The sequence below is a fragment of the Aquamicrobium terrae genome, assembly GCF_052978165.1.
The window spans coordinates 789,839-1,230,248 of sequence record NZ_JBRKLZ010000002.1 but is presented as its reverse complement, the minus strand read 5'-3'; the positions used below and the strand labels follow the sequence as shown (position 1 = coordinate 1,230,248).

Sequence of the window (440,410 nt, the reverse complement as noted above, 5' to 3'; positions counted from 1 at the left end):
TTCAGCGAGAATGCGCTCCCTCCTATACGCGCTCCCGTATATTTACCGTTTAGACGCCTTTGCGTATATTTGATTCTTATACGCATTCGCGTATACTGACATTCTATACGCTATCGCGTATATCCATCATTGGAGGCCACCATGAGCGAACAGATTGCCCGCACAGAAAAACAGCTAGGCGCTATCTTGCGCCGCGCGCGCAAGCAGGCGCGGCTGAGCCAGGGCGCGCTCGGCGAACAAATTCACCTGCGGCAGGGCACGGTCTCGCGCCTTGAAGCCGGAGAGCCCGCCGTGCAGCTGCGCACCCTGATGGAAGCCCTTTCAGCCCTCAACCTGGAACTGGTCGTCCGGCCGCGCAGCCAGGGTAGCGCCGCCGACATCGAGGACTTGTTCTGATGGCACGCAAGCGGGCGCATGTCCCTCTCAATGTCTTCCTGAACAGCCGCCATGTCGGCGTGCTGCGCCGCGAGGCCACAGGCGCAATCCACTTCCAGTACGGACGCGACTGGCTGGACTGGCGCGGCACATTCCCGGTGTCGCTGTCGCTGCCCCTGCGCGAAGACCGCTATATCGGCACCCCGGTCATCAATGTGTTCGACAACCTGCTGCCCGACGGCGACCCGATCCGCAAGCGCGTCGCCGAGCGCGTTGGTGCGGAAGGCACAGACGCCTTCAGCCTGCTGACCGCTCTCGGCCAGGATTGCGTCGGCGCCCTGCAATTCCTGCCCGATGGCACTGATCCCGGCATCGCCGGCGCCACCGAAGGCAAACCCGTCAGCGACGACGACGTCGCCGACATCATCAGGAATCTGGCCGCCGCGCCGCTCGGCATGGGTGAGGACGAAGATTTTCGAATCTCGATTGCCGGAGCCCAGGAAAAAACAGCGCTGCTGCGCAAGAACGGCCAGTGGTTCAAACCCGTCGGCACCACCGCCACCACCCACATCCTCAAACCGCAGATCGGCCAGCTTCCCAACGGCATCGACCTCTCGAACAGTGTCGAGAACGAGTATCTCTGCCTGAAACTGCTGGAAGCTTTCGGCGTCCCCGCCGCAAATGTCGAGATCGCAGATTTCGGGGAACGCCGCACGCTGATCGTTGAACGTTTCGACCGCCTTTGGACAAAGGACGACAGGCTGCTGCGGCTGCCGCAGGAAGATATCTGCCAGGCCCTGTCGATCCCGCCCACCAGAAAATACCAGGCCGATGGTGGCCCCGGGATGCGCGAAATCATCAACCTGCTGAAAGGCAGCGACACGCCCGATGCCGACATCGCGACATTCATGCGCGCCAGCATCCTGTTCTGGCTGCTGGGCGCGACCGACGGTCACGCGAAAAACTTCAGTATTTTCCTTGGCCCCGGCGGGCGCTTCCGCATGACGCCGCTCTACGATGTTCTGACCGCGCAGCCGAGTCTCGACGAAGGCCAAATCCCCCGCAAGAAATTCAAGCTCGCGATGTCGGTCGGCAAAAACCGCCACTACGCCATCCAGGACATCGTGCCCCATCACTTCGTGCAGACAGCCGACCTCGCCGGTGTCGGCACCCCGGCGATGAAGGCGATCTTTGAAGACATCGCCGCGAACGCAGAACGGCAGGCGCAGGCCGCTATCGCGGCGCTGCCCAACGGCTTCCCCGACCAGCTCGTGACGTCGACCATGGCGGCCATCAGCTATCGCACTCGGCTCGTCGCAGGTTCACTCTCGGGGGCATCTCATGGTTGAGGCAAAGAAACATCCGCGCATTGCCGTCCTTGGCTAGGGCCCGCTGTTGTGGGACAAGCGCCCCGATTTCGACGAGCAGCACGACGACTGGCAGTTTGACGGGCCTGCGCCTGCCTTGCCGCTGGAGTTCAGCCGCGTCTCATCATCCCGCTGCGGCGTACTGACACTGGTCATCGATCCGGTCCACGGCACGTCCTGCCCTGCCGCAGACGCGATCGGCAAGCGCCGGAACCCGGACGATGCTATCGCCGACCTGCGGTGCCGTGAGGGCACGATCATGCGGCATAGCCGGGAAACCTGCCGTTCACTTAAATGAGGGAAGAGGGCTGCAGTGTGCCCCGAATCGGCCATTTGGCTATGTAATCGTTGTTCCTAGAAGCTGCCCATTCGGCAGTGACGCCTGCCACGCGCTTGGACAGCTGGCTGGAGGATGCATATGACCAAGACACCCTTTTTCATCATCGAGGCGCCTTCGGTGCTTGGACTATTCCCAAAAGGCGTTGAGCGGTTGCCGGAAGCGTTGCTTGAAGCCGGTTTAGCAGATCGTCTCGACGCCCGATTAGGCGGCCGAATCGAGCCACCGCCGTATAGTTCCGAGCGGGACCCGGACACCTTGCTGCTCAATCCTCACGCGATCGTCGCGTATTCGATTGCCTTGGCTGACGCGGTCGGCACCGTATTGGACGAAGGTGGATTTCCGATCGTTCTCGGCGGTGACTGCTCGATCGTTCTCGGCAACCTGCTGGCATTGCGACGCCGCGGGCGATACGGGCTGCTGTTCATCGATGGGCATGCCGATTTCTATCAGCCGGAGGCCGAGCCGGCCGGCGAGGCGGCATCCATGGATCTGGCGCTGGCAACCGGCCGCGGGCCCCGAATGGTGACGAACATCGAGGGCAAAGCTCCCCTCATGCGCGACGAGGACGTAGTCGCCTTCGGCCGCCGCGACGCCGCCGAGGCCGAGCAGCATGGCAGCCAGCGCATCGAGCATACGTCCATCGAGATGATCGATCTCGTATCCGTCAGGGCTATTGGGATCGACGCCGCTGCGGCATGTGCCGTGCGGCACTTGTCGAGACCCAGCCTCGACGGCTTCTGGATCCATCTCGACGCCGACGTGCTCGACGACGCGATCATGCCTGCGGTCGACTACCGCATACCCAATGGGCTGAGCTGGAACGAACTCGCAACGACGCTTCGGACGAGCATCGGCAGCGGCAGGGCGGTGGGCATCGATGTGACGATCTTCAATCCCAGGCTCGACAAGGACGGGACGATAGCCCGGACCTTCGTGGAAGTTCTAGCCGCAGGCCTTGCGGGGCACGCTCGATAGTCTCGAGCGGAGCGGGCGGCAGATCCTCGGATCGGATATCTTCTCGCCAGCGGCCTATCATCAGGCGGTTTCGCCGTGGAACAGCGGCCGCGGAGCACCGAACTCTCGCGCCAAAAAATCCGACAGCGCCCGCATTCGAACCGTGTGGCGCAGCTCCCTGTGGGTGAGGACCCACAGGTCGCTCGACAAGCGAGATAGCAGGGCAGGACGCCGAGACCTGCTGTCCTCATCAGCGGGAATGTCGAAGAGATCCTATCGATCCTGAGCTTTGAGAATCTTGCGCCCAGCCACTGCTCAACTCCGCACACGACAACCAACTCACGCAGCCTCGAGGCCAGCAACAAAGGTATGGAAATCACGGACTGACTTGTCTATTTCGCGAACATGATCCTCGAAGCCCAGCGCGTCACACTTTCACGCGTCGAATTTGCCGTCGCCAAGGCCAGATTCTACGGGCGCCATCGGGATCAATTCAACGAAAGGCAGGAGAAGGCGATTGCCCGGATGTTTCGCGAAGGCATCGATGGTTTCAAGGGCGGTCTGAGCGCCGAGAATTGCATCGCCATTACGCAGGCATCCCGCGCGAGGGCGACAAGGGACTTGCAAGACTTAGTAGCGAAAGGCGCGTTCACCAGGACCGGAGAACTCCGCCACACGCGCTATTGGCTCCGGCTTGAAGAAAAAGCCGCGCGAGCGGGCTGATAGCAGGCGCGGCTCCAGTTCGAGCGCATCGCTGTGCTCGGTGACAGCGTGTTCATCGGTGTGATGCACAAAGGTGGCGCATCCCTCGTTCATGACCTGCGTCTGGCGCTGCGGATAGAAATACTGGGCGACGATCCGCACGATCCTGAGAATTTCGCGCTGCCAGGGTTCGAGCGCGGGACTGTTCTTCTCAAGGAAGTAGAGCAGGTTTTCCTCAGGAAGATTGAGCGCGCTCTTCCGCTCGGCCGCGCTGTCGTCCACCCTGCCACCCTTGGCGTCCACCGACGGCGGCAGGGTACGCCACAGGTCGTTGTAGGAGCGTTCCTGATATTCGAAGCGCTCGCCTCAACTTTCTTGCATGCGTCAGTTTCGAGTGGCAGCATCCGGGTTGGCGGTGATGCGCCACACCGTGTTGGCCATGTCGTCGGCGACGATCAGCGCGCCCTTGGGATCGACCGTCACGCCCACCGGACGTCCGCGCGCCTTTCCGTCCTCGGTGAGAAAGCCGGTGGCAAAATCGACCGGATCGCCGGCGGGCTTGCCATCGCGGAACGGCACGAAGATCACCTTGTAGCCGACGGGCGGCGTGCGGTTCCAGCTTCCGTGCTCGCCGATGAATACGCCTTCCGCGAAATCGCCGCCCATTGCCGGGGTCGAGAAGGCAAGGCCGAGCGCTGCCACATGCGAGCCCAAGCTGTAGTCGGGCCGGATGGCGGCGGCCACCTTTTCGGGGTCCTGGGGCTGGGCGCGCGGATCGACGTTCTGGCCCCAATAGCTGTAGGGCCAGCCATAGAAGCCGCCTTCCCGCACCGAGGTGAGATAGTCGGGCACGAGGTTGGGGCCGATCTCGTCGCGCTCGTTCGCCACGGCCCAGAGCTGGTTGGTGCCGGGCTGGATGGCGAGTGCGGTGGGGTTGCGGATGCCGGTGGCATATGGCCGGTGCGCGCCGGTCTGCGCATCGACCTGCCATACCATGGCGCGGTCGGTTTCCGCATCCATGCCGCGCTCGGTGATGTTGCTGTTGGAGCCAATGCCCACGAACAGGAAACGGCCGTCCGGGCTGGCTGTCAGCGCCTTGGTCCAGTGATGGTTGATGGCCGAGGGCAGGTCGGTGACCTTCTCGGGCGGTCCCTCCGCCCGGGTCTGGCCCTGCCTGTAGGTGAAGCGCACCAGTTCGTCCTGATTAGCGACGTAGATGATGCCGTTCACGAATGCGAGACCGTAAGGCGCGTTGAGGTCTTTCGCGAAGATTTCCCGTGTCTCGTAGGCGCCGTCGCCATCGGCGTCCCGCAGCAGCGTCAGCCGGTTTCCGCCTTTCACGTCGGTCTTTCCAAGGCCTTTGATGTAGTTGGCGATGAGGTCCTTGGGCCGCAGCGTGGCCGCACCGCCGCCGGAGCCTTCGGCGACGAGAATGTCGCCATTGGGGAGAACCAGCGTCTGGCGCGGCACCGCGAGGCCGGTGGCGATCGGCGTGATCGTGTAGCCTTGCGGCACGGTCGGCAGATCGTCGCCCCACTCGGCGGGCAGCGCGATCTTCATGTCCGGCAACAGCCCCCGTTGCGCCTCCGGCAGGTTCGGTTCGGCCCCATACTGCAAGGGTTCGACCTCCTCGCCGCAGGCGGCGAGCACCGTGGTGCAGGCGGCGAGTATCAGAAGCTTGCGCATCACACGGCCTCCCTCGAGCGAAATCCCGAATAGCCGATCATGGAAGCGACCAGCGCGAGAAGGGTCGTGACCGTCGAGAGATACAGGCCTTCCGGCATGACCGCCCAAGCATCCCGCGCATGGACGAAGGCGTTGATGAGGCCGAGCACCCACATCACCAGCAGGACGATAAAATAGATCAATGGCCGCGAACTGCCGCTTCCCCGGTAGCGGAACAGGCCGACCAGCGCCCACAGCATGGCAAGGCCGCCGCCGACCAGCCCGCCCGCGATCAGCCATGACGAGAAATTGGCCCACTGAATATGGAAGGTCTGCCAATAGGCGAAGTCGCCGATCAGCGCTGCGAGGAACAGGGGAAACGGAAAGGCGAGAAGGATCGCATGGACCGGGTGGAGGGGCTTCATATATGGCGGGGCGGAAACGGCGGCCATGATCGCTCCAGTTCTTCTTCCGAGGGGCCTGTAGGGGAACTAGGGCGCTGCACCGGACAGTCCAGCACCGTGCCCGGCTGCGTCTTCGCGCTCCCGCTGCGCGAAATAGGCGGCGAGGGCGTCGATTTCGTCGTCGGAAAGGTTCTTCGCCGCGTTGTGCATGAGATGCGCGAAGCGCGTGCCACCGCGTTCGCCCGAGCGGAAAAGCCTGAGCTGTGTCGCGATATAGGGCGCGGGCTGGCCTGAGAGTTCGGGATAGACCGGATTGCGGTCGCGCCGGCCATGGCATCCGAGGCAGGCCGGCACGTCGCGCGCGGGAACGCCGCCCCGCGCGATCTCCTTGCCTTTCGCGACCGGTGCGGGCGGCTGGACGGGGGAAGGAGACGCGACGGGCAGGGTGGAGAAATGCCGGGCGAGATCGGGCAGAAGCTCGGGCGCGACGGTCGCCGCAGCCACGCCCATGATGCCGCTCCGGCGGCGCTTTTCGACATAGGCCCGAAGGCTCTCAGCCAGATAGCCGGCGCTCTGGCCGGCCAGCACGGGCGTCGCCGGGCTGCGGCCCATCCCGTCCTCGCCGTGGCAGCGGGTGCATTCGGCAAGCGCCTGCCGGAAATCCGTAACTTGCCCCCGCAGCGGGTTTTCCTCGCCATAGGCGAGGTCGCGCCATCGCGCCTCGTCCATCCGCGGCAGTTCGCGCAGGAAGGCCACCATCGCCCACACTTCGTCATCGCGCTTTTGCGTCGGCCATGCCGGCATGCCGGTGAAACGCACGCCGTGCTTGACGATGCGGAAAAGCTGCGCGTCGGTCCATTCCCCCACCCTGGTAGCGAGGTCGGGAGGCTGCGGCAACATGAAGTCGATGACGGGCGTTCGCGGCTCGCCGGGCGCGCCGTGGCATATGGCGCAGCCGCGCGCAAAATGGCCGGCCGCAGGCTGTATGGCGTAACGCGGCAGCGCGTCCGGCACGTCGACGGCGAGCGCGTATGAGCGCACGGCGGAGCGCATGGCGAAATGCAGGAACCAGTCGGTGACTTTCCAGTGGCCGCTGGAGGCGCCGACGTTGAAGAAGCCGATCCACGCTCCGAGCAACGCCACGAAGGGTAGGACACCGAGTCCGATGGCCAGATGCTTCCAGTTGACATGCATCACCCGGCCCCCCTTTGCTGCCCGTTGCCGGACAGAAGCCGGGACAGCAGGAAGACGCCGCCGGCGAGATAGACGGCCGCGCCCACCATCAGCATGACGACGCCGCCCAGCGCCTGGTCCTGCTCGGCATCGAGGACGAGGCCGAAGCAGGTCACCTCACTGAAGCCGTAAAGTGGACGGGAGGCGAGCGCCAGCAGGGCCCCGAGCAGGGTCATGTGGATAGAGGTGAGAAGCAGCGCGAACGCGCCCGACGCGCTCTGGGCCGTACTGCCGCCCGCCGTCGCGAGCGCTGTCAGCCACAGGAACAGCCCAGCTGCGAGGAACATGGCCTGCTCGACAATGGTGGCGAAGACGAAAGACGTGGCCCACAGTCTCGCCGCCGGCATGTGCCAGCCCCACACCACGACAAGCTCGACCAGCGAGGCGATGAGGGCCGACGAGGGCCTGACGGCGGCGATCCTGTCGGAAACCCCGATTGCGATGAGGGGGGCGGCGATGGCGACGACGCCCATATGGGCAAGCATGTGCGCGGCGAAAGACTCCCGCCAGACGGAGAGCAGCGGCCCCGCCCAGATCAGGACGAGCGCAGCGAGGCCCGCGATGAAGGAGAGCCTTTTCATGATGCGCACCCGTCGATGAACAGGAGCGGCAGGGAGACATAGAGCACGGCCACGAAGCCCAGGCCCGAAAGCAGCAGGGTGGCGAAGCCCTGGAACAGGGTGCGGTCATGCGGGGTCGGATGGTCATGCGGCGGATCGCGCCGGCCGAAGCCCCATTGCCGCCACGCGAGCCACGCCGAAAGCACGATCAGGCCGAGTGCGAGCAGCGTGGCGGCGACGATGCAAAGCTGCACCGTGGCGAAGCCGGCATCGCCCTGCCGCGCGCACAGCACCGCCGCCGTTATATAGCAGGCGAGGAAATGGACGGCCCAGATCACCGGAGCGGTGAACAGGGTCCAGAGCGTCTGCATTTCCTTCGGGATGATCCGCATCGCCGCCTCACATCGCTTCCGGGAACAGGCCGATGACGGCGAAGGCGATCACCGCTGAGATTGTCATGAAATGCCAATAGAGGACGACATTGTGCAGCTCCATGTCATGCGCCGGGCTAAGACGGCCGGCCAGGCTGCGCGCCAGGCAATAGAGCTGCATGAGGATGCCGACCGCCGCATGCACCAGCACCCACGCGACCAGAACCCATACGATCGCCGGGTAGACATGGGCGGTCGGTTGCATGCCGTGCAGCCACGGCCCGGCAAGGCCGGCGGCGGTCGCCGCCAGCGCCAGCAGCGCGCCGAGCGCCAGCGCAAGGCGCATGGCGGCGGTTCGGCCGGTGGCGTTGAGCTGCAGCGCGCCCATTGTGGCGGTCCAGGCGGCGAGGAAAAGCCCGGCCGCCGCCATCGGCCACCACCAGCCGGGGCCGGCCTGTCCGGCGGTGAAATCGGCATGGATGGTCCAGTAGAAGAAATAGCCGAAGATAAGGCTGGCGAAGGCCGTTCCGTCGCCCACCATGGTGATGAACATCGCCCACCAGCCGACGGACTCCGGGCCGGAGATGTAGAGCGGCAGGCGAAGCCCGAGACCCACATCCCGGCTTTTCCTCTCGGGGATTTCGCCGGTGCCGGTCCACAGCCACCACAGGATGGCGGCGAGCGTTGCGAGGGCCGACAGCAGGGCGAAGACCCAGAGCTCGAAAGTGAGCGCGATGAACACCCCGCCGAGAAAGGCGGCTGACAGCATGGGGAGGACGGAGGGGCCGGCCACGCGCTGGCACTGCACGGGCTCTGCATTGAGGACGGAACTGATCAGCGTCTCGCGCCGGCCATCGCGCGCGTCGGACAGGTACCAGGCCCCGGCATTGACCTTTTCGGCCAATCCTTTCTGATCCCATAGCGGGTAGCGGCTTTCGATGGGTGGTATCGAACGCACGCCCCAGTTTTCCTCTGGCTCGTTCAGCCATTCGAGCGTGCCAGCCTTCCACGGGTTCTGGACGGCGCGCGGCTGCCGCTTCTTCGGCCGCAGCACGTCGAAGACGACGACCAGAACGCCGGCCGCGAAGACGAAGGCGCCGATGGTGGAGACGAGGTTCAGCCAGTCCCAGCCGATGCCCCGCGGATAGGTGAAGACACGGCGCGGCATGCCACGCAGGCCGGTGAGATGCATGGGAAAGAAGCCGACGTTGAAGCCTGTGAACATCAGCCAGAAGGCGATGCGGCCAAGCCGCATCGACAGCATGCGCGCGCCGATGAGCGGATAGTAGTAATAGAGGCCGCCGACCAGCGGAAAGAGCATCCCGCCGATCAGCACATAGTGCAGGTGCGCGACGATGAAATAGGTGTCGTGGGCCTGCCAGTCGAAGGGGGCGAGCGCGACCATGACGCCGGTCAAGCCCCCGATGACGAAGATGGCGATGCCGCCCGAGCCGAACAGCATCGGCACGGAAAAGATGACGCGGCCGGCCAGCATGGTGGCGATGAAGACGAAGATCTGCACGCCGGTGGGAATGGCGACGGCTTCCGAGGCGGCCGAGAAGAAGGCCAGCGAGATCTGCGGCAGCCCTGTGGTGAACATGTGGTGGACCCACAGGCCGAAGGAGAGGAAGCCGGTTCCGACGGCGGCCAGCACGATCCACGAATAGCCGACGATGGGACGCTGCGCGAAGGTCGGCACGATCATTGCCATCAGGGCGATGGCTGGCAGGAAGATGATGTAGACTTCCGGGTGGCCAAATATCCAGAACAGGTGCTGCCACAGCAGCGGATCGCCGCCGCGCGCCGGATCGAAGAACGGCCAGTCGAACATGCGCTGCATCTCGAAAAGCAGGTCGCCCGCGATCAGCGGCGGGAAGGCGAACAGGATCATGCCGGCGACGATCAGCAGATACCAGGCGAAGAGCGGCATCAGGTTGACGCGCATGCCGGGCGCGCGGCATTTCATGATGCCGACGATCAGCTCCACGGCCGCCGCTATCGAAGCCACCTCGATGAAGGACAGGCCCAGCAGCCAGATGTCGGCGCCGATGCCGGAAAGCTCCTTGTCGGTGGCGAGCGGCGGATACATGAACCAGCCTGAGGAGGGCGCGGCATCGAAGAAGATGGAGCCGCAGACGAACACGCCGCCGATGAAGAAGCTCCAAAAGCCGAAGGCGCCGAGCCTTGGAAAGGGCAGTTCGCGCGCGCCAAGCATAGGCGGCAGCAGGAAGATCGCCACCGCCTCGAAGATCGGTACGGCGAACAGGAACATCATCACCGTGCCGTGCAGCGTGAAGGCCTGGTTGTAGAAATCGGCCGACATCATGTCGTTGCCCGGCACCGCGAGCTGCACGCGCATCAGCAGCGCCAGCACGCCGGCGAACAGCATGAAGGCAAAGGCCGTGCCGCCATACCAGAGCCCGACCTGCGTGTTGTTGACCGAGGTCCAGTAGCGCCAGCCGCGCGGCGTTTCCCACACGCGGCGCAGCTGCTCCGTCTCGGCCTGTTTTGACGCCGCATTCACCTTCCTTGCGCGGGTCCGGGCTTTCGTGGCCATGGCTATTCGAGTCCCTTCAGCCAGGCGGCGATTTCGCCGATGTCCCGCTCGGGCAACATGGAGAAGGCCGGCATTTTCGAGTTCGGCTTGATGACATGCGGATGGGCGATGAAGTCGCGCAGCGTGCCCTCGCTGTTCGGCAGGATGCCTGCGCCGAGGGTCTCGCGCGAGCCGACATGGGAGAGGTCGGGCCCGACGCTTCCGTCCGCCTCCGTGCCCGCGACGCGATGGCACGCGCCGCAACCGTGGGCGAGGAAGAGGTCGCGGCCTTCGGAAGCTGCGCCCGGCGAGGCGCCCGCGCGCGCTTGCAGCCACTGCCGGAATTCGGAAGGCTCCATGACGACGACGGTGAACGCCATGAGCGCATGCGAGGTGCCGCAATATTCCGCGCACGGACCGCGATAGGTGCCGGTCTTGGTGGCCAGCAGCGAAAGCCGGCTCACGCGGCCGGGGATCATGTCCATCTTGCCGCCCAGCGCCGGTATCCAGAAGGAATGGATGACATCGGTGCTCTTCAGCCTGAATTCCACGCGCTCGCCCACGGGCAGCCGGATCTCGTTGGCGGAGAGCACCGGCGTGTCGGTATCGGGATCATGATAGGCGACGCGCCACCAGAACTGCTCGCCCGTGACCTCCACGGTGAGCGCATCGGAAGCGTTGGCCGGTGCGAAGGGACGCAGCCCCGGCATCAGCCACAGCGCATAGCCGAGCAGTAGGAAAAGCAGGAAGGCGGGAATGGCAGCGCCGCACCAGAAGATCAGACGGCCGGCCGCTTGCTCGTCCAGCCTGCCGCGCTTCCCGCGCGAGGCATAAGACAGCAAACTGACTACCGCCAGCCAGATCAGGCCACCGGCGACGACCATGATCCAGAAAAGCTGCGCGACATGCGCCGCCTCTTCCCCCGCCGGATCGAGCGCCGATTGCACGCCGGAGCACCCGCAAATGTGCAGGCACAGGGACAGCGCGGCCAGCCGCCTGGCGATGTCCCTCATATTCGCGATGCCTGTTCGGGAAGCAGTTGGCGACCCACTCTCCTGACTGGTTAGGGATTTTCCTGACAACGCGCGCGGTTCATACTGGTTGCTTCATTGAGCACCGAGACCCAGCAAGATGCCCTAACGGCTGCAACAGGTTCGCCACGCCCGACCCGTCCCTGGCGGTCGGCCTTCATTACGAGGATTTCGGCGAGACCACGGACAAGGAGGTAATCGATCTGCTCCGGGAAGCGCATTCCTTTCAGGAGAAACGGACAGGGGTAGGGCAGCCGGCATTTGCAGAATTTCCCCGCAGGCGTGCGATAGCCGGGAACATGCTGCGGGCACGTGGGTTATGGCTACAGACATGAAAGGTGAAGCCATGCGTAATGTGACGCTGATCGCTGCCCTTTCCGTTGTCGCCAGCATCCAGCCGACGATGGCACAAGGGCCAACGGACGAGCTTCCCGGCCAGCCGCCCGCGCAGCAGACGCCGGAAACCTTGCCGGACCAGACCATCATAGCCATCACCATCGTGCGGTTCGAAGACCTGCCCCCACGCCTCAAAACCATGGTCGAGGCAAAGCTGAACGATACCAGCGTGGACGATCTGCGTGCGCTGCACGCGTCCATCGAGGATTCGCCCGAAGCGATGACCATGCTTGCTCAAAATGGGCTCAACGTCACGCAGGTGGTGGCGGCGGCGGTCGACCCGGCAGGTGCGTTGACGCTGGTCATCCAGGAAACCGCATAACAGGCGTGGAGGTGCCTGGGCCTGAAGCAGTGCGCAACTTTACAATCGATTTCGGACCGCAGCATCCTGCTGCGCATGGCGTGCTGCGCTTGGTGGTCCTGGAATTGGATGGCGAATGGTGGAGCGTGCCGACCCGCATATCGGCCTGCTGCATCGCGGCACGGAAAAGCCCATCGAGTCGAAGACCTACCTGCAGGCCCTGCCTTACTTCGACCGGTTGGATTATGTGGCGCCGATGAACCAGGAACATGCGTTCTGCCTGGCGGCGGAGAAGCTTCTTGGCCTGCCGGTGCCGAGACGCGGCCAGTTGATGAGGGTATAGGCGCTCATGCGCGATGAACCGCAGATGATCGACTGTACTAGGCGGGGTCGAGACGGACGCCCCGCGCACAGCGAGTGCTTCGATGTTCGGCGTCTTCATGTGCGGATGGCCGTAGCCCGACGGATGGTCATGCCTGAGCTGGTCGCACATGATCCAGACGATGTTTGCACCCAGCGTCCAAGCTCATTGCCCTTTCCAAAGTCCGCCAAAGGCCCTAGCTTCGCGGTGTGCCCAACCGAAACCCTTCATCGCCCGGCCGCCTCGCGTCATGCAAGCCGCGCCATGGCCGTGAGCCGCTTCATGCGTGAGGCGCGCGCCCTCTGGCTGACGGCGCCCGGCAGGGGCGAGATCAGGTCGGCGCCGCTTGCGGCGCGCGAGGGCGATGTGCTGGTCGAGACGCTGTACTCGGGCATCAGTCGAGGCACGGAGTCGCTGGTTGCCGCCGGCTGCGTGCCGCCGTCCGAGCATGAGCGCATGCGCTGCCCCATGCAGGAAGGCGATTTTCCCTTTCCCGTCAAATACGGTTACGCGGCAGTGGGCATCGTCCGTAAAGGGCCGTCCGCGCTCGCCGGCCGCACGATCTTCAGCCTCCATCCCCATCAGGACCGTTTCGCAGCGCCTGCAGCGATGGTCCTCCCCCTGCCGGACCATGTTCCCGCGCCCCGCGCGGTTCTGGCCGCAAACATGGAAACCGCACTCAACATCGCGTGGGACGCCCGCGTCGGACCCGGTGACCGCGTCGTCGTCGTCGGTGCCGGGGTGGTCGGGCTACTGGCCGGATGGCTCTGCGCGCGGATGCCAGGCACCACGGTAACCGTGGTGGATATCAATCCGGATCGCGCCTTGATCGCCGACCGCCTTGATTGCCGTTTCGTCCTGCCCGCTGACGCGCCGCGCGATTGCGATGCGGTGATCCATGCCAGCGCCACCGCGCAGGGGCTCGCCACGGCGCTCGCCGCCGCGGGCGACGAGGCGCGCGTGGTCGAGGCGAGCTGGTACGGTGACCGGGAACCCGCCGTGCCGCTCGGCCGGGCCTTCCACGCGCGCCGCCTGTCGATCGTCTCTTCCCAGGTCGGCAGGGTGCCGGTCGACCGGCGGCCGCGCTGGTCGCATCGGCGGCGGCTGGAGGCCGCGCTGGGACTGCTGGTAAACGACAGGCTGGATTGCCTGATCAACGGCGAAACGCCCTTCCTCGATCTTCCTAACTGCTACGCAGGAATCCTCGCGGACCCGGCGACCTTGTGCCATCGCATTGCCTATCAGACCTGACCAGGAGCCTCCATGTTCGCCGTCGAAGTCCGCGACCACGTCATGATCGCCCATTCGCTGCCCTCGCCGGTCTTCGGTCCGGCACAGGGGATGCACGGCGCGACCTTCGTAGTCGATGCCGCCTTCTTCACCGGGGACCTCGACGCCAATGGGCTGGTGGTCGACATCGGCCTCGCCACCGAGGCGTTGCAGGACGCGCTCCAGCCGCTCCGTTATGCCAATCTGGACGAAGTGCCGGCCTTCAGGGGTAAGTTCACCACGACGGAGTTCCTGTGCCGCCACATCTTCGACCAGCTTGCCGCCGCCGCACGCGGCGGCCGCCTCGGCGACGGGGGCCGCGTCGCGAAAATCCGGGTCCAGCTCCATGAGAGTCATGTCGCGCGCGCCTGGTACGAGGCGGCTCTGTGACGTGGCCGGCACGGCTTATTTCGCGATCCCGGGAAACCTGTCGCTGCCAACCGGCGGCTACGGTTACGACCGTCGTCTGATCGCCGGGCTTCCTAGCCTCGGCTGGCAGGTTAATACGGTTCCGCTGCCTGCCGGCTATCCATTCCCGTCGCACGCGGACCGGCAGGCGACGAAGGACGCATTCGATTCCCTTCCCGACGATGCGATCGTCCTGGTCGACGGGCTCGCCTTCGGCGCGATGGACGAGCTTGCGCCTGCCCTTTCGGCCCGCCTCAGGCTGGTCGCGCTCGTGCATCACCCGCTCGCCGACGAGACGGGCCTGACTGCCGCACAGGCGGAAGCCCTAAAGGCGAGCGAGCGCGCCGCGCTCGCCCATGCGCGCGCCGTCGTCTGCACAAGCGGCGCGACGGCGCGACGGCTGGCCGCCGGCTTTTCGGTGCCGCCCGAGCGTATCACCGTCGCGCTGCCCGGAACCGATCCGAAGCCCCGCGCCCCCGCCAACGGTTCGCCGCCCGTGCTCCTCAGCGTGGGCGCGTTGGTGCCGCGCAAGGGCCACGACGTGCTGATCGAGGCGCTCGGCCACCTGCGCCATCTCGACTGGACGGCGCGCCTCGTCGGTGCGGACGACCGCGATCCGGAGTGGACCCGGAGGCTGAAATCGCGCGCCGCCGGCCTCGGCCTCGCCGGCCGCATCGCCTTTGCCGGCGCCGTGGCCGATGCCGACGCCGAGCTGGCGAGTGCCGACGTCTTCGTCCTCCCCTCCCGCCATGAAGGCTACGGCATGGCCTATGCGGAAGCCCTGGCGCACGGCCTGCCGACCATCGGCTGCCGGGCGGGCGCCGTGCCCGATGTCGTGCCGGAGGCAGCGGGCGCGCTGGTGCCGCCCGACGATCCCTCCGCTCTGGCCGGGGCGATCGCGCGGCTGCTGACCGATCCCGAAGCACATCGTCGCGCAGCCGACGCCGCTTGGGCCGCCTGCCAGGCGCTTCCGACCTGGCAGGACACGGCCGGCATCGTGGTCGGCCTGCTGGAGCGCCTGCGATGAGCTTTTCGGCCGCCTGGCTGGCGCTGCGCGAGCCCGCCGACCGGGCCGCGCGCGATGCGGCCCTGCTGGAACACGTCCGCACATGGCTCGCCGCGAAATCCGCTCCCACGGCGGTCGATCTCGGCTCGGGCACGGGTTCGACAGTCCGCGCTATCGGTCCGCGGGCCGCGCACTGGACGCTGGTCGACCGGGATGCAGCGCTGCTTGCCGAGGCGTCCGCGATACCCGATGCCTGCACCATCGAGGCCGATCTCGCGCATATCGACGCGCTGCCGCTCGACGGCGCGGTTCTGGTGACGGCCTCCGCGTTGTTCGATCTTGCCGGGCGCGACTGGATCGAGGCGCTCGCCGACCGCATCGCCGGACAGCGGGCGGGCCTCTACGCGGCGCTCACCTATGACGGCCGGATGGAATGGTCCGTTCCCGACCCGGAGGACGCCGCTGTCACTACCGCCTTCAACCGCCACCAGACGGGCGACAAAGGCCTCGGGCCGGCGCTCGGACCAGCTGCGGGACCGGCGCTGGCCGAGGCGATGGGAAAGCGCGGATATTGCGTCAGGTCGGCCGGCAGCCCCTGGCGTCTCGATGCGGACGACCGCCCGCTCCAGGCCGAGCTGCTCGGCGGCATCGCGCGGGCCGCCGCCGAGGCTGGCACGAATGCGGTCGGCTGGCTGGACAGACGTCTCGGAATGATCAACTGTGCCGTCTGCACGATCGGCCATGTCGACCTGTTCGCCCTACCGTGCCGGTAGAAATTAGGCGCCGCCGAATGCGCAGTCCACGATGAGGTCAGTTCCGAGCCCGTAGACGTGCGCCTTCGGCCGCCTTGCCTCGATGAGCCGCGGCGGCGGCATGGCGTTGAGGCCGGATGGTCCTGCACCGATGATCAGCGGCGCGATGCCGATATGAAGGCGATCCACGAGCTCCGCATCCAGGAAGCGGCCGATGGTCGTGCCGCCACCCTCGATCAGCACGCGCCGGAACCCGAGCCCGTCCAGCGCTCCGGCGATTTCGCACGGGTCGAGCATGTTCCCGCGCAAGGGCAGTTCGACAACCTCCACGCCAGCCGACTGTCGTCGCCCGCAGGCCTGCACGACGATACGCCGGCAGCCGTCATCGCGGAAGACAACGGCATCGTTTCCCAGCCGCCCCGACGGGTCGATCACGATGCGTGCCGGGCTCCGGCCCGCCGCGAGCCTGACAGTGAGGCGTGGATCGTCGGCTACGGCCGTGCCGACGCCGATAACCACCGCGTCGGCGAGCGCACGGCAGCGATGCAGATGGGCGATCCCGTCGCGGCCGGAAACGTGCTGCGCGTCACCGTCCGGCGTCGCGATGCGGCCGTCGAGCGACTGGCCCACCTGCGCGACGATATAGGGGCGCCCTGCACCGCGACCGAGCAGCGGTCCGTAAAGCGCGGCAGCCGCCCGTTCCTCCGCGCTCCAGCCTGGCTCGGCTTGCACCCCGGCTTCACCATCGGCGCAAGCCAGCAACGCGGCCCAGACCCGCTCCGTGACATCGGCTCGCGCCAGAGGCAGGTCGGCAAGGCCAGGCTGGATCAGTTCGTGCTGGTTCATGAACGCACTACGCCCGACTGCGGCTGCGGTTCCATTCTGGAGACGGCTTCGATGAAACGCGCGCGGAACGCGTCCATCCGCCAGACCGGCGTGTCATGCGCCGGGACCAGCCCGTGCGTCCAGCCCCACGCGTCGAACCTCGCCACCGCCTCGGGGGGGCCGAACAGGTGGATCGGCACGTCGCGGTTCGTGTCGGAGCCCGAGACGAAGACCGCCGGCTGGTGATCGCCGAGGATCACGAAGAGCGGCTTGGTCTCGCCATGCCGCGCGGCGAAAGAGCCGACCGCGCGCAGCGCATAGTCGATCGACCGCCGGAACTGGTTGCGCACGCGGTCGGGATCGGCCCAGACCTGCTCGGGCGTGTCGCCGGAGGCCGCCTGCGCGTCGAAGACCGTGCCGTAGCCGACCGCCTCCCACGGTACGAGCGACGGGATTGGCGTCCAGGGCGCGTGCGAGGAGATCAGCGCGATCTCGGCGAATACCGGCCTGTTGCGGCCAGGGCCGAGTTCCAGCCGCTCAAAGGCCGAGAGCGTGTATTGGTCGGGCATGGTCACCCAGTTGAACGGCTTGCCGCGATAGCCGAGATCCTTCGCGGCCAGCACCGTGTCGTAGCCGAACCACGCCGCCTCCGGCCAGGGCATGACGATCGCCGGCATCACGCCGACGTTGCGCCAGCCGGCCTCAGCCGCCACCCGATTGAGTGACTTCCGCTGGCTGCGCATCAGCGCATCGTAGCGGCCCTGCCCGTCGATCCAGAGGCCGGAGAGCAGCGTCCCGTGCGCCAGCCAGCTCTGGCCACCCATGGTCGGCGAGGTCAGCCAGGCGGAGCGCATCGCATAGCCCAGCGCGCCGAGTTCGCGCTCCACGTCGCGCAAGGCGGCGTTGGTCGTTCCGGCATAGAGCGGGCTGTCGAGCGTCGAGCGGCCGTAGGATTCGACGAAGACGAGGACGATGTCTGTGCCGGCAAGGCCGGAGAGGGGGCTAGGCACGGAGGCCAGCACCGGGTCCTGTGCCGCCTCAGCCTCGAGCGCCGCGACGTCCTGCATCGCGCGCATCGCCGCCGATGCGTGGCCCGCGATCAGCCGGGTCGAGAAGGGCGAGGCCGCGCCCGCCCACCACGCGGCGGTGGTCGCGACCGCGATCGCGGCCGTCAGTATGGAGACTGTGTGCGGCCGCTCCGACGCGTGGCGGAGGAGCACGCCGGTGGCGTGCCAGATCACAAACGACAGCAGCGCCAGCACCAGGACGGCCGCCGTCAGATAGAGCGCCGCCGGAACCGTGCCGCTCGATCCGGCGAGCAGCATCCAGGCTGCATGCAGCAGCGGCAGGTCGTAGGCGAGGTTGAAGGGCCGTGCGAGCGCCTCGAACAGCGCGAGGTCCGCCGCCTTCAGTAGCAACGCGATCACGATCAGGAGCGTGACGATCGCTCGCGCCGGCCACCGTGCCGCCGGCCACGCCCCGACGGCGAGCAGAAGCGTCATGACCAACGGCAGCTCGAGCGGGATATGTCGCAGCGCTGCCCATGTCGCCGCATCCGGATGGTTGGGCGCAACGAGTGCGAGATACAGGAGCGCCAGCGCGGCAATCGCAGCAAGCGAGCTCCGCTGCGCCGTCCTCATGGTTCAAGCCGCGCGTAGATGTCGCCGGCACGGCCCGAACGGGCTGCGGCGTCGAGAATCGTCGCGCCCTCTACCCAGGCCGGTAACAGGAAAGCCGGTCTTTCGCCGGAGACAAGATTGAAGCGATATGGGCCGAGCCGCGACAGGCGGCTGACGCAGGCGCGCGTCACGTTAGCCGCTGCTGGCAGGTGTTCGAACGCCAGCGCCGGCACCGGATGGCTCAGCCCGGCTAGCACGTCGGCCTCGTAGCCTTCCACGTCGATCTTCACGAAGGCGGGATTGCCATGGACCTTGCGGAGCGCGTCGAGTGTCGTAACCCTTACCAACTGCTCGCCATCCCAGACCACGTTACGGAAGCTCGCGTCGCGTCTCGCCATCGCCGCGCCGAAGCCCGGCGCAAGCGACGACACGGTCGGATGCCGCCGCGACACCGCCATGCTGCCCTCGCCCTCCACGGGGCCGGCCGCCAGCGGCAGCACCGTCACCGCGCTCGGCATGGTCCGGACGAGGAAGGCATGGAACGGCGCCTGCGGCTCCAGCGCGACCACATGCGCGCCTGCCCGCGCCATCGCCAGCGCACGGTTGCCGACATGGGCGCCGATGTCGAAGGCGATGTCGCCGGGGCTTAGGAACTGCCGGTAGAAGGTGGCCAGCCGGCCGATCCGCCACGGCCGCGCCCGGTAGATCGCGAGCGATCGGGCAAGGCCCAGCGTGGTCGCCAAGCCGGTCATGCGGCCTTCGCCCGGCGTAGCAGCGCGATCACATCCACTGCGAAAGACCATGAGAGCGCCCCGAGCGCGCCGAGCGCCAGCCCCGTCGAGAGCGGCGGCGCGATAGCCGGCAGCAGGAGCAGCGCCAGCACGGCGACCTGCACCACGCAGATGGCCTTGCGCCGGGTCGAGGCAGGCAGGTCCGCGCCGAGCGCAGGCCAGGCAAGCGAGGCGGCGAGGAAGGCATATCGCATCAGGCCGAGCAGCAGCACCCACGCGCCGGCCTTGCCGCCTACCCAGGCGGCCGCGGACAGGACGAGGATCAGCAACGCGTCGATCTCCATATCGAAACGCGCGCCGAAGCGCGACGCCATCGCGGTGCGCCGCGCCGCCCAGCCATCGACGCCGTCGAGCGCAAGGGCCGCGAGCGCCAACGGGAAGGCGATCAGCCACAGTGCCAGCGATCCGGTCGTCACGATCGCCGCGAGCAGGCAGGCGAGTGCGGCACGCGCCAGCGTGATCAGGTTAGCCGGACCGAACTCCGGAAAGGGATGGTAGGCCTCGACTCGGTGAAGGATCACCGAGGCGATTCCCGCGAACAGCAGGATTGCGATCGTGGCGGGGGCGATGTCCGACCCCGCCAGCGTCAGTACCGACGCTAGCGCGGCGGCCGCTACGCAGACGGCGATACGCGCCGTGCGATGAATGCAGCCCGGCAGGCGTATGTCAGCGGATGGAGGGCCCGGCATGGACAGGTTCCTCATGCCGGCAAAGTATGGAGGAGCCTGCGCGGCTGGCAAGATAATCACGCGAAAGTGAACGCTTTCCAACCGCGCGAAGGAGGTCCATGCTGCAGTTTCGTTCGCTGTGGAGATCGTCATGACGTTCGGAACCACCGCCCGCCTCCTGCACTGGATCATGGCCGTGCTCGTGATCGCCATGTTCGTCGTCGGCAACGTGATGACCATGGGGATCGACCGGCCGCTTCAGGACCTGCTCTTCGTCTTTCACAAGTCGACCGGCGTAATTCTTCTCCTGCTGATCGCATTGCGCATCGTATGGCGGCTGACGCATCCGGCCCCGCCGTTGCCGGCCTCTGTGCCGAAGCTACAGCGCATCGCTGCCTACGCGACCCATCTCGGCCTCTATGTCTTGATCGTGGTCATGACCGTCAGCGGCTATGTCCGAGTCACGGCCGGCGCCTTCCCCATCGACATCCTCGACGTGCTCGGCATTCCCCCACTGCTGGAGAAGAACGAGGCTCTGGCCGAGACGGCCAAGTCCATCCACGCGACCGCCAAATACACGCTGGCCGCGCTCGTTGCCCTGCATGTCGGTGCGGCCGTCTATCATGGCGTCTTGCTGAAGGATGGCGTCTTCTCGCGCATGTGGCCGCCGGTGAAGCCCGCGCGGGACTCAGCCTGAGTTATTCATGCGGATCGGCGATAGCCATGCGACAAGGGGGTGAGTGAACTTCGGCGTGCGCACTTTCCGCCCTTGGCCTTGCGATGGGTGCGGTGAAGCAGGGCTGCCGGGCGAGTGATGCTGCCGCTCACATGCGAGCACGGTAAGGAGATTGGTTGGCGCCTCCGCGTCATGCGACCTCTTCCTGCCGCGCTGCTTGACGTCATAAAACAGGTGCCGTCGCGCTGATCGCCGCTTATCTGGCGGAGCCTTGAACGACCCAGCCGCCATCCTCAGCGAGCGCGATATCCGGAACTTTGACCCCTGGGCCGGGCGACCATTGCGATTTCATTCGTATGGCCGCCCCATAGCGGTAGCGTCGCTAACAGCAGATGAGAACACAAAGTCAGGAGGACCCGGATGGAATCGGGACGCGCACGGCCTTCGATGCGTACCGCTGCCTGCACATAACTGCCTGCAGCTTCAAAGACACTCGCGTAGCCAAGCACCAGGATGTTGCGCGCTTCCTTGTGGCGGTAAAGGTCAAAGCCGAAGCCCAGCGAAAAATGACCGGGCCGCCGACCACCTCTTCGACGGTCGCGAACTCTTTGGTCAGCATGTCTCTCGGCGGCCCACAGATGTATTGCCGCGCGGCCTTATCATGAGCTTCCTCGCCCAAGACCACGCATACCAGCTGGCCCACACCGTCATGACGCCGGTCACGCTGTTCCGTACAGACGGGGGTCTTGGCGTCTTGCCGAGCGCGGGACTCGACGACGACGAGATCGAAGCGCTCGCGGAATACGACCCCTTTGAAAGCGGGCCGGCTCTCTAAGCCGGCCGTTTTCCTTCCGGAGGTGCCGCTTGCGAGCTACGGCGGCAAGGGAAGCTGTGCCGCGGCTGGCAGGGGCCGGGCGCGCACTCACATTTCCCTCAGTTGTGCCAGCCGCGCCCTTGCCGCCTTTGCTCTTCGCGGCGTCCGAAGGGGCTGCGCGAGGTGCGGGGAAGGAAGAAGGAAAGGGCCACCAAGGGCGTGCTGGCAAGACAAAGGAAAAGCATGAACTGGAAGAGGTTGTGTTCGATTGCTGTCGCGACAGGCACCGTGCCGCTGCTGCAGGTAAAATCGATGTCGCTAGGCGGGCTTGCGAGGGTCGCAAATTCTGATGCTGAAGCAGTTTCGCGAAAGCATTGAGCCGTAGCTGCATGAAGGTCTCGACTAGACTCCAGGAGTCGCTGAGAGCCTCGGTGGCCAGATTGATCGGGCAGTTGGATCGCACTTTCATGACCTTAGCCCGTCCATTCTGATTGCATATTGCAATCAGAATAAACTCATGCATACTGATTGTATAATGCAATCGGAATGGACAGCAGGATCAACTGGGGGACGACATCGACGTTCGTACGGGCTTGTGACGATCACTTGAAGGAAGGATGATGAAGATGAAGACGCCACCGATCGTCTCGGCGCAGGAGTGGGAGAACGCGCGCGAGGAGCTGCTCGTGAAGGAGAAGGAACTCACGCGGGCCCGCGACGCGATGGCGGCCGAGCGGCGCCGGATGCCGTGGATGGCTGTTGAGAAGGATTACCGATTTGAGGGCCCGAACGGGATGGTCAACCTTCTCGACCTGTTCGAGAAGCGCAGGCAGCTAATCGTCTATCGCTTCTTCTACGGGCTCGAAGTCACGAATTCTTATGCAGAAGGCGGCAGGTACCCGAAACGTGGCTGTGCCGGCTGTTCTTTCCTCGCCGATCAGGTCGCGCATCCGGCCCATCTGAATGCTCGCGACACCACGCTTGCGTTCGTCTCGCGCGCCCCCCAGGCCGAGATCCGAGGCCTTAAGAAACGGATGGGATGGGCGGAGATCCCTTGGTACACGATCATCGATGACTTTGATGCGGACTTCGGTGTCCGCGAGATGCACGGGACCAACGCCTTCATCCGCGAGGGCGAAAGGATCTTCCGCACCTACTTCGTCAACAATCGCGGCGACGAGGCTATGGGGAGTACATGGAGCTACCTCGACATCACTGCGCTCGGACGCCAGGAGGAATGGGAGGACTCGCCGAGCGGATACCCGCAAACGCCCCCGTACCGGTGGTGGAACTATCACGACGCATACAGCGAGCATTAAGCATGCGCCGCCGTGATCACAAAGAGATACGACTTCATCCTTGAATGTAAGGGGCCCTGCATGCAGATAGCGACCCTTGGTTGACCCAACCAACGGAAGAGGCGTGGCCTTGCACTTTGGGCTGCCCGTATCCGCGGCGCCGCTCCCTAGGAGGCAGGAAGAGAAGGTAGGAGAGGGGCTGCGCTTGCGGCCGTCCCGGATGGCGATCCTGCCGGGACCGCCGGTCCGCGCAACGGCTTCGCCGTCCTCCACTTCGTTCCGGTTCTTCTCGCCCGTCGCTGTGCGACGGGCCTGGTCGGTGCGCGGTCCCTCCTGATTGCCTCGGCTGTGGACCTCCGCGACGGGCGCGGCTCTGAAACGGAGGACAGGAAAATGACCGACAGGAAATCCGGCTCGCGCGCCGACGCCTATACCCGCATCACCGAACGCATCGTCGCCGATCTCGAAAAGGGCGTCCGCCCATGGGTCCAGCCATGGAGCGGGGGCAATGCCGGTGGCCGCGTCACAACCCGCTGTCCCACAGCATCCAACTGTCAGCGTAGTCGGAGCTGAAAGCGGTGGTGCTGCTTCCAGGATGATGTTGTTGGTGCCGACGGCAAGGCTCTCTATGAGATAGTGATCTGGTTCAGCGCAAAATCCAAAACCCACCGTCCGTGAGGAAGTACATGAAAGCCGTGATGTTTGAAGCCTTCAACGAACGCCCGAAGCTGGTCCGTGTGCCCGATCCTTCGCCGGAGCCCCACGGGGTGGTCCTGAAGGTCGAGGCGACGGGCGTCTGCCGTAGCGACTGGCACGGCTGGGTCGGCCATGACGCCGATATCGAGCTGCCGCATGTGCCAGGCCATGAACTGGCCGGCGTGATCCAGGCGATTGGCAAGGACGTCACGAAATGGAAGGTGGGCGACCGGGTGACGGTACCCTTCGTAGGCGGGTGCGGGGACTGTCCGGAGTGCCATGCCGGCCATCAACAGGTCTGCCACCACCAGTTCCAGCCCGGCTTCACTCATTGGGGATCGTTCGCTGAATATGTCTCGATCCACAAGGCGGACCTGAACTTGGTCGCGCTGCCCGAAAGCGTCAGTTTCGCAACCGCTGCTTCGCTGGGCTGCCGTTTCGTGACCTCTTTCCGGGCCGTCGTCGATCAAGGCAAGGTTGCGGCGGGTCAATGGGTGGCGGTCCACGGCTGCGGCGGGGTGGGCCTCGCCGCGATCATGATTGCCGATGCGCTCGGCGCCAACGTCGTCGCGGTCGACATCGCCGACGACAAGCTGGCGCTGGCGCGAAGCCTCGGCGCGGCTATCACGATCAATGCCCGATCCGTCGCCAATGTGTCCGAGGCCGTGATAGAGGCGAGCAAGGGCGGCGTCCATGTCTCACTAGACGCGCTCGGGCATCCGGAGACCTGCTTCAATTCGATCCTCGGATTGCGCCGGCGCGGCAAGCATGTGCAGGTGGGGCTGATGCTGGCCGACCACAGCACGCCTATCGTGCCGATGAGCCGGATCGTGGCGCATGAGCTCGAAATCCTCGGCAGCCACGGGATGCAGGCGCATCGCTACGACGTGATGATGCCGATGATCCTCGCCGGCAAGCTGAGGCCGGAGCGTCTGGTCAGGCAGAAGATCGGCCTGGAGGAGTCGATCGATGTGCTGATGGCCATGGACAAATTCCAGGGCGCCGGGGTCACCGTCATTACAAGGTTCTGAGGCAATCATGACGATCGATTGCTCCGGCGTCGTCCTCGACATGGATGGGCTGCTGGACACCGAACAGCTCCAGATGAAGATCGCGCCCGGCGCGCTTCGCGGCCTCGGCCACGAGCTGGACCCGTCCTTCTTCAACCGGCTCGTCGACGTCCCGCAGGCGGAATATCCCAGCTGATCGGCCTGGAGCTGGGAACGGAGATCGAGGCGGGGGCTGTCGACGCGGCCTTCCACACGCGGATGGAGGAAGGCATCCTGCTGATGCCGGGCGTTCACGACTTCCTCGACGCTCTCGACAGGCGCAAGCTGCCGCGCGCAATCGTGACCAACGGCGTCACCACACACGGAGTGAAAGCTCCAGCAGACGGGACTTCTCGGCCGGATCGACGTGGTGGTCGACCTCGCGGTCACGGTCCATCCCGCGCTCAAAGTCTTCATAGGAGCGACCGCAATATGGCTATGATAGTCATACGATCTGGATCGGCGAACCGGTATGCCCCAGGTGCGGTGGCACGCAGGAAATGACCGACCGGCAAGTGCAAATGCTGGAAACGCCATTGCCGAAGGGCAGGCCGATCAGCGCGGAAGCTGAAAGCGGGGTAAGGAGAGCGCCATGTCCATGCACGAGATTGAAGACCTGGTGGAGGAAAGCGTTCGCATGCTGCTGGCGGCCGATGGCGAGCGTGACGACAAGGTTGCCGGTATCGGTCAGCTCTATTCCGTGCAGGCCTGGTTCGACACGGGCGACACGACCGGCCGGCTTGCCGACGAACTCCGCGCTGTCGGTTATGTCAATAAGCCGCCACCGCGCCCATTGGCTCTGTTGCGCCTCGCCGCCGACATGATGGAGGCCGCCGGCGCAGCCGGCCGTGTCGAAATCGCGCAAGGTTGGCTGGCGCTCGCGCTCAAGGCGATCATCGAACTTGACTTGACCGACCAGATACCCGCGACGTTTCACGGCATGCTGGCCGATGGCGACGGGCCGAGGATGCGCGCGATCGCGCTGGAAGGCGGGTTGCACAGCCGCTGGCGCAAAGACTTCTTCATGCGCGTGCCTTCGTGGAGCAGCAACAAGACCCTGCTCGCACCGCTTGATCCTGACAGGCTGGAACGACGGTTCATTTTGCGCTTCCTGTCCGACGCCAAGGCGGACGAAGCGACGATCCGCGCCGCCTACGAAGCGGAAAGGGCGACGATCGACGGCCTGGCCGACCTGCCCCTGTTCACACTGCCGGAACGGGTGCCCCGGATCGCCCCGCTCGCGTATCTGGGTCTCGATACCAAGGGCCAGTATCGTCGCTTCGTCTTCGCCGACAGCCGCGAGCCGGCCGCGCGCGATGAATCGCGCATCTTCGTCGTACTCGAGCACAGCAACGATTTGAGCATGCTGACCTTCGAGATACGGGTGCAGTCCGGCCTGCTGCTCGCCTGGCAGGGCGGCGGCGGCGACTGCATCACCGATACGCATTTCCGCCTGAACGTGGGGATGCTGGTTCCCGAAAAGGAGCTTGCGGCCGATGACGGATACAACGCTGTCGGCGGCTGGCCGTTCAGGCTCGACCAGTCGGCCAAGGTTCTCGACGCTCGGCTCGCCGCGATCTTCAGACATCTGAAGCATGTCGAGCGCGTGCGGAGGTTCCACGATGCGCTGCTTGACCGATTGCTGGCGGCCTCCACGCCGGAGGCGATGGAGAAGAGGCGTCGCGACCTGCGGGGCAGGTACGGCTTTTTCCTGAACGACATTGAACTCCTGTTCGCCTATGCCTGCCTCGAATGGGAGCGGGCCGGTCGCCCGGATGCGTTGATCGCCAGGATCGAGGACGAGTTGCGCTTCGTGGTCGATCTTTACCCGCTAAAGCGGGCCTGGGAGGACGGGGTTCGATTGCTGCGCCAGAAACCCTGGTTTCCGCCGACGACCGAGATCTTTCCATACAAACGGTTGGAGGTTCCTTCGCGGGCGACGTGAACGCGACCCAGCCCGCGCTATACTCGGAGCGACGAAAGGTACTCGCAGCGTTTTGGGACATGGGGTAATCGGCGCGGCATCAATCCGCCCGCGGCGTATGCCAAATGCTTTGGCTTTCGGTCAACCCCGGGAGACCTATCATGGACCAGCATTATGTTGCATTGGACGTGTCGCTGCAGAAGTCTGCTGTGCATTCTGAACACCACAGGTCGTGTCGTCATCGAAGCAGAAGTTCCGTCGAAGCCTACGGCCCTGGCCGCCTTCATCCATACCCATGCACCTTCCTGTGTCAGAGTTGGTCTGGAAAGTGGGCCGACGGCAAGCAAGGGCGAGGGGTGAACGGTGGTCTGTTCCGGACAGGAAATTCGGGCTTGGGGGCTGGTGCCGGTCGCAACAGTAACGGAATAGCTGCCCCGTCATCTCACGCATTTCGTCATTTCTCGTTCAGTGGGACCTCGAGGCGTGTCCAAGCGCCCACGAGTGGCGGCGGCATGATGCAGGCTGAATTCCCGGTGGCTTCAGCGCGCAATCGATCCGCAAGCGTATCGGGTTGCACCTCCTCAGCCGAAGCAATCCCAAGTCGCTCCATGAGAGGCAGCAGACTGCGCAAGGTTTCCGCGACATATTCGTAGACGAAGGATTGCGGACCGGCTTCGACGCGTCCGGCGGCGATCATCTGCGGTGCCGACAGTCCGGCCTCGAGAAACGCCGTATGCAGCTTCGGCCCCATGTCCACCTCGAAGCCGCCGCGCTCGAAGGTTTCCAGGATCCAGCGCCTGCAGCGGCGGAACTCCGATCCGTCCGGGACGCTTCGCACTGAAGGCATCGCCATCTCCTGAAACGCCAGGATTCCGCCGGGCCGAAGGTGATCGGCGAGCCGCCGCAGCGTCGTCGCGGGGTCCGGCAGGTACATCAGAATGAGGCGGCCGATGATTGCGTCGAACTTCTTGTCCGGGTCGAAGTCATCGAGTTCGGCGGCGGCGAACCTGACCCAATGGCATTGTCCGGCTTCAGTCACCCGCTTTTCCGCAGTCTCAATCGCCTCTATCGAACGGTCTACACCCAGCACGGCGCCGGAAGGACCGACAAGTTGACCTGCAATCAGCGATACGTCCCCGACCCCACTGCCCAGATCGAGCACCTGCATACCGCGCGCGAGCCCGGCCCGCCGCAGGAAATCTTCGGTGAGATTGCGAATAAACGCGCCCTGCAAGGCAAGCCGCCTGAGCTCGTGTTTCGAATAGCCCAGCGCATAGGAAGCCTCGTCATGCGATCCGGGCCCGATGCCGTTTGGCTGGCTATCGTCAAGAAGAGCCTTCTGCATGGTTCTCTCCCTTGCTCGTCTTCGATTGGTGAAAACTCGTTGAGGCAATGTCGCACGTGTCTGCTACTTACCGATTTCAGCGGCGAGCAATGAGGGTTACAGCTGCAACAGAGGCGCTCTGCGCCCAAGTCAGAGTGAGATGGAAAGCGTGCCGTGCCTCACGCCTGCGGGCCAACCCCGTTAGCCCGGCGCCTGGGGTACCATGACGATGTGTGGCGTGGAGGGACGCTGCCCGGGGGGCACGAAATCGGGAACACTGCGATCGTCTTTCGGCAGCGAGCGGATATAGCGGTGCATCGCGCGCAGGTCGTCCTCCGCGAAAGCCTGCAGATTGAACCACGGCATCGGTGGCCGCGTCCGCAGCAAGCGGGCATACCGCACCCATTCGTTCTCGCTCATCTTCGCGAGCAAGCCGCGCAGATTGGAAGGATAGGTGGTGCCCCAAGGACCGCTAAATCCAATCGCGTCTCCAACAAGCCAGTCTTTTTCCGGCACCTTGCCCGCAGTCGTGAGATATCCCGGGGTATGGCAGTCGTTGCATCCGCCGATCTTCACGAGATAGCGACCGCGCTCGATGTCGGTTGATTGAGCCATGCCCTGAACGGACCCGACGATCGCAAGGCTGAGAAACCCGCACAGCACGAGGCCTGCACCCAGCGTGGTGTACCGGACCATTGTCGGCTCCCTTCAATTCGGTTGAATAGGCTACGGCTGGCCGACGTCGCGTTGCAGGCCGACACATGGCGATCTTACGGAGACGCGGCTACCGGGTGATTTCAGCTAGGGGCAGTTGCGTTACGGATGTAACGGGGAAGGATTCATCGCCGGTACTGACAGAGTTGGTCAAGCGGGCAGTTGCCGCGCGAGGCAATCGCCGAGATCCCTCGAGAGCAGCGGCTTCTTCAACACTTCGCGTATCCCTGCGGCCTGCAATCGCTCCGGCTTAAGGGTCATGGTATATCCGGTCATCAGCACGATCGGCACTTCGGGGCGGATGGTGTGTATGATACTCGCGAGCTCTGTGCCTCTCAACTCTGGCATGATCTCATCGGTGAGAATAAGATCGAAGCGTCCGGGATCGGCGCGGAATGCCGATAGCGCTGCCTTGCCATGTCCGAAGCCCACCGGCTCGTAGCCGAGCGCCGCGAGCATGTCTTCGCCGAGCAGCATGAGCGGCTCGTCATTTTCGACGATCAGGATCGTTTCGCCGTGGCCGTGTGGGACGGATCGGTCGTGGTCAGGCTCCCGCTGCACCGCCGCCTCGATTTGCGGGAGGTAAACGGAGAATGTCGCGCCTTGTCCGGGTTTGCTTTGCACATCGATGGCGCCGTGGTGCGCGGAGACGATTCCGTGAACGGTGGAGAGCCCCAGCCCAGTGCCCTTGCCGGCAGGCTTGGTGGTGAAGAATGGTTCGAAGATCCTCTCTATCGCCGCGGGGTAGATGCCGGGACCGGTATCCGAGACCTGTAGCAGAACATGACGCCCGGCCTGCGCCGCGCCATGCGACAGGTCGCGTGCATGCGGTATGAAGATCGTTTGCAGAGCGACCCGGACCATACCACTGCCGCCCATGGCCTGAGCAGCATTGGTCGCGAGGTTCACGACCACCTGCTGCAGCTCCGTTCGATCGCCCATGACGGCAGCATCCTGCACTGCCAGTTCGGCATGAAGGGATATGGTGGCGGGAAGCGATGCCCGCACGAGATCGACCGCCTCTTCGACGACGGTTCGGGCATCAAGCAGCTTTTGTTCGCGCTCGCGAAGGCGACCGAAAGCCAGAACTTGCTCGACGATATCCTGCGCCCGCTCCCCCGCCTTCATGATCTGCAGCACGTATCTGCGCGCGCGCGAATCCTTGGTCAGGATTGCCAGAGCCATTTCCCCGTAGCCTCGGACGGCGCCCAGTATGTTGTTGAACTCATGAGCGATCCCGCCCGCCAAGGTTCCGATCGCTTCCAGCCGCTGCGAGCGGTTGAGCCGCAGTTGCAGGTCTTCGCGTTCGGCCTCGCTCCGCTCACGGATCGTCGCATTGGCGATCACTTCTGCCACAGTGCGAAGCAGCGCGATATCGTCCTTCTCCCAGGCATGCGGGCGCTCGTGGAAAAGGATCACCGCCCCCCGGCCTCGTGTTCCCATATCCATCGGGAGCGAGAGCAGGGACCGGATTCCAAGATGCGCCAGCGCCTCTTTTTCGTAGCTGTCAGGGAGACCGGCGATGTTCGGAACATGAACGCTGCCTTGCCTTTCATGACCTTCCACGCGCCAGCCGCGGATAAGTCGGGCCAAGCTGTCGGTCGGGGTAGTGCCGTTGCCGGGTTCGTGCTGGAGGCCGTCGGGATCGTTCGACGCGGGCAGGGCGAGTTCCGCTCCGGCGATCTTCAGGTGAGATGCAAGGTGCGCAAGCGCGTCCTGCGCGGCGGCCCCGATTTCATTGCGCGGCAGATTGATGAACCGGGTAGAGATCGCGGCGACCAGCCGCTCCAGTTCAAGCCTTTCCTTGAGCCGATCCCTATTGGCGCGCAGCCGGACGAACAGATAGGCGACATAACCCATCAGAACGATCGCAACGCCGTAGAGCAAGCTCATGAAGACGTTGGCGCGCCTGGTTGCGCGGGAATTCGCTTCGAGATAGGAGCCCTGAAGCGACCGCGCGAGACTGCCGAGCGGGGCCGACTGGATGCTGCCGACAAGACCGTCGACGCGCGGCAGCGTTCGAATGATGAGGCGGGCGTGGGAAATCAACGAGCGGACCTCGCCCTCCGCTGACAGATTCGCCGCACGACGCTCCAACATATAGATCGAATTTGTGACCTGGTCCGCAAGATCCTGCCGGGGCGCGTTGATGAAGCGAAGCATGGCTGCCGTCACCATGGCGATCTCACTCGCCACACCCGCTTGTCCGCTTCGGGACGTCAGTCGCTGGCTGAGGTGATTGAAATAGGACAAGGAGTTTTGCAGCAGTGCGTTGTCCGACTTAAAGGATTCGACAAGCGCCTCCTGCTCCGCGACCGAGTTGGTGATGTCGGCGGTCTTCTGCCGTATGTCGGAGCCGGCATTCCAGGTCCCCCCGTCATCGGAGGGTAGGCCGGCTGCGGCCACTCGCAAATTGTCCATGGATCTGACGAGTGGGTCGTAGTTCGGCAGCAGTCCCGCTCGTCCGAGCAGCACGTCCCTTTGAAGCTCGGCGTCATACAGGATGACCGACTGCAGCGCGTTCGCGCGCTCGTGTCGCGGAGCGTCGATGGAAGTGCCCTTCGCCAAGAAATAGGTCAGAACGACGAGGAGCACCGCCAGGATGGCCGCGAGGAACGGAAGCTGTTTCATGGCTTTGGCGCTTCGCCAGGACCCTGCCGGCGGTATTCGCCCGTCAGCGTGTTCAGGAAGCGGGCGATCGCCGCGACGTCATCCCTTGGCAATTGGCGACCGAGCTGCGTGCGCGCCATGATGCCGATCGCTTCCTCGAGCGAAGCGGTGCGGCCATCATGGAAATAGGGCGCCGTGAGCGCGACGTTGCGAAGGCTGGGAACCCGGAACACATGACGGTCCTGCTCCAAGCCCGTGACGGTAAAGCGACCGAGATCGCTGTCGTCTTCGCTCGCGCGATCCGCGAAGGGATCGGCGAAGATGCCGAACCGCTGGAACAGGTTGCCGCCAACATTCGCTCCCTGGTGGCAGGCGATACAGCCATATTCCTTGAAGAGCTCGTAGCCGCGCAGTTCCCCGGAGGTGAGTACACCCTTTTCGCCCGTAAGATGCCGGTCGAAACGCGCATCGACAGTGATGAGGGAACGTTGAAAGGAAGCTAGTGCGTCGAGAACGCTGTCCCTTGTGGGAGCGGAATCATAAGCCGCAGCAAATCTGCGGACATAGCCTGCATCGCCTTGCAGTTTGGGAAGCAGTTCATTCCAATTCGCGCCCATCAGGTTGGGATCGAGTAGGGCAGCTTCGTTCTGTTCCTCGATCCTGCGGAACTCGCCGCGCCAGTTCAAGCGAAAATTGCGCGAGACATTGAATATCGTGGGGGCATTGAAATCCAGCGGTTTGCCGTCTGCCCCGGCGGGACGCTCAAGACCGTCATCTCCACCGGCGTCAAGGTCGTGGCAGGAGGCGCAGGCGACCGTTCCGGCGCCAGACAGGCGCGCATCGTGAAAGAGGATTTCGCCCAGTGACACCTTGGCGGCATCAGTTGCCTCCGAGGGCTGTAGGGGCGCTATGGGCTCTCCGGCATCCTGTGCCGCTTGGCCGAATGCCGTCGGCAGCCATGGTATTAAAGCCACGAAGCAGAGCAGAAAGAATCCGGCTGCGGCCACTCCGATGGCCAACGTTCTCTTCGCCCGGTCGATTCGGGAGCCGGGCTGCTGCCGGGTGGGGCGTACGACCATTTCAACAAGAAATCGCCAAAAATCGGCGCTTTAATGGTAAGAAGCGGCACGAGCGCTCGGAGCAATCATCATGACCTCCCCAGCAGCGAACCACGTGCTGATCGTCGATGACGACCCGGACATGCGCAGCATGCTCGCCGAGTACCTGGAAGGCGAAAATTTCACCGTCAGCGCGGTGGCTGACGGACAGGCCATGGCCTCCGTGCTGCAGGAAAAACCGGTCGACCTGATCATCCTCGACATGAAGCTCGCAGGCGAGGACGGGCTCGATCTGATGCGCCGCCTCGGCAGTCCTCCCGAAGCCCCGATCATCGTCGTCACCGGCCATCGCCGCGAGGAAACCGACAGAATCGTCGGGCTCGAACTCGGAGCCGATGACTATCTGACAAAGCCCTTCAGCCCTCGCGAACTGCTGGCGCGCATAAGAGCCGTGCTGCGTCGTTCCGTTGCCGCCCAGCAGCGCCTGCGCAGCAAGGGAAACCGGATTCGCTTTCGGTTCGCCGGCTGGCATCTGGACATGCGGATGCGCCGACTCGTTTCTCCAGAGGGGAAGCCGGTGCCGCTGACCGCAGGCGAGCTCAATCTGTTGATGGCATTCCTGCGTTCTCCGCAGCAGATGCTCACCCGAGACCAATTGCTGAGCGCCAGCCGCGTGCACGATGAGGAGGTTTTTGACCGCAGCATCGACGTACAGATTCTGCGTTTACGCCGCAAGCTGGAGCAGGATCCCAGCGACCCGAAGCTGATCGTCACAGAGCGTGGAGCAGGCTACTTGTTCACAGCTCCCGTAACAATCTCCTAGCGAGGTGGACGGCCTGCCACTATTCCGTCGGTGGGGGTTCGGCGACGGCCCAGTCGGGGTCAGCGCCGGACGGATGATCGATGAAGAACACCCAGGTACCGTCCGCCAATCTGCGGTGCACTTCCATCCCGTGATGGTGTACTTCGATTGGATTTCCGTCCCGGTCCTTGCCTCTGATGAGCCACTGCGACCGGGTCATAGCGAAGTCACCGGAGACGGTCGTATGATGCGTGGCGACGTCCATGTGGGGCTTCAGGCCAATATAGGCCGCCATCGTTTCGCGGATCGCTTCAGCGCCGCGCGCGGTTGTGGTTCCGCCGTGCACCTGATCGACGCGAACAATCGAGGCGTCCGGGTGGTACATGGCGGCGGCTGCTTCGACGTCCTGTGCGTTGAACGCGCGGGCAAGCCATAGATTGCAAAGTTCGGGTGATGGAGCGCCCATTTGCTGCCTCCGTTTCGTCTGCCATTCATCTTCGGGTTCAGCCCAGGCGCGCGTCGAGCTCGTTCGAGCGGCGCTTAAAGCAAGGGTTCGCCCGTACGACATCATTTGCGCCCAAAAAGCGATCCTTCATCGTCGGTTATCAGCTTTCGAATTCAGTTCGCTACTTCATCGACATCAGGTTCGTGATCAGGCCTGGCTTGACTTCAAGTATTGGCTCGGGAACTTCGGAACGACCGATATCTCTCAGCTGTTCGGGGGACAAATACGCGGTTGCTCGACGTCTTGTGATGGTCCGTTGCCAGGTCTTGAGACCCTGGATTACAGTTGCTGTGATTTTCAGCATGAACCCAGGCGGGCGTACTCTCGACGACTGACGGTTGCTGCGGGTTTCGGTGTGAGGCATTTCGGCCTCCTAATGCTCCAGATCAGTGACATATTGTCGGAAGTGAACGGCAGAGTGCCTATTCCACTCCGGTTTACACCTTACGGCTTGCGACCGATCACGGCGCCGTTCACCGCCGGCGCGTCGAACCAGATCGTCTCAATCTGGCGGAAGCCGGCCTCCTCGAGCCACGCCGAATATTCGGCCGGCGTGTAGTTTCGTCCTCCTTCCGTCTCGATAAGCATGTTGAGGCTCATTAGCGCTGCCGGCACTGGCCCGCTCTTTTCGTTATCAACGAGAAGCTCGCTGATGACGACTGCGCCGCCACTCGGCAAAGTCTTGAAGGAGCGGCCGAGCAGGGCGCGGTTCTTTGCCTCGTCCCAGTCGTGCAGGATCATTGACAGGAGATGCACGTCATGCCCTTCCGGAAGACCATCGAAGAAGCTGCCGCCGACGGTATCCACGCGGTCGGTCAGGCCGACCTCGGCAATCTTGCCTGCGGCGATCTCGGCGACATACGGCAGGTCGAATACGGTCGCGCGCAGGTCCCGATACTGTTTGCAAAGCTCGATGTCATACGCGCCCGATCCGCCGCCGATATCTAGAAGACGCCGGAAATGACTGAGATCCACGGCTTCGCCGAGCTTGCGCGCACTCATTGTGGACATCGAATGCATCGCTTCCCAAAAGAGCGCCAGCATCATCGGATCCTCACCTTCGAACAGCGAGGATTGGGCTGCCGGATCCCACGTGGTTGGCCGATTGGCGCGCAACGCTTCGGTAAGTTTGCCCCAGCCCGCGTAGAGCCGCTTATCGGCCATCTGCACGAAGCCACCGAAGTAGTACGGCTTGCCGCGCACGAGATAGGTTTCGCTTAAGGACGTATTGCGATAACGGCCGTCCGTTTTCTCCAGAAGGCCGAGTGCGGCGCAGCCCGTCAGCAGCATCTCGGCCGGACGTGGGTGCAAGGCGAGAGCCTCCGCAAGTTCGGCGATCGTGGTGCCTGCCCCACCGGAGAGGTGGTCGAACAGATGGAGGTCGTGCGCAGCGGCCAAGGTCTTGAAGGCCCAGAAGCCGGTTGAAAGCGCCATCAGCGGGACGGCGGAGGGAAGCTCCGACGTGGCAATCGGCTGGACGTTCGCATGCTTGGCCGGACGCGCTGTCCGTGAAAGCTGACTGGTCATGATCACCTCTCTTTCACAGCATGCCACAACCGCAATCGGCTGGCTCGTGGCCACCTATTCGGTGTGGGCTGTGGCTTCTGTCTGCTCAGGTGCGAATCTGGCGGCGCGGGGTTGCGCCACGATTTCAGGAGTAGAAAATTTGGTTACAGTTGAAACTCATGTCATTTCGCCGGAGCCGGCTGGCTTTCTCGATTGTGCCGGCAAGCGGATGACGTCCCTGGGCGTGGTGTAGCTGGGTAGCGCGGTGGTCATCGGCGCTTTCCGGTAGGGTCTGGTTGTCGAAGCCAACCCCTTTCTGGAAGGCCCACCGATGACCGACGACATGATGAACCTGCGAGCGCTTGTCGAGAAGACACCTGACGCCGATCTTTTGCGCGAGATGATCGGCTTCGCCGCCGAGAAGCTGATGGAGATGGAGGTGGGAGCGGCCACTGGCGCCGCTTATGGCGAGAAGAGCCCGCTGCGCACGGCCCAACGCAACGGCTATCGCGACCGGGACTGGGAGACACGCGCCGGCACCGTCGAGTTGCGCATTCCCAAGCTGAGGAAGGGCTCCTACTTCCCAGGCTTCCTGGAGCCGCGCCGCATGGCCGAGAAGGCGCTGACGGCAGTTATCCAGGAAGCCTATGTGCAAGGCATCTCGACGCGGTCGGTCGACGACCTCGTCAAGGCCATGGGCATGTCGGGTATCTCGAAGAGCCAGGTCAGCCGCCTGTGCGAGGAGATCGACGGCAAGGTGAAGGCCTTCCTCGAACGGCCGATCGAAGGCGACTGGCCATACCTGTGGATCGACGCGACCTACCTCAAAGTCCGTCGCGGTGGCCGCATCGTCTCGGTCGCCGTCATCATCGCGGTCGGCGTCAACACCGACGGCCGCCGCGAGGTGCTGGGCATGGAGATCGGGACGTCGGAGGCAGAGCCGATCTGGACCGAGTTCCTGCGCAAGCTGACCCGCCGAGGCCTGCGTGGCGTGAAGCTGGTCGTCTCGGATGCCCATGAAGGCCTCAAGGCTGCGGTCACCAAGGTTGTCTCGGCCACCTGGCAGCGCTGCCGCGTGCACTTCATGCGCAACGTGCTGGCCCATGCCGGCAAGAGCGGACGGCGCGTCGTCTCGGCCTTCATCGCCACCGCCTTCGCGCAGGAGACGCCGGAAGCCGCCAGCGCCCAATGGCGGGCCGTCGCCGACCAGATCCGCCCGAAGGTGCCCAGGCTCGCCGCCATCCTCGATGTGATTTTTCGTGGAATGAGGACCCTGTTTGAGGGGTGATTTTCGTCCAAACGGGACCCCTTAACGTGGGGTCATCAAGATGCCTCCGGTTTGATCGGAGGCATTTGTGTTTTGGATGTTGGTTGTGGAGACGATTGCAAAGATACGTCGGCTGTCGCTGGTGCAGGGGAAGTCGATCAAGGCGATCTGCCGGGAGCTGGGCATCTCGCGGAAGGTGGTTCGCAAGGTGCTGCGATCGGACGAGACCGAGTTCCGCTACGAGCGCAAGCATCAGCCGTATCCTCGCATGGGAGCCTGGCGCGAGAAGCTGGACGGGCTGTTGTTGGCGAATGTGGCGAAGCCGCAGCGTGAGCGGCTCACGCTGATCCGGATCTTCGAGGAACTCCGAGGCCTCGGCTATGACGGCAGCTACAGCTCGGTGTGGCGGCATGCGCAAGATTGGGAAGAGCACCGCGGCAGCGCTGCCGCCGAGGCCTACATTCCGCTGAGCTTCGCGCCAGGCGAGGCCTACCAGTTCGACTGGAGCCATGAGATCGTCCTGCTGGACGGCGTGACGGTCACCGTGAAGGTGGCGCACATGCGGCTTTGCCACAGCCGCATGTTCTTCGTTCGGGCCTATCCCCGTGAGACGCAGGAGATGGTGTTCGATGCACACGACCGGGCGTTCGCGTTCTTTCGTGGAACGTGCACGCGCGGCATCTATGATAATATGAAGACGGCGGTTGACGCGATCTTCATCGGCAGGGATCGCCGCTATAACCGCCGCTTTGCGCAGATGTGCGGACATTACCTTGTCGAACCTGAAGCCTGCACGCCGGCGTCGGGTTGGGAGAAGGGCCAGGTCGAGAACCAGGTCGGGCTGGTGCGCGAGCGTTTCTTCACGCCGAGACTGCGCTTCAAGACGCTGGAGGATTTGAACGGCTGGCTTCTCGACAAATGCGTCTCCTACGCCAAGGCGCACCGGCATCCCGAACAGGGTGACCGCACGATCTGGGAGGTGTTCGAGGAGGAGCGGGCCAGCTTCATTCCCTATGCCGGCCGCTTCGACGGCTTCCACTGTGTTCCGGCCTCCGTGTCGAAGACCTGCACGGTGCGCTTCGACAACAACAAATACTCGGTGCTGTCGAGCGCCGTCGGCCGGCCGGTCGAGATCCATGCCTATGCCGATCGCATCGTCATCCGCCAGGACGGCGTGGTGGTCGGCGAACATGCCCGCTGCTTCGGCCGCAACGAGGTGATCTACGATCCCTGGCACTATGTGCCGGTGCTGGCCCGCAAGCCCGGCGGGCTGCGCAACGGTGCGCCGTTCCGTGGCTGGGTTCTGCCGTCAGCCATGGAGAAGATACGTCGCAAGCTCAAGGCGGCCGACGATGGCGACCGGCAGATGGTGTCGATCCTCACCTGTGTGCTGAGCGACGGATTGAACGCGGTCGAGGCGGCCTGTCAGGAGGCGCTCGATCACGGCGTCTCGTCGGCGGCGGTGATCCTCAACATCCTGGCCCGCCGCCGCGATCCGGCGCCGGGCACGATCCTTTCCATTCCCCAGGCGCTGAAGCTGGCTCACGAGCCGATCGCCGACTGCGCCCGCTATGACAGTCTCAGGAGGACGAACAGCCATGGAACGCACCGAGGTTCTGGAACTGATGGGCACGCTGAAGCTTTACGGGATGCGATCAGCCTATGACGAGATCATGGGCGTCGCCATCAAGCGCCAGCACGAACCACCGAAGATCGTCGGCGATCTGCTGCAGGCGGAGATATCCGAGAAGCAGGCACGCTCCATCAAATACCAGCTCACCGTCGCCAAGCTGCCGTTGGCCAAGGACATCGACGACTTCGACTTCACCGGCACGCCCGTCAACGAGAGCCTGATCCGCGATCTCGCCGGCGGAGCCTTTGTCGCCGATCAGCGTAACGTCGTCCTGGTCGGCGGCACCGGCACGGGCAAATCCCATCTGGCCATCGCCATTGCCCGGGCGCTCATCCGCAACGGCGCGCGCGGCCGCTTCTTCAATGTCGTCGACCTGGTCAACAGGCTGGAGACGGAGACCCGCGCCGGTCGGCAAGGCCGCATTGCCGATCATCTTACCCGGCTCGACTTCGTCGTGCTCGATGAACTCGGCTATCTCCCCTTCGCCCAGGCCGGCGGGCAGTTGCTCTTCCACCTCGTCTCGAAACTCTACGAGCGCACCAGCGTCATCATCACCACCAATCTGGCGTTCGGCGAATGGCCCACTGTCTTCGGCGACGCCAAGATGACCACCGCGCTGCTCGATCGCCTGACCCATCACTGCGAGATCGTCGAGACCGGAAACGAATCCTGGCGCTTCAAGAGCCGCTCTCAAAGCTAAAGCCGAAAGCCAACGAAACGCACCCGATCAGGCTGTGCAACCCCGACCAGCTTCGCCTGATCGGGCGCTAACCGCCGTGCCCTTCATCACCCTAAACCGGGGTCCCTTTTAGGCGAAAATACAGGGTCCCGATTCCACGGTCATTGACATCCTCGACGACGCCGAGCCGGACGTGCTCGCCTACATGACCTTCCCCAAAGAACATCGGGCAAAGCTGCACTCGACCAATCCCATCGAGCGCCTCAACGGCGAAATCAAGCGGCGAACCGACGTGGTCGGCATCTTCCCCAACGATGACGCCATCGTTCGCCTCGTCGGCGCGCTGCTGCTCGAACAGAACGACGAGTGGGCTGTCCAGCGTGCCCGCTACATGACGCTGGAAAGCGTCGGCCAGTTGAGCGATGATCCCCTCATCAGCCTGCCAGCAGTAGCACGCTGATCAGCCCGGCAATGCCGGAAAGCACGGCGACCAATGCCGCCAGCTACACCACGCGGCGGGACACCATCGGCAAGCGCTTACGCTACCCATTTGGGGAACGAGATCTCATCGTTTGCCCGACCGTACAATCTTTTGGCGCAAAATCGCGCAAACGAACCGTTTTCAACCCTCACGAGAGGTTCCCATCGCGGGCAGAAACGACCGCTCAGGGTTGTCTGGGACCTTCCTCGAATCCCTCTGACAATGCCTATAACTATAGGCGGAGGCGACTGCTTCCGGCTCTACCGAACAGCTGTGCGTCTGAGGCAGTGAGGCATATTACATCCGCAATGGCCGTGCCGAATGGCTAGTTCCTTCGATCGGTTCGCGAAAGCTGTCGGTTAGCAATTCGAGAACTTGACCTGATTGCGGCCAGTTCGGATTCGGCCCCGACTCTGTGTTTGGCGGAAGTGAACGAACGGCAGGTTTCGGGCGGTGGCAAAAGCACTCCGAACGGCGACAAAGAAGTAGATTCTAGACTGGCGACTCCCTCAAGGTGGCGACCAATAAGCGGCCGCTTGCTGGCAGCGTGTTTCCCCAACCAATCGCGGCGCCTGTACCCGTAGGCACAAGCGCCGCCGGCGACTTATGCAGCGAGGTGCTGGTTGAAGAAGCTGGTCAACTTGTCGAACGGGATCTTGTCCATCTGGTCATAAAGATCCACGTGGCTGGCACCTGGAATGATCATCAATTCCTTCGGCTCCCTTGCCGCCGCGTAGGCGGTTTCGCTGAAATAGCGCGAGTGGGCGTTCTCGCCGTGGATGAACAGGACGGGGCGCGGAGAGATCTCCGCGATGTAGGTCAGGATCGGCAGGTTCATGAAAGGCAGCGGCGTTGTCTGGGTCCATGCGTTACCCGAGTTGACCGCCCGCTTATGGTATCCGCGCGGCGTCATGTAGTAGTCGTGGTAGTCGACCAGGAACTGCGCCTCGCCACCCTTCAACTCGTTGTAGGGCGGCTGGTAGGCCGGACTTCCGTTCGCCGCGTCTTCCCAACGCTGCCGGCTCAGTTGCTCCAGCGTCTGCGTGCGCTGTTCGAGGGTCACACTGTCATTGTAGCCCTTCGACATGACGCGGGTCATGTCGTACATGGTGCTGGCCACGACAGCCTTGACGCGCTTGTCGACAGCCACGGCGCTCAACGCCATGCCGCCCCAGCCGCAGATGCCGATAACGCCAATGCGCTCGCGGTCTACGGAGTTGTGCAGGCCAAGATAGTCGACGCCGGCCATGAAATCCTCGGTGCTGGTGTCGGGCGAGGCAACATTGCGGGGTTCACCGCCGCTTTCGCCGGTATAAGACGGATCGAAGGCCAGCGTGACGAAGCCGCGCTCGGCCATGGTCTGCGCATAGAGACCCGATGACTGCTCCTTCACGGCGCCGAACGGACCGCTCACGACAATGGCCGGCAGGCGGTTGTGGGCACGGTCCTTCGGCAGATAGAGATCGCCCGACAGTGTGATGCCGTAGCGGTTCTTGAACGTGACCTTTTCGTGGTCGACGTTCTCGCTTTGGGGGAAAACCTTGTCCCATTCCTGTGTCATATTTTGAGCCTTTGCTTTGGAACTATTGAAAAATGACGCCGCGCCGATGGCAGCAACGCCCACCCCGGTCAGCTTGAGCAGGTTACGGCGGCCCGTATCGGGCAACTCCCGATTTTCGACGGCGTTTCCAGGTTTGATACTCTCAGTCATGGCAGGGTCTCCTAGCGGTTTTCGGTAAGCGATCGGGCGCAGCACGTCAGGACAGCGCTTCAACGCGGAGAGGAAATTCGCCGCGCAAGAGAAGTGGCGCCGGCCCCCCGTCGAGCCGTCCAAGTCGGATCAGGCCGCGTGACCAGCGATAAGGGTCGTGGAACATGGCCAGATTGCCCCAGGGCGCGTAGTAGCAGAGGTCACCGACCGCCTCGTTGCCGAAGCGGCCGCTGCCTTCCTCGGTGAGCTTGCGCGGCAGGTAGGCGATCTTCTCGTTGGTCGAATAGTCGCTGATCGTCAGGTCCAGCGGCAGTATCGAGAAGAGGTTGCGGGCGGACGGATTGTCCTCTAGCGTTGCCGTGAAGTCCTGATCCGCGAAGGTCAGTCTGAGGCGCATGGCGTTTCCTTCCTGAGCTTGAGCCGAGCTGTTCTGAGCACGGCTAGTCGCGGGAGCGAGAATACTGCCGGCCATGGCCACCAGGACTCTGCGGCGTGAAAACCGAATGGGATGATTTGTCATTTCGAACCTCCGTTCGTGGAGCTTCTATGCGGACTTCAGCATGTGCTGCCCGTTTCCAATCAACATGAACGCGACCACGGCCAGAACCACGCTGCCGATGAAGGTCGCCTGGATGGAAATGCCGTCGAGCAGCAGTCCACCCACCACCGCGCCGAGCAGGATCGAGGCCTGGATCACCGCGACCATCAGGCTTCCGGCGGCTTCGGGAGCATCATCCGCGTTCTGTGACATCCAGGTCATCCAGATGACGGAGAACATGGTGTTCATCGCGCCCCAGATTGCCATGAACAAGCCCGTTGCGGCGACCGAGAAGCCGAGCACCAGCAGGCCCACCGTGGCCCCGCCCATCACCAGAGCCGGCAGCTTCAGGAAGGGCGCGACGTTACCCTTGATGAAACGCCCCGCCGCCCACGTGCCGACGAAGCCCGCGCAGCCGAGGAGAAGCAGGAGGACCGACAGCATGGTCACATCCACGCCCGTCATCTGCTCCAGGAACGGACGCAGATAGGTGAACATGGTGAAGGCCGAGCCCCAGGAGAGCATGCACGCCGCCAGACCGCGCAGGAAGTAGGGGCGTTTCAGCAGGCCGAACATCGCCCGGAAATCCTGCTTCTGGTGAGCCGGCAGCGGCGGCAGCGCGACCACATGCCAGATGAGGTTGACGGCGACGATGGGCGTCAGCGCCCAGAACACCTCGCGCCAGCCGAACAGGCCGCCGAGATAGCTGCCGGCCGGCGCGGCAAAGGCCGCTGCGATGGCTTGCCCACCATACATCACGGCAAGCGCGCGCGGCACGTCGCTTTGAGGAACCAGTCGCATGATCACGGCGGTCGCCAGCGCCCAGAAGCCGCCAATGCAAATGCCGAGTAGAGCGCGGCCGGTCATCAACACGGCGAAGTTCGGCGCTGCCGCGACGAGAACCAGCGATAGCAGCAGGAACGCCGTCATTGTGACCAGAACCCATTTTCGGTTCCACGTCCCGGCGACAGTGGTGACGAGCAGGCTCGCGGCAACAGCGAACAGCCCGCTGATCGAAATCGCCTGTCCGGTCTGGCCTTCGGTCGCGCCGAGCCCTTTGGCCATTGGCGTCAGCAGGCTGACCGGCATGAATTCCGAGGCGATCAGCATCGCCACGCACAGCGCCATCGACAGCACGGCGCCCCAGGCGGCCGGCTTGCTGCCGGCATTTTTCGCGACGGAAACCATTATCCGCTTGCTCCGATGTGCTGAGTTCAGACGGGATATAGCCGATCTGCGCTGAGACGATTACCCGTCACAATTTGATTGGATCAATCGATGACATCGAATAATCTCCATGCGGTCTCAAAGGAAACCCGATGGAGAAGACGGATTTCAACCAGCTAACCTGGTTCAGGATCGTTGCCGAGGAGCGCAGCTTCACCAAGGCGGCGGCAAGGATAGGCGTCGCGCAATCGACCCTCAGTTACGCGATCAAGCAACTCGAAGCCCGGATGGGCATCCGCCTTCTGACCCGCACCACCAGGAATGTTGCAACGACGCCGGCGGGCGAAAGGCTATTGCAGACGATCACGCCGCGAATGGCCGAAATCGAAGAAGAGATCGCGGCGCTGACGGCATTGCGTGACAAGCCGTCAGGCTCGATCAGGCTGACACTGTCTGATCATGCGCTGGAAAGCGTGGTCTGGCCGAAGCTGAAGCCGGTGCTCAGGGAGTATCCAGACATCAATGTGGAGCTCATTCTCGACAGCACGTTCCGCAATATCGTCGATGAGGGATTCGATGCTGGCGTCCGATTGGGTGAGAGCGTCGAGAAGGATATGATAGCGGTCCGGATCGGCCCGGACTGGCGGCTGGTCGCGGTAGCGTCACCCGACTATCTTGCCAGACATGGCATGCCGGAGCATCCGCAGGATTTGGTCAAGCACGTCTGCATCAACATGCGCCATGAGACCGCCGGTGGCCTGTATGCATGGGAGTTCGAGAAAGGTGGCCAGGAGTTGCGCGTCCGCGTGAACGGTCAACTCACGTTCAACAACTCCTACGCCATGATTGACGCCGCGGTAAACGGCTACGGCATCGCCTATGTGCCGGAGAACATCGTGGAGCGGCACATCGCTTTGGGCGAACTCGTCCAGGTTCTTGGCGACTGGTCACCCTTCTTCGACGGCTATTTCCTCTATTATCCCAGCCGTCGCCAGAATCTTCCCGCGTTCAAGGTGATCATCGGCGCTCTGCGGCATCGCGGATAGAAAGGTACATCGTAACGCTTTGGGGTGGAAGAACGAACCCGCTCGCGCGGGATGGGCGGCGGCTTCGTGGTACGCGGTCTGATACAAGCGCGATGGGCTGATTGAGCGTCGCCCTGTGCGGACGGAAGATTCTGGCTCCTTTCACCGAACGGAGCCTTGTGATGAACACCCGATCTATTCCCGCCGCATCGGTCAGCCCTCTGCGCCAGCGCCTGATCGACGACATGAAGCTGCGCCGGTTCTCGGCCGAGACGCAGCGCAACTATCTTCGCGACATTGGCCGCCTGGCATCATTTTTGAGGAGGTCGCCCGACACGGCGACCGTTGATGAGCTGCATCGCTTCCAGATGGCCCAACAGGAAGCCGGCCTCGGCGTGCCGACGATGAACGCCATCGTTTCGGCGCTGTGCTTCTTCTTCGTTCATACGATTGACCGACCTGATCTCGCCCGTAAGCTGGTCCGGCTGCGTTGTCCCCGTAGCCTGCCTGACGTCCTGAGCCTGGACGAAGTGCGCCGCCTGCTCGGCGCCACGGTCTGCCTCAAACACCTGGCGGCGTTGTCGGTCGCGCCTATGGCGCGGGCCTTCGTGTCGCCGAGGTCGCAGCGCTGAAGGTCGCCCATGTCGATTCCACCCGCATGCTGCTGCGCATCGAGCGCGGCAAGGGCGGGCGCGATCGCAACGCCATGCCGTCCGCCGATCTTCTGGCCCTGCTGCGGCAGTGGGGGCTCGAGGGCCACCGGCAAGGCGTTCTTCATCGCGAGGGTTGGCTGTTCCCCGGCCAGAGCTGGACCCGACCGATCTCGACGCGACAGCTTCACCGCATCGTAGTGGAGGCGGCGCGGGCAGCCGACATCCCGAAGCGGGTCGGTCCCCACACGCTGCGCCATTCCTTCGCCACCCATCTTCTGGAGGACGGCGTCGACATTCGGGTCATCCAGGTTCTCCTGGGGCACGCCAAGCTGGACACCACGGCGCTCTACGCCAAGGTCGCCACGCGCACGGTGCGTGCCGTCGTCAGCCCGCTTGACCGGCTCGCCCTGTTCCACGGCGACGAGGCTTCGTCCGGCTGAGACGATGCGGGCCTCGATCGAGGTCGCCGACATCTTCCGCTTCGCCGGACCCGCCTATCGCCGCGAAGGCACTGCCCGCCATCGCACCCTGACGCTCGAGGCCGGAGAGTTCATTCGACGCTTCCTTCTCCACACCTTGCCGCGCGGCTTTCATCGCATCCGGCACTACGGTTTCCTCACCGGACCCAACCGCAAGGTGGGTCTCGAGCACATTCGTGAGCTCCTCGGAGCGCCGCCCATATCGCACCCCGGCGCGGCGGAGCCAGAAGCGCCGACTGCCGCGCTCCTGGCGCAACCCGAAGTGTTCGCCATGATCCGGCATGGCACGATCAAACCGCCCGCCCGGGACGATGTGCTCAGGGCAAGAAGCATCCGCGTGCCGAACACCGGCGTCGGCTTCGTATACCACACCAGAAGATGCCTTTGGGCGTCGTCCAGCCCAGCGTCAGAGCTTCAACCTCCGTATCGCGGCACAAGATCGGCGGAAATCGCGAGCGGCCGCCTCGTAATCCGGCACGGCCGTCAGCCGCAAACCCCATAGCACACCGCCTGCCATCCCGCGGGTTCGGTCTTCCGCGACTTTCGTACGCCTCGCGGCGCCCGAAACTCTTCAGGGAAGCGGACTGTCTGCTTTTTACACCGGCGTGCGCATGCAAGCGTGGCTGACATCCTCAAGATTGCGAACGGATGTATTGTCGGGTCATCGCTCAAAATCGATGGCGATACCTGGAAGGCGGTCGATCCCGAGCGAGCTAAGGAATTCATGGCAATTGTGAAGAAAGCGCGCGCCGCCTGGTCAAGGTCATTCCAAGCACCGCTCGCCTCCGCTCGGTCCTTGATCGGCCAATCAAAGATCGGCCCACTTCTCGGCGATCAGCAAATCAAGCATACAAGGGACGAGAACCGCTCGCGGACGTAGCAGCCTCGCCGCCCAGACCTTTTCGGAAACTGCGCGGCGAGGTCCCGAATAATGATTTGAAGTCGCGTGAGAGGTGGGCGCTATCGGCGAAGCCGGTATCAATGGCGATCTCGGTGATTGAGCGCCTGCTGTTCTTGATCAACCAACGGGCATATTCGAGACGGAGCTGGCGCTGGAAGGCTGCGGGGCTCTGTCCCAGGCACCCTGAAAAAAGGCGCTCAAGCTGGCGCGTGCTCACTCCTACATACCGAGCGACCGCCGCGACGGGTGGAGGGTTATCGAGTCTTTGCTCAATGAACTGGGCTGCTTGCTTGACGCGAACATCCAGGTTTCCAGTGAGCTCTGCATAAAAATGCGCCTGCGGCATTTCCGGCGGCCGGATGTCCTGAAGCATCATGTGGCGCATTGCCTGCTGAGCCTTGTCGCGCCCGCAGTGTCGCGCAACCAGATAGAGACCAAGGTCGATCGCTGCTGTCGATCCCGCACATGTGATTAGATCGCCTTCATCGATAAAAAGCCTTTCGACGCTGGCATTGACGTTCGGAAAGCGATCCTTGAAGGCATCCATCACATTCCAGTGGATGCAGACCCGGCGTTTCCCGACAAGTCCAGCCTTTGCGATCATGAAGGTGCCGGTACAGATCCCGAGAAGACGTACGCTGCTCGCCGCTGCCCGGCGCAAATAATGCAGCAACTGCGCGGGCGGCGCATCGTTGAGATAGTCGTTGCCGCCGCATACTGCGATGTAGTCGAAGCCGGTCGGATCCAGCAATGGTGAATTGGGCTGCATCGCGGCGCCACAACTGGAAAATCTGGGCCCGCCATCGAGTGACATCACCGTCCACGCAGCGTGGACCTGCCGACTGCGACCGCCGTGGTCGGCGGCCAGTCGCAGTACGTCGATGATCCCAGAGAACGCAGCGAGTGTGAACTGATCGAGCAGCACGAAGCCGATGCGCAGGCGCGGAGCCTGTGGATGTGCGCCGTTGGCATCGGTGTCTGCTTGGCTGTGGCTCGGTTTTGGCATGTCGCGATTATTCAAGTTTGAGGCTGCGATATTCTAGCAGTTTTTCCGCTCTCAGCGAATAATCCCCGCAGAAAACGCGAAAAGCGCATTTAGGGAGGAAACGAGCATGACCCGTCTGGTTCGTCTGGCATTGGGCGCGCTTTGCGCCACCATCGCATTCACCGCACCGTCCGTAGCCCAACAACCCGCATCGATCACGATTGCCTGGTATGGCGGCAATTGGGGCGATGCCTTCAAGGCGTGTGTGGCGGACCCATTCACCAAATCGACCGGCATCGCTGTTACCCCCGAGATCGGCACGTCGACTGTGACCTTGTCAAAACTGCAGCAGCAGAAGGATGCGCCAACGATCGATGTCGCATGGATGGATGGCGGCATCAGCGAACTCGCGCTGGCAGCGGGGGTGACCGACAATCTCGACGCCACCGCAATTCCGAACCTTGCCAACGTGCTTCCGGAAGCAATCTACAAGAGTGGGTCAACGACGTACGCGGTGGGAACGGGCTATTATTCGCTCGGCATCGCCTACAACACGCAGCAGGTGGAGACGCCTCCCACGTCCTGGAACGATCTGTGGAAGCCAGAATTTGAGGATGCGGTCACCATCCCGTCCCCCGCCAATTCCTCCGGCGTGCCATTTGTGATGTTCCTGTCGAAGATCTGGAACGTGCCGACGAGCGATCTGTCCGCGACATTCAAGAAAATCAAGGAATTGAAGACCGCGTTGTTCTTTGATTCGTCGGGTGCCGCCACCAATGCTTACCAGAGCGGGGAAGCGATCATCGGTGCGCATTTCAACGTCGGAGCCTGGGATCTGGCCGACAAGGGCCTGCCCATCGCCTTCGTCGTGCCGAAGGAAGGTGTATGGGCGACGGATGCGCGCCTGCACCTCGTGAAGGGCACGCAGAAGAAGGAGGCTGCCCAGAAGTTCATCAATCAGGCGCTCACTCCGGAAGCATCCGCCTGCTTAGCCGAAAAGCTCTATCTCGGCCCCTCGTTGAAGGATGTCAGCGTAAAGCCGGAGGCGGCACGCAAGCTGCCCTGGGCTGAGAATGGCTCAGTGAAGAACCTGCAGCTCTTCGACTGGAACGAGATCAACGGTCGGCGCGCCAGCATTGTGGACACCTGGAATCGCGAGATCGCGCGCAAATAGTCCCTGAGGATCGAAAGGACAGGTGTGTCATGACCACTTCGATTCTCTCTGCGAATGGCCTGTCCAAAAGCTTCGGCGGACATGCGGCACTCGCCGATATCGATCTCCAGGTGGAGCAGGGTGAGTTCATCGCCTTGCTCGGCCCCTCCGGCTGCGGCAAGACCACGCTGTTGCGTTGCATTGCCGGCTTTCTGAAGCCCGATGCCGGATCGATCAGCATTGCTGGCGAGGACGTCACCGCATTGGCGCCCTATCACAGGCCGCTCAACACCGTCTTCCAGAACTATGCGCTCTTTCCGCATATGAGCGTGGTTGAAAACGTCGCATATGGACCAAGGCGAAAGGGGGCTCCCCGCGCGGAGGCGATGCGACGGGCCGAGGAAGCACTCGACCTCGTCGGGCTTACCGGCTTTGCAGATCGCATGCCTGCTCGCCTATCGGGTGGGCAACAGCAGCGCGTCGCGCTGGCGCGTGCGATCGTCAATCGGCCCAAGCTTTTGCTGCTCGACGAGCCGCTCAGCGCACTTGATCTGAAATTGCGCAAGAAGGTTCAGCGCGAGCTCAAGCAGCTTCAGGAAAAACTGGGTATTGCCTTTCTGTTTGTCACGCACGATCAGGAGGAGGCCATGAGCATGGCAGACCGCATCGTGCTGATGAACCGGGGCAAGATCGAGCAGATCGGACGGGGCCCCGATATTTATCGTAAGCCTGCAACGCGTTTTGCTGCCGATTTTATCGGCGAGGCCAACTTGCTGCCGGTCAAGCGTGCCGGGGAGGGCGGATTCACTTTGTTCGATGGCGCCGTCTCCATCACGAACGGTTCCGCCCCTCACGCAGCCAAGCTGCTGGGCATTGTGCGTCCCGAGGATGTCGCCATTGTCACGGATCAGGCACTGACAGGGTTCGTTACAGTGCTGGCCTCGGTCGAGGACATCGTCCATATCGGGAGCCACGGGTTTGTGACGCTGCGCACGAACGGTTGCATCCTGATCTCACGCACCACTCCGGACACGATTTCGAAGCTCGTACTTGGCGCTACCGTGCATGCCGGCTTTCGCTCGACCGACGTCCATATCATCGCGGAGCAGGCGCCATGACCGCCAGCTGGCGCACTGTCGCGCAACTTGCCGGACTCCCGGCTCTGTTTTTCGCGGCATTCTTCATCGCTCCGATGATGGTCGTGTTGATCGCCAGTTTCACCACTCCGGAAGGCGCTCCGACGCTTGCAAACTACTTCCGCATCCTGTTCGACAGTTATCACTGGGACGTACTTTGGGTGACGTTCCGCATCGGTGCCTTGACGACGATCGTCGCCGTCCTGATCGGGTATCCACTTGCTTGGTATCTGGTGCGCATCGTGAATTGGGCGCCATGGCGGCGCGCCTGCGTCATCCTGCTGGTCGTGCCGCTGTTCACCAGCAACATCGTCCGATCGTTCGGCTGGATGGTGCTGCTCGGGCGCAACGGCCTGGTCAACGACACGCTTGTCAGCAGCGGTCTGATCGAGCGACCCATGCGATTCCTGGGTACCGAGCTGGGCATCCTGATCGGCCTCGTCTACATCCTGCTTCCCTTCATCGTACTGGCTGTGGGCAATGCGCTGGCCAAGGTCGATCCCGCGCTCGAGCAAGCCTCGGCCGACCTCGGTGCGAAACCGTTCGAGACCTTCTGGACTGTCACCTTTCCTCTGAGCCTTCCCGGTTTGATGGCCGGCGCGATCATGGTCTTCATGCTCGCCGTCAGTGCCTATGTCACGCCAGCGCTCCTCAGCGGCGGACACATTACCGTCTTCTCCATGCTTATTTTCCAGCAATACAGCTCGGTGTTCGACTTCCACTACGGCGGTGCGCTCGGCATCACCATGCTGGTGCTGACACTCGCGCTCGTCGCGATCGCCGGTCGGATCGGCGAGCGGAGGAGCGTCTGATATGGTCGCGCACGCCATCCGTCTTGTATCCTGGGCTGCCCTGGCCTTCTTGCTCCTGCCACTGGTGGTGTTGGTCGGGGCATCGCTCACGGCAACCAGCTATCTCGCGTTCCCCCCGCAAGGCCTGACGCTTGCGTGGTACGGTCAAATGCTGGGCGACCCTTCGTATGTCTCGGCCTTTGCGACGAGCACGGTGCTTGCTGCGGTCGCGACACTCGTCGCGGTTCTGTTTGCAGTCTCCGCGGCGCTGGCGATTGCCCGCTATTCGTTCCCCGGACGACGCCCGCTGTCCGAGATCCTGATGTCACCGCTGATCCTGCCGCATGTCGTGCTTGGAGCTGCACTCCTGCAGTATGGCAGCGCGATCGGGCTTGTGCGCAGCTTCTCCGCGCTCCTGGTCGGGCATGTGGTGATCATCCTGCCCTTTGTGTTGCGCACGGTGCTGCCCCAGCTCACCGAGGATCAACGCAGCCTCGAGGAGGCATCCGCAGATCTCGGCGGACGTCCGCTCACAACCTTCTTCCTCGTCACGCTGCCGCAAATCCGCAGCGGACTCGTCAGTGGCGCGATTTTTGCGTTCATATCGTCCTGGATCAATGTCGAGCTCAGCATCTTCAACACGACGGCCGAGCTGACGACCATCCCGGTCAAGCTGTTCAACTACGTCCAGTACACGATCGACCCAACGATCGCGGCAGTGTCAGGCCTGACCGTCGTCGTCGCCGCCGTCGTCATCGTGCTGCTCGACCTCACCATCGGTCTCGACGTTCTGTCCGAACGTCGCCGCTGATCCCCACTGCCCGCACAACCATCAAGGAGCCTCGCCATGCGCCAGCAGAATGTCTTCGACGTCGTCTACACCCACACCGAGGGCGAGCCCCTCTGCATCATCCATAGCGGGATTCCGTATCCGGCCGGCTCCAGCATCCTGGAGAAGCGTCGCTTCCTTGAGGAGCATTACGACTGGCTGCGCTGCGCGCTGATGCGCGAGCCGCGTGGACATAAGGACATGTTCGGCGTGTTCCTGACGCCGCCGTCCAGCCCCGAATACGATGCCGGGCTGATCTATATCGACGGGACACAATATTCGCACATGTGCGGGCACGGCACGATCGCCGTCGGCATGGCTATGGTCGCGCTCGGCCTCGTCCGGCGCGGCGAGAACGGTCGCACCACCATCCGCTTCGAGACCACTGCAGGGCTGGTGACGGCCGAGGTTGCCAACGAAGGGCCCGATGTCCTCTGGACTCGCTTCGAGAACGTGCCGGCTTACGTCGCGGCCCAGGATGTTCCGTTCGAATTGCCGGGCGTAGGTTCGCTCAAGGCGGATATCGTCTGGGGCGGGAACTATTTCGGGATTATCGATTTGCGCGGCACCTCGCTCAAGATCTCGCCTGAGAACGGATCGGAGCTTTCGCGCCTCGGTATCATCGCCCGCGAGCAGCTCCGCGAGAAGGTGGCGATCCAACACCCGGCCTCGGCACACATCAACAACTTCAACTTCGTCACCTTCTGGCACGAGCCGACGATCGAGGGCGCCTTGTACAAGAATGTGCATGTCTTCTCCGCGGGTCAGCTTGATCGTTCGCCCGGCGGAACCGGCACTAGCGCCATGATGGCGATGTACGAGGCACGCGGAGAGCTGAAGCTCCACCAGCCGATCCAGTCGGAGGGTCTCCTGGGATCGGGAACCTTCGAGGGTTGCCTGATTGGCGAGACGAGCCTCAACGGCACCCGTGCGGTGCGGCCGACCGTCAAGGGGACAGCCGGTCTCCTCGGCACAGCCCGCTGGGTCATCAACCGCGACGATCCTGTCGACGCGGGTTTTCTTGTTGCCTGAGCACGACGGATATCTGATCACCGGCTGGCCCCGCCCTCTTGGCGGGGTCAGTTGCTTTGGGGTTAATCGCCAGGGTGGGGCTGGTCGGCGGCGAAGGCCAGGTCCTGTCCCGAAAGATAGTTTTTTGCGAGCCAGCTGTAGAATGCCCTGGATGGCTCCTTTGAAAGAGCGCCTTTCGGGGTGAGCAATGAAAATCGCTGATGACCGGACGCGAATTCCGGTCGTGCGATAGTGAGCCGATTGGTTACGATCAGGTCGTCGATGATAGGACGCCAGCCGAGCGCTACGCCCCTGCCAGCCATCGCAGCTTCCAGCACCAGCGCATAGTCTGCAAACCGGACTTCTCGTTCGATGGCCACATGGCTAAGCCCGTTCGCCGCGAACCAGTCGTCCCAGTTGATCCGGGGGCGTACCCGCTCCTCGTAGTGGATAAGGGTCGCCTGAGACAGTTCCTCCAGGGTCTGGAACGGCCCATGCTTGCTGAGGAATTCAGGGCTGCAAACGGCTATGACCTTTTCTGACCAAAGTGCTTTCTGATCGTATTCCGGGTGGCTTTGCGATCCAAACACGATGTTGAGGTCAACGCCTTCGGCATAGAGGTCGATATCTCGATCCACGGTCTGGATCCACAGACGTAAATCGGGAATGGCCGTTCTGATCTCGGGAATTCGTGGCAGCAGCCAATAGCGCGCCATTGATGTAGAAACCGCAACCAGAAGAGCATCCTGTCGCGCCTTCGGGCTGCTCGCAATTGACCCTATGGCGGCCCGGGTCAGCGTGATGCACTGTTCGGCACAAAGCAAGAGCTGTTCGCCCTCGCGCGTCAGGCCAAGAGTCGGTCTCGTCCGGTAGAAGAGCTTTCGCCCGAGCATGTCTTCGATCTTTCGGATCGCATGGCTGATGGCGGATTGGGTCAGGTTCAGCTCTTCGGCGGCGCGCGAAAAATTGCCGAGCCGAGCGACCGTCTCAAAAATCACGAAGTTCGTAAGCACCGATCTCACGACCGAGCTGTTCAGTGGCTGGACCATGATGCGGTTCGCTCTTTCTGCCGATTTCAGGCACTGACAATTGATACTATGAATCAGATTCATGCAATCGCGAGTTCTTGGCGTTTGCATATTGCTGGTCCAAAGGCGCATTTTACGCCGGGGAATAGGAAGGAGAATGAAAATGAAGCATAGACTCGGCGTTCTTCTCGCGGCCGCATCGGCAATAGTTATGACGGCGCGCCTCGCGCACGCCCAGGAAGCCATGACGATCGCGGTGCCGGGCGCAAACTGGGGCGAAGCCTTCGACAGCTGCGTCATCAAGCCGTTTGCTGCCGAGAACCAAGTGACCTATCGGCTGGAATTCGGCAACTCGACCACGTCGTTTTCCAAGCTGCAGCAACAGCGCGCCAATCCAGTTATCGACGTCGCGTGGATGGACGGCGGCATCAGCGAGCTCGCCAATGCCGACGGTCTGGTTGAGACCCTCGATCCCAAGCGCATCCCGAATCTCGCGAACCTGCTGCCGCAGGCGGTTGCCGAGAAGGACGGGAAGCAGTTTGCCGCCAGCGTCGGCTTCTACTCCCTCGGTATCGTCTACAACACAAAGGACGTTACGACGCCACCGACATCCTGGAATGACCTATGGAATCCGAAATACCAGGACGAGGTCATCATACCGGCGCCCGCGAACGCCGCTGGTGTTCCCTTTATCCTTTTTCTCGACCGCATCTGGAATACGTCGCCAGATCTCACCAAGACCTTCGCCAAGCTGAAGGAGCTGAAGGCGGCGATGTATTTCGACACGTCTGGAAACGCGAGCAACGCGTTTCAGCGTGGAGAGGCGGTTGTCGGCGCGAACTTCAACGTGTCTGCCTGGGATCTTGCGGACAAGGGACTGCCGATTGCCTTTACGACGCCCAAGGAAGGGTTCTGGGCCAATGATGGGCGTATCCACCTCGTCAAGGACAGTAAACACCGCGAGTTGGCGGAAAAGCTGATCAATTCGGCTCTCACGCCCGCAGCGTCTACCTGCCTGGCCGACAAACTCTATCTCGGCCCCTCGGTCAAGGGCGTGACCATCTCGGAAAAGACCGCTCCGAAGATGCCCTGGGGAGCGAAAGGTTCGATCGACAGCCTCGTCCAGATCAAATGGGACGACATCAACGCCCAACGATCCGCCATCACCGATCTCTGGAACAGAGAGATCGCGCGCTGAACGCTGGCTCTCATGGCGGATGTCGGCCTAGCGCATCCGCCCGAGCCCCTCAAACCTATCATGGAGCTAGACCTTGATCCGCCAGCAAGATGTCTTTGATGTCGTCTACACCCACACCGACGGTGATCCGCTGTGCATCGTCCATTCCGGCATTCCCTATCCTGCGGGCTCCACAATCTTGGAGAAGCGACGGTTCCTTGAACAGAACTATGACTGGTTGCGCCGGGCGCTGATGCGCGAGCCACGCGGCCACAAGGATATGTTCGGTGTTTTCCTGACGCCGCCTTCCAGTGCGGACTTCGATGCGGGGCTGATCTACATCGATGGCACGAACTACTCCCACATGTGCGGTCACGGGACTATCGCGATCGCGATGGCCATGGTGGCGCTTGGCATGGTCAGGCGCGGCGACGGGCACCGGACCCTTATCCGCTTCGAGACTACGGCCGGCCTGGTGACGGCTGAGGTGGCCAACGAGGGACCGGATGTCCTCTGGACGCGCTTTGAGAACGTGCCAGCCTATGTCGCGGCACAGGATGTGCCCTTCGATCTGCCCGGCATCGGGTCGCTGAAGGCCGATATCGTCTGGGGTGGAAACTACTTCGGGATCATCGACCTGCGCGGCACGTCGCTGCGCATCTCGCCGGAGAACGGATCGGAACTCTCGCGCCTCGGCATTGTCGCACGCGAGCAGCTTCGCCAGAAGATCCAGCTCCAGCACCCGTCCGAACCGCATATCAACAATTTCAACTTCGTGACCTTCTGGCACGAGCCGGACAATTCGACGTCAAAGTACAAGAACGTCCATGTCTGGAGCGCCGGCCAGATATCCCGCTCCGCGGGCGGCACGGGTACGAGCGCCATGATGGCGATGTACGAGGCGCGCGGGGAGATGAAGCTCCATGAGCCGATCCTGTCGGAGGGCCTCCTCGGCATCGGTGCCTTCGAGGGGTGCCTGATTGGTGAGACCAGCCTCAACGGCACGCGGGCGGTCCGTCCGACCGTCAAGGGCACTGCAAGTCTCCTCGGAACCGCGCGCTGGACAATCGACCGAAACGATCCCGTCGGCGCCGGCTTCGTCATCTCCTAATCGCATCCAGAGGCGGTAGTACCCATGGCCATTCTCGCGATCAGGGACGTATCCAAGAGCTTCGGAAGGCATACCGCGCTCAATAGCGTTTCCCTGACCGTGAATCCTGGTGAATTCGTATCCCTGCTCGGGCCGAGCGGTTGCGGCAAGACGACATTGTTGCGCCTCGTTGCCGGTTTCCTGCAACCGAGCGTGGGATCGATCGAAATCGACGGCAGAGATGTGACCGCACTGCCGCCAAACAAACGACCGCTTAACACCGTCTTCCAGAACTATGCACTGTTTCCCCATATGACATTTCTTCAGAATGTCGCCTACGGGCCATTGCGGGCAGGCGTGGCCAAACAGGATGCACGCTCGCGGGCATTGCAAGCCCTGGAAATGGTTGGCCTCGTCGGCCTCCAGGAGCGCTATCCGCGCGAGGCCTCAGGTGGTCAGCAGCAACGTGCCGCTCTGGCTCGTGCGATCGTCAATCGACCCAAGCTTCTGCTGCTCGACGAGCCGCTGAGCGCGCTCGATCTCCAGCTGCGGCGACGCATGCAGATCGAACTGAAGCAATTGCAGGAGAGGATCGGCATCGCCTTCATCTTCGTCACCCATGACCAGGAAGAAGCGATGACCATGTCCGATCACATCGTCGTGATGAACGCGGGCTCGATCGAACAGATCGGAACCGGAAACGAAATCTACCGCGCGCCCGAAACGCGCTTCGTGGCCGAATTCATCGGCGAAGCCAACTTCTTCGTCGTCTCGCCCTCTGGTTGCGATCTGGCTGCGCAGCCCGACGGCTTCGTGCCGTCACCAGGGTCACGGATCGCGGTTGTCCGCCCCGAACATGTCGAAGTGACGACCGACGCCGACGTCTCAAATGGTTTCTCAATCGGCGGGGTCGTTGAAACGATATCCGGCGTAGGGGGCGTCACCAGCATCCGCGTGCGTGCGGGCAACGGGCTGATCATTGCAAAGCGCCTTGGCATGGAAGTGCCAATCGCAGCCGGTCAGGCTGTCAGGCTTTGCGTCGCCAGGCACAACGTCCATGTGATCGGCAGGTGATGTATGAGATCGACACCAGCCATCGTCGCGGGCCTTATCGCACTACCCGTCTCGTTCTTCACCGCGTTTTTTCTCGTCCCTCTTATCGTGGTCCTGATCGCCAGCCTGACCAATGGCGACGGCCAGCTGACCTTCGCCCACTACGCCCGAATACTGTTCGACGCCTACCATTGGGATATTTTGCTGGTAACGTTCAGGCTTGGCCTACTCACGACCTTGATTTGCGTGGTGCTCGCCTATCCCCTGGCCTGGTACCTCGTGAGGATCGCGAAGTGGCGCGCATGGCGTCGGCTGTGCGTGATCCTCGTTGTCCTTCCGCTCTTCACCAGCAACATTGTGCGGTCTTTCGGATGGATGATCCTGCTCGGGCGACGGGGCATGATCAATGACTGGCTGGTTGGCGCAGGCCTGGTGGAGCGGCCGGTCCGATTTATCGGAACCGAAACCGGCATTCTGATCGGTCTCGTCTACATCCTGCTGCCGTTCGTGGTTCTGACAATCGGCAATGCATTGGCCAAAGTGGATCCATCATACGAGCACGCCTCGGCCGATCTCGGCGCGGGTCGGGTCTCCACATTCTATCATGTTACATTTCCGCTGACGCTGCCCGGCGCGGTCTCGGGCGCCATTCTGGTGTTTGCCCTAACGGTCAGCGCCTATGTCACGCCGGCGCTTCTTTCCGGCGGACAGATCACAGTGCTGCCGATGCTCATCTTCCAGCAATACAGCAGTGTCTTCGACTTCCATTACGGCGGTGCGCTCGCCATCACTCTGCTCGTCTTCACCCTTGCGATGATCGGGCTTGCCTCAATGGTCAGCCGCAGAGGAGGGCAGTAGGGTCATGGTTACGTGGACCATCCGTCTGATCTCGCTCGCGATACTGGCCTATCTCACGTTTCCGCTCGTGGTCATCATCGGCGCGTCGCTCACCACAACCAGCTTTCTCGCTTTTCCCCCGCAGGGACTGACGTTTGATTGGTACGAGGTGGTGCTGACCAAAGGTGCCTATCTCTCGGCCTTTGCGAACAGCGCTCGCCTTGCGACCGCGGCGACACTCATTGCTATCGTGATGGCCATCCCTGCTGCTATCGCTGTTGCCCGACATCAGTTTCCCGGAAAGGCGGCATTCTCGGCGCTCCTGTTGTCGCCGCTGGTCCTTCCCCACCTTGTCCTCGGCGCGGCCCTTCTGCAGTTCGGCACCATCATCGGCCTGACCCGAAGCTTCATTGCTCTGCTCGTCGGACATGTTGTCATTGTCACACCCTACGTCATGCGAACGGTCCTGCCCCTTTTGTCTCCTGAACAGAAGACGCTCGAAGATGCCTCGCGGGACCTCGGTGCGAATGCCTGGGAGACGTTCCGTTATGTGACCCTGCCGCAGATCCGGCCTGGCGTCGTATCAGGCGCGATCTTCGCCTTCATCACATCGTTCATCAATGTCGAGCTTTCGATCTTCAACACGACGCCGGAGCTCAACACGATACCGGTGCTGCTGTTTTCCTATGTCGAATACTCAATCGATCCGACGATCGCCGCCGTTTCTGCAGCAACCATCATCGCCGCCGCCATCGCCATCATCCTGGTCGATCTGTTCATCGGACTCGACTTCTTCTCCGACAAATAGATTCCGGTGCAACGCCATGTCTCGCGATCCGCTCCTCCAACCGTTCCAACTCAAGCATCTGACGCTCAAGAACCGAATCATGATTTCGTCCCATGAGCCGGCCTATCCGGAAGACGGGCTCCCGAAGCAGCGTTACCGCGCCTATCACGAAGAGCGTGCGCGCGCCGGGGTTGCGCTGACCATGACGGCCGGTTCCGCCATCGTCTCCCGCGACAGTCCGCCCGTCTTCAACAATATCCTGGCCTACAAGGACGAGGTTGTGCCGTGGATGAAGGAGCTCACCGACGCGTGCCACGAGCATGGCGCCGCCGTAATGATCCAACTTACCCATCTCGGTCGCAGAACCGGGTGGGCCAAGGGTGACTGGCTGACCGCCGTTTCTCCCTCGCATAACCGGGAAGCTTCACATCGGGCGTTCCCGAAGAAAATCGAGGATTGGGATATCGAGCGGATCATCGCCGACTACACCGATGCGGCGGAACGCATGAAAATGGCCGGCCTTGATGGTATCGAGCTGCAGGCCTACGGCCATCTGATGGATCAGTTCTGGTCGCCGTTGACCAACACGCTCGATGCGCCATATGGCGGCTCGCTCGACAACAGACTGCGCTTCACGTTTGAGGTCCTGGCCTCGATCCGTCGGCGCCTGGGCAACGAATTCATCGTCGGCATCCGATACACGGCTGACGAAATGACCGAGGGCGGGATAACCAAGGAGGAAGGCATCCAGATCTCCCGCCGTCTCCGGGATTCGGGGATGGTCGATTTCCTCAATGTCATCCGGGGCCGCATCGACACCGACGCCGCCCTGACCGACGTCATTCCGATCCAGGGCATGCCGAACTCACCCCATCTCGACTTCGCCGGTGAAATCCGCGCAGCGACGGGCATGACGACGTTCCACGCGGCCAAGATCCCGGACGTCGCGACTGCGCGTCATGCCATTGCATCCGGCAAACTCGACATGGTCGGGATGACGAGGGCCCATATCGCCGATCCGCATATCGTGCGCAAGATCATCGAGGGACGCGAGGATGCGATCCGACCTTGCGTCGGCGCCAACTACTGTCTCGACAGGATCTATCAGGGCGGTGAGGCTTATTGCATCCACAATGCGGCCACCGGGCGTGAGCTTTCGATGCCACACGTCGTTGCCGCGAGCGAGCGGAAAAAGAGAGTGGTCGTGGTTGGGGCTGGGCCGGCCGGTCTCGAGGCGGCACGGATCGCCTCCGAACGCGGTCACGCCGTCACTGTCCTGGAGGCCGCTTCGGATCCTGGTGGCCAGGTCCGGCTCACCGCGCGAAGCGAACGCCGGCGCGAGATGATCAGCATTATTGACTGGCGGATGGAACGCTGTCTCGAGCAGGGAGTCGATTTCCGGTTCAACACATGGGCGGAAGCAGCCGATGTGACCGCGCTTAATCCCGACGTCGTGATCATTGCGACCGGTGGTCTGCCGCACACCGAAGTTCTCAGGAAGGGCAACGAGTTCGTGGTCTCGGCATGGGACATCATTGCCGGCGATGTGCCTCCCGGTTCCAACGTTCTTGTCTACGACGATGCCGGCGATCACGTCGCCTTGCAGGCTGCCGAGATTGTGGCGGCGACCGGCGCCAAAGTGGAAATCGTCACGCCGGACCGGACCTTCTCGCCGGAGGTCATGGCGATGAATCTCGTACCCTACATGCGTAGCCTACAGAAGCTCGACACAACCTTCACCGTCACGTTTCGATTGGAGGAGGTCGAGCGGCAGGGTAACATGTTGCTCGCCCGATTTGGCAGCGACTACGGCGGCGTCAACAAGGAGCGGCTCGTCGACCAGGTGGTCGTGAACCACGGCACGATCCCGCTTGATGATATCTATTTCGAGCTCAAACCCATGTCATCGAATCTCGGAGAACTCAGTCAGCGCCAGCTTCTCGCAGGCGAGTCGCAATCAATCGTCAGAAATCCGGATGGAAAATTCCAGCTCTTTCGGATTGGTGACGCCATATCCGCCCGTAATACGCACGCGGCGATCTATGACGCTTTGCGATTAATGAAAGACGTCTGAGAGAAGCCAGCGCGGCAGCCTCGTCGTGCCCTTGAGACCGAAATGAAGCTCGCTGATCTCGCCCTCGGCTAGGGTGACGATCGGCCCGCCGGCGAACTTCAGATGCTTGTAGAAGGTGGCGACGTCAGCCTGGTCGCAGCTGATGCGATCCAGCGCTTCCGCGAGCAGGATATCGAACTGGCCCGCCTGCGCGTCCTACAGCAGCGACTGGATGCCCGGCCGGAGGATCATGCTCGGGCCGGAGATGCCCGCGTCCTTGTAGGTGCCGACGATTTTCCACTTCTCGCGCTTCGCCTGCTCACAGTAGATGCGGAACTGGTCGTCGATCGACGCCTCGCGCTGGGAGTGCAGTTGCCGGATCATGTCGATCGACAGGCTGCGCTTGGGATTCAGCACATCCGCAACACGGTTGCGTGGGCCGATCATGGGCTCGAGATCCTTGCGGGTCAGCCCCTGCTGCTCCATGCGGAAATGGATTGCTTCCACCGGATCAGGCAGGTCCATTGGATAGTGCTTCGCCTCATGCACATCGATCAGCGTCGCCAGAACGTCGAGCTGGTCACCTTCCGGCGTGCCACTATCGGCGCCCCACAGCCGTTCGACCTCGGCCAGCGCTTCATCGTAATCCGCTTTCGTGCGGATCGGCTTCAGGTCAGTCGCCATACTCGATCTCCTTCACGTCGATCCTACCGTAAGCCTTGTGCGTGCCGAGCCACTTGATCCAGACGATGCTCGTCTCGAAGCCCGCCGACACGACGAGGCGGTAGCCATTGCCCTTGGGCCAGATGAATCGATTGACACGCGGAGCTTTCCAGCTATTATTTTCGGAAATCATGTTTCCAAATAGGAAACAAAAATGGGAGGACGGAATGTTTCGGATGACAATCGCGGCAACAATGATGTTGTTTGCAGCACATAGCGCAGTCGCGCAGGACAAGATCGTGATCGGCCTGAGCACACCCCTGACGGGCAGTGTTGCCGCATTGGGCCAGCATGAGAACTGGGGTGCGTCGCTGGCCGTCGAGGAAATCAATGACGCCGGCGGCATCAACGGAAGGCAGCTTCATATCGAGGCTCAAGATAACCAGTGCAACCCGACACAGGGCATCACAAGCGTCGAGAACCTGTTGCAGAACGACCCCATCGCAGTCATGGGCGCGCTTTGCAGCTCGGTGACGCTGGCCGTCATGCCGATCATGGAACGTGCTGAGCGCCCGCTTATGGTTGGTGTAGCGACTTCGCCGCTCATTACGGAGCACGCTGGCGTTGGCGGTAACGACTGGACCTTCCGCATCAATCCGTCTGACAGCGGACTTGCGGTTGCTCTCGGAAATTATCTGACCGAGATGAACACCATCAAAACCATCGCATTCGTTGGTGAAGACACTGACTACGGCCGTGGCGGCCATAACGCTTTGACTGAAGCTCTCAAGGGCAAGGGCATCGAGATCGTTTCCGCCGACTTCTACAAGCAGGGAACTCCTGATTTCACGACGGTTTTGACGCGGATCAAGGCTGCGAAGCCTGACGCTGTTGCGCTTTATGCGACTGGTGTCGATGAGCTGGGTTTCATCCGTCAGTATCGCGGCATGAACATCGAGTCCCTTCTCAGTGGCCGTGTTTCGCTGGACGAGCTGTTGCCGGTCATCCAGGCAGGTGCGCTTGAAGGTGCGACCAGCGTCTATCCTTATGCAGTGCAGCTGGATACGCCGGAGAACAAGGCATTCGTAGAGAGCTTCAAGACCGCCTATGGTGAATTGCCCAACTACCAGAGCTTTCAGGGCTATGAGAGCGTGCGTGTGCTTGCCGATGCACTCAAGCGCAGCAAGGAGCTGACGCCGGCGGGTTTGAAGCAGGCCCTCAAGGAAGCTGATTTCGCGTCTGTCACAGGCGGTAATATCAAGTTCGATGACCACAATCAGGCGCACAACCTTGCCCTTATCGTGAAGGTCAAGGACGGCGTGATCGTTATCGAGACGATGTCGGGCACATGACCCGAAATATCTTCAACCAATCTTAGGAAGAATCGATGGAATTCTTCACCCAATTGGTAATTAACGGGCTGATGCTTGGGATGGTCTATGCGCTCATTGCGATCGGACTTTCCCTCATCTTTGGCGTGCTCGAGATTGTGAACTTCGCGCACGGGCATTTCTACATGCTTGGCGCAACAATCCTCGCGGCATTGGTCACCTCTGCGGGTATCGGCTTCTTTCCGGGGCTGATCGTCGCGGCGTTAGCAGTCGGCATGGTCGGATATATCGTCTATGTGGTTCTGCTGCGTCATTTCCGTGAAGGCGAATTCGATCGGGGCATCATCCTGACAATCGGCATTGGCATGGTGCTCCAGAACGGCGTTGCGTATCTCTTCGGTTCCAGCTCGCGTATTGTGGACACCCCCTTTTCTTTCGTTAGCTGGGACGTTTCCGGGTTCTTCGTCGATGCTCAGCGAGCGATTGCGGTGATGGTCGGCGCAGTTGCGATCGCATTGCTCTATGGCGTGCTGACCTTCACCCGTATCGGCAAGGCCATGCGTGCCTTCGCACAAAACCGGGAAGCGGCTTTCATCGTCGGCATCAGGCCGGCAGTGATCGCGGGCCTTGCCGTGGCAATCGGCATCGCTCTCGCCGGACTTGCCGGTGCTGCTCTCGCTCCCGTTTTTGCCGTTCACCCGGCAATGGGTGCGCCGATCCTCTTCAAGGTTTTTGCCATCATCATCATCGGCGGGCTTGGAAGCTTGCCGGGGGCTTTGGTTGCAAGCCTGCTCATCGGCGTGACTGAAAGCGTCGTCGGTGGTTACTCGTCGGTCGCTCTCCAGGATGCGGTTGCCTTCATCCTCATGATCGTTGTGCTGCTCGCTTTCCCTGCGGGTCTGTTTGGCAAGGGGATAAGGGTCTGATGTCTGCTACCGCTCGCACTTCCGTTTCTCCTGTCGGCGGGTCATTCGCCCGTCTGACAGGTCCGCTGGTGATTCTGTCGCTTGTGGCGCTCATCCTGCTGCCTTCGATCTGGCCATCCTCCTATGTCATTAATATCCTGATCTTGGCCTTCATCTTTGGCATATTGGCAACAGGTCTGAATCTCATTTTCGGCTATACTGGCCTGCTGTCGTTTGGACAGATCGGTTTCTTCGGGCTGGGCGCCTATCTCTATGCGCTTTTGACAATGGATGCCGGGCTTTCACCATGGTTCGCCATGTTGCTTGCAGGTGTCGGTGCGGGCTTCGTCGCGCTGCTTCTTGGCTATCCGGCGCTTCGTGTCTCACGCGCCAGCTTTGTTATCGTTACGCTCAGCTTCACGCTGCTCGCAGCACTTCTGGCTCGCAACTGGGTTGAGGTTACGCGTGGACCGATGGGCATCCCGAAACTTCCCGCACCGTCAGTAGATTTGCCGGGTCTGGGTGAATTCAGCGGCCATGATCCGCGCGTGTTCTACTTCATCGCACTTGGTATGGCGGTGGTGTGCATCGGGGTCACTTATCTGCTGGTCAATTCACCAGTGGGTCGCGTTCTACGCGCCGTCAATCTCAACGAACCGCTTGCTGCCTCTCAAGGTATTTCGCCGAAAAAGTACCAGATCGCCGCGTTCTCGATTGCAGGTATTCTAAGTGGTGTCGCAGGCAGCCTCCATGTCGCGCATCTGGGCATCGTCGACCCGTCGATTTTCGATCCTTACTACAGTGAAATGTTGCTTATCATCGTCATCATTGGCGGACCTGGAAGTCTTTGGATGGTGGTGATTTCAAGCTTCGTCTTCATGGTCATTCCGGAACTTCTGCGTATGGCGCCGGAACTGCGAATGGTTCTGTTCGGCTTCATCCTCGTTCTTGCGGCAATGCTCTTCCCCACCGGCGTAGGAGGATATCTGGAAGACCGCAAGGTAGCCTTGTGGAGAAGGAGCCTGCGCTCATGACCGCAATTTTGACCACACATGCGCTTTGCAAAAACTATCGCGGTATCAAGGCGGTTCAAGATGCGGAAATTTCCGTTGCACACGGCAAGATCACCGGTCTGATCGGGCCGAATGGTTCGGGTAAGAGCACGACTATCGACTGCATCACCGGCTTCACTCAACCATCTTCGGGTCAGGTTCTTTATGATGGCCAGGATATTACCGGAAAGCCCTCGCACGGCCTTGCAGGTGTCGGTCTGGTGCGGACGTTCCAGAACGTCAGAGTCTATGAACGGCTGAGCGTGATGGACAATCTCGCGGTCGCTTCGCAAAAGTTGCGGACGCATGGCTGGCTGCCGCTGATGTTGAAATCGGCTGCCGTTAAGGCAGACGAGAAGGATATCGAGCAGGAAGCCATGTCGTTTCTCGAACTGGTCGGTATGGCTCACTATGCGGGTGCGCCCGCGGGCATATTGTCCTACGGACAGCGCAAGCTGATCGCGCTTGCTGCCTGTCTCATCACGCATCCGAAGCTGATCGTGCTGGACGAGCCTCTTGCAGGCGTGAACCCGACGATCATCCGCAGGATTTCGGGACTTATCGAGACGTTGAACGAGCAGGGGCTAACCTTCCTGATCGTCGAGCACAATGTCGATTTCATCATGCGCCATTGCGACCATGTGATCGTCATGGAGCAGGGAAAGAAACTCACCGAGGGCAAGCCTGAGGATGTGCGCCGCGACGAACGAGTTCTGGAAGCATATCTCGGCAAGCGCATTGCCCTTGAAGCGAAGGGAACGGCCTATGCCTGAGAAAAAGGTCCTTCTGGAGCTTGTAGATATGTGCGTCGGCTATACCGAGCCGATTGTACGCGACGTATCGCTGAAGGTCGAAGAGAACACGATCTGGAGCCTTATCGGCGGCAACGGGGCAGGCAAGTCTACATTGCTGAAATCCCTGTTCGGGCTAACCCGCTGCTTCAGCGGAGAACTTCTGTTCGATGGCACTCCGATTCAGGATCTGACGCCCGCTGAACGTGTTCGTAAGGGTATGGGAATCGTGCCCCAGGGTCGGTGCAATTTTCCGCTGATGACGGTGCGGGAAAACCTTGAAATGGGTGCGTACACACTCAACCGGACCGAAGCGCGACACGCAATGGAACGGGTTCTGGAGATGTTTCCCATGCTGCGCCGGAAGCTGAGTGAAAGCGCGGGCAATCTCAGCGGCGGCGAACAACAGATACTGGAAACAGCCATGGCTCTTGAAACCGGGCCGCGGTTGCTGCTGCTCGACGAGCCGTCACTGGGCCTCTCGCCTAAGATGCAGCAGGAAGTGTTTGAGACGGTCAAGAGCCTGCGAGGCGAGGGCCTGACAGTCGTCATGGCAGAACAGAACATCCTCGGTTCGTTGATGATATCCGACAGAGCCTTCGTGCTCGATCTGGGTACAAAACTCATGGAAGGCTTGGCCCGCGAAGTGCTGGAAGATCCCAAAATCAAGGTTGCCTTCCTTGGTGCAGACCCAGCGGAGGTGGGAGAGTAATGAACATAAACACCTGGGCTGTCAAATTTGCGAGTGGCGGTGGTGACTCGATTTTTCCGACTATTGCCGAAGTGGTGAGCGCAACAGCGCCCGGTCAGACACGGATTGGACAAGCCGTGATCGGCACATTCGCCAGCGGCATGCCGATCCTGATTCCGGTTATGGTGGCCCGCGCTTCAGAACCAGGGCCGACGCTATGGCTCAACGGCGCAGTTCATGGCGATGAACTCAACGGCGTGTTAGCTTCCGTCGATTTCTTCCAGTGTCTGGAAGGGCGGCTGGAAAAAGGCGCCGTGATCGTCACGCCCATCTGTAATCCTGTTGCGCTGGATGCGCGCCGCAAGCGCGTGCCTCAGGACGAACTCGATCTCGACCAGAACTTTCCGGGGCGTGTGGGCGGCTCGATGTCTCAAAGGCTCGCATATGCGCTTTTTGAAGGCATCCGCGCGCAGGCCGATGTGGTCGTGAACTTCCACACTATGAACCCATATTTCGAGTCCGAGCCGTATGCAGTTTATAAGGGCGATGCGTCTTCCGGCGTAAGCGAACAGGAACTGCTAGGCATGGTCGGTTGCTTCTCTCCCTTTGTTGCCTGCCGGATGATTACCTCCTCTGCTGGCGAGCTTCCCGGAGACAATTCGGGCGCGCTGGACTATCAGGTTCTAAATCTTGGAAAAGCAGCCTTCATGGTCGAGCTTGGAGGAGGCAGCCGACAAGTTCCTGTTCATATAGATGCCGGACGTGAGGGGCTGGAACGGCTGGCCGCCCGCATGGGACTTCTCGCCGGTGACGGAGTTGAGCCAGGTCGCCGGATGCGCCGCGTAACCAGACGTACCCATGTCTTCTCGGAGCGTGGCGGTTTCTTCCGGCAGCACGCCAGCGCGGGCAGCCTGCTTCGGACCGGTGAAAGCCTTGGAGAAATACAGGACTTTGCAGGCAGATTGTTGCAGCGCGTGACCTACGATCAGGACGTTCTGGTCATCGGCATCCGGCTGGACCCCGTGGTGCACACCGGGGATCGCATCGGCTTCATTGCTTTGGAATGGGAAGAGATCGATGTCTAGCCTGACAGTCGCCGCCGTGCAGTTTTCTCCCTTGCTGGGAGATTTGGGAGGGAACCGTGCGCGAACGCTCGGCCTTATTGATCGCGCGGCGGCGCAGGGTGCCAAGCTGGTTGTCTTGCCTGAATGCAGCACCTCTGGCTACGCCTTCTCGGATCGTTCCGAAATCGAGGGTTTGGCCGAGGGTGTGCCCGGTGAGACCATTGAGGCATGGCATGAAAGGGCGCAACATCATGGCATCGTGATCGTCGGCGGCCTGATCGAACGGACGGATGACGTATTCTACAATTCTTCCGTCGTGGTAACACAGGCGGGCCTGGCGGGTGTTTACCGCAAGGTTCATCTTTGGGGTAAAGAGCGTGAATTATATCGGCCGGGAGACGCTATCTCGGTCGTCGATACGCCGATTGGCCACATCGGCACGATCATTTGTTATGATCTCTGGTTCCCGGAATTGTCGCGCAGTCTGGCCTTGTCGGGAGCAGACATTCTCGTCTCGCCTGCGAACTGGGCAGGCAATGCGCGTCTTTCGAACCCCTATGACCGTTACGGCCTGCCTGTCGGCTATCACATGGCTGTCGCTACGGCTGCGGTCAACGAACGGCCGGTGATCGTCGCTGACCGCATCGGGGTGGAAAACGGGCTGCGCTTCCTGGGCAGCAGTTGCATCGTCCGACATTCGGGCGAGGTTGTGGCAGGCCCTGGCCAGCACGACGGCGAACAGATTCTTGTTGCTGATATCGACATTGGTCCGCGCGAAGAAGCTGTTCAAAGCAACCCGCAATCTCGTAGACCCGATGTTTATCGGAATCTGGGAGAGCAATAATGTCGTTGAAGTCGCTTGAGACCGCTGTCGGCGTTCTTTCCACCTTTAGCAAATCGAACACCACGCGCTCGGTGACGGAGATTGTCGAGGAAACAGGTCTCAAGAAAAGCCATGTCTCGAAAATATTGAAGACATTTCGTGAGGCTGGCTTGCTGGAACAGGACCCTGTCACGATGCGCTACGCGGTGGGCATGGGCATGTTCGTGCTGGGCTCACGTTTTGCAGCACGTCAGGTGATGGCGCGCGAGGCATTGCCGATCATGCGGCAGTTGGTTGAGGACACCAATCATTCGGTGACTCTCAGTGTCATATACGAGACCTCGATCATGCATCTCATGGCAGTCGAGGGGCCGCTTTATATTGATGGCCGTTGGCGGGTGGGGGCATTGCTACCAATCCACGCCACAGCGGCTGGCAAGGTGCTGCTTTCGGGTATGACCGCGCCCGTGCGTGAGGACTTGCTGGCCAGGGCGGGGTTAAGGGCGCTGACGCCTCTGACGATCACGGACCCTGCCATTCTCTCGGCGCAACTCCTTGAAATCAGCAAGACGGGCTTTGCGCTTACACGCGGTGAGAGCGCCCCGGGCCTTTCAGCCATATCGGTCCCGATTTTCGCCGAGAATAGCAAGATGGTCTCGGCCCTCAGCACGATCATGCCGGATCAGCTTTTCGACATGGAAAAGATCATGCTTGTCAAGGAACAGATGTTTACGGCGGCGCGCAGCCTGTCGCTGAAACTCGGAGCGCCCACCTATCCGTTTGGTGGGATGGTCTGAGCCATGATGCCGGGGCGGCAATACAGCGACACGCGGAAAGTATGAAAGATATGTCAGAAATCGTCATTGATTTGCCGGCGCGTCGAGGGACCGCGATAGCCCTGCGCGAAGGCCAAACGATCAGGATCGTCAATATCCATGGCTCGCAGGTTCTGGATTGCTGGGCCTTCAACCGGGACGATCCGTTCTGCTGCATGTCGATGGAGCATACACGCTCCTACAACAGCCGCATCGTCCCGCGCGTGGGAGACATTCTGGTCGATAACCGATACAAGCCGATGTTCGAAATTGTCGCTGATACGTCGCCGGGCGTGCACGACACGCTGATGTGCTCCTGCAGCGCAGGAATCTACGAGCGCATTGGGCATCCCGGACATGACAATTGCGAGGACAATCTGCATCGGGCGCTGGCCGAGGTAGAAATTTCGATCGGCTTCACACCGTCGCCTTTCAACATTTTCATGAACTATCCGTTTTCGGCGGACGGGGAAATCACGCGCGAGCCGCCGGTTTCGAAACCGGGCGACCATGTCGATTGGAAGTGCCTGATATCCGAGGCGCTGGTGATCATCTCATGCTGCCCGCAAGACCTCACACCCATAAACGGCATCTCGATGGCGCCACAGGGCGCCCGGTGCTTCATCATCAACCAGTGAAAATCCGGAAAGGATATTTTCATGACTGTACGAGAAGAAAGAACTCAGGCGGCTGAAGACCTCAAAACCTTTGCTCAGGACTTGATCGCATCAGAGGGCTTGTCGCGCGACGCGCTCTCCCGGATTCTGGAGAAGCTGAAGGCTATTGCTGCCCGCACCGATTTCTGGGTGAATGATGATTATGCTGAGCCGAACGAAACGGATCGTCAGGCACGCTACCGCATTGCAGGCAATGATGACGATACGTTCGTCCTATATCTGAACGTAATGTTGCCGGGAAAAAAAATCCCGCCGCATGACCACACGACATGGGCTTGCGTGGCCGCTGTTGACGGGGTTGAGGAAAACCGGGTGTACCGACGTCTGGATGATGGCGGCGAAGCTGGTAAGGCGCAGCTTGAAGTGGATCGGATCGTCCAGGTCGCTCCTGGAACCGGTGTTGCGCTGATGCCTGATGACATTCACTCGGTCTCTATCGACGGCGCCAAGACCATCCGCCACTTGCACTTCTACGGTCGCGCGCTTGAAACGCTCAAGGAGCGCACAGTGTTTGATCTCGAAAACGGAACGTGTCGCCCGATGGCCATCGGTGTGAAGACACGACAGGGTTGAGGCGTCGGACCCGGAGATGATCGAGATAATATCCGCGCAGGTCGCCAGAAAGCGAATCCATGGCAGCACCGAAATAGCGGTGCTGGATGTCCGCGAGTATGGGGAATATGGTGATGGCCATCTGCTGTTCGCGTCGAATTGCCCGTACAGCACGTTGGAAAAGCGCGTCCTGAAACTGGTGCCTTGCAAGGCGACGCCGTCCCTTCTTTGCGATGGGGGCGACGGGGTGAGCTGCAAGGCAGCAAATCGGATGCAGGAACTCGGTTACGAAACTATCCTGACCATCAATGGCGGGGTTCCCGCATGGCAGGCGGCCGGTTTCCGGTTGTTTGCTGGGGTGAATGTTCCTTCCAAAGTGTTCGGCGAAATGGTTGAGGCGGCCCGGCATACGCCGCATATCGATTCCGAAGAACTGTCCAGATGGTCAGCGGAAGGCAAACAATTTTTGCTGATCGATACGAGACCGCCGACAGAACATGCACGGATGACCCTCCCGGGGGCCGTCAGCATGCCCAATGGTGAACTCATTCACCGCCTGAACGCGTTGAACCTTCCGCAGGACACGCCAATCGTTCTGCATTGTGCGGGGCGCACGCGTGGTCTCATCGGAACACAGACACTGATCGATGCGGGCATTCCCAACCCAGTTTACGCGTTCGAAAACGGAACGCAAGGATGGGCATTGTCGGGCCGCAAACTTGTGCAGGGGCAGACGCCGCTTCCTTTGCCTGCTCTTACTGACACAGAGCTGGATGACAGTGCATGGCGCGCCGCGGATTTCATAGCGCGTCACGATATTCCGGTAACGGATGCCTCGGAAGTGAGCGCATGGCAGGCTGATACGACACGCTCGACTTATCTGCTCGATGTGCGGTCCCGACAGGAGTTTGAGGCCGGACATTATCGCGGTTCGGTTCATGCTCCGGTTGTCCAGATCGTTCAGGCGACGGATGAGTGGGTTGCCGTGCGCCGCGCCCGTCTTGCGCTAATCGACGACAGCGGCATCAGGGCCGCGACTGCCGCCTACTGGCTGCGGCAATTGGGTTTCGATGCGGTGGTGGTTCGGGGCGCGCTGGATGGCGAACTCGTTTCTGGCGCGTCCGAAAGTCTTCAGCCCGCGAGCCTTGCGACAATCAACGCACAGGAACTTCTCCGGTTGCAAGGAGACTACGCGCAGATCGTCGATCTTCGGTCGAGTTCCGCCTATCGGTCCGGCCATCCTGCCGGTGCGCTATGGGGCATACGACCGCGTCTCAAAAGTCTGCCACTGCCGAAAACAGGCGTGGTTGTATTGGTGGCGGATGATCCCGATCTTGCGGTCCTTGCAGCGAAGGACATTGCCGAACAGGCTCCGGATCTTCAGCTTCGACTGCTGGAGGGTGGCTTCGATGCATGGAAGGCGGCGGGAGGTTCGCTGGAACATTCCACAGATATACCGGCTGCCGTGGACGCGATAGATTTTCTGGCATTCCTGCATGACAGGCATGATGGAAATCTGGATTCAGCCCGTCGTTATCTGGCCTGGGAGACTGGCCTAATCGAACAACTGGAAGCCGACGAACTTTCAGAGTTTCATCTGGTCGGCGGAAAGCAAAGTCATGCGTGAAAAAACTCTTCTCGTGCAAGCGGGTCGTCCAGATCAGGATACGCCACACCAGGTCAATCCCGCGCTGGTTCGGGCTTCGACTGTCTTGTTCCCCACCGTGGAGGCGATGCAGGAGACCCGCCAGCGCCGCGAAGCGGGGGAACAGATTTTTTCATATGGTGTTCGTGGAACACCGACCACACATGCGCTGGAAGATGCCGTTACCGTGCTGGAACAGGGCGATCGGACATTGATCTATCCGTCGGGATTGACCGCGGTGGCCGTCGTGCTGCTTACGTTTGCCCGACCATGTGATCACGTGGCGATTATCGATACCGTTTATCCGCCAGTCCGCCATCTTTGTAACGATTATCTCGCGTCTCGGGGCGTTGAGGTTAGCTATTTCGCGCCATCGCCGGAAGGCATGAAGGCCGTACTGCAACCCAAAACACGTCTGGTTCTGGCGGAGACCCCCGGTTCTGGCACCTTCGAGGTTCCCGATATTCGTGCCCTTGCAGCGATGGCACACGAAAACGGCTCACTGCTTGCCGTCGATAACACATGGGCGTCCGGTCTTTTTTTCAAGCCGCTTACGCAAGGAGCGGACATCTCCATACAGGCGGCAACAAAATATATCTGCGGTCATTCCGACACCATGCTGGGAACCGTCACGGTCAGCGGCGCGGCTTTCATGCCTCTGTTTGAGACGACGACAGCGATGGGGCTTTGTGCAAGCCCAACGGATTGTTACGACGCGCTAAAAGGATTGCGCACGCTGGAAGTGCGCCTGCGTCGGCATGAAGAATCTGCGCTGCGCGTCGCGCGATGGCTTGCCGGACAGGATACGGTTGCCGATGTCTATCATCCCGCGCTTGAAGGTTCGGTCGGACACTCAATCTGGAAGCGCGACTTTACCGGATCGAGTGGCCTTTTCGCCTTCTCGCTTGCGCCGGAACTGGCTGCCCGCTCAACGGCGTTGGTCAATACCCTTTCTCATTTTGGAATAGGCGCTTCATGGGGCGGCTTCGAAAGCCTTGCCTTACCGGTCAAACCGGGGCCGATACGCACCGCATCGGCGTGGGCGGGACCAGAAACGATTATCCGGCTGCATGTCGGTCTGGAGGATACGGACGATCTAATTGAGGATCTCGACCGGGCGATTAGGCGCATCAGCACGTAGTATTTCGCATCCTGGCACGCGGATAGAGTAATGATGGCAGTTCCGTTACAATAGCGTAGCTTCCACCAAATATTTCGCGGCGTGTCGAACGATGCGCCTCGAAGAGAAGCCGAAGCTTCAAGACTGAGACGGTCAAGTTCACGATTTAAGGGATCTGACATCCGTCCTTTGGCTGCCGCAAAGATTGTTGCAGTTGCGCAACAACCTGTAAAAAAATGTCGCGCCGTATAATGCTTTGGCCGTTCCGCCAATGGTGCGCTAACGCTCAGCGATCAATGAAATCAAACACTAAACCTGACAATGATGCGCAAGATTTGTCGTTCCAAGCTGGAGCAATCTAAACCGTTGCCGTTGCGGGGAATTTCCCAACCCTTTAGGTCGTTTTTGTCCTCCACACGTCGGAGGCGCTTTGTCGTTTCCTGCTATTGTGGTTCGCGTGGACAGGCTGACACTCGGAAAACTGATCGGTGCTTTCGTCAAGGTGCGGCCGCGCCTCGAAGCGGTCGCGCAGGCGCGCACCGGTAGCCGGGCGACGGCCGAGGATCTGATCCAGGACGTGTGGCTAAAGCTTGAAAACACACGCTTTGACGGCGAGGTCGAGAACCCCGGCGGCTTCATCACCCAGGTCGCGAACACGACGGTCGCGGGACATCTGCGCAAGGAGCGCCGTCGCGCCGAGATCGACGCGGAAGTGTGCGGGCTGCTGTGGGACAGCATTGATGAAGCATCGCCCGAGCGGGTGCTGATCGGCCGGGAGAAACTGTGCTCCGTGTGCGCGGCGCTCGATGAGCTGCCGCCGAAGACGCGGCGAATCTTCCTGATGAACCGCATCGAGCAGATTCCTCATCGCCGGATCGCCGAAACGCTCGGCATCAGCGAGGAGGCGGTCTATTACCATATCCGTCGGGCACTCGAGCGGTTGGCCGAACTCCGCGACGAACTGGCCGACTGAATTTTTCAAAATCTCTTTAGGCAAAGGACGCTCTCACGCGTCTATAAGGTAGAAGCACTCGAATCTGAGTGCATCTGCCGATCGAACCCGTATTGCGCCGAGTGAATGGACGAGCCCGACAAACGCCCTGACATAGACCGCCGGATCGCCCTTGATGCGCGTGACTGGATCGTGCGGCTCACCTCCGGCAATGTCAGCGACATGGATCTCCAGCGCTTCAAGGCGTGGCGCGACCGCTCGCCTGATCACAGCCAAGCTTTCGAGCGCGAGCGGATGTTCTGGCAGCAATTGCAGGTTCTTGACGGCGAGTCTGACGGCATGCCGCCCTTTCGTCCGCCCCTCCGTCACCGGGGGCACGGCCTCATCAGCCGGCGCAGCTTTCTGATTGGAGGCGGCGTCGCCGCTGCGGCGGCCGCCGCAGCCGTGGTCGCCGTGCCGCGTCTGCAATTGATGTGGAACGCGGATTTTACGACCGCCGTGGGCGAGCAGGCCGAGATTCCGCTTCCTGACGGCTCGGTCGCCACGCTCAACACCGACACGGCGATCGCTGTGGACTTCACACCTCAGCTTCGCCTCGTCACCTTGCTGAAAGGGGAGGTGGAGTTCAAGGTCCGCCCCGATCCGTCCTCGCTGTTCCGGGTTGCTGCGCTCGGCGGCAACAGCGATGCGCTGGGCACGACGTTCTCGGCGAAGGCAATCGAGGGCGTGGCGACGATTACGGTGTGCGAAGGCCATGTGCGCGTGACGGGGCCGGCCACGCCGACCGATCTCAACGAGATGGCAGCCAGGAAGGTCGAGCTCGTGACAAGCGAGCAGACGAGCTATGTGGCTGGCGAGGGGCCGTTGCCGGCTTCAGCTGTCGACACCGATGTCGTCATGGCCTGGCGCTACGGTAGGGTTATATTCGAGGGCAAGCCGTTCTCGGCGGCGATCGCCGAGCTCGGCCGCTATGTGCCCGAGCGCATCGTGCTCAGGCCGGGCGTAGGCCCCAACGTGCCGGTCAGCGCGATCTTCTCGACCAGGGACGCGTTCGACGCGGTGCAGGCGCTTGCAAAGACGCAGGGCCTCGTGGCGCGCCGGATTCCCGGCGTCGTGATCCTCGTCACTTGACCGCCGCGAGACTTTTCTCAAAAAAGTTGCGATTCCGTCTTTAGGCAAAACACCCCCTCACGCGTCAATGTAGTGAAGGGACCAGGCACAGGACTACCCACGCCCTTCGGCTAGTGGCCCACACGGGCTGTTTTTCAGAGAGGGTACGGGGTTCGATGAACAAGGATAGTGCTGCACACGACATTTCCCGGCGGGCACACCGCCGGCTGTTGACGGCGCTCATGATGAGCACGGCGCTTTACCTTGGTGTATTCCCGGCTGTCCTGTCCGTCCCGCAAGCGGCCGCACAGACGGCGCGCGCACATAGTTTCAACATTCCGCGCCAACCGCTCAATCGTGCCCTGCGCTCCCTCGCCGACCAGACCGGCATTCAGATCGCCTATCAAACCTCGATCGCAGCCGGCACCACAGCTCCAGCAGTCACCGGCACCATGTCGACTGAACAGGCATTGGCGCTGATGCTTTCCGGCTCCGGCCTGCGCTACAGTTTCACCAATGCCAACACGGTGACGATCCTCGACGCGACAATGTCAGCCGAAGCAGGAAGCATAAATGCCAATGGTTCGCTGGTGCTTGATACGATCAACGTCCAAGGCCAGGGCGCAAATCCGAACTCGACGATGGCGCCTATGGAGCCTTACGCAGGCGGTCAGGTCGCACGCGGCGGCCAGGTCGGAATGCTCGGTAATCGCGATGTCATGAACACGCCGTTCTCCCAGACCAACTACACGAACAAGACGATCAAAGATCAGCAGGCCCAGACCGTTCAGGATGTTCTGTCGAATGATCCTTCCATACTGACCAAACAAAACAGCCCGAGCGATGAAGACGCCTCAATGACCATTCGGGGCTTCTCGACCGGTCACTCATCCGGTTTCGGTAGTCTGAACGGGTTGCCCGGCATGGCTCCACTGCGTTCGCCGGACATGAATTACATCGAGCGTGTCGAAGTGCTCAGGGGGCCGAGCGCCCTGCTAAACGGCATGGCGGCATCCGGAGCAGGCGGTGTCGGCGGCTCGTACAACCTCGTCACCAAGCAAGCCGATGACGAACCGCTGACCGAGCTGACCACCGGCTACATTTCGAACTCGCAACTGGGTGCCCATGTGGATTTCGGCCGACGCTTCGGCGAGAACAAGCAGTTCGGCATGCGCTTCAATGGTGCATTCCGCAAGGGTGATACGTCAGTGGACCCCATCTCCGCGGAAGTGGGATCGGCGGCGCTCAATCTGGATTATCGCAGCGAGCGAGTCCGATTATCGGCTGACATCTTTCATCAGATGGATGAAGCCAGCCCGCAAATCTTGCAGCAGTTGTCTGCTTCCGGTGCCCGCGGCGGCGTCGCCTTCATTCCGGAGGCTCCCGACGCCGGAACCAGCCTCCATCCCGAATGGAGCGAACAACGCAGCAGATTGACCGGGGGAATGGTGCGGGGAGAGGTCGACATTACCGACAATGTCACGGCTTATGGCGCCATCGGCAAGCAGAAACTGGATCTCACACTGATAGGCCCGAGCCAACCGACACTGCGCAATGTGGACGGAACTTTTGGGTGGAACAGCGCCGAGTACTCGAATTATTCCTATGACGTATTGTCCATGCAGGGCGGTTTGAGGGCGACGGCGTCGACCGGACCGGTGGACCATGCCCTCAGCCTCAATCTCTCACAGTCCTGGATGGAGAATGGATCGGCGGAATTCTCAACCCCGTATACCTACACCACGAACCTTTACAATCCGATCTTCGGGCCCGCTCCGTTCCTCACTAGTCCAGGCGATCCCAAGAAAACAAGCGAAAGCCGCGTCTCGAGCATCGGCGTCGCCGACACCTTATCGATCCTCGATGAGCGGATCCAGTTCACCGCAGGCATCCGCTACCAGGAAGTGGCATCCGACAATTTCAACACGACAACCGGCGACAAAACCTCCAGTTATGACGGCAAGGCGTGGACCCCGGCTTTCGGTTTGGTCGTCAAGCCATGGGAGAACGTCTCACTCTACGCCAACTATATAGAAAACCTGCAGCGGGGAACTATAGTCGGCACGTCGTACGCAAATGCTGGCGAAGTCTTTCCACCCTATGTCAGCAAGCAGTACGAAGCGGGCGTCAAGGTCGATTGGGGTACGGTGACGACGACGCTGGCGGCGTTCCAGATCGCCCAGCCGAACACCATTGCCATTGACGACCCTATCGACCCTGTCAACAACCCTCAGACATTGACCCTCGACGGCGAACAGCGCAATCGCGGTATCGAGCTGAACGCCTATGGCGAGTTCATGCCCGGCCTTCGCCTGATGGGCGGCGTTACGCTGCTCGACGCCCGGCTGACGAAGACACAGGGCGGTCTCAATGACGGCAACAGGGCAGATGGCTCGGCGCGCATACGGACCGTGGTCGGCGCCGAATGGGATACGCCGTTCCTGCAAGGTCTGACCCTGACCGGCCGTATCACCTACACCGGCGATCAAATAGCCAGCAGTTCCAGGGACGACTTGAAGATCCCGTCCTGGACGGTCGTCGATCTCGGCGCGCGCTACACCTTCGACTCGCCATGGAACGACAAGCCGATCACGGTCCGCTTCAATGTCGATAACGTGTTCGACAAGGACTATTGGTCGGGAACGAACACCAGATACATCCAGCTCGGCGCACCGCGCACATTCCGCCTTTCGACCGCATTTCAATTCTGATGGCGGTGACTTTCTCAAACGTCACCTCGCGGCGTAGTTGTCCAGAGTTTCAACCACCTCTCCGCCCAAGGAAGAGAAAGAAGAACACAGCCATGATCATACCCTCCCTGAGACGGCCCACTGCGGTTCTGACCGCCGCCTTGCTGGGCGTCTCGCTCGTTCTTTCTGCAGCCATCGGTGCCTCGGCGCAGGAAACCCGCACTATCAACGCTGACAACGGGACAATTGAGGCTCCCGCCAACCCGCAGCGGATCGCAACTCTCGGCAGGGCCAACGGGTCATTCCTCGCGCTCGGCGGCAAGCCGATCGCGGTCACGAAGCTCAGGCAGGGCGATTTCGATGCCTTGCTCGAGGATCAGCAGGCCGCGTACGAAGCAGCGACACTTCTCGGGACGAGCGCCAGTGAAGCCGACCTCGAGAAGCTGGCGAGCCTCAAGCCCGATCTTATCTTCATCTCGGTTCCCAACGCCGACTTCGAGCAGATGAAGGAGAAATTGGAAGCGATCGCCCCGACAATTCTCCTGGGTTTCCATAGCGATTGGAAACGACGTGTCGAGGTAGTCGCGGAGGCAAGCAACAAAGTCGACGTGCTCAACAAGCAGAAGGCGGACTACGACCAGCAGGTCGCCGCGATCAAAACAAAGTACGCGGAGACTATCAAGAACGACACGTTCGTCGAAGTCGGCAGTGGGGAGTTCTCCAAGGTGGCTGTGTTCCATCTCAACGGCTCGACCTGCACCGAGGTCGTGCGGGCGGATGTCGGTCTCGACATCGCCGATCTGGGCGAAGGAGGCCAAAGCCGGTCGTACGAGCAGATCGGCGCGTTGGCGGACTACGACGTGATCCTGTATCCCGTCGATCACAAGGGCAACGTGACGGAAGCATTCCGCCCCATGACGGAGTCCAGCGCGTGGCAGGCGCTTCCTGCCGTGAAGTCCGGTCGCACCGTCGGCATCTACTGCCCGCTGGACAGGTCCTACCCGGGCAACTCGCGGTACATGGAATCGCTCGACCGTGGCCTCGCAGCGCTCCCGAAGGATGAGTGAGGGCATCACCCGGCGAGTTCTCATGGGGGTGACGCCTGTCACGGACAAGGAACCACCGGCGCCGCTGATCGCGCTCCGGCGCCGTCGATTTGCCGGGTTGGTCGCTGCTCTGGCCGCCTTGACCATCGTGACGGTGCTGAGCGTGATGGTCGGGTCGCAGGCGATCGCGCCATCGGTGGTGTGGGATGCCCTGTTTAATCCGTCGGATGACTTCGATCACTTCGCGATCAGCGACTTCCGGCTGCCGCGCACGATCGTCGGGCTCGCGGTGGGCGCAGCGTTTGGGATCTCGGGAGCGTTGACCCAGGCGCTGACCCGCAACCCTCTGGCCGATCCGGGCATCCTCGGCGTCAACGCGGGCGCGTCCTTCGCGGTGACGGTCGCCGTGGGACTGCTCGGCGTCAGCGACATCCGCGGCTACATGTGGTTCGCGTTCGTCGGAGCGCTGGTCGTTACGATCGTGGTGCTCGCTCTCGGGTCGACCAGACGCGGCCAGTCCCCGGTCGTGATGGTGCTTGCGGGGGTATGCGTAGGCGCGGTTCTCGGGGGCGCCACGTCCGCGCTGACCATGACGAACCCCGACGCCTTCGATCAGATGCGTGCCTGGGGCGCGGGCTCGATCCTGGGACGTCCGCTGGAGATCGTGTGGCCGGTGCTACCGCTCTTGGGGGTGGCGCTTGTGCTGGCGCTCATCACATCCAGATCGCTCAACGCGATGGCTCTCGGCGATGAACTGGCGGCGTCGCAAGGAGTCAGGCTGGTGCGGACCCGGATACTTAGCGTGGCCGCGATCACCCTGCTGGCCGGCGGCGCGACTGCGATCGCCGGGCCGATCGGCTTCGTCGGACTGATGGTCCCACATGTCGCCCGCTGGATCGTGGGCCCGGATCAGCGCTGGATCTTCGCCTACAGCGTGCTGCTTGCTCCGAGCCTGCTGCTGGCCTCCGACGTCCTCGGCCGGGTTGTCATGGCACCCAGTGAGATCCCGGTCGGGATCGTGACGGCGTTCGTAGGCGCCCCTGTGCTGATCGTGCTGGTACGGCGCAGGAAAGCGAGCGGGCTGTGAGCATCGTTTCGTCTCGCTTCGGTCGCGCGATGTGCGAGAACCGAGTGGACTTCGGGAGGCCGACGCTCGTGGTGCGCAGGAGGCGGCTCGGGTTGCGGATCGATCTGCGGAGCATTGTCGTCTGCGTCGCGCTTGCGGTCGCGGTGATCGTGCTCGCGCTGGTCGCTCTGGCGACCGGCTCGTATCAGCTCAGCGTCGGCCAGGTGGTATCCGCCCTCACCGGTGGAGAGGCCGGCCTCATTCACGAAATCGTGGTCGAATGGCGGCTGCCCCGGATGACGGCGACGGTGGTGTTCGGCGCTGCGCTGGGGGTCAGCGGGGCGATGTTCCAGTCGCTGACCCGCAACCCTTTGGCATCGCCCGACGTGATCGGGTTCGACTCCGGCTCCTATACCGGTGCGCTGATCGTCATCATGCTGATCGACGGCGGCTACCTGGAGGTTGCGGGCGGCGCTCTGCTGGGCGGCATCGCGACCGCGATGCTGGTGTACGTCCTCGCTTGGCGGCGCGGCGTGCAGGGGTTCAGGCTCATCGTCGTAGGAATCGGAGTCTCCGCGATGCTCACCTCTGTGAACACCTGGATGATGCTCCGAGCCGACCTGGAAGTGGCGATGTCTGCCGCCGCCTGGGGCGCCGGGTCGCTCAACGCAGTGTCCTGGGATCAGGTCGCGCTCGGTGGCGCGCTCATCGCCGCGCTGCTGATGCTCGCGGGAGTGCTGAGCCGACCGATGCGGCAAATGGAACTGGGAGACGATACCGCCGCCTCCCAGGGGGTACGAATCGCAGACGCTCGGCTGGGCCTGATCGTCGTGGGCGTGGCGCTGACGGCGACGGTGACCGCGGCGTCCGGGCCCATCGCGTTCATCGCTTTGGCAGCTCCGCAGATCGCCCGCAGGCTAGGCCGCACCGCCGGGATCACCCTCGCGCCCGCCGCCCTTGCAGGCGCTCTGCTGCTGGGAGCGGCGGACTTCGTTGCCCAACACATCGCCCCGACCCCGCTGCCGGTCGGCCTGATCACCGTGATGATCGGCGGCGGCTATCTCGGCTGGCTGCTGTTCATCGAAGCGAGGCGACGCCTGTGAACACTTTTGCCCACTCCATCCGTTCCGCGACTCCGAAAGCCCGATCCGCCATGCCCGACGCTCGACACACCGCCAGTTCCCGGCTCCACGTCGAGGGAGCATCCATCGGGTACGATAAGCGCATCGTCAGCGAGGACCTGTCAGTGTCGATTCCGGACAGGTCGTTCACGGTGATCGTGGGCCCGAATGCGTGTGGCAAGTCGACGCTGCTGCGCGGACTGTCGCGGCTGCTCAGGCCTTCTGCTGGGCGGGTCGTCCTCGACGGTGCGAACATCCAGTCCTACAAGACCAAGGAAGTGGCGCGGCGGATCGGATTGCTGCCGCAGACCTCGATCGCTCCCGATGGGATCACCGTCGCCGGCCTGGTGGCGCGAGGCAGATATCCGCATCAGGGGTTCATGCGAACGTGGACCGAGGCCGACGAGCAGGCCGTACTGGATGCCATGGCTGCCGCTGCCGTCACCAATCTGTCGGGCCGGCTGGTCGACGAGCTTTCGGGCGGGCAACGGCAGCGGGTGTGGGTGGCGATGGCGCTCGCGCAGCACACCGACATCCTGCTGCTCGATGAGCCCACGACCTTCCTCGACATCACGCACCAGATCGAACTGATGGAACTGTTCACCGACCTCAACCATGCCGGACACACCCTGGTCGCCGTGCTGCACGACCTCAACCACGCCGCCCGTTTCGGCACCCATCTGATCGCCATGAAGGATGGCGCCGTCGTTGCCGAGGGAGCGCCGTCGCAGATCGTCACGGCCGAATTGGTGGAAGAGGTCTTCGGCCTGCGCTGCCTCGTCGTGCCCGATCCCGTGGTCGGTACCCCGCACGTCGTCCCGCTGGGCAGGAACCGGGAGCGGTCATGACGGGTCCGAACGGATCGTGCTTGAGCCGAGCGGAAGCTCCAATGCCGGCCAGCGCGATCTTCTCGACCAGAGACGTGCTCGACGCGGTGCAGGTTCTGGCGAAGACGCAAGGTCTTGTGGCGCGCCGCTAAGGAATAGGGTCGATATGGCATTCGGTTCGCAGCCCGCGGCCTTCACTGAGTGGCTCAAGCTGGTGGTTAGGCGAGGGACAGCTTTCGCTTATGTAACGCCGAGCTGGAACCCTTCTAGGCGGGAGCATGACAAGATCATTCCGTCCTGGAACTTCGTCGTTATCCACGCGTATGGCAGGTCCGAATTCTTCGATGACGAGGCAGGTCTCCTCTACGCCGTTATCCGCCTGACCGATCTTTGCAAGCATCTACGGGAGCCGTGAGCAGTCATGGAAGCCCCGGTCCGGTTCGTCAGGTCACAACGCAGCGGAATAGCTAGCGTACGCCTTCTGATCACTCGCGTCGAGGGCACGCGCAAGATGAGCCAGAACCGGGATGAAGCCGACCAATGTGGCGGCCGGACCGCGTGCCAGCGATCGTACCGAGGATGCCGTGGTGGCACGGCTCGTCTCAGCGACCAGTGACCGAGTTCTGTCAGAGCGCGACGCGGTCCAAGTACGTCCTGTTCTCCTTTATCGAACCGCATCCAACGGCATCCGATGCGAGATGGGTCTTCGCAACTGGCGAGCGCCTGCGCGCCTCCCTTCGATCAAGCCGAACTCGACGTGGCGATGGAAATTTCGTGGCCTAGCCCAGATGTAATGCTGTCGCCGGGCTCTACCCGGAAAGCAGAAAAGTCGCCGATCGAATGTCGGCATGGAATATTGCTGGGGTTCGTCCGTTGACCCGTCACTATCGACAAGGAGACGGACATGTTCCACTGGAGGTCGCCCGGAGCGCACAATCTGACTTTCCTGTGCCGGCCAGAAGACGAGGGCGTGATCGCGCCGCCTATTACCGCCAAATCCCATTTGCCGGACTGGTTCCGCAAGCTTCCGCCCGTCAGCCGTGACCACGTGTCAACCACCAACAACGGCCTGACGGTGAAGCGCTGCATGCCGTTTCTCGATGCGATGATGAGCGGATGGCTGCTGACGCTGGCCGCCACGGTGCGGCTGGACATCAGGGAAGGCGGCACCATCGTCGATGCCGGCTGGGAGTTCGACCGCATCATGGTTAGCAATCACGGCGCGCATCAGGTCGCCGGCAATCCGCGCGAGCCGAGCCCGCCCTGCAAATTCCACAACTACTGGGCGGTGCGCACGGCCCCGGGCTGGAGCTGCCTGTTCGTTCCGCCGCTCAACCGGCCGGGCCAGCCTTTCGAATGCGCGGCCGGCGTGGTGGACACGGACAATTACGTGGCGGAAATCCACTTCCCCTTCTTCGCGACGGCTGCGGACGGGCTTTACACGATCGAGAAAGGCACGCCGCTGGTCCAGGTCATACCGTTCCGTCGGGAGGATGTGTTCGCCGAGGCCGAAATCCGCGCCGAAACTCTAGGGGAAGCGGCCGAGAAGGAAAAGGTCCACCGGCAGACGATCGCCGGGGAAGGCTGGTACCGCAAGTTCGCGCGTGTCCGCACCTGACCGCGCCGCGCCTTTCTTCAGCCGGAAAAGAACGCCCGGAGACATGGTCTGCCGGGCGTTCCTTTGTCTGGCCACTTGCGCCCTGGGTCTAGAAGTTCTTCAGGAAGCTCCGGATGTGCCGGGTGATCGGATCCGTCCGGCGCGACGGCGACCGGTTGGCCGAGCTGTTCGAGCGGGAATTCCAGCCCGGACCGGACGAGGAGTTCGAGTTGGAGTTGCTCGAGGAGTTGGACGAGGAATTCGAGCTGGAATTGTTGGAGGAGTTGGAGCTCGAGTTGCTGGAAGAGTTGGAGCTTGAGTTGCTGGACGAATTCGACGACGAATTGGATGATGAGTTCGAACTCGAGTTACTCGACGAATTCGACGAGCTGTTGCCAGCCACGATATATGATCCGTCCGCGCTACTCGACATCTTCCTTTCGGATTGCGCCGGCCGCTCCAGCTGAACCGGGTTGACGGGCAAGGGGTTCTCGCGCGCCGCGGCAACGCCGACGGTCAGAGCCGCCGTGCCGGCTACCATGGCCGTGGTCATCTTCAGCTTGTTCATGGTCTTGTTCCTCTGTTGATCGGACCTTGCCGGTCCGTGGGAGGAACGGGCGGGCGGGACCTTTATTCCCCGCGCTGCTCCAGCTTTTCCAGCGCCTGTCTTTCCGCGTCGGCCGATAGGGGATCACCTGCCTGGATCGCGGTCAGATAGGCATCCAGTGCTTCACCCGACGACGCCGGCGCGTAGCTGGCCGTATCCTCCGGCGCATTGACCGCGAACCGGACACGCCACTGGCCGTTGTCGTCGCAGGCCACGGATGTCAGCTTTGTCTTGTCGGCCATGTCCAGCTCGAATTCGCGGCAGAGCGCTTGCTGGTGGTCGTGAAAGCTGGCGATGACCCGGAACCTTTCGGCGCTGCCGAGCAGCGTCAGTTCCTCGCCGGAGGGCGCCGTCCGCAACGCCGCAAACAAAGCTTGTGGGTCCGCGGCTGCGATTTGGAGCCCGGAAGGCTCCATGCTGCCGTCCGCCATGTAGTAACCGGCCGTCACGCCGAGCAAGCCTGCGATGCAGGCCGCCGCAGCGAGCCGTTGCCAGTCGTTTGCCGGGACGAGTACGCGCTTTGCGGTTGCGGAGTGCGGCACGGGGTCGGCAACCGACTGCCTCGACCTTGCCACCATCGCCTCTACCAAAGCCTTGAGGTTCTGGGGCACCGGCTCGTCGAGCATCGGCTCCAGCGCCTCCCGTGCCGCAAGACGAGTCTGCGCGAAGAGATCGACGCGGGCACGCAATTCGGCGTCCGACGCCAGCGCGGTCTCGATCTCGCCCGACGTTGCCTCGTCCAACTCGCCGTCGACATAGCTCATGATCGTTTCATCGGAGAAGATCGCCATCTTCCGTTCCTTGCCTAAGATTGGCCTAAACGGCCGTCGTTCGGGTTTATTCCGGTTGCCGCCGCTATATTCTTGCGGGCGCGAGCGAGCCGGCTCATCACGGTGCCGATCGGAACGCCGATCACGTCCGCGGTTTCGCGGTAGGACAGTCCCTCCACGCAGACGAGCAGAAGCACCTCGCGCTGCTCGTCGGCCAGCGCCGAAATGGCCTGTGATACCGATCCAAGCGTCAACCGGGCTTCCGTCTCGCGCTCGCCCGACGCACCGACGAGATCGAACCGCTGCGAGACATCCTCCTGCGGGCCCGCCGTCTTCTGCCGTCGGAGCTGATCAATCCAGAGATTGCGCAGGATGCGTAGCATCCAGGCATCGAAGCGCGTGCCGGGAATGAAGCTTTCCGCCTGCTGCAATGCGCGCTCGCATGCGGCCTGAACGAGATCGTCGGCCACGTCCCGGGATCGGCAGAGCGATATCGCGAAACGCCGCATGTTCGGCAGGAACGCGATGATCTGCTCTCCGATATCGGCCCTGGAGTCCACCATAAGCTCGCGGCAGGCAATGTTGTTCTTGACGCAGGCCGGACAGGATCGCGGCATGCCCGTTATCCTTGGGCATGGCGCAAAAGTCCAGTAGCTCTTGCCGTGCTCTTCCGACGGCTCGCCCTCAGCCCCTCCGGTTCTCGCAGAGGGGCGGAATTTTCAAAAGGCCGTGCCCAAATATATCGTCGCGGCCCGCTTCTCCGAGATCGTTCGCGCTGTCGAGCAGACGACGGCGCAGGTTGGCCGGCACGAGATCTCGATCCGCCTCCAGCATCAGCGCGGCCGTGGCCGTGACGAAAGGCGCCGCGAAGGACGTACCGGTTTTGGTGCGTGTTCCCCGGATCGACGCCGCCGTCCAGACGGCCACACCGGGAGCGGCGAGGTCGATGTGCGGGCCACGGCCGGCGCGGCGGTAGATCCGGCCGCGGCGGTCCACCGCGGTCACCGCCAGAACCGTCTCATATCCGGCCGGGTAGGCGGGGTCGGCATTCGGGCCGCCATTGCCGGCGGCTGCCACCACCAGGACCTCGCGTACGTCAAGTTCGGAAACCCTCCGCTCCAGTAGCATATTGGGTGGTCCGGACAGGCTCAGATTAATGATCCGGACTCTCTGCCGCTCCAGCAGATCGAGCGCTTCGATCAAGGCGAAGACATCGGCGCGTTCGTCCGCCCCGACCTTGTGGAAGGCATCGACGGCGACCAGCGACATGTGCGGCACCAATCCCGGCGCCCGGGAAGAAGGGCTGCCGACCAGAAGTGCCGCCACGGCGGTTCCATGCATCGCGTCAGAAGGCCGGTCGCCGCTTTCCAGCCGGTGAACAACGATTTCGGAATTCGCAAGAGCCTCGTGGCCGGCATTTAGGCCGGTATCCACCATGCCGATCCGGGGCGGCGTGCCGCCGCAACCCGAAGACACCGGCCATGCAATCATCTGGCGCGCGGGACAGTCGGGACTCAGGCAGGCCGTGCCACTCTCGCCACGATAGAAGTGATTGAAATCGGCGTTCCCGCCCGATTCATACTGTCGGACGGCATCTCTCGCTTCGCCCAGCGTCAATGCGGCAGGTTTGCGCAACCGCCGCAGCGACTGCCCGTCTTGCAGATTGATCTCGCGGATTATGGAGAAACCTGCACCGAGCAACTGATCGAGATCGCCATCGTTCAGCCCCTGCACCACGATCTCGTCGGGAGCACGAATTGGCGGGGGAGGAGGGGGTGCTGCAGGGCGCGACGCCTGCCGCCGCCGAACGGACCTGCGCAAAACACCATTGTCATCATCGTCGTCATTCCTTGCCGAGAAGCCGCCTCTCCCACCGCCATCGTCGTCATCATCATCCGCCAGAGCGGCTTTGACGAGGTTGAAATCGCCGGGTGGCGCGCGCTCGATTGCAAATGCCAGGCTGAAGATGAGCAGGGCCAGAAGCAGTTTCGGCATGGTTCCATCTCTTTCTACTCACGGACCGGGCCTGCCGCTGCCGACTGATGGAGCAAGGGCCGCCCTTGGTCACAGCGCAGCCCTTCGTGGCAATGCTAGCACGGATCGGCAGCGATGCGATCAATCATCGTCATCGTCATCGTCATCGTCATCATCGTCGCGTCCGCCGCCATGCCGTCTGCGCCCGCCATCATCGTCGTCATCGTCGTCGTCCCGATTTAAGCGGGAATTGCCCCATTTGCTCCCGTGGGCATCGTCGTCGTGGAATCCATGCCGGGCATAGTGCTCCGAAAGGTCACGATCCATGATGCCATGCCCGAGGTGCCGGAGCAGGCGGCGGTCGTCGTCGGCGAGAGCGGGCGTAGCACCGATCACGGCAAAGGCCGCCCCGGAGGCCAGAAAGATGATGAGGCGCTTCATAAGTTTTCTCCTTGCTTGCGACCCCTTTGTCCGGGCCCTGCAAGGACTACGGCCTCCCACCCATTCTATTCCCGGGAGGCACCAATTTTTTTCCGGCGCCAACAGGATTGCGTCCGAGCAGCCGGAGCAGAAGCCGGCGGCCGCGTGCCAGCCAGGGATAAAGATGCCGTGCCCGCGATGGCGAAGAGAAGATCCGTCGCTGAATATGGTTGAACCAGCCGTCCTCGGCGGAGAGGATTGCTAGAAGACGCATGGCTTCGGCGCCATGATGGACATGTCCGTTCCAGATAAGAACGATGCCTTCATCGAGATCGTAGCCGGTGGCCGCGAGTGCCGTGACCCGCGGGTCGCCGGACCGGGCATCGATGAGTTCGACGGTATGAACCCGTTCGCGAAGCCGCACCATGCGCATCCATGACGCACAGACCGGGCAGTCGCCGTCATAGATCACTTCCAGATGGCCGTTGGTCATTGTGGGTTTCATTTTTTCCTGCAATCGGTGGAATAACGCCTGAGCAACCGCCGTATTCCATGCAACACTGTAGGTGCGAAGGATGGTATCATGAACATGGGCATGCCTGATCCCCTCCTATCCCGAATTGCAACGCGGCTTTCCACGCCCGTATCGGGCCAGTCCCTTGCCTTGTTTCGCATCGCTCTCGGTGGCCTTCTGGTATGGGATTGCTGGCGTTTCATCAAATACGATCGGGTGTGGCGTTACTGGGTCGCACCTGAATTCCACTTCACTTATCCCGGTTTCGGCTGGGTGATGCCGCTCCCCGAGCCATGGATTCATATCGCCTGGCTGCTGGTGGGCATCTCCGCATTCTGCGTAATGATTGGATTTTGCTACCGGCTGTTCATTGTCGTGCTGACCGTCGGCTTCGGTTACTTCTTCCTGCTCGACAAGGCCGAGTATCTGAACCACTTCTATCTGGTCGTGCTGTATCTCGTGCTCATGTGCTTCCTGCCGGCGCATCGGACGCTGTCCTTCGACGCCTGGCTTTTCCCCCGTGGCGGAAGTGGGCATATCCCTTATGCGGCGGTATTCGCCATCCGGGCGCAGACCGAGATCATGCTGATCTTCGCCGGCCTCGTCAAACTGACGCCGGACTGGCTGGTCGGCGAGCCGCTCGGGCTATGGCTGCGCGAGCAGGCAGGCGAGCACCCGTTCGGCTTTCTCTTCCAGTATGACTGGATCATCATCGCAGGCGCGTGGGGCACTATCGTCCTGCATATCGTCGGCGCTCCGCTTCTTTTATGGCGGCGGACTCGGCTGCCGGTCTTCCTGATCTATTGCGTGTTCCATGCTGCCAATTCCGGCTTCTTCAACATCGGCATCTTTCCATGGCTCACCATCGCGGCAACCACGATCTTCTTCGATCCCGACTGGCCGCGCCGTTTCGCATGGTGGCTGGCCGACCGGTTCGGGCAGATGCCGCCACGCCCATCGATACCCCGTCCGGCAGCCGGGCAACCTTTGGCCCGGATCGTCCTGTTGGCGCTCGGGCTCTGGGTGGTCGTTCAGGTCGCCGTGCCGCTACGGTCTCTCGCCTTTGATTCCGACGTACGCTGGAGTGGTGAAGGGCACCGCTTCTCCTGGCGGATGCGCATTTACGACAGGAGCGCGGAAGGAACGTTTCACGTGGTTGCCGACGATCGGAGATGGAGCGTGAAGCCTACGGATTACCTGACCGGGCGTCAGGCCGAAAAGATGCTGGTGCGTCCCGACATGATCCACCAGTTCGCCGGATATCTGGAAAGCGTCTGGCGCAAGGCAGGCTATACGGATGTGGCGGTCTATGCGGAGATCGAAAAATCGTTGAACGGCCGTCCCGGTCAATCCTTCGTCGATACTGCCGTCGACCTTGCGAGCGCCGAACTGTCGCCGTTCGCCGCAGCACCATGGGTGGTGCCGCTTTCGGAGCCGGTCTGGGGCGTGGCCGACAACAGGGCCAGCGAGATGGCCTTTGGGAGGGCGGTCGGAAATCAATGATGGAAGAGTTCCGATATGCGGCTTGGCCTTCCCGCATCGACAGCCAGCCCATCGTCACATGCGCATTGTATCGATCCCGCGGTCGTTTTCAGTAGGAACCGGAGCGCAAGGATCAGCATAAGCGGCAAGGTCGGCTTCCGACGGGACCTCGAGCTCTGCTGGCAAGTTGGGTCGTATATGTGCCGCGCAATCCATATTCGGCAATGACAGTAGATTGACCTTTGAGTGCTCTTCCTGAACCTGCGAGTGACCGCTTCCGAGGTTTGGAACCGCCAGCCCGGAACGAGCGACACGAGCTCGGTTGCTGAATGGCGGCTATCCTCTGTCGCCGTCTGGAAGTAGACTGACCGCTGCCGGCCCCGCAGGAGAAATACAAAGATCCTGCAGTGCAGGCCTCGGCAGACGCACCCGCGCCGCATATGACCGAATGCGGGCGCCATCCTTTGCCGTCAGGTCGCTTCGAGCACCATGTTGAGCGGGGTCTGGGCAGCCCGCCGGACATGAGCAAACCCGCCGGACCGGATCACCTTGGCCAGTCGCTTCTCTCCCGCCTGTGCGCCAAGCGCGAGTCCGGTCTCCTGCGCCAGAGAAGTGGGAACGCAGATCATCGTCGAGGCCGAATAATAGAGCCGTCCGACAGGATTGATATTGTCCTCCAGCGTGTCGCCGGCCATCGGCTCTACCACCATCCATGTCCCGGTGTCCTTCAGCGCCTTTCTGATATGCGCAGCCGCGGCCTCGGGATCGCCCATGTCGTGCAGGCAGTCGAAGCAGGTGATCAGATCGAAATCGCGTCCTTCGAAATCCTGCGCCTTACCGACCTCGAAGCGCAGGTTCGTCAACCCGTGTGCCCGGGCGTGCGCGGTCGCGGCGGCAATCGATGCCGGGTGGAAATCGTAGCCGGTGAAGCGCGACTTGGGGAACGCCTGCGCCATCAGGATTGTGGACAGCCCGTGGCCGCACCCGACGTCGGCCACCGTGGCGCCCGCCTTCAACTTGTCTACGACACCATCGAGCGCCGGCAGCCACTCTTGCACGAGGGCGTTCACATAACCCGGCCGGAACAGCCTCGCCACGGCGCAGAACATGCACCCTGCCTGATCCCCCCAGGCAACGCCGCGCCCGGTCTTGAAGGCCAGCTGCACCTTCGGCTGGTTTTCGGCCATCGCGGCGGCGGTGTCGAACGCGCCGATCAGATTGACCGGGCTATCAGGTTCCGCGAACACGAATGACTGCTCGGGCGTCAGCCAGAATCGTCCACCCTCGTGGCGCACATAGCCCGAGGCCGCCTGTGCCGCCAGCCACTCGCGCACATAGCGCGGCGCGCAGCCTGCGGCATCAGCAAGCTCGTCGGCGTTCGCCGGCCCGATCTCCTTGAGGGTCTTGTACAGGCCGAGCGCATCTCCAATCCGCACCAGCGGCACGCTGACAGCTCCGCCAAGGTCGCCAAGGACGCGGCCGACGAGTTCGTTGAGGATGGTTTCGTCGAGTTGTGTCATGTTGGGCTCCTCCTTGTCTTCGAAGGGCATCTGCCGCTCCGTCAGCCCAAGAATGAGGTCTGCCCTGGCGGCGGGCATGAGGCGGCTGTCCCGCGCGGATAAGAAAATCCGCCGATTTAAGGGGACAGATGTCCCGTCTGCGAGACAGACTACGGTCAACCCCGCCTGCGGCGGTCGGCACCTGCAGACAGCGTCATGACGATCGCCTGAGACCGGCTGTGCACGCCGAGCTTGCTGAAGATCACCGACAGCTGGTTGCGGACAGTCTTCACGCTCTTGCCGATGCGGTCCGCGATCGCACGGTTGTCGAGCCCTTCCGCAACGAGGCCCAGAATCACCGCCTCGGCGGGTGTCAGCCCGGCAGCAGGGATCGGATGGGACTGTTCGAAGGAATCCTGCCCGAGGAAGGCCGCAAGTTCGGTCTGGAACACCGCCCAGGCAGGCTCGTCCGGCAGGAGTACGTGGTTCCTGCTCTCAAGTGGCACGAAGCGGGCGCCCGGGATCGCGGCCGCAAGCCGGCAGCCTTCGTCGAACGGCACGCGCATGTCGCCGCGGCTATGTGCGACCAATGTCGGGATGCGGAGCTTGACCGCAAGATCCGACACGTCGATCCGCTGCATGTGCCAGAGCAGTTGCGCGGCGACGTCGGCAGTTGCCGTTATCCTCTCGAGATCGCCCCACCAGCGATGCTGTTCGGGCGTCCCATCGGGTATGAAGAGGTTGGTGAAGAACTGGCAGAATGCCGGATTGTCGCGTCCCCAGCCGATGCGAACGAAGTTGACGAGCGTCTCCGCCTCCAGCCGCTCGGCTTCCGTCTGGGCCCGGACCTGCCTGCCTTGGCCATAGGCGTTCAGCAGCACCAGATGCGATACACGCTCGGCATGCCTGAGGGCATATGCGATGGCGAGAGCGCCGCCCTGCGAAAGTCCGAGGAGGACGAAGCGCGGCTCCTCGATCGACGCCGCCACCGCGTCCATGTCGGCATGCCACGCTTCGATGGACAGGTCGGCTACATGCCGGTCCGAAAGCCCGCAGCCGCGCGGATCGTAGCGCACAAACCGGTTGCGGGCCGAAAGCACCTGAAGCCACGGCCTCCAGACCGGGCTTTCGAGATCGTAGTCGACATGGCTCAGCCAGTGTGCAGCCCGCAGGATCACCGGCCCATCCCCGCACGACGCGACGGCGATGCGGGTGCCATCGGCTGAGGTGCAGAAGCGTATGCTCTGACAGAGTTTCATAGCCTGTGCAGTCGCAGCGGAATATCACGAAACTGGATGATCTCGCTGCCGGTTCGGTCCATCTTCTCCTGAAAACAGTCTACCTCGTATCCAGGGTTTTGCGAACTTTCATAATGGATCCGTGATTTCCCGATGAGCCCGATCAATTCGTCGTCACCACACCAAGGCGCCAACTTTGCCAAAGCCTTCGCAAGGGAGCGAGTTTCTTCAGCGCGCGTATCGCAAAGGCCGGCGGAATCTTCGTGTTGTCACCCACCGTGCCCTTCCTCGTGACCGTCGTGGCGGGATCGATTAGGAATGCGAGCACCAGCGAGGCCACATGTGCTGGCACGGGAAGTCGCCATGTCTCGCAGCGCCTTCGTCGAACGCTTCACGACGCTCGTAGGCACACCGCCGATCCGCTATCTGACAATCTGGCGGTTGCAGCCGGCAAGAATGCATCTGACCGAGACACGCCAGACGATCGCTCAACTGGCCCACAGCGTCGGCTATGAATCGGAGGAAGCGTTCAACCGCGCCTTCAAGCGCGAATTCGGCATGCCGCCAGCGCGATGGCGCGATACGTGCGCAAGGACGGGGGGTGAAGCGTTGCCCACCGTACCATGAGGCGGGGGGTACTGTCGTTTATGGAATGACTGCTTTCCGCCGAGGTCGCCCAAATGTTGCCAGCCTGCAAAGACCTCAATTCCTATTGTTGAGAATTCACAGACTTCATAGCCTGCTGACATAAGTTTTTGGCTTATGTATGCTAGTCACATGAAACGAAACCGATTTTCCGCATGCAGTCGCACTCCCAACGACTCGGAACCGGATTGGAGCCAACACGGTATGACCGTGCTTGGCATTCGCGCAGGGTCCTAGCGTATCGTCTGCGTCTTCGCGGAGTAAGGATATGCAGAAAGTTCCCCCGAAACCTGTTATCCGCTTGGCAAGGCGCGACGAATTAGATTCCGTCGCCGCGCTCGTAGCAAACGCCTTTGCCCCGTTCAAAAAAGAGCTGTCGCCACACCTCTTTGAACCATACTTAAAGGACGCCCAGGATTTAGCTGGACGGTGGGGTGAGGCGAACGTCATAGTAGTCGAGCGGAAGGGGCGGTTCCTTGGAACGGTCACCTACTACGCAGATGCGACACGCGAAGGTATGAGCTGGCCTTCGGGGCTGGCGGGTCTGCGGACTCTAGCAGTTGCCCCCTCAGTACAGGGACGCGGCTACGGCCGCATGCTTTGTGAATGGTGCATAATGCGCGCGCGCCAGCAGGGGGCTGCGGGTCTTGCGCTCCACACAGCAGCTTTCATGTCGTCGGCTTGCAAATTGTATGAACGCCTCGGCTTCCAAAGATGCGGTACTCACGACCTGTTCGCATCTGAAGTTCTCGGCATCGATCAGAATCTCGGCGACCAAAAAATCATCGCGTACTTGTTGAAGCTCCGGTAGGTCGAAAGCGATTGCCGCCGAAGATCTGCAGGTCCTTCGTGGTGCCTCAGGCTGCATAGCCTTGCCGGCCGGTTACGAAGCCCTATCAGCGCTAGGCCTGGCCGGCGAAAGCGGCAAAGTCTAACTCACAGGGAATGGGAAACGAAGGAGCAATGAATTGGTTGAGCGAAAATGGCGCGTGCAAAAGGTGAGAGTCCCGCATTGCTGATCCGGAGGGGCGAGACTAACAGGCAGTTTAGGACATGCAAAACATTCTCGGATCGTCCGCGCCCGCCATTGTCTCCCAGCTGTTTCCGTGCATGGTCATGATTGGGGATTGAAGCAGAGGCGTTTTTGAGTAGTCTTTGACCGAGTACCCGCATGGGACATGTGGGACTGTTTGACCTGTCCAAGGCCCATGAGGAGGTCATGACCCAGGACACGGCACAATCCGCTGGGGCCACTGATGCCCAGCCACCGGCGTCTGGCCGACGCAAGGAATTGCTTGCTTTCCTCGTCCTTGCTTTTGGCATTTGGCCGATCGTCGCCATAGGAGTTGTCGGCGGTTACGGCTTCCTCGTATGGATGTTTCAGATCGTTTACGGCCCACCGGGCCCACCGGGAGGCTAGGCATGATTGCAAAATCGACATTCACACGGCGCGCGCTGCTGACGGGCGCGCCCCTACCCAGCCATCATGTTTCGAGCGCAGTGGTGGTGGTCCTGCCGCCGAGGCGGGATGACGTCAGCCGACAGCTCGCCGTCATGCCCGGCGTGGACGTACATGCAAGCGATGGCAGCCGCATCGTAGTCACGATCGAGGGGCCGACCAGCGGCTTCCTTGGCGAAACACTGACGCGCATGTCGTTTATCGAGGGCGTAATCTCCGCCAACATGGTTTTCGAGCATATCGAAAGCGGAAAGGATGAGCCCTCATGACGGCAGCGATCAACCGGCGCGACCTTCTGAAGGCCCATGCAGCAGCCCTCGCCGCAGCGACTGCGGGCATTTCGCTTCCCGTAGCCGCCCAGCCCGTTGCCGGTGGTGTCGAGGCGCTCCAAATCAAATGGTCGAAGGCGCCCTGCCGTTTCTGCGGAACCGGCTGCGGTGTCATGGTCGGCGTAAAGGATGGTCACGTCGTTGCGACCCATGGCGACATGCAGGCCGAGGTCAATCGCGGCCTCAACTGCGTCAAGGGCTATTTCCTTTCCAAGATCATGTACGGAAAGGATCGCCTGACGACGCCGCTGATGCGCAAGCGCGCCGGCGTCTATGACAAGGATGGCGAGTTCGAACCGGTGTCGTGGGACGAAGCCTTCGCCGTGATGGCCGAACAGTGCAAGCGGGTGTTGCGCGAAAAGGGACCGGAAGCCGTCGGCATGTTCGGCTCCGGCCAATGGACCATTTTCGAAGGCTACGCCGCCACCAAGCTGATGCGCGCCGGCTTCCGGTCGAACAATCTAGATCCAAACGCCCGCCATTGCATGGCTTCCGCAGCCTACGCCTTCATGCGCACCTTCGGCATGGACGAGCCGATGGGCTGTTACGATGACTTCGAACACGCCGACGCTTTCGTGTTGTGGGGTTCGAACATGGCGGAGATGCACCCGATCCTTTGGACGCGGGTGGCGGATCGCAGGCTTGGCCATCCGAACGTCAAATGCGCCGTGCTCTCGACCTTCACCCACAGGTCGATGGATCTTGCCGACATACCGATCATCTTCAAGCCCGGCACGGATCTGGCCATCCTCAACTACATTGCCCATCATATCATAGCGACCGGTCGGGTGAACGAGGCTTTCGTGCGCGATCACGCCGTCTTCATGCGCGGCCAGACCGGGATCGGCTACGGGCTGCGGCCCGACAATCCGCTCGAGCAGAATGCGTCCGGCGCGGCCGACGCGGGCAAGATGGAGCCTATCGATTTCGAGGCGTTCAAGGCGCATGTGGCGCAATACACATTGGAGAAGGTTTCGGAGCTTTCAGGCGTCGAGCCCGGTTTCCTGCATGACCTGGCGGAGCTCTACGCCGATCCGGATATCAAGGTGATGTCGCTTTGGACAATGGGGTTCAACCAGCATGTCCGCGGCGTGTGGGCCAATCAGATGGTCTATAACATTCACCTTCTGACCGGGAAAATCTCCGAGCCCGGCAACAGCCCGTTTTCGCTGACCGGCCAGCCTTCAGCCTGCGGCACGGCGCGCGAGGTCGGCACCTTCGCGCATCGTCTTCCCGCCGACATGATGGTCACCAATCCCGAGCACAGAAAACATGCAGAGGAAATCTGGAAGCTGCCGCACGGCCTGCTTCCAGAGAAACCCGGCTTTCACGCGGTCGAGCAGGACCGGATGTTGCATGATGGCCGCCTCAATTTCTATTGGGTGCAGGTCAACAACAATGTTCAGGCTGCGCCGAACAGTTCGAACGAGACCTATCCCGGCTACCGCAACCCGGACAACTTCGTCGTCGTTTCCGATGCCTATCCGACCGTCACCGCGCTGTCCGCTGACATCATCCTGCCGGCCGCGATGTGGGTTGAAAAGGAAGGCGCCTACGGGAATGCGGAGCGTCGTACCCACATCTGGCATCAATTGGTGAATGCCCCCGGCGAGGCGCGGTCGGATGTGTGGCAGCTTGTGGAGTTCTCCAGGCGATTCACCACCGACGAGGTGTGGCCGGCCGAAATCCTTGATACCAACCCGGACTACAGGGGCAAAACCCTGTTCGACGTGCTGTTCAGGAACGGTAAGGTCGATCGCTTCCCGCTTTCCGAACTCGATCCCGAATACAGCAATGACGAGGCAAACGATTTTGGCTTCTATCTGCAAAAGGGCCTGTTCGAGGAATATGCCGAATTCGGCCGTGGCCATGGTCATGACCTTGCGCCCTACGACACTTACCATGAGGTGCGCGGTCTGCGCTGGCCGGTCGTCGACGGACAAGAGACGAAATGGCGCTACCGCGAGGGGCTCGACCCCTATGTGAAGCAGGGTGAGGGGGTGAAATTCTACGGCAGGCCGGATGGCCGGGCTGTGATCCTCGCCGTGCCCTATGAACCGCCTGCCGAATCCCCGGACGACGAATACGATGTCTGGCTGGTGACGGGCCGCGTGCTGGAGCACTGGCACTCAGGGTCCATGACTATGCGCGTGCCGGAACTCTACAAGGCTTTTCCGGGTGCCGTCTGCTTCATGAATGCAGACGACGCGCGGCGGCGCGGCATCAACCAGGGGGCTGAAGTTCGTGTCGCCTCGCGGCGCGGCGAAATTCGCGTCCGGGTGGAAACGCGCGGACGCAACCGCATGCCGCAGGGGGTAGTCTTCGTACCGTGGTTCGACGCCAGCCGGCTTATCAATAAGGTCACGCTGGACGCCACCGATCCCATCTCCAAGCAGACGGATTTCAAGAAATGCGCGGTCAAGATCGTCCCCGCCTGACGCGCCGTGCAAGCGTCCTTTTAGCCGCCGGCTTGCTTGCCGCCGCCGGCACTGCGGCGTTGGCGCAAATGGCGGCAGAAATCGTACCGCCCCTGACCGGTGCTGGACAGCCCATGGCGGATACCGCTGCGCCGCCCGTCCCGCACTGGGTCGTGGACGACATCCGCAAGATGCGCGCCTATCCCGAGCAGCCGCCGATCATACCGCATTCGATCGAAGGCTATCAGCTGTCGGTGAATTCCAACCGCTGCATGTCCTGCCACAAGCGCGAGTTCACGCAAGGATCCGGTGCGCCGATGATCAGCGTCACCCACTACATGACGCGCGAGGGGCAGATGCTGGCTGATGTATCGCCGCGCCGCTATTTCTGCACTGCCTGCCACGTGCCGCAGGCAGATACGCGCCCCCTCATCGACAACACCTTCGTGGACATGAGCGAGCTCGGCGTTGGCCACGCCGGAGACCAGTAGGATGTGGGAGCGGATCAAGGCGGCCGTGCTCTGGTGCTGGCGTATCCTCTCAACGCCGGCTGCCACGCTCAGCCTAGGCTTCCTGACGCTCGGCGGCTTCCTCGGTGGCGTCATTTTCTGGGGCGCCTTCAACACGGCGCTGGAGCTTACCAATACCGAGCAGTTCTGCATCTCCTGTCATGAGATGGAATCCAATGTCTATCAGGAGCTGACCCGCACCGTGCATTTCTCCAACCGCTCGGGCGTGCGAGCTTCTTGCCCGGACTGTCACGTGCCGCACGAGTGGACGGACAAGATCGCCCGCAAGATGCAGGCTTCGAAAGAAGTCTGGGGCAAGATCTTTGGCACCATCAACACTCGCCAGAAATTCATGGAGAAACGGCTTGAGCTCGCCCAGCACGAATGGGCGCGACTGAAAGCCAATGACAGTCTCGAATGCCGCAACTGTCATTCCTCGGTCGCGATGGACCTGTCCAGGCAAGCCCCACGCGCTGCCGAGATTCATACGCGCTATCTGCTTTCGGGGCAGGCCACCTGTATCGATTGCCACAAGGGTATCGCGCACGAGCTACCGAACATGGAAGGCATCGATCCGGGATGGAAGGTGCCGCCCGAATTGCAGGCTGCGCTGGAAGAGGAGTTCCCGGTGACGAGCCACACGGAAGCCGAAGTATTTGAGCGGCTGGAGCGTGTTTCTCACTCCCCCCATGGCTTCATGTGGGCAATGGGCGACATCGCCCCGACGCTGGATTAAGAATGTCATCATCGACGCACGCGCCGACGCGGCTGGGATCGGCCGCGATAGTCAGTATCGTCTCCGATGTCGTCTTGAACAGCAGGTCGTAGATGAGCGTCCAGTTCTGAAATGCGATATGACATGATCGAATGGTATGCCAGCCCGACTTCAACAAGTGCGAGACCGCCAATAAACTCAAACGCGCCGTGTTTTTCCACGAACGCGGTGGGATTCGGGGTGCTCCAGCCAGGAAAATCGCTTGGCAGCTGCCGCCATTGGCAAGCCAGTGCGCAGCAGATAGAAGATGGCCTCCAAGACGCCATGCAGACTGATCCGTCGTCACCGGCCGCGCCGGCTCGTTTTCGGCAACAGTGGCCCGATAATCGAGTATTGGTCATCCGTCACGGTCGATGGGTGACGCCCTCTGTTCATCCCATGTCCTGAAGAAAGAGGCGAAGATGGAGTTCATAGATGTCGGTCCGAGCAGCCGGTCGGCATTAACCGCTTCATCGATCGGCGGCCCGTCTTCGCGACAGGAAATTCAGATGGTGATCTGCAGATGCTGCAGTGGACGACATTCAATGACGGCCCCGCTTCGCAATGATCGTCCACCACACTGATGTCGAGCGTGAATTTGCCTATGATCGCGAGGCGCATGTCGGCAAGCTCGGTAAGGCATCGGACGAGGCACCTAGTCGCGGTTGGACCATGGTCGACATGAAGTCCGACTGGCAGACTGTCTATCCTATAACGAAGCCCTAAGAACCCAATCAACGTCAACGATGTCGCGGGTGTAGCAACGGAATTGCCTTGGCTGTCGGCAAACTGGCGGAGAATGCGGGAGCTATCGATATAGCTATCGATTTATGTCCAAAGAGTAATCCATCAGTTACTACGGTAGTCGGCGGTGTTTGGCGGCCGGATAGGAGCCGGGTTGTTTTCAGATGCGTCATAGCAATGTGGGCTTTTAGAAACTATCCCGCACGCCGCTAGCGTCCTAAAAAGGGCGCCTAGCTGCCTTTTGCGGCTGGATATCGACATGGTACCTAAACACATCAGCCTCGGCGCTAAGGAACTGGCGAGCTAACCGTTTGAAACCCGATCACGCCCAAAATGCTGGACGAGGAAATCGAGAAAGACACGGATTTTCGGTGCGACGTGCTGACGTGAGGGATAGACAGCATAATGTGTGATCTCCGCCGTCGTCCAGTCAGTTAGTGCCGTTTCTAAAGGCCCCTCTCGAATGTCCTTCTCGACATAGGGAAGCGGAATCAGGCTGATGCCGAAGCCAGCGCGTAGCGCATCCCGGACAGCAAGACTGGAGGAGACCGAATAGCGAGCCTTGACCGGAATGCGCTCGATCTGACCGTCCCTTGTGAACTCCCAGACATCGGAATTGCCGCCATAGGGAAAGCGGATGTGATGCAGAGCCTTCAGGTCGGAAGGCGTCTGCGGTTTTCCGTGAGTCTTGAAATAGGCCGGAGCCGCGCACAGCACATGCGGCATTACCCCAAGTTTCCTCGCAATCAGGCTTGAATCTTCAAGGCTGCTGTAGCCTCGAATGGCGAGGTCGAACCCCTCGCGCACGACATCCACACGGCGGTCATCGAGATGGAGTTCAAGGCTGAGATCGGGATAGCGCGAGAGGAAGTCGGGGATCGCTTCCGAGAGACATACGAGTGCGACGGTCATCGGGGCGCTGACCCGAAGTGTGCCGACGGGCAACGATTTCGCTGGCGAAAGTGCCGCTTCGGCTTCGATCAGGGCATCCAGCCCTCGCGTGACATGTTCGAGGTAGGTTTTTCCCTCCTCGGTCAGCGCCATGCGTCGCGTGGTCCGGTTGATCAGGCGCACGCCCAGATGCGCTTCGAGCCCCGCCACGTTCTTGCTCACCGCAGGAGGTGAAAGACCAAGCTTCCGGCCTGCCTCGGCAAAGCTGCCCAACTCGGCCACCTGCCGAAACACCTGCAAAGCAGTGTACCGATCCATCTCATTCTTTTCTGTTGGCTATGAATATCTTTCAAAATTATCGCATTCTGATCTGAGAGGGAACTCTTTATCTCCATGGCAACGAAATTTTGCCGGGAGATACCAATGCCCCATCCGACGATTGACCTGATCGAGCGACGCGTTTCCGCCAATCATTTCGATCCATCCCATACTTTGACGAACACCGAGATCGAAGACCTCGTACGGCTTGCAACGCGTGCGCCCACGGCCTTCAATCTTCAGAACTGGCGCTTCATTGCCGTGCGGAAAGCGGAGGCCAAAGCGAAACTGCGAGACCTTGCCTATGGTCAGGTCAAAGTTTCCGAAGCCGCTGTAACCTTCATTATCTGCGGGCAGTCGCCCGATCATGAAAGCCTGGGGGAGCGGCTGCGGCCGTTTGTTGAAACCGGCCTGATGCCGGAAGCGATGGCTTCTATTTGGCAGGGAAGTGTCCATGCAAAATATGCTGACGATCCCGCAGCGAGCCGCGATGAGGCCATCCGCTCGGCAACCCTTGGAACGGCAACGCTGATCTACGCAGCCGAGGCCATGGGGCTCGTGTCAGGCCCGATGGTCGGGTTCGACGCAGCCGCTGTTTCTCGTGAGTTCGGGCTCGCCGAGGGCGAGATCCCCGTCATGCTTCTTCCTGTCGGTCGCGCAGCACCAGGCAACTGGCCTCAGAAGCCGCGTCGTCCACTTTCCGAGGTCCTTCAGATATCATGAAACAGAACCTTTCGGACCTGTCGCTGACGGCCCTCGCGCCGATTGTGTGGGGCAGCACCTATATCGTGTCGACCGAATTCCTGGCCGGTTTCTCGCCGATGACCGTGGCCATGCTGCGGGCGTTACCGGCAGGCGTACTCCTGTTGGCGTTCGTACGCCAGTTACCGACCGGCATCTGGTGGCTGCGCTCCTTCATCCTGGGGGCGCTCAACATCTCGATCTTCCTGAGCATGTTGTTCGTCGCAGCTTATAGACTTCCTGGCGGTGTCGCTGGCACCATACTCTCGGCCCAACCGCTGATTGTCGTCTTTCTAGCTTCGCTCCTGCTGTCTGTACGGCTCCGCGCACCGGCGGTCCTGGGCGCATTGGCGGGCATGATCGGTGTTGCTTTGCTTGTCCTGACGCCGGACGCTGCGCTCGACCTCATCGGCATCGCAGCCGGACTGGCTGGTGCGGCCTCCATGGCCATGGGGGTAACTTTGGCGCGCAAGTGGCAGCCATCCGTGTCAGCACTCACCTTCACAGCATGGCAGTTGACCACGGGTGGTCTCCTGCTGGCTCCTGTCGTCGTGCTGGTCGATGGTTCCATTCCGGTTCCAACGCTCTCCAATCTGATGGGCCTTGTCTGGCTCGGGCTGATCGGCGCGGCTTTGACTTACGCGCTCTGGTTCCGTGGGATTGGACGGTTGGCGCCTTCGGTTGTGTCCTCGCTCCTGTTCCTCAGCCCCCTGACGGCGGTGCTGCTGGGATGGGTGTTCCTCGGGCAGTCCCTCATGGTGTTGCAGATCATCGGCATCGCTCTCATCATCGGCAGCATCTGGCTCATTCAACGCTCAAGCTGATCTGTCGCGTCGGGGCACACGGAGACCTGACTGGAATCTCCTGGTTCGCTGTACGGTCACCCTGAACCGTCCCAACAACCGCGAGGAGCAGAGCAGCATCGAGAGGGCCTATTAGCAGGAACGCCCACACTGACCTTTCCGGCACCGAAGGTGGATAATCAGCTAAGGACAAGGCAGTGGGCTGATTGGAGGCGCCCGGCCGCTGGTGGTATTCCGCTGCCATCACCGATATGGTGCTGTCGATGGCAGATCGCTTTCACATCGGAACATGTCCAAACTGTCGCCAGGGCCGGCTGTTCCTGTTTCGCAATCTGGTTAGTGGCGATGTCTATGGCCACTGCGAGGAGTGCGAACAGGGCTATAATACGCCTGACGATTTGGAAGCCAAAAACGGAGGCTTTCTCACTCTTCTCGACCAGGACGATGCCGAATGGGCGACAGAGGAGGAAGTTGGGCGTAGCGTCTGGGCCAACTACAAATTGTGGGTGGCTGACTTTTAGCCAAGCCCCGGGTGGGAAATGAACGGCCCGCCGACCTGAATTATTCAGACGGCACAGGGCAGGCCAGATCGCCTTCCTCGCAATTGAGGTAGGTTTTTAACTGGTCGGCTCTCTCCGACGTGAGTGCGGCCCTGCATGCTGCGATAACCAGGGGTGCGGCACTCCCGCCGTCTTCACCACTGGATTGGAAGGCGCATTCGGCATCCCGGAATGCGATCCAGGCCCGCTGCGCATGGACAAGTCGGGACTTGCCACCAGGATCATCGGATAGTCGGTGCTCGATCTGCTTGAAGGTGTTGTTCAGCTCCCGATCTGCTTTCTGATAATCTGCGGCCGGATCATCTGAAGCGTGAACGATACCAGCAGTTGAAAGTATGGACAGCAGCGCGAAAGCAAGGCGCATATCAATTTCCCCTCAGTGTTGCCACTCCAAGGAAATCACATATACCACCTACCGACAAGCGGCAGGGCTTGCTCGCCGGGTACGCTTAAAAGAAGTGAGGAAGCGGATTTGCCGCTCCCTCACCAGCTAATGATGGGTCTGCCCGGCGTTGCGTTTGGGTGTTTCCGCCGCTCTTCTGGCTGAGGCCGAACGTTCTTCCTTCGAGCAGGAAGCCGAAGCTTCAGATTCATCGCCCTTCTTTTCGTAGCTCTCGACTATGTGCCCGGCATTGCACCATCTCCTTAGTCGACGTGTTCCGGCATTTCCTTGAGCTGGTCCTTGGTCCAGGTCGTCACGGCGTGCACGTCGCCATCTTCATCGCGCATGAAGTCGAGTTCTCGCGCATCGACAGCGACGGGCTTGGCGCCGATGCCGAGGAAGCCGCCGACGTCGATCACCACCTGACTTCCGTGGAGATGGGATACGGAGCCGATCGTCTCATCATCCGGCCCGTAGATCGTTGCGCCTTCGAGCACTTCGGGGGTCAGCTCCGAGCTGGTCAGGCGTACGTGTTTGCTGTGGTCCATCGTATTTCCTCCTTGGGGCTTGAGGAGGGTCAACACATCAGCGAACGTTTCCGTTCCGAGCGAGCATGTTGAAATGGAAAATGTGATCGCTCTGGTTCGAGACAGCCTGACCAATCTCGGCTCGCGGATGGGCACGGGGCGGAGGCCCCTTACTCTTTTACGGCTTGACATGCTGACTGACGCGGAGATCGTCGATGTTTGCCGCGGAGCTTGAGACTGCCCCCGTCAATAGGTGGACAACCTGGCTGGCAGGAGCGAGGAACGGCCTAAAGCCTCATTCGGTATGGACTTGGCAATTCCGGAATTCCTTGGCCAGTCAACGTGCGAGCAACATGCGTACGACCCTTGGAGTGGTTGTGCGAGAGAAAGCCATGAGATGGCGAGCGGCGGCCCTTGCGACCGCCGCACCATGCGTCTCGAAGCGGGGTTCACCATGTCGAACGCGCGGTCCAGCACATACCAGCGGCAAGACGCAACCCGGGATGATCCTGCCTGCGTCCCGACGAGGACGCCTCTTCCCGCCCGTGAGGGCGGAACCCTTAAACCTTGTTCAAACCACTCTCCAGATTTATCTCCTTATGCCATTTCCGCAGGCCAGGCCTGGAACGGCGTCTTGCTACGCCACGTCGCGTGCAGAACGACTGCGAGCTTTCGAGCCACCGCCACAGCGGCATGCGGGGAGTTTCCGGAACGTTTGCAACAAAAGCCCGGATGCCATTTCCTCGAAAAGGTAAACATAGCTGGCTGCACCAAGCTTCACCAACTTATTTTCGAAGCGCCTTGACAAACATGCACAGCGCTATAATTTGGATTTGTAATTACAAATGAAGTGGGAGGTTACACCTATGAAAATGAACCGCTTTGCGGCCCTTTGTACGGCTGCCATAGCCATCGCGATTCCTTTCGCGTCGGGGGCGTCGGCGCGCGATCTTGTGCTTGCCAATGAAGGTGGGTTCCCCCCTTACAACATGACCAAGGCGGATGGGTCTCTCGAAGGCTTCGACATCGATATCGGCGACGCGATCTGCGCCATCATCGAAGCCAATTGCAGCTGGATCACCAACGAGTGGAGCGGCATCATACCGGCGCTTCAGGCTAGGAAGTTCGACGTCATCATCGGCGGGATGGGGATTACCGCCGAGCGCAAGAAGAGTGTGCTGTTCAGCGAGCCCTACGCACGGACCTATTCCTTCTTCGGCACGGTCAAAGGCAAGGAAGTCGACGTGACGCCCGATGCTCTGGCCGGAAAGGTGGTTGGCGTCCAGCAGGGGACGACAAACGCCGCCTATATTGAAACCCATTTCCCGAAAGCGGCTATCCAGATGTATCCCTCCATGGATGCACTGATCGCCGATCTCAGGATTGGTCGCATTGATGTGGCCTTTGGCGACGTCGAGCCTTTTACCGGCGAGGGTGGCGAGTCTGCTGCACTGGTGAAGGTTGGCGAGCCGCATGCGGTTTCCGAGGGCATCGGCATGGCTTTCCGGCAAGAGGACGCCGACCTGCGCGATCGGTTCAACGCGGCGTTGGCCCAGATGAAGAAGGACGGGAGCTGGCGTGAACTGGCCGACAAATGGGGCATCCCCGTCTACGAATAGCACAGCCGACAAGCAGATCGTTTCTGCGGCGGCGACCCAGTAAAAGCCTCAGTAAAAAATCAGATCAAGGCGGTTTCCGATGCTCGGCTATTTGGCTGCGGGATGGGGATGGCAGTTTGCCAATGCGTTTGGCATCAGCATCCTTGCCGCGATATCCAGTTTCTTTTTCAGCATGCTGATTGGCATCGGGCTCACGCTGTTCTCACGTGCCCCCATTCCGGGCAGCCGTGCCATTGTAAACAGTTACACCTATGTGTTCCGCAGCCTTCCCGACATTCTGTTGTTGCTGCTGATCTTCTATACATTGGACGGCGTTTTTCAGGCTGCACTCTCGGCGTTTTCGGGAGGGGCCAATGTTCGCCTGAGCCCGCTCGTACCGGCCATTATGTCCACCTCCATCGTGCTGGGCGCCTATGCCACCGAACTGTTCAGAGCGGGATGGGCGGACATTCCAGCTGGTCAGCACGAGGCAGGGCAAGCGCTGGGGTTGACCAGGCTGCAGTCACTGGTTCTGGTCATCCTGCCGCAGGTTTATAGCAAGATCATCCCACATCTCGGTGCGCTTTGGCTCATCTCGATGAAGGAGACTGCGCTGCTGAGCATTATCGGCATTTCCGACATCGTGCGGGTTGCTTCAATTGGCGCCCGCTCCACCGGGGCGCCCTTCACCTTCTACGGCATCGCCATCATCATCTTCATCGTGTTTGCCGCCGTCTCGGCGCGCGTGTTCAAACACCTTGAGCGCCGCTCGCAGACCACGGCAGGAGGCATCTGATGGAAAAGCTGATCGCCTATGCCCACGAGATCCTGCAAGGTCTTGGCACGACGCTGACCCTTTTCATCATCTCTCTGATGATCGGGTTTGTTTTGGCCGCTACCGTCGCCTCCTTCCAGATCGTCTTCAGGGGCCCGGTATCCCGCAGCGTATGGATGGCAATGTTTGCCATACGCGGCGTGCCGCTTCTGCTGATACTCTATGTCGTCTACTACGGTTTTCCCCTTTTGCCAGTGGTGCGCGAAACCTTTCTCTGGAGTGCGTTTTCGAGCCCGTTCTGGTGCTCGGTAATGTGTCTGGTGCTGGTAGAAGTTGCCTTCACCTCCGAAATCATGCGCGGCGCCTACTACCAGACACCCAAAGAGCAGGTTGAGGCTGCGCGCTCGCTGGGTTTGAGCAGGTTCCAGACCTTTCGGGTCGCCATTTTCCCGGCGATGATGCGCAACGGCTTTCCGGCCTACACAACCGAAGTCATCATGCTGTGCAAGTCCACCGCTCTGGCCTTCACGGTCACCGTGATGGACATCATGGGCTATGCCAACGAAATCCGTGCCCGTACGCTGGATGTCTACGAGCCCCTGCTCATCGCCGGAACCATATATATCTGCCTTGCCATCCTCTGCCGGACCGTCCTTGCGAAACTGTTTTCGCTGATCGGCCTGTCCGCTCCGGAGCAGCCCCGGTCGCGCCGGTGGTGGTCTCTTCAGACATTCACCAGAAACAGGGAGGTCCGGACATGATCGAGCATGCCGATCACGCGGCCATCACCATTTATTCCATGAGCAAGTGGTTTGGTACGTTCCGGGTGCTCGATGGCATCGACCTGACCGTGCGGGAGGGAGAGCGAATCGTGGTTTGCGGTCCCTCCGGCTCGGGCAAATCGACGATGATTCGTTGCATCAACGGCCTGGAACCCTTCAATGAGGGGAGGGTTGTCGTCAATGGCATCGACCTCACATCCAAGGCACGCATACTGAATTCAGTCCGGCGAAACGTCGGAATGGTGTTTCAGCAATTCAACCTCTTCCCGCATCTGACTGTTCTGGAGAACTGCACACTGGCGCCGCGCTGGGTGCACAAGGTATCGGAGCGCGAGGCTGAGCGGATGGCGCTGCATTATCTCGAAAAGGTGCGCATTCCGGAGCAGGCCGACAAATATCCAAGACAGCTGTCGGGCGGGCAGCAGCAGCGCGTTGCCATTGCGCGTTCGCTCTGCGTCAAGCCGCGCATCATGCTGTTTGACGAGCCCACCTCCTCTCTCGACCCTGAAATGGTCAAGGAAGTTCTCGATACCATGGCAGACCTTGCGCAGGACGGCATGACCATTGTCTGCGTCACGCACGAAATGGGTTTCGCGCGGCGCATTGCCGACCGCATGGTGTTCATGGATCGGGGCAGAATTGTAGAAGAAGCACCGCCGTCCGACTTTTTCTCCGCGCCCCGGCATCCCCGAACACAGCAATTTCTCGAGCAGATTCTCAACTAGCCCAGCAAGACTGACTTAGCCGCCGACCAGGAGCCGCCTTGCGGCGCCTGACGGATAGCTGCGCCTGTTCAAAACATAGTGGTAAGCATCGATGACACATATTTTCGGCAATACAGCATCACTGGCAAAGACGCAGAGGTCGCTAGGGCCGGAGGTTTTTGAATATCCGCTGCTGCCGGCCCAACTGCATGGCTGCATCCAGAGCGCGACGCCCGACATCCAGTATCCGCTCGAAGTCGACTATGACTATGCGGCGGTTCGGCAGGCGACATTCCGGCGCGGGAGCAACTGGTCGAACTGGGAAGAGTTGCTGCCGCCGCGCCATCCGAAGGTGAATATGCCGGTGGGCAATACGCCGCTGGTAGATGTCTCCGCACTGGCGCCGGCGCATGCCGCCCGCCGCGTTCTGGTCAAGGACGAAAGCCGCAATCCAACCTGGAGCCATAAGGATCGGCTCAATACCTTCACGGTCAGTGCTGCGCTCTATGAGAATGCACAAACCATTATCGTTGCCTCATCCGGCAATCACGGCGTGTCGGCCGCCGCCATGGCCAGTCGTGCCGGCCTCAGCTGTATCGTCCTGACCATGCCTGAAGTCAGTGAAGCGTTTCGCGACATGATCCTCGGTTATGGCGCCTATCCGATCTACCTGAGCGCCGACGACCGCTGGCCCGCCATGCGCCAGTTGCAGGAGCTGCCCGGCTTCTATCCGGTCAGCAATCTGACAACAACACATACCGGCCATCCCTGGGGACCGGAGGGCTACAAGACGATCGCCTACGAAATTCTGGCCGAACTTAATGGTGAAATCCCGGCCGCCGTTGTGGTGCCGACCGGATATGGCGAAATGCTCTACGGCATCTACAAGGGTTTCACGGAGGTCCAGCGGCTGGGGCATATAAACCGGATCCCGCAACTGGTGTCGGTGGAGCCTGCAGCACGCGGCCCGCTTTATCATGCACTGAAGGCCGGACGTGCGGCCGTCACGGTAGCGGCCGGGCCGACCGTGCAGTCAGGGACGGCAACCACGGTCAACGGTTATCGCTCGGTCGTGGCCATCCGGGAAAGTCGGGGCATCGCCATGGTCGTTACCGACGAGGCGGCGCGGGCGGCCCACAGGGCGATGGCACAGCAAGGACTCTGGCAGGAGATTTCATCGAGCGCAGCTCTGGCGGCACTTAACATGGTTGAGCGCTTTGAAAATGACGGCCCCATCGTGCTCATGGGATGTTCCACCGGTCTGAAGGAGCCGACGAAGCCCGCGCAGGCACATGCGATAGCGCCCGATATCGCTTCGCTGCGAGCCTATCTCAAAACCGAATTCGGTTTCGAATTCTGAGCGTATCGGCGGAGAAACGAGCATGACAGCGATCGAGGGCGTTCTGGCCAATGTCGATGCCAATCTGGACACGGCGATCCGTAAACTTCTGGCGCTGCTGGCCATCCCCTCGATATCGGGCGATCCTGCTTACGCGGGTTCCGTGGAGGCGGCGGCCGGCTGGCTCCAGGGCGAGTTGTCGGGCCTTGGCTTTGATGCCCGCATCGTGCCCACCGCCGGGCTGCCGGTCGTGCTCGCCCATTCGCGGCCGGACATGCACGAGGAGGGGCCGGGCCTGCTGTTCTACGGACACTATGATGTGCAGCCGGTGGGTAATCTGGAGGACTGGACCCATCCGCCCTTCGAACCTTCGCTGATCATGGAAGACGGACTGCGCCGCTTCTATGCCCGTGGTTCCTCGGACAGCAAAAGCCAGCTGTGGACTTTCATTGAGGCACTGAGAGCGTGGAAGGAAACGCGCGGCGCATTTCCCGGCAAAATTACCATCCTGCTGGAAGGCGAGGAAGAGGCTGGCTCGGCCAGCTTACCCGCCTTCATCCGCGACCACCGGGATGAGCTGCAATGCGATGTCGCCTTCATCTGCGATTCCGATATGTGGTCGCCAACGCAGGCAGCCCTCACCACCCAGCTCAAGGGACTGGTTCATGAGAAGGTTACGATCTCTGGACCAAATCCTGATCTCCATTCCGGCTTTTTTGGCGCGGTGGCAGCAAATCCGATCCGTATCCTGAGCAATATCCTTTCAAGCCTGCACGATGCGACCGGAAAGGTCGCCATTGACGGCTTCTACGACGGCGTGCCGGATATTCCCGAGACCCTGCGGTGCCAGTGGCAGTCCCTGTGCGAAGGGGCGCATATGCTTGAAAGCACAGATCTGCGCGGAGGATCCATCGAGGCGGGCTATTCGCCGCTCGAAGCCATTTGGGGGCGGCCCACGGTCGACATGAATGGCATTACCGCTGGCAATCAGGGGCCCGGCGAGCGCTCGGTTCTGCCCGGATCGGCCACGGCGCGGTTGTCGTTCAGGCTTGTGAACGGTCAGGACCCCGAAACTGTCCGGGAAAAATTTCGAACCTTCGTGCGCCGACAGGTGCCGGACGGTTGCCGGGTGGAATTCGAAGGCGCCAATGGCAGCCGGGCTCTGGTAACAAGGCCGGAGAACCCCTTCCTGCAAGCTGTTTCAGATGGTCTCGAGGCCGAATGGCAGACGCCGACGGTTCACAAGGGAAGCGGTGGATCGGTGCCGCTGGCTGAAATGTTCAGCGACGTGCTTTCGGTCGAGTGCATCATCATCGGCTTCATCCTGTCTGACGATGCCATTCACGGACCCGATGAGCACTATGACGTGGAGCGCTTTCACAAAGGCGCGCGGAGCTGGGTGCGTATACTCGACAGGATCGCAGGCCTGAAGACATAGAACTCCCGTTCCTTCTCATCGGTATGGTTTGCTATGCGAAACTCAGGTTTCACCCTGCCTGACGGAAAATTTGTACGGCTTTGGACGGGGAGTGCGTCATCAGGGATGGCAACATGGGCGCTGCCTTTCCTCATGGGATTTGCAGTGTCGAATGGGGTCCTTTCTTCCGTAGTCCTTGGATCATCGCTGGCTATCCGAACAGTTGGTTTCCTGATCGCCGTTCCGATCGGCGGCATTCTGGCGGACCGTCTCGGCAGTCGCCGCATATTGTTTGCATCAGGCCTGATCGCTGCCGGCGGCACGGTTCTGGTGATGCATTATCTGGGTGCAAACGATGTCTGCGCTCAGATGGTATTTGCTCTTGGAATGTTTCTTTCCGGCGCGGGACAGGGTGCCTGCCGTCCAGCCTATCAGGCGATCGTCCCGATGCTCGTGGCCCCCAAAAACCTGCAGAGCGCGAATGCAGCGCTGAGCCTTGCCGTGCGGGCGACGAATCTTACAGGGCCGGCTGCCGCAACGCTTCTTGCCGCGACTGCGGGCCTCAATGTTGCGTTTGTCGCAATTGCGCTTCTTTGGCTTCTAAGCGCTATGTTGCCACCATGGCCGCAAACGCCGCACACGGACAGAAGCCCCGGCAACGCGCGACGCACTCTGCTCAATCGCATCGCGGATGACCTTGCAGAAGGCTTCAGGGAGGCCCTGCGGCACTCCTGGTTCGTTGCCGGGCTCGGAGCGCTGGCTCTCGTTATAGGGGCTGGCTATTCGGTGACCTCCGTTCTCCTGCCCGTGCTCAGCAATCAGGTATATGACGGGCCCGTTCTGCTGACCGGATGTACTATGGCGCTGCTATGCGGGGCGATGGCGGGCGCCCTCACAGTTGCCCGGTGGCAACCAGACTACCGGGGGCGATGGGCGATTGGAGGGCTTTGCATTTACGGCTTCGTTCCGCTCAGCCTGCTGGTCCCGGAGCATTTCTGGATTCCATTGATTGCCTACTTCATTGCCGGCTGGGGTCTGGAATTGTTCAACGTCATATGGTTCACCGCCATCCAGCAGGAAGTATCGCCTGACAAGCTGGCGCGGGTATCGTCGCTGGACTTCATCGTCTCCTATGGCCTCGCCCCTGTCGGGCTTTCAGCGATTGGTCCACTTTCGGTCCATTTCGGAGCCACGCCGATATTGCTGGCCGCCTCGGTCATTTGTATCGGCGCAGCATCGCTGGCGCTGGCCATACCATCAAGTTCGTATTTCAGCACCGAAACCGCCGGAACACCATCGCCCGGCAGGAGAGAAAAATGACGGGACAAGTGTGGACCACAATCGATTTCGACAAACGCGGCATCCAGTCCGATTTTGCCCGGGTGCCCAATTCCACGGATAGCTCGGCCTATGGCTGGGTTCCCGTTCCGATGCTGTGCTTCAACGGCGGCGAGGGTCCAACGGTCCTGCTTACCGCCGGTACCCATGGCGACGAATATGAGGGGCAGATCGTGCTGCGGCGGCTTGCGCGGGAGCTGGCTGGAACAAGGCTGCGCGGACGGGTCATCATGCTGCCTGCGCTCAACCAGCCCGCAGTCGTCGCGGGGCGGCGCAACTCGCCGCTCGACGGCGGCAATCTCAATCGCGTCTTTCCGGGCAACCCGCGTGGCACGGTCACGGAACAAATCGCGCATTTCGTTGTGAAGACCCTGTTTCCGCTGGCCGATTATGTGATCGATCTTCATTCAGGCGGCAGTTCACTGGACTATTTGCCGGTTGCCTTTGCCCATCGTGGCCGCAATCGGGAACAGGCGGAACGCATAGAGACCCTGCTTGAGCATTTCGCAGCGCCCAATACGGTACTGACCGATGGACGCGGGGGAGGTGGAGACACGACACTTTATGCCTCGGCGGCCGCGCATGGCCTTGCCGCGCTCACCACAGAACTGGGAGGCGGAACGGGTTTGTCGCAACGCGGTGCTGCCATCGGCGAGGCGGGTGTGAGGCGTGTATTGCGGCATCTGGGCGTCGCCCCCGAGCTGGCAGCGCCTGAGCCTGAAAGCAGGCGGGAATTGCGCATGCTTCCACCGGAGACGTCGATCTACGCTCTGGCGGACGGCCTGTTCGAGCCGCTGATCGAAGTCGGGCAGCTCGTGCGGGCGGGGGATGTTGCCGGCTACATGCATCAGATCAGTTCGCCGCTGACCAGTCCTGCCGAACTGCGCCTTAACGCCGATGGCATCGTCATCTACCGACGCTTCCCGGTATTGAGCGCACCGGGAGATGCCCTGATAGGGTTCGCCGTGCCGGTCTGACGTCAGGTAATGCCCGAAGCGGGCAGCAACGGATTGAACTCACCAACAAACTCGTTGCGATATCCGGGAAAGGATAGCCTGACCCAGGTTACGACATCGTCGTCGGCCCAACTACGGCGCTCGGAGACAAGAAGAGGCTCCCCTTGCGCGAGACCAAGAGCATTGGCGATCCTGCGGCCGGGCAGGGTGGCCTTAACCGTATTGATCAGCTTGGTGCAGGGCAGACGTGCCAGCAGCCACTGATTGGGCAAAACGGACTGGAAGGATTCTGCCTCTGCTTCGGGAACGACGGAGAGGCGAATAAGCCGCTCCTCGAAAACTTCACCGACGTCATTGGCTTTGTGCAGCAAGGAAAGCCGAAGCAGCTTCTCGTCGCCATCGACATCGGTCCATATCTCGAACTCACGAGCTGTGATGACTCGCCGCTCCAGTACGTCGAAACTGTATCGGCGTCCACTTTTCTCGATTTCGTTCTGAATGTCGATAACGCCGATGACAGCATGATTGTCGGTGCGTTCACTGACAAAAGTGCCGAGACGAGGGCGTCGGGTGATAAGCTTGGCGTCAGCAAGATTGCGGAGAACTTTGTTCAGCGGATTGCGCGAAACGCCCAGATGGCGCGCCAGCTCTTCTTCCGGAGGAATGTGATAACCCGGTGGCCAGGCGCCGCTCTGAATCTTCGCACGGATGGCGCGCTCGATCTGCTGGTGTCGTGGCCCATTGCCTTCGAGCACCAGATCGAATGAAGCAGTCTTGTCCTTGTCTGTCGCCATGTCCTCCCCGCTATTTGCGACGACCAAAAATCCTGTATAAGCGTGCAGAATTGTGATTACAATATTAGCGCAGGCATGTCTTGCCCCGGCTTTCCGGCAAAAGGGGACCAGATGAATTTCAGACAGGATGGGCATGCTCTGGCCGCCGAACGCCGGACACGCTTTTTCAGCCGGACAGCAGTAGGGGCCGACGTGGTGGTGGCGTTCCAGCCCGCCAACCGGGGCTATCTGACAGGCTATTTCAGCATGGCGCAGGATATTGTGCCCGGTTACCGCTCGGCTGTCGTGGCAACTGCATCGAAGTTGGTGCTGGTCACGGGTGCCGCCGATGCCGGGCCGGCTCTCGAATGGGTCGGTGGTGCAGATGCGCTCTTCCGTTACGGGACGTTCTATTTCGAATCGGCTTCCGATCAGCTTGATCTGGATGTCGGGTGCCCGACCTATCCAGATTTCGATGCCGCTCTCATTGCCGCCGTCGATGCTGTTTCTCATCCCGGCGACACCATTGGCCTGGATCTGGTATCAATGAACGATCCCATGGCAGCACCACTGCTGGAGCGGCTGCAGCCGATCCAGCCGGTGTCGGTTTTCACAGCTCTCGCTGAAGCACGTTGCATTAAACTGCCGGGTGAGCTGGAGCGCATCCACCATGCCACGAAGCTGGTCGAACTGGGCCTCGAAACTGTACGAACCACGCTGCGGCCTGGCATGACCGAGGCGGAGATTGCCGCGGTTATGACCTCCGAAATGGTAGCAGGTGGCGCGCGACCTTATTTTGTCAGCGTGACTTCCGGGCCGCGTACGGCTTTGGCTGATGCCTATCCAACGGGGAGAGAAATCGGTCGGGGCGAGTTGTTGCGCATCGATGCCGGATGCGTTGTAGACGGCTTCTGCTCCGATATGGCGCGAACATTTGTTATTGGTGAGCCGGATGCCCTGATCGCCAAGCGTCACGACGCCATCGTGCAGGGGCTGCATCGGGAGCTTGAACTGGTCCGGGCGGGTGTTTCCGCCGACAGCCTGTTCCGGGAAACCATCGAAACCGTGCGCAGGCATGGCATTCCCGATTATCGCCGACACCATTGTGGACATGGATTGGGAATTGGCGGCTATGAAATGCCGATCATTGCTGCCGGCGTGGAGACCTCATTGCAGGCAGACATGTGTCTCTGCGTCGAAACCCCCTTCTATGAGCTCGGCTGGGGTGGCATGATGATTGAAGACACGATCGTGGTGACCGAGACCGGTTATGAGCCGATCACCACGATTTCGCAGGAATTGTTCGTTTGCTGAGCTGAACTTCTCCCCAACCCTTGAACAGATTTTAGCGGGAATTGAGCTACTTTCTGCACCTGCTGATCGGGTTGGTTTTCCTTGATTGCCTGCCAATATCCGGTCGCCTGAGTTGGTCGAAGTGCGACGTGTCTACACCTCACGGGCGCCGCACGCAGTATGCGCATTTCACGCTTAGGTTCATCGTCCAGACGATGTGGTTGGGCTTGCAGCGGCTCGGCTGGCGCGGCGGCAGCCTGTTCGATCCGAGTATCGGCACGGGCATCTTGATGGGCGGTAATGCGACGGAGCATAGCGTGATCACTTGCTGGGAGAATGACGACGCAATCTCCCAACTCGACCGCTCGAAAAGTTATTGGGCCACGGAGACCCGGATAATGACCGTGGGGTTTCTCGCCGACGAGCAAACCACCGAGGTGTACGACGGAAATCTGGCGGATATCTCTCTGCTGTAGCTACTGGCTGGCGCTTCTTCTCTTTCCATCTAGCCGGAGTTGCCGTGATATCGGGTCCGATCAAGGGGCAGCGTACAAGCAGATTGTAGGCCTGACTGGTTGACAAGCGCAGCTCGACGGCCTCGGCCGCGCGTCTGCCGGAATAAAGCCTGGCGTTCTGGCTATCGGTGGTCGACTTTCAGCCCGGCAACACACTGTGACTGATCGTGCAGAAATCGAGCAAATCTAATCGTGCCATCGAGATCGGTAGCTTCACACGTTTCCCGGCCTACCATCGCGTGCGCGTCGTCCACCGTGTAAATCCGAGAACTCGCCACGATCTTTATGGTGCATCTCCATCATCCCTTCGCAATACGGCGCGTGGTCGCCTTCGTCCTTTTCAGCTCCGTCTGCGTGCACCTCATCGAGTAGAAAGTTCCCCCAGCCGGCGATCCAAAATCGGGGATCTCAGGTCCACTAGAGCCGATCATGGACGGCTGACACAAGTTGCGGGACATTCAACTCGATAGGACCTGCGGATCTGAGGCAAGTCTGCATGAGATTATCGACCAGGCGCTTCTCCTCGCCAGCTTGTAACGCCTTGCTCAGAGGCCCGACCAAGGTTTCCACGATAGCCCCGACGATGCACATGGAGGTGATCCCGGCGTCCTGGCGAACGAACTCACCTGCTTCGATACCCTCGTTGATCACGTTTTCGATGATTGCCCGGTATGGCTCACGGAATTTCAGCCTTTCCGTGTCGATGTCCTGATTGACGGATTCGACAAGCAGGGCCCACGCCAGCTTGCGGCCGGCTAGCGCTCGCCGGGCAAAGCTTCCGACCATTCGAGCCAAGCGTTCAGGTGCTGCGCCCTTCGCTTCGGCAACCTCGCGAAAGGCTTCGATCTCATGTCGGGAAGCGCGCTTGTACACTTCCGAAAACAGAGCCGTCTTCGACGGAAAGTGAACGTAGACGCTGCCTGTCGAAACGCCGGCTTCCTTGGCAATGTCGGGAATACTCGTCCTCCCATAGCCGGATTCCGCCACGAGGCGATGCGCCGCCATCACGATCTGCTCGCGCGCGGCGTCGATCCGGCCTTGCATCTTGGGTGTGCGGCGGTAGGCCATTAAGTATTGAACCCCAATTCATTCTTTTGTATCGTGCTTCTTACAACAGATTGATCCGTCATGTCTCGGTCTTGAGGAAGTCAGGATGAAACACGGACCACAAGCTGGAATCTTACTTTGGCCGCGCGAATTGCGCGAGTGGATGTCGGCCGGATCGTCCAGGAACAATTCGGAGGAGTGGCTGAACGATCCTGCTCGGCAAGGAGCTTGCCGCCGAGTGGGGCGGCTGGGTGGTCTATGTCCAGGCGAATCTTGCCGACGTCCCGGCCATCGCCTTGTACGAAAAGTTCGGTGTCCGGGAGGACGTCCTGCATTTCGACATCGCAGTCGTTGCCAAACGCATGGATAAAGGGGCTGTGAAGAGGCCATCGGCAGGCTACCCGCCCGGCACATAGCGGCGTTTCCTTGTCACCGCTTTCGTCACTCCTATGGAGGAAATCCCATGAGACCAATTGTTGCAGCCGTTTTTCTTGTCGGCGGCCTCCTTTGCGGCCTTCCGGCCTCCGCCCAGACTCCAGGATCTACGGCAGCCTTTGAGATGCCGCTCAACGTCGATGACTGGCGACCGGACATTGTCGGGCAGAACGGCATGTATCGGTTTCGACAGGCGCAGGGCGGCTGCCAGATTACCTTCGTACAAAATCTCGGTGCGGATGCGGCAAAGGCGGCGGGCCGCACAACGGCCGATACGATCGAAGCCTATGTGAAACGCTTGAGCGCGCAGGTCGGCGATGTGATGAGGACCAAAGCTCCCGACCTCGTGCTGCGAGCCAACATCGGAAATCCGGTAACCTTCATGTCGGAGGAGGTTCGCTATCGTGGGAACGACGGCGCTGAGTATCGCAACCGGATTGCGACCCAATGGGTGGAGGCCGTGGAACTGTTGATCGTCGCTGCCTGTCCGTCCAGCGAATGGGAGAGCCAGAAAGCTGCCATCGACGCTTTCATCAATAAGGTCTCCGTACATCGCTCGACGAAATTATAAAGGAGAGCCTGCATGAAACAATACAATGAAGCAGGGCGCGCTGCTTGCTCATATCTAGCAGGTTGGATCGTCGATGGATGGCGCAGCGCGACAATTCTGGCGATCGCTGCTCTCAGTCAGCCCGCTTCGGCGCAGACGGGGCATTTTCCCCATGCGCGGGAAACGAATGAGCAATTGATCGCCCTCTACGACAAGGCTGCGGACCTATGCGTGCGCAATCCTCATCGAGACGTCGAGGTGGCGGTCGCGTGCCAATCCATGGCGATCTATGGAATGGCCCTCAACGAACGCGGCATGTGCCGCGGTAAGCAGGATGAGGCCAATGCCTTCCACAAATGGCATGAATGTGAGGCTGGCTCGATGCGCTTTCCCGAAGTCGAGCTGCCCGCGAGTTTCCGATAATCGTAGGCGCACGGGGCGAATGGAGGCTTCGCGCATATGAAAAAAGCTCGCAGAAAAGCCAGGGCGATCCTCATCAAGAGGATCAAGCAGATCGGAATGATTGCAAGCGGGGCAGGGTTCTTTTCATGGGCGACCTACAATGTAATACTGTTGATAATGGACGGTACGGTATACGGTGGGTCATACGGGTATCGCCGCTGGCTTCGCTATGAGGTAGACGGCGCCACATTCGTGGCGCACGCCGTTATGCATATTGTCGTTCTGGCTGCGCTCGCATTTGTGGGCCTTTTGTATGCGGTTCATTTTATGAAAGTCGTGAAAGCGCGTTGGTTGTAAACGGTAACGGCGTACCATGACCCTGCATATCATCGGCACCCATATCCAACTGAGCACAAAGCTTCTCCTGCGGTTCGGGGCGCCCCTCGGCGCCATCTGGATGGGCGGCTATCTGCTCAACATCCTCTTGCTGCGCGGCGCGGTCGAGATCGGGCTCCTCAGCCGGTTCGCGGGGCTGATCGCGCTTGCGCCGATCATTCTGCTCCAGCTCGTCGTCTTCGCCGCAATGTTCATCGTGCTGCGTGACGGGCTGCCGCTGCTGCGAAGACGCAAGGACCCGCCCTCGCCGGAAACACCGGAAGCGAAGGCATCGGAGGTCCGCGACGGTAGCGTCTTCGCCGGCGCCCTGTTGGCCGTCCTCATTCCGTTCTACGGCTATTATGCGGGATGGGGCTTTCTGTCGAACACCCTGCGCGACTATTCCAAGCTGTTCCTCGACATCCAGATGAGCCGGATCGATTTCCAGAAGCCGGACAATTTCGGGCCGACTGCGCTGGAGGTGGAGGGTTCCTTGTGGATTGCGGTGGCGGTTCTGGTCATATGGGCGCTTCGCCGAACCGCCAAGGAACTGCACAAGAAGACCGGCAGCGGTCTCTGGTCCCTGCTTGTCGTCGCCTGCGAGGCGACATGGGCGATGCTCGGCCTCTATCTGATCTCGAAATGGCAGGCCGACTTGGCGAGGTGGCTCGCGCAATTTCCTTCGCCGCAGGAGCTGTTGCGGTCGTTGATATCGGCGGCCAGGGCCGAGGTGACGAGCCCGGCCGCGCGCCCGGTGGACTGGCCCGCCGAGTTCGAGCTTTCGCAATGGTTGACTTCTTTGTTCTGGTACTCGGCCCTGCCGCTGATCTGGTTCAATCTCGGCGCCATCATCTACGGCCACGACCTGAACATGATGACGAGCGCGACAAGGCGCGTCACAGACCGCGTGTTGAACCGCTGGACCAGCCTGCCGAAGCCGCTTACCGATTTCATCGACTACTTTTGGGGCGGCGTCGTCAGGCGATGGCACGCGGTCGTCAACGGCGTGATGCTGGCCGCGTCGGCCGGCGTCGCGCTCACCGTTTCCGTCATCGTGCTGTGGCGACTGGCCGATTGGCTGGGACGGTGGGCATGGAATGGCGCCGCGCATCTCATTGGCCCGCAGGATCCGCTGGTCTGGCGGCTCGCCCAGAAGCCGCTGAACATGCTGTTCGGCATGCCGGGGCAGCCGCAAGATGGTGTCGTCATCGTCGTCGTGCAGTTCTGCATCCTCGCCGCCGGGCTGGAACTTGCCGGGCGCGCCCAGGCTCGCGCGAACGTCGCGCCGGCGTCGCAAGGCGGACAGGGCAAAGACGCTTTATTGCTCGGGCTTGATGGTGCGCACGTTCGGACTGATCTCGAAAGCAAGCGCTGACGGGCGCGTGCCGGGGCCCGAGATGTGCAGGGTTACCCGGTCGAGGGCAGCCCTTGGAAGGCGGTAAAGCTGGTCCACCGTCGTGCGCCCGGATTCGACAAGGCCCGAGAGGTTGCAGGGGCGGTTGTCCTTGTTGTCTGATGCAAGAAGCTGCACGACCCCGCTTACCGCCATATCGTATAGCGGCAACCAGATCTCGCCATTCTCGCCGCGGATGCTGGCGCGGCAATCGACCCATGCCGACGCGGTCTCGGACGATGCCTCAAGATCGAGGCGCACGAAGAGCAGGCCGCGCTCCGGCCTGCTCTCGATGACCACGGCCTGTGCTTCCGTGACCCTGACACGAAGGCCTTCCAGTTCGCCTTCAGCAGCATCGGCCCGCACCACGTTCCATTCCCTCTGGTGGGCGAAGTCCCTGAAATCGGACCAGCCCGTTACGACCAGCGTGACTGCGAACAGGGCAAACGCGATTCCGAGCCAGATGACATGCCTCATGGCTCGAGCCTCAGCAGGTCCTGCTTTTCCGGCAGGGTTGGCGGCGCGGCAAAGTGCACGGCGCTGTCCAGAATCGGATTGCCGCGCGCCAGCAGCGCCAGCGTCCCGCCGGCGATCTCGTCGTCGGGCAACTCGAACACTGCAAGCGCCGTGTCTTCCAGCCCCGGCTGGAACCAGGCGGAAGGCAGGGTGTGCGGCACGTTTTCGATACGAATCGTCTGGCTGTACTGGCGCCCCGTCGCGCCGAGCCAGATCGCCTCGATCTGTCGCGATTCCTTGTGAGCGCCTATGGAAAGCTCGGCGACGAGGAACGTCGCGGATGTGTCGCGCACCACGTCGGCGCCAAAGGCCGCATAGGAAATCGCGCCGGCAGACCTAAGCCCGACCAGCTTCGCCGTGAACAGCCGGCCCTGCCCGACGCCGTTCTCGTCGGCATGGACGCCAAAGGGCTGGAAGCTGCTGTTGTAGTCCGGCAGCGTGTTCATCATCGCCCCGAGGAACCCGGCTCCGAGAAGTGCGGCCACCAGATTGGCGAGATGCTTCATGCGCCGCCCTCCGGCCGTGCGGTCAGCACGCCCGTCGGATAGGGCATGAGCCAGCTTGCCTTGGCATAGAGATTGTCCTTGAGCTTGAACTGCTCTGCGGAAAATTCGATCGCCACCTCCTGCGCGCGCCAGTTCTCGGGCAGGTCCCAGACGATCGACACATCCTCGGCTATACGGGGATGGAGCTGCCTCAGAGGTTCCTTGTCGCGGTCGAGAATGACCTGTGGGGTGGGAAATTTCCTGCCGCCCGAGGAAAGCACAGGCAGCAGTTCAGGGAAACCGAATACCGCAACCTGGCTCTCGCCGGTCACGTTCTCCAGCCGGCCCGCGAGAACGAGCTTCCGGCTGCCCTTGGCGCCGGCCGCCGGCGAAGGCGCCGTGTTTTCGACGGTGAGCCTTCGCGGCGTGAACACCCCGCGTCCCACCTTCACGGGTTGATCGAAAGCGATACGCGGCGGCGCATCCGGAACGCGCGCTTCCTCAACCTTCATCCACCATGTCGCCGCAATGGCGGCGATGACGCCGATGGTAGCGGCGATCCGCACCCATATCTGACGGAATGCGGAACTCAGCAAGGGTCGAACCATGGCGACATAAAAGCGAAAGTCCCGCGCAGGTTCAACCCGGCTGGCGATGGCTGCAACGGACTGACGCGCAAATAACGTAAGAAGGTGCCGAAAAAGTCCCAAACCGGCGATAACTGACTTGTCCCTCACAGCAGAAATAACCGCTGACGATGACCCTCAGCTGGATCCGGTTTCGGAAGCGAGGATCGCCGATACCAATGACCGAGATGGGGTCGACACCTGCCGACTAGCTGATCACGGTTCGCGCCGTGATACCAGAACGGCTCGACCTCGTGGAAAGGGAAACAGGCCTCATGCGTCGCAGGGCGGAAGCCGTCGTTCTTCGATCATGTTAGTCGATGATGGCGGCGCCCTCCGACTTCAAGCGGGCTAGGCCGTCCTTCATCTGCTGTAGCCGTTCAGGCGGGTGCCCTTGCCACTTCGTCACTTCGGCAATGACCCGTACCGGGTCGCGAGAGCGATAGGACAGCGTTGGATTACCAGGGAACTTCTTATCCGTCAGGTTGGGATCGTCCTCGATCGGCCCGGTTGGTTCCACGACATAAATCCGTTCCCGCTCACTGCCGGCGGCCAGTTCTGCGCCCCAGATCGCAGCGTCCAGCGTGCCGGCAAAATATACCCAGGATAGCGGATTGGCTTCGGAAAAGTTGGACCGGTAGCCGACGACGATCAAGTCTCCAGGGTTCAGATCGGCCTTGGTTCCGTGGAAGAACGATTGTGAAAACACGCTGGCAATCGCTGACATTGGCTTGCCTCCTTTTGATGTCAATCGACCCGCTTTCTTGACACAAGAACCTCGGCTTGCAGCAAGTCCGGCACTCGGTGGTTGGACAATGAGAAGGGGGAGATGCGGCGACTTCTTCCTGGCCAACATCCAGCAACCCACTGAGGCGGGCCACAAGCCTGACGTTCGATCTTGATAGGCCATGAGCGGCTTCGGCGACATGGCGGACACCAGCACATCAATTGTGAGATCGCAGTCCCTGAAGCGCCAGGCTCCGCCCTTGAGGTGAAACCAACTTTACTCCCGGTGCCTGTGCGGCTGATTGTTGCGACGCCTGGAAAGTCAGGATTTTTGTGAGAAACGCTGGACGAAACGTTCTAACAAAGCGCCGCCTAGAGCAGGCAAACATCCGAACATCGCCAGTTGAGGTATCCCGGTAACATCAAATAAGTTCGAGAGGAGAATTGCTATCAGCGCGCCAACGAAGGCGCCGATGATATACGGCAAATAGCTTCTCATCCTACATCTCCCTCTTGATCGCAAAAGTCCCAAAAGCAGTGTCACCTCTGTGACTAACTGTACGCGACGGATATGGTCCATGACGACGGCCTCTGCAAATGGCTGCTTTCCAGATCATCGCTTCATGCCGCGAACGGCCGAGATTAAGGTCGGAAGCCGAACGGTTGGCTCTTGCGGGTAACTTGCATTTCGGAGCTGCAAAAGTCGATCGTGGATAGTTTTTCAGCGTCCGCCATTTTTATGGTAAGCTAAGAGATTTGCGACGATTCAAGAGCCAATGCACGCGTCATGACCTCATGATGAGCAGCTCTGTGAGAGCGTTTTTCAGGCGCGACATATCCCAAGGCAGATGCTCATCTTTGGCGACTGGCTGGGTATGCTGTTCGGGGCGGGCGTCATCCTGATCCTAGGAGGCCTCGCACTGGTCGCAGCCAACAAGCGTGCGGTTCGCCTGGCCGATACGGCAAGGAAGTCGGGGCAGAGTTAGCTTCTAACGATGCTCCCTCGCTCTCCGCACACAGAGAGCGGTTTGGCCTGCCTCCACGACAGGCCTTTTTTATGAGAGTGGAGGAACGTCACATCTGAGGGCCCGCTTCCAGCAGCTTTCACTTCCTGCCACAGACATGGTGAGCATGAAACCTGCCAGAGACTATCGCACGTGGGCACGATGCTCGAAATCGACTGTTCTCAACCTGAGGTCGCAGTGACGTGACGAGCGAAGTTGTCGAGAACATTCTGACACCGATCTTCTACGGACGGGGTTGGAATGGCGACCGGAGAGCCCTTGCCAGCGGCGACAGTTCCCATCGGGTTTCTCTTCAGTTCCAAAACGCTGGCCGTGACCTCGGAGAGGATCATATGCGGCATCGTGCTCTCCGTAAAATGAGCACCGTAAATAGCACTCGAAACAGGTCTCTTCAAAACATCCTCGGCGCGCTTCCCGCTGGTGCGCGTGCCGGGGCGGCGGTGCGTGCCGGAAAAGAGAGGGGGAGGGGGGAGGGGACGCGCGCGGCGAGCTGAGGTGTCCGGAGAGTGGCTCCGGCCGGCCGCCACGGAGAAACGACATGGCAAAGGCCATCGAGAAAATCACCCTCGATCCGTCCGAAGGCATTCCCTTCGATCTGCTTGATCTCTCTCAGGAGAACGTCCGCAACGTCAAGCTCGGCGTTTCCATCGAGGATCTCGCGGACGATATTGCGCTGCGCGGGCTCCTCATGAGCCTGAACGTTCGTCCGAAGCGCAACAAGGACGGTGAGGAAACCGGCCGCTACGAGGTTCCCGCCGGCGGCAGGCGTTACCGCGCTCTCGAATTTCTGGTCAAGCGGAAGCGAATGGCGAAGACGGAGCCGGTCCCCTGCATCGTCAAGCGCCGCGCCGTCACCTCGATCGTGGACGACTCGCTCGCCGAGAATGTCCACCGCCTTCACCTCCATCCGCTCGATCAGTATCGCGCGTTCCAGCGATTGCGTGAACAGGGTCTCAGCGAGGACGAAATCGCGGCACGCTACTTCATTTCTGTCGCGACCGTGAAGCAGAGGCTCCAACTGGCTTCGGTCTCGCCGCGCCTGCTCGAATTCTACGCGAACGACGAGATGAAGCTCGAACAGGTCAAGGCTTTCTCAATCACCAATGACCATGCCCGCCAGGAGCAGGTCTGGGATACGGTGACGAGGTCTCACAACCAGGAGCCGTACTACATTCGTCGGCTTCTCACCGAAACAGCGGTGCGCGCCACCGATCGTCGTGCAGTCTATGTCGGCGTCGAGGCCTACGAAGCGGCGGGAGGTGTCGTCCTGCGGGATTTGTTCGAGGAGGATTACTGGCTTCAGGACCCCGCCCTGCTGGAGCAGCTCGTATTCGAAAAGCTGAAGGTCGATGCCGAGACCGTAAAGGCCAAGGAGGGCTGGAAGTGGGTCCATGAGGCGATCGATTTCCCGTATGGCCACACCTGCGGGCTGCGGCGCTTCTATGGTCAGCAGGCCGAGCTCACCCAGGAAGAACTTGCGCGCTACGATGCGTTGAAGGTGGAGTATGACAAACTCGATGCCGAATATGCCGAGGCGGACGACTATTCCGAGGAAACCGAAATCCGGCTTGAGGAACTCGGCAACGAGATCGATCAGCTCAACGACCGGCCCTATGTCCTCGATCCGGAGGAGGTCGCTCGCGGCGGAGCCTTCATCTCGCTCGGTGCTGGCGGCGAGCTGAAGATCGAGCGCGGCTTCGTGCGTCCCGAGGACGAACCTGACACCGAGGGTGACGAGAGCGATGTCAACGATGGCGGCGATCCTGCATCGGATAGCGAGGGCGACTCGATCAACGGCAAGCAGGCCGATGTCGAGCAGCCGGAGGAGGATGATGACAAGATCCGTCCGCTCTCCGACCGGCTCGTTGAGGATCTGACCGCCACGCGCACCGTGGCGCTGCGAAACGCACTTGCAAGTGATCCTGCGATGGCCTGGATCGCCGCGCTGCACGTCTTCGTCCTGCAGACGTTCTATCCGTATAGTTCGGACTCGTGCCTGGAGGTTACGGTGCAGAACACGACCTTTGGGCAGACGCAAGGGCTCGGTGAGACGCCCTGGGCGAAGGAGATCGAGCAGCGCCAGGATGCATGGGGCCATGACTTGCCGAAGAACCCAGACGAACTCTGGGACTTCCTGGTCGCGCTCGATGAGGCCAGCCGGCAGGCGCTGTTTGCACATTGCGTGTCGCTGTCGCTCAACGCCATCGTTCAGACCTGGAACCGCCGGTCGGCCAAGATTGCCCATGCCGGACAGGTCGCCCGGTCGATCGGGTTCGACATGGTGGAAGCCGGTTGGACTCCGACGGTCGACAACTATCTCGGCCGTGTGACCAAAGCGCATATCCTCCAGGCGGTTCGCGAGGCGCGGGGTGAACAGTCTGCCCAGCTTATCGACCACCTGAAGAAGCAGGATATGGCCCGCGAGGCCGCCCGTCTGCTCGAAGGCAGCGGCTGGCTTCCTGAGCCGCTCCGCTCCGCGGCCGATAAGGCTCGGCTCGAGGACAGCACGGCGGAGGACGTCGATGAGGACACGATTGTGGAAGACGCCGACGTCGATCGCCCAGCATTCCTCGCCGAAGGTGCAGAGGACGAAGACGCCGTTCACGAGAATGGCGAGTGCGAGGAACGTCCTCACCTCGGCGCGGCGGAATAGCCGCCCTTCATCCTCGCAACACCAAGGCCCGGCCCTGCCGGGCCTTTCTGCATTCTCGACACGGAGAGCACGCATGTCCGCATCTCTCATTTTCGATATCGCGCCGCTCGGCTCGCTCGTGGCTTATTGCGACCGCATCGCATCACCAAAAAAGGGGCAGCTTGCGGCGGGGCAGCGCAAAGTACCGAAAAGAGGGTCCCCCGCGGCCACCCGTGTTGCGGCAGTGCGCAGGTCCAGCTGCCGCTCCTCCATCTACCTGATCAACCCGGTTGTCGCGCAAACGGCCAGCCGGGCCCTTTTCTTCCAGGAGACATCATCATGAACACCATGGTTTCCCGCCCACGGCCGGCCGGTGGCGGCTTCAAGGTCGACATCTCGCGCGGAGAGCGGATCGGGCGAGTATCGTCCGAGTGGTTCTCCCGGCCCGCCGACGATCGCTATCTTTCGCTGTCCGAACTCTATCGTACCGTCAAGTCGAGGGCCGAAAACGCACGCGCACGGACCGTTGAAAGTGCTGCAATCCGTGTCGAAGCCACCCGCGACAACGCCGAGCGTCTTGCGCTCGTCGTGCCCGGTGAGCGTCAGGCGCTAGCGCCCACGCACTGGAGCTATGGACAGCTATGTAGCCTCGTCGGTGCGCCTTCAAGTTATATGCGCCAGTTGCCCGCGCCGCTCGCCGCGATCAACCTCCAGCACGGTCTCCTCAACCACCGTGCCGAACAGGTGAAGACGCTGGAAACGGACGATGGGCGCATCGAACTACGAGCGGTGACAGGTTCCGAATACGGTCGAATCTGGGATCACGAACTCGTTTCGGCGGTGATGAATATTGCCGGAAACGGGACAGGCGACACGATCTGGAAGGTGCCCGGCGTTCTCGACTGGTCGAGCATGACCCACAATCCCTTCGTCGACATCACCAAGGACACGACCACCCTTTATGCATCGGACAGAGATGTTTTCCTGTTTCTGGTCGACGACACACACCCGATCGAAGCCGGCCGCCTTCCGAACGGTGAACCTGATCTGTATTTCCGTGGATTTTATGCCTGGAACAGCGAAGTCGGCTCGAAAACCCTCGGTATTGCAAGCTTTTACCTGCGTGCTGTGTGTTGCAACCGAAACCTTTGGGGCGTCGAAAATTTTGAGGAAATCACCATCCGGCACTCGAAATTTGCAGCCAATCGCTTCGCCCATGAGGCCGCGCCTGCACTGACCAGCTTCGCCAATTCCTCTCCCGCGTCCTTCATTGCCGGCATTCGCGCTGCGCGCGAACGCATTGTTGCACGCAACGATGAAGATCGTGAGAGCTTCTTACGCAAACGCGGGTTCACTAAGGGCGAGACAGGCAAGATCATCGAGACGGTGCTTCAGGAAGAAGGCCGGCCGCCGGAGTCGATCTTCGATTTCGTCGCCGGCATCACCGCGCATGCCCGCGGAAAGACGCACCAGGACACCCGGCTCGAGCTCGAAGGTAAGGCCCGGAAGCTGCTCGAAAGTGCGGCCTGACCGCCGATCGTCAGCCACCTTTTCAATCCGATCCATGCCGTCGCGCGGTCGAATCCGCCGGCGGCATTTTTGTACGTTGCAGAGGCGTTGCCATGTTTCATCATCGTTCCTTCTGAAAAATTCTACGCCCCCATCGCGTCGCGCTGGGTGATGTTCCCTCGTGAACCGTCACACACCCAGGCGCCATTCGACGGAGATCGCATCGGCGGCAGGATCCATACCGGTGAGTGGTTTGAGGTCGATCAGGCTTCGTTTGACGAAATGCGAAATGTCGGGCGGCCGCTTTTCCTCCGTCCCGGCACCTTTGTATTGTCTGCCTTCAATACAGACAACGTCGTGTTCCTGTTCCTCCATGACGATCATGTGTCATGCCTGCTGGTTCTTTGGCCACTGCGACTTGTCGGTCTTGGGCAGCGTCGTAATGTTGCGTAACGCGATCATGGCCAGGGAAACCGGACCTCGTTCCGATGGCCTGTCGTGCTGTGAACGTTCATCCGGCACGTCGACTAGGCTGACCGTGCGGTTTCGCACGCCAGTATCATGGCAGCCGCGGCATCTCTCCTTCCGCCACGCGCCAGACCCAGGGCTTGATCTCCGGCCTTGCCTCGATCATGTCGGCGAGCGCATGCTCATACTCCTCGCTCGCACCGGCAGGCACGATGAACATCGCAATCGGGGCCGGCTTCTGCTCGGGCAACGTCACCGACACGATCGGCTGGTCGCGTGTCAGGTTGAAACGCAATCCCTTGACGCTCTTGCGCTTGAGGCCGCTCAACCGTTCCAGCAGCCGCAATTCGTCGAGCGTCTCGAACGGAATCCAGTGCTCGTTGACGACCATCAAGGCGATTTCCTCGACCGAGGCGATGCCTGCGCTCGAAATCCCGAACGTCGCAATGACGATCAGATGGAACGCCTCGTTGGACCGCCAGAGTTCCAGTTCAGCCTCATATCGCGCGGCAAGCCGCCGCCACGCACCGTCCTCGACCATCAGCGCAAACGGCAGATGCCGGATCGCGATCTTGTGGCCTTCCCTCGCAGCGGCGAACTCCTTGATCTCACCCACCATCAGCATCAGCTTGCGCGGCCCGGATCCGTTTGTCTGAACACCTTTAAGGGCGGCGGCGCGCCGCGCGGAAATTCCGTCCTTGTCGTCTGGATGAAATACCTCGGGGACGAAAAGGATATCGCTCAACGGCCCGCCCCTTGCTGTCATTTGCGATGCCGCGTTGATGAGGCTGTTGCGGACCCTGACCCAGCCACGCTTGCCGGCCCATGTTGAACGCCATTCCGTCAACTCGCCGGCTTCCCAAAGATAATGCAGCATCGCCCGCAGTGAGAGCTTCCTGACTTCACTGTGGATGCTCGACTCCGACGGTTCAGCCGGAATGCTCGGCGCGGCACGCGGGCCTCGCTTGGTAAGGGTGAAGTCCAGCTTCAGGTCGGCTTTGCCGCTCGCGTCGATCTGAATTGCGTTGCCGATCAGGGGGCCAAGCCCCGATAGTTCATAAGGCGGTTCATAAGACGGGCAGGCCGGATCGTGATCGCGACCTGACAGCGGCATGCGCTTGACGAGATGCTGCCCGTCCAACCGTGCGATATACATCGGAACGGGTGGTTCCTTGCACATGCACAGCGGCCGAAGCCGCTGCTCGTAGGCGTGGGGCAGGGCATCTCGAAATTCGGCTGAATCCTCGTCTAGCGCCCGCTCGCCAATTCTGAACCTTCGCATCCCCAACTCCTCATCATTCCCGCCGGAGGGATACATTCCGCCGGACTTCTATCAATCAATTTTAGCACGAATACACCTTTATACTATCCGATGCAGGACAGTATAACCTTCCCGTGCGGCCAGGCCGTGAAGGGCTGGGCCGGCGGTGCCGGCGCTGGCCGGCATCATCCCGAACTTCTCGAGCGTGCGCTTTTCCTCGAGCGCAATGCACTGACCGGACGGCACAGCCGCTTCGACGAAGTCGAATTTGGGGCGACCTGGGAAGAACTGGTTCGCAACGCCGACCGCTTTCCGAGTTCCAACACCACTGTCGGGCTCGGACGCAATTTTTGCCTGGAGCCACTGGGCGAGAACGAACCACGTTATCGATGCCGATTTCCGTGTGCGGCGTAGCGCGGCCGACCGCGCACGCTTCATCGCCCGAGCGGCCGAGAGCTTCAGAACGACGACAACGCCTTCGATCGCCGTCGCTGTGGCGACGTCGCCCAAGCCTTCCTTGGCTCAAACAGCATGGCGGAGCCGGTGCTCCGCCGTCCAAACCACGATTGTCTCTTTGAAAGGACCGACCCGTGATACCCATGCCTCGCCCGGACGCCTATTCCTGATTGACGCCGCCCCATCCAAGGGGCACGTCCTTGAACTGCACAGCCTCGCCGGAGTGAAAGGTCAGTCCGCTATCGAGCTTGGCTGCACCTCAGAGAATTAAAAAACATGCTAAAATAGGCATTGAAAAACATACCAATTCAGGTACACATTTGGATCTAGAAGGAGAAGCCTCTATGCAACGTGTAGAAGCCGAGGTTGCAGTCAGCATATCCGACCTCAAACAGAGCCCCAAGCGAGTATTCGACGAGGCCGCAGGCGCGCCCATCGCGATCCTCAACCATAATCGCGTCATGGCCTACATGGTGCCGGCGAGCGTGTACGAGGCCATGATCGAAGAACTGGATGACCAGGCGCTGGTCAGGATCGCCAAGCAGCGGCAGGCCGAGGGCGGCAAGCCGGTGAAGGCTAGGATCAAGGGCGACGATATCGCGTTCGACTGAGTATGTTCTGGAGTTCGACCCGGTAGCGCGCCGGGAGTGGAAGAAACTCGGCCACGAAATCCGCCGCCAGTTCACGAAGAAGCTCTCCGAGCGGCTCCAGCACCCCCGTGTGCAAGGCGACGCCCTGCATGGCATGCCCGATCATTACAAGATCAAGCTGCGATCCGCCGGATACCGGATGATCTACCGTGTCGACGACGGAACGGTCACGGTGATGGTGATCGCGGTCGGCAAGCGCGAGCCGCTGGAGGTCTACGACAAGGCCGCAAAGCGGCAACAATAGCGCCCGACCAGCGCCAGGCGGTGACAGCGGACAACAAAAAGCCGCGGAATGCAAGGGGCGCCGGAGTTTCGTCGTCAGTCTCGGAGTCAGATCGATCGCTCCCCGCCGCAGTTCTGCCAGCCCCGACTGGAACGCCACCACTGGGATCGGGCCAGCCAGCGACGGATGTGCGATGAACGGCGCATGGGGCGTCTCGCCGTGCATGTGATAGCGTAGGGTCATCGCTTCGGACACGGCCGCCGAGTTCAACCCCGCGCCGCGCGGACGAGGCGTTGAATGCGCCGCCCCCGCTCTTCATGCGCAGCGGCATGTTCGCCATGACCGAGTTCAAGGGAACGGACGTGACAAGCGTTTACTTCGCAATTCCCATTCGTGCGCGTCAACGCTGGTTCCACGGTTACTGCCAACTCACCGACCGACACAATCCAGAGAAAATGTGCGCTCCGATCATAGCGCATGAAACCTACGCAATGGACAGCATGACACGGGAGGAAAGCTGAAGCTCATCTGGAGCCGCATGCCCGACAACTACAAGGGGCACGCCGGTTCGCTCAACCCGTTGGCATGGCCGGCGGAGCATCGAGGCAAGCGCACCCTTCTCATCCATGGCGGGGGGGGTGCCGGCAACATCCCCACCCTGCTCGAGGATGTTGCCGATAAGCAGATCGAAGCGCTCCTGGGCGATTATCATCCACCCCTTCGCGGCCACGGGAGCGGTTGAAAATGCAAATCAGGCGCAAACCCCGACCAAGCGAAAAGCAGCTGCATCTCGCCCATTCCCTTTATTCGGCCAGTCTCGGCGCACACGATCCGGGCCGGTATCGGTCGACGCCCGAAGGCGCCCCCGATGTTGCGGCGCTGGTCCGCCCCGGCATGGCAGTGCGTACCTCTTACGCCACCGGCGGGATCGTCATCGAAGTCGCCGGCCTATATGTGCATGTCGCACATGATGGCAAGGAATACCCGCACTTCACCATCGTCTATGTGTCAGCCGATCGCTATGGCGGCACCGCGATCTTGATCGCCACTGGATAAACGAATGCGTCGTCGTCGGCGGCCGCAACCTGATGCTTCTCGCAGCCAGTCCCGATGAGGTGTTCATCGAGGGTTCGTGAAACAAGCGATCGTGTGGCGGCGCTTTTCAAGCGAAACGTCATCAGTTCTGACGTTGTGAACCCGCGGACATCGCCGCAGAGGAAGAGAGGGGGCCGGGAAGGGTTGGCCCGGCGGGGTTGGAGAGCGCCCGGGCGGGCCGTCCCTTTCCCGCTCTCGACAGGATTCTCCATGAACGTTATCCTTTCCCCGGCCGCAAATGCGGCCGCCGTTCCCCTCGTGTCGCCCGATCGTGCCATCCAGATTCTTGAGGCCGCAAGAGCGCTCGCCCCTCTACTCGCACGAGGCGCTGCGATCGGCGTGACCGATCTCCGCGCCGTCATGTCCAATGCCTTCGGCGGAAGCGACGCCGCAGGTTTCTGGACATGGAAAGATGCCTACGAGACGACCGAAGCCGCGCAGATCCTGTTCCTGCGCAAGTTCGGACCAGCGATCATGACCCGCGCCGACGGCCAGCACGCTGCGCTCGCCATGCTGGAAAAGATCGCGTCCCTGATGCCGACCCATACGCGCCGCTCGGAGGAGAGCCAGGCGCTGCAGCAACTCTCAACACCGATGCCGCTCGCCTACGTCGCGACCCGCGCCGCTGGCATCCTTCCCGACGATATCGTCCTCGAACCGTCCGCTGGCACCGGCCTGCTCGCCATCTTCGGCGAGCTTGCCCGTGCGCGCCTTTCCCTCAACGAATACGCGCCGGTCCGCCATTCGCTACTCGGGCAGCTCTTCCCCAGCGCGGCCGTGACGCGGCACGACGCGGTCCATATCGACGATTACCTCGATCGCGCAGTCTGCCCGACCCTCGTCGTGATGAACCCCCCGTTCTCGGCGGGGGTACATGTCGAAGGTGTCGTCGCAGACGCCGCGTGGCGTCATCTGTCGGCCGCGTTTGCACGGCTTCAGCCAGGCGGCCGTCTGGTCGCGATCACAAGTTTCAGCCTTTCCCCCGACAATCCCAAATGGCGTTCGGCGTTCGTGCGCTTGCAGGAAAATGGCACGGCCCTGTTCAGTGCCGGGATCGCCGGCAGCGTCTATGCCCGTCATGGCACCACGGTGGAAACGCGCCTGACGGTCATCGACAAGATCGCGGCCGCCGATCCGAAGCAGCTGATCACGTCGAAGGGTGTCGCGCCAGACCTGCAAACGCTTCTCGGCTGGGTGGCAGATCTTCCGCCCCGTTCGCCGGCGACGGCGTCCAACTCCATCGGCGCCCTGTCGAACGGCATCCTGCGCGAAGTCGCCGCGAAGATGGCTGCACGCAAGGCCGTCGGCGCGATGCGCCCGACGGCGATCGCCGGTCGAGCCGCGCGCCCTATGCCATCGCGTGCGGCTGCTCGCCCCTCTACATCCGTCGATGACGAGATCGTCGAGCTTTCCTACGAGCTGCGCGATGCAGCGTCGAAGTCCAATAGCGGCGCGGCCGACGGCATCTACGAGCCATACCGGCTGCAATCGATCCACATCCCCGACACCAAATCCCATCCCGACAAGCTGGTCGAATCGATCACAATGGCCTCGGTCGCGCCGCCAAAGCCCACCTATCGCCCCCATCTGCCCAAACGCGTCATCACCAGCGGCGACCTGTCCGATGCCCAGCTTGAGAGCGTCATCTATGCCGGTGAGGCCCATTCCGGATACCTCGCCGGTCACTGGACGGTCGATTCCTCCTTTGACAATCTGAACGCTGTCCCGCCCGACACCGACAACGCCGTGCGCTTTCGGCGCGGCTGGTTCCTCGGCGACGGGACCGGCGCGGGCAAGGGGCGGCAAGCTGCCGGGATCATCCTCGACAACTGGCTGAAGGGGCGGCGGCGCCATGTTTGGATTTCCAAGTCCGATAAGCTGATCGAGGATGCCCAGCGCGACTGGAGCGCGCTCGGCCAGGAAAAGCTCCTTGTCACTCCGCTGTCGCGCTTCCGGCAAGGCAAGCCCATCACGCTCAGGGAAGGCATCCTCTTCACCACCTTCGCGACGCTGCGCACCGACGAGCGGGAAGGCAAGCGCTCGCGTGTTCAACAGATTGTCGACTGGCTCTGCCAGGACGATGACGATCACGGCGTGATCGACGAAGCGAGACTATTCGATGGCGTCATCATTTTCGACGAAGGCCACGCCATGGCCAACGCCGCCGGCGGCAAAACCGACCGCGGTGACAAGGCGGCGTCGCAACAGGGCAGGGCGGGTCTGCGCCTGCAGCGCGCGCTGCCCGACGCCCGCGTCGTCTATGTCTACGCAACCGGAGCCTCCGAAGTCGAGTCCCTTGACCGCTGAGAGCCCGGCGATCCTGTCGAAGCTGATGCAACGGCATCGCCTGATCGATGTCGTCAGCCGGTAACCGTGGAGAACGACCATGTTGTCTGCGTCGGAGCTGGCGGACCGTCTTGCCGAGGATGCTGAGGCGGTTTGCCGTCATTATCTTTCCGCCGGCCGAAAGGCCGGCAATTACTGGATTGTCGGCGATGTCCTCAACACCAAGGGGCGGTCGCTCTATGTGCATCTGGCGGGCCCGCGCAAAGGTCGGTGGGCGGATGCGGCGACCGGCCAGTATGGCGACCTGCTCGATCTCGTACGCGAGACCTGCGGGCTGATCCACTTCCGCGACGTTGCCGACGAGGCGCGGCGGTTTCTGAACGAGCCGAGGCTCGAACCGGCGTCGCCCCTGCGGGACGATCGATCGGCCAGCCGACCGCCCACAGAGCGGTCGCGGCGGCTTGTGCGCATGACGCAGCCGCTCGCCGGCACGCTCGCGGACCGGTATCTGCGCCAGCGCGGGATTCCGGACGCGTCCCTTCACCCGGTGCTGCGGTTCCATCCATCCTGCTACTATCGCGATCTCGCGACCGGCCGCAGGACGTCTTTCCCGGCCCTGATTGCCGCCGTCACCGATCCTTCCGGCGCAATCACCGGCGTGCACCGGACATGGCTGGATCCGGGCGGGAACGGCAAGGCGAAGGTCGAGGATCCCCGTCGTGCACTGGGCGGGCTGCTTGGCAATGCTGTGCGCTTTCGCTTTCCCGTCAATGTTTCCATCCCGGTTATGGCCGCCGGCGAGGGGCTCGAAAGCATCCTGTCGCTCTCGCATGTCATCCCCGGCATGCCGATGGTCGCGGCGCTCACGGCCAATCATCTCGCCGCCTTCCGGCTCCCTGCTGGATGCCGGCGCGTCTACATTGCCGCCGACGCCGATGCCGCGGGCCGGCACGGCATCGAGGGTTTGAGCCGGCGCGCGCAGGCGCTGGGCATCCTGCCGCTCGTGCTCTCCCCTGAGCTTGGTGACTTTAACGAAGACCTGCGCCGGCTCGGTCCGACCCGACTGGCCCGGCATCTTCGGGATCAGCTCGCCCCCCAAGACGCGGATCTTGGTATCTGGAAAGAGCGATTGACCGCCAGTTAGCGTTCGCCGCGTTTTCCCTGCTGTGGGGGCGATCACTCCGGCTGCATTTTCGGCCTGTGGAGCAGGGAAGTGGCTGCGGCTATGGCTCCCTGGACCGCAACCAGGTGGAACGGATGCTTCGCGACGTGCTGGACGCCGCCGACTGCGCCGTGCTCAGAAGAACCCCGAAATCCCATGACGGCGTAGCCCAACCGCTTGCATGCTTGCTGAAACGTCCTTCTGCCACAGAAGGCTATTCATTCGACCTTTCCGGAGGATTCGAGGCAGCTCTTAGGAGAACGGACGGTCTGAAGCTCCGGAAGAACGCTCTGCTGGGCCCGGTCCCGCTGAACCAGCATCTTAGGCAGTTCGCCCCGTGGCATGCATCCGGGGCTTGCGCAAGTGATTTCGAAATGGACGGATTTATGCTTTAATCTGGACGGAAACTCCGTTAAAGATGGCCGTATGACTTCTTCAGAATCGTCGCGTCAAATAATAACCCGCAAGGTTCGGCCGCTTGTCGAAACAGCACTCACTGACACGCGGGTTGTCCTGATCACTGGTCCGCGACAGGCAGGCAAGACGACCCTTGCCAAACAATTTGCCCGTAACGGGAGGCCGTATATCACACTTGATGATGCGGGTGCGCTGAACTCCGCCCGCTCGGACCCGGTCGGTTTCATCAGAGGGCTCCAGGGAGCTGTCATTGACGAAGTCCAGCGAGTACCGGAGCTTATGTTGTCGATCAAAGAGAGTGTGGATCGAGATGACACACCGGGCAGGTTCTTGCTGACCGGGTCTGCCAACATCGCAACCATTCCCGCGATTGCCGACTCCCTTGCTGGCCGTATGGCTACCATCTCTCTGCTCCCGTTCGCTCAGTCGGAAATCCGCTCCACTCCCGGCCGTCTGATCGAGCGTCTCTTTGCTGGCGAAGACGTCATAGCGGATGAGAAGCCTGTTCTCGGCGATGAGTTGATCGCACTTGTCCTGCGGGGCGGTTATCCGGAGGCTCTGCGCAGGGCGACGCCCGCCCGCCGTTCCGCGTGGCTTGAGGATTATGTCGCCCAGATTCTTGATCGCGACGTTCGCGACATCGCAAATATCGAACAATTCGACCGGTTGCCCCGGTTATTGGAGGTGCTCGCCGAGCATTCAGGACAATTGATCAACCATTCAAGCTTCGGTGCGGCTCTCGGTTTTTCGAATGTCACCGCCCAGAAGTACGTTTCGATCCTTGAGCGGCTGTTTCTGATCAGAACGTTGGCGCCGTGGTCGAACAATCGGCTGAAGCGGCTGATCAAGACGCCGAAACTGCACTTTCTGGATAGCGGCCTCCTCTCGGTGTTGCGAGAGGACGAGGAGGAGGCGTTGAGGATGGATCGTTCACGATTTGGGCCCGTGCTTGAAAGCTTCGTCTTCTCGGAGCTGCTGAAACTGGCATCCTGGGCAGAGCGACGAGTATCATTCTCGCACTACCGGACCAAAGACCAGGATGAGGTCGACATTGTAATCGAGGATAGACGCGGTCGGATCATAGGCATCGAGGTGAAAGCTTCTGCAACGGTACGGCGGCAAGACTTTCGGGGGCTGCGCCAGCTACAGGAAGCCACAGGTGATCGCTTCGTGCGCGGCTTGGTCCTGCACGACCATGACCGGGTTACGCCATTCGGCGAGAAATTGCAGGCGGCACCCTTCTCTGTCCTGTGGTCGATGTAAGTCGCATAATTTAGTTTATGGATATAAGTTATTGATATTATTAGCTGTTGTGCGCTTTATCGAGAGACTGCACGTGATTGAACGCGAAAGAACGGACCAAAACGAGTGGCGCCGCAGGGTATCAATGTGAAGGCGCTCGCCGAGCATCTCCACGTCTCCCGCCAGAACCTGAGCAATGTTGTGAACGGCCACACGGCGCTGTTGGTGGAAATGGCGATCCGTTTTGAGAAAGCCTTCGGATTGCAGGCGGCAACGCTCCTGCGGATGCAGGGTGCTTATGACCTCGCGCAGGTCAGAGCCCATGAGCGCGATATCAAAGTCGCACCATTACCTGCGGCGGCTTGAAGGGATTTCGGGCAGATAATCGGGAGAGGCCGACACTGGCTTACAGGGGTATTGAAGGGATGTTGAAAACGGATACGCGTCAGGCCAATTGGCGTCGTTCCAATCCGGGCAAATATGATGCTTATCTCGCTGTGCAGCGAGCCCTGAAGGCCGGCGAGCTGAAAAAACAAACGTGCGAGGTCTGTGGGACCGAACCGGTCGATGCCCATCACGATCGATACGATGAGCCTCTGAAGGTGAGATGGTTATGCCGCCGGCATCACACCAGGCTTCACCACTACGGAGAAGACATGTTTCCGATCAGGAGCGCGTTTTAGACGCACTCGAGCCCTTGAGATTTTCCCACGGCAGGATGAAGGCCGAACAACACCATTTCCAGCAGGAGCCGTTTGGCGAGGTCGAACCGATCCCATATCGCGCGCGCTTCTCCCTCGAGGAGTTCCAGCGGATCACCGAGTGCCTGACGCCCGGCACCATGGAGGACAAGTGGTTTGTCTACTTCCGCGAGCCATCTCTTTGCCTGCACCGGAGCTGGACCGGGAAGGCTATCTACCGCGTTGATTTCGATGTGAATCTGAACGGCGCGACCGTCCGGGAGGTCGCCTGCGCCAGCGATGTACTGGCCGCCAGAGACGCCGACTACGAGGCGAGAGTGCTTGGATTCCTGATCGCCAATCTTCTTGCTGAAGCGAAGTGTCGAACCATCTCAGCCTGGCGACCAGCGTATTCTGCGCGGTCGTTCGCAGGCTCCGCGCACACCTAAGAATCCCCATACAGCGTTGAGGATTACCTCAGCACGCTGACCCAGCAGGGGCTTGTCGTCACGGCCGCCGAACTTGCGGCATTCTCGGCGGTTCTTTGAGGCAGACCGCTGGCCCTGTCTGTTAGCTTCGCCTCGATCCACCCTGTTTGCCCCAGCCATCGCGCCCGCAAGTCCGCTCCTCTTCGTCAGCCGTACCACAGAAACCGCCGCCGGCCTGGCACTGCAAAATTGAGCCGCTACGCACCAGTGGTCGGCCACCTTCAGCCACTCCCCTTTTTCCACCCCGGCAGTGACAATGCAGGTCCGCGCCAGGCTGGTCCGGCTAGCCAGTGAGACCGGGAGCGGCCTTCAAGATACGAAACTGATCTGCCCAGGAGATGCGGTCCGCAGGGGAAGTCGGGGCGGGACAGGTGGGGCGGGAAAGGGGGCGGTTCCTGCTGGCCGCTGTTCCGGCTGGGCGCGCGCCCGCTGGCCTGCTGAGGTGGCGATCCTTACCGCGTGGCGGCCGGGCCTTCAACGGGCGAGCCGTCCGGCGGAGCGGCCGCGGCGCAAGCGCCGCGGTTCCGGCCCGTCCGCCACGCGGTGGGGATCGCCGTCAGGCCGCGAAGGGCGCGGCCCCAACAAGACGGAGACCATCATGAACCTCACCCTTCCCTTCGCCGATGCCTTCGAGCCCCACCAAGCGTCGTCCCCGACGGACAGCGTCATCTACGAAATGCAGATGTACGGCCATCGCCCCTTTCAGGACGAACCGGACCCGCGGCCGTTGCCCGAGGAACTGGCCATCCAGTCATCGCTGACCGCCATCTTCGACGCCCTGTTCGAGATGCTCGGCGACACACGGCTGGAGCCGGATCTCGAAGATCTGCTCTGGTCGACGGTCAACCTCTTCCACCGCGCCGGCGAACGCATCCAGCGCGAGTTGCAGCGTAACGAGGATGCCCAGCGCGCCGGCCAGCGTGATCAGGACGGCTCAGAGGTCAAGAGCGTCGAGCTGGAGCGCCTCATCGCCGAGGGCATCACGCTTCTGGAGCGCCGCAATGCCTTCGAGTTCATGCGCGACCACGCGGCCGACCTCTTCGAGGCGCAGACCGGATCGGCATGGCGCCCGCGCACCGGCTCGAAAGTCAGCCACGCCAACATGACGGCGGCGATGATCGACTCTAGAGACTTCCTCTCGGCCCGCCGCCGCGCCGAGACCGAGATCATGATCCCGGCCGGAACCAAGATCGCCTTCGGCGGCGGCATCGACTATAACGATCACGAGGCGATCTGGAATGCGCTCGACCGCGCGCGGACCAAATTCCCCGACATCGTCCTGCTGCACGGCGGCTCACCGAAAGGCGCCGAGCGCATCGCGGCCTGCTGGGCCGAGGCGCGCGAGGTGACGCAGATCGCCTTCAAGCCGAACTGGACGAAGCACGCCAAGGCAGCCCCGTTCCGGCGCAACGACGAACTGCTCTCCGTGATGCCGAGCGGCGTCATCATCTTCCCGGGCTCCGGCATCACCGGCAACCTCGCCGACAAGGCCCGCCGCTTCGGCATCCCGGTCTGGCGGTTCGGAGGAGATGGCGCATGAGCGCCGTTTTCCTCCTTTCACGTACAGCGATCGGCTTGCCATGATGGTGACGTTCCCGTTCGGCTGCAGGCTCGGCGCACACACGCCCCGTGCCCTGCCGCTTTCCGACCACATCACGAAAGCGGAAGATTTCAAGGTTGGTGCCTCTTCCACGGCTGGCAGGCCCGGTCGCGGCGGAAGGCCGCTGGCTGAGCCGGCAAAGCCGGCGCAGCTCTCAGCAACGATCGTGCGCGCGGAGGGAGAGAGGGTGGCGGGAAGCGGGCAGGACCGTTGGAGAGAAAGGAGAGTTACCGTGGCGATGATATTCATCGGAGGATCACGCGACATATTCGAACTGCCCGAGCCCGCCGTCGAGCGCATTGGCGCGATCGTTGCAGCTGAGCACGGCGTTTTCATCGGCGACGCGCCTGGAGCCGATGCCGAAGCGCAAAGCGTGCTCGCTGGTTACGGATACGAACATGTCGGCGTGTTCCATTCGGGCAAGGAACCTCGCAACAATCTCGGCGACTGGGCCGCGTACCACATCCCGCCGCCACCCGGCGCGCAAGGCTTCGCGGCTCATGCCGAGAAGGACCGGGAGATGGCCCGGCGCGCCGACTTTGGCCTGATGATCTGGGACGGCGCATCCCCGGGAACAGCTCTCAACATGCTGCGTCTCGCGATCATCGCCTCGCCCTGTGTCGTCTATGACATGGCGCGAGGGGTTGTACGGACGATCTGTAACACGGCCGACTGGCGCGCGATGCTGCACGATGCGGGACCGCAGGTCAGCCAGCAGGTCGCGGCGCGCATGACTCTCGATGAACGCAACGCGCTGAGGCAGTAAGGACCTCGACGCGCACGCGGCGGCGCTTCCGATTGGCCGCATGTTTGGCAATCGCAGCGCCAGCGTCGTCACTCAGCGTGATGCGCGAGGCAAAAGCCGGCCCTTCGAGGAGCCGGCTGGCTCGGTTCACTCCGGATCGTTTCGCAGGACGGGTTCTCCGGTTCCCGCGCACGGAAGGGACAGGAACGACATCGCCAAAGACTCGGTCGAGTCCGATTCGCCGCCGGCTTGGCGAGACGATGGATCTTCCGAGTAGCGGGAATGTCTCCACCAGCCCGCGCCGCTCCCGGCGACAGGTGCGTGTTGGAAAATGCGTCAGCGCACGAGCGATCCGCGCGCCATGTCACCGTCGGCAGAGATGGTGAAGGGGCAAGAGACCGGACCGGCGCGGGGCTGCCGCGTTATGGACCGGCGGGGCTTAGCGCCGGGTGTGCGGTCGGGGCGGCCTGGTGTACGACGCCTGCGCTCGCATCCGGACAGTTCCCGTGTATGTCGCCTTTGTAGAGGACCGCCTGCTTACTGCGATCAACCCCGTTGGGGTCCACCCGGCAAAATTTCTGGAAAATTCGATTTCTGTTTTTTGCCCGCAGGCGCTTCGCGCCCGCTTTGCGGCAAATAGAATTTTCCAGAAATTGTGCCGGCCTGACCGCAGCAGGACGGCCCTCTCCTTCGACGCCATCGGGAACGGTCCCGATGCAACCGAAGGAGAAGTACAATGGCCACCACGATCGCACAGCTCACCCAGAAATCCGATGGCTCCATGGAGGGCGTCTTCGCCACGATCCGGGTCAACGCTCCGATCACCGTCATCCCGAACGGCGACAAGTCGCACGAGGATGCCCCTGACTACCGCGTGATCAACAAACGCACCGGCTTCGAGATCGGCGCGGGCTGGTGGAGGACCTCGCAGCGCACCGGCAAGGAGAATGTCTCGTTCAAGCTGGAGGCGCCCGAGATCGGTGTGGTCTTCGGCAACCTCGCTCCCGCCCCCGGCGGCGAGGAGAACAAGAAGGTCATCCTCTGGAACAACCCGGAGTGAACCAAGCCAGCCGGCCCCGCAAGGGGCCGGCTCCTTTTTTGCCCGGTAAGGAGCAGTACCATGACGACTCATACCATTGCCGCGCTACCGGGCGGCCAACTAGATCCCGACCTCGAAGTGCTGCTTGCCGGCAAGCTGCCGATGACGCTCAGGCGCGTCGAGCGTACCGATGAGCGCGCGTCAGATTACCAGATCGACATCGGCGGTTGGGTCGATTTCGGGTTCGGCTGGAGCCGGACGGCCCTCAGTCAGGAATCTCCTACATCGCCATCATGGTCGAACACCGGGTCGGCACCGGGATTTCGGGCGTCGCATGACAATCGCCGGACCACGAAGGACGGTGTTTGCGCAGTTCCAGTCGGTCGCGCCCGTGAAACTGCATTCCTGACACGCCCCTTCGCAAGCCGTCTCCCGGTCGCCTAGACGACTCTCGCGCCGCCCGAGGACGCTGCGGCGTTTTCGAATTCGAGCCACGCCCCGTAGGGCTCCGCCAGAATTTCTGCCTTCCGCTCCAGAGCTCGCTCGATAGCGTGCATCAGCGCCGCTCCCGCCTGCTCTGGCGACAACTCCCCTTCCGCCCCGTTCACGCACGCCGCCTGATGCCGTACCCACGCGCGCTTGCAGCGCAGCAGGCCGAGGAAGAGCGATACGGCCTCAGCTTCCTGTTCTCAATGATGCACCTTGGCCTGCCCGCGCGAACCGACGCGGCCCCATCACCGTGTCAGGCAAGGCGTGCCGAACAGCGTCACGTCAATGGACAGCGCATAGAAGCGCGCCATGTTCTTTCGTGGATCCGTGCGCTCGATATAGAGCCGGTGGGGTTGGGCGAGCATGGCCGGAGAATCGCCCGACCTCGGCACTGGCGTCCAACAACATTTATGAATCGGTGAGTGCTCAACGATTCATATCGGTGATAGGACGTCGGAGCGGCGTGTGCGGTCTCCGGGCGAGCCGCCTTCGGCGACCGCGTGCTATTCGCTTCGCTCACGGAGCCCGCCCGCATCTCGCGGGATGATGCGGCCGGATCTTCCGGCCGCCCCATCGCAGGGGGCTTCCCCTCGCACTCCCCGCCGGCTGGTCGCCGGATATGGACGCGTCCCCTGGCGGGAACGCGGGTCTATCTCTCTGACGGCCCAGTCTACTGGCCGCTCCCATCGCCTCAAGGACTGCGCGGCCCCTCCAATTTTCAGCCGACGCCGAAGGGGCGTCGTCAGAAAATCGGCACCTCCGCTTGCCGCCTCCGGCGGCCGCTTCGCGATCCTTGACCCGATGCTCGACTTGCCCGTCGCCCGGGCTCCGTCATCAAGATGAAGGAGACCATGGCAATGGCTTACGACACGCTCATGCTTATCGCGCAGCTTTCCGGTTTGCGCATCAATGTCCTCGCCAATCGTCTGGGCTGCGACAGCGATCTCGCGCGCGGCGTCCACACCACGCTCGCCGGCATCCTCGCCGCAATGATCGAAGATCAGCGCAGGATTCTCGCCGCCGAAGGCGTGCGTGCGATGTCGCGCGGCACGGCGGACGAAGAGGACGCCTTCTACGATCTTCATCACTACCAGAGCGCCTATCACGAGAAGTGGCTGGTCGAGCCGGTCGCGCTGCTGGACGACTATCTGGTGGATGATTTCACGCGGGAGTATTATGACTTCCGCGAGCAGCGCTGGTATTTCTGCGATGGCGTGCTGCCTATCGTCGAGCCGGTCGCGCCCGAAAAGCTCTGCGGCCTCGCCGGTGTCGTCGCCGAAATCGAGGACATCAGCGGCGCAAGGTTCACCACCGACCATGTCTACTACAGCGAAGCCGAAGCCGAGGCGGCTTGGTGGGCGAGCACCGGAAACGATCCGGAGACAGTCTTCGGCAAAGACAAGATCGGCCGCATCTGACGGCCGGAAGATCGGGGCGGTGAGAACCGCCTCGATCTTTTGATTTCGCAACCGTGTCGCGCTGACCGCCGCTGTCGCCATAGAGGCGACTGTTTGTTCATCCCGTTTGTGCGCCATGGACCGGATCGATCGGTCCAGCCTTATGATGTTGGCGGCGATCGTCATGGTGCCGATGTCGATCGTGGTGTTCGCCAACGCCGATGCGGCCAGCGGCATGTCCTTGTGCACCTTCGCGCTGATGGCGATTGGGCTTGTCGCCTTCGCCATTGGCTACACGATATTCGTCGACTGGATCACGCCGCCCGGCGCGGAAGATCCGTTTGCGCGCTATCGGCGGCACGATCAGTAGCGCGTCTCTCGCCCGGCAGGGTTACCTGTTATCGGCTCGACTTGGCGAACCTGTTGGGCTTGGCGGCACGGTTCATATCCCTCCGCCGGAAATACATCGCCCGACCGCAGCGTATCGGGCGATGGCCCTGCACGATGATGATCTGCTCATCCTTGCGCATGGTCTGCGTGATCTCATGCGGCATAATCAGCGGCCGGCGCTGATAGGTGACGTTTTCCGATTTGCGCGTTCCCCCGCTCGCCATGCTCCAGCTGATGTCGCGCGACCTTCCCTTGACTTCCACCGTCATGTCGCCGCATTGCGCCGAGACATTGCGCGCGGTGTCGAGCGCCTTGATCGCCGCATAGCTCGCGAAGGCGCATCCGTCGATCCACGACGTCGCGCCATCCTTGCCGAAATGCTTCTCCAGTTGCCCGACCGACTGGTACATCAGCATCATGGAGACACCATGCTTGCGGTTGCGGTCGCGCGCCTCTTCGAGCACGCGCATGTAGCCGAGGAGATCGACCTCATCGAGCATGAACAGTGCCCGGCGCTCGAAATGGCCATCGGCCTGCACCATGGCCTTGATCAGCGCGCCGATGATCACCCGCCCGATGCCCGGATAGGAAGTCAGGATTTCGGCGGGCAGGTTCAGGAAAAAATCCTTCTCGCCCCTGACGAGATCGCTGGATTTGAACGCGTTGCCGCAAACGAGTGCGGCATAACTGTCGAGCGACAGCCATTGCGTGTCCTTCGAAGCGGTCGAATAGACGCCTGAGAACGTCTGCTCCGTCATGTTGGTGAAGACGCCAAGCGTCTCGTGGATGAACTTGGAAGCCGAGTTCTCCTGAATGTCGCGCAGCATCCGAAGCACCGAGGGCTCTGGCTCGGACACGATCTGGCGCAGGCTGCGCAGATTGCGCCGGCCGGCATATTCGGGCGAGAGCATGACATGGGCGAGTAGACCCGTCAGGAGATTGTGCGCCTGGTTCTGGAAATACGAGCCGGTCGAGGTTTCGATGCGCACACTCTCCGACAGCAGCATGTGCGCCACACCGACGATGTCTTCTTCCTTCTTCCGCGACGACTCGATCCAGTCGAGCACGTTGAATCCCATGACAGGGTTCGCCGGATCGAGCACCATCACCTTGCGGCCGAGTACACGGGTGCGGTGCTCGACCACCATCGGCGCGACCTCGGTCGATGGATCGAAGCAGATCAGCGGCCCGCTGTAGCGCAGCGCCGTCGGCACCACATTGCTCGTGGTCTTGAAGCCACCCGAGCCCGAGAAGAACAGCATGTGCGTGGAATCGAAGTTCAGCTTGTAGGTGAGCAGCGGCACCCTGCCGCCCTTCCCCCATGTGGATGCATCATAAGGATCGAACGGCACCTCATGCACGACATCCTTGTCCACCCGGTAGCGTTCTCCGACGACGATCTCGCCGTCCGGGGGAAACAGTCTGCCGGCAGCCGGCATCGGCAGCCAGTCCGCGTTTCCGAAGATTCCGGTCTTCGCGCGTTTGAAAGGTTCGGGCACGACGGTGGTGATACGCGCGGCGATGGCCACCAGCATGAAGCCGATGACCGCGCCGAGAACGGCGACCATGTCGAGATAGGACAGCGCCTCATCCCACGACACCGCGCCGCTCGCGACCGAAGGCGCGAGTCGCCCATATTCGCGCAAGCCATAGAAGCCGGCGACAGCGAAAAACGTCACGAGGCTCGCCATTGCGACCGGCCTTCGCCGATGCATCGGCAACGCCCATGTGGTCAGGAGCCCGGCCAGCGGTCCGAACAACAGAGCCGGCAGCGGTGATGCCCGCAGGAACCAGTATTCCGTCTTGCCGGACAGGCCTTCGGAGAGAACCGGCCAGCGCCAGCCTACGACATAAACCGCAAAGGCGGTAACGGTGATCGGCATCAGAATGAGCAATTGGCTCGGATGCGGTTTTATCCTCAACGCCATTCCGCCGTCTCCATTGCAGGCCCCGAACGGTCATGGCTCCCCGGAGCCTTGAACGCCTCCGCGCCAATGTCTTGGAGCCGCCGATGCTCCGAGGAGTCGGGGGCTATCCCTGCCAGTTCGAGCAGGCCACCGAGCAGGAAGGCGCGGTCGGCCTTCGACAGCCCCGCCCTGACGACGATTGCGCCGAGCAGGAACGTCTGGCGGGTTTCGCGCTTGCGCTCAGCCGTCATGAGAAGCCGCCGCCGCCGCTCCAGTTGCATCGGCTGCCGGTCGACGTGCCGGCGCCCGCGCTCCGGCAGCTTCCTTCTTTGCGTCCTTTCGAAACCGCGCGGCGATGTCTTCGAAGATGCGCTCGACCTCCTCGTCCGCGATCTCCATCTCGGCCAGTCCCGCTTTCGTGGCGGCGCGGGCAAACCGCTCGGCGGATTTTACTATCAACGTTCGCTTGCGTTCACGCAGCTTCTCGATCTGCGCGTCAATGTCGGAGATTGAGGGTTTTGCGGCCATCCTTGCGTCCCTTCCCATCGGATGAATGTGGATGGCGATGATTATACTATCTGGAAGAAAATAGTAAAACAGGCTATGTTGCCTCATCCCGAACACGTCGCAGCCGCAGTTGCAAGCCGGTGCCGTCTTGCGGAGACGCGGCACCGGGCCCTGCGGCCCGTTTGGTTCGAGGGCGCAATATACGTCGCTGGCGCGACGTGCCTGCTGGATGCGGAGACAGTCGTGGCGATCATGTTCGTCAGAGCGCAGGTGATAGGAAGGGGATCGGGACGCAGCATCGTCTCGGCCGCCGCCTATCGCCATCGTGCGAAGATGATCGACGAACAGGCCGGCACGTCGTTCAGCTATCGCGGCGGGGTGGCTGAACTTGTGCATGAGGAGCTGGCGCTGCCGGATGCCATCCCGGCCTGGCTGCAGAACGCCATCGAGGGCAAGTCGGTGGCGGGGGCGAGCGAGGCACTGTGGAATGCGGTCGAGGCCTTCGAGACGCGGGCCGACGCGCAGCTTGCCCGCGAGCTGATTGTCGCGTTGCCCGAAGAGCTGACCCGGGCAGAGAACATCGCGCTGGTGCGCGAGTTCGTGGAGGACCGTTTCACGTCGAAGGGCATGATTGCCGACTGGGTCTATCACGACAAGGACGGCAATCCGCACATTCATCTGCTGACGGCGCTCAGGCCGCTGACGCAGGCGGGGTTCGGGCCGAAGAAAGTTCCTGTGCCTGGTGAAGACGGCGCGCCGTTGCGCGTGGTCACGCCCGATCGGCCGAACGGCAGGATCGTCTACAAGGCCTGGGCCGGCGACAAGGAGACGATGAAGGGGTGGAAGGTCGCCTGGGCGGAGACGGCCAACCGGCATCTGGCGCTGGCCGGTCACGAAATCCGCCTCGACGGGCGATCCTACGCCGAACAGGGTTTTGAGGGCATTGCCCAAAAACACCTCGGGCCGGAAAAGGCGGCACTCGCGCGCAAGGGCGTCGGGATGTATTTTGCCCCGGCCGATCTTGCGCGCCGCCAGGAGATGGCCGACCGGTTGCTGGCCGATCCGGATCTTGTGCTGAAGCAGCTTTCCAACGAACGTTCGACCTTCGACGAAAAGGATATCGCAAAAGCGCTGCACCGCTATGTCGACGATCCGGCCGACTTCGCCAACATCCGTGCACGGCTGATGGCCTCGAACGAGTTGGTGACGCTGAAGCCGCAGGAGATCGACGAACAGACGGGCAAGGCGTCGGAGCCGGCGGTGTTCACCACGCGCGACCTCCTGCGCATCGAATATGACATGGCCAAATCGGCCGGGGGTCTGTCGCAGCGCAAGGGGTTTGGCGTCTCCGCGCGAGGTGTTGCCGCGGCGATCAAATCCGTCGAGGCGGCCGGCACGGAAAAGCCCATCCGCCTCGATGCCGAGCAGGTCGATGCCGTCCGTCACGTCACCGGCGACAGCGCCATCGCCGCCGTTGTCGGTCTTGCCGGGGCCGGCAAGTCGACGCTGCTGGCCGCCGCGCGCATTGCCTGGGAAGGCGAGAGGCGCCGTGTGGTCGGCGCGGCCCTTGCCGGCAAGGCGGCGGAAGGGCTGGAGGACAGTTCCGGCATCAAGTCGCGGACGCTTGCATCGTGGGAGCTTGCCTGGGCCAGCGGGCGCGACCGGCTCGAGCGTGGCGACGTTCTGGTCATCGACGAGGCCGGCATGGTGTCGTCGCAGCAGATGGCGCGTGTGCTGAAGGCGGTGGAGGCGGCCGGGGCAAAAACCGTTCTTGTGGGCGACGCCATGCAGCTCCAGCCGATCCAGGCGGGTGCGGCCTTCCGGGCGGTCTCGGAGCGTATCGGCTTTGCCGAGCTTGCCGGTGTGCGTCGCCAGCGCGAGGCGTGGGCGCGGGATGCGTCACGTCTCTTTGCCCGCGGCGAGGTCGAAAAGGGTCTCGATGCCTATGCCGGACACGGCCATCTGGTCGAGGCGCAAACGCGTGAGGAGATCGTCGGCCGCATCGTGGCCGATTGGACGGAAGCGCGCAAACAGGCCATCGGGAAATCTGCCTCGGAGGAAAGAGGCGGTCAGCTTCGTGGCGACGAACTGCTCGTTCTCGCCCACACCAATGACGATGTGCGCAAGCTCAACGAGGCGCTGCGTCAGGTGATGACCGACGCGGGCGCGTTATCTGGGTCCCGCATCTTCCGGACCGCGCGCGGGACACGGGCGTTCGCCGCCGGCGACCGCATCGTCTTCCTGGAGAATGCCCGCTTCGTCGAACGGCGCGCGCAGCAGCTCGGACCGCAACATGTCAGGAACGGCATGCTGGGCACGGTCGTCTCCACCGGCGACAAGCGCGGCGGTCCGTCGCTGTGCGTTCGGCTCGACACTGGCCGCGACGTCGTCTTCAGCGAGGACAGCTACCGCAATGTCGATCACGGCTATGCCGCGACGATCCACAAGTCGCAGGGCGCGACGGTCGAGCGGACCTTCGTGCTCGCCACCGGCATGCTGGACCGGCACCTGACCTATGTGGCGATGACCCGGCATCGCGATCGCGCCGATCTCTATGCCGCCAGGGAAGATTTTGAGGCGAAGCCGCAATGGGGATGGAGGCCGCGCGTCGATCATGGTGCCGGCGTCACCGGCGAGCTCGTGGAAACCGGCCAAGCGAAGTTCCGGCCAGACGACAAGGATGCGACCGAGAGCCCCTACGCCGACGTCAGGACCGAGGATGGCGCTGTCCATCGCCTTTGGGGCGTGAGCCTGCCGAAGGCGCTGGAGGAGGGCGGCGTCGCTGAGGGCGACACCGTCACGCTGCGCAAGGACGGCGTCGAGAAGGTCAAGGTCAAGGTTGCCATCATTGACGAAGAGACCGGACAGAAGCGCTATGAGGCGCGCGAGGTCGAGCGCAATGTCTGGACGGTCGAGCGTGTCGAATCCGCCGAAGCCCGTCAGGAGCGCATCGAGCGCGAGAGCCATCGGCCAAAACTGTTCAACCGGCTTGTCGAGCGGCTGTCGCGTTCCGGCGCCAAGACGACGACGCTCGATTTTGAGAGCGAGGCGGGATACCGGGCCCACGCTCAGGATTTTGCCCGGCGGCGCGGTCTCGATCGTCTCTCGCTCGTTGCGGCCGGAATGGAGGAGGGCGCTTCGCGGCGGCTGGCCTGGATTGCGGAAAAGCGCGGGCAGGTGGCGGCCCTGTGGCAGCGGGCGAGCGTGGCGCTCGGCTTCGCGATCGAGCGCGAACGGCGCGTCTTCTATAACGAGCAGCGCCCGGAGGTATTGGCGGAAGCCGTCCCGGTCGCCGGCTCCCACTACCTGGTCCCGCCGACGACGGTGTTCGCCCGCAGCCTCGAAGAGGATGCGCGGCTGGCCCAGCTTGCCTCGCCGCGCTGGAAGGAGCGGGAAGACATCCTGCGGCCGGTCCTCGACAGGATCTATCGCGATCCGGCTGCGGCCCTTGCGAAGGTGAACGCGCTTGCCTCGGATGCAGCGCTCGAGCCCCGCAAGCTCGCCGACGATATCGCCGCTCGCCCGGGCACGCTCGGACGGCTGCGCGGGGCCGATCTTCTGGTCGAAGGTCGTGCGGCGCGTGATGAACGCGACAAGGCGATGGCGGCCGTGGACGCGTTGGTTCCGCTCGTTCGTTCCCATGCCACCGAGTTCCGCAGGAACACCGGTCGATTCCGTGAGCGCGAGCAGGAACGGCGCGCCCATATGTCCCTGTCCATCCCCGCGCTCTCAAGGCCGGCCATGGCGCGTCTCGCCGAGATCGAGGCGGTGCGTAGCCGTGGCGGGGAGGATGCTTACAAGACCGCCTTCGCCTTCGCCGTCGAGGACCGCGCCGTTGTCCAGGAGGTAAAGGCGGTGAGTGATGCCCTGTCCGCCAGGTTCGGATGGAAAGCCTTCACCGCGAAGGAGGACGAGTTCGCGGCCCGTAATATCGCCGAGCGCATGCCGGAAGACCTGCCCCTTGAACGGCGCGAAAAGCTCGCCCGGCTGTTCGAAGCCGTTCGCCGCTTCTCCGGGGAACAGCATCTGGCCGAGCGGAAGGATCGCTCGAAGGTCGTCGCGGGCGCCAGCGTCGAGCCCGGGAACGAAACAATGGCCATTTTGCCGATGCTGCCTGCGGTGAAGGAGTTCAGGACGCCGGTCGACGACGAGGCACGGACACGGGCGCTCACCGTCCCGCATTATCGTCATCACCGGGCCGCACTTGCCGAGGCCGCAAAACGCATCTGGCGCGACCCGGCCGGCGCCGTCGGAACGATCGAAGACCTCATCGTCAAGGATATTGCGGGCGACAGGATTGCGGCCGCCGTGACCGATGACCCTGCCGCCTATGGCGCCCTGCGCGGCTCCGATCGGCTGATGGATCGCATGCTGGCCACCGGCCGGGAAAGGAAGGCAGCGCTGCAGGCCGTGCCGGAGGCGGCCGCACATCTGCGTGCGCTCGGCGCATCCTGGGCCACCGCCATCGACACCGAGCGCCAGGCCATTACGGAAGAACGCCGCCGCATGGAGGTTGCGATCCCCGGATTGTCGGATGCGGCCGAGGATGCCCTGCGAAAGCTCGCCGCCCAGATGAAGAAGGGCGGCAGGCTCGACATCGCCGTCGCTTCGCTCGATCCTGCCATCGGCCGCGAGTTCGCCGCCGTCAGCCGGGCGCTCGACGAGCGGTTCGGCCACAATGCCATCCTTCGCGGCGAAAAAGACGTCATCCAGCGCGTGGCGCCCGCCCAACGGCGCGCCTTCGAAGCCATGCACGAAAGGCTCAAGGTCCTGCAGCAGACTGTCCACCTCCAGGCTAGCCAGCAGATCGTGGCCGAACGGCAGCAGCGCGCCATCGAGCGTGGGCGCGGCATCGGCTGCTGATTGAAGCCAGACGAACGAAAGAAGCCAGACAGCCAGCGCCGCGAAGGAAGCGGTAGGTATGCGAACCCATAGTCTGTTTTGACCCATTTACGGGGCCGCTCCTTGCGGATATCTCAGGGTGCTTGGAGAGATCGATGCAGGCCGCAGCCCCTGGCCAAGGGATGGCGGTGGCGAGGATGATAGCGAGGGCCGACCGGATCAAGTCGGCGATCCTGAATCATGCTGTTGCAGATCGTTCCGTTCATAAGGAGTCGATTTGTCAGAGCTGCCGACCGTCGAGAAGGCATTCTTGAAGGCTTGTGATGACAGGACGCTCGCATGAACGAGGCGCGCGCCGCCGTGAAGCCGACCGGGCTGGCGGCCTTTCTCGGGCGGGTTACGGGCGTCGCCTTTGTCATTGCGAAGATCCACAAACATCGCGAGAAGACGGCGCTTGTGGAAAGGCAGCGAGATGATGTGGCGCAGGGGCGTCTGGAAGCGCCTCTGTCGCAGGCAGGCAAAAATTAGGGCGCGACCGCAGGCAGTCAGGCTCTAGGCTGCGGCCCGGAGCCCTGAGGGTCTTCGCCCAGCTTTTAATTAGTATCGTGCACTAATTAAAGGATCATGCGACTTGAACGGGAAGAACGGACGGCTCGCCGGAGAAGCCCTCGCGTAAGCGGTGCGTAAGCACAGCAGGGAGAAATTTCAGCCGCTCCATCGTATGGGTGGCATTGGGCGATCACAAACTTCTTTCATATTTCAGTATCATAGCGGGAAATTGGATAATTTCGGATAGTTTCGACGGAACGCACTATCTGTTCTCCCTGGGCAGCAGAAGTTGAAAAGAAGGCTTTCGGGTCGCCCTTTTTGCGTTCAAGGTTTCGGCGTTGAGCCGTTCTTGGTGAATCCCTCTAGTTCCACACCGATCGATGCCAAGGCCTCCTTGACGATGGTTTTGGCAGCCTCCCTGCGCTTCTCCGGCAGCAGGCGAAGTCCCTTCTCGATTGCGTCACGCCATGCGGGGCCTCGGTTCCAGGCTTCCTCGAATGCGAAACCGAGATTATCGAGACGACGGGTTACGCTAAGCGCTTCGATCAGCAGGCTTGCCTGGTAGACGTCTTTTTCGCGTTTGGCGACACTGTTGGCATCCGTTTGCCTGCGGGAGGCTACGATCAGCTTATGGATTGCGTAGCGCTCCGGTGCGGGAACGATTACAGGCACACCGCTCCGGTGCAGCAGAACTGTACGGACCGGTTCGTGGATCAGGAAGTCGAGAAACCGCAAAGGCTGCGCGGATGCTCCGCCGAGGGCAGGCATCGGGCTGGCGTGATCCGCATACTCATCGGATCCGCGGTTCGGAGTCAGGAACTCGACTTTGTATCGGGACGCATTCTCGAATTGTGTAACGCGTGCCGGATCAGACCGGTGCGGCACTGCCCGAAACGTGGGGTCGACGTGCTGCAGGATTTCCATGATCGGCGGCAGGCTGTCGTCGACCTCCGCGGAAATCGAGTAGTGCTGCGCGAAATCGGCATCACCAGTCTGCAAGGACGTACCAGGCAGTTTGACGCCCAGTAGTCCTCCATATGTTTGAAAGGCGACCGTGCCAACGAGGACGCCGCGAAGACGGAAGATGCCTGCATTGGCCAAGGCTTCGACGATATCACCTGTGAAGCGCTCGGGAGCCATCAGCCCGGCTTCGCGAGTCAGTGTCGAAACCAGTTTTCGACGGCTGCGGAGATCGTCCTTGATGTACTGGAAGGCTTCGACCCGCTTGGCGATATCGGCATCATCGGCCGGGCCGACATATTTGCGGCTCTTCTTCGGCTGGGTTTCTTCAAAATACCAGTAGTCTCGGCCTTTGACCGGGACGCGGACGAAATTGCCCGCCGTCGAGAACTCGGTCTCAAACGATGCGTCGAGGCTCCGCTGCACCAGTTCGGCGAACAGGGTTCGATAGGCGAGGTCGATTTCCTTCACGAGACAACCGTTATAAGAATTTCGCAAATTTCTTATAACACTAATCGTGTACGCCGCCAAGACGTCGTTGTAGGCAATTGGGCGAGAATGCATACAAAAGACAGTTATAAGAAAATTGCGGAAAACTTATAACTCTTCAAGCCTGTCCGGCAGGAATCGACACTTGCCTCTCTCGGGTAACTGCATTGCAACTTAGTGCAGAGAAAGCAGCGCGGTCTGGTCTGTGGAAGTCAGCTTGATGTTCGACGTAGACCGTTCGCCACACAATAGTGCTATACCCCGCAGGGTCGGCTTCGTCTGCTACCGGCCAGCGTATCCCTTGCCTGTCCGGACGGGTTGGTGGCCAATTGCCATGCCATAGCGCTGACCGCCTCTGGTGCGGCAGCAAGGAGGCAACCCTGCAGGATCGTCCGAATGCCATAGAAGGTCACGAGGTCCCGCGCCTTTATACGGACACGCAGACCTTCTCTTGTTGCCTTGAGACATGCGCGACCATCGCCGAAATCGAGAAGCCAGTGGGTTCCGCTCGTATGTATGGTCAGGCAATAGTCGTGGATCCGGACACGAACCTGTTCGCCAACGCATTCAGCGTGGGCAGCCGGCACGAATGCTTCTGCGGTATGTGTGAACATTGGAGCTTGCCTCCATGTGCCTATGCGGGAACAGCGGCAGTCGGCGGTTGCGACACTTCCGGTTCCAGGCTGTCTTTTAATTGGCTCGCCGCAAGCACGCTGGCGTCGTCGAGCCCGTAGACAGCACGTGAGGACGCCAGTGCGGCTTCGGAGACCTGTATCGACAGGGCGAGAATTGCGCCATCGGGATGGTCGACAATAGGTCCCAGCCTTGTCACCGGCCAGCCAAGCCGTTCCAGCCGGGCGGGCCAGAACGTCTCGCATACAACGCTGATTTGATTGATACCGAGCACAAGAGAAGCTTCCAGCAAGCCGCAAAGGACAATGCCGCCGGCAAGTGAAGGCTGTCCCGGCTTGCGCAGCGATGGCGCGATGAAAATCCGTGTCCATTCGAAGATGTTTGGGCCTCTCGGAACGTCTCCAGCAGCGAGCATCGGGAAGACGTCTGACAACAGATGCGGTTTCAGCGTGGGAACAAGGCGCGAACCCCCGCATACATCGCCTTTGTCGTCGATACCGAGCAGATAGATCGCGTCCTCGTTGTCGAACGCGTCGATTTCGAGAGGAATTGGCCGTTCCACCTGCCGCCAGTTCCGCTCGCCGACATAGATTTGATGGCGGAGACGGAAATGGCGCTCCAACGGCTCTTCGTATGCCTTGCGGTTCGACCAGTTGACGATATGAATCTTGAACATGGCAACGAACGCGTAGCCCACGTCCGCATTTTCAAGCCATACTGGTTTTTTGGTATTGTCAGAGATGAATGTCGCCGCGCAGCAACGCCTTGGCCGCCGCGTGCGTCGAGTTCGTCGCATCCAGCTTTTCGCGAATGTTGCTGAGGTGGCGTTCGACGGTCAGTTTCGAGATGGACAGAATGCAGCCCACGTCCTCGGCGGATTTGCCCGCAGCCGTCCAAGACAGGATATCCCGCTCCCGGTTGGTCAGTTCCTTGTGAACCGATTCGCCAACTGCGCCGCGCAACTGCTGCAGAGCCCGGAAGGCGTGGGTGGACACCATTTCAAGGACCGGCAGGTCGTTTTTGCCCAGGACTATACGGTCACCTGCCACAGTAATGACAGCTGGCGCCTTGCATGGTTCGTAAACAGGGACGCACAGGCCGTTCAGCATCGCGAATTCCGTGGCCTCGTCCATGACGCGCAACTGTTCGATGGACATTCGTTCACGCGAAAGCTCGCTCCATAGAAACGGCTTGCCAGCAACGCGAGACCGCAGCACGCAGGGGTCATGGGAGAAGTGATCGCTGCTGGTGTAGTGCTCGGACCATTCCGCCGGCCAACCATCATACAGAACCGGTCGGGGCCAAAGTCCTTCGTCTGTCCGAGGCAATCTTGCAATCAGAAGGTGGCGTAAGCCAAAGAGGTGAAGGAATGAAGTCAAACCTTCTATAACCCCGGCCGATGTCGTGGCGGCGTCGATGCGTGCAAGTACTGCCGCCAGTCCTGATATCGCCTCAACGTTCATGGCAGCATCAAAGCATGGTTCACCATTTGCCTGGCTGTTGCAAACTAATTGGGCAACATGAGACGGCTCAACGTCTTGGGAAGATATTGTTCACTATAGTGCACATTTCCCCGCCTCGTTCACGCTGATGTGTTTGGGGAAATGAAAGTTCGTTAGGTGCCGAAGTAGGCCGTTCAAACAGCCTGCCGAGTAGCGTTGCGGTCAGGTCACGGTGATGGTGGCAGGTCAGCCAGAATTCCACGCGCTCGCCCATTGGGGGGTCTGATCTCGTTGGCCGAAAGCATCGGCGTGTCGGCGCCGGCGGGATCATCGACGCATTAAGCACCGGATACGGTCCACGTCGGGCATTGAGCTAAGCTGCCCGCTGGGAAAGAAGCACCGGTCTCGGAACATAAGTACCTGACATGACATCGCAGGGCAGCTATCACCGCGATAGGCTACCAATCTCACCAATCAGCTAGTCAGCCTCGTCTTGCCGCCGGCCTGTGTCGACCCGCAACTGCTCGAACACTTCCGGTGAGAAGGCGAACTGCCGCGCCGTTCCCCGTCCCATTGAATTCTTGACGATCGTTTCCGTCAGCACGCCCCGCTCAACGAGCGGATCGATCGATTCCACAACGGCGTTGCGTGTCAACCCCGTGATTTTGCTGATATTTGACAGGGTCATCTTCTGGTGGCTCTGGTGCATCATGTAGAGCACTGTCATCATGCCGATCTGCTTCAGCCGCGACTGTGGGGTTTCGCCTTCGATCGGCCTGTCGAAGATTTCCTGCAATGCATAGGCTGAAAACAGCTGATTTTGCCAATGTGCGTTAAGCGCGCTTGTCATCGATTATACTATCATATATAAGACAGTTAAGTGAACCTGAGGCTCCGATCATGGTCGGAAATCCTCGAACGGAAACCCGTGAAGGGTAATCTTCATGAAGACCTCTCTCGCCTCGGCTTTCATTGCTGCTGTCAGTCTAATGCCATTCTCCCTCCTTTTCGACAGTAAAGCGCAGGCCAGTGAATGGGGATGCCAGGTTATCCTATGTCTTTCCAATCCGGGCGGACCCGTGCAATACGCGGAATGTCGCCAGCCGATCCGCAAGCTTTGGCACCATCTGGCCAAGGGCCGGCCATTTCCGACCTGCAGCGACGTCGGTTTCCGCAGTTCTCGCCCGGGATACGCGCCATATTACTGCAATGATGGCTATACACTGATCGGTACATCTCGGCCGAGAGGGCATGATGCCACCTGCCTCTCAGAGACGGCTCGGCCTGTGGACAGCCAGTTCTGCGAAAGCGGTAGCGAAAGCAATTGGAATGAACGGCATTCCGTAGCTTCGCCACGATGGCAAAGGGAAGGCGGGGGTTTCCAGTGCATGGCGTACGTTTTTGTCCGGCCGAGCATCCGCCAGCAGCCGCACTATATCGACGTCACCATCGAAGGCGTTGGCGCACAGAGGGTTTGGTACTGAGCCATGCCTGCTGCCTTTATCGACCTTGCCCAGACCTGTGCACCGATCATCGCGACCGAGACGCTAGCAGGCGTCGTCAGCCTCGAAAGCCAGTTCGAGCCATATGCTATCCGAATCAACGGCGGTCCCTCACTGATAGAACAGCCGAAATCCAGGGCTGAGGCGATCGAGATCGCCACGTCATTGGCCGCCGAGGGACAGAACATCCAGATGGGCCTCGGCGGCATCGGCATGGAAGAACTCCGAAAGCTGAGCCTGTCGATAACCGACGCCTTCGACCCCTGTCTCAACCTGCAGGCCATCTCCACGCTGCTCGATGGATATTATCGGCTGGCGCTGGCGGCAGGCGCCGATGGAAAGCAGGCCGCGCAGGTGATGCTGCAATCCTGGTACGGCCGGGCCGATCCATCCGTCGGTGAGATGGTCAAATACGACGAACAGATCCGCGAGGAGATTGAGCGGCTCGGCCCCATCCTCGCAACATTGACGATCAAGGAGGGCGGTCAGGGGAGGGAGGCGGAAGCAAAGACGCCTGAAGCCGCCCCACCTGAAGGGGCCGAAAGCGGGGACGCTCCTTCAGCGCCCTCATTGGATGTCTTCAAATCCCGGCGGCAGTCTTCCGTCCTCGTCTTCCAGAACAATCGCATGGAGCAAAGTGAATGACCTTCGCTTCCCGTATCCGCCCAGTGGCAGTCTCCGGTCTCATGGCGGTTGCCATCGTGATGGCCCTGATCGAACCCGCCTTTGCCCAGACCGCCAATATCGAGACAGTGTTGCAAAACCTCGTCGACCTGCTGACCGGCAATATCGCCAAGCTTCTGGCGGCCATAGCTCTGATAATAATCTGTGCCGCGTGGATGTTCGGTTTCATGGACATTCGCAGGGCCGGTTTCTGGCTTCTCGGCATTGGTGGAATCTTCGGGGCCAACCAACTTGTGAACGCCATCGTCGGAGGCTGACGATGGCGAACGCCCGGTCCGCAATTCAGGAAGACACGCTGTTCCTCGCCTGCACCCGGCCGGCGATGATCGCTGGTGTGACCATTGAGGCCATGGGCCTGAACATTATGCTCACGATGACACTCTACATCTTCGCCGGATCCGTCACCTACATTCTTGTCGGCGTCGTCTTCCATCTCGTATTCCGCGCGCTCGTCAAGCACGATCACAACATGTTCCGTATTCTGCTCGCCTGGGTGGAGACACGTGGGAGGTCCCGGACCAGCGGATACTGGGGTGGGTCATCGATATCGCCTCTGCATCTTTCGCGCCGCTACGACGAAAGGGACCTCGGATTTGCCTAGCCTCGCCACCCTCCGGTCTCGCGAGATTGGTCCCGAGACCTTCATTCCTTACGTCCGGCACGTGGACGAGTCGGCAATCGCCCTCGACACCCGGGCGCTGATGGTCACGATCGAGCTCGAAGGAGTTTCTTTCGAAACCGCGGACGTTCTCGATCTGAATGCCCTCCATCGTGATCTGAATACGCTCTACCGAAATATCGCCGATGAACGGCTTTCCCTGTGGACGCACCTCATCCGCCGACGCGATAACAGCTATCCGGACGGGACCTTCACGACGCCGTTTTCCGCCGCGCTCAACGACAAGTACCGCGAGCGCATGGTGCGCGAGGATTTGTTCCGCAATGAGCTTTATCTGACGCTTCTCTGGTCTCCGGCCCGCGATCCGGCCGACAAGGTGGCGGAACTCCTGTCGCGGCTGCGACGCGCCCGCCGCACCGGCGTCGAAGCAGACAAGGATGCACTGAAACAGCTGCAGGACAAGGTTGTCGACGTTACGGCTGCGTTGAAGCGTTTTGGGCCGCGGGTGCTGTCCCTTTATGAGCAGGATGGCTTGGTGTTCTCGGAGCCCAGCGAGGTGCTGCACCAGATCGTTGGCGGCCGGCGCGAACCGGTTCCACTGACCGAAGGCAGGATCGCGTCCGCCATCTACTCCGACCGGGTTATCGTTGGCCGCGAGACGATCGAAATCCGGCATGAGGCGACAAGCCGCTTTGCCGGCATGTTGAGTTTCAAGGAATATCCGGCAACCACCCGGCCGGACATGCTCGACGGGGTGCTCACCAGCCCCTTCGAATTCATTCTGTCACAATCCTTCTCGTTCATTTCGAAAGCCGATGCCCGCACCATCATGGGCCGCAAGCAGAACCAGATGGTCAGCAGCGGCGACAAGGCGGCCTCGCAGATCGAGGAACTCGACGAGGCCATGGACGATCTGGAGTCCAATCGCTTCGTACTCGGCGAACATCACTTGTCGCTCGCTGTCTTCGCACAATCCGTTAAGGAACTGACCGACAACCTTGCCACGGCGCGGGCCGCTCTGACGAACGGCGGCGCCGTGGTAGCGCGCGAAGATCTTGGCCTCGAAGCGGCCTGGTGGGCACAACTGCCGGGCAATTTCCGCTATCGCGCTCGCTCGGGGGCAATTACCTCCAAAAACTGCGCAGCACTCTCGCCCTTTCATTCCTATCCGGCCGGACAAAAGAACGGGAATGAATGGGGATCCGCGGTTGCGCTCCTCAAGACGGCGTCAGGATCGCCATACTATTTTAATTTCCATTACGGCGACCTCGGCAACACCTTCGTGTGTGGGCCGTCGGGCGCCGGCAAGACGGTTCTCCTCAATTTCATGCTGTCGCAGTTGGAGAAGCACGATCCGCATGTCGTGTTCTTCGATAAGGACCGCGGGGCCGATCTCTATGTGCGCGCTGCCGGCGGCGCCTACTTCCCCCTCGAAAACGGCACACCCACCGGCTGCGCCCCCCTCAAGGCCCTCGACTTGACGCCGGAAAACAAGGTTTTTCTGACGCGCTGGGTCGGCAAGCTGGTCGGTTCTGTGACACGGGAACTGTCAGTCTCCGAACTCCGCGACATCGCATTGGCCATCGATGGGCTGGCAGACCTGCCGGTCGAACGCCGGACAATTGGTGCGCTCCGTACGTTCCTCAACAACACGGACCCGGAAGGCATCGCCGCGCGGCTGCGGCGGTGGGAGCGGGGAGGGCCGCTCGGCTGGGTCTTCGACAATGTCATAGAGGACATCGGCTTTGGCGATTTCGGCGTCGGAGGAAAGTTGATCGGATACGATATGACCGATTTCCTTGACAACGAGGAAATCCGCACGCCGCTGATGGCCTACCTCTTCCACCGCGTCGAGCAACTGATCGACGGCAGGCGCATCATCATCGTCATCGACGAGTTCTGGAAGGCGCTGCAGGATGAAGGATTCCGCGGCCTCGCCCAGAACAAGCTGAAGACAATCCGCAAGCAGAATGGTCTGATGCTGTTCGCCACACAAAGCCCGCGCGACGCCATCGCTTCCTCGATCGCACATACGATCATCGAGCAATGCCCGACCCAGATATTTCTGCCGAACGCACGCGGCAACCATGCCGACTATGTCGAGGGGTTCAAGCTGACGGAGCGCGAATACGAACTGATTGCGCGAGAGCTCCCTGTTGAGAGCCGGAGATTCCTCCTGAAGCAGGGGCACAACAGCGTCGTTGCAGAGCTCAACCTCAATGGTTTCGACGACGAACTGGCCATCCTTTCGGGTCGTACGGCCAATGTCGAGCTTGCAGATGCAATCCGCGCGGAGGTCGGCAATCGACGTGAGGACTGGCTTCCCGTTTTCCAGCAGAGAAGGAGTGCAAGCTGATGGCTTCCTTTCGATTTCATGGCGCAGCTGTCGCTGCGGCTTTTATCCTTTCAGCCGGTACGGTGGCGGCACAAGGCATTCCCGTGATCGACAAGACCGCAATCGCCAAGCACATCGAGAGTATCACGCAACTCAAATCGCAGCTCGACGTATTGCATCAGCAGATCGAACAGGCGCAGCAGCTCTATGGCTCGCTCAACAAGCTTACCGACATAGCGGATATCGCGAACGAGCTGAACGATCCGGCAATCCGCAAAGCGTTGCCGGAGGATTTCGCGGCCATTGAGGGATTGCTCAAGGGAAACGGCACGGGTTCTTTCGCAGACGCGGCCTCCCGATTCCTTGATGGCAATTCCACCTATTACACGGATGCCGACGATTTCTATGCGCAAGAACTGTCGCGGATCCAGAACCGGAATGCCGGTCAGATGAGCCTCGGCCAGCAGATCTACGATGCCGCGACGAAGCGTATCGACGGGATCGACCAATTGCGCGAGAGGATTTCATCAGCAAGCGACGCCAAGGAGATCGCCGACCTGCAGGCGCGGCTCCAGGCCGAAACGGCATTCCTCCAAACTGACGTGTTGCGCATGGAAGGCTTGCAGATGGTTCAGCGAGCACAAGCCCAGCTCGATGAGCAGCGAAAGGCCGAGGACTGGCGCCAACGCATGGATTCCATGAAGGCGGCACTGCAATGAGAAAGTTTTCCATTTTTACTGTTGTTCTCCTTCTGGCGGCCTGCTCACAGGCGGAACGCATCCATACTGTCGATGAACTGGTCGCTGACGAGGCGTTGCTTTCGCAGCTCATCACCGAGTGCCGCAACAATCCGGGTGAGCTTCGCGACACAGCAAACTGCCGGAATGCCGAGGCGGCTGACGGCAAGCTGCGGCTCCAGCGCATGCGGCAATCGCTAGGAGGTTGACTCATGTACGAGGTGTTCGCCTTCGTTGACGGGCAGTTCAAGTCGCCGCTTGAAACCTTTATCTCCGACGGAACGTCGAACATCTCCGAATGGGCCGCCGGTCCATTGACCGTAGCGATCACCCTTTATGTCGTGCTCTACGGCTATCTCGTCCTACGCGGATCTGTGCAGGATCCGGTTCTTGGCTTCGCTTATAAAGCGATCAAGCTCGCCATCATCGTCATGTTGGTAAAGAACGCCAGCGAGTACCAGATCTATGTCACGAACATCTTTTTCGACGTCCTGCCGCGCGAAATCTCGCAGGCGCTGAACACCGGCGCCGTCCCAAGCGCATCCACCTTCGACAGCCTGCTCGATAAAGGGCAGGCTTCCGCCACGGCCATCTGGTCTCGCGCTTCCTGGCCTGTCGACCTGGTCACCAGCGTCGGTGGAATGATGGTGATCGGCGCGAGTTTCCTTGTCGCAGCAATCGGTTACATCGTCTCGCTCTATGCCCGGCTGGCGCTCGCTATTGTGCTGGCTATCGGGCCGATCTTCGTGGCACTAGCCATGTTCCAGTCGACCCGGCGTTTCACCGAAGCCTGGATTGGGCAACTTGCCAACTTTGTCATCCTTCAGGTCCTTGTCGTCGCCGTGGGTTCCCTCTTGATAGGTTGCATCGACACCACGTTCACCGTAATCGACACGTACAGCGACGTTCTGATGCGTCCCGTGGCGTTGTGTGCTATCTGCATCGCTGCCCTCTACGTCTTTTATCAACTTCCCGGCATTGCTTCGGCCTTATCGTCCGGTGGTGCCTCTCTGGCCTATGGTTACAGTATGGCGCGCGATGCGCATGAGGGCATGCTTGCGCGGGGAACCTCCTACGCGACCCGGATGATGGGGCGAAGCTCCCGCTTCGTTGGGCGGGCATTCATGTCGCGCAATGCAGGCACATGAGATCCCTCCCTTGTACAACCATAAGAAGGCAATTCGCGAATGATCAGAACGATTGCGCTGCTTTGCATGGCGGCAGTGCTGAGCGGCTGCGCAGCATTGAGCTACCCGCTTCCCAAATGCGATGGCTATTCACGCCGGCCGCTCAATCGCGCCATGTGGGAATGGGAGGGCAACAGCAATCCCGGGCAAAAGCATTCCGATGCCGGATCTGCAACTTCCGGGCCTGCTTCCAGCTATGCCGAAGAGGCCAGTAGTCCTGCAGCATTCGCTCATCTCGGAGCAAGTGATTCAACGCCGCCCTGTAAAAAATAGTGCAATGATCGCAAGGGACGAACTCAAGGCATATTTCGACAAGGCCCGACGCTTCGATCAGGACCGCATGATCCAGGTCGAGCGTTCGGCGCGCATCGCCTGGTCTGTCGCCATTGTTGCCGGCGTCCTCGCCGGTGTCTCGATCTTCGCTGTTGCCGGCTTAACGCCGCTCAAAACCGTCGAACCGTTCGTCGTGCGCGTGGACAACTCAACCGGTATTGTCGACGTGGTCTCGGCGCTGACCTCGACGCCCGGCACCTACGACGAGGCCGTTACCAAATATTTTGCCGCAAAGTATGTCCGGGCACGCGAAGGCTATGTCTGGAGCGAGGCACAGGAGAATTTCCGCGCGGTTTCGCTGCTGTCCACCCAGTCGGAGCAGACCAGATTCTCCGCCCTTTATCGCGGCAGCAATCCGGATTCACCGCAAAACACCTATGGGCGTAGCGCGACAGCGCGCATCAATATCGCTTCGATCTCACTGATCAACCCGAATGTTGTTTCCGTTCGCTATATGCGTACCATCACACGCGGAGAGGAGACCCGAACGTCGCACTGGATCGCGACGCTTACTTTTGCTTACGTGAATGCCCCCATGTCTTCGACGGACCGGCTTGTGAACCCGCTCGGGTTCGCGGTCAGCGAATACCGGGCAGATCCGGAGACGGTCAATTGATAAGGACTACTGCATTACTTGCTCTTTTCGTCGCCGGCTCGGTTTCGTCAGCGATTGCCCTGGAAATCCCGTCTGGCGCATCGCAGGACAGCCGCGTGCGTTTCGTCAACTATCAGCCCTACAACATCACCCGCATTATCGGCTCGCTACGTTCGTCGGTGCAAGTCGAGTTCGCGGCCGACGAGGAAATCGCCCATGTGGCCCTTGGCAACAGTGTTGCCTGGGAGGTGGCCCCGGCAGGCAACATCCTCTTCCTCAAACCCCGGGAAAACCAGCCGGTTACGAACATCTCCGTCGTAACAGCGCGTCGCGACGGATCCACCCGCAGCTATCAGATGGAATTGACCGTCCGAGACGCCACAGTGGAGGTTGGCCAGAATACCTATTTCTACGTCAAATATCGCTATCCCGCCGATGAAGCCGAGCGACGCCGGCAAGCGGCTGCGGCGCGTGCCATGGCGGCACAGGCAAAGGACGCCGACGATGTGCTGAGAATCCATGAATCTTATGGACCGCGGAACTGGCGTTACTCGGCACAAGGATCGCAGACGCTCGAACCGCAGTCGGTCTACGACAATGGCAAAATCACAACTTTCGCATTTGTCGGCAATCAGGAAATGCCAGCCATCTACATTGAGAATTCAGACGGTAGCGAGAGCCTGGTCCCGAAATCCGTCGACGGCAACCTGGTGCTCGTCCACACGGTCAGCCGCAAATTCGTCCTGCGCCGGGGAGGGGACGTGCTTTGTGTCTTCAACGAAGCCTATGACCGTGTCGGTATCAATCCGGAGACCGGGACGACCTCGCCATCGGTCGAACGCATTACGCGAACCGATGGCACGAGGGCACAATAGGAGACTGCCATGGCTCAGGAAGATGAAGACCGCATCCCCGGCGAGCGTGCCGAAACCGTTGTCGGTAGGAAGATTGATGGCAATCCCGTTTTGAAACGGGGTGCGGTCGCGCTGGCAGTCGTTGTCTTTGTCTCTTTTGCCTTATGGTCCATGAGCGGCGACAAGACGCCGTCGGAGGCGCCCCGGCAGGAGCGGGTGGTGCTGCGGCAAACAGCCGACTTCGAACCGGCCAGAGAAAGGACAGAGCTCGCTCCACCCGAACCCGAGGTGACGCTGCCGACGCCGGTGGTGGCTGAAGACGTGGAAGAGGAAGATCCACTGCTGGATTCTGCTCGTCGCGCACCCGTCATAGTCTACAGCGGTGGCAAACAGGCTGCGCCACCCGCTAATGCTGGCGATCCAACAACCTCACCCGAGAGCAATTTCGTGCCGATCGACGGCATGATGATGGGTGGGCAGGACACAGCCAGTAGCGACGCTCAGCGATTTGACGGCTTGCTCCAGCCGACCCGCCTTGAAGGCTCACGCGCGGGCACGCTCGGCAATCGAAACTTCATCGTCGCCATGGGGACATCGGTCCCCTGCGTGCTCGAAACGGCCATGGCTTCGGATCAACCGGGATTCGTGAGTTGCGTGATCAATCGTGATGTGCTGTCCGACAATGGCCGCGTTGTTCTGATGGAAAAGGGCACGCAGGTCGTCGGTGAATATCGGGGTGGGTTGCAGCGGGGTCAAAAACGTCTGTTTGTGCTGTGGAACCGGGCGAAGACGCCTAAAGGCGTCATCGTGACATTGGCGTCGCCCACGACGGATGCGCTCGGTCGAGCAGGTGTCGACGGCTACATTGACACCCATTGGCGGGAACGGTTCGGAAGTGCACTTCTGCTTTCCATCGTTGGAGATGCCATGAGTTACGCCGGCAGGCGTTTGCAGGACAGCGACGTCGACGCGCAGGGCGCTGTCAGCGCCGGACAACAGGCCGCGGCGATCGCCGTCGAGCAATCGATCAATATTCCACCGACCCTGAGCAAGCATCAAGGTGAGCTCGTCTCGATCTTCGTTGCCCGCGACCTCGATTTCTCAAGCGTCTACAGGCTTCGGGTGACCGAGCCGAGGAACCGCGTCTATGACCGGGCGGTGCTGGGGGACTTTGCGCCGGACTCGAAGCTCGTAACGAAGTAGGACAGGGCGCGGCATGGCCGAAGGAACCGATGCGGCGGTTGTTCAGGAATTGTTGTCGCCGTTCGCGCCATTTCTGGAAAACAGAACGCTCTACGAAGTGATCGTCAATCAGCCCGGAAAAGTCCTGACCGAAGGGCCGGGCGGATGGTGCGTACATGATGTCCCTCAGTTGACCTTCGAAAAGCTGATGCGGCTTGCCCGGGCGGTAGCGACGTTCTCCAACCAGTCCATCGATGAAACACGCCCTATCCTCTCGGCAACGCTGCCGGGAGGAGAACGCATCCAGATCGTGATCCCGCCCGCTACAGCCGCAGAGATTGTCAGCATTACGATCCGAAAGCCCTCATCGTTGAACCTTACTCTCGATGATCTGGAGGAGAGGGGGTTTTTCAGCGAAGTCAGTCGAGTGGCAGGAGGTGCCTTTGAGGGTCCACAGAAGTTGAACGCGCTCTACGAAGCTGGCTCGTACAAGGATTTTCTGCGTGAGGCGGTCATCGCGCGGAAAAACATCATAATATCGGGCGCCACAGGCTCAGCGAAGACGACGCTGTCGAAGGCGCTGATCCGGCATATTCCCGTCGATGAGCGGATCATATCGATCGAAGATACCCCCGAACTCGTCATTCCACAGCCCAACCACGTCCAGCTGTACTATTCGAAGGGAGAACAAGGCCTCTCGCCGATCGGCGCGAAGGAGCTGCTCGAATCCAGCCTTCGCATGCGTCCCGACCGGATACTCCTGCAGGAATTGCGCGACGGGACGGCCTTCTATTACATACGAAACGTAAACTCTGGCCATCCCGGATCAATCACGACAGTTCATGCTGACTCCGCTCTTCTTGCATTCGAACAGCTTACGCTGCTTGTTAAAGAGTCCAAGGGAGGTGGAGATTTAGAAAGAGCGGACATTCGCCAGATGTTATTGGCTGCCATTGACATCGTCGTCCAATGCAGACGGATAGCTGGGCGGTTTCTTGCAAGTGAGATCTACTTCCGGAAAGATGAGCTTACCTGTTGAGGCTTGCGTTCACTCAAGTTACAGCTGCAAGGTTCCTGCGACCAGAATAAGATAGTCGGCCGTGAAGAACCCGGAACGCATTGATATTCTGATGAGATTTGGCGATTCTGAGTAATAGCTTCTGCCAGAAACGGCAGCTTTTGGCTCGGTTTCCGTGCGATATCAGATTTCGGTTTCGCTCTGCGGAGAAGTTTGATTCACTGGGTTTGATGTGGCAAATGGGAGCCGATGATGTCCAAGCCCATCGAACGGCGCGAGACGGGAGAGCAGGACCTTTTCCGCTCGAGGCTCGACCAGATGATCGACATGACGCACGAACTGGTGCGCCTGGCACAGAGGATCGACTGGCGGTTCCTGGAAGAGCGGTTCGGCGAGGTTTACAAGGATGGCGGCGGCCTTCCGCCCTTGCCGACCCGGCTGATGGCGGGGCTTGCGATCCTCAAGCACACGTTCAACCTGTCGGACGATGCGGTCTGCGCCCGCTATCTCGATAGCCCGTACTGGCAATATTTCTGCGGCGAGGAATTCTTCCAGCACCGGTTGCCCTTCGACCGTTCATCGATGACGCGTTGGCGCCAGCGCATGGGCGAGAAACGGATCAAGGCCCTGTTGCAGGAAAGCCTTTCGGTGGCGGTCAAGACCGGTGCGATGAAGCCCGCCGATACGCGGCAGGTGATCGTGGACACGACCGTTCAGCCGAAGAATGTGATGTTTCCGACCGATGCCAAACTCATCCATCGGGCGCGGGAGCGGCTGGTGCGCCTGGCAAGGAAGGCCGGACTGGACCTGCGGCAGACCTATGTGCGGGTCGGCAAATTCGCCCTGATCCAGCATCAGCGCTACGCCCATGCCAAGCAGTTCAAGCGGGCGGGCAAGGCGCTGCGCAAGCTGAAGACCTATCTCGGGCGAACGGTTCGCGACATCGAGCGCCAGATCGCCGGAGACGAGCAACTCCGGGCGATCTTCCTCTGGCCGCTCTATCAGGCGAAGACCGTCCTGGAGCAGAAGCAGCGCCAGCGTGGCCGCAAGATTTACAGCCTGCACGCCGACGAGGTCGAATGCATCGGCAAGGGTAAAGCGCACAGGCCTTACGAATTCGGCGTCAAGGTATCCGTGGCCACGACGCTGCACCGCTCGAAGGGCGGCCAGTTCGCACTGCACGCCATGGCCTTGCCCGGCAATCCCTATGACGGCCACACGCTGGAGACCGTCATTCCCGACATGGAGCAGACCATCGGCAACGAGCTTTCCCGCATCCTGGCCGATGCCGGATATCGCGGCCACAATGCGCCGGAAAGCCACAAATTCCGGGTCTTCACCGCCGGTCAGAAGCGCCGCGTCACATCCTCCATCAAGCGCCAGATGCGACGGCGCTCGGCCGTCGAGCCTGTCATCGGGCACCTCAAGAACGAGCACCGCATGGACCGCAATTATCTCGCCGGAAAGCAGGGCGATGCCGTCAACGCGCTTCTGGCCGCCGTCGGCTACAACTTCTCGCTTCTGCTCAAGTGGCTCAGACAACTTTTGTGCCTGATTGCCGCGATCATCGCCACGTTCCTGCCGAAAAAGCCTCTTAAGTTCGCATCATAAGCGTGTTGAAGGCGTTCTCGTCGTCGTCAGCGTCCCCGACATCAAGGCAATTTCAGCGTTCTTCACAGCCGACTAAGATAATCTGCAGCTGGCATTACCGTATCGAGAATCGTTTTGCCAAGCTCAAGGATTAGCGCTGGATCGCAATCCCATCCGGCCGAAGCGTCCACATCCTGTTTTCGACAATCTGCCTTGTAGCCATCGGCATCTTCCGGCCCTGATCGATGACCCTGAGGCCGGAGGGCAAGATCGCCGATGGCGATTGAAAGCATCAACCTCCAGCTCGATGCAGTTCAAGCTGAACGTCTCGAAATCGTAGCCGACCAACAGCTCTGTGGCTTTCGAACCGGAGCCTTATCGCGCAGGTTTCCCTACCAAATCCCGTTGAATATTAAACATGATAATTGTAATCATCTATATCGATGCGGTCCCGACAGGCGCCTGCACCGCTTTTCAGGACGTTGCCCGAGGGGAAGGATGAGTGCCAACGACGAGAAGCTTCTGTCGTCCTTTCTTCGCAGTCGGTCACGCATCCAGCGTTATCTGATGGGCAAGACGGGATCGCGGCAAGACGCGGAAGATTTGACGCAGGAAGCGTGGATCAAGTTGGCGCGCAATGGCGCCGCTGCCGCTGGCGCGCCGGTCCCCTACCTCAACAGCGTCGCCCGATCCCTGGCGATCGATCATGTTCGCAACAGGACGCGATATATATCGTCCAATGCCGTCGCCGACCTGCTGTCCGTTCCCGACGATCGCCCTGATCCGGAGCGGATTGCCGAAGATAGGGAGCAAATGCGCCTCTTGGCTCATATTTTGGAGGAACTTCCTGAGAGGCAGAGACATATCCTGCTCATGGCGCGCATCGAGCAGCAGACTCAGGTCGACATCGCCTCCGAACTGGGTGTTTCGGTTCGTACCGTAGAATACGACCTTCGAAAGGCACTGGAGTATTGCTCCGAGCGGCTTGAGCAAATAAACCGACGCTGAAATTTTCGGGTTTTCGATTTTCCATCGTTTAATGATTACAGGAGGCACGGTTGCTGATCGCCTTGCCGGAAACCCAGCTTTGTGAAGGAAGCAGGCATTGGACGGCGATTTCGACGCCCTCAAACGCGAAGCAACTGCTTGGGTCGTCCGGCTGACTTCCGGAACGGCGACCATCGAGGACGGAGATGCACTTCGAGCTTGGCGCGCCCGCAGCAGCGAACATGAGCGTGCGTTTCGCGAAGCGGCCCGCCTGTGGAACAATCTCGGTCCGGCATTGGAGAATGAGCGCCGCCATACCGTACCGGTCGTCACTCGCCGTTCGTTTCTGGCTGCTGGCGGGGTGGCGGCCAGCGCAGCGGCGGCCGCCTTCATCATGTCGGACCTGGGTTTCCTGCCGTCTGTCAACGGCTTGCTCGCCGACTACACGACGGCGGTCGGCGAACAGAAGAGCATCGATCTGCCCGACGGTTCGACGGCGGTCCTCGACGGCAAGTCCGCCCTCGTAATGGGCTATACCGAGGATGCGCGGCATCTTTCGCTCACTGCCGGCGCGGCTGTTTTCGAGGTCGAGGGCGCTGATCCGCGCCCCTTCGTGGTCTCGGCGGCGGAAGGGCGCTCCATACTGTCGTCCGGCACCCTTTCCGTCGCACATGCGGTGAAGGATGTATCTGTGGAGTGCATTCAGGGGACCGTCAAGGTCGACTGTCTGACGTCCATCACCCTCGTGAAGGGTGAAGGCGTGGTCTATTCGGCGGCGGGCCTCGGGCAAAAGGGGATGGCTGAAGTCGAAACGGCGGCCGCCTGGCGCAAGGGCCTGCTCGTCTTCAACGACCGATCGCTCGCCGATGTCGTTGCCGATCTCAACCGCCACCGGCGCGGCAAGGTGATGCTCGCAAGTAACACGCTCGGCTCGCAACGGATATCCGGCGTTTTCCATCTCGATCGCCCGCAGGAGATACTGGCTCATTTCGAGAACGCGCTGCAAATCCGTTCCGTGAACCTCGTCGGCGGCATCGTACTGCTGATGTAAAAAGCTCGAAAGTTTTCGGAAAAATTTCGGGTTCGCGATTCCCCATCGTTCTTATCAACAGAGGCTGCCTTTCGGCAGCAATTGCCGATGGGGACTGGAATGGATTTTGTTTCGCTGGAGCAGGGCACGCGTGGAAACGACCGGGCCCGCAAATGGAGGACAGGTCTACTTGCGGCGTCGATCTCCTTCTTCGCCTTGCCGATGATGTCCGCTTCGGCTCCTGCGCAAACGACCGTCAGCTATGCGATACCGGCCGGCCCGCTCGATGCCGCCTTGTCCCGCTTCGGCGCCACGAGCGGCGTGCAACTGCTCTACAACAGCTCCATCACAAAGGGCCTGCTCACCTCGGGTGTATCGGGAAGCCTCGGTGCGCGGGAGGCACTTGGCCAAATTCTGGCGGGAACCGGCCTCAGCTATCGCTTTACCGGACCGAATAGCGCTACGATCACGAAGGTATCGGAAGCTGGCGGCACCGCCGACGACGGCTCCATGGTGCTCGATACCATCACCATCGAGGGGGCCGGAGACGGACAGACCCAGGGCTATATCGCCTCGCGAGACATCGCCGCAACAAAGACGGACACGCCGCTGGTCGAGGTGCCGCAAGCCGTGAACGTGGTCACGCGGGACCAGATCGAGGCGCAGGGTTCCCAGACCGTGATGGAGGCGACGCGCTATACGCCGGGGGTGGTGGCCTCCTTCGGCGACAGCGACAGCCGCAACGACGTGCTGCAGGCGCGCGGGTTCTCCGTTCGCTATAATCTCAACGGCTCGCGGCTGCCCTATGGTGCCTACAGCTCTGCCTTCCTTCGTATTGAACCCTACGGTCTCGAGCGCATCGACGTGCTGAAGGGCCCGTCCTCGGTCATGTACGGCCAGAACCTGCCGGGCGGCCTGATCAACCTGACCAGCAAGATGCCGACGGAAACCCCGCTGCGGGAGATCGCCATTCAGGGCGGGAGCCATGACCGGGTGCAGGGCATGTTCGATTTCTCCGGGCCAATCGATCCGGAAGGGCAGTTCCTTTACCGCTTGACCGGCCTTGCGCGCGATGCGGGCGGGCGTGTGGAATTCGGCTATGACCAACGCGCCTTCATCGCGCCGGCCTTCACCTGGAAGCCGACCGATGCGACGTCCTTCACGCTCTTCGGACACTACCAGCAGGACGACACGATCTCCGACTACATGCCGCTGCCGGCGGCCGGCACGCTGCTGCCTAACCCCAACGGCAAGCTGCCGGTGAACCGCTATGCCGGTGAGCCCGGCCACGACGGCTTCGATCGCGAGCAATATTCGATCGGCTACAAGTTCCAGCACCATTTCGAAACCGGCTGGACGGTGCGCCAGAACCTCCAGTTCAACAGCGTCGACGTCGACTCGCGGGCAAGCCCTGCCTTCATGCTCGATGCCACGCAACGCTATCTGAGCCGGGTGGCCTCGCAAGGCCTTGCGGCGGCGGACAGCTTTACCGTCGACACCAACCTCACTGGCAGCTTTGATACCGGTCCGGTGGAGCACAGCGTGCTGGCGGGGCTCGACTATCTCCATCTCGATGACAGCTACAGCTTCGCCTCCAACCTCTACGGCGGAACCTTCGATCTCTACGACCCTGTTTACGGCGCCGTACCGCCTGCCCTCATCCCGCGCTTCGACTACAACATGAAGCGCCGGCAGGCTGGGCTCTACGTCCAGGATCAGATGCGCTGGGACAACTGGATCGTGAGCGCCGGCCTTCGCCACGACTGGGTGGACGCCAGTTCCATTCACAGTTTTACGGGAACGTTCGACGTCAATCAGACAGCGCTGACCGGCCAGGTCGGGCTGGTCTACCGTTTCGACAACGGCGTTGCGCCCTATGTCTCCTACTCCACCTCGTTCGATCCGGTCGACAACTTCTCGACCACCGGGGGAGCGCTGCAACCCTTGGAGGGCGAGCAGATCGAGGCGGGCATCAAGTACGAGAGCCCCGACGGCCGCACATTCATCACCGCCTCCGCGTTTCATCTTAACCAGAAGAACGTTACCGCCCCGAACCCGGATCCGACGGGGACCGGGCTGTTGCAGGCCGGCGAAGCGCGCGTGCGCGGTCTGGAATTCGAGGCGAAGACGGAATTGACGCCAGCCCTTTCGCTCATTGCATCCTATGCCTACACGGATGCCGTCATAACGAAGACCAATGCGGGAACAGAATACCTCCTCGGTAAGGAGCTCGTGATGGTTCCCGACCACCAGGCGTCGATTTGGCTCGACTACAAGGTCGAGGACGGGCCGCTCGCCGGCCTCGGCCTTGGCGGCGGCCTGCGCTACCAGGGCAAGTCGTTCGGCGATGCCGCCAACGAGTTCGAGGTCGGGGGCCAGGTTCTTGTCGATGCAGCGCTGAGCTACGACTTCGGCAAGCTCGACCCGAATTTCGAGGGCCTGGACCTGCGCGTCAACGCCACCAACCTGCTCAACGAGAAATATGTCGGTTGGTGCCAGAACGCGCTGCAATGCTACTACGGCCAGGGCCGCACGGTCAGCGCCACGCTGAAGTACCGATGGTAGGCCATCGCGCGGAGGCGCAAGGGCGCTTGCGTATCGGCAGGCGGGCATTCCTGGCCTCGCTGGCGGCGCTCGCATACGGGATGCCCGTGGCGCGGGCGGGCCTACCCGCCGCACGGCGCATCGTGGCGCTCGATGCGCCGTCGACGGAGATGCTCGTCACACTGGGCATGGAGCCGCTCGGCGTCGCGGGCCTCGAAGGCTATCGGCAGGCCGAAGGCGACATCGCGGCCCTGAGGAATTCCCTCGATATCGGCTTCTTCTACGAGCCGAATCTGGAACTGCTGCAGTTCCTGAAGCCCGACCTGTTCGTCAATTCGTTCGGCATCGGCGCGCCGGCGGCGCTCTTGAAGCGGATCGCGCCCGTGCTCTCCGTGCCGGTCTATGGCGGGCCCGGATCGAGCCACGAGGCCGCCGCCGGTGCCCTGAGACGGATTGCCGACCGGATGGGCCGGCAGGCTGAGGCTGAGGCGTTTCTGGCCACGCACGAGGAGCGGCTTTCGACCCTTGGGGAAATGGTGCACGCGCGGCGCCTGCGGCCCGTCTACCTCGCAAGTCCGCTGCTGGACGGCCGTCACGTCATCCTCTACGGCCGCAACAGCCTTTTTGACGATGTGCTGCGACGCATCGGCATGCGCAACGCATTCGGCGGCCAAAGCTCTCCCTGGGGCATTGCCAGCCTGGGAATCGACAAGCTGACGGAAAAGCGGGAAGCGGCCTTCATCTATATCGAAAGCCCGGTGACGCGGACCGCTCTCAAGGCGCTGGATGCAAGCGCGATCTGGAAGATGCTGCCTTTCGTGAAGGAGGGGCGCATCGTCTCGATCCCCTATCTCGAAATGTACGGCGCCCTGCCGACCGCCGATCGCTTCGCGGGCATTCTGGAAAGCCTGCTGGACCGGGGAGCGCTCGATGCGGGCTGATGCAGTCGCGCGTACGGATGGCTCGCCGGTGCGCGCCGCCATGATGATCGCTCTGGCGCTGCTGCTGGCGGCAGCCGGACTTTCCGGCGTCGCGCTCTCCCGGCTCGTGGCACCGGCCGATTGGCCGGGCCTGCTGGCCGACCCGGCGGCGGCCGATATGTCGATCCTGTTGGCGCGGCAGAGCCTGTTGCCGCGCATCGTGGTCGGCCTTCTCGCCGGGGCCGGCCTCGCACTTGCCGGGGTCGTCTTCCAGAACGTGCTGCGCAACCCCTTGGCCGAGCCGGCCACGCTCGGCGTTTCGGCCGGGGCGCAGCTTGCGCTCGTCGTCGCCACCCTCTGGTTTCCGTCCATCGCGGATACGCTGCGCGCGGAAGGCATCGCCTTCCTCGGCGCGCTTGCCGCGATCCTGCTGGTGGCCGCCATCGGCTGGAGCCGGGTGCTCTCCCCGACGCGCATGATCGTGGCGGGCGTGTTCGTGAGCCTTTATGCCGGCGCGGCGGCCGGCGTTCTCGTCCTCTTCAACCAGCATTACCTGACCGGCGTCTTTCTCTGGGGATCAGGTTCGCTGGTGCAGAACGGCTGGGACGCCGCGTGGACGCTGTCGGGACGTCTCGCTCTCGCCGCGGTCTGCGTCGTGATACTGGGGAGGCCGCTTGCGCTTCTCGTCATCGGCGACGAAGGCGCGCATGCGCTGGGCGTCAAGGTGCCGGCTGTGCGGCTCGCGGCGCTGGCGCTCGCAACGGCTCTGTCGGCGAGCATCGTCAGCGCCGTCGGGATGATCGCCTTCATCGGGCTTGCCGCACCGGCGATCGCGCGCGCTGCCGGAACGCGAACACTCTCCGCCCAGTTCGCGGCCGCTCCGCCGATCGGGGCCGGCCTGCTTTGCCTCACTGACCAACTGGTGCAGCTCGCACCCTTCGCGCGCGAGATACCGACCGGCGCGGCCACCGCGCTGATCGGTGCGCCGCTTCTCCTGTGGCTTCTGCCGCGCATGCGCGCGGCGAGCGTTCCGGCGACGCAGTCTGTCGAGGGACAGGCAAGGCTCGCGCGGCCGGTGCCCATGCTTGTCGCCGGATGCGCGGTCGCGGTGCTCGTCATCTCGTGCGCGCTCATGCTGGGCCGCACGCCGCATGGCTGGTCGTGGTTCGCGGGCCCGGAGCTCGCCGAGATGCTGCCCTGGCGCTGGCCGCGCGTGCTGGCGTCCTTCATGGCGGGCGGCATGCTCGCCGCAGCCGGCGTCCTCATTCAGCGGACGACGTCGAACCCATTGGGAAGCCCCGAAATACTGGGGATATCGTCGGGCGCCGCGCTGGGGCTGATCGTGCTCCTGTTCCTGATGGCGGCGCCCTCGCAGTTCTGGCAACTGGCGGCCACCACAGCCGGCGCGGCCCTTGCTTTCGCCTTCATACTGGCAGTCGGCGCGCGGAGTGGTTTTGCGCCGGACAAGCTGCTTCTGGTCGGCATCGCCTTTGGAACGATGCTCAGCGCGCTGGCTGCGGTGTTGATGGCGAGCGGCGACCCGCGCATGGCGACGCTGCTCGGCTGGATGGCGGGCTCGACCTACGCCATGACGGGGAGCCGCGCGCTCGTGACGGCATTGGTCGGCTGCCTGCTTCTGGCACTGCTGCCGCTGGCGGCAAGGCCGCTCGAAATCCTGCCGCTGGGCGTAGGCGTCTCGCACGCGCTGGGCATGCGGGTGAACCGCACGCGGACGGGACTGCTGCTGCTGACCGCCGGCCTCACCGCGACTGCGACGCTGACAGTCGGCCCGCTCACCTTCGTCGGCCTGCTTGCCCCGCACATGGCGCGGCTGGCGGGCTTCCAGCGGCCGGTCGCGCATCTTGCCGCCAGCATCCTCGCCGGGGCCTCAATCATGGTCGCGGCGGACTGGCTGGGCCGCAGCTTGATCTTTCCCTACCAGATCCCCGCCGGCCTGTTCGCCTCGTTCCTCGCAGGCCCCCTTTTCCTATTCTTGCTGAGACGACAGTCATGACCGTACAAAACCAAGATTTGGCGAGACCCGAGAACTTCCGCGTCGCAAGGGTGCTGCGCACACGACGCGTGACACCCCACATGCAGCGCGTGACCGTGCAGGTGGACGATCTCTCGCGTTTCGATTGCTCGCCACGTTCGCTCGGGCCGCATGTCCATGCGCTGATCCCCCGCAAGGACTGCAAAGAGCCGGGCTGGCCGACGGTCGATGACAAGGGTCACGCGGTCTATCCCCCGCCCGAGCAGCGGCCGGCTGTGCGCACCTACAGCGTGCGTCGTTTCGACCATGCGGAAAACAGCATGGATATCGATTTCGTGCTGCACGGCGAAGGCGTCGCGTCGGCCTGGGCCGAACGGGCGTCGGTCGGCGAGGAGATCGGCCTGTGGCGGCCGCATGCGCGCATCCTCGAAGAGGAACCAGAGCGCTACGTGCTGGCCGGCGACCATACCGCGCTGCCGGCCATCGCGTTTATCCTCGATCATCTGCCCGAGGACGCGCAAGGCGATGTGATCGTCATGGTGCCGGACCAGGTGGAAGAGCAGCCGCTCCGTCTGCCGGAGCGGATGAGACTACGCTGGCTGCACGCGCCGCTGGAGCCGTGGTCAGGAGACGTACTGCCGGCGGCGGTTCGTGCGCTGGGCCCGCAGGAAATCAGCCGCAGCTTCGTATGGGTTGGCGCGGAAGCCTCCGTCTCCCGAGACATCCGCGCCTTTGCCAGAAAGGAATGCGCCCTGCCGGCAAGTGGGACCTATATCCTGAACTACTGGAAGCGCGGCATGGTCGAGGGCACCTACGATCATGGAGAGTGAATGCGTGTGACCGCCTCCATCAGAACCCGGCCTCTGTTCAAGCTTGAGAGTGTTTCGTTTTCGGTTGCGGGACGGACGCTGCTCGCCCCGCTAACGACCGTGCTACCTTCCGGCAAGGTCATCGGGCTGATCGGGCAGAACGGATCAGGCAAATCTACGCTTCTGAAGATCCTGGCGCGCCAGCAGGCCGCTTCCGGTGGTGCGATCCACTTCGAGGGAATGCCTCTTCGCGCGTGGAGTGCTCGCGATTTTGCCCGCGTGCTCGCCTATCTGCCGCAGCAGATACCAGCCGCCGGCGGATTGCTCGTGAAGGAACTGGTGGCGCTGGGGCGCTATCCGTGGCATGGCGCGCTGGGGCGTTTCGGGTCAACCGACCGCGCGAAGGTGGAGAGGGCGATCAAACTGACGGGGCTGGAAACCCTGGCCGATCGGCTGGTCGATACGCTTTCAGGAGGCGAGCGACAGCGGGCCTGGATCGCAATGCTCATCGCGCAGGACGCGGGCTGCATGTTGCTGGACGAGCCCATCTCCGCACTGGACGTCGCCCATCAGGTGGAGATTCTGAAACTCGTGCGCCATCTGTCGAGACTAAATGGCCTCAGTGTTGTCATCGTGCTGCACGACATCAACATGGCCGCACGCTTCTGCGACGAAATCGTCGCGCTTCATTCGGGCGATCTCGTCGTGACCGGATCGCCTGAGACGGTTATGTCAGCCGATATGCTGCAATGCATCTACGGGGTCGAAATGGCAGTGAGCGTTCATCCCCGAACCGGCCGCATGATCGCCCTGCCGTGCTGATAACTCACGCCTGGAGATGGAAAATGACGCCTTTCTGGACATACTGAAGAGCGTCGCCAGATATTACCGACCTCATCACCACCTCTTTGCGATGGATTTCACGAGCGCGGTTGCCACCGTTATCCTCTGACTGCCACCTCCACTCGATGCTACGGGCTATAAATGTTTCGCCTTACGTCCGTTCTACATCCGAGAGCAATTTGAACAGGCAGTCTCCGGGGTTTGTGAGGGCTGGGAAGCGGCGGCAGGCGACGAGGCCGGGTCTGGTGAAGTTTATGGCTTGTGGGGGCCGATGCGGGCCGTCGATGGGATGGATGGCGCCCGCGCACTGGCCTGGGTGAACGCTGTCACCGATCTCGACGCAGGGCTCGAAGATGCCGCGACAGGGCGCGTAGACGAACGCGTCCCTGCCTTCGACCCGCATCAGGCGCACGGGCGGCGGCGGTTCGGTTTGTGCGTTCGGCAGGATGCCGACATGCCTGAGAACACGGCAGAGCCCCTGGGTGGCGATGGCTTCGCCTTTGGGCGAGAAGCTGCCGCCACCACCCAGCTCCGCCGTGAGCGCGGGAACGCCGCAGGCCTGGGCCGCCGCCGACAGCGTCGTCGAGGCACCGCCGCCTGCGCCGTCGCTGATGGAGCCGACGGGCGCGCCGAAGATTTGCATGAGCTCGACAAGGCGCGCCGTCTCAGTCGCGATCCCGCCGTCCCGGATCAGGCAGCAGGGATAATAGGCCAGCGACCTTCCGCCAGAGTGCAGGTCGATGACGAGATCGGACAGGGGCAGAAGCACCGAGACGACGTAGTGGGCGATCATCTGGGTCGGCGTGCCGTTGGCCTTGCCCGGAAACAGGCGGTTCAGATTGCCCTCGTCGAGCGGCGACAGCCGCCGGCCGGCGGCCACGGCGGGGTAATTCAGGGCAGGCAGGACAACGATGCGGCCGCGCACCTCGCCCGGCTCGATCCGTCGCGCCAGCTTGCCGAGCGCGATCTGGCCCTCATATTCGTCCCCGTGGCTGCCGGCGACCAGCAGCGCCGTCGGCCCGTCCCCGTTCCTGATGCAGGCGATGGGGATCGGGATTGTGCCATAGGCGGAAAGGTCGCTCGAGAAGGGCAGCCGCACAAAGCCATGCTGTTTGCCGTCCCGTTCGAGGTCGAGGGTCGTCCACATGTGCGTTTCGCCCGCCGGCATCGCAGCCTCCATGTCGATACAGCCTTCCTGTCAATGCAGCAGGGTGCCGAGGAAGTCGCGGGCCCGCGGATGGCTCGGCGCCGAGAAGAAGGTGGCGGGTTCGGCCCGCTCCACGATCGCGCCCCGATCCATGAACACGACCGCGTCGGCCACCTCGCGGGCAAAGCCCATCTCGTGGGTGACGCAGATCATGGTCATGCCGTCATGGGCCAGCTCGGTCATGACGTCGAGCACCTCGCGGATCATCTCCGGATCGAGCGCCGAGGTCGGCTCGTCGAACAGCATCAGGCGCGGGCTCATGCACAGCGCCCTTGCGATCGCCACCCGCTGCTGCTGGCCACCCGACAGTTGTGCGGGATATTTGGAGGCCTGCTCGGGAATGCGGACCTTCTCGAGATAGTGACGGGCCACGGCCTCGGCCTCGGTGCGCGCCATGCCGGCCACCCGGCGCAAGGCCAGGGTGCAGTTGGCAAGCACGCTCAGATGCGGAAACAGGTTGAAGTTCTGGAACACCATGCCGGTCTGCCGGCGGGCCAGCGCGGTTTGCACGGCATCTTCTCCGAGCTTCGTCCCGTCCAGCACTACGGTTCCCTGCCGATACGCCTCCAGACCGTTGATGCAGCGGATCAGGGTGGACTTGCCCGAGCCGGACGGGCCGCAGATGACGATGCGGGAACCGTGCGCGACCCTGAGGTCGATGCCCTTCAGGACATGGAAGGTGCCGTACCATTTGTGAAGCGCGTCGATCTCGACGGCCGGGGTCTGTCGGGGGTCTTGCATGCAAAGCGGGTCTTTCTGAAAGCGAAGGTTCATGGCGGCCATTCTTCGGGAGATGCTCATCGCGCCGTGGAAACGGCGAGGCGCTTCTCCAGCCATCTGACGCCCTGCGAGATGGCCAGGGCCAGCGCCAGGAAGACGATGCCGGCCACGGTGAGCGGCTCGGCATAGCGATAGGTGTCGGAGGCGATGTCGAAGGCCGCCCCGAGCATTTCGGGGACGGCCAGAACCGCCAGATAGGGCGTGGCCTTGAGGATCGAGACGAAGTAGTTGCCCATGGGCGCTGCGATGTTGCGCAGCATCTGCGGCGCGATGACGAAGACGACCGTATCGAGCCGGCCGAGGCCCAGCGCCCTTGCCGCCTCCTGCTGGCCCCTGGCGATGGCGTCGATGCCGGCCTTGAAGACCTCGGCCAGATAGCCGCTGTAATAGAGGCTGAGACCGGCAATGCCGACCGTCAGCGCACTCAGCCGCACCCCGTGGAAGGGCAGGATGAAGTACAGGCAATAGAGCCACACCAGCACCGGCGTCGCCCGGATGAAGTCGATGAGGAAGCGCACGAGGAGGCCGACAAGGCCGCCCCTGCGCCGCACGATCTCGAGGCAGAAGCCAAGGACGGCGGCGCCGAGAGAGCTCGCGACCGCCACCAGCAGGGTCATGCCGATGGCGCCCAGGATCGCCGGCACGCTCGCCAGGGCAAAGCCGACGTCAAATCCCACGACCCGCCTCCCTGACCGGCGTCACCCACCGCTCCGCCCATCGTCCCAGAAGGGCGATCGGATAGCAGACCATGAAATAGGACAGCAGCAGGGCGAGGTAGACGGGAACCGGGTCATACTCGACCTGGGCGATTTCCTTGGCCCGGAAGGTCATGTCGGTCAGCGTGATCAGCGAGACCAGCGATGTCGCCTTGACCAGCTGGATGACGAGGTTGATGAAGGTCGGGCTCATGGCCAGCAGCGCCTGCGGCAACTCGATGAGCAGGAGGATGGTCGCACGCGACAGGCCGAGCGCCTGTCCCGCCTCCTTCTGGCCGCGATCGAGCGCCTGCAATCCCGCCCGCACGGCCTGGCTGGCGTAGCCCGCGGTGTTGAGGCCCAGAACCATGGCCCCCACGGTCATGGCGGACAGGGTGACCCCGACCACGGGGAGCGCGTAGTAGAAGACGAACAGAAGGATGACGACCGCAGAACTGCGCCAGAATTCGATCATGGACGTGACGAGGAAGCGGGCAAAGCCGGTCGTCAGATATTGGGCGATCCCCAACACAAGGCCGAAGGGAACCGCGAAGACCAGCCCGTAAAGGGTGACGGAGGCCGTGACCCGGAACCCTGAAAGGATGCCGGACCAGATGTCGAACATGCTCATTCGCCGGCCCCGTCCTTGCCGTTGCCGCAGATCCGGTCGGTGGTGACGGTGTCGGGGACGGTCGCATCCTCGGCAAAGCCGTACTTCTTCATAAGCCCGGCGACCGTTCCGTCCTGCTTCAATGCCGTGAATTTCTCGTCATAGAGCGCCTTCAGGTCCTCGTCCTGCTTGCGAAAGGCCACGGCGGCGTAGTTGGCCTGCTCGTCGGCGATGACGAACGGATCCGCCCGCTCCACGTCACGGGCGCTGCCGTCCTTCAGGAGACCGAGCACGGTCGGCAGGGAAAGCAGGGCAACATCGACCCGGCCGGCGCGCAGGGCGGCCACGTTCGACTGGATGTCGGGAAACAGAAGCATGCGCTCGTTCGGCACGCCGGCCGCCAGCGCATTGCGCACGACCACGCTGCCGCGCCCGGCGCCCATGACGATGTCGGGGTTGTCGACGATATCGCGGTAACCGTGGATGTCCTTCGGGTTGCCGGGCAGCACCAGTGCGGCATCCAGTTCCTTCAGGTCGGGCCTGCCGAATGCGACCTGCCTACACCGCTCCGGGGTGATGGACAGGCCTGACGCCACCACATCGAAGCGTCCCGCCAGCAGGCCGGGAATGAGGGCGCCGAACTCGGTCACCCTGATGTCGATCTCCTTCACGCCGAGATCGGCGAAAGCCGCCTTCAGCAGGTCGGGATGCCAGCCCGTTGCCTCGCCCGTCGCCTCGTCGCGATAGCCCCAGGGGGCGCGGTTGTGGATGCCGACCACGATCCTGCCCTCGCGCAGGATGCGGTCCTTCGCGGTTTCGGCAAACGCCGCCTGGCCGGCGGCCCCCAGTGCGGCGACACCCAGCACCACACCCAACCCCCTGGCCAATATTGCCCGGCGCGGGCTCAATCGAGACGTCATGTTCTTCCTCCCATTTTTGTGAAACTTTGTTCCAGAGGTCGCTTCGGGCCCTTGCGAGCGAAGGTCTGGTTTGCACGGCCAGCGATCCGGCTGCGACTGTCCCTGATGCCCTTACGACGGGCCCCGCTGCAAAGAAGCCTCAGCACCGGTCAGGCGCCGCAGGTCCGCCAGCACCGAACGCAGATGCGGCCACGGAAAGTCGGACGGCGCATCGCCGGCCTCGCTCTCCAGCAGCAGGACCTCCAGCTTGGCCACCACGCCGCCCATCGAGTGGGCCGGCGTCCGCGCCAGTTCCTCAAGGAGCCGGGCCGTCTCCCCGGCGAAGCGTTCCTCCGCCGCCTTCGCCCTCGAATAGCCAAGGTCAAGGTCGGCTTGCTCCCGGCGCGTATTCCCCAAAACCTCTTCAGAGCAGGAAGTGGGCAGAGAGCCCGCCCTCCGCGCGATCCTGCTTTCCAGCCGCTGCTGGCGCCGGCACAGCGCAAGGGCCCGCGCATGCGCATCGCGCCAGCGATCCGCCAGCGCCAAAACCGGGTCCGGCATATCGGTTTTGCCTGTTTGGGACGCAGGGTTCGGTTCCGCTGGCGTACTGCGGGAAGCCACGGTAATCTTCGGCCCTTGTCGATGGGTGACGAAAGGCAAAGAAATGCTATGGTCGGAATCAGCCATGATCCGAGCTCCCTACAGCTTGGGTTTTTGGTTAGGCCACTTGGTGTGTTGCCGCATACCAAGTGGCTGCCTGCCAGTTAGGTAATTACCTCATATTTTGGACGTTTCGATTGTCAGACGTGTCTAATTCTCCAGAGCTTAGAAAAGAACGATTTGAGCTGCGGCTCTCTAGCGAATTGCTTACACGCGTTGATGAATGGCGTCGGGTACAACCTGATCTTCCCAGCAGATCGGAAGCAGTACGTCGTCTGCTTACAATTGCCCTGCCACCGACCAAATCGCCATCCTAGCGCAATAGCTGTTAGCCATCGCTCTCCAACGACCGCAGCTTTGTCCGTTTAAGGAATCTGGCTGGATGACGAGAGGCAAAGAGGTGGTATTGTCGGAATCAATCACGATCCGAGCTCCCTACAAGCTTGGGTTTTGGTCAAGCCACCGAGCGTGTTGCCGCACGCAAAGTGGCTGCAAACCAAATCATTACGTACATACCGTACATTACGGACATCGCTGTTGTCAAACGAGATAAACCCTGCCGAACCGAAAACTGAGCGATTCGAGCTACGGCTCTCAATGGAATTGCTTGCGCGCGTTGATGAATGGCGTCGGACACAATCTGATCTTCCCAGCAGATCGGAAGCAGTGCGTCGCCTTATGGAGATTGGCTTGTCTACTCAAACGGCTGCGACATCAAACAAGCTTAAATCCTGATGTCAGGTCTGCAGTCAGCCGGGAGAGGGGGATCTTGCTCTTTTCCCGTGGCCAAGCATGAAAAGCGCTCCACACCTTCAAAGACGACTTTCAGTGATGACCTGATGTGCTCACGTGTTCCGCTCTGCAACAAATTGGCAACATCTCGAACTTCTCTGTTGATGTAGCTGATTCATCACGTGATTTGTCACATCGAAGTTAGCTGAGCGGCAATCCGGTCACATGGCAGCCCGAACAGCTTCTCCATCGTTCTGAAAACACGCTTCTTGAAGCTCATTCCGCTAACAAGCCAAATTTTCGGCCACGAGCCACCTCGTCGAGCTTCGGCCCGTCAATACCAAATTACAGGAAGTGATACGAACTGACGGTTCGTCCATTTTTGACCGAACGCTTCCGTTCGGAGATAAACCCGTGACGACCGTCGAAGAAGTATCCAGACCGAATTTGTCTCTAGTTGGTGCGCGGGGAGAAGGGCACGCGATCGGGCACCATGGCGAGCTGATCCAGGGTGTATTCGAAGACGAGCTGGGACGTTTGCATCGGGGTCTTGTCACAATTCCGCTGGATGGTCTCCGTTCGACGGCCCAGTTCATTGTCGATGAGGGTAAAAACCTCAGCGTCGAGCCTCGCGAAAAGACAAAGGCGCTACGCGCAACCCGTCTGACGCTGAGAAAACTGGGGCAGCCGAGGGCAGGCGGGCGGCTTCGCGTCAAGAGCGACATTCCGATAGGGCACGGCTATGGTTCGTCGACGGCGGATGTCGTCGCGTCGATCCGGGCAGCCGCTGCGGCGTTGGGAACAACGCTTCCACCAGCTTCGGTTAGTCGCCTGGCAGTCGCCGCCGAAACTGCATCCGATGCGACCGCATTTGAAACTGAGGCCCTGCTTTTTGCACAGCGAGAAGGCGAGGTTCTCGAGCATTTTGGCGGCTCGTTGCCGCCATTCGTCCTTGTCGGCTTCAAGGCAGATGGAACTGGCGGTGTCAGTACGCTTGAGCTGCCTCCCGCGCGATACAGCCTCGAGGAAATCCAGCTGTTCCGCGTCTTGCGCGGGTTGGTGGCCCGAGCGGTCCGCCATCAGGATCCCCGTCTTCTCGGCCGTGCCGCGACACTGAGCGCCCGTATCAGCCAACGGCATCTCCCAAAACCGTCTTTCGACTATGTGATCGAACTTGCCGACCACCATCAAGCGCTCGGCATTCAGGTTGCTCACAGCGGATCTTTATTCGGGCTTCTGCTGGATCCCGGGTCTGCTGGCCTGACTTCCCTCATTCGCACGATCTCGAAAAAATTGAGCGATGTCGGTTTTCAGGACATCGGCGTTTTTTCTGTGAACGGGGCAGGGGGCATCCATGTCCTTCAACATTGACTATTTCCGTGCATTGGAAACGCCCCGGCTTGCGCAGCTTGGCCCGAATATCGTTGCTGCCGCATTTCCTCTGATGAAGCTGTTGCCGGCTCGTTTCATTCTCGATCAGGCACAGAAGTCCGGCGAACTGAAAGCCGGTAACCACATCATAGAAACGACCTCCGGCACATTCGGTATGGCAATGGCGCTTCTCGCTGCCGCGCGGAGCTACCGGCTCACGCTGGTGACGGCAGAAACCTTGATCGATAAGCCTTACAAGCGCCGCCTTGAACTGCTCGGGGCAAATGTCGTGGTGCTGGAGGACGAGAAAGGAGACGGGAATCAACCGGGCAGGTTGGCATACCTCAAGCAAGCCATGGAGGATGAGCCCGGCACATTCTGGACGCGACAGTATGACAGCCCTGGAAACTGGCTGTCATACGCCCGGCTGGCAGAACTGCTTGTGAGGTCCACAGGCCAAATTGACTGGCTGGTCGGCTGCATCGGAACAGGCGGCTCTCTATGCGGAACGGGTACTTTCCTGCGGCAGCTCTACCCACACTTGAAGATTGCAGCTGTCGATACCCATCGCAGTGTGCTGTTCGGCCAACCGGTGGGCAAGCGCATGTTGCGTGGTCTGGGGAACAGCGTCATTCCCGCTAACGTCAGACATCACCTGATCGACGAGGTTCATTGGGTTGGCGCCTATGCCGCATATCATTCCGCACATGTGCTGCTGCGAAACCATGGTATTTTCCAGGGACCGACAAGCGGCGCATCTGCCCTTGTCGGCGCCTGGGTCGCCTGTACTCACCCTGATGCTACCGTTGCGGTCATCATGCCCGATGAAGGCTTCCGACACGCGGATACGGTCTATAATCAAGAATGGCTGGCTCGCCTTCCCGGCTGGCCGGGCGAAGCCATCCATGAACCTGAGACCCTCTCCGTGATCGAGCCGCGAGAAGAATGGGAATGGACACGATACGAATGGGGCAGGGCACCTCTGAATGTCGAGAAGCAGCCTTCGCGAGGGTAGATCAAAGGCCGGACATGCAGAAATCATACCCTAACGCGAACGCCTGGGGCCGCTGCTGTTCGTTCAAGTGCCCATTTCCAAGCATCGTCAACGCTTTCGAATGGTCTCTCCTTCCGTGAAGCATCAACCGATATGTCGAGATCCTTCAATCCACTTGCCGTGACGACCGCTACCACCCGGTCACCCTGGGCAATTACCTGCTGCTCGCGCAGGCATCGAACAGCTACAAGAGGCGCGACAGATGCCAGTTCGGCAAAGATACCCTCTTTGGCGGCCAGCATTCCTTGCATGGATTTGATCTGGTCGTTGGATACGCAGACCGCGCACCCTCGCGTATCTCGAAGCGCTTTCAGCGCCTGATAGGTGCTGCGCGTCGTGCCGATCGAGACAGCGACGGTCTCAAATGCCTGGTTCTGCTCTTCGATCCTGTCGTGTCCACTTTCGAGCGCGGCCGACAATGAGCCATGCACCTCGGCTGCGACCAGTCTGGGCACACGGCTGATCTTGCCCATCTCCAACAATTCGTGAAATCCTGCGGCAAGGCCGGCCAACGCATCCCCGTAACAAACCGGCAGAACGCACCAGTCGGGCAAGTGATCACCTGACTGGTCGACAATCTCGTAGGCAAGCGTCTTGTAGCCCTCGATTCCAATCGGATGACTGCCGACGACGGGGTGATGATAGGGGGAGGTGACAAACCATCCGAGCTGATCGGCAGCCTTTTCGAGAAGCGCCCATCTGTCCGTTTTGCGGGCCATCGGGAAGACCGACGCGCCATAAGCGCGGATTTGTGAAATCATGGCGCTGGCCGCGCCGGCAAAGGTCGCAACGACACATTGAAGTCCAGCCTTGGCAGCATAAGCCGCCAGCGATGCTCCGGCGTTGCCTGATGATGCGGTTGCCACGACCTTTGCCCCTTGGTTGAGGGCAGCCGATACAGCGACAGTCGAAAAGCGATCCTTATGGGACCAGGTCGGATTGCGGCTCTCGTCCTTAATAACGAGGTGCGGCACATCCAGCACCTTGCCAATACGTTCAGCAGGGACAAGGGGCGTCAAACCTTCACCAAGCGACACGATCCCGGCGCCAAACGGGGGAAGGTGGCACGCATATTGCCACAGGATCTGCCGGCATGATTGTTCGTGGCGGCAAGGTCAATGGAACTGTTTCCGACCGGATAAAGAGGCCGAAGGTTTGATGGGCCGGCTTCAAGGCAACTCGGGCAGCCCCTTGTGTCCAGCCTCTGATCGGATGGGTATTGGGTCCCGCAACGGATGCAGCGGTATCCCGCAATAATATTCATCTCGGTGAAACTCCCCGCTAAGACGGTCTGGTCCGGGCAACAGCGCTCGACGCCACCATGTCGACCTCGGACATGGGACGGACACATCCGGCTCGACAGCGAACACCCTGTTCAAACAACATGCCGGCTATATGTCAATGAGAATGTGCACTATAATGCGTTGCATTAAATTGCACATGTGAAATACTGAACTGATGGACATACAAGGTATATTCGGCTTGAACCTGCAGCGGTTGCGCCGGGAGCGGGGCTTAACCCAGGAGCAATTGGCTCATCTGTCCGGTAGCCCCCGGGCCTATCTCAGTGGTGCCGAAGCCGGTCGCCGCAACGCGACACTTGAAACAGTCGAAGCACTGGCACGCGCCCTCGGTGTCGATCCGGCAGAATTGATAAAGAGGCCTGATCCATAAAAGAAGACAAGCAAACCGGCATCAAACAGCCTCGCAACATCCTCGACAATCCCGGAAATTGTGTATGGGCGGATCGCGGAGGGGTGAGTACGATTGGCATGTCTTGTTCAGATATCGCCGATCCATTGGCCCCGGTGAAATTCGCCCCCGGCTCAACTGCGCAGCGGACATCTGCAGCAACTTGTTGAATATGGGATCACAGCAATAACCCCCCGCACCTTCCAAACGCGTGGAACCAGAAGATGTCAGCGAAATCCCTGACGGGATCATAGGTATGGAAGTTTCTCTCAAACAGATCCAACATGCCGAGATTGTCACGATTTCCGGGATTGAGCTGAGCGCCCGCGAAGAAGACTTCGCTGGCGGAAGCATGACCGCGATAGCAGGACGTTTGAAAGCCCGACCGAACTCAGAAGACTGCCTCCCATTTCTGATCATGGCAGATTGCAAGATTGCCGGGTTCCTGATGCTTCGAAAGGGGCAGGCATTGCCCGATTGGGCCGCCCCGGATGCAGTCAGTCTTCACAATTTTCGCATCAGCGGGAATATGCAGGGGCGGGGATGTGGAACGACGGCCGTTGTCCGTGCCGCCCGTTGGATTGCAACACACTGGCCACAAGCTTCAAAGCTGATGCTCAGTGTCAACGTCGATAACTTTGCTGCCAGAGGATTCTATCTGCGCTGCGGCTTTCAAGAAACCACCGAATCTCACAACGGACGGCTTGGAGTGGAACATATTATGTCATGCCGCGTGTCCGATCTCATGCGGGAATCGTTGTAGGCGTGCGCTAGCTGAGGTCTGCGACCAGTGATCGATCAGAGTGAGCTCCCGGCAGATCTCATGCTGTCCGCCCGGTTACGCGCTCGATGGGCCTGAACCCCACGCTCATGGAACGGCGAAACTTGCTGCGGCTGTGCAGCCGGCCTTGCGATGACAATATCTCGAATCGACCGGCTGCAGCCATGCGGCGGACGGAGGAAACTGCCGCCTGGCTCAAGGACCTGGGCTACGATGCGCTTGCCTATCGCGCCGGCATGGACAAGACGGTGCACCAGGCCAACCCGATGCGCTTCCAGCATGGCGAGGCGGTCATCATGGTCGCCACCGTCGCCTTTGGCATGGGCATCGACAAAGGTGTCCAATTCTCCGCTCTCTTAAACGGCAATTTCAGGTTCATCAGAGTTTCCAGCCTGAAACGAGAAGAAACCCCGCTTAATTAACTTCCCGCTGATAGTCTTCAGGCTTGTCATCGGACAGGGAGGCACCTCTTATCGTTTCCAGAAACACTAAGTTGGTGCCTTGTAAGAGGCTGTTTGGAAAATCGGATTTGAGGGGTTTCGTTTTCGCATAAAGTCTGATTCAGCGTGTTGATGTGGACCGAAGAGAGCCGTGGCCGTGTTGCCAAGATCGCGCGTAAGACGAAGCGTTATCCGTGTGATCTGACAGATGAGGAATGGGAGCGGATCGCGCCCCTGATGCCGGCTCCTGGTCGGCGTGGGCGTCCCCGCGAGGTGGATTTTCGGGAGGTAATCAACGCGGTGCGCTATCTGGTGCGCTCGGGCTGTGGGTGGCGGATGTTACCCATTCATTTTGGGCCGTGGCAGACGGTCTATAGCTGGTTCCGCGAGTTGGCACGGCGCTTCCTGTTTCAGACGATCCACGACGTGGAACTGATGCTCGACCGCGAGCGGCAGGGCCGCGAACCTTCCCCCAGCGCTGGTGTGATTGATAGTCAGTCGATCAAGGCACCGCATGCAAAAGCACGAGGCTACGACGCGGGTAAGAAGATCGTCGGGCGCAAGCGCCATATTGCGGTCGATACGGACGGACGGCTGCTGATGGTCAACCTGACTACCGCTGACATCTCCGACAGCGCTGGCGCGCAGGCGATACTCGACGGCATTCGCAAACGCTGGCCGTGGGTCAAGCATCTCTTCGCCGACGGGGCCTATGACAGGCTCAAGCTGATGGATAAGGCCTGCTATCTCAACTTCATCGTCGAGATCATCCGCCGCTGCGACGACCAGAAAGGCTTCAAGGTTCTCCCGCGTCGCTGGGTGGTTGTTTGATCGCGTTGCATAGGTCAAGTCAAATTTGAAGATCGTCACCGCCGGATCGTGGTTGTTTCCGCGGTCGGCCCTTGCGACCGCCGCACCATGCGTCTCGAAGCGGGGTTCACCATGTCGAACGCGCGGTCCAGCACATACCAGCCGCAAGACCCAACCCGGGATGACCCTGCTTGCGTCCCGACGAGGACGCCTCTTCCCGCCCGCGAGGGCGGAACCCTTAAACCTTGTTCAAACCACTCTCCAAATTTATCTCCTCATGACATTTCCGTAGGCCAGGCCTGGAACGGCGTCTTGCTACGCCACATCGCGTGCAGAACGACCGCGAGCTTTCGAGCCACCGCCACAGCGGCATGTTTGAAGCCCATACGATCGACGAGAGCGCGTCCCCATCGCTGCAGGGTCGATTCCTGGCGCACCCTGACCAACAGGCTTGCGGCCGCCTCAAATAAGTAGGTTCGCATCAGTCGGTCTCCGCGCCGTGTGATGCCGCCCGAGCGGTCGACCTCACCAGATTGGTGTTGCGCCGGCGTCAGCCCGAGATAGGCGCCAACCGATCGCGAATGGCGAAAGTATTCCGGTGCCTCGATCGCGGCCGTAAAACTTGTGGCGACGATCACACCGACGCCGGGGCATGTCATGAGTAGACGGCACGTTGCGTCCTCCCTGGCAAAAGCGACGAGCTGCCGATCCCGCACGAGAACCTGATCGCGTACGACGCGCCAAGCTGCCAGCAGGGGTTCGACAATGGCCGCAATCGTCGGCCGCCCATCAATGAGTTCGCACACACGGTTCTCGAATGTACGCCCCATTCCCTTACCGGCCATCGGGCCGAAGGTTTTTAGCGTGCTTCGGATCCGATTGGAGAGATCGATAGATACACCCATCAGCTGCGCACGAGCCCCGACGAGATGGCGAACGGCGTGAGCGGCGAAACTCTTGACGCGCGCCTCACGATACCAGCCGGTGCGCACCAGCTGCGCCAAGGTCTCGGCATCTCGGGCATCTGTTTTGTTCCGCTGCAAGGCTGTAGCGGCACGAGCATGGCGCGCGTCCAAGCATACGATGGGAAGGCCAAGAGCTTTGCAAGTATGATAGAGCCAGGGCGTCAGAGGTCCAGTTTCCAATCCAACGCGAACCAGATCGGGGGCATGGCGGCGAAGCGTAGTGGTCAGCACTTCGGGATCACTTGCCCGCTTGCCGCGCCAGACTGTGGCGCCTGTTTCGTCAATGATGTGGATGGCCGTTTCTCTGTTCGAAACGTCAAGTGCAGCGTAGTGGGGCATGCTATTCCTCCGTCTCAAAAGTTGACGCAGTCATCTGACCGCATCGTGCCCCCTTCGTCAGCCTCAATGAAATTCGCCTGCCGCCGGGTCGCGATCAGCGCATGTCGAACGGACGTTCGGATGGATGATCCGGTGGCGACGCCTCGTGCGCGATTACGAGCAGCGCATCGATGTCTCGCAGGCCATGATCCTCGTTGCCATGGGCGGCATTATGCTGCGCAGAAACGCCCATCCGTGATTTTCCAAACCGACTCTAAGAGATGAATCCGCCGATGAAATACCGCTTCAAAAACGACTTCGTGAGCCGAGAGCACCGCTTTTGCCTCGGTGTTGATCGGGAAACGGGCGGCTATTACCTCTCAACACCTGTGTCCGGTGTCAATCGTGCCGTTGAGTGGGAGGCCTATTTCTCGGTCGATTCCGAGCAGTTCGCTCGATTTCGTGCCGATCCATCGGCCGCTGATGATTTCACGGAAGATTGCCGGACGGGTCGGAACAAGGAAATTCTGATTTACCCGAGGTGACACGGGCAGGTTGTATCGGTCGACCTCGCGGCTATAGTCAGAAGCGGGCAGGGTATATGGAGACCAGAATGCGATTTCCGCTGCTCGCTGCCGTCTTGCTGGCTGCCACCTTCTCGCTCAACGCACAAGCGCAATACGATCCGGGAGCCACTCTCGACCTCGGGACGGGGATGGGAGCGACCGCTCTAGGTCAGTCAACCCTCAGCGGCACCCGTCATCTCGGACAGAAATCCCGGCATCCCGATGAACTATCGCCGACAATGCGCAAATACTGCCAGCAATGGCCGAACGAAGGCGTCTGTAAGGCTGATCAGGCACGTCAGGCAAACAGAAAACAACCGTCAGCGCGTGTCGAACGCCCGGGCGAAAGAGACATGAACGCGATAATGCGCGCCATTGCGCCCGAGTACAATCGGCGCGTCCGCCTTTACGGAAGAGCGAGCGCGGATCGGTGGCTTGCGAAAACGGCACGGGAGATGGGGCAGCGGGACGGCGCGGCCGCCCGAAAGGCGATGAAATGATCGGGGCGGGGTTGCGGGAGTCTCCAGCGTTCCTTGTGCTTTTCGAGAAAATCCTGAGTGTGGTCCATCGGCTCGCGCCACGGGCCCATATTTGCTTCAACCCTTCGCCTGCAGATATTGCTGAAGCCGTCCAGCGGTGGGTCGACCCATGAAATCAGGAAGGTTCATTTCTGCTGTCTTCGCGCTGATCATGATGACAGCGCCGGGGGCCGCCCAGGTCGTTGATTACCTTGGGGTGCCAGGTCCAATAGAATTTGACGGGAAATCATACGGCCTGGCATGGAGTTCCCAACCGTCGGCCAATTATACCAAACAAGAATACGTCTCGTCCGGCCAGGCTGTCGAAACGTATGACCAGATGCTGTTACTTGAGAGAGTGACTGGCGGCGTCAAAGTCATCGATGCCGTCCGAGGCCAGATCGATGCGCTCCAGAAGCGGAAAGGTTCCGACCCTCTGGTGAATTTCGAAGTCCTGCAAAAGAACGCTACTGGCGAGGTCCTGCTCGATTTTCTCATCAGCAGCAAGGATTCAAAGGGCGAATACATCGTCGAATGGAACCTGTACCGTTACGCTCCGGTCAAAGAGCCCTCCGGCAAGTCCGGTGTCCTGCTGTTCGCCGTGAGCCATCGCGCCTATGGCAACGAGAACTCGAAGGCTTTCCTTGGCGGCTTAAAGCAATTGCGGACTGCCCAGACGGGTGCACTCCTGAAGGCAGATTTGCCGGAGCCAGGGAAATAAGACGGTCGGGTGGGTTTATTGACATCTTCTGGCTGTGACGATTGCCCAACCCACGAGCGTGAGGATGAAGAGCCCGACGCCGCCCAGCGGCATAATGTAGATCTCCGCAATCAGTTCGCAAGCGCCATCCTGGCAAGTTCCGGGATATCCCACGTGGGCGAGGGTCATTCCTATTGTCATTGCCATCGCGAGGCAAATGAACAGGATCACGGCGATCAACAGCACGCGGGCAAGCGAGATCAGCAGATATCTGGCAGTCAACGGCGGCCTCCTCCACGAGCCGGGAAGGTTACCAGCAAAAAGAGTGGCCGTCTGACAGATGACAACAGGACGTCACGAAACGTCAGGGGCTATATGAATGTCCACTTTTTTGCGGACTCGGTGAGCCATGGCTTGAGAATGGCGATCGCCAGTTTCTCACAAGAGAAACGACAGCAAGGCAGCACCGTCGTCCACCTGTCGAAGCGCTGATCAGCAACACTGTCTAACGGCGGTGGCAATAGTTTTTCTAATGCAATCTCCGTGAATATTCTCCTTTGCGGGCAAGGGGCGCGCCGCATTAGCTTCCGGCGCAAGAGGAGCGTGCCCGGCGGGAATTGAAACGGCGGGCCCGACTGTGTGCAGGGAGGCCGCGCCATGACATTTCGGATGAAACTCGAGGGTATCTACACCCCGCTGATCACCCCGTTCAAAGCCGATGGCACGTTTGATCTGGATGCATTGGCGGAACTGGTGGAGCGGCTGATATCGGCAGGCGTGCATGGCCTGATCTCGGGCGGCTCGACGGGCGAGAATTACGCCGAGACGGTGGAAGAACGACTGGAGCTGGCGGGTTTTGTCACCGAGCGCAGCAAGGGTCGGCTGCCGGTGATCGTTGGCACCGGCGCGATGCGTACGCCCGATTCAATCGCGATCGCTGAGGGCGCGCGGGCGATGGGTGCCGATGCGCTGCTGTTGGGTACACCTCCCTATTCGGTTCCGACCGAGGCCGAGAATGCCGCCAATGCACTCGCCATTGATCGCGTCGCCGACCTGCCGGTGATCCTCTACAACTATCCCGGCCGCATGGGCGTCAGCATGGGGCGGGAGTTTCTCGATATCGTCAGCCAGTCGAAGAATATCATCGGCATCAAAGAAAGCTCAGGCGACGTGAACCGCATCCACACTCTGGCTTGCGACTATCCGCATATCCAGATGAGTTGCGGCATGGACGACCAAGCGCTGGAATTCTTCGCCTGGGGCGCGCGTAGCTGGATCTGTGCGGGATCCAATTTTCTCCCCGAAGAGCATGTGGCGCTGTACCGGGCCTGCGCGGTCGAGGACGATTTCACCAAGGGCCGGCAGATCATGACAGCGATGATGCCCCTGATGGGCGTGCTGGAGCAGGGCGGCAAGTTCATTCAATGCGTCAAGCACGGGGTCGAAGTCTCCGGCCTGCGCGCCGGGCCAATGCGGCCGCCCCTGCAAGGGCTGAACGATGCCGAGAAGGCCGAGTTGGAGCGGGTGATCATCACGCTGAAGGCCACCGTCAAGTCTGTCGTGGGAGGCAAGTGACATGAGCGATTTCCTGACCGCCTCGCAATACAAGTCCATCGCCGCCGGGTTGAAGCTGCAGCATCTGGCCTTCATCGATGGGGCTTTCCGTCCCGCGATCTCCGGCAAAACCTTCACCACCATCAATCCGGCGACGGGCGAGGCATTGACCGAGATCGCCGCTTGCGGCCCAGAGGATGTAAACGTTGCTGTAACGGCCGCTCGCGCGGCCTTCGAAGACGGCCGCTGGTCGCGGCTGCATCCGAGCGAACGCAAGGAAGCTCTCCTGCGTCTGGCTCGGCTGATGAGCGACAATGCCCGCGAACTGGCGGTTCTGGAAAGCATCGATAGCGGCAAGACCATTTTCGACTGCGAGACAGTGGACGTGCCCGAAACGATCCATGTGATCAAATGGCACGCCGAACTGATCGACAAGATCTACGATCAGGTTTCGCCGGCATCCGACAACCATATCGCCATGGTGGTCCGCGAGCCGGTGGGAGTCGTGGGCCTGGTTCTGCCCTGGAATTTCCCGTTGCTGATGCTGGCCTGGAAAATCGGCCCAGCGCTCGCCGCTGGCTGCTCCGTGGTGATGAAGCCTGCAGGCGAGACGACGCTGACGGCGCTACGCGTGGCGGAACTGGCCGTCGAGGCCGGACTGCCGGCGGGCGTTTTGAACATCGTCACCGGATCGGGCGTGGATGTGGGTGAGCCTTTGGGGCGGCACCCGGATGTGGATATGGTCAGCTTTACCGGTTCCACCGTGACCGGGCGTCGCTTCCTGAACTATTCGGCCGACAGCAATCTGAAGGAGGTCGTGCTGGAACTGGGGGGCAAGAACCCTTGCATCGTTCTCGACGACGCCGAGGATCTGGACGCGGTGGCGGCTCATGTCGTCAACGGCGCCTTCTGGAACATGGGGCAGAACTGCTCGGCGGCCTCGCGCCTCATCGTGCAGCGTGGCATCAAGGAGCGGCTGATCGAGCGGGTGAAGGCTCATGCCGCCGAATGGATCGTCGGCGATCCACTGGACCCGGCGGTGCGGGTCGGCGCATTGATTTCAAAGGTGCATTTCGACAAGGTCAGCAGCTATCTCGAAGCCGCTCAGGCCGAAAAGATGTTGATGGGCGGCAGGATCGTCGCCGAGGGTTTCATCGAGCCGACCATCGTGGAGACCCCCCGCGGATCCCGGCTTGCAGCAGAGGAAATCTTCGGTCCGATCCTGACCGTGATCGTGGTGGAGAGTTTCGAAGAAGCGATCCAGGTTGCCAATGACACCGAATATGGTTTGGCGGCTTCGATCTTCTCGGCCAACGGCAAGCGGGCGCTGCGTGGCGCGCGTATGCTGCGGGCAGGCACGGTGACGGTGAACAGCTTCGGCGAGGGCGATGTGACCACGCCCTTTGGCGGTTACAAGCAGTCGGGTTTCGGTGGACGCGACAACTCGATCCACGCGCATGACCAATATACCCAGCTCAAGACTATCTGGCTGGACCTCACCGACGCTTCCGACGCGAATCTCGACTGAGACGATGAAACAGCATCGGGCGGTTCGCACTCCGGTCTTCAACGGGCCGGCCGGATGGAACGTGATCTTGCCTCCGGCTGCGCCACGCGCGCAGCTCAAGGGTACTGAGGGTTGCGACGTGGCGATCGTGGGCGCCGGTTTCGCGGGGCTTGCCGCCGCGCGCCGCCTGCACCAGCTCGACCCATCGCTGAGCGTGACGATTGTCGAGGCCGCGCGGATCGCGGAGGGGGGAACCGGGCGAAACTCGGGCTTCATGATCGACCTGCCGCATGAGCTTACCTCGTCGGACTATGCCGGCTCTGGGAATAGCCACGACCGCCAGCTGACGCTGCTGAACCGGCAAGCCATCGATTTTGCGGCTGAAGCGGTCGCGGAATACGCCATTCCGGAAGGCTGGTTCCAGCGCATGGGTAAGATCAATGCGGCGGCCTCTGCCACCGGACTGGCGGCAAATGTCAGCTATGCCGAACACCTGCGTCATTTGGACGAAGCGCACGAGATGCTGGACGCCGGACAGATGAAAGAAATCACCGGCACCGAATATTACAAGGGCGGGCTGTTCACTCCTGGCGCGGTGATGATCCAGCCTGCCGGCTATGTGCGAGGCCTGGCCGCGGGGCTTGAGCGGGAGGGGGTGCGCATCTTTGAAGGTTCTCCGGTGTTGAGGGTCGGGAGCAATGCGCAGGGGTGGTTGGTTGAAACCGCGCAAGGCTCTCTTCAGGCGCAAAAGCTGATCCTTGCCAATAACGGTCACCTGGAAAGCTTCGGCTTCAAGCGCGGGCGGCTGATGCATATCATGTTGAACGCTTGCATGACCGAGGAACTGACGCCCGAGGCCCTCCGCGCGCTCGGTGGGCATGAATGTTGGGGCGTGACGCCGTCGGACCCGATGGGAACGACGGTGCGCAAGATCGGCCCGGCGCAGGGAGGCAACCGCATCGTCATCCGGCAGGGTGGCTACTATCGGCCCGATATGCGAACCAGCGCCGACGATCTCGCGCGCGTGGTCCGCCACATGCGACGGAAGTTCGACGCGCGTTTCCCAATGCTGAAGGGTGTGCGATTCGAACATAGCTGGTCAGGGCATCTGTGCCTGTCGAAGAACGGCGTCTCTGTCATGCGGGAACTCGAGCCGGGTCTGTTTACCGCATGTGTGGACAACGGTCTTGGCACGACACGCAGCACGCTGACGGGGATCGGCGCGGCGGAAATGCTGTGCGGGCGAACGAGCGCCATCACAAAGTTTTTTAACGCCGAGGCCGAACCGGCGCGTCTGCCGCCGCATCCTTTCGACACGATCGGCGCAAATGCTTATATGCGCTGGAAGGAATGGCAATCGCGGCAGGAATAGCCGCAGGCCAGGGGAGGAGCCATCGCCATGCCGCCGATCAAACGCCGCTATCTGCCTTCGCTCGGCTCTTTCGCCACATTCGAGATTGCGGCCAAGCACCTCAGTTTTACGTTGGCTGCAAAAGAGCTGAACGTCACCCAGGGCGCCGTCAGCCAGCAGATCCGCCTGCTGGAGCGGGCGCTGGAGACACCGCTGTTTCTGCGCAAGCGCAACATGCTGGAATTGACAGCGGAAGGGGTGACGCTGTTTCACGCCGTGACCGCCGGGCTGGACACGATCAGCGCTGCCGTCTCGGTGCTGGCCGGGGATGACACTCCGCAGACTGTCACCGTTTCGGCAACCGACGGAATGGCGCTTTTCTGGCTCCAGCCGCTGATCGATAGTTTTCGCGAAACCCATCCCGAGATTGGCTTCGTCGTGCTGGCGTCGGACGCCGACGACACGCTGCGCAATTACGCCGATGTCGATATCGCCTTCCTGTGCGGGAACGAGCGGTGTGAGATCGGCGAGAATCTGCATTTTCTGTTTCAGGAAATTGCCCAGCCCGTCTGTACCCCGGATTTTCTGAGCCGGTACGGGCCGTTTGACAGCCCGGACAGCCTGAACGGGGTGGAACTGCTGCATCTCCACGACCGGCACTGGAGCGCAGACGCCATCGGTTGGCAGCCTTTGGGCTGGCCTGAATGGTTCCGGGCGCAAGGGGCCGAATGGGCGAAGGCTCCACCGGCCCTTTCGACCAACAAGGTGAGCCTTCTCATGGAGGCCACGCTCGCCCACAGAGGCGTTATGCTGGGCTGGCATCATATGGTCTGGCGGATGATAGATGAGGGCAGGTTGGTTTTCGCCTATCCGGCGCCGATCACGGCTGGGCGGGGCAATTTCCTGAACTGCAAGCAGAAATCCATGAAGCGACCGGGTGTAGCGGCATTCGTCGAATATGTACTTTCGGCGACGAAGGCGCAGATTGAGGCACATCCCTTTCAGCCCCAGAAATTCTAATGCCTACCGGCTGAAAATTCTCGTTTGCGAGAAATCTGGTTGCATCGGATAAACCCAGCCATCTGGGAATGGGAGCTTCCAGATCATCAGCTTACCCGGATTGTTTGGAGCCGTTCCCGGGAGGACCAAGGTAAGCCACCGGAGTGAATGGCTGATCCTGCCCGTCATCAAATTCTTCAGGAAGATGAAGCCGTCCCATGGCGGCAAGAGGAGGAAATCTATGCGCAAACTGTTCAAAACCATTCTTGCGGGCGCCATGGCGCTGGGTCTTGCCGTGCCGGCAATGGCACAGGACAAGGTGATCAAGATGGGCACGATCATCTGGGAAGACCTGACGCCGATCACCGGCATCACCAAGAAGGTGCTCGAAGACAAGGGCTACAAGGTCGAGGTCACCGAATTCTCGGAGTGGGGCATTGCTTATGCGGCGTTGACCAAGGGCGACGTGCAGGTCCTTGCCTCGCAGACCGATTACGTCGCGCACGACTACTGGGACAAGAACAAGAACCGGCTCGAGAAGATCTCTCCGGTCTCGCATGGGCTTTATCAGGCTATCGCCGTGCCGAAATATGTCACGATCAATTCGATCGAGGAACTGAATGACAATGCCGACAAGTTCGGTGGCAAGATCATCGGGATCGAGCCCGGCTCGGGCCTGATGCGCGAAGCCGCCGATGCGGTGTCGCAATATGGGCTGAAGCTGCAACTTGTCGAGGGCAGCACCGCCGCCATGACCGCCGCGCTGAAGTCGGCGACCGACCGTAAGGAATGGGTCGCGGTCACGCTGTGGGAGCCGACCTGGATGGCGCTGAAGTTCGACACCAAGTTCCTGGCCGATCCCAAGGGCATCTTCGCGCCGCCACAAGGTTACTATTGGGTTGGGCAGAAGGGCTTTTCGGAAGCCAACCCGGAAGCGCGCGAGGCAATAGCCAGCGTCTACGTTCCGCTGGTCGACATCGCTTCGATCAATGCGGCTGTCAACGACGGCAAGACCATGGATCAGGCGGTCGCCGACTGGACCGAAGCCCACGCCGATCTTCTGAAGCGTTGGGAGAACATCAAGCAGTACTGACAAACGCACCCGAGCGGCTCGTTTGGGGCCGCTCCTTCTTGTTGCCGGGTGGCGTCACTGGGAGGCATGGATGACGCATAAGGAAACGGCCGAGGTTCTGATCGACTGTCAGTCGGTGTGGAAGGTTTTCGGTAAACGCAGCGCCGAGGCGATCAAGGCAATAACCGAACGTGGTCTCGGCAAGCAGGACGTGCTGAAGCAATATGGCTGCGTGATCGGCGTCTCCGATGCCAGCCTGCAGGTGAGCCGGGGGGAGATCTTCTGCATCATGGGCCTGTCGGGCAGCGGCAAATCCACGCTGATCCGCCTGCTGAACCGGTTGATCGAGCCGAGCCTTGGCAAGGTCCTGGTGAAGGGGCGCGACATCGGTGCGATGGACGCTGCGGCCCTGCGCGAGATCCGCGCCCGCCATATCGGCATGGTCTTCCAGAGCGTCGCCTTGCTGCCGCAACGCAACGTGCTGGAAAATGCGGCCTTCGGTCTCGAGGTTCAGGGCGTGCCGCGCGACCAGCGCAACCGCACTGCCGAGGCTGCGCTGGACAAGGTGGGCCTGTCCGATTGGAAGCTGCGTTACCCCTCGGAACTGTCGGGTGGAATGCAACAGCGTGTCGGCCTTGCCCGCGCGCTGGCCTCCGATCCTGAAATCATCCTGATGGACGAACCGTTTTCCGCGCTCGACCCGCTGATCCGACGGCAATTGCAGGACGAATTCCGGCAACTGACCAAGGAGCTGGGCAAGTCGGCGGTATTCATTACGCATGATCTCGACGAGGCGATCCGTATTGGCGACCGTATCGCCATCATGAAGGATGGCGTTATCATCCAGGTCGGCACCGCCGAGGAAATCGTGATGAACCCGGCTGACCAGTATGTTGCGGATTTCGTCGCCGGCATCTCGCGCCTCCATCTGGTCAAGGCTCATTCGGTCATGGTTCCGCCGGAGGGATGGCAGGGCGCTACGCAGGATCTGCCCCGCTGCTCGCCCGAGGCCGATATCGATGCGCTGATCGGCCTGATCGCCGATACCGGCAGCGATGCGATCAGGGTCGAGGACGATGGCAATCTGGTTGGTATCGTGACCATCCGCAATCTGCTTTCGGGCGTGCGGGGCGAACCCCAAGCCCGTGCGGCGTGAGGGCGCGATGGACCTTTCCGCTTTCGTTCCCGCCTTCGACGAGCAGGTCGACAACATCCTGTTCTGGCTAACCGATCATGCCGCTTTCTTCTTCGATGGCGCGCGCGTTGTGCTTGAAGGGTTCTACAACGGCGTCCTCTGGCTGCTGAACCTGCTGCCCTTCTACGTTGTCGCTATCCTGGCCGGACTGGTAGTATGGCGATCGGTGAACCTGAGCTTCGGCATCGGCACAGCCATCGCTCTCGCCTGCTGCGCTGTTATGGGGCTTTGGCCCGAAACCATGAGCACACTCGCGCTGGTCATAGCGGCCAGCGTAATCGCTCTGGCAATGAGCCTGCCGCTCGGGGTCTTGGCCGGGCTTATGCCGCGCCTTGAACGGTTCCTGGCACCGGCGTTGGATCTCATTCAGACCATGCCGCCCTATATCTACCTGCTGCCCTCGATCGCGCTTCTGGGTTATGGCCCGGCGACAGCGCTGGTCGCGACGGTCATCGTCGCCATGCCGCCGGCAATACGCCTGACCTCGCTCGGCATCCGTATGACGCCCAATGAATTCATCGAACTGGGCGAGGCGCTCGGCACAAACCGGGTGCAGGCCTTCTTCAAGATCCGACTGCCCTTTGCCGTACCTTCGATCATGGCGGGCGTGAACCAAAGCCTGATGATGGCGTTCGGCATGGTGGTCATCGCAGGTATCGTCGGCTCAGGCGGGCTGGGAGAAACGATCTATGGCGCGATCCGCACTCTGAACATCGCGCGCTCGATCGACGCCTCGATCGCCATCGTCGTCCTTACCATGATACTGGACCGTATGACCCAGAGCATGGCCGCGTCGTGCCAGAAGATGGGGGAGTAAGCGATGGAGTTTTCCCCCGGAGCGTTCATTGCCCCCGCCGTTGATTGGCTGAATACCAATTTCCATCCGTTCTTCGCGATGCTGACTCGCCTGATCGAGGCAATCCTGGGCGGGATCGAGGCCTCTCTCCTGGTTCTGCCGCCGTTTGCGGTGATTGCCATCGTGACGCTGGCAGCCTTGCTTGTGCTTGGCTGGCGGATGGCGGTTCTCGCCTTTTGCTGCCTCGGATTCTGCCTGCTGATGGGGCTGTGGATCGCCTCCATGCAGACCATCGCGCTGGTCCTGGTGGCAGTGGCCATCGCGGTCGCCATCGCATTTCCGCTCGGTATCCTGGCAGCACGTCGTCCCCGGTTCGAAGCGGCGCTGCGTCCGATTCTGGACATCATGCAGACCGTGCCGCCATGGGTCTACCTGATCCCGGCCGTAATGATCTTTAGCCTCGGCCGGGTGCCGGCGATCATAGCGACGATCGTCTATGGCATCCCGCCAATGTTGCGCCTGACGACGCTGGCCTTCCGCGGCGTACCGACGGACCTGAAGGAATTGGGTCAGGCTATTGGCGCGAAGCCCCGCACGATCCTGTTCAAGATCGAACTGCCCGCAGCCAAGCCGACCTTATTGGTTGGATTGAATCAGTGCATCCTCTTGTCGCTGGCCATGGTGGTGCTGGCTGGGCTGGTCGGTGCGGGCGGCCTTGGTGCCGAGGTGACGCGTGGACTGACGCGTATGGAAATGGGCCTTGGTTTGCGCGCGGGCCTTGCCGTGGTGGCCGTGGCAGTCCTGCTCGATCGGCTGTCGCGCGCCGCGCTGGAACTGGACCGACGCAAGGTCTGAAGCCCGTCCCTCGGGGAGCTCGCCGGCGGCCATGCCGGCTCCATCGACCGGCAGCAATGGCAAGCCGTACAAACCGCCACCGATCATGAGATCGGCGCCGCGCCGTGTCAGGATTCTGCGGCCGCATGGCCTCTCTGCCCGTCCGACGCGTCCTGGAGATTGACCATCGCTTCGGCGAGTTGGCGCAGCGTCACGGTTCCCGACGGCTTGCCGGACGGCTCGGTGACCGTGAGGCTGTCGCCGGCAGCGGATGCGAGCAGGCGCATGGCTTCCTCGATGGTCGCGCCGGCAGCGATGGCCGGCCCGTGGCCGGCTGCGTCGGGAGACAGCGGCGCCATGACGGCTTCGACCTGGATCACGCGTGCCCGGTTGACCTCTCTAACGAAGTTGGCGACGTAATCGTCGGCGGGCCTGAGCACAATGTCCTGGCTGGTGCCCTGCTGCACCACCTCCCCGTCGCGCAGGATGGCGATGCGGTCGCCGAGCCGCAGCGCTTCGTCCAGGTCGTGGGTGATGAAGACGATCGTCTTTTTGATCTCCTTCTGGATGTCGAGCAGCACCGTCTGCATGTCGGTGCGGATCAGCGGGTCGAGCGCGGAGAACGCCTCGTCCATCAACAGGATCGGTGCGTCGTTGGTGAGCGCGCGGGCAAGCCCGACGCGCTGCTGCATGCCGCCGGAGAGCTGGTTGGGATAGTGCTTCTGGAAACCGGAGAGGCCGACGCGGGTAATCCAGCGCATCGCCGCCTCGACCTGGCGGTCGCGCGGAAGGCCCTGCATCTCAAGCCCGTAGACGGTGTTCTCTAGCACGTTGCGATGCGGCAGGAGCGCGAACTTCTGGAACACCATCGCGGTCTTGTGGCGACGGAACGCGCGCAGCTCCTTCGGTGTCATCTTCACCACGTCCTCACCGCCGACGAGGATTTCGCCCGCAGTCGGATCGACCAGCCGGTTGATGTGGCGGATGAGCGTCGACTTGCCCGATCCGGACAGACCCATGATGACCTGGATGCTACCGGCCGGCATGGCGATGTTGATGTTGCGCAGACCCAGCACATGGCCGTGACGCTCGTTCAGCTCCGCCTTGGACATTCCCTGCTCGACCAGCGGAACCATGGCGGCGGCATCCGGGCCGAATATTTTCGACAGGTTCCTGATCTCGATGCCGTAGCGGTTCGCGCTTTCCTTAGCCATGGACGATCTCCAGATGCTTCTGGAGCCTGCGGCCATAAGCCTGGCTGATGCGGTCGAAGATGATGGCGATGCCGACGATGGCGAGCCCGTTGAAGATGCCCATGGTGAAATACTGGTTGTTGATGGCCCGCAGCACCGGCTGTCCCAGCCCCTGTACGCCGATCATCGAGGCGATCACCACCATGGCCAGCGCCATCATGATGGTCTGGTTGATGCCGGCCATGATGGTGGGCAGGGCAAGTGGCATCTGCACGTTCTTCAGCTTCTGCCAGTTCGACGAGCCGAAGGCGTCGGCGGCTTCCAGCACGTCCTTGTCCACCAGCCTGATGCCGAGATTGGTCAGCCTGATCATCGGCGGGATGGCGTAGATCACCACCGCGATCACGCCCGGGACCCTGCCTATGCCGAGCAGCATGACGACCGGGATCAGGTAGACGAAGCTCGGCATGGTCTGCATCACGTCGAGCACCGGGTTGACGATGCTCTGCAAGCGGTTGGAGCGCGCCATCAGGATGCCGATGGGAATGCCGAGCGCAATGGCCACCACAGTGCAGACGAAGATCATCGACACCGTGCGCATCGTGTCGTCCCACATGTCGAAATAGCCGATGACAAGCAGGGTCAGGACGCTGCCCACGACGATCGCCCAACTGCGGCTGGCGAACCAGGCTATCGTGGCGATGGCCAGAATGACGATCGGCCAAGGCGTGTTCAGCAACAGCCACTCGGACTGGATCAGGAACAGCCGCAGCGGCTCGAAAACGCCCTCGATCATGTCGCCATAGCCGCGGGTGAAGTTCCTGAAGCCGTCGTCTATCGCCCGCCTCAACTCGCGCAGCGCATTGTCGTTCATGTGCGGAAATGACCAGAACCAGTCCATATCGTTCCCCTGCCTGCTTCGTGGCGGCTTTTTATCGTCTTCTCCATGCCCCGCGAGGCGATGGACCGGGCGGCCCGCTACAGCGCGAGGCCGCCCGGTCCGGTCAGGTCTAGAGCGCCGCCTTGATCTTCTCAGCGGCTTCCGGCGAGACCCAATCCTTCCACAGGTCCTCGTTGTTCTGGAGGAAGTATTTCGCGCCGTCCTCGCCGGAGGCCTGGTTGTCGGTCATCCAGGCCATCAGTGCGTTGACGGTGGCGTTCGTCCATGCACGCTTCTGGAAATAGGCGACGACATCCTCGCCGGCCCGCTCGGCGAAGGTCGAGGTCAGCAGCGTCTGCACCGTGTCGGCCGGCCAGTCGTTCTTCTTCGGGTCCGGGCATTCGGCGATGGTGTTGCAGCGCTTCCATTCCGCCTCGTCATACGGAACGCCGTGCTCGAGCTTGACCATTTCGTAGCGGCCGAGCAGGGCCGTGGGCGACCAGTAGTAGCCGACCCAGCCTTCCTTGCGCTCATAGGCCCGCGCGATCGAGCCGTCGAGGCCGGCGGCGGAGCCGGTGTCGACGAGCCGGAACCCGGCCGCCTCGGCGTCATAGGCCTTGTAAAGCTGGCCGGTCACGACCGTACCGCCCCATCCCTGCGGGCCATTGTGGACGGCTCCCTTGCCGGGGTTCTCGGGATCGGGAAAGAGTTCGGGATGTTTCAGCGCATCGTCGATGGTCTTGATGTCGGGGTTGGCGTCCGCGATGTACTTGGGAATCCACCAGCCCTGTACCGCGCCATCGGAGATTGCCACGGCGGCAGCGACGATGCGCTTCTCGTCGAGGCCGCGCTTGAGCAGTTCCGGCACCAGATCGATCCACCCTTCGGGCGCGACGTCCGGCTGGCCCTTCTCCACCATGGAAGTGATAGTCGGAACCGTGTCGCCGCTGATGACCGAAGCGTTGCAGCCGTACCCCTCACGCAGGATGAACTCGTCCAGGCTGGCCAGAACCTCCGCGCTTTGCCAGTTCATGGCGGCGATGGTGACGTCGCCGCACTCGGCGGCCGCAGGTGCGGCGGCCAGAACGCCCAGCCCCAGGGCCAGGCAGGTCGTTGCCAGAAGATGCTTCATGTCTGTTCTCCCATTTCTGTTATCGGATTGAAGCCTGAAGGTTAGGATTATCGGATGTTGCTGGTTCGTCAGAGCCTCGTTCGTTCGGATTTCGGATCATACATCGGTTTGAGCGACGCCTGCGCCGGGAAACGCTCACCCGCGATCTCGATCTCGTAGGTGGAGGCCAGCATATCGGCTTCGCTTTCTCCTTCGCAAGGCACATAGCCCATGCCGATGGCCCCGCCGAGGAAGTGACCGTAATTGCCCGAGGTGACGATGGAAACGATGCGGCCGTCCCGCACGATCGCCTCGTTGTGGAACAGCAAGGGTTCGGGGTCGGTCAGGCGGAACTGCACAAGCCTGCGTATCAGGCCTTCCTCACGCCTGCGCAGCACGGCGTCGCGGCCGATGAAATCACCCTTGGCGGTCTTCACGGCGAAGCCGAGGCCGGCTTCCAGCACATGGTCCTCGTCGGTGATGTCGTGGCCGAAATGACGAAAGGCCTTCTCGATGCGGCAGGAATCGAGCGCATGAAGGCCGCAGAGCTTAAGGCCGGAAGAAGCGCCGGCCTCCTCGATTGCCTCGAAGACATGGGCGGCCTGGTCGCAGGAGACGTAAAGCTCCCAGCCAAGCTCGCCCACATAGGTGACGCGATGGGCGCGGGCGAGCCCCAGGCCGATCTCGATCTCCTGCGCCGTTCCGAACGGGAACGCCTCGTTTGAGAAATCGTTCGGGCTGACTTGCGCAATCACCTCGCGGGCCTTCGGCCCCATCAGGCAAAGCACGCTTTCGGCGGCCGTCACATCGGTGATGACGACGAATTCCTGCGGCCGCGCATGCCTGCGCAGCCAGGCGAGGTCACGTTGCAGGGTCGCGCCCGGAACGACAGCGAAGAAGGCCGTCTCCGACAGGCGCGTGACGGTGAGGTCGCTCTCGATACCGCCGCGCGCATTGAGCATCTGGGCATAGACGATGCGGCCGGGCGCGACGTCCATCTGGTTGGCGCAGACCCGTTGCAGCAAGGCAAGCGCATCGCGGCCCTCGATCCTGATCTTGCCGAAGGAGGTCATGTCGAACAGGCCGACGCCCTCGCGCACCGCCATATGCTCGTCGCGCTGGTTGGCGAACCAGTTCTGCCGCTTCCAGCCATAGCGGTATTCGCGCTCCTGCCCTTCGGCAGCGAACCAGTTGGCGCGCTCCCAGCCGGCGACCTCGCCGAACACCGCGCCGCGCGCCTTCAGATGCTCGTGGATCGGGGAGCGGCGCACGCCACGCGCCGTCGCCATCTGCCGGTAGGGGAAATGGTCGGCGTAGAGCAGGCCGAGCGTTTCCGTCACCCGCTCCTTCAGATAGCGTCGATTGCGCTGGAACGGCTGGGCGCGGCGGATGTCCACCTCCCACAGGTCGAAGGGCGGCTCGCCGTCGTTCATCCACTGGGCCAGCGCGAAGCCGGCCCCGCCCGAGGAGACGATGCCGATCGAATTGTAGCCGGCCGCCACCCAGTAGCCTTTCAGCTCCGGCGCCTCGCCGAGATAATAGCGGTCGTCGGGCGTGAAGCTCTCCGGGCCGTTGAAGAAGGTGTGGATGCCCGCCGTTTCCAACATTGGCATGCGCCGGATCGCCTTTTCGAGGATCGGCTCGAAATGGTCGAAGTCCTCCGGCAACTGGTCGAAGCAGAACTCTTCCGGTATGCCGTCCATGCCCCAGGGCTTCGCCACCGGCTCGAAAGCCCCCAGCATCATCTTGCCGGCATCCTCCTTGTAGTAGGCGCATTCGTCCGGCACGCGCAGCACCGGCAGGCGCTGGAGGCCGGGGATGGCCTCGGTGACGATGTAGAAGTGCTCGCAGGCATGCAGCGGCAGCGTCACGCCCGAGCGGGCGGCGAGGTCGCGGCCCCACATGCCGCAGCAATTGACGACGAGATCGGTCGAGATGACGCCCTGCTCCTCGCCCCGCGCCCACGATACCCCGGTGACGCGGCCATCGCGGTCGTCAACCGCCGTGACCTTGACGTTCTCGATCACCTTCGCGCCAAGCTGGCGCGCGCCCTTGGCCAGCGCCATGGCGATGTTGGCCGGGTCGCACTGGCCGTCCCCCGGCAGGTGGACGGCGCCGACGACATCGGAAATGTCGAGATGGGGATAGAGGTCCTTCACCTCCCGCCGCGAAATCTCGTGGACCTCCACATCGAAGGCCCGCGCCAGCGTGGCCTGCCGATAGATTTCCTCCTTGCGTTCCGGCGTCAGGGCAACGGTGATCGAGCCGTTCTGCCGCATGCCGGTGCCGATGCCGGTTTCGGCTTCGAGCTTCACGTAGAGGTCGGCGGAATATTTGGCGAGCCGCGTCATGTTCTGCGAGGCACGCAACTGGCCGACCAGCCCGGCGGCGTGCCATGTCGTACCGGACGTGAGTTGCTTGCGCTCCAGCAGCACGATGTCTTTCCAGCCGAGCTTCGCCAGATGATAGGCGACGGAGCAGCCGGAAATCCCGCCCCCGACGATGACGACGCGGGCCTTGTCGGGGAGGTTGCTCATGCGCGGAGTCTCTCGTTCTGCGGGTCCCACAGCGCCGCGTCCGGCTGGACGACCGCCTTGAACCGCTCACCGAATATCTCGACCTCGACCGCCGTGCCGGATTCGGCAAGGTCGGCGCGCAGCATGGCCAGCGCGATCGACTGCTCGACCCGGTGCCCCCATCCGCCCGAAAGCGTCTCGCCGACGATCTCACCATTCTTCCACAGAATGGACATGTAGGGCGCGTCGCAGGGGCCGGGGTTCTCGATCGCCAGCGTCACGAAGCGTTTCGCGATGCCTTTCTGCTTTTCAGCCAGAAGCGCGGCCTTGCCCTTGAAGTCGGGCTTGTCCCACTTCACGAAGCGTTCCAGCCCGCCTTGCAGGATCGTGTAGTCGGTCGACAGGTCCTGCTTCCAGACGCGGTAGCCCTTTTCCAGCCTCAGCGAATCCAGCGCGAACATGCCGAACGGCTTGAGGCCATGCTTCTGCCCGGCCTCCCACACGGCATCGAACACGGTCGCCGTATCCTCCACCTTGGTGTGCAGTTCCCAGCCCAGCTCACCGGCGAAGGACACGCGCACGAGCTGGAGCCATCTGCCGGCGATCTGGCACGATTGATGCGTCAGCCATGGCTTCGACAGGTCGCCGTCGCAGACCTCCGCCAGAATGGTGCGCGAGGCGGGACCGGTCAGGATCTGGCAGGAAAAGCGGTCGGTTACGTCCTCGATGGCGATGCCGCTTGCCTCGGGCAGATGCGCTTCGAGCCATTCCCTGTCATGGTACCGGGCGACCGCCGCGGTGATGAGGAAGAAGAAATCTTCGTCGAGCGCCATGATCGACATTTCGGTAACGATCCGCCCCTTGTCGTCGGCGAAATAGCCGAGCCCGATGCGGCCGGACTTCGGCACGGCGCCGGTGATCAGCGAGGCGAGCCAGTCGCGCGCGCCCGGTCCCTGTACGCGGAAACGCGAGAAGCCGGGCAGGTCGAGAATGCCGGCGGCGTCGCGTACAGCAAGGCATTCCTCGCGCATGCGCCTGTGCCACGGCCCGTCGCGATCGAAAGTCTGGGTCGCCGCCTCCGAAATGTCGTCGCCGGGCTGTGCATACCAGTTGGCGCGCTCCCAGCCATTGTAGGCCCCGAACTGCCCGCCGAGCGCGGCGATCCGGTCGTGGACGGGCGAAAGCTTGCGGTTGCGGGCTGCCGGCCATGTGTGGCGCGGGAAGAAAATAGCGTATTCGTTGCCATAGACCTCCATGCCCTTGGCTACCGCATAATCGGGCGCGGCGGCGAAAGCGGTGAAGCGGCGCGGATCGCACGACCACATGTCCCATTGGGTGGCGCCCTCGGTCACCCATTCCGCCAGTACCTTACCGGCCCCGCCGGCCTGCGCGATGCCGAAGGTGAAGACGCAGGCCTCGAAGGCATTGGGGACGCCCGGCATCGGGCCGATCAGCGGATTGCCGTCCGGCGTATAGGGGATCGGGCCGTTGATGATCTTGGACAGGCCGGCCGTGCCGAGGATCGGCACGCGGGCGACGGCGTCCTCCAGATACCATTCGAGCCGGTCGAGGTCGTCGGGAAAGAGCTGGAACGAAAAGTCGTCCGGCATCGGATCGTGGGGGCTCGCCCAATGCGCGCGGCAATTGCGCTCATAGGGGCCGAGATTCATGCCGGCCTTCTCCTGCCGCAGATAATAGGAGGAATCCACGTCGCGCAGCAGCGGCAACTTGTGGCCAGCTTCCTTCGTCCACGCGGCCAGCTCCGGAATTTCGTCGAACAGGATATATTGGTGGCTCATCACCATCATGGGGATGTCGCGGCCGAACATCCTGCCGATTTCCCCGGCCCGGTAGCCGGCGGCATTCACCACCTTCTCGCAACGTATGTCGCCCTTAGGCGTCGAGACCACCCAGTCGTTCCCATCGCGGCGCACCGCCGTCACCGGGCAGAAGCGCTCGATCCTGGCGCCCAAATCGCGCGCGCCCTTGGCCAGCGCCTGCGTGAGCTGGGCAGGATCGATGTCGCCGTCATTCGGATCATAGAGCGCGCCCTCGAGGTCATGCAGCTCGATAAAGGGATATTTCGACCTGATCTCGTTGGCACCGATCACCTCGATTGCCATGCCCTGATAACGGCCCATGGCCTTGGCCCGCTGGAATTCCCGCATGCGTTCCTTCGAATGGGCAAGGCGCAGCGAGCCGGTGACATGGTAGTTCATCGGATAGTCCACCGCCTCGGCGAGCCCCCGGTAGAGCTCGGCCGAATAGCGCTGCATGTTCATCAGCGACCAGGACGAGGAGAAGGTCGGCACATTGCCGGCAGCGTGCCAGGTGGAGCCCGAAGTCAGCTCATTCTTCTCCAGCAGCACGCAATCGGTCCAGCCGGCTCTGGCGAGATGGTAGAGCGAGGAGACGCCGACCGCGCCCCCACCGATGATGACCACTCGCGCGGCCGAAGGTAGTTCAGACACTGCGGATTCTCCCTTTCCAGGGGAAGCCTCGTCGCGAGGACGCCGCCTCCGCCGCTTGAATGGGTCACGCTGTAAGGCGTCCCCATTTCCCTGCCGTTCCACACCGCTTCCTGACGGTTATCCTCCCGAAACGGAGGTGTTTTTCTTGTGAAGCTCAGGTTGGGAAACCATGTCATGTAAAAATGCCATTCACAAGTGTGAAAATTTATGTTTGATTTTTTACAGAACAAGCGTCGTTGAGTGCCCGACATCGGCTCGGTAAATTCGTTTCCGACCGTGATTGGGCGCAACGGGAAATTATGGCCGATCAAGGACAGGGGTTCGGCATCGAGGCAAAAGGAATGGCCATGCCCTTACGGACGATGCGCAAGACGGAAGAGCCGAACAGCGGCGAAAGCCCGGACGAGATCGCCATCGGCCCGCAAATCCGGGAATTGCGGAAGGTGAAAGGGTTGACGCTTCAGCAGGTCGCGGATTCCGCCGGCATATCCGTCGGCTACCTCAGCCTGATCGAGCGTAACCAGACAAAGCTTCCAATCGGCGTCCTGAAGAAGATCAGCGACACGCTGGGCGTCCACATGAACTGGTTCTTTCATGTGCGCGATGTTCCTGCCCAGGAAAAGGACATCGTGGTCCGGGCGCACAACCGGCGCAGACTCACATTCACCGGAATCGGCATCGAAGAGGAGCTCCTGTCGCCCAATCTCGGCGGTCCGCTGGAAATGCTGCTGAGCACCATCGAGCCGGGCGCGGACAGCGGAGACTACAATCACGATGGCGCGGAATGCGGGCTGGTCATTTCGGGAAGGCTCGACCTGTGGGTCGCCGGGCAGTTCTTTCAACTGGAGGAAGGTGACAGCTTTTCCTTCAGGAGCACCGAGATGCACCGCTGCGCGAATTCGGGCGACAAGCCGGCAAAGGTGGTCTGGGTCATCACGCCGCCGCACTACTGATCGGAATCATCAAGTCCGGAATTACCCTTTCCATCCGGCAACATCCGCGGCTGGACCGATTAATCCTATGCTTGTGTTATCCGGTAGCGTTCGGCTGTGTTCGAAAATATCCTGCCTATTGCATCGCATATTCTCTATATACCGCATGACCGAATGGTCGCAGGGCTGAATGAGACGCCCTTCTTCACGAAGATTCGTTGCAGCCACTGGACCATTCGGACGCATCGGACTGGAGCGTGTCCGGATTTGCACCGCCACATTGACCGAGCTATCCGGGCATGCGCTCAAACTTCGGCAACGCCGGATCCATCGTGTCCCAGCCGTGAGCACGCATGCCGTAGGTGACGACCTGCGGTTCAAACTGGCCGGGATCGTCCAGACTGCCCGCATGCACGGCGATGAGGTCGGGCATTGCCGCAAACGTGAGATAGATCGGCGTTCCACATGCCGGGCAGAAGGCGTGTATTTTGTCGTCGCCGCTGTCGCCGGTGACGCGCCAGGTCTTCGCTTCACCCGTGATCTTCATCTCCGCCCGTTGCGCGAAGGTCAGGTAGGAGCCGTGACCGGTCCCGCTTCGCGTCTGGCAATCGCGGCACTGGCAATGGTTCTGGAAGATGGGATCGCTGTTCGTGGCATAGCGCACCGCGCCACACGCGCAGCCGCCGATATAGGACTTTGCCATTGTCATTCTCCTGATCGTGTCGTCCCGAACGGGACGGGTTAGGCCACTTTCGGCTTCGAAGGCTGGCCCTCATGCGTCCGTACCTCCGCCGGTCATAAGCTTGTCGGAATGCCCGGCTTCCAGGCGAGACCATTGAGAGATCGGCCGGCCATCGCGGCGAAACGGATGGTTGGTTTCCCCCCAGTGCTGCGGCCAGCCGGCGGGCGAGTCTTCAAAATCCTCTTGCCGCCCATAGACGGTCAGATCAAGCAACCGGTAAGTGTTGTCCAATGCCTCGACGCCACGCCGTGTGGTCCAATAGGTTTCAAACACATCGGACCCGCGCCGCAGATAGCAAACGATATGCATCATGCCGATACGGCGCCCGACCAGCAGCGTGTCGAGCGAGTCTTGCGCCGAATACCAGGGCATTGTCCAGCCCATGAAGTCACGGTAGCGGGCGCTTTCCGCGTAGGGACCTTGGCTGAACGTGGCGTAAGTCACATCTCGTGAATGCAGGTGCGACAGTTCTCGAAGCTGTGTGCTGAAGAACGTGCATCCTTCGCACTGTTGCGGCGCCGGTTTGCCGGGAAACCACATGAAATAATATGCTATGAGCATCCGGCGTCCCTCAAAAGCGTCGAGCAGCGTCGTAGATCCATGTTCGCCAACAAGCGGAGTTGCACCATCGATCGCGACCATCGGCAGCCGCCGGCGATCAGCCGCGATGGCATCGCTTAGGCGGGTGTGAGCTTTCTCTCGAATGCGCAATGCCTCGAGTCGCGTCTCGAACACGGCGCGATCAACGATCTCCGGGGCCGCGATTTGATCTCCTTTAATGTGGTTCATTCCTTCCTCCATCATCGTTTGTGAATTTAATGCCGCGACAGGTCGCCGTGTCAGCGGTGGCTCGCAACTCCTGTCAACCGTTATCCGGCCCGGGGACGGCCACGGCATCTCAGGCCTCCTCGCGGGAGGGTCCAGACCGCGCCCTGCCTAGGAACGCCGCCGCGAGCGCTGCGGTTGCGAGAAGTCCCAGGACGGAGATGCCGGCGGTCAGTTGCATGCCGGCCGTAAAGGCGTCCTGCGCGGCTACAACGAGCGCTTCGGCTTCCTCTGGCGAGAGCGTTTCAGCCGCAGCTACCGCTCCGCCGATCGTGGCCTGCGCCGTCTCGGATGAGGCAGCCGCCGGTTCGCTCGCCATTGCGCTTCTGTAGACCGCCATTGCGATGCTGCCGACAACCGCGATCCCGAGCGTTCCGCCAAGCTCGTTGCTTGTTTCGCTGAGCGCGGCCGCGGAGCCGGCGCGCTCTGGAGGAGCCGCGCCCACCACTATGTCGGTTGTCAATGTGATCACCGGCGTCAACCCGAGCGAGAAAATCACCGAGCCGATAACAGCAGTGGCGAGCGAGCCGGCCGGGTCCACCTGCGTCAGGACCGCAAACCCTGTCGCAGCGATCAGCACGCGTTCCGCCCGTAGCCTTGCCGCGATCGCCGGCACAAGAAGCGATCCCGCGATGAAGGCAACGCCTGAGGGCAAGGTCCAGAGCCCGGCTTTGAACGGCGACAGGCCGACCACGAGTTGCAGATACTGCGGGACAAAGTAGAAAACACTGAACATGAAGAAGAAGCCCGCCAGGTTCACGGCCAGCGCGACGCCGAATGCCGGGCTACTGAAGAGCGCAAGGTCCACAAACGGATCGGAAAGCCGGCGCTGGCGCCGCAGGAAGACCACTCCGAGAGCCAGTCCCGCAACGATAGCCGCCGCGGCGATCGCATCCGGCCCGTGCTCGGCTACGCGCTTCAAACCCCAAACTACCGAAAGCACGGCGACAAGCGACTGGCAGGCGCTGACCACGTCGAGCCGCCCGGCGTTCGGGTCGCGATACTCCGGCAGAAGCAGCGGGCCGAGGACGAGCAAGACGATCATGATGGGTACATTGACCAGGAATACCGAACCCCACCAGAAGTACTCCAGCAGCAGCCCGCCCACGACCGGCCCGATCGCCGCCCCGGCGGAGAAGCTTGCAATCCACACGCCGATCGCGATGCGCCGCTCGCCGTCGTCCTCAAACATGTTGCGTATGAGCGAGAGCGTGGAGGGCGCCAGGGTCGCTGCAGCAAGGCCCAGGACTGCCCTGGCCGCGATGAGCTGAACGGGGTTCGTCGCAAATGCCGCCGCTGCCGAGGCCAGGCCGAAGAATGCAGCACCGATCAGGAGCAGCCGCCGGCGTCCGATGCGGTCGCCGAGCGTGCCCATTGTCATGAGCGCGCCGGCGACCATGAAGCCGTAAATATCAACGATCCACAGCAACTCTGCGGCGCTCGGGCCGAGGGCGGTTGTCAGGTGCGGAACCGCGAGGTTAAGCACGGTCATGTCCATCGATACCAGGATGCAAGGGAGCGCGATGACGCCCAGGCCTATCCAGGATCGGGCCGGCGCTTTGCCAGACTTCGTGAGTCCAGTAGGTGATTTCGGTCGCATCGCGCTTTTCTTCCGGTTTGCCACGCCTACATTCACCGGCTGGGCATCGTTCACCGTTCCGGTAGCAGTCCGTATGAACGTAGGGTTGGATACCGAATGATGAGAGTTACAAATCTGACGGGATTTCGAGAACTCGCGTCAGGCTCCGTTGTGGTGCAACAGAACGACGGTCAGCGCGATTGCCGAGGCGGTTCTGGCTAAGGGCGACAGCGCCGTCATCACTGCACGCCGGCTGGACCCGCTGCAGGAGATCGCGGAAAGCCATGGCGGTCGTGCTCTGGCGCTGCAGCTGGACGTGACCGATGGCAAGGCCCGTAAGGACGCGCTAGCCAAGGCGACCGAGAAATTCGGCCGCATCGACGTGCTGGCCAACATCGCGGGGGCTGGCGCTTATGGAGCACTGGAGGAGTTCACGTCTGAACAAATCCGGGCGAACATGGAGCTGAACTTCTTCGTCGTAGCGGAACTCTCGCGTGAAGTTCTGCCGCAGATGCGCGCGCAAAAATCCGGTCATATCCTCAACTTGACCAGCATTGCGGTTCTTGTAGCTTTCCCGGGAAATGGCCTCTACAACGCGTCGAAATTCGCGCTGGAAGGCTTCATCGAAGCTCTGCATCATGAGGTTAAGCCGTTCGGGATCCGTGTGACGGTGATCGAGCCGGGCGCATTCCGCACCGGCTTTGCGGGGGTGGCCGCCATGCGTGCGTCGGGCCAAATCGCTGATTACGCGGCGCTCGACGCAGGTGTGGATGAATATTTTGCTGCTCAGGACAGTCAGCAGATGGGCGATCCGGCCAAAGCCATGCAGGTGGTCGTCGACATGGTGGAAAGTGACAGCGCGCCGGTGCGCCTCATGCTGGGCGAAGACGCCTATCAACTGTGGGAAAGTGCGGTCGCCTCCCGCAACCGCGACCTCTCCCAGTGGCGCACACGCGGCGAAGAAACGTCTATCCCCGGTGCCGCGAAGAACCCTGTCGAGGCGCTCTGATCGATCGGGCCGGTTCCGGGGACGCTGGGGCACGGCCTGACCACTCGCCACCAGATGGCATGGCGAGCCGTCCATTTGCGCTATGAGTGCCTTAGAACCTGTGCCAGTCCGCTTCCCATCTGTGGACGCCCCGTAAGACGCAAAGTCGGATGCAGAATCGATCGAAGGTCCTCGAACCCGGAGTGGACTACTCGCGAAAGACACTATGAACGCAGGAGACTACCGAGAACCCGGGTCGGTTAGCGTTACAAGGTTAGCAGGATTTTGCCGATATGATCCCCGCTCTCCATGTACTCATGTGCCGATCGCGCTTCTTGAAGCGGAAACTTTTGGTCGATCACGGGTTTGATGCGGCCGCTGGCAAGGAGGGGCCAGAGATCGCGGCGCACGCCGGCGACAATGCGCGCCTTTTCGGCGAGGGGACGGTCCCGTAGCGAGGTGGTGAACAGCGAAGCACGAAGACCCATCATCTGTCCAAGGTTGATCTCGGCCGTCCGCCCGCCTTGCAGGCCGATCATGGCGATGCGCCCGTCATGAGCCAGTGCCGAGACGTTACGGGACAGGTAGGGTGCGCCCATGTTGTCCAAAATGACATCGACGCCCTTGCCGTTCGTTTCTTCCAGGACCACCGTCACGAAGTCTTCCTCGCGATAGGAAATTGCGCGGGCGGCACCCAAGGCGCGGCAGCGCGCCAATTTCTCTTCCCCGCCGGCGGTCGCGAAGACGCGGCAGCCGAGGGCGTGCGCCGTCTGGATGGCGAAGGAGCCGATGCCGCCGGCGCCGCCGTGGACGAGCACCGTCTCGGCGGGCTGAAGACGGGCGATATCGAGAAGATTGGACCAGACGGTACAGGCGGCCTCCGGAAGTCCCGCCGCGATTACCGGGTCGACCGGAATGGGCAGGACCTGTGCGGCAGGTACGACCACCCGCTCCGCATAGGCCCCGCCGGCGACCAGGGCGCAGACCCGGTCTCCGACCTGCCAGGCCTCGACCCCGTCGCCCAGCTCGGCGATCGTTCCGGAACATTCTATACCGAGGATCAAGGGCAGGGGAATGCCGAGACTATAGGTTCCGCGGCGCTGAAGCAGGTCGGAATAGTTGAGGGCGGCGGCCGTGACCGCGATAAGGACCTCTCCCGGCCCGGCGCGAGGTGTTTCCACCTCGCGCCATTCCAGGGCGTCCGGGCCGCCTGTGCGCGGCAGCAGGATCGCATGCATCGATGGTTCTCCGCTTATTCGCCTGCGTCGATCTTGGTGGACGCCATCGCCCATTTTTCAAGGCCATGTTTTTTGAGGATCTCGGTATAGGAGCCGTCCGCGATCAGCGCGTCGATCGCCTTGGCGACGGCATCCCGGGTTGCCGTGTCGTCTTTCTTGAAGGCGAGCCCGAAGAGACTGGTCAGCAGCGGCTCGCCGACAAGCGCGTAGGTGTCGGGCTCGTCACGCATGAGATGGACGACGAATTCCGGACCGAGAACGCCGGCGTCGAGGCGGCCTTGCTTGAGGTCGAGGCGCGTTGCGGTGGCGCCATTCGTGCCGTTGACGGTTATAGCCGGCTTGCCAGCGGCGACGCAGTTCTTTTCGCTCCACTTCTTCGCCTCGGGGAAGTAGCTGGTGAAGCTCGGCGCGCCGACGCGCTTGCCGCAAAGATCGAGGTTCGTCTTCAGGGTTTCGGCGTTGGCCTTGAGTGTGAAGGGCTGCGCGCCGGTGACGAGATAGTCGACGAACGTCATCTTCTCGCGGCGCTTGGGAAGATCGCTGATGGCGGCGCCGATCATGTCGATGCGGCCGGTTTCCACCGACGTCATAAGCTGCTCGAAACCCATCTCCTCCCACTGTACCTCGACGTCCAGTTTCTTGCCGATGGCGGTCACCAGGTCGATGTTCAGGCCGACGCGTTCATTCGTCTTCGTGTCGCGATAGGCCATGGGCGGATAGCTGGACTCGATGCCGACGACGAGATGGCCCTTGGCCTTCAGTGCCTCGGGAACTGCGATATCCTCGGCGCCGGCTACGGCAGGAAGAGCGATCGCCGTCGCGAGGGTCAAGGCTTTCAGAAATGCGTGTCGCTTCGACATGTTTGTTCCTCTCATATGATTGGATGCGGTGAGGCATGGCGGCAATTCCCTCTTCCCCGCCAGGCTAGCCATTTGTTTTTATTACGGTTCCAAGGGTGGCAGAGTTCCAGCGGCGATCAAACGCAAATATCGGCTAAGGGTATGAGGAGAACGACTAGCGCGAGGTTGCGCAAACGCAGCGGCCCGCAGGAAGCGCTAAGCTTCGATGCAGGTCGATCTGTCGGCAGGGATAGCCGGATGGCTGCTAGGCCGCTTCGGTTCCGGCTTCGTAATGTGCGAGGATTTCCGCGCCGGTAGCGATCCAGACGTCGTCGCGCGCGGCGATTTCGGCAAGGAAGTCTCTCAGGAGGCGCCAGCGCATCGGTCTGCCGGAAACCTGCGGGTGCAGGACGAGCGTGGTCACGCCGCCCCATTCGTGGGTTCCGGCGAATTCCTCGCGCCAGATGGGCAGGATGGCGTCCCTACCGAAGAGAGGGCGGCCGTCCAGCCGGCTGGTGATGCCGAAATTCCAGTCGTCGAAGGCGTAGTTGACCGGGATTTCGACTGGACCGGGCCGGCCATCCGCGAGGCGATGGCGATAGGGGCGGATATCGTCGCGGAAGGAAGAGGAGTAGCGCAAGCCGCGCTCGGTGAGATAGGCCAGCAGTTCCGGGAAATTCTCGCCGGAGGGCGCGCGGTAGCCGACGGGGGTGACGCCCAGCCGGGATTGCAATGCTTCCAGCCCGCGATCGATCTCCTCCTTCGCCTCCTCCAGCTTGTTGCGATCAGGGCATTTGTGCAGGTAGCCGTGATGGGCGATCTCGTGCCCCGCCGCCACGATTGGCTCGCAGGCGGCCGTGTGGGCCTCGGCGGTCCAGCCGGGGATGAAGAAGGTGGCCTTGAGGCCTAGTTCCTCCAGCAGTTCGAGGATCTTCGCGATTCCCACCCGGGCGTCGTAGCCGCCGAGCGAGGTCGTGACCATGCGGTCGACATTGGCGTGGTTGTTGCCGATCCAGGCAGTCTCGGCGTCGACGTCGAAACCGATGAAAAGGGCGCTCTTCTTGCCGTGCGGCCAGTCGATGACGGGGGCGGGCGGGGCGGGGTTGAGCGGGCGCGCACTGAGATCATAGGTCATGAAATTCCTCCTCAAAGAAAGACCGGCGCTTCGGGTTCGTCCGAGACCAGCAATTCGGGCAGATCCCGGCAGTCCGCCCGCCCTTCCAGCGTACTGATGAATTCGGCGAGACCGGCGACGCGCGCCGCCGGCAGCGCCATCGATGCAAGGCTGTCGAATTTGGCCCGAACGGCGGCGTCACTCATCGGCCGCTCGCTGGAGCCCGTAGCGCGGGGCACCGTGGCGGTTCGGCTGTTGTTGTCGGCGAATGTCACCGTCACCTCGGGCTCGGCCATCTGTGACATCTGCGGATCAGGATGAAAATGGATGCGGCCGAGAAAAGCGGCGATGCGCGGATCGCTGCGGGCGGCGGCGGAATATTGTTCGAGATCGACGCGGCCGAAGATCAGGAGCGCCGTCAGCGCATAGCCGAGGCTCATCTGTGCGCCCGCCAGCGTGTCCAGCCGCGCCCGGCCGCACATGTCCATCAGGAAGGGGCTGAGGCGGAGGTCGATCGACGCGATGTCAACGGCGGTGCGGCCGGTCTCGGTGAGGATGTCGGAGACCGCGTCGATGGCGGAGTGGGCGCCGCGGCAGGCGGCATAGGGTTTGAGCGACGCCCGCTCGATCTTCCAGTTGGTGCCGAGGCCGGCGGAGAATTCTTCCGGCCGGCCGGCATCGCGCACAAACGTGCGGAAGAAGCCGCCCCAGACGTCCTCGAAGACCTGCGAGGGGCCGCAAAAGCCGGCGGCGGCGAGATCGGCGGCAAGCAGCCCGCCTTCGGCGGCCCGGCCGGCATGCACCTTCTTCGCCTGGCTGCCGTCGTGGTTGAAGGCCCAGAGGCCGGAGGAAAAGCTGGTGGCCAGTGTTATGGCGTGGCGAAACAGTGTGGTGTCATAACCGCGCAACCGGGAGACAGCCGCCGCGGCGGCAAGCGTGCCGCAGGTGCCGGTGGAGTGCCAGCCCGCGCCGTTATGCGCGCCATAGCCGCCCGAGGCGTCCAGCACGCGGCGGCCCACCTCGTAGCCCGCTGTCAGCGCGCAGAGCAGATCGGCGCCGGAGACTGGGGCGTCGCACGACGGAAGGGCCGCCAGCAGCGCGGGCAGGACGACGGCGCCCGTATGATCGCAGCCGCCGGAATCGTCGAGTTCGAAGACGTGGGCAGCAACCCCGTTGACAAGGGCTGCGTCGCGCGGACCGGTTCGTTGCGGCGAGGCAAGAAGCGGCGTTGCTGCGCCCGGTGCGGCGAGCGCCCGCACTCTGCGGAATTCGGTGGAGCGGGTGCCGGCGAGCGCGGCACCGAGCGTATCCAGAAGATGGAGCTTAGTGCGGGCGCTGATCCGGTCGGGCAGGTCGGCAGGAGCAAGTCGGGTGCAGAAATCGGCAAGTGCCTCGACATGCGGCAGCGCTTGCAGGCCGCTTCGGGCAGCATCGGGCATAATGATATCCTCGTTCGGTGAGGCGAGGAGGACGGCCCGGCAGAAGCGCCGGGCCGTCCTCCGGTCATTTCACGGCTTCGCCGTTGATCATCACGCCGTCGAGCGTGCTGTCGGCCAGCTCGTACTTTTCGAAGATGGCCTTGTATTCGCCCGACTCCATGATGGCCTTCAGCGCGCCGGCAACGGCGTCGCGCAGCTCCGGCGTCTGCTTGGAGAAGCCGATGCCCTGATAGACCTCGGTGAAGGGCTCGCCGACGATGGCGTAGGTGTCCTTTTCCAGCGTCAGCAGGTAGGGCAGGGTTTCCGAGCCCTGCACCGCGCCGTCGAGGCGGCCCTGCTTGAGTTGCGTGCGGGCGTCGGCCGAACCTTCCGTGCCGACGATGTTCAGCGCCGGCTTGCCGTTCGCCTCGCAATTTGCCGCGCTCCACTTGGCGGCCTCGTCCGGGAAGGAGGTGCGGCGGCTCATGCCCACCGTCTTGCCGCAGAAATCGGTGAGCTGCTTGAACTCGTCCTTGCGCTTGGCGGAGGTATAGAACTGCGCGCCGGAACGCATGTAGTCGACGAAGTCCATGGTTTCGCGCCGCGCCGGCAGGTCGCTCATGCCGCTCAGCACGAGGTCGACGCGGCCGGTGTTGAGCGAGGACACCATCTGCTCGAAGCCGATCTCGGACCATTCGATTTCCGTGCCGAGATGCTTGGCGAGCGCCTTGCCGAGCTCGATATCGACCCCCACCAGTTCGTTCGTCGCCGGGTCGCGATATTCCATCGGCGGGTAGTTCGGCGTGTTGGCGACGACCAGCTTGCCGGCGGACTTGTACTTTTCAGGCAGATCCTGTGCCTGAGCGGTCAGGGCGAAGAGGCAGGCCGAAGCGGCCAGAATTGCTTTTTTCATCTGAGTTCCCATCCTGTCGGTTTTTGCGGTTATCGTTGCACGGCCTTGAGGAAGTCGACGGTGCGGGGATTGTCGGGTTGGGTCAGGACCCGCGCCGAGGGGCCGTGCTCGATCAGACGCCCGCCGTCCATGAAGGCGACGGTGTTGCTGACATTGCGGGCAAAGCCCATTTCGTGAGTGACGACGATCATCGTCATGCCGGAGGCGGCGAGATCGTTCATCACGTCGAGCACCTCCGCCACCAGTTCGGGGTCGAGCGCGGAGGTCGGCTCGTCGAACAGGATCAGCGAGGGCCGCATACCGAGCGCCCGGGCGATGGCGACGCGCTGCTGCTGGCCGCCCGAAAGCTCGGCCGGATAGCTGTTGGCCTTGTCGGCGAGGCCCACCCGGTTCAGCAGTTCCAGAGCGTGTTCGCGCGCGGTCTTCGGGTTCTCGCCCAGCACCTGCACAGGCCCTTCGATCACGTTTTCCAGCGCGGTCTTGTGCGGAAACAGGTTGAAGCGCTGGAAGACCATGCCGATGCCGCGCCGCTGGCGGGCGATTTCGGCATCGCTCAGCTCATAGAGCTTGTTGCCGTCGCGCCGGTAGCCGATCAGCTCGCCATTCGCCCAGATCGCCCCGGAATCGATACGCTCCAGAAGGTTGATGCAGCGCAGGAACGTGCTTTTTCCCGAACCCGAGGGGCCGATGATGCAACTCACCTCGCCCTTGCGGACTTCGAGGCTTACTTCCTGCAGTGCCTGAAACGTGCCGAAGCTTTTGCAGACGTCGACGGCTTTCACCAGGATCTCGTTGGTCATGTCGCGTCCTCCGTCAGATCGTCGTGCGGCCGCGGGTGCCGCGAGCGTAGTAGCGCTCGATACGGGACTGGACCAGGGAGAGCACAGTGACGATGGCGAGATACCAGAAGCTCGCGACCATCAGGAGTTCCAGCACGCGGGTATTGGCGTAGTAAATCACCTGCGCATTGTGCAGGATCTCCGAATACTGGATCACCGAGGCGAGCGAGGTGAGCTTGACCATGCTGATCACCTCGTTGCCGACCGGTGGGACCATGACGCGCATGGCTTGCGGCAACACGATGCGGCGCAGCGTCTGCATGCCCGTCATGCCGATCGTGCGGGCGGCTTCATACTGGCCGACGTCGACGGAAAGCAGGCCGCTTCGCACGACTTCCGAGGTGTAAGCGCCCTGCTGTATGCCGAGACCGAGCATGGCGGCGACGAAGGGCGTCATCACCTCGACGGTGCTGAATTCGAAGAGGCCCGGAATGCCCATGGTCGGGAAGATCAGCGCGAGGTTGAACCACAGCAGCAATTGCAGCAGCGCCGGCGCGCCGCGGAAGATCCAGACATAGACCAGTGCAATATATTCAAGCACCGGATTGCCGGAAATGCGCATGATGGCGATGAGCACGCCGAGCGCGATGCCGAGCAACATCGCCGCCACCGTCATCAGCAGCGTATTCCATATGCCCTGCATGATGGCCGGAGCGAAAAGGAACTGGCCGACGACCGGCCATTCGATCTGGCCGACGACGAAGGCGCGGATGAGGAGCGCCACCATGAGGACCACGATGGCAGCGAAGATCATTCGTCCCACATGCTTGCGTGGGACGATTTCGAGATGGGCGATGTCGTGGGCATCGCGGCTGGATTGGGGAAGGGTGGTGTCGGTCATGCCGCCGCTCCCGCAAGGGGGATGAGGGCGATGCCCGAAAGGTCCTGCTCGGCCCAGGCGCGCTGCACTTTGCAGATGTCGGTGAATGCCGCGATCTGCTCGCGGACGCGGACGGGAGCGGTGCCGCCCTGGCCGAACCGTTCGGCGAGTGCTCGGGCAGGGTCGATCACCCCAAGCACCTCGGCGGTCAGCGCCGCGTCGATCTTCGGCAGATCGGCCTCGGTTAGTCCATCCAGTTCCATGCCGCGTTCCTCGCAATAGCGCACGGTCGCGCCGGAGATTTCGTGGGCGTGCGAGAAGGGAACGCCCTGCCGCACCAGCCAGTCCGCCACCTCGGTCGCCAGCGTGAAGCCGCGCGGTGCGTCTGCCGTCATGCGCTCGGTGTCGAAGGTCATCGTCGCGACCATGCCGGCGAAGGCGGGCAGGATCAGATCGAGGAGGTCGATGGTTTCGAAGAGGGCGCGCTTGTCCTCGGCAAGATCGCGGTTATAGGCAAGCGGCATGGCTTTCAGCGTGGCGAGCATGCCGACGAGATTGCCGATAATCGTGCCCGACATGCCGCGCGTCAGCTCGGCGATATCGGGGTTCTTCTTCTGCGGCATGATCGAAGAGCCGGTCGAATAGGAATCGTGCAGCTTCACCCAGGCGAACTGGCGCGTGGCCCAGATGCAGATTTCTTCCGACAGGCGCGAGAGGTTGACGCCCAGCATGGCCGTAACGAACAGGAATTCCGAGACCACGTCGCGGCTTGCGACGGCGTCGATGGAATTCTCGCAGGGCCGTCTGTAGCCAAGGTCGCGCGAAGAACTTTCCGTATCGCGGGCGAAAGCGGATCCAGCCAGCGCGGCCGCGCCAAGCGGCGAACGATCGAAGCGGCGGTCCCAGTCGATGAAGCGCTCGATATCGCGGCTGAGCGACTGCGCATGGGCCATCAGGTGATGGCCGAGCGACACCGGTTGGGCGGGTTGCAGGTGGGTGAAGCCCGGCATCACCGTCTCGACATGTGACGTTGCCTGTGCGGCCAATGCGTCCTGCACGGTGAGGATCAGCTTCGCAAGTCGCCGCGCGGTGCGGCGAAGATAGAGACGGGTATTGTTCGCGGTCTGGTCGTTGCGCGAGCGGCCGGCGCGCAGCTTGCCGCCAAGCGGCCCGAGGCGCTCCACCAGCAGGCGTTCGTGGAAAGTATGAAGGTCCTCGTCCGAGGCTTTCGGCTTCTCGCGGCCGGCGGCCACATCGGCCGCGATCATGTCGAGCGTTTGCAACATCCGCGCCAGCTCGTCCGCCGTCAGCACCTCGGCGCGAGCCAGTTCTCGCGCATGGGCGCGAGACCCTGCGATGTCTTCGGGGGACAGGCGGAAGAAGCTCGGATTGCTTCGCGAAAGGGCAGCGAGTTCCGGGGAAGGGCCGCTGGAAAAACGTGCTCCCCAAAGCGACGTCGCTTGTTCTGTCATGTCGGTCTCCCTGTCGGTGAATGTGTTCCCGAATGCAGGGTGCCTTCTAGGGACCGCTTGCACAAACGCGAAAAAGCGCTAACGTTATGACGAAATCGACTAGCCCCCTACCGGAGAATGCCTTGGTTCATACCTCCGTGCCGCTGCCTTCCATGACGGCCCTTCGCGTGATGTTGGCGATTGCGGAACGGGGCTCGACGACGGCGGCGGCGGAAAGCATCAACCTGTCGCAAAGCGCAGTCAGCAAGCAGTTGCTGACCCTCGAAAACCTTCTCGGCGCCCAGATATTCACGCGAAAGCCGTCTGGCATGGTGCCGACGGCACTCGGCCGCATCTACCTGGAACAGGCGCAGGTGGCGATCAAGGCGATGGAGGAGGCCGCCTTCCGCGCGGCGAGCTTGCAGCCGGATTCCCATACGCTCCGGCTGAAGGTGCTGCCGATCCTTGGTGATCGCTGGCTGCTGCCGCGCTTCTCCGACTTCAATCAGAAACACCCGGATATCGACGTCCAGTACACGACGTTCGCCACCGACAATCCAGCGGCCCAGCCGGACGCCATCTTTCGCTTCGGGCGCGGGCCGTTCGCGAATGAGGAATCGATCTACCTGTTCGGCGAAGATGTCCGGCTTGTTTGCGCTCCCGCCTATCTCGCGCGGCTCGGCCCTTGCGAAACCCTCGACGATGCGGCGCGAGGAGTCATCATCGAGCATCCGGGTACGCCGCTGCGGTGGGTCGACCTCGTGGAGGATCACGGGAAACCGGAGCTCGAGCCACAGGGTGTCATGCGCTTCGACTATTACACGCTCGTGCTGCGCGCCGCGATTTCGGGGCAGGGCATGGCCCTCGTTCCGCCTCAACTCGTGGAGGAGGAATTGCGGACCGGCAACCTCGTCAATCCCGGCGGTATTGGCTACGTCTCCAAGGTCGCCTATTGGTTCACCACCCCGGCGGACCGCAAGCCTTCGCCGGCACTCAAGGCGTTCCAGCTCTGGCTGATGAAACAGGTGGAATAGGCGAGGCCGATGGAAAATGTGACGATACGGCATGCTACTCCAGCCGATGCGGATGCAATCGCGGATTTCCATGTCCAGATATGGCGGCAAACCTATCGGAACCTTGCTCCAGCGGAGGTTTACGCTGTCCTCGACGAAGCCCGTCGCCGCGGCACCTGGCGCGAAAAGCTTATGGCGAAGGATACGGACCAGATCGTGCTTGTTGCCGAACTGGAGGGAAGGCCGGTCGCCATCGGTGCTGCCGGCGCGCCCTCGGCCGCGATCTTCGGCAGCCACGGCGAGATCAATAACCTTTATGTCGGCCCGGATGTGAAGCGCCAGGGGCTCGGTCGCACACTGCTTTCAAGGCTCGCCTTGCATCTGCGTGAAAGAGGGTTCCCTGGGGTTGGCGTGGGCGTGGTCGAGGGCAACGAGCCTGCGATCGCTTTCTACGAGGCGCTCGGCGGCAGGCGGGCTGGGGAATATACGGATCCCGGCCCGATCTGGCGCTCGCGAAACATCGTTTTCGTATGGGCTGACAGCTCGGTGCTCTGAACGTCGCCGGCAGCTAACAGTTCGGATTTCTGCAAAGCCTATCACTGCTTGGCTGTGTCTCTGATCTAGTTGCACGTGCGCGGTCTCTTCACGCTGCTGCCTCAGGCATGAGGGCACCCCCGGGGTCAATGGCTGCCGCTACCACTTGGATGACGTTGACCCTATTTTGAGCGAGCATCGTCAACGGAGCGGGCCAGGCATCGGCAAGTCTTTAAGCCGCACAAAGTCGATGGCGGTGATTTCCTAATCCATCGGCCCTTGTGCATCGTCGGGTCGATGCTGGCGATAAAAGAACGGGCAGCTATCAGCGTCAGACTACGCATGGCTTAACCTTTCATGTCCTGAAGCCATGACCCCCATGCCTGTAGCAGGTTCCTGCTCACCGCACGTCCCCTAGGAATTCTGAAGGCATCCGGCCTCAGAATGTTGGGCAGAAAACAGCAAGAGCTAACGGAAAGGATCGGCGGTGGGCACCGATCGCCTCCCAAGCGTTCTCATCGGAACCCAGCAAGGCGATCAATTCCGCGATCCGTGAACCTGCCTGGCTGGGTTGTATTCACGGTGCGAAGAAAGCTGTTCCCATAGGGAAGGCGATGGGGTAAACTGGAATACATTATGCCAGAAAAGTAAAATGACATCGTCCCAACCCTTCCGATCAATCACCCATATGGAGGACAGACATGCTCAACCGCGTTGTCGAGGAGGTGCACAAGCTCATCATCGATGGGCGCCGCGTGGAGTCCGTTTCCGGACGCCACTTCGAGACGCTTAATCCCGCCACCGGCCAGCCATTCGCGCGCGTCAGCGCAGCTGGGGTCGAGGATGTCGAGATCGCGGTGAGGGCGGCGCGCGTGGCGCTTTCGGGGCCGTGGGGCAGCATGAAGCCATCCGAGCGGGGTGCGCTGCTGCTGCGGCTCGCCGACCTGATCCGCCGCGACCAGGATGAGCTGGCGGAGATTGAAAGCATGGATGCCGGCAAGCCTGTATCGGCCATCCGCCGGCAGGATCTGCCGGCTGTGCTCGACACGGTGACCTACTATGCCGGCATGGCTGACAAGATCAACGGCCAGGTCATCCCGACCCGGCCGGATGCCTTGACCTATACGGTGCGTGAGCCGGTCGGCGTTGTGGCGGCCATCGTGCCATGGAACTTCCCGATGATGATCGGCATGTGGAAAGTCGCTCCGGCGCTGGCCTGCGGCTGCACGCTGGTGGTCAAGCCAGCAGAAATCACCTCGCTGTCAATGCTCAAGATCGGCGAGCTCGCCATGGAGGCCGGCTTTCCTGAAGGCGTGTTCAACGTCACCACCGGTTCCGGGCGCACCATCGGCCAGGCGCTGATCGACCACCCCGATGTCGACAAGGTGACCTTCACCGGCTCACCCGGCGTGGGCCGGACCATCCTTCATGCCGCCGCCGGCAATTTCAAGCGGGTGACGCTGGAGCTCGGCGGCAAGTCCGCCAATATCATCTTCTCCGATGCCGATCTCGACGCTGCCGTGCGGGCCGCCGCCTCGGGCATCTTCTTCAATGCCGGGCAGGTCTGCTCGGCCGGATCGCGCATCCTTGCCCATGAGGCGGTCTATGACGAGGTGGTCGAGCGGCTGGCGGCGCGGGCGAACTCGCTGCGCATGGGCGATCCGCTCGAGACGTCGACTTCGCTCGGGCCGGTGGTTTCCGAAGCGCAGATGCACTCGGTGCTCGACTATATCGAGGTCGGCCGGAGGGAAGGGGCGCATGTCGTCACCGGCGGCAAGCGGGCCGGCGAAGAAGGCTACTACATCCAGCCTACGGTATTTTCCGGCGTGCGCCACGACATGCGCATCTCGCAGGAAGAGATCTTCGGTCCGGTGGCCGCCGTCATCCCCTTCAGGGACGAGGACGACGCCATCCGCATGGCCAATGGCACGCTTTACGATCTTGCAGCCGGCATCTGGACCGCCGACATCGCCCGCGCCCATCGCTTCACGAAGCGGCTGCGCGCCGGGACGGTGTGGGTCAACACATTCGGGCCAACGGATGTGCGCCTGCCCTGGGGCGGATCGCGCGATTCCGGCTTTGGCCGCGAGCATGGCGAAGCGGCCATCGACAACTACACCGAGCCCAAAGCGGTCTGGATCAATATCGGCCACTGAACCGCTGTGCCGGAGCAGATCTGGCTGCCCTTGAAGCAGCGCTGCTGGGGAGAGGGAGGTTTGCGGGCGGCGAGACAACTGCTCGCAGCCGGAGTGATTGACAAGTTACGCTAAATTGGCATTATGTATACCAACAATAAATCTTGAGGAGCCGGGTGCCGCCGGGCTCCGGCGATGGAGGAAACCGACCGCAAGCGGAAGGGATAGTCTGGGAGGGACTGATGAAAATCTGCATTTACGGGGCCGGCGCCATCGGCGGCTACATGGCCGTCATGCTCAAGCGTGGCGGGGCTGAGGTGTCGCTGGTGGCACGTGGGCCGCATTTAAAGGCGATCCAGGAGAAAGGCCTCAAGCTGGTGATGAACGGCGAGGAGATCGTCGAGCACATGCCGGCCACCAACGATGCTCGTGAACTGGGCGAGCAGGATTATGTCATCGTGGCGCTGAAGGCGCATCAGGCGTGGGAATCCGCACCGGCCATGGTGCCCCTGCTGGGGCGCGCCACCGCCGTGGTGACCGCCCAGAACGGTGTTCCCTGGTGGTACTTCCACGGGCTGGATGCCTCGCTCTGCGGCTATCGCCTGCGCAGTGTCGATCCGCAGGATCGCCAGTGGAACACGATTGGTCCGGAGCGGGTCATCGGCGCCACCGTCTATCCTGCCACGGAGATCATCGAACCCGGCGTGATCAATCATATCTATGGCAACCAGTTCGGCCTCGGCGAACCGGACCGCAGCGAGAGCGAACGGTTGAGACGATTGGCGGCTGCGCTGGAGGCCGGCGGCCTGTGCACCCGTTTCTATGACGATATCCGCAACGACATCTGGATCAAGCTCTGGGGCAATCTCTGTTTCAACCCGATCTCGGCGCTGACCGGGGCAACGCTCGACGTCATCGCCACCGAGCCTGGAACCCGTGCCTTGGCGCGCAACATGATGTTTGAGGCGCAGGCCATCGCGGAGAAATTCGGCGCGAACTTCCGCGTCGATGTGGAGCGGCGTATAGACGGGGCGGCCGGGGTCGGCGCGCACCGCACATCCATGCTGCAGGATGTCGACAAGGGTCGCCCCATCGAACTCGACGCGCTGCTGACCTCGGTGCAGGAGATGGGCCGGATGGCCGATGTCGACACGCCCTTCATCGACAGCGTGCTGGCGCTGACCCAGCAAATGGCGCGCGTGCGTGGCCTCTACCCGACATTCCCCGAAACCACCGGCGCGGCTGCTGAAACCGCCGGCGCGGCCTGAGGGAGCGATGATGCAGCACTGGGTTCGTTTCCGCCACGCTGGCGAGGAGGGTTTCGGCCTTCTCGAGGGCAATGCGATCGCCGTCCATAGCGGCTCCATCTATAACTCGCCACGGCCGAGTGGCGTACACCTGCAGCGCGACGCGGTGGAACTGCTGCCGCCCTCGCAGCCGAGCAAGGTGATCGCCCTCTGGAACAATTTCCACGCGCTGGCAGCCAAGCTCGGGGTGGCCGAGCCGGCCGAACCGCTCTACCTGCTCAAGGCCCCGTCGAGCATCACCCGGCCGGGTGCGACGGTGAACCGCCCGCCTTCCTATACGGAGCGGGTCGTCTATGAGGGTGAGCTCGGCATCATCATCGGCAAGTCTCTGTCGAACGGCTCCGAGACGGAGGCGCGGGCGGCGATCTTTGGCTATACCTGCGTTAACGATTTCACGGCCGGCGACATCATTGCTCGCGACAAGACTTTCGCTCAGTGGGCGCGGGCCAAGAGCTTTGACGGCTTCTGCCCCTTCGGACCTTCCGTCGTCACGGGTATCGACCCCTCAGGCCTGACCGTACGCACGATGCTCAATGGGGCCGAGCGCCAGAACTATCGGGTGGACGATATGATATTCTCGCCCGTGCATCTGGTCGCCGCCCTGTCGCGCGACATGACGCTGCTGCCCGGAGACCTGATCTGCTGCGGCACCTCGCTCGGCGTCGGCGCGATCAAGGAACCGATCAATACGGTCGAGGTGGTGATCGAGGGCATCGGCACGCTGTCCAACAGCTTCGTACAATAGTGCCGCTGCTTTTCCATAGAGACCGTAATACCGGACGGCCGCCCCGTGGGGCGGCTGTTCTGCAATGTGCATTGCGGGCCAGGCTGTGCAAAAACTCGAATGTCAGATGGCGGCAGATTGGCAGATCGTACCGGCGCCGATCAGCCTCGTGCCATCAGCGTTTGTAACCCGAAGGAGTTCGAGGCTCGGATCAGGTTGAATGGCGAGAACCGAAAGCGCCGCTTCCGCCTTCACTCGCTGCAATCTTCGTGTCAGGAAGCGCCCGCCGCCGGTCATTCTTTTGATCGTTCCAAAGCGATGCTCGACGGTGCAGCGACGAACCGTCATCAGATTGGGATTCTCGTGGATTCGCCATTCCATCCAGTGGAGCGCGCCCTGGTCCGCAAGCCGGTGAATCGTGCGCTGGTATCCCGGCGTGCATTGCCCCTTGATCAGACAGGTCTGACAGGCCGGCGTTCGGTATCGAACGGCGCGGTTACGGGTGTGCTTGCCCTTCGGGTACATGACGGCGCCGGCCGAACAGCGTATGGTGTCCATCTCTTCATCATGAACGAACTGCACGGGCCGGAAGTATTCGGCACTCATGGCGCCCCGTTTGATCGGGCGGCGACGCGAACGCCATCCTGTTCGCAACGTGCAACTTCCTGCGCGTTCGAGTATCCCCCATCGGCCAGAACGTCCAGTTCATCGACCTCGGGGACCTGTTTCGTGGCGATGGCCATCGGATGGAGCAACTGGCTGTCGTTGGCCTCGTTGGCAACGTCGTGATGAACAATCAGGCCGCTTTCGACATCACGACACTCTGCATATTGTATGCGGGGAACTTCGGTGCACGGCCATAACCCATCGGTCTTGCGTCTGGTTCTCCGAAGACGACGACATCCGTGTTGCGATTGCCAAGCTCGGATTGCCGCTGCTTCAGTCTCGCCTTCCGGCGTTCCAGCGAACCGATAGCCTGGGCAAAGGCATCACGATGACCGGTCTGATCCGCAATCACTTGGGCCGTGTGCTCATCGGCGATGTCGAGACGGTCGAGATAGTAGGCGATTTCCGCTTCGGTATGCGCGATGTCGAGGGCAAGGCGTTCGGCCCCGGCAATGTTCTTGGCGCTGGCCACCGCTCGCATCTTGGTACCATCCAGCGCGGCCTTGCCGCCCGCGATCAGCCCGGCTTCGCGACAGAAACGGATGAAGGCGGCACCTGCGCCGACAATGGCGTCCGGGTTGTCATGCCGGAATGCGGCGATCGTACGGTAGTCGGGCGACATGCATCAGCCAGATCGCCTCCAGATCACGCTCGCAGGCACGTTCCAATTGTCGGGAGGAGCGAAGCTGGTTCAGATAGCCCCACACATAGAGGCGCAGCATGTCGCCAGGATGGAAGCCCGGGCGTCCCGTCGCCGCCGAGACGGTGCGACCGAAGCCGAGTGCCGCAAGATCGAGAGTCTCGACGAATGCGTCAACGACCCGGACGAGCGCCTCGGGAGCAACATAGTCGTCAACGCAGGGAGGAAGCAGACTGGGTTGATGGCGGTCGTGACCATCGATGAAGCGAGTCATCAAACTTCCTCCAGCATTCCTCGCTAAATCCATTCCAGATTTAGCCGGTGACACTCGCCCGTTCGACCTCGACAGTGATGTGGGAGAGTTCGTGTATTTCGGCTAGACGAGCCTTGTAGTCCGATGGCGCCTGGGGCTGGCTCGACACCAGCGAGACGATGGCCGCGTGATGCCCCGGCCCAACCTGCCAGACGTGCAGATCGGCGATCCGGTCGGTGTCGGTTTCGAGCGCTTCACGGATTTCTCCCGGCAAATCCTCGTCATCGGGAAGCCGATCCAGCAGGACGGCGCCCGAATCGCGGATCAGCCCCCAGGACCAGCGTGCGATCACCAGCGCGCCGACGACGCCCATGATCGGATCGGCCCAGAGCCAGCCATAGCTGCGCCCGGCCAGCAGGGCCACAATGGCCAGGACCGAGGTCAGTGCATCCGCCAGCACATGCAGATAGGCGGCGCGCAGGTTGTTGTCCTGGGCAGGGTGGTGGTGATGGCCGTGGTCATGATGCCCGTGATGATGGTCATGGTCGTCCCTCAGCAGCCAGGCGCAGGCGAGATTGACCACCAGTCCCACCACCGCGACGGCGATCGCCTGCCCGAAGCTGATCTCCACCGGATTGGCCAGCCGCATAAGGCTCTCCCAGCCGATCAGCAGCGCGATCAGGGCAAGGACGACGGCGCTGGCGAAGCCGCCCAGATCGCCCAGCTTGCCGGTGCCGAAGCTGAAGCGCGCATCGCCGACATGGCGGCGGGCATAGAGATAGGCCAGCGCCGTGATCAGCATCGCCCCGGCATGGGTAGACATGTGCCAGCCATCGGCCACCAGCGCCATCGAGCCGTAGACCGTGCCGGCGGCGATCTCGGCCACCATCATCGCCGCCGTCAGGGCGATGACCAGCCAGACCCGGCGCTCATTGCGCCGGTGGTGCCGCCCGAGGAATTCGTGCCCATGGGTATGGGCAGAGATGTCGATTGCGGACATGCGGGACTCCCTGGGCTATTTCATGTAGGTGCGGATGACGCCGATCAGTTCCTCGCCGCCCTGCCGGCGCTCGGCCTCGGTCTCGGCCTGCAGCACATGCTCGCGCAGATGGTCCTCCATGACCTCGGCGGTCAGCCCGCTCATCGCGCCGCGGGCCGAGGCCAGCTGGCGCAGGATCTCGCCGCAGGGCTTCTCGGCCTCCAGCGCGCGCTCGATCCCCTCGATCTGGCCCTTGAGACGGCGAACCCGCGCGATCAGCTTCTCTTTGTCGCGGATGGTGTGGGACATGGCGATGGCGATCCTTAGCTTCATATGGTATGGGGGACTATACTATATAAAGTGGAATCAGTGAAGCCATGGAATGGATTGAAGACTGAATGGGTCATCGCTCGCGAGAACGACCAAGCAACAAGGTCTCCTGAATGAATCACAGCCTCCAACAATCGCAGGCAAGCGCCTCCGAAGTGTTCCGCGTCTTCCTGAAGCTGGGGCTCACCTCCTTCGGCGGTCCGATCGCGCATCTGGGCTATTTTCGCGACGAACTGGTGACACGGCGAAAATGGCTGAGCGAGAGCGCCTATGCCGATCTGGTGGCACTATGCCAGTTCCTGCCGGGTCCCGCCTCCAGCCAGGTTGGCTTTGCACTTGGCCTGACGCGGGCGGGTTGGGGCGGTGCATTTGCGGCTTTCCTCGCCTTCACCTTGCCATCTGCCCTGATCCTTCTCACGCTCGCCATGACGGCAACACGCCTCGACGGCCCGCTTGCGCTCGGCGTCCTGCATGGCCTCAAGATCGTTGCCGTCGCCATTGTCGCGCAGGCCGTGTGGGGCATGGCCAAAAACCTCTGCCCCGATAAAGAGCGCGCCACGATCGCGGTTGCAGCCGTGCTTCTGCTCGCCTGGGCGCCGGGCGCCATCGGAATGATGGCCGCCATTCTCCTTGGTGCGATCGCCGGGCTCGCCTTGAGCAAGGGGCAGGTTGCCACTGGCGGGCATCTGCTTGTGCCGGTTTCACGGACAGCCGGCCTTATGGGTTTTCTACTCTTCACCGTCTTGCTGATTGGCCTTCCGCTCCTGGCCGGACACACGCAGGGATGGGCCTTGGCCGACAGCTTCTATCGCGCGGGCTCGCTGGTGTTTGGAGGCGGGCATGTCGTGCTGCCGCTGTTGCAGGCCGAAACTGTTACGCCTGGATGGGTGTCGAACGACGCCTTCCTCGCGGGCTATGGCGCCGCGCAGGCGGTGCCGGGACCGCTCTTCACCTTTGCCGCGTGGCTCGGGACGGTCATGGGACCGGCACCGAACGGTGTCACGGGTGCGGCAATCGCTCTTGCCGCACTCTTCCTTCCGGGCTTCCTCATCCTGATCGGAGCGCTGCCGTTCTGGGATCAGTTGCGCCGTACGACATGGGCGCAGTCGGCCATGCAGGGCGCCAATGCTACGGTCGTCGGAATCCTCGGCGCTGCGCTTTATTCGCCTGTCTTCACAAGCGCGATTGGCGGTATGCCGGACTTCGCACTGGCCATAATTTGCTTCGTGGCTCTGATGGCCTGGAAAGCTCCGCCGTGGGTTGTGGTTTTGCTGGCGGCCATAGGAGGAGCTGCCCTTGGCCTGATGACGTAAAACTAGGGAGTGATCATTCTATCAGACCCGAGGGCATTGGTCGAACCAAGCTGAATACTGTCGCGCCACTGCAAGCGGGTAAATCCAAGATCGGCGATATCGGATTGGTTTTTGCACAGCCTGGGGCGAGGCGAACAAAAAGAGCGGCAGTCCGGAAGAGTCCGGGTTGCCGCCCAAATGCCCCTGTGTCGCGGGACAGGAAAGACGAGGCGTACCGGTACGATGCGGCACCTCGGATGGTCAGGCTGCGGCGACCTGCAGCGCTGCGCGCATGGTTTCGCCCACCAGATGCGGACTGTCGGCGATGATGGCCCCGGCGGTGGCGAGAGCGGCGATCTTGCTTTGCGCATCGCCGATGCCTTTTTGGAAGGCGCCGGCATGCCCCATGCGCCGTTCGACCGGTGCATGGCGGCCGACGACAAGTGCCACAACCGGGATCTTTGGCTTCACCTCGGCCATGTAGTCGGCCAGTTCCTGCTCTTCCGCACCGCCGATCTCGCCGATGGCCACCACGCCCTGGGTTTCGGGGTCGTGCAGGAACAGCTCAAGGCTGTCGCGCATCGACAGTCCGTGCACCGCATCGCCGCCGATACCGACCGTGGTCGACTGGCCAAGCCCGGCCTGGCTGAGCTGGACGGTGACTTCGCTGGTCAACGAAGCCGAGCGCGAAATCACGCCGATGCCGCCCTTCCGCTCGCTGCCGGTGGCCATGACGCCGATCTTGCATAGGCCAGGCGCGAGGATGCCCTGCGAATTGGGACCGACCAGAACAGTGCGGCTGCCTTTCAGGCAATCGCGCACGCGCAGCATGTCCTGTACCGGCACGCGCTCAGTCAGGGCCACGACCAGCGGCATTTCGGCTTCGATGGCCTCGATCATCGCATCGGCGGCCGTGGGCGGCGGCACGAAAACCATGCTGGCATTGGCGCCGGTTTCGGTCATCGCCTCGGCCACGGCATTGAACATCGGCAGGTTGATGTGGTGGCTGCCGCCCTTGCCGGGCCGCACGCCTCCGACGACGTTGGTGCCGTATTCCATCATCGCCGCCGAATAATGGGTACCGGCCCAGCCGGTCATGCCCTGGCAGATAACGCGTGTGTCTTGGTCGACGAGGATTGCCATGATGTCCTCCTCTCAGGCGTTGGCGGCCGCGACGGCGTGAGTGACGGCCGTCCACATGTCGGGACAGTCGACTACCTTGCAGCCGAAATTGTCGAAACGGAAACGGGCATACTCGGCATTGTTACCGGCCAGCCGCACCACCGTGGGGCAGACGCGCCCGGTGCGCCGCATGGCAACGCCAAGCCCGTCGGCAATGATGTCGCAAGGCTGCATGCCGCCGCCATGCACATTTACCAGAATCGAGCGCACAGCCGGGTTGTTGAGCAGCAGCGTGAAGCCGAAGGCCACGTCGAGACTGGTGGCAGTCGTGCGGACGTCCATGAAATTGGCCGGACGGCCGTTCGCGTTGTGCACCATGTCCAGCGTGGCGAGCCCCAGGCCCGCGCCGTTCACGACGAGACCGATATTGCCGTCCATGGCCACATAGTTGAGGTTGCGCCGCTGTGCCACGATCTCGGTCTCGTCATGGTCCCTCTCGGCAAGGGCGGCGAGATCCGGGTGGCGGAACAGCGCATTGTCGTCGAGGACGATCTTGGCGTCGAGTGCGATGAATTCGCCCTCGGCGGTAATGGCGAGCGGGTTGATCTCGATCAGCGTCGCATCCAGCTCGATGAATGCGCGCCGCAATCGTTCCAGCAGATCCTGGAACCGGTCCACAAGATCGCGATCCAGGCCGATGCAAACAGCAAGCTCGCACACTTGCACGCGGTCGAACCTGCTGCCGGAGCCGAGCGGCAGGCGTTCCAGTCGTGCTTGCCCGTGCAAAAGTTTCTGCTCGATGTCGTCGCTGCCTTCGGCACCCGCCAGCACCGCGATCTCTCCGGCAAAGGTGTCGATCGACAAGGACAGATAGAGGGTACGGCAAGGCTGGATCGCTTGCTCCACCAGAACCTGCCTGACCAGTTGGCCCCGCGCGCCGGTCTGTGATGTCACAACCTTTTTGCCGATGAGGGCATCTGTGGCCTGCGCGGCCTCCTCGGGCGTGGATACCATGCGCACGCCGCCGGCCAACCCGCGCCCTCCCGCCTGAATCTGCGCTTTCACGGCAAGACTGCTCGCAGACGGGGCAAGGTCGCGGGCGGCAACAAAAGCTTCCTCACTGGTGAGCGCTACCCGCCCCCTTGGTACGGCTACCCCATAGGCAGTCAGTTGAGCCTTGGCCTGAAACTCATGAAGCTTCATGGTCGTCACCTCCCTCGCATGCAACAGGCTGCTGCCAGGCTGCGTAGATTGCTATCGGATCGGGTGACGGCGGCGCTTCATCTGCGCCGCCGGGGTGCGAACGGGCTTATTCCGCCGCAATCGCGGTTACGTTACCGAGCGCGCCGCTGGCGTTGATCTCGTCGATGCGGCGCTCGTCGAAGCCGAGCACATCGCGCAGGATCTCCTGTGTGTGTTCGCCCAGCAGCGGCGAGCGGGTCACTTCGGTCGGGCTGTCGGAGAGCTTGATCGGATTGCCGACCGACAGATACTTGCCGCGCACCGGATGATCGACCTCGACAATGGTGCCGGTGGCTCGCAGCGACTCATCTTCGGCCAGCTCCTTCATGGACAGGATCGGCCCGCAGGGAATATCCTTGTCATTGAGAATTTCCATGACCTCGAACTTGGTCCTGGTCATGGTCCACTGCTCGATGCGGGCGAAGATCTCGTTGAGACGCGGCAGGCGCGCGACAGGCTTGGCGTAATCGGGATGGGTCTTCCATTCAGGCTCTCCGATCACGTCGCAGATCGCCTCCCACACAGGCGCCTGCGTGATGAAGTAGATATAGGCGTTGGGGTCGGCCTCCCATCCCTTGCACTTCAGGATGCGGCCGGGCTGGCCGCCGCCGGAATCGTTGCCTGCGCGCGGCACGGCATCGTCGAAGGGAATGCCCTCGCCGAACTGGCTGTATTCCTTGAGCGGGCCATGGGCCAGGCGCTGTTGGTCGCGCAACTTGACGCGGCACAGGTTGAGCACGCCGTCCTGCATGGCGGCTGAAACCTTCTGGCCCCGCCCGGTGCGCGTGCGCTGGAACAGGGCTGTGACGATGCCCAGGCACAGATGCAGGCCGGTGCCGGAATCACCGATCTGTGCACCGGTCACCAGCGGCAGCCCGTCGCGGAAGCCGGTGGTCGAGGCCGCGCCGCCGGTGCATTGGGCGACGTTCTCATAGACCTTGCAGTCCTGATAGGGGCCCGGACCAAAACCCTTGATCGAGGCCACGATCATGGCTGGGTTGAGCTCCTGGATGCGTTCCCAGGTGAAGCCCATGCGGTCGAGCGCGCCGGGTGCGAAATTCTCCACCATCACGTCGCATTTGCGGATCAGATCCTCCAGCACCTCCTTGCCGCCCTTGTTCTTGGTGTCGAGCGTGATGGAGCGCTTGTTGTGGTTCAGCATGGTGAAATAGAGGCTGTCGGCATTGGGTACATCGCAGAGCTGCCCACGCGTGATGTCGCCGGTGCCGGGCCGCTCGACCTTGATGACGTCGGCGCCGAACCAGGCAAGAAGTTGCGTACAGGTCGGGCCCGACTGGACGTGGGTGAAATCGAGGATTCGGACGCCTTCTAGCGCTTTCATAAGTGTTCTCCCTTGTTTGGTGCGGCCTTAGTTCTTGCGTACCGTGCTTTGCGGGTTGAGATTTCCGATGCGGCCGCTTTCGGTGCCGGCGGCTGGATCGATGACGGCGTTGACCAGTGTCGGGCGGCCCGAATCCATCGCCGCGCTGACGGCTTTGTAGAGCTCATCGGGTGTGGTCACGTAGACGCCTTCGCCTCCGAAGGCTTCCATCATCCGGTCGTAGCGGGCATCCTTGACGAAGACGGTGGTGGCAACGTCCGATCCGCCGGACGGGTTGACGTCAGTGCCGCGATAGATGCCGTTGTTGTTGAAGATGACGATGCAGACCGGCAGGTTGTAGCGGCAGATGGTTTCGATCTCCATGCCGCAGAAGCCGAAGGCGGAATCGCCTTCCAGTGCCAGTACGGGCTTGCCGGTTTCGATGGCCGCGGCGATGGCAAAGCCCATGCCGATACCCATCACGCCCCAGGTGCCGACATCGAGCCGCTTGCGCGGCTGGTACATGTCGATGACGCCGCGTGCGAGATCGAGCGTGTTGGCACCCTCGTTGACGAGGATGGCATCGGGGCGCTCCTTGATGACGGTTCGCAGCGCGCCGAGCGCGCCATGGAAGTCCATCGGCGTCGAGTTCTTCTTCAGCCGCAATGCCATCTTGGCGATGTTGTCTTCCTTCTTGGCACTGACGGTGGCGAGCCAATCGGCGGGTGGCTGGGTCCAGCCCTTGGCGAGTGCTGCGTTGAAGGCCTCCATGCACGAGCCGATATCGCCCACCACCGGCGCGACGATCTCGACGTTGGAATCCATTTCCTTCGGCTCGATGTCGATCTGGATGAACCTCTTGGAGTAGGGCTCGCCCCAGCTCTTGCCCTTGCCGTGGGAGAGCAGCCAGTTAAGGCGTGCACCGACAAGCAGCACGACATCGGATTCCTTCAGAACCGTGGAGCGCGCGGCTCCCGCCGACAGCGGATGCGTGTCGGGCAGCAGCCCCTTGGCCATGCTCATCTGCAGGAAAGGGATGCCGCTGGTCTCGACGAAATCGCGGATCGCCTCGTCTGCCTGCGCATAGGCCGCACCCTTGCCGAAGATCACCAGTGGTTTTTTGGCGCTCTTAAGCGTTTCCATGGCGCGCGCCACCGCGTCGGGGGCAGGATCTGGGCCGGGGCGGGGTCGATGACCTTGACCAGCGACTTTTCGCCTTCGACCGCGTCCATCACTTGCGGAAACAGCTTGGCCGGCAGGTCGAGATAGACGCCGCCGGGACGGCCGGAGACGGCGGCACGAATGGCGCGGGCGATACCGATCCCGATGTCCTGCGCATGCAGGATGCGGAAAGCGGCCTTGCATAGCGGCTTGGCGATGGCCAGCTGGTCCATCTCCTCATAGTCGCCTTGTTGCAGGTCGACGACTTCGCGCTCCGACGACCCGGAAATCAGGATCATCGGGAAGCAGTTGGTGGTGGCGTTGGCGAGCGCGGTAAGGCCATTGAGGAACCCGGGCGCCGACACAGTGAGACACACACCCGGCTTCCTGGTGAGATAGCCGGCAATCGCTGCCGCGTGCCCGGCATTCTGTTCGTGACGGAAGGAGATGACGCGCATGCCAGCCGCCTGCGCCATGCGCCCGAAATCAGTGATCGGGATACCCGGCACCCCGTAGATCGTGTCCAGGCCATTGAGCCTGAGCGCCTTGATGATGAGGTGAAAGCCGTCCGTCAGATCGTGCTCCGGCACTTGTGCCGATGCGGTCTGTTCCACTTTCGCTACAATGGTCATCGCTGCCTTTCCTCCCTGAAGCATGTCATTTCGCCGGATCGCCATCCGCCTTGCCGGCGGTTGTTATTCCGAAACTCTAGCGGGCCCATAGCGCTGCTGCCCGTTTCGCGTCCGGCTTTCCGCCTTTCTGCTTGGGCGCCAGCGCGCATGTTGTTCGACCGCGCGCCCATATGCACACGGTGTCCCCGAGGTGCCGGTGGCACGTCTCACCTCATGACCGGCACCGCTTCTTCTCGTGTCGCCCGGATGTCTGCCGATCCCCCACCGTTGGATCTCCTGGCAGCTTCCGGGGCGGGACCTCCCTGCATCCTGTGTGCGCCGAAGCGGTGCTGGCTGCTCCTGGTCCGTCGGCACTGTCGCGCCTGATGAGGGGCGCTCGGAGCTATCGCTGCCGGGTCGCTTCGCCGTCCCACTGTCTTGTGTCTTTGGATGCTGTCCGTCCGCCATATTGATATGCTGGCATAATTAATACCAGTAGTCAAATCGCCGCGATGACGAAGCGAATTCGGCTACTTTGCGTTAATAGAGGGCCACAAAAGCCTGGAATCGTCCGAAACAGGGACGGGGGGTGACAATCTATGCAGGGATGGGAGAGCTGATATGCGCCTGGAGCGCTTGAGTTTTGGAATGTGGCATGCCAATTGGCGGCCAATCTTAACCAAGGAGTAGACAATGACCTTCCATTCAGTCAGTGCAGGCAGCATCGGCAAGAGCAGAAAGAGCCTCATCAAGACGATTCTGGCTTTCCTGGATCAGGTCGCCGAGAAGAACGCCCGCAACCGCAACTACGAGCCTTTCGGCCTTTGAACGCTTCCAGACGGAGCCTGTCCGGTCGACTGGAATTCTATAGTGAATTGTAATTACATCATATTATTGATATCGAGCAAAAATGGGAGCGCCTCATAGGCACAGAGAAAGAGCCGATAATCCTCATTCTTCCCGACCGCTGCCGTCTAGCTTCGGCAGCGGTCTTTCTTTTATGGCGGACCTGACTGACAGACGCGCCAAATCTCTGGTCCAGTGCGGATCGATGAAATCTCCCTCTTGTCAATTGGCATAATAGATACCAGAATGGAGTTCCAGCGCGTGGCCTAGGGCCGAAAAATAAAGCGTAGGAAAGGGGAGGAGATGACCCAGACAATGCAGGCTGCCTCACGGACGCCGCTTGTCAGCGATCGGTTCAGGTGGGGGCAGATCGCGATAGGCGTCGTGTGCATGGTGATGATCGCCAACCTTCAATATGGTTGGACGTTCTTCGTGCCCGAGATCGACAAGGAGTTCGGCTGGGGCCGGACCGAAATCCAGTGGGCCTTTACGCTTTTCGTTCTGTTCGAGACCTGGCTGGTGCCGGTCGAGGGTTGGTTCGTCGACAGATACGGGCCCAAAAGCGTCATCATCTTCGGCGGCGTATTCTGTGCGCTCGGCTGGATGGTGAATTCCATGGCTGACACCATGTTCCTTCTCATCGTCGGACAGGTGCTTGCCGGTATCGGTGCAGGTGCTGTCTACGGCACATGTGTCGCCAACGCGCTCAAATGGTTCCCGGACAAGCGCGGCCTTGCCTCAGGTCTCACCGCAGCGGGCTTCGGCGCCGGTTCGGCGCTGACCGTGTGGCCGATCCAGGCGACCATCGCCAATTTCGGCTTCCAGAATGCCTTCCTTTATTTCGGACTTGGCCAGGGCGTGATCATCATTATCCTCGCCTTCTTCCTCTTCGCACCAAAGGAAGGACAGGTTCCCGAGCCGATGACCAAAGGGCCGAACCTGCAGTCCCGGCGCCAGTTCACGCCGTCTGAAGTACTCAAGCACCCGATCTTCTGGCTGATGTATGTAATGTTCGTGGCTGTCGGCGCCGGCGGCTTGGTGGTCACCGCCAACCTCGCGCCCATGGCGCAGGATCTCGGCGTGGCCGACATCCCGATGTGGCTGGGCATTCCCGCACTCACGCTCGCGGCCACGATCGACCGTGTGCTGAACGGCGTCACGAGGCCGATCTGCGGATGGGTATCGGACAAGATCGGACGCGAGAACACGATGTTCATCTGTTTCGCGATCGAAGCCGTGGGCATCTATCTGCTCTACCTCTATGCCCATGTCCCGGCGATGTTCGTTCTCTTGAGCGGTCTCGTGTTCTTTGCCTGGGGCGAGATCTATTCGCTCTTCCCATCCACCTGTACGGACACGTTCGGCTCCAAATATGCGGCCACCAATTCCGGCCTGCTGTACACGGCCAAGGGCACGGCGGCCCTGCTGGTTCCTTCCGGCACTGCGCTCGCCGCAGGCGGCAACTGGGACAACGTCTTCATCATCGGCGTGGTTCTCAATGCGGTGGCAGCAATCCTCGCTATCGCCGTGCTGAAACCATGGCGGGCCGGGATCATCCGGCGCGCCGAGGCAACAGCGCTGCAGGCGGCCTGACCGATATCGGCCTTCGAGCCGGCCAACGGGTCGACAGGGTCTCCTGTTTCCCTGAAGCCGGCGGGCAGGCACCGGGCCTGCTTTCCAGCGGCGAACCCGCCGCCACTATCCTCGGGGGTGCCGCAGCCGCAAGGGCTGCGACACCCCACGGCTACGACCCGATGCGCAAGCAACCTTTTGGCTGAGCCAGAGGAAAGACGGTTCAGGCGAAGCCGGACGCTCGTGCAAATCGGTCGGCAGAAAACGGAACGTCGCGGCTACAGTCGCGACTTCCCACCGTTGAACTGCTGCTGCGCCAGCAAAGCCGGCGCGGTGTGAGATAAAAGCCGGGCAGGATCCGGTTTGTGCGATCGGATCGAGATGTTGATGCAGGCGCACTTCCTCCAATGCAGAGGTGCCCACAAAGCGATCGTGGCCTCAATTTAGGCTGCGTTACCGGGCCAGCCGCACATTCGGCCTCTTGGCCCAATGCGAACGATCCAAGGACAGCCCCGATCAGGGTTGACATTGAAATTACTGGTATACAAAATGCCAACTTACCATGCCGTCACAAACTGACGTCAGAACACGGTCAAAGACCGCCCGCACTGCCAAGGAGGAGAGCATGCTGGAGAAAACCGCCGTACGCAGCGTTCTTGAGAAGGTGAAGGTCGAAGGGCGTCAGGCTTTGACCGCGCCCGAAGGCAAGCTTCTGTGTGACGCCTATGGCATTTCGGTGCCGCAGGAAGGCCTTGCCGGCAGTGCCGCCGAAGCGGCCAGCCTCGCCGGGGGCATGGGCTTTCCGGTGGTCATGAAGATCGTTTCCCCCGACATCCTGCACAAGACCGAGGCCGGCGGTGTCATCGTCGGCGTCAAGTCGGAAGAGGAAGCGAAGGCGGCCTATGACAAGATCGTCGCCAATGCCAAGGCATACAGGGCCGACGCCCGGATCGACGGCGTCCAGGTGCAGCAGATGCTGGCCGGCGGCCAGGAGGTCATCATCGGTGCCGTCACCGACTCCAGCTTCGGCAAGCTGGTGGCCTTCGGCCTCGGCGGGGTGCTGGTGGAAGTGCTGAAGGACATCACCTTCCGCCTCGCCCCGGTCACCCGCGACGAGGCGCTTTCGATGCTGGACGGCATTCAGGCGGCCGAGATGCTGAAGGGCGTGCGCGGCGGCGATCCGGTCAACCGAGATGCGCTGGCCGACATGATCGTTCGCGTCTCCAACCTCGTGAACGACTATCCCGAAATCGTCGAGCTCGACCTCAACCCGGTCTTCGCCACGAAGGATGGCGCCATCGCCGCGGACGTGCGTATCGTGGTCGACTACGACCAGCCCGCCCCGCGCCCGCGGCCCAGCCAGGACGACATCGTCAAGGCAATGAACCGCATCATGCGCCCACAGGCGGTGGCGGTCATCGGCGCGTCGGCCGAGGACGGCAAGATCGGCAACTCGGTGATGAAGAACCTTATCAACGGCGGCTATGCGGGCAAGATTTACCCGATCCACCCCAAGGCCGACGAGATCCTCGGCTACAAGGCCTATCGCAGCGTCAATGAGGTGGAAGGCGTTATCGACACGGCGATCTTCGCCATCCCGGCCAAGTTCGTGGCCGGCGCGCTGACCGAGTGCGGAGAGAAGAAAATCCCCGGCGCGGTCCTCATCCCCTCCGGCTTTGCGGAGGCGGGCGCGCCCGAGCTGCAGGACGAGATCGTCGAGATCGGCCAGAAATACGGTATCCGCCTGATGGGGCCGAACATCTACGGCTTCTACTACACGCCGTCCAATCTGTGCGCCACATTCTGCACCTCCTATGATGTGAAGGGCTCGGCGGCCCTGTCGTCGCAGTCCGGCGGCATCGGCATGGCCATCATCGGCTTCTCCCGCTCGGCCAGGATGGGCGTTTCGGCGATCGTCGGCCTCGGCAACAAGTCCGATATCGACGAGGACGATCTGCTTGCTTTCTTCGAGCAGGACGACAACACCAGCATCATCGCCCAGCATTGCGAGGACCTGAAGGACGGACGCGCTTTCGCCGAGGCGGCCAGGCGGGTATCGAAGAAGAAGCCGATCGTCGTGCTCAAGGCGGGGCGTACCTCCGCCGGCGCCAAGGCGGCCTCGTCGCATACGGGTGCGCTGGCCGGCAACGACAAGATCTATGACGACGTGTTCCGCCAATCCGGCGTCATCCGGGCCGGTTCGCTGCGCCAATTGCTGGAATTCGCCCGCGGCGTGCCGATCCTGCCGACGCCGAAGGGTGAGAATGTTGTCATCATCACCGGTGCCGGCGGATCGGGCGTGCTGTTGTCGGATGCCTGCGTCGACAACGGCCTGAAACTGATGACCATGCCGCACGATCTGGACGCCGCCTTCCGTAAATTCATCCCGCCTTTCGGCGCGGCCGGAAATCCGGTCGACATTACCGGCGGCGAACCGCCCCAGACCTACAAGAACACTGTGCGTCTGGGCCTTGAGGATGATCGCATCCATTCGCTGATCCTCGGCTACTGGCACACCATCGTCACGCCGCCGATGGTCTTTGCCAAGCTCATGGTTGAGGTAAAGGAAGAGATGGCCGCAAAGGGCATCGAGAAGCCCATGGTTGCCTCGCTGGCCGGAGACGTGGAGGTCGAGGAGGCCGCCGAATATCTCTACCAGAACGGCATTCCCGCCTACGCCTATTCGACCGAACTGCCGGTCGAGGTGCTGGGGGCCAAGTACAAATGGGCCCGCGGTGCCGGGCTTCTCTGAAGCCGGAAGCGGAACGCACATTCCTGAATAGCGAACCCGGCGCGTGCCGCGCCGGGCCATCCCGGAATCTGTCTGAATCTTGAGGGGATTTCCCGATGAACATCCATGAATATCAGGCCAAGGAGGTACTGCGCGGTTTCGGCGTGCCGGTGCCGCAGGGCTTTCCGGCCATGACCATCGAGGAAGCGGCGGAGGCCGCCGGCAAGCTGCCGGGCCCGGTCTATGTGGTCAAGGCGCAGATCCATGCCGGCGGGCGCGGTAAGGGCAGGTTCAAGGAACTGCCGGAAACCGCCGGGGGCGGCGTGCGCCTTGCAAAGTCCTTCGTCGATATTCGCGCCGACGCGGCCGAGATGCTCGGCAACACGCTCGTGACCGTGCAGACCGGCCCGTCCGGCAAGCAGGTCAACCGGCTCTATGTCGAGGACGGGTCGCGGATCGAGAAGGAGTTCTACATCTCGCTGCTGATCGACCGGGTCACCAGCCGCGTCTCCTTTGTCGTCTCGACCGAAGGCGGTATGGATATCGAGCAGGTCGCCCACGACACGCCCGAACGCATCGTTACCTTCCCGGTCGATCCGGCCACCGGCGTCATGCCCCATCACGGTCGCCGGGTGGCGCAGGCGCTCGGCCTCGAAGGCGATCTTGCCAAGCAGGCGCAGTCGCTGACCCAGAAGCTCTACACCGCCTTCATCGCCAAGGACATGGAGATGCTGGAGATCAATCCGCTGATCGTTTCGAGCGATGGCGAGCTGAAGTGCCTCGACGCCAAACTGGGCTTCGATTCCAACGCACTGGCCCGTCATCCCGACATCGCCGCGCTACGCGACGAAACGGAGGAGGACGCCAAGGAGATCGAGGCGTCGAAATACGACCTGTCCTACATCGCCCTCGACGGCTCCATCGGCTGCATGGTCAATGGCGCGGGGTTGGCCATGGCCACCATGGACATCATCAAATTCTACGGTGCAGAGCCTGCGAACTTCCTCGACGTCGGCGGTGGCGCGACTGCCGAGAAGGTCACCGCCGCCTTCAAGATCATTACCTCCGACCCGAACGTAAAGGGCATCCTCGTCAACATCTTCGGTGGCATCATGCGCTGCGACATCATTGCCGAGGGCGTGATTGCGGCGGTGAAGGAGGTGGGCCTCGAAGTGCCGCTGGTGGTGCGGCTCGAAGGCACCAATGTGGAACTGGGCAAGAAGATCATCGACGAAAGCGGCCTCAACGTCATTGCCGCCGACGATCTCGATGACGCCGCCCGCAAGATCGTCAAGGCGGTAGGAGGAAGCCACTGATGTCCATTCTCATCGACCGGAACACCCGCGTCCTGTGCCAGGGCTTCACCGGCAAGACTGCAACCTTCCACAGCGAGCAGGCGCTCGCCTACGGCACCCAACTGCTTGGCGGCGTTTCGCCGGGCAAGGGCGGGGCCACCCATCTCGGGCTGCCCGTCTTCGACACCATGGCCGAGGCGCGCGCCGCCACCGATGCCGATGCCTCGATGATCTACGTGCCGCCCTTCGGTGCGGCCGACGCGATTTGCGAGGCGATCGATGCGGAAATCCCGCTCATCGTGTGCATCACCGAAGGTATTCCGGTGCTCGATATGGCACGCGTCAAGCGGGCGCTGACCGGCTCGAAATCGCGGCTGGTGGGGCCTAATTGTCCCGGTATCATCACCGCCGGCGAATGCAAGATCGGCATCATGCCCGGCTCGATCTTCCGGCAGGGGTCGGTCGGCATCGTCTCGCGCTCGGGCACGCTGACCTATGAGGCGGTGTTCCAGACATCGCAGCAGGGGCTCGGGCAGACCACCGCGGTCGGCATAGGTGGCGACCCCATCAAGGGCACCGAGTTCATCGACGTGCTGGAACAGTTTCTCGCCGACCCGGCGACAGAATCGATCATCATGATCGGCGAGATCGGCGGATCGGCCGAGGAGGACGCGGCGCAGTTCCTGGCAGATGAGGCCCGGCGCGGGCGTTCCAAGCCGACGGTCGGCTTTGTGGCCGGCCGCACCGCGCCACCCGGACGGCGCATGGGCCATGCCGGCGCCATCATCTCGGGCGGCAAGGGCGCGGCCGAGGACAAGGTCGCGGCGATGGAACAAGCGGGGATCCGCGTCTCGCCTACGCCTGCCAGCCTGGGAACTACGCTGGTGTCGCTGCTCGACGATCTGCGCGGCGGTCAACGCATGGCCGCCAACGGTTGAGAGGGGCGATGGGCATCGGAAAGATGCGGGCCAGTCCTTCCTGGCCATGCGTTGCGCCGATGCCCTGGCAGCCTCTCACGCCAACCCGTTTCCGGCGGCCCTGCCAGCTTGAGATGGCATAAGGCTGCTGTATCTCGGTTCCGTCGATGCGCTGGGACGGGCCGGGAACCAGCCGCTACCCTTGGTCGCAGGCCGTCGGAGACGGGCCCCACGAGAGCAAGTCAGAGTGACCGGCCAGACGGTATCTGTCGCGGCTGGAACATTAAGGCATGGCGGGATTTTCCGATGACAGCGATATTGTGCAGGCCCTGCAGGAAAACGTTGGTATTCGGTCGAAACCGGGTGCGCGTTTCAGAGGTGCAGCAAAACGGCCGCTTTCGTTTTTAGGATAGAAAGTGCTAGTATGAACCAATAGACAGCGCCGCTTATCCTTTCGATACTTTGGAGATTTTACACTTTGGCTTCCAGACCCCAGACGCGCTGGCCTGTAGCGGAGATGCCGACGCCCGATCTTGTCCTCGAACCGGTGACGACCGAGCCAACGTTCAAGACGCGGATCTATGGGACGCTGAAACACGCGATCGCCAATATGGAAATCTATGGCACCAATGAGGAAACCTGGCTGGACGAGCGCCAGCTCGCCGAACGGCTTGGTGTGAGCCGCACGCCGATCCGCGAGGCGCTGGCCATGCTGGAGCAGCAGGGTTTTGTGAAGTCCGTGCCGCGACGCGGCGTTCTGGTGCTGCGCAAGACAAAGCGCGAAGTGATCGAGATGATCCAGGTCTGGGCAGCCTTGGAGGGCATGGCCGCGCGGCTGGTCTCTCTCAACGCCAGCGGCAATGAGATCGCCCGGCTACGCAACCTGTTCGAGGAATTCAACGAAAGCCACCGCCCGGAAGATTATCTCGGCGAATATTCGTCTGCCAACATTGCCTTTCATCAGACGATGATCGAACTGACCGGGTCGAGGGTGCTGCAAAGCATGACCGACGACATCCTTCTGCATGTGCGCGGCATCCGCAAGATCACCATTGGCCGCGACGATCGTGCCAGCCAGTCGATCAAGGACCACCTGGCCATCATCGATGCACTGGAGCGGCGTGATACCGAGCTTGCCGAGAAGCTCTCCCGCGATCACACGCTGGGGCTCGCCGCCTATGTGGAAAAGCATAGCAAGGGCATCTTTGACTGAAACAGAAAATGGCGGAGCCAGCCAGTGCTGGCTTGGTGCGTTTCAGCAGTCGCTGATGATATAATAGAGCTTCGTGCATCTTCCGCAGTGTATGCACCTTTACCATCTCGATCCCCGTTTGAGGGGATCATCCAGCCGCCAGCCACGGACCCGCATGGATTTTTGCCTTGCGATCGTTCCGCTTATTGAGTGACGTCCCGAGGGATAGGGGTCCTAACTTCAATACCATTGCCTGAATCTTGGCGGGTGCCTCGTCGAATATCGGCTGGTGTCGCACCGTAAAGCCGGCGAAATGTGCGATGGAAGTAGGAGAGATCACCGAAGCCGACCTCGAATGCAATGGCGCTGACCGTCCAGCCAGCGTGATCCGGATCAGTCAGCAGCTGATGGGCGCGTGAGAGGCGCTGATCCAGAACAAATGAGGAAAACGTCCGCCCCTCGGTTTCAAATAGCATCTGAACATAACGCGGTGTTATTCTATGGCGCAATGCGACGTTGCTAACGGTGAGATCGTGCTGGCCGAGATTGCCGAGGATGTCCGCCTTGATCGCCTTGAGCCGTGCCGCACGCAGTCCCCGGCCTCTTGCAATGGCCGCGGCATCCCGGGTCGCGCCGATCGAGAGGGCTACGAGATCCTGGATGTGGGTTGCGGCGCTAAGGGCCAGCGACGGTGTCAGGCCGATATCCAAATCGTCAAGGGCGGCAGCGTAGCCGACGAGCAATCGCAATGCATCTACCGTCGACGGAATGGGCCTGCAGATCGCGTCCTCCACATCGCCGACCATCGGGGAGAGCACATTGTAGGGGATGCGGATGTCCAGCCGGCGACGTTGAAGCTCACGGGGAATTGCGTGACCGGTCTCCGCACATGAAAGCAAAGTAGCCTCGCCTGCACAGGTTGTGACTTTGCGCCCGAGTTGTTTCATCGTGCGAGCGCCTGCCAAAGCCACGACCAACAACAAGTCATCACTGTCGATCAGGTCTGGTGTGCGCCGATAGCACATGCCTGAATCCGATAGACAGGCAATGTCGACCCCGGGCAAGGCGACCAGGGTCATGCGCGCGGAGGGCAGATGGTCGGGCACCGGATCGACCTCGAGTTTCGCAACTCCGCGCGCGATAGCCTCTCGCCAAAATTCGAGCCGATCCCGTTCGGGCAAGCTATCGGTCGAAAGACGGGTTGGGGCGAACCCGGCGTTTGAGGAGATCATAGCGACCCTCTTCATACGTTCCGGCGACATGGAATTTACAGCATTCCCTCAAAAACGTCATCCCTTCGCCTGAGTCCATAACTCCGTTCATTCCTGTCCACGACAAGCTGACCCGGCACCGCTAACGTCGCTCGATCTGACTTTTCGTTCCAACAAGGCAGATTGAAGACATGCAGAAATGGCAGCGGTATCCGCTTTGCACACCGAAGTCAGATCATCGTTGATGACGCAATTCGCCGACGTTGCATTCAATCTGCATAGAATCCGTGACGACCAAGGAGCCAGTTTTCCATGATCGCCGAGCCAGGCAGGCCAAGAACCGAAGTGCATGCACGCGATCGCCGCCAGGACACCGAATTCGCGACGGTGGCGGATGACTATCTACTCGGACGGGCTCAGCCCGAGGAACAGCGGCTGCAACGACAGATTAACGATCTCGGACCGGATTCGGCGGCGCAGTTCGATCTCATTGGAATCTCGCCCGGTGAACAGGTGGTTGATCTCGGATGCGGGCCGGGAGGGGTCCTGCATCTCCTTGCAGAGCGCGTCGGCCCTGCCGGCTCCGTTCTCGGCATCGATCGCAGCCCGCATTTCGTCGAGCAGGCACGACGCTTCGTCGCCGGTCGCGGACTGTCGCAGGTCGAAGTCCGAGAAGGGGATGCCTACGACACCAGGCTGCCACGTAGCGCATTCGACGGCGCTCACATGCGCCTCGTCCTGGTAAATGTTCCCGAGCCCGAACGCATCGTACGCGAGATGGTGTCGCTCGTGCGGCCCGGCGGTTGGGTGGCCAGCTTCGAGGCCGATTACCTTCCCCATACATGCGATCCGCCGTTGCCTGCATGGCACCGCCTGCTTGAGGCCTACAAGGCCTATTCGATGGCGCACGGGATCGATCTCTTTGTCGGCCGCCGCACGCACCGAATGTTCCGCGAGGCGGGCGTGAAAGATATCTGCGTCGTCCCGGTCATCCATGTCTATCCGCCCGGCCACGACCGACGGCCCATCCTGCGCGATTTCATCGGCAATCTGAGCGGCAGGCTTGTGAAGGAAGGTTTCCTGACACAAAGGAAAATCGATGAAGATATGGCAGCCCTTGAGAATCATCTGTCCGATCCTGAAGTGCTGGTGACGTCGCACCTGTTCTATCGGCTTTGGGGGCGTATGCCGTTGTGAACAGAGACTTTTCCGTTGGATCGACAGATAGGCACAGCATCTCGATCGGACCACGTCGCTTCAGGCTAGCGAGGGGGCGCCATTGGACGGCGAAAACCACGCGAAACGGCAGCAGCACGATGAAGAGAGTTCTTCTGGCCAACCTGTCCGGGTTTGCGCCCGGAGCCGACTGGCCACGCGGCCATAGTGAATTCTGACACGCCGTTGCATGTCGACCAATGTAGCACCTGCGACTACGATCATGGGTGATCGCGCGATGACATGCCCGGTCACGGCTTCAAGCGCTTTTTCGCCCCCGATGCCCCGATGAACTTTCTCAGCGATGATAGAGATGAGGTCGGTCCATCTCGACCGGTGCTTCGATGGTTGGCGCAAAAATAGCAATGGCCTTGGGGTGGACCTTGAAATGGGCTGGGGTTGCGGTCACGATCTCCCCATCCGTGTTGACCGGCATGGGATTTTTCGTCTCGATGTCAAACTCGACGCACCGCGCCGTGCGAACCTCGTTCCAGGCGCCGTGCGTTCCAGATCGAAACGAGCGCAGCATCAAGGCTAGCTTCCAGAGGTTTTTCATCTCGAGACTGTAAAGATCGAGATGGCCGTCATCAATTTCCGCACTTTCCTCAACCACATTGCCGCCACCATAGTGGCGTCCGTTGCCAATTGCGATCTGATAGGTTTCGACCTCGATTGTCTGTCCCTTCTCGGTGATCTCCGCGCTGAAGCTGGACGCCTGGGTCAGCACTCTCGCGGCAGCCAGTGTGTATCCCAGCCTCCCAAAGCGCTTCTTCAATACCGGATCGAGGCTCTCGGCGAGATCGCTGCTCAATCCAATGCTTGCGACATTGAAAAAGGCATGTCCATTGACCGTGCCGACATCAACGGGACGAGGTTTGCCATATGCAATCACTTCGGCCGCTGCTGCCAGGTCCATGGGGATGCCAAGCGTTCGGGCGAGATCATTGGCTGTGCCCATTGGGATGATGCCCAGAGGCAAGCCGCTTTCCATCGCTGCCAGTGCGGCCGAAGAAACAGAGCCATCGCCGCCGCAGACGATCACGAGATCGGCTCTGTGGCGCAGGCGCACGATATCGCGCGCGATCTCGGGCAGCGCCTCGAAGGTTTCCACGGTTACGTCGAGCCCACCACCTTCCAGCCTCTGGAGAACGGACGCGATGGACTCCTGGCCGCGCCGCGCTTTGGGATTGCGCAGCAGCAGCGCGCGCTTTCTGGTCGGTTGGGTCATTGGATATCGAAACAACTGTTCATCGGGCATGCAGGTGGGGAGGGCGCATGCCGATGTCAACTGCACGATCGTACGCCTTCGCGTCCGCGCCGCTTCACTTCGGGCGCGGCGGCGATGGGCGAAGTTGCGGTCGGCCATCCGTGTTCGAGCGGATGGCACGCCATGATTGTCACGCCGCCTCGAGCGCCGCGCACAGGTCAGACAGGAACGCCGCTGCCGGCGCGCCATCCACCGCTTGATGGTCAAAGGTCAGTGACAGTCCCATGACAGGGTGGAACTCAACGCCACCCTTGCCGTCGGGAAAAGCTACCTCGACGATCCGACCGATGCCCAGAATGCCGATCTGTGGTGTGTTCAGGATAGGGGTGAAGTACCGTACGCGCGACAGGCCGAGATTGCTGACCGTGAAGGTGCCGCCGGTCATCTCCGGCACGGTCAGCTTGTTGGCGCGCGCCCGCTCGGCCAGATCCTTGCGGGCCGCGGCGCGCGCCTCGGTCGTCAGTTTTTCGGCGTTGAAGATCGCCGGCGCCACCAGAAGGTTGCCGGGCAGGGCCATGGCGACGCTGAGATGCACCGCTCCCGACAGGTGCACCTCCTTGCCCTTTACGATGCCGTTGAGGTCCGGATGGTTGAGCAGCGTCGCCACCACCCGGTCGAGGATCAGATCCTCGATCGAGACCTTGACACCGGTTTCCGTGAGCGCGGCCTTGCGCCTGAGCAAGGCGTCGGCGCGGCAATCCGCGTGGTGGGTGAGTTGCGCGGCCTCGGAAAGGCTGCGCAGCATCTTGTCGGCGATCATGCCCCGCACGCCGCGCAGCGGCACGACGCGGTCGGCGGGCGTTGCGGGGACTTCGGCGTATCCTGCCATGGCCGCTATCCGATCCGTGCGATGACATCGCCCTTGGCGACGACATCATCGGCCTGCTTGATGAAGGTGATGACGCCATCGGCCGGCGCCCTGATCTCGTACTGGATCTTCTCGACCATGATCTCGGCGATCAGCGAATCCGCTTCCACGGCCGCACCGTCGCCGGCCAGCCAGGTTGTGATGACCGCTTCCTGATCGCCGTCCCACAGGTCGGCGGGTATTGTCACATCGACGGCCATGGTCACGCTCCCGTCATATGTTCGAAGGCCGCGACGATCTTGTCGGGGTTAGGCAGGCAGAACTGTTCCATCGGCCGCGAGAAGGGGATCGGCACATCCGGATAGGTGACGCGCTGGGGCGTCGCCTTGAGCACCGACACGTCGCGTTCGGCGACGCTGGTGATGATCTCGCCGGAAACGCCGTAGCTCCGGTAGTCCTCGTCGACGACGATCAGGCGGCCGGTCTTCTTGACCGACTTGAACACCATGTCGCGGTCGAGCGGCACCAGCGTGCGCAGGTCGATGACCTCGGCGCTGATGCCCTTCTTGGCCAGTGCATCGGCGGCTTTCAGCGCATTGTGAACGCCCATCGCCAGGCCGACGATCGTCACGTCCGTTCCCTCGCGCACGACGGAAGCCTTGCCGAAGGGGACGACATAGCTTTCTTCCGGCACGTTGACGGTTGCGCCCGGTTCGGTGCCCAGCCAGCCCATGCCCTGCAAGCCCTTGTGGTACATGAAGATGACCGGGTTCTCGTCGCGGATCGCTGCCGTCATCATGCCCTTGGCGTCATAGGCGTTGCTCGGCGCCACCACCTTCATGCCGGGCAGATGGGCGAAGGTGCCGTAGAGGCATTGCGAGTGCTGGCCGGCATCGGAATAGCCGCCGCCCGTGGAGGTCATCAGCACCAGCGGCACCTTCACATTGCCGCCGGAGAAGTAGGTGTTCTTGGCCATCAGATTGTAGATGGCGTCCATGCACACGCCGAAGAAGTCGACGAACATCAGTTCAACGATCGGCCGCATCCCGTCCGATGCCGCGCCGACCGCGGCACCGATGAAGCCCGTCTCCGAGATCGGCGTATCGCGCACGCGTTCCTTGCCGAACTCCTCGATCAGGCCGCGTGTGTTTCCGAATACGCCGCCCAGCGGGCCGATGTCCTCACCCATGACGAAGACGCGCGGGTCCACACGCATTTCCTGCGCGATGGCCTCGGCCATGGCGCGCGCTATGGTCAGCCGCCGCTCGTTCGATCGTGTCGCTGTCTGGCTCATTGTTTCACTCCCTTGGGATTATCGATGACTGTGCGAAACCGGGGCGAATGCCGGTGTCACGCAAAAACCTTTTCGAGCGCCTCCGCGGGGTCCGGATAGTCGCTCATGCGCGCGAATTCGATGGCTTCATCGACGCGTTTGCGGGCGCGGGCGACGATCGACCTGTCCTCGGCTTCGGTCATCTCGCCGGACTTGATCAACTGGTCGCGCAGCCGCGGGATCGGGTCCTTGGCAAACAGAGCGTCCTTCTCGCCCTTCGGCCGGTAGCCCTCGGCGTCGCCCATGAAATGGCCCGCCAGCCGGTAGGTGTCTATCTCGATCAGTGTCGGTCCTTCGCCGGCACGCGCGCGCCTGATCGCCTCGCCGGCGACATCGAAGATGGCGATCGGGTCGTTGTCGTGGACGAAGAAGCCCGGCATGCCATAGGCGGCGGCGCGGACATCGTTGCGTGGCACGGCCGTCGAATCCGCCTTGGAGACGGAGATGCCCCAGGCGTTGTCCTCGACCACGAAGACCACCGGCAGTTTCCACACGGCCGCAAGGTTCAGCGTTTCATGGAAAGCGCCCTGGTTGACGGCGCCCTCGCCAAGAAAGGCGACGGCGACGCCGTCCTTGTTCTGCATCTTGCGCGAAAGTGCGGCGCCGACGGCCGGCCCCATGCCCTGTGCGATGATGCCGGAGCAGGAGAAATTGGTGTCGGCATCGAAGATGTGCATGTGGCCGCCGCGGCCGCCGCTCAGGCCGGTCTTCTTGCCGAAGATCTCGGCGGCCATCCTGTTCAGGTCGACACCCTTGGCGATCGCCACATGGTGCGGACGATGGGTCGAGGTGGCGATGTCGCTGCGCTTGAGGTGCGCGCACACGCCGACGGCACAAGGCTCCTGTCCGTTCGACAAGTGCATCTCGCCGGGGATAGGGCCGTTGGCCATGTTGAAGGCCGGCGTCTTGCCCTCGAGATAGATCTTTTCGATCGTTTCCTCGAAGAAGCGGCTGACGAGCATATTCTCGTACATCCAGAGCTTCTGGTCTTTGGTCGGCTGCATGGTCTCTCCTCCTTGGAACCGTGCCGGCGACTGGCTGTCGCGGGCGCCTCGAAGAACGAGCAAACAAGAACCGTGCCATTTGGGCAAGTTTTTGAAATCGTGGGATTACCCACGCTATACGTCGTAGTTGGTGTCGGAAGCCGGTGACAGGTGTCGCGCGTTTGCGGCACCGGTGAGACGGCACCAGGAAGGTGCCGCCCCGGAGCAGTCACTACTCCAACTCGTCGAAGGCGACGACGGCCTTCGCCGCATAGACCGCGCCCGGCCCGCCGGACATTTCCACCGCGACGGCAAGCATTTCGGTGAATTCCTCGCGGCTGGCGCCGTGTTTTTTCGCGGCGGCGGTATGGTAGACGACGCAATCGTCGCAACCCTTGGCAACCGCGATCGCCATGGCCGTCAACTCCTTGAGCGCCGGCGAAATCTTGCCGGGACGCGTCGCGGCATCGGACAGTCCCTTGAACGCCATCATCGTCTGGCGTTCGGCCTTGAACAGGCCGTTCAGGCGTCCGTTGATCTCATCGAGTTTCTGCTTGGTTTGGCTCATGGACTTTCCTCTCAGGTGCGATGTCGGGGCGGATGGAGGGCCGGTCCGCCGACAGGGAGGGGTGCCGGCGGACCGAAGGCGCGACACAGGGTGTCACGCCGGGGTTCCAAAGTGACGACGCAAGGGTCGTGCCAAGACGCCGTTCGCCGATGACGACGAATTTCACCGGGCGTAGCCGCCGAAGGAAGCAGTTCGGGAGTGACAACTGTTGCAGGCCTGCGCCGCTGCCTGCGCCACGGCAAGGCTGGCCGGTGCCATCGGCATCCGGAGCCAGCGGCTACCCATTCGCGACGGCGTGGTCAGCGCCGATCGGGGCGAACGATATCGTAGTCCTTCATCTTGCGATGGATGGTCGCCCGGCTTACCCCCAGACGGCGTGCCGCCTCGGTCACCTGCCATTTGCTGTCCTGAAGCGCTCGATGGATGCGCTCGCGCTCGGTCTCGCCCAGCGATTGCTTCAGTCCGGATACCATGCGTTCCGGCGGCGGATAAAAATCCGCGCTGACGCCTCGCTTGCCGCCGGCTCTGAGGCGGATTTCGTCGGGCAGGTCGTCGAGTTCGATCCTTGGCCCGTCGCGGGTGAGCACGGCAAGGCTCAAGACGTTGCGCAACTGGCGGATATTGCCTGGCCACGGATTGTCGAGCAGGCAATCCAGCGCCTCGCTTGCCAGTTCCACCGGCTGGCCCGGATCGGATTCCTCACGCGCGATTTGATGGATGAGATCGGCGAGATCGCCCCGTTCACGCAATGGCGGCAGCACGATCTTGGCACCGTTGATGCGGTAGTAGAGATCCTCGCGGAATTCGCCGGTTTCCACCATGCGCTGGAGGTCGCGGTGCGTGGCACAGATCAGTTTGAGATCGACGGGCACCGGTTCGATGCCGCCCAGCGGCGTCACCTCCCGCTCCGACAGCACGCGCAGCAGCCGGGTCTGCAGGTCCAGCCGCATGTCGCCGATCTCGTCGAGGAACAGGGTGCCGTGGTTGCTGGCGGCGACCTTGCCGATCTTTCCGGCTTTGAGGCCGCCGGTGAAAGTGCCGGCTTCATAGCCGAACAGTTCGCTGTCAAGCAGGGAGTCCGGAATTGCCGCGCAGTTCACGGCGACGAACGGCCCGTCGCGGCGCGGGCTTTCCAGATGCAGGGCGCGGGCGAAAACCTCCTTGCCGCTGCCCGTCTCTCCTTGCAGCAGGACCGGAATGTTGCGGTCGGCGATGCGGCGGGCCAGTTGCACGTTTTTACGCATCCGCTCGTCGCGGCCGGTGAGCTGGTCGAGCGTCAGGACCTGGACCGGCCTGGGGCGATCCGGCGCCTTCTCGATCCGCCTGGCGGGGCGGGCGGCCGGCCGGCTTGCGGATTCGTACGGGAACGGATAGACGTAGCCGGCTTTCGTTTTTCCGGGATCGACCCGCTGGACGCGCCCGCTGCCGCTTTCCAGCGCGCCTAGGGTAACGCCGAGCACCTCATCCACCGGCCTGTGCAAGAAGCTGGTCCGGTTGCCGCCGCCGAGCAGGGACAGCGCGCTTTCGGACAGTCCGCAAACCCGGCCGCCATCATCGAGGGCGACGAGGGCCCGGAACATGGAGTGGTCGATGCCCGGCGACTGTGACAGGCCGACGATAAAATTGTTCTTGTAGCGGTGCCGGAACAGAGCCGACTGAACCCACAAGGCCGCATCGTCGAGCAACTGATGCAGGAAAGCCGCTTCGGAATGCCTGCCGACCCGCAGACCGGAGAGATCGAGCGCGCCGAGCGCCTTTCCGTCTGGATCGATCAGCGGCGCCGAGACGCAGATGAACGGCTTGAAGGTGGGATTGTAGTGTTCCTCCCCGTTGACCGTGACGGTCCTGCGTTCGATGATCGAGGTGCCGATGCCATTGGTGCCGGCATCGGCCTCGCGAAAGACGGTGCCGGTTCCCAGCCCTCGCGCCGTCAGCGAGCGCGCATCCTCGGTATCGGAGAAGGTCTTGACGACGACGCCGTCCGGATCGGCGAACAGCATGCAGTAGTTCGTGTCCCGCGCCAACTCGCGCAACTGGTGCACGACCGTCGAACTCCTGGCCATCGATTCCGCGATGAGGTCACGGCCATGCCTGATCTCTCCTTCGCTCAGGCGCAGCGGTGGCAGCGAACGCGTCGAGTCGAGTCCGTACTGGGTCTCGCACCGGTTCCAGGATGCCTGAATGACCTGCGAGGCGCGCGTGTCGGCCGACATGTCTCCTCCCTTTACACGATCGCGGCTCTGTTCTCCCAAGCGAGGCCGCTTCCCTGCGTGCAGGCTAAAGTACACCGAAGGCTGCCGGCGTTACAAGCGAACGCGCCTTGTCGAGACACTGCGACACCTGTCGCGTCGCATCCGCGATTTGACGGCGATCGCCAACGTCCGCCCGCGCATATCGCCCACATTGTGCATCTCTGTCAGCGCATTGTTATTGAACGAGTTTCCCAGATGTTTCGGCTGCTTTTCCGAGCCCACCGGATGTTGGCACGGGCCTTGCAGCTCGGTCTTGGAGCGCAGGCCCAAAGACCCACAGCAACCTCGGAGGAAGCAATGCACTTTAGTCTGAAACACAGAAAGCCGTCGAACCCGCTCACGCACCGGGTCGACCGGCGCCTGTTCCTGAAAACGACAAGCATAACCGCCGCACTGGGCATCGGCGCGGCCACCGCGGGGATCTCCGGCGCACTGGCGGCCCAGCCGCTCCCGGACGAGGCCGGAGCCACGTTGCTCCACATGGCCAAGGACATTTATCCGCATGACGGCCTGATCCCCGACCAGCCTTACCAGGCGGTGGTCGACGCCATCCTCGAGGAGGCCAGGAATGACGCGGCCGTCGCGACGCTCTGCATCGACGGCCTGAAGGACGTTAACGCGCGCACGCAATCGCTCTACGGCAAGGCCTATGTCGACGTTGCCTCGGAGGACGAGCGCGTCGCCGTGCTGCGCTCGGTCGAACTGACGCCGTTCTTCCAGAAGCTTCGCACCGGCCTCCTATTCGGTATCTACAACAATAAGGAGCTGTGGCCCAAGCTCGGCTACGAGGGCTCGTCCTGGGAGGAGGGCGGCTACCTCTATCGCGGTTTCGACGATCTGGATTGGCTCTGAGGTTCGGGAGGGAATCATGGCTGCAAAATTTGATCTGAACGACGACAGCGTCGTCGTTATCGTCGGTTCCGGTGCAGGCGGCGGTACCCTCGCCAACGAGCTTGCCCAGAAGGGCATCAAGAGCGTGGTGCTCGAGGCCGGCAAGCAGTTCACGATGGACGACATCGAGAACGACGAATGGGCGATGTTCCAGAAAATATCGTGGCTCGACAAGCGCATCTCAGCAGGCGGCTGGCATGGTGCAATCAACCACCCGAACCTGCCGGCCTGGATCGTCAAGGGCGTCGGCGGCTCGACGGTCCATTGGGCCGGCGTGGCGCTGCGCCTGCAGGAACATGAGTTCAAGATGAAGACCACCAACGGCGACATTGCCGGAGCCAACATGGCCGACTGGCCGGTTTCGCTTCAGGAAATGACGCCCTGGTACGAAAAGGCCGAACTGAAGATGGGCGTTACCGGCGAGACGACCGGTATGCCGGACTTGCCATGGAGCAATGATTTCAAGGTGCTCGCCGAAGGCGCACGCCGCATCGGGTTCAAGGAAATCAAATCGGGCCCGATGGCCATCAACTCCGTGGAGCGCGATGGCCGCCCGCCCTGCCAGCAGACCGGCTTCTGCATGCAGGGCTGCAAGTTCCAGGCAAAGTGGTCGACCATGTACACGGAGATCCCCAGCGCGGTGGAGACCGGCCATTGCGAGGTGCGGCCCAATTCGATGGTCCTGCAGATCGAGCACGACGACAGCGGCAAGGTGACCGGCGTGGTCTATGCCGATGCGGAAGGCAAGACGCAGCGCCAGAAGGCGCGGCTGGTCTGCGTGGCGGGCAACTCCATCGAATCGCCCCGGCTGCTGCTCAATTCGGAGTCCAGCAAATATCCGGACGGGCTGGCCAACTCGTCCGGCCAGGTCGGGCGCAACTACATGACGCACGCCACTGCCGGCGTCTATGCGGTGATGCCGGGGCTGGTCCACATGAACCGAGGCACCTCGGTCGCCGGCATCGTCTCGGACCAGTCCCACAACAATCCCGAGCGCGGGTTCATTGGCGGCTACCAGCTCGAGAAGCTGGCGCTCGGCATCGGCTTCCTGTCGGCGTTCCTCGTTCCCGGCCCGACCGGCTGGGGCCGCAAGGTTTCCAAGGCGCTCGAGAAATACCCCTACATGTCAGGTGTATGGATCTGCGGCGAAGACCTCCCGCAGGAGCAGAACCGCATCACCCTGCACGCCACCGAGAAGGACCGGTACGGCCTGCCCATACCGGTCGTGGCCAAGACGCCGCACAACAACGACGTCAACATGACCAACCATGCCTACGACACGATGAAGAGCATCTATGAGGCGGTCGGGTCGCGCGAGATCTATGATCTTCCCGCCTATCCGGCGTCCCACAACATGGGCACCAACCGGATGAGCGAGAACGCGCGCGACGGCGTCGTGAACGCCTACGGCCAATCCCACGACATCAAGAACCTGTTCGTGTCGGACGGCAGCGTGTTCCCGACCAGCAGCTCCAACAACCCGACCCTGACCATCGTCGCGCTGGCGATCCGGCAGGCCGACTACATAGCCGGGGCGATGAGCCGCGGCGAAATCTGATTGGAGCCAATAACAAAGGCGGCCGCATTCGCAGGACTCTGGCTTCATGCCTGATGCAACCATATGCGGCCGCCGATCATGTTTCCGCTATCTGAGAAGGCCTTCGGGCCTGTGAGCATTGAGGTGATTCACAGTGCGGTTGGCCATGATCGAGCAGATTGCCAGCCACCTGCGAAGGGGTTTTGAGACGCTCTACGGGGATTTTGCGATAAGGCCGTTTCGACTTCTGTCGTAGGCAGGATAACGGATCAGTTCGGTCTACCGTACCGGCCTTCGGACTACGAAATCGGCATGTACCGCGCAAACAAAACACCTGAGACAAAGAGGCCGATTGCATAGAAGGTATGGGCCAGGAGGCTGCGGAGCCGCGAGAGCCAGGGCTGCGGCGTACGAGATGCGGCGATGCCTGCCCCAAGGCAAGGTTGAAGGATGAAGAAGGGAGCAACGATGCTGCCGATGCCGATGATCAATGCGGGCAACAAAGTGGGATGCCGAAGCCATTCGGGCCAGAGACAGACAAGAATGGCCGCGAAGACGATGCCGATCACATAATGCGCCATCCAGCCGAGTGCAGCTTCGCCTCGCGCCATCGGTGTCTTTGCGATGCCGTCATGGCTGAAACGGCCTCCGGGAAGATGACCGATCCATCGTCCGACGAGCCGATAGTCGAGAGACGGCACTCCGAAGACCAATTTCTGGAAAACTGCCCATCCGTCCATTACAGCTGTCGCCCCGATCCCAACAAAGAGGGCTCCCAACACGCTTGTCATTGATTGGTCCTCTCCCACAACATAATCATTCAATAATTTGCTTGAATGATTATCTGATGTTAGAAAACAGTCAATGACAAAAACCGAGACACACGCACTGCTCTTCACCGACTTGGCCGAGATTGCGCGCACGCTTGGTCATGCGCATCGTCTTATGCTGCTGGAACACATCGCGCAGGGCGAACGGTCGGTGGAACGGCTTGCCGAACTCACCGATCTGACCGTGGCCAATGCATCGCAGCATCTCCAGCATTTGCGCCGGGCGGGGTTTGTGGAGACGCGCCGCGACGGCAAACGGGTCCTCTACCGCCTTGGCAGCGGGCCGATCGAGGCGATGCTAGCGTCGTTACGCGGCTATGCCGATCACATGCGATCCGAAATCCGCCAGCTCGCCGCCGATCCAAACAACGCCGAGGGCAGACACGATTCGATCTCTCGCGAAGAATTGCTCAAGCGTATTCGCGCGGGCGACATTACCCTGCTCGACGTGCGCTCCGCAGAAGAATATGCGCTTGGCCATCTGCCTGGTGCGCTCAATATCCCTGCGGAGGAACTGGAGCAACGGCTGTCGGAGCTTCCACCCAAACAGGATGTCGTCGCCTATTGCCGTGGGCCGTATTGCGTCTTGTCCACCAATGCGGCGGCGTTGCTGGGAGCCAGAAACTTCCGGGTTTTACGTCTTGCCGCCGGCTTCCCGGACTGGAAAGCGGCTGGGCTCAGTATCGAGGTCTGAGCCAGACCCGCGCGAAATATTACGGAAATATCCCCGAAAGATGAATTTAACGGATGCCATACCAGAGCCAGGGAGAAAGCAAATGCAGGATGATTCCGGTAAGGCTAACTCCGTGAAGGGGCCAGCTTCCTACTTCCCCTCCATCGAGAAGAAATATGGTCGACCCGTCGAGGAATGGTTCGAACTGATCCGGGCCAGGGCGGGCTCGAAACATATGGAACTGGTCGCCTGGCTGAAGGATACACATGGAATGGGGCATGGGCACGCCAATGCTCTTGTGGCCTATGTGCTGGCCAAGGATAGGAAAGAAGCAGGGCAAGGATAAAAGGCGGCGCACACGGAAGCCCTTCCTTTTCCGGTAGCGCCGCCTCGCTGTAGGTTTCGCTGACCGGGGATCGACCGGTCAGACCTGGTTCATGCGCTGGTCGAGGGCGGCAAAGCCAAGCGCGACCGCTCCGAGCACGACACCGACCCAGCCAACAGAGGCCAGACCATAGCCGTGACTGATCGGAAGGCCAGCTAGCAGCGGAGCCAATGTCAGACCGAGTTGGAAGGCGGAAGAGTTCGTTGCGCCTGCGAGAACTGGCGCATCGGGCGCAATAACGTAGACTCGCCCCCAGACGGCCGGGTTCAATACAAACCCCATAACGCCAAGGAGGAAGATCAAAGCAACGATTGCTTCCCGGTGCGGCGCGAGCAGCGCGATCGCGGCAGATGTTAGAACCAGACCAACGATGCCGGAGACAAGGGTTGCGAAGGAGCGCTGGTCGGCCGTTCGGCCGCCAATCGTCAGCCCAACGAATGCGCCGAAACCAAACAGGGACAGGACCGCCGGGAGCCAGTCGACACGCAGGCCACTCACGTCGAGCAGCAATGCACCCATATAGCTGAACGTTCCCATATAGGCGGCAGTCGTCGTTGCCGTGGTGGCGTAGGCAAGCCATAGGGCCGGGCGTTTCATGGCGCTCAGTTCCCTCGCTGTGTCAGGCGCAGGCAAATCGCCTCCCATCTTTTTTGGCAGGACCAGAAGAACGGCGACTGCCGCAGCAGCCGTCGCGAGCACCACCGCCCAGAACCCTCCTCGCCAGCCAGTGACTTCACTGATGAAAGTGCCTGCCGGGCCGCCAAGGACCATGGCGGCGGTCAAGCCGCTGACGACGACCGAAAGTGCCTTCGCGCGACGATCCGGGGCAACGAGTTGCACCGCTGTGGACGCCGCGACGGCCCAAAAGCAGGCATAGGCCAGCCCCATGACGAACCGGGCCAGGAGAACGCCAGGATATCCATCCAGAATCAGGCTGGCTGCCGTGGCGGCGATAAAGGCGACCTGGCTCAAGAACAGCGTGGCGCGTCTTGGCCAATGAAGTGTCAGGATCGCAAGCGGCGGCGCTCCGATCAGGGCACCGACCGCAAAGGCGGAAATCAAGGTCCCTGCCGTCGGCAACGAGATTTGCAGGTCTTCCGCGATCTTTGGAAGAATCCCTCCCATCAGAAATTCGGCGCTGCCCATGGCGAACAGGCTCACGCCGAGGAGGTAGACAGCTATGGGGACGGTGGTGCCGCTTCGTTGGAATCCCGAGGCTGCGCCCGCATCACAGGATGTCGCACGATCTGCGTGTTCTGTCATCGAATCTCTCAACTGAATCATTGAACGAAGGAGCCACTGATGGCACGAACGATATTATCATTCAAGTGAATGATTGAATGAAGTGATGAGATTTGTGCTGCCACCGCCTGCGCGATGCCGCTTCCATCTCTTCGCCGCCGACCCGACCATCGAGTGTTACTGCCAGATGCGGCATCTGGTGGCTTGAGAGAGCGGCGAACCCTACGGAATCGTCGATAAGCAGCTTGCAAAGCAAGGTGGGTCGCGGCGGGTTGTGCTGACAGTTCCGAACTTCATGGCGAGGGTTAAGCGTCGATTGGGTGATATGAGCTGCGTGGTATTCTGCATCAGCTTGGGGAACTGCTCGACAGCGTTGTGACTGTCGATGTTGCAGGCCGTGCCGGCATCCTGCCCCCCTGATCCCTCCGAAGTTTTGCCGCAAGCATGGACCAAAATGCGGGCGCTGATTAGGGAGGCAGCAGCCTTTGATGTCGCGAAGCAAAAATCACGGAAATCCTGAGGGCAACATGGCGCATCGACCCGTCGACATCCGCCGTCTCGGCCCCTCCGACCTTTCGCTTGTCCGCCAGTTAAATACGCTATTCGGTGACGCCTTCGACGATCCCGACACTTTTGAGGCCGCGCCGCCCGACGATGTCTGGCTGACCGGGCTGCTCGCCAAGGAGCATGTGGTGGCTCTGGTGGCGTTGTCGGGCACGGAGGTCGTGGGTGGGCTGGTCGCCTACGAACTCGAAAAATTCGAGAGGGCGCGCAGGGAATTCTACATCTACGACCTCGCCGTCGCGGTCGGTTATCGGCGCCGGGGCATCGCAACTGCGCTGATCGAACACCTTCGCGCCATCGCCGCGCAACGGGATGTGTGGGTGATCTATGTGCAGGCCGACTATGGCGACGATCCGGCGATCGCTCTCTACGAGAAGCTGGGTATCAGGGAGTATGTAATGCATTTCGACATCGAGGTCGCTTCAACGACCTGAACCGGGCGCGCCGAGTTCAACCTCTGCGAGGCGCCGGCAGCAGTCATTTGCAGGCCCGCGCCTGCATAAGCCCGGCGCCATAGGTCCGGTCGCGCCCGCGCGGGCCAAGATCGACGGCCGCGCGCGCCAGCCAGGCCATCGCCGAGGCGTCGTCATGCACCCGGCCCGCCTTCTGTGCGGCGGCAAGCTCGACCGTGACGAAGGGGGCGGCGAAGCTGGTGCCCGACCAGCTTGCTCCCTTCGCCGCTTTCAGGTCCGCGCCCCAGACATCGACGCCCGGCGCGGCGATATCGACATAATTCCCGGTCGAGGCGCGCCGATAGATCCGCCCATGCCGGTCTGTGGCGGTGACGGCGATCACACCGGGATAGGCGGCGGGATAGCGGGGCCTGCCCCGCGGCCCGCCATTCCCGGCGGCGGCTACAAGGATCGTGCCTCGCCTGGCGCTGCGCGCGACGGCATCGGCCAGCAGGGCATTGGGCGGGCCGGCAATGGACAGGTTGACCACCGGCACGCGGTTGTCGGCCATCCAGTCCAGCGCGGCGACCAGGTCGATGGCATCGGCGATCAGTTCACGGCTGTTGCCGTCGAAAACGGCGGCGGAATAGAGCGTCGCCTGCGCGACAAGCCGCCCCCCTGCCGGCGTCTTCCCGGCGATGATACTGGCCACGGCGGTCCCGTGGCCGGCCGGCCGGGCCGAGACAGAGAACACCTTACGTTTGATGCGGGCGCCGCTCAGCGTCGGGTGATCGGCGATAGCGGTGTCGATGATGCCGATGCGCGCGCCCGACAGGCAACTGCTCCTCGAGGGAAACCCGGCCACGGTACGGGCATAGACCGCCTGGCCGGGCGAATAGACATGGGACAGGTCGAACACCGCGCCCGGCGCTGAGGCGATGGCCGCCTGAAGCGCCGCCCGGTCCGCCATGCCGCGGGGCAGGCCAGTCGCGCGACGATGCCGGAGCTGCTGTTACGGCTGCGGATCACGCGAAAGCCGGCCTGCTCCAGTGCGCGGATATCCCTTGCCCGAAGGCGTGCGGCCGAGATCTCGCTACGCCGGACCCGGTTCTGCCCATCGCCGCCACTGTCCCGCGATACGAGGTTGGAGGGCATGGCGACCCGGTCGTCATCATCGTCGCGGTCGTCATCGTCATCGTCCGACCGCCCGCCGTCATCATCGTCGTCGGAGTCGCCGTCATCGTCGCCGCTGTCGGAATCATCTCCGTCACTGTCCCCGTCTCCGTCGCTATCGCCGCCCCCATCGTCATCCGCCCAGGCGGCTCCAGCCAGCCATGCCCCCTGCGGGGCCTGCGACACGGTGGATTCGACCAGCGACAGCAGGGCAAGGGCGGGCAATGTCAGCAAAAGGGCCGCGCGCAGCGAAGAAGGCAAGGGCATGGGGCACCAGATCAGATGTTTCATCGACAACGCAGCAGAGCGGGATTTTCTTCCCCCGACAATCTTCCTGCGTGGAAATTGGATTAAATTCGCCGGTTCATGCGTAGTCTTGGCAGGAAACTGCCCGGAAGCGACGATGAGATCCGAATTCGCCAATGACCTCGTGCGCCTCGTTCCCCGGCTCAGGCGCTTTGCGCTTGGCCTGTGCGGCAACAGCGCCGATGCCGACGACCTCGTGCAGGCGGGCTGCGAGCGTGCACTTGCGAATGCGGATGCCTTCGCGGAGGGCAGCCGGCTGGATAGCTGGATGTATCGCATCGTCCAGAACCTGTGGCTGGACAGCCGCCGCCGCCTGAAAGTGCGGGGAACGCCGGTCGATCCAGCCGATGCCGGGCTGGACGACAGCGGCATCGGCGCGCGCGAGGCCGAGGGGCGGATGCTGCTGTCGCAGGTCTTTGGCGAGATGGATCGCCTGCCCGAAGGCCAGCGTGCCGTGCTGACGCTGGTCGCGGTCGAGGGGCTGAGTTATCGCGAAGTGGCCGAAGTGCTGGACATTCCGATCGGGACCGTAACCAGCAGGCTGGTGCGCGCTCGTGAGGCTCTGTCGGCCACCCTCGCGCCGAAAGGCGGCCGGCAATGACCGGGGAAGATGAGATGAAACGTCTTGATCCCGTGATCCTGAACGCCTTTGCCGATGGCGAGCTTGAGCCCGAGGAGGCGGCTCGCGTGGTGATGCACTTGGCCGACTGCCCCGCCGATCAGGCGGTGGTGGACGGGATCATGGCGATGAACGCGACCCTGGCGCGTGCTTGCGAAGGCCCGATGCATCAGCCGGTGCCGCCCGCGATCCGGGCCGCGATCTTCGGGCCGCCCGCCGCGGCGTCCTCTGCGCGGCCCGCCCGCTTACGCCGCCTGCTGACGGGATGGCGGGTGATGGTGGGCGCAGGTGCACTGGCCGCCGCGTTGGCCGTGGCGGCAGCGATTCTGTTGCCGCCCGCTGACGCCCCGATGCTGACACTTGGCCCGCTGGAGCCGCGCAGCCCCATGTCCGAGGCGCTCGACGAACTCGCCTCGGGCCAGACCCGGCTCGTTGAAAAGAATACCGAACTGGGCATCCTCGCCAGCTTCGCGGTCCAGGGTGGCTATTGCCGCGAATTCTCGCTGCACCACGATATCCGCCCGGATCTGGTCGCGCTGGCCTGCAACGACGCTGGTGGCTGGCATGTCGCCGCGCTGCAGCCGGCCTCCACGCCGTCGTCCTCATCGGGCTATGCTCCTGCCGGCGGCGATGGCGACAACCCCATCGGAGCATATCTGGACACGCGCGGCGCGGGTCTGGCGATGGCCCCCGAGGAAGAAGCCGAGGTGCTGCGTGCGGGCTGGCACTGAAGCCGGGTCCAGCTGGGCCGGCGGCGTGATTTCGTTCCATTGAGGACGGAAAACAGCGGAAATCCGCCGATCCTTTCGCATCTCCCCTGCTTCGGTGGATTTTTGCGGAAGCCGCCACGTTGTCATCGAGACGACATATTTCTGCAACGCCGAGAGGGATTCCAGAACGATGCGGCAGATCATTTCCTGCGATGGTTACGCGCCCGGTCCAAGGCCTTTCCGGCCCGCTGCCGGTCCCGCGCGGATCGCGCTTTATTCGCATGATACGCTTGGCTTCGGGCATTGGCGGCGCAACCTGCTGCTGGCGACGGCGCTGCGGCGGCTGGATCCCGCGCCACAGGTGCTGATGATCGCGGGAATGCGCGAGGCCGGCGCCTTCGATCTGCCCGAGGGCGTCGATGCCCTGACCCTTCCGGCTTATGGCAAGAACAGCGCGGGCGACTACCAAGCGCGTGACCTGAACCTGGAGCTGGGCGAGCTTGCGGCACTGCGGGCGGCCTCGATCCGCGCGGCGCTGGAGTCCTACGACCCCGACCTGCTGATCGTGGACAACGTGCCGCGCGGTGCGCAGGGCGAGATGGTCCAGGCGCTGACCGCACTGCGGGCGCGCGGCAAGGCGCGGATCGTGCTGGGTCTGCGCGACGTGATCGATACGCCCGAGGCCGTGCGCGGCCAATGGCTGCGCCAGCGCAACCATCCGGCCCTGCGGCGCTGGTTCGACGAGGTCTGGATCTATGGCGATCCGAACTTCTACAATCTGGTCACTGAATACAGCTTCAGCGAGGAATTCGTATCCCGCGTCCGCTTCATGGGCTACCTGGACCAGCGCGAGCGGCTGGTAAGCGCGGCCTCGCCTGCGCCGCAAGCCTCACCCTATGTCCTTTGCACCGTGGGCGGCGGGCGCGACGGGGCGCGGATATGCGATATCTTCACGCAGGCCAGCCTGCCCGCCGGACATTACGGCATCCTGATCACAGGCAGCCAGATGCCGGCTTCCGACCGCGCCGTCCTCCGCGCCCGGATCGCGGCGCGCCGTGACATGGAGATGCTGGATTTCACGCCCGAGCCTTTGCGCCTGATCGCAGGCGCCGCGCGGGTGGTGGCGATGGGCGGCTACAACACCGTGACCGAACTGCTCTCCTTCGGCGTGCCTGCCCTGATCCTGCCGCGCACCCGCCCGCGCCGCGAACAGATCCTGCGGGCCGAACGACTGGCCGCGTGCCATCTGGTCGGCATGATCGAGCCCGACCGCCTGACGCCGGAAAACCTGTCGGCATGGCTGGCCGGCCCGCCGCCGCGCCCGGAACGGGTGCGCGAGATGCTGGACATGTCCGGACTGGATTGTGTGCGCGCCCGTGCCTTTGAACTGCTTTATCCCAACATCAGGAGGATCTGCGCATGACCGCCCCCCGTCCCGCCAGCGTGGGCTATGTCGTCAAGCGGTATCCCCGCTTTTCCGAAACCTTCATCGTGAACGAAATCCTCGCCCATGAGGAAACCGGGCGGCAGATCGACATCTTCGCCCTGCGAGCGGTCGAGGAAAGCCATTTCCAGGACATCCTTGCCCGCGTCCGCGCGGGCGTGATGAGGGTGCCGGACTGCTTCCGCGGCCCGGACGAGTTGTGGCAGATCATGCTGGCGGGCCATCAGATGCTGCCCGGCCTGCCCGAGGCGCTGGCCGGCTTCCCCGAGGCGCGGGGGGAGGATATCGCGCAGGCGCTGGTCATTGCGCTGGCGGTGCGCGAGCGCGGCATCGACCACCTGCATGCGCATTTCGGCACCATCGCCGCCACCGTGACCCGCATCGCCGCCGTGCTGGCGGATATAAGCTGGTCGGTGACGCTGCATGCCAAGGATATCTATTACTTTTACGAGGAAAACCAGCATCTTGGGCTGAAGCTGCGCGATGCTTCGGCGGTGGTGACGGTCTCCGACTACAACGTTGCGCATCTGGCGCGGACTTGGCCGGGCACGCAGGCGGTGCGGATTTATAACGGCATCGACCTCGACCGTTTCCGCTGGCAGCCGCCCGCGCCCGAGGCCGATGAAATCCTTGCCGTGGGCCGGTTGGTGGAAAAGAAGGGCTTCCACATCCTAATCGAGGCTCTACGCATCCTTGCGACCGAGGGTCGCCCCATCCGTTGCCGCATCGTCGGCGCGGGCGAGGAGGAAGCCGACCTGCGCGCCCAGATCGCCGACTGCGGCTTGCAGGGCGTGACGCTCTCCGGCCCGATGCCGCAAGAGGCGATCAAGGCGGCCATGCGGGGTGCGGCGGCTCTGGCCTGTCCCTGCGTGGTGGGTGAGGACGGCAACCGTGACGGCATGCCCACCGTGCTGCTGGAGGCGATGGCGCTTGGCTTGCCCTGCATCGGCTCGGACGTGACCGGCATTCCTGAACTGGTCAAGGACGGCAAAACCGGCCTGATCGTCCCCGAGGGCGACGCCCCCGCGCTGGCCCGCGCAATCGCCCGGTTGCTGGACGATCCGGCGCTGCGCCTGCGCCTTTCTACCGCCGCGCGGCAGGTGATCGAGCGCGACTATGACATCCGCCGCAACGCCCCCCGCCTTGGTGCGATCTTCGACGCCTGCGCGGCGCGGGGAGCGGAAAGGGGGGCCGCCTGATGCATATCGCCTATGTCTGCACCGATCCGGGGATCGAGATCTTCGGCACCAAGGGCGCCTCGATCCACGCACAGGAAATGATTGCGGCCTTTCTGGCGCGCGGGGACCGGGTGACGCTGATCTCGCCCCGTATCGGTACGCCTTCAACGGGATACGAGGCTTTGCGGCTGGCGCCGCTGCCCGCCCTGTCGCGCGGCGAGGCCGAGGCCCGCGCCGTCGCGCAACTGGCGCTGAACAATGCCGTGACCGCAGCCTTGCGCGAGGCCGGTCCCGTCGACCTGGTCTATGAACGCCACGCGCTTTTCGCCCATGGCGCGATGGAGGAAGCCGCACACCAAGGCATTCCCGGCGTGCTGGAAGTCAACGCCCCGTTGATCGAGGAAAGCGCCCGCCACCGTGTGCTGGTCATGCCGGAAGAAGCCGACGCCAGCACCGCCCGCGCCATGCGCGCCGCCCGGCTGGTCGTTGCGGTCAGTGGGGCGGTGGGTGATTATGCCCGCCGGCACGGCGCGCAAGGGGCCGAGGTGATCCCGAATGCCGTTGACCCCGCCCGTTTCCCCTCGGTTCAGCGTCCCGACGGGCGGCTGACGGTCGGCTTCCTCGGCACGCTGCGCCCCTGGCATGATGTGGAAACGCTGGTCCGCGCGATGACGCCCCTGCGCGCGACCTTCCCGCACGCGCATCTGCTGATCGTCGGCGACGGGCCCGAGCGCGAGCGGCTGGCCCCCCTGCTTGCGGCGCTGAATGCCGAACTGCCCGGCACGGTGCGGCCCGACGATGTGCCGGGCTGGCTGGCGCGCATGGATATTGCCGTCGCGCCCTATGCCGGGAACCAGCCCTTCTATTTCTCGCCGTTGAAGATTTACGAGTACATGGCGTCTGGCCTGCCGGTCGTGGCCAGTGATGTGGGAGATCTGGCGCAGGTGGTGCGCCATGGCCGGACCGGGCTGCTCTGCCCGCCGGACGATCCCACCGCCTTGGCGGGTGCGCTGGCGGAACTGGCGGGTAACCCGCAGGCCGCGCGGCGGATGGGGCAGGCGGGGCGCGAGATCGTGTTGCACGACCACACCTGGGCCAGAGTGGCGGCGCGGGTGCTGCGCGTTGCGACCGGAGTACTCGCCTGATGGCCCGGCCCGAGACATTGCAGCAGGCACTGCCGGGCCTCGGCCGCGTGCTGCGCCGCCTTGCGCCCTATATGCGGCCCTATCGCGGGCTGATGCTGGGAGGCGCGTTGTCGCTGATCGCCGCCACGCTGATGAAGCTGGTCGAACCCTGGCCGCTGAAATTCGTCATTGACCGGGTGGTGACGGCGGACATGCCGTCCGGGCTGGCCTCGCTGGGCGCGACGCAGCTTCTGGCCCTCTGCGCGCTGGGGTTGGTGGCCGCGACGGCCTTGCGGGCGCTGTTCGACTACCTTGCGACGCTGGGCTTCGCGCTGGCGGGCAACCGGCTGCTGACCGATGTGCGCGCCGACCTGTTCGCACATCTGCAACGTCTGCCATTGGCTTTTCATACCGGAGCGCGCACCGGCGACATGACGCTGCGGCTGATCGGCGATGTCGGTATGCTGCGTGAAACGGCGGTGACGGCGGCGCTGCCGATCCTTGCCAGTCTGCTGGTGCTGGTCGGGATGATCGGGGTGATGCTGTGGCTGGACCCGTGGCTGGCGCTGGTGGCGCTGCTGCCCTTGCCGCTGCTGGGGTGGCTGACGGCACGAATGGGACGCAAAATCCGCTCGGTCAGCCGCGACCAGCGCAAACGCGAGGGTGCGATGGCCGCCACCGCCACCGAGGCATTGGCCGGAATGCGTACCATTCAGGCGCTTGGTCTTGAGGATCGCATCGGCGCCCGTTTCGGCGCGGCCAACGCCAAAAGCCTGCGTGAGGGTGTGAAGGGCACCCGGCTATCGGCGGGCCTCGAACGCGGTGTCGACCTGCTGGTGGGCGCGGCAACCGCGGTGGTCCTGTGGGTCGGCGCCTTGGCGGTCATGGACGGGCGGCTGACGCCGGGCGACCTGCTGGTCTTCATCACTTACATGAAGAACACCTTCCGTCCGGTGCGCGATTACGCGAAATATTCCGCGCGGCTGGCCAAAGCATCGGCCGCGGGCGAACGGGTGATCGAGCTTCTGGACACCGATGCCGGCCTGCCCGACGGCAGCGTGAAGGCCCAGGGTCTGAGCGGCGCGATCAGCGCGCGCAACGTGCACTTCGGTCATCCGGGGCGGGCGGTGTTGAACGGCGTCGATTTCGATATCCATGCCGGGCAGTTCGTCGCCATCATCGGCCCCTCGGGCACCGGCAAATCGACGCTGGCCAGCCTGATCCTGCGGCTTGCAGACCCGGATCGGGGCGCGCTGACGCTGGACGGGCGCGACCTGCGCGACTTTACCCGCGCCTCGCTGCGCCGCCAGATCAGCTATGTCCCGCAGGAGCCACTGCTGTTCCGGACCACCATCGCCGAGAATATCGCCATGGGCGCGGATGGCGAGGTCTCGCCCGCCGAGATCGAGGCCGCCGCCCGTCTTGCCAACGCGCATGATTTCATCATCGCCCGGCCCGAGGGCTACGACGCCCGGATCGAGGAACGCGGCGGCAACTTGTCCGCCGGCCAACGCCAGCGGCTGGCCATCGCCCGCGCGGCGCTGCGGCCCGCGCCGATCCTGCTGCTGGACGAACCGACCGTGGGGCTGGACAGCGTGTCCGAGGCCGCCGTGCAGCAGGCGATCCTGCGGCTGGCACGGGGGCGAACGGTGCTGACGATCACCCATGACCTGCGCTTCGCCGCCCGTGCCGATCGGGTGCTGGTGCTGTCGGGCGGCAAGGTTGCGGCGGATGGTCCGCCCGACAGGGTGCTGACACATGCCGCTGAATGACGCCGACCTCGACCTGATCGCGCGCGACCCGGCGCTGCCGGGTCTGAAGCTGGCATTGGACGGGAATGCGCTGCGCGCCCGGCTGGAGGCGGGGTCGCTGGTCCCGCGCTATCTGCGCTACAAGCCGGGCGAGACCTGCACGGCGCATTTCGACGACGGTGGCGCGGGGCTGACCCTTCGGGCGGTGACGGCGGAGCGCTATGCGATCTATCGTGGGCGTGCGGCATGGCATCGCCCGGATGTGCGGTATTGCGATGACCTGTGCGCGGTGATCCTGCCCGGAACGCTCGACCGGGGGGTCAAGGCCGCCGGGCATCTGCTGGTCCCGGAAAAGGCTCCGGCTCTGCTGGCCGCGCTGATCGGTCTGGGAAATGACCGGCTGGTTCTGCTGAAGCACAAGCCGGGGCGACGGCTGGTCCTGCGGGTCAACCGCGACGGGCGGCCCTATGCGTTGCTGAAGGCGGTGCCTCCGGGCGATTTCGACGCACTGATGCTTTCCGCCAGGCGGGCGGGGGGCGCGGTTCTGGGCGCCGACCCGGGGCAAGGCATCGTCGTGCAAGGCTGGATCGCCGGAACCGCCGCCGACCCGCATCACGCGGCACCCGAGGATTTCGCCCGGATCGGTGCCGCTCTGGCTGCTCTGCATCGCGAAACGGCGGACGGCCCACTGCGCAAGCATCCCTGCTTCGAGGCGCTGGAGGCCCTGGTATGGCTGCTGCCCGATCTTGCATCGGAAGCGCGCGCCTTGTCTGGGGGACTGGCGCGCGGGCTTGCCGAAGAGGCGGCGAACACCCTCTGCCATGGCGATTTCAGCGCCGACCAGGTGATCCTGAACGGCAGCGGCCTGCGCTTCATCGACTGGGATCGTGCCGGTCCCGGTCCGGCGCAGCTCGACCTCGGCAGCTTCCTCGCGCGGCTGGATGCCGACAGGCTGCTGGACGGGTTGCCGGCTGCCCGCGCCGAAAGCCTTGGGCGGGCTTTTCTGCGCGGCTATGGTGCAATTGATGCCGGGCTTTATCACGCCGCCGCGCTGGCAGCACTTGTCTGCGAGCCGTTCCGGGACCGCCGCGCCGACTGGCCACGCGCCTGCGCCGGCCTGCTGCGGCGGGCGGCACGGCTTGCGGGAGGCGAGGGCGCGCTGGCCCGCGCGCTGGACCGGGAAGGGATGGCGCGGGCGATCGCCGCCGCATGGGGCAGGCCGGTCACGCTGGACCCACCCGAATTGCTGCGCGACCGGCCTGGGCGGCGAGCGCTGATCGCCTATCGCGGCATTACCTCTGAAGGCGCGTTCGAGACCTATGGCAAGCTGCGCGTTAAGGGGCTGGACAGCCGTACCCCCGCCCTGTACCGGCGGCTCGCCGCCGCACTTCCGGGCGATGTAGGTGTTCCCGATGTGATGGGCATCCTGCCCGAGGCGCGGATCTGGTTGCAGGCGCGGGTTTGTGGACACCTGCTGGCCGACCTGCTGGACAGCCCCGACACCGCGCCCTTGCGGGCGGCAGGGCGGGCCTTGGCGCGACTGCATGGCGTGGGTCTCGACCGGATCGGCGAGGTTGCCGAATGGACGATGCGGGACGAACTGACCGTCATGCGGGACGCGTTCGCCAGGGCCGCAGCCGCGCGACCCGAGTTTGGCCAATCGCTTGCCGCGCTGGATGCAATGCTGACCGAACAGGCCGAGGCCCTGCCGCCGGGGCGCCGGAACGGCATTCACCGCGATTTCTACCCCGATCAGGTGATCGTCGCACCGGACAAGACCTGGCTTCTGGACCTGGACCTGTTCGCCATCGGCGATCCCGTCATCGACATTGCCAATTTCATCGCCCATCTGCGCGAACATGCGCTACGCAACGGGTTGGAGGATAAACCCCGCGCCCATGAGGACGCTTTCCTGGCCGGTTATACGGGGATCGCCCCTCTACCCGATGCCGCACGACTGGATGTGCTGATACGCGTGTCACTGGCACGCCATGTCTGGATCTCGCAGCGCGTCGCGGGGCGATCCCATGTGACGGGAAGGGTGATCTCCCTGCTTCTGGCGTAGGATGGATAGGTCGTCATCGCTTGCCCTCGATCATGGCCGCAACGGTTGTCCAGGAAGAGGATTGCCGATGCTTTGTGGTTCCGCGACAATGCCAGTCCTGGAGTGACATGGGGGACAGAAACGGTGAGCACACACTTCATATTCGATGGCCCGCATGACGCACGCATAACGGTGCTGCTCGCGCACGGCGCCGGCGCGCCCATGGATTCGACCTCGATGAATGCGATCGCCAAGTCTCTCGGGGCGGCGGGATTGCGGATCGCGCGCTTTGAATTTGCCTACATGGCCGCGCGACGCACGGGTGACGGTCGCAAGCCGCCGCCCAAAGCCGATCGTCTCCTGCCGGAATATGTGGCCGCCGTGGACGATCTTGGCCCGACCACTGGGCCGCTCATCATCGGCGGAAAGTCGATGGGTGGCCGTGTCGCCAGCATGGTCGCCGATCCGCTGTTCGAAGCAGGGAGAATTGCGGGACTTCTTTGTCTCGGCTACCCGTTTCATCCGCCAGCAAAACCTGATCAACTTCGCACCGAACATCTTGCCGCGCTGAGCTGCCCGACCCTGATCTGCCAGGGCACGAGAGACCAGTTCGGTGCGCAGCACGAAGTGGCAGACTATGCGCTGTCCCCAACCATAGAGCTGCTGTGGCTCGAAGATGGCGACCACGACCTCAAGCCGCGCAAATCCGTATCCGGCTTCACGGCTGCCGATCATCTCCGTACTGTGAATGAGACTGTCGTCGAATGGACCAGGCGTATCGGTGGTTAACCCTGGTTCCTCGTCTTTCCGATCAAGGTAGGCAAGTTGTCCTTTTCCCTGTCAGATCGGCGTTTGCAGACCGGCGCCAGCCGCTCGCCATAACTGTTCATCTCAGGCAACTATCGACGATATCGACCTTTTCATGGTCAGCCCCGGAAAAATCTCCGCTCTTGTCACAAAGTCACGCCCTGAAACGTCAACCGGCCAAGCAGTCATCCTTTGACCAGAAGGGCGTTCGACAATGACATCGAAAATGCGGGACGGATCATCGCATGGCTCTCCGGAACCGGCAGTCGAAAGCCGGTCGCATATCGGCGTCTTCGAGCAGGCGCACCCGCGGCTCCTCGGCCTCGCCTACAGGATTCTCGGCTCTCGTGCGGAAGCGGAAGACGCCGTGCAGGACACCTTCCTTCGCTGGCAGGCAGTGGACATTAGAAACATCGAGTTTCCGGGCGCCTGGCTGACAACGGCCTGCACACGGCGTGCCATCGACATGCTGCGCGCCTCCTACCGCAGCCGGGTGGACTATGTTGGCAACTGGCTGCCCGAGCCGGTCCAGCCGATGATCGACAACGAAGCGGAGGCGCAAATGGAGCTTTCATCCTCTCTCTCGACCGCCTTCCTGCTGATGTTGGAGCGCCTTTCGCCGAAGGAAAGGGCCGCCTATCTGCTCTACGAGATTTTCGAGATGTCTTACGCCAGCGTGGCCGCATCGCTGGATATGAACGAGCCGGCGTGTCGAAAGCTGGTTTCGCGCGCCAAGGCGCGGATCGGCGACAGTCAGGTGCGTTATCAGCCGTCCGAGGAACGGCAGGAGGAACTGCTGGCTGCCTTCGAAGACGCAATCCGGAACGGGCGGCCCGGTTCCCTGGTCGCCATGCTCGCGAGCGACGTACGCCTGACCGCCGACGGTGGGGGCAAGGTGGCAACGGTTATGGAAGTCCTGGAAGGCGATGCGGTAATGGCTTTCCTGACCGGGCGGCTGAGCCAATGGTGGACGGCGTATGACTGGACGTTCACCGACATCAGCGGACTACGGGGGCTCGTCTTGCGCGAAGGCAAGCAGGTCGTGGCAACGGTCTCCTTCGCCTATGACACGCAAGACCGCATTACCGACATCTTCATCATGCGCAATCCCGACAAGCTGAAAGGCCTCGGAGAGGTCAGGATTCACTAAGTGGCCCGGGGGCCTCAGCGCAGCGCCCCTGGTGGGTAATGCACACCGGGCAAAGGGACGCCCCTTCCGGGGCGCGGCGGTTCCATCTTTTCGAAATGCATGATGCGGCACCAGTCGCGAAAAAAGGCCATCGTGTCGCGTCACAAACGCCTCTCCTCGAACGTCACAGTAGCATGGCAATAGAGCCCACAACCTCCAAGCACCATAGAATTCAAGGAGATGATCATGAGCACCAAAGCACTTTACATCAGGCACAAGGCGCAGCCCGGCAGGCGCGACGAGGTCAAGCGCATCTGGGAGAAATATGCGCGCGCCTATATAGAAGCCGCCAATGGCCATATCGCCTATGTTTACGGTTTTGACGACTCCGACCCCGATGCGATCGTGGCCTACCAGCTCTATTCGGACGAAGCTGGTACGGACGATTTCGTCAAACAGCCCTGGTATCCGGATTATGAGCGGGAGACGGCCGAGCTGCTCGCTGGTCCATCGGAGTTTCGGTCGGTCACACCGCAATGGGTCAAGGGCGACGCCGCCTGAACTGCCCCCAAGCCCGGCGGCATCTGCTGCGCGGTCGCCGGGCCTTTTACCTATCGTTCCTCCGTCACTCCTACGAAAATTGCAGGTCGCAGCAAGGCTGCGGGAGCTTTCCTATGAGCACAAACACTGTTTCGCCGGGTGCAACCCGCCCTGGTTGGGCCGCCCTTATGACCGGCCGGAGCGCCGTATTCTCCGTCATCCTCGCAGGTGGCGTCATGATGCATGCGCTCAATATCTATATCGTTACCACCATCCTGCCATCGGTCGTCGAAGAGATCGGCGGGCTTGGCTTCTATGCCTGGAGCGCAACATTGTTCGTGGTGGCGTCAATCCTTGGCGCGGCCATCGCATCGCGGGTTCTCGATCGGGCGGGAGCGGGTCGCGCATATCTGGTTGCGACGATACTCTTTGCGGCTGGTTCATTGATCTGTGCCGCGGCACCTGCATTTTCGGTTCTTCTTGCCGGTCGCTTCGTGCAGGGTTTTGGCGGCGGGTTGCTCTATGCTTTCGCCTACGCGGTCATCCGGTTGGTTTATCCGGAAGCACTCTGGTCGCGGGCGATAAGCCTGATCTCGATCATGTGGGGCGTTTCCACTCTGGTTGGTCCTGCCGTTGGCGGCTTCTTTGCGGAACTGGATGCCTGGCGTGCTGCCTTCTGGTCGCTTGTTCCTCTATCCCTGATCTTCGGCCTGGTCGCGCTCGCGGTATTGCCCGCGAAAGAGAACGATCAGACTGCTTCAGCGCCATTACCGTTGCCTCAACTTGCCTTGCTGGCCGCTTCCGTGCTCGCGGTGTCCGCCGGCAGCGCGTCCTTCGACCCGATTTGGAACGGCGCCGGGCTGCTGGTCGCGGTCATTCTTGTCATCCTGCTTGTGCTTGTCGAGCGCATGGGAAATGCGCGCCTGCTGCCCGCTGGCAGCCTGGTGGGGGGGAGCCGGCTCATTGCCTTATATGCGACCATCGTCCTTTTGGTGATCGGCATGCAGACTGACATTTTCGTTCCATATTTCCTGCAGGTTTTGCATGGGCAATCTCCACTGATCTCCGGCTATCTCGCTGCGCTCATGGCGATGGGCTGGACGCTCGGCTCATTGGCGAGCGCGGGTCGCAACGGCGACGCCGGATTGCGCGCCATCGCATCCGGCCCGGCATTCGTGCTCGCGGGGTTGGCAATCCTGGCCGTGCTGCTGCCCGTTCCGGGTGGCGCGTTATGGCAAATGACAGCGGTAAGCGGCGGTCTGCTCCTGGTCGGAGTTGGCATTGGAGTTGCATGGCCGCATTTGGTGACCAACGTCTTCCACGAAGTCTCCGCCGCAGAGCAGAGACTTGCAGCCGGCTCCGTCAGCACCGTGCAGCTCTTTGCCACGGCGTTCGGGTCAGCCGCCGCCGGCATGGTGGCCAATCTTGGTGGATTGCGCAATGGAGACGGCGCTGCAGGCGCGTCAGGAGCCGCGTTTTGGCTTTTCGTGGTATTTCTTGCAGCGCCGATACTCGCGGCAGTCACAACCAGGAAAATTGCGGTTGCCCGAACCAGAAGCGATGCCGTCGAGCTTGCCTGACCTGCGGCTGCGAACAACGAAAGCCCGGTGCGTCATCCACGCATCGGACTTTCCGGATTGGGACAATTGCCCCAGTTCGGGGAGAACCAGAAAGTTGCCATCAATATTTTGGTTCGCTGTGGCGGGTGGATGCCGAGTTCTGCTCGTTGCAGATCCCTGCAATGCCGAGATTCAGGGTGATACCCTCCTGCGCTTTGACATTTTCGTAGAGTTTCCGCCACAGATCGTATCGAGGGCAGGATATGGCCCCGGCGTGAGAGTGTTAGACCCGCCGACATGGAACCTGTGCCGCATGGGTCATAAGGCCGAGAGCAGAGGGGTCTTCCAATTCGTGGCCCTCTCCGGAGCCGTGTCAGATGCAAACAGTCGCGTCAGCGGCTTCGTTCAATCCCGCCGGTTCCGATTTCAAGAGCCGTGCTTTGGAAGACTTAATCGGAATTTGCGCCGCACATATGCTATAGGAGCTGACAGGTTGTCATTGGCTGCGGGGCAATGAGATGCTCGACGAAATTGGCGCGATAAGGCAGCGATTTGGCGGTTGCCAAACGCTTGACGACTGCGTCGACGAGGCATTGGCGGCCGTGCACCAGTTCGGCTTTCATCGCCTGGTATACGACTATACTCCCGTCACGCTGGATATCGACGGGACGTTAATGCTGCCATCGCTGCTTATGCTGCGCAATGTCGACGAAGACATGCGACTCTACTGGTTCGACCAGGGCTACTACCGCATCGATCCGACCCAACGCCTCGCGGCACAAACCTCTACACCCTTCTTCTGGGACCTGGACCGCAAGTCCGAGACCGACATTCGCGCCTTCCTAGTCGACGATGCCGAACCGGCGGTGCGCTACCTTCGCGATCGCGACCAGACGACCGGTGTCACCGTCCCGATCCACATGCCGGGTGGTGGCTATGCAACCGTGACGGCCATCTGCAACGCTGGAGACCTCGAACTTGGCCGTGACGCAGGTAGTATCGCCAGGTTAGGTCTTATTGCCCATATATTCCATGAAAACGCCTACGCGAAATTCGATGCCACCGCACATAAGGTACGCGTCGCGTCCCTTTCGCGAAGAGAAAGGGAGTGCCTCCGCTTGTGCGCCGAGGGCTATTCGGCAAAGCAAATTGCACGCGTGATCGGACGCTCCGAACCGACCGTTGTGATGCACCTCTCCGCAGCGGCGAAGAAACTCGGCGCCAGGAACCGCACCCAGGCCGTTGTGCGCGCCCTCCACTACCGCTTGATCGACCTGTAACTGGCGATCGCTGCGCATTGGTTCGCGGCGCCGGTTTCAGGCCACTTTCTCGTAGGCGATGTTCCGGGCCAGCCAGCAGCCGATGACAAGGCCGCGAATGTTTTTGGCGGCGTCCCTTTCGACCTGGATGGTCCAGTTGCCGGGGGCAGGGGCATCCATTGAACGCTGGCAGGACAGCACGAACACATCCCGCCCCACGGGGTAGATCGTGTGCATGGGGCCACGGCCCAACAAACCTTCGAAGCAGCCGAACAACGCGGTGCCGGCTCTGTCGATTTCCAGCCAGGCTTCCAGTTCGCGCGAGAAATACTTTCCTTCCAACCCTGGGACAGCATCGCCAGTGACGCGGACCGCGCTTGCGCTGAGGTTTTCACCGGGTCGGTTCAACCGAATGGCGTCGCCGTCACGCGCCAGGGTCATCGAGGGTGCCTCGGCGGTGTTCTTCGAGTTCAGGCGCAGCCGCTCGGACGAGGTGGCGTAGTGCGCATCGAGCATCGCGCCGTCCGCCTTTACGCCGAGCAGAAGACCGTTGGCCCTGTCCAGATAGTGGCCGTTCCAGCCCTCATCGGCCGTGTCGGCTGAGGCTGGTGTCTCGTCATGACCAAGGGCCGCACGCAGCAACATACGCGCCGCCTCATGGGAATCGGCTTCGTGGTTGAGCAAGACGACGACCGACAACCGCTTCGATGCCGCATGCATGCGTTGTAGGCGAAAGCCGCGCAGGGCGCCGCCATGCCCGCTCACGGCAACGCCGTCCACCGTCTCGTGCGAAAGGCCGTAGCCATAGCGCGCAGGTGTGCCGTCGCTGTATGTCTGCGGTTGCGACAGGCGCCGATAAAGTCCTTCCGCGTTGTCACGGGTAGCATCGATGTAACGCTCCCATGCCAGCATGTCCTCCAGCGAAGCCGAGATGCCGGCGTCACCTGTCCAGTAGATGCGGTTGGTGGCGGGGAAGAAGCCGACCTGGTCGTTGCCTTCATAGCCGGTAACGCCATCCACAGGCTTGCTGGTGTCGGCAGTCAAAAGCGCGGTTTCCATGCCGGCAGGCCCGAACAGCTGTTCGGCATAAAGCTCCGTAAGGGAACGGCCGGCGAAATCTTCCAGGAGATCGGACAGGATGCGGAAATTGCAGTTGGAATAGGAATAGCTGCTGCCCGGCTCGAAGTGGGTGGTGCACATACGGGCCAGAAGCGGCCTGGCGTCCTCGTGGCCGAAGATCCCTTCGGGGTGCGCGCCCTGCACCACGGTCAGCGCCCAATAATCGCGCAGGCCCGACTGCATGTTGCAGAAGTTGGCGACGCTCGGCGTCCGGCCTTCGAGACGCGGCAGGAAATCGGCGACGCGCCCGTCGAGGCGGGCAGGATCGCCCACCAGATCCAGAAGGACGCCGCATGTGAACTGCTTGCTGATCGAGCAGATCGGCAGCCGGGTAGCTGTCGTCATGGTCTGACCGCGCGCCATGTCGGCATATCCCCATGCCTGCCGTGCCAGAACCTCCCCGTTCGCCACAACGCCCGCGACGCCGCCCGGTCCCTTGAATTTTTCAGGCAGGCCCTCGAGCGCCCGCTTCAGGGATGAAAGATGGATCTCGCTCGCCAATGCAGGACTCCCGATGTTGCTACCGCAAATGGAACCGGTAGTGACGATACCCTGCGACGGAAGTCAATTTTTTGTGGTGGCGATCCCCGTATGTCGGTAGGCGGCTTCGGGCTGGTCGAGGAGACCGTAGCGCACGGCCATGGTGACCGCCTGGGTGCGGTTTCGGGCACCCAGCTTCTTCGTCGCCGTGCTGAGGTGAAAGACGACTGTCGGGATCGAGCGGCCGATGAGGCGCGAAATCTCCTTGGCCGAGTAGCCATCGGCACAGTAGCGCAGGCACTGCTTTTCCCGCGCGCTGAGTTGGACTGGCGCAAGGCCCGGCACGGTATCGGGATAGGCCTGGTATGCGGCTTCGTGGAAGACCTGTGCGAGCAGGCCGAAATCGGCGATGTTGTGCAGCGCGTCGCCTGCGGTGGCGCCCTGCGCGAGCGTGCCGGTCACGGTGGCATAGCCGCCATGCGGCATATGGATCGGAACCGTCACCCCGGCCGACATGTCGTGGTCGAGCAGATAGCGCGCTACCGGTTCGGTTTCCGAAGTCACGAAATGACGGATGCGTATGTCGGCGCCCGCTTCGTAGTCCCAGAAGAAGGGCACAGACGTACGTGCGGCGAGCAATTGCACCGGATCGATGAGGAAATAGCCGCGGTCGCACCAGTATTCCTGCATGCCGCTCGAGATGTTGCGCAGCTTCATCAATGACGGAATGGCAATATGACCATCGGAATCCATGGGGACCGGCGTGTAATCATAGATCATGGTGCCGAAGCCGAGTTCCTTCATGGCTTCGAAGGCATGGTCGATGCGCTCTTCGAGGGTCCGATACCGGGCGAACTGGTGTCTGATCGTCTCAATCCGGTCGAGCATGCCTGCCGCCAGTCTCCTTCGCCGCGGGGGACACATCCTTAAAACTATCATTTCTTATAGCTGGCGAAAGCATGGCTGGCGAATAAACTTACCAAGGGCAGCGGGCCGCGGGTGGTTGTGATGCCGCTTCACGAGGGGAGAGAGCAAAACCATGTGGCGTGAGATCAGCTCGGACGAACAGGTCGATATCCGCGTCGATGGGCATCGGGTAAGAGCTTACAGCTTCGGCAAGGGGCCCGGCACGGTTCTGTGCCTCAATGGCGGGCCTGGCCTTCCATGCGACTACCTGCGTGAAGCCCATTCCTGTCTGATCGATCACGGCTATCGGGTCGTCGCCTTCGACCAGTTGGGCACGGGCGCCTCGGATCGGCCGGACGACGCCTCGCTCTGGACGATCGGCCGTTATGTCGCGGAGACCGAAGCCGTGCGGCGCGAACTCGGCCTCGGCAAGGTTCATTTGCTGGGGCACTCCTGGGGCGGATGGCTTGCCATCGACTATGCGCTGACCCATCCTGAAAATCTTGCCTCGCTTATCCTGGCCGATACGGTCGCGGACATACCCCATCTGGTCAGCGAGCTTGAGCGGCTGCGCGCCGCGCTCGGCTCCGAAACCGTCGCGATGATGCAGAAGCATGAGGCCGAAGGCACGCTGGATCACCCCGAATACATGGCGGCCATTACCCTGCTCAACTATCGTCATGTTTGCCGCCTGCCGGAGTGGCCAGCCCCCGTGCGCCGCTCGCTGGACGACTGGAACATGGGCCCGTACGTAACCATGCAGGGACCGAACGAGTTTCTCTATACTGGCAACCTCAAGGATTGGAACCGCGTGCCGGACCTGCCGAAAATCAAGGCGCCGGTGCTGATCGTCAATGGCGAGCACGACGAGTTGACACCTGCATGCGCTTTGCGCATGAAAACGGCCATGCCAGAAGCGGAAGTGGGCATCATACGCAATTCCAGCCATATGCCGTTTTACGAGAATCCCGAAGATTACTACCGCGTACTGGTCGATTTCCTGTCACGTCACGGAGCGGGCACATGAAGCACTGTATGTCGGGACGTTGAGGCATGCACCGGTACAAGTTCGTCCTCTATCGCCCGATCCAGTTCCTTCCGGTGCTGTTCGGCATCAGCGTCGTTACCTTCGTGCTGGTCCGGCTCATCCCTGGCGACCCTGCCCGCGTGCTGTTGGGCGCACGCGCTACGCCTACGGCCATTGCCAACATCCGCCGCCAATACGGCCTCGATGAGCCGATGTGGCTTCAATATTTCTACTTCGTGAAAAACCTGCTCAATGGCGAGATGGGCAAGTCGATCCTTTACAAGATCGATGTGCTGAAGCTCATCATGACCCGTATCGAGCCGACGCTGGTGCTGGTGCTGGCAAGCGTGACACTTTCGGTGCTGATCGCGGTGCCGATGGCCGCCCTTGCTGCTCGCAACCATGGCCGGTTCGCGGATCACGCTGTGCGTGTCATCTCAACGGCAGGCATCGGCTTTCCGCCATTCTGGCTGGGGCTGATGCTGATTATCCTGTTCAGCGTCAACCTCGGTCTGTTGCCGGTTTCCGGCTATGGCGAGACGCTGGGAGAGAAGATCGCCCATCTGATCCTGCCCAGCCTGACGATCGCACTTTCGCTTTCGACCGTGCTGACACGCAGCCTGCGGGCGGCGATGGTGGAGGGCCTGCGTTCCGATGTCGCCACCGCCGCAAGGGCGCGCGGCATGCCCGAGCGGGTGGTCTTCTGGCGTCATGTCGTTCCCAACTCGATGGTGCCGACCATCAACCTGCTCGCCATCAACATAGGCTGGCTGATCGGGGGGACGGTGGTTATCGAAAGTGTGTTCGCCATTCCCGGCATCGGGCAATTGCTGGTGCGGGCGATCTTCTCGCGCGATTACATGGTAGTGCAAGGCGTGGCGATGATACTGGCCTGCGCTACGGTGCTCATCAACCTCATCGCCGACATCGTGACCGTCGCTGCCGATCCACGGGTGAAGTTATGAGCGCGCGGGCTTTGGACGGAAGGCGGATCGGTCGCCGATGGCAACCCGGCCGGCAGCCGACCCTGATGATCGGCGCGGCGATCCTGACCGCCTTCGTGCTGACGGCGCTGCTCGCGCCATATATTTCGCCCTACGATCCCATCGCCCAGAATGCCGAAATCCGCTTGCAAAGCCCATCCTGGGCGCATCCGTTCGGAACGGACAATTTCGGCCGTGATGTTTTCTCGCGGGTTATCTGGGGCGTGCGCATCGATCTCCAGATAGCGATGCTGGGCGTCATCTTTCCCTTCATCATCGGCACGCTGGTCGGCACCGTGGCGGGGTTTTTCGGCGGAATCGTTGACGCGCTCTTCATGCGGCTCATCGATATCATCCTGGCGTTTCCCTTCCTTGTGCTGGTGCTGTCGATCATCGCCATACTGGGACCAGGACTGGGCAGCTTCTATATCGCGATGGCGCTGGTGGGCTGGGTTTCCTACGCACGGCTGATCCGCGCGCAGGTGCTTGTGTTGAAAAACAGCGACTATGCCGTTGCCGCCGTAAGCCTCGGCTTCAGCCGGTCGCGCATCATGTTCCGGCATCTGCTGCCGAACGCGATAGCGGGATCGGTGGTCTTTTCGATGTCGGATGCGGTGCTCGTCCTGCTTAACGGCGCGGCCATCAGCTATCTGGGGCTTGGCGTCCAGCCGCCTGTCGCGGAATGGGGCATCATGGTTGCCGAAGGCCAGCCTTTCATTACCACCGCCTGGTGGATCACGTTGTTTCCCGGTCTTTCCATCGTGATGCTTGCCTTTGGCTTCAGCATGTTCGGCGATGCGCTTGGCGATGCTCTGGGAGTAAAGGAATGAGCGCTCCCGTCCTCAGCGTCAGAGATCTTACCGTCAATCTGGACTTGCCGGGCGGCGAGCCGCGCATGCTGCTCGACAAGGTTTCAGTGGATCTCGGAAAGGGCGAAGTCCTTGGACTGGTCGGCGAAAGCGGTTCAGGCAAAAGCCTGTTTTGCCGCACGCTGGTCCGCCTGCTGCCCTCCAGAAGCATGCGGATCGTAAATGGCTCCATCATGCTTGGGGAGCGCGATCTGGCCAAGGCGACCGAGACCCAGATGCTGAACGTTCGCGGTGGCAAAATCGGGATGATTTTCCAGAATCCGACCAGCCATCTGGATCCGGTGATGACCATCGGTGACCAGCTGACGGAAGGTATACGGTTTCATCAGGAGCTGGGGGCCCGGGCGGCACGCAAGGCGGCAGTCGCGATCCTGCATCAGATCGGCTTTCCCGATCCGGAACGACAGTTCGATGCCTATCCGCACGAATTTTCCGGCGGCATGCGCCAGCGGGCAATGATCGGGGTGGCGCTGTCGTGCAATCCGGAAATCCTCATCGCGGACGAACCGACGACCGCACTCGACGTCACCATCCAGGCGCAAATCCTGCAATTGTTGATGGACATACGCCGTGAGCGCGGTCTGTCGATTATCCTGATCACCCATGATCTGGGCATCGTGGCCCAGACCTGCGACCGTATCGCCGTCATGCGCGAGGGCAGGCTTGTCGAGCAGGGGAAAAAGCGCGACCTGCTGCGCGCGCCTACCCATCCCTACACGAAAGCGCTTATCGGCAGCCACCCCTCGATGCCGTCGCCGTCGACGGAGGAAACAGCGGCGACACCTCCGCCAAATGTAACGGCAGCAACAGGCAAACCCTTGCTTGAGGTCAACGACCTCAATGTCCGCTTCGCCGGAGCCGGCAGTCTGTTCGGAGGGCGATCGGGCGCGGTCCAGGCGGTAGCGGGCGTGTCGCTCAAGGTCATGCCGGGCGAGACGGTCGGTATCGTCGGTGAATCGGGCAGCGGCAAGAGCACCCTGGCGCGGGCAATCCTGGGGCTGACACCGATTGCCTCGGGCAATATCACTTTCGATGGAACCAGCTTGCGCGATGACTGCATTGCGTTTCTTGGCCGGCTTCGCCGTGAAACGGCGATGGTGTTCCAGGACCCGTACAATGCGCTGAACCCTCGCCTCCCCATCGGAGAGATGCTGACTGAGGTGCTGAAAGTACAGGGACGGACCCCGCCCGCCGAAATTCCGGCGCGCGTCGGCGAATTGCTCGATCTTGTCGACCTTGGGCGGGAGTTTGCCGGTCGGCGTCCTCGCAGCATGAGCGGCGGGCAATGCCAGCGGGCCGGCATTGCCCGCGCCCTGGCAGTGGAGCCGCGCCTGATCATCGCCGATGAAAGCACGGCAGCCCTCGACGTCACCATTCAAGCGCAGATCCTCGATCTGTTCCGCGTGCTGAAACGCAAGATGAACCTTACATTGCTGTTCATCGCGCATGATCTCGCCATCGTACGCAACCTTTGTGACCGGGTTGTCGTCATGCATCGGGGGCATATCGTCGAGCAGGGCTCTGCGGCGCAAGTGTTCGAGCATCCGGCGGATGCCTATACGCAGGCGCTGATACAGGCCATTCCCGACATCAATCCGGACAAGCCGCTTCTGCCGCAGGCGGCACGGGAAGTTGCATAGCGGCAAGCAGTCAGATCCAGACCATTCAGAAGGGAACACGACGATGAAAAACAAATGGATGAAAATCAGCTTGGTAGCCATGATGGCCGGGCTGTCGTTCGGGGCGGGTATCGCCGAGGCGGCGGGCGTTCTGACCATTGGTCGGCGTGAGGATTCCACGACTTTCGATCCGATCAAGACGGCCCAGAACATTGATTTCTGGGTGTTTTCGAACGTCTACGATGTGCTGATCCGGGTCGACAGGTCCGGCAAGGAGTTGGAGCCCGGCCTGGCGGAAAGCTGGGAGGTTTCCGAAGATGGGCTTACCTACACCTTCAAACTGCGCGACGCCAAGTTCTCCGACGGCTCGCCCATCACCGCGGAGGATGCCGCCTACAGTCTGCTGCGCATTCGCGACGACGAGGGCTCGCTGTGGAGCGATTCCTATCAGGTGATCGACACCGCCGCCCAGGGTGAGGACGCACGCACTCTGGTGGTGAAGCTCAAGACGCTGTCGGCACCGTTCCTGGCCTCTCTTGCCATGCCGGGCGCGTCGATCCTGTCCAAGGCGGGGCTCGAATCCATGGGTGCCGATGCCTATGCCGAAAAGCCGATCGCTTCGGGCGCCTTTACTCTGAAGGAATGGCGCCGCGGCGATCGCGTCATCCTGGAGAAGAATCCCAATTTCTGGGAAGCCGACCGCGTCAAGCTGGACGGCGTCGAATGGATTTCGGTGCCGGACGACAACACCCGTATGTTGAACGTGCAGGCGGGGCAACTGGACACCGCCCTCTTCGTGCCGTTCTCCCGCGTGGCCGAACTGAAGAAGGACCCGGAACTGGTCGTCACGCAGGACACCTCGACGCGCGAAGACCACTTGCTCATCAATCACGAACACGGCCCGCTGGCCAAGAAGGAAGTGCGCGAGGCGCTCGATATGGCTATCGACAAGCAGGCGATCGTCGACACCGTGACTTTCGGCCTGGGCGAAGTCGCCAATTCCTATATCCCCAGGGGCGCTCTCTACCACGACGACAATGCGCTTCAGCGTCCCTACGATCCGGAGAAGGCCAAGCAGATGCTGGCTGACGCCGGTGCCGCCGATCTGACGCTGAACTATGTCGTGAACGCCGGCAACGAGGTGGACGAGCAGATCGCCGTTCTGTTGCAGCAGCAGCTTGCCAAGGCTGGCGTGACGGCGAACTTGCAGAAGGTCGACCCGAGCCAGAGCTGGGACATGCTGATCGCGGGCGACTACGACCTCTCGGTCATGTACTGGACCTATGACGTCATCGACCCGGACCAGAAAACGACCTTCGTGCTGGGCCATGATTCCAACATGAACTACATGACGCGCTATCAGAATGAGACGGTGAAGAACCTCGTGGCGGATGCGCGCGTCGAGATGGACCCAGCCAAGCGCGAGGCGATGTATATGGAAATCCAGAAGACGGCCAAGAGCGACGTCCACTGGATCGATCTCTATTACAGCCCCTTCATCAACGTTACGCGCAAGAACATCGAAAACTTCTATCAGAACCCCCTCGGTCGCTTTTTCCTGGAAGATACTGTGAAGAACTGACGCTGGCGTGGATCATCGGCAAGAGCTCCTTGCATCGATCTTTTGATCGATGCAAGGAGCTACGCGGCCGCCCCCCCTATGCCTGGCCGCTGTCGTTGGTGGCTGGAAACATCTGACGCGGCCGGCCTATGCCATCCGCAGTGCATTTGGCACGGCCGTCGGCAGGGGCGGGCGTGCCAAAGATCACGGATTGCGGTCGTCAGCTCAGACTGATTTCGGCCGACGGACGACCCGTATCTTGCCGCTATTTCCGCCGCCGCAGAAAAACTGGCCATCGCCGCCAGCTTCCAGACCGGACACGCCTGTTCCAGCAGGCATCCCGATCTGTTCCATGACCTCACCCGTTTCCGGGTCGAGCCGCATCACGTCGCTCTCGTCGCCCTCCCACGTGCCGTGCCAAAGTTCGCCATCAACCCAGGTGACACCGGTCACGATGCGTTTGCACTCGATTGTCCGCAGGATGTCACCTGTCTCGGGATCGATCTGGTGAATTTTCCGGCCACGATTCTGACCAACCCAGAGAAAACCTTCGGCCCAAGCCAGCCCGGAATCGCCGCCATGGCCTGGAGCCGGAATAGTGGCGACCACTCGACCGCTCTCCAAATCGATCTTCTGGATGCGATCCTCGGCGATCTGGAAAAGATGCGTGCCGTCAAAGGCGGTCCCTGCATGGGCAGCGACATCGATCACCCGCACGATCTCGCCAGTTTCCGGATCGAGGGCGTTCAGCTTGTCTCCGCTTGCAAACCAGACATGCTGCCCGTCGAATGTGAGTCCATGTACCTGGCTTACTCCGGGGAAGGGGCCATACTCTCCGATAATTTCAGCCGCAGAACTTTTCATGGATATCCTCCTGTCCGAAGTCTCATGGCTACAGCCTACCCGCCCGGCAGAGGTCCCGGGAGTAACAATGTTGTCGGGAAGCCGGGAACGGATGGGATCGTCCAGCGCCGCGTCCGGCCGTTGCCGAAGGACTGCACCTTGCCGTTCGCTGCGAGTTGCTCAAGCGTCCGCTGTATCGTACGTGGGCTCGTATCCAATGCTATCGCCAGGGCCGAACTCGACCACGCCTCCCCGTCCGCCAGAAGGGCAAGTGTCGCCGCGTGCGGTTCATCGACATGTGAGACCAGAACGGCCACCTCTTTCACGTTGCGCGGCGTCAAAACAAAGCCACGCTTCGTCGCCGCGATCCTGGCGATCTTGCGCAGCTCCTTGCGCAAACGCGCAATTTCGACCCGCAGCCGGGCACGATGGGATTCGTCAGCATGCCGGGCACGAAAGGCGCGTTTGAGGAGCGTGTCCCTCGATACGTCGCCGGGCCATGCTTCACCGAGGGCGCGGGCCAAAGCAAACAGAACCGGTCGTGAGGCGAGGGAAATCATCATGCGGTGATCGCGCACTACATTTCGGCATGCGTCTATGACAAGGATACCGGAGTCCAGCAGCGTTTCCACCTCTTCGAGGAGAACAGGGCGTTTCTCACCATTTGCGATCACACATGCCGCCGGTGAGGTGAGAATATGTGCCGCACTCTCAACTTCGGTGGTCAACGCAGGGATGTCCGCTTGTTCTGCTGCCTCGGCGGCACGGGCAAAGGCGGCACGCGCCACGCTTGTCCTAAGGCGGCGAATGGCGGCGCCGGCGACGGTGAGTTCATAGGCGGCACGTGAGGAAGGCGGGAGAAGTGACGGATCAAGGCCGGACAGCAGGCGTTCCGTTTCGTCCAGACGTCCGACCAGCAACAGGCGGCGGGCCGCAAGATTGCGCGCATGAGCGGCATTTACCATATCGCCATGCGCCTCGAGCGTCGCCCATGCCGCATGGAGCGATTTCTCAGGCCACCCGAGGTTGCGTGAGACCAGTGCGATCTCGGCCTCGGCGACGATGCAGCGTGCTCGCGCAACCGCCTCTTTGGGGCCGAAGGCGCGGGCGGCGTTTTTGAGCAACGTCTTTGCGCGCTCGAACTCGCCAAGTTGCGCCATCGCTATGCCGCGCAGGGCCATCGCTGCCGGATCGTCACGCAAGGCGACCCGCTTGAGTGCACCTAGGAAATCGCCTTTGGCGAGTGCCCATGCCGCGGCGTTTATCAGAGAGTCCATTTCGTTCCCGTCACATTTGTAACTCTCGCGCCTCCGAAACTCCGCCGTAGGTTCCTCCATGAGCGATAACGGTCGGTGGTATCGAGAAACCGATCATAGACGAACGAAGGAGCTTGAGCGATGAGAGCTAAAACAGCCAACGTCCCCCTGACTTCCCGGCAAAGCACCGAGGGCCATCGCATCGTCTCGAGGGACGAATGGATTGCTGAACGCCGCGCATTGCTGGCACGCGAAAAAGAACTGACACATCTGAGTGACCGGATCGCCATTGAGCGCCGGGCGCTGCCATGGGTACGCATCGACAAGGACTATGTTTTTGACACACTCGATGGCAAGCGTTCACTTGCCGATCTGTTCGATGGCCGCCGACAACTGCTCGTCCAGCATTTCATGTTCGCTCCCGGCTGGGGCCAGGGGTGTCCGAGTTGTTCCTACATGGCTGACCACAATGATGGCATGGTCGTCCATCTGGCGTATCGCGACGTCACATTCGTGGCCGTCTCCCTTGCGCCGCTCGCCGAGATCGAGCGCTTTCGCCAGCGCATGGGCTGGAAGTACAAATGGGTGTCGTCGCACGCCACTGACTTCAACTATGATTTCAAAGTCAGCTTCACACCACAAGAGGTCGCTAGTGGCCAGATCGACTACAATTATGGTGGCTGGCCTTACGCATATGAGGAATGGCCGGGCATCAGCGTTTTCTTCAAAAATGGCAGGAATGAAGTCTTCCACACCTACTCGTGCTATGGACGCGGCGTGGAAGTGATGATGGGCACCTACCGGATGCTCGATCTCGTGCCCATGGGCCGTGGCGAGAGAGACGTGGAATACAAGATGGAATGGGTGCGCCATCACGACCGCTATGGGCCGGCAGCGACAGCAAAAGCGGCAACCTCCGGCTCGATTGAGGGACTGTTGGACACGGTCGGGCGCGGGTGCTGCGACTGATGCCTCGGCGAGGAGAAACCAGATGACCGGGTTCAGTCAGAGGCGATTTTCTGGTGGCACGAACCGTTCAGAAGATCGGCGGCTCGGCCTTTCAGATTGCCTCCACCTTGCCGCCACGCCGACTTTCACTCTGATGGCATTGCTGACAGCTGTGTATGGTGGCGGGACGTCTTCGATGATGTGCATGGGGATGGCTGGCTCATCGCTGCCGGACAGCATGGGTTTCATGTATCTGCTGATGGGCGTTTTCCATGCGGCCCCATGGGTGAGGCTGGCTTCCCGCCCATAATACCCTGGACGCGGCATGACAAGCGCCTATTCGACTACGCTCCGGCTGGCGACATCACCAGCGCCACGTGGGGTCGCCGCGCTGGATCATGGCCTGTTGGCTCGATCAGTTCCTGACCGTGGCGTGGATGAACGAGCCCTGCGGCTGCGCACCGCTATCTGCCTGTAGTGCCTTGCCGAGTCGCGCCTGCCAGTCGAGATAGTAAGCGAGCAGGAATTGGGCCATGGTTCCGGCAGTCAGTAGTGAGGCGTCGTAAAGCAGTCCGCCGCCATGGATGAAGCGTAGAACCTGCGCCGACATTGCCAGCAGGGTGCCTGCAAGGAACACTGGCAGCGAACGGCGCCCGAGTACCACCAGCGGATGATCGAGGCTCCAGCGGAGCGCCGAAGAGACTGAGCATAGTGAAACCACAAGATAAGCAACAGCCAACACGTGCAGGAGCCGCGACAAGGACAGGAACGTCTTGTCGAAGCCGCCCAGCACCGGCGGCAGACCGAACCAACTGACGACGCCCCAAAGCGGAGTGCGCACCCACACCAACGCAAGGACGACATACACGCCGGCCAGCGCTACCGTCCAGCCCCTGACAGGTATCGTGCCGCCCCTTCGAACGTGCATGGTGCAGACAATTCCAATGGCAAACAGGAACTGCCACGACAGTGGATTCATGAACCAGAAACCGGGTTCGGGATAGTTGCGCGGGGCTATCTGCCAGATGCCGGCTGCCAACCATACAGCACCGGAAGCCGTCAGTGTCCCCACCGGCCAGCGCGACGCGGCCCAAAGCGCCAGCGGCGCCGCTAGCATGACTGCGGCATATACCGGCAGGATGTTGTTGTAGCCCAGCTGGTGACCGAGCGTGACGATACCAATTAATGTTTCTGGTGTTCGGGTGAAAATCGCATGAAGATTGATCTGGGTGAGAATGTCGGGCCGCTTCGTCAGCACCGCGCCAAGGCAGAATATTGCAATCGTCCCCAGGCTAATGACGATATGTGCAACATAGAGAATGCTGGCGCGCCGCCACAGTTTCAATATCTGCTTCAGCCGGTTGCCCCTCACGAACTGTGCCTCGTAGGCCAGCGCCACCGAAATGCCGGAGATGAGCACGAAGACTTCCGCGGCATCGGAGAATCCGAAATTTTTGTAGGTGAGCCTGTCCAGCATGTTGCCAGGGACGTGATCTATGAAGATGGTAAGCAGAGCCAGCGCTCGTAACACATCGATGCGTGTATCACGTTGGTTTGTGATGGGATTGGTCATGCAGTGCGAAGTCCCTGAAACCTTGCTGGGGCGCTCCCGGAAGTGGTTGTTCCTCCGCATATATCGGACACAAGGAGGGTTTAAACGGACCTACGCCAATCACCTTCAAACCGCCGCTGGAATATAGCGGTTTGAAGCCGGCAAAAATCAAAGAGTGAAGTTAAATCAGGTGGATGACAGTAGTATGACTGCCGATGAAGCAAATCCGGAACTACGTTGCCATCTCCCTTTCTGTTATCGTATGTACGGGCCGGAGCGAGCGACGAAGCGTGTGCTGGTGCTGTTGCACGGATCCGGCGTCGATGAGACGGTGCTTGTGCCTTTGGCGCGCGCGATCTCACCGAAAGCGAGGGTACTGGCTGTTCGCGGGCGTGTAATGCAGGATGGGAGCCGACGATGGTTCACGCGCACCACACCGACCACTTTCGACCAGAAAAGCATTGTCCGGGAGGCTCGAGCCTTCGCCCGTTTCCTGCCAGAGGTGGCGCGACAGGAAGGGTTTGACCTACGGACCGCCGTCTTTTTAGGCTATTCCAATGGCGCCAACCTCGTTTCCAGCATCATGCTGATCCATCCTGGGTTAATTCGCAGTGCCGCTCTGCTGCGTGCCATGCCTGTGCTCGATGATGTTCCAGCCGTCGATCTTGCGGAAATCTCGGTGCTCGTCGTCGCTGGCAAGCGGGATGTTACCTACGGGCCCTATGCGCCGGCCCTGAGTTCACTGCTCGTTCGCCATGGAGGTTCGGTGGAAACACACACTGTGCAGTCTGGCCACGAATTCAGCAATTATGACGCCGAGATTGTCCGTGCGTGGCTCGGTAGATTACTGGTATCACCCGCCGCTTAGCAGCGCTGTTGGGCCGAGCCGATCTTGAGATATAGCTGTCATAGTGACGGTGTATGCACTTTGCCATGCGCACCATTATTGTTCCTGATATCATCCGAGTTGGCCAGACCGACGACAATGTCATCGGGTTCGACCTGATCATCGAGGATCGGGCCGGGCACTTCTTTGCCCTGCAGATGGATATGGAAGCATGCCGCGCCCTGCGGCAGGCTGTGAGCGATCTCGAGCGGAAACTGGCGGACAAAGAAAAACCTGCCTCTCCTGCGGAAGAGGAGCCAACTGCCTGAAACTCACCATAAGATTGGCGCGGCGGGGAAGAGGAATGCTACACGGATAAGACCATCCCCGCCGGTTTGATCGGCTTTGGCGAGGCGCAAGTCCGATCTGAGCTGGCACAGGCTTTGGGACTGTTCCATCAATTGTAGACGCGGGCAGGTTTGGGGCGGGACGCCTTTCTCACGAAGAAGCAGCGTTCGGACTTGAACCTGAGGCATTCTTCCCGCAACTCGGGGCATTCCGCGTTCTGATTTCTCGTGGAAATCTCCAGCACACAAAATGCGGTTGAGACGGCTGCTTGAATGCCGGGAAACGAAAAGGGCATTCGCAAGCACCTGTTCGCACCTACCGGCTTCTGATCGCCGGTGGGTTCTGCCGCAGTGCATGGAGGCAAATTTTGATGGACGACGTGAAATTCACAACCGGCTTGACGACTGCCGCCGATACCCGTGTTGCATTTCGCGGCACGCCGTTTGTCGAGCGAACGGCGCTTTTGAACCAGAATGCCCTGTGGATGCGCTGGGACAGGAATATGGTCGTCGATACCTATTCCGACGTGGCCGAAGAGTTGATGGCGATCCGCAACAGGGTAGCCATGGGCGATATGTCGCCGCTTTCGAAATATGTCATTGCCGGAAGCGACGCTGAAAGGTTGATGGACAGCCTTATCCCTCGCGACATCACCAGGTTGAAGGTCGGTCAGATCTATTACGCGCCGTGGTGCGACGAGAAGGGCGATGTCGTCGGCGATGGCCTTGTCTTGCGCATGGACGAAACCACATTCCGTGTGTCAGCCGACCCGGGTTTCATCTGGTGGAAGAGCCATGCCGAAGGTCTCGACGTTACCGTCACCGACATAACGGATGATTACGGTATCCTCACTTTGCAGGGGCCACGGTCGCGAGACGTGCTACGTGCGGCCACCGGGAACGCATTTGACGAACTGCCGTTCTCGCGCCTCGGTGAGGTAACGATTGCCGGCCGCCAGGTTGAGGTTTTGCGCCAGGGCTTTACTGGCGAGCATGGCTACGAACTCTGGGTCAAGGCAGCAGACGGGACAGTGGTCTGGGAAGCAGTGGAGGCGGCGGGCGCGCCTTTCGGCATCTTGCCCGCAGGCGCCTGGGCTCTCGATCTGGCACGTCTCGAAGCGGGGTTGCTGATCGTAGGGTATGATTACACCAGCGCGGGACCGGACCATGGTGGGGCGGGGGTCCGGGCTGCAAGCAAGTTTCGTGCATCGCCATACGATCTTGGTCTCGATCGCTTGATCGACCTGCGCAAAACCGATTTCGTTGGCAAGGCAGCATTGCAGCGCATTTCGGCAACCGGCGATCACCGCAAGATTGTCGGCCTCGATATCGACTGGGTGCGGGCCGGAGATGGAGAGGGCCTGAAAGGCAGCGCTCCGGACAACCTTCGCCGTGTGCTCTGGTATCCGGTGCCCGTTCTTCATAACGGGGATGAAGTCGGGCATGCCTCAAGTGTCGCCTGGGCGCCGACCCTGGGCAAACTCGTGGGCTTCGGTCATCTGTGCGGCACCGCAGCCGAAATAGGCACGCAACTGACCCTGCGCTGGAACAGGGACGGTGAGATTGTCGACGTCAATGCGCGTGTGGTTGAGTTGCCATTTCTCTCGCTGAAGCGCGCAGAGGGCTGACGACCCGCCGATAGCATCGTCTCCGACTGTGCCGAGCAGATCGACCCCCAGGCAGGCATGGTGTCGTCATGGCGACGACCACCCTGACTTGCCCTGATGAACCAAGAGCAGATCATGACCCAAATTGGTGAACTCATTGCCGAAAAGCGATTGACTCTGGCCATAGCCCCAGGTGCGTCGATCGAACTCGCACCGGAGCAGGCACGCAGCTTCGAGCCTGATATCGAGCATTTTCCGCTGGGCTCGCGTGTGTTCCTCACTCATCTCACAGGCAAGCCCGAGGCAATTCAGGTGGAGGCGGCGCAACGCATCAAAGGCATGGGCTACGTCGCCGTACCTCACCTTGCGGCGCGCAATTTCAAGACCGAGCAGGATTTTGTCGACCTTGTCCGTGCACATAGCCGCAACGGCATTACCGAAGCCTTGTTCCTGGGAGGGAACCCGCCCCTGTTCCCTGGACCGATGAGCGAATCGGCCCAACTGCTCGCTCACCCCGTGCTTGACGACTCTACGATACAAACCGCCTTTGTCGCGGGTTACCCCGAAGGACACCCAAGCATCGCCAGTGCTGATCTGGCCGATGCCCTTCGCCGGAAGCTGGAGCTTTGCGACACCCGCTCGATCAATGCCAGGGTGGTCTCACAATTCGCCTTCGACGGCGGGGCCATCGGTGACTGGGCGCGCAGGCTGCATGAACAATACCCGGAACTCCCTGTCCATGTGGGCCTTGCCGGAGTTACGAGCCTGACCAAGCTCGTCAAATTTGCTGTCATGTGCGGTGTCGGCACATCCGTCGCAGCGCTGACTCGTTCAGCGAGCAGTGTCTTCAACATCATTTCCGACCGCAATCCAGCCGATGTGATCGAAGCCATTGCATCGAGCTATCCCGATCCAAAAAGACCGCTGCACCTCCACTTTTTCCCCTTCGGTGGTTGGGAAAAGACGCTTGCCTGGCACAGCGAATATCGCAGGTCCAATCGGACCCGGACCGGCAGGCCATGAACAAGCCCGTTGCTCATCCGACCTTCGTGCTTCAGCTTTCATGCGAGGACCGGCCGGGGATCGTTGCAGCGATCACGGCGCGGTTGGCCGATCTGGGAACCAATATCGCAGAAAGCAGCCAATACCGGGACCCGGCCTCGAACCGCTTCTTCATGCGTATCGCTTTCGCCGCCACGCTGGGTTCTGCGGCAGCCATCGAAGATGGCCTGCGACCAGTGGTGCAGCGCTTCAACATGGAAACGACGCTGCTGGACCGCAAGCGCCGACCGAAGATGGCCATCATGGTCTCGAAGTTTGACCATGCCATGCTGCACCTGCTTTATCAGATACGTGTCGGTTGGCTCGATGCCGAGGTGGTGGCAATCATCTCCAATCATGACGACAGCCGGGAAACGGCCGAGTGGGTGGGGGTGCCTTATCATCTGCTGCCGGTCGACAAGTACACCAAGCGGCAGCAAGAGGAGAGCGTCCTTTCCGTGGTCGAGGCAACCGGTGCCGACCTGGTCGTGCTGGCGCGTTACATGCAGGTGTTTTCGGACGATCTCGCCAGCCGCCTGTTCGGCAAGGTGATCAATATACATCATTCATTCCTGCCGAGTTTCAAGGGCGCCCGACCCTACCACCAGGCTTTCGAACATGGCGTGAAGCTGATCGGGGCAACGGCCCATTATGTTACCGCCGACCTGGATGAAGGCCCGATCATAGAGCAGGAAACAGAGCGGGTCTGGCACGGCATGAGCGCAGAGGATTTTGTTGCAGCCGGCCGCGATATCGAGAGCCGTGTTCTGGCTCGTGCCGTCAAACGACATCTCGAAGGCCGTGTCATGCTCAATGGACGCAGGACCGTCGTGTTCGCCTGAGCGCGCAATCCCGAACCGAAATGCATGCCGGCCAAAAAAAGGGGCTGACGCGGCCACGGAGCGTGGCGCGCGCCCACCAACAGGAGGACCCAAGTCATGAAGAACGGAACCACGCACCTGTTCGTGCCAGGCCCGACAAATATCCCCGATGCGGTGCGGCGTGCGATGAACGTCCCGATGCAGGATATGCGCGCGCCGGACTATCCGGAGCTCACACTGCCCCTTTTCGCCGACCTCAAGAAGGTATTCAGAACGGAGTCGGGAGTGGTTTTCATCTATCCCGGATCCGGCACGGGCGCCTGGGAGGCATCGATCTCCAACACCCTCAATCGTGGCGACCGGGTGCTGATGTCGCGTTTCGGTCAGTTTTCGCATTTGTGGGTCGACATGGCTGAGCGCCTCGGCCTCGTGGTCGATTGCGTCGATGTCGAATGGGGCGAGGGCGTGCCCGTCGAGGAATACCAGCGACGCCTGGGCGATGATAAGCGGGGTGAGATCAAGGCTGTGTTCGTCACCCAGAACGAGACCGCTACCGGTGTCACGTCCGACGTCGCCGGCGTGCGCAGGGCCCTGGATACCACTGGCCATGATGCACTCCTTTTCGTTGACGGAGTCAGTTCCATCGGTTCCATCGACTTCCGCATGGACGAATGGGGCGTCGATATTGCCGTCACGGGCTCGCAGAAGGGACTGATGCTCCCTGCCGGCCTCGGTATCCTCGCAGTCAGCGAGAAGGCGCTCGAGGCCCACAAGCAATCACGCATGGAACGCTGCTATTTCAGCTTCGAAGACATGAGAGCATCGTTCACGACCGGCTTTTTCCCATATACGCCTCCAACCCAGATGCTGCATGGGCTCAGAGCCGCGCTGGATCTGATGCTGGCAGAAGGGCTGGACAACATCATCGCTCGCCACCACCGGCTGGCGCAGGGCATACGTCAGGGGGTGCATGCCTGGGGGCTGAGGCTTTGCGCCAAGGAGGAAAAGTGGTGGTCGAACACGGTTTCGGCGATCGTCGTGCCGGAAAGCATCGATGCCCGGCAGGTCATTGCCAACGGTTACTCGAAATACCGCACTTCATTCGGCGCGGGCTTGAGCAAGGTGGCGGGGCGGGTATTCCGCATCGCGCATCTGGGTGATTTGAATGAAGTGATGTGTCTGGCGGCTTTGGCTTCCGCCGAAATGTCGCTCCGCGATGCCGGGGCCAGGATTGAACCCGGTTGCGGGGTCGCTGCGGCCCAGGAATGGTACCGAGCCGAGATCGCGCGCGATCTGCAGTCGCTGCGCGAATGTGCGGCTTGAGGAAAAGCAGATGACCAGACCCAAGGTGGTTGTTACACGCCGCTGGCCGCAGGAAATCGAAGAGCGGCTGGCCACGACATTCGATGTCACGCTAAATGAGACTGATCGCCCCTATGGCAAGGGCGAACTGATTGCGGCGTTGCAGGAGGCGGACGCCGTGCTGCCAACCGTTTCCGACAGGCTTGGTGCGGAGCTTTTCGCGAACGGCGTCCGGGCGAAGATCCTTGGCAACTACGGTGTCGGCTACAACCACATAGATGTGGTTGCGGCGAAGGCCGCGGGTATCGTTGTTACAAATACGCCGGCGGTGCTTACCGATGCCACAGCCGATCTGGCGATGACGCTGCTGCTGATGTGCGCTCGTCGCGCCAGTGAAGGCGAACGTGAGTTGCGCTCCGGCAAATGGACTGGCTGGCGTCCCACCCATTTGTGCGGCACTCAGGTCACCGGCAAGACCATCGGCATCATCGGCATGGGTCGTATCGGTCAGGCGATGGCGCGGCGCTGCCACCACGGTTTCGGCATGGAGGTTGCCTTCTACGACAGCCAGCCGGTTTCCGTTCCCGGCGTTCCGGCGCGGCAGTTGCCGATGGTGGAGGACGTACTGGCCGCAGCCGATTTCGTGTCGCTGCACTGTCCGGGCGGGGGCGAGAATGTCCATCTCATCAATGAGCGCCGTCTGGGCTGCATGAAACAATCGGCCTTTCTGATCAACACCGCACGCGGCGACATCGTGGAAGAAAACGCGCTCATCGATGCCCTTGAGCGGGGGATCATTGCCGGTGCCGGGTTGGACGTCTTCGAAGCCGAGCCCGTCATCCCGCCCGCATTGACCGGTCGCGAGGACGTGGTGCTGCTGCCCCATCTTGGCAGCGCGACAAGCGAGACCCGCATCGCCATGGGCATGCGGGTGATCTCCAACCTCACAGCCTTCTTCGAAGGGCGCACGCCTCCCGACGCCGTTAACTAGAATGCCAGGAGACAGGAACGTATGTCCGGCTTTTTCCAGCGTAACTTGAGGCGTCACGACCCTGCGATTGCCGGCGCAATCGCACAGGAGGTTGGGCGTCAGTCGTCAGAGATCGAACTGATCGCTTCCGAAAACATCGTTTCACCTGCTGTGCTTGAAGCTCAGGGATCCGTGCTGACCAACAAATATGCGGAGGGCTATCCTGGCCATCGCTATTACGGTGGCTGCCAATATGTGGATCTGGCTGAAGCTGCAGCAATTGAGCGGGCGAGCCGGTTGTTCGATGCGGCGCATGTCAATGTCCAGCCGCATTCCGGCGCACAGGCCAATGGTGCTGTCATGCTGGCTTTGCTCAAGCCGGGCGACACCTTCATGGGACTTTCACTTGCTGCGGGAGGTCATCTCACGCATGGCGCAAGGCCGACGATGTCGGGAAAATGGTTCAACGCCGTGCAATACGGCGTGCGGCCGGACGACAGCCTCATCGACTATGACGATCTGGAAACCAGGGCCATCGAAACGCGCCCGAAGCTGATCATTGCCGGTGGCTCGGCCTATCCGCGCATAATCGATTTCAGGCGCATTCGAGCCATTGCCGATAGTGTGGGTGCCCTGATGGTGGTCGACATGGCGCATTTCGCCGGGCTGGTTGCGGGTAGCGTGCACCCGAACCCCGTCGAGATTGCCGATGTGGTGACCACGACCACCCACAAGACATTGCGTGGCCCGCGCGGCGGCATGATCCTTACCAACGATGCGAGCATCGCCAAGAAGATAAACTCGGCGGTCTTCCCCGGTTTGCAAGGTGGTCCGCTGATGCATGTCATCGCCGCCAAGGCTGTCGCCCTGGGTGAAGCACTTGAAGAAGATTTCAAGCATTACGCGCGGCAGATGGTGGCGAACGCACGCATACTGGCCGCTACGCTGTCCGAGCGCGGTTTCGATATCGTATCGGGTGGCACGGATACGCATTTGATGCTGGTTGACTTGCGTGGAAAGGGTATCTCCGGCCGGAATGCCGAGGCAGCACTCGGCCGGGCCGGGCTGACCTGCAACAAGAACGGTATTCCGTTCGATCCGGCGCCACCTTCTGTCACCTCTGGTATCCGGCTGGGTACGCCCGCGGCCACGACGCGCGGTTTCCGGGAAACAGAATTTGCACAGGTCGGCATGCTGATTGCCGATGTTGTCGAAGCTGCTGGCACCGACCGTGCCGCCGAGCAGGAGCACATTGTGCGCAAGGCTGTCGAACGGCTCTGTGCAGAATTCCCGATCTACGCAGGACCCTCAACCTGACCTGAGCGGCCTTGCAGCCGGTGTGGCGCATTTGTCGCCACACCGGCCTTTTGCATTACCTGCAGATATGGATTTGCGAATCCCGGCTATTCGGACAATGCGGCGCCTGCCGTAACGTCACACCCTGATCGCCGCGCACAACAGAATCACGCCGGCCGCTTATCGGCATCCAGCGCCAATCGCCAATGGCGGGGGGACGATGCCGGCTGCCGGCCTGTGACGGCGACGGGTAGCCGGGAACGAGAACAAGAGCCGGCTGCATGAATGGGGAACAATTTCTATTAGGAGAGAAGCGGACAATGAATCGAAAAGTCATGCTTGGCTGCGTGCTGGCGATCGGCACGGCCCATGGTGCTCAGGCGGCAGAGACCGTCCCCATCGCAGACCCGGAACCGGTCGGTTACGTTCGTATCTGTGACGCTTATGGTGCCGGCTTCTACTATTTGCCGGGAACGGAAACCTGTCTCAAGATCGGCGGTTACCTTCGCTACGAGATCGGTGCAGGCGACCTGTTCGGGGCCGACCTGGACGGTGATGGCCGGGGTGACACCTATTACAAGCGCGCCCGCGCGGCGTTGAAAGTGGATGCCCGGTCCGAAACCGAGCTCGGCACGCTTCGCGGCTACATGCACCTCAACTTCCAGAACGATATCGACTCGTTTGGCACCGGCGAAACGATGGAGATCGAGAGCGCGATCATCGAACTGGGCGGTTTGCGCATCGGCGTTCATGACTCGCTGTTCATTACCTTCGTCAATTATGCCGGATACGTCTCCAAGGACGATGTCATCGGTTATGGTCCTTTTGCCACACAACAAATCGCCTACACTTACAGCAGCGAGAACGGGTTTACGGCGGCCGTATCCCTTGAAACGGGGTACGATCCATTTACCATCGACAGCTACATGCCGCATGTCGTGGCAGGCCTGTCCTATACACAGCCTTGGGGCGGTATCGCAGTGGTCGCGGCTTACGACGCGGTGGTCGAGGAATGGTCCGGCAAGCTGCGCCTGGATGCGACCATCAATGACAGGATCTCCGCTTTCGGCATGGTCGGCCTGAAGTCGGAGGGCAGCCGGCCTTATTCGGAGTTCTACGGCATCTGGGGTGGAAAATGGGCTGTGTGGGGCGGTGCCAGCATCACGACCTCCGACAAGGCCTCGGTCAATTTCCAGCTCTCATATGATGAAGATGAGAATTTCGCGGCGATTGCCAATGTTGCGTATCAGGTCGTTCCGAACCTGACGGTGACGCCGGAGATCGGCTTCTACGACAATTTCGCCGCCGACGATGCCGATATGATCGGCGGGTTCGTGCGCGTTGAGATGTCGTTCTAACGCCCGGCGACTTCGAGCTGACGAAACTCCTCAGATGCGACAGCTTGCGTCTGAGGAGCAATGCTCCGATGATTGAACGCGCTTGCATCGGAGGCAGGGCGGACATGGCCGCGCTGCGGGATACTGCGAAAGATCGATATGCGTTTGCCCCCGATTGATCTCAGCCGCGAAAACACCTTTGGAGAGTTGACCTATGAGAACGGCGGCCAGTATGGGCCGATCATGGGAGACTATCTTGCCTTCATTGTCGTGCACATAGGCAGTGCGACGATCGAAGCCGACGCAAGGACTGTGCGCGTTAAAGCCGGTCAATGTACCTTCTCATTGACGCATAATCGATACAACTACATGGCGGGTGAAGGGATGTTGTCGCATGTCACCTGGTGCGATGGTCGTCCCCAGAACGCCGGCTGGCTTTATCAGGAAGTGAACAATATCGCTCCTGTCATCGATGCGACGCCGCAAATCCAGACGCTGATGCAGCTTGGCGTCGATCTTGGCATCGGCGATCGCGACAGCCGCAGTGGACTGCGCGAAGCACTGACGAACGCATTGCTCAACGCCTACATCTATGAAGCCGGAGTCATTGCGGCGGAGAAGCCGGTTCCGCAAACGATCCTGCGCGCACGGCGCTATCTTGACGAGAATTTTGCCGGAGACATAACAATAGAACAGGTGGCCGAGCAACTGCGGGTAAGCCCGCAATATCTTGTGTCGGCCTTCAAAAAGCATATGGGAATGACGCCGGCTCGCTATCTCTGGCGCTGTCGCGTCGACTACGGCGCCCATTTGCTAAGGCGAACAGGACTGTCGATCAGTGAAATCGCCTACAAGGTCGGGTATAAGAATCCCTATCATTTCTCACGCCATGTGAAGCTGGCGTTCGATTGTTCGCCAACCGAACTTAGAGAACAGGCCCGGCTCGCCTAGATATTTTGCAGCCAGACAGAACGTCACAGCGCCTGCTGCGCCAGCTTCGTTCGGAGTGGTTTGGCATGGCGTTTTCCCTTGGAAATTGCAGGTTTCAACCTGCAATTCGTGTGAGGGTACATGCGCAATTCGGGAGGGTCGCCTGGGTTAATCAAGGATATGCCTGACTGAATAGCAGCTATTGTTGCATCCAGGCTGGCGTGAAAGCTTGAGGCTGGATTGTGGAACACAAACCAACGCCAAACAAGACCAAGGGGAACGTCGTTGGTTCAAGGATTCCGGCTCGCGCTACGCGGCCTGCAGGCCGAACGCGTGTCGGCGGATAGAACGGCTTTCGAACTAGTTGGGAGGAACTTTTATGGCACCGAATGTCACACGTCGCACGGCACTTCTGGGCTCGGCGGCAACGATGCTGCTTTCGAACTTTACCCCCGCATTCGCGGTCGAATCGGTGAAGCTCAGGATTGCTATCATCATGATGAACCGGGTCGATGTGGGTTGGTCCAGCACGCTTCTGGAGTCCCTTGAGAAGATCAAGGGCGAGATTGCGCCGTCGATCGACCTCTCGTGGGAGTATACTGATCCGCTATGGAATGAGGACGCCGAAAATGCGATCCGGTTCTACGCCGAAAGCGGCGAATACGATATTATCTGGGGACATGGCAGCTACTCCGACCAGATCAGGAAGCTGAATGCCGAGTTCCCGGACATCATGTTCGTGGTGACAGGTTCCGGTAATGCTCCCGTTGGGGCAAACCAATACTGGCTGTACAAGCGGCTGCATGAGCCTTCCTACCTGCTCGGGATACTGGCGGGTCGCACCACCAAGTCCGGGGTGATCGGATTGGTCGGTACGTTTGCGGCCGATGACGTCAATGATCAGATCAACGCCTATCTCGATGGTGCGCGCTCGGTTCGCCCCGATGTCAGGCACCGTGTCTCGTTTATCGGCTCCTGGTCGGACAATGCATTGGCGGCGGAACACGCCAATGTCCAGATCGCATCGGGCGCCGACGTCGTGTTCATGCTGACCGACAATTTCAAACCTTGCGAAGAACACAAGATCATGTGCTTTGCCAATATCAGCGATCAGAGCAAAAGCGCTCCGATGGCTCTTGCGTCCAGTGCGGTCATTAGCTGGGAGCCGGATCTCAGATGGCTTGTCGGTGAATGGCAAAAGCAAAAGGCCGGCGGCCAGTTTGGCGGAAATACGGAACCAAGGTGGTTCTCCATGGCAGAGGGCGGCACCGACATCGCGCCCTACCATGCGTTCGATGCCAAGTTGCCCGATGACGTGAAGCAGGAGATTGCTGTTGCCCGGCAGAAGATTATTTCCGGCGAGCTGGTCATCCCGGTGAACACGGCGGAGGTAAAGTGAACTGCATGGTGCAAGGCGTGCGCTCTACCGAGGTGGAAGAACTGCTCAAGGTTCGGAACCTCACCAAGAGCTTCGGCCCCGTCACGGCCAATGACGGTGTCTGTCTCGATGTCCGCAGGGGAGAAATACACTGCCTGTTCGGCGAGAATGGAGCGGGCAAGTCAACCTTGTCGGCTTGTCTCTATGGCTACTACCGGGTCGACAGCGGCGAGATCGTGTTCAAGGGCAAGCCGGTTGAGCTGAACTCGCCCGCCGACGCGCTTCGACTGGGGATCGGCATGGTGCACCAGCATTTCGTACTGGTCTCCAACTTTACTGTTCTCGAGAACATCATTGTCGGCAGTACCGATGTCGGCATCTTCCTCAACAAGGCGGACGCGCGCCACAAAGTGCTTGAGCTTTGCAAGGAGTGCGACATCGACATCGACCTTGATCGCAAGGTCTGGCAGCTTTCAGTAGGCGAGCAGCAATGGGTCGAAATCCTCAAGGCGCTCTATTTCGGGGCTGAACTTCTGATTCTCGATGAGCCCACCGCTGTCCTGACCCCACAACAGTCGGACCAGCTGTTCAGGATTATCACCGGCATGCGGGGTCGCGGTTTGTCGATCATCATCATCAGCCACAAGCTGCGCGAAGTGATGCAATCCGACCGCGTCACAATTCTGCGCAAGGGCAAGGTGGTGGCCACCGTCGATACGGCTGACAGCACGGCCGAGGCGATCACTGCGCTGATGGTGGGGCACAAGATCACCAGGCGCGTTCGGGATACGTCGGTTCTTGCCGCCGGCAACTTCCTGTCCGTGCAGAAAATCTGCGCCAAGGGCGATTGGGGAGAGGACGTGCTGGATGACATCAGCTTCGACATCGCCAAGCATGAGATTCTCGGGCTGGCCGGTGTTGCCGGTAATGGTCAAAAGGAACTGTTCGAGGTTCTGATGGGCGTTCGCTCCGCATGTGCGGGGAGGATTTCGCTCGATGGCCAGCCGGTCGTTGCCCCAACCGCGCGCGAAATGCTGGATCGGGGTGTCGGCTTCGTGCCCGACGATCGCTTCCTGGAAGGGTTGATCCCCCAGTTCGGAACAGCCGAGAACCTCGTCCTTGGTTGGCAGCGTGCTCCCGAATATCGGTGGGGACAGTTCCTTGACTGGCGCAAAATGGGCCTTTTGGCGCGCAGGAAAATCGAAGAGTTCAAGGTTGTGACGGCCTCGGCGGAGCTTCCGGTCGAACGGTTGTCCGGCGGCAATGCACAACGCGTCATTCTGGCGCGCGAGTTTCTTCATGCTCGCGGATTGCTTCTCGCCAATCAGCCGACACGCGGGCTTGATGTCGCCGCTTCGGAGTTCGTCTACGAGAAGATCCTTGAAAAGCGGGCCGAGGGCTTTGCTGTTCTGCTGGCCTCCGAGGAGCTCGACGACCTGCTGCGCCTTTGCGACCGGATTGCGGTGATCTGCAAGGGCCGCATCATGGGCATCGTGCGTCCGGAGGAAACGTCTTTGCTCGACCTTGGAATGATGATGGCGGGAGACGCCAGACAGCTTGAACGGACACTCCAATGATTTCAGTCCAAAGACGCTCGGACAGCAGTCTGAGCTGGAACATTGCCTGCTATTCGGCGGCCATGATCTGTGCCTTCGTCACGTCGGCCTTGTTGCTGGCTCTGTCTGGCGGTGAGCCGGTGAAGGCGTTCTCGGCGCTGTTCATTGGCGCTTTCGGCAGCCAGAATGCGCTTTACGGTTCTCTGGCAAAGGCCACGCCGCTGCTGCTTATCGGGCTTGGGACGATCATCGCCTTTCGGGCGAAGATCTGGAACATCGGCCAGGAAGGCCAGGTCTTTGCTGGTGCGATAGCGGCATATTGGATGAGCCTGTGGGTGACTTCGCTGCCCTATGGTTTGTCGTGGCTGCTGATCGTCGTTGCAGGCCTGGCCGGGGGCGGTGCGCTCGGCCTGATTGTCGGCCAACTCAAGGTTCGCTTTGGCACCAGCGAAGTGATCTCCACCGTGATGTTGAATTACATCGTCATCTACATTGTCATCTATCTCCTCGATGGTCCCTGGAGGGAGGTCGGCCAGAGCGTTTCCTACCGCCAGTCGTCGCCGATCGCTTCCGGGCTCGAGTGGCCCGTCCTGCTTGGGCAGGGAGTCGGCAAAGTGCATATTGGCTTCATCCTAGCGCTCGCTGCTACGGCCTTTTGTGCCGTCGTTCTGGGTCGGACGTCGCTCGGTTATGAGATCCGCGCCTTCGGCTCTAATTCGACCGCGCTCCGTTTCCGGGGCACCAATATCCGGCGCCTGCTGCTGGTCGTGATGATGATGTCGGGAGCACTTGCCGGTCTTGCCGGGGCCGGCGAGTTGTTCGGAACGTCGCATCGCCTGCGCGTCGAGACGTTGCTTGGCATCGGCAGCTCCGGAATCGTGGTTGCCATGGTTGGTGGCCTGCGCCCTAGCGGCGTAATGCTCGCGGCATTTTTCTTCGGGGCGCTGAAGAGCGGCGCCATATACATGCGATTGAAGAGCGGAACGCCTGCGGGCATCGTCTCGGCGATGGAGGGACTGGCGCTGCTGTATTTTCTCTGCGCCGCGGTTGCGACGAAGCTGCATGTGGTACGCGTCGGGGAGAAGGTCCATGCTTGATCTGCTGCAAGGTCCGCTGATTATCAGCATTCTGGCCGGTATGATCCGGATTGCCACCCCGTTGCTGTTCTCCGCCATGGGGGAACTGGTCACCCAGCGGTCCGGTATCTGGAATATCTCTGTCGAAGGTACGATGCTGCTCGGAGCCGTGGTCGCCTATTTCGTCGCCTCGACCACCGGGTCGCCGTGGATCGCGCTACTCGCGGCAGTGCTTGCCTGCGCCCTGATCAGCCTCATCATGTCTTTCATCACCATCGTGCTGAAGGCGGAACAATTCGTTGCAGGTTTGGCGCTGAACCTTCTGGCTTCCGGGCTTACCCTGTTCTGGTTCCAGACTTATATTATTGGTCGTGAACCGCCTAAGTTCATTGGTTTCGAGCAGGTAAACATTCCGTTGCTTTCCGAAATCCCATTCTTCGGCCCTATTGTCTTCTCGCAACGGCTTCTCACTTACGTCGCTTTCCTGATGCCGGTCGCGGTGTGGTTCTTCCTTTATCGCACCAGATACGGTCTGGAAATCCGCTGCGCCGGCGAGAATCCCAAGGCGCTCGACGTAAAGGGGCTGAGCGTCGGCCGGCGCCAGTGCCTGGCAATCATGTTCGGCAGCCTGATGTCGGGCTTCGGTGGCGCCTTTCTGATGCTCGGCTATTCCGACCGTTTCGTGCCCGACCTGATCGCAGGGCGGGGGTGGCTGGTCGTTGTCGCCATTATCGCGGGCAACTGGATGCCGTTTCGCGTGGTCGGCGCAATCTTCATCTTCGCGCTGCTGGAAGCTATAGCAATCCACGCTCAGGTCATCGGTGTGTCGATCCCTCATCATTTCTTCCTGATGCTGCCTTATGTGGCCTCGCTTGTGCTGCTGGCCGGGTTTAAATCGCGTACCCATCAGCCGGAAGCCCTCGGCGTGCCTTACAGCCGCGAGTGACGTCGGCAGCCTTCTTCCGACGCCGGCCGCGGTATAACGCGGCCGGTTCGGCTTTGGTCGACATTGGCACTGTTTGGTAAGCGTGGCGATGACCGGCAGGGTGTCTTGCCGGAACGCAAAGACGATCCCGCCTTTATTCTGAGCTGAACTGACGGGCTATCCCGTTAGGACTGCATAACCGCGTACCGGTTTGGCCCGATCTTTCTCAACCCACCCACTTTGGTCATCATATTCATTCTTTGCCTGCCAGATAAACAAGGCGTTGGTCAGGTTGCCGGACGGAATGGTTTTGCCAAAGATGCGGGGAAGTGAAGTGCCAGCATCTGGCGGTTTTGTGAGATGATGACGAGAACGATGATGGTGGCGAGATAGGGCAGGGCGGAAAGCAGTTCCGAGGGGATTGCGATGCCCAAGGCCTGGCCCTGTAGCTGGAGGATGGTCATGCCGCCGAACAGCCATGCGCCCATCAGCACGCGCAGCGGCCGCCAGGTGGCGAAGACAACCAGCGCCAGGGATATCCAGCCTTTGCCAGCCGTCATGTTCTCGACCCAGAGCGGCGTATAGGCGACCGACAGATAGGCGCCGGCGAGCCCGGCCATGAGTCCTCCGAACAGCACCGCCAGATAGCGGATGCGGATCACCGGATAACCGATGGCATGGGAGGTCTCCGGCGACTCGCCGATGGTGCGCAGGACCAGCCCTCCCTTGGTTTTGTACAGGAACCATGTGATGGCCAGGAACATCAGCAGGGCGAAATAGACCATCGGGTCGAAGCGGAAGAACATCGGCCCGATTACCGGAATGTCCGACAGGACGGGGATGTGGATGCGCTTGAGGGCATCGATCGGCGCAGAACCGAAGCCGCGCCCCAGGAATGCGGAAACCCCCGAGCCGAAGATGGCAAGCGCCAGCCCCGCCGCATACTGATTGGTGAGGAAGGTCAGTGCCAGCACGCCAAAGAGCAGCGATGCGGCGGCACCGGCCAGCGCGCCGGCGAGAATGGCGACGGGCATCGGCAGGCCGGCGATGACGGCCCAGAAGGCGAAGGCAGCACCCATCAGCATCATGCCCTCGATGCCGAGATTGAGAACGCCGGATTTCTCGACGACGAGTTCGCCGAGGGCGGCGAAGATCAGCGGGGTGGCGGCGATGATCGTGCCGGTGAAGATGGCGATGAAGAGATCCATCAGGTGTGCTCCGGAATGCGGCGAAGCCGGTAGAAGATGAAGAAGTCGGCGGCGAGCAGGAAGAACAGAAGGATGCCCTGGAAGATGCGCGTCAGCGCCGATGACAGGCCAAGGTTCATCTGAACGGCTTCGCCGCCGAGGAACAGAAGCGACATCAACAGCCCGCCCAGCACGATGCCGAAGGCGTTGAGGCGCCCGATGAAGGCAACGATGATGGCGGCGAAGCCATAGCCGGGGGAGATTTGCGGGGACAATTGGCCGAGTGGTCCGGCGACTTCCGCCATCCCGGCGATGCCGGCGGCCGCACCACCGGCAAGCAGGCCGGTCCATATGGCCGAGCTTTCGCGGAAGCCCGCATAGCGGGCGGCGAGCGGGGCCGCGCCGCTGACCTTCATCTTGTAGCCGAGGAAGCTGCGGTCGGTGAACAGCCACATCAGCACCACCGCAAAAATGGTGATGAACACTGATGAATTCACGCGGTAGGCGTAGTCGAGCGGCTCGAACATGGCGGCTGCCGGCAGAAGTGCGGTCTGCGGGTAGTTGAAGCCGGCCGGATCGCGCCACGGGCCATGCACCAACCACGACAGGAGAAGCGTGGCGATGTAGGTCAGCATCAGCGTGACGAGGATTTCATTCGTGTTCATCCGCGCGCGCAGAAATGCGGGGATCGCGGCCCAGGCCATGCCGGCGCAGGCTCCGGCAACGAACATCAGCGGCAGCAGGATCGGGCTTTCCGGATTGGGATAGAACAGCCCGACGCCGCATGCGGCGATGGCACCGATGATCAGTTGGCCCTCCGCGCCTATGTTCCAGACATTGGCCCGGAAGCCGACAGCAAGGCCACAGGCGATCAGGATCAGCGGCGATGCCTTGAGGAGAAGCTCGGAGAGGCCGTTCAATGAGCTGATCGGCGTGATGAAAAACGCCTGCAGCGCGGTTCCGGGGTCATAGCCGAGGCCGGCAAACATCAGCGAGCCGACAGCCAGCGTCAGCAGCGTCGCGACTACCGGAGCGGCGATGCGCATCAAGGTGGAGGGTTCCGGCCTCTGTTCAATTCTGAAGTGCACGTTCGCCTCTCCCGTTCGTTCCGTTGCCGCGATCGACCCGGGTCATCAACAGGCCAACTTCCTCGCGATTGGTGTTCGTCCTGATCAGCGGCGGTGACACCTGGCCCTGGCAAATGACAAGCAGCCGGTCGCAGATCTCGAAGAGCTCGTCGAGCTCTTCGGAGATGATGAGGACCGCCGCGCCCGCGCGGCTGAGATCGACGATGGTCTGCCGGATGAAGGTGGCCGCGCCTATGTCGACACCCCAAGTCGGTTGGGAGACAAGGAATAGTTTCGGCTCCAGCGCGATCTCGCGACCGACGATGAATTTCTGCAGGTTCCCGCCAGACAGACTTTGCGCGCTCGAGCCGGGACCGTTGGCCTTGACGTTGAAGCGCTCGATGATGTCGCGAGCGAAAGCGGTCGCTTTCTCGCGGTCGACCATCCCGTAGCGGACCAGCCGGCGGTGGCGGTTGGCCGTCAGCACCCCATTTTCCCATAATGCATGCGGCGGCACGGCACCGCGTCCGAGCCGCTCCTCCGGCACGAAGGCCATGCCGAGCTTGCGACGTTCGCTTGCATTGAGATGGCCGGCAGACTTGCCCGCTATTCGGATGGCCGCGGCATTGTCGTGCGTGCGCTCGCCGCTGAGCAGCGAGATCAGTTCCGCCTGGCCGTTGCCGGAGACGCCGGCGAGGCCGACGATCTCCCCGCCCCGTACATCGAAAGAGATGTCCTTGAGCCCGATGCCATATTGGTCGCGGCTGGGGGCGGTGAGGTCGCGAACCTCAAGCATCGGTGCCTCGCTCGGGGCAGGTGGGTCGACGCGCATCTGAGGCAGCTTGGAGCCGACCATCATGCGGGCGAGTTCGAGCGAGGTGGTTTCCTTCGGCCGTGCCGTCCCGGTCACCTTGCCGTTGCGCAGCACCGTGGCGCTGTCGCACAGCTCCTGTACCTCGTCGAGCTTGTGGCTGATATAAACGATGGAGCAGCCCTCCGCCGCGAGCTGGCGCAACGTCTCGAACAGCTTCGAAACGGCCTGCGGCGTCAGCACCGAGGTTGGCTCATCGAGGATGAGCAGTTTCGGCGCTTGCAGAAGGCAGCGCACGATCTCGACACGCTGACGCTCGCCGACTGACAGGTCGTGAACCCGGCGATGGGGATCGATCGGCATTCCGTACTGGGTCGACAATTTGGTGATCTGTCGGGCGAGGGTTTCAAGATCGAACAGGCTCGATACCGACAGGGCGATGTTCTCCACGACGGTGACGGATTCGAACAGCGCAAAGTGCTGATAGACCATCTCGATGCCGAGCGCTCGGGAACTGGCCGGATTGTGGAAATCGATCAGTTTGCCGTCGCACCAGATTTCGCCGGAATCGGCCTGGGCCGCACCGTAGATGATCTTCATGAGCGTGGATTTGCCGGCGCCATTTTCGCCGAGTACGGCATGGATCTCGCCGGGCATGATCGACATGGAGATGTCGTCATTGGCGACGATGCCTGGGTAGCTTTTTGTAATGTTGCGCAATTCGAGACGGGGAGTCATGGCCGGTCCTGCCTTAGCTGAATGCGGGTTGGACGGGGCAGAGCTGTGCACCGTGGCGGCCAGCCGCCACGGTGCCCGCTGCCGGGGCAGCTGATGATTAGCCGAGCTTGCCGATCATTCCCTGGACGAACCAGTTCATGCCGCGGATGTCGGTATCCGATAGCACCGAGCCGCCGGCAACCTTGACGTTGCCGTCCTGGTCCTTGACCTCGCCTGCGTAGGGGTGAACCTTGCCGGCGCCGATGTCGGCTTCCAGTTGCTTGAGCTTGGCGACAATCTCGGCGGGAATCGCTTCATTGTAGGGCGCCATCTTGACGACCCCTGCGGCCAGGCCGTCCCAGCGCGCCTCGGGCTTCCAGTTCCCTTCAGCAACGCCCTTGGCGGCGCGCAGATAGTCGCTGGACCAGTCGAGGGTAAAGGCGGTCAGCTGCTTGCCCGAGCCGAACCTGGCCATGTCGCTGGCATAGCCGATCGACCAGGCACCCCCTTCACCGGCCACCTGTACGCCGGTGGCGGTGTCTGTCATCGAACAGATGACGTCGCAGCCTTGCGACAGCAATGTGTTGGCGGCTTCCTTCTCCTTACCCGGGTCGAACCATGAATTAAGGAAGAGGGCGTTGCAGGTGATGTCGGGCTTGACGCTCTGGGCACCGAGCAGCAGCGCGTTTGCAGGACCCACGATATCAGGGATCGGGAAGCCGCCGATGAAGCCGATCTTGCCCGATTTGCTCATATGCGCACCAGCGGCGCCGGCCACATAGCAGCCCTCGTAGTATCTGGCCTCGAAAGTGCCGAGATTCGCAAGGTGGACGATACCCGAACAATGCTCGAACGCTGTCTTCGCGAACCGCGGTGCGACCTTCTGCAACGGTGTCCCGTGCGAGAAGGATGTGCCGAAGATCAACTGGTTGCCGGAGGCGGCGAGTTCGCGGAAGACGCGTTCTGCATCCTGCGGCATGAAGATATTGTCGATGGCGGTGATGGCGACCTTGTCGCCAAGCTCCGACTTGACGGCCTCGACCGCAAGGGCGTGCTGTTTGGTCCAGCCGATCTCGGCGATCGGCGAAACATAGACCACCCCGACCTTCAGCACCTCCTCGGCTCGTGCTGCGTCAGTCAGTCCACCAGCGGTCACTACCGACGCCGCAGCGCCGGTATATTGCAGGAATTGACGTCGGGTAAGGCTGTTCATTGAATTCCCTCTGTGGTTCTTGGCTGCCCGATTTGTGTTCCCCGGGTTCCGCCTGGATTGTTGTCCTACGTATGCGGTGGTCGGTTTGTGTTACTCATGGTCATGCGGATGCGGATGGTCGTGCGCCTTGCTGTTGCCTGAGGCCTTCTTCGCGGTCTTGGCGGGTTGCGCCGGCGACCTGGGTGCCGGAGGCGGGCCGGCACCTTCCTTTCCCAGATAGGGCGCCAGCGCCTCGGCCGGGGTCAGTTCGGGAAACACCTGTCGGTCCATGATATAGCCGCGCACCACCGCGCGATGATGGCTGTCGATAAGATCCATCGCCTGCCTGAGGCGCCCCTTCTCCAGCAGATCGACCAGCCGCGAATGGTCGTCCAGCAAGTTGCAGTAGTCGAAATCGGCGGTGATCAGCGAGCGCAGGAGGTTCGTGCGCCTGACGAGCTGGGCATGGATCTCCTGCATGACACGGTTGCGGCTCAACCGCAGGAAGATGGTATGAAATTCCTGGCCGAGAACGTCCGCGAGCGCATGATTGCCTGAGGCGTAGGCCTGCCGCTGCCGCTCCACGTGCTGGCGCAACTCGGCCCAGCCTGCGGGACCGAGACGGTCGCAGAGCTGGGCGGCCACGCCTTGCTCCACAAGCGTCAGGGCATCGTAGATTTCGATCGCTTCCTGTATCGAGGGCTTGGCCACGAACGCGCCGCGGTTGCGTTCGATCTGCGCCAGACCGTCATCCGCCAGCCGGATGAGTGCCTGGCGAACCACGATCCGGCTGACCTCGAATATCTCGGAAAGCTCCCGCTCGCCGAGCTTGCAGCCCGGCACAAGCCGATGCTCGATGATAGCCCGGGTCAGCGTGTCGGCAATGGACTGTGAGCGGCTGCTCATAAGACTTTGTCTCTCCCTCCCGTGTCCCAGGGAAGCCAGCCCATGGCGTGTTGGCTGGCAATTTAGCTTGCCGTGCGCGGCAGCACATATCCGTGATTACGAAGTTCATATCGGTATTCAATCAAATGAATGTGTCAATTCAAAAAGCCGAATTTGGAGAAAAATATCTATTGATTGATATCCAATCATATGTTTCCAATAAGCCAATAGCGAGCTAGGTTCATGGGGAAGAGCTAGCCAAGGGAGGGTGCGATGAACACGGCAACCCTTTGTAATGACCGGGTTTTGCTTAACGATTGGCATGTGATTGCCGATCAGGTAAACCTGTCATCCGACAAGCCATTCAGTACACGTCTCTTAGGGGTGGATCTCTCCATCCACTGTCGTGGCCGCTACAAGCGCGAAGTGATCCGCGACGACACCGGAGAGGAAGTCAAATCGATCAACCGCTATGGTTTCGTGTGGGCTTGCCTGGGCAAGCCATGGCGCGACATCGTCTTTGTGCCCGAGGCTGAAGAGGGAGATCGCCATCTGGTTACCGGCGGATCCATAGCCGTCAGGGTGTCCGGCCTGCGCGCGGTCGAGAATTTTCTCGACATGGGGCATTTTCCCTTCGTCCATACCGGCTGGCTCGGCGACGAGCCGCATACGGAGGTGGCTCCTTACAAGGTCGAAATTACAGATGCAGACGAGTTGCTGGCCACCGAATGCCAGTTCTACCAGCCGATGGCCTCGCCGACGGCCAGCGACGGTTTCGTCGTCGACTATGTCTATAAGGTGATCCGCCCTTACACAGTGGCGCTGTACAAGAGCAATCCGATCCAGAAGCATCGGCTGGACGTCATTACGCTCTTTGTCCAGCCTGTGGACGAAGAGAACTGTGTTGCGCATCCTTTCCTCTGCTATCTCAAGGATGGCATCGAAGAAGCTGGTGTCCGCAGCTTCATGCAACTGATCTTCGCACAGGACAAGCCGATCCTCGAAAACCAGGTGCCGAGGCGCCTGCCGCTCGATCCGCGTGCTGAAACCCCGATCCGCGCCGATGCAGTCGCCGTTCTTTACCGGCGCTGGTTGCGCGACAAGTCGGTCACCTACGGTGCGATCCCCGCACGGATGTGAGCTGTGGCTTCTGAAGGAACTGAATATGATGAAACCGCGATGCACGGATCGGGTGATCCTCGACCTTTGGCACCCGCTGGGGGCCATATCGGAGGTGCCTGTCGGAGTCGTCGTCGACACGATGCTTCTTGAAGAAAAACTCAGCTACGCCGTCGACGACAAGGGGAATGCCGCCGTCTGGCGTAACCGCGCCGATCTGGCCGAAGGGAGCCCGGTCGATATTGCCACGATTGCCGATAAGCTGCCGCTGAGGCTCAGCTACGGCTACATCTGGACTTCGTTGGGCAATCCGCCAGCCGAGTTGTTTCCCATTCCGGAGTTCGAAGAGGCCGATCGCCGCAAACTCAACGCGGCGACAATCGGCGTTAATGTCTCGGCGCCGCGGGCGATCGAGAACTTTCTCGACATGGGCCATTTCCCCTATGTCCACACGGACATCCTTGGCGCCGAACCGCACACCGAAGTGAAGGAATACGATGTCGAGATCTCCGTCGATCGTGACGAGATTCTCGCGACGCGCTGCCGCTTTTTTCAGCCGATGGCCTCGACCACTTCAACTGAGGGTGCCGACGTCGACTACATCTATCGTGTGCCGCATCCCTATTGCTCGGTGCTCTACAAGTCGAGCCCGGTGGATGAAAAGCGGCTGGATGTCATCGCCGTGTTCCTGCAGCCGGTCGACCAGGAGCATGTGCGTGCCCACATGATGCTGTGCATCCTCGACGAGGACAACGAGGACAAGGTCATCAAGCGCTTCCAGCAGACGATTTTTGGGCAGGACAAACCAATTCTGGAGAACCAGTTCCCGAAGCGCCTGCCGCTCGACCCGCGTTCCGAAACGCCGATCCGTGCCGATAAATCGGCAATCGCATACCGCCGCTGGCTCAGTCAGAAGGGCGTGACCTACGGGGTCATCCCGGCAACGACCTGAGCGCGAGCCACGCACTAGAGCTTGGAGACTACGATGTTCGATACCGCCAAGACCAGATGGCATCCCATTGCTGCGTCTTACGATCTGCCATTCCGCCATGTTTTCCATGGCCAGTTGCTGGGGCGTGAATTCGCTGTCTGGCGGGCCGATGACGGCTATGTCAATATCTGGGAAAACCGATGCCTTCACCGAGGCGTGCGCCTGTCGATCGGCATCAACGACGGCCGTGAATTGAAGTGCCAGTACCATGGCTGGCGCTATTCGAACCGCACGGCTGGCTGCACCTATATTCCGGCACACCCGGCAGATGCACCGGCCCGCACGATCACCAACCGCACCTTTGCCGCTGTGGAGCGCTACGGCCTGGTGTGGTCGGCCGAGGATTCCTTGGGAGAGGTGCCTGAAGTTCCCGGTCTTGCCGAAGGCGATCTGCTTACTCTGCGCGGCATTCCGGTCAACGCTCCGGCCGATCTCGTGGCTGCCAGGCTCAAGGATTACCGTTTCCAGCCGATCGGCCAGCTTGATGGTGATGCCTCGCGGGTCTCGGTGGAAGCCGCCAACGAGTTTTCCGTGGCGCTGCGCGCGGTCGAGGAGGGCAGCGCGACGCTGGCCGTCTTCTTTGTGCAGCCTGTGGATTCCAATCGTTCGGTGATCCGTGGCGTGCTCGACGGCAAGGTTGAAGGCGCGATGCGCCTCGCCGTTCTGCACCATCACAACGATCGACTGTCGAAATTGCGCGAGGAGATCGAACGCGAGGCATCAATCCAACCTGCGCCGGCGCCTCTGGAGCCGGTGATCGAACGGCTCTCGCCCGAGCTGGCCGAGATGCCGGAAGAGACCAAGCATGGCCGCAAGGCGACGATCCGGGTCGAGGTGGCGCGGAAGTGGCAGGCAGCGGACGGCATCGCCGGCTTCGAGCTCAGGCCCATCAAGGGTCTGCTGCCTACATTCCAGCCGGGTGCCCATGTCGACGTGCACATGCCGAACGGATTGATCCGCCAGTATTCGATCACCAACGGCCCGGGCGAGAGCGACAGCTATGTCATCGGTGTGAAGCTTGAACGCGACTCCAAGGGTGGTTCGACCTGCATGCACGATACGGTGCGACAGGGTGACGTGCTGGCGATTTCCGAGCCGCGCAACAACTTCCCGCTGCGGCGGGATGCGGTGAAGACCATCTTCGTGGCGGGGGGCATCGGCATTACGCCGCTGCTGGCGATGGCGCAGGCTCTCCAGAACCAGAACCTTGTTCACGAACTGCACTATTTCGCCCAGAACGAGGCGCAGATGGCGTTCCCCGAGAAGACCGGTGTCCTCGGGGAGGCATTGAAGCCGCATCTGGGGCTTTCGCCCGAGCAGACTGGCGCGCAATTGCGCGAAATCCTTGCCGGTTACCGGCCCGGCACGCATCTCTACCTCTGCGGTCCCGGTCCGATGCTGGAGGCCGCGCGGTCCATCGCCGCCGAACTGGGCTGGCCGGATACCGCGGTGCATTTCGAATATTTCAAGAACACCAATGTCATCGACGACAGTTCGACCTTCGAGGTGGCTCTGGCTCGCTCCTGCATGACCCTCAAGGTGCCGGCCGGCCGGACCATCCTCGACGTCATGCGCGAGGCAGGGATCGATATGCCCTCGTCCTGTGAGCAGGGCGCCTGCGGGACATGCCTGGCCACTGTCATCGAGGGCGAGCCCGATCATCAGGATGTCTATCTGAACGATGCCGAGCGCAAATCCGGTACCAAGATCATGACTTGCGTGTCGCGGGCGAAGTCGGCGCGGCTCGTTCTCGACCTTTAAGGAGTCCTGCCGATGATCACGCTCTACGACTATGAACTGTCCGGCAACTGCTACAAGCTCAGGCTGCTGATGAGCATGCTGGGTGTCGAGTACAAGACGCTGCCGATTGATTTCTATCCGGGCCGGGAACACAAGTCGGAATGGTTCCTGAAGATCAACCCGCTGGGCCAGTTGCCGGTCATCGACGATGATGGGGTGGTCTTGCGCGATGCACAGGCGATTCTCGTCTATCTGGCGTCGAAATACGACCCGTCGGGTCGCTGGTATCCGCGCGAGAATCCGCATCTCCTCGGCGAAGTCAGCCAGTGGCTTGCTTTTGCCGATGGCATCACCGGCACTGCATCGGCAGCACGTCTCCATGATGCGCTGTTCTATGAACTCGATGCCGAGCTTGCTCGCGCTGGCGCTCATCGTCTGTTCCGCATCCTCGACGAGCATCTATGGTTCGGCGAGCAGGAGGGGCGTGACTGGATTTGTTCCGCCCCGCACCCGACGATCGCTGATATCGCCTGCTTCCCCTACATCATGCTGTCGGAGGAGGGGGGCATATCCCGGCAGGATTACCCGGCCATCCGGCGCTGGTGTGATCGTGTCAAGCGGCTGAAGGGGTTCACGGTAATGTCCGGGGTGTTCCCGGCCGGGCCGGCCAAGGCCGCTTAAGTCTTAATACGTTCAACGGGCTTCGCCCGGCATCAGAGATTATTTGGAGTAGGAAGCCATGAAAACGCGTGCCGCTGTAGCCGTTGGAGCGGGCAAACCTCTGGAGGTGATGGAGGTTGACCTTGAGGGCCCGCGCGAGGGCGAGGTGCTGGTCGAGGTCAAGGCGACGGGCATCTGCCACACCGACGAGTTCACCTTGTCGGGCGCCGATCCCGAAGGCATCTTCCCGGCCATCCTCGGCCATGAGGGGGCCGGCGTGGTGGTCGATGTCGGCAAGGGGGTGACCAGCCTGAGGAAGGGCGATCACGTCATCCCGCTCTACACGCCCGAATGCCGGTCCTGTCCGTCGTGCCTGTCGCGCAAGACCAACCTGTGCACGGCCATCCGCGCCACCCAGGGGCAAGGCTTGATGCCGGACGGCACCTCGCGCTTTTCGGTCGGCGGCGAGACGATCCACCACTATATGGGCTGCTCGACCTTCTCCAACTTCACCGTGCTGCCCGAGATCGCGCTGGCCAGGGTCAACCCGGACGCGCCCTTCGACAAGATCTGCTACATCGGCTGCGGGGTGACGACCGGCATCGGGGCGGTGATCAACACCGCCAGGGTGGAGATCGGGGCGACGGCGGCGGTGTTCGGGCTGGGCGGCATCGGTCTGAACGTCATCCAGGGGCTGCGGCTGGCCGGGGCCGACATGATCATCGGCGTCGATCTGAACAACGACAAGAAGGAATGGGGCGAGCGGTTCGGCATGACCCATTTCGTCAACCCGAGCGAGGTCGAGGACGTGGTGGCCGAGATCGTCAACCTGACCAGGCGCGGGGCCGATCAGATCGGCGGGGCCGACTACACCTTCGACTGCACGGGCAATGTCAAGGTGATGCGCCAGGCGCTGGAGGCCTCGCATCGCGGCTGGGGCAAGTCGGTGGTCATCGGGGTTGCGGGGGCGGGCCAGGAGATCGCGACGCGGCCGTTCCAGCTGGTCACCGGGCGCAGCTGGATGGGCACCGCCTTCGGCGGGGCGAGGGGCCGCACCGACGTGCCGCGGATCGTCGACTGGTACATGGAGGGCAAGATCCAGATCGACCCGATGATCACCCACACCATGCCCCTCGACGACATCAACAAGGGCTTCGACCTCATGCACAGGGGCGAAAGCATCCGAAGCGTGGTCGTGTACTGAAACCGACGTCCGGGCGAGCAAGAAAGCAGGCCTCCCGCTTGCCTTGCGTGTTCCCAAAACAGCCCGGCGTGTGCCGGCGGTGTGATTAGGGTTCTTCCCGATCACACTGCCGGCCTCTTCTTGTGGTCCACGGCGGAAAGGCTGATTGCCTGTCCCTTGGGATGATAAATTGATATGGGAATGCTGCGATGATGAAGACAGTTTCGAGCGCGAAGGCGCATGGCGGCCTCCAGGGTGTCTATGCGCATGCCTCGGAGACCTGCGCCTGCGAGATGACCTTCGCGGTGTTCGTGCCGCCGCAGGCCAAGGAGGGGCCGGTGCCGGTGCTGTGGTACCTGTCGGGGCTGACCTGCACCCATGCCAATGTCATGGACAAGGGCGAATACCGGCGCCTGGCGGCCGAGCTCGGCCTGATGATCGTGTGCCCCGACACCAGCCCGCGCGGCGAAGGGGTTCCCGACGAGAAGGACAACTGGCAGTTCGGTTCCGGCGCCGGCTTCTATGTCGATGCCACCGAGGCGCCCTATGCGAGGAACTATCGCATGTATTCCTATGTCACCGGGGAGCTGCCGGCGCTGGTCGCCGCCCATTTCCCCGCCGACATGGGCCGGCAGGGCATTTTCGGCCATTCGATGGGCGGCCATGGCGCGCTGACCATCGCGCTGAGGAACCCCGACCGGTTCGCAAGCTGCTCGGCCTTCGCGCCGATCGTCCAGCCGAGCACGGCGGGATGGTCGCGGCCGGCGCTGGAGAAATATCTGGGGCCGGACGAGGCGAGCTGGCGCGGCTGTGACGCCACGCTGCTGATCGCGGACGGCCACCGCTTCCCCGAACTGCTGGTCGACCAGGGCACGGCCGACGGCTTTCTCGACGAAGGCCTGCGCCCGTGGCTGCTGGACGAGGCCTGCCGCGCGGCCGGCATGGAGCTGACGCTGCGCATGCAGGACGGCTACGACCATTCCTACAACTTCATCTCCACCTTCATGGACGACCACCTGAAGTGGCACGCCCAGCGGATGGGGTGAGCCTCCTTGGGAAAAAGTAATCCCAGCCGGGTCTATATGGTTGCAACCAACCTAGCGACCGCTCCGGAGCTATTTTTTCAACCGGGCAAATGGATTCTGCCTACCATCCTCTGCCACGCTTCCCGGGGCACCTAAACCTCTACCGCATTGTGATCCGGATCGGCCTCAGATGGCCTGGGTTCCCGATTTCATATGTACCCGGATGACCCGCCTACAGCGTCCGAAATCCAGACAACCAGTCAAGGCTTTCCCCGGTCGGACCGTTGGGACGGTATTCTGCCCCGACAGGCCGTGTCCAGCCGAGAGCGCGGATATGCGAAAGGACGGAGCGGTAGTCAACCTCACCTTGGTCGGGACGCCCTCGTGTGGGTACGGAAGCGATCTGCACATGGCCGATGAGCGGCAGCAGTGCCTCGAAGCTGCGGCAGATATCGCCGGCCGTGATCTGCTGGTGGTAGACGTCGAACATGAGGCGCAGTTCCGGCAGGTCCAATTCGAGGATGATGGCCTGCGCCGCAGCGGCGGTGCGCAGGAAATAACCCGGCGCATCATAGGGGTTAAGCGGTTCGATCAGGATCGTGATGCCGTGTTCGCGCGCCTTTGCACAGGCATAGCGAAGATTGTCCAGGAATGTCGCATGCGCCTTGGCGCCTTCGGCGATGCCGGCCATGGCATGCACCGCCTCAGTCCGGGTCGCGACCGCATAGGCAATCGCCTCGTCGATCGCCGCGCGCGCTTCTGTCTCCCGGCCGGGCAAGGCAAGCAATCCGTTCTCCCCCTCGCGGCCGCGCCGCGTATTGAGGCCGAGCATGACAAGACCGGTTTCGGTCAGTGCGGCTGCCACTTCCTGCGCTGGCGTGTCGTAGGGCCAGTGGCATTCGACGGCATCGAAGCCTGCCTCCCTGGCTTGGCGAATGGCCTCCGGCAGCGGCAGATCGTTCCACAGGAAGCCGAGATTGGCGGAAAATAACATGAGGGCTCCAGACGTTCGGGGGCGAATCTTGTTGGAGGAGACGCGAAAGCTTCGGCGCAAGCGGAGATTGTCGCGGGTAAGGTTCTACGCGCGCCCATCAAGCGCATGCCATGCAGGAGCGCCGCCTGCAACCGGCAGCATGCTCGATGCCGGGCGATCTGTAGTCGCCGGCACTTGGAAACAGAAGTGTCTCGGCTCACGCTTTCGCATCGGCTTTCAGCGCACGAACACCGCGCCAGGCCGGCGGGAAGGGCGGCCGGGCGCTGGGGGAGAAATCCGGCGCCCGGCTGCAGGTCGAATGGGGAGGATCATTCGCCCTTGATATAGACGACGTGGGTCTCGGTAAATTCGTAGAGACCGTGCTTGCCGTCGGCACCGCCGATGCCCGACTTGCGACGGCCGGCATGGAAGCCCTGCATCGCCTCGAAGTTCTCGCGGTTGATATAGGTTTCGCCGAATTTCAGTTCGCGTGCCGCCTTCAGGGCCGAGTTGAGATCGCGGGTGTAGATGGACGAGGTCAGGCCGTATTCCGAATCATTGGCCAGAGCGATCGCCTCGGCAAGGCTGTCGACGGCCTGGATCGGCAGGACCGGACCGAAGATCTCGCGGCGCATGATGTCCATGTCGGCAGTTGCGCCAGTCAGCAGCGTGGGCTGGTAGTGGAAGCCCTGTCCGCGTTCGGCGATCTTGCCGCCGGTGACGATCTGAGCCCCCTGCTTCCTGGCCAGGTCCACGGCGTCGACCACCTTGTTCAGCCCGGCCTCGTTGACCAGCGGACCCATATGCAAGTCTGCCTCGACGGACGGATCGCCGTAGCGCGTGCTCTCGAACAGGACCTTCAGCTTCGCGACCAGGGCGTCGTGGACGTCGCGCTCGACATAGACCCGCTCGGCGCAGTTACAGACCTGCCCGGTGTTGATGACCCGCGAATCGAAGATCGCCTTGGCAGCGAGATCGAGATCGGCATCCTTCAGGACGATGGCCGGAGCCTTGCCGCCCAGTTCCAGATTGACGCGGGTGAGGTTCTTGCCGGCCAGTTGCATGATGTGCGAGCCCGTGGCCACGGAGCCGGTAAAGGTGATGAGGTCGACGCCCGGATGGGAGGCCAGCGCTTCGCCGGAGGTGCGGCCGCGGCCACCGATCAGGTTGAAGACGCCTTTCGGAAGATCGGTCTCGGCGACCAGTTCAGCGAAGATGAAGGCGTTGATCGGCGTTTCTTCACTCGGCTTGATGACGATCGTGTTGCCGGTCACCAATGCCGGCGCCAGCTTGCGCGCAATCAGGAAGAAGGGGAAGTTCCACGGCAGGATGCCGGCAACGACGCCCACCGGCTTGCGCAGCAGAAGCATGGTCTCATTCGGACGGTCCGACGTCAGAACCTCGCCTTCGATCCGGCGGGCCCATTCGGCCATATAGTCGATGTAGTCGGCGGTGAAATCCACCTCGACCTGCGCCAGGCTCTGAACCTTGCCCTGTTCCTTTACAATGATATCGGCGAGGGCGATGCGGTTTTCACGGATCTTCCCCGATATCTTGCGCAGATAGCCGGCGCGCTCGATGGCGGGCAGGCGCTCCCACGCGCCCTGCGCCGTGCGGGCCGCGATGACAGCGCGGTCGACCTCGGCGGCATCGGAATTCGGCACGCGGGCGATGACGACCCCGGTGGCGGGGTTGGTGACCTCGATCAGGCCGGACGTGGCATCGGCAAAGGCGCCGTCGATATAGTTGCGATAGGCACGATCAAGGCCGATGAATGCATTGGCTGTCATGGTCTACTCCTCGGATGGTCGCAGGAAAGCGAAGGGAAAGGCAGGGGTACGCGGCAGATCGCTCCGCCGCGCGGTATCGCATCTGCCGTCAGGCTGGTTGCCGCTGACCGGCGGGCAAGGGAGCACCCTCGACGGTACCGGTGTTGATCCAGTGTTCTTCGGCTGCCGGCGAGATGCCACGTCTCTGCTGCCAGCGCGACACTGCCATCACAAGGAACGGGACGAGAAGCGCGGTGGTGATGGTCGCGGCGGCGACCTGGGAGGTCGATATCGCCTCGATCGCCTTGTAGCTCGGGTCGAGCAGGGCGACGGCGGCCGGGGTGGCGACGGCATTGCCGGCCACGGTCGATTCCGCTGCGCCTGAGATCAGGTTGCGGGTGGCAGGTGGACGGCGGGTGATGATGTGCATGACGTGCAGGAACAGCATGGCAAACATGCCCGAGCAGATGACAGTGCCGATGCCAAGGAGAATGCCCTGCATGCCGGCCTGCAGCAGCATGGAGAAATCGATGCCGCGGCCGACGACGAAGCCGAGGAATGGGATCAGAAGCATTTCGCCCGGCGCCAGGAATTCGCGCGCCTTGGACGAATTGTTGCCAACGATGAAGCCGATGACGAGCGGCAGGAGGCAACCGATGAGCATGGTCATGGGGAAGGCGGCAAGGCCGGCCGTGCCGAGGATCAGCAGGGTGATGAAGGGGCCGTCGTTGAGCGAAATGACCGACACCGCGCCGCGGTCGGATGCATTGCCGAACTGCTTGGTGAGCGCCACGTAGAGCGCGGAGTTGGAATTGGTCATGCCTGCGATGATGGCGAGCGGGGTAAGACCCCATAGCGTGCCGCCCGGCATGTAGAAAGCCACGAGCAGGCCGATGCTGCCGCCGATGAAAGCCTTGCCGAGCAGGATTGCCGTGCCCTTCTGCAGCGTGGCCGAGGTTTGGCGGAAATCGATCTGTGCGCCCATGCAGAAGAAGAACAGACCAAGCAGAGCGCCCGTTCCATCCCGGAAGAGTGCCGTGGTGAAGCTGCCGACGGCCAGCAGTTCCGGCCAGAATGTATTGATGGTTGCGCCCAGGAACAGGGGCACGATCATCATGGAGCCAGGAACTTTACCAAGGATGCGGCCGATCGAGGCAACGATGCCGCGATCCTCGTTTCTTGCCGAACTCATTTATTCCTCCCAAGTGAATTTACAGATGAATGATGTGGCAACCGACCGTTCCGGAAACCGCGCAGCCGACATGTATCCAGCCGCACCTGCATGCATCGGGTTCCTCATTCCGGTACGGTGGCGTCTCCCCTCCCGTCAGGCCAGTTCGAGACCTTGGCGCAGCTCCTTGTTCCAGACGAAATGGGCACGGGAGACGACTTCCTCTGCCGTCATGACAGGGAAGCGGATATCCTGAAGGCTGCCTTCATAGGCGACATATTCTTCCGCCCGGGAAAGCAGCTCCGTTTGCTCGGTCGCGAAGAATCTGGTCTCGTCGGAATAGTTGTAGATCATCGTGAAGCGTCCGTCGGAGACGGTTCCGTCGGGCAGCTTCACACCTGCGGGGCAGGCGTTCCACGTGTGGGGAACCCCCGGTGGGATGTCGACTAGGCTGCCCGGCGCCACCACGAAATACTCGCCGCACAGTTCCGTGACGCCCACGCCGTTGAGTACGAGAATACGCTCGGGCAGCATTTCCAGCTCGCCCGTCGCCTCGTCGCGGATCATGTGCACATGGCGCGGCAGTCGGCAGTCGGGATGGAACTCGATAAAGCCGAACTGGCCTTCGAAGGAGAGCTTCGCCCCTTCGTCGTGACCTGTATAGAGTTCATGCATGGTGACCGGGAAGCCAGCCAGCGGAATCTTGATATTGGCACCCGTACCGTGGGTCACGCGGGTTCCATTGTCGAGCTTAACGCCCAGAATCTGTCCCTGAACCGGGAAGGCATCATGACGCGCCATATCGGTCCTCTCTTTGCTAGGATTTCACGTTTGGCCGCCGGAGCGGCAGGTTTCAGACGGCGGCGAGGAACTGCCGCTCCATCTCCTTGCGCAGCCGGATGGTGGCATCTTCGGCGTCGTATTCGACATCCGACCAGCAGACGACATGGCCATCGTCTATATCGCGCTTGAGCTTCATGCCATGGGCAAGGCCGATCGGCACCGCGTCGAGCTTCGAGGAGGTCGCGGCGGGGATGACCTTGCCGTACACGGTGTAGCCACCTTCCCCGTCGAGGATCTCGCCCCCGGTCAGCTTGCGCTTGGCAACGGCGATGACGTCGGCGCTCCAGCCCCTGGTGCGGCCGGTGGGTTCCTGGCGGGTCGCGATTGAGGCGATCGACACGCCCAGTTCCAGACCGATCAGATGGTAGGGCTTGTAGGTGGCGGCGAAGCGGCCGGTGGAGTCGGTGAGAAGGCCATACTGCTTGAAGCAGTCGCGGACATATTGCGTCTCGCCCTCAATCACTACATAGACGCCCCAGCGAAGGTCGCGGAAGACCGGACGGCCGTCGCGCTCGATTGAGGACACCACCTCCACGGTGCCGCGACGCTCGAGGATGCCGCCATACTCCTGCGGGCGGAGTACGGTCTGCAGGTCATCCGCGCCGCAGGCCGGGAAGAGCAAGCCGTCATCGGGTGGCAGCAACTCGCAACCATTGGCGACGGCGGCCATCTCGAGCGCGGACTTGGTGCCGTCCAGGAAGGAATTGAACATCTTCGGGTTGAAATCGCCGCCTGCTACCTGTTCCGGTGAGAAGCCGTAATGGCCCCACACGGTATCAGGCGTCGACTTGTGATAGATGGGCAGATATTTGGTGCCCTTGCCGGCGCATACGACGTTGAAGCCGGTGCAGCGGGCCCAGTCGCACAGTTCGGCGATCAGCGAGGGCTGGTCGCCCGCCGCCATGGAATAGATGATGCCGGATTCCTCGGCCTTCTTCGCCAGGAGCGGGCCGGCCAGAACATCGGCCTCCACATTGACCATGACGATGTGCTTTTTGTGCTCACAGGCCAGAAGCACATGACGCACGCCGGCTGCCGGATGGCCGGTCGCGTCGATGACGACATCGATAAATGGGCTGGCGATCATGTCGGCGGCATTATCGGTCACCAAGGTCGTACCGCTCTTGTGGGCATTTTCGAAGGAGACGGCCGCGAACTGCTCGTCGGTCCAGCCGACGCGATGCAACGACTGGCGGGCGTTGGACGGGCTGAGATCGGAAACGCCGACCAGATGCACGCCCGGCGTGCGGTTGACCTGCGAAAGATACATCGATCCGAATTTTCCGGCGCCGATGATGCCGACGCGGATCGGCTTTCCCGCAACTTCGAGCGCGCGGAGTTTTTCGAACATGGACATTGAATGCTCCCGGTGTTTCCGTTCTTCGGTCCTGGCGACCCCTCCACAGGTCCACCCAGACGATAGGGGTTGCTACAAACCGCTTGCCTTGCTGTAAATTCGCATGCACACAACGCGCATGTGCACAAAATCGCATACCTTCGATCTCGACTGGGACGATCTGCGGGCTTTTCTCGCTGTTGCCCGCGTGGGGCGGCTGACGGTGGCGGCGCGGCGCGTTGGCCTCGACCATTCGACGCTCAGTCGCCGCATCACCGCGCTGGAAGCGAGCCTGCGCGTGCCGCTCTTCGAACGTTCGCCCTCAGGATACAAGATCACCGAGGCTGGCGAGCGGCTGGCGGCCGAGGTGCAGCAGATGGAAAGTTCTGTCATCCGAATCCAGACCGAAGTGTCCGGTAGGGTAAACAGCCTTGCCGGGCCGTTGCGCCTGACCATGCCCGAGGGCTTTTCATCGAACTTCTTCGTAAGGCGGCTGCCCATGTTGCCGCCGGAACTGGCCGAAATCCGGATCGAACTGATCGCCGATCCGTCCATCGTCAGTCTCACCAAGCGCGAGGCCGACATTGCCATCATGATGGGACGTCCGACGCTTGGACCGTTGGTGTCACGCAAGCTGTGCGATTACGAATACGGCCTTTATTGCAGCCGCGACTATCTGCAATCGCATGAGGAAATCCGCTCGCCAGCCGACATGGACCGTCATTTCATCATCGGCTACATCCCCGACCTGATGCCGACTCCCGCGCATGACTACCTGCGGGGCTACCTGCCGCACCGGGATGCCGACCTGCAGGTTTCGAACATCCTCACGCAAGTCGATGCTACCTGCCATGGGGTTGGCGTAGCGCTACTGCCCTGCTTCATCGCCGCGCATCATTCCGAACTGGTGCGCCTGCTTCCTGATGAGATCAGCTTCCTGCGCTCCTACTTCATCGTGACACACGAAAACCCGCGTTATCGTCTGCGCACCGAAAGGATGAAGGAATTCATCGTTGAACAGGCAACAGCTTCCCGTGAAAAGTTCCAACCTTCGAGATAGAAGCGAAGCGTCGAGCCAGAGTGGCACTCAGCTTGTGTGATCCTGCCTGTTCCTGCGGATAACCGTCGCGATCAGAAGAACGACGCCGATGACCAGAACGATGCACCCGCCGACAAGGCTCGACGGCGATCCATATCGATAGCCGGATGCCAGAATGAGAAATCCGATCACGACAAGAACAATGGCGATCACCTTGTTGATGAGCGGGGACGATGAATTCATAGCCATTTCAACCTCCATCAAGCAAAACGAGATGCACATGACCTGTTCGTCTTCGGACCATTGGTCCTAGAAAGCTATCTTTGTACGGACCGCGGCGGTCACGGCCGTCGATGCATCCGAAACAGCCGGCCGCACCACCTGCAAGTCGGCTGTTACCGAAAACCACGGCGTGACCGCCGCATTGTAGAATGCCTCGATACCTTGTTCATCGCGCAGCTCGACGCCGATCGAGGCCAGACCGTCGCGCAGATCGGAACTCAGCGAATAGCGGAAATAGCCAACGCCCCAGCGGTCGAGGTTCCGGCCGGGCAGGAAGCTCGTTCCACCGATTCCGAGTATGGCGCTCCATTCAATCGGGTTAGGATTGCCGTCGGAGATGCCGACCTGTCCGAATATGCCCCAACCCTCCAGCGGGTTTCCGGGGTTCTGGACAAGATACTGCTGGAATGATGCACCCACGAACCAGCTTCCTTTTCTGGTTCCTATGAACTGCGAACTTCCTTGCGGGAGAACGAGTCCGGGGACATCTCCGAGGTCGGTGGTTTCCTTATTGTTGTAGATGGCCCTGGCGCCAAAGAAGCCGCTGCGACCCGCGATCTGGTAAGGGATGGTTGCCGACAGCATTCCGGTCATGCCTTCGCTGAAGGGGTCCGTCAGCACGTCGCTGTCTTGCGCATTGCGTGGATCGTAGACGAAAGCGGTCCAGATGATCGGATCGGTCCTGATGGTGAGATTGGCGCCAACCAGATAAGGCGGTGTCACGCCGGTTATCGGGGCGGCAAGCGCCGTATTCATGAAAGTGGTGGTGCCGCCGCCGCCAAGTAAAGGCGTATTCGCGAGAACGTCGAGCATATTGAATTTGCCGAAGCTGACCGAGACGCGCTCGCTAAACGCCTGCGACACGACGATCGACAGATCCTGATCGCTGCCGCCGAGGCGTGGGAATGCGAGCGCCGTGTTGACCGGCAAGAGAACCCGATTACCCATTGCATTGGCGCCGTCGCCGTAGAGCAACTCAAGATGCGCTGCGATAGAGAGGCCGGGCCACAGCCCCAATTTCTCTCCGTTGAATGTGACGAATAGATCGCCCTTGCCGCCGTATTGCCATTGGCGGGAGCCATCACCGGCGACCGCTCCCTGATAGAACTGGGTCAGCCACGCTTCGATATCGATGCCTCGATCAGGCAACTCGGCCCGCCATTCGTCTTCCAGAAGGCGAGGACGGGTCGACAGGGAGGAGGTTTCGGATGGGGGGACGCTCAATGGCTGAGCACGAACATCCCCATTCGGGATCAATCCGGTGCCTAACAAAAGAAGAGCGTTGAAAAGTCCAAGGCGCAAAGTGGGTTCCTTGTCGCGTTGAGGAGAAATGCTGACAGGGACGGTGATCTGGCCCCCATGAAGTATCAGGTTCGTTCCCTGGCTCGCTCCACCTGTAGGATCCATTGCCGGTGAGCTTAACTCCCGGTGCGGGAGAGTCATGGGCAAGGAATCCAGAACATGGGTCAGAAATCCCAATTCCCGGGTGGGAGCGAACGCTTGCGCCGTGTTCAGCGGCGCTTCAGATGGTGAGCGTCTTCGCTGAATTCGACGCCGCGTTCGGCATGGCCATCGCGCAGCTGATGAACCTTGATGAAACCACGAGACAACTCGCGCGCCACTCGATGAGAGGTGGTGCAAGGACTTGGCGTGTACCGCTTTGGGTCAGTATGGCAGTTAATGCGACCAAATTTGCTTTGATCTTACCGGTGATCCAAAATTTTCTGAACAGGCTGCGGCCGGGCGAAAGACCCGGCCGCCTGGGTGGCTACTTGAGCACGCCGTTCTTTCTCGCCGTCCAGGTGGCGATGTAGTCCATCAATGCCGGGGACAGGCAATCGTACGGACTGAGGCCGAGTTCGGCGAGCTTTGCACGAACGCCATCCATCTCCTTGGGGTCGATGCCGGATTCGATGATCGATGACACGAAGGCCGCGAAGGTTGGAGCGGCCCAGCCTGCCTCCTGGAACCGTTCCGGATGGATGAAATCCAGCCCCTTGAACGGGTGGTCGCGCTCAACCGGGCCATACATATGGACCCCGCATGCAGTGCAGGCATGACGCTGGATCAGCGCGCTTGCGTCGACCACCGCGAGCTTGTCGCCGTTCTCGAGAACCTCCACATTCTCATGCGCAGTGACAGCGACAACGGAGAAGGCCGCGCCATCCGGCTTCCAGCATTTGGTACAGCCGCAAGCATGGTTGTGTGCGACATCTCCCTTGATCCTTACCTTCACCGGGCGCTCGGCGCAGTCGCAGACCAGCGTTCCACCGGCGAAATTGCCCGTTCCCGGCTTGACGCCATCGTCGATAGCAGGGTGCAGTGACAGCATGTCTTCCTCCATAGCCGGGACTTGCTTCGGCTGTCGGGCTCGGCCGACCGCAGCTTGAAGGTCGCTGCATCGGCGATGGTAAGCATAACACTTTATTATGCGGCAGCCGAGACCGATGCTCCGGGAAAACTGGGGCACTATCGGCATATGCGCCATGTCTGGCGCTATCGTTTTCATATCCCGGTTCAATGAAAGCGAAGTGGGTGGCAGCACGTTGCCCGCCTACTGTGTCAGCGTGGGTTGAGCGCCTTCCTTGTGCTCGGACGACCGCGAGCCACTGCCAACGGAACTGAAACTGACGGCGTCGATCCTGCTGCCGCCAGGCAGCGGGCTAGCTGCCGATGGTATCGACCGGATCTTCGCCTGTCATCCTCGGTGACTCCTTGGGTTGGAGCACCGTGGTGTCGGAAAGCGCCATGCCATAGGCTGTGTCGCCGGCGCCTTCGGCGACATCGCTCGCCACACGGTAACCTTTGTTTTCGCGAACCTGGCGCGGGGACATTCCAAACTGTTCCGATATCTGCCGCGAGAAATGAAACGGGTTCTTGTAGCCGCACTGATAGGCGATGTCGGAGATCGGCAGGGCCGTCTGCAACAGAAGGAAGTGGCCGCGCGCGGCCCGCACTTGCCAGAGATAGCGCACTGGCGTGATGCCGAAGTGCTTGCGAAACGATGAAACCAGATGCTGCGGCGTCACGCCCACGAGGGCGGCGAGGCGGTCGACGGTAATCTCCTTCTCATAGTTCTCATCGACATAGAAGCGGGCGCGCAGAACTGACCGCGGCGTCAGCCGCTCCTGCTCGGACATCTGTGCTTCATGGAAATAGGCGAGAAAGATCGACTCGCCCAATGCGTTGCGAAGCTGGTTGAGATTGGAGCTCGAACCCGCACCAAGCTCCACTCCGAGGCGCTGAATGCTTTCGATACGCTGGGGCAGGGGAATCCGGCTGGGCAACGAGCGCAACCGTAAGGCAAGTGCCTCGCTGAGGTCGCCGGCATAGCCCTCGCACCAGCTCACCCGAGTGGGCCTTCCGTAGGAATACTCGATGGAGAGGCTTCTCTCATTGCGGAAGAAGCCGCAGCTCCTTCCACCCAATACGGTCTCCTCGTCGTCGCAGACGACCCGTACCTTGCCTTCGTGGATGATCAGCAAGGTCACATAACGATCACTCAGCGGCCCATAGACGCCGCCGGCCGGATATATCGCTTCACCGAAGGCGAAGCCCCGACCATTGTCGATGAATGCGCGCATAGCCAAGGCCTCGCTTACCGTGCCATGCGTTTTCTACCACGGCTAGGCATCTCATCAAAGATTAGAATAAATTGATCTTAATTTCAGATATGAATTCGGCCAGCGCAGGTATTCCGTGAAAACAGGGGCTGCTGAATACTCCCTTCAGCAACGGGCGAGCCGATCATGCCGCCTGGACATGCCAGCAAGACGCATCCTCCGGAGGAAAAACGTGTTTCTGCCAGCCGACCATTCCAAGACAAGAAACGACCTGCCGCGCGGCTGCACATTTGCCGCCAGCGACTGGCATATCCTGGCCTCCTTCTGGCATCCGATTGCCTTCGTCCACGACATCGCCGACAAGCCGGTGCGCGCAAAATTGCTCGATGTCGACCTGGTGATCTACAAGACCTCGGCTGGCATTACCGTGGCTCGCGATCTGTGTCCGCACCGCGGAACCCGCATCAGCGCCGGCTGGATGGATGACGACCAGATCGTCTGTCCGATGCACGGGCTGCATTTTGGGCATGACGGCGCCTGTTCCAAGATTCCTTCGATCGCCAATTCCGAAGGGCGCATACCTCCCAAGCTGCGCCTGGAAACCTACGCATCGGTCGAGCGTTACGGCATCGTCTGGACGTGCCTGAAGGGCGAACCCATCTGGCAGCTGCCCGACTGGGACGGCATCTCCAACCCCGCTCTCCGGAAGGTGTATGTGCCTGAAGGCACCTGGTATGCGGCGGCCAGCCGGCACGTCGAGAACTTCAACGACGTGGCTCATTTCCCCTGGGTGCATACCCAGAGCTTTGGCGGCAGCACGGCGGACCCGATCCCCCCCTACGATGTCGAACAGACCGGGTACGGGCTGCGTTTCGAGCTGCCCTACCACGAAGGGTTCAACCGCTTCGACGATGGCGTCGCCGGCGACGAACGGGATGTGGTCTATACTTACGAACTGACCTACCCGTTCTCCACGCTGATCAAGATCGAGCCGCAGGGATCGGACTATGTCGTCTATTTCGCCGACACGGTATGTCCCGTCTCGGCGCGCGAAACGCGCATTTTCCAACTGATGACAGACTCCACCGGCGAGCCGGATAGCGACTACTGGATCAAAGATTCGCTCCTCATCAACGACGAGGACAAGCCGATGGTCGAGGAGCAGCATCCTGAGGAACTGCCGCTCGACCTCACCGAAGAGATCCATGTCCCGTCGGATCGAATGTCGCTCGAGTATCGCCGCGGGCTCGTGCGCAATTTTGGCCTTGGCGCGCCGATCACGAGTTGATGTCACAGCACCATCGCAACTGCAGATATCAGGAAAGACGATGTCGACCCATTTCGAAACCTGCTTCCGTCGCCAGGCGCGGCTTCGTGCCCGACCATGGCAGGATGACGGCCGGACAGCCCGGCAACGGAGGAGGGCGTCTTGACCATGGCGTTTGCGAGAAACGGGCTCAAGCCCGCCACGCCGGCGTCTGGCAGGTTGCGCCTGCAGGTCGGGCGCAAATGGACCTGTGCCGAGGGCATCGTCGCAATCGACCTCGTCGCGTCGGATGGCGCGCTCCTGCCGGCGTTTACGGCCGGGTCTCACATCGATCTGTTCCTGCCCGGTGGCTTCACGCGTCAGTACTCGCTCCGTAATGATCCGCGCGAGCGTCACCGCTATGCAATAGGCGTCCTCCGCGAGCCTGGCGGTCGCGGTGGATCCGCCTACGTCCATGACGGCCTGAACGTTGGCGATGCTGTCGAGACGAGCGTGCCGCGCAATGCCTTCGAACTCGATGAGGCGGCGGCGTTTTCGCTGCTGCTGGCAGGCGGCATCGGCGTCACGCCGATCCTGGCCATGGCCTATCGGCTTTCTGCCCTCGGGGGGAATTTCGAGTTCCACTACTGTGCCCGCAGTGCCGATAGACTGGCCTTTCGCGACGAAATCGAGGCCTCGCCCTTTGCCGGCAAGGTCAGGTTCCATCTCGACGACGGCCCCGCGGCGCAGCGTCTGAGCCTGGACAGGTTGCTGGCCTATCGGCCCGCTGGCGCGCATCTCTACGCCTGCGGTCCCTCAGGGTTTCTCGATGCCGTGGTCGCCAAGGCCGGAGCCAGCTGGCCGGCGGATGCGGTGCATCGCGAATATTTCGCCAATTCCGCTCCCAAGGCGCAAGCCGACCAGCCATTCAAGATCACGCTGGCGCGCTCCGGCCTCAGCTTCGATGTCGCGCCGGGGCGGAGCATCGTCGAGGTGCTGGCCGAGAACGGCATAGACGTTCCCGTATCGTGTGAACAGGGCATCTGCGGCACCTGCGTGACGCGGGTGGTTTCGGGCGAGCCCGACCATCGCGATCTCGTGCTTACGGACAAGCAGCGTGCCGACCACATGACGTTGTGCTGCTCGCGGGCCCGGAGTGCCGAGCTGATCCTCGATCTCTAGGCCAGAAGGATATTACGCATGCAGCACTGAACGTTCACCAGGCAGCGAAGCACAAGGGCTGTTGGCCCGAGAAGAAAAAGCCACCAAGGGTAAGATGATGCAGCTGGAAGAATTCGTGCGCAATCTGCCGAAGGCAGAGCTTCACCTGCATCTGGCCGGTGCGGTAAAGGCCCGGACGTTCCTCAAGCTGGCGCGCAAGAACAATGTCGCGCTGCCTGACTTCGGCGAGGTCGAGGATCTCTATCGATATGACAATCTTGTCGATTTTCTCGGAGTCTACGATCTCGTCGCGCGCTCTGTGGTCGACACAGACGATTTCCACCTGATCACCTACGAGGCACTGGAACACGTCGCCAAGGCCGGCGGTCGCTACACCGAATTCTTCTTCAGCCCCCAGGTGCACCAAGATGTCGGCATCAGCTACCAGACCATGTTTTCCGGCATCCTCAAGGCTATGGAGGACGCCGAGCACGACTTCGGCCTGGTGTCGCGGCTCATTCCAGCGATCAATCGCGAGTTGAGCCTCGATCGAAGCTTTGAGTTCCTGGACCTGATACTTCCATTCCGTTCCGACAAGGTCATCGGTATTGGTCTTGATTATGACGAGGAGCTGTTCCCGCCGGCGCCGTTCAAGCCGGTCTACGACAAGGCGAAGAAGGCGGGGATGCGGCTCACGGCCCATGCGGGGGAGGGTGGCCCAGCCGCCAATGTGCGCGACGCCCTCGATCTGCTCGGCGTGGAGCGGATCGATCATGGCTACCGCGTCATGGAAGATCCCCGTCTGGTCGCACGCTGCATCGCCGAAGACATCGCCTTCACGGTCTGCCCGAGCTCGACTGTCATCCTTACCCACTGGCGAGACCTTGCCGCCGCCGACCACCCGATCCGGACCATGCTCGATGCCGGTCTCAAACTGGTGGTCGATACCGACGATCCGCCGATGCTGCAGACGAACCTTGCCAGGGAGTATGGGCTGCTCGCTGATACGATGTCACTCGACCGGGCGACCCTTGCCGCGCTGGCGCTGAACTCGCTCGACGCGGCCTGGCTGGACGACAGCACGGAGCGTGACTGGCGCGCTGAGTGGACGAAGGACATCGACCTTTTGATGGCAGAGCCGGTGGAGACGCACGCTATCATCTGAGATCAAGGCGCCTCGAGGAGGAGGCGGCTCCAAAACAACAAGAACAGACGGGATGCAACCCAGACAATGACACCAGAGGGAAAGGTAAAATCCTATGTTCCAACATCTTGCCAGAAGACTGGCGGTCCTGGCGATGCTTGCCATCGCCATTATTGGCGTCAGCCCTGAACGCTCGGCGGCAGCCGACCCGGACAAGCTCAACATCGCCGTCATCCTCTCGGCCGGCATCGAGAGTGCCTGGGATGGCACGCTGATCGAGGCGCTTGAACGCGCGAAGGCGGCAAAGCCGCATGGGCTTGAGATCACGTGGAAATACACCGATCCGCTATGGGGCGACGATGCCGGAGATGCCATGCGCCTGTTTGCCGAAAGCGGCGTATATGACGTCATCTGGGCCCACAGTACCTATTCCGATCAGGTGAAGAAGCTGCGGGAAGAGTTTCCCGACATCCTCTTCGTGGTCGTCGGTTCGGGCAATGAAGGGCTCGGCGGCAATCAGTACTGGGTCTACAAGCGTGTTCACGAGCCGGCCTACCTGCTTGGCTTTGTCGCTGGAAAACTCACCAAGTCGAACAAGCTGGGTGCGGTCGGAACTTTCCCGGCGGACGACGTGAATGACGAGATCAACGCCTTCTTCGCCGGCGCAAAGGCCGCAAATCCTGCGGTGGCGCGCACAGTCGCTTTTATCGAGTCCTGGTACGATCCGGCGAAGGCCGGAGAGTATACCAAGGCGCAAATCGCCACTGGGGCGGACCTGATTTTCCAGCTAACCGGCAATTTCAAGCCGTGCGAAGAAGCCAAGATCCTGTGCTTCGGCAATTTCCAGGACCAGAAGTCGTTTTCGCCCTCGACGATCCTGTCGAGTGCCGTGGCGCAGTGGGATCCGGATATTCGCTGGATCATCGATGAATGGTGGGCGTACAAGGCCGAAGGCAAGCCCTATGCGGGCAATACCGACAAGCACTGGTTTCCGATGAAGGATGGCGGATCGGCCGTGGCGCCAAACGCCGACTTGCAAGGGAACGTGCCTGCCAACGTCCAGGCGGAGCTCGACGACCTCGAGGCCAAGATCATGGCCGGCAGCTTCGAGGTGCCTATCGACGTCTCCGATCCAAAGGCCAAGTAGTTCGTATTGAAAGCCCGGCCGCGATGGGCGCCCGCCTGCCGCGGCTTTCGCTCACTCGAAATTTGGTGCCTCTCATGTCCACTGCCTTGCGTGTCGAAGGCCTGACCAAGCGGTTCGCCGGGGTTACTGCCAACGATAATGTCGACTTCGATCTGCGCCGCGGCGAGATCCATTGCCTGTTCGGCGAAAACGGTGCCGGCAAGTCGACGCTTTCGTCCTGCATTTTCGGCTTCTACCGACCCGACAAGGGCGAGATCCTGCTGCGCGACCAGCCCGTGCATATTGCCTCGCCCATGGACGCAATCCGTCACGGCATCGGTATGGTCCACCAGCATTTCGTGCTTGTTCCGGAATTCACCGTGCTTGAGAACATCATCGTCGGCACCCAACGATCAGGCTGGCGGCTGAACGCTGCCGAGGCGCGCCAGAAGCTGAAGGATATCTGTGAAGGATACGGCATCGACATCGATCTCGATGCCTATGTCTGGGAGTTGCCCGTCGGCCGCCAGCAGTGGGTCGAAATCCTCAAGGCGCTCTATCTAGACGCACAGATACTGATCCTCGACGAACCCACGGCCGTGCTGACGCCAGGCGAGTCGCGGATGCTGTTCGACATTATCCGAAAGATGTGCTCGCGTGGCATGTCGATCATCCTGATCACACACAAGCTGGTCGAGGTAATGCAGTCGGACCGTGTGACGGTCCTGCGCAAGGGCAAGGTGGTGGCGACACTCGACACGCCTGCCACCACGCCGGACGAACTGGCCAGGCTCATGGTTGGCCGCGATGTGTCCTTCACCATCATCAAGCCCGAACTGGCGCCGGGCGAAACGATCCTGGCTGTCGACGGCCTGTCTGCTCGCGGCTTCTGGGGCGATACGATCTTGCGGGGTGTGTCCTTCTCTGTCGCGCGGCACGAAGTCCTCGGCATTGCTGGCGTTGCCGGCAATGGCCAGAAAGAGCTGTTCGAGGTGCTCTGCGGTGTTCGCAGGCCTGCTGCCGGCTCGATCCGCTTCAAGGGCGAGGAGGTGGCGGGCATGTCGCCTCGGGCGATGATGGACCGTGGCGTCGGGCACATTCCCGACGATCGGTTCCGGGAGGGGTTGGTTCCAGAATTCAGCGTTGCCGAGAATGTCGTCCTCGGCTGGCAACGAAGCCCAAAATACCGCAAGGGTCCATTGATGGATCGCGAGGCGATCACAAGCCTGGCTCGGGAGATGATCGGCGAATACCAGATTGCCACGCGCGACGAGCAGGTTGCGGCCGGCAAGCTTTCAGGCGGCAACGCCCAGAAGATCATCATCGCTCGTGAGTTCCTGCATGCCTCCGGCCTGGTGCTCGCCAATCAGCCGACGCGGGGGCTCGACGTCGGCGTGATTGAATACGTGCAGGCGCAACTCCTGAAGAAACGCGCCGAGGGCTTCGCCATTGTGCTCGCCTCCGAGGAGCTCAGCGATCTGTTCAGCCTCGCCGACCGCATCGCCGTGATGTTCAAGGGCGAGATTATGGGCATCGTCGACCCGAAGAAGGTCACGGTCGCCGAGGTCGGCGTTATGATGGCCGGCCGCCGCAGCGAGATCGCGGCCAGCAAGGAAAGGGTTCCGGCATGATCGTCTTCGAACGCAGGATGGAGGCGAACGCGATCTGGACGCTTGCTTCCTTCATCATAGCCGTTGTTGCCGGGTTGGCGGCATCGGCGGTTCTGATCGCATCGACGGGCGCCAATGTCCAAGAGGTCTTCGGCGCATTGCTGCAGGGCTCGGTCGGCTCGCCCAAGGCGCTGGCGACGACGCTGGTGAAGGCGGCGCCGCTGATCCTGACCGGACTGGCGACGGTCATCGCGTTCCGGGCCCAAATATGGAGCATTGGTCAGGAAGGGCAGGTCTTTGCCGGAGCCATGGGGGGCTATCTCGGAGCCCAGCTGCTTGCCGGGCTGCCGCCGCTGCTGTTCTTCCCCGGTGTTCTCGCCTTCGGCATGGCGGCCGGCATGGGGCTCGGCTGGATTGCCGCGGTGCTGCGTAACCGCTTTGGCGTGAACGAGATCATCTCCACGGTCATGCTCAACTATCTGGTCGTCTATCTTCTTTCATGGCTCCTGCAGGGCGGCCCGTGGGGAGAGACGGGTGGCACCGTCGCCTACCACCAGTCGCCTATGCTGCCGGGTGAGGCTTTCCTGCCGGCGCTGTTTGGCAGCAGCCGCCTTCATACCGGAGTGCTGCTGCCGTTTCTCGCAGCCGCCATCTGCGCCCTCGTCATGTCACGCACGCCTCTCGGCTACGAGATCCGCGGCCTGGGCTACAACCCCGAGGCCTTGCGCCACAAAGGCGTCGACATCGGGCGTACGGTGACCGTGATCATGATGGCGAGTGGAGCGCTTGCCGCACTTGCCGGGTCGATCGAGCTCTTTGGTGTTGCTCACCGCCTGCGCGCCGACAATCTCATCGGCCTTGGCTATGCCGGCATCATTGTCGGCATGATCGGCGGCCTCAGCCCGGTCGGAACCGTGTTGGCCGGGCTGTTTTTCGGTGGGTTGGCGAGCGGCGCCGTCTACATGCGGGTGCTTGGTGACGTGCCGGCCTCGCTCGTGCCGGCCATGCAGGGCATCACCCTGTTCTTCTTCCTCTGCGCCGGCGTCCTGGCGCGCTATCGAATCGTCATGAAGGTTGCCGCCCAATGAGCCAGCTATTCCAGGAAGCGATCATCATCAGCATTCTTGCTTCGACCATACGGATCATGACCCCGCTGCTGTTTTCGGCGATGGGCGAGCTGATTACCCAGCGTGCCGGCATCTGGAACATGGGCGTCGAGGGCACGATGCTCACGGGAGCCTTTACCGCCTACCTGGTTGCCACGGCGACCGATTCGCTGTGGCTTGCGGTGCTGGCAGCGGTCGTTGCAGGCGCGCTTATGGGCCTCATCATCGCCTTCATGACCGCAACTCTGCGCGTCGACCACTTCATCGCCGGCCTCGGTCTCAACCTGCTTGCCGGCGGGCTCACGCTCTACTGGTTCCAGAGTTACATCCAGGGGCGGGCGCAGCCGATCTTCTCGGGCTTTCAGGACGTTGCCATTCCGCTGCTTTCCGACATCCCTTTCATTGGCCCGGTTCTGTTTTCGCAACGTGCGTTGACCTATGTCGCCCTGCTGGTCGTGCCAGTCGTCTGGTTCCTGCTCTACCGCAGCCGCTACGGGCTCGAGTTGCGTTGCCTCGGTGAAAACCCGAAGGCGCTCGATGTCAAGGGCCTGAGCGTTTCGGCCCGGCAATATGCAGCCGTCATGCTGGGGAGCGCCATGACCGGCCTTGGCGGTGGCTTCCTCATGCTCGGGTTTTCCGATCGGTTTCTGGCGGATTTCACCGCCGGTCGCGGCTGGATCGTCATCGTCGCGCTCATCGCCGGCAATTGGCGGCCGAAGGGCGTTCTCATCGCGGTGACGGCCTTCGCTTTTCTGGAATCCTTGGCCACGCATCTCCAGGTGGTAGGTGCACAGGTTCCGCACCAGCTGCTGCTCGCATTGCCCTATCTCGCTTCGATCGGCCTGTTGATGGGCTTGCGCTTCCGCTCGGGACAGCCGACCAGGCTCGGCATCCCCTACGCGCGGGAATAACCGGAGGGGCCTTCACAGCTACCATTTTCTTACCATGATATTTCGAACAGGCGACATGCTGGCCAGCATGTCGCCTGTCTCGCTCTGATGATCTCAGAACGCCGTATTGCCGGGGCTCTCCAGGACATCGCTGGGAGGACGATACCCCTTGTTCGCGCGGATCTCGGTGGGTGTCATCGCAAAGTTCTGCCGGATATGGCGCGAGAAATGAAACGGGTTCTTGTAGCCGCATTGATAGGCAATTTCGGAAACCGACAGGCCGCTTTGGAGCAGGAGGCCCCGACCGCGATTGGCCCGCATCTGCCACAGATATTGCATGGGGGTGACGCCAAGGTGCTTGCGGAACGACGAAATCAGGTGTTGCGGAGACAGGTTCGCGATGGCTGCGAGCTCGCCGACCGTGATGCCCTTGTCCATGTTGTCATCCATGTGGCTTTTTACCCGCAAGACCTGTTTGGGAATGAACCGGTTGCATTCGATGAGTTGCGCCTCATGGAAGAACGCGGTGTAGAGCGCGTAGCCAACAGCATTGCGCACGTCATTGAGACCCGTGCTTGACGAAAAGCCCAACTCGACACCGATGCGCTGCAGGGTTGTTAGCCTGTCGGTCAGGGACAGCACCGGCGAGACGCCGGCGAGTGGAGATGGCCTGGTCCCCCAGGCCCTGCCGGGCACGCCCTCGCACCATCCCACCCTGTGCAGGATGTCGCGCTCCATCTCGATCAGGAACAGACGGTCATTCTTGAAGAAGGCGATCTGCCCGCCCGTGAGCGTCGTTCTCTCGTCGTCGCAGGTGACCCTGATCAGTCCCTCATGGACGAAGATCAGGCTGACATACGGCTTGGACAACGGTCCATACACGCCTCCGCGGGAATAGGTCGCCTCCCCGAAGGCGAAGCCGTGCTCGACGTCCACGATGGAGTCCATGTTGCTATCCACCTATTCCAATCAGGTAGGCAGAATAGAATTGATATTGAATAAATTCCATCCCGACCTTCATCCTGGATATGGATTGCCGCTGGTGCGGTATTCTCTCAGCGGGTCGCGGTCTGCACAGTTGGGCCGCTCAAGTTCGGAGGAGAAAGACAGTGCAGGACAACGCTGAATTGGCAGGCAATGGAACACCGTTTCATGCCGCAAGCAGTGCCGAAGTGCGGACAACCTGGTGGTATGCGTGGGACAAGTACATTGTCCCTGACGTCTATACGAGCATGCCGCGGGAGCTTGCGGCCATCCGCAATGCCGTTGCCATGATCGACATGTCGCCGCTGCCCAAGATGGAACTCCGTGGCCCCGACGCCCACCGCCTCGTTGACCACCTGATGACCCGTGACATGAAGCGCCTCGAAGTCGACCACGTGATGTACACGCCATGGTGCAACTGCGATGGCCTTCTCGTCGGCGACGGCCTGGTTTTTCGCCTGGCGGACGACTGGTTCATAGTGTCAGGCGAGACGGGCCACGCATGGTTTGCCAGCCAGGCTGTCGACCTGCAGGTCGAAATCCGCAACGTCTCCGACGACTACGGCATCCTCTCGCTGCAGGGGCCGCGCGCCTTCGATCTCATGAAGGCGGCGACAGGCCGCGATTGGTCCGACCTCAAATTCTCCCAGATCGGACGTGCCACGATTGCCGGTCATGACATTCTGGTCGCCCGGCAGGGGTTCACCGGCGAACTTGGCTTCGAGCTTTGGGTGCCGAAGGCATCGGGTGCTGCGGTATGGAGAAATTTCCAGTCGGTTGGCCAGCCATTTGGCGTAATGCCGGCAGGCGAGTATGCGGTTGACGTCGCTCGTATCGAGGCTGGACTGATCCTGGTATCGGCAGACTACAATGGCGCTGGTCCGGACCCGCGTACCGCGCGCGTCGACGTTACAGTCGATCTGAACATCACACCCATCGAAGCCGGGTTGGGGCGGCTGGTCGATTTCGGCAGCGATTTTGTCGGTAAGCAGGTCCTGCAGGCTGCGGCGGCGTCGTCCGAAACGGGACGGCGTTTTGTTGGACTGCAGTATGATACCCAGGAGATCGTGGCTGCAGCTGCCGAGAGGAGCGCCTACGGGACGGCTCTGTCGCGAGTGTTCTGGGGCTCGATGCCAGCGTTTCACGCTGGCCAGCCGGTAGGACGCGCTTCGAGCCTAGCGTTCAGCCCCACGCTGAAACGTGCCATCAGCTTTGGCTTCCTGCCCGCTGAGCTGTCATCACCGGGCAGCGTGGTCGATGTCGAATTGAAAGATGACGAGGGCGCCAGCATCGGCATGGTCGCCGCCACGGTTGTGTCGTTGCCGTTCATCGAAATTCGCCGGTCGAAGGGTTGACCAAGGACGCGGAGGAGAGGGCGCGAACATAGCTCACAAACTCGCATCGTTCGACCTCGAAGGCCGGCGTCGCGCTGGGCAGGCGATCTCCTCCAACTCGTCCACGATATCGCACGTGGCCGCGTCATACTTTCAATGTTGAGGACAGTATCGTATCTGCTTTCTTTTTCCCGGGATCTTCTGCGACCCAAAGCCAAGTGCGGAAGCGGCGGACGAACTCGTCTGTTGCGAGTAGCATGACCTGCCGCCGCTCGGCGCCAGGCAACGATAATCCATGAAGCGGAAGGTGACGCCGCTCTTGCCGAAGGCGATGAGGCGTCGAGCCCGGGCTGCGGGGCACCTGGTATGGACCACCCACCGCTTCTTCGGGCGGGGAGCGAGGTGGTGCAGGAATGCCCACTGGCGCCGGCCGGCGTATCGGCGAATGCGGGAGCAGGGAACATCATCGCTCCCGGAAGGAGAACTGCCCCGATCACGGTGATCTCTTGGAGGCCACGTTATTCAGGAGCAACACCGGCTTTCGCAGTTCGGTCCATGGCGGGAAGTTTGTTCCCCATCACTTGAACAGCGAGGGAACCGGCGGACGGCTATATCGTTGAGGGGGACGATTGAAAGGTAGGAAAACCATGGACAAAGAGGCCAGAACCTCCAAGGACCACGAGCCCCGCGACGGTTCCGAACGCGGCATAATCGTTGCCGGGCCGGATGCCCATGCGCGCGAGGCCAAAGGGGAAACGCCCTCCGGGCAGCTTCCGAAAGCGAAGCCACGGAAGAAGAACGAGCCGGCAGGCAAGACGGCCGGCCCTACCTCGAACGCGCGGCGGTAGATGACTACCGACCCCGGGCCACACCCCAGGAGGGGCAGGCCCGGGGCCGTAAGATAGCGGCTTATGCCACCAGATCGAAACGATCTGCGTTCATGACCTTGGTCCAGGCGGCAACGAAGTCCTTCACGAACTTCTCCTTGTTGTCGTCCTGGGCATAGACCTCCGCATAGGCGCGCAGGACCGAGTTCGAGCCGAAGACCAGATCGGCGCGGGTTGCCGTGTACTTCGCCACGCCGGTCTTGCGGTCGCGGATTTCGTACAGGTTGCTGCCGGTCGGGACCCACGAATAGCGCATATCGGTGAGGGTCGTGAAGAAGTCCGTCGTCAGCGCGCCGACGCGGTCGGTGAACACGCCATGTGCCGTGCCGGCATGGTTGGTGCCGATGACGCGCATGCCCCCGACCAGTGCCGTCATTTCCGGCGCGGTCAGGCCCATGAGCTGGGCGCGGTCGAGCAACAGCTCTTCCGGGCTCACCACATAGTCGTTCTTCTGCCAGTTGCGGAAGCCGTCGGCGAGCGGCTCGAGCGGAGCGAAGCTCTCCGCATCGGTCTGCTCGGCGGTGGCGTCGCCCCGACCCGGCGCGAAGGGCACGGTGACATCGAAGCCGGCAGTCTTCGCGGCCTGCTCGACGCCCCAGTTGCCGGCCAGCACGATGACGTCGGCAAGGCTGGCGCCCGATGCCGACGCGACCGGCTCCAGCACTGAAAGCACGCGGGCGAGACGCGCCGGCTCGTTGCCTTCCCAGTCTTTCTGCGGGGCGAGGCGGATGCGCGCGCCGTTCGCGCCACCGCGATAGTCCGAACCGCGGTAGGTGCGGGCGCTGTCCCATGCGGTGGCGACGAGGTCCGCTGCCGAAAGGCCGGAAGCGGCGATCTTTGCCTTGACGGCAGGGATGTCATAGCCGGTGCTGCCGGACGGGATCGGATCCTGCCAGACGAGATCTTCAGCCGGAACGTCCGGTCCAAAGTAACGGGACTTCGGCCCCATGTCGCGGTGGGTCAGCTTGAACCAGGCGCGGGCGAAGGCATCCGAGAACGCCTCGAAGTCGTTCATGAAGCGCTGCGAGATCTCGCGGTAGATTGGATCCACCTTCAGCGCCATATCGGCATCCGTCATCATCGGAATGGTGCGGATCGAGGAATCCTCGACGTCGACCGGCTTGTCTTCCTCGGCGATTGTAATCGGCACCCACTGCGATGCCCCGGCCGGGCTGTGCGTGAGTGTCCATTCATGCTTGAACAGCATTTCGAAGAAGCCGTTGTCCCACTTCGTCGGCTCGGATGTCCAGGCGCCCTCGATACCCGAGACGACCGTGTCGCGGCCGATGCCACGGCCCGCGGTGTTAATCCAGCCGAGGCCCTGAAATTCAGGGCCGGCCGCCTCCGGGGCAGGGCTGAGATTGCCCGCGCTGCCGTTGCCGTGCGACTTGCCGATGGTGTGGCCGCCGGCCGTCAGCGCCACCGTTTCCTCGTCGTTCATGCCCATGCGAGCGAAGGTCTCGCGAATCTGCGCGGCCGTCGCCAGCGGGTCGGACCGGCCGTTCACGCCTTCCGGGTTGACGTAGATGAGACCCATCTGCACGGCGGCGAGCGGGTTCTCCAGCGTCGCGGGGTTGGCGACATTGCCGTAGCGCTGGTCGCTCGGGGCGAGCCACTGCTTCTCGTCACCCCAGTAGACGTCCTTTTCCGGCGCCCAGATGTCTTCGCGGCCGAAGCCAAAGCCATAGGTTTTCAGACCGGCGACGTCATAGGCGATGGTGCCGGCGAGCGCGATCAGGTCGGCCCAGGAAATCTTGTTGCCGTATTTCTTCTTGATCGGCCACAGCAGGCGGCGGCCTTTGTCCGTATTGGCGTTGTCCGGCCAGGAGTTGAGCGGGGCGAAGCGCTGGTTACCGGTATTGGCGCCGCCGCGGCCGTCTGCGGCGCGATAGGAGCCGGCCGCGTGCCAGGTGACGCGCGCCATCATGCCGACGTAGCTGCCCCAGTCGGCCGGCCACCATTCCTGGCTGTCGGTCATCAGGGCGCGCAGGTCCGCCTTCAGCGCTTCCACGTCCAGCTTCTTGAGTTCTTCGCGGTAGTTGAAGCCCTTGCCCAGCGGATTGGTCTTGGTGTCGTGCTGGTGCAGAATGTCGAGGTTCAGCGCGTTGGGCCACCATTCCATGACGGAATTGCCGAGGGCCGTGGCGCCCCCATGCATGACCGGACATTTTCCGGTCGGGTTCGTCTTTGCGTCCATAATTGTTCTCCCGTGGTTTTGCCTGGGTAAAAAAGGAGCCACTGAAAGCGATTTCGGAGAGGCGCCCGCGCATTGCGGGGCCGGAACCATCGCGATCCACGTGTCGATTTCAATCCTAGCTGGACCCGCTCATAAATTCCAATTGTATATTCTAAAGACCACCATATGCTCAGGTTATGATTGGACTGACCATGAAGCACCTGCGCTATTTCGACGCCCTCGCAAAATCGGGTCACTTCGGGCGGGCCGCCGAGGCATGCGCGATTTCCCAGCCGGCGTTGTCCGTACAGATCAAGGAACTGGAAGGACTGATCGGCGCGCCTCTGGTGGAAAGAGGGGGGCGGAATATCCGCCTGACCGGCCCCGGCCAGGAATTCGCGCAAAGGGTGCGTGCGATCCTGCGCTTGGTCGACGAACTGGGCGAACTGGGACGTGCCGCGCATGGGCCGCTTGCCGGCCGACTTCGCCTCGGCGTCATTCCCACGGTTGCGCCCTATATGCTGCCCGACGTCATCAAGGCGCTCAACCGGCACTTTCCGGGGCTCGACCCGCGGCCGCGCGAGGCCATCACGCAGAAACTGATCGACGACCTTCTGGAAGCCCGGCTCGACGCGGCTATAGTGGCGTTGCCGGTTTCGGAGCCGGCGCTGGAGGAAGTGCCGCTGTTCCCGGAAGAATTCGTGCTGGTGCGGCCGCGCGAGGACGCGGACAAGCCGGTTCCTCCTTCCCACAAGCTTCACGAGATGAGATTGCTGCTCCTGGAGGAAGGCCATTGCTTCCGGGATCAGGCACTTTCCTTTTGCAACCTCGCCGCTTCGCCGCCACGCGAATTGATGGAAGGAACCTCGCTGTCCACCCTCGTCCAGATGGTGGGGGCCGGGATCGGCGTCACCCTCATTCCACAGATGGCGGTGCATACGGAGATGCGCTCCTCCAGGGTGTGCGTGTTCCGGCTGGCGGAGCCCCGTCCTTCCCGGACCATCGGCATGATATGGCGAAAGACCAATCCCCTGTCCTCGCAATTCACGCAAATTGCCAGGATCGTTCGCGAAGCCGGTTTGCGAAAACTATCCCGGTTCGGCGCCGATTGGACCGCATTGGCATAGACTGCTTCAGAGGTCGGTCGGTTATTTCCCTGGCCTAGTCAGGTTGAAAGCGGGTTCGTGTTTGAGGACGCCAGCTGAATGGCGGCCTATTGTCAGATTTCTCCAACGGGACTGTCGGGAACCGGCCCCCTGTCAAGACACACATCGCTTACGGTACAGTGCGCTTTGACAACAGAGTTCGAGTCTATTTCCTCGAGAATACGAGGCAGCTTGCATGACCAGACGCATTCTCCACGTGGTCACGAACGTTTCCCACTATGCCGATCCCGACGAGCCCACCGGCCTGTGGCTTTCCGAACTAACGCACGCCTACGACCTCTTCGAAGCGGAAGAATGTGAGCAGCGTATCGTCAGCCCCAAGGGAGGGAAGTCGCCGCTTGAGCCTCGCGCTCTGAAATGGCCGCTCCTCGACGCGTCGGCGAAGGCATGGCTGAACGACCCCGCGCGCATGAGACTTCTCTCGCAGACGGCGCGGCCGGATGAGATCGACGCTTGCCAGTTCGACGTGATCTATTTCACCGGCGGCCATGCGGTAATGTGGGATTTTCCCGAGGATGCCGGGTTGCAAGAATTGGCACGTACCATCTGGGAGCGAGGCGGCATCGTTGCGTCGGTCTGCCACGGCTATTGTGGTCTTCTCAACGTCAGGCTCACCGATGGAACGCTGCTGGTAGCCGGAAAACGGGTTACCGGCTTTGCCTGGTCGGAAGAGGTCATGGCGGGCGTCGCCCGCAAGGTGCCGTACAATGCCGAAGCGGAGATGAAGCGACGCGGCGCCCGGTACGAGAAGGCGCTCCTGCCGTTTTTACCCTATGCCATAGCAGATGGACGTCTTGTTACCGGGCAAAATCCCTTCTCAGCCAAAGCCACGGCCAAGAAAATCGTGGCTATGCTGTAAGATCGCTTGGCCGTCAGGCTCTAGTTTGGGATCGAAGCCGCTGCTTTAGCGGTCGTCTGTGACGACCGAATTGAGGTCATGAGTGGTACGGCCGCTTACCGCAAAATTTCTGCTGGGATCGCTGGCGTGGCAGGTGGTTACGAGGGTGGCCGGCTTCAAGTCGGCTGCACCTGCGGACGATCGCATTGTCGCGTGGCACGGCGAGAAGCTTACCCGATTGGCTGAAGAGCGCATAAAGACCATCGTCGTTGAGTGAAGCGACGCGTTCACATGTCCTCCCTAATCGTCCTCAAAGTCACCGAACAGGTCCTGCAGCCGGGTCAGCATCTCCACTCTTTGGTCGACCTTATCGCCAAGCATGACAATGATGTTGGAGAGTAGAAGATCGATCACTGCCATGATGGTTGCCGAACCATCCCACAGCGGGCCGTGTGGACCGGGAATGACCAGTGCTATGTCGGAAGCTTCCTTCACCCACGGGCAGAATTCGTCGGTAAGCAGTATGACCTTGACGCCGGACTTGCGTGCCTGAAGCGCGAGCGGAAGTGCCTTTGCAGCAAAGCGTCGTGCCTCGATGAGGAAGAGCACCCGTCCTTCCACGGCCTTGTCCAGCACCTCGGCATAGGTGCCGTTCAGTCCATCCACATATTGCACGCGCGGGCGGGCGTAGGAGAGCTGGGCAGCCATGTATTCCGCGGTCCCGCGGATGTTCTGGTAGGCGGCGACATACACTTCGGACGCCCCGATCAGCGCGTTCACGCAGGCGTGCCATTCCGGCGCGATAGTGACTTCATATACCTGCCGCAGATTGTCGATCTGCTGGTTGATGAGCCGTGCGAGGAGCTTGCCCTCGCGGATATCGGCCTGCAGGACGTCCACCTCGCCCTTGACCTGCCAGGCCGGATTGGAGCGGGCGTGGCGCAATTCCTGCTTGAGCGGTTCCAGGCCGTCGAAACCAATGCGACGCAGGAACCTGCCCACCGTCATCGGGCTTACCCCGACCTTGGTGGCGATGGAACGCGCTGTCTCGAATGGAAGCTCAGCCAGATGCCTTTCGAGATATTGGGCCAGAAGCTTGTCGGATCTCGACCGCCGCACTTCATCGCTGCCCAGCCGTTCTAGTATCGCTTTCGACATGATCTCCTGTCGGGTTGGGCCACCCCGCAGATCGCAGGGTTGGCCGGGTGTCGCCTATTGAGCGGTCTTGATCTTCGTCCAGAGCCGGTCGTACTGGCGGATGTCCTTGCCGATATCCTCGAAGATCTGCAAGCGCTTCATGGTTTCGGCCGGCGGATTGATCTCCTCGCTGTCCTTGATGTTCTCCGGCGTCAAGGCGCGCGACTTCATGTTTGCGGTGCCGTTCGTCTGCTGTGCCATGTTGAGGGCAGGGATTTCCGGCTGCGTGTAGAACTGCATGAACTTCAGCGCATTCTCCTTGTTGGGCGCCGTCTTCAGCACGCAGATATTTTCCTGGTACATGGTCGCCCCTTCTTCGGGAATGACGTAGCCGAGGTCCTTTGGATTGGCGAAAACGTCGATCATGGAGCCGATGAAGTAGTGGGCCGCCGCAACGTCGCCCGCCGCCACCATCGGCCGCGATTCATAGGTAAAAGCGGCGACATAGGGCTTCATGGCGATGATCGTGTCCGCCGCCTGCTGCAATTCGGCCGGGTCGGTGGAGTTGACGCTGTGCCCGTTGAGCATAAGCCCCACGCCCATCACTTCGCGCACGTCATCGAGCAGCGCGAACTTCAGCCCCTTGGCCTTCACCGTCTCGAGCAGATCCTTCCAGCCGGTAACATCCTTGCCGAGCACGGTACGGTTGTACATGATGCCGACCGAACCCCAGGCATAGGGCAGGCAATATTCGCCGTTCGGGTCGCTCTTTGCCCGCAGGAAGGCGGGGTCGATGTTCTTGAAGCCTTCGTACTGGTTGATGTCGGTCTTCTCCAGCAGGTCGAGCTTGGACATGATGTCCTGCATATGGACCGACGGGAAGATGATGTCGTAGCCGGTCGCGCCGCCCTGTATCTTCGCCAGCATCTCCTCGTTCGACGCATAGGTCGAGAGATTTACCTTGATGCCGGTGTCCTGCTCGAACCGCTTCAGCACTTCCGGATTTATGTATTCGCCCCAATTGTAGATGTTGAGCTCGGCCGCCAGCGTGGTGCCGGCGAACAGCAAGAGCGCAAAGCCTGCGCAAAGGATCGAGCGCAGCGAGGACCAAACCTGTCCCATTGAATGTTCTCCTCTTTTCGGCAGCCGCCGCATGGCCGCTCGCGATGCATCCCTCGTCACGAAGTCCGGTTCTTGCGACCGTTGACTTCCGTGTGAAAAAGATATCCAAATCCCATTTCAACGCAAGCGTTACTTAAATAACAAAAAATTCACGGGGAACGTTGATGCAGGAATCCATTGTCGAGCTAGTCGGCGCCAGGAAGGTTTTCACCTCGCCTGAAGGTGGTGAGGTGAGAGCGCTCGACGAGATCGACATGAAGGTTCGTCGCAACGAATTCCTGACGCTGCTTGGGCCTTCCGGCTGCGGCAAGACGACGTTGCTGCAATCAGTTGGCGGTTTTGTCCGTATGGATGCAGGGACCATTGCCATTGACGGCGTGGACATGACGCGGGTGCCACCGCACAAACGCCCGGTCAACACCGTCTTTCAAAGCTATGCGCTGTTTCCGCATATGTCGGTCGGGCAAAATGTCGGTTACGCGCTGGAGGTGAAGGGCGTGCCCGTCGCGGAGCGCCGCCGTCAGGTGGGGCAGGCCCTGGCCCTGGTTGGCCTCGATGGTCTTGAGCAGCGGCGGCCGAACCAGCTTTCCGGCGGCCAGCAGCAGCGGGTGGCGCTGGCGCGGGCAATCGTCGCCCGGCCCAAGCTGTTACTGCTCGATGAGCCGCTGTCGGCACTTGATCGCAATCTGCGTCATTCCATGCAGATTGAACTGAAGACCTTGCAGAACGAGCTGGGCATCTCTTTCGTCTTCGTCACTCACGACCAGGAAGAGGCCCTGACCATGTCGGATCGCATCGCGGTCCTGCGTCATGGTCGCATCCAGCAGATCGCATCTCCCCGCGAGATCTACGACCGGCCGAGCAATCCGTTCGTGGCCGGGTTCATCGGCGCCAGCAATTTGTTCGTGGGGCGTGTCACGGGCAATGTCATGGCATTGGATGACGGCGATGTGCTGCATCTTTCCGGGCAGGCCTCCGGCTGCAACGGGCGTGCCGTCGCCGTCATCAGGCCAGAACAGTTCACCTTGACATCAAAGCAGGACAACCAGCCCGATATTGACGCCACAGTGGAGCAGGTCATCTTTGTCGGCTCCGCCTTCGAACTCTATCTGCACACTGGTGCCGGCCGCCGTATCGCCATATCCGTTCCTGCTTCCGCGCGCGAGGCGGTGAACAGGGCGGAAGTCGAACGCCACGCGAGGCTCACTTACGATCCGGCTCACATCCATATCATGCCGGTGGAAGAAGAAGGGCCTGCGGCATGACTGGCCTTCTGCGCGATCGCCTGCAACTCGGGCTCCTGCTCGGCCCCGCCTCGGTCTTTCTTGGCATCTTCTTCCTGATGCCGCTCGGCATCATGGTCGTCACCTCCTTTCTCGCGCCGGGTCTCTACGGCGGGGTGGAGTGGGAGTTCTACCCGCACAATTTCGGCCGCATACTGGGCTTTGCCGATCCGGCCTTCGAGGAGTTCGACCCAGTCTATCTGGAGATATTCCTGCACTCGCTGCGCATCGCGGCGGTGACCGTGGTGGCCACTTTGCTGATCTGCTATCCGGCGGCCTTCTGCATCGGCATGATGTCGGAGCGGTGGAAGAATTTTTGCCTGTTCCTCATCGCGCTGCCGTTTTTCACCAGCCTGATCGTGCGGCTGTTCGTGTGGGTGCTGATCCTTCGCCAGACCGGCCCGGTCAACGGCGTGCTCATGTCGCTGGGGCTGATCGAACGGCCTCTGGAGATGATCTATACGGAAGGCGCGATCGTCCTCGGCCTAGTCTATATCTTCGTGCCATTTATGTTCATGCCCGTCTATGCCAGTGTCGAGAAACTGGACTGGTCGCTGGTGCGGGCCTCCCAGGATCTCGGCGCCGGCCCGGTCCGGACCTTCCTGCGTGTGATATTGCCGCTGACCGCGCCCGGCATTATCGGCGGCTCGGTCATCGTCTTCATCCCCGCGCTCGGCAACTTCGTGGTACCGGCGATCCTTGGCGGCGCCAAGGTCATGATGCTGGGCAATCTTATTGAACAGCAATTTCTGTCGGCGCGTAACTGGCCCTTTGGCTCGGCGCTGGCCATGCTGGTCATGAGTGTCATGCTGATCGTCATGACGGGCTTCGTGCTGGTTTCCAGCCGTCGCCGCAGGAGGTCCGCATGAGGTTCCTCACTTCGCTGTTCAGGCCCGGCCTCATCCTCTACACGATGCTGTTCTTCGCCTTCATCTACCTGCCGCTCGTCCTGATCACCGTCTATTCGTTCAACGCCAATCCGGTGAACATGATGACATGGGCGGGTTTTACCACAGAATGGTACTGGCAGGTGCTCGGCTTCAGGACAACGATCTCGGAAACCTCGATGTATATCGAGTCCACGGGGCAACTGCTTGCGGCGTTGCGAAACAGCCTCATTATCGCTTTCAGCACCACGCTGATCGCAACGGTGCTTGGCACCGCTCTCGCCCTGGCGCTCTATCGCTACGACTTCTTCGGCGCGCGCTACTATCGGGTACTGATGTTCATGCCGATGCTCGTTCCCGACATCGTGCTTGGCATCGCGCTGCTCATCTTCTTTGTCAACGCCGGTATCCATCTGGGAATCGTCACGATCATCATTGGCCAGTGCACCTTCCTGATCTCCTATGTGTTCATTGTGGTGTCGAGCCGTCTGGCGGGCATGGACCGAAGCCTCGAGCATGCCTCGGCCGACCTTGGAGCCGATGAGTGGACGACGCTCCGCAAGGTGGTTCTGCCGCAGCTCATGCCCGGCGTGATCGGCGGTGCATTGCTCGCCTTCATCATCTCGATGGATGATCTCGTCATCACCTACTTCATCTCCGGCACTGACGTGACGACGCTGCCGGTCTTCATCTTCGGCATGCTGCGCCGCGGCATAAAGCCGGAAATCAACGCCATTGCCGTGATGATGCTGACCTTCTCCTTCATCGTGGCCTCGCTCGGCCTCTATCTCCGCTCCCGTCAGAAGTGATCATGAACGAACCACACAACACCAGCAGAAAGCCCCGTGCGCGAGAAATCGGCTTGCCCTTCACCGGTGCGACCGGGCCGCACAATGCCATAACCGATGTTCCGAACGTGGCCGTCGGGCTGAGTTCGGTCTGTGAGACGAAGCCACGGCCAGGCCGGTTGCTGCCGGTGCGCACCGGCGTCACCGCCATCGTCCCGCATCCGCAGGCGGAGGTGCCCGTACCGGTCTTTGCCGGCATCCATCGTTTCAACGGCAATGGCGAAATGACAGGCACGCACTGGATCGAGGATGGCGGTTATTTCCTCGGCCCCATCACCATCACCAACACCCATAGCGTCGGCATGGCACACCATGCGACCGTGAAATGGATGCTCGAACGCTATCGTTCGACCTACTATGGGGAGCGGCCGCGCTGGATCATGCCCGTGGTGGCCGAAACCTTTGATGGCATATTGAACGACATCAATGCGTTGGCACTCACCGAGACGGATGTGATAGCTGCGTTCGATGCGATCTCGGACGGCCCTGTGGCGGAAGGCAACACCGGTGGCGGCACGGCCATGATCGCCTACGGCTTCAAAGGTGGCACCGGCACTTCATCGCGACGCGTGACGATAGCCGGTACGGACTATACCGTCGGCGTTCTGGTTCAGGCCAACAACGGCCAGCGGGACTGGTTGACCATATGCGGCGTGCCGGTAGGCCGCCACATGACTGATATTGCCCCCGGTCCGGACATGGCCGAGCGCGGCTCGATCATCGTCGTCGTCGCCACCGATATCCCGATGGCGCCGCATCAGCTTCAGCGTGTTGCGCGGCGCTGCACCATGGGCATCGGCCGTAACGGAACTCCCGGCGGCAACAATTCGGGGGATATCTTCCTCGCTTTTTCCACCGCCAATGCCGAGCCGCTGCGTGCCGCGCCGCCGGTTCTGCGCAGCATCGAAATGGTCGGCGATGACGAGTTCGACCCGGTCTACATGGCTGTGGTCGACGCTGTGGAGGAGGCGGTCATTAATGCCATGCTGGCGGCAGAGACGATGACCGACACCATCATCGATGGGCTTGCCGGCGTGGAGGCGATCCCGGCTTCCCGGCTGCTGGAGATCATGCGGACATATGGCCGGCTCGGGCAGCCATCATGATATGTCCGCGATAAGACAGATCGTCCGAAGCGGAAAGGCAATCGGTTCGTCGGTCGCGATTGATCAGATTGCTGACCGTTGCAAACAGCCTGCCCAGCGAAAAACTGGCCAGCGGTCGATTGATCACGACAGTTGGGCTTCATGAAGCGACTTCAGCATATGATCATAGACCAGGAGCAGATCGTTTAGTTCGCTGATCCTGCATGCCTCGTCCGGAGCGCCGAGATTTAACGGCGTCAATCCGACAACGGCGCAAGGATAACCAGCCCGTCGCCATAGCCGGGCGTCGGACCCGCCAATCCTGTTGTCCATCCAGACATTGCCAATGGCTGCATTGCCCGCCCCTCGCAGGCATGCCTGCGCGAAAGCGGACCGTGAGTATGTCCAACTCGGTTCGTACCGCCGTGTGATAGCCCAGGATATTCCTTCCCGATTGTCGAGGTGGGCGGCCAGGGCGGCCTCCACTTGCGCAGTGGTCAGGCCAATCGGTATGCGAATATCGATCGCCGCCTCAGCGCTTGCTGGTATCAGATTCGGCGAGGTTCCTGCCTGAATAAGCCCGATATTGACGGTAAGTGCTGCCATCGTGCGGCGCAGTTCGGTATTTTCTTCAGATAATGCTGTAGCCGCTTCCATGACCTGTAAAGCATCTTCGGGCGGCCTTGGCACCAAGGCCTGGATGGCACGCAGAGCAATCAACGCATCGACAAGACGATCGGCGGCGTTTGTTCCCGCATACGTATGGGCACTGTGTGCCTGCTTTCCCTTGGCTGTGATATCCAGCCACAACATGCCTTTTTCGCCAAGCCTGATCGTCGAAGGTCCTCCGACATCAGCCACGAGCACGCCATCGCCGTGGATTTCTTCTGCGTTGTCGATGAGCCATTGGGTGCCCAACTCCCCCATGCGCTCCTCATCACCGGCGAGCGCCAGAACGATGCTGCCGGGAAAGGGACGGCGTTTTGCCCAACGGGCCAGGACCGCAATCAACACGGCCACGCCACCCTTCATGTCGGCCGAACCCCGGCCGTACAGATACCCGTCCGAGATGCACCCGCCGAGCGGATCGTAACCCCACGCTTCGGCGTCGCCGATCGGGTAAGTATCCAGATGGCCGCTGAGTATTGTGCGGGGGCCCGGCAATCCGCCTTCGAGCACCGCAACCAGGTTTTCGACCGGTGCCTCACCGACGTAATGTTGCATTTGCAGGCCGGGGATGTCAGCTAGGAATTCCTTTACAACTTGCACGGCTTCCCCGGTAGCACTTGGCGGGGTCTGGCTGTCGGTCCTCACGAGCACCTGCGTCATCGCTATGAGCAATTCGCTTTCAAGCCCCGGGTTCAATGGTTGTCTCCCACGCGCGCGCGCCATATCAGGAGCAGGATCTCATATGTGACAGCAGCAGCCAGGAAGGCTGTCATGCCGTTTACGTCATGTGGCGGGCTCACCGTATTGATATCGGCGCCGACAATGTTCAGACCTTCCAGCGCGCGCAGCAGGCAGATTCCCTCGCGCGCGGACAATCCGCCCCATACTGGCGTGCACACACCCGGTGCACAGGATGGGTCGAATACATCCATATCCCAGGAAAGGTAGACAGGCCGCCCCTCAAGCGATTGTCTGAGAGCGGCAACCGCTTCGTCCGGGCCTTGCCGCTGGAACTCTGTCATAGACATCAAATTGTAACCGAGCTCCCGTGTATGGTCGTGGGCACCGGCCCGCATGGTCGAACCACGCAGGCCAACGTGCCAGGATGCGCTTGCGAGCACACGCTGCTCCTGTGCCGCATGTGTGAACTGGGTCGCTGCGTCGTAACGGTGAACAGGATCAACCGGATAGGCATCCGTGTGGCTATCGATATGCAATACAGCCAGTCCAGGATGGATGCGTGAGGTCGCACGGATCAGCGGTAAGGAAACGCTGCCATCTCCGCCGAAACCTACAGGTACTGCTCCAGCCGCTGCCAACCTGTAGGCGGCTTCTTCGATAAGGGGAAATGCCTCTTCCGGCCTTGACGGCGTCAGCATAACGTCGCCGGCATCAATGACCCCCAGTTCCGTCAGGGCGTCGCAATCGGCAATCTCGGATTCATAACGCCGCACCAGTCCAGACTGGGCACGGATAGCCATCGGTCCTTGTCGGGCCCCAATCCTGAATTTGTGCGTGCCGCAATCGAAGGGGCAGCCAAGTATCGCAGCGCCGTGACCATCGGCGTCGATTTTGAAGGGGACATCCATAAAGGTCATCGGCTTGGCGTAGAGGTCGCTGGACAGGAGCGTGTGGGGACTTGTCATGAAATGATCGCTTCTGATCTGGATTGCGCGAGAACCGTCCCGACGCGCACCGAATTTGCATCGGTAGCGCGTCGGGAGGGGGAAGATGTTCAGCGGTTTGAAAGTCGCCGTTCCCAGATCCGGATACCCATCGCCAGAGGCCAACAGATCAGGAAGTAGACGACAGCGATGAAAGTGAAGACCTCAAGCGGCCTGAATATGGATGAGGACAATTCCATGCCGCGACGTGTTATTTCACTGACGGAGATGACTGCGCCCAACGATGAATATTTGATGAGCTGAACGAAGTTGGCGGCAAGCGGCGGAAGTGTCAGCCTTATCGCTTGGGGTAGTATTATTCTTACGAAGGTCTGCAAAGGTGATAAGCCTAGCACCTGCGCAGCCTCGCGATGTCCCTTGGGTACGGCCTGTATCCCGGCGCGATAGGCTTCGGCGATGAATGCAGAAGAATATATGCTGAGTCCGACGATAAGCGCCCACCATGCGTCGAGATTGATGTTCATCACGACAGGAAGCACGTAATAGATCCAGAGCAGTTGGACCAGGATCGGCGTGTTGCGGATGATCTCACCGGACGCAAGACCGGTGAAGCGCAATATCGAAAAGCGCGACATATCGAGTGTCGCGATGAGCAATCCACCAAGCATCGCCAGGCAAAGGGTGATTGCCGATATAATGAGTGTCTGTTGAAGGCCACTCATGAGAAAATCAATATTTTGTGGAATAACATCCCAGCGAAACTGGTAGCCACCCATCAGACCCTCCGTCGAACCGTCTTCCACTTTGCCTGCGAAGCATTTTCATTGCGATCAGGGTGCCACGATCGGCCCAAGTTTGTTCTTCTCTGCAAAGTGCTTTAGCCGACCATCCCGCTTGATGGTGTCAATGAACAGATTGATGTGGTTGAGCCAGATCTGATCGCCGTGAGGGACGACATAGGCGTACGGGGTGAGAAGCAGCTTTTCGTTCGGCTCTATCGACACCGCCCAGTCGAATTCATCCGTTACCTTCACTGCGGTTGGAAAGTCCGTCATGATGACGTCGACGCGGTTGGCAACAAGTTCGGCTTCCCGGGTCGCAGGTGGCGCCACAACGACCAACTCGGCCTGTTTCAGGTAGTCCCGCATGAAGGGTTCGATGTAGCTGCCAAGGGAAACTGCCACGCGCCGGCCAGGCTGATCGATGTCACCCCAGCTTTTGACCTCGCTGCCATCGCGCGTAACGGCGTAGAGGCCCGAGATCAGATAGGGCTGGGTGAAGGCGACAGCCTCGCCCCGCTTCATCGTGGCCCCGATGCCGAACATTCCGATCTCGCACTTATTGGCCTGAAGATCGGCAATGAAGGTTCCGAAGCTGGATTCAACGATTTCCAGTTCGGCTCCAAGCTCTTTAGCCAATTCTTTGGCAAGATCGGCATCGATGCCTTCGATCTGGCCGGTAGCCGGATTGCGGAAAGAAATGGAGTAATAGAGGGGATACTGACATACGCGCAGCTTCGCGGCTTTCGTCACTTGATACAGACGTGAATCCACCTGCTGAGCCGCGGATGGCGCAGCAAGCACCAGCAACGCGGTGGCAGAAAAGGTGAAAGCGGCAAAAGACTTGGAGATGCTATCCATTGATGAACTCCCTGGCTTGTAGCTAGTCTTGCATTTGACGCAGAAACCGCTGCGCACGGTCAGTTTTCGGGTTGCCGAAAAATGCGACCGGATCAGCGTCTTCCACGACCTGGCCCTGGTCCATGAAGATGACCCGCGAGCCCACATTGCGTGCGAAACTCATCTCATGCGTAACGACAAGCATAGTCATCCCTTCCTCGGCGAGACCTCGCATGACCAGAAGGACTTCATGCTTGAGTTCCGGATCCAGAGCCGAGGTTGCCTCGTCAAAGAGCATTACGCTCGGCTTCATCGCCAGGGCTCGGGCTATTGCAACACGCTGCTGCTGACCGCCCGAAAGGCGCGAGGGGTAGCTATCGCGCTTGTCCGAAAGGCCGACCTTCTCGAGCAGGCGCATGGCATTGGCTTCGGCGACCGCTCTCGTTTCTCCTTTGACGCGGATCGGCGCCTCTACGATGTTTTGCAGGACATTGAAATGCGGCCAGAGATTGAAATGCTGGAACACCATCCCGATGTCGCCGCGTGCTGCCTTGGCGTTTTGCCTCGCTTCTCCGGGGAGGGCCGGCGAGGCAATCGTCTTGTCACGCATGATCACCGCCCCGTCGCTGGGTTGTTCAAGCAGGGCGAAGCAGCGAAGCAGAGTGGTCTTGCCGGACCCTGACGGTCCGATCACCGATACAACCTCGCCTTCCTTGACGGCGAGATCGACGTTTTCGAGGACCTTCACGGCTCCGAAGCTTTTGCTCAAACCTTTGGCTTCGATCAGGCAGTTGCCGGATTGTTTATGGGGCGAGCTTGTCGCCATTATCCATCTCCCGCTATATAAATTTGTATTATGGTTTTTTCATTTTCCCCTTGATGTCTTAAATTTTGGCCGTAAAATATGGGCAAAGTCAATAACTAATTTTTATAGATATGGACATCAAGCTTCTCGAAACGTTCCAAGCCGTCATAGAATCGCAATCGATGACGGGTGCCGCGCGGGTGCTGGGTGTGACGCAGCCCGCCATCAGCACGCAGATCGCACGACTGGAAGCTCAGGTCGGATTTGCGCTCTTTGAGCGCGTCAATGGACGCCTCAAGGCAAGCAGGCAGGGGCGGCTCTTCTACGCTGAGGTGCGCAATGCGCTTGGTATGATCGAGCGCCTTGCGCAAGATGCCGACACCATCCGGAAAGGAACTTCCGAGACCATTACAGTAGCGAGCCACCCGAGCGCATCGATCTCGATTCTTCCAGCAGTTGTGGCGGAGCTTCGCCAACGTCGACCAATGGCCCGCATCCGGATGATCAACAGAACCTCTGAAGAGGTCCGCGCGATCTTTGAAACGGGAGCCGTCGACGTGGCGATCGCCGAGTGGCCCATCCATATCCCGGATATCAGTCTGAAGCGTTACAAGGTGCCTTGCATGGCCGTCTTGCCGGCCACGCATCCGCTTGCCGACAAGAAAGTCATCGCGCCCGCAGACCTGACCGACACGCCTCTGATTGGCATGCCCGTCACCAGGTTGATCGGGCATCAGGTCCAGAATGCATTCATCGAATGTGACGTGGGCTTCACGCCCATGATCGAAAGTGAATATTTCAGTTCCATGTGCGCATTGGCCGCCACTGGATGCGGGGTTGGCATTGTCGACCGCTGGTCCGCGGAAATGTTCCAGCCGCTCGGCCTTGCAGTCCGCAGCTTCCAACCGACCATTCTCTATGAGATCGGTGTCTTTACCCGTCCCAATCCTCCAGCGACCCCGATCTTCGATGAGTTCATGGCCCTTCTCGATCAGAGGCTCAAGGCGCCTTATCCGGAAACGTCCGAACGAGGGGATGGATGATGCTTGATGCAGCGCTTATCTGGGATGACTTCCAGGCGATCTGCGATTGCGGAGGTCGCCAGACCGGTACCGATTCGGAACGGACAGCCACAGAACTGCTGGCTCGACTGGGTGAAGAGGCAACGGGTGTCGCGCCTCGCCGCGAACTTTTCCGGTACGATGGCTGGGCAGCGATCTCGGGAGCGATAAATCTTGAGAACGGCGCATGTCTCACCGCGAATCCGCTGCTGCGTTCCGTGTCGACACCACCAGCCGGCCTTGAAGCCGAAGTGATCGATCTGGGGCGTGGAACACCGGACGAATTCGCGACGCACCGCCACGACATTGCCGGGCGCATCGTTCTGGTCCGTCACGAACTGATGTTTGCCGCCGGCACCGTGCACCGCAAGATGAAATACAACATGGCCCTTGAAGCGGGAGCTGTGGGCTTCCTGATCGCCGGTCCGTTGCTAGGTGCGTTGGTCGCCGGCTCTTCCGGCAGGGGAAATGAGCCGGGCATTCCTGCAGCCGGCATTACGCCAGAAGCCGCTTCCGCCCTTCAGCGCACCAGTGTCGGCTATCCGAAGATCCGGCTTGAAATCAAAGGCAACGATCGGGATGAAACAGCCAGCAACCTTATTTTCGATATGCCCGGCGAATCCTCGGAACGGATTGTTCTGTCGGCGCATATCGACGGTCATGCTCTCGGCGAAAGTGCACTGGACAACGCTTCAGGTCTAGCCGTGAGTCTGGCTGTGGCGCGCGCATTGCGTGCTTACGTGCCAAAAAAGCGTTCGCTACGTCTCGCCTTCTTTAACGCCGAGGAATGGGCGCTGACGGGATCACACACGCATATTGAAACAATGACGCAATCCGAGCGCGACCGTATCGCTCTCAACGTCAATCTGGACACAGTGGCAGGTTCAGACAGGCTCACGGCCTTGACCTCCGGCTTCTCCCGCATCGAACCCTTCCTGCTCGATTGCGCGGAAGCAGCCGCTGTTCCTTTGGGTCTGTTCAGACCGCTTCAAGTGAATTCGGATCATGGCAACTTTGCACTGGCCGGCATTCCTGCGTTCAGGCTGGTGGCCGGCTTCAACGATCACAGTGCTGATATACGCCACGTCCTCACGCCACGGGATCGGCGGGATCTCGCAACCAGGGACCAGCTTTTCAATGCAGCGAGACTGACATCGGAAATTGTAGCGCGTGCCCTCTCTGCAAACAGTGAAAAAACGCAGGCTTGGCGCGGCTAGATCGATTCTGCCGCCTTTTACGCCGGCCATGTCGGTAAGGTTTCTCAGGCTCCTTGATGAGGTCGGGCAGGTATGCTGGATTATCTAATCCTTGCAGTTTCCGCTTTTATCGCCGGGGGTCTTAATACCGTAGCCGGAGGCGGGACCTTCCTTACCTTTCCGGCCTTGGTCTACACTGGCGTGCCGGTGGTTGCCGCGAATGCAACCAGCGCGATAGCGGTGTTTCCAGGCTATCTTGGTGGTGCGGTTGGCTTCAGGAGCGAAATAGCTGCCTATGACGGCCAGCGGCTGCTGAAGATTGTTGGTATTGCCGCAATCGGCGGGCTGATCGGCTCATCATTGCTTCTTGTATCCTCGAACGAGGCATTCTCGTTCATCGTCCCTTTCCTGCTGGCCACCGCCACATTAATCTTTGCCTACGGAGAGCGGATTCAAACGTGGCTGCGACATCGCCGCTGGGGCAAACCTGAGGGGCCTGTTGGGACGCTGCTCGTTTCAATCTATGGCGGCTATTTCAACGGCGGGCTTGGAATTGTTCTGCTCGCCTTATTCTCTTTGTGGGGAATGCGCGACCTTAACACCATGAATGGCCTCAAGAACGGCCTTTCGTTCGTACTTTCTGCAATCTCTGTGGCAACATTTTCCGCTGCGGGACTTGTATCCTGGCCGCAAGCTGCTGTGATGATGATGGCTGCAACAATCGGTGGATATGCAGGTGCGCCACTCGCACGAAAAATACCGCGTAAGGTCATCCGGGGCGCTGTAATAGGCGTCGGCATTCTTATGAGTTTGATTTTCTTTTTAAAAATCATATGAGCTCGGAGCTCGAAAGTTATATTTTTGAACTCGGGCGTCGATTTCTGTTGGGTGTTGATCGCACCCGATCGTTCAAATCACTCGAAAAACAATTGGCATGAACGGGATATCCATACATCGCCCACCTGTGCGGTGGACTCTCCGGTGGGACCAGGCGAGCAAGAGAAACTAGGGTCCGGACCCAATAACGGGGTTCCCCCTGCCAGCCAGATCGTGATTTACTGCCTCATCGAGGAGGCGGTTATATGGGTGATTTCTTTTGGTTTTCCGATACGCAGTGGGCTCGGATCGAGCCGCTGCTTCCGACCGACGTGCGCGGCAAGCCTCGCGTAGATGATCGCCGTGTGCTGAGTGGCATCGTCCATGCTCTGCGCTGCGGCGGCCGTTGGGCCGACTGCGCCGATGTCTATGGACCGAAGAAGACGCTTTATAACCGGTTCGTTCGCTGGTCCGAACGCGGCATATGGGAGGGCATATTCAGCGCGCTGGCGGGAGCAGCAGATGCGCCGGACCGGTTGTTTATCGATAGCTCCTGCATCAAGGTCCACCGCTGTGCGGGTGGCGGAAAAGGGGGGCCTTGGCCCATGGTATCGGCCGCACGAAAGGCGGACGAAACACCAAGCTCCATGCCGTCTGTGACGAGAAGGGCCGCCCCTGCGTCCTGCTCCTGACGCCCGCAAACGTGCACGATTGCAAGGTCGCACAGCTTTGTATCGAGGCGATGCCGCCGTCCGCCGAACTCGTCGCTGACAAAGGATATGATAGCCAGGCGCTACGGGAATGGCTGGTCGAGCGTGGCACCGAGCCCGTCATTCCGCCCCGCAAGAACCGTAAGGTCCAGTACGACTATGACCGCGCTGTCTACAAGCAGCGCAACATTGTCGAGCGCATGTTCTGCCGCTTCAAAGACTGGCGACGCATCGCAACCCGTTTCGACCGCAACGTCAAAAACTTCATGGGCGCTATCAGCCTCGCCGCCGCCGTCATATGGTGGCTGTAGTGAGTCCGGACCCTAATACGATCGATAAGCATTGAACGAAGAAGGCCCATGAAGTCACGAGCTCCATACCGTCGAAATTCGACGCTATCCCAGCCACGAACAGTCTGGTGCAACTCTGCATTCTAGCGCGTCATCGCAGCAGGCGGTGAGACAAGGCTCGGTCTTTATACGACGGCCAAGCTCTGCGGTACGATGCCTAGAACGTCGAAAAGGACTTCGGGGCCTCTGCTGAAGTTTTGGTGCACTCTTCAATGGCTTGGCGGATCGGCCACGAGGGTAAAAGCGGTTTCGATTGCGGCGATGGCGTAGGAGTGCGAGGCATCAAGCGGTTTGATTTGCGCCACCGGACAGGTCTAACCAGAGCCCGTCCCGTATGTTCATCGAACCGCGATGGTGGCGGAGGATGTGTAGCCCACGCCATAGACGCCGCCGGCCGTCGTTGCGGTTTCCGCTGATCGAGGCGTTGCCCCGATCAAACCGCCTTCCGGTATGGTCGTGTTGCCATAGGAATTGCTGCCTGCCAGGGGCGGGGTCCAAGGCCAGTCTTTACAAGGTCTGCGGCTGCGGCCGCACCCGCAATGTTATGTGTCCGCTGCGCCGAGGCACGAAGCCGGTGGTGATGTTCGGCAGACACCAGTACGAACTGGCGCCTATTGCAGAGAGGGGCGGGCTCTGTTAGGAAAAGTTGAATTTTCTACTCATATTAGTTGTCATGTTGGCGCGATCGCAACGCTGGTACGCTGTGTTGGTTGAGACGACGAGAACATCAAAATGGCCGGCAAGCGGCCCGTCGTCGCCAGAGGCGGATGTGAGGATCTGCGTTCGATGACGGACGTCGAGACCCGGCACTGCCTCTATCTCGCCCACCGTGCGGCGTTGATCGATTATGCGACGCCGATCCTCGGCTCGCGCGAGGCTGCGGAAGACATCGTGCAGGATGCTTATCTGCGATTTGCACCGGCCCGCACCCGCATCGGCGCGCCCGAACAGACCCTTGCCTATCTTTACCGGACCGTGCGCAACCTTGCTTTCGATGTGCTCAAGCGCCGCAAGATCGAACAGCGTGAGACCGGCAATGATACCCCGTTCTGGGCGCTGCCACGCGAGGGTCAGACACCGGAACAGGCGCTGCTTTTCTGCGACCAGATTCGCATCGTATCGGACGCGCTTTCCGCCCTCCCGCAAGAAATGCGGGTGGCGGTGGAGATGTACCGGTTCGGCGACTTCACACTGGAGGAAGTCGCCGCCCATCTCGGCATTTCCGTGGCCACTGCCCACCGCCATGTCCGTACGGCCATGGTCAGGGTGGCCGCGCAACTCGACCGCTCCTGACGCCTTGTCGCCTGTCCCCATGAAAAAAAATCGCGGGCTGGTCGTCTTTGGCTATGAACCGGGTAAGAACAGGTACAACGACACACCGCGACAGGAATGACCTTGGGCGACGAGTACGAGACAGACCCCTTGCTGGAAGAAGCGGCGGAGTGGCTGCTGCACCTTCAGGAATCGCCGCATGATCCTGCACTGACGGGACGGTTCGAGGCATGGCTCGCCCGCTCTCCCGAACATGCGCGGGCCTGGGAAAAAATGCGCCGGTCGTGGCAGTTGATCGGTGAGGTGGCACCGGCCCATGAAACGTCATGGCGCAAGGATGGCAGGAAGGCCACTAGCCCGGCGATGCCGACCCCCTATGACCGGCCGAGGCACGCCACCTCGCATCGGCGAGGGCGGCCAAACTGGCACCAGCGCTTCGCCGGGATGGCGGCCATTGCGGCCTGCGCCGTTTTCCTCGTCTTCGCCGCCCCTTCCTTCCTTCTGCGGTTCGATGCCGACCATATGACGGGGACGGCGGAAAGTCGCGTCGTCACCCTCGAGGATGGCTCGACCGTCACGCTGGGCGCCGGCAGCGCCATCGCGGCGAATATCGGCACCGCAGGTCGGCACGTGAGCCTGCTGGGCGGCGAAGCCTTCTTCGAGGTGGCGCATGATGCCGGCCGTCCCTTCACCGTCGAAGCCGGCGAGGTGACGGTATCGGTGCTTGGCACCGCCTTCGACATGCAGCTTTCGGCCGTCACGGCCATGGTGCAGCTTGCCGAGGGATCGGTCGACGTCAGCTATGAACGCGATGGCCGGACGGGCGCGGCGCGCCTTGCTCCGGGCGAGATGGTACGGATCGACCGACGCACCGGTGACATCTCCCGCAACGCCATTGCGCAGGACGAAATCGCTGCCTGGCGCAACGGCCAGTTGTTCGTCAGTGATGCCTCCATCGGCGCCGTGGTCGAGCAATTGCAGCGCTATCACCCGGCATGGATCAAGGTGGTCGACGGTGATTTGGCCGACCAGCGCGTCACCGGCCTCTACGACCTGCGCGATCCGGACAGGGCCCTGCGCGCCCTTGTCCAGCCCTACGGCGGGCATGTGCACGCGCTTTCGCCCTATCTGCGGGTGCTGTCGCGCTTCTGAAATTTTCTGCCTTCCGTCAAAAAATCCGGCCCGACCTGAAAAAAATTTGCGCGCCGATCGTCTCTACCTCCGGAAGCGCATGGCCAGACCATGCGCCAGGCACTGGAGACTGGGCTGGATGGGCTCGCACACATATCGTGGAAAACGAAACACAGGCACGCGCAACCGGTTCGCCGGCGCCGGGCGGCTTCTGGCGACCACTGCCCTGATCGGGCTCGGCGCCCTGGCGTTGCAGGGGCAGCATGCCGCCGCGCAGACGGCCACATCGGCGGGGGCGGCGCGCGCCTTCAACATCCCGGCCCAGCCCCTTGCCAGCGCGCTCAACGCTTTTGGCCGCCAATCTGGCCTGCAGGTGACGCTTGCCGCCGCAACCTCGCAGGGCGTCACCTCGCAGGCCGTCAACGGCAGCTTCACGCCGCAGCAGGCGCTGGCCCGGATGCTTGAGGGAACCGGAATCCCGTTCCGCATCACCGCCGACCGCACCGCCGTCATCGGCCGGTCGGAAGCCTCCGGCGCAGCACCGGCCTCGACAGACGGCGCGCTGATGCTCGAAACCATCGACGTGCAAGGCAGAGGAGGCAGCGGTGCCTTTGGCGATTACAGCCCTGCCTCGTCTTCGCCTACCGCGATGAAGCTCGATCTTGCTCCGCGTCAGACGCCCGCCACCGTCAACACGGCCAATGCCCAGCTCATCGCCGAGAAGGGCGACGAGACGATCTACGAGGTTTTCGAGAACTTCGCCGGCGTCACCAGCCAGGGCAATAATTCCGATACCGGCTCCAACGTCGCGCGCAGCATATTCGTGCGCGGTTTTGACGTCTCGGGCGACGGCCCCGTGCTCATCAACGGTCAGCGCCTTTACAACAACGGCACCAATTTCCGGTCCACCGCGGCGCTGGAACGTGTCGAGCTTCTCAGGGGTGCCGCAGGCATTTACTACGGCGCTTCGCAGCCGGGTGGCGTCTTCAACTACGTCTACAAGCAACCGCTGGAGATACCGCAATACAGCGCCACCGGACGTTTTGACAGCTTTGGCTCCTACGGCCTGACCCTGGATGCCACCGGACCCATCGATGAAGCCAATACGCTGCGCTATCGGGCGATCGGCGACTTCGTGCGCAACGAGAGCGAGGTCGACCGAATCTATGAGCAGCCTATCGGCGGCATGCTGGCCCTTGAATGGGAGCCGAGCGCCGATTTCAAGACCAACTTCACCTACGAGATCACCGACACCTCCGGGGTGCCGCAGCGGAACGACAACATCCGGGTCAACGGGCAGTTTCTCGACGTACCGCGCGATTTCTTCTGGGGCCACACCAACGATTATGTCGACATCCGCCAGCATACCGCGATCCTGGAAAACAACTGGCGCGCCACCGACTGGCTGAACATACGCACCTATCTTGCCTACCAGACGAGCGACCAGGAGCACCTGACCACACGCATCGGGGGGCGGGGTCCTACGCTGCCCAACACGCTGACGAGCGTGGGGCGCACCGTGCATGCGGGCATCTCGGATGATGATTCCCTTTCGGCCGGTGTCGATGTCAGCGGCGAGTTCGACACCGGTTCCTTCAATCACCAATGGCTGGCCGGTTATGGCTATGCCCGTGGCTCCTCCTATGGCGGCGTCGCCCAATGCAGCACGGGTGGCACCGGAACCTGCGCGGCCATCGCGCCGACGGCGCTCGACCCGACCAACCACACCCCCGGCGCCTACGCGTTCCGCGACCAGCTCTTCGGGCTGATCGGCACGCAGCGCAACGGCATGACCGATTCGACCTCTACGGATCACAATCTTTACGTTCAGGATCTGATCACCCTGCCCAATGACAGGACGAAGCTGCTGCTCGGCGTCGGCTTTACGGCGGCGGACCGGGAAAGCTATGCGCGCAGGACAGATACGGGCGCTGTCACGGAGAGCGCGCTCGACGCCTCGCATGTCACGCCGCGCCTTGCCATCACCCACGATCTGACCGACACGACCACGCTTTATGCGAGCTACAGCCAGTCGTACTACCCGCAGCTCCATATCAATCCGGACAATGCGATCCTGGACAAACCGCAAGTGGGCGAGCAGTACGAGGTCGGCTTCAAGAGTGAGCTCTTCGACGGCAACGCCCTGCTTACGGTGGCGCTCTACCAGCTTGAGAAGGAGAATGTGCTGCGTTCCCATCCCGATCCGGATATGGCCGATTTGGGTTATCGGATCAGCAACGGCCTTGAGCGGGCACGCGGCGTCGAAGTCGAACTGACCGGCGCGGTCACGTCGTGGTGGGATGCGCGGCTGGCCTATGCCTATACGGACACCGAGATCGTCAAGGCCGATAGCCGGCAGGGCGAGCGTTTCGCCTATGTCTCCGATCACAGCCTGTCATTGTGGAACCGTTTCAGGGTGTATGGTGATATCCAGGATGCCGGCGAGTGGAGCCTGGGTGCCGGTGTAACGGCCTACAGCGACTTCGACGACTCCTCGGGCAACAGGATGCCCGGCTACGCCATTGTCGATGCCGGCCTGTTCTACGAGCGTGAGTTCGCAAATGGAACGCGCTTCAAGGGCGGCTTCCGGATCGATAATCTGTTCGACAAGGTCTATTACGACCGGCGCTCGACTGCGGACAGCATAACCTATGGCGATGGGCGCAAGTTCTCGCTCTCGCTCAGCACGACCTTCTGAGCCATGATCGGAAAGGAACCGAACCGCATGCGTCCGCACACGCTTTCCATCGCCTGTGCGGCTGTGGTGTTTTCCACTGCATTCGCGCACGCCTTCGCCGCGGCCGTCGATCTGTCCGGCGAAACGCCCTATCCGCAGCTTTACCAGCCGTCGGAACCCGTTGGCACGGCACCGGCCGGGCGGGACGTGGTGCTGCTGGGTGCCGATCTGGTCGAGATCGCCGTGGCGCTCGGCGCGGCGGACCGCGTCCTCGCACGCCCGGCCGATATCGAACTGCCCGGCATCGACGACACGCCGCACAAGGTGCGCGAATGGGCGGGCGTGGAAGGCGTTCTGGCCATGCGCCCGCAACTGGTCGTCGGCTCGACGGTGATCAACCAGCGCCTGCTCGACGGACTGGCAGGTCTCGGCATACGCACCGACCTGATCGACCGCACGCTGCCCGCCACGGAGAAAGTATCGCGGCTCGCCGCTCTGCTGGGGTTGGAGGAGCGTGGCGAGAAGCTGATCGTTGCCATGGAAGCCGACTACAAGGCTATCGAACCGGTGACGGTCGACGGACGGCCGCTGCGCATCGTCCATGCCTCCAAGATGGGGGCCGGCACCAGCTTCACGGCCGGCGGCGCGGAGACGGCCGTGCACAATCTCATCCTGCGGGTCGGCGCGCTCAATGCCGCCGCCGAGGTCGGCCGCGACCGCTACAGGCCCGTCACGCCGGAAGGCATGATCCTGATGGCCCCGGACGTCATCCTCATCTCCGAAAAGGAACTGCCGGCCTTCGGCGATCTCGACGGCATCTGGGACGCCTATCCCGGCATCGCCCTGACGCCGGCCGGCCGCAACCGCAACGTCATCGTCATGCGCGAATTGCATGTGCGGGCGGACGCCACTTCCTCCGGCATCGCCACGCGTGCGTTGTCGCGCGCCCTGCACGAGATGTTCCCGTGAGCACGACACAGGCTGGCAGGCTGGCGCGACCGGCCGACCGCACGCCGCTGATCGCGCTCGGCATGGGCGTTTGCCTCTTCCTCGCTTTCTTCGCCTCGATCGCCATCGGGGCCGTGTCGCTGTCGCCGGGCGACGTGTTCGACGCCGTGGTCTCGCGCTTCGGTTCGGCTCCGCTCGACCAGACCGCCGCCCTCAACCAGGCCGTGGTGTGGGACCTGCGGCTGGCGCGGGTGCTCACCGCCGTCATCGTCGGGGCCAGCCTCGCCACCTGCGGCGCGGCCATGCAGGGCCTGTTCGGCAACCCGCTGGCCGATCCGGGCATCGTCGGCGTCTCCAGCGGCGCCTCGCTCGGCGCCATCATGGTCGTGGTGTTGCAGATCTCGACCTTCGGCATGTGGACGCTGCCGGTGGGCGCGTTCCTCGCCGGTACCGGCACCACCTTCGTCATCTACGCGCTGGCGCGGCCCGGGCAGGAAGGCAGCGACAATTCCAAGCTGCTGCTGGTCGGTATCGCCGTCAACGCCATCGGCGGTGCCTTCGCCGGCTATCTCACCTATCTCGCCACCGCCGACCAGTTGCAGAGCCTCACCTTCTGGTCGATGGGCTCGCTGTCGAGCGCCAAGTGGGTCACCGTCGCCATATCCGCCCCACCCACGATCGTCGGCATAGCGCTGCTTTATCGCTGGGCCCGCCCGCTGGATCTTCTGGCGCTGGGCGAGCGGCAGGCGCGCCATCTCGGTGTCGATGTGACGGTGCTGCGCCGCAAGCTCATCTTCGTCACCGCCCTGCTTGTGGCGGCGGCCGTCTCGTTCAACGGCACCATCGGCTTCGTCGGCCTCGTGGTGCCGCATCTCTTCCGGCTGATGATCGGCCCGGCGCACCGGCTGCTCATTCCCTTTTCCGCCGCCGGCGGCGCGCTTCTGGTGATGCTGGCCGATCTTGCCGCACGCACGCTCGATCCGCCCTCCGAAGTGCCCATCGGCGTGATCATGGGCTCGCTCGGCGGCCCGTTCTTCCTGTGGATGATCTACCGCAGCCGCAGGTTCGGGATCGCGCCGACATGATCGACATTCGCAACGTCACGGTCACCGTCGGCACGCGCAACCTGCTGGAAGACGTGTCGGCCCGCTGCGGTGCCGGCACGCTGACGGCGCTGGTCGGCCCCAACGGTGCCGGCAAGTCCACCCTGCTTTCCGTCATTGCCGGCGACCGCAAGCCGGACAAGGGCACGGTCGAACTGGCCGGCAAGGCTGTGTCGGCTCACTCGGTGCGCGAGCTGGCGCAGATCCGTTCCGTCTTCCCGCAGGGTTCGGTGATCCGCTTCGGCTATACGGTCGAGGAGGTCGTCGGTATGGGCCGCGCCTTTCGCGACTTGCCGCCCGACGAGGACGAGCGCGCGGTGTTCGATGCCATGAGCGCTTCCGAGATCGAGCACATGGCGTTCCGCAACGCCCAGACGCTGTCCGGCGGCGAACAGGCGCGCACCACCTTCGCGCGCGTCGCGGCACAGGCAACGCCGGTCGTTCTGCTGGACGAGCCGACCGCCGCGCTCGACCTGCGTCATCAGGAGCGCGTGCTTGCCATGGCACGCGACATGGCCGCGAACGGCACCACCGTCGTCGCTGTCCTCCACGACCTCAATCTCGCCGCCGCCCATGCCGACAAGATCGTGCTTCTGTCGCAAGGCCGCGTCGCCGCCGACGGCGCGCCGTGGGAAGTGTTGCGGCAGGACCTGATCGAAGACGTCTACCGGCAGGACGTGCGCATACTGGAGCATCCGGTGCGCGGCTGCCCGGTCGTGCTCACCACCTGAAACCAAGGAGCCTCCCATGACCTGCACCCTGCACCGGGCCGATGTTGTCGCCACCCTCAAGCGCGAGCATGCCGCCGCCCGCTCCATGCGCGAGGCGCAGATTGCGGAGCCGCGCGACGAAAACAGCCCACCTGTGCACACACTGGATTTCCGCACTTCCGAACGGCACAAGACAAACTATCTGTCGATCGGGCCGCGCATGGGCCGCTTCCTCTATGCCTCGGCACGCGCCATCAATGCCCGCAACATCGTCGAGTTCGGCACCTCCTTCGGCATTTCCACGCTTTATCTCGCCGCAGCCGCCGCCGACACCGGCGGCAAGGTGACCGGCTCCGAGTTCCATCAGAACAAGGTGGAGAAGGCGCGCGCCAATCTCGCCGACGCCGGGCTTGCCGCACTTGCCGAAGTCCGCCCCGGCGATGCGCTCCGCACCCTCGCCGATGTGGAGGGGCCGATCGACCTGCTGTTCCTCGACGGGGCGAAGGACCTCTACATCGAAATCCTGAAGATGCTGGAGGACAGGCTCCGTCCCGGTGCGCTGGTCATTGCCGACAACGCCGACCATCTGCCGCAGGACGAAGGCTTCTTCGCCTATGTCGGCGATTCGAGCCCGCGCTACCTCACCACGCTGCTCGGCTTCCACAAGGGGCTGGCCAGCCAGTCCGTCGTGCTTTCCTGAAACTTGCACAAGGCAGATATCATGGATCAACAGACAGAACCGACCGCACGCAAACGGCCTCCCTTGCCCGAATGGACGCTGGAAGTGGTCGAAGCCTTCGACGTCACGCCGCGCATGCGCCGCGTGGTGCTCACCGGCGACAAGCTGGATGCGATGAGCTACCGGCCCGGTCAGGCGCTGGTGCTGGCCATGCCGCAGCCGGAAGGCGGTACCGGGCGGCGTGACTACACCATTCGCAGCTTCGACAAGGCAAGACGGCAGCTTGCGATGGACTTCGTGCTGCATGGCGATACACCTTCGCCGAGTTGGGCGCGCCATGCGGCAGCGGGCGATGTCCTTCAGGTTCGGGGCCCGCGCGGGCGCACCGTGATCCACGAAGCCGCCGACTGGCACCTGTTCTGCGGCGACGAGACCTGCCTGCCGGCGATCCTCCACATGCTGGAAACCCTGCCGGAAAATGCAAGGGTTCATGCTTTTCTCGAAGTCGGTGGGTCCGACGATCACCAGAAAGTGCCGGAGGTCTTCGCCGCATCCGTGACATGGGTTCATCGCGACGGGACAAAACCCGGACCGAACACGCTGCTGCTCGACCGGCTGGCCGGTTTCGAGCTGCCGCAAGGTCATGGCCATGCCTATGTCATCGGCGAGACCAGCAATGTGCGCGCCCAGCGCCGCCACCTGATCGAGCGCGGCATGGACAAGGTGCAGATCTCGTCGGAAGGCTACTGGCGTCCCGGCCGCATCGGCGGCCACGATCACGTCGACGACTGACCAGATCGCCTGCTCGCTCCAGCGTCAGCCCACCGAGCAACCGGCAAGAACGGGCCTGTCCGGCGACAGCGCATCGGCCACCGCCAGCATGGTGTTTCGATAGAGGCCTCGGTGGTGAGCAGATATTCTTCTGTCTCGAAGCCTTGCGGCGGCAGCGACTTGCCGTGCCATGGCATGTCGAAGGCGAAGAAGCAGTGCGCAAAGGTAAGCTCAGCATCGTTGAGGACATGCCGCCACCGGCGCGTGTCGGGCCGGGTCATTGCGCCCGGCACAAATCTCCCGTTCGCCTTGACCAAAAATGAATTTCGGATTACGTATGACGAAAATTGAAAATCGTCAGTAATCATAAAAGCAGATCGATCACGATGGACATGGCAGAAGCCGCACAGGATTCCGCACGGCAGGAAAACATCGAGCGCATTCTGGAGACAGCCGAGCGGCTGTTTCGCCACTATGGCTACAACAAGACCACGGTTGCCGATATCGCACGCGAACTCGGCATGTCGCCGGCCAATGTCTATCGCTTCTTCGCCTCCAAGGAGCAGATTCACCAGGCAATCTGCGGTCGCATGCTGACGGCCAGCCTTGAGCTCAACCGGTCCATCGCCGCTCAGCCGCTTGGCGCGGCCGAGCGTCTGCGCCGCTGTGTTTTGGCGCAGAACAAGCTGACGGTGGAGACGATGCTGGACGAGCAGAAGGTGCACGAGATGGTGATCGTCGCCATCGAGCGGGACTGGCACGTGATCGACAAATATATCGACCAGCTTCACCTCATCTATGCCGACCTCATAGAGGAAGGCATCAAGACCGGCGAATTCGCCAAGCAGGATGCGGCCCTCGCCGCACGCTGCTTCGGGGCCGCATTGGTCACCCTGTGCCACCCCCAGCAGGTGGCGCAATGCCTGATGAAGGAAAACCGGGCAACGGCCGAACAGCTGGTCGATTTCGCAATCCAGGCATTGAAATAAGCGCGTTTGCGCGTTCGCAGACTGTCCGAACTCTTACAGGAGCATGAACGATGTTTTCGTTCAGGGATGTCAGAAGCGTTTCCCGTCCTCTCGCCACGCTGGGCCTGCTCGGCCTCCTTGCGGTGTCGGTTTCCGCCTGCAGCGAGGCCAAGACGGAGCCCGTCGCCACCGTCCGGCCGGTCAAGGTGGTCGAGATCGCAAGGGCAGACACGACGCGCGAGTTTCAGTATTCCGGCACGGTCAAGGCGCGCACGGAAATGAACCAGGGTTTTCGCGTTGCAGGCAAGATCGTCGAGCGGCTCGTCGACATCGGCGACCGCGTGCAATCCGGGGATACTCTGGCCCGCATCGATCCGACCGATTATGCGCTTGCCGTCAAGACCGCCGAGGCCAACCTTTCGGCGGCCGAGAAGCAGGTCGAGACCGTTCGCCTGATGCAGAAGCGCGCAGAGGAACTTTTCGGCAAGAAATTCGCATCGCAGGCGCAGCTTGACGAGGCCCAGCTCGGTTACCAGCAGGCGCTCGCCGCGCGTGATGCGGCCTCGTCCTCGCTCCAGCAAGCGAAAAACCAGGTTGCCTACACCGATCTGAAGGCGGACAGGAAAGGCATTGTCACGATGATCGGCGCCGATACCGGTCAGGTCGTCGGCGTCGGCACGCCGGTGGTGACCGTTGCTGTCGACGGCGAGAAGGAAATCCAGATCGCCGTTCCGGAAACCGAGATTTCCCACTTCAGGCCGGGCCAGACCGTCAATGTCGGCTTCTGGACCGACGACCGGTTGCGGCTTCCCGGCAAGGTGCGGGAGGTTGCCGGCAGCGCCGACCCGCAGTCGCGCACATTCTCCGTACGCATCAGCCTGACCGACGATCCGCGCGTGCTGCTAGGCATGACGGCGACTGTGGCGGCAACCGTGCCCACCAGCCAGTTGCTGGCTACGGTCCCGCTCGAGGCGCTGGCCAAGAAGGACGGCAACACCATCGTCTGGGTGGCGGACCGCGCCACCTCGACCGTGCATCCGCGCGTTGTAACGGTCACCGATTTCGCGCCCGACGGCGTGCGTGTCGCGCAGGGCCTGCAGCCGGGCGATCTGGTGGTCGCCGCCGGTACGCAGTTCATGACGGAAAACCTAAAGGTAAAGCTGCCGGGCCTCGCTGTTTCGCAGGCGGAAGAACCTGTCTCCACACAGGCGACCAGCGCCCTTCGCTGAAACGACCCCGGCCGAACAACCAGAAGAGGCGGTCATGACGACCTCCACCGACGACAAAAAGCCGTTCAACCTGTCCCGCTGGGCGATCGGTCACCCGAGCATCGCGCGCTTCCTCGTCGGGCTGATCATCGTCGCGGGCGCGCTCGGCCTGCTGCGCATGGGCCAGCGCGAGGATCCGGAATTCACCTTCCGCGTCATGGTCGTGCAGGCGGTGTGGCCCGGTGCCTCCCTGCAGGATATGGAAGACCAGGTCGTCAACAAGATCGAGCGCAAGCTGCAGGAAACGCCGCATCTCGACTTCGTGAGATCCTATTCGCGCGCCGGCAGCGCCGTCATCATGGTGCAGGTCAAGGGCGATACCAACGCCGCGCAGGTGGAAGATGCCTTCTATCAGGTGCGCAAGAAGGTGGGTGACATCCGCAGCGAACTGCCGTCCGGCCTGCTCGGCCCCTATTTCAACGACGAGTTCGGCGATACCTTCATTACCCTGCATTCGATCAGCGGCGACGGCTACAGCTATCCGGAACTCAAGCAATTCGCCGTCCAGGCGCGCGACATGCTGCTGACGACGCCGGGTGTCGAGAAAGCCGTCATCATCGGTGACCAGCCGCAGGTCATCTATATCGACGTCTCGTCCAAGGCCCTGGCCGAGCGCGGGCTGACCCTGGTCGATCTGCAAAACGCCATCAAGGGCCAGAACACGGTCGATCCGGCCGGCACGGTGGACACAGGCTCGCGCTCTGTGCGCATTTCCGTCGAGGGCGACGTGAAGCGGGCCGAGGACATACGCGAGTTGCGCCTGCGCAGCGGCGGCCAGGTCATTCGGCTCGGCGATATCGCCACGGTGACTTCAGGCCTCCAGGACCCGGAACAGCGTAAATATCGCTTCAACGGTCACGACAGCGTGCAGGTCGGCGTGGTGATGGCGAAAGGTTTCAACGTCACCGACGTGGGTGCCGCGGTGGACGAAACCTACAAGCGCTTCGAGGGTTCGCTACCTTATGGCGTCGCTGTCGACCAGATCGCCAACCAGCCGCATGTGGTTACGGATGCCATCGGCGAGTTCATGCGCGTGCTGGGCGAAGCGCTGGTGATCGTGCTTGCCGTCTCGTTCCTGTCGATCGGCTGGCGGTCCGGGCTTGTGATCGCCATCGCCATACCGCTGGTGCTGGCCACCACCTTCGCCATCATGTACGAACTCGGCATCGATCTGCAGCGCATCTCGCTCGGCGCGCTCATCATTGCGCTCGGCCTGCTGGTGGACGATGCCATGATCGTCGTGGAACTGATGGAGCGCAAGCTGGAGGAGGGGCTGGACAAGCTTGACGCCGCCACCTTCGCCTACAGATCCACCGCCTTTCCGATGCTGACCGGCACGTTGATCACCACGGCCGGCTTCATCCCGGTCGGCTTCGCCGCTTCGGCCGCCGGCGAATATGTGCGCACGCTGTTTTACGTGGTCGGCATCGCGCTGGTGGTGTCGTGGTTCGTGGCGGTCTATTTCACACCCTGGCTCGGCCACATGCTGCTCAGGCAGCGCCAGCACGCCGGCGGGCATCGTGACGTGTTCGACACAGGCTTCTATCGCCGTCTCGGCGCCACCATCGGCTGGGCGGTGCGCCATCGCATCCTGGTGCTGGCGCTGACCCTGGCGACGTTTGTCGCCAGCCTGTGGTCGTTCCAGTTCATTCCGCAAAACTTCTTCCCGCAGTCGGAGCGCCCGGAAATCCTCGTTGACCTGTGGCTGCCCGAAGGCACCTCGATCAGGGAGGTCGAGAAGCAGGCGAAGGCGCTCGAGGCCAGGATGATGGACGATCCCGACAAGCGGTTCATCGCCACCTATATCGGCGAAGGCGCGCCACGCTTCTTCCTGCCGCTCGACCAGCAGCTTGCCAACCCGAATTTCGCGCAGCTTCTGGTCATGGCCAGGGACGAGCCGGCGCGCGAACGGCTTATCGTCAAGCTGCGCTCTATCCTCGCCGAGGATTTTCCGGCGATCCGCGCCAAGGTCGACCGCCTGTTCCTCGGCCCGCCGACCGGCTGGCCGGTGCAGATGCGGGTGATGGGGCCGGATCGGCAGGAGGTTCGCCGCATCGCCGATGAGGTCAAGGCGCGCTTTGCTGCCGATCCGCTGCTTTCGGCCGTGCATGACGACTGGCTGGAGCCGGTGCCTGCAATGAAGCTGGTGATCGACCAGGACCGGGCGCGTGCGCTTGGCGTGACCTCGCAGCGCGTACGCCAGATGCTGCAGGCCGCGATGTCGGGCGCACCGCTCGACAGTTTCCGCGATGGCGAAGAAACCGTGTCGATCATGGCCCGCGAGCCGGACGGAAACCGCTCTCTGCTGTCGGCCGTCAATTCCGTCTATGTGCCGACCGACTTCGGCGGCTTCGTGCCCGTCTCGCAGATCGCCAAGGTCGAGCCCGTGCTGGAGCAGGGGATCGAATGGCGGCGCAACCGGCTGCCCACCATTTCAGTGCGCGCGACGCTGCCGGACGGCGTGCAGTCGAACGACGTCGTCATGCGCCTCTACAACGAAATGGCGGACCTGCGCGCCGAACTGCCGGCGGGCTACAAGGTCGAAGTGCAGGGTGGCGCCGAGGATTCGGCCGAAAGCCAGGCATCCATCGCCGCCAAGGCGCCGATCATGCTGGCCATCATCGTAATGCTCCTGATGGTTCAGTTGCAGCACTTCGGCAAATCCATGCTGGTGCTGGCCACCGGACCGCTCGGCATCATCGGCGCGGCATTGGCGCTCCTGATCAGCGGCGCACCGTTTGGCTTCGTCGCCATCCTCGGCGTCATCGCCCTGCTCGGCATCATCATACGCAACTCGATCATCCTCGTCGATCAGATCGACCAGAACATCGCTGCCGGCATGGCACGAACAGAGGCGATCGTCGGCGCAGCCGTAAGCCGCTTCCGGCCGATCATGCTGACGGCGCTGACGGCGGTCCTGGCGCTGATCCCAATCTCGCGCGGCGTGTTCTGGGGGCCTCTCGCCTATGCGATGATGGGCGGCATCCTGGTGGCGACGGTTCTTACCGTGCTGGTGCTGCCCGCAGGCTATGCGCTGTTCTTCGGCCGCGAACCCAAGACGAAGGCGAGTACCCCGGAGCACGAACAGGTCCGATCCGACGCCGGTGCAATCGATCGTCCCGAGGCATTCGCCGCGGAATGAAAGAGAAGGCCGGCATAAGGCTCAGCAGCACCTGCGCGGCATGGGCCAGTTGCTAGCCTGGCATGGTCTCCGTCGTCCACGCCTGTCCGGGGCGCGATCTGGCAAAGTCGCCGGCGACCTCGCGCACCTTGTCGGCAACGAACTGGATAACTTTCTGGTGGGTTGACGACTGGTAGGTGGCGATGATCGGCATGGGCGGGAACCACTTGGCCACATCCATCTGGTGCAGCAGGCCCGATTTCAGCTCGCGCTCGATCGTCACGGTGGGAATAGCCGCGACTCCGAAGCCGTCGATCAGCAGGTTGATGATGGCGAACAGCGAATTCGAGCTGGTCATCTTCGAGGCGAGCACCCGCTCATCCTGAAAGTAGGGGGCGATCTGGCGGTAGGGCGGCGTGTCCTTGGGAAACGTCACGATCGGCATCTTTGCCAATTCGTCCACGTTGTAGGCCCTGTCCGGCTGGACCAGCTTGGGCGAGCCCGCCCAGGTCATCTGCCAGACGCAGGCGACGAAGCTGCGGAATCCATCACCGATCGCCGGGTCGAGACAAAAGATGAGGTCGAACTTGCCTTTTTCCATGTGCTCCACCAGTGCGGTGGTGGACTCGACTGTCAGTTCGATCCTGAGATTTGGGGCTTCCTTGTGCAGCGATTCCACCAGATGCGGCATCCAGGTGGAGGCGACCGAGTCGATCACGCCGATGCGGATGGTCGTCGTGGCGGAGTAGCCCTGCTTGAGCTCGCTGCGCAAGCCTTCCAGGTCGTCAATGACTTTCTGGAACACTTCCAGGACGCGCTCGCCTTCAGGTGTCAGCCGGAATTCGCGGTCGCCGCGATGCACCAGCCGGCAGCCGAACTCGGCTTCGAGCGCAGCCAGCCTGGTCGAGATGGCCGGCTGGGTCGTGTTCATCTCCTGGGCGGCGCGCCCGAAGTGGCGGTTTCGTGCCAGCACAAGGAAGGTGTTCAGGTCCAGGATACGCATGGCGTACCTTCTACCAGAAAAGCCTGCCGGCACCATGTCGTGGCCTGACAGTTCAGGCTTGGGTCATGACGTGGCGGACCTGCGTGTATTCGAGCAGCGACTGCATCGACAGATCGGAGCCGTAGCCCGAGTTCTTCATGCCGCCATGCGGCATCTCGGTGGCAAAGGAACCATGGGTGTTGACCCAGGTCACACCATATTCGAGCCGATCGGCCAGCGAGGCCGCCACCGCCGAATCGCGTGACCACACCGACGAGGCCAGCCCGTATTCGGAAGCATTGGCCCAGTCGAGCGCGGTCTCCACCGAGTCCACCGGCGTTATGGTCAGCACGGGTCCGAACACTTCCTTCTGCACGATCTCGGCCTCGAACGGCGCTGCGACCAGTGTCGGCGTGTAGAAGTAGCCCGGCTGGTCGGGCACCGTGCCGCCGACGATGATGTCGCAATCATCGTCATGGGCGCGGGAGACGAACCCGGCAACGCGATCGCGCTGGCGGGCGGTGATCAGCGGACCGAATTCGACATCGTCGCGTTCGGGTGCGCCGTAGACCAGCGTGCCGATCATTGCGGCCAGGCGCTCGGTGAGTTCGTCGGCGATGTCACGGTGAGCGAAGACGCGGCAGGCGGCGGTGCAGTCCTGGCCGGCATTGTAGAAGCTTGCCTCGCGCAGCGTCCCGACGAGGCTGTCGAGGTCGGCGTCGGGAGCGACGATGACCGGCGCCTTGCCGCCGAGTTCGAGATGGGTGCGCTTGATCATGCTGCCGGCCGCGGCGCGCAGCACGGCACGACCGGTGCCGACATCCCCGGTCAGCGAGATCATGCGGACAAGGTCATGCGAGATCAGCGCATTGCCGATGTCGGGGCCGTTGCCGCACACGACGTTGACGACGCCGGCGGGAAGCAGTTCGGCGAAGATCCCGGCCAGCGCCAGAAGGCTGAGCGGGGTGTGTTCGGAAGGCTTGATGACGACGGTATTGCCGGCCGCGATGGCAGGCGCGATCTTCCAGGCGGCCATCAGCAGGGGGTAGTTCCACGGAGCGATCTGGGCAATGACGCCGATCGGATCGCGGCGCATGACGCTGGTGCGCCGGGCGTCGCGGTAATTGCCGGCAGCGGTCGCTGGCATGTTGCGCACGGCGGTCGCGTAGAAGCGGAAGACATCGGCGACATTGGCCAGTTCCCCGGCATGGACAAAGCGCAGCGGCTTGCCGGCATTGCGCGATTCGATCGGCGCCAGCATGTCGGCCCTGGCCTCGATGGCGTCGGCAATCGCAAGGAGGGCGTGGCTGCGTTCCCTGGGTGTGGTGCGCGACCAACCTTTGTAAGCCAAAGCCGCCACGCGCACGGCCTCGTCGATCTGTGCCGGGGTGGCCGACTTGACCGAGGCCAGCGGTTTGCCGGTCGCTGGCTCGAAAGCCTGCTCGGCTTTACCCTGGCCTTCGACGAACTTGCCATTGATGAAAAGACGCGTTTCAAACCCGCTCATGGTCGGCTCCATTTCCGTCCTGTCGTTTGGTTGGTCAGTCGGTGATGATGCGGATGCGTCGGGGGTCGATCGACAGCGAAACCTTCTCGCCGCTGGCGAAAACCCGGTCGTTGCCGCTCAGCACCCTGACCGGCTGGCCCGCGAGCGCCAGTACATAGCGGTTGCGGGCGCCGAGATAGACGCGGGTGCGAACCTCGCCCGCAATGTCGCCCGACTTGCCGATGGCGATGTCTTCCTGGCGCAGCACCAGCCGTGCCGGGCCACGTGCGGACTCGCCTGGCGACAATTGCAGCCGCTGGCCATCGGCGAGGACGGCAACGGAACCTGCATCGTCTGTTTCGATGGTGGCCGGGATAATGTTGGCCGAGCTCAGGAAGTTCGAGGCGAACTCGGTCGCCGGCCTGGTGTAGATCTCTGCCGGGGTGCCTTGCTGCTCGACGCGGCCGGCGTTGAGCAGCACGACGCGGTCGGACAGGCTGAGTGCTTCCTCCTGGTCGTGGGTGACGAACAGGGTGGTAAGCCCGAGGCGGTTGTGGATTTCGATCAGTTCGACCTGCATGTCCTCGCGTAGGCGAGCGTCGAGGTTGGAAAGCGGCTCGTCAAGCAAGAGCACCTTGGGCTTGGAAACGATGGCGCGGGCAAGCGCCACACGCTGCTGCTGGCCACCGGAAAGCTGACGCGGCTTGCGGTCGCCCAGATGGCCGAGCTGGACGGTTTCGAGCGCCGTCTTGACGCGCTCGGCCTGTTCCTCGCGCGATCCGATGTTGCGCATTCTCAGCGGAAAACGGACGTTCTCCGCGACGCTGAGATGAGGCAGCAGCGCATAGGACTGGAACATCATGGCGATGTCGCGCTTTTCCGGCGGCAGGTCGGTGACTGTCTGGCCGTCGATGACGACAGTTCCCGAGGTGACGGTTTCGAGGCCGGCAACCGTGCGCAGCAGTGTGGTTTTGCCGCAACCGGAGGCGCCGAGCAGGCTGACGAACTCGCCGGAGGCGATGTCGAGGGAAATGCCGTGCAGCACCTTCACATTGCCGAAGGATTTCCTGATGTTTTCAAGCCGGACATTGGCCATGGTCAAGCACTCGCGAATTTCTTGATGCCGAGCAACCGGTCGATGACCAGGATCAGCACGATGGTCAGGGCGATCATGATCGAGGACACCGCAGCCACCGACGGGTCGGGGCTGAATTCGAGCTGGCCGTAGATCTGCACCGGCAGTGTGGTCATGCCGGGCTTGCGCAGGAACAGCGACAGCACGGCCTCGTCGAAGGAGATGTTGAAGGCGAAGAAGGCGCCGGCTGCCAGGCCCGGGGCGCATTGCGGCACCACAACAAGCCAGAGGCGCTGCATGCGGTTGGCGCCCATCGTCCGCGCCGCCTCCTCGAGAAAGGGATTGGATTCCGACAGCACCGCCAGCGTGGTGCGGATGACATAGGGCATGGCGATGACGGTATGGCCGATCCACAGCACCGGCAGTGACACGGGGCCGACGACGGCGCTCCAGAACATCAGCATGCCGATGGCGTAGATGATGGTCGGCAGCACCAGCGGCGACAGGAACAGGGAGGCCAGAACCTGCGAGCCCGGAAGTTGCTTGCGATGGATGGCGATGGCCGCCGCGCCGCCGACAAGCGTGGCCGTCACCGTCACCAGCAGGGCGACGATCAGGCTGACGGTGCCGGCACTCAGATACTCGGGTGACGACAGTACTTTCTCGTACCACATCAGCGACAGGCCCTGTGGCGGGAAGCTGACGAACTGGTTGGCGGTCAAAGAGGCGCCGATCACCACCACGAGCGGGGCGAGTAACAACAATGCCGTCAGCGCGACGAAGATGATCGTCGCAATGCGGATCCAGGCGGGGACAGCCTTAACCATCGGAACGTCCCGTGAGCTTGATGTAGGGGATCAGCACCAGGATGACGCCGACGAAGAGGATGACGGCCTGAGCCGCGGCGAAGGGCCAGTCGAGGGTCTGGGTCACCGAATTGTAGATCGATGAGGCCAGAACCTGGATGCGGGCGCCGCCCAGGAGGTTCGGCGTGACGAACGAACTGGCCGAGAGGGTGAAGGCGAGCAGCGAGCCGGCGACGATGCCCGGCAGCGACAGAGGCAGCACGACCGAGCCGATCGTGCGCAGGAAAGAGCAGCCCATGGTGCGCGCGGCTTCCTCCAGGCGCGGATCGATACGGCTGACGACACCGAGGATCGACAGCGTCATGAAGGGCAGGAGCACTTGCACCATGCCGATGACAACTGCGGTTTCGGTCTGCATCAGATTGAAGCTGCGGCCTGCGAGCCCAAGGTCGCGGAAGAGCTGCGGGATCAGACCCGAACGATTGAGCAGGACCATCCAGCCGAAGGTGCGCACGACGACGCTGGTCATCAGCGGCAGGATGACCATGACAACCAGCCACAGCCGCAGCCGGGCGGACACGCGGGCCATGATGTAGGCGAGCGGGAAGCCGATGATGGCGCAGATGGCGGTGATGATCAGCGACAGTTTCACCGTGCGCCACAGCACGCCGAGATAGAACGAGTCACCGAGAAAGTGGGCGAAGTGTTCAAGGGTCGGTCCGGCAGGGCCCGACACCGAAAGCGCCAGCATCTGGAAGATCGGCAGGAAGAATGCCAGTGCGAGGAGCAGCAGGCCCGGAAGGACCAGCAAGAGGTTTTCGAAACGATCGCTCACGGAACCCGCTCTCCTGACGTCGGCTTTTACTTGGCGATGGCCTTGTTCCAGGCTTCCACCCAGGCCGCGCGGTTGGCCTCGATCTTGGCTGGGTCGAAACGGATCAGGCCCTTCACGCCTTCTTCGCCGTAGGCGACGTCGGCCGCAACCTCGGGCGCAAGCTCTGCCTTGGAGTTGGTGGGCGTGTAGCGCAGCGCTTCGGCAAAGCAGGCCTGAGCCTCGGCCGAAATCGACATGTCGATGAACTGCAACGCCAGGTCCTGGTTCGGGCGGTTGGCGACGAGGTTGGTCGTGATGTAGCTCGCCGGCGTGCCTTCCGCACCCTGGACGAATTTCGCCGGCAGGCCGGCCTCACGCAAGGTGAAGGCGTAGTCCGACGCATAGGGGGCGAGCCAGGCATCGTTCTGGGCGAACTCCTGCTGGATCTCGGGCGACTTGGACACGATGATTGCGCCGCCCTCGAGCAGCTTGCCCACGGCATCGAGGCCTGGCTGGATGTTGTCGAGATCGCCACCCTCGACCTGATTGAGCATCAGGAAGCCGAGCATGCCGTAACCATTGGAGATGTCGGTGAGCACGAGATGCTCGCCGACGGCCGGGTCGAAAAGGTCTTTCCAGCTGGTCGGGACCTTGGGGGTCCTTTCGCTGTTGTAGACGAGGCCGATGGCCGCGATCGAATAGGCCGGGCCTTCGCCCTTGGCGAGGTTGGCCTTGGCGAAGTCATAAAGATCGCCGGCGTTCTTGAGCTTCGCGGCGTCGATGGGCGCCAGTAGGCCTTCCGCCGCGCCGACGATCTCCTGTCCGCCGGAGAAGTTGATGACATCGAACTGCGGTGCGGCCTTCTGGGCCCGCAACTGGGCGAAGGCATCCGAGGAATAGGCGGTCACGATCTGGACCTTGGCGCCCGTCGCCTTTTCGAAAGGCTCGATGACGCACGTCTTGTGGGCGGCCTCGTAGGCGCCGCCGAAGGAATTGATGACGAGCGTGTTGTCCTGGGCACCGGCGGCGCCTGCCGCCAGTGCGAGGATGGGCGTGCTGAGAACGACGATACTGAACCTGGATTTCATGGAGTTCCCCTTCGATATGAGGTTACAGTGTTAGGGGCGTCGATCAGGCTACGCGGCCGATTTCCACCACCTTGGCGCCTTCCGTGCGGATGAGACGGCACTGGTCGGCAATGCCGTCCAGATTCTCGGTCATCTTGCCGAAATAGGTGCAGGATATCCAGCCGGTCGGACCGAAGGTGCGGCCGCCGACTCCGTAGAACAGGCCGATCTCCCAGAATTCGCTCGGGTCGATCTTGAAGAAGTTCTTCGGCTGGTAGAACCACAGCAGTTCGCCAACTTCCGGCAGCACGGTCTGGTTCTCGGGCGGAAGGGCGGTCGGGTCGAAATTGCGTGCTTCCTCGGGCAGGCCCATCATGATCTCGGGGCCGGAGAACATTGCGTGGGTCGCGGGCCAGCGGATCGGCTTCGCCAGCGCCCCCCAGAGAGCCTTACAGGTCTCGGGAGCGTTCTCCCAATAAAGTGTGATGATACCCGTCACATCGGAATCGACGAATTTCAGGTACAGCTTGCGGTCGGTCATTGCGGCTCCTCTGTAGTAAGAAGGCCACATTTCCACGTTCTCTGGCGGCTCTGTCCAATCGTCATTCCAAATTTGGAATATAAAGAATTTTTATCGATCCTGTTGCGAGGCCATGCAACCTATCTGAGCGATCTGCGGAACCGCCCGAGAGAGACGAAGAAAAAGGCGAGGCCGATCGCGGTGAGGGCGAGGAATTGAGGCCAGATAGACTCCAGCCCCGCGCCGCGGAACAGGATGGCCTGCGAAAGCGACACGAAATGCGTGTCGGGCGCCGCGGACATGAGGATGCGCAGGCCTTGCGGCATGTTCTCGACCGGCGTCAATCCGCCCGCCAGAATCTGCAGCGGGAACAGCACGAGCATCAGGAGCAGGCCGAACTGCGGCATGGAGCCCGCAACGGTGGCAAGCAGGATGCCGAGGGACGTGGAGGCGAACAGCTGGAGCGCCACGCCCAGCATGAGGAGCCAGAGCGAGCCCGCCACCGGAATCGCGAGCCAGGTCTGGACCACGACGGTCATGGCGAAGAGCACTGCGCCCATCACCACCAGCGCCATCGGCCAGATCTTGCCGAGCATGATCTCCGTCGGCGTGACCGGCATCACGAGCATGTGCTCGATGGTGCCGCGCTCGCGTTCGCGGATGAGTGCCGCGCCCGCCAGAATGACGGAGAGCAGCGAGACGTTGTTGACCACCTCCATCATGGCGCTGAACCAGCCGGGATTGAGTTCCGGGTTGAAGCGGGCGCGCAGCACGAGTTCGACAGGTGCGGTCTCGGCGCTGCGGTAGCGTTGCACGAACTCTGAAATCTCGCCGGATACGATGGCTTGAACATAGCCAGCGCCGGTGAATGCCTGCGTCATGCGCGTGGCGTCGACATTGAGCTGCATCGCCGGTTGCTTGCCGGCCAGAACGTCACGCTGGAAGTCCGGGGGGATGACGAGCGCGAAAGTGTCGATGCCGGCATCCATGCGGTGGTTCATCTCGGAGAGCGTGATCGTCTGGGGCGGCGCGAAGTAGGGCAGGTAAAAGGCCTGGCCGACACGCGCCGAAAGGGGCGAGAGATCCTCGTCCACGATCGATATCGGCGCTTTGTTGAGCGTGAAGGGCGTCGCCGTCGCGGCCGCGTAGATCTGGATCGAAAAGGCCGCACCGATCAGCACCAGCAGGGCCGGTGTGCGCAATAGGCCCCACAGCTCCTTGATGCCCAGACGCCATATGGTCGACAGCCGCATGGTCAGCGCGCCTGTTTGCGAAGGAAGAACACGCTGAGTGCCAGCAGGACTGGACCGGCGGCGAGCAGGGCCAGGAAGGAGGAGGTCAGGTCTTGCAACCCCAGCGCCTTCGAGAACGTGCCGCGGGCGATGGTGATGAAGTGCGTGGCCGGATTGATCGCGCCGATCACGGCGGCCGAACCTTCCATCGAGGCCACCGGATCGATCATGCCCGAATATTGCACCGCAAGCAGCATGGAGACGATGGTGGTGAGGAAGATCGCCGCGATCTGGCTGTTCATGAAGCTCGATATGAACAGGCCGAGCCCGGTGGCGGCGACCGCATAGAGCAACCCGCCCAGAACGTAGGCCGGCAGGCTGCCGGAGAACGGCACGCCCTGCACGAGTACGGCGAACGCCGTGAGCGTGACGAAATTCAGCATGGCGAGGCCGACATAGGGAATCTGCTTGCCAAGCAGGAATTCCAGGCGTGAGACGGGCGTGACATAGAGATTGACGATGGAACCCAGGTCCTTCTCGCGCACGATGGAAAGCGTGGCCAGCATGGTTGGGATGAACAGCAGAACGAGGCCGATGACGGCCGGCACCATGGCGATGAGGCTTTCGATATTGGGATTGTAGCGGAAGCGCGTCTCCAGGCTGAAATCGCCGGCCTGCGCGGCGTCGCCGTAGGCTTCGCGCGCCTGCCGCATCAGCCAGTGCGCGTGCAGTCCCTCCACATAGCCCTGCGCGGTTTCGGCGCGCGAGGGCATGGAGCCGTCGATCCAGCCGCCTATATCCACCGCGCGCCCGGCCGAGATGTCGCGCGCGAAGCCCGGTGGAATCTCCATGGCGAGGCTCAGCTCGCCATTGCGCATGCGCCGGTCGAGATCGGCAGAATCTGTGATCGGCGGGCGCTCGGTGAAATAGCGCGAGCCTGCGATATCGAGCGTGTAGTCGCGGCTTATCGACGTCTGGTCGTGGTCCAGCACGGCGAAGGGCAGGTCCTCGACATCCATGCTGATGCCATAGCCCAGCACGAACAGCAGGATGAGGCTGCCGATGAAGGCGAAGGAAGCGCGGATCGGGTCGCGGCGCAATTCCAGCGCCTCGCGTCTCGCATAACTGCCGATGCGGCGGGGGTCGAGAAAACGTCTCGGCACCGGCCGGTGCCCGTGATCGACGGCCTGCGCGATGGCGGGTGCGGTTTGTTTGTCCTCCGAGCCTGTTGCCTGCTCGTCCTCCTGTGCGATCGCCTCCTTGAGATAGGAGACGAAGGCTTCCTCCAGATCGGCACTGCCGTGCTTTTCCACGATCCCCGCCGGCGTGTCGCTGACCAGCACCTTGCCGGCATGCATGAGCGAGATACGGTCGCAGCGCTCCGCCTCGTTCATGAAATGCGTCGAGATGAAAATTGTTACGCCGTCATTGCGCGACAGGTCCACGAAGCTCTGCCACAGCGCGTCGCGAGCGATCGGATCGACGCCGGATGTCGGCTCGTCCAGGATCAGCATTTCCGGCGCGTGGATCATGGCGACAGCGAGCGACAGGCGCTGGGTCAGCCCGAGCGGCAGCGAAGCCGGGAGTGCTTCCATGACCTCGGTGAGATCGAAGCGTTGCGCCATCTCCTCGATGCGCGCGGGGATGTCGGCTGCGGGAAGCTGAAACAGGCGGGCGTGCAGATCGAGATTCTGCCGCACCGTAAGCTCGGTATAGAGGGAGAAGGATTGCGACATGTAGCCGACGCGCCGGCGCGTATCGATGTCGCGCGGGTCGACCTCCTGGCCGAACAGCCTTGCGGTGCCTTCGCTTGCGGGCAGAAGCCCGGTCAGCATCTTCATCGTCGTGGTCTTGCCGCAGCCGTTGGAGCCGAGGAAGCCGAAGATCTCGCCTTTCGGAATGCGGAAGCTGACATTGTCGACCGCGGTGAAATCACCGAAGCGGATGGTCAGCCCCTCGGCCTCGATTGCGGCATCCCCGTCGCCATCCTTAGGGCGCGGGGGGATTTCGACCTTGCGGTGAAGCCTGCGCTTTTCCTCCGGCATCAGCGCGATGAAGGCCTCGTCCAGCGAGGACGTGCCGGTGCGCTCGCGCAGTTCGGCCGGCGTGCCGGTGGCGAGCACGCGCCCGCCATCCATCGCGACCAGCCAGTCGAAGCCGGACGCCTCGTCCATATAGGCGGTGGCCACGATGACGCCCATGCCGGGCCTGTCCTTCCTGATGCCGTTGATCAGGTCCCAGAACTGGCGGCGCGCCAGCGGGTCGACGCCCGTAGTCGGCTCGTCGAGGATCAACAGGTCGGGATCGTGGATCAGCGCGCAGCAGAGGCCCAGCTTCTGCTTCATGCCGCCTGAGAGCTTGCCCGCCGGCCGGTCAGGGAAGGGATCGAGGCCGGTCGCCTCCAGAAGCTCGTGGATGCGGCGGTGGCGCTCCTTGCGGGCATGGCCGAACAGGCGGCCGAAGAAATCGACATTCTCGAACACCGAAAGCGTCGGGTAGAGGTTCTTGCCGAGACCCTGCGGCATATAGGCGATGCGAGGGCCGACCTTGGTGCGCTGGCGCGCGTCGCGCATGTCCGCGCCGAGCACCTCGACCTCGCCTTGCTGGATCTTGCGCGCGCCCGCGATCAGCGAGAGCAGTGTCGATTTGCCGACGCCGTCCGGCCCGATCAGCCCGATTATCCGGCCGGCGGGAAAGTCGAGCGTCACGTCGTCCAGCGCGCGCGTTTTCTTGAAGGCATGGCTGACGGACCACATGCGCGCGGCAAGAGTGGGCATATCGCCGTCCTGCCTTCGCCCGGTCATTCCAGAATGCCGGTGTTCAACGCTTCGGGCCATTGTGTCGCCGGGTCGAGCTTCACATAGGCCATGCCCGGCAGGCCGGGCTTGACATAGTCGGCATGCTTGCGGAGCAGGTCGGGCGCGACCCGCACGCGGATGCGGAACATCAAGCCGACCCGCTCCTCGGACGTCTCGACCGTGCGTGGCGTGAACTGGGCGACGTCGGAAATAAACGACACCTCCGCCGGAATGACCACGCCGGGCGCGGTGTCCAGCACGATCCGCGCCTCGGAGCCCAGCGCCACACGCCCCGCCGGCACGGTGGGCAGGAAGAAGGTCATGTAGACATCGCCCAGGTCGATCAGGTTGAGAACGCGGCCGCCGCCCGCGATGACCTCGCCCGGCTGCGCCACGAGATATTGCACCCGGCCGTCGCGCGGCGAGCGCAGCGTGCTGTCGTCTATCTCGACCTGGATGCGGTCTATGGCCGCCTCGGCCGCCTCGATGGTTGCCTCCGCATCCACGATGCGCGCTTTTGCCGTCGCCATGCCGGCCTCCGCCGAGGCCGCCTGCGCCCGTGCCGCGTCGAGTGCGGCCTTCGCGCCGGCCATCCGCGCGCGGTCATCGTCAAGCGTCTGCTGGGAAATGGCGTTGGTCCGGGCAAGCTGTTCGGAACGGCTGACGCGACGCTCCGCCGATTCGAACTCCGTCTGGCGCTGGGCGACCACCGCAAGGGCGGCCGAATGCTCTGCCTCGGCCTGCACGACGCCGCTTTCGGCGACATCCCGCGCGATCCGCCCTCGTTGCATCTGGGCACGCGCCTCGCGCAGTTGCGCATCGAGCTGCTGAGTGTCCATATGTGCCAGCACCTCGCCGCGGGTGACGGTTTGTCCCTCCTGCACGACGATGTCGCTGATACGACCGCCGGTGCGCGTGGATATGTCGATGGCCACGGCCTCGACACGGCCATTGCCCGACGCGATCCAATCCGGCAGGGCCGGTTCCGCCAGGCGCTGGGTCAAATACCAGCCCGCTGCAACCGCCGCGACAACAGCCGCGATCCAAAGCCAACGATTGCCGAGCATGGCCCTCATCCGTTTGAGTTCGACGCGCCCTTTAGCGTGAGCCCATGCGGGCCGTTTGACGGTGTGCGATCATTTCGCTCGATCATCGAAGCTGCCATGATCTTTGTCAAACCCGGTGACCGGCGGCACCCGATTGCACAGTTGCGGAACAGGATTCAGGAGATGAGCGTTCCGGCGCGGCCTTCGAGGATCGCGGCGGCATCCTCCAGCCGCCCGATGCCGGCCATGCGGCCGGGCCTGGCGGCGAACAGGCAGGCCGCCTCGACCTTCGGCCCCATGGAGCCGGCGGGAAAGGCCGCCGCATCGATCCGGTCGGGCCGGACATGCCTGATCGGCCTTTGGCGTGGCGTGCCCCAGTCTTCATAGACGGCTTCGACGTCGGTCAGCATCAGGAAGGCATCGGCGCCGAGCTGTTCGGCGAGCAGCCCCGCGGCGCGGTCCTTGTCGATCACCGCCTCGACGCCGACAAGGTCGCCGGCCCGATCGCGGATGACAGGTATGCCCCCGCCACCCGCACAGATGACAGTGACGCCGAAATCCACCAGAAGCCGGATGGTCTCGATCTGGGTTATGCGCTTCGGCAGGGGTGACGGCACCACCCTACGCCAGCGTCCTTCCGTCTCCTCGACCAGCGGCCAGCCGTGGCTCAGGCGCACAGTGGCGGCTTCGGTATCGTCATAGACCGGGCCTATCGGCTTTTCGGGCCGGCCGAAGGCGGGGTCGTTCGGGTCGACCTCGATCTGGGTGAGCAGCGTGGCGAGCTTGGTGCCCGGCGCCAGCGCATTGGCGAGTTCCTGCTCGACCAGATAGCCGATCATGCCCACGCTCTCGGCCCCCAATATATCGAGCGGATAAGGCGCGACGTCCTTGTAAGCGGAGGCCTGCAAGGCCAGTAGACCGACCTGCGGGCCGTTGCCATGCGCAACCACGATGTCGTGCTGGCGCGTCAGGGCCGCAAGCGCCGCGGCGGCCTTGCGCACATTGGCCCGCTGGACCTCGGCCGTCATCGGCTCTCCGCGCTTGAGCAGGGCATTCCCGCCGAGAGCGACGACCACGCGCATCCTAGGCCCCCAGCGTGGCCACGAGTATGGCCTTGATGGTGTGCATGCGGTTTTCCGCCTGGTCGAAGACCACCGAGGCTTCGGATTCGAAGACCTCCTCCGTCACCTCCATGCAGTCGATGCCATATTGCTCGAAGATCTTCTCGCCGATCTCCGTTTCGCGATTGTGGAAGGCCGGCAGGCAATGCATGAACTTGGCGTGCGCATTGCCTGTCGCCTGCATGATCTGCGAGGTGACGCGATAGGGCGTCAGAAGCCCGATCCGCTCCTGCCACACGGAATCCGGCTCGCCCATGGAAACCCATACGTCGGTATAGACGAAATCGCACCCTTTTGCGGCTTCCAGCGGGTCCTCGGTCAGCGTGATGGTGGCGCCGGTGCGGCGGGCGATGTCGGTGCATTGCTCCACCAGCACTTCGTCCGGCCAGCATTGCTTGGGAGCGCCAAGGCGCACATCCATGCCGATCTGTGCCGCACCCGTCAGCAACGAGTTGCCCATATTGTTGCCGGCATCGCCGAGAAAGCAGAAGGCGACCTGCGACAGGTGCTTGCGGGTGTATTCGCGCATGGTGAGGAAATCGGCGAGGATCTGCGTGGGATGGAATTCGTCGGTCAGGCCGTTGTAGACCGGCACGCCTGACCAGGCAGCCAGCGTCTCGGCCTGCTCCTGCCCGAAGCCGCGATATTCGATGCCGTCATAGAGCCGGCCGAGCACGCGGGCGGTGTCCTTCATCGATTCTTTCTTGCCGATCTGGGTGCCGGTCGGCCCGAGATAGGTGACATGGGCGCCCTGGTCGTAGGCTGCTACCTCGAAGCCGGTGCGCGTGCGGGTGGAATCCTTCTCGAAGATCAGCGCGATGTTCTTGCCCTTCAGCCGCTGATCTTCGTAGCCGCCATATTTCGCCTGCTTGAGCGAGGCTGAGAGCCTGAGCAGGAAGCGGATGTCGTCCGGCGAGAAATCGAGCAGCTTGAGCACGCTGCGGCCCTTGAGGTTCACGGCCATGGGGTCTCCTCCTCACACTGGGTCACGGATCAGGGGGCAGGTCATGCAATGGCCGCCGCCGCGTCCGCGTCCGAGTTCCGCGCCCGGCACGGTGATGACCTCCACGCCGGCCTTGCGCAATTGCGTGTTCGTGTAGGTATTGCGGTCGTAGCCGACGACCACGCCGGGCTCCAGCGCCACGACGTTGTTGCCGTCGTCCCACTGCTCCCGTTCCGCGATATAGGCGTTGCCGCCGGTCTGGACGATGCGCAGCTTCGGCAGGCCGAGCGCCTCGGCGACGACCTCGGTGAGGTGGCTCGTCTCCTGGCGTACGTCGATCTGCCAGTCCTTCTCGCCGGGCCTGAGCGAATAGGCCGTAATGCCGTCCACGACTTCCGAAAACAGCGTGACCAGATCGCGATCGCAAAAGGTGAAAACGGTATCGAGATGCATCGAGGCGCGTTCGACGGGCAATTTGCAGGCGATGACGCGTTCGGCCCCGCCCTGCGCGAAGAGTGCCCGGGCAAGCTGGCCGACCGCGTGCGGCGTCGTGCGCTCACCCATGCCGACCAGCACCAGCCCGTTACCGAGCGGCATAACGTCGCCGCCCTCCAGCGTGGCCAGCCCGTAGTCGCTGTCGGGATCTCCCCACCAGACCGGAAAGCCGGCGTCTCTGAAATCGGGATGGAAGCGGTAAATCGCCGCTATGTTGACCGTCTCCAGCTTGCGTGCGTTCCACCGCATCGGGTTGAGCGTCACCCCGCCATAGATCCAGCATGTGGTGTCGCGGGTGAAGAGATGGTTGGGCAATGGCGGCAGGATGAAATCCTGCGCCCGCAGCACGGGGGCGACCACGCCCGTGGCTTCGATGGTCAGTTCCGCCTTGCTCATTCCGCCCATGAGAATGAGCGAGAGTGTGTCGGCGTCCGCCTCCATCAGCAAGGCCATGAGGTCGTCGGCAAGGCCAACCCCGACCGTGTTCTCGTTAATCCGCCGTTCCAGCAGCCAGCGGCGCGCTTCCCTGTCCTGCATCGTCTCGGCAAGTGTTTCGCGCAGAAACACGACCTCCGCGCTGCGATAGCGGATGGCGTCGACGAAGGTCATGTGCTCGACGCGCGCCTGCTTGACCCACAGCACGTCGTCGAAAAGCAGTTCCTCGCAGTTGGAGGGGGTGAGGCGGGCCAGCGCCGCGCCGGGGCGATCGACGAGCACGCGGCGCAGCTTGCCCACCTCGGAATGGACGCCATAGGCGATCGGCATGTCGTTCTCCTTCAGGCGATTATGGCGGCGATACTGAGGCTCGCCATGATGATGACGGTGAGGATGACCAGCAGCGGCCACATGAAGCGCAGCCACCGCTCATAGGGCACGCGCCCGATGGCCAGAGCGCCCATGACCACCGCGAAGGTGGGGTTGATGAGGTTCACCAGACCGTTGGCGGACTGATAGGCGGTGACCACGAGATTGCGCCCGACGCTGGCGAAATCGGCAACCGGCGCCATGATCGGCATGGACAGAACCGCCAGACCCGAGGACGAGGGCACGAAGAAGGAGAGCAGCACCTCGATCCAGTAGATGACGTTGATGAACACCACCTGCGACAGGCCCGCCACCGAGACTTCGGCCCAGTGCAGGATGGTGTCGGTGATCTTGCCGGCATCCATGACCACGACAATGCCGCGGGCGAGCCCGATGATCAGCGCCACGCCGAGCAGATCGCGCGCACCGTTGACGAAGGCGTTCACGAACTTTTCCTCGCCGGGACGGCAGATGAGCCCGACCAGGATGGACGAGGCGAGGAACAGGCCGCTCATCTCGCCCATCCACCAGCCGCCCTTGAGCACGCCCCAGATCATGACCACGAAGGTGAGGCCGAAGATCGCAAGCACGATCTTGTGCAGGCCGGTGAATTCCGGCGTCTCGCCCTGATGGGCGGCGAGGAAGTGGGCCTCGTTCTCGGCCTTGCGGTCATAGACGAAGGATGTGGAGGGATCGAGCCGCACGCGCTCGGCATAGCGCATCACATAGATGACGCAGGCGAGCCAGCACAGGCCGAGGATGACGAGACGCAGGACCATGCCCTGCGTAAAGGGGATGCCGGCGGCATCGGAGGCGATGACAGTAGCGAAGGCATTCACCGTCGAGCCCAGCACGCCGACGCCGGCTCCAAGCAGGATAATGGCCACGGCCGTCACCGCGTCATAGCCGGCCGCGATCATGATGGGGATCAGGAGCACATAGAAGGCCAGCGTCTCTTCCGCCATGCCGTAGGTGGTGCCGCCGAAGGCGAACAGCCCCATCAGCACCGGGATCATCCATTTCTCGCGGCCCCTGAGCGCGGTCATCGCCCGGGAGATGCCGGAATCGATAGCGCCGGTGGAGGCGATCACACCGATGAAGCCGCCGATCACCAGCACGAACACGGCCACGTCGATGGCGTTGGCCTGATTGGTGGCCGGATTGTAGAGGCCGCCGATGGGAGCCATGATGATGTCGAATACGCCCTGCGGATTGGGGTCGGTCGGGGCATAGGTGCCTGCTACCGGCACCTCCCGCTCGAGTGCGTCGTTGAAGGTGCGCTGGTACTGTCCGGCCGGGATGATCCAGGTCGACATCGCCACCAGGATGATCAGGCTAAACAGGATGGTGAAGGCGGTGGGGAAGCGGAACTTCCTCGTCTCGGTGGTTTCCGAAGCTGTGCTCATCGCTGGCCTCCAAACTTTGCGACCGAAGAGGGTTGAAAAGAATGTGCCCGGTGGCATTGCCGTTTCAGGCAGCCATATCCCGCAGGGCATTGCGTTTCACGATCTCTATGCTGCGCAGGGCGGGCAGCCTGATGATGCCCTTCTGCCGGAGCCTGGAAAGGACGCGCGAGACGGTCTCGATGGTCAGGCCGAGATAGTCCGCGATGTCGGTGCGGGACATCGGCAGTTCGACCCTGTCCAGCCCGCCTTGCCGCTCCGACATTTCGATCAGGAAGGCGGCGACCCGCTCGGCGGCATTCTGGCGTCCCAGCAGGAGCAGATGTTCCTGCGCCCTCGCCAGTCCCTGAAGCGCGACCGGCAGGAGCTCGTCAGCAAGCCCGTTTCGGTGCGGTGAGGTGCGCAGCATTCGTATGCCGGTGGCGCAAATGGCCTCGGCAAAGAAGTGATGGGTCGAATGGGCCTCGAAACCGAACACTTCGCCGCCCAGATGAAAGGCCGAAATCTGGCGGCGGCCATCGGCGAACAGGCGATAGACACGCACGGCGCCGAACTCGACCTGGTAGAGCCGGTCGCTCTTTTCTCCCTGTGCGTAGATTCCGGCTCCGGCGGGGATGAAAACGGGCTGCACGCCGCCGGGCGAGGGGGCAGATGCCCATGCGGCGCAGACAGGATGCCGATGGTCCGAAATGGTCCGGAACGCTTCATGCACGGTCATGATCGTCTCCCAAGTTGACGATCAAACAATGCTCCGGATCGCATCGGCACGAAATTCGGTCATGTCCGTACTGGAAACCACGTAGTGGGAGGCCTTACCCCAGCCCGGCCACGGCCGCACGGACCGCCTCGATGAGCGGTTCGCCAAGGAACGGCTTCATAACGTGCCGCGCGAAAGGCAGGGCCGGGACGGCCCGGAAAAGACCGACAAGCAGGATCACCGGCCGGGCGAACTCGTCGAATTGGGCAGATGCCAGATTCCAGTCATCGACGGCATCGTCGTCGATGACCGCACAGGCAGCGACGCGCGCATCACAGGACGCAAAAGCGTCGCCGGCGCGCATATAGGCGGCCGCCGTGAAGCCCACGCTGTCCAGCGCGAAGGCAAGCGAGCGCCTGAAGCCCGCGTCCGGCGCGGCCACAAGGATAATGTCGGATCGGACCATGCAACGCTTTCTCCCGGCGCCTTTTCACGGCCGGGGAACGACCTTCCTGGCACGGTCCGGGCCGGCGCGCATTGCGGGGGATCAAAAGCGAAGGGATATGTCACGCTCTTGCACCGGCATTGTCGAAATGCGGGGCCGAAGCGTGGGGGGAGAGGACTAGTTTCGCTTGTCGCCAAGCCCGAGGGCGATGGTCATCCTCACCAGCTCGGCGAGGCTGCGTGCCTGCATCTTGGACATGATGTTGGCGCGGTGGACCTCGACCGTGCGCGGACTGATAGCGAGATCGTAGGCGATCGTCTTGTTGGGCAAGCCCGCGACCACGGCGGCGAGCACCTGCTGTTCCCGCTCCGACAGGCATTCGAACCGGGTACGGAGGGCAAGGAGGTCGTTGTCGTTCGTTGCCGGGTCGAGCCGCCGCGCCGCCCGCCGCACGGCATCGATCAGAACCTCGTCCTTGAAGGGCTTTTCGATGAAATCGACGGCGCCGGCTTTCATCGCCGCCACCGCCATGGGAACATCGCCATGTCCGGTTATCATGATCGACGGTACCCTGAGGCCCCTTGCATTCAGTTTTTCCAACAGTTCGAGACCGCTCATGTCCGGCATCTTCAGATCGGTCACCAGACAGGCCCGGCCGATTGCCGGCGCGGCATCCAGAAAGCCGGTCGCGGAATCGTGCACACGCACCGCAAAGCCCGCCGTGACCAGCAGGAAGGCCAGCGATTTTCGTACCGCTTCCTCATCGTCGAGGACGTGGACCACATAGTTATCGCTCTGCATTCATGGCCTCTCTCGCAGCCATCGGCAGCAATATGCGGAAGGTCGCGCCGCCGTCGCCGTTGCGGCTGACCAGCAGACTGCCGCCATGGGCCTGCACGATCCGTCTGGAGATCGACAAGCCTACGCCCATCCCGTTTTCCTTGCTGGTGACGAAGGGCTCGAAGAGGCGGGTGGCGATGTCGTCGGAAATTCCCGGTCCCGTATCGGCCACCTCGATCATGATATGTTCGTCGCCGTTGCGCCTCGTCCTGACATGGAGTTCGCGCCGTTCACTGTCGCCCATGGCTTCCAGCGCGTTGCGCATCAGATTGATCAGCACCTGCTGGATCTGGACCCGGTCGATCAGCACGTCGCCGGTGTTTGCGGCAAAGTCGAAGGTGGAGCGGACACCCCTCTCGCGCGAGCCGATGAGCGCTAGCGCGCCTGCCTCCTCGATCACCCTGCGAATGTCGGCCGGCGCTTTGGTGCTTTCACCACGGCTGAGAAATTCGCGCAGATTGCTGATGATGTCGCCGGCACGCAGCGACTGTTGAGCCGTTTCCTGCAAGGCTTCCTTCAACTGTTGCGAGTTGGCGCCTCCGGGCCGCTCAAGAAGCCGCACGCAGCCTTGCGTGTAGTTGGAAATCGCGGCCAGCGGCTGGTTGAGCTCGTGGGCCAGCGCCGAGGCCATTTCGCCCAGCTCGCTGAGTCGCGCCAGCCTGGCCAGTTCCGCCTGAAGCTCCTGCAACTGCGCTTCCGATTCCTGGCGCTCGGTAAGATCGCGAATAAAGCCGGTGAAGAAGATTTGTCCATGGGACTGCATCTCGCCCACGGCGAGTTTCATCGGAAAGGTGGAACCGTCTTTCCTGCGCCCCACCACAACGCGGTCGATGCCGATGATGCGCCGTTCGCCGGTGGTGAGATAGCGCCGGATATAGCCGTCGTGCTCACCGCGATACGGCTCGGGCATCAGGAGCTTGATGTTCCGGCCGACGACCTCGTTCTTCGCATAACCGAACTGGCGCACGGCTGCGGCGCTGAAGGATGTGATGATACCCTTGTCGTCGATAACGATCGTGGCATCGGGAACCGTATCGAGGATCGAGCGCAAATGCGCCTCGCTCGCCCGCAACGTGCTTTCGGTGTGTTCGAGCACCCGGCGCGCGTGATGCAGCATCTCGCCCATCCAGGCGATGACGAGGCCGACGAGGACGAAGACCGCAACCTGCAACCAGAATGTCGGGTCGGAGCCGGCAAGAAAAAAGACGACCATGGCCGAAAGCGCCAGCGCAAACAGGCCCTGCCCAATGCCCCCCGCAATCGCCGCGACAAGGATCGCCGGCACGAACAGCACGAAAACAGCCGCGTTTCCCAGCACCTCCTGCAATGGAAGCCGGATTGCCAGCGCAACGGCAACGGCGGCGGCGGCAAGAAGATAACCCCGCCACCCTTCGAAGCGGCGGGAAAACACAGCCTGTAGAAAACTTCCATTTTGTCCGGCTATGTCTATAGCTGGCATGCCTCTTCCGGATCTCTCAACCATCCTGCCTGCGTGCAGCCGCTGCTTCCGGAACACCCGGCGGTCACTCCGAGCTCTGGGACGGCGCCCCTCGCACTACAAGGTCAGGGTATTGTCGACCGGAGCAATGCTACATCCGCTTTCGTGCAAATAACAGCCCGACAAACGGCGCACCTTTGACGAAACGGGAGACGTCGGAATCTCAAGCTGGCGGTGGAGGACCCTTCCTCAGCGGTTCCGGTTTCGGCAGCATGGCGATCATCTCATCGTCGGTAAGCTGAGGAAAGTCGCGATAGTGATAGCCGAGCGCGAGGAAGCGGGCGGGCTGGTTGAGGCAGACGACCTTGTCCGCTTCCCGACCCAGTTCCTCCAGCGTTGCCGGCGGGGCGACAGGGAGGGCGATGACGATCCCGCGGGGCGAGCGGCGTTTCAGGGCACGGATTGCCACTTTCATCGTCGTTCCCGTGGCGGCCCCATCATCGACCAGGATCACCGTCCTCTCGGCGACCGGGATCGGCGGTCGCCCCGCCCGGTACACATGACGCCGCCGTTCCAGCTCCGGGCGCTCCCGGTCCGTCAGCATCCGCAACTCGGCATCGTCGAGCCTGTAGGCCTCGACGATCTCGCGATTGAGGACCAGGTCGGGCGGGTCGCCGTCGACCATTGCCGCGACAGCCAGTTCGGGGTTTCCCGGTGCCCCCACCTTGCGCACGATGAGCAGGTCGAGCGGCGCCTTGAGCTCCCGGGCGATCTCGACCGCGACAGGTACCCCGCCGCGCGGCAATGCCAGAACGACGGGATTGCGCAGGCCGAGCCCGCCTAGTTCGGCGGCCAGCTTCTGTCCGGCTTCCGTACGGTCGCGGAACATGGCTCAGTCCGTCGGCCACAATGCGCGTAGCGACTTCTTCATGGAATTCCTGACCTCCTCGATCTCGCCGCGCGAGACATGACGCTCAAGCACGCTGAAAACGGCGGCGATGGCTTCATCTGGGTCGTCCAGCCCGTCGTCGCGGAAGGCTTCCTTTATGCGGGCGGCGAACTCTTCCTTCCTGCGGTCCCAGACCGGCGTTTCCTTCGGCTTCCAGCCTTCGAAATAGATGCCGCGGATGAGAACGGGCAGTTGCGCGGAAAGATCGAGCATCTCCTCCTGCGGAAGCCAGTCCCGCAGCGTGTGCAGGACGTTGCGCAAGAGACGATAGGCCCGCGCGTCGGTCCAGTCCAGATCGTCGGCAAGCTCGTTGACCCACTGCTGGGCCTGCTGCGCTGCCTGCGTGAATGTTGCTATGGATGTACCGCTCATGATGCCTGCTCCCTGGTTTCGGTCGAGCCGGCACAGCGATGCATCTGGCGTCGTCGGGCCCGATCCGGCAAGGGCCACAGCAAACTCCATCTGCCGCTTTCCATCATTGATGGCGATCAAAACCGCGCCTATGCCCGAATTGGGCAAGGACAGCCTTTTCCATTTCCCGCAGCCAGAGCACGGAACTTGCGACGGTGCTGCACAGCAACCAGTCGCCGGGGCCCAGGCCAACGGTAGAGAAGGCCTCCTGAAGGAAAGGTGTATAGATAACGGCGGCGTGGAGGGCGACCGACAGGGCGACCGCGCACCACAGCCAGCGGTTCGAGAACAGTCCGTCGAAGGCACTGCGCTCGTCGGAGCGCGCATTGAAGACATTGAAGAGCTGGAACAGCGTCAGCGTCGTGAAGGCCATGGTCTGCGCATAGCGCGTGGAACCCGTTCCTTCGATCAGACCGCCCGGCAGCGAGGCGTCGAGGACCATCAGCGTGCCAGTCGCCATCACCAGGCCGACGAAGATGATACCGGCCCACATGCGCGGCGTTATCATACCTTCCCCGCGCGGGCGTGGCGGCCGCATCATCGCGCGGCCGTTGGCGGGGTCGATGCCGAGCGCGAGGGCAGGGGCACCATCGGTAACGAGATTGATCCACAGGATCTGGGTGGCCAGGAGCGGCAGCACCAGCCCGCTGCCGCCGTCCGAAAGGCCGATCACCCCGGCCAGCAGCACGCCGAAGAACATGGTCATGACCTCGCCGACATTCGAGGACAGCAGGTAGCGGAGGAATTTCCTGATGTTGGAGAAGATCATGCGCCCTTCTTCCACCGCGGCGACGATGGAGGCGAAGTTATCGTCTGCCAGCACGAAGTCGGCCGCCTGCCTCGAAACGTCGGTGCCGGTTATGCCCATGGCGATGCCGATGTCGGCGGCCTTGAGGGCCGGGGCGTCATTGACCCCGTCTCCGGTCATGGCGACCGTTGCGCCCTGCCGTTGCAGGGCGGTGACGAGCCTCAGCTTGTGGGCGGGATCCACCCGCGCATAGACGGAAATCTTCCGCACTACACGGTCGAGTTTCTTGTCGGACATGTTTTCTATTTCCGAGCCGGTAATCGCCCTTGCATCCCCCGCTATGCCCAGTTCGCGGGCGATCACGACAGCAGTGCCCGGATGATCTCCGGTGATCATGATCGTGCGGATGCCTGCCGCCTTTGCCCGTGCCACCGCCTCGCGTGCTTCGGCACGCGGCGGGTCGATCATTCCGACGAGGCCGAGGAAGACGAGCCGCGTCTCCGTTCGCTCGTCCGGCGGTGTGTCTCCATCGTCCAGCGTGCGGAACGCCACTCCCAGCGTGCGCAGCGCCTGTGCCGCCAGTGCCTCGTTGGCAAGCAGTATTTCGCTCCGGCGTTCCCGGGTGAGTGGCCGTGTGGCCTCTCCCACCAACTCGTGGGTGCATTTTTGCAGCAGAACGTCGGCCGCGCCCTTGGTGAAAACGCGTGCGCCATCACGCTCCGCATCGGCATGGATCGTGCTCATCATCTTGCGTTCCGACGAGAACGGGATTTCGCCGATGCGCGCGAACCGGCTCTCAAGTGCCGCCTGTCCGAAGCCTGCCTTGCGGGCGGCCACGATCAGCGCCCCTTCTGTCGGGTCGCCGCCGATCGACCAGCGCCCGCCGTGCTCGCTCAGCACCGCATTGTTGGCGCAGCCCGCAGCGACGAGGGCGCGGAAGGTTTCAGCGCGCAATGCGTCTTCGCTGTCCGGCGTCCCTTCCGGCTCGACGCTGCCCTGCGGCGAATAACCCGTGCCGCTGAATTGCATGGCACCGCTTGCCGTCACCACCTTGCGCACCGTCATTTCGTTGCGGGTGAGCGTGCCGGTCTTGTCCGAGCAGATGACGTTGGCCGATCCCAACGTCTCGACCGCCGCCAGCCGGCGCACGATCGCGTTGCGTTTCGCCATGCGCTGGACGCCGAGCGCCAGCACCGCCGTTACTACCGCCGGCAGGCCTTCCGGCACGGCAGCCACGGCCAGCGCCACTCCCAGAAGAAGGATGTCGAACAAGCCGGGGAGGCCGCGCACCTCCGACACCGACAGAACGGCCACGACGATGACTGCGGCAATGCCGACCACGACCATGCCGAGCAGCCGTCCGGCGCGGTCGAGATCCGCCTGCAAGGGGGTGGCCTCGTCGGGCGTTGCCTCAAGCATGCCGGCAATCCTGCCCATTTCGGAGCTCATCCCCGTGGCCGTGACAATTGCCTTCGCATGGCCGCGCGTCACCGATGTGCCGCTGAAGATCATGTTGCGCCGGTCGCCCAACACGACTTCCTGAGGGATCGGCTCCGCATTTTTCGATACGGGTGCGCTTTCGCCCGTCAGTGCTGCCTCGGCCACCTGCAAGGCCGATGCCTCGATCAGCCGCGCATCTGCCGGCACGGTCCCGCCTTCCTCGACAAGCACGATATCGCCGGGTACGAGCAGCCTGGAGGGGATTGTCCGCCTCACGCCATTGCGAATGACGGTCGCGCGGGGAGACGCCATCTGGCGCAGAGCCCGCAGGGCCTCTTCGGCACGCGCCTGCTGGACGTGGCTCATCACGGCGTTGAGCAGCACGATGCCGAGGATCGCCATCGCCTCATAGGGCAATGCCGATTCCCGCTCGATCAGCCAGAGCGTTCCCGAAATTGCGGCGGCGGCAAGCAGCAACAACACCAGAACGTCGGTGAACTGGCCAAGGAACCGCCGCCACGCCGCCACGGGCGGGTGTTCCCTGATCCGGTTTTCGCCGAACCTTCCAAGCCTGACCTGCGCTTCCGAGCCGCTCAGGCCGTTGTCCGGGTCTACCGCCAGAGCCGACGAGATGGCTGTCGCCGTATCGCGCCAGGGTACCGCGACATCGGAAGGAGTGGATATGGCGGTCATCGTGGTTCGGTTCCTGTCATCTTCAACCTGCGTTCTTCATCCGCGCGCAATCACGAGATAGGCGAGGTAGGCGAGATAGGCGGTGACGAAGGCCGTGCCCTCCGCCCGGGTGACCTGGCGGCCGCTGAGAAAGATCGGCACACAGGCGATGGCCGCGGCGCCCATCACCGGAATGTCGATGTGGACTAGCGCCGGCTCGACCGAAATGCCGGTGGAGGGCGCCAGTGCCGTGATGCCGAGAATGAAGAGGATATTATAGACGCTGCTGCCCAAAAGGTTGCCGACGGCGATATCCCGCTCCTGGCGCAGCGTCGACACGATCGTTGTGACCAGTTCCGGCGAGGATGTACCGATAGCCACGATGGTGAGCCCGATGAAGGCGTCGGAAACGCCCATCATCCGGGCAAGATCGACCGCGCCGTGGACGAGCCATTCGGCCCCGACCACCACGATGGCGATGCCGGCCAGCAGCACCATCAGGCTCGTGCCGGCCTTGCGTGTGTGGCCGTTGGCGGGCGGCACCGGATATTCTCTCGAGAACTCGGCGATGACGGCGCGGCTCTCACGGCGGGCCCAACGGATGATGGCGCCGGTATAGGCGATGCCGGCCAGGAAGAGTGCCATGCCTTCCACACGCGTCAGCATGCCATCCCAAGCCATGGCGAGCAGGGCCAGCGCCGCCGTGGTCATCACCGGCAGGTCAAAACGCAGCGTGCGCATCTCCAGCGACAGCGGCATCAGCAGGGCACTGAGACCGAGGATGAAGAGGATGTTGAAGCTGTTGGTGCCAGCAATGTTGCCAACGGCCAGCGAGCCGTTGCCTTGCAGCGCTGCTTCGATCCCCACTGCAAGCTCGGGCGTACTGGTCCCCACCGCCACGATTGTCAGGCCGATCAGGATGGGCGGGATGCCGATAAGGGCCGCAAGCCTGGAGCCGGCCCGCACCACCATCTCTGACCCGGCAACGAGCAGGGAAAGACCGAACAGGCACCAAGCCAGCGCGGTCACGCCGGCCCCCGCCGCGCTGCGACACAGCGGGCGATGGTGAGGTGGCTGCCCATGCTACCCCTTCGCCAGCGCGGCTTCGATGACCTCGACCGCATGTCCGGTCAGGTCCCTCGTCATCTCGCCGATCAGCTTCGAGCGGGTTTCGTCGTGATAGTGCCGGCGCAGCTCGCCCAGCGAGCGCGGATCGGCGATGATGTAGAGCGCATCGATGCGGCCCTCCAGCGCCAACCGGTTCAGGCAGGCAGCCACGGCGGCGGCGAAGTCGTCCTCACGCAGCCGCGCGGCATCCGGATTGGCCGCCACGCTGCGGTGCCGCATTCCCGAGCCCTGGTTGACAGCCTCGATATCCGGGATATCCAGCGCTACGAGTTGGATATGCGGCTCGGCGGCCTTGTTGCGGAACAGGCGCAGTTTCTCCCCATCCATCACGGCGACGGTGGCATCGTGCGGCAAGATCATCGGGCTCTCCTTCAGGCGATAGCGATGCGTGAAGTATGAGCCTGCCGGATGGCGAAGCCTTGATTGGCGTCAAAGGAGAAACCGGTTGAGGTGATCTCGCATCCCGGCCAGTCGGCTTGACGGTAGCTAGATGCAAGCCGGATATGGTCGTCGTGGCAGCTTCAAACGGCATCGTCCCCTCTTGTGTGGGCGATGCCGTTGTCCGATAGGGCGGTTTCTCCAAGCCACGCCCATCACATGATGGTCGATGGGGAAAACGTGGCCCTACATTTCACAAATTATACTGTTCGCGCGCATAGCCACCCAGACCCACGGCGTCGAGCCGTTCCATGGGAGCGAGGAAGGTGACCTGAATGACGCCCGGAGCACGGCCGATCTCGATTGCGCCATTCACCGTGGCTCTATTGCGCACCTCGGAAACGGTCATGCCGAGAAGCTTCGCCGCCCGTTCGAGGCCATTGTCGATGGCTGCATTCATGTTGGCCGCGGTTCCGATGACGGAGATGGGCGCAAGCTCTTCAAGACTGTTCATGCCCCATGTGCGGGCCAGACGCTCGGCCCGTGCGCGCTCGTCGGTGCTGAAGGGACGCGCAAGAGGCGGCAGGTCTTCTGGAAGCGGGAACAGCACCGGGCCGTCAATGGGATAGTTCTTAACCACCTCGACCTGCAAGGTGACGCTGCCTGCGACATCCATCGTGTGGCCGGCGATCTCGCCGTCACCCTGGGCGGCGTGCATGTCGCCCATATAGACGCCGGCACCCTTCACCTTGACCGGCGCGATCAGAATTGCCCCCGGCCGCACGGCGTCGATGTCCATATGGCCGTCGGTCTTGTGCTCGGCGAGCTGTTCGGCTGTGATTGCGTAGGAATGCGGCGCGCCGACGAGGAATGCGCCGAAGTCGCCGGCATTATGCGAATCCGGCATCGGGTGCGAAGGAGTCGTGCCGAGTTGTCCGAGGAAGGGGCGCATGCGCACCATGACGCCGGGCATGTCCGATGGCGCATAGGTCAGGATCGGATGCTGCACCGATTCATCGGGCAGGGCGGCATAGTGATGCGCGTTGTGTGCGATCCTCTCCGCCGCCTCCTTCGGCACGGTCACGCCGACGCGGCGCGTCTCGTCGAAGACGACGGTGTAGCCGTGTACGATCTCGAACGGCTTCACCGCGTTGCCGCATTTGTCGCACCTGACGGCGTCCTGGCCGATGCCTTCCACGTGCGTCTCCGGCCACACCTCGTCGCAGGTCGGGCATCGGGCTGCGACATAGGGATCGCCGAGGCAGAAGCCTTCCGGTGAGGAGTCGTGCCCGGAGGCGGTGGCGATGGCCGTCACGGTAATATCGCGGATGCGCATCGCGATCCCGTCGCCCGGTTCCGCCCCGTCGACACAGACAGGCTGCGTGACCTCGTGGCCGCCGCGCAGGCGCGGGGTGATCATTGGTCCCCAGCAGCCTGGAGCTGTGTTCGCGATGATGGTGCCACCGTTCTCCACTGGCCCAAGCATCGGGGCGTTCGGATCGAGGACGCTGTTGGTGAAGCCATGGACGATGACACTACGCTGAGGCGATGCGGAGATCGCGCTTTCCTTGTTCATCTCACTCCTCCCTGCATCTTTTTGACAGAGTATCACATCGTGCTCGCCCATGGGGATGTCTGGTCGGTAAGCCTCCAATATAGGCATTTGTTGCAGTTTATGCCCTCCGGCGATGATGTTCCGCGAGGCCGGCCGACCGGCAATGGCAGTCTCGCGAAGCGGCTTCAGGGTTGCCAACCGCCACTGCCGTAGGGGCGCGTGATCACTTCTAGGAGATGCCCGTTGAGATCGTCGAAATACAGGCCCCGGCCTCCATCATGGTGATTCAGCCCCGGTGTGCGCCTTCCGGGATCCGCCCAATGCGGCAGGTTCCCAGTTTGGATACGTGCCAGGATCGCGTCAAAACTCGTGTCATCGACCAGAAACGCATAGTGCTGCGAGACAATTTCGTGATCGACGTCCATGTAGTCCAGGTTTGCGCCATTGTCGGTCGTGACCATCCAGAACGGGCCCCATTGCTTGGGCTCTGGCAGCGACAGCATTTCGGCAAGGAAATGAGCAGACGCTTGCGAATCCTTCGCCGAGAGGATCGTGTGGTTGAAATCGACGCTCATTAGCGGTTCTCCTTCGTTTCAGGATGGAGGTTGACGGTGGGAGAATGCTGAACCTTCGGCTGAATGCGTTTTCCAAATGCCGCCACCACAGGCACTGCGAGCAAGGCCGCTCCGGTGACAATGTAGGCTGCCGCACTCCAGCCGTAAGTGTCTATTGCGGTTCCGACAGCCGAGGGGCCGAGGATCTGGCCCAAATTGTTGCCCTGAACGATCAGACCGATAACCACTGGGACCAGTCTCGCTGCAGGCGCCACGATCGGGGCGGATGACAGAAGGATCGCCGGGATCAGTCCACCAACGGCCGAGAACAAAATACAGAGAATGAAGGTAGCCGTGTCTGGCAGGATGGGGAGGAAAATGCCGAAACTGGCTGCTCCCATCATCAAGCAGGCCCCGATAAGCAGCGCAGTCCGGCCGATTCCGCGGGAAAGCAGGACGCCCGCCGCCAGATTGCCGATCACATTTGCCGCCGAAGCAAGGGCGCTCAGCAGTCCTGCGGTTTGGTGAGAGACACCCATTCGCTCCATCAACAGGACGGGCAAGAAGCTGAACAGCGCGAAAAACATCAGGCTGTAGAGTGCGAATGTAATGGCAAGTGCGAGGGCGCCCCCGGCATGGAAGACTGCAACCGTATCGATTTGCAGACGACGCCAGGACCAGGGTTGACGCTCGTTGGAGGAGGGAATGACGAACAGCACAAGCAGGCAGATGACCAGGGCAAGCGCGCTGCTCGCCCACCACATGATCCGCCAATCCCCGAACATGGGGCCTGCTAGCATTGCAACCGCCATGCCGACCGGCATGAAGCAACTCCAGAGTGCAAACGCCAGATCGCGGTCGGACGGTTGCGCGACATGGCTTAGGATCGATGGCGCCGCCACACTGATCAGCAGGAATCCAGCACCTTCGATGACGCGCGCAAGCAAGAGCCCTGACAGGCCGGTGACCACCGCCCCGAATGCAGCCCCGGTTGTCGTAACGAGCAGCCCGATGATCAACAGGCGCCGGCTGCCGAAACTGCCGACAAGTGCCCCGGTCGGAATGCCCCCGACAAGCCCAAGAGCCGCAAAAATCCCCGTCAACCAGCCAATCGCCGTCAATCCGATTCCGAGATCGGCTTGTAGCAAGGGGGCGGCAATGGCCGCCTTCCCAATCTGCAATGCCGCCACGATGCCCGCACCAACGATCAGAAACACGGCGGCCCATCGGGTGGACGATGGTTCCGACATCATGGCATGATCCTTCATCACGCCGCCTTTGCCTGGCGACCGGTGGCCAACGCCAACGCGATCTCAGCGACATGCCGCCCCTGGAAGCGGGCTCCCGCGAGTTCGTTTTCGCTTGGTTGGCGGTCACCGCCGTTGCCGTCATCGGCTAGGGTAGACGCGCCATAGGGGGAGCAGCCTGTAATCTGATCCATCCGCATCTGTCTCTTGAAGCTGTAGGGCAGGCCGACAATGATCATCCCAAGATGGAAGAGAACGGTCTGTGTGGACTTTATGGTTGTCTCCTGACCACCATGCTGGCTGCCGGTCGAGGTGAAGACGCTGCCGACCTTGCCAACAAGCTTGTCTTCGAACCAAAGGCCGCCGGTTTGGTCGAGGAAGTTCTTCATCTGTGAGGCCATATTGCCAAAGCGCGTCGGTGTGCCCAAGATAATGGCGTCATAATCGGCAAGCTCGGCCACCGTGGCCACGGGCGCCTGCTGATCGGTCTTGTAGTCCGACTTCCTGGCAACCGTATCGGGCACAAGTTCAGGAACACGCTTCACATCAACGGAAGCGCCTGTCTGGCGAACGCCTTCCGCGACTGCGGCGGCCATCGTCTCAATGTGACCGTAAGAGGAATAGTAGAGTATCAGAACCTTGGCCATCCTTGCCACCTCACTTCAGCTCTTAGCATGGAGCTGAGGTTGCCCGCTTTGATCGACCGATTTAAGTGATATAATTTTTATCAAGTCGATCAACGGAGGTGATCATGCTCGATGCGCTGACCCTTGACCAGATGCGAACATTCATCGCGATCGCAGACACCGGCAGCTTTCGGGCCGCCGCGCAGAGATTGTCGCGTGTTCAGTCAGGGGTGAGTGTTGCGATCGCCAACCTGGAGGCACAGCTCGGTGTCGAATTGTTCGACCGGTCCGGACACCGGCCTGTATTGACACCACAAGGCCAGGTACTCCTTGGCAACGCGCGAGACATCATCGTTCGTGTCGATGCGCTGCGGGCCAAAGCGCGCGGGTTTGCAGCAGGAGTGGAAACCGAAGTCGGGATCGCGGTTGATACGCTTTTTCCTGTGCAGCAGGTTGGTCGGGCGATCTCGCAGATGCGCGAGAGCTTTCCGTCAGTGTCCGTTCGTGTCCAGGTCGTGCCTCTCGGCGGGCCACTTGAGGCTCTCAGGCAGAAGCGTTGCGCGCTCTCCATTATGGTTGGCGAGGAATTCCGTGATCCGCGCATCAGATTCGACGCTTTGACTTCCATAACCCAAGTTGCCGTGGTCGCATCCGGGCATCCACTCACCCAAGGCAAAGGAGGTCGGTCACTGGAGGCTCTGGATCTCGCCGATCATCTTCAGATCGTTTTGTCCGACCCCTCTCTGATATCAGAGGGTCGTGACTTTGGGGTGATCTCGCCGCAAACATGTCGCGTGAATACCCAGGATGCCAAGCATAACCTCATCTTAGGCGGCGTTGGCTGGGGGCGCTTGCCCTTTTGGCTGGTGGAGCGCGACCTCGAACAAGGACGCCTCGTAAGGATGAATGTGAGCGCGCTCGGACGTAACGGTGAAGTCGTGTCTGAAGCCTATATTGCGCATCGCCTGGACGAATCCATGGGGCCGGCGACGCGGCAGCTTGCGGACATCCTCATCAATCTGACCAAATGCAGCGCCTGACGTGACACCGAAGACCACAGATGCTCGGCCTCGACGCTGCTCGCCATTCCATGCCTGTATAGAGGGTTGGGAGCCGGTAAGTCTTGGCGCCTTGCGATGGCGTGCATCAGGGAATTTGCCGTGCCACGGCGGGTGGACGGGCAGGGAGCTTGCCTACATCCAGCCCAGGGCCGTGATATCGCGCCGGTCGGCGGGCATCCTGGCTGCCTCTGCAAAGATCGCCTTGACGATCGAGCGCTCGCGCTCTGACTTTAGGCAGGCAATGTAATCCGTCGTCATCAACTCGTCGTTCTCGATAGGTATGGCCTGGACACGGGTAGAGGCCAGCGCCTCCAACTCCCACACGATCCCGCAGCCGAGCCCCGACGCCACGGCCTCGATCAGGGCCTCGCGGCTGCCCAGTTCCAGCACGATACGCGGCTTGATGCCGATGCGCCCCAGCGCGGCGTTGATGAGAGCCTGCGTGGTCGAACCGTCCTCGCGGCCGATCATCGGTTCGTTCTCCAGTTCCTCCAGCTTCACCGTCTTGCGCCCGACAAAGCGATGACTGCGCGAAGTAATGAGAACGCCGCGATGGTGCCACAGCGTCACCGCATGCACGCGCGGATGATCAGAGATCAGCGGCAATACCCCGACATCCACATGCCGGTCGAGCAGCTTCTGGCGTACCACCTGGGTGTTGCCGGTCGATACTGACAGGCGCACACGCGGATGGCGGGCGAGGAACTTGGCGAACAAACCCATGACGATTTGCGGCCCGTCGACCGCCAGGCGCAACTGGCCGCGCTGCTCCTCGCTGGAAACGGAAAGGGTCTCGTCGATCTGTTCCTCGAGACTGGCTAGCTGGCGTGAGAGCGTGAACAGACGCTCGCCTGCCTGAGTAAGGCGCACCCCTCGCGCATCGCGCTCGAAAAGTTTGAGCCCGTGCCTTTCCTCAAGTGAGCGAACCTGAATGGTCAGGGCCGGCTGCGTCAAACCCAGAACCTCTGCGGCCCGCGAGAAGCTGCCCTCGCGGGCGACTGCATCGAAAGCCCTTATCTGAGTATAGATCATGGCCATCCATTCCTTGGTCAAGGTATAAATTCTATTCGAATATATGGCAATAGTTTTAATTTGCCTTATAGCGCCGGAAGCAGAATTCTACCCTTCATGATGGACCAGACAAGCATCCTCCTGAACGCCGCAGCACAGGCCGTCAAGGTCGCGCGGGCCAACCGCCAACGCAGTATCGAGGCCCTCGCCACCCTTGTCCGCATCCCCTCACTAACCGGCGAGGAAGGCGCTGCGCAGGCGCATCTGTGCGCCATGCTGGAGGCTGTCGGCGCCGACGTGAGCAAGGCCGAACCGGACGTCGAGGCGATGTTCGCCGCTTATCCCGAAATCGCCCAATATCCCACCCACTGGCAGCACGATCTCATCCTCCCCTATACCGACATGCCGAGCTTCACCGCCCTAAAGGAGAGCGGTCTTGCCGGCGTGCTCAATTATGATGGCCGCCCCAACGTGGTGGGCACTTGGCGCGGCAGTGGCGGCGGACGTTCGCTGATCCTCAACGGCCATGTCGATACCGTCACTATCGAGCCCAGCGCCGGCTGGAGCTTCGATCCATTCGGCGCCGAAATCGCCGACGGACGCCTGTACGGACGCGGTGCCTGCGACATGAAGGGGGGGCTCATGGCCGCCCTGATGGCGTTGACCTATCTGCACGAGGCGGACGTGAGGCTGCGCGGTGATGTCAGCCTGCAATGCGTGGTGAACGAGGAACATGCCGGCAACGGCACACTCGACCTGATACGCCGCGGTTTGCGCGCCGATGCCGCCATTGTGCTCGAACCGACTGGCAATACGATCCGCCATACCCATCCGGGCGGGCTCTACTGGCAGGTTTCTCTCACCGGCGTGCCACGTTCGCCAGGTGCGCGCTGGGATGGCACCGACCTCGAAGGGCTGGGCGCCATCGATGCCTTGCCGCCAGTGATCGAGGCGCTGCTCGAACTGGAGCGTCGCTACAATGTGGCAACGCCGCCGGGTGAGAAGGCCCCCTTTGCCTTGACCATAGGCCGCGTTTGCGGCGGCCACTACGAAACCTCCAGCGCGGCCGAGGCCCTTTTGAAGGGCGGCGCCTATTTCGCACCATCGGTTGGCAGCGTCACTGATGTGATGGCGAGCTTCCGCGCCGCCATTACAGAGGCCAACGCCACCGACGGGCGGCTGAAACGCCATCCGGCAAAGCTCGAATTCCTGCATCATGACGATGCAACCGACCAGCCAGCGGATCTCGAAGTGGCGCGGGTGATGAGCAAGGTGCTGGCAAGCCAGGGTGCGGATACCGGGGCCTATCCCGGCCATTTCTGCTGCGATCTGCGCCACCTCGTCAATCAGGGCGGCATGACGGGCATCGTGTTCGGTCCCGGCTCGATCGCCCAGGCCCACAAGCCCGACGAATATATTCCGGTCGCTGAATATCTGGAGGCCATCGAACTGTTGGCGCTCTTCATTGCCGAATGGTGCGGGGTCGAATAATCGGGCCACGCCGTCAATGACAACAAGAAGCAAAAGGGGAAACCACATGCGTGCCACAACCATCAAGTCCGTCTTGCTTGCAGCGCCCGTTGCCCTTGTCATTGGCACCGCCGCGCAGGCGCAAGAAAGCTGCCCCAAGAGCGGGGGAACTCTGACCTACGCCTACAGCCAGGAACCCAGTGCCCTCACCACCATCGTGACCTCGGCAGTGCCGGTATCGATCATCTCCACCAAGATGTTCGAAAGCCTGCTCAACTACGAGGGTGGCGCGCTCGAGCCGAAGCCGGGGCTGGCGGAAACCTGGTCCGTCTCACCCGACTACAAGACCGTGACCTTCAAGCTTCGGCCTGACGTCAAATGGCATGACGGCAAGCCCTTCACTTCGGCCGATGTCAAGTTCTCGATCGAGAAGATCGTGCGGCCCTACCATTCCCGTGGCACGGCAAATTTCGGCAAGGTATCGGATATCGCCACGCCTGACCCGTTGACCGTCGTCTTCACGCTGGAGGAACCCGTCCCCTATTTCATGAAGGTGTTCCAGCCCGGCGAGGCGCCGATGTTCGCCGAGCACTCCTTCGAGGGTGTGGACATGTCCGACATCGCCGCCGTGCGCGGTACATCCGCCATGCAGAACCCGGTCGGAACCGGGCCGTTCAAGTTCAAGGAATGGCAGAAGGGCAGCCATATCGCACTGGAACGCAACCCCGACTATTGGCGCAAGGGCTTCCCGTGCCTCGACGGCATTGTCGCCCGCGTCATTCCCGACGGAGCAGCCCGGGCCATCGCGCTGGAGACCGGCGAACTCGACCTGATCCCGATGAGCGGCATGCCCGAAGCGGAGATCGAGCGACTATCCTCAGCGCCGGAACTGGAAGCCTCCCGCGAAGGCAGCGAGGCGCTGGGGCCGAACATGTGGCTCGAGATCAATCTGCGTGAAAAACCGTTGCAGGATCTGAAGGTGCGGCAGGCAATCAGCCTGGGGTTGAACCGCCAGCGCATCGTTGACGTCATCTGGTATGGTCAGGGCACCCCGGCGCGCAGCCTGCTGGTCAGCGCCAATCCTTATTTCAACAAGTCGCTGCCCGAATATGAATACGACCCGGCCAAGGCCGAGGCGCTGCTCGATGAGGCTGGCTATCCGCGTGGCGCTGGAGACGTGCGCTTCAAGCTGAGGCAAAACTTCCTGCCCTATGGCGAAAACTGGGTGCGGCTAGGCGAATATATCCGTCAGGAACTGTCAAAGATCGGCATCGAGGTGGAAACCCGCAGCGCCGACCTCGGTGGCTGGCTCAGGACGATCTACACGGACTGGGACTTCGACCTGACCAGCTCTTTCGTGCACAACTATTCCGACCCTTCGATCGGCAGCGAGCGCAACTTCGGCACCGCTTCGATCCGCAAGGGGGCGACCTTCACCAACTCGATGGGCTACAGCAATCCACGCGTCGATGAGTTGTTCGCCAAGGCCGCGGTGGAAGTCGATCCAGCCGAACGACGCAAGCAGTTCGATGAGTTGCAGCAGATCGTGCATGATGAGCTGCCGGTCATATTCCTGATGGAGATGTCCTACACCCATGTTTGGAACAGGCGGGTGAAGGGTTTCATCACCAACGGCATCTCCATGTATTCGCCGTGGGACGCGGTATGGAAGGAATAGGCGTGCACGATCCGCGGTGAGGAGGAACGGAGCCCGGCAATGCAAAGATTTCTTTCAGTGGCAAGGCGTATGGGGCAGATCGTGCCCAGCGTGCTCGGCATCGCCGTCCTCAATTTTGCGCTGCTTCATATGGCGCCGGGCGACGCGGCCGACATCGTTGCCGCCCAATCCGGCGGCGGAGACGAAGGCTATGTCGACGAGTTGCGCCGCTCCTTCGGCCTGGATCGGCCGCTCTACGAGCAATTCTTCATATATCTGGGAAAACTGCTCACCTTCGACCTTGGCTTCTCCCACGTACAGCAACGACCAGTCCTCGATCTGATCCTGGAACGGATTCCGGCGACGGTCCTGCTGATGCTGACGGCCATCGTGGTCGCAACGCTGCTCGGCATGGTGTTCGGCATGATCGCCGCCATGCGCCATCGCAAATGGCTGGACGGCGTCATCTCGGTGATCGCCCTTCTGGCCTATGCGACGCCGCAGTTCTGGCTGGGCCTGATGCTGGTCGTGCTGTTCTCCGTCATGCTCGGCATTTTCCCGTCCGGTGGCATGATGACGATCGGCGCCGACCTGCCCTGGCACCTGCACGTGCTCGACATCGCCAGCCACCTAGTATTGCCTTCTGTGACGCTCGGTCTGTTCTACGTAGCGCTCTACACCCGGCTCATGCGGGCTTCGATGCTGGAGGTGTTCACCTTCGACTTCATTACCACCGCCCGCGCCAAGGGGGTGTCGGAGACACGCGTCGGCTTCATCCATGCTGCCGCCAATGCACTGTTGCCGGTGCTCACCATGGTAGGCGTGCAGATCGGCCATATGCTTGGCGGTTCGATCCTTGTCGAAACCGTGTTCGGCTGGCCGGGCCTCGGACGTCTGCTATTCGACGCACTCCAGCAGCGCGACCTCAACCTGTTGCTCGGCATCCTCTTCATCTCATCGATCCTCGTCGTGGTGGTGAACCTGGCCGTCGACATGCTTTATGGGGTCCTGGACCCGAGGATGGCGAAATGACTGGTTTCCTCGATCTGTGGCGCCGCTTTCGGCGCAATGTAGCGGCTGTGATCGGTCTCTTCTTCCTGCTCTGTATCGTGCTTGCCGCGCTGTTCGGCCCCATGCTCTATCCGGTCGATCCCTACGACATGATCGGCCGGCCTTCGATGCCGCCCTCGGCCGAGTTCCCGCTCGGCACCGACGTATCGGGCCGCGACATCCTGGCCGGCCTCATCGGCGGGGCGCGCGTCTCGCTGCTGATCGGGCTGATCGCCAGTCTCGGTGCCACCGTCATCGGCGTCACGGTGGGAGCGATCGCCGGCTACAAGGGCGGCTGGTTCGACACCGTGCTGATGCGCCTGACAGATTTCTTCCTGACCATTCCTTCCTTCGTCCTGGCGGTTGTCATCATCGCGATCTTCAACCCGTCCATCGCCAGCGTCACCATTGCGATCGCCGTGGTGTCGTGGCCGCCGGTCGCCCGGCTCGCCCGTGCCGAGTTCATGGCCCAACGCGACCGCGAATATGTACAGGCCTGCCGGGCGCTCGGCATGTCCGATCTCGAGATCGCAACACGCCAGATCATGCCCAATGCGCTGCCGCCCGTGATTGTGGTATCGAGCCTGCTGGTGGCCACGGCCATCCTCACCGAGTCCGGACTGTCGTTCCTCGGCCTTACCGATCCCGACCTGATCTCCTGGGGGTACATGATCGGCGTCGGCCGCACCGTGCTGCGCACCGCCTGGTGGATGCCCGCTATCCCCGGCATCGCAATCCTGATCACCGTGCTCTGCATCAACCTGGTTGGCGAGGGCATGAACGATGCACTCAATCCGAGGCTTCAGCAACGATGAGCGAGGCAAGGGACGTCCTGTCGATAGAAGACATGAATGTCGAGTTTCCGACCACAAGTGGCGGGGTGAAGGCGGTCACCGGCCTGTCTTTCTCGCTGCGCGCCGGCGAAACATTGGCCATTGTGGGCGAATCGGGCTGCGGCAAGAGCACAGCCGCCATGTCGATCCTCAGCCTTCTGGCCATGAAGTCCCCGTGTCGGGTCAGCGGGCGTGTGCTGTTCGAGGGACACGATCTGATGAAGCTGTCACAGCGCCAGATGCGCGCCGTGCGTGGCAACGGCATCAGCATGATCTTCCAGGACCCGATGATGGCGCTCAATCCGGTGTTCACGATCGGCTGGCAAATCGCCGAAGCCCTGAAGCTGCATCTCAGGCTGTCTCCTGCCGCTGCCCGCCGCCGTGCCGTGGAGTTGCTCGACCTGGTCGGCATTCCTTCACCGTCCGAGCGCTACGACCAGTATCCGCACAATCTGTCCGGCGGCATGCGGCAGCGCGTCATGATCGCCATGGCGCTGGCCTGCGAGCCCAAGGTGTTGATCGCCGACGAACCGACCACAGCGCTCGACGTTACCATCCAGGCACAGGTGCTGGCCCTGATCAATCGCCTGAAGGCCGAGATGGGGATGGCCGTGCTGCTCATCACTCATGATCTGGGCGTGGTCTGGGAGGTCGCCGACAGGGTCGCGGTCATGTATGCCGGCCGCAAGGTGGAGGAGGCGGCAGTGGACGACTTGTTTGCCGCTCCCGCCCATCCCTACACGCAGGGCCTGCTGAAGGCGGCGAGCTGGCAGAATGACAGCTCCGGTCGCCTGCCCGAAATCGGCGGAGCCGTGCCGTCGCCGCTGTCGATGCCGCCGGGATGCAGCTTTGCGCCCCGCTGCTCGCGCGCCACCCCACAATGTGCACTGGCGGCACCGCCGCTGGTTGGAAACGCACGGCAATTTGCTTGTTACCATCCGGAGCCAGCAGCAGCATGAACATGCCCGTCCTCTCAGCCACCGGCCTAGTCAAGGAATACAATATCGGCTCCGGTTGGAGCGGGCAGCGGCGCACCGTTTACGCCCTGAGCGGCGTGAACCTGTCGGTGGATGCCGGCGAGACCCTGTCGATCGTCGGCGAATCCGGATGTGGCAAGTCCACATTGGCGCGCTGCCTGACCGGCCTCGTCGCGCCAACTGCCGGCGATATACGCCTCGACGGTGCGGCGACCGGAGAGCTGCGCGGCCGTGATGCGCAACGCTTCCGTCGCGCCGTGCAGATCGTGTTCCAGGATTCCTATGCCAGCCTCAACCCACGCCGCACCGTCGGCCAGTCGATCGGAGACGGGCTGCGCCTCCACAATATCTGCCCGCGCGCGGAACGCCGGGACCGCATCGGGGACCTATTGATCAAGGTGGGTCTGTCCCCCGACCATATCGACCGCTATCCGCACGAATTGTCAGGCGGCCAACGCCAGCGCGTGGCGATTGCGCGGGCCCTGGCGGTTGAACCCCGGCTGATCGTTTGCGACGAACCGGTCTCGGCTCTCGACGTTTCGGTACAGGCGCAGATCATCAACCTGCTCAACGACCTGCAAGCCTCGCTCGGGGTCGCCTACATCTTCATTTCGCACAACCTTTCGCTGGTCAGGCACATCTCCAATCGCATCGCGGTGATGTATCTCGGCCAGGTGGTCGAAATGGGCGACACCCATACGCTCGACGCGGTGCTGTTGCATCCCTACAGCCGTGCCCTGTTCAGCGCGTCGCCGGAGATCGGCCGCGATCGCAACGGCGCCCGCGCCGAGCCGCTGTCGGGCGACGTGCCGAGCCCGCTGGCGCCGCCTTCAGGCTGCCGCTTCCGCACCCGCTGCCCATTCGCGACAGAGCGCTGCGCCGCCGAACCACCCCAACTGCGCCGGGTAGCTGGACGCGAGGTTCGTTGTCACTACGCGGAATCGATGCTGCCCTCGATGACCACAAACGCCAGGACGGCTGCCAACCTGTGAAGCAGCGACTTCGGCCAATGCTTCCTTGGAGGTGGCGTGGGCGCCGGTCGGAATGCTGTGTGCTTGCTGCGGTGCGTGAAACACGCTTTGCCTTGTTTCATGTCCGATGATCTTGTCCTGGCAGAGCGGTCGGCTGGCGAAGGACCAAGCGAAAAGCGGATAACAAATACCAGAACGTGCTTGACAGTGAACACGGCTTAATCTTTCCTAAGCGAACCGATGTTGCAAGTCGCCACAGCGGTGTAGAGCAAGCCCGCTCAACATTAAGTCGATGACGATCCGGAGTTCGCACCTCCTGGGACAGGGCTCACAGCGCGGAGAAGCTGGATACAGCTTTTTCGAGTTTGAGACTGGCCGGGAGGGACAGAATGAGCGTCGATCTGCTTGTACGCGATGCGTATATCTATGTAGACCGTGAGTGGGAAATCGAGAGTGGCTGGATAGCCATTAAAGACGGTCGCATTCAAGCACTTGGCAAGTCTGGCGATGAGCCGGTGAGCGCGCGGGTTATTTCCGCGAACGGCAGACTTGTGACGCCGGGCTTAATAAACGCCCATCATCACATGTATCAAAATCTGACCCGGTCCTACGCCCCGGTAACGAACGGCACGCTGTTCCAATGGCTGACGGGGCTGTATCCGCTTTGGGCAAATATCGACGAAGAGTCGGTTTATCTTTCTACATACATTGCCATGACTGAATTGCTCATGGGCGGATGTACGACGTCCATGGATCATATGTACGTTCATCCCAAGCCATTCCTGATCGATGCGCAATTCCGAGCAGCAAGAGATATAGGTTTTCGTTTCTATGCCACCCGCGGATCTATGACCCGTTCAGTGGAGAATGGCGGCTTGCCGCCTGCAAGTGTGGTCCAAACTGAGGATGAAATTCTTGCCGACAGCGTGCGGCTGGTCGAGAAATATCACGATGCAAAACCCGGTTCGATGGGACGTGTAGCGCTTGCGCCGTGCTCGCTCTTCTCGGTCACGGAAAATATAATGGTAGAGTCCGCTCAACTCGCCGAGAAATACGATCTACGGCTGCACACTCATCTTGCTGAGGATCCGCAGGAGGACGAATACTGCGCTGAGGTATATAAGTGCACTCCGGTCGAATATTTCGAGCGGGTTGGCTGGGCGACGCCCAGATCCTGGGTTGCGCATTTCATTTATCCCAATGACGAGGAAATCGGCAGGCTCGCCCATGCCGGCGTCTGCACGACCCAATGCCCATGTTCCAATATGCTGATCGGTGGGGGGTCGGCAGATGTCATGGGATTGCGCCGCAGAGGCATGAGGGTGGGGCTCGGCTGCGACGGATCTGCTTCGACTGACCATGCATCTATGTGGCTTGAAGCGAGAACGGCATTGCTCTTGGGCCGTTATCGCAATGGTCCGAACTCTATGTCGGCACGCGATGTGTTGGACGTGGCAACGCGCGGCGGTGCGGCATGTCTCGGCTGGGAAGATGAGATTGGCCATCTGCGTCCAGGTGCGTGCGCGGACCTCGTTATCTGGCAGATGTCCGACGTAGCGTTGGCAGGCGCGCATAGCGATCCGGTGGAATCTTGGTTGAGATGCGGACCGGCAGTGGCCGGCACAACCATCGTGAATGGCAAGCCGCTTGTCGAAAACACACAACCGGTAATGTCCCAATTGTCATCGGTCTTGCGAGAACATGCAAAGCATGCCCGCCGAATCCAGTGCCTCGAGGTCTGATCCGTACAACAGCCCATAATGCCGTACTCAGGGAGGAGAATCGGAATGAGTGCTATTGTCCTAGACGACGATGAAGCTGAAGACGTGACGGTTGGCGACATCGAAGAAATAATTCCCGCGAAGCGCCAGTTCGCGCTGGGGGCACAACAGGCGTTGGTTTCGAATGCCTGGCTGGACCCAATCTTCATCGCATCCGTCGCAGGGTTTTCTGCCGCGCTGGCAACAAACCTTGTGACGGCAACTTTCCTTGCTGCTGGCGTTGTCACCGTCGTGCAAAGCACCAAACTGGTGCGCCTGCCGATTGTGCAAGGGCCATCGTCGGCGTTTTCGCCGCTGGCTATCGGCTACTACAAAGCCGGAACGATATCTTCTGCAAGCCTTGGGCTGCTCATTGCCGCAGGGCTGGTTTTCCTTGCGGCAGTTTCAGGTCAGTTTGCGAGGCTGCGCCGCCTGCTTTCGCCAGCCGTCTCCGGGACCATTATCACCCTTGTCGGAGTGGCCTTGGCCGGTTTTACATTCATGGAATTCTTTGGAGGGGTTGGGACAGCTAACTTTGGAACCGGTACGAGCCTGTTTATTGCTTGTGCCACGACGCTTACGGTTCTCGTTAGCGCTGCCATAGGTGGCAGGTTTCGGATGTTCGGCTTTCTGATTGCGCTTTTGGTCGGGAATTTCATTGCGCTATGCTTTGGGATGCTGGATTTTTCGAGCGTTGGAACGGCACCTTGGCTGGCCGTCCCGACACTGCTGCCTTACGGCGCACTCCAGTTTGACTTGGCTATAACAGTCACGATGTTCATCGTTTTTCTGGTTGCCGTGGTGGAAGCGATGGGAATGTATGAGGCGACGGCCAAACTTACCAACACCGAATTAACCGATCGACGCGTCAATATGGGCATCGCCGGCGAGGCGGGCGGTTCAATGGTTGCAGCCTTGATCGGTGGCTTCGGAACAACGGCCTATGCGCAAAATCTCGGTGTCGTAAAAATGACCGGAGTTGGTAGCCGGCATGTGGTCCGGGTTGCAGGCTGCATCTTTATCGCGCTTGCTTTTTTCCCCAAGGTCGCCGCGATCCTTGTGGCCACGCCTGCGCCTGTTGTTGGGGGGCTCTTTTTGCCGGCTGCTGCCACTGTCATCATGGCGGGGCTTCAACTTGCCAGCAAAGAGCGCAGATCCCCGATCAAGAATCTTGTAGCGCCATTAGGTCTTATGGCAGGACTGGGTATTCCGGCGCTATCGGGAAGCCTGGCGCCGTCACTGCCGCCAATTCTCGGCGAGATGATTGGGCATTCGATTGTCGTCGGTGCTGTGACGGTAATGGTCGCTGAACTCTGTCTGGTCAAGCTCCCGGAACTGTTTCGATCAGAATAGCTAGTCCTCCGATCGGGTGGCAAAGTTTGCACTTGATCGGACATGATCCGGCGACCGAAGTCGAGGCCCTGGATTTCGAGCCATCGCTACTATGAGACCTGTGCGCGGGTCGTTGTGGACGGCGCCGGAAGTTCGTGATTCCATTGCTCCGATCAACGGATTGAGGTTTGCGATGTCTCGTCGTCGGATTGGCCAGGAGAGCTTCAAGTTTGGTGATCGCCGCGGCACGCGCGGTTCATCACTGGACGATTTGGCCACCATCATTGACTGGGCTCCGGTCGAGCACGCTTTGTCGAACATCTCAAACGCAGCCAAGGGGGAGCCGGCATGGCCGCCGCTGGCGCTGTTCAAGGCGATGCTGCTTTCGGTCTGGTACGATCTGTCGGACGTCAAGCTCGCGGACGCGCTGGATGATCGCGCCTCGTTTCGGCGCTTCTGCGGCTTCTCGGCATCGGAGCCGACGCCGGAGCGCACGGCCTTCGTCCGCTTTCGCAAGGCGCTGGTTGAGCGGGCGCTGGACAAGGTGCTGTTCGACGCGATCACCACCCAGCTCAAGACCAAGGCTATCACGGTCAAGACCGGCACGCTGGTCGATGCGACCATCATCGCCTCGGCCAGTGAGGGCGACGGCGATGCGCGCTGGGTCAAGCACAAGGGCAAGGCGGCCGTGCACGGCTTCAAGGCTCACGTCGGCGCCGATGCCGAGACGGCACTGGTGGAAGAGGTTGCCATCACGCCCACCAACGTCAATGATGGCAAAGCCGGTCCGGATGCACTGCCGGACAACCCGGGTGAAGTCTTCGCCGACAGCGCTTACCAAGGCAACCATTTCGGCGATGCGGTTCGAACCAAAGGTGGCACGCCACGCATCGTCGTCACAGGCATGTGGGGACGCGACGAAGCCGAGACGCTCAGACGGCTCGATGCCTGGAACCAGCCGATCCATCGTGTCCGCGGGCGCATCGAGAAGATCTTCGGCACCTGGAAACGCAGCTACGGCCTGCGCCGAATGCGATGGCGAGGCCTTGCCAAAGCCGGCGTGCAGATTCGTCTCACCGCAATCGCCTACAACTTCAAACGCACCATCAGCATCGTCGCAGCAGCGACATAAAACCTTCAATGCCGTGCCAGAAGCCAATGGCTGACTGGGCAGGAGATAGCTGTGCAGCCCTTGCTTAAAATGGCGCTCACCGCCGTCCACAACGACCCGCGCACAGGTCTCACTATCGTACTTCAGGGTCGCGTGGAGTTTTCCCTGCGCCTTGTTGGCGTTGCGCAAGAAATGAATACCGGTCGGATCATCATGGCCGTAGCCTATGGCTTTGAACTCGTGGGCGCTTCCCTTGTCAATCGGCTCCTCAACAGGGGCCCAGCAAAATCCATGAACGAGCGGATGCGCGGTGTTCGCCGTAGATCCGCGTGGATAAGTAGCCAGACCTCGGATTCAAGGCCATCGATTGGCTCGCCCAATGGAAGCAGGCCGAATTGTTTCGCCAGGTAGTCCGGCAATAGTGCTTTGCCCAGACCCGAAGCCGCGGCCTGGCCGGCTACCCACATGCTGTTCACGCGCAGCGCGACCTCCGACCCAACCGTATGCTTCGCGAGCCAGCGCCCCGCCGGAACGCTGGCGAGACTGTCGTCCAGAACGATCCAAGGCAACGCGCTTGCGTCCCTGTCTGCGGCAAATATCCCGTAGCCGAAGGTTCCGGCCTTCTGGCCGACCAGCGTTTCTGGCGGCGTGCGCGTCGGACGAATGGCAACTTCCGCCTCGTAGCGTGCCATGTCGGCGAAGCTATTCGAGACGACAAGATCGAAGTGGATCCCGGCATGCTCCCTGCGAAAGGAATGGAGCAGTTCGGCCACCAGCGGGACCAGCGAATCTGCGGTGGTGACGGTGATGCGCCCTTCCAGGCGTTGCTCGCCGCCGGACAAGCGCCGCTGTGCGTCGGCGAGGCTCGCCTCCACGGCCGCCGCCGAACGTGCCAGCTCGGCGCCGAGAGGAGTCGGGCTATAACGTCCTCCGATCTTCCGGAACAACGGCGTTCCTGTTTCCCTCTCCAATTCGGTCAAGCGCCGGTAAAGAGTTGCGACATGCACCTTAAGCGCCGCCGCAGCCGAAGCCGCCGTTCCGTCGCGGGCGAGAACGCCGATCAGCAAGAGGTCGTTGGCCGAAAGCATTTTCGCATTCTTGCGAATCCAGTTCGCAATAATCGCATATGAATTCGCACTAACGCAATTCTATATGCTTACCGAAAAAGGATGCTGACATTACGACACTGCTCCATATCAAGGCCTCACCCCGCGGCGAACGCTCCCATTCCAGCATGGCGGCCAACCGTTTCATCGCAGCGCTTCAGAACCGTGACCCGGATGTCCAGGTGACGGAACTCGACGTGTGGCAAGCTGATCTGCCGTCATTCGACGGCGTATTGCTTGCCGCCAAATACGCCCGGCTTTCCGGGCAGGGCTTCTCCCGCGAGGAGGCACAGGCATGGGCGCAGATCGAGGCGCTCGTTCGCGATCTGGATGCTTCCGACATTGTGCTGATTTCCAGCCCGATGTGGAACCTCTCCATTCCCTATCGGCTCAAGCACTATATTGACCTCATCACCCAACCGGGACTGAGCTTCACCTCTGATCCGAAGACCGGCTATACGCCTCTCCTGCGTCCCCGACCCGTCGTCGCGATCCTGGCCAGTTCAGGAGATTTCTCCGAAGGTCCATCGTGGGGCCGTCCGGATCTGGCGTCGCCGTATATCCGGCAAGCGCTCAAGTTCATCGGTCTGATCGACGCCGAGATCGTCGCCGTGGGGCCGACCATCGGCAGGCCGAAAAGCATAGAAGCGGCCGCCGAGCGCGCCGGCCAAGCGCTGGATACCCTTGCCGAACGCTTTGCGAGGGCAGTGGCATGACCTACTCGACCGGTTGGATATTGCTCGTCATTTCCAGCATACTCGACGTTTTCTGGGCACTCGCCACCAAAAAGTCCAACGGCATGACGAATTGGGGCTGGGGCCTTCTCTCGCTCCTGCTGCTTGCCGCCTTCGTCCTGTCGCTCAGCAAGGCGCTCTCCGTACTGCCGCTGGGTATCGCATACGCCGTCTGGACAGGCATTGGAGCCGTTGGATCCGTCTTGGTCGGGACCATGGTCTTCGGCGAGCCGCTTGGCGCGCAACGCATCGCCTATGTGACAATCATTGTCATAGCAATCGTTGGACTGCATCTCGGAACGGGCGGGGATGTGGCCGGTTAGAGCCATGACTGACGACAATGCCACTACGACACGTATGATAGACTCAGAATCCAGAACATTGGCTGGCCATCCCAAAGATTCCTGGAGGCATTGCCCATTCCTTGACAATCCGGTTGCCTGTGAATTGATGTTGCCAATCCGCTCCTGTGCTCGGAGGATGACATGCGTATATATGCGCTCGCTATCGGTCTCGCTATCGGTCTTGTGATGCCTCTGGCCGCACCGGCGCCTGCTCACGCCGTGACCGTAAACATAACAGTCGGTACCAACCTCAACAACGGGAGGGCGATCACGTGTAGCCAGGGTCAAAGGTTGTTGCGCAATCGCGGGTTTCGGGATGTTCGGCGCGTAGATTGCAGAGGACGGTTTTTCATCTATCACACGCGCCGTGGCAACAGCCGTTTTGAGGTTGCGGTTAGTTCGCGCACCGCTCGAGTAGTGGATGTGCGCCGTATCCGTAGATGAGTGGTCGCTCGTACCATTGTCAGCGTTCTTCTATTTGGGAAACTGTCATTCGTTCGGGATTGGTTGAGATAGCTTTCGCGAATTTTCGAGCGAATGGCAGGGCAGGGCGCTTGCGCAGCCAGCGACCAAGTTGGTCTGCCAAAATGGGATGAACGGCACAGTATCCGGATTCCCGGCTCATTCTTTCGGCTTCGCGGTTGGGTAGAATGCAATCGTTTCGTACCCCTCAGCCTGGGAGTTCCTATGTCCGACCTGATCGTCATCGTCTATCCGAACGAAGCGAAGGCTGAAGAGGTGCGCCAGCGCCTTCTTGAGCTGCAGAAGGAATACATCATCAAACTCGGCGACGCTGTGATAGCGACCAAGACCGAAGAGGGCAAAGTCAAGCTGAACCAGCTCTTCAATGCGACTGCAACGGGCGCGGTATCCGGTAGCTTCTGGGGAATGCTCATAGGCATTCTCTTCCTGAATCCGCTCGTCGGACTTGCGCTGGGCGCCACATCCGGAGCGCTCGGTGGCGCATTGACGGATGTCGGCATCAACGATGCATTCATGCGGGACTTGTCGACCAGTATCGAACCGGGCAACGGCGCCCTTTTCGTGCTTGTCCAGGAAATGACGGCCGACAAGGTGCTCAAGGAAATCCAGGGTTTCGGCGGTGTGGTACTCAAGACGTCGCTGGATGAAACCAAGGAGCAGGTGCTGCGCGATGCACTTCTGCAAGCGTCGGCCGCCTCTGCATAGTGCATGACGGCCCGGCAGATCGCTCCCAAAGTACGTAGCGGGTCCCATCGTGTCCGGTCCTGAAATCGCGACTCTGCTCGTGGTCGAGATTATTTGCGGCACCGCAGGGGCGATGGCCGTGGCACGGCTCTGGCGCGAGATCGATCTCGGGTGGAGATCCATCGCTGTCATCGGCATGCTTGGCGGTGTGGTTCTGACGCTGCTTGCCGCCCAGATTCCAGGGGTGGGGCGCTTTGTCGGCCACGTCGAGAACGTTATCGACGCCGCTTCGCGCGGCACTGGCGGTCTTACGCCTACGGTATTGGTCGGCGCGGGTGTCGCCGGGCTGCTGGGAGGCGTAATTTCGATCAGTCTCGTCGCCTTCCTGCGCCGCGCGGGTTCCCCGCGTCGATAACACAGGGGCGACCGCGAAAATTTGTCTGGGCCTGTTGTGACGCCGCCCTAGGCCCAGTCATGGCGGATCACGTCAGGCGAACCCAGCAACTGGGCGATCCAGAGCGTCGATGGTGATTGCGCACAATAGGTGAGAATCGCAATCGTGATCGGAACGCCTATGAAGGCACCGAACAGGCCCCACAAGAACGACCAGAAGAACACCGAGAACAACACGACAAAGGGCGTAATCGCCAATGCATGACCTGCCACGCGCGGTTCTATATAGCTGCCGATGACGAACTGGATGATGTTGAGGCCCGCAAAGATCAGCATGGCGGCTTGCGGCGATCCGAATTGCGCCAAAGCATAAAACGAGGGTAGAAGCGTTGCAATGAAGGGACCCATGAACGGTATGTAGTTCAGCGTGAAGGCGAGAATGCCCCATTCGGCCGCAAAGCGAAGGCCGAACGCGGCTGAAAGCGCCCACACCATCGAACCCGTCGCAAGGCTCATCAGCGTTCTGACCAGCATGTAGTGCCGAAGTTTGGCCGCCGTCTGCTTACTGCCATCGATCAATATGCTCGCAGCCCTTGGGCTGAGCGCGGCCCGAGCGTTGCGGGCGACGGTTTCGGTGTCGAGAAGGCCCAGGAGCACGTAGACGACGACAACGATCCAGAACGAGATCATGATGTTCAGCCGTGCGGTTACGCCCTGCAAAATCCGCACGAGCCATCCAATGTTGAAATGCTCGGCCCACATGCCGGCCACCACGATGCCATGACCTTCCAGCCACTCTGCAAGCTGATTGTAAAGCACCTGGAAGCGTGCGCTGTCGGATACGATTGAGCGGCCGATGCGCCCGAAGCCCCACGTGGTGATCGATGCGACCACGAAAAACACGAGAACGATGAAGCAGACCACAAGTGCCAGGGCGAGAAGTTTTGGTAAATAGCGTTGCAAATTGCGCTGGAGAGGCCAGACGAGCGCCAGAATGAACAGCGCACCAGCAACCGGCGCGAAAACCGCTGCCGCTATCTGGAGCGCCGACACTACGGCAATAATCACCAAGATGGAGATTGCCACGACAAGCGCTCGCTCCGTCATGATATTTTCCAGTTCCCCATCGGCAATAATGGAATTGGAGGTATGTCTAGCACCATGCAGCGCAATCAGCCAATAAGGCCAGGGATGCACGCATATTCCTGCCGCGACGCGGCCAGTGTCTCACTAATGGAAAACTCAGCTCTATCCGTTTGGTTTTCAGTCTTGATATACGCACCTTGCAGGCTTCCTTTCTTTCAGAACCGCCAGACCAGCGGCACGTAGAACACGGCCATGAAGAAGAACCAGATCATCAGTGGCAGGCCGAGTTTCCAGTAGTCGCCGAAAGCATATCCACCCGGTCCCATCACCATCAGGTTGGTCGTGGTCGCAATCGGTGTCAGGAAAGAGGCGGAGCCTGCGATACACAGGCTCATGAGTATAGGACGAGGCGAGATGCCCATGCTGGTGGCCGCGGCCATCGCGACCGGGATGACCAACATGGTGGTCGCCGTGTTGCTCATGATCTGTCCAAGGCTCGCGGTAAGTACAAACAGTCCTGCCAGGAAAGCGATCGGTCCCGCGGCGCCCGTCATCGCCACCAGATGATCGGCCACGAATTGCGCTGCGCCCGATTGCACCATTGCGACCGACATCGGCATCATTGCGCCAACGAGGATCACGGTTGTCCAGTGGATGGCGCGGTAGGATTCCTCGACCGTGACGGTGCCGGCAACGATCAGGATGCCCGCCGAGACCAGGCCGGCAACGACCGGCGGTACGATGCCCGTCCCCAGCAGCACGACGAGTCCGGCCAGGACGGCTACCGCCATGCCGGCCCCCGCGCCCATCGGCACGGCCTGCCGCCTGACGAGATCGGGCGAGTTGACGACCAGCACATCCGGGTCCCTGAGCCTGACGTCGAGAGCCTCCCAGCTCCCTTCCAGCAAGATGGTGTCTCCAGCCTTCAGTCGCGGGTCCCTGAGGTTGAGATCGACGCCGGCCCGCTGCACGGCCAGGACGATCAGGTCGCCGCTATCGGTTGCCATCCCTGGATGCATCGCCCGGCCGATCAGGGCCGAGCGCGGCGGAATGATGACCTCGGCCAGGCCCGAGCGGTGGTTGAACATCGCCGTTCCTGCCGCCTCCTCACGCAGGGCCAGGTGCTTTTCTGCTGCTAGCTCCGCTGCCGCCTGGGCCTCGCCGCGAACCAGCAGGTAGTCGCCCTGTGAGACGAGCGCCGGCTCCCTCAGGGGCAATCCCGAGCCCCCGGCTTGCACGGCCATGATCTGCAGCCGCGCGGGATCGCCAACCTCGAGATTGGTGGGCGCCGCGCCGACGAAGGGTGAACTCTCGCGCACGCGCATGCGGAATACGCCGTCGCGCAGGCCATAGTGTTCAACGAGCGTCTCCGCATGCCGGCTGAAATCGGCCGGTAACCTCGCGCTGGTCCTTTGCGGCAACAACCTCTTGCCGAAGAGCAGGATTATCAGCATCGTTCCGGCGAGCAACGGCACGCCGACATAGGCGAACTCCGCGAAGGCAAAGCCTTCGAGCCCCGCGTCCTCCAGCGCTTCCGAGACGAGGATGTTCTTGGGTGCGCCGGTCAGCAGCATATTGGCTCCAGCATGGGCTGCGAAGGCGAGCGGCATGAGTAGCTGCGCAGGTGACTGACGCAACTGGATCGATGCCATCACAACCACCGGCATCAAGGCAGCGACGGCCCCACCGCCGCTGATCAAAGCCGCGAGGCAGCCGACTGCGGCCATGACGATGGCCAGCAGCCGCGATTGGTTGTTCTTGCCGGCCTTTGCGATGAGGAACTGTCCGGCCCAGGCCGTCACTCCGGTCTTGTCCAGCGCCGCGCTGACGATGAACAGGCTGGCGATGAACAGCACTGCCCCATCGCCGAAGCCCCCGAGCGCCTGCTCCAGCGTGACTAGACCCATTGCCCAGAGCGAGAGCGCCGCGGCGATGGCAACGGCCACCACGGGGAGCCTGTTCCAGGCGAACAGGGCTATTGTTGCAGCTATGATGAGGCCTGTGCTCTCGATCTGCGTCACGGTTTGCCCTTTGGATTGGCCGAAGACATCTGCGAGGCAGCTCTACTGTGCCTGGTGCACGTTGCAACCGATGCGGAACGAGCGCGCGAACTGTACTCCTTCGGATCCGGTGTTTGTCGCAAGCCGCTCGAGTCCATCGCTTCCGCTTTCTTCCCTCGGTCCCGAAGAAGACAGGAGGGTTAAGGCGCGCGAGAAACGGCTGCCCCCCAACGTGGCAATCTCTCGACGCTAACAACTGTCCGGGCGACACGGATGAGCTTAGAATCCCAACTCTGCACCACTCATCCCATTTTTTACGCGTGTTCAGGCACGGCCGGTGCTATCTCCGGAGTGGCCCATCCGCCGGACATCCCTTGCCCCGGACTTTGATCCGCGGGCAGGTCGAAGCGCTTCAAGACCGTCCACGACGGTGCCGCAGGGCTTCCCTTTTTCGATCAGGGGAGACATTCCAGGAAGCGCGTTCGAGCTCCAACTTCGGGACGGCAGGCCTAGGTTCTGGATTCTGGGCTCATGACTTCTCGACATGCTGGCCTAATCTCCCAGTGTCATTGTCGGGTGGACTGGCGGTATTGGGTATCGCGGCCACGCATTCCGGCAGAGGGGAAGATTGAGGGATGTCAAAGGCCGGTACGGCTCCAAAAACGACGATGCAACGGTTTCTCGACGGTGTCGAGAAAGTCGGGAACATGGTTCCTCATCCGGTCGTCATCTTTCTTATCCTCATCGCAATCGTCATTGCCCTGTCCGCGCTGCTGAGCCTTTTTGGAGCAGCGGTCACCTTCGAGCGTATCAACGCCGACACGCATGAGATCGAAACGGCGACCACGGAGATACGCAGTCTGCTGAACGCAGACGGCATTCGCTTCATCTATGTGTCGCTGGTACCCAACTTCATGGCCTTCACCGCGGTGGGCCTGATGATCGCCGCCATGATCGGCGCTGGCGTTGCCGAGGAGTCGGGCCTGGTCACAGCACTGATCCACAAGCTCGTCATCGTGTCGCCGCGGTGGGCGCTCACCTATATTCTGGCATTCGTCGGCATCCTGGCCAGCGTTGCGGCGGATGCGGGTTATCTCGTGCTGATCCCGCTTGCCGGCATCGCCTATCTTGCAGTCGGGCGCCACCCGCTTGCCGGCCTTGCGCTGGGTTTCGCGGCGGTGGCCGGCGCCTTCACGGTCAACATGCTGATCAAGCCGCTCGACACGGTGCTTGTCGAGTTCACCAATGACGCCGCCCACCTCGTTGATCCCAACACGTCGATCGGGCTGGCGTCGAATATCTGGTTCTCGATCGCATCCGTCGCGTTTCTGACCGTCATCATCGCCTTCATCTCGGATCGAATGATCGAACCGCGCCTGGGGGCCTACAGACCGCAGGATGCTGCCGAGGGCACCACGACCGACCAGAGCACGATGCTGGGAGAGCAGGAATCGCGAGGGTTGCGCTTCGCCGGTGTCGGGCTGCTCGGACTGATCGTGGTCTTCTGCCTCTTGACGATTCCGAGTTGGGGACCGCTGCGCAATCCGGGGACCGGCGAGTTGATAGGCGACTCGCCGTTCATGAACGGCCTCATTGGTCTGATAGTGCTCATGTTCCTGGTTACCGGCTGGGCGTATGGCATCGGCGCCGGCACGCTGCGGACCTTGACGGAGGTGGTGGGCGCGATCGAGAAGTCGATCAAGAGCATGGGCGGCACCATCTTCCTGTTCTTCATTCTGAGCCAGTTCGTCGCCTACTTCACCTATACCAACATCGGCACGGTCATGGCGCTCAGCCTGTCCGGCGTCCTGCAGGCCGCCAACATCGGCGCGCTTCCCCTGCTGCTCGGCTTCATCGTCGTCGTCGCGATCATCGATCTGCTGCTGACCGGGGCGATCGCGAAATGGGCGATTTTCGCCCCCGTCTTCGTGCCGCTGCTCATGCAACTCGGTGTCGAGCCGGAAGCGGTTCTGGCGGCTTATCGCGTCGGCGATTCGCCGATGAATGCGATCACCCCGCTCAATGCCTATTTCGCCCTGGTGGTCGGCTTCGCGCAGAAATACGACAAGGGAGCGGGCGTCGGCACGATCGTATCGCTGATGCTGCCCTATGTCGTGTGGCTGTTTGTGCTGTGGACCGCACTTTTCGCGATCTGGCAAATCCTGGGCCTGCCTTGGGGCATATGACGGCTGATCGCGCACCCTTACCTCAAACAGCTCAAGAATGATCGGATGGATACCATGACCAATACTTCCGTTCCCCTCGACGTCGAGGTTGCGATCGATCATTTGATGAATGTGCTCTCGGTGGAGGGCATTACCGGCCAGGAAGCCAATATTGCGGCAGCCGTCAGCGAGGCTCTGAAGAAGGCTGGCGTGCCGGCCTCGGCCATCCGCTTCGACGATGCCAACAAGCGTATCCCGCTGCCGACCGAAACCGGCAATCTGATTGTGGACCTGCCCGGCACACGGCCGGGACCGCGCCTGTTGTTCTCGACCCATCTCGACACGGTGCCGCTCTGTGCCGGGGCGAAGCCCCGGCGCGAGGGAGACCGGATCGTCTCCGACGGCACGACGGCGCTGGGCGGCGACGCACGGACGGGCGTGGCTCTGCTTATCGTGGTTGCCGAAACGCTGCTCAAGAACCAGCTTCCGCATCCGCCGGTCACATTGCTTTTTACCGTGCGTGAGGAAAGCGGTCTGCACGGTGCACGCGAACTCAATCCCGCAGATCTCAAAGACCCGGTCATGTGCATCAACGTCGACGGCCAGCTCGCTTCCGAACTGATCATCGGAGCGGTGGGGCAGGAGAACTGGGAGGTGGAGATCAAGGGCAAGGCGTCCCACGCCGGCGTCGCTCCGGACGAGGGTATCTCATCGACGCTGGTGGGAGCCATCGCGCTGGCCGAGGCCCGCAATGCCGGCTGGTTCGGCAAGGTCGTCAAGCCGGATGGTCACGGAACAAGCAATGTCGGCATCTTCGGCGGCAAGGATGGCAAGCCGTCCGGCGATGCGACCAATGTCGTCACCGACTATACCTACATCAAGGGCGAGGCGCGCAGCCCCGAACTGACCTTCGCCACTAAGATCGTCAATGGCTACGAGGAAGCGTTCGCCCGGGCCAGGTCCGAGGTGAAGGATCACGAGGGAGGAACCGCCGACGTGACCTTCCGCCGGCAGCCGGCCTATCCTCCCTTCGAACTGGGCAAGGACACGCCGGTGGTGAAGCGGGCCACCGAAGCGCTGAAAATACTCGGCATTGAGCCGACCTACCTGTTCTCCAACGGCGGGCTCGATGCCAACTGGCTCGACAAACATGGAATCCCCACCATTACCATCGGTGCAGGCCAGGCCCGGATCCACACGATCAACGAATATGTGAACCTGACCGAGTACGAGAAAGGCTGCCGCCTGGGCCTGCTCATGGCGACCATGGAGGGATAGTGGGACAGCCGCCGTCTCGCGTGGCAGCGGATGCCCGGTGCTTGGGGCCGGCCTGATAGTCTCCTGACCACATGCCCTTGCAATGCCTGGCGGCGACAGGGGCTGTAGAGCCGAAAAAGCGCAAACGACAGAGCAAGATCGAGCAAGGAACTGACGATTGAGCCCCATAGCCTACATCGCAGCGATCATCGCTCTTGCTATCGTGCTGTTCGTCTCGAACAAGCTGCCGGTCGTCGTGGTGGCCATGGCGACGGGGCTGGCGCTGTGGGCCACCGGTATCCTGACGCTCAACCAGGCTTTGGCAGGCTTCGGAGATCCCGCGGTCATCTTCATCGCATCGCTCTTCGTCGTCAGCTCCGGGCTCGAGATAACCGGTGTGACCGCCTGGACCGGTCAGCTTCTGATCCGCGGCGCGGGCGAAGAAAGCCGGACCCGTCTTCTGCTCCTCATGATGGGCCTCGTCGCGCTCCTGACGGCTCTGATCAGCGTCAATGGCGCCGTCGCCGCCTTGCTGCCGGTTGTTGTCGTCATCGCGGTCCGGCTTAAACGAAACTCCTCGCAGCTCCTGATGCCGCTTGTCTTCTCGGCCCATGCAGGTTCCATGCTGGCCCTGACAGGGACGCCGGTTAATGTCATTGTTTCCGAGGCAAGCGCGGATGCAGGCGTCGGTGATTTCGGATTTTTCGAGTTCGCCCTTGTGGGTGTCCCGCTTCTCATCGGCACCATGGCGATCATCCTGATGTTCGGCCAGCGGTTGCTGCCCGAACGCAACGGCGCGACCATGCCCGCGGACTTCAGCCGCCATGCAAAAACGCTGGTCGAGCAATATGGCCTCGCCACCGGGGTCTATCGGATGCGTGTGCGCGCCAGTTCGGCATATGTCGATGCAACGCCGTCGACGATCGATCTCGCCGCATATGCCAGCCTCCAGCTGGTTGCCGTCCAGCAAGGTGAATCGGCCGAACCGCTTCGCCGGCCGCTCGTGGCCGAGGGGGATCACCTGTTGATCCGTGGCGATCCTGAGACCGTGGCGAGTTTTGCGGCCGAAATGCACCTTTCCTTCAGGGAGGGCGAGGCGGACGCCGGCCAGGGTGAGGAGACGCTGTTCAATCGCCAGTCGGGCCTCGCCGAGGTGGTCATTCCGCCGCGCTCCGGCCTCATCGGCCAGAGCGTTTTTCCCGGTATGGTCACCGAGAGCGGTGACTTGATCATCCTGGCGGTGCAGCGTGCGGGCACGGAGGTCGCATCGTCGACAGTCAAAGGCGATGCCCGCGGCATTGCCCTGCAGGCTGGCGACACGATGCTTTTGCAGGGGACCTGGAAGGCGCTCGACGTCCGCCTTGACGACCCTGACGTGCTGGTCGTCAGTTCTCCCGAACTGGTTCGTCGCCAGGCCGTGCCGATGGGCCCCGGCGCCAAGCAGGCGGTTGCGATCCTGCTCGCCATGGTGCTGATGCTCGCGACGGGAATCGTCCCGCCCGCCGTCGCGGGACTGCTGGCGGCCGGCGCGATCATTCTGTCGGGAATCATGACCGTGGAGCAATCCTATCGCGCGATTGGCTGGACGACGGTGATCCTCGTCGGAGCCATGATGCCCCTTTCAACCGCGATGGTGGAAACCGGAGCCGCCCAGCTGATGGCCGAACACCTCGTCGGGTTCGTCGGCGATGCCGGACCCTTTGCCCTGCTCGCAGGCCTTTTCGTCCTGACCGCTATCATGGGACAACTCATTAGTAACACCGCGACCGCGCTGATCATCATCCCGATCGGTGTCGCCGCCGCCACAAGCATGGGCATATCGCCTCGCCCAGTCCTCATGAGCACGGCGGTGGCAGCGGCGGCGGCGTTCCTGACACCGATCGCGACGCCGACGAATCTGATGGTCATGGGGCCTGGCGGCTATGCGTTCAGCGACTACTGGAAGCTGGGACTGCCACTGCTGATCTGGTTCTTCGTCGTCTCGGTATTCATCGTACCGTTGATATGGAGCTTTTGAGATGTCTTGGCCGAGACTGGCGACCAGGCAGCCCGCACGGGGTCCGAATTTTTCTTAAGAAAGGAGGATGTCATGGAAAATATGCCAGGCCTCGATCGTCGTGATTTCATGCTCGCGACCATCGGCGGTGCCGCTGCATCGGTTGTTCTCGCTGCAGATCATGCTGCGGCACAAACCGCGGCATCCAATGTGTCGGGAGGGACCGTCTACACAGGCGATGTTGCCGACGGAAAGCAGGTCGTCAGCACGCTTGATGTTGCCGACCTTGAGCCGGGGAGGCTTCATCGCCTCTACTTCCGCGGTGTCGAAGGGCCCACGGGCCAGCCATGGCTGGTGTCGGTGGCCGTACTGCGAGGGGCGAACCCGGGCAAGCGCGTTACACTCGTGAGCGGTGTCCACGGCGACGAGATGAGTTCCATCCACGCCGTCCAGACCATCGTCAACGAGCTCGACCCGGCCGCGATGAGCGGCACCGTCATGGCTGTCTTCGACGTGTCCTGCCCAGCCATCGAGAATATGGCCCGGCGCTGGCCGAATTCCGGTCGCGGTGCGGACTTGGTTGACCTCAATCGTGTCTGGCCGGGCGACGAGAGCGCGCCGGGCGCGCCGGCGCGTCATGCCGGTCTTCTGTTCAATCGGCTGATCCGTCCGAACTCAGACTATGTCCTTGATTTTCATACCGGAGCTACCGGCATCGATGTCACGGCGTTTCATCTGGCGAAGATGGACGTGCCGGAAGTCAAAGCGATGGCGGAACTCTTCCCGATCGATCAGATCTTCGACAACGCCGGTTATCCCGGTCTTCTTACCGACGCCCTCGACAAGGTGGGCATCCCGGCCTTCACGCCCGAACTCGGCAACGCCCGGAGTCTCGATTTGCCGATGATATCTCTCTTCGTGGAAGGCACGATAAATGTGCTCAAGTTGCACGGCATCATCGAAGGCCCGATGGGACGCACCGGAAAGGATACGAATATATTCGTGGCCACCGGCCTTCTGCCGATTCTGGCGACCGAAGGAGGCATTGTCGAACATCTCGTGAAATTGGCCGAGAAGGTCACCACCGGCCAAAAAATAGCGATCCAGCGCAATATGTTCGGTGAGGTCGTCGCCGAATACACAAGTCCGGTCGATGGCGAAATCGGAGGCCTCCGAAGCGACGCGACTTCAGAGCCCGGCAATGCGATCATCTTCATTCTGTTCAACCCGCCGGTACCGACTGGGGCTGAACAGTATCCGGAATGATGCACAGCCCTTCGCTGAACAATTGCAGCAAAGGGGTCGGGCAAACGAGTTCCAAGACAACCGCGTGAAAAGGAACAGGGAATGAGAGACTTGGCGAAACTGACCATGACAGCGGCTGCTGCGGTCTTCCTTGCCGCTCCCACCGCGGGTGCAGCCGATCTGGTCATTGCAATGCCGAACTGGTTCTCGGGTCAGGCGGGCGCGAATATCATCAAGGTGGCTCTGAAGAAGGAGTTCAACATCGAGGCCGACGCAGTGGAGATGGGCACGCTGATAGCCTTCGCAGGGCTCGAGTCCGGTGCTGTCGATATACATCCGGAGGTCTGGCTGCCGAACCTGGACAATCTCGTGGAGAAATATGTGAAAGATGCCGGCACGGTTGCGCTCAGCCCGATCGGCGTAGCTGCGTGGCAGGGCATCTGCGAGACGCGGGCCGCCCAGGAGAATGGCATCAAGGACATTTCGGACCTCAACGATCCGAAAAAAACGGCGATCTTCGACACGGACGGCGACGGCAAGGGCGAGATGTGGATCGGCGCGCCGGCTTGGTCTTCGACCGCCATCGAGCGCATCCGCGCCAACAGCTACGGCTACGGCAAGACCATAACGCTTCTCGAAATGCCGGAGGATGTAGGAATGGCTGCCGTGGATGCCGCTGAAGCGACGGGCCGGCCGATCATCTTCGGCTGCTATGCGCCACACGCGGTGTTCAAGCTGCACGACATAGTGCGGCTGACGGAGCCGCCCTACGATCCGGCCAAGTGGAGCATCGTGCTACCCTCGGAAGATCCTTTGTGGGAGCAGAAATCGAGCGCGGCGGTCGGCTGGGACGCAGCCCGGTACCATATCGCATATGCGACATCGCTGCGAGAGCGACATCCGGAAGTCGCCCGGTTTCTTGATCGCGTCGACTTCACGCCGGAAGAGGCGACGGAAATGAGCTATGCGCTTCAGGTCGAACGGCAGGACCCGTACGAGTTCGCCGAACAATGGGTGGCCGGGCACGAGGGTCGCGTCAAGGGATGGGCCAGATGATGATGAGCGAGGGACTGGAGAAGATGAAGACGGCTTTCGCTTCGATAAGATGCTCACAGCGCCTCGGACGTATCCAGCCTGCGCGGAAGGCGATGATGATTGCTGTCGGCGTCGGGTTTTCCACCATCGCCCTCGCTGCCGGGACGCAGGTTTACAATCCACAGACGCGAACCTGGAGCAACTACGACCGGACGGCGGCCTATCGTTACTACCGCCAGCACAAGCAGGTGCCGGAACCCTTCCGGATGCAGGTTGTCAAGTTCCGTACCGCGGAGAAGCCAGGCACCATCATTATCGATGGCAACCAGCATTTTCTCTATCTCGTCCAGCCGGGCCAGCAGGCGATCCGCTACGGCATTGGGGTAGGACGGGAGGGCTTCGGCTGGGCGGGCATCGTGCGCGTCGGCCGCACGGCAGAATGGCCGACATGGACGCCGCCGGCCGAGATGGTAGCTCGTGACCCGAACGCCGCGAAATGGGCCGGAGGCCAGCCGGGCGGGCCGGACAATCCGCTTGGAGCGCGAGCGCTCTACCTCTACGAGGGCAATCAGGACACGATCTACCGCATCCACGGCACGCCCGAGCCATGGACGATGGGCCTTGACGTGTCGTCTGGTTGCATTCGCATGGTCAACGACGACATCATCGACCTGCACTCGCGCGTGCAGGTCGGCGCGAAGGTGATCGTGCTCATGCAAGGGGCAGCCCTTTACAAGGGCGTATAGGTTCAGCCGAGTGCAGAGGGGAAATCAGGATGAACAACGCAACCGACAGACAATCCGGCGCCGGACGCGCGCTCTTACCCGCAACTTTGGTTCTTTCTGCCGTCCTTGCCGCGTGTCAGAGCAGCCCGACGCCGGACCAGATGACGAGAACGGCCGTCGAGACCGCGCCAGCCGACCTCCAACTGATCTGCGCCAATGCGGCGGCGCAATCGCGAGGCGTCGACAGTGCTACCGTGTTGCCGACAAGTTCCCGCAAACTCGACGCAAGAACCTATCAGGTGCAACTCAACGCAAGTGGTACGACAATGAACTGTATCGTGGATGATCAGGGAATGGTTAGTTCTGTCAATGCCGCGTAAGATATATTGGATGTTTCGCGGCGGCTTGTGATGATAGCTCGCTTCACCCAAATGTTGAGAACGGCATTTCGCTTCGGCTGCTCTGATTCCAAGAACTGATTCGTTTCTGACTAGAGTGCGGTGACAACTTAGTCATATGAATTAGGAGGATTTCCCATGTTTCGATTGGGCATGAAGTATCAACACCTGGTTCACGGCGTTGGTTGTGGCTGTTCAAGTCCGATGCTTCTGCATGCGTCGAGACGCCTGGATGAATTTTCGCGAAGATCGTTTCTCAGGGGCGCAGGTGCGGCGGCGATCGCCGCAGCAACGCCCGTGGCGTCTTTCGCCCAGACAGCGGAAGTTGATGCGAAGGTTCTGTTCACCCGTGCCAGGCTCTTCGACGGCAAGTCGGACGCGCTCCAGCCAAACGTCCAGATCCTGGTCGAAGGCAACCGGATCGCGTCGATCGATACGACGAACAGCGCTCCACCCGCTGATGCGACCGTGATAGATTGCGAAGATCGTGTCCTCATGCCGGGCCTGATCGATGCGCATTGGCATGCGGTGTTCGCCGCAGTTCCATTGCCCGTTCTTATGGCGGGCGATCCCGGCATCATCTTTGCGACATCCACCGCGGAGGCCGAACGCACACTGATGCGTGGCTTCACCACCGTGCGCGATCTGGGCGGTCCTGTCTTCTCGTTCAAGCAGGCGATTGACAGCGGCATCATACCGGGGCCACGCATCTTTCCATCGGGCGCCATGATCACGACGTCGGGCGGACACGGCGACCTTCGCATGCCATCGGAGATTCCGCGCAATGGTGACCAACTCAGCCACGGCGAACTGTTGGGCGGCGCGGCGATTGTCGACGATGCCGGTGCCCTGCAACTTCGTATACGGGAGCAATTGCTGCAGGGTGCCTCGCAGATCAAGGTTATGGCGGGCGGCGGCGTGTCGTCTCCACGTAGTCCTCTCGACATGACCACCTTCAGCGAAGATGAGCTTCGCACGGCGGTCAATGTGGCGCGAGACTGGAACACTTACGTCACCGTCCATGCCTACGCCTCCAACACCGTGCAGCGAGCCCTCGTAGCCGGTGTCACCTGCGTCGAGCACGCACATCTGATGGACGAAGAGACAGCAAGGATGATCGCAGACAAGGGCGTCTGGCTCAGCATGCAGCCTTTCCTGACAATGGAGGATGCGGCTTCGCAGACCGGGCCAGGTGTCGAGCGTGCGCAGCAGCTCTTCGTCGGCACACCAAGAGTCTACGAATTCGTCAAGAAGTACGGCATCAAGACGGCCTGGGGCTCCGATGTGCTGTTCTCACCCGAACTGACGCCGCGCCAGAACATCATGCTGACCCATCTCAGCCGCTGGTATACGAATGCCGAAATCCTGCGCATAGCGACGTCTGTCAATGCGGAACTGCTTGCCCTTTCCAATCTGCGAACGCCGTATGAGGGCAAGCTGGGCGTGATCGAGGCAGGAGCATTTGCAGACTTGCTGGTCCTGAACGGCAATCCCCTCGATAACATTCGCCTGATCGAAGAGCCTGAAACGAGCCTGGCCGTCATCATGAAAGACGGGAGGGTTCATAAGAACGCGCTGTGAGCACATGGCCAACGATCCCGCAGATCGGTGGGAGCGGCGGTGGGGTAATGCTGCCGCTACTGTCCAACAAGCTCGAGCTCTCTTGCAGGAATGTGTCCCGAGTCAGATTTTCCGGCGGCCCGGAAGAGTGTTCGCGTACGTGGCCGCCGGTTTCATTTGGACATGCAGGAAATTAACGTTCTGTACAGGTTTTGATTTCTTGAAGCACTTTAAGAAAATTATGAATAATTGAGATAATATTGAATTGATTTCGATATGAGAGGAAGTTGAGGGTACGTTTCATTGGCAAGAAATCGGCTTGTCGTGCAGTTGTCTGCTGCACTATAGTGGCGCCGATAGGACAGGGCCGTCGTGAATACGGAAGAATGCTCGCTCAACAAATGGCGTAGCAGCCAAAGGCTTGGTTGGAGAGAAGCGACTGCGTGAGGTGACTCCGAGGTCGGACCCCAGGTTGTGGAGGCCATGAATGCTGGAGGCGCCGAACTGGTACGCGCGCAAATACCACTCCGTCGTGGCCCGCAGCCGCGAGTCCGATCCCGATGCGGAATTCCATATCCGGCAGATCGGTGCGCAGCATCATTCATCACGCCTGGCGACCATCGACTACAGTGACGCGTTTGTCCTCGACTTGTGGGACGCAGGCGGCATCGCCATGTCCGGGGCGATCAATGACGATGCGTTGACGGCAGTGTTCTTTTGGGGCGAAGGCGCTACCTTTAACGGCCACCAGAGCGAAATTCCGCGGTTGCAGATTCTCGGCCCGGGAACGAAATTCGATTTGGCGATGCCCGGCAACTATCGCCTCATGCGTATCGGCCTGCGGGGTTCCGCGCTCGATTTGTTGCGTGCCGCGTCTGCTGCACACCCGGGTCAACGAGATTGGCTGATGCCTGGGGTTCACGAGCAGTGCTTTGCCCCCAAAACCGAACTTGAGCTTCAGCAGAAACTGTTGCGGGCCGTCGGGTTCGCGGAAGCTGCCGCGCGGCGTGGCTACGACCTCAGCGCCGGCCTGGCAGTCGCGGCGAGCGAGGCGGGCGCCGCGCTCGCGCGAGTGCTCTCCTGCACGGAGGAGCCGTCTGCCCGCAGTCCCGGTTCCGGCGTACGGCGCAAAATCGTCGATGCCACTCTCGCTATTCTCGAGGCCAGCCCGCATGGTCCGGTTTCGATCTGCGCCATCTGCGGGGTGCTGGGCATCGGCGAGCGGACGTTGGAGCGCGCCTTTCGGGAACATCTGGGAGTCAGCCCTCGCGCCTATGAGCGGGAGCGGCGGTTACGGGCTGCGCACGGCCTGATCCTGACAAAGGGTGATCGCCTCTCGACCACCGATATCGCCATGAGCTTTAGCTTCTGGCATCTGGGCCGTTTCGCCGGGGCCTATACGGCGCTCTTCGGGTGCTCGCCCAGCGAGACACGGCGGCGCATTTGGGGGGTGCCGAAAGACTGAAAGACCTCGTTGAGGGAGGGATGAATGAACAGGCCGATACGCACCGCCTGCGCCGCGATCCGCAGGAAGCGCGCGACAGGATGCGTCGACGCTTCATCGCTTCCACGGCCGGCACTTCAGGTCTGTTCTCCAGCGGGTTCGGCGCCGATGGGGGAGGTTTCCCGACACCCGTTTCACCCTGTCGGAAAGTGGATAGAGATCGGCTCGCTCTTAGGAGATTCTGATCGTACGGCCTCGTTGCTGTCGTCAACGCGCGGCAGTCGGAGTTCGAACGGAAATGCGGGGAGGGCAATGGTGCTCAAACGACCTTTAGCCGCGACCGTCATGCCAGTCTGCCCCTGCGCCGGGAGCGGCTCTATCGCCATCATCCAGACCATCGGAAACTCGAAGCCGGCGGCCGGAGCCGGGATGGAGCCGGAACGAATCCTCCGACAGATGGCCGGAAGCGCGAGACGCAATGGTGGTGCTACACGAGCCTCCCCGATGACGGCAAGATGGGCGTTGTCATGGATGCAAGGGTAAACTCAGGCCGCATTCCCATCGACCCCTTCGCCGACGAGCCTCTTCGTTGTGCCATTGACATCGCCACCTCAGCGGTGCCGGCCAAGGAGCAGTTCGACTTCTACCGGAGCTGGAGCGAAGGACTTGTCGATCTCAAGCTTCAGCAGGCCGCGGGACCCTCGTTTCATGCCCGCCAGCGGGTGTGGCAACTCGGCGATCTGGCTTTGATGGACGTAACATGTCCGGGTTCCGGCTATACTATTCGATGGGAGCACCGGAAACGGCCAATTCTGGATCACTGGTTATTGAACGTTTCGTTTTCGCGGCTGCCGGAGGCCGGGATGAGTACTGGAAAGCCGGCCTTGAGGAGCCTCGCGTTACCTGACGCCAGATCGAGCAACGATAGTCTGTTCGTCGCGCTCCTTTTGCCGCGCAGCTTGCTGCCAGCCGATCCGTCTAGAGTTGAAGTCGGCGACGCTACACTGAGCTTCCTTGCGGAATACCTGCTTCTGTTGCATCGCTCTGTTCCTGATCTCGCAGAAGGGGATTTGCCTCACATCGTCTCGGCGACCGCCAATCTTTTCACGGCCGCCCTCATGCCATCCAACGACAATCCCTCGGCCGCACATGGCCCGGTGGCCGCAGTCGCGGCCGTGCGTATCGCGCAACTCATCATGGAAAAGCTCAACGACCGCGACCTGGCGCCGGACAAGCTCTGCCGCGCTGCCGGCGTCTCGCGGTCCCATCTCTATCGGATCTTCGAGCCGGCCGGCGGGGTCTCCAACTACATCCGCCGCAAGCGACTGCTTAAGACACGCGATGCCCTGGCCGATAGCGCGGACAGGCGAACGATTTCCAATATCGCCGAAGAATGGGGTTTTACCAATGCCTCGACCTACAGCCGGATGTTCAAAGCGGAGTTCGGCTTGTCCCCCAAGGAGGCGCGCGAACTCGGATGGCAGGGCGTCCGGCATTCGGCTTGGCTGAGCATAGATCGGCCGATCAAGGATGTCGGCAACCTGGGCAATCTCTTGATCAACAATTCCCTGGGTCTGTCACCATCCTCCAGACGGTGAGTTGTCTTATGCAGGACAAAGTACGAGGAGAAGCCGAACGCGACGGAACTGGTGCCGGAGAACCGTTGACGTGTGCGGTCGATGTGGACACCTCGGCTGCGCCTCCGGCCGAGCAATTCGATCTTTTTCGAAGCTGGCACTCGAATATCGTCGACGTTGAACTGCTTCGGGACGAGTTCGGGTCGTTCGCCGCACGGGAGCGGGTGTGGCAACTGGGTGGCCTGACATTGGCCTTCATCGAATATCCCGGGACCGGTTATCGCCGCCGCTGGAGCAGCAGGAAGAACCCGGTCTTCGATCATTGGGTTCTTTCCATACCGCAGACCATTCCCTCCGACGGCGCCCCATTCCAAACAGGACAATTGCGCTGGCAATGCCTGGCGGAGCCGCATGAAGATCAGGGCGAGGACGATGGCGTTCTTTGCCTGTTCCTGCCGCGGGATTTCGCGTTCTCTCAGGCCTTCACACTCGACATTCGCCCGGAAATGGCGACGTTCATCGCCGATTATATCCTTTTGCTCTATGGTTCCCTTCCGGGTCGCACGGTGAATGATGTCCCCTATATTGCTGCGGCAACCACCAGCCTTCTCGCTGCCTGCATTACGCCGTCCCGGGACTATTTTCTCGAAGCACGGGAAGCGATCGACGCGGTCCTCATGGCTCGCGCAAACAAGCTCATCGCAGCGAGTCTTGGCGACCGGAGCCTGACGCCGGAAAAACTGTGCCAGGAGCTTGGGATTTCCCGTTCCCGTCTCTATCGGATTTTCGAGCCGGCCGGAGGCGTATCGAACCATATCAGGCGACAGCGACTGTTAAAGACGCGCGATGCCCTGGGTGACAATACAGATGGAAGCCCGATCTCCACTATTGCCGAGAAATGGGGCTTTATGGATCCGTCAGCTTATAGCCGGACGTTCAAGAAAGAGTTCGGAATTTCACCTAAAGACGCCCGCGCAGCCGGTTGGCTCGGCATTCGCGTTGTACCTTCGGCAGGGCGGCCGAATGACTATGCGGCGTCGCTAAGCAATATTCTCCTGAACAATTATCTATCCAGATGATTGTTCCAATGAAAACTCCAATTCCTTCTATATGTAATGTACTTTCAAACATCTATTCTTGTAGGGGAAGCCGAAGGACGATTCGAGCGCTTCGGTGTGTCTTCCGGTCGAACAGGCCGGCGGACTCCACCAACGTTTCGACCAGATCATATGTACGAGTGTGCTGCACCATCTTCCGGACCCGGATGTGGGTTTGCTGGCCTTACGCGAGGTACTTGCGCCTGGTGGTGCTATGCATCTCATGCTGTATGCTCCATACGGCCGTGCCGGCATCTATCTGTTGCAGGACTATTGCCGCCGGCTCGGTATTGGCTCGTCCTTAACGGATATCCACGAACTTGACACGGCGCTGCGCCAGTTGCCGCAAGGGCATGCACTATGGCCTTTACTGAAGGCCTCTCCCGATTTTCGCTACGAGGCCGGCTTGGCCGATGCGCTGCTGCATCCACGGGATCGTCCCTATTCAGTTCCAGAATTTTTCGAGTTCGTGAAACGGGGCGGTTTGCGGTTCGGACGCTGGCTGCGGCAAGCGCCCTATCTACCGTATTGCGGCGCGCCATCGAAAACACCGCATTATGGCCGGCTGGCCAAGCTCGGGGAGGTTGAGCAATATGCGGCCATGGAGCTGTTCCGGGGCAACATGGTGCGCCACAGCGCCATTCTTTATCGGGACGACGAACAGACCGCCAACCAGACGATCAATTTTGCTGGAGAGTCATGGCTTGACTATCGGCCCGTCCGCCTGCCGGAAACGGTATGCGTTGAAGAGCAACTGCCACCCGGTGCGGCTGGAGTGTTGATCAACCGGCGGCATATCGACAAGGACATCTATCTGCCGATCAATTCGGTGGAGAAACAATTGGTTCTCGCTATCGACGGCGTGCGTAGCGTTCGTGACCTGATGAAAGCTTATGGTCACAGGCAGCCGCTGAAGATGCTGTTCCAGCGCCTGTGGTGGTACGACCAGATCGTATTCGATACCTCCAATCTTTGAGGGGTTCTGGCGTACTCACACGGCGGATAAGATTGGCCTTCGGCTGGGTAAGACTTTAGCCGCCGCGTTTCAATGCGGGCGTTCGCCTGGGCGGCGACATGGCAAAAGACATGACCGCGGTGCGCATCGGGCCTGACATTCCCGTGGCGATCGTCGACTCGCCAGACTATTTTCGCGCGCATGCCGTTCCGAACTTGCCGACGCAACTGATTGATCATCGCGCCATCAATCTGCGGCTGCCCCCATCGGCGGCAGGCTTCGTCTGCCTTCACCCTCTTGGTGGAGACGCTGCGTTTTCGGGCGTGATTGCCCACGAATACGGCGCGAATGAACTCTGGCGGTCGTCGATGGCCAGTGCCTTCGTGATCGGCGGGAATGCTCTTTGCGGGCATTCGGGACGTTCGCACACCTTGCATCCGGCGCCGATCAGCGTTCGCGCGGCCGGATCGTTCTGGCTAATGCCTTGCGAATAGACAAGCCGGTTGGCATGGTGCAGGTCGCAGCCAAGGCCGATCGCGAACCTTTTCGCCGGCGTCCGGTAGCCGCCGCGTGAGTTCTCCACCATTCGGGCGATCCAAAGGTAGGCGCGGCCGTCCGGCATCTCCGCGACCTGGGTCAGTATCTCGCCGGGGTTGGAGAATGCGTCGTAGACGTTCCAGAGCGGACAGGTTCCGCCGATCCGTGAGAAGTGAAAGTCCGTTGCCGACTGCCGCTTGGAGATGTTGCCCGCTCTGTCGACGCGGACGAAGAAGAAGGGCACGCCGCGCGCCTCGGGGCGCTGCAGCGTGCTGAGCCGATGGCAGACCGTCTCGAAGCCGACACCGAAATCGCGGCCGAGCAGATCGATATCGTAGCGCAACTGCTCTGCCAGTTGAAGAAATGGCGCATAGGGCAAAATGAGCGCGCCGGCGAAATAATTGGCGAGACCGATGTGAGCAAGGGATCGTGCTTCGTCACTCGAGAACGCCCCTCGGGCAACCAGGTCATCCATCAGTTCGCGCTGCTCAAGGAAGGCAAGCTGCGTGGCCATCTGGAAGGCCTGCTGTCCAGGTCGCAGCCTGCGTGACAGCCAGAGGGTGCGTGTCTCGGGATCAAACTGCCGCTGGATGCCGGAACCGGCGTCTTCCCTCAGATCGGCCAGCCGCAGTCCGTGCCTGGTTTCCAGTCTGCCGGCGAGCACCGGTGCCATCCGGCCAACCGGCATGCCCAGTTCCTGGGCAACGATTTCCGCAGTGCGGTCGAGCGCATCGACATAGTTGCGGTTGGTGTAGAAAAAATCGCGCACTTCCTCGAACGGCGTCGAAGGCAGTCCCATCAGTTCGTTCTGCCGGTCGCCACCGAGCTTTGCCGCATAGGCGGCCGTCTGCTCGCTCGTCTGCTTGAGCCTTCGGCTCTGGGAAATGAAGGCGCGTGCCAGAGCCGGCATGTTGCTGGCCAGTTCGCGCAGGTCGGTGGAGGCAATCGGTTCGCCCAGCGCCGGATCGGACAGCGCCTCCCGCAGCTCGCCGATCAGCCGTGCATCGTCATTGTCGGAGAAGAGCTGCACGTCCATGCCAAACGCGGCGTTGAGCCTCAGCAGCACCGGCACGGTCAGCGGCCGTTGATTGTTCTCGATCTGGTTGAAATAGGAAAGCGAGATGCCGAGCGCGTCAGCCAGCGCCTGCTGGGTGAGTTTGCGCTCCTCGCGCAGCCGCTTTAACCGCACGCCCATGAACGCCTTCTTCATGGTCGGCCTCGCTGCCGATACCTTTGCAAACTTTGCATATTCACGGATTGCCCTTCACAAAACTCTGCATTTTCAGCCATTTACGCCTCTTATCCTATGCGGATAGTGCGGAGTTGAAAAGCCCATCGGAGCATCGATGCCGGAACATGCAGACGATCAGATCGGAACAAGTCGCGCCTCGCTTTCTGACGGTCGATGCCGATGGCGTGCAGATGCCCATTCCGCTCCAGGA

General features: G+C 61.9%; 407 protein-coding genes and 24 pseudogenes. 269 read left to right on the top strand and 162 right to left on the bottom strand.

Translation table 11 applies throughout. The features are described from left to right. The first annotated feature begins 141 nt into the window (after positions 1-141). The 5 genes and pseudogenes from relB (ACVCNR_RS23080) to ACVCNR_RS23060 all read left to right on the top strand — a co-directional run. Complete coding sequence (gene relB / locus ACVCNR_RS23080; protein WP_354199659.1) at positions 142-396, top strand: type II toxin-antitoxin system RelB family anti-toxin; 255 nt, start codon at positions 142-144, stop codon at positions 394-396. After that, positions 396-1,724 (top strand): type II toxin-antitoxin system HipA family toxin, encoded by a 1,329-nt coding sequence (locus ACVCNR_RS23075; protein ID WP_447076646.1) that lies wholly within the window; start codon positions 396-398, stop codon positions 1,722-1,724. Before relB (ACVCNR_RS23080) ends, ACVCNR_RS23075 begins: the two co-directional genes overlap by 1 nt. Positions 1,725-1,770: 46 nt before the next feature. Further along, positions 1,771-2,040, top strand: coding sequence for a hypothetical protein (locus ACVCNR_RS23070; RefSeq protein WP_447076645.1), 270 nt, complete (start codon positions 1,771-1,773; stop codon positions 2,038-2,040). A gap of 120 nt (positions 2,041-2,160) precedes the next feature. Next, positions 2,161-3,057 (top strand): arginase family protein, encoded by an 897-nt coding sequence (locus ACVCNR_RS23065; protein ID WP_447076644.1) that lies wholly within the window; start codon positions 2,161-2,163, stop codon positions 3,055-3,057. Between the two features lie 324 nt (positions 3,058-3,381). Next, positions 3,382-3,759: pseudogene (locus ACVCNR_RS23060) on the top strand (DUF4172 domain-containing protein); the annotation flags it as partial. 57 nt (positions 3,760-3,816) lie between these two features. Here the strand turns inward: ACVCNR_RS23060 and ACVCNR_RS23055 are convergent. The 8 genes and pseudogenes from ACVCNR_RS23055 to coxB form a co-directional block, all read right to left on the bottom strand. Next, positions 3,817-4,101 (bottom strand): annotated as a pseudogene (locus ACVCNR_RS23055) (SpoVR family protein); the annotation flags it as partial. 21 nt (positions 4,102-4,122) lie between these two features. Continuing rightward, the gene (locus ACVCNR_RS23050; protein ID WP_447076643.1) at positions 4,123-5,424 is read right to left on the bottom strand and encodes a PQQ-dependent sugar dehydrogenase; all 1,302 of its coding nucleotides are present in this window, start codon (positions 5,422-5,424) and stop codon (positions 4,123-4,125) included. Further along, positions 5,424-5,855 carry a DUF2231 domain-containing protein gene (locus ACVCNR_RS23045; RefSeq protein ID WP_354196793.1) on the bottom strand — a complete coding sequence of 144 codons (432 nt, stop codon included), beginning with the start codon at positions 5,853-5,855 and terminating at the stop codon, positions 5,424-5,426. The genes ACVCNR_RS23050 and ACVCNR_RS23045 overlap by 1 nt, the downstream gene beginning before the upstream one ends. Positions 5,856-5,894: 39 nt before the next feature. Further along, on the bottom strand, positions 5,895-7,001 hold the full coding sequence (locus ACVCNR_RS23040; RefSeq protein ID WP_447076642.1) for a c-type cytochrome: 1,107 nt from the start codon (positions 6,999-7,001) through the stop codon (positions 5,895-5,897). Continuing rightward, positions 7,001-7,621 (bottom strand): cytochrome c oxidase assembly protein, encoded by a 621-nt coding sequence (locus ACVCNR_RS23035; RefSeq protein WP_447076641.1) that lies wholly within the window; start codon positions 7,619-7,621, stop codon positions 7,001-7,003. The genes ACVCNR_RS23040 and ACVCNR_RS23035 overlap by 1 nt, the downstream gene beginning before the upstream one ends. Further along, complete coding sequence (locus tag ACVCNR_RS23030) at positions 7,618-7,992, bottom strand: hypothetical protein (RefSeq protein WP_447076640.1); 375 nt, start codon at positions 7,990-7,992, stop codon at positions 7,618-7,620. The genes ACVCNR_RS23035 and ACVCNR_RS23030 overlap by 4 nt, the downstream gene beginning before the upstream one ends. 7 nt (positions 7,993-7,999) lie before the next feature. Further along, entirely contained in the window at positions 8,000-10,528 is a 2,529-nt protein-coding gene (ctaD, locus tag ACVCNR_RS23025; RefSeq protein WP_447076639.1) for a cytochrome c oxidase subunit I, read from the bottom strand. A 2-nt stretch (positions 10,529-10,530) separates the two neighbouring features. Next, positions 10,531-11,520, bottom strand: coding sequence for a cytochrome c oxidase subunit II (gene coxB, locus ACVCNR_RS23020; protein ID WP_447076638.1), 990 nt, complete (start codon positions 11,518-11,520; stop codon positions 10,531-10,533). Between the two features lie 349 nt (positions 11,521-11,869). Here coxB and ACVCNR_RS23015 point away from each other — a divergent pair, with 349 nt between their 5' ends. The 6 genes and pseudogenes from ACVCNR_RS23015 (at position 11,870) to ACVCNR_RS22990 (ending at position 16,052) form a co-directional block, all read left to right on the top strand. Then, complete coding sequence (locus ACVCNR_RS23015) at positions 11,870-12,256, top strand: hypothetical protein (RefSeq protein WP_447076637.1); 387 nt, start codon at positions 11,870-11,872, stop codon at positions 12,254-12,256. 11 nt (positions 12,257-12,267) lie between these two features. Beyond that, positions 12,268-12,575 (top strand): annotated as a pseudogene (locus ACVCNR_RS23010) (NADH-quinone oxidoreductase subunit D); the annotation flags it as partial. 285 nt (positions 12,576-12,860) lie between these two features. Continuing rightward, positions 12,861-13,847, top strand: a complete 987-nt coding sequence (locus ACVCNR_RS23005; protein ID WP_447076636.1) for a zinc-dependent alcohol dehydrogenase — start codon at positions 12,861-12,863, stop codon at positions 13,845-13,847. A gap of 12 nt (positions 13,848-13,859) precedes the next feature. Further along, entirely contained in the window at positions 13,860-14,255 is a 396-nt protein-coding gene (locus ACVCNR_RS23000) for a 6-pyruvoyl trahydropterin synthase family protein (RefSeq protein ID WP_354196808.1), read from the top strand. Beyond that, positions 14,221-15,300 carry a glycosyltransferase family 4 protein gene (locus tag ACVCNR_RS22995; protein ID WP_447076635.1) on the top strand — a complete coding sequence of 360 codons (1,080 nt, stop codon included), beginning with the start codon at positions 14,221-14,223 and terminating at the stop codon, positions 15,298-15,300. The genes ACVCNR_RS23000 and ACVCNR_RS22995 overlap by 35 nt, the downstream gene beginning before the upstream one ends. After that, positions 15,297-16,052, top strand: coding sequence for a class I SAM-dependent methyltransferase (locus ACVCNR_RS22990; protein ID WP_447076634.1), 756 nt, complete (start codon positions 15,297-15,299; stop codon positions 16,050-16,052). Before ACVCNR_RS22995 ends, ACVCNR_RS22990 begins: the two co-directional genes overlap by 4 nt. Before the next feature lie 3 nt (positions 16,053-16,055). On the opposite strand, the gene ACVCNR_RS22985 is transcribed toward ACVCNR_RS22990, so the two are convergent. From ACVCNR_RS22985 to ACVCNR_RS22970, 4 genes are read right to left on the bottom strand one after another with little or no spacing between them, the layout of a single operon-like run. Beyond that, the gene (locus ACVCNR_RS22985) at positions 16,056-16,877 is read right to left on the bottom strand and encodes a RibD family protein (protein ID WP_447076633.1); all 822 of its coding nucleotides are present in this window, start codon (positions 16,875-16,877) and stop codon (positions 16,056-16,058) included. Next, the gene (locus ACVCNR_RS22980) at positions 16,874-18,496 is read right to left on the bottom strand and encodes an alkaline phosphatase family protein (protein WP_447076632.1); all 1,623 of its coding nucleotides are present in this window, start codon (positions 18,494-18,496) and stop codon (positions 16,874-16,876) included. Before ACVCNR_RS22980 ends, ACVCNR_RS22985 begins: the two co-directional genes overlap by 4 nt. Beyond that, positions 18,493-19,227 carry an FkbM family methyltransferase gene (locus ACVCNR_RS22975; protein ID WP_447076631.1) on the bottom strand — a complete coding sequence of 245 codons (735 nt, stop codon included), beginning with the start codon at positions 19,225-19,227 and terminating at the stop codon, positions 18,493-18,495. The genes ACVCNR_RS22980 and ACVCNR_RS22975 overlap by 4 nt, the downstream gene beginning before the upstream one ends. Beyond that, a complete protein-coding gene (locus ACVCNR_RS22970; protein ID WP_447076630.1) occupies positions 19,224-20,102 on the bottom strand; it encodes a CDP-alcohol phosphatidyltransferase family protein in 879 nt (292 codons plus the stop codon). Before ACVCNR_RS22970 ends, ACVCNR_RS22975 begins: the two co-directional genes overlap by 4 nt. On the opposite strand from ACVCNR_RS22970, the gene ACVCNR_RS22965 reads away from it, so the two are divergent. The 7 genes and pseudogenes from ACVCNR_RS22965 (at position 20,086) to ACVCNR_RS22935 (ending at position 26,412) form a co-directional block, all read left to right on the top strand. Next, positions 20,086-20,631, top strand: a complete 546-nt coding sequence (locus ACVCNR_RS22965) for a cytochrome b (protein WP_447076629.1) — start codon at positions 20,086-20,088, stop codon at positions 20,629-20,631. The genes ACVCNR_RS22970 and ACVCNR_RS22965 overlap by 17 nt on opposite strands. Positions 20,632-21,271: 640 nt before the next feature. After that, the gene (locus ACVCNR_RS22960) at positions 21,272-21,445 is read left to right on the top strand and encodes a hypothetical protein (RefSeq protein WP_447076628.1); all 174 of its coding nucleotides are present in this window, start codon (positions 21,272-21,274) and stop codon (positions 21,443-21,445) included. 605 nt (positions 21,446-22,050) lie between these two features. Next, complete coding sequence (locus ACVCNR_RS22955) at positions 22,051-22,743, top strand: DUF899 domain-containing protein (protein ID WP_447076698.1); 693 nt, start codon at positions 22,051-22,053, stop codon at positions 22,741-22,743. A gap of 372 nt (positions 22,744-23,115) precedes the next feature. Then, positions 23,116-23,250, top strand: a pseudogene (locus tag ACVCNR_RS22950) (ArdC-like ssDNA-binding domain-containing protein); the annotation flags it as partial. Between the two features lie 158 nt (positions 23,251-23,408). Next, positions 23,409-24,449: a zinc-dependent alcohol dehydrogenase family protein gene (locus tag ACVCNR_RS22945; protein WP_447076627.1), complete on the top strand. Its 1,041-nt coding sequence runs from the start codon at positions 23,409-23,411 to the stop codon at positions 24,447-24,449. Between the two features lie 7 nt (positions 24,450-24,456). After that, complete coding sequence (locus tag ACVCNR_RS22940) at positions 24,457-24,624, top strand: hypothetical protein (RefSeq protein WP_447076626.1); 168 nt, start codon at positions 24,457-24,459, stop codon at positions 24,622-24,624. 435 nt (positions 24,625-25,059) lie between these two features. Further along, entirely contained in the window at positions 25,060-26,412 is a 1,353-nt protein-coding gene (locus ACVCNR_RS22935; RefSeq protein ID WP_447076625.1) for a hypothetical protein, read from the top strand. A gap of 433 nt (positions 26,413-26,845) precedes the next feature. On the opposite strand, the gene ACVCNR_RS22930 is transcribed toward ACVCNR_RS22935, so the two are convergent. The 4 genes from ACVCNR_RS22930 to ACVCNR_RS22915 all read right to left on the bottom strand — a co-directional run bounded on the left by ACVCNR_RS22930 (position 26,846) and on the right by ACVCNR_RS22915 (position 32,058). Further along, positions 26,846-27,736: a class I SAM-dependent methyltransferase gene (locus tag ACVCNR_RS22930; protein WP_447076624.1), complete on the bottom strand. Its 891-nt coding sequence runs from the start codon at positions 27,734-27,736 to the stop codon at positions 26,846-26,848. A gap of 180 nt (positions 27,737-27,916) precedes the next feature. Further along, positions 27,917-28,411: a hypothetical protein gene (locus ACVCNR_RS22925; RefSeq protein ID WP_447076623.1), complete on the bottom strand. Its 495-nt coding sequence runs from the start codon at positions 28,409-28,411 to the stop codon at positions 27,917-27,919. Between the two features lie 168 nt (positions 28,412-28,579). Beyond that, positions 28,580-31,060, bottom strand: a complete 2,481-nt coding sequence (locus ACVCNR_RS22920; protein WP_447076622.1) for a two-component system VirA-like sensor kinase — start codon at positions 31,058-31,060, stop codon at positions 28,580-28,582. After that, positions 31,057-32,058 (bottom strand): cytochrome-c peroxidase, encoded by a 1,002-nt coding sequence (locus tag ACVCNR_RS22915; protein ID WP_354196842.1) that lies wholly within the window; start codon positions 32,056-32,058, stop codon positions 31,057-31,059. The genes ACVCNR_RS22920 and ACVCNR_RS22915 overlap by 4 nt, the downstream gene beginning before the upstream one ends. Before the next feature lie 130 nt (positions 32,059-32,188). On the opposite strand from ACVCNR_RS22915, the gene ACVCNR_RS22910 reads away from it, so the two are divergent. Beyond that, on the top strand, positions 32,189-32,920 hold the full coding sequence (locus ACVCNR_RS22910; RefSeq protein WP_354196844.1) for a response regulator: 732 nt from the start codon (positions 32,189-32,191) through the stop codon (positions 32,918-32,920). Between the two features lie 19 nt (positions 32,921-32,939). On the opposite strand, the gene ACVCNR_RS22905 is transcribed toward ACVCNR_RS22910, so the two are convergent. Together ACVCNR_RS22905 and ACVCNR_RS22900 are read right to left on the bottom strand one after the other, a co-directional pair. Then, the gene (locus ACVCNR_RS22905; protein ID WP_354196846.1) at positions 32,940-33,365 is read right to left on the bottom strand and encodes a YybH family protein; all 426 of its coding nucleotides are present in this window, start codon (positions 33,363-33,365) and stop codon (positions 32,940-32,942) included. Positions 33,366-33,848: 483 nt separating this feature from the next. Then, positions 33,849-34,838 (bottom strand): methyltransferase, encoded by a 990-nt coding sequence (locus ACVCNR_RS22900; protein WP_447076697.1) that lies wholly within the window; start codon positions 34,836-34,838, stop codon positions 33,849-33,851. 91 nt (positions 34,839-34,929) lie between these two features. Here ACVCNR_RS22900 and ACVCNR_RS22895 point away from each other — a divergent pair, with 91 nt between their 5' ends. From ACVCNR_RS22895 to ACVCNR_RS22875, 5 genes and pseudogenes are all read left to right on the top strand, one after another. Further along, positions 34,930-35,163 carry a hypothetical protein gene (locus tag ACVCNR_RS22895; protein ID WP_447076621.1) on the top strand — a complete coding sequence of 78 codons (234 nt, stop codon included), beginning with the start codon at positions 34,930-34,932 and terminating at the stop codon, positions 35,161-35,163. Between the two features lie 78 nt (positions 35,164-35,241). Further along, positions 35,242-36,159, top strand: a pseudogene (locus ACVCNR_RS22890) (IS256 family transposase); the annotation flags it as partial. A 115-nt stretch (positions 36,160-36,274) separates the two neighbouring features. Next, entirely contained in the window at positions 36,275-37,843 is a 1,569-nt protein-coding gene (gene istA, locus ACVCNR_RS22885) for an IS21 family transposase (protein WP_447075681.1), read from the top strand. Further along, positions 37,776-38,510, top strand: coding sequence for an IS21-like element helper ATPase IstB (gene istB / locus ACVCNR_RS22880; protein WP_035033516.1), 735 nt, complete (start codon positions 37,776-37,778; stop codon positions 38,508-38,510). Before istA ends, istB begins: the two co-directional genes overlap by 68 nt. A 148-nt stretch (positions 38,511-38,658) precedes the next feature. Continuing rightward, positions 38,659-38,949, top strand: a pseudogene (locus ACVCNR_RS22875) (transposase); the annotation flags it as partial. Positions 38,950-39,574: 625 nt separating this feature from the next. Here the strand turns inward: ACVCNR_RS22875 and ACVCNR_RS22870 are convergent. Genes ACVCNR_RS22870 through ACVCNR_RS22860 form a run of 3 tightly spaced genes read right to left on the bottom strand, consistent with a single transcriptional unit; the run spans position 39,575 to position 42,407 of the window. Continuing rightward, positions 39,575-40,681, bottom strand: coding sequence for an alpha/beta hydrolase (locus tag ACVCNR_RS22870; protein ID WP_447076620.1), 1,107 nt, complete (start codon positions 40,679-40,681; stop codon positions 39,575-39,577). Positions 40,682-40,727: 46 nt separating this feature from the next. After that, a complete protein-coding gene (locus ACVCNR_RS22865; protein ID WP_447076619.1) occupies positions 40,728-41,201 on the bottom strand; it encodes a cyclophilin-like fold protein in 474 nt (157 codons plus the stop codon). Positions 41,202-41,225: 24 nt separating this feature from the next. Further along, positions 41,226-42,407 (bottom strand): MFS transporter, encoded by a 1,182-nt coding sequence (locus ACVCNR_RS22860; protein ID WP_447076618.1) that lies wholly within the window; start codon positions 42,405-42,407, stop codon positions 41,226-41,228. Positions 42,408-42,538: 131 nt separating this feature from the next. Between ACVCNR_RS22860 and ACVCNR_RS22855 the strand changes: the two genes are divergently transcribed. The 4 genes and pseudogenes from ACVCNR_RS22855 to ACVCNR_RS22840 all read left to right on the top strand — a co-directional run bounded on the left by ACVCNR_RS22855 (position 42,539) and on the right by ACVCNR_RS22840 (position 45,423). Beyond that, the gene (locus ACVCNR_RS22855) at positions 42,539-43,432 is read left to right on the top strand and encodes a LysR family transcriptional regulator (RefSeq protein ID WP_447076617.1); all 894 of its coding nucleotides are present in this window, start codon (positions 42,539-42,541) and stop codon (positions 43,430-43,432) included. A gap of 161 nt (positions 43,433-43,593) precedes the next feature. Further along, a pseudogene (locus ACVCNR_RS22850) lies at positions 43,594-44,504 on the top strand (tyrosine-type recombinase/integrase). A gap of 55 nt (positions 44,505-44,559) precedes the next feature. Then, a pseudogene (locus ACVCNR_RS22845) lies at positions 44,560-44,778 on the top strand (transposase); the annotation flags it as partial. 384 nt (positions 44,779-45,162) lie between these two features. Beyond that, on the top strand, positions 45,163-45,423 hold the full coding sequence (locus tag ACVCNR_RS22840) for a BtpA/SgcQ family protein (protein ID WP_354196860.1): 261 nt from the start codon (positions 45,163-45,165) through the stop codon (positions 45,421-45,423). On the opposite strand, the gene ACVCNR_RS22835 is transcribed toward ACVCNR_RS22840, so the two are convergent. Then, positions 45,386-46,450, bottom strand: coding sequence for a GlxA family transcriptional regulator (locus tag ACVCNR_RS22835; protein WP_447076696.1), 1,065 nt, complete (start codon positions 46,448-46,450; stop codon positions 45,386-45,388). The two genes, ACVCNR_RS22840 and ACVCNR_RS22835, sit on opposite strands and share 38 nt — an antisense overlap. A gap of 106 nt (positions 46,451-46,556) precedes the next feature. Between ACVCNR_RS22835 and ACVCNR_RS22830 the strand changes: the two genes are divergently transcribed. From ACVCNR_RS22830 to ACVCNR_RS22810, 5 genes are read left to right on the top strand one after another with little or no spacing between them, the layout of a single operon-like run. Then, positions 46,557-47,603 carry an ABC transporter substrate-binding protein gene (locus ACVCNR_RS22830; protein WP_354196864.1) on the top strand — a complete coding sequence of 349 codons (1,047 nt, stop codon included), beginning with the start codon at positions 46,557-46,559 and terminating at the stop codon, positions 47,601-47,603. A gap of 29 nt (positions 47,604-47,632) precedes the next feature. Further along, a complete protein-coding gene (locus ACVCNR_RS22825; protein ID WP_354196866.1) occupies positions 47,633-48,700 on the top strand; it encodes an ABC transporter ATP-binding protein in 1,068 nt (355 codons plus the stop codon). Continuing rightward, positions 48,697-49,530 (top strand): ABC transporter permease, encoded by an 834-nt coding sequence (locus ACVCNR_RS22820; RefSeq protein WP_354196869.1) that lies wholly within the window; start codon positions 48,697-48,699, stop codon positions 49,528-49,530. Before ACVCNR_RS22825 ends, ACVCNR_RS22820 begins: the two co-directional genes overlap by 4 nt. Before the next feature lies 1 nt (position 49,531). Next, positions 49,532-50,320, top strand: coding sequence for an ABC transporter permease (locus tag ACVCNR_RS22815; protein ID WP_354196871.1), 789 nt, complete (start codon positions 49,532-49,534; stop codon positions 50,318-50,320). Positions 50,321-50,356: 36 nt separating this feature from the next. Further along, on the top strand, positions 50,357-51,370 hold the full coding sequence (locus ACVCNR_RS22810; RefSeq protein ID WP_354196873.1) for a proline racemase family protein: 1,014 nt from the start codon (positions 50,357-50,359) through the stop codon (positions 51,368-51,370). 62 nt (positions 51,371-51,432) lie between these two features. On the opposite strand, the gene ACVCNR_RS22805 is transcribed toward ACVCNR_RS22810, so the two are convergent. Continuing rightward, positions 51,433-52,461: a LysR substrate-binding domain-containing protein gene (locus ACVCNR_RS22805; protein WP_354196875.1), complete on the bottom strand. Its 1,029-nt coding sequence runs from the start codon at positions 52,459-52,461 to the stop codon at positions 51,433-51,435. Between the two features lie 79 nt (positions 52,462-52,540). Between ACVCNR_RS22805 and ACVCNR_RS22800 the strand changes: the two genes are divergently transcribed. The 6 genes from ACVCNR_RS22800 to ACVCNR_RS22775 all read left to right on the top strand — a co-directional run bounded on the left by ACVCNR_RS22800 (position 52,541) and on the right by ACVCNR_RS22775 (position 59,395). Continuing rightward, positions 52,541-53,575: an ABC transporter substrate-binding protein gene (locus ACVCNR_RS22800; protein WP_447076616.1), complete on the top strand. Its 1,035-nt coding sequence runs from the start codon at positions 52,541-52,543 to the stop codon at positions 53,573-53,575. A 76-nt stretch (positions 53,576-53,651) separates the two neighbouring features. Beyond that, positions 53,652-54,665, top strand: a complete 1,014-nt coding sequence (locus ACVCNR_RS22795; protein WP_447076695.1) for a proline racemase family protein — start codon at positions 53,652-53,654, stop codon at positions 54,663-54,665. A 24-nt stretch (positions 54,666-54,689) separates the two neighbouring features. Further along, the gene (locus ACVCNR_RS22790; protein WP_447076615.1) at positions 54,690-55,718 is read left to right on the top strand and encodes an ABC transporter ATP-binding protein; all 1,029 of its coding nucleotides are present in this window, start codon (positions 54,690-54,692) and stop codon (positions 55,716-55,718) included. Positions 55,719-55,721: 3 nt separating this feature from the next. After that, entirely contained in the window at positions 55,722-56,555 is an 834-nt protein-coding gene (locus ACVCNR_RS22785) for an ABC transporter permease (RefSeq protein WP_354196883.1), read from the top strand. 4 nt (positions 56,556-56,559) lie between these two features. Beyond that, a complete protein-coding gene (locus ACVCNR_RS22780) occupies positions 56,560-57,342 on the top strand; it encodes an ABC transporter permease (RefSeq protein ID WP_354196885.1) in 783 nt (260 codons plus the stop codon). Between the two features lie 16 nt (positions 57,343-57,358). Then, complete coding sequence (locus ACVCNR_RS22775) at positions 57,359-59,395, top strand: oxidoreductase (protein WP_447076614.1); 2,037 nt, start codon at positions 57,359-57,361, stop codon at positions 59,393-59,395. A 24-nt stretch (positions 59,396-59,419) separates the two neighbouring features. Here ACVCNR_RS22775 and ACVCNR_RS22770 read toward each other — a convergent pair. From ACVCNR_RS22770 to ACVCNR_RS22760, 3 genes and pseudogenes are all read right to left on the bottom strand, one after another. Next, positions 59,420-59,758: pseudogene (locus ACVCNR_RS22770) on the bottom strand (recombinase family protein); the annotation flags it as partial. Continuing rightward, positions 59,741-60,058: pseudogene (locus ACVCNR_RS22765) on the bottom strand (helix-turn-helix domain-containing protein); the annotation flags it as partial. The pseudogenes ACVCNR_RS22765 and ACVCNR_RS22770, both read right to left, overlap by 18 nt. Next, entirely contained in the window at positions 60,048-60,230 is a 183-nt protein-coding gene (locus tag ACVCNR_RS22760) for a type II toxin-antitoxin system HigB family toxin (protein ID WP_447076613.1), read from the bottom strand. The pseudogene ACVCNR_RS22765 and the gene ACVCNR_RS22760, both read right to left, overlap by 11 nt. 43 nt (positions 60,231-60,273) lie before the next feature. Between ACVCNR_RS22760 and ACVCNR_RS22755 the strand changes: the two genes are divergently transcribed. From ACVCNR_RS22755 to ACVCNR_RS22650, 22 genes are all read left to right on the top strand, one after another. After that, positions 60,274-61,389, top strand: coding sequence for an ABC transporter substrate-binding protein (locus ACVCNR_RS22755; protein ID WP_447076612.1), 1,116 nt, complete (start codon positions 60,274-60,276; stop codon positions 61,387-61,389). 35 nt (positions 61,390-61,424) lie between these two features. Beyond that, the gene (locus tag ACVCNR_RS22750; RefSeq protein ID WP_354196894.1) at positions 61,425-62,294 is read left to right on the top strand and encodes a branched-chain amino acid ABC transporter permease; all 870 of its coding nucleotides are present in this window, start codon (positions 61,425-61,427) and stop codon (positions 62,292-62,294) included. Next, entirely contained in the window at positions 62,294-63,307 is a 1,014-nt protein-coding gene (locus ACVCNR_RS22745; protein WP_354196896.1) for a branched-chain amino acid ABC transporter permease, read from the top strand. The genes ACVCNR_RS22750 and ACVCNR_RS22745 overlap by 1 nt, the downstream gene beginning before the upstream one ends. Further along, the gene (locus tag ACVCNR_RS22740; protein WP_354196898.1) at positions 63,304-64,098 is read left to right on the top strand and encodes an ABC transporter ATP-binding protein; all 795 of its coding nucleotides are present in this window, start codon (positions 63,304-63,306) and stop codon (positions 64,096-64,098) included. The genes ACVCNR_RS22745 and ACVCNR_RS22740 overlap by 4 nt, the downstream gene beginning before the upstream one ends. Then, positions 64,091-64,828: an ABC transporter ATP-binding protein gene (locus ACVCNR_RS22735; RefSeq protein ID WP_447076611.1), complete on the top strand. Its 738-nt coding sequence runs from the start codon at positions 64,091-64,093 to the stop codon at positions 64,826-64,828. The genes ACVCNR_RS22740 and ACVCNR_RS22735 overlap by 8 nt, the downstream gene beginning before the upstream one ends. Further along, positions 64,828-65,892, top strand: coding sequence for a M14 family metallopeptidase (locus tag ACVCNR_RS22730; RefSeq protein WP_354196902.1), 1,065 nt, complete (start codon positions 64,828-64,830; stop codon positions 65,890-65,892). The genes ACVCNR_RS22735 and ACVCNR_RS22730 overlap by 1 nt, the downstream gene beginning before the upstream one ends. Then, a complete protein-coding gene (locus ACVCNR_RS22725; protein ID WP_354196904.1) occupies positions 65,885-66,715 on the top strand; it encodes a nitrilase-related carbon-nitrogen hydrolase in 831 nt (276 codons plus the stop codon). The genes ACVCNR_RS22730 and ACVCNR_RS22725 overlap by 8 nt, the downstream gene beginning before the upstream one ends. Next, positions 66,715-67,491 (top strand): IclR family transcriptional regulator, encoded by a 777-nt coding sequence (locus ACVCNR_RS22720; RefSeq protein WP_354196906.1) that lies wholly within the window; start codon positions 66,715-66,717, stop codon positions 67,489-67,491. Before ACVCNR_RS22725 ends, ACVCNR_RS22720 begins: the two co-directional genes overlap by 1 nt. 41 nt (positions 67,492-67,532) lie before the next feature. Continuing rightward, positions 67,533-68,147, top strand: a complete 615-nt coding sequence (locus ACVCNR_RS22715) for a DUF1989 domain-containing protein (protein WP_447076610.1) — start codon at positions 67,533-67,535, stop codon at positions 68,145-68,147. 21 nt (positions 68,148-68,168) lie between these two features. After that, complete coding sequence (locus ACVCNR_RS22710) at positions 68,169-68,759, top strand: cysteine dioxygenase family protein (protein ID WP_354196910.1); 591 nt, start codon at positions 68,169-68,171, stop codon at positions 68,757-68,759. Positions 68,760-68,775: 16 nt separating this feature from the next. Beyond that, entirely contained in the window at positions 68,776-70,365 is a 1,590-nt protein-coding gene (locus tag ACVCNR_RS22705; protein ID WP_354196912.1) for a rhodanese-like domain-containing protein, read from the top strand. Then, positions 70,358-71,524 carry a cystathionine beta-lyase gene (metC, locus tag ACVCNR_RS22700; protein ID WP_354196914.1) on the top strand — a complete coding sequence of 389 codons (1,167 nt, stop codon included), beginning with the start codon at positions 70,358-70,360 and terminating at the stop codon, positions 71,522-71,524. Before ACVCNR_RS22705 ends, metC begins: the two co-directional genes overlap by 8 nt. A gap of 409 nt (positions 71,525-71,933) precedes the next feature. Beyond that, the gene (locus tag ACVCNR_RS22695; RefSeq protein WP_447076609.1) at positions 71,934-72,476 is read left to right on the top strand and encodes an RNA polymerase sigma factor; all 543 of its coding nucleotides are present in this window, start codon (positions 71,934-71,936) and stop codon (positions 72,474-72,476) included. A gap of 105 nt (positions 72,477-72,581) precedes the next feature. Further along, positions 72,582-73,586, top strand: coding sequence for a FecR family protein (locus tag ACVCNR_RS22690; RefSeq protein WP_447076608.1), 1,005 nt, complete (start codon positions 72,582-72,584; stop codon positions 73,584-73,586). 155 nt (positions 73,587-73,741) lie between these two features. Next, a complete protein-coding gene (locus ACVCNR_RS22685; RefSeq protein WP_354196920.1) occupies positions 73,742-76,276 on the top strand; it encodes a TonB-dependent siderophore receptor in 2,535 nt (844 codons plus the stop codon). A gap of 92 nt (positions 76,277-76,368) precedes the next feature. Beyond that, a complete protein-coding gene (locus tag ACVCNR_RS22680; RefSeq protein ID WP_447076607.1) occupies positions 76,369-77,322 on the top strand; it encodes an ABC transporter substrate-binding protein in 954 nt (317 codons plus the stop codon). 22 nt (positions 77,323-77,344) lie between these two features. Further along, positions 77,345-78,388 carry a FecCD family ABC transporter permease gene (locus ACVCNR_RS22675; RefSeq protein WP_447076606.1) on the top strand — a complete coding sequence of 348 codons (1,044 nt, stop codon included), beginning with the start codon at positions 77,345-77,347 and terminating at the stop codon, positions 78,386-78,388. A gap of 29 nt (positions 78,389-78,417) precedes the next feature. Beyond that, positions 78,418-79,470 (top strand): FecCD family ABC transporter permease, encoded by a 1,053-nt coding sequence (locus ACVCNR_RS22670; RefSeq protein WP_447076694.1) that lies wholly within the window; start codon positions 78,418-78,420, stop codon positions 79,468-79,470. 50 nt (positions 79,471-79,520) lie between these two features. Beyond that, entirely contained in the window at positions 79,521-80,336 is an 816-nt protein-coding gene (locus ACVCNR_RS22665) for an ABC transporter ATP-binding protein (RefSeq protein ID WP_354196928.1), read from the top strand. Positions 80,337-80,481: 145 nt separating this feature from the next. After that, positions 80,482-80,730 carry an FMN-binding negative transcriptional regulator gene (locus tag ACVCNR_RS22660; RefSeq protein ID WP_354196930.1) on the top strand — a complete coding sequence of 83 codons (249 nt, stop codon included), beginning with the start codon at positions 80,482-80,484 and terminating at the stop codon, positions 80,728-80,730. 489 nt (positions 80,731-81,219) lie between these two features. Further along, complete coding sequence (locus ACVCNR_RS22655; RefSeq protein WP_354196932.1) at positions 81,220-81,933, top strand: DUF6065 family protein; 714 nt, start codon at positions 81,220-81,222, stop codon at positions 81,931-81,933. A gap of 113 nt (positions 81,934-82,046) precedes the next feature. Next, positions 82,047-82,379 carry a hypothetical protein gene (locus tag ACVCNR_RS22650; RefSeq protein WP_354196934.1) on the top strand — a complete coding sequence of 111 codons (333 nt, stop codon included), beginning with the start codon at positions 82,047-82,049 and terminating at the stop codon, positions 82,377-82,379. 163 nt (positions 82,380-82,542) lie between these two features. Here the strand turns inward: ACVCNR_RS22650 and ACVCNR_RS22645 are convergent, their stop codons facing one another. The 5 genes from ACVCNR_RS22645 to ACVCNR_RS22625 form a co-directional block, all read right to left on the bottom strand. Next, positions 82,543-83,310, bottom strand: coding sequence for an anti-sigma factor family protein (locus tag ACVCNR_RS22645; RefSeq protein WP_447076605.1), 768 nt, complete (start codon positions 83,308-83,310; stop codon positions 82,543-82,545). Positions 83,311-83,324: 14 nt separating this feature from the next. Beyond that, the gene (locus ACVCNR_RS22640; protein ID WP_447076604.1) at positions 83,325-83,852 is read right to left on the bottom strand and encodes an RNA polymerase sigma factor; all 528 of its coding nucleotides are present in this window, start codon (positions 83,850-83,852) and stop codon (positions 83,325-83,327) included. A gap of 121 nt (positions 83,853-83,973) precedes the next feature. Continuing rightward, complete coding sequence (locus ACVCNR_RS22635) at positions 83,974-85,284, bottom strand: S8 family serine peptidase (RefSeq protein ID WP_447076603.1); 1,311 nt, start codon at positions 85,282-85,284, stop codon at positions 83,974-83,976. Between the two features lie 120 nt (positions 85,285-85,404). Beyond that, positions 85,405-85,704 carry a hypothetical protein gene (locus ACVCNR_RS22630; RefSeq protein ID WP_447076602.1) on the bottom strand — a complete coding sequence of 100 codons (300 nt, stop codon included), beginning with the start codon at positions 85,702-85,704 and terminating at the stop codon, positions 85,405-85,407. A 46-nt stretch (positions 85,705-85,750) separates the two neighbouring features. Next, positions 85,751-86,176 (bottom strand): thiol-disulfide oxidoreductase DCC family protein, encoded by a 426-nt coding sequence (locus ACVCNR_RS22625; RefSeq protein ID WP_354196942.1) that lies wholly within the window; start codon positions 86,174-86,176, stop codon positions 85,751-85,753. Between the two features lie 90 nt (positions 86,177-86,266). Here ACVCNR_RS22625 and ACVCNR_RS22620 point away from each other — a divergent pair, with 90 nt between their 5' ends. Continuing rightward, positions 86,267-87,700 carry an HTTM domain-containing protein gene (locus ACVCNR_RS22620; RefSeq protein WP_447076601.1) on the top strand — a complete coding sequence of 478 codons (1,434 nt, stop codon included), beginning with the start codon at positions 86,267-86,269 and terminating at the stop codon, positions 87,698-87,700. Between the two features lie 449 nt (positions 87,701-88,149). On the opposite strand, the gene ACVCNR_RS22615 is transcribed toward ACVCNR_RS22620, so the two are convergent. Beyond that, positions 88,150-89,199, bottom strand: coding sequence for a class I SAM-dependent methyltransferase (locus tag ACVCNR_RS22615; protein ID WP_447076693.1), 1,050 nt, complete (start codon positions 89,197-89,199; stop codon positions 88,150-88,152). A gap of 155 nt (positions 89,200-89,354) precedes the next feature. After that, positions 89,355-90,437 carry an alpha/beta fold hydrolase gene (locus ACVCNR_RS22610; RefSeq protein ID WP_354196948.1) on the bottom strand — a complete coding sequence of 361 codons (1,083 nt, stop codon included), beginning with the start codon at positions 90,435-90,437 and terminating at the stop codon, positions 89,355-89,357. Positions 90,438-90,734: 297 nt separating this feature from the next. Here ACVCNR_RS22610 and ACVCNR_RS22605 point away from each other — a divergent pair, with 297 nt between their 5' ends. From ACVCNR_RS22605 to ACVCNR_RS22570, 8 genes and pseudogenes are all read left to right on the top strand, one after another. Beyond that, positions 90,735-91,043 carry a helix-turn-helix transcriptional regulator gene (locus ACVCNR_RS22605; RefSeq protein WP_447076600.1) on the top strand — a complete coding sequence of 103 codons (309 nt, stop codon included), beginning with the start codon at positions 90,735-90,737 and terminating at the stop codon, positions 91,041-91,043. Between the two features lie 286 nt (positions 91,044-91,329). Next, entirely contained in the window at positions 91,330-91,872 is a 543-nt protein-coding gene (locus ACVCNR_RS22600) for a GNAT family N-acetyltransferase (RefSeq protein ID WP_354196951.1), read from the top strand. Positions 91,873-92,280: 408 nt separating this feature from the next. Continuing rightward, entirely contained in the window at positions 92,281-92,481 is a 201-nt protein-coding gene (gene napE / locus ACVCNR_RS22595; RefSeq protein ID WP_354196953.1) for a periplasmic nitrate reductase, NapE protein, read from the top strand. 2 nt (positions 92,482-92,483) lie between these two features. Beyond that, complete coding sequence (locus ACVCNR_RS22590; protein ID WP_354196955.1) at positions 92,484-92,789, top strand: chaperone NapD; 306 nt, start codon at positions 92,484-92,486, stop codon at positions 92,787-92,789. Continuing rightward, a complete protein-coding gene (napA, locus tag ACVCNR_RS22585) occupies positions 92,786-95,287 on the top strand; it encodes a periplasmic nitrate reductase subunit alpha (RefSeq protein WP_447076599.1) in 2,502 nt (833 codons plus the stop codon). Before ACVCNR_RS22590 ends, napA begins: the two co-directional genes overlap by 4 nt. Then, positions 95,260-95,757 (top strand): nitrate reductase cytochrome c-type subunit, encoded by a 498-nt coding sequence (locus tag ACVCNR_RS22580; RefSeq protein ID WP_354196959.1) that lies wholly within the window; start codon positions 95,260-95,262, stop codon positions 95,755-95,757. Before napA ends, ACVCNR_RS22580 begins: the two co-directional genes overlap by 28 nt. 1 nt (position 95,758) lies before the next feature. Next, entirely contained in the window at positions 95,759-96,511 is a 753-nt protein-coding gene (locus ACVCNR_RS22575) for a NapC/NirT family cytochrome c (RefSeq protein ID WP_354196961.1), read from the top strand. 443 nt (positions 96,512-96,954) lie between these two features. Continuing rightward, positions 96,955-97,255, top strand: a pseudogene (locus tag ACVCNR_RS22570) (haloacid dehalogenase-like hydrolase); the annotation flags it as partial. Positions 97,256-97,576: 321 nt separating this feature from the next. Here ACVCNR_RS22570 and ACVCNR_RS22565 read toward each other — a convergent pair. Next, positions 97,577-98,482 (bottom strand): LysR family transcriptional regulator, encoded by a 906-nt coding sequence (locus ACVCNR_RS22565; RefSeq protein ID WP_447076598.1) that lies wholly within the window; start codon positions 98,480-98,482, stop codon positions 97,577-97,579. Between the two features lie 105 nt (positions 98,483-98,587). Here ACVCNR_RS22565 and ACVCNR_RS22560 point away from each other — a divergent pair, with 105 nt between their 5' ends. The 3 genes from ACVCNR_RS22560 to ACVCNR_RS22550 all read left to right on the top strand — a co-directional run bounded on the left by ACVCNR_RS22560 (position 98,588) and on the right by ACVCNR_RS22550 (position 100,547). Further along, complete coding sequence (locus tag ACVCNR_RS22560; protein ID WP_447076597.1) at positions 98,588-99,205, top strand: nitroreductase family protein; 618 nt, start codon at positions 98,588-98,590, stop codon at positions 99,203-99,205. Further along, on the top strand, positions 99,202-100,047 hold the full coding sequence (locus ACVCNR_RS22555) for a DMT family transporter (protein WP_447076596.1): 846 nt from the start codon (positions 99,202-99,204) through the stop codon (positions 100,045-100,047). Before ACVCNR_RS22560 ends, ACVCNR_RS22555 begins: the two co-directional genes overlap by 4 nt. 185 nt (positions 100,048-100,232) lie before the next feature. Then, positions 100,233-100,547, top strand: a complete 315-nt coding sequence (locus ACVCNR_RS22550; protein ID WP_447076595.1) for a hypothetical protein — start codon at positions 100,233-100,235, stop codon at positions 100,545-100,547. Positions 100,548-100,587: 40 nt separating this feature from the next. On the opposite strand, the gene ACVCNR_RS22545 is transcribed toward ACVCNR_RS22550, so the two are convergent. From ACVCNR_RS22545 to ACVCNR_RS22535, 3 genes and pseudogenes are all read right to left on the bottom strand, one after another. Then, a complete protein-coding gene (locus ACVCNR_RS22545; RefSeq protein ID WP_447076594.1) occupies positions 100,588-100,950 on the bottom strand; it encodes a lysozyme inhibitor LprI family protein in 363 nt (120 codons plus the stop codon). Between the two features lie 126 nt (positions 100,951-101,076). Beyond that, positions 101,077-101,169 (bottom strand): annotated as a pseudogene (locus tag ACVCNR_RS22540) (plasmid stabilization protein); the annotation flags it as partial. A 62-nt stretch (positions 101,170-101,231) separates the two neighbouring features. Beyond that, positions 101,232-101,516 (bottom strand): PRC-barrel domain containing protein, encoded by a 285-nt coding sequence (locus ACVCNR_RS22535; RefSeq protein ID WP_354196973.1) that lies wholly within the window; start codon positions 101,514-101,516, stop codon positions 101,232-101,234. An 845-nt stretch (positions 101,517-102,361) separates the two neighbouring features. Here ACVCNR_RS22535 and ACVCNR_RS22530 point away from each other — a divergent pair. The 8 genes from ACVCNR_RS22530 to ACVCNR_RS22495 all read left to right on the top strand — a co-directional run bounded on the left by ACVCNR_RS22530 (position 102,362) and on the right by ACVCNR_RS22495 (position 110,425). Beyond that, positions 102,362-103,114 (top strand): transporter substrate-binding domain-containing protein, encoded by a 753-nt coding sequence (locus ACVCNR_RS22530; RefSeq protein ID WP_354196975.1) that lies wholly within the window; start codon positions 102,362-102,364, stop codon positions 103,112-103,114. A gap of 79 nt (positions 103,115-103,193) precedes the next feature. Then, positions 103,194-103,889, top strand: a complete 696-nt coding sequence (locus ACVCNR_RS22525; RefSeq protein ID WP_447076593.1) for an ABC transporter permease subunit — start codon at positions 103,194-103,196, stop codon at positions 103,887-103,889. Next, entirely contained in the window at positions 103,889-104,629 is a 741-nt protein-coding gene (locus tag ACVCNR_RS22520; RefSeq protein ID WP_354196979.1) for an ABC transporter permease subunit, read from the top strand. The genes ACVCNR_RS22525 and ACVCNR_RS22520 overlap by 1 nt, the downstream gene beginning before the upstream one ends. Continuing rightward, on the top strand, positions 104,626-105,375 hold the full coding sequence (locus tag ACVCNR_RS22515) for an amino acid ABC transporter ATP-binding protein (protein ID WP_447076592.1): 750 nt from the start codon (positions 104,626-104,628) through the stop codon (positions 105,373-105,375). Before ACVCNR_RS22520 ends, ACVCNR_RS22515 begins: the two co-directional genes overlap by 4 nt. A 91-nt stretch (positions 105,376-105,466) precedes the next feature. Beyond that, positions 105,467-106,714 carry a threonine synthase gene (locus ACVCNR_RS22510; protein WP_447076591.1) on the top strand — a complete coding sequence of 416 codons (1,248 nt, stop codon included), beginning with the start codon at positions 105,467-105,469 and terminating at the stop codon, positions 106,712-106,714. A gap of 22 nt (positions 106,715-106,736) precedes the next feature. Then, positions 106,737-108,131 carry a M20/M25/M40 family metallo-hydrolase gene (locus ACVCNR_RS22505; protein ID WP_447076590.1) on the top strand — a complete coding sequence of 465 codons (1,395 nt, stop codon included), beginning with the start codon at positions 106,737-106,739 and terminating at the stop codon, positions 108,129-108,131. A gap of 33 nt (positions 108,132-108,164) precedes the next feature. Then, positions 108,165-109,430, top strand: a complete 1,266-nt coding sequence (locus tag ACVCNR_RS22500) for an MFS transporter (RefSeq protein ID WP_447076589.1) — start codon at positions 108,165-108,167, stop codon at positions 109,428-109,430. Continuing rightward, positions 109,427-110,425, top strand: a complete 999-nt coding sequence (locus tag ACVCNR_RS22495; RefSeq protein ID WP_354196989.1) for a succinylglutamate desuccinylase/aspartoacylase family protein — start codon at positions 109,427-109,429, stop codon at positions 110,423-110,425. Before ACVCNR_RS22500 ends, ACVCNR_RS22495 begins: the two co-directional genes overlap by 4 nt. A gap of 2 nt (positions 110,426-110,427) precedes the next feature. Here ACVCNR_RS22495 and hutC read toward each other — a convergent pair whose 3' ends face one another. Further along, positions 110,428-111,198 (bottom strand): histidine utilization transcriptional repressor HutC, encoded by a 771-nt coding sequence (gene hutC, locus ACVCNR_RS22490; RefSeq protein ID WP_354196991.1) that lies wholly within the window; start codon positions 111,196-111,198, stop codon positions 110,428-110,430. Between the two features lie 111 nt (positions 111,199-111,309). Between hutC and ACVCNR_RS22485 the strand changes: the two genes are divergently transcribed. Then, complete coding sequence (locus tag ACVCNR_RS22485) at positions 111,310-112,491, top strand: M24 family metallopeptidase (protein ID WP_447076588.1); 1,182 nt, start codon at positions 111,310-111,312, stop codon at positions 112,489-112,491. 41 nt (positions 112,492-112,532) lie between these two features. After that, on the top strand, positions 112,533-112,946 hold the full coding sequence (locus ACVCNR_RS22480; RefSeq protein ID WP_447076587.1) for a hypothetical protein: 414 nt from the start codon (positions 112,533-112,535) through the stop codon (positions 112,944-112,946). A gap of 456 nt (positions 112,947-113,402) precedes the next feature. On the opposite strand, the gene ACVCNR_RS22475 is transcribed toward ACVCNR_RS22480, so the two are convergent. Then, complete coding sequence (locus tag ACVCNR_RS22475) at positions 113,403-114,053, bottom strand: TetR/AcrR family transcriptional regulator (RefSeq protein ID WP_447076586.1); 651 nt, start codon at positions 114,051-114,053, stop codon at positions 113,403-113,405. 442 nt (positions 114,054-114,495) lie between these two features. Here ACVCNR_RS22475 and ACVCNR_RS22470 point away from each other — a divergent pair, with 442 nt between their 5' ends. From ACVCNR_RS22470 to ACVCNR_RS22455, 4 genes are read left to right on the top strand one after another with little or no spacing between them, the layout of a single operon-like run. Next, positions 114,496-115,038, top strand: a complete 543-nt coding sequence (locus tag ACVCNR_RS22470; protein WP_447076585.1) for a hypothetical protein — start codon at positions 114,496-114,498, stop codon at positions 115,036-115,038. A gap of 12 nt (positions 115,039-115,050) precedes the next feature. After that, on the top strand, positions 115,051-115,440 hold the full coding sequence (locus ACVCNR_RS22465; protein WP_447076584.1) for a hypothetical protein: 390 nt from the start codon (positions 115,051-115,053) through the stop codon (positions 115,438-115,440). Between the two features lie 36 nt (positions 115,441-115,476). Further along, positions 115,477-115,776 (top strand): hypothetical protein, encoded by a 300-nt coding sequence (locus ACVCNR_RS22460; protein WP_447076583.1) that lies wholly within the window; start codon positions 115,477-115,479, stop codon positions 115,774-115,776. Positions 115,777-115,792: 16 nt separating this feature from the next. Next, positions 115,793-117,169, top strand: a complete 1,377-nt coding sequence (locus tag ACVCNR_RS22455) for a hypothetical protein (RefSeq protein WP_447076582.1) — start codon at positions 115,793-115,795, stop codon at positions 117,167-117,169. Here ACVCNR_RS22455 and ACVCNR_RS22450 read toward each other — a convergent pair. The 6 genes and pseudogenes from ACVCNR_RS22450 to ACVCNR_RS22425 form a co-directional block, all read right to left on the bottom strand. After that, positions 117,113-117,664, bottom strand: coding sequence for a hypothetical protein (locus ACVCNR_RS22450; protein ID WP_447076581.1), 552 nt, complete (start codon positions 117,662-117,664; stop codon positions 117,113-117,115). The two genes, ACVCNR_RS22455 and ACVCNR_RS22450, sit on opposite strands and share 57 nt — an antisense overlap. Beyond that, positions 117,661-118,209: a hypothetical protein gene (locus tag ACVCNR_RS22445; RefSeq protein WP_447076580.1), complete on the bottom strand. Its 549-nt coding sequence runs from the start codon at positions 118,207-118,209 to the stop codon at positions 117,661-117,663. Before ACVCNR_RS22445 ends, ACVCNR_RS22450 begins: the two co-directional genes overlap by 4 nt. Continuing rightward, complete coding sequence (locus ACVCNR_RS22440; protein ID WP_447076579.1) at positions 118,206-118,784, bottom strand: hypothetical protein; 579 nt, start codon at positions 118,782-118,784, stop codon at positions 118,206-118,208. Before ACVCNR_RS22440 ends, ACVCNR_RS22445 begins: the two co-directional genes overlap by 4 nt. A 343-nt stretch (positions 118,785-119,127) precedes the next feature. Continuing rightward, positions 119,128-119,541, bottom strand: coding sequence for an NAD(+)--rifampin ADP-ribosyltransferase (gene arr / locus ACVCNR_RS22435; protein ID WP_447076578.1), 414 nt, complete (start codon positions 119,539-119,541; stop codon positions 119,128-119,130). Between the two features lie 321 nt (positions 119,542-119,862). Next, positions 119,863-120,039, bottom strand: coding sequence for a hypothetical protein (locus tag ACVCNR_RS22430; protein ID WP_447076577.1), 177 nt, complete (start codon positions 120,037-120,039; stop codon positions 119,863-119,865). 765 nt (positions 120,040-120,804) lie between these two features. Further along, positions 120,805-120,906 (bottom strand): annotated as a pseudogene (locus ACVCNR_RS22425) (plasmid stabilization protein); the annotation flags it as partial. Positions 120,907-121,103: 197 nt separating this feature from the next. Between ACVCNR_RS22425 and ACVCNR_RS22420 the strand changes: the two are divergent. From ACVCNR_RS22420 to ACVCNR_RS22405, 4 genes are all read left to right on the top strand, one after another. Beyond that, the gene (locus ACVCNR_RS22420) at positions 121,104-123,218 is read left to right on the top strand and encodes a ParB/RepB/Spo0J family partition protein (RefSeq protein WP_447076576.1); all 2,115 of its coding nucleotides are present in this window, start codon (positions 121,104-121,106) and stop codon (positions 123,216-123,218) included. A 73-nt stretch (positions 123,219-123,291) separates the two neighbouring features. Next, positions 123,292-123,540 (top strand): hypothetical protein, encoded by a 249-nt coding sequence (locus tag ACVCNR_RS22415; protein ID WP_447076575.1) that lies wholly within the window; start codon positions 123,292-123,294, stop codon positions 123,538-123,540. Then, positions 123,537-124,727 carry a DUF932 domain-containing protein gene (locus tag ACVCNR_RS22410; RefSeq protein WP_447076574.1) on the top strand — a complete coding sequence of 397 codons (1,191 nt, stop codon included), beginning with the start codon at positions 123,537-123,539 and terminating at the stop codon, positions 124,725-124,727. The genes ACVCNR_RS22415 and ACVCNR_RS22410 overlap by 4 nt, the downstream gene beginning before the upstream one ends. 150 nt (positions 124,728-124,877) lie before the next feature. After that, a complete protein-coding gene (locus ACVCNR_RS22405) occupies positions 124,878-125,159 on the top strand; it encodes a DUF1419 domain-containing protein (RefSeq protein WP_447076692.1) in 282 nt (93 codons plus the stop codon). Positions 125,160-125,265: 106 nt separating this feature from the next. Here the strand turns inward: ACVCNR_RS22405 and ACVCNR_RS22400 are convergent, their stop codons facing one another. Next, a complete protein-coding gene (locus ACVCNR_RS22400; RefSeq protein WP_447076573.1) occupies positions 125,266-126,456 on the bottom strand; it encodes a DUF1173 domain-containing protein in 1,191 nt (396 codons plus the stop codon). A 78-nt stretch (positions 126,457-126,534) separates the two neighbouring features. Next, complete coding sequence (locus ACVCNR_RS22395; protein ID WP_447076572.1) at positions 126,535-126,945, bottom strand: hypothetical protein; 411 nt, start codon at positions 126,943-126,945, stop codon at positions 126,535-126,537. A 290-nt stretch (positions 126,946-127,235) separates the two neighbouring features. On the opposite strand from ACVCNR_RS22395, the gene ACVCNR_RS22390 reads away from it, so the two are divergent. The 16 genes and pseudogenes from ACVCNR_RS22390 to ACVCNR_RS22320 all read left to right on the top strand — a co-directional run bounded on the left by ACVCNR_RS22390 (position 127,236) and on the right by ACVCNR_RS22320 (position 138,962). Continuing rightward, complete coding sequence (locus ACVCNR_RS22390) at positions 127,236-127,502, top strand: type II toxin-antitoxin system Phd/YefM family antitoxin (protein ID WP_447076571.1); 267 nt, start codon at positions 127,236-127,238, stop codon at positions 127,500-127,502. After that, on the top strand, positions 127,486-127,785 hold the full coding sequence (locus ACVCNR_RS22385) for a type II toxin-antitoxin system RelE family toxin (RefSeq protein WP_447076691.1): 300 nt from the start codon (positions 127,486-127,488) through the stop codon (positions 127,783-127,785). Before ACVCNR_RS22390 ends, ACVCNR_RS22385 begins: the two co-directional genes overlap by 17 nt. 272 nt (positions 127,786-128,057) lie before the next feature. Next, positions 128,058-128,285, top strand: coding sequence for a DUF1419 domain-containing protein (locus tag ACVCNR_RS22380; protein WP_447076570.1), 228 nt, complete (start codon positions 128,058-128,060; stop codon positions 128,283-128,285). Positions 128,286-128,302: 17 nt separating this feature from the next. After that, positions 128,303-128,506, top strand: a complete 204-nt coding sequence (locus ACVCNR_RS22375) for a hypothetical protein (protein ID WP_447076569.1) — start codon at positions 128,303-128,305, stop codon at positions 128,504-128,506. A 2-nt stretch (positions 128,507-128,508) separates the two neighbouring features. Beyond that, complete coding sequence (locus tag ACVCNR_RS22370; RefSeq protein ID WP_447076568.1) at positions 128,509-128,820, top strand: hypothetical protein; 312 nt, start codon at positions 128,509-128,511, stop codon at positions 128,818-128,820. A 249-nt stretch (positions 128,821-129,069) separates the two neighbouring features. Beyond that, positions 129,070-131,157 (top strand): annotated as a pseudogene (locus ACVCNR_RS22365) (strawberry notch-like NTP hydrolase domain-containing protein); the annotation flags it as partial. An 88-nt stretch (positions 131,158-131,245) separates the two neighbouring features. Further along, a complete protein-coding gene (locus ACVCNR_RS22360) occupies positions 131,246-132,289 on the top strand; it encodes a DUF7146 domain-containing protein (RefSeq protein ID WP_447076567.1) in 1,044 nt (347 codons plus the stop codon). A gap of 444 nt (positions 132,290-132,733) precedes the next feature. After that, positions 132,734-133,987 carry an ATP-binding protein gene (locus tag ACVCNR_RS22355; RefSeq protein WP_447076566.1) on the top strand — a complete coding sequence of 418 codons (1,254 nt, stop codon included), beginning with the start codon at positions 132,734-132,736 and terminating at the stop codon, positions 133,985-133,987. Between the two features lie 105 nt (positions 133,988-134,092). Further along, positions 134,093-134,332: a HigA family addiction module antitoxin gene (locus ACVCNR_RS22350; RefSeq protein ID WP_447076565.1), complete on the top strand. Its 240-nt coding sequence runs from the start codon at positions 134,093-134,095 to the stop codon at positions 134,330-134,332. A gap of 59 nt (positions 134,333-134,391) precedes the next feature. Further along, positions 134,392-134,649: a hypothetical protein gene (locus tag ACVCNR_RS22345; protein WP_447076564.1), complete on the top strand. Its 258-nt coding sequence runs from the start codon at positions 134,392-134,394 to the stop codon at positions 134,647-134,649. A 35-nt stretch (positions 134,650-134,684) separates the two neighbouring features. Then, entirely contained in the window at positions 134,685-135,095 is a 411-nt protein-coding gene (locus ACVCNR_RS22340) for a hypothetical protein (RefSeq protein WP_447076563.1), read from the top strand. Between the two features lie 15 nt (positions 135,096-135,110). Then, positions 135,111-135,194 (top strand): annotated as a pseudogene (locus tag ACVCNR_RS24850) (hypothetical protein); the annotation flags it as partial. Between the two features lie 538 nt (positions 135,195-135,732). After that, positions 135,733-136,674: a DUF2493 domain-containing protein gene (locus ACVCNR_RS22335; protein WP_447076562.1), complete on the top strand. Its 942-nt coding sequence runs from the start codon at positions 135,733-135,735 to the stop codon at positions 136,672-136,674. Next, the gene (locus ACVCNR_RS22330; RefSeq protein WP_447076561.1) at positions 136,664-137,500 is read left to right on the top strand and encodes a hypothetical protein; all 837 of its coding nucleotides are present in this window, start codon (positions 136,664-136,666) and stop codon (positions 137,498-137,500) included. Before ACVCNR_RS22335 ends, ACVCNR_RS22330 begins: the two co-directional genes overlap by 11 nt. Before the next feature lie 715 nt (positions 137,501-138,215). Beyond that, the gene (locus ACVCNR_RS22325; protein ID WP_354197044.1) at positions 138,216-138,539 is read left to right on the top strand and encodes a DUF736 domain-containing protein; all 324 of its coding nucleotides are present in this window, start codon (positions 138,216-138,218) and stop codon (positions 138,537-138,539) included. 60 nt (positions 138,540-138,599) lie between these two features. Then, a complete protein-coding gene (locus ACVCNR_RS22320) occupies positions 138,600-138,962 on the top strand; it encodes a hypothetical protein (protein WP_447076560.1) in 363 nt (120 codons plus the stop codon). 248 nt (positions 138,963-139,210) lie between these two features. Here the strand turns inward: ACVCNR_RS22320 and ACVCNR_RS22315 are convergent. After that, positions 139,211-139,372, bottom strand: a pseudogene (locus ACVCNR_RS22315) (WGR domain-containing protein); the annotation flags it as partial. A gap of 492 nt (positions 139,373-139,864) precedes the next feature. Here ACVCNR_RS22315 and ACVCNR_RS22310 point away from each other — a divergent pair. Together ACVCNR_RS22310 and ACVCNR_RS22305 are read left to right on the top strand one after the other, a co-directional pair. Beyond that, a complete protein-coding gene (locus ACVCNR_RS22310) occupies positions 139,865-140,425 on the top strand; it encodes a hypothetical protein (protein WP_354197048.1) in 561 nt (186 codons plus the stop codon). Positions 140,426-140,567: 142 nt separating this feature from the next. Next, a complete protein-coding gene (locus ACVCNR_RS22305) occupies positions 140,568-140,774 on the top strand; it encodes a hypothetical protein (RefSeq protein WP_447076559.1) in 207 nt (68 codons plus the stop codon). 28 nt (positions 140,775-140,802) lie between these two features. Here ACVCNR_RS22305 and traG read toward each other — a convergent pair whose 3' ends face one another. Genes traG through ACVCNR_RS22290 form a run of 3 tightly spaced genes read right to left on the bottom strand, consistent with a single transcriptional unit; the run spans position 140,803 to position 143,229 of the window. Next, positions 140,803-142,722, bottom strand: coding sequence for a Ti-type conjugative transfer system protein TraG (traG, locus tag ACVCNR_RS22300; RefSeq protein WP_447076558.1), 1,920 nt, complete (start codon positions 142,720-142,722; stop codon positions 140,803-140,805). Continuing rightward, positions 142,713-142,952, bottom strand: a complete 240-nt coding sequence (locus ACVCNR_RS22295; protein WP_447076557.1) for a conjugal transfer protein TraD — start codon at positions 142,950-142,952, stop codon at positions 142,713-142,715. Before ACVCNR_RS22295 ends, traG begins: the two co-directional genes overlap by 10 nt. Then, on the bottom strand, positions 142,942-143,229 hold the full coding sequence (locus ACVCNR_RS22290; RefSeq protein ID WP_447076556.1) for a TraC family protein: 288 nt from the start codon (positions 143,227-143,229) through the stop codon (positions 142,942-142,944). The genes ACVCNR_RS22295 and ACVCNR_RS22290 overlap by 11 nt, the downstream gene beginning before the upstream one ends. Positions 143,230-143,451: 222 nt before the next feature. On the opposite strand from ACVCNR_RS22290, the gene traA reads away from it, so the two are divergent. Beyond that, positions 143,452-148,071, top strand: coding sequence for a Ti-type conjugative transfer relaxase TraA (gene traA, locus ACVCNR_RS22285; RefSeq protein WP_447076555.1), 4,620 nt, complete (start codon positions 143,452-143,454; stop codon positions 148,069-148,071). Between the two features lie 318 nt (positions 148,072-148,389). After that, a complete protein-coding gene (locus tag ACVCNR_RS22280; protein WP_447076554.1) occupies positions 148,390-148,578 on the top strand; it encodes a hypothetical protein in 189 nt (62 codons plus the stop codon). A 345-nt stretch (positions 148,579-148,923) separates the two neighbouring features. Here the strand turns inward: ACVCNR_RS22280 and ACVCNR_RS22275 are convergent, their stop codons facing one another. From ACVCNR_RS22275 to ACVCNR_RS22255, 5 genes are all read right to left on the bottom strand, one after another. Beyond that, positions 148,924-150,030, bottom strand: a complete 1,107-nt coding sequence (locus ACVCNR_RS22275) for a nucleotidyltransferase family protein (protein WP_447076553.1) — start codon at positions 150,028-150,030, stop codon at positions 148,924-148,926. Between the two features lie 272 nt (positions 150,031-150,302). Further along, positions 150,303-150,662, bottom strand: coding sequence for an SMa0974 family conjugal transfer regulator (rctB, locus tag ACVCNR_RS22270; protein WP_447076552.1), 360 nt, complete (start codon positions 150,660-150,662; stop codon positions 150,303-150,305). Between the two features lie 20 nt (positions 150,663-150,682). Continuing rightward, a complete protein-coding gene (locus ACVCNR_RS22265) occupies positions 150,683-151,378 on the bottom strand; it encodes an acyl-homoserine-lactone synthase (protein ID WP_447076551.1) in 696 nt (231 codons plus the stop codon). A gap of 37 nt (positions 151,379-151,415) precedes the next feature. Next, positions 151,416-152,144, bottom strand: coding sequence for a LuxR family transcriptional regulator (locus tag ACVCNR_RS22260; RefSeq protein ID WP_447076550.1), 729 nt, complete (start codon positions 152,142-152,144; stop codon positions 151,416-151,418). A 457-nt stretch (positions 152,145-152,601) separates the two neighbouring features. Continuing rightward, complete coding sequence (locus ACVCNR_RS22255) at positions 152,602-152,973, bottom strand: MarR family transcriptional regulator (RefSeq protein ID WP_354199846.1); 372 nt, start codon at positions 152,971-152,973, stop codon at positions 152,602-152,604. Between the two features lie 94 nt (positions 152,974-153,067). Here ACVCNR_RS22255 and ACVCNR_RS22250 point away from each other — a divergent pair, with 94 nt between their 5' ends. From ACVCNR_RS22250 to ACVCNR_RS22185, 14 genes are all read left to right on the top strand, one after another. Next, positions 153,068-153,607: a hypothetical protein gene (locus tag ACVCNR_RS22250; protein ID WP_447076549.1), complete on the top strand. Its 540-nt coding sequence runs from the start codon at positions 153,068-153,070 to the stop codon at positions 153,605-153,607. A 3-nt stretch (positions 153,608-153,610) separates the two neighbouring features. Further along, positions 153,611-154,270, top strand: coding sequence for a lytic transglycosylase domain-containing protein (locus ACVCNR_RS22245; protein WP_447076548.1), 660 nt, complete (start codon positions 153,611-153,613; stop codon positions 154,268-154,270). After that, positions 154,267-154,566, top strand: a complete 300-nt coding sequence (locus ACVCNR_RS22240) for a TrbC/VirB2 family protein (RefSeq protein ID WP_447076547.1) — start codon at positions 154,267-154,269, stop codon at positions 154,564-154,566. The genes ACVCNR_RS22245 and ACVCNR_RS22240 overlap by 4 nt, the downstream gene beginning before the upstream one ends. A 2-nt stretch (positions 154,567-154,568) precedes the next feature. Then, on the top strand, positions 154,569-154,910 hold the full coding sequence (locus ACVCNR_RS22235) for a VirB3 family type IV secretion system protein (RefSeq protein WP_447076546.1): 342 nt from the start codon (positions 154,569-154,571) through the stop codon (positions 154,908-154,910). After that, positions 154,903-157,284 (top strand): VirB4 family type IV secretion/conjugal transfer ATPase, encoded by a 2,382-nt coding sequence (locus tag ACVCNR_RS22230; protein ID WP_447076545.1) that lies wholly within the window; start codon positions 154,903-154,905, stop codon positions 157,282-157,284. Before ACVCNR_RS22235 ends, ACVCNR_RS22230 begins: the two co-directional genes overlap by 8 nt. Beyond that, on the top strand, positions 157,284-157,982 hold the full coding sequence (gene virB5 / locus ACVCNR_RS22225) for a P-type DNA transfer protein VirB5 (RefSeq protein WP_447076544.1): 699 nt from the start codon (positions 157,284-157,286) through the stop codon (positions 157,980-157,982). The genes ACVCNR_RS22230 and virB5 overlap by 1 nt, the downstream gene beginning before the upstream one ends. Further along, entirely contained in the window at positions 157,979-158,209 is a 231-nt protein-coding gene (locus ACVCNR_RS22220) for an EexN family lipoprotein (protein ID WP_354199839.1), read from the top strand. The genes virB5 and ACVCNR_RS22220 overlap by 4 nt, the downstream gene beginning before the upstream one ends. A 3-nt stretch (positions 158,210-158,212) precedes the next feature. Then, positions 158,213-159,148, top strand: a complete 936-nt coding sequence (locus tag ACVCNR_RS22215; protein WP_447076543.1) for a TrbL/VirB6 family protein — start codon at positions 158,213-158,215, stop codon at positions 159,146-159,148. A gap of 39 nt (positions 159,149-159,187) precedes the next feature. After that, complete coding sequence (locus tag ACVCNR_RS22210; protein ID WP_447076542.1) at positions 159,188-159,460, top strand: hypothetical protein; 273 nt, start codon at positions 159,188-159,190, stop codon at positions 159,458-159,460. 4 nt (positions 159,461-159,464) lie between these two features. Then, positions 159,465-160,136 carry a VirB8 family type IV secretion system protein gene (locus ACVCNR_RS22205; protein ID WP_447076541.1) on the top strand — a complete coding sequence of 224 codons (672 nt, stop codon included), beginning with the start codon at positions 159,465-159,467 and terminating at the stop codon, positions 160,134-160,136. Next, a complete protein-coding gene (gene virB9, locus ACVCNR_RS22200; RefSeq protein ID WP_447076690.1) occupies positions 160,136-160,990 on the top strand; it encodes a P-type conjugative transfer protein VirB9 in 855 nt (284 codons plus the stop codon). Before ACVCNR_RS22205 ends, virB9 begins: the two co-directional genes overlap by 1 nt. A gap of 9 nt (positions 160,991-160,999) precedes the next feature. Continuing rightward, a complete protein-coding gene (gene virB10, locus ACVCNR_RS22195; RefSeq protein ID WP_447076540.1) occupies positions 161,000-162,172 on the top strand; it encodes a type IV secretion system protein VirB10 in 1,173 nt (390 codons plus the stop codon). A 13-nt stretch (positions 162,173-162,185) separates the two neighbouring features. After that, the gene (gene virB11 / locus ACVCNR_RS22190; RefSeq protein WP_447076539.1) at positions 162,186-163,190 is read left to right on the top strand and encodes a P-type DNA transfer ATPase VirB11; all 1,005 of its coding nucleotides are present in this window, start codon (positions 162,186-162,188) and stop codon (positions 163,188-163,190) included. A gap of 231 nt (positions 163,191-163,421) precedes the next feature. After that, on the top strand, positions 163,422-164,780 hold the full coding sequence (locus tag ACVCNR_RS22185) for an IS5 family transposase (RefSeq protein ID WP_447076538.1): 1,359 nt from the start codon (positions 163,422-163,424) through the stop codon (positions 164,778-164,780). Between the two features lie 62 nt (positions 164,781-164,842). On the opposite strand, the gene ACVCNR_RS22180 is transcribed toward ACVCNR_RS22185, so the two are convergent. Further along, positions 164,843-165,052 (bottom strand): hypothetical protein, encoded by a 210-nt coding sequence (locus tag ACVCNR_RS22180; RefSeq protein WP_447076537.1) that lies wholly within the window; start codon positions 165,050-165,052, stop codon positions 164,843-164,845. Positions 165,053-165,257: 205 nt separating this feature from the next. Here ACVCNR_RS22180 and ACVCNR_RS22175 point away from each other — a divergent pair, with 205 nt between their 5' ends. The 7 genes from ACVCNR_RS22175 to ACVCNR_RS22145 all read left to right on the top strand — a co-directional run bounded on the left by ACVCNR_RS22175 (position 165,258) and on the right by ACVCNR_RS22145 (position 173,864). Then, complete coding sequence (locus ACVCNR_RS22175) at positions 165,258-165,767, top strand: RNA polymerase sigma factor (protein ID WP_447076536.1); 510 nt, start codon at positions 165,258-165,260, stop codon at positions 165,765-165,767. Positions 165,768-165,864: 97 nt separating this feature from the next. Then, positions 165,865-166,797, top strand: coding sequence for a FecR family protein (locus ACVCNR_RS22170; protein ID WP_447076535.1), 933 nt, complete (start codon positions 165,865-165,867; stop codon positions 166,795-166,797). Positions 166,798-166,896: 99 nt separating this feature from the next. Then, entirely contained in the window at positions 166,897-169,341 is a 2,445-nt protein-coding gene (locus tag ACVCNR_RS22165) for a TonB-dependent siderophore receptor (protein WP_447076534.1), read from the top strand. Beyond that, the gene (locus ACVCNR_RS22160) at positions 169,335-170,261 is read left to right on the top strand and encodes an ABC transporter substrate-binding protein (RefSeq protein WP_354199830.1); all 927 of its coding nucleotides are present in this window, start codon (positions 169,335-169,337) and stop codon (positions 170,259-170,261) included. Before ACVCNR_RS22165 ends, ACVCNR_RS22160 begins: the two co-directional genes overlap by 7 nt. After that, positions 170,251-172,254 (top strand): Fe(3+)-hydroxamate ABC transporter permease FhuB, encoded by a 2,004-nt coding sequence (fhuB, locus tag ACVCNR_RS22155; protein WP_447076533.1) that lies wholly within the window; start codon positions 170,251-170,253, stop codon positions 172,252-172,254. Before ACVCNR_RS22160 ends, fhuB begins: the two co-directional genes overlap by 11 nt. Continuing rightward, on the top strand, positions 172,251-173,063 hold the full coding sequence (locus ACVCNR_RS22150) for a siderophore-interacting protein (protein ID WP_447076532.1): 813 nt from the start codon (positions 172,251-172,253) through the stop codon (positions 173,061-173,063). The genes fhuB and ACVCNR_RS22150 overlap by 4 nt, the downstream gene beginning before the upstream one ends. Beyond that, the gene (locus ACVCNR_RS22145) at positions 173,064-173,864 is read left to right on the top strand and encodes an ATP-binding cassette domain-containing protein (RefSeq protein ID WP_447076531.1); all 801 of its coding nucleotides are present in this window, start codon (positions 173,064-173,066) and stop codon (positions 173,862-173,864) included. A gap of 172 nt (positions 173,865-174,036) precedes the next feature. Here the strand turns inward: ACVCNR_RS22145 and ACVCNR_RS22140 are convergent, their stop codons facing one another. The 6 genes from ACVCNR_RS22140 to ACVCNR_RS22115 form a co-directional block, all read right to left on the bottom strand. After that, on the bottom strand, positions 174,037-175,053 hold the full coding sequence (locus ACVCNR_RS22140) for a succinylglutamate desuccinylase/aspartoacylase family protein (protein ID WP_447076530.1): 1,017 nt from the start codon (positions 175,051-175,053) through the stop codon (positions 174,037-174,039). Between the two features lie 30 nt (positions 175,054-175,083). After that, positions 175,084-175,893, bottom strand: a complete 810-nt coding sequence (locus ACVCNR_RS22135; RefSeq protein WP_447076689.1) for an amino acid ABC transporter ATP-binding protein — start codon at positions 175,891-175,893, stop codon at positions 175,084-175,086. After that, entirely contained in the window at positions 175,890-176,549 is a 660-nt protein-coding gene (locus tag ACVCNR_RS22130) for an amino acid ABC transporter permease (protein WP_447076529.1), read from the bottom strand. The genes ACVCNR_RS22135 and ACVCNR_RS22130 overlap by 4 nt, the downstream gene beginning before the upstream one ends. After that, entirely contained in the window at positions 176,539-177,198 is a 660-nt protein-coding gene (locus tag ACVCNR_RS22125) for an amino acid ABC transporter permease (RefSeq protein WP_447076528.1), read from the bottom strand. Before ACVCNR_RS22125 ends, ACVCNR_RS22130 begins: the two co-directional genes overlap by 11 nt. Beyond that, positions 177,195-178,097 carry an ectoine/hydroxyectoine ABC transporter substrate-binding protein EhuB gene (gene ehuB, locus ACVCNR_RS22120; protein ID WP_447076527.1) on the bottom strand — a complete coding sequence of 301 codons (903 nt, stop codon included), beginning with the start codon at positions 178,095-178,097 and terminating at the stop codon, positions 177,195-177,197. The genes ACVCNR_RS22125 and ehuB overlap by 4 nt, the downstream gene beginning before the upstream one ends. Before the next feature lie 111 nt (positions 178,098-178,208). Then, positions 178,209-178,763: a hypothetical protein gene (locus ACVCNR_RS22115; RefSeq protein ID WP_447076526.1), complete on the bottom strand. Its 555-nt coding sequence runs from the start codon at positions 178,761-178,763 to the stop codon at positions 178,209-178,211. 1,119 nt (positions 178,764-179,882) lie between these two features. Here ACVCNR_RS22115 and ACVCNR_RS22110 point away from each other — a divergent pair. Then, positions 179,883-180,839, top strand: a complete 957-nt coding sequence (locus ACVCNR_RS22110; protein ID WP_447076525.1) for a GHMP family kinase ATP-binding protein — start codon at positions 179,883-179,885, stop codon at positions 180,837-180,839. Beyond that, a complete protein-coding gene (locus tag ACVCNR_RS22105; RefSeq protein ID WP_447076524.1) occupies positions 180,823-181,854 on the top strand; it encodes a PLP-dependent cysteine synthase family protein in 1,032 nt (343 codons plus the stop codon). Before ACVCNR_RS22110 ends, ACVCNR_RS22105 begins: the two co-directional genes overlap by 17 nt. A gap of 23 nt (positions 181,855-181,877) precedes the next feature. On the opposite strand, the gene ACVCNR_RS22100 is transcribed toward ACVCNR_RS22105, so the two are convergent. Further along, complete coding sequence (locus tag ACVCNR_RS22100; protein WP_447076523.1) at positions 181,878-182,930, bottom strand: pyridoxal-phosphate dependent enzyme; 1,053 nt, start codon at positions 182,928-182,930, stop codon at positions 181,878-181,880. A gap of 421 nt (positions 182,931-183,351) precedes the next feature. Between ACVCNR_RS22100 and relB (ACVCNR_RS22095) the strand changes: the two genes are divergently transcribed. From relB (ACVCNR_RS22095) to ACVCNR_RS22080, 4 genes and pseudogenes are all read left to right on the top strand, one after another. Beyond that, entirely contained in the window at positions 183,352-183,567 is a 216-nt protein-coding gene (gene relB / locus ACVCNR_RS22095) for a type II toxin-antitoxin system RelB family anti-toxin (RefSeq protein WP_447076522.1), read from the top strand. A gap of 274 nt (positions 183,568-183,841) precedes the next feature. Then, positions 183,842-184,348 carry a GNAT family N-acetyltransferase gene (locus ACVCNR_RS22090; RefSeq protein ID WP_447076521.1) on the top strand — a complete coding sequence of 169 codons (507 nt, stop codon included), beginning with the start codon at positions 183,842-183,844 and terminating at the stop codon, positions 184,346-184,348. An 86-nt stretch (positions 184,349-184,434) separates the two neighbouring features. Beyond that, entirely contained in the window at positions 184,435-184,788 is a 354-nt protein-coding gene (locus tag ACVCNR_RS22085; protein ID WP_447076703.1) for a hypothetical protein, read from the top strand. A 150-nt stretch (positions 184,789-184,938) separates the two neighbouring features. Beyond that, positions 184,939-185,631: pseudogene (locus ACVCNR_RS22080) on the top strand (IS5 family transposase); the annotation flags it as partial. Between the two features lie 260 nt (positions 185,632-185,891). Here ACVCNR_RS22080 and ACVCNR_RS22075 read toward each other — a convergent pair. After that, positions 185,892-186,920 (bottom strand): IS110 family RNA-guided transposase, encoded by a 1,029-nt coding sequence (locus ACVCNR_RS22075; protein ID WP_447076520.1) that lies wholly within the window; start codon positions 186,918-186,920, stop codon positions 185,892-185,894. A 103-nt stretch (positions 186,921-187,023) separates the two neighbouring features. Here ACVCNR_RS22075 and ACVCNR_RS22070 point away from each other — a divergent pair. The 4 genes and pseudogenes from ACVCNR_RS22070 to ACVCNR_RS22055 form a co-directional block, all read left to right on the top strand. After that, positions 187,024-187,158, top strand: a pseudogene (locus tag ACVCNR_RS22070) (IS5/IS1182 family transposase); the annotation flags it as partial. A 34-nt stretch (positions 187,159-187,192) separates the two neighbouring features. Beyond that, complete coding sequence (locus ACVCNR_RS22065) at positions 187,193-187,444, top strand: hypothetical protein (RefSeq protein ID WP_447076519.1); 252 nt, start codon at positions 187,193-187,195, stop codon at positions 187,442-187,444. 68 nt (positions 187,445-187,512) lie between these two features. Beyond that, positions 187,513-187,965 carry a hypothetical protein gene (locus tag ACVCNR_RS22060; protein ID WP_447076518.1) on the top strand — a complete coding sequence of 151 codons (453 nt, stop codon included), beginning with the start codon at positions 187,513-187,515 and terminating at the stop codon, positions 187,963-187,965. A gap of 148 nt (positions 187,966-188,113) precedes the next feature. After that, on the top strand, positions 188,114-188,704 hold the full coding sequence (locus ACVCNR_RS22055) for an HI_0983 family protein (RefSeq protein ID WP_447076517.1): 591 nt from the start codon (positions 188,114-188,116) through the stop codon (positions 188,702-188,704). Positions 188,705-188,719: 15 nt separating this feature from the next. Here the strand turns inward: ACVCNR_RS22055 and ACVCNR_RS22050 are convergent, their stop codons facing one another. Then, positions 188,720-188,965, bottom strand: a complete 246-nt coding sequence (locus ACVCNR_RS22050; RefSeq protein WP_447076516.1) for a hypothetical protein — start codon at positions 188,963-188,965, stop codon at positions 188,720-188,722. 375 nt (positions 188,966-189,340) lie between these two features. Between ACVCNR_RS22050 and ACVCNR_RS22045 the strand changes: the two genes are divergently transcribed. The 8 genes from ACVCNR_RS22045 to ACVCNR_RS22010 all read left to right on the top strand — a co-directional run bounded on the left by ACVCNR_RS22045 (position 189,341) and on the right by ACVCNR_RS22010 (position 198,012). Further along, positions 189,341-190,258: a dihydrodipicolinate synthase family protein gene (locus ACVCNR_RS22045; RefSeq protein ID WP_447076515.1), complete on the top strand. Its 918-nt coding sequence runs from the start codon at positions 189,341-189,343 to the stop codon at positions 190,256-190,258. A gap of 1 nt (position 190,259) precedes the next feature. Next, on the top strand, positions 190,260-191,765 hold the full coding sequence (locus ACVCNR_RS22040; RefSeq protein ID WP_447076514.1) for an aldehyde dehydrogenase: 1,506 nt from the start codon (positions 190,260-190,262) through the stop codon (positions 191,763-191,765). Between the two features lie 4 nt (positions 191,766-191,769). After that, positions 191,770-193,116, top strand: coding sequence for an NAD(P)/FAD-dependent oxidoreductase (locus ACVCNR_RS22035; protein ID WP_447076513.1), 1,347 nt, complete (start codon positions 191,770-191,772; stop codon positions 193,114-193,116). 27 nt (positions 193,117-193,143) lie between these two features. Further along, on the top strand, positions 193,144-194,115 hold the full coding sequence (locus ACVCNR_RS22030) for a LysR substrate-binding domain-containing protein (RefSeq protein ID WP_447076512.1): 972 nt from the start codon (positions 193,144-193,146) through the stop codon (positions 194,113-194,115). A 220-nt stretch (positions 194,116-194,335) separates the two neighbouring features. Next, positions 194,336-195,187, top strand: a complete 852-nt coding sequence (locus ACVCNR_RS22025; protein ID WP_447076511.1) for a glycine betaine ABC transporter substrate-binding protein — start codon at positions 194,336-194,338, stop codon at positions 195,185-195,187. Positions 195,188-195,257: 70 nt separating this feature from the next. Beyond that, positions 195,258-196,322 (top strand): quaternary amine ABC transporter ATP-binding protein, encoded by a 1,065-nt coding sequence (locus ACVCNR_RS22020; RefSeq protein WP_447076510.1) that lies wholly within the window; start codon positions 195,258-195,260, stop codon positions 196,320-196,322. 7 nt (positions 196,323-196,329) lie between these two features. Continuing rightward, positions 196,330-197,178 carry an ABC transporter permease gene (locus ACVCNR_RS22015; protein ID WP_447076509.1) on the top strand — a complete coding sequence of 283 codons (849 nt, stop codon included), beginning with the start codon at positions 196,330-196,332 and terminating at the stop codon, positions 197,176-197,178. A gap of 3 nt (positions 197,179-197,181) precedes the next feature. After that, positions 197,182-198,012 (top strand): ABC transporter permease, encoded by an 831-nt coding sequence (locus ACVCNR_RS22010; RefSeq protein ID WP_447076508.1) that lies wholly within the window; start codon positions 197,182-197,184, stop codon positions 198,010-198,012. Positions 198,013-198,119: 107 nt separating this feature from the next. On the opposite strand, the gene ACVCNR_RS22005 is transcribed toward ACVCNR_RS22010, so the two are convergent. The 5 genes from ACVCNR_RS22005 to ACVCNR_RS21985 all read right to left on the bottom strand — a co-directional run bounded on the left by ACVCNR_RS22005 (position 198,120) and on the right by ACVCNR_RS21985 (position 206,162). Then, the gene (locus ACVCNR_RS22005; protein ID WP_447076507.1) at positions 198,120-199,205 is read right to left on the bottom strand and encodes a quaternary amine ABC transporter ATP-binding protein; all 1,086 of its coding nucleotides are present in this window, start codon (positions 199,203-199,205) and stop codon (positions 198,120-198,122) included. Continuing rightward, entirely contained in the window at positions 199,198-200,085 is an 888-nt protein-coding gene (locus ACVCNR_RS22000; RefSeq protein ID WP_354198414.1) for an ABC transporter permease, read from the bottom strand. Before ACVCNR_RS22000 ends, ACVCNR_RS22005 begins: the two co-directional genes overlap by 8 nt. 109 nt (positions 200,086-200,194) lie before the next feature. Next, positions 200,195-201,196, bottom strand: a complete 1,002-nt coding sequence (locus ACVCNR_RS21995) for an ABC transporter substrate-binding protein (protein WP_354198416.1) — start codon at positions 201,194-201,196, stop codon at positions 200,195-200,197. A 68-nt stretch (positions 201,197-201,264) separates the two neighbouring features. Further along, positions 201,265-203,712 carry a GcvT family protein gene (locus ACVCNR_RS21990; RefSeq protein WP_447076506.1) on the bottom strand — a complete coding sequence of 816 codons (2,448 nt, stop codon included), beginning with the start codon at positions 203,710-203,712 and terminating at the stop codon, positions 201,265-201,267. After that, positions 203,709-206,162, bottom strand: a complete 2,454-nt coding sequence (locus ACVCNR_RS21985) for a GcvT family protein (RefSeq protein WP_447076505.1) — start codon at positions 206,160-206,162, stop codon at positions 203,709-203,711. The genes ACVCNR_RS21990 and ACVCNR_RS21985 overlap by 4 nt, the downstream gene beginning before the upstream one ends. A 347-nt stretch (positions 206,163-206,509) precedes the next feature. Here ACVCNR_RS21985 and ACVCNR_RS21980 point away from each other — a divergent pair, with 347 nt between their 5' ends. After that, positions 206,510-207,115: a cupin domain-containing protein gene (locus ACVCNR_RS21980; RefSeq protein ID WP_447076504.1), complete on the top strand. Its 606-nt coding sequence runs from the start codon at positions 206,510-206,512 to the stop codon at positions 207,113-207,115. A 268-nt stretch (positions 207,116-207,383) separates the two neighbouring features. On the opposite strand, the gene ACVCNR_RS21975 is transcribed toward ACVCNR_RS21980, so the two are convergent. The 3 genes from ACVCNR_RS21975 to ACVCNR_RS21965 all read right to left on the bottom strand — a co-directional run bounded on the left by ACVCNR_RS21975 (position 207,384) and on the right by ACVCNR_RS21965 (position 210,261). After that, positions 207,384-207,797, bottom strand: a complete 414-nt coding sequence (locus ACVCNR_RS21975; RefSeq protein WP_354198424.1) for a GFA family protein — start codon at positions 207,795-207,797, stop codon at positions 207,384-207,386. Positions 207,798-207,866: 69 nt separating this feature from the next. After that, complete coding sequence (locus ACVCNR_RS21970; protein ID WP_447076503.1) at positions 207,867-208,625, bottom strand: DUF899 family protein; 759 nt, start codon at positions 208,623-208,625, stop codon at positions 207,867-207,869. A 109-nt stretch (positions 208,626-208,734) separates the two neighbouring features. Then, on the bottom strand, positions 208,735-210,261 hold the full coding sequence (locus ACVCNR_RS21965; protein WP_447076688.1) for an MFS transporter: 1,527 nt from the start codon (positions 210,259-210,261) through the stop codon (positions 208,735-208,737). 148 nt (positions 210,262-210,409) lie between these two features. Between ACVCNR_RS21965 and ACVCNR_RS21960 the strand changes: the two genes are divergently transcribed. Next, positions 210,410-211,249, top strand: a complete 840-nt coding sequence (locus ACVCNR_RS21960; RefSeq protein ID WP_447076502.1) for an SDR family NAD(P)-dependent oxidoreductase — start codon at positions 210,410-210,412, stop codon at positions 211,247-211,249. Between the two features lie 245 nt (positions 211,250-211,494). On the opposite strand, the gene ACVCNR_RS21955 is transcribed toward ACVCNR_RS21960, so the two are convergent. From ACVCNR_RS21955 to argH, 8 genes are all read right to left on the bottom strand, one after another. Further along, positions 211,495-212,466 carry an NAD(P)H-quinone oxidoreductase gene (locus ACVCNR_RS21955; protein ID WP_447076501.1) on the bottom strand — a complete coding sequence of 324 codons (972 nt, stop codon included), beginning with the start codon at positions 212,464-212,466 and terminating at the stop codon, positions 211,495-211,497. A 14-nt stretch (positions 212,467-212,480) separates the two neighbouring features. Next, a complete protein-coding gene (locus ACVCNR_RS21950) occupies positions 212,481-213,326 on the bottom strand; it encodes an ABC transporter substrate-binding protein (RefSeq protein WP_447076500.1) in 846 nt (281 codons plus the stop codon). Between the two features lie 244 nt (positions 213,327-213,570). Continuing rightward, entirely contained in the window at positions 213,571-214,440 is an 870-nt protein-coding gene (locus ACVCNR_RS21945) for a polysaccharide deacetylase family protein (protein ID WP_447076499.1), read from the bottom strand. Positions 214,441-214,451: 11 nt separating this feature from the next. Continuing rightward, complete coding sequence (locus ACVCNR_RS21940; RefSeq protein ID WP_447076498.1) at positions 214,452-215,858, bottom strand: MmgE/PrpD family protein; 1,407 nt, start codon at positions 215,856-215,858, stop codon at positions 214,452-214,454. 64 nt (positions 215,859-215,922) lie between these two features. Beyond that, complete coding sequence (locus ACVCNR_RS21935) at positions 215,923-216,750, bottom strand: ABC transporter substrate-binding protein (RefSeq protein WP_447076497.1); 828 nt, start codon at positions 216,748-216,750, stop codon at positions 215,923-215,925. Positions 216,751-216,779: 29 nt separating this feature from the next. Continuing rightward, positions 216,780-217,550, bottom strand: a complete 771-nt coding sequence (locus ACVCNR_RS21930; RefSeq protein WP_447076496.1) for an amino acid ABC transporter ATP-binding protein — start codon at positions 217,548-217,550, stop codon at positions 216,780-216,782. A 13-nt stretch (positions 217,551-217,563) separates the two neighbouring features. Continuing rightward, entirely contained in the window at positions 217,564-218,430 is an 867-nt protein-coding gene (locus ACVCNR_RS21925) for an amino acid ABC transporter permease (protein WP_447076495.1), read from the bottom strand. Next, a complete protein-coding gene (argH, locus tag ACVCNR_RS21920) occupies positions 218,427-219,881 on the bottom strand; it encodes an argininosuccinate lyase (RefSeq protein WP_447076494.1) in 1,455 nt (484 codons plus the stop codon). Before argH ends, ACVCNR_RS21925 begins: the two co-directional genes overlap by 4 nt. Positions 219,882-219,967: 86 nt before the next feature. On the opposite strand from argH, the gene ACVCNR_RS21915 reads away from it, so the two are divergent. From ACVCNR_RS21915 to ACVCNR_RS21895, 5 genes are all read left to right on the top strand, one after another. Further along, the gene (locus tag ACVCNR_RS21915; RefSeq protein WP_447076493.1) at positions 219,968-220,894 is read left to right on the top strand and encodes a LysR substrate-binding domain-containing protein; all 927 of its coding nucleotides are present in this window, start codon (positions 219,968-219,970) and stop codon (positions 220,892-220,894) included. Positions 220,895-220,903: 9 nt separating this feature from the next. Beyond that, the gene (locus ACVCNR_RS21910) at positions 220,904-221,428 is read left to right on the top strand and encodes a GNAT family N-acetyltransferase (protein WP_447076492.1); all 525 of its coding nucleotides are present in this window, start codon (positions 220,904-220,906) and stop codon (positions 221,426-221,428) included. A 680-nt stretch (positions 221,429-222,108) separates the two neighbouring features. Beyond that, the gene (locus ACVCNR_RS21905; RefSeq protein ID WP_447076491.1) at positions 222,109-223,563 is read left to right on the top strand and encodes an aldehyde dehydrogenase family protein; all 1,455 of its coding nucleotides are present in this window, start codon (positions 222,109-222,111) and stop codon (positions 223,561-223,563) included. A gap of 221 nt (positions 223,564-223,784) precedes the next feature. Beyond that, the gene (locus ACVCNR_RS21900) at positions 223,785-224,810 is read left to right on the top strand and encodes a 2-dehydropantoate 2-reductase (protein ID WP_447076490.1); all 1,026 of its coding nucleotides are present in this window, start codon (positions 223,785-223,787) and stop codon (positions 224,808-224,810) included. A gap of 10 nt (positions 224,811-224,820) precedes the next feature. Further along, positions 224,821-225,594 (top strand): fumarylacetoacetate hydrolase family protein, encoded by a 774-nt coding sequence (locus ACVCNR_RS21895; protein WP_447076489.1) that lies wholly within the window; start codon positions 224,821-224,823, stop codon positions 225,592-225,594. 140 nt (positions 225,595-225,734) lie between these two features. Here the strand turns inward: ACVCNR_RS21895 and ACVCNR_RS21890 are convergent. The 3 genes and pseudogenes from ACVCNR_RS21890 to ACVCNR_RS21880 form a co-directional block, all read right to left on the bottom strand. Further along, positions 225,735-227,153: pseudogene (locus tag ACVCNR_RS21890) on the bottom strand (IS1182 family transposase). A 40-nt stretch (positions 227,154-227,193) separates the two neighbouring features. After that, positions 227,194-228,132 carry a CDF family Co(II)/Ni(II) efflux transporter DmeF gene (gene dmeF / locus ACVCNR_RS21885; protein ID WP_447076488.1) on the bottom strand — a complete coding sequence of 313 codons (939 nt, stop codon included), beginning with the start codon at positions 228,130-228,132 and terminating at the stop codon, positions 227,194-227,196. 15 nt (positions 228,133-228,147) lie between these two features. Beyond that, the gene (locus tag ACVCNR_RS21880; protein ID WP_447076487.1) at positions 228,148-228,420 is read right to left on the bottom strand and encodes a metal/formaldehyde-sensitive transcriptional repressor; all 273 of its coding nucleotides are present in this window, start codon (positions 228,418-228,420) and stop codon (positions 228,148-228,150) included. Between the two features lie 134 nt (positions 228,421-228,554). Between ACVCNR_RS21880 and chrA the strand changes: the two genes are divergently transcribed. Beyond that, positions 228,555-229,754, top strand: coding sequence for a chromate efflux transporter (gene chrA, locus ACVCNR_RS21875; protein ID WP_447076486.1), 1,200 nt, complete (start codon positions 228,555-228,557; stop codon positions 229,752-229,754). A 240-nt stretch (positions 229,755-229,994) separates the two neighbouring features. Here chrA and ACVCNR_RS21870 read toward each other — a convergent pair whose 3' ends face one another. The 4 genes and pseudogenes from ACVCNR_RS21870 to oxc all read right to left on the bottom strand — a co-directional run bounded on the left by ACVCNR_RS21870 (position 229,995) and on the right by oxc (position 235,211). Further along, positions 229,995-230,876, bottom strand: coding sequence for a succinate--CoA ligase subunit alpha (locus ACVCNR_RS21870; RefSeq protein ID WP_447076485.1), 882 nt, complete (start codon positions 230,874-230,876; stop codon positions 229,995-229,997). Between the two features lie 12 nt (positions 230,877-230,888). Next, on the bottom strand, positions 230,889-232,058 hold the full coding sequence (locus ACVCNR_RS21865; protein WP_447076484.1) for a succinate--CoA ligase subunit beta: 1,170 nt from the start codon (positions 232,056-232,058) through the stop codon (positions 230,889-230,891). Between the two features lie 106 nt (positions 232,059-232,164). Continuing rightward, positions 232,165-233,439, bottom strand: coding sequence for a formyl-CoA transferase (gene frc / locus ACVCNR_RS21860; RefSeq protein WP_354198475.1), 1,275 nt, complete (start codon positions 233,437-233,439; stop codon positions 232,165-232,167). 27 nt (positions 233,440-233,466) lie between these two features. Beyond that, positions 233,467-235,211, bottom strand: a pseudogene (oxc, locus tag ACVCNR_RS21855) (oxalyl-CoA decarboxylase). Positions 235,212-235,883: 672 nt separating this feature from the next. Here oxc and ACVCNR_RS21850 point away from each other — a divergent pair. The 6 genes from ACVCNR_RS21850 (at position 235,884) to ACVCNR_RS21825 (ending at position 243,764) form a co-directional block, all read left to right on the top strand. Further along, a complete protein-coding gene (locus tag ACVCNR_RS21850) occupies positions 235,884-236,018 on the top strand; it encodes a hypothetical protein (protein ID WP_354198479.1) in 135 nt (44 codons plus the stop codon). A gap of 321 nt (positions 236,019-236,339) precedes the next feature. Further along, the gene (gene oxlT / locus ACVCNR_RS21845; RefSeq protein ID WP_447076483.1) at positions 236,340-237,629 is read left to right on the top strand and encodes an oxalate/formate MFS antiporter; all 1,290 of its coding nucleotides are present in this window, start codon (positions 236,340-236,342) and stop codon (positions 237,627-237,629) included. 604 nt (positions 237,630-238,233) lie between these two features. Beyond that, entirely contained in the window at positions 238,234-240,360 is a 2,127-nt protein-coding gene (locus ACVCNR_RS21840) for an acetate--CoA ligase family protein (protein WP_447076482.1), read from the top strand. A 95-nt stretch (positions 240,361-240,455) separates the two neighbouring features. Then, positions 240,456-241,655, top strand: a complete 1,200-nt coding sequence (sucC, locus tag ACVCNR_RS21835; RefSeq protein WP_447076481.1) for an ADP-forming succinate--CoA ligase subunit beta — start codon at positions 240,456-240,458, stop codon at positions 241,653-241,655. Beyond that, positions 241,655-242,572: a succinate--CoA ligase subunit alpha gene (gene sucD, locus ACVCNR_RS21830; RefSeq protein ID WP_447076480.1), complete on the top strand. Its 918-nt coding sequence runs from the start codon at positions 241,655-241,657 to the stop codon at positions 242,570-242,572. Before sucC ends, sucD begins: the two co-directional genes overlap by 1 nt. 496 nt (positions 242,573-243,068) lie before the next feature. Next, a complete protein-coding gene (locus ACVCNR_RS21825) occupies positions 243,069-243,764 on the top strand; it encodes a GntR family transcriptional regulator (RefSeq protein ID WP_435521613.1) in 696 nt (231 codons plus the stop codon). Positions 243,765-243,946: 182 nt separating this feature from the next. On the opposite strand, the gene ACVCNR_RS21820 is transcribed toward ACVCNR_RS21825, so the two are convergent. Further along, positions 243,947-244,975 carry a helix-turn-helix transcriptional regulator gene (locus tag ACVCNR_RS21820; RefSeq protein ID WP_447076479.1) on the bottom strand — a complete coding sequence of 343 codons (1,029 nt, stop codon included), beginning with the start codon at positions 244,973-244,975 and terminating at the stop codon, positions 243,947-243,949. Positions 244,976-245,266: 291 nt separating this feature from the next. On the opposite strand from ACVCNR_RS21820, the gene ACVCNR_RS21815 reads away from it, so the two are divergent. Then, a complete protein-coding gene (locus tag ACVCNR_RS21815; protein WP_447076478.1) occupies positions 245,267-246,151 on the top strand; it encodes a methyltransferase domain-containing protein in 885 nt (294 codons plus the stop codon). Positions 246,152-246,467: 316 nt separating this feature from the next. Here the strand turns inward: ACVCNR_RS21815 and ACVCNR_RS21810 are convergent, their stop codons facing one another. From ACVCNR_RS21810 to ACVCNR_RS21780, 7 genes are all read right to left on the bottom strand, one after another. Further along, positions 246,468-247,397, bottom strand: coding sequence for a lipid kinase (locus ACVCNR_RS21810; RefSeq protein WP_447076687.1), 930 nt, complete (start codon positions 247,395-247,397; stop codon positions 246,468-246,470). Between the two features lie 169 nt (positions 247,398-247,566). Further along, on the bottom strand, positions 247,567-248,265 hold the full coding sequence (locus tag ACVCNR_RS21805; protein WP_447076477.1) for a 2-oxo acid dehydrogenase subunit E2: 699 nt from the start codon (positions 248,263-248,265) through the stop codon (positions 247,567-247,569). A gap of 5 nt (positions 248,266-248,270) precedes the next feature. Continuing rightward, on the bottom strand, positions 248,271-248,504 hold the full coding sequence (locus tag ACVCNR_RS21800; RefSeq protein ID WP_354198497.1) for a biotin/lipoyl-containing protein: 234 nt from the start codon (positions 248,502-248,504) through the stop codon (positions 248,271-248,273). A 2-nt stretch (positions 248,505-248,506) separates the two neighbouring features. Beyond that, complete coding sequence (locus tag ACVCNR_RS21795) at positions 248,507-249,538, bottom strand: alpha-ketoacid dehydrogenase subunit beta (RefSeq protein WP_447076476.1); 1,032 nt, start codon at positions 249,536-249,538, stop codon at positions 248,507-248,509. 56 nt (positions 249,539-249,594) lie between these two features. Then, entirely contained in the window at positions 249,595-250,581 is a 987-nt protein-coding gene (locus ACVCNR_RS21790; protein WP_447076475.1) for a thiamine pyrophosphate-dependent dehydrogenase E1 component subunit alpha, read from the bottom strand. A 211-nt stretch (positions 250,582-250,792) separates the two neighbouring features. Beyond that, a complete protein-coding gene (locus ACVCNR_RS21785) occupies positions 250,793-251,128 on the bottom strand; it encodes a carboxymuconolactone decarboxylase family protein (protein ID WP_354198503.1) in 336 nt (111 codons plus the stop codon). Between the two features lie 299 nt (positions 251,129-251,427). Beyond that, entirely contained in the window at positions 251,428-253,341 is a 1,914-nt protein-coding gene (locus tag ACVCNR_RS21780) for a sigma-54-dependent Fis family transcriptional regulator (protein WP_447076474.1), read from the bottom strand. A gap of 336 nt (positions 253,342-253,677) precedes the next feature. Here ACVCNR_RS21780 and ACVCNR_RS21775 point away from each other — a divergent pair, with 336 nt between their 5' ends. Together ACVCNR_RS21775 and ACVCNR_RS21770 are read left to right on the top strand one after the other, a co-directional pair. Further along, positions 253,678-254,232: a gluconate 2-dehydrogenase subunit 3 family protein gene (locus ACVCNR_RS21775; protein WP_354198507.1), complete on the top strand. Its 555-nt coding sequence runs from the start codon at positions 253,678-253,680 to the stop codon at positions 254,230-254,232. A 16-nt stretch (positions 254,233-254,248) separates the two neighbouring features. Beyond that, a complete protein-coding gene (locus tag ACVCNR_RS21770) occupies positions 254,249-255,829 on the top strand; it encodes a GMC family oxidoreductase (protein ID WP_447076473.1) in 1,581 nt (526 codons plus the stop codon). 278 nt (positions 255,830-256,107) lie between these two features. On the opposite strand, the gene ACVCNR_RS21765 is transcribed toward ACVCNR_RS21770, so the two are convergent. Then, positions 256,108-256,599: a DUF2938 domain-containing protein gene (locus tag ACVCNR_RS21765; RefSeq protein WP_447076472.1), complete on the bottom strand. Its 492-nt coding sequence runs from the start codon at positions 256,597-256,599 to the stop codon at positions 256,108-256,110. A gap of 73 nt (positions 256,600-256,672) precedes the next feature. On the opposite strand from ACVCNR_RS21765, the gene ACVCNR_RS21760 reads away from it, so the two are divergent. Together ACVCNR_RS21760 and ACVCNR_RS21755 are read left to right on the top strand one after the other, a co-directional pair. Beyond that, a complete protein-coding gene (locus ACVCNR_RS21760) occupies positions 256,673-257,332 on the top strand; it encodes an ArsR/SmtB family transcription factor (protein WP_447076471.1) in 660 nt (219 codons plus the stop codon). A gap of 82 nt (positions 257,333-257,414) precedes the next feature. Beyond that, the gene (locus ACVCNR_RS21755; RefSeq protein WP_354198515.1) at positions 257,415-257,657 is read left to right on the top strand and encodes a DUF4287 domain-containing protein; all 243 of its coding nucleotides are present in this window, start codon (positions 257,415-257,417) and stop codon (positions 257,655-257,657) included. Positions 257,658-257,735: 78 nt separating this feature from the next. Here the strand turns inward: ACVCNR_RS21755 and ACVCNR_RS21750 are convergent, their stop codons facing one another. Beyond that, the gene (locus ACVCNR_RS21750; RefSeq protein ID WP_447076470.1) at positions 257,736-258,959 is read right to left on the bottom strand and encodes an MFS transporter; all 1,224 of its coding nucleotides are present in this window, start codon (positions 258,957-258,959) and stop codon (positions 257,736-257,738) included. Between the two features lie 506 nt (positions 258,960-259,465). On the opposite strand from ACVCNR_RS21750, the gene ACVCNR_RS21745 reads away from it, so the two are divergent. Further along, positions 259,466-259,936, top strand: a complete 471-nt coding sequence (locus ACVCNR_RS21745) for an AAC(3)-I family aminoglycoside N-acetyltransferase (protein ID WP_447076469.1) — start codon at positions 259,466-259,468, stop codon at positions 259,934-259,936. A 43-nt stretch (positions 259,937-259,979) separates the two neighbouring features. On the opposite strand, the gene ACVCNR_RS21740 is transcribed toward ACVCNR_RS21745, so the two are convergent. Next, entirely contained in the window at positions 259,980-260,864 is an 885-nt protein-coding gene (locus ACVCNR_RS21740) for a S8 family serine peptidase (protein WP_447076468.1), read from the bottom strand. A gap of 606 nt (positions 260,865-261,470) precedes the next feature. Here ACVCNR_RS21740 and ACVCNR_RS21735 point away from each other — a divergent pair. The 12 genes from ACVCNR_RS21735 (at position 261,471) to ACVCNR_RS21680 (ending at position 275,558) form a co-directional block, all read left to right on the top strand. Continuing rightward, entirely contained in the window at positions 261,471-261,974 is a 504-nt protein-coding gene (locus tag ACVCNR_RS21735) for an RNA polymerase sigma factor (protein WP_447076467.1), read from the top strand. Between the two features lie 14 nt (positions 261,975-261,988). Further along, entirely contained in the window at positions 261,989-262,723 is a 735-nt protein-coding gene (locus ACVCNR_RS21730; protein ID WP_447076466.1) for an anti-sigma factor family protein, read from the top strand. 169 nt (positions 262,724-262,892) lie between these two features. Continuing rightward, the gene (locus ACVCNR_RS21725) at positions 262,893-264,125 is read left to right on the top strand and encodes a glycosyltransferase family protein (RefSeq protein WP_447076465.1); all 1,233 of its coding nucleotides are present in this window, start codon (positions 262,893-262,895) and stop codon (positions 264,123-264,125) included. Next, positions 264,122-265,345, top strand: coding sequence for a glycosyltransferase (locus ACVCNR_RS21720; RefSeq protein WP_447076464.1), 1,224 nt, complete (start codon positions 264,122-264,124; stop codon positions 265,343-265,345). Before ACVCNR_RS21725 ends, ACVCNR_RS21720 begins: the two co-directional genes overlap by 4 nt. Then, entirely contained in the window at positions 265,345-266,469 is a 1,125-nt protein-coding gene (locus ACVCNR_RS21715) for a glycosyltransferase family 4 protein (protein ID WP_447076463.1), read from the top strand. The genes ACVCNR_RS21720 and ACVCNR_RS21715 overlap by 1 nt, the downstream gene beginning before the upstream one ends. Further along, a complete protein-coding gene (locus ACVCNR_RS21710; protein ID WP_447076462.1) occupies positions 266,469-268,220 on the top strand; it encodes an ABC transporter ATP-binding protein in 1,752 nt (583 codons plus the stop codon). The genes ACVCNR_RS21715 and ACVCNR_RS21710 overlap by 1 nt, the downstream gene beginning before the upstream one ends. Continuing rightward, positions 268,207-270,264, top strand: coding sequence for a phosphotransferase (locus ACVCNR_RS21705; RefSeq protein ID WP_447076461.1), 2,058 nt, complete (start codon positions 268,207-268,209; stop codon positions 270,262-270,264). Before ACVCNR_RS21710 ends, ACVCNR_RS21705 begins: the two co-directional genes overlap by 14 nt. Before the next feature lie 123 nt (positions 270,265-270,387). Next, positions 270,388-271,032 (top strand): alpha/beta hydrolase family protein, encoded by a 645-nt coding sequence (locus ACVCNR_RS21700; protein ID WP_354198537.1) that lies wholly within the window; start codon positions 270,388-270,390, stop codon positions 271,030-271,032. 244 nt (positions 271,033-271,276) lie between these two features. Further along, positions 271,277-272,200 (top strand): sigma-70 family RNA polymerase sigma factor, encoded by a 924-nt coding sequence (locus ACVCNR_RS21695; RefSeq protein ID WP_447076460.1) that lies wholly within the window; start codon positions 271,277-271,279, stop codon positions 272,198-272,200. A gap of 225 nt (positions 272,201-272,425) precedes the next feature. Then, complete coding sequence (locus ACVCNR_RS21690) at positions 272,426-272,740, top strand: putative quinol monooxygenase (RefSeq protein ID WP_354198541.1); 315 nt, start codon at positions 272,426-272,428, stop codon at positions 272,738-272,740. Positions 272,741-272,853: 113 nt separating this feature from the next. Continuing rightward, complete coding sequence (locus ACVCNR_RS21685) at positions 272,854-274,299, top strand: MFS transporter (protein ID WP_447076459.1); 1,446 nt, start codon at positions 272,854-272,856, stop codon at positions 274,297-274,299. Between the two features lie 497 nt (positions 274,300-274,796). Then, positions 274,797-275,558: an autoinducer binding domain-containing protein gene (locus ACVCNR_RS21680; RefSeq protein WP_354198544.1), complete on the top strand. Its 762-nt coding sequence runs from the start codon at positions 274,797-274,799 to the stop codon at positions 275,556-275,558. 36 nt (positions 275,559-275,594) lie between these two features. On the opposite strand, the gene ACVCNR_RS21675 is transcribed toward ACVCNR_RS21680, so the two are convergent. Further along, positions 275,595-277,145, bottom strand: a complete 1,551-nt coding sequence (locus ACVCNR_RS21675; protein WP_447076686.1) for a D-aminopeptidase — start codon at positions 277,143-277,145, stop codon at positions 275,595-275,597. A 75-nt stretch (positions 277,146-277,220) separates the two neighbouring features. Next, positions 277,221-278,024: a helix-turn-helix transcriptional regulator gene (locus tag ACVCNR_RS21670; protein ID WP_447076458.1), complete on the bottom strand. Its 804-nt coding sequence runs from the start codon at positions 278,022-278,024 to the stop codon at positions 277,221-277,223. A 151-nt stretch (positions 278,025-278,175) separates the two neighbouring features. On the opposite strand from ACVCNR_RS21670, the gene ACVCNR_RS21665 reads away from it, so the two are divergent. The 5 genes from ACVCNR_RS21665 to ACVCNR_RS21645 are packed head-to-tail and all read left to right on the top strand — an operon-like array spanning position 278,176 to position 284,122. Next, positions 278,176-279,069: a proline iminopeptidase-family hydrolase gene (locus ACVCNR_RS21665; RefSeq protein ID WP_447076457.1), complete on the top strand. Its 894-nt coding sequence runs from the start codon at positions 278,176-278,178 to the stop codon at positions 279,067-279,069. A 26-nt stretch (positions 279,070-279,095) separates the two neighbouring features. Next, positions 279,096-280,034: an ABC transporter permease gene (locus ACVCNR_RS21660; RefSeq protein ID WP_354198552.1), complete on the top strand. Its 939-nt coding sequence runs from the start codon at positions 279,096-279,098 to the stop codon at positions 280,032-280,034. Next, positions 280,031-280,882: an ABC transporter permease gene (locus tag ACVCNR_RS21655; RefSeq protein ID WP_447076456.1), complete on the top strand. Its 852-nt coding sequence runs from the start codon at positions 280,031-280,033 to the stop codon at positions 280,880-280,882. The genes ACVCNR_RS21660 and ACVCNR_RS21655 overlap by 4 nt, the downstream gene beginning before the upstream one ends. After that, positions 280,879-282,561: a dipeptide ABC transporter ATP-binding protein gene (locus ACVCNR_RS21650; RefSeq protein ID WP_447076455.1), complete on the top strand. Its 1,683-nt coding sequence runs from the start codon at positions 280,879-280,881 to the stop codon at positions 282,559-282,561. Before ACVCNR_RS21655 ends, ACVCNR_RS21650 begins: the two co-directional genes overlap by 4 nt. Positions 282,562-282,604: 43 nt before the next feature. After that, positions 282,605-284,122, top strand: coding sequence for an ABC transporter substrate-binding protein (locus ACVCNR_RS21645; protein ID WP_447076454.1), 1,518 nt, complete (start codon positions 282,605-282,607; stop codon positions 284,120-284,122). A 204-nt stretch (positions 284,123-284,326) separates the two neighbouring features. Here the strand turns inward: ACVCNR_RS21645 and ACVCNR_RS21640 are convergent, their stop codons facing one another. Continuing rightward, positions 284,327-284,965, bottom strand: a complete 639-nt coding sequence (locus tag ACVCNR_RS21640) for a Vgb family protein (RefSeq protein WP_447076453.1) — start codon at positions 284,963-284,965, stop codon at positions 284,327-284,329. A 35-nt stretch (positions 284,966-285,000) separates the two neighbouring features. After that, entirely contained in the window at positions 285,001-286,221 is a 1,221-nt protein-coding gene (locus ACVCNR_RS21635) for a helix-turn-helix domain-containing protein (protein WP_447076452.1), read from the bottom strand. Between the two features lie 120 nt (positions 286,222-286,341). Between ACVCNR_RS21635 and ACVCNR_RS21630 the strand changes: the two genes are divergently transcribed. Next, complete coding sequence (locus ACVCNR_RS21630; RefSeq protein WP_447076451.1) at positions 286,342-287,169, top strand: DUF899 domain-containing protein; 828 nt, start codon at positions 286,342-286,344, stop codon at positions 287,167-287,169. A 22-nt stretch (positions 287,170-287,191) separates the two neighbouring features. Then, positions 287,192-287,458 (top strand): hypothetical protein, encoded by a 267-nt coding sequence (locus ACVCNR_RS21625; RefSeq protein ID WP_447076450.1) that lies wholly within the window; start codon positions 287,192-287,194, stop codon positions 287,456-287,458. A 105-nt stretch (positions 287,459-287,563) separates the two neighbouring features. Here ACVCNR_RS21625 and ACVCNR_RS21620 read toward each other — a convergent pair whose 3' ends face one another. Then, positions 287,564-288,721, bottom strand: a complete 1,158-nt coding sequence (locus ACVCNR_RS21620; protein WP_447076449.1) for an OpgC family protein — start codon at positions 288,719-288,721, stop codon at positions 287,564-287,566. A gap of 184 nt (positions 288,722-288,905) precedes the next feature. Here ACVCNR_RS21620 and ACVCNR_RS21615 point away from each other — a divergent pair, with 184 nt between their 5' ends. The 14 genes from ACVCNR_RS21615 (at position 288,906) to ACVCNR_RS21550 (ending at position 304,133) form a co-directional block, all read left to right on the top strand. Further along, positions 288,906-289,568, top strand: coding sequence for an alpha/beta hydrolase (locus ACVCNR_RS21615; RefSeq protein WP_447076448.1), 663 nt, complete (start codon positions 288,906-288,908; stop codon positions 289,566-289,568). A 65-nt stretch (positions 289,569-289,633) separates the two neighbouring features. Continuing rightward, on the top strand, positions 289,634-289,855 hold the full coding sequence (locus ACVCNR_RS21610; RefSeq protein ID WP_447076447.1) for a hypothetical protein: 222 nt from the start codon (positions 289,634-289,636) through the stop codon (positions 289,853-289,855). A 389-nt stretch (positions 289,856-290,244) separates the two neighbouring features. Continuing rightward, entirely contained in the window at positions 290,245-291,501 is a 1,257-nt protein-coding gene (locus tag ACVCNR_RS21605; protein ID WP_447076446.1) for an aminomethyl transferase family protein, read from the top strand. 114 nt (positions 291,502-291,615) lie between these two features. Then, the gene (locus tag ACVCNR_RS21600) at positions 291,616-292,503 is read left to right on the top strand and encodes a methylenetetrahydrofolate reductase (RefSeq protein ID WP_447076445.1); all 888 of its coding nucleotides are present in this window, start codon (positions 291,616-291,618) and stop codon (positions 292,501-292,503) included. Then, positions 292,500-293,363: a formyltetrahydrofolate deformylase gene (purU, locus tag ACVCNR_RS21595; RefSeq protein ID WP_447076444.1), complete on the top strand. Its 864-nt coding sequence runs from the start codon at positions 292,500-292,502 to the stop codon at positions 293,361-293,363. The genes ACVCNR_RS21600 and purU overlap by 4 nt, the downstream gene beginning before the upstream one ends. Before the next feature lie 96 nt (positions 293,364-293,459). Then, on the top strand, positions 293,460-294,665 hold the full coding sequence (locus ACVCNR_RS21590; RefSeq protein WP_447076443.1) for an aminotransferase class V-fold PLP-dependent enzyme: 1,206 nt from the start codon (positions 293,460-293,462) through the stop codon (positions 294,663-294,665). Positions 294,666-294,675: 10 nt separating this feature from the next. Beyond that, on the top strand, positions 294,676-295,635 hold the full coding sequence (locus tag ACVCNR_RS21585; protein WP_447076442.1) for a 2-hydroxyacid dehydrogenase: 960 nt from the start codon (positions 294,676-294,678) through the stop codon (positions 295,633-295,635). Between the two features lie 21 nt (positions 295,636-295,656). Further along, positions 295,657-296,931: a serine hydroxymethyltransferase gene (gene glyA / locus ACVCNR_RS21580; RefSeq protein WP_447076441.1), complete on the top strand. Its 1,275-nt coding sequence runs from the start codon at positions 295,657-295,659 to the stop codon at positions 296,929-296,931. 299 nt (positions 296,932-297,230) lie between these two features. After that, positions 297,231-298,268, top strand: coding sequence for a porin (locus ACVCNR_RS21575; RefSeq protein ID WP_447076440.1), 1,038 nt, complete (start codon positions 297,231-297,233; stop codon positions 298,266-298,268). Between the two features lie 72 nt (positions 298,269-298,340). Beyond that, positions 298,341-299,198, top strand: a complete 858-nt coding sequence (locus tag ACVCNR_RS21570; RefSeq protein ID WP_447076439.1) for a helix-turn-helix transcriptional regulator — start codon at positions 298,341-298,343, stop codon at positions 299,196-299,198. Between the two features lie 358 nt (positions 299,199-299,556). After that, positions 299,557-300,576: a BMP family lipoprotein gene (locus tag ACVCNR_RS21565; protein ID WP_447076438.1), complete on the top strand. Its 1,020-nt coding sequence runs from the start codon at positions 299,557-299,559 to the stop codon at positions 300,574-300,576. A 5-nt stretch (positions 300,577-300,581) separates the two neighbouring features. Further along, positions 300,582-302,132 (top strand): ABC transporter ATP-binding protein, encoded by a 1,551-nt coding sequence (locus ACVCNR_RS21560; protein WP_447076437.1) that lies wholly within the window; start codon positions 300,582-300,584, stop codon positions 302,130-302,132. Continuing rightward, positions 302,129-303,208, top strand: a complete 1,080-nt coding sequence (locus ACVCNR_RS21555) for an ABC transporter permease (protein ID WP_447076436.1) — start codon at positions 302,129-302,131, stop codon at positions 303,206-303,208. Before ACVCNR_RS21560 ends, ACVCNR_RS21555 begins: the two co-directional genes overlap by 4 nt. Continuing rightward, positions 303,201-304,133 (top strand): ABC transporter permease, encoded by a 933-nt coding sequence (locus ACVCNR_RS21550; protein ID WP_447076435.1) that lies wholly within the window; start codon positions 303,201-303,203, stop codon positions 304,131-304,133. Before ACVCNR_RS21555 ends, ACVCNR_RS21550 begins: the two co-directional genes overlap by 8 nt. Positions 304,134-304,399: 266 nt before the next feature. Here ACVCNR_RS21550 and ACVCNR_RS21545 read toward each other — a convergent pair whose 3' ends face one another. The 5 genes from ACVCNR_RS21545 to ACVCNR_RS21525 form a co-directional block, all read right to left on the bottom strand. Further along, on the bottom strand, positions 304,400-305,320 hold the full coding sequence (locus ACVCNR_RS21545) for an ABC transporter permease (RefSeq protein ID WP_447076434.1): 921 nt from the start codon (positions 305,318-305,320) through the stop codon (positions 304,400-304,402). Then, on the bottom strand, positions 305,320-306,387 hold the full coding sequence (locus tag ACVCNR_RS21540; protein ID WP_447076433.1) for an ABC transporter permease: 1,068 nt from the start codon (positions 306,385-306,387) through the stop codon (positions 305,320-305,322). Before ACVCNR_RS21540 ends, ACVCNR_RS21545 begins: the two co-directional genes overlap by 1 nt. Then, complete coding sequence (locus ACVCNR_RS21535) at positions 306,371-307,915, bottom strand: ABC transporter ATP-binding protein (protein ID WP_447076432.1); 1,545 nt, start codon at positions 307,913-307,915, stop codon at positions 306,371-306,373. The genes ACVCNR_RS21540 and ACVCNR_RS21535 overlap by 17 nt, the downstream gene beginning before the upstream one ends. 97 nt (positions 307,916-308,012) lie before the next feature. Continuing rightward, positions 308,013-309,107 (bottom strand): BMP family ABC transporter substrate-binding protein, encoded by a 1,095-nt coding sequence (locus tag ACVCNR_RS21530; protein ID WP_447076431.1) that lies wholly within the window; start codon positions 309,105-309,107, stop codon positions 308,013-308,015. Positions 309,108-309,197: 90 nt separating this feature from the next. Then, positions 309,198-309,992 carry a GntR family transcriptional regulator gene (locus tag ACVCNR_RS21525; protein ID WP_447076430.1) on the bottom strand — a complete coding sequence of 265 codons (795 nt, stop codon included), beginning with the start codon at positions 309,990-309,992 and terminating at the stop codon, positions 309,198-309,200. A gap of 252 nt (positions 309,993-310,244) precedes the next feature. On the opposite strand from ACVCNR_RS21525, the gene ACVCNR_RS21520 reads away from it, so the two are divergent. The 6 genes from ACVCNR_RS21520 (at position 310,245) to fghA (ending at position 316,710) form a co-directional block, all read left to right on the top strand. Further along, on the top strand, positions 310,245-311,111 hold the full coding sequence (locus ACVCNR_RS21520; RefSeq protein ID WP_447076429.1) for an aromatic ring-hydroxylating dioxygenase subunit alpha: 867 nt from the start codon (positions 310,245-310,247) through the stop codon (positions 311,109-311,111). A gap of 25 nt (positions 311,112-311,136) precedes the next feature. Next, entirely contained in the window at positions 311,137-312,042 is a 906-nt protein-coding gene (locus tag ACVCNR_RS21515) for an aromatic ring-hydroxylating dioxygenase subunit alpha (RefSeq protein ID WP_447076685.1), read from the top strand. A 33-nt stretch (positions 312,043-312,075) separates the two neighbouring features. Beyond that, positions 312,076-313,842, top strand: a complete 1,767-nt coding sequence (locus ACVCNR_RS21510) for a PDR/VanB family oxidoreductase (protein WP_447076428.1) — start codon at positions 312,076-312,078, stop codon at positions 313,840-313,842. Positions 313,843-313,854: 12 nt separating this feature from the next. After that, the gene (locus tag ACVCNR_RS21505) at positions 313,855-314,502 is read left to right on the top strand and encodes a glutathione S-transferase family protein (protein ID WP_447076427.1); all 648 of its coding nucleotides are present in this window, start codon (positions 313,855-313,857) and stop codon (positions 314,500-314,502) included. A 58-nt stretch (positions 314,503-314,560) separates the two neighbouring features. Further along, entirely contained in the window at positions 314,561-315,685 is a 1,125-nt protein-coding gene (locus ACVCNR_RS21500) for an S-(hydroxymethyl)glutathione dehydrogenase/class III alcohol dehydrogenase (protein ID WP_447076426.1), read from the top strand. A gap of 191 nt (positions 315,686-315,876) precedes the next feature. After that, on the top strand, positions 315,877-316,710 hold the full coding sequence (gene fghA, locus ACVCNR_RS21495) for an S-formylglutathione hydrolase (RefSeq protein ID WP_447076684.1): 834 nt from the start codon (positions 315,877-315,879) through the stop codon (positions 316,708-316,710). A 211-nt stretch (positions 316,711-316,921) separates the two neighbouring features. On the opposite strand, the gene ACVCNR_RS21490 is transcribed toward fghA, so the two are convergent. The 5 genes from ACVCNR_RS21490 to ACVCNR_RS21470 all read right to left on the bottom strand — a co-directional run bounded on the left by ACVCNR_RS21490 (position 316,922) and on the right by ACVCNR_RS21470 (position 322,802). Then, positions 316,922-317,683 carry a hydroxypyruvate isomerase family protein gene (locus ACVCNR_RS21490; RefSeq protein WP_447076425.1) on the bottom strand — a complete coding sequence of 254 codons (762 nt, stop codon included), beginning with the start codon at positions 317,681-317,683 and terminating at the stop codon, positions 316,922-316,924. A 308-nt stretch (positions 317,684-317,991) separates the two neighbouring features. Then, complete coding sequence (gene aldA / locus ACVCNR_RS21485) at positions 317,992-319,452, bottom strand: aldehyde dehydrogenase (RefSeq protein ID WP_447076424.1); 1,461 nt, start codon at positions 319,450-319,452, stop codon at positions 317,992-317,994. A gap of 88 nt (positions 319,453-319,540) precedes the next feature. Then, complete coding sequence (locus ACVCNR_RS21480; protein ID WP_447076423.1) at positions 319,541-320,623, bottom strand: 2-keto-3-deoxygluconate permease; 1,083 nt, start codon at positions 320,621-320,623, stop codon at positions 319,541-319,543. Between the two features lie 135 nt (positions 320,624-320,758). Continuing rightward, positions 320,759-321,403 carry a cupin domain-containing protein gene (locus ACVCNR_RS21475; protein ID WP_447076422.1) on the bottom strand — a complete coding sequence of 215 codons (645 nt, stop codon included), beginning with the start codon at positions 321,401-321,403 and terminating at the stop codon, positions 320,759-320,761. Positions 321,404-321,455: 52 nt separating this feature from the next. Then, entirely contained in the window at positions 321,456-322,802 is a 1,347-nt protein-coding gene (locus ACVCNR_RS21470; protein ID WP_447076421.1) for an NAD(P)H-dependent oxidoreductase, read from the bottom strand. 103 nt (positions 322,803-322,905) lie between these two features. On the opposite strand from ACVCNR_RS21470, the gene ACVCNR_RS21465 reads away from it, so the two are divergent. Then, positions 322,906-323,841 (top strand): LysR family transcriptional regulator, encoded by a 936-nt coding sequence (locus ACVCNR_RS21465; RefSeq protein WP_447076420.1) that lies wholly within the window; start codon positions 322,906-322,908, stop codon positions 323,839-323,841. A gap of 27 nt (positions 323,842-323,868) precedes the next feature. On the opposite strand, the gene ACVCNR_RS21460 is transcribed toward ACVCNR_RS21465, so the two are convergent. Both ACVCNR_RS21460 and ACVCNR_RS21455 read right to left on the bottom strand, forming a co-directional pair. Further along, on the bottom strand, positions 323,869-324,069 hold the full coding sequence (locus ACVCNR_RS21460; RefSeq protein WP_447076419.1) for a hypothetical protein: 201 nt from the start codon (positions 324,067-324,069) through the stop codon (positions 323,869-323,871). Between the two features lie 60 nt (positions 324,070-324,129). Then, positions 324,130-325,545 carry a carbohydrate porin gene (locus ACVCNR_RS21455; protein WP_447076418.1) on the bottom strand — a complete coding sequence of 472 codons (1,416 nt, stop codon included), beginning with the start codon at positions 325,543-325,545 and terminating at the stop codon, positions 324,130-324,132. 83 nt (positions 325,546-325,628) lie between these two features. On the opposite strand from ACVCNR_RS21455, the gene ACVCNR_RS21450 reads away from it, so the two are divergent. Further along, on the top strand, positions 325,629-325,916 hold the full coding sequence (locus tag ACVCNR_RS21450) for a hypothetical protein (RefSeq protein WP_447076417.1): 288 nt from the start codon (positions 325,629-325,631) through the stop codon (positions 325,914-325,916). Here the strand turns inward: ACVCNR_RS21450 and gfa are convergent. Then, positions 325,871-326,434, bottom strand: a complete 564-nt coding sequence (gfa, locus tag ACVCNR_RS21445) for an S-(hydroxymethyl)glutathione synthase (RefSeq protein WP_447076416.1) — start codon at positions 326,432-326,434, stop codon at positions 325,871-325,873. The two genes, ACVCNR_RS21450 and gfa, sit on opposite strands and share 46 nt — an antisense overlap. A 331-nt stretch (positions 326,435-326,765) precedes the next feature. Next, entirely contained in the window at positions 326,766-327,686 is a 921-nt protein-coding gene (locus ACVCNR_RS21440) for a helix-turn-helix transcriptional regulator (protein ID WP_447076415.1), read from the bottom strand. 211 nt (positions 327,687-327,897) lie between these two features. Here ACVCNR_RS21440 and ACVCNR_RS21435 point away from each other — a divergent pair, with 211 nt between their 5' ends. The 7 genes from ACVCNR_RS21435 to ACVCNR_RS21405 all read left to right on the top strand — a co-directional run bounded on the left by ACVCNR_RS21435 (position 327,898) and on the right by ACVCNR_RS21405 (position 335,969). Further along, positions 327,898-328,953: an aromatic ring-hydroxylating oxygenase subunit alpha gene (locus tag ACVCNR_RS21435; protein ID WP_447076414.1), complete on the top strand. Its 1,056-nt coding sequence runs from the start codon at positions 327,898-327,900 to the stop codon at positions 328,951-328,953. Between the two features lie 147 nt (positions 328,954-329,100). Next, entirely contained in the window at positions 329,101-330,093 is a 993-nt protein-coding gene (locus ACVCNR_RS21430) for a PDR/VanB family oxidoreductase (RefSeq protein WP_447076683.1), read from the top strand. A 61-nt stretch (positions 330,094-330,154) separates the two neighbouring features. Further along, the gene (add, locus tag ACVCNR_RS21425) at positions 330,155-331,237 is read left to right on the top strand and encodes an adenosine deaminase (protein WP_447076413.1); all 1,083 of its coding nucleotides are present in this window, start codon (positions 330,155-330,157) and stop codon (positions 331,235-331,237) included. Between the two features lie 133 nt (positions 331,238-331,370). Continuing rightward, positions 331,371-332,363: a BMP family lipoprotein gene (locus ACVCNR_RS21420; protein ID WP_447076412.1), complete on the top strand. Its 993-nt coding sequence runs from the start codon at positions 331,371-331,373 to the stop codon at positions 332,361-332,363. A 74-nt stretch (positions 332,364-332,437) separates the two neighbouring features. Beyond that, positions 332,438-333,973: an ABC transporter ATP-binding protein gene (locus tag ACVCNR_RS21415; RefSeq protein ID WP_447076411.1), complete on the top strand. Its 1,536-nt coding sequence runs from the start codon at positions 332,438-332,440 to the stop codon at positions 333,971-333,973. Further along, complete coding sequence (locus ACVCNR_RS21410; protein WP_447076410.1) at positions 333,970-335,040, top strand: ABC transporter permease; 1,071 nt, start codon at positions 333,970-333,972, stop codon at positions 335,038-335,040. Before ACVCNR_RS21415 ends, ACVCNR_RS21410 begins: the two co-directional genes overlap by 4 nt. Next, the gene (locus ACVCNR_RS21405; protein WP_447076409.1) at positions 335,037-335,969 is read left to right on the top strand and encodes an ABC transporter permease; all 933 of its coding nucleotides are present in this window, start codon (positions 335,037-335,039) and stop codon (positions 335,967-335,969) included. The genes ACVCNR_RS21410 and ACVCNR_RS21405 overlap by 4 nt, the downstream gene beginning before the upstream one ends. A gap of 93 nt (positions 335,970-336,062) precedes the next feature. Here ACVCNR_RS21405 and ACVCNR_RS21400 read toward each other — a convergent pair whose 3' ends face one another. Next, positions 336,063-336,896 carry a helix-turn-helix domain-containing protein gene (locus tag ACVCNR_RS21400; protein ID WP_447076408.1) on the bottom strand — a complete coding sequence of 278 codons (834 nt, stop codon included), beginning with the start codon at positions 336,894-336,896 and terminating at the stop codon, positions 336,063-336,065. A gap of 161 nt (positions 336,897-337,057) precedes the next feature. Between ACVCNR_RS21400 and ACVCNR_RS21395 the strand changes: the two genes are divergently transcribed. Continuing rightward, entirely contained in the window at positions 337,058-338,287 is a 1,230-nt protein-coding gene (locus ACVCNR_RS21395; RefSeq protein WP_447076407.1) for an aminomethyl transferase family protein, read from the top strand. A gap of 202 nt (positions 338,288-338,489) precedes the next feature. Here the strand turns inward: ACVCNR_RS21395 and ACVCNR_RS21390 are convergent. Next, positions 338,490-338,683 (bottom strand): annotated as a pseudogene (locus tag ACVCNR_RS21390) (transposase); the annotation flags it as partial. Between the two features lie 230 nt (positions 338,684-338,913). Between ACVCNR_RS21390 and ACVCNR_RS21385 the strand changes: the two are divergent. Beyond that, entirely contained in the window at positions 338,914-339,114 is a 201-nt protein-coding gene (locus ACVCNR_RS21385) for a hypothetical protein (RefSeq protein ID WP_447076406.1), read from the top strand. A gap of 61 nt (positions 339,115-339,175) precedes the next feature. On the opposite strand, the gene katG is transcribed toward ACVCNR_RS21385, so the two are convergent. Next, positions 339,176-341,350 (bottom strand): catalase/peroxidase HPI, encoded by a 2,175-nt coding sequence (katG, locus tag ACVCNR_RS21380; protein WP_447076405.1) that lies wholly within the window; start codon positions 341,348-341,350, stop codon positions 339,176-339,178. 176 nt (positions 341,351-341,526) lie between these two features. Between katG and ACVCNR_RS21375 the strand changes: the two genes are divergently transcribed. Together ACVCNR_RS21375 and ACVCNR_RS21370 are read left to right on the top strand one after the other, a co-directional pair. Next, complete coding sequence (locus ACVCNR_RS21375) at positions 341,527-342,456, top strand: hydrogen peroxide-inducible genes activator (RefSeq protein ID WP_447076404.1); 930 nt, start codon at positions 341,527-341,529, stop codon at positions 342,454-342,456. A 214-nt stretch (positions 342,457-342,670) separates the two neighbouring features. Next, the gene (locus ACVCNR_RS21370) at positions 342,671-343,354 is read left to right on the top strand and encodes a type 1 glutamine amidotransferase domain-containing protein (RefSeq protein ID WP_447076403.1); all 684 of its coding nucleotides are present in this window, start codon (positions 342,671-342,673) and stop codon (positions 343,352-343,354) included. 279 nt (positions 343,355-343,633) lie between these two features. Here the strand turns inward: ACVCNR_RS21370 and ACVCNR_RS21365 are convergent, their stop codons facing one another. Together ACVCNR_RS21365 and ACVCNR_RS21360 are read right to left on the bottom strand one after the other, a co-directional pair. Continuing rightward, complete coding sequence (locus tag ACVCNR_RS21365; RefSeq protein WP_447076402.1) at positions 343,634-344,491, bottom strand: MurR/RpiR family transcriptional regulator; 858 nt, start codon at positions 344,489-344,491, stop codon at positions 343,634-343,636. A 54-nt stretch (positions 344,492-344,545) separates the two neighbouring features. Continuing rightward, positions 344,546-345,592, bottom strand: a complete 1,047-nt coding sequence (locus tag ACVCNR_RS21360) for a polyamine ABC transporter substrate-binding protein (protein ID WP_447076401.1) — start codon at positions 345,590-345,592, stop codon at positions 344,546-344,548. Between the two features lie 164 nt (positions 345,593-345,756). Here ACVCNR_RS21360 and ACVCNR_RS21355 point away from each other — a divergent pair, with 164 nt between their 5' ends. From ACVCNR_RS21355 to ACVCNR_RS21340, 4 genes are read left to right on the top strand one after another with little or no spacing between them, the layout of a single operon-like run. Beyond that, positions 345,757-346,857 (top strand): ABC transporter ATP-binding protein, encoded by a 1,101-nt coding sequence (locus ACVCNR_RS21355; RefSeq protein WP_447076400.1) that lies wholly within the window; start codon positions 345,757-345,759, stop codon positions 346,855-346,857. Beyond that, positions 346,854-347,744, top strand: a complete 891-nt coding sequence (locus ACVCNR_RS21350) for an ABC transporter permease (protein ID WP_447076399.1) — start codon at positions 346,854-346,856, stop codon at positions 347,742-347,744. The genes ACVCNR_RS21355 and ACVCNR_RS21350 overlap by 4 nt, the downstream gene beginning before the upstream one ends. Beyond that, positions 347,741-348,571 carry an ABC transporter permease gene (locus ACVCNR_RS21345; protein ID WP_447076398.1) on the top strand — a complete coding sequence of 277 codons (831 nt, stop codon included), beginning with the start codon at positions 347,741-347,743 and terminating at the stop codon, positions 348,569-348,571. Before ACVCNR_RS21350 ends, ACVCNR_RS21345 begins: the two co-directional genes overlap by 4 nt. Positions 348,572-348,573: 2 nt before the next feature. Beyond that, positions 348,574-349,716 (top strand): DmpA family aminopeptidase, encoded by a 1,143-nt coding sequence (locus ACVCNR_RS21340; RefSeq protein WP_447076397.1) that lies wholly within the window; start codon positions 348,574-348,576, stop codon positions 349,714-349,716. Positions 349,717-349,839: 123 nt separating this feature from the next. Here ACVCNR_RS21340 and ACVCNR_RS21335 read toward each other — a convergent pair whose 3' ends face one another. The 5 genes from ACVCNR_RS21335 to ACVCNR_RS21315 all read right to left on the bottom strand — a co-directional run bounded on the left by ACVCNR_RS21335 (position 349,840) and on the right by ACVCNR_RS21315 (position 354,434). After that, positions 349,840-351,060, bottom strand: coding sequence for a M20/M25/M40 family metallo-hydrolase (locus ACVCNR_RS21335; protein ID WP_447076396.1), 1,221 nt, complete (start codon positions 351,058-351,060; stop codon positions 349,840-349,842). Then, a complete protein-coding gene (locus ACVCNR_RS21330) occupies positions 351,057-352,010 on the bottom strand; it encodes an arginase family protein (protein ID WP_447076395.1) in 954 nt (317 codons plus the stop codon). The genes ACVCNR_RS21335 and ACVCNR_RS21330 overlap by 4 nt, the downstream gene beginning before the upstream one ends. A gap of 89 nt (positions 352,011-352,099) precedes the next feature. Beyond that, positions 352,100-352,765 (bottom strand): amino acid ABC transporter permease, encoded by a 666-nt coding sequence (locus ACVCNR_RS21325; RefSeq protein WP_447076394.1) that lies wholly within the window; start codon positions 352,763-352,765, stop codon positions 352,100-352,102. 54 nt (positions 352,766-352,819) lie between these two features. Further along, a complete protein-coding gene (locus tag ACVCNR_RS21320; protein WP_447076393.1) occupies positions 352,820-353,629 on the bottom strand; it encodes an ABC transporter substrate-binding protein in 810 nt (269 codons plus the stop codon). Positions 353,630-353,651: 22 nt separating this feature from the next. Continuing rightward, positions 353,652-354,434, bottom strand: a complete 783-nt coding sequence (locus ACVCNR_RS21315) for an amino acid ABC transporter ATP-binding protein (protein ID WP_447076392.1) — start codon at positions 354,432-354,434, stop codon at positions 353,652-353,654. 110 nt (positions 354,435-354,544) lie between these two features. On the opposite strand from ACVCNR_RS21315, the gene ACVCNR_RS21310 reads away from it, so the two are divergent. The 12 genes from ACVCNR_RS21310 (at position 354,545) to ACVCNR_RS21255 (ending at position 367,858) form a co-directional block, all read left to right on the top strand. Further along, positions 354,545-355,456 (top strand): LysR family transcriptional regulator, encoded by a 912-nt coding sequence (locus ACVCNR_RS21310; protein WP_447076391.1) that lies wholly within the window; start codon positions 354,545-354,547, stop codon positions 355,454-355,456. Then, entirely contained in the window at positions 355,453-356,691 is a 1,239-nt protein-coding gene (locus ACVCNR_RS21305) for a M28 family peptidase (protein ID WP_447076390.1), read from the top strand. Before ACVCNR_RS21310 ends, ACVCNR_RS21305 begins: the two co-directional genes overlap by 4 nt. 72 nt (positions 356,692-356,763) lie before the next feature. Continuing rightward, positions 356,764-357,507: a sulfite exporter TauE/SafE family protein gene (locus tag ACVCNR_RS21300; RefSeq protein ID WP_447076389.1), complete on the top strand. Its 744-nt coding sequence runs from the start codon at positions 356,764-356,766 to the stop codon at positions 357,505-357,507. 245 nt (positions 357,508-357,752) lie between these two features. After that, positions 357,753-358,507, top strand: a protein-coding gene (locus tag ACVCNR_RS21295) for an IS5 family transposase (protein ID WP_447073368.1) whose coding sequence is annotated in 2 segments (ribosomal slippage) — positions 357,753-358,085 and positions 358,088-358,507 — 753 coding nt in all. Because the reading frame shifts where the segments join, the coding sequence is not laid out codon by codon here. Positions 358,508-359,332: 825 nt separating this feature from the next. Continuing rightward, complete coding sequence (locus ACVCNR_RS21290) at positions 359,333-359,839, top strand: RNA polymerase sigma factor (protein WP_447076388.1); 507 nt, start codon at positions 359,333-359,335, stop codon at positions 359,837-359,839. A gap of 96 nt (positions 359,840-359,935) precedes the next feature. Continuing rightward, positions 359,936-360,970, top strand: coding sequence for a FecR family protein (locus tag ACVCNR_RS21285; RefSeq protein ID WP_447076387.1), 1,035 nt, complete (start codon positions 359,936-359,938; stop codon positions 360,968-360,970). A 118-nt stretch (positions 360,971-361,088) separates the two neighbouring features. Beyond that, positions 361,089-363,647: a TonB-dependent siderophore receptor gene (locus ACVCNR_RS21280; RefSeq protein ID WP_447076386.1), complete on the top strand. Its 2,559-nt coding sequence runs from the start codon at positions 361,089-361,091 to the stop codon at positions 363,645-363,647. 27 nt (positions 363,648-363,674) lie between these two features. Beyond that, a complete protein-coding gene (locus tag ACVCNR_RS21275) occupies positions 363,675-364,595 on the top strand; it encodes an ABC transporter substrate-binding protein (RefSeq protein ID WP_447076385.1) in 921 nt (306 codons plus the stop codon). A 62-nt stretch (positions 364,596-364,657) separates the two neighbouring features. Further along, positions 364,658-365,659 carry a FecCD family ABC transporter permease gene (locus tag ACVCNR_RS21270; RefSeq protein WP_447076682.1) on the top strand — a complete coding sequence of 334 codons (1,002 nt, stop codon included), beginning with the start codon at positions 364,658-364,660 and terminating at the stop codon, positions 365,657-365,659. Then, positions 365,656-366,408 (top strand): heme ABC transporter ATP-binding protein, encoded by a 753-nt coding sequence (locus ACVCNR_RS21265; RefSeq protein WP_447076384.1) that lies wholly within the window; start codon positions 365,656-365,658, stop codon positions 366,406-366,408. Before ACVCNR_RS21270 ends, ACVCNR_RS21265 begins: the two co-directional genes overlap by 4 nt. 16 nt (positions 366,409-366,424) lie before the next feature. Beyond that, entirely contained in the window at positions 366,425-367,087 is a 663-nt protein-coding gene (locus tag ACVCNR_RS21260; protein ID WP_447076383.1) for an O-methyltransferase, read from the top strand. Positions 367,088-367,108: 21 nt separating this feature from the next. After that, complete coding sequence (locus tag ACVCNR_RS21255) at positions 367,109-367,858, top strand: siderophore-interacting protein (RefSeq protein ID WP_447076382.1); 750 nt, start codon at positions 367,109-367,111, stop codon at positions 367,856-367,858. A 27-nt stretch (positions 367,859-367,885) separates the two neighbouring features. Here ACVCNR_RS21255 and ACVCNR_RS21250 read toward each other — a convergent pair. After that, positions 367,886-368,106: pseudogene (locus tag ACVCNR_RS21250) on the bottom strand (alpha/beta fold hydrolase); the annotation flags it as partial. 123 nt (positions 368,107-368,229) lie between these two features. Between ACVCNR_RS21250 and ACVCNR_RS21245 the strand changes: the two are divergent. From ACVCNR_RS21245 to ACVCNR_RS21235, 3 genes are read left to right on the top strand one after another with little or no spacing between them, the layout of a single operon-like run. Further along, a complete protein-coding gene (locus tag ACVCNR_RS21245) occupies positions 368,230-368,826 on the top strand; it encodes a TetR/AcrR family transcriptional regulator (RefSeq protein ID WP_447076681.1) in 597 nt (198 codons plus the stop codon). 50 nt (positions 368,827-368,876) lie between these two features. Next, positions 368,877-370,034 (top strand): efflux RND transporter periplasmic adaptor subunit, encoded by a 1,158-nt coding sequence (locus ACVCNR_RS21240; protein ID WP_447076381.1) that lies wholly within the window; start codon positions 368,877-368,879, stop codon positions 370,032-370,034. Between the two features lie 34 nt (positions 370,035-370,068). Next, positions 370,069-373,215, top strand: coding sequence for an efflux RND transporter permease subunit (locus ACVCNR_RS21235; protein ID WP_447076380.1), 3,147 nt, complete (start codon positions 370,069-370,071; stop codon positions 373,213-373,215). Between the two features lie 52 nt (positions 373,216-373,267). Here the strand turns inward: ACVCNR_RS21235 and ACVCNR_RS21230 are convergent, their stop codons facing one another. From ACVCNR_RS21230 to wrbA, 27 genes are all read right to left on the bottom strand, one after another. After that, positions 373,268-374,197 carry a LysR family transcriptional regulator gene (locus ACVCNR_RS21230; protein WP_447076379.1) on the bottom strand — a complete coding sequence of 310 codons (930 nt, stop codon included), beginning with the start codon at positions 374,195-374,197 and terminating at the stop codon, positions 373,268-373,270. Between the two features lie 52 nt (positions 374,198-374,249). Further along, complete coding sequence (locus tag ACVCNR_RS21225) at positions 374,250-375,683, bottom strand: aminobutyraldehyde dehydrogenase (RefSeq protein ID WP_447076378.1); 1,434 nt, start codon at positions 375,681-375,683, stop codon at positions 374,250-374,252. 34 nt (positions 375,684-375,717) lie between these two features. Continuing rightward, positions 375,718-376,758 carry an ABC transporter ATP-binding protein gene (locus tag ACVCNR_RS21220; RefSeq protein WP_447076377.1) on the bottom strand — a complete coding sequence of 347 codons (1,041 nt, stop codon included), beginning with the start codon at positions 376,756-376,758 and terminating at the stop codon, positions 375,718-375,720. Between the two features lie 2 nt (positions 376,759-376,760). Beyond that, positions 376,761-377,564, bottom strand: a complete 804-nt coding sequence (locus ACVCNR_RS21215) for an ABC transporter permease (protein WP_447076376.1) — start codon at positions 377,562-377,564, stop codon at positions 376,761-376,763. Continuing rightward, entirely contained in the window at positions 377,557-378,378 is an 822-nt protein-coding gene (locus tag ACVCNR_RS21210; protein WP_447076375.1) for an ABC transporter permease, read from the bottom strand. The genes ACVCNR_RS21215 and ACVCNR_RS21210 overlap by 8 nt, the downstream gene beginning before the upstream one ends. 26 nt (positions 378,379-378,404) lie before the next feature. Then, a complete protein-coding gene (locus ACVCNR_RS21205) occupies positions 378,405-379,445 on the bottom strand; it encodes an ABC transporter substrate-binding protein (protein WP_447076374.1) in 1,041 nt (346 codons plus the stop codon). A gap of 43 nt (positions 379,446-379,488) precedes the next feature. Beyond that, positions 379,489-379,965, bottom strand: coding sequence for a DUF3830 family protein (locus ACVCNR_RS21200; protein WP_447076373.1), 477 nt, complete (start codon positions 379,963-379,965; stop codon positions 379,489-379,491). A gap of 119 nt (positions 379,966-380,084) precedes the next feature. Next, positions 380,085-381,197, bottom strand: coding sequence for an ABC transporter permease (locus ACVCNR_RS21195; protein ID WP_447076372.1), 1,113 nt, complete (start codon positions 381,195-381,197; stop codon positions 380,085-380,087). A gap of 2 nt (positions 381,198-381,199) precedes the next feature. Beyond that, entirely contained in the window at positions 381,200-383,953 is a 2,754-nt protein-coding gene (rbbA, locus tag ACVCNR_RS21190; RefSeq protein ID WP_447076371.1) for a ribosome-associated ATPase/putative transporter RbbA, read from the bottom strand. Between the two features lie 23 nt (positions 383,954-383,976). After that, the gene (locus ACVCNR_RS21185; RefSeq protein WP_447076370.1) at positions 383,977-385,041 is read right to left on the bottom strand and encodes an HlyD family secretion protein; all 1,065 of its coding nucleotides are present in this window, start codon (positions 385,039-385,041) and stop codon (positions 383,977-383,979) included. Between the two features lie 155 nt (positions 385,042-385,196). Further along, positions 385,197-386,102 carry a carbamate kinase gene (gene arcC / locus ACVCNR_RS21180; RefSeq protein ID WP_447076369.1) on the bottom strand — a complete coding sequence of 302 codons (906 nt, stop codon included), beginning with the start codon at positions 386,100-386,102 and terminating at the stop codon, positions 385,197-385,199. A 1-nt stretch (position 386,103) separates the two neighbouring features. Continuing rightward, a complete protein-coding gene (gene argF / locus ACVCNR_RS21175; RefSeq protein ID WP_447076368.1) occupies positions 386,104-387,105 on the bottom strand; it encodes an ornithine carbamoyltransferase in 1,002 nt (333 codons plus the stop codon). A 12-nt stretch (positions 387,106-387,117) separates the two neighbouring features. Then, positions 387,118-388,344 (bottom strand): arginine deiminase, encoded by a 1,227-nt coding sequence (gene arcA / locus ACVCNR_RS21170; protein WP_447076367.1) that lies wholly within the window; start codon positions 388,342-388,344, stop codon positions 387,118-387,120. 11 nt (positions 388,345-388,355) lie between these two features. Next, on the bottom strand, positions 388,356-389,789 hold the full coding sequence (locus tag ACVCNR_RS21165; RefSeq protein WP_447076366.1) for a YfcC family protein: 1,434 nt from the start codon (positions 389,787-389,789) through the stop codon (positions 388,356-388,358). Positions 389,790-389,853: 64 nt separating this feature from the next. After that, complete coding sequence (locus ACVCNR_RS21160) at positions 389,854-390,504, bottom strand: helix-turn-helix domain-containing protein (RefSeq protein WP_447076365.1); 651 nt, start codon at positions 390,502-390,504, stop codon at positions 389,854-389,856. A 94-nt stretch (positions 390,505-390,598) separates the two neighbouring features. Next, a complete protein-coding gene (locus ACVCNR_RS21155; RefSeq protein WP_447076364.1) occupies positions 390,599-390,949 on the bottom strand; it encodes a hypothetical protein in 351 nt (116 codons plus the stop codon). A gap of 156 nt (positions 390,950-391,105) precedes the next feature. Beyond that, complete coding sequence (fixJ, locus tag ACVCNR_RS21150) at positions 391,106-391,729, bottom strand: response regulator FixJ (protein WP_447076363.1); 624 nt, start codon at positions 391,727-391,729, stop codon at positions 391,106-391,108. Further along, complete coding sequence (locus tag ACVCNR_RS21145) at positions 391,716-393,227, bottom strand: PAS domain S-box protein (RefSeq protein WP_447076362.1); 1,512 nt, start codon at positions 393,225-393,227, stop codon at positions 391,716-391,718. The genes fixJ and ACVCNR_RS21145 overlap by 14 nt, the downstream gene beginning before the upstream one ends. A gap of 202 nt (positions 393,228-393,429) precedes the next feature. Further along, complete coding sequence (locus ACVCNR_RS21140) at positions 393,430-394,095, bottom strand: phosphoribosyltransferase (protein WP_447076361.1); 666 nt, start codon at positions 394,093-394,095, stop codon at positions 393,430-393,432. Positions 394,096-394,098: 3 nt separating this feature from the next. Next, a complete protein-coding gene (locus tag ACVCNR_RS21135) occupies positions 394,099-394,527 on the bottom strand; it encodes a DUF2267 domain-containing protein (protein WP_447076360.1) in 429 nt (142 codons plus the stop codon). Between the two features lie 103 nt (positions 394,528-394,630). Beyond that, on the bottom strand, positions 394,631-397,447 hold the full coding sequence (locus ACVCNR_RS21130; protein WP_447076359.1) for a cation-translocating P-type ATPase: 2,817 nt from the start codon (positions 397,445-397,447) through the stop codon (positions 394,631-394,633). Positions 397,448-397,483: 36 nt separating this feature from the next. Beyond that, positions 397,484-398,455: a calcium/sodium antiporter gene (locus ACVCNR_RS21125; RefSeq protein ID WP_447076358.1), complete on the bottom strand. Its 972-nt coding sequence runs from the start codon at positions 398,453-398,455 to the stop codon at positions 397,484-397,486. Between the two features lie 54 nt (positions 398,456-398,509). Continuing rightward, positions 398,510-398,914 carry a baeRF12 domain-containing protein gene (locus tag ACVCNR_RS21120; RefSeq protein ID WP_447076357.1) on the bottom strand — a complete coding sequence of 135 codons (405 nt, stop codon included), beginning with the start codon at positions 398,912-398,914 and terminating at the stop codon, positions 398,510-398,512. Positions 398,915-399,185: 271 nt separating this feature from the next. Further along, a complete protein-coding gene (locus ACVCNR_RS21115; protein ID WP_447076356.1) occupies positions 399,186-400,508 on the bottom strand; it encodes an acetamidase/formamidase family protein in 1,323 nt (440 codons plus the stop codon). A 164-nt stretch (positions 400,509-400,672) separates the two neighbouring features. Beyond that, entirely contained in the window at positions 400,673-401,062 is a 390-nt protein-coding gene (locus ACVCNR_RS21110; protein ID WP_447076355.1) for a VOC family protein, read from the bottom strand. Beyond that, on the bottom strand, positions 401,062-402,309 hold the full coding sequence (locus tag ACVCNR_RS21105) for an MFS transporter (RefSeq protein ID WP_447076354.1): 1,248 nt from the start codon (positions 402,307-402,309) through the stop codon (positions 401,062-401,064). Before ACVCNR_RS21105 ends, ACVCNR_RS21110 begins: the two co-directional genes overlap by 1 nt. Further along, on the bottom strand, positions 402,309-402,935 hold the full coding sequence (gene wrbA / locus ACVCNR_RS21100) for an NAD(P)H:quinone oxidoreductase (protein ID WP_354198779.1): 627 nt from the start codon (positions 402,933-402,935) through the stop codon (positions 402,309-402,311). The genes ACVCNR_RS21105 and wrbA overlap by 1 nt, the downstream gene beginning before the upstream one ends. 104 nt (positions 402,936-403,039) lie before the next feature. Here wrbA and ACVCNR_RS21095 point away from each other — a divergent pair, with 104 nt between their 5' ends. Further along, the gene (locus ACVCNR_RS21095) at positions 403,040-403,954 is read left to right on the top strand and encodes a LysR family transcriptional regulator (protein ID WP_447076353.1); all 915 of its coding nucleotides are present in this window, start codon (positions 403,040-403,042) and stop codon (positions 403,952-403,954) included. A 153-nt stretch (positions 403,955-404,107) separates the two neighbouring features. Here ACVCNR_RS21095 and ACVCNR_RS21090 read toward each other — a convergent pair whose 3' ends face one another. Continuing rightward, positions 404,108-405,007 (bottom strand): LysR family transcriptional regulator, encoded by a 900-nt coding sequence (locus ACVCNR_RS21090; RefSeq protein ID WP_447076352.1) that lies wholly within the window; start codon positions 405,005-405,007, stop codon positions 404,108-404,110. 96 nt (positions 405,008-405,103) lie between these two features. On the opposite strand from ACVCNR_RS21090, the gene ACVCNR_RS21085 reads away from it, so the two are divergent. The 9 genes from ACVCNR_RS21085 to ACVCNR_RS21045 all read left to right on the top strand — a co-directional run bounded on the left by ACVCNR_RS21085 (position 405,104) and on the right by ACVCNR_RS21045 (position 416,168). Then, complete coding sequence (locus ACVCNR_RS21085) at positions 405,104-406,477, top strand: M20/M25/M40 family metallo-hydrolase (protein ID WP_447076351.1); 1,374 nt, start codon at positions 405,104-405,106, stop codon at positions 406,475-406,477. Between the two features lie 46 nt (positions 406,478-406,523). Then, entirely contained in the window at positions 406,524-408,134 is a 1,611-nt protein-coding gene (locus ACVCNR_RS21080; protein ID WP_447076350.1) for an ABC transporter substrate-binding protein, read from the top strand. Between the two features lie 39 nt (positions 408,135-408,173). Then, on the top strand, positions 408,174-409,145 hold the full coding sequence (locus ACVCNR_RS21075) for an ABC transporter permease (protein WP_447076349.1): 972 nt from the start codon (positions 408,174-408,176) through the stop codon (positions 409,143-409,145). Then, positions 409,142-409,978 (top strand): ABC transporter permease, encoded by an 837-nt coding sequence (locus tag ACVCNR_RS21070; protein WP_447076348.1) that lies wholly within the window; start codon positions 409,142-409,144, stop codon positions 409,976-409,978. The genes ACVCNR_RS21075 and ACVCNR_RS21070 overlap by 4 nt, the downstream gene beginning before the upstream one ends. Beyond that, complete coding sequence (locus ACVCNR_RS21065; RefSeq protein WP_447076347.1) at positions 409,975-410,955, top strand: ABC transporter ATP-binding protein; 981 nt, start codon at positions 409,975-409,977, stop codon at positions 410,953-410,955. The genes ACVCNR_RS21070 and ACVCNR_RS21065 overlap by 4 nt, the downstream gene beginning before the upstream one ends. Then, entirely contained in the window at positions 410,952-411,965 is a 1,014-nt protein-coding gene (locus ACVCNR_RS21060; protein ID WP_447076346.1) for an ABC transporter ATP-binding protein, read from the top strand. Before ACVCNR_RS21065 ends, ACVCNR_RS21060 begins: the two co-directional genes overlap by 4 nt. Positions 411,966-412,333: 368 nt before the next feature. After that, positions 412,334-413,686, top strand: coding sequence for an 8-oxoguanine deaminase (locus ACVCNR_RS21055; RefSeq protein WP_447076345.1), 1,353 nt, complete (start codon positions 412,334-412,336; stop codon positions 413,684-413,686). 45 nt (positions 413,687-413,731) lie between these two features. After that, complete coding sequence (locus tag ACVCNR_RS21050; protein ID WP_354198799.1) at positions 413,732-415,057, top strand: uracil-xanthine permease family protein; 1,326 nt, start codon at positions 413,732-413,734, stop codon at positions 415,055-415,057. A 172-nt stretch (positions 415,058-415,229) separates the two neighbouring features. Beyond that, on the top strand, positions 415,230-416,168 hold the full coding sequence (locus ACVCNR_RS21045) for an IS5 family transposase (RefSeq protein WP_447076680.1): 939 nt from the start codon (positions 415,230-415,232) through the stop codon (positions 416,166-416,168). Positions 416,169-416,371: 203 nt separating this feature from the next. Here ACVCNR_RS21045 and ACVCNR_RS21040 read toward each other — a convergent pair whose 3' ends face one another. Further along, positions 416,372-417,235: a LysR family transcriptional regulator gene (locus ACVCNR_RS21040; RefSeq protein WP_447076344.1), complete on the bottom strand. Its 864-nt coding sequence runs from the start codon at positions 417,233-417,235 to the stop codon at positions 416,372-416,374. Positions 417,236-417,297: 62 nt separating this feature from the next. Here ACVCNR_RS21040 and ACVCNR_RS21035 point away from each other — a divergent pair, with 62 nt between their 5' ends. The 4 genes from ACVCNR_RS21035 (at position 417,298) to ACVCNR_RS21020 (ending at position 419,913) form a co-directional block, all read left to right on the top strand. Continuing rightward, positions 417,298-417,969 carry an FMN-dependent NADH-azoreductase gene (locus ACVCNR_RS21035; protein WP_447076679.1) on the top strand — a complete coding sequence of 224 codons (672 nt, stop codon included), beginning with the start codon at positions 417,298-417,300 and terminating at the stop codon, positions 417,967-417,969. Further along, complete coding sequence (locus tag ACVCNR_RS21030; RefSeq protein WP_354198804.1) at positions 417,966-418,310, top strand: DMT family transporter; 345 nt, start codon at positions 417,966-417,968, stop codon at positions 418,308-418,310. The genes ACVCNR_RS21035 and ACVCNR_RS21030 overlap by 4 nt, the downstream gene beginning before the upstream one ends. Before the next feature lie 708 nt (positions 418,311-419,018). Beyond that, complete coding sequence (locus tag ACVCNR_RS21025) at positions 419,019-419,519, top strand: DUF1269 domain-containing protein (protein WP_447076343.1); 501 nt, start codon at positions 419,019-419,021, stop codon at positions 419,517-419,519. 49 nt (positions 419,520-419,568) lie between these two features. Continuing rightward, the gene (locus ACVCNR_RS21020; RefSeq protein WP_447076342.1) at positions 419,569-419,913 is read left to right on the top strand and encodes a hypothetical protein; all 345 of its coding nucleotides are present in this window, start codon (positions 419,569-419,571) and stop codon (positions 419,911-419,913) included. 47 nt (positions 419,914-419,960) lie between these two features. Here the strand turns inward: ACVCNR_RS21020 and ACVCNR_RS21015 are convergent, their stop codons facing one another. Both ACVCNR_RS21015 and ACVCNR_RS21010 read right to left on the bottom strand, forming a co-directional pair. After that, on the bottom strand, positions 419,961-420,998 hold the full coding sequence (locus tag ACVCNR_RS21015; protein ID WP_447076341.1) for an AI-2E family transporter: 1,038 nt from the start codon (positions 420,996-420,998) through the stop codon (positions 419,961-419,963). Positions 420,999-421,192: 194 nt separating this feature from the next. Then, on the bottom strand, positions 421,193-422,998 hold the full coding sequence (locus tag ACVCNR_RS21010; protein ID WP_447076340.1) for an SLC13 family permease: 1,806 nt from the start codon (positions 422,996-422,998) through the stop codon (positions 421,193-421,195). A 614-nt stretch (positions 422,999-423,612) separates the two neighbouring features. On the opposite strand from ACVCNR_RS21010, the gene ACVCNR_RS21005 reads away from it, so the two are divergent. The 14 genes and pseudogenes from ACVCNR_RS21005 to ACVCNR_RS20940 all read left to right on the top strand — a co-directional run. Then, a complete protein-coding gene (locus ACVCNR_RS21005; protein WP_447076339.1) occupies positions 423,613-425,163 on the top strand; it encodes an AbgT family transporter in 1,551 nt (516 codons plus the stop codon). Between the two features lie 45 nt (positions 425,164-425,208). Next, positions 425,209-426,420, top strand: a complete 1,212-nt coding sequence (locus ACVCNR_RS21000; protein ID WP_447076338.1) for a M20/M25/M40 family metallo-hydrolase — start codon at positions 425,209-425,211, stop codon at positions 426,418-426,420. Between the two features lie 157 nt (positions 426,421-426,577). Further along, entirely contained in the window at positions 426,578-428,416 is a 1,839-nt protein-coding gene (locus tag ACVCNR_RS20995; RefSeq protein ID WP_447076337.1) for an SLC13 family permease, read from the top strand. Positions 428,417-428,497: 81 nt separating this feature from the next. Then, the gene (locus ACVCNR_RS20990) at positions 428,498-429,661 is read left to right on the top strand and encodes a M14 family metallopeptidase (protein ID WP_447076678.1); all 1,164 of its coding nucleotides are present in this window, start codon (positions 428,498-428,500) and stop codon (positions 429,659-429,661) included. Positions 429,662-429,742: 81 nt separating this feature from the next. Continuing rightward, the gene (locus ACVCNR_RS20985) at positions 429,743-430,696 is read left to right on the top strand and encodes an ABC transporter substrate-binding protein (protein ID WP_447076336.1); all 954 of its coding nucleotides are present in this window, start codon (positions 429,743-429,745) and stop codon (positions 430,694-430,696) included. 92 nt (positions 430,697-430,788) lie between these two features. After that, positions 430,789-431,421 (top strand): L,D-transpeptidase, encoded by a 633-nt coding sequence (locus ACVCNR_RS20980; protein ID WP_447076677.1) that lies wholly within the window; start codon positions 430,789-430,791, stop codon positions 431,419-431,421. A gap of 29 nt (positions 431,422-431,450) precedes the next feature. After that, positions 431,451-431,780 carry a hypothetical protein gene (locus tag ACVCNR_RS20975; RefSeq protein ID WP_447076335.1) on the top strand — a complete coding sequence of 110 codons (330 nt, stop codon included), beginning with the start codon at positions 431,451-431,453 and terminating at the stop codon, positions 431,778-431,780. Positions 431,781-431,936: 156 nt separating this feature from the next. After that, positions 431,937-433,379, top strand: coding sequence for a metal-dependent hydrolase family protein (locus ACVCNR_RS20970; RefSeq protein WP_447076334.1), 1,443 nt, complete (start codon positions 431,937-431,939; stop codon positions 433,377-433,379). Between the two features lie 466 nt (positions 433,380-433,845). After that, entirely contained in the window at positions 433,846-434,823 is a 978-nt protein-coding gene (locus tag ACVCNR_RS20965; protein ID WP_447076333.1) for a helix-turn-helix domain-containing protein, read from the top strand. A 494-nt stretch (positions 434,824-435,317) separates the two neighbouring features. Continuing rightward, the gene (locus tag ACVCNR_RS20960; RefSeq protein ID WP_447076332.1) at positions 435,318-436,400 is read left to right on the top strand and encodes a helix-turn-helix domain-containing protein; all 1,083 of its coding nucleotides are present in this window, start codon (positions 435,318-435,320) and stop codon (positions 436,398-436,400) included. An 8-nt stretch (positions 436,401-436,408) separates the two neighbouring features. Beyond that, entirely contained in the window at positions 436,409-437,458 is a 1,050-nt protein-coding gene (locus ACVCNR_RS20955) for a helix-turn-helix domain-containing protein (RefSeq protein WP_447076331.1), read from the top strand. A gap of 94 nt (positions 437,459-437,552) precedes the next feature. Next, positions 437,553-437,681 (top strand): annotated as a pseudogene (locus ACVCNR_RS20950) (hypothetical protein); the annotation flags it as partial. A 9-nt stretch (positions 437,682-437,690) separates the two neighbouring features. Then, entirely contained in the window at positions 437,691-438,452 is a 762-nt protein-coding gene (locus ACVCNR_RS20945; RefSeq protein WP_447076702.1) for a hypothetical protein, read from the top strand. Between the two features lie 65 nt (positions 438,453-438,517). Next, a pseudogene (locus ACVCNR_RS20940) lies at positions 438,518-438,700 on the top strand (LysR family transcriptional regulator); the annotation flags it as partial. 20 nt (positions 438,701-438,720) lie between these two features. Here the strand turns inward: ACVCNR_RS20940 and relB (ACVCNR_RS20935) are convergent. Continuing rightward, positions 438,721-440,178 (bottom strand): type II toxin-antitoxin system RelB family anti-toxin, encoded by a 1,458-nt coding sequence (gene relB, locus ACVCNR_RS20935; protein WP_447076330.1) that lies wholly within the window; start codon positions 440,176-440,178, stop codon positions 438,721-438,723. Positions 440,179-440,410 lie beyond the last annotated feature (232 nt).

Bases quoted from the DNA above. Each gene is read 5' to 3' on its own strand.
- ACVCNR_RS22460 (WP_447076583.1), top strand. From the start codon at position 115,477: ATGAAAAAAGCTCGCAGAAAAGCCAGGGCGATCCTCATCAAGAGGATC.
- ACVCNR_RS21360 (WP_447076401.1), bottom strand. From the start codon at position 345,592: ATGGGACAGGTTTGGTCCTCGCTGCGCTCGATCCTTTGCGCAGGCTTT.
- ACVCNR_RS22545 (WP_447076594.1), bottom strand. From the start codon at position 100,950: ATGCGCCTTGCTTTCGCGCTGCTGTCCATACTTTCAACTGCTGGTATC.
- ACVCNR_RS21625 (WP_447076450.1), top strand. From the start codon at position 287,192: ATGACCGGGTTCAGTCAGAGGCGATTTTCTGGTGGCACGAACCGTTCA.
- ACVCNR_RS22775 (WP_447076614.1), top strand. From the start codon at position 57,359: ATGTCTCGCGATCCGCTCCTCCAACCGTTCCAACTCAAGCATCTGACG.
- ACVCNR_RS21790 (WP_447076475.1), bottom strand. From the start codon at position 250,581: ATGCAGCCGACCAAAGACCAGAAGCTCTGGATGTACGAGAATATGCTC.
- ACVCNR_RS21370 (WP_447076403.1), top strand. From the start codon at position 342,671: ATGACCAGACGCATTCTCCACGTGGTCACGAACGTTTCCCACTATGCC.
- ACVCNR_RS22090 (WP_447076521.1), top strand. From the start codon at position 183,842: ATGGAAGTTTCTCTCAAACAGATCCAACATGCCGAGATTGTCACGATT.
- ACVCNR_RS22855 (WP_447076617.1), top strand. From the start codon at position 42,539: ATGGAGAAGACGGATTTCAACCAGCTAACCTGGTTCAGGATCGTTGCC.
- ACVCNR_RS22450 (WP_447076581.1), bottom strand. From the start codon at position 117,664: ATGAGGCATGTCATCTGGCTCGGAATCGCGTTTGCCCTGTTCGCAGTC.
- ACVCNR_RS22415 (WP_447076575.1), top strand. From the start codon at position 123,292: ATGTCCGCATCTCTCATTTTCGATATCGCGCCGCTCGGCTCGCTCGTG.
- ACVCNR_RS22935 (WP_447076625.1), top strand. From the start codon at position 25,060: ATGTCCATGCACGAGATTGAAGACCTGGTGGAGGAAAGCGTTCGCATG.
- ACVCNR_RS21440 (WP_447076415.1), bottom strand. From the start codon at position 327,686: ATGCGCGCATTCATCGACAATGGTCGGGGCTTCGCCTTCGGTGAAGCG.
- ACVCNR_RS22430 (WP_447076577.1), bottom strand. From the start codon at position 120,039: ATGAGAAGCTATTTGCCGTATATCATCGGCGCCTTCGTTGGCGCGCTG.
- ACVCNR_RS21405 (WP_447076409.1), top strand. From the start codon at position 335,037: ATGAGCCAGCTATTCCAGGAAGCGATCATCATCAGCATTCTTGCTTCG.
- ACVCNR_RS21970 (WP_447076503.1), bottom strand. From the start codon at position 208,625: ATGAACCACATTAAAGGAGATCAAATCGCGGCCCCGGAGATCGTTGAT.
- arcA (WP_447076367.1), bottom strand. From the start codon at position 388,344: ATGCCGATCGCCTATGGCGTCCATTCCGAGGTGGGCAAGCTGCGCCGC.
- ACVCNR_RS20965 (WP_447076333.1), top strand. From the start codon at position 433,846: ATGCTGGAGGCGCCGAACTGGTACGCGCGCAAATACCACTCCGTCGTG.
- ACVCNR_RS21090 (WP_447076352.1), bottom strand. From the start codon at position 405,007: ATGATCTATACTCAGATAAGGGCTTTCGATGCAGTCGCCCGCGAGGGC.
- ACVCNR_RS22715 (WP_447076610.1), top strand. From the start codon at position 67,533: ATGAAAGATATGTCAGAAATCGTCATTGATTTGCCGGCGCGTCGAGGG.
- ACVCNR_RS21005 (WP_447076339.1), top strand. From the start codon at position 423,613: ATGTCAAAGGCCGGTACGGCTCCAAAAACGACGATGCAACGGTTTCTC.
- fhuB (WP_447076533.1), top strand. From the start codon at position 170,251: ATGCGGGCTGATGCAGTCGCGCGTACGGATGGCTCGCCGGTGCGCGCC.
- ACVCNR_RS20970 (WP_447076334.1), top strand. From the start codon at position 431,937: ATGTTTCGATTGGGCATGAAGTATCAACACCTGGTTCACGGCGTTGGT.
- ACVCNR_RS21235 (WP_447076380.1), top strand. From the start codon at position 370,069: ATGACGACCTCCACCGACGACAAAAAGCCGTTCAACCTGTCCCGCTGG.
- ACVCNR_RS21950 (WP_447076500.1), bottom strand. From the start codon at position 213,326: ATGTCGAAGCGACACGCATTTCTGAAAGCCTTGACCCTCGCGACGGCG.
- ACVCNR_RS21270 (WP_447076682.1), top strand. From the start codon at position 364,658: ATGGGCGTTTGCCTCTTCCTCGCTTTCTTCGCCTCGATCGCCATCGGG.
- ACVCNR_RS22675 (WP_447076606.1), top strand. From the start codon at position 77,345: ATGGGGGTGACGCCTGTCACGGACAAGGAACCACCGGCGCCGCTGATC.
- ACVCNR_RS21410 (WP_447076410.1), top strand. From the start codon at position 333,970: ATGATCGTCTTCGAACGCAGGATGGAGGCGAACGCGATCTGGACGCTT.
- ACVCNR_RS21630 (WP_447076451.1), top strand. From the start codon at position 286,342: ATGAGAGCTAAAACAGCCAACGTCCCCCTGACTTCCCGGCAAAGCACC.
- ACVCNR_RS21730 (WP_447076466.1), top strand. From the start codon at position 261,989: ATGAAACGTCTTGATCCCGTGATCCTGAACGCCTTTGCCGATGGCGAG.
- ACVCNR_RS21680 (WP_354198544.1), top strand. From the start codon at position 274,797: ATGCTCGACGAAATTGGCGCGATAAGGCAGCGATTTGGCGGTTGCCAA.
- ACVCNR_RS22730 (WP_354196902.1), top strand. From the start codon at position 64,828: ATGAACATAAACACCTGGGCTGTCAAATTTGCGAGTGGCGGTGGTGAC.
- ACVCNR_RS21500 (WP_447076426.1), top strand. From the start codon at position 314,561: ATGAAAACGCGTGCCGCTGTAGCCGTTGGAGCGGGCAAACCTCTGGAG.
- ACVCNR_RS21145 (WP_447076362.1), bottom strand. From the start codon at position 393,227: ATGCCAGCTATAGACATAGCCGGACAAAATGGAAGTTTTCTACAGGCT.
- ACVCNR_RS21795 (WP_447076476.1), bottom strand. From the start codon at position 249,538: ATGAGCCAGACAGCGACACGATCGAACGAGCGGCGGCTGACCATAGCG.
- ACVCNR_RS22685 (WP_354196920.1), top strand. From the start codon at position 73,742: ATGAACAAGGATAGTGCTGCACACGACATTTCCCGGCGGGCACACCGC.
- ACVCNR_RS22945 (WP_447076627.1), top strand. From the start codon at position 23,409: ATGAAAGCCGTGATGTTTGAAGCCTTCAACGAACGCCCGAAGCTGGTC.
- ACVCNR_RS22990 (WP_447076634.1), top strand. From the start codon at position 15,297: ATGAGCTTTTCGGCCGCCTGGCTGGCGCTGCGCGAGCCCGCCGACCGG.
- ACVCNR_RS23015 (WP_447076637.1), top strand. From the start codon at position 11,870: ATGAAAGGTGAAGCCATGCGTAATGTGACGCTGATCGCTGCCCTTTCC.
- ACVCNR_RS22580 (WP_354196959.1), top strand. From the start codon at position 95,260: ATGCGCGGTCAAGATCGTCCCCGCCTGACGCGCCGTGCAAGCGTCCTT.
- ACVCNR_RS22280 (WP_447076554.1), top strand. From the start codon at position 148,390: ATGAACGAGGCGCGCGCCGCCGTGAAGCCGACCGGGCTGGCGGCCTTT.
- ACVCNR_RS22125 (WP_447076528.1), bottom strand. From the start codon at position 177,198: ATGAGCATGTTCGACATCTGGTCCGGCATCCTTTCAGGGTTCCGGGTC.
- wrbA (WP_354198779.1), bottom strand. From the start codon at position 402,935: ATGGCCAAGGTTCTGATACTCTACTATTCCTCTTACGGTCACATTGAG.
- ACVCNR_RS23050 (WP_447076643.1), bottom strand. From the start codon at position 5,424: ATGCGCAAGCTTCTGATACTCGCCGCCTGCACCACGGTGCTCGCCGCC.
- ACVCNR_RS23040 (WP_447076642.1), bottom strand. From the start codon at position 7,001: ATGCATGTCAACTGGAAGCATCTGGCCATCGGACTCGGTGTCCTACCC.
- rctB (WP_447076552.1), bottom strand. From the start codon at position 150,662: ATGTTCACACATACCGCAGAAGCATTCGTGCCGGCTGCCCACGCTGAA.
- ACVCNR_RS21770 (WP_447076473.1), top strand. From the start codon at position 254,249: ATGGCTGCAAAATTTGATCTGAACGACGACAGCGTCGTCGTTATCGTC.
- ACVCNR_RS21070 (WP_447076348.1), top strand. From the start codon at position 409,142: ATGACTGGTTTCCTCGATCTGTGGCGCCGCTTTCGGCGCAATGTAGCG.
- ACVCNR_RS21720 (WP_447076464.1), top strand. From the start codon at position 264,122: ATGACCGCCCCCCGTCCCGCCAGCGTGGGCTATGTCGTCAAGCGGTAT.
- ACVCNR_RS21075 (WP_447076349.1), top strand. From the start codon at position 408,174: ATGCAAAGATTTCTTTCAGTGGCAAGGCGTATGGGGCAGATCGTGCCC.
- ACVCNR_RS22410 (WP_447076574.1), top strand. From the start codon at position 123,537: ATGAACACCATGGTTTCCCGCCCACGGCCGGCCGGTGGCGGCTTCAAG.
- ACVCNR_RS21455 (WP_447076418.1), bottom strand. From the start codon at position 325,545: ATGACTCTCCCGCACCGGGAGTTAAGCTCACCGGCAATGGATCCTACA.
- ACVCNR_RS21505 (WP_447076427.1), top strand. From the start codon at position 313,855: ATGATCACGCTCTACGACTATGAACTGTCCGGCAACTGCTACAAGCTC.
- istA (WP_447075681.1), top strand. From the start codon at position 36,275: ATGTTGGTTGTGGAGACGATTGCAAAGATACGTCGGCTGTCGCTGGTG.
- ACVCNR_RS20990 (WP_447076678.1), top strand. From the start codon at position 428,498: ATGCCAGGCCTCGATCGTCGTGATTTCATGCTCGCGACCATCGGCGGT.
- ACVCNR_RS21575 (WP_447076440.1), top strand. From the start codon at position 297,231: ATGAATCGAAAAGTCATGCTTGGCTGCGTGCTGGCGATCGGCACGGCC.
- ACVCNR_RS21055 (WP_447076345.1), top strand. From the start codon at position 412,334: ATGAGCGTCGATCTGCTTGTACGCGATGCGTATATCTATGTAGACCGT.
- ACVCNR_RS21880 (WP_447076487.1), bottom strand. From the start codon at position 228,420: ATGTCCCACACCATCCGCGACAAAGAGAAGCTGATCGCGCGGGTTCGC.
- ACVCNR_RS21275 (WP_447076385.1), top strand. From the start codon at position 363,675: ATGCGTCCGCACACGCTTTCCATCGCCTGTGCGGCTGTGGTGTTTTCC.
- ACVCNR_RS22600 (WP_354196951.1), top strand. From the start codon at position 91,330: ATGCAGAAAGTTCCCCCGAAACCTGTTATCCGCTTGGCAAGGCGCGAC.
- ACVCNR_RS21610 (WP_447076447.1), top strand. From the start codon at position 289,634: ATGCGCACCATTATTGTTCCTGATATCATCCGAGTTGGCCAGACCGAC.
- ACVCNR_RS21565 (WP_447076438.1), top strand. From the start codon at position 299,557: ATGGCACCGAATGTCACACGTCGCACGGCACTTCTGGGCTCGGCGGCA.
- ACVCNR_RS22815 (WP_354196871.1), top strand. From the start codon at position 49,532: ATGGTCGCGCACGCCATCCGTCTTGTATCCTGGGCTGCCCTGGCCTTC.
- ctaD (WP_447076639.1), bottom strand. From the start codon at position 10,528: ATGGCCACGAAAGCCCGGACCCGCGCAAGGAAGGTGAATGCGGCGTCA.
- ACVCNR_RS22085 (WP_447076703.1), top strand. From the start codon at position 184,435: ATGGGCCTGAACCCCACGCTCATGGAACGGCGAAACTTGCTGCGGCTG.
- ACVCNR_RS22505 (WP_447076590.1), top strand. From the start codon at position 106,737: ATGACAGCGATCGAGGGCGTTCTGGCCAATGTCGATGCCAATCTGGAC.
- ACVCNR_RS21735 (WP_447076467.1), top strand. From the start codon at position 261,471: ATGAGATCCGAATTCGCCAATGACCTCGTGCGCCTCGTTCCCCGGCTC.
- virB10 (WP_447076540.1), top strand. From the start codon at position 161,000: ATGGCTCAGGAAGATGAAGACCGCATCCCCGGCGAGCGTGCCGAAACC.
- ACVCNR_RS22925 (WP_447076623.1), bottom strand. From the start codon at position 28,411: ATGGTCCGGTACACCACGCTGGGTGCAGGCCTCGTGCTGTGCGGGTTT.
- ACVCNR_RS21935 (WP_447076497.1), bottom strand. From the start codon at position 216,750: ATGAAAAAAGCAATTCTGGCCGCTTCGGCCTGCCTCTTCGCCCTGACC.
- ACVCNR_RS21460 (WP_447076419.1), bottom strand. From the start codon at position 324,069: ATGGCTATGAATTCATCGTCCCCGCTCATCAACAAGGTGATCGCCATT.
- ACVCNR_RS21520 (WP_447076429.1), top strand. From the start codon at position 310,245: ATGAACACGGCAACCCTTTGTAATGACCGGGTTTTGCTTAACGATTGG.
- ACVCNR_RS21990 (WP_447076506.1), bottom strand. From the start codon at position 203,712: ATGAGCAACCTCCCCGACAAGGCCCGCGTCGTCATCGTCGGGGGCGGG.
- ACVCNR_RS22465 (WP_447076584.1), top strand. From the start codon at position 115,051: ATGAAACAATACAATGAAGCAGGGCGCGCTGCTTGCTCATATCTAGCA.
- ACVCNR_RS22335 (WP_447076562.1), top strand. From the start codon at position 135,733: ATGAACCTCACCCTTCCCTTCGCCGATGCCTTCGAGCCCCACCAAGCG.
- ACVCNR_RS22180 (WP_447076537.1), bottom strand. From the start codon at position 165,052: ATGCTTTCAATCGCCATCGGCGATCTTGCCCTCCGGCCTCAGGGTCAT.
- rbbA (WP_447076371.1), bottom strand. From the start codon at position 383,953: ATGCCCACTCTTGCCGCGCGCATGTGGTCCGTCAGCCATGCCTTCAAG.
- ACVCNR_RS22720 (WP_354196906.1), top strand. From the start codon at position 66,715: ATGTCGTTGAAGTCGCTTGAGACCGCTGTCGGCGTTCTTTCCACCTTT.
- fixJ (WP_447076363.1), bottom strand. From the start codon at position 391,729: ATGCAGAGCGATAACTATGTGGTCCACGTCCTCGACGATGAGGAAGCG.
- fghA (WP_447076684.1), top strand. From the start codon at position 315,877: ATGAAGACAGTTTCGAGCGCGAAGGCGCATGGCGGCCTCCAGGGTGTC.
- ACVCNR_RS22475 (WP_447076586.1), bottom strand. From the start codon at position 114,053: ATGGCCTACCGCCGCACACCCAAGATGCAAGGCCGGATCGACGCCGCG.
- ACVCNR_RS21245 (WP_447076681.1), top strand. From the start codon at position 368,230: ATGGCAGAAGCCGCACAGGATTCCGCACGGCAGGAAAACATCGAGCGC.
- ACVCNR_RS22955 (WP_447076698.1), top strand. From the start codon at position 22,051: ATGAAGACGCCACCGATCGTCTCGGCGCAGGAGTGGGAGAACGCGCGC.
- ACVCNR_RS22660 (WP_354196930.1), top strand. From the start codon at position 80,482: ATGGCATTCGGTTCGCAGCCCGCGGCCTTCACTGAGTGGCTCAAGCTG.
- ACVCNR_RS22055 (WP_447076517.1), top strand. From the start codon at position 188,114: ATGAAATCAGGAAGGTTCATTTCTGCTGTCTTCGCGCTGATCATGATG.
- ACVCNR_RS22900 (WP_447076697.1), bottom strand. From the start codon at position 34,838: ATGGCGCTTTCAACCGGCTTCTGGGCCTTCAAGACCTTGGCCGCTGCG.
- ACVCNR_RS21220 (WP_447076377.1), bottom strand. From the start codon at position 376,758: ATGGCCAATGTCCGGCTTGAAAACATCAGGAAATCCTTCGGCAATGTG.
- ACVCNR_RS22325 (WP_354197044.1), top strand. From the start codon at position 138,216: ATGGCCACCACGATCGCACAGCTCACCCAGAAATCCGATGGCTCCATG.
- ACVCNR_RS21315 (WP_447076392.1), bottom strand. From the start codon at position 354,434: ATGGCGACAAGCTCGCCCCATAAACAATCCGGCAACTGCCTGATCGAA.
- ACVCNR_RS21255 (WP_447076382.1), top strand. From the start codon at position 367,109: ATGGATCAACAGACAGAACCGACCGCACGCAAACGGCCTCCCTTGCCC.
- ACVCNR_RS22295 (WP_447076557.1), bottom strand. From the start codon at position 142,952: ATGACGGCTGAGCGCAAGCGCGAAACCCGCCAGACGTTCCTGCTCGGC.
- ACVCNR_RS22535 (WP_354196973.1), bottom strand. From the start codon at position 101,516: ATGGACCACAGCAAACACGTACGCCTGACCAGCTCGGAGCTGACCCCC.
- ACVCNR_RS21130 (WP_447076359.1), bottom strand. From the start codon at position 397,447: ATGACCGCCATATCCACTCCTTCCGATGTCGCGGTACCCTGGCGCGAT.
- ACVCNR_RS22620 (WP_447076601.1), top strand. From the start codon at position 86,267: ATGAACATGGGCATGCCTGATCCCCTCCTATCCCGAATTGCAACGCGG.
- ACVCNR_RS21750 (WP_447076470.1), bottom strand. From the start codon at position 258,959: ATGACAGAACACGCAGATCGTGCGACATCCTGTGATGCGGGCGCAGCC.
- ACVCNR_RS21135 (WP_447076360.1), bottom strand. From the start codon at position 394,527: ATGAGCGGTACATCCATAGCAACATTCACGCAGGCAGCGCAGCAGGCC.
- ACVCNR_RS22905 (WP_354196846.1), bottom strand. From the start codon at position 33,365: ATGGGCGCTCCATCACCCGAACTTTGCAATCTATGGCTTGCCCGCGCG.
- ACVCNR_RS22995 (WP_447076635.1), top strand. From the start codon at position 14,221: ATGTCGCGCGCGCCTGGTACGAGGCGGCTCTGTGACGTGGCCGGCACG.
- ACVCNR_RS22590 (WP_354196955.1), top strand. From the start codon at position 92,484: ATGATTGCAAAATCGACATTCACACGGCGCGCGCTGCTGACGGGCGCG.
- ACVCNR_RS22260 (WP_447076550.1), bottom strand. From the start codon at position 152,144: ATGAACGTTGAGGCGATATCAGGACTGGCGGCAGTACTTGCACGCATC.
- ACVCNR_RS21095 (WP_447076353.1), top strand. From the start codon at position 403,040: ATGCTCGATGCGCTGACCCTTGACCAGATGCGAACATTCATCGCGATC.
- ACVCNR_RS23065 (WP_447076644.1), top strand. From the start codon at position 2,161: ATGACCAAGACACCCTTTTTCATCATCGAGGCGCCTTCGGTGCTTGGA.
- ACVCNR_RS21765 (WP_447076472.1), bottom strand. From the start codon at position 256,599: ATGACAAGCGTGTTGGGAGCCCTCTTTGTTGGGATCGGGGCGACAGCT.
- ACVCNR_RS21110 (WP_447076355.1), bottom strand. From the start codon at position 401,062: ATGAGCGTCGATTTCAACCACACGATCCTCTCGGCGAAGGATTCGCAA.
- ACVCNR_RS23045 (WP_354196793.1), bottom strand. From the start codon at position 5,855: ATGGCCGCCGTTTCCGCCCCGCCATATATGAAGCCCCTCCACCCGGTC.
- ACVCNR_RS22530 (WP_354196975.1), top strand. From the start codon at position 102,362: ATGAAAATGAACCGCTTTGCGGCCCTTTGTACGGCTGCCATAGCCATC.
- ACVCNR_RS23075 (WP_447076646.1), top strand. From the start codon at position 396: ATGGCACGCAAGCGGGCGCATGTCCCTCTCAATGTCTTCCTGAACAGC.
- ACVCNR_RS22135 (WP_447076689.1), bottom strand. From the start codon at position 175,893: ATGAGCATCTCCCGAAGAATGGCCGCCATGAACCTTCGCTTTCAGAAA.
- ACVCNR_RS21400 (WP_447076408.1), bottom strand. From the start codon at position 336,896: ATGGACTCCATCGTGGACGTCGAGCACGGCTTCGCCTTCGGGGAGGCG.
- ACVCNR_RS21200 (WP_447076373.1), bottom strand. From the start codon at position 379,965: ATGACCGACCGCAAGCTGTACCTGAAATTCGTCGATTCCGATGTGACG.
- ACVCNR_RS22345 (WP_447076564.1), top strand. From the start codon at position 134,392: ATGTTGAAAACGGATACGCGTCAGGCCAATTGGCGTCGTTCCAATCCG.
- ACVCNR_RS22805 (WP_354196875.1), bottom strand. From the start codon at position 52,461: ATGAATCTGATTCATAGTATCAATTGTCAGTGCCTGAAATCGGCAGAA.
- ACVCNR_RS22040 (WP_447076514.1), top strand. From the start codon at position 190,260: ATGAGCGATTTCCTGACCGCCTCGCAATACAAGTCCATCGCCGCCGGG.
- ACVCNR_RS22650 (WP_354196934.1), top strand. From the start codon at position 82,047: ATGTGCCGGGTGATCGGATCCGTCCGGCGCGACGGCGACCGGTTGGCC.
- ACVCNR_RS22835 (WP_447076696.1), bottom strand. From the start codon at position 46,450: ATGCCAAAACCGAGCCACAGCCAAGCAGACACCGATGCCAACGGCGCA.
- ACVCNR_RS20985 (WP_447076336.1), top strand. From the start codon at position 429,743: ATGAGAGACTTGGCGAAACTGACCATGACAGCGGCTGCTGCGGTCTTC.
- ACVCNR_RS20975 (WP_447076335.1), top strand. From the start codon at position 431,451: ATGAACAACGCAACCGACAGACAATCCGGCGCCGGACGCGCGCTCTTA.
- ACVCNR_RS21995 (WP_354198416.1), bottom strand. From the start codon at position 201,196: ATGAAGCATCTTCTGGCAACGACCTGCCTGGCCCTGGGGCTGGGCGTT.
- ACVCNR_RS21755 (WP_354198515.1), top strand. From the start codon at position 257,415: ATGCAGGATGATTCCGGTAAGGCTAACTCCGTGAAGGGGCCAGCTTCC.
- ACVCNR_RS22755 (WP_447076612.1), top strand. From the start codon at position 60,274: ATGACAATCGCGGCAACAATGATGTTGTTTGCAGCACATAGCGCAGTC.
- ACVCNR_RS21615 (WP_447076448.1), top strand. From the start codon at position 288,906: ATGACTGCCGATGAAGCAAATCCGGAACTACGTTGCCATCTCCCTTTC.
- ACVCNR_RS22185 (WP_447076538.1), top strand. From the start codon at position 163,422: ATGTCCAAGCCCATCGAACGGCGCGAGACGGGAGAGCAGGACCTTTTC.
- arcC (WP_447076369.1), bottom strand. From the start codon at position 386,102: ATGCGCGTGGTCGTCGCTCTCGGCGGGAATGCCCTGCTCAAGCGCGGA.
- ACVCNR_RS21205 (WP_447076374.1), bottom strand. From the start codon at position 379,445: ATGAAATCCAGGTTCAGTATCGTCGTTCTCAGCACGCCCATCCTCGCA.
- ACVCNR_RS22565 (WP_447076598.1), bottom strand. From the start codon at position 98,482: ATGGATCGGTACACTGCTTTGCAGGTGTTTCGGCAGGTGGCCGAGTTG.
- ACVCNR_RS20955 (WP_447076331.1), top strand. From the start codon at position 436,409: ATGCAGGACAAAGTACGAGGAGAAGCCGAACGCGACGGAACTGGTGCC.
- gfa (WP_447076416.1), bottom strand. From the start codon at position 326,434: ATGCTGTCACTGCACCCTGCTATCGACGATGGCGTCAAGCCGGGAACG.
- katG (WP_447076405.1), bottom strand. From the start codon at position 341,350: ATGGACGCAAAGACGAACCCGACCGGAAAATGTCCGGTCATGCATGGG.
- ACVCNR_RS21350 (WP_447076399.1), top strand. From the start codon at position 346,854: ATGACTGGCCTTCTGCGCGATCGCCTGCAACTCGGGCTCCTGCTCGGC.
- ACVCNR_RS22405 (WP_447076692.1), top strand. From the start codon at position 124,878: ATGTTCCCTCGTGAACCGTCACACACCCAGGCGCCATTCGACGGAGAT.
- ACVCNR_RS22560 (WP_447076597.1), top strand. From the start codon at position 98,588: ATGCCCCATCCGACGATTGACCTGATCGAGCGACGCGTTTCCGCCAAT.
- ACVCNR_RS22865 (WP_447076619.1), bottom strand. From the start codon at position 41,201: ATGACAAATCATCCCATTCGGTTTTCACGCCGCAGAGTCCTGGTGGCC.
- ACVCNR_RS22160 (WP_354199830.1), top strand. From the start codon at position 169,335: ATGGTAGGCCATCGCGCGGAGGCGCAAGGGCGCTTGCGTATCGGCAGG.
- ACVCNR_RS21510 (WP_447076428.1), top strand. From the start codon at position 312,076: ATGTTCGATACCGCCAAGACCAGATGGCATCCCATTGCTGCGTCTTAC.
- ACVCNR_RS21305 (WP_447076390.1), top strand. From the start codon at position 355,453: ATGATGCTTGATGCAGCGCTTATCTGGGATGACTTCCAGGCGATCTGC.
- ACVCNR_RS22390 (WP_447076571.1), top strand. From the start codon at position 127,236: ATGCAACGTGTAGAAGCCGAGGTTGCAGTCAGCATATCCGACCTCAAA.
- ACVCNR_RS22035 (WP_447076513.1), top strand. From the start codon at position 191,770: ATGAAACAGCATCGGGCGGTTCGCACTCCGGTCTTCAACGGGCCGGCC.
- ACVCNR_RS22470 (WP_447076585.1), top strand. From the start codon at position 114,496: ATGAGACCAATTGTTGCAGCCGTTTTTCTTGTCGGCGGCCTCCTTTGC.
- ACVCNR_RS21550 (WP_447076435.1), top strand. From the start codon at position 303,201: ATGCTTGATCTGCTGCAAGGTCCGCTGATTATCAGCATTCTGGCCGGT.
- ACVCNR_RS21640 (WP_447076453.1), bottom strand. From the start codon at position 284,965: ATGAAAAGTTCTGCGGCTGAAATTATCGGAGAGTATGGCCCCTTCCCC.
- ACVCNR_RS22820 (WP_354196869.1), top strand. From the start codon at position 48,697: ATGACCGCCAGCTGGCGCACTGTCGCGCAACTTGCCGGACTCCCGGCT.
- ACVCNR_RS21195 (WP_447076372.1), bottom strand. From the start codon at position 381,197: ATGCGGCTGTCGACCATATGGCGTCTGGGCATCAAGGAGCTGTGGGGC.
- ACVCNR_RS21530 (WP_447076431.1), bottom strand. From the start codon at position 309,107: ATGAACAGCCTTACCCGACGTCAATTCCTGCAATATACCGGCGCTGCG.
- ACVCNR_RS22800 (WP_447076616.1), top strand. From the start codon at position 52,541: ATGAAGCATAGACTCGGCGTTCTTCTCGCGGCCGCATCGGCAATAGTT.
- ACVCNR_RS21120 (WP_447076357.1), bottom strand. From the start codon at position 398,914: ATGATCTTGCCGCACGATGCCACCGTCGCCGTGATGGATGGGGAGAAA.
- ACVCNR_RS22340 (WP_447076563.1), top strand. From the start codon at position 134,685: ATGAAGGCCGAACAACACCATTTCCAGCAGGAGCCGTTTGGCGAGGTC.
- ACVCNR_RS22010 (WP_447076508.1), top strand. From the start codon at position 197,182: ATGGAGTTTTCCCCCGGAGCGTTCATTGCCCCCGCCGTTGATTGGCTG.
- ACVCNR_RS22355 (WP_447076566.1), top strand. From the start codon at position 132,734: ATGACTTCTTCAGAATCGTCGCGTCAAATAATAACCCGCAAGGTTCGG.
- ACVCNR_RS22005 (WP_447076507.1), bottom strand. From the start codon at position 199,205: ATGGCTAAGGAAAGCGCGAACCGCTACGGCATCGAGATCAGGAACCTG.
- ACVCNR_RS22105 (WP_447076524.1), top strand. From the start codon at position 180,823: ATGTCCTTCAACATTGACTATTTCCGTGCATTGGAAACGCCCCGGCTT.
- purU (WP_447076444.1), top strand. From the start codon at position 292,500: ATGAACAAGCCCGTTGCTCATCCGACCTTCGTGCTTCAGCTTTCATGC.
- ACVCNR_RS22520 (WP_354196979.1), top strand. From the start codon at position 103,889: ATGGAAAAGCTGATCGCCTATGCCCACGAGATCCTGCAAGGTCTTGGC.
- ACVCNR_RS21905 (WP_447076491.1), top strand. From the start codon at position 222,109: ATGCTCAACCGCGTTGTCGAGGAGGTGCACAAGCTCATCATCGATGGG.
- ACVCNR_RS21420 (WP_447076412.1), top strand. From the start codon at position 331,371: ATGCTTGCCATCGCCATTATTGGCGTCAGCCCTGAACGCTCGGCGGCA.
- ACVCNR_RS21325 (WP_447076394.1), bottom strand. From the start codon at position 352,765: ATGGGTGGCTACCAGTTTCGCTGGGATGTTATTCCACAAAATATTGAT.
- ACVCNR_RS22610 (WP_354196948.1), bottom strand. From the start codon at position 90,437: ATGAAACTCTGTCAGAGCATACGCTTCTGCACCTCAGCCGATGGCACC.
- ACVCNR_RS21030 (WP_354198804.1), top strand. From the start codon at position 417,966: ATGACCTACTCGACCGGTTGGATATTGCTCGTCATTTCCAGCATACTC.
- ACVCNR_RS22825 (WP_354196866.1), top strand. From the start codon at position 47,633: ATGACCACTTCGATTCTCTCTGCGAATGGCCTGTCCAAAAGCTTCGGC.
- ACVCNR_RS21840 (WP_447076482.1), top strand. From the start codon at position 238,234: ATGCTGGAGAAAACCGCCGTACGCAGCGTTCTTGAGAAGGTGAAGGTC.
- ACVCNR_RS21050 (WP_354198799.1), top strand. From the start codon at position 413,732: ATGAGTGCTATTGTCCTAGACGACGATGAAGCTGAAGACGTGACGGTT.
- ACVCNR_RS21060 (WP_447076346.1), top strand. From the start codon at position 410,952: ATGAACATGCCCGTCCTCTCAGCCACCGGCCTAGTCAAGGAATACAAT.
- ACVCNR_RS22015 (WP_447076509.1), top strand. From the start codon at position 196,330: ATGGACCTTTCCGCTTTCGTTCCCGCCTTCGACGAGCAGGTCGACAAC.
- ACVCNR_RS22665 (WP_354196928.1), top strand. From the start codon at position 79,521: ATGCCCGACGCTCGACACACCGCCAGTTCCCGGCTCCACGTCGAGGGA.
- ACVCNR_RS21705 (WP_447076461.1), top strand. From the start codon at position 268,207: ATGCCGCTGAATGACGCCGACCTCGACCTGATCGCGCGCGACCCGGCG.
- ACVCNR_RS22140 (WP_447076530.1), bottom strand. From the start codon at position 175,053: ATGCCGGCGGGCGAAACGCACATGTGGACGACCCTCGACCTCGAACGG.
- ACVCNR_RS20945 (WP_447076702.1), top strand. From the start codon at position 437,691: ATGCATCTCATGCTGTATGCTCCATACGGCCGTGCCGGCATCTATCTG.
- ACVCNR_RS21515 (WP_447076685.1), top strand. From the start codon at position 311,137: ATGATGAAACCGCGATGCACGGATCGGGTGATCCTCGACCTTTGGCAC.
- ACVCNR_RS21685 (WP_447076459.1), top strand. From the start codon at position 272,854: ATGAGCACAAACACTGTTTCGCCGGGTGCAACCCGCCCTGGTTGGGCC.
- ACVCNR_RS21605 (WP_447076446.1), top strand. From the start codon at position 290,245: ATGGACGACGTGAAATTCACAACCGGCTTGACGACTGCCGCCGATACC.
- ACVCNR_RS22810 (WP_354196873.1), top strand. From the start codon at position 50,357: ATGCGCCAGCAGAATGTCTTCGACGTCGTCTACACCCACACCGAGGGC.
- ACVCNR_RS21940 (WP_447076498.1), bottom strand. From the start codon at position 215,858: ATGCCCGATGCTGCCCGAAGCGGCCTGCAAGCGCTGCCGCATGTCGAG.
- ACVCNR_RS22830 (WP_354196864.1), top strand. From the start codon at position 46,557: ATGACCCGTCTGGTTCGTCTGGCATTGGGCGCGCTTTGCGCCACCATC.
- ACVCNR_RS22500 (WP_447076589.1), top strand. From the start codon at position 108,165: ATGCGAAACTCAGGTTTCACCCTGCCTGACGGAAAATTTGTACGGCTT.
- ACVCNR_RS21915 (WP_447076493.1), top strand. From the start codon at position 219,968: ATGACGAAATCGACTAGCCCCCTACCGGAGAATGCCTTGGTTCATACC.
- ACVCNR_RS21805 (WP_447076477.1), bottom strand. From the start codon at position 248,265: ATGGCAGGATACGCCGAAGTCCCCGCAACGCCCGCCGACCGCGTCGTG.
- ACVCNR_RS21955 (WP_447076501.1), bottom strand. From the start codon at position 212,466: ATGCATGCGATCCTGCTGCCGCGCACAGGCGGCCCGGACGCCCTGGAA.
- ACVCNR_RS21900 (WP_447076490.1), top strand. From the start codon at position 223,785: ATGAAAATCTGCATTTACGGGGCCGGCGCCATCGGCGGCTACATGGCC.
- ACVCNR_RS22625 (WP_354196942.1), bottom strand. From the start codon at position 86,176: ATGACCAACGGCCATCTGGAAGTGATCTATGACGGCGACTGCCCGGTC.
- ACVCNR_RS21490 (WP_447076425.1), bottom strand. From the start codon at position 317,683: ATGTTATTTTCCGCCAATCTCGGCTTCCTGTGGAACGATCTGCCGCTG.
- ACVCNR_RS22965 (WP_447076629.1), top strand. From the start codon at position 20,086: ATGACGTTCGGAACCACCGCCCGCCTCCTGCACTGGATCATGGCCGTG.
- arr (WP_447076578.1), bottom strand. From the start codon at position 119,541: ATGTCAGCGATTGCCAGCGTGTTTTCACAATCGTTCTTCCACGGAACC.
- ACVCNR_RS22790 (WP_447076615.1), top strand. From the start codon at position 54,690: ATGGCCATTCTCGCGATCAGGGACGTATCCAAGAGCTTCGGAAGGCAT.
- ACVCNR_RS22910 (WP_354196844.1), top strand. From the start codon at position 32,189: ATGACCTCCCCAGCAGCGAACCACGTGCTGATCGTCGATGACGACCCG.
- ACVCNR_RS22750 (WP_354196894.1), top strand. From the start codon at position 61,425: ATGGAATTCTTCACCCAATTGGTAATTAACGGGCTGATGCTTGGGATG.
- ACVCNR_RS21480 (WP_447076423.1), bottom strand. From the start codon at position 320,623: ATGAGTTCGGCAAGAAACGAGGATCGCGGCATCGTTGCCTCGATCGGC.
- ACVCNR_RS22680 (WP_447076607.1), top strand. From the start codon at position 76,369: ATGATCATACCCTCCCTGAGACGGCCCACTGCGGTTCTGACCGCCGCC.
- ACVCNR_RS21975 (WP_354198424.1), bottom strand. From the start codon at position 207,797: ATGGCAAAGTCCTATATCGGCGGCTGCGCGTGTGGCGCGGTGCGCTAT.
- ACVCNR_RS22305 (WP_447076559.1), top strand. From the start codon at position 140,568: ATGATGTTGGCGGCGATCGTCATGGTGCCGATGTCGATCGTGGTGTTC.
- ACVCNR_RS22025 (WP_447076511.1), top strand. From the start codon at position 194,336: ATGCGCAAACTGTTCAAAACCATTCTTGCGGGCGCCATGGCGCTGGGT.
- ACVCNR_RS21865 (WP_447076484.1), bottom strand. From the start codon at position 232,058: ATGAAGCTTCATGAGTTTCAGGCCAAGGCTCAACTGACTGCCTATGGG.
- ACVCNR_RS21320 (WP_447076393.1), bottom strand. From the start codon at position 353,629: ATGGATAGCATCTCCAAGTCTTTTGCCGCTTTCACCTTTTCTGCCACC.
- ACVCNR_RS22605 (WP_447076600.1), top strand. From the start codon at position 90,735: ATGCGAGCACCAGCGAGGCCACATGTGCTGGCACGGGAAGTCGCCATG.
- chrA (WP_447076486.1), top strand. From the start codon at position 228,555: ATGAATCACAGCCTCCAACAATCGCAGGCAAGCGCCTCCGAAGTGTTC.
- ACVCNR_RS22705 (WP_354196912.1), top strand. From the start codon at position 68,776: ATGATCGAGATAATATCCGCGCAGGTCGCCAGAAAGCGAATCCATGGC.
- napA (WP_447076599.1), top strand. From the start codon at position 92,786: ATGACGGCAGCGATCAACCGGCGCGACCTTCTGAAGGCCCATGCAGCA.
- ACVCNR_RS22860 (WP_447076618.1), bottom strand. From the start codon at position 42,407: ATGGTTTCCGTCGCGAAAAATGCCGGCAGCAAGCCGGCCGCCTGGGGC.
- ACVCNR_RS21635 (WP_447076452.1), bottom strand. From the start codon at position 286,221: ATGGACTCTCTGATAAACGCCGCGGCATGGGCACTCGCCAAAGGCGAT.
- ACVCNR_RS22780 (WP_354196885.1), top strand. From the start codon at position 56,560: ATGGTTACGTGGACCATCCGTCTGATCTCGCTCGCGATACTGGCCTAT.
- ACVCNR_RS22310 (WP_354197048.1), top strand. From the start codon at position 139,865: ATGGCTTACGACACGCTCATGCTTATCGCGCAGCTTTCCGGTTTGCGC.
- ACVCNR_RS21140 (WP_447076361.1), bottom strand. From the start codon at position 394,095: ATGTTCCGCGACCGTACGGAAGCCGGACAGAAGCTGGCCGCCGAACTA.
- ACVCNR_RS22575 (WP_354196961.1), top strand. From the start codon at position 95,759: ATGTGGGAGCGGATCAAGGCGGCCGTGCTCTGGTGCTGGCGTATCCTC.
- ACVCNR_RS21600 (WP_447076445.1), top strand. From the start codon at position 291,616: ATGACCCAAATTGGTGAACTCATTGCCGAAAAGCGATTGACTCTGGCC.
- aldA (WP_447076424.1), bottom strand. From the start codon at position 319,452: ATGACAGCCAATGCATTCATCGGCCTTGATCGTGCCTATCGCAACTAT.
- ACVCNR_RS21870 (WP_447076485.1), bottom strand. From the start codon at position 230,876: ATGGCAATCCTCGTCGACCAAGACACACGCGTTATCTGCCAGGGCATG.
- ACVCNR_RS22725 (WP_354196904.1), top strand. From the start codon at position 65,885: ATGTCTAGCCTGACAGTCGCCGCCGTGCAGTTTTCTCCCTTGCTGGGA.
- ACVCNR_RS22655 (WP_354196932.1), top strand. From the start codon at position 81,220: ATGTTCCACTGGAGGTCGCCCGGAGCGCACAATCTGACTTTCCTGTGC.
- ACVCNR_RS21475 (WP_447076422.1), bottom strand. From the start codon at position 321,403: ATGGCGCGTCATGATGCCTTCCCGGTTCAGGGACAGATTCTGGGCGTT.
- ACVCNR_RS22330 (WP_447076561.1), top strand. From the start codon at position 136,664: ATGGCGCATGAGCGCCGTTTTCCTCCTTTCACGTACAGCGATCGGCTT.
- ACVCNR_RS21925 (WP_447076495.1), bottom strand. From the start codon at position 218,430: ATGACCGACACCACCCTTCCCCAATCCAGCCGCGATGCCCACGACATC.
- ACVCNR_RS21910 (WP_447076492.1), top strand. From the start codon at position 220,904: ATGGAAAATGTGACGATACGGCATGCTACTCCAGCCGATGCGGATGCA.
- traG (WP_447076558.1), bottom strand. From the start codon at position 142,722: ATGGCGTTGAGGATAAAACCGCATCCGAGCCAATTGCTCATTCTGATG.
- ACVCNR_RS21715 (WP_447076463.1), top strand. From the start codon at position 265,345: ATGCATATCGCCTATGTCTGCACCGATCCGGGGATCGAGATCTTCGGC.
- ACVCNR_RS21115 (WP_447076356.1), bottom strand. From the start codon at position 400,508: ATGAACAAGGAAAGCGCGATCTCCGCATCGCCTCAGCGTAGTGTCATC.
- ACVCNR_RS22235 (WP_447076546.1), top strand. From the start codon at position 154,569: ATGGCGAACGCCCGGTCCGCAATTCAGGAAGACACGCTGTTCCTCGCC.
- ACVCNR_RS22870 (WP_447076620.1), bottom strand. From the start codon at position 40,681: ATGACTGAGAGTATCAAACCTGGAAACGCCGTCGAAAATCGGGAGTTG.
- ACVCNR_RS21165 (WP_447076366.1), bottom strand. From the start codon at position 389,789: ATGAGCACAGCTTCGGAAACCACCGAGACGAGGAAGTTCCGCTTCCCC.
- ACVCNR_RS22075 (WP_447076520.1), bottom strand. From the start codon at position 186,920: ATGCCCCACTACGCTGCACTTGACGTTTCGAACAGAGAAACGGCCATC.
- ACVCNR_RS22375 (WP_447076569.1), top strand. From the start codon at position 128,303: ATGCCCGACAACTACAAGGGGCACGCCGGTTCGCTCAACCCGTTGGCA.
- ACVCNR_RS21265 (WP_447076384.1), top strand. From the start codon at position 365,656: ATGATCGACATTCGCAACGTCACGGTCACCGTCGGCACGCGCAACCTG.
- ACVCNR_RS21340 (WP_447076397.1), top strand. From the start codon at position 348,574: ATGAACGAACCACACAACACCAGCAGAAAGCCCCGTGCGCGAGAAATC.
- ACVCNR_RS21825 (WP_435521613.1), top strand. From the start codon at position 243,069: ATGCCGACGCCCGATCTTGTCCTCGAACCGGTGACGACCGAGCCAACG.
- ACVCNR_RS22920 (WP_447076622.1), bottom strand. From the start codon at position 31,060: ATGAAACAGCTTCCGTTCCTCGCGGCCATCCTGGCGGTGCTCCTCGTC.
- ACVCNR_RS22320 (WP_447076560.1), top strand. From the start codon at position 138,600: ATGACGACTCATACCATTGCCGCGCTACCGGGCGGCCAACTAGATCCC.
- dmeF (WP_447076488.1), bottom strand. From the start codon at position 228,132: ATGTCCGCAATCGACATCTCTGCCCATACCCATGGGCACGAATTCCTC.
- ACVCNR_RS22210 (WP_447076542.1), top strand. From the start codon at position 159,188: ATGATCAGAACGATTGCGCTGCTTTGCATGGCGGCAGTGCTGAGCGGC.
- sucD (WP_447076480.1), top strand. From the start codon at position 241,655: ATGTCCATTCTCATCGACCGGAACACCCGCGTCCTGTGCCAGGGCTTC.
- ACVCNR_RS22895 (WP_447076621.1), top strand. From the start codon at position 34,930: ATGATCACCTCTCTTTCACAGCATGCCACAACCGCAATCGGCTGGCTC.
- ACVCNR_RS21215 (WP_447076376.1), bottom strand. From the start codon at position 377,564: ATGGTTAAGGCTGTCCCCGCCTGGATCCGCATTGCGACGATCATCTTC.
- ACVCNR_RS21665 (WP_447076457.1), top strand. From the start codon at position 278,176: ATGTGGCGTGAGATCAGCTCGGACGAACAGGTCGATATCCGCGTCGAT.
- ACVCNR_RS23000 (WP_354196808.1), top strand. From the start codon at position 13,860: ATGTTCGCCGTCGAAGTCCGCGACCACGTCATGATCGCCCATTCGCTG.
- ACVCNR_RS21080 (WP_447076350.1), top strand. From the start codon at position 406,524: ATGCGTGCCACAACCATCAAGTCCGTCTTGCTTGCAGCGCCCGTTGCC.
- ACVCNR_RS21650 (WP_447076455.1), top strand. From the start codon at position 280,879: ATGAGCGCTCCCGTCCTCAGCGTCAGAGATCTTACCGTCAATCTGGAC.
- ACVCNR_RS21545 (WP_447076434.1), bottom strand. From the start codon at position 305,320: ATGGATCTCTTCATCGCCATCTTCACCGGCACGATCATCGCCGCCACC.
- ACVCNR_RS21470 (WP_447076421.1), bottom strand. From the start codon at position 322,802: ATGTCCATGTTCGAAAAACTCCGCGCGCTCGAAGTTGCGGGAAAGCCG.
- metC (WP_354196914.1), top strand. From the start codon at position 70,358: ATGCGTGAAAAAACTCTTCTCGTGCAAGCGGGTCGTCCAGATCAGGAT.
- argF (WP_447076368.1), bottom strand. From the start codon at position 387,105: ATGGCCGTGAACCTCAAGGGCCGCAGCGTGCTCAAGCTGCTCGATTTC.
- glyA (WP_447076441.1), top strand. From the start codon at position 295,657: ATGTCCGGCTTTTTCCAGCGTAACTTGAGGCGTCACGACCCTGCGATT.
- ACVCNR_RS22510 (WP_447076591.1), top strand. From the start codon at position 105,467: ATGACACATATTTTCGGCAATACAGCATCACTGGCAAAGACGCAGAGG.
- virB5 (WP_447076544.1), top strand. From the start codon at position 157,284: ATGGCTTCCTTTCGATTTCATGGCGCAGCTGTCGCTGCGGCTTTTATC.
- ACVCNR_RS21725 (WP_447076465.1), top strand. From the start codon at position 262,893: ATGCGGCAGATCATTTCCTGCGATGGTTACGCGCCCGGTCCAAGGCCT.
- ACVCNR_RS22245 (WP_447076548.1), top strand. From the start codon at position 153,611: ATGCCTGCTGCCTTTATCGACCTTGCCCAGACCTGTGCACCGATCATC.
- ACVCNR_RS21815 (WP_447076478.1), top strand. From the start codon at position 245,267: ATGATCGCCGAGCCAGGCAGGCCAAGAACCGAAGTGCATGCACGCGAT.
- ACVCNR_RS22065 (WP_447076519.1), top strand. From the start codon at position 187,193: ATGAAATACCGCTTCAAAAACGACTTCGTGAGCCGAGAGCACCGCTTT.
- ACVCNR_RS21850 (WP_354198479.1), top strand. From the start codon at position 235,884: ATGACCTTCCATTCAGTCAGTGCAGGCAGCATCGGCAAGAGCAGAAAG.
- ACVCNR_RS21590 (WP_447076443.1), top strand. From the start codon at position 293,460: ATGAAGAACGGAACCACGCACCTGTTCGTGCCAGGCCCGACAAATATC.
- ACVCNR_RS21365 (WP_447076402.1), bottom strand. From the start codon at position 344,491: ATGTCGAAAGCGATACTAGAACGGCTGGGCAGCGATGAAGTGCGGCGG.
- ACVCNR_RS20960 (WP_447076332.1), top strand. From the start codon at position 435,318: ATGGGCGTTGTCATGGATGCAAGGGTAAACTCAGGCCGCATTCCCATC.
- ACVCNR_RS21375 (WP_447076404.1), top strand. From the start codon at position 341,527: ATGATTGGACTGACCATGAAGCACCTGCGCTATTTCGACGCCCTCGCA.
- ACVCNR_RS22975 (WP_447076631.1), bottom strand. From the start codon at position 19,227: ATGACCGGCTTGGCGACCACGCTGGGCCTTGCCCGATCGCTCGCGATC.
- ACVCNR_RS22980 (WP_447076632.1), bottom strand. From the start codon at position 18,496: ATGAGGACGGCGCAGCGGAGCTCGCTTGCTGCGATTGCCGCGCTGGCG.
- ACVCNR_RS22690 (WP_447076608.1), top strand. From the start codon at position 72,582: ATGGACGAGCCCGACAAACGCCCTGACATAGACCGCCGGATCGCCCTT.
- ACVCNR_RS23005 (WP_447076636.1), top strand. From the start codon at position 12,861: ATGGCCGTGAGCCGCTTCATGCGTGAGGCGCGCGCCCTCTGGCTGACG.
- ACVCNR_RS21810 (WP_447076687.1), bottom strand. From the start codon at position 247,397: ATGACCCAACCGACCAGAAAGCGCGCGCTGCTGCTGCGCAATCCCAAA.
- ACVCNR_RS21980 (WP_447076504.1), top strand. From the start codon at position 206,510: ATGCCCTTACGGACGATGCGCAAGACGGAAGAGCCGAACAGCGGCGAA.
- argH (WP_447076494.1), bottom strand. From the start codon at position 219,881: ATGACAGAACAAGCGACGTCGCTTTGGGGAGCACGTTTTTCCAGCGGC.
- ACVCNR_RS23035 (WP_447076641.1), bottom strand. From the start codon at position 7,621: ATGAAAAGGCTCTCCTTCATCGCGGGCCTCGCTGCGCTCGTCCTGATC.
- ACVCNR_RS21280 (WP_447076386.1), top strand. From the start codon at position 361,089: ATGGGCTCGCACACATATCGTGGAAAACGAAACACAGGCACGCGCAAC.
- napE (WP_354196953.1), top strand. From the start codon at position 92,281: ATGACCCAGGACACGGCACAATCCGCTGGGGCCACTGATGCCCAGCCA.
- ACVCNR_RS22115 (WP_447076526.1), bottom strand. From the start codon at position 178,763: ATGGCTGATTCCGACCATAGCATTTCTTTGCCTTTCGTCACCCATCGA.
- ACVCNR_RS21780 (WP_447076474.1), bottom strand. From the start codon at position 253,341: ATGTCGGCCGACACGCGCGCCTCGCAGGTCATTCAGGCATCCTGGAAC.
- ACVCNR_RS21695 (WP_447076460.1), top strand. From the start codon at position 271,277: ATGCGGGACGGATCATCGCATGGCTCTCCGGAACCGGCAGTCGAAAGC.
- ACVCNR_RS21645 (WP_447076454.1), top strand. From the start codon at position 282,605: ATGAAAAACAAATGGATGAAAATCAGCTTGGTAGCCATGATGGCCGGG.
- ACVCNR_RS21355 (WP_447076400.1), top strand. From the start codon at position 345,757: ATGCAGGAATCCATTGTCGAGCTAGTCGGCGCCAGGAAGGTTTTCACC.
- ACVCNR_RS22290 (WP_447076556.1), bottom strand. From the start codon at position 143,229: ATGGCCGCAAAACCCTCAATCTCCGACATTGACGCGCAGATCGAGAAG.
- ACVCNR_RS21895 (WP_447076489.1), top strand. From the start codon at position 224,821: ATGCAGCACTGGGTTCGTTTCCGCCACGCTGGCGAGGAGGGTTTCGGC.
- ACVCNR_RS21260 (WP_447076383.1), top strand. From the start codon at position 366,425: ATGACCTGCACCCTGCACCGGGCCGATGTTGTCGCCACCCTCAAGCGC.
- ACVCNR_RS22370 (WP_447076568.1), top strand. From the start codon at position 128,509: ATGCAAATCAGGCGCAAACCCCGACCAAGCGAAAAGCAGCTGCATCTC.
- ACVCNR_RS21345 (WP_447076398.1), top strand. From the start codon at position 347,741: ATGAGGTTCCTCACTTCGCTGTTCAGGCCCGGCCTCATCCTCTACACG.
- ACVCNR_RS21310 (WP_447076391.1), top strand. From the start codon at position 354,545: ATGGACATCAAGCTTCTCGAAACGTTCCAAGCCGTCATAGAATCGCAA.
- ACVCNR_RS22515 (WP_447076592.1), top strand. From the start codon at position 104,626: ATGATCGAGCATGCCGATCACGCGGCCATCACCATTTATTCCATGAGC.
- ACVCNR_RS22985 (WP_447076633.1), bottom strand. From the start codon at position 16,877: ATGAACCAGCACGAACTGATCCAGCCTGGCCTTGCCGACCTGCCTCTG.
- ACVCNR_RS22495 (WP_354196989.1), top strand. From the start codon at position 109,427: ATGACGGGACAAGTGTGGACCACAATCGATTTCGACAAACGCGGCATC.
- ACVCNR_RS22400 (WP_447076573.1), bottom strand. From the start codon at position 126,456: ATGCGAAGGTTCAGAATTGGCGAGCGGGCGCTAGACGAGGATTCAGCC.
- ACVCNR_RS21740 (WP_447076468.1), bottom strand. From the start codon at position 260,864: ATGGCGGACCGGGCGGCGCTTCAGGCGGCCATCGCCTCAGCGCCGGGC.
- ACVCNR_RS21670 (WP_447076458.1), bottom strand. From the start codon at position 278,024: ATGCTCGACCGGATTGAGACGATCAGACACCAGTTCGCCCGGTATCGG.
- ACVCNR_RS21965 (WP_447076688.1), bottom strand. From the start codon at position 210,261: ATGCGACCGAAATCACCTACTGGACTCACGAAGTCTGGCAAAGCGCCG.
- ACVCNR_RS21620 (WP_447076449.1), bottom strand. From the start codon at position 288,721: ATGACCAATCCCATCACAAACCAACGTGATACACGCATCGATGTGTTA.
- ACVCNR_RS22175 (WP_447076536.1), top strand. From the start codon at position 165,258: ATGAGTGCCAACGACGAGAAGCTTCTGTCGTCCTTTCTTCGCAGTCGG.
- oxlT (WP_447076483.1), top strand. From the start codon at position 236,340: ATGACCCAGACAATGCAGGCTGCCTCACGGACGCCGCTTGTCAGCGAT.
- coxB (WP_447076638.1), bottom strand. From the start codon at position 11,520: ATGAGGGACATCGCCAGGCGGCTGGCCGCGCTGTCCCTGTGCCTGCAC.
- ACVCNR_RS22220 (WP_354199839.1), top strand. From the start codon at position 157,979: ATGAGAAAGTTTTCCATTTTTACTGTTGTTCTCCTTCTGGCGGCCTGC.
- ACVCNR_RS21015 (WP_447076341.1), bottom strand. From the start codon at position 420,998: ATGACGGAGCGAGCGCTTGTCGTGGCAATCTCCATCTTGGTGATTATT.
- ACVCNR_RS21560 (WP_447076437.1), top strand. From the start codon at position 300,582: ATGGTGCAAGGCGTGCGCTCTACCGAGGTGGAAGAACTGCTCAAGGTT.
- ACVCNR_RS22760 (WP_447076613.1), bottom strand. From the start codon at position 60,230: ATGATTTCCGAAAATAATAGCTGGAAAGCTCCGCGTGTCAATCGATTC.
- ACVCNR_RS22525 (WP_447076593.1), top strand. From the start codon at position 103,194: ATGCTCGGCTATTTGGCTGCGGGATGGGGATGGCAGTTTGCCAATGCG.
- ACVCNR_RS21160 (WP_447076365.1), bottom strand. From the start codon at position 390,504: ATGACCGTGCATGAAGCGTTCCGGACCATTTCGGACCATCGGCATCCT.
- ACVCNR_RS22785 (WP_354196883.1), top strand. From the start codon at position 55,722: ATGAGATCGACACCAGCCATCGTCGCGGGCCTTATCGCACTACCCGTC.
- ACVCNR_RS21225 (WP_447076378.1), bottom strand. From the start codon at position 375,683: ATGAGCGGGTTTGAAACGCGTCTTTTCATCAATGGCAAGTTCGTCGAA.
- ACVCNR_RS21430 (WP_447076683.1), top strand. From the start codon at position 329,101: ATGGCGTTTGCGAGAAACGGGCTCAAGCCCGCCACGCCGGCGTCTGGC.
- ACVCNR_RS22445 (WP_447076580.1), bottom strand. From the start codon at position 118,209: ATGAAGCATCTCGCCAATCTGGTGGCCGCACTTCTCGGAGCCGGGTTC.
- ACVCNR_RS22630 (WP_447076602.1), bottom strand. From the start codon at position 85,704: ATGAAGCGCCTCATCATCTTTCTGGCCTCCGGGGCGGCCTTTGCCGTG.
- relB (WP_447076330.1), bottom strand. From the start codon at position 440,178: ATGAAGAAGGCGTTCATGGGCGTGCGGTTAAAGCGGCTGCGCGAGGAG.
- ACVCNR_RS22020 (WP_447076510.1), top strand. From the start codon at position 195,258: ATGACGCATAAGGAAACGGCCGAGGTTCTGATCGACTGTCAGTCGGTG.
- ACVCNR_RS22205 (WP_447076541.1), top strand. From the start codon at position 159,465: ATGATCGCAAGGGACGAACTCAAGGCATATTTCGACAAGGCCCGACGC.
- ACVCNR_RS22215 (WP_447076543.1), top strand. From the start codon at position 158,213: ATGTACGAGGTGTTCGCCTTCGTTGACGGGCAGTTCAAGTCGCCGCTT.
- ehuB (WP_447076527.1), bottom strand. From the start codon at position 178,097: ATGACGTCTCGATTGAGCCCGCGCCGGGCAATATTGGCCAGGGGGTTG.
- ACVCNR_RS21040 (WP_447076344.1), bottom strand. From the start codon at position 417,235: ATGCTTTCGGCCAACGACCTCTTGCTGATCGGCGTTCTCGCCCGCGAC.
- ACVCNR_RS21155 (WP_447076364.1), bottom strand. From the start codon at position 390,949: ATGGTCCGATCCGACATTATCCTTGTGGCCGCGCCGGACGCGGGCTTC.
- ACVCNR_RS21535 (WP_447076432.1), bottom strand. From the start codon at position 307,915: ATGACTCCCCGTCTCGAATTGCGCAACATTACAAAAAGCTACCCAGGC.
- ACVCNR_RS22615 (WP_447076693.1), bottom strand. From the start codon at position 89,199: ATGACACAACTCGACGAAACCATCCTCAACGAACTCGTCGGCCGCGTC.
- ACVCNR_RS22060 (WP_447076518.1), top strand. From the start codon at position 187,513: ATGCGATTTCCGCTGCTCGCTGCCGTCTTGCTGGCTGCCACCTTCTCG.
- ACVCNR_RS22165 (WP_447076534.1), top strand. From the start codon at position 166,897: ATGGATTTTGTTTCGCTGGAGCAGGGCACGCGTGGAAACGACCGGGCC.
- ACVCNR_RS21240 (WP_447076381.1), top strand. From the start codon at position 368,877: ATGTTTTCGTTCAGGGATGTCAGAAGCGTTTCCCGTCCTCTCGCCACG.
- ACVCNR_RS21290 (WP_447076388.1), top strand. From the start codon at position 359,333: ATGACGGACGTCGAGACCCGGCACTGCCTCTATCTCGCCCACCGTGCG.
- ACVCNR_RS21690 (WP_354198541.1), top strand. From the start codon at position 272,426: ATGAGCACCAAAGCACTTTACATCAGGCACAAGGCGCAGCCCGGCAGG.
- ACVCNR_RS22635 (WP_447076603.1), bottom strand. From the start codon at position 85,284: ATGCCGAAACTGCTTCTGGCCCTGCTCATCTTCAGCCTGGCATTTGCA.
- ACVCNR_RS21660 (WP_354198552.1), top strand. From the start codon at position 279,096: ATGCACCGGTACAAGTTCGTCCTCTATCGCCCGATCCAGTTCCTTCCG.
- ACVCNR_RS21065 (WP_447076347.1), top strand. From the start codon at position 409,975: ATGAGCGAGGCAAGGGACGTCCTGTCGATAGAAGACATGAATGTCGAG.
- ACVCNR_RS21555 (WP_447076436.1), top strand. From the start codon at position 302,129: ATGATTTCAGTCCAAAGACGCTCGGACAGCAGTCTGAGCTGGAACATT.
- ACVCNR_RS21585 (WP_447076442.1), top strand. From the start codon at position 294,676: ATGACCAGACCCAAGGTGGTTGTTACACGCCGCTGGCCGCAGGAAATC.
- ACVCNR_RS22420 (WP_447076576.1), top strand. From the start codon at position 121,104: ATGGCAAAGGCCATCGAGAAAATCACCCTCGATCCGTCCGAAGGCATT.
- ACVCNR_RS22150 (WP_447076532.1), top strand. From the start codon at position 172,251: ATGACCGTACAAAACCAAGATTTGGCGAGACCCGAGAACTTCCGCGTC.
- ACVCNR_RS21465 (WP_447076420.1), top strand. From the start codon at position 322,906: ATGCACACAACGCGCATGTGCACAAAATCGCATACCTTCGATCTCGAC.
- ACVCNR_RS21450 (WP_447076417.1), top strand. From the start codon at position 325,629: ATGGTGAGCGTCTTCGCTGAATTCGACGCCGCGTTCGGCATGGCCATC.
- ACVCNR_RS21745 (WP_447076469.1), top strand. From the start codon at position 259,466: ATGGCGCATCGACCCGTCGACATCCGCCGTCTCGGCCCCTCCGACCTT.
- ACVCNR_RS21525 (WP_447076430.1), bottom strand. From the start codon at position 309,992: ATGAGCAGCCGCTCACAGTCCATTGCCGACACGCTGACCCGGGCTATC.
- ACVCNR_RS22940 (WP_447076626.1), top strand. From the start codon at position 24,457: ATGACGATCGATTGCTCCGGCGTCGTCCTCGACATGGATGGGCTGCTG.
- ACVCNR_RS22255 (WP_354199846.1), bottom strand. From the start codon at position 152,973: ATGACAAGCGCGCTTAACGCACATTGGCAAAATCAGCTGTTTTCAGCC.
- ACVCNR_RS20980 (WP_447076677.1), top strand. From the start codon at position 430,789: ATGATGATTGCTGTCGGCGTCGGGTTTTCCACCATCGCCCTCGCTGCC.
- ACVCNR_RS22745 (WP_354196896.1), top strand. From the start codon at position 62,294: ATGTCTGCTACCGCTCGCACTTCCGTTTCTCCTGTCGGCGGGTCATTC.
- ACVCNR_RS21105 (WP_447076354.1), bottom strand. From the start codon at position 402,309: ATGAAGGATCATGCCATGATGTCGGAACCATCGTCCACCCGATGGGCC.
- istB (WP_035033516.1), top strand. From the start codon at position 37,776: ATGGAACGCACCGAGGTTCTGGAACTGATGGGCACGCTGAAGCTTTAC.
- frc (WP_354198475.1), bottom strand. From the start codon at position 233,439: ATGAAAGCGCTAGAAGGCGTCCGAATCCTCGATTTCACCCACGTCCAG.
- ACVCNR_RS21820 (WP_447076479.1), bottom strand. From the start codon at position 244,975: ATGATCTCCTCAAACGCCGGGTTCGCCCCAACCCGTCTTTCGACCGAT.
- ACVCNR_RS21045 (WP_447076680.1), top strand. From the start codon at position 415,230: ATGTCTCGTCGTCGGATTGGCCAGGAGAGCTTCAAGTTTGGTGATCGC.
- ACVCNR_RS22710 (WP_354196910.1), top strand. From the start codon at position 68,169: ATGACTGTACGAGAAGAAAGAACTCAGGCGGCTGAAGACCTCAAAACC.
- ACVCNR_RS22455 (WP_447076582.1), top strand. From the start codon at position 115,793: ATGACCCTGCATATCATCGGCACCCATATCCAACTGAGCACAAAGCTT.
- ACVCNR_RS22485 (WP_447076588.1), top strand. From the start codon at position 111,310: ATGAATTTCAGACAGGATGGGCATGCTCTGGCCGCCGAACGCCGGACA.
- ACVCNR_RS21710 (WP_447076462.1), top strand. From the start codon at position 266,469: ATGGCCCGGCCCGAGACATTGCAGCAGGCACTGCCGGGCCTCGGCCGC.
- virB11 (WP_447076539.1), top strand. From the start codon at position 162,186: ATGGCCGAAGGAACCGATGCGGCGGTTGTTCAGGAATTGTTGTCGCCG.
- ACVCNR_RS22555 (WP_447076596.1), top strand. From the start codon at position 99,202: ATGAAACAGAACCTTTCGGACCTGTCGCTGACGGCCCTCGCGCCGATT.
- ACVCNR_RS21185 (WP_447076370.1), bottom strand. From the start codon at position 385,041: ATGCTCGGCAATCGTTGGCTTTGGATCGCGGCTGTTGTCGCGGCGGTT.
- ACVCNR_RS21285 (WP_447076387.1), top strand. From the start codon at position 359,936: ATGACCTTGGGCGACGAGTACGAGACAGACCCCTTGCTGGAAGAAGCG.
- ACVCNR_RS21800 (WP_354198497.1), bottom strand. From the start codon at position 248,504: ATGGCCGTCGATGTGACAATACCCGCCGACCTGTGGGACGGCGATCAG.
- ACVCNR_RS21415 (WP_447076411.1), top strand. From the start codon at position 332,438: ATGTCCACTGCCTTGCGTGTCGAAGGCCTGACCAAGCGGTTCGCCGGG.
- sucC (WP_447076481.1), top strand. From the start codon at position 240,456: ATGAACATCCATGAATATCAGGCCAAGGAGGTACTGCGCGGTTTCGGC.
- ACVCNR_RS21775 (WP_354198507.1), top strand. From the start codon at position 253,678: ATGCACTTTAGTCTGAAACACAGAAAGCCGTCGAACCCGCTCACGCAC.
- ACVCNR_RS22645 (WP_447076605.1), bottom strand. From the start codon at position 83,310: ATGGCGATCTTCTCCGATGAAACGATCATGAGCTATGTCGACGGCGAG.
- ACVCNR_RS21025 (WP_447076343.1), top strand. From the start codon at position 419,019: ATGTCCGACCTGATCGTCATCGTCTATCCGAACGAAGCGAAGGCTGAA.
- ACVCNR_RS22735 (WP_447076611.1), top strand. From the start codon at position 64,091: ATGCCTGAGAAAAAGGTCCTTCTGGAGCTTGTAGATATGTGCGTCGGC.
- ACVCNR_RS21930 (WP_447076496.1), bottom strand. From the start codon at position 217,550: ATGACCAACGAGATCCTGGTGAAAGCCGTCGACGTCTGCAAAAGCTTC.
- ACVCNR_RS22045 (WP_447076515.1), top strand. From the start codon at position 189,341: ATGACATTTCGGATGAAACTCGAGGGTATCTACACCCCGCTGATCACC.
- ACVCNR_RS21300 (WP_447076389.1), top strand. From the start codon at position 356,764: ATGCTGGATTATCTAATCCTTGCAGTTTCCGCTTTTATCGCCGGGGGT.
- ACVCNR_RS22000 (WP_354198414.1), bottom strand. From the start codon at position 200,085: ATGGACTGGTTCTGGTCATTTCCGCACATGAACGACAATGCGCTGCGC.
- ACVCNR_RS21330 (WP_447076395.1), bottom strand. From the start codon at position 352,010: ATGACAAGTCCCCACACGCTCCTGTCCAGCGACCTCTACGCCAAGCCG.
- ACVCNR_RS21000 (WP_447076338.1), top strand. From the start codon at position 425,209: ATGGATACCATGACCAATACTTCCGTTCCCCTCGACGTCGAGGTTGCG.
- ACVCNR_RS21785 (WP_354198503.1), bottom strand. From the start codon at position 251,128: ATGAGCCAAACCAAGCAGAAACTCGATGAGATCAACGGACGCCTGAAC.
- relB (WP_354199659.1), top strand. From the start codon at position 142: ATGAGCGAACAGATTGCCCGCACAGAAAAACAGCTAGGCGCTATCTTG.
- hutC (WP_354196991.1), bottom strand. From the start codon at position 111,198: ATGGCGACAGACAAGGACAAGACTGCTTCATTCGATCTGGTGCTCGAA.
- ACVCNR_RS22240 (WP_447076547.1), top strand. From the start codon at position 154,267: ATGACCTTCGCTTCCCGTATCCGCCCAGTGGCAGTCTCCGGTCTCATG.
- ACVCNR_RS21230 (WP_447076379.1), bottom strand. From the start codon at position 374,197: ATGCGTATCCTGGACCTGAACACCTTCCTTGTGCTGGCACGAAACCGC.
- ACVCNR_RS22145 (WP_447076531.1), top strand. From the start codon at position 173,064: ATGCGTGTGACCGCCTCCATCAGAACCCGGCCTCTGTTCAAGCTTGAG.
- ACVCNR_RS21945 (WP_447076499.1), bottom strand. From the start codon at position 214,440: ATGACCTATGATCTCAGTGCGCGCCCGCTCAACCCCGCCCCGCCCGCC.
- ACVCNR_RS22640 (WP_447076604.1), bottom strand. From the start codon at position 83,852: ATGGTGGACTCCAGGGCCGATATCGGAGAGCAGATCATCGCGTTCCTG.
- ACVCNR_RS21760 (WP_447076471.1), top strand. From the start codon at position 256,673: ATGACAAAAACCGAGACACACGCACTGCTCTTCACCGACTTGGCCGAG.
- ACVCNR_RS22360 (WP_447076567.1), top strand. From the start codon at position 131,246: ATGTTGTCTGCGTCGGAGCTGGCGGACCGTCTTGCCGAGGATGCTGAG.
- ACVCNR_RS21385 (WP_447076406.1), top strand. From the start codon at position 338,914: ATGGACAAAGAGGCCAGAACCTCCAAGGACCACGAGCCCCGCGACGGT.
- ACVCNR_RS21655 (WP_447076456.1), top strand. From the start codon at position 280,031: ATGAGCGCGCGGGCTTTGGACGGAAGGCGGATCGGTCGCCGATGGCAA.
- ACVCNR_RS21085 (WP_447076351.1), top strand. From the start codon at position 405,104: ATGATGGACCAGACAAGCATCCTCCTGAACGCCGCAGCACAGGCCGTC.
- ACVCNR_RS22670 (WP_447076694.1), top strand. From the start codon at position 78,418: ATGTGCGAGAACCGAGTGGACTTCGGGAGGCCGACGCTCGTGGTGCGC.
- ACVCNR_RS22740 (WP_354196898.1), top strand. From the start codon at position 63,304: ATGACCGCAATTTTGACCACACATGCGCTTTGCAAAAACTATCGCGGT.
- ACVCNR_RS22250 (WP_447076549.1), top strand. From the start codon at position 153,068: ATGAAGACCTCTCTCGCCTCGGCTTTCATTGCTGCTGTCAGTCTAATG.
- ACVCNR_RS23030 (WP_447076640.1), bottom strand. From the start codon at position 7,992: ATGCGGATCATCCCGAAGGAAATGCAGACGCTCTGGACCCTGTTCACC.
- ACVCNR_RS22930 (WP_447076624.1), bottom strand. From the start codon at position 27,736: ATGCAGAAGGCTCTTCTTGACGATAGCCAGCCAAACGGCATCGGGCCC.
- relB (WP_447076522.1), top strand. From the start codon at position 183,352: ATGGACATACAAGGTATATTCGGCTTGAACCTGCAGCGGTTGCGCCGG.
- ACVCNR_RS22960 (WP_447076628.1), top strand. From the start codon at position 21,272: ATGAGCTTCCTCGCCCAAGACCACGCATACCAGCTGGCCCACACCGTC.
- ACVCNR_RS22030 (WP_447076512.1), top strand. From the start codon at position 193,144: ATGCCGCCGATCAAACGCCGCTATCTGCCTTCGCTCGGCTCTTTCGCC.